The organism is Streptomyces sp. CNT360 (assembly GCF_000424785.1).
Window position 1 is genome coordinate 1 of the sequence record NZ_AUKO01000012.1, and the last position, 359955, is coordinate 359955.

The 359955-nt window shown below is 72.5% G+C and carries 281 protein-coding genes, 1 tRNA gene and 11 pseudogenes; 164 read left to right on the forward strand and 129 right to left on the reverse strand.

The features are described 5' to 3' along the window. Together H297_RS36100 and H297_RS36105 are read left to right on the forward strand one after the other, a co-directional pair. Nucleotides 1-1182 (forward strand): transketolase C-terminal domain-containing protein (locus H297_RS36100; RefSeq protein ID WP_037794025.1); only part of this gene is annotated, 1182 nt, incomplete at its 5' end. Between the two features lie 143 nt (nucleotides 1183-1325). Continuing rightward, entirely contained in the window at nucleotides 1326-2933 is a 1608-nt protein-coding gene (locus H297_RS36105) for a glycosyltransferase family 39 protein (protein ID WP_051351798.1), read from the forward strand. Nucleotides 2934-3011: 78 nt separating this feature from the next. On the opposite strand, the gene H297_RS0113045 is transcribed toward H297_RS36105, so the two are convergent. The 5 genes from H297_RS0113045 to H297_RS0113065 all read right to left on the reverse strand — a co-directional run bounded on the left by H297_RS0113045 (nucleotide 3012) and on the right by H297_RS0113065 (nucleotide 9676). Beyond that, a complete protein-coding gene (locus tag H297_RS0113045) occupies nucleotides 3012-5135 on the reverse strand; it encodes a 3-hydroxyacyl-CoA dehydrogenase NAD-binding domain-containing protein (RefSeq protein ID WP_027737415.1) in 2124 nt (707 codons plus the stop codon). Further along, nucleotides 5132-6349, reverse strand: coding sequence for an acetyl-CoA C-acyltransferase (locus H297_RS0113050; protein ID WP_027737416.1), 1218 nt, complete (start codon nucleotides 6347-6349; stop codon nucleotides 5132-5134). Before H297_RS0113050 ends, H297_RS0113045 begins: the two co-directional genes overlap by 4 nt. A 229-nt stretch (nucleotides 6350-6578) precedes the next feature. Further along, a complete protein-coding gene (locus H297_RS0113055; RefSeq protein WP_027737417.1) occupies nucleotides 6579-7844 on the reverse strand; it encodes a ribonuclease D in 1266 nt (421 codons plus the stop codon). A gap of 104 nt (nucleotides 7845-7948) precedes the next feature. Next, nucleotides 7949-8629 carry a response regulator transcription factor gene (locus H297_RS0113060; RefSeq protein ID WP_027737418.1) on the reverse strand — a complete coding sequence of 227 codons (681 nt, stop codon included), beginning with the start codon at nucleotides 8627-8629 and terminating at the stop codon, nucleotides 7949-7951. A 375-nt stretch (nucleotides 8630-9004) separates the two neighbouring features. Next, nucleotides 9005-9676 (reverse strand): DUF3000 domain-containing protein, encoded by a 672-nt coding sequence (locus H297_RS0113065; protein ID WP_037794027.1) that lies wholly within the window; start codon nucleotides 9674-9676, stop codon nucleotides 9005-9007. A 75-nt stretch (nucleotides 9677-9751) separates the two neighbouring features. Between H297_RS0113065 and hemE the strand changes: the two genes are divergently transcribed. Then, entirely contained in the window at nucleotides 9752-10855 is a 1104-nt protein-coding gene (gene hemE, locus H297_RS0113070) for a uroporphyrinogen decarboxylase (RefSeq protein WP_027737420.1), read from the forward strand. A gap of 154 nt (nucleotides 10856-11009) precedes the next feature. On the opposite strand, the gene H297_RS0113075 is transcribed toward hemE, so the two are convergent. Then, nucleotides 11010-12407, reverse strand: coding sequence for an FAD-dependent oxidoreductase (locus tag H297_RS0113075; RefSeq protein WP_027737421.1), 1398 nt, complete (start codon nucleotides 12405-12407; stop codon nucleotides 11010-11012). A gap of 229 nt (nucleotides 12408-12636) precedes the next feature. Between H297_RS0113075 and hemG the strand changes: the two genes are divergently transcribed. Then, the gene (gene hemG, locus H297_RS0113080; RefSeq protein WP_051351800.1) at nucleotides 12637-14067 is read left to right on the forward strand and encodes a protoporphyrinogen oxidase; all 1431 of its coding nucleotides are present in this window, start codon (nucleotides 12637-12639) and stop codon (nucleotides 14065-14067) included. Nucleotides 14068-14078: 11 nt separating this feature from the next. Continuing rightward, a complete protein-coding gene (hemQ, locus tag H297_RS0113085; protein ID WP_027737423.1) occupies nucleotides 14079-14798 on the forward strand; it encodes a hydrogen peroxide-dependent heme synthase in 720 nt (239 codons plus the stop codon). A 32-nt stretch (nucleotides 14799-14830) separates the two neighbouring features. Here the strand turns inward: hemQ and H297_RS0113090 are convergent, their stop codons facing one another. From H297_RS0113090 to H297_RS42690, 4 genes and pseudogenes are all read right to left on the reverse strand, one after another. Continuing rightward, nucleotides 14831-16444 carry an alpha/beta hydrolase gene (locus tag H297_RS0113090; protein ID WP_027737424.1) on the reverse strand — a complete coding sequence of 538 codons (1614 nt, stop codon included), beginning with the start codon at nucleotides 16442-16444 and terminating at the stop codon, nucleotides 14831-14833. Between the two features lie 174 nt (nucleotides 16445-16618). Then, nucleotides 16619-17807 (reverse strand): annotated as a pseudogene (locus H297_RS36110) (multinuclear nonheme iron-dependent oxidase). Between the two features lie 162 nt (nucleotides 17808-17969). Continuing rightward, on the reverse strand, nucleotides 17970-18176 hold the full coding sequence (locus H297_RS0113100) for a hypothetical protein (protein WP_158693670.1): 207 nt from the start codon (nucleotides 18174-18176) through the stop codon (nucleotides 17970-17972). A gap of 157 nt (nucleotides 18177-18333) precedes the next feature. Then, nucleotides 18334-19119 carry a peptidyl-tRNA hydrolase gene (locus tag H297_RS42690; protein WP_027737426.1) on the reverse strand — a complete coding sequence of 262 codons (786 nt, stop codon included), beginning with the start codon at nucleotides 19117-19119 and terminating at the stop codon, nucleotides 18334-18336. 33 nt (nucleotides 19120-19152) lie between these two features. On the opposite strand from H297_RS42690, the pseudogene H297_RS41540 reads away from it, so the two are divergent. After that, nucleotides 19153-20022: pseudogene (locus tag H297_RS41540) on the forward strand (ATP-binding cassette domain-containing protein); the annotation flags it as partial. Nucleotides 20023-20164: 142 nt separating this feature from the next. Next, entirely contained in the window at nucleotides 20165-20839 is a 675-nt protein-coding gene (locus tag H297_RS0113110; protein ID WP_106959616.1) for an ABC transporter, read from the forward strand. A 92-nt stretch (nucleotides 20840-20931) separates the two neighbouring features. On the opposite strand, the gene H297_RS0113115 is transcribed toward H297_RS0113110, so the two are convergent. Beyond that, nucleotides 20932-22395 (reverse strand): alkaline phosphatase PhoX, encoded by a 1464-nt coding sequence (locus H297_RS0113115; protein WP_027737428.1) that lies wholly within the window; start codon nucleotides 22393-22395, stop codon nucleotides 20932-20934. Nucleotides 22396-22479: 84 nt separating this feature from the next. Beyond that, nucleotides 22480-23649, reverse strand: a complete 1170-nt coding sequence (gene zapE, locus H297_RS0113120) for a cell division protein ZapE (RefSeq protein WP_027737429.1) — start codon at nucleotides 23647-23649, stop codon at nucleotides 22480-22482. Between the two features lie 64 nt (nucleotides 23650-23713). Between zapE and H297_RS0113125 the strand changes: the two genes are divergently transcribed. The 5 genes from H297_RS0113125 to H297_RS36115 all read left to right on the forward strand — a co-directional run bounded on the left by H297_RS0113125 (nucleotide 23714) and on the right by H297_RS36115 (nucleotide 28864). Beyond that, a complete protein-coding gene (locus tag H297_RS0113125; RefSeq protein WP_027737430.1) occupies nucleotides 23714-24505 on the forward strand; it encodes a pyrimidine reductase family protein in 792 nt (263 codons plus the stop codon). Between the two features lie 78 nt (nucleotides 24506-24583). Further along, entirely contained in the window at nucleotides 24584-25054 is a 471-nt protein-coding gene (locus H297_RS0113130; protein ID WP_027737431.1) for a hypothetical protein, read from the forward strand. A gap of 164 nt (nucleotides 25055-25218) precedes the next feature. Next, nucleotides 25219-26631, forward strand: a complete 1413-nt coding sequence (gene murC, locus H297_RS0113135; RefSeq protein WP_027737432.1) for a UDP-N-acetylmuramate--L-alanine ligase — start codon at nucleotides 25219-25221, stop codon at nucleotides 26629-26631. Between the two features lie 44 nt (nucleotides 26632-26675). Further along, nucleotides 26676-27080: a peptide-methionine (R)-S-oxide reductase MsrB gene (gene msrB, locus H297_RS0113140; protein ID WP_027737433.1), complete on the forward strand. Its 405-nt coding sequence runs from the start codon at nucleotides 26676-26678 to the stop codon at nucleotides 27078-27080. 242 nt (nucleotides 27081-27322) lie between these two features. Continuing rightward, nucleotides 27323-28864, forward strand: coding sequence for an MFS transporter (locus H297_RS36115; protein ID WP_486589515.1), 1542 nt, complete (start codon nucleotides 27323-27325; stop codon nucleotides 28862-28864). Between the two features lie 31 nt (nucleotides 28865-28895). Here the strand turns inward: H297_RS36115 and treZ are convergent, their stop codons facing one another. After that, on the reverse strand, nucleotides 28896-30680 hold the full coding sequence (gene treZ / locus H297_RS0113150; protein ID WP_027737434.1) for a malto-oligosyltrehalose trehalohydrolase: 1785 nt from the start codon (nucleotides 30678-30680) through the stop codon (nucleotides 28896-28898). Nucleotides 30681-30718: 38 nt separating this feature from the next. Then, nucleotides 30719-32149: a dihydrolipoyl dehydrogenase gene (gene lpdA / locus H297_RS0113155; RefSeq protein ID WP_027737435.1), complete on the reverse strand. Its 1431-nt coding sequence runs from the start codon at nucleotides 32147-32149 to the stop codon at nucleotides 30719-30721. Nucleotides 32150-32255: 106 nt separating this feature from the next. Between lpdA and H297_RS0113160 the strand changes: the two genes are divergently transcribed. Beyond that, nucleotides 32256-33155 (forward strand): LysR family transcriptional regulator, encoded by a 900-nt coding sequence (locus H297_RS0113160; RefSeq protein WP_027737436.1) that lies wholly within the window; start codon nucleotides 32256-32258, stop codon nucleotides 33153-33155. Here H297_RS0113160 and treY read toward each other — a convergent pair. Both treY and glgX read right to left on the reverse strand, forming a co-directional pair. After that, the gene (gene treY / locus H297_RS36120; RefSeq protein WP_078514001.1) at nucleotides 33115-35772 is read right to left on the reverse strand and encodes a malto-oligosyltrehalose synthase; all 2658 of its coding nucleotides are present in this window, start codon (nucleotides 35770-35772) and stop codon (nucleotides 33115-33117) included. The two genes, H297_RS0113160 and treY, sit on opposite strands and share 41 nt — an antisense overlap. Before the next feature lie 346 nt (nucleotides 35773-36118). Continuing rightward, complete coding sequence (glgX, locus tag H297_RS0113170) at nucleotides 36119-38290, reverse strand: glycogen debranching protein GlgX (protein ID WP_027737437.1); 2172 nt, start codon at nucleotides 38288-38290, stop codon at nucleotides 36119-36121. Nucleotides 38291-38603: 313 nt separating this feature from the next. Between glgX and H297_RS0113175 the strand changes: the two genes are divergently transcribed. The 9 genes and pseudogenes from H297_RS0113175 (at nucleotide 38604) to H297_RS0113210 (ending at nucleotide 47201) form a co-directional block, all read left to right on the forward strand. Further along, complete coding sequence (locus H297_RS0113175; protein WP_078514003.1) at nucleotides 38604-39812, forward strand: SAV2148 family HEPN domain-containing protein; 1209 nt, start codon at nucleotides 38604-38606, stop codon at nucleotides 39810-39812. A gap of 31 nt (nucleotides 39813-39843) precedes the next feature. Next, the gene (locus H297_RS0113180; protein WP_078514005.1) at nucleotides 39844-40371 is read left to right on the forward strand and encodes a DUF1697 domain-containing protein; all 528 of its coding nucleotides are present in this window, start codon (nucleotides 39844-39846) and stop codon (nucleotides 40369-40371) included. A 191-nt stretch (nucleotides 40372-40562) separates the two neighbouring features. After that, on the forward strand, nucleotides 40563-41801 hold the full coding sequence (locus tag H297_RS0113185) for a S8 family serine peptidase (RefSeq protein ID WP_027737440.1): 1239 nt from the start codon (nucleotides 40563-40565) through the stop codon (nucleotides 41799-41801). Between the two features lie 195 nt (nucleotides 41802-41996). Next, nucleotides 41997-43241, forward strand: a complete 1245-nt coding sequence (locus H297_RS0113190) for a S8 family serine peptidase (protein ID WP_027737441.1) — start codon at nucleotides 41997-41999, stop codon at nucleotides 43239-43241. A 209-nt stretch (nucleotides 43242-43450) separates the two neighbouring features. Then, nucleotides 43451-43537 (forward strand): putative leader peptide, encoded by an 87-nt coding sequence (locus H297_RS44220; RefSeq protein ID WP_486589516.1) that lies wholly within the window; start codon nucleotides 43451-43453, stop codon nucleotides 43535-43537. Between the two features lie 587 nt (nucleotides 43538-44124). Next, nucleotides 44125-45021: a TauD/TfdA dioxygenase family protein gene (locus H297_RS0113195; protein ID WP_027737442.1), complete on the forward strand. Its 897-nt coding sequence runs from the start codon at nucleotides 44125-44127 to the stop codon at nucleotides 45019-45021. Between the two features lie 62 nt (nucleotides 45022-45083). Further along, nucleotides 45084-45368 (forward strand): annotated as a pseudogene (locus H297_RS36125) (winged helix-turn-helix domain-containing protein); the annotation flags it as partial. A 32-nt stretch (nucleotides 45369-45400) separates the two neighbouring features. Beyond that, complete coding sequence (ssuE, locus tag H297_RS0113205) at nucleotides 45401-45997, forward strand: NADPH-dependent FMN reductase (RefSeq protein ID WP_027737443.1); 597 nt, start codon at nucleotides 45401-45403, stop codon at nucleotides 45995-45997. 37 nt (nucleotides 45998-46034) lie between these two features. After that, a complete protein-coding gene (locus H297_RS0113210) occupies nucleotides 46035-47201 on the forward strand; it encodes an LLM class flavin-dependent oxidoreductase (protein WP_027737444.1) in 1167 nt (388 codons plus the stop codon). Nucleotides 47202-47254: 53 nt separating this feature from the next. Here H297_RS0113210 and H297_RS0113215 read toward each other — a convergent pair whose 3' ends face one another. The 11 genes and pseudogenes from H297_RS0113215 to H297_RS0113260 all read right to left on the reverse strand — a co-directional run bounded on the left by H297_RS0113215 (nucleotide 47255) and on the right by H297_RS0113260 (nucleotide 57399). Next, nucleotides 47255-48034 carry a sirohydrochlorin chelatase gene (locus tag H297_RS0113215; protein WP_027737445.1) on the reverse strand — a complete coding sequence of 260 codons (780 nt, stop codon included), beginning with the start codon at nucleotides 48032-48034 and terminating at the stop codon, nucleotides 47255-47257. Further along, nucleotides 48034-48444: pseudogene (locus H297_RS36130) on the reverse strand (ABC transporter permease); the annotation flags it as partial. The pseudogene H297_RS36130 and the gene H297_RS0113215, both read right to left, overlap by 1 nt. Before the next feature lie 470 nt (nucleotides 48445-48914). Then, nucleotides 48915-50261 (reverse strand): GTP-binding protein, encoded by a 1347-nt coding sequence (locus H297_RS0113225; protein WP_027737446.1) that lies wholly within the window; start codon nucleotides 50259-50261, stop codon nucleotides 48915-48917. A gap of 4 nt (nucleotides 50262-50265) precedes the next feature. Further along, nucleotides 50266-51201, reverse strand: coding sequence for a sulfate adenylyltransferase subunit CysD (gene cysD, locus H297_RS0113230; protein ID WP_027737447.1), 936 nt, complete (start codon nucleotides 51199-51201; stop codon nucleotides 50266-50268). Continuing rightward, a complete protein-coding gene (cysC, locus tag H297_RS0113235) occupies nucleotides 51198-51779 on the reverse strand; it encodes an adenylyl-sulfate kinase (RefSeq protein WP_106959618.1) in 582 nt (193 codons plus the stop codon). The genes cysD and cysC overlap by 4 nt, the downstream gene beginning before the upstream one ends. Nucleotides 51780-51813: 34 nt before the next feature. Then, a complete protein-coding gene (locus tag H297_RS0113240; protein WP_027737449.1) occupies nucleotides 51814-52530 on the reverse strand; it encodes a phosphoadenylyl-sulfate reductase in 717 nt (238 codons plus the stop codon). Further along, the gene (locus H297_RS0113245; protein WP_027737450.1) at nucleotides 52527-52715 is read right to left on the reverse strand and encodes a hypothetical protein; all 189 of its coding nucleotides are present in this window, start codon (nucleotides 52713-52715) and stop codon (nucleotides 52527-52529) included. The genes H297_RS0113240 and H297_RS0113245 overlap by 4 nt, the downstream gene beginning before the upstream one ends. Before the next feature lie 22 nt (nucleotides 52716-52737). After that, a complete protein-coding gene (locus H297_RS0113250) occupies nucleotides 52738-54462 on the reverse strand; it encodes a nitrite/sulfite reductase (protein WP_027737451.1) in 1725 nt (574 codons plus the stop codon). A 233-nt stretch (nucleotides 54463-54695) separates the two neighbouring features. Further along, the gene (locus H297_RS44225) at nucleotides 54696-54779 is read right to left on the reverse strand and encodes a putative leader peptide (protein WP_312000843.1); all 84 of its coding nucleotides are present in this window, start codon (nucleotides 54777-54779) and stop codon (nucleotides 54696-54698) included. 134 nt (nucleotides 54780-54913) lie between these two features. Beyond that, nucleotides 54914-55495, reverse strand: a complete 582-nt coding sequence (locus tag H297_RS0113255; RefSeq protein ID WP_027737452.1) for a GNAT family N-acetyltransferase — start codon at nucleotides 55493-55495, stop codon at nucleotides 54914-54916. Nucleotides 55496-55518: 23 nt separating this feature from the next. Next, complete coding sequence (locus H297_RS0113260; protein WP_027737453.1) at nucleotides 55519-57399, reverse strand: ABC-ATPase domain-containing protein; 1881 nt, start codon at nucleotides 57397-57399, stop codon at nucleotides 55519-55521. Nucleotides 57400-57730: 331 nt separating this feature from the next. Here H297_RS0113260 and H297_RS36135 point away from each other — a divergent pair, with 331 nt between their 5' ends. Then, the gene (locus H297_RS36135; protein WP_078514013.1) at nucleotides 57731-59014 is read left to right on the forward strand and encodes an MFS transporter; all 1284 of its coding nucleotides are present in this window, start codon (nucleotides 57731-57733) and stop codon (nucleotides 59012-59014) included. Here H297_RS36135 and H297_RS0113270 read toward each other — a convergent pair. Further along, nucleotides 58954-59484: an SRPBCC family protein gene (locus tag H297_RS0113270; RefSeq protein WP_027737454.1), complete on the reverse strand. Its 531-nt coding sequence runs from the start codon at nucleotides 59482-59484 to the stop codon at nucleotides 58954-58956. The genes H297_RS36135 and H297_RS0113270 overlap by 61 nt on opposite strands. Nucleotides 59485-59727: 243 nt before the next feature. Between H297_RS0113270 and H297_RS36140 the strand changes: the two genes are divergently transcribed. After that, nucleotides 59728-60198 (forward strand): phosphatase domain-containing protein, encoded by a 471-nt coding sequence (locus tag H297_RS36140; protein ID WP_051351802.1) that lies wholly within the window; start codon nucleotides 59728-59730, stop codon nucleotides 60196-60198. On the opposite strand, the gene H297_RS36145 is transcribed toward H297_RS36140, so the two are convergent. From H297_RS36145 to H297_RS0113310, 7 genes are all read right to left on the reverse strand, one after another. Then, nucleotides 60177-60605 (reverse strand): hypothetical protein, encoded by a 429-nt coding sequence (locus H297_RS36145; protein ID WP_051351803.1) that lies wholly within the window; start codon nucleotides 60603-60605, stop codon nucleotides 60177-60179. The genes H297_RS36140 and H297_RS36145 overlap by 22 nt on opposite strands. 45 nt (nucleotides 60606-60650) lie before the next feature. Further along, nucleotides 60651-61457: a Mut7-C RNAse domain-containing protein gene (locus H297_RS36150; RefSeq protein ID WP_078514015.1), complete on the reverse strand. Its 807-nt coding sequence runs from the start codon at nucleotides 61455-61457 to the stop codon at nucleotides 60651-60653. Between the two features lies 1 nt (nucleotide 61458). Continuing rightward, a complete protein-coding gene (locus H297_RS0113290; protein WP_037794037.1) occupies nucleotides 61459-61764 on the reverse strand; it encodes an acylphosphatase in 306 nt (101 codons plus the stop codon). Between the two features lie 99 nt (nucleotides 61765-61863). Beyond that, the gene (locus H297_RS36155; protein ID WP_064744818.1) at nucleotides 61864-62655 is read right to left on the reverse strand and encodes a maleylpyruvate isomerase family mycothiol-dependent enzyme; all 792 of its coding nucleotides are present in this window, start codon (nucleotides 62653-62655) and stop codon (nucleotides 61864-61866) included. Nucleotides 62656-62702: 47 nt separating this feature from the next. Continuing rightward, on the reverse strand, nucleotides 62703-62921 hold the full coding sequence (locus H297_RS0113300) for a DUF397 domain-containing protein (RefSeq protein ID WP_027737456.1): 219 nt from the start codon (nucleotides 62919-62921) through the stop codon (nucleotides 62703-62705). Then, entirely contained in the window at nucleotides 62881-63525 is a 645-nt protein-coding gene (locus tag H297_RS36160; protein WP_486589517.1) for a DUF5753 domain-containing protein, read from the reverse strand. Before H297_RS36160 ends, H297_RS0113300 begins: the two co-directional genes overlap by 41 nt. Before the next feature lie 557 nt (nucleotides 63526-64082). Continuing rightward, on the reverse strand, nucleotides 64083-64463 hold the full coding sequence (locus tag H297_RS0113310) for a MerR family transcriptional regulator (protein WP_486589501.1): 381 nt from the start codon (nucleotides 64461-64463) through the stop codon (nucleotides 64083-64085). A gap of 54 nt (nucleotides 64464-64517) precedes the next feature. Between H297_RS0113310 and H297_RS0113315 the strand changes: the two genes are divergently transcribed. From H297_RS0113315 to H297_RS36170, 3 genes are all read left to right on the forward strand, one after another. Beyond that, a complete protein-coding gene (locus H297_RS0113315; protein WP_037794040.1) occupies nucleotides 64518-65366 on the forward strand; it encodes an alpha/beta fold hydrolase in 849 nt (282 codons plus the stop codon). 245 nt (nucleotides 65367-65611) lie between these two features. Further along, entirely contained in the window at nucleotides 65612-65761 is a 150-nt protein-coding gene (locus tag H297_RS36165; protein ID WP_199787192.1) for a hypothetical protein, read from the forward strand. A gap of 476 nt (nucleotides 65762-66237) precedes the next feature. Beyond that, nucleotides 66238-66558, forward strand: a complete 321-nt coding sequence (locus tag H297_RS36170; RefSeq protein ID WP_106959619.1) for a hypothetical protein — start codon at nucleotides 66238-66240, stop codon at nucleotides 66556-66558. Nucleotides 66559-66820: 262 nt separating this feature from the next. Here H297_RS36170 and H297_RS0113330 read toward each other — a convergent pair whose 3' ends face one another. Next, the gene (locus H297_RS0113330; RefSeq protein WP_027737459.1) at nucleotides 66821-67768 is read right to left on the reverse strand and encodes an erythromycin esterase family protein; all 948 of its coding nucleotides are present in this window, start codon (nucleotides 67766-67768) and stop codon (nucleotides 66821-66823) included. Nucleotides 67769-68355: 587 nt separating this feature from the next. Between H297_RS0113330 and H297_RS0113335 the strand changes: the two genes are divergently transcribed. Further along, on the forward strand, nucleotides 68356-69336 hold the full coding sequence (locus tag H297_RS0113335; protein WP_027737460.1) for a carbohydrate kinase family protein: 981 nt from the start codon (nucleotides 68356-68358) through the stop codon (nucleotides 69334-69336). Nucleotides 69337-69522: 186 nt separating this feature from the next. Here the strand turns inward: H297_RS0113335 and tsaD are convergent, their stop codons facing one another. Both tsaD and H297_RS0113345 read right to left on the reverse strand, forming a co-directional pair. Continuing rightward, on the reverse strand, nucleotides 69523-70578 hold the full coding sequence (tsaD, locus tag H297_RS0113340; RefSeq protein WP_027737461.1) for a tRNA (adenosine(37)-N6)-threonylcarbamoyltransferase complex transferase subunit TsaD: 1056 nt from the start codon (nucleotides 70576-70578) through the stop codon (nucleotides 69523-69525). 101 nt (nucleotides 70579-70679) lie between these two features. Continuing rightward, a complete protein-coding gene (locus tag H297_RS0113345; RefSeq protein WP_027737462.1) occupies nucleotides 70680-71639 on the reverse strand; it encodes a beta-ketoacyl-ACP synthase III in 960 nt (319 codons plus the stop codon). Between the two features lie 136 nt (nucleotides 71640-71775). Between H297_RS0113345 and H297_RS0113350 the strand changes: the two genes are divergently transcribed. Beyond that, nucleotides 71776-72396 (forward strand): TetR family transcriptional regulator C-terminal domain-containing protein, encoded by a 621-nt coding sequence (locus tag H297_RS0113350; RefSeq protein WP_027737463.1) that lies wholly within the window; start codon nucleotides 71776-71778, stop codon nucleotides 72394-72396. A gap of 112 nt (nucleotides 72397-72508) precedes the next feature. On the opposite strand, the gene H297_RS0113355 is transcribed toward H297_RS0113350, so the two are convergent. After that, on the reverse strand, nucleotides 72509-74167 hold the full coding sequence (locus H297_RS0113355) for an acyl-CoA dehydrogenase family protein (protein WP_027737464.1): 1659 nt from the start codon (nucleotides 74165-74167) through the stop codon (nucleotides 72509-72511). Nucleotides 74168-74185: 18 nt separating this feature from the next. Between H297_RS0113355 and H297_RS36175 the strand changes: the two genes are divergently transcribed. From H297_RS36175 to H297_RS0113380, 5 genes are all read left to right on the forward strand, one after another. Continuing rightward, entirely contained in the window at nucleotides 74186-75391 is a 1206-nt protein-coding gene (locus H297_RS36175) for a YihY/virulence factor BrkB family protein (protein WP_486589502.1), read from the forward strand. A gap of 435 nt (nucleotides 75392-75826) precedes the next feature. Beyond that, nucleotides 75827-76957, forward strand: coding sequence for a ribosome small subunit-dependent GTPase A (gene rsgA / locus H297_RS0113365; protein ID WP_027737465.1), 1131 nt, complete (start codon nucleotides 75827-75829; stop codon nucleotides 76955-76957). 62 nt (nucleotides 76958-77019) lie between these two features. Then, nucleotides 77020-77634, forward strand: coding sequence for a hypothetical protein (locus tag H297_RS36180; protein WP_037794043.1), 615 nt, complete (start codon nucleotides 77020-77022; stop codon nucleotides 77632-77634). Nucleotides 77635-77707: 73 nt separating this feature from the next. Beyond that, the gene (locus H297_RS36185) at nucleotides 77708-79237 is read left to right on the forward strand and encodes an AlkA N-terminal domain-containing protein (protein WP_037794045.1); all 1530 of its coding nucleotides are present in this window, start codon (nucleotides 77708-77710) and stop codon (nucleotides 79235-79237) included. 186 nt (nucleotides 79238-79423) lie between these two features. Then, a complete protein-coding gene (locus tag H297_RS0113380; protein ID WP_027737466.1) occupies nucleotides 79424-80563 on the forward strand; it encodes a protein phosphatase 2C domain-containing protein in 1140 nt (379 codons plus the stop codon). Between the two features lie 303 nt (nucleotides 80564-80866). On the opposite strand, the gene H297_RS0113385 is transcribed toward H297_RS0113380, so the two are convergent. Next, nucleotides 80867-82060 carry a DUF2637 domain-containing protein gene (locus H297_RS0113385; protein ID WP_027737467.1) on the reverse strand — a complete coding sequence of 398 codons (1194 nt, stop codon included), beginning with the start codon at nucleotides 82058-82060 and terminating at the stop codon, nucleotides 80867-80869. A 220-nt stretch (nucleotides 82061-82280) separates the two neighbouring features. After that, nucleotides 82281-83132, reverse strand: a complete 852-nt coding sequence (locus H297_RS0113390; protein WP_027737468.1) for a (2Fe-2S)-binding protein — start codon at nucleotides 83130-83132, stop codon at nucleotides 82281-82283. Between the two features lie 129 nt (nucleotides 83133-83261). Here H297_RS0113390 and H297_RS0113395 point away from each other — a divergent pair, with 129 nt between their 5' ends. Beyond that, nucleotides 83262-84014: a GntR family transcriptional regulator gene (locus H297_RS0113395; RefSeq protein ID WP_027737469.1), complete on the forward strand. Its 753-nt coding sequence runs from the start codon at nucleotides 83262-83264 to the stop codon at nucleotides 84012-84014. 19 nt (nucleotides 84015-84033) lie between these two features. Here the strand turns inward: H297_RS0113395 and H297_RS36190 are convergent, their stop codons facing one another. Then, entirely contained in the window at nucleotides 84034-84951 is a 918-nt protein-coding gene (locus tag H297_RS36190; RefSeq protein WP_486589503.1) for a hypothetical protein, read from the reverse strand. A gap of 694 nt (nucleotides 84952-85645) precedes the next feature. Then, nucleotides 85646-87367 (reverse strand): PucR family transcriptional regulator, encoded by a 1722-nt coding sequence (locus H297_RS0113405; RefSeq protein WP_027737470.1) that lies wholly within the window; start codon nucleotides 87365-87367, stop codon nucleotides 85646-85648. Between the two features lie 263 nt (nucleotides 87368-87630). Between H297_RS0113405 and H297_RS0113410 the strand changes: the two genes are divergently transcribed. The 3 genes from H297_RS0113410 to H297_RS0113420 all read left to right on the forward strand — a co-directional run bounded on the left by H297_RS0113410 (nucleotide 87631) and on the right by H297_RS0113420 (nucleotide 90870). After that, nucleotides 87631-87906 (forward strand): hypothetical protein, encoded by a 276-nt coding sequence (locus H297_RS0113410; protein WP_027737471.1) that lies wholly within the window; start codon nucleotides 87631-87633, stop codon nucleotides 87904-87906. 217 nt (nucleotides 87907-88123) lie between these two features. Then, entirely contained in the window at nucleotides 88124-89605 is a 1482-nt protein-coding gene (locus tag H297_RS0113415) for an NCS2 family permease (RefSeq protein ID WP_027737472.1), read from the forward strand. 107 nt (nucleotides 89606-89712) lie between these two features. Beyond that, nucleotides 89713-90870 (forward strand): XdhC/CoxI family protein, encoded by a 1158-nt coding sequence (locus tag H297_RS0113420; RefSeq protein WP_027737473.1) that lies wholly within the window; start codon nucleotides 89713-89715, stop codon nucleotides 90868-90870. A 23-nt stretch (nucleotides 90871-90893) separates the two neighbouring features. Here H297_RS0113420 and H297_RS0113425 read toward each other — a convergent pair whose 3' ends face one another. Next, on the reverse strand, nucleotides 90894-91916 hold the full coding sequence (locus tag H297_RS0113425; RefSeq protein WP_027737474.1) for an endonuclease/exonuclease/phosphatase family protein: 1023 nt from the start codon (nucleotides 91914-91916) through the stop codon (nucleotides 90894-90896). A gap of 125 nt (nucleotides 91917-92041) precedes the next feature. Between H297_RS0113425 and H297_RS0113430 the strand changes: the two genes are divergently transcribed. Then, entirely contained in the window at nucleotides 92042-93727 is a 1686-nt protein-coding gene (locus H297_RS0113430) for an AMP-binding protein (RefSeq protein ID WP_027737475.1), read from the forward strand. Between the two features lie 34 nt (nucleotides 93728-93761). On the opposite strand, the gene H297_RS0113435 is transcribed toward H297_RS0113430, so the two are convergent. Then, entirely contained in the window at nucleotides 93762-94472 is a 711-nt protein-coding gene (locus H297_RS0113435; RefSeq protein ID WP_027737476.1) for a hypothetical protein, read from the reverse strand. Between the two features lie 288 nt (nucleotides 94473-94760). Beyond that, nucleotides 94761-96233, reverse strand: a complete 1473-nt coding sequence (locus H297_RS0113440; RefSeq protein ID WP_027737477.1) for a catalase — start codon at nucleotides 96231-96233, stop codon at nucleotides 94761-94763. 238 nt (nucleotides 96234-96471) lie between these two features. On the opposite strand from H297_RS0113440, the gene H297_RS43215 reads away from it, so the two are divergent. Then, nucleotides 96472-96834: a hypothetical protein gene (locus tag H297_RS43215; protein ID WP_158693672.1), complete on the forward strand. Its 363-nt coding sequence runs from the start codon at nucleotides 96472-96474 to the stop codon at nucleotides 96832-96834. Between the two features lie 37 nt (nucleotides 96835-96871). Here H297_RS43215 and gcl read toward each other — a convergent pair whose 3' ends face one another. From gcl to H297_RS0113460, 3 genes are all read right to left on the reverse strand, one after another. Next, complete coding sequence (gene gcl / locus H297_RS0113450) at nucleotides 96872-98650, reverse strand: glyoxylate carboligase (RefSeq protein ID WP_199787193.1); 1779 nt, start codon at nucleotides 98648-98650, stop codon at nucleotides 96872-96874. A gap of 151 nt (nucleotides 98651-98801) precedes the next feature. Next, nucleotides 98802-99734 carry a 2-hydroxy-3-oxopropionate reductase gene (locus tag H297_RS0113455; protein ID WP_486589518.1) on the reverse strand — a complete coding sequence of 311 codons (933 nt, stop codon included), beginning with the start codon at nucleotides 99732-99734 and terminating at the stop codon, nucleotides 98802-98804. Between the two features lie 59 nt (nucleotides 99735-99793). Further along, nucleotides 99794-100612, reverse strand: coding sequence for a TIM barrel protein (locus tag H297_RS0113460; protein ID WP_027737481.1), 819 nt, complete (start codon nucleotides 100610-100612; stop codon nucleotides 99794-99796). Between the two features lie 475 nt (nucleotides 100613-101087). On the opposite strand from H297_RS0113460, the gene H297_RS0113465 reads away from it, so the two are divergent. The 7 genes from H297_RS0113465 (at nucleotide 101088) to H297_RS36205 (ending at nucleotide 108239) form a co-directional block, all read left to right on the forward strand. Next, nucleotides 101088-101993, forward strand: coding sequence for a Scr1 family TA system antitoxin-like transcriptional regulator (locus H297_RS0113465; protein WP_027737482.1), 906 nt, complete (start codon nucleotides 101088-101090; stop codon nucleotides 101991-101993). Between the two features lie 39 nt (nucleotides 101994-102032). Next, the gene (locus H297_RS0113470; RefSeq protein WP_078514017.1) at nucleotides 102033-102287 is read left to right on the forward strand and encodes a hypothetical protein; all 255 of its coding nucleotides are present in this window, start codon (nucleotides 102033-102035) and stop codon (nucleotides 102285-102287) included. After that, nucleotides 102287-102670, forward strand: coding sequence for a helix-turn-helix domain-containing protein (locus tag H297_RS0113475; RefSeq protein ID WP_027737484.1), 384 nt, complete (start codon nucleotides 102287-102289; stop codon nucleotides 102668-102670). The genes H297_RS0113470 and H297_RS0113475 overlap by 1 nt, the downstream gene beginning before the upstream one ends. A 185-nt stretch (nucleotides 102671-102855) precedes the next feature. After that, on the forward strand, nucleotides 102856-103854 hold the full coding sequence (uraD, locus tag H297_RS41550; RefSeq protein WP_078514019.1) for a 2-oxo-4-hydroxy-4-carboxy-5-ureidoimidazoline decarboxylase: 999 nt from the start codon (nucleotides 102856-102858) through the stop codon (nucleotides 103852-103854). A gap of 5 nt (nucleotides 103855-103859) precedes the next feature. Continuing rightward, nucleotides 103860-104795, forward strand: coding sequence for a factor-independent urate hydroxylase (gene pucL, locus H297_RS0113490; RefSeq protein WP_027737485.1), 936 nt, complete (start codon nucleotides 103860-103862; stop codon nucleotides 104793-104795). Nucleotides 104796-105015: 220 nt separating this feature from the next. After that, nucleotides 105016-106413: an 8-oxoguanine deaminase gene (locus H297_RS0113495; RefSeq protein ID WP_027737486.1), complete on the forward strand. Its 1398-nt coding sequence runs from the start codon at nucleotides 105016-105018 to the stop codon at nucleotides 106411-106413. Nucleotides 106414-106724: 311 nt separating this feature from the next. Next, the gene (locus H297_RS36205) at nucleotides 106725-108239 is read left to right on the forward strand and encodes a nucleobase:cation symporter-2 family protein (protein WP_051351806.1); all 1515 of its coding nucleotides are present in this window, start codon (nucleotides 106725-106727) and stop codon (nucleotides 108237-108239) included. Nucleotides 108240-108327: 88 nt separating this feature from the next. Here the strand turns inward: H297_RS36205 and H297_RS0113505 are convergent, their stop codons facing one another. Continuing rightward, entirely contained in the window at nucleotides 108328-109023 is a 696-nt protein-coding gene (locus tag H297_RS0113505) for a helix-turn-helix domain-containing protein (RefSeq protein ID WP_027737487.1), read from the reverse strand. A gap of 89 nt (nucleotides 109024-109112) precedes the next feature. Next, nucleotides 109113-109523: a winged helix-turn-helix transcriptional regulator gene (locus H297_RS0113510; protein ID WP_051351807.1), complete on the reverse strand. Its 411-nt coding sequence runs from the start codon at nucleotides 109521-109523 to the stop codon at nucleotides 109113-109115. Nucleotides 109524-109620: 97 nt separating this feature from the next. Here H297_RS0113510 and H297_RS0113515 point away from each other — a divergent pair, with 97 nt between their 5' ends. Continuing rightward, nucleotides 109621-110271 (forward strand): NAD(P)-binding domain-containing protein, encoded by a 651-nt coding sequence (locus tag H297_RS0113515; protein WP_027737489.1) that lies wholly within the window; start codon nucleotides 109621-109623, stop codon nucleotides 110269-110271. A gap of 211 nt (nucleotides 110272-110482) precedes the next feature. Here the strand turns inward: H297_RS0113515 and pepE are convergent, their stop codons facing one another. Further along, nucleotides 110483-111217, reverse strand: a complete 735-nt coding sequence (gene pepE, locus H297_RS0113520; protein WP_027737490.1) for a dipeptidase PepE — start codon at nucleotides 111215-111217, stop codon at nucleotides 110483-110485. Nucleotides 111218-111258: 41 nt separating this feature from the next. After that, complete coding sequence (locus H297_RS0113525; RefSeq protein ID WP_051351808.1) at nucleotides 111259-112104, reverse strand: IclR family transcriptional regulator; 846 nt, start codon at nucleotides 112102-112104, stop codon at nucleotides 111259-111261. Between the two features lie 330 nt (nucleotides 112105-112434). On the opposite strand from H297_RS0113525, the gene H297_RS0113530 reads away from it, so the two are divergent. The 4 genes and pseudogenes from H297_RS0113530 to H297_RS41555 all read left to right on the forward strand — a co-directional run bounded on the left by H297_RS0113530 (nucleotide 112435) and on the right by H297_RS41555 (nucleotide 116517). Further along, the gene (locus tag H297_RS0113530) at nucleotides 112435-113427 is read left to right on the forward strand and encodes a DUF1177 domain-containing protein (RefSeq protein WP_027737492.1); all 993 of its coding nucleotides are present in this window, start codon (nucleotides 112435-112437) and stop codon (nucleotides 113425-113427) included. An 82-nt stretch (nucleotides 113428-113509) separates the two neighbouring features. Continuing rightward, nucleotides 113510-115222 carry an OPT/YSL family transporter gene (locus tag H297_RS0113535; RefSeq protein ID WP_027737493.1) on the forward strand — a complete coding sequence of 571 codons (1713 nt, stop codon included), beginning with the start codon at nucleotides 113510-113512 and terminating at the stop codon, nucleotides 115220-115222. A 2-nt stretch (nucleotides 115223-115224) separates the two neighbouring features. Then, nucleotides 115225-115971, forward strand: coding sequence for an AroM family protein (locus H297_RS0113540; protein WP_037794050.1), 747 nt, complete (start codon nucleotides 115225-115227; stop codon nucleotides 115969-115971). Between the two features lie 74 nt (nucleotides 115972-116045). Then, nucleotides 116046-116517: pseudogene (locus H297_RS41555) on the forward strand (GNAT family N-acetyltransferase). On the opposite strand, the gene H297_RS36210 reads toward H297_RS41555, so the two are convergent. Further along, the gene (locus H297_RS36210) at nucleotides 116498-116806 is read right to left on the reverse strand and encodes a hypothetical protein (RefSeq protein ID WP_051351809.1); all 309 of its coding nucleotides are present in this window, start codon (nucleotides 116804-116806) and stop codon (nucleotides 116498-116500) included. The pseudogene H297_RS41555 and the gene H297_RS36210 overlap by 20 nt on opposite strands. A gap of 352 nt (nucleotides 116807-117158) precedes the next feature. Here H297_RS36210 and H297_RS36215 point away from each other — a divergent pair, with 352 nt between their 5' ends. From H297_RS36215 to H297_RS0113565, 3 genes are all read left to right on the forward strand, one after another. Continuing rightward, nucleotides 117159-118529 carry a M20/M25/M40 family metallo-hydrolase gene (locus tag H297_RS36215; RefSeq protein WP_051351830.1) on the forward strand — a complete coding sequence of 457 codons (1371 nt, stop codon included), beginning with the start codon at nucleotides 117159-117161 and terminating at the stop codon, nucleotides 118527-118529. Beyond that, nucleotides 118526-120061 (forward strand): YfcC family protein, encoded by a 1536-nt coding sequence (locus H297_RS0113560; protein WP_027737495.1) that lies wholly within the window; start codon nucleotides 118526-118528, stop codon nucleotides 120059-120061. The genes H297_RS36215 and H297_RS0113560 overlap by 4 nt, the downstream gene beginning before the upstream one ends. 69 nt (nucleotides 120062-120130) lie before the next feature. Then, on the forward strand, nucleotides 120131-120805 hold the full coding sequence (locus H297_RS0113565; RefSeq protein ID WP_027737496.1) for a GOLPH3/VPS74 family protein: 675 nt from the start codon (nucleotides 120131-120133) through the stop codon (nucleotides 120803-120805). 355 nt (nucleotides 120806-121160) lie between these two features. Here the strand turns inward: H297_RS0113565 and H297_RS0113570 are convergent, their stop codons facing one another. From H297_RS0113570 to H297_RS0113580, 3 genes are all read right to left on the reverse strand, one after another. Further along, nucleotides 121161-122114: a hypothetical protein gene (locus H297_RS0113570; protein ID WP_027737497.1), complete on the reverse strand. Its 954-nt coding sequence runs from the start codon at nucleotides 122112-122114 to the stop codon at nucleotides 121161-121163. Nucleotides 122115-122391: 277 nt separating this feature from the next. Further along, nucleotides 122392-124023 (reverse strand): malate synthase A, encoded by a 1632-nt coding sequence (gene aceB, locus H297_RS0113575; protein ID WP_027737498.1) that lies wholly within the window; start codon nucleotides 124021-124023, stop codon nucleotides 122392-122394. 277 nt (nucleotides 124024-124300) lie between these two features. Then, the gene (locus H297_RS0113580) at nucleotides 124301-124951 is read right to left on the reverse strand and encodes a nucleotidyltransferase family protein (protein WP_078514021.1); all 651 of its coding nucleotides are present in this window, start codon (nucleotides 124949-124951) and stop codon (nucleotides 124301-124303) included. 222 nt (nucleotides 124952-125173) lie between these two features. On the opposite strand from H297_RS0113580, the gene H297_RS0113585 reads away from it, so the two are divergent. Both H297_RS0113585 and H297_RS0113590 read left to right on the forward strand, forming a co-directional pair. Further along, nucleotides 125174-125509 carry a DUF5955 family protein gene (locus H297_RS0113585; RefSeq protein WP_486589504.1) on the forward strand — a complete coding sequence of 112 codons (336 nt, stop codon included), beginning with the start codon at nucleotides 125174-125176 and terminating at the stop codon, nucleotides 125507-125509. A gap of 62 nt (nucleotides 125510-125571) precedes the next feature. After that, entirely contained in the window at nucleotides 125572-127287 is a 1716-nt protein-coding gene (locus H297_RS0113590) for a serine/threonine-protein kinase (protein WP_027737501.1), read from the forward strand. Between the two features lie 12 nt (nucleotides 127288-127299). Here the strand turns inward: H297_RS0113590 and H297_RS0113595 are convergent, their stop codons facing one another. Next, a complete protein-coding gene (locus H297_RS0113595) occupies nucleotides 127300-128124 on the reverse strand; it encodes an IclR family transcriptional regulator (protein WP_027737502.1) in 825 nt (274 codons plus the stop codon). Nucleotides 128125-128393: 269 nt separating this feature from the next. On the opposite strand from H297_RS0113595, the gene allB reads away from it, so the two are divergent. The 13 genes from allB (at nucleotide 128394) to H297_RS0113660 (ending at nucleotide 141666) form a co-directional block, all read left to right on the forward strand. Next, nucleotides 128394-129737, forward strand: coding sequence for an allantoinase AllB (gene allB, locus H297_RS0113600; protein ID WP_027737503.1), 1344 nt, complete (start codon nucleotides 128394-128396; stop codon nucleotides 129735-129737). Beyond that, on the forward strand, nucleotides 129734-130876 hold the full coding sequence (alc, locus tag H297_RS0113605; RefSeq protein WP_027737504.1) for an allantoicase: 1143 nt from the start codon (nucleotides 129734-129736) through the stop codon (nucleotides 130874-130876). The genes allB and alc overlap by 4 nt, the downstream gene beginning before the upstream one ends. A 162-nt stretch (nucleotides 130877-131038) precedes the next feature. After that, nucleotides 131039-131467: a ribonuclease domain-containing protein gene (locus H297_RS0113610; RefSeq protein ID WP_027737505.1), complete on the forward strand. Its 429-nt coding sequence runs from the start codon at nucleotides 131039-131041 to the stop codon at nucleotides 131465-131467. A gap of 205 nt (nucleotides 131468-131672) precedes the next feature. Then, a complete protein-coding gene (locus H297_RS0113615; protein WP_027737506.1) occupies nucleotides 131673-132641 on the forward strand; it encodes a sugar kinase in 969 nt (322 codons plus the stop codon). Nucleotides 132642-132862: 221 nt separating this feature from the next. Then, entirely contained in the window at nucleotides 132863-133516 is a 654-nt protein-coding gene (locus H297_RS0113620; protein ID WP_027737507.1) for a bifunctional 4-hydroxy-2-oxoglutarate aldolase/2-dehydro-3-deoxy-phosphogluconate aldolase, read from the forward strand. A gap of 220 nt (nucleotides 133517-133736) precedes the next feature. Then, nucleotides 133737-134969 (forward strand): cytochrome P450, encoded by a 1233-nt coding sequence (locus H297_RS0113625; protein WP_051351810.1) that lies wholly within the window; start codon nucleotides 133737-133739, stop codon nucleotides 134967-134969. A gap of 134 nt (nucleotides 134970-135103) precedes the next feature. After that, on the forward strand, nucleotides 135104-135598 hold the full coding sequence (locus tag H297_RS0113630; RefSeq protein WP_027737509.1) for a GNAT family N-acetyltransferase: 495 nt from the start codon (nucleotides 135104-135106) through the stop codon (nucleotides 135596-135598). Nucleotides 135599-135728: 130 nt separating this feature from the next. Further along, nucleotides 135729-136466 (forward strand): GntR family transcriptional regulator, encoded by a 738-nt coding sequence (locus H297_RS0113635; protein WP_027737510.1) that lies wholly within the window; start codon nucleotides 135729-135731, stop codon nucleotides 136464-136466. Between the two features lie 354 nt (nucleotides 136467-136820). Next, nucleotides 136821-137786 (forward strand): sugar ABC transporter substrate-binding protein, encoded by a 966-nt coding sequence (locus tag H297_RS0113640; protein WP_051351831.1) that lies wholly within the window; start codon nucleotides 136821-136823, stop codon nucleotides 137784-137786. Between the two features lie 140 nt (nucleotides 137787-137926). After that, nucleotides 137927-138904 carry an ABC transporter permease gene (locus H297_RS36220; protein WP_486589519.1) on the forward strand — a complete coding sequence of 326 codons (978 nt, stop codon included), beginning with the start codon at nucleotides 137927-137929 and terminating at the stop codon, nucleotides 138902-138904. Then, on the forward strand, nucleotides 138901-139701 hold the full coding sequence (locus H297_RS0113650; RefSeq protein WP_027737512.1) for an ATP-binding cassette domain-containing protein: 801 nt from the start codon (nucleotides 138901-138903) through the stop codon (nucleotides 139699-139701). The genes H297_RS36220 and H297_RS0113650 overlap by 4 nt, the downstream gene beginning before the upstream one ends. Before the next feature lie 214 nt (nucleotides 139702-139915). After that, nucleotides 139916-141007 carry an ROK family glucokinase gene (locus H297_RS0113655; protein WP_051351832.1) on the forward strand — a complete coding sequence of 364 codons (1092 nt, stop codon included), beginning with the start codon at nucleotides 139916-139918 and terminating at the stop codon, nucleotides 141005-141007. After that, on the forward strand, nucleotides 141004-141666 hold the full coding sequence (locus H297_RS0113660) for a hypothetical protein (protein WP_486589505.1): 663 nt from the start codon (nucleotides 141004-141006) through the stop codon (nucleotides 141664-141666). The genes H297_RS0113655 and H297_RS0113660 overlap by 4 nt, the downstream gene beginning before the upstream one ends. 272 nt (nucleotides 141667-141938) lie before the next feature. Here the strand turns inward: H297_RS0113660 and H297_RS41560 are convergent, their stop codons facing one another. The 3 genes from H297_RS41560 to H297_RS0113675 are packed head-to-tail and all read right to left on the reverse strand — an operon-like array spanning nucleotide 141939 to nucleotide 143985. Further along, entirely contained in the window at nucleotides 141939-142163 is a 225-nt protein-coding gene (locus H297_RS41560) for a LuxR C-terminal-related transcriptional regulator (RefSeq protein ID WP_027737515.1), read from the reverse strand. Nucleotides 142164-142189: 26 nt separating this feature from the next. Continuing rightward, nucleotides 142190-142708, reverse strand: a complete 519-nt coding sequence (locus tag H297_RS0113670) for a histidine kinase (RefSeq protein WP_027737516.1) — start codon at nucleotides 142706-142708, stop codon at nucleotides 142190-142192. A 59-nt stretch (nucleotides 142709-142767) separates the two neighbouring features. Further along, entirely contained in the window at nucleotides 142768-143985 is a 1218-nt protein-coding gene (locus H297_RS0113675; RefSeq protein WP_027737517.1) for an ROK family transcriptional regulator, read from the reverse strand. 241 nt (nucleotides 143986-144226) lie between these two features. On the opposite strand from H297_RS0113675, the gene H297_RS0113680 reads away from it, so the two are divergent. The 7 genes from H297_RS0113680 to H297_RS0113710 all read left to right on the forward strand — a co-directional run bounded on the left by H297_RS0113680 (nucleotide 144227) and on the right by H297_RS0113710 (nucleotide 155428). After that, on the forward strand, nucleotides 144227-145573 hold the full coding sequence (locus tag H297_RS0113680) for an ABC transporter substrate-binding protein (protein WP_486589506.1): 1347 nt from the start codon (nucleotides 144227-144229) through the stop codon (nucleotides 145571-145573). Next, nucleotides 145570-146481, forward strand: a complete 912-nt coding sequence (locus H297_RS0113685; RefSeq protein WP_027737519.1) for a carbohydrate ABC transporter permease — start codon at nucleotides 145570-145572, stop codon at nucleotides 146479-146481. Before H297_RS0113680 ends, H297_RS0113685 begins: the two co-directional genes overlap by 4 nt. Next, nucleotides 146481-147365: a carbohydrate ABC transporter permease gene (locus tag H297_RS0113690; protein WP_027737520.1), complete on the forward strand. Its 885-nt coding sequence runs from the start codon at nucleotides 146481-146483 to the stop codon at nucleotides 147363-147365. The genes H297_RS0113685 and H297_RS0113690 overlap by 1 nt, the downstream gene beginning before the upstream one ends. Nucleotides 147366-147537: 172 nt before the next feature. Next, nucleotides 147538-150552 (forward strand): alpha-mannosidase, encoded by a 3015-nt coding sequence (locus tag H297_RS0113695; protein WP_037794131.1) that lies wholly within the window; start codon nucleotides 147538-147540, stop codon nucleotides 150550-150552. 23 nt (nucleotides 150553-150575) lie between these two features. Continuing rightward, nucleotides 150576-152480, forward strand: coding sequence for a sugar-binding domain-containing protein (locus tag H297_RS36225; RefSeq protein ID WP_051351811.1), 1905 nt, complete (start codon nucleotides 150576-150578; stop codon nucleotides 152478-152480). Further along, nucleotides 152477-154300 (forward strand): sulfatase, encoded by a 1824-nt coding sequence (locus tag H297_RS0113705; protein WP_027737522.1) that lies wholly within the window; start codon nucleotides 152477-152479, stop codon nucleotides 154298-154300. The genes H297_RS36225 and H297_RS0113705 overlap by 4 nt, the downstream gene beginning before the upstream one ends. 573 nt (nucleotides 154301-154873) lie before the next feature. Continuing rightward, entirely contained in the window at nucleotides 154874-155428 is a 555-nt protein-coding gene (locus H297_RS0113710) for a DUF4291 domain-containing protein (protein WP_027737523.1), read from the forward strand. 91 nt (nucleotides 155429-155519) lie between these two features. Here H297_RS0113710 and H297_RS44230 read toward each other — a convergent pair whose 3' ends face one another. Next, nucleotides 155520-155837, reverse strand: a complete 318-nt coding sequence (locus H297_RS44230) for a hypothetical protein (protein WP_486589507.1) — start codon at nucleotides 155835-155837, stop codon at nucleotides 155520-155522. Between the two features lie 831 nt (nucleotides 155838-156668). On the opposite strand from H297_RS44230, the gene H297_RS36230 reads away from it, so the two are divergent. Then, complete coding sequence (locus tag H297_RS36230) at nucleotides 156669-157442, forward strand: LuxR C-terminal-related transcriptional regulator (protein ID WP_051351812.1); 774 nt, start codon at nucleotides 156669-156671, stop codon at nucleotides 157440-157442. 236 nt (nucleotides 157443-157678) lie between these two features. Here H297_RS36230 and H297_RS0113730 read toward each other — a convergent pair whose 3' ends face one another. Beyond that, nucleotides 157679-158356 carry a hypothetical protein gene (locus H297_RS0113730; RefSeq protein WP_158693673.1) on the reverse strand — a complete coding sequence of 226 codons (678 nt, stop codon included), beginning with the start codon at nucleotides 158354-158356 and terminating at the stop codon, nucleotides 157679-157681. Nucleotides 158357-158374: 18 nt separating this feature from the next. Next, nucleotides 158375-158767, reverse strand: a complete 393-nt coding sequence (locus tag H297_RS36235; protein WP_158693674.1) for a hypothetical protein — start codon at nucleotides 158765-158767, stop codon at nucleotides 158375-158377. 752 nt (nucleotides 158768-159519) lie between these two features. On the opposite strand from H297_RS36235, the gene H297_RS0113740 reads away from it, so the two are divergent. Next, complete coding sequence (locus H297_RS0113740) at nucleotides 159520-160023, forward strand: RICIN domain-containing protein (protein ID WP_027737526.1); 504 nt, start codon at nucleotides 159520-159522, stop codon at nucleotides 160021-160023. 121 nt (nucleotides 160024-160144) lie between these two features. On the opposite strand, the gene H297_RS0113745 is transcribed toward H297_RS0113740, so the two are convergent. Then, the gene (locus H297_RS0113745) at nucleotides 160145-160438 is read right to left on the reverse strand and encodes a hypothetical protein (protein WP_027737527.1); all 294 of its coding nucleotides are present in this window, start codon (nucleotides 160436-160438) and stop codon (nucleotides 160145-160147) included. Nucleotides 160439-161031: 593 nt separating this feature from the next. Here H297_RS0113745 and pcaDC point away from each other — a divergent pair. From pcaDC to H297_RS0113760, 3 genes are read left to right on the forward strand one after another with little or no spacing between them, the layout of a single operon-like run. Next, entirely contained in the window at nucleotides 161032-162345 is a 1314-nt protein-coding gene (gene pcaDC / locus H297_RS0113750) for a bifunctional 3-oxoadipate enol-lactonase/4-carboxymuconolactone decarboxylase PcaDC (protein WP_027737528.1), read from the forward strand. After that, complete coding sequence (locus H297_RS0113755) at nucleotides 162335-163012, forward strand: MBL fold metallo-hydrolase (protein WP_027737529.1); 678 nt, start codon at nucleotides 162335-162337, stop codon at nucleotides 163010-163012. Before pcaDC ends, H297_RS0113755 begins: the two co-directional genes overlap by 11 nt. A 47-nt stretch (nucleotides 163013-163059) precedes the next feature. Then, a complete protein-coding gene (locus H297_RS0113760) occupies nucleotides 163060-163839 on the forward strand; it encodes an exodeoxyribonuclease III (RefSeq protein ID WP_027737530.1) in 780 nt (259 codons plus the stop codon). 124 nt (nucleotides 163840-163963) lie between these two features. Here H297_RS0113760 and H297_RS0113765 read toward each other — a convergent pair whose 3' ends face one another. Next, nucleotides 163964-165808: an SGNH/GDSL hydrolase family protein gene (locus H297_RS0113765; RefSeq protein ID WP_027737531.1), complete on the reverse strand. Its 1845-nt coding sequence runs from the start codon at nucleotides 165806-165808 to the stop codon at nucleotides 163964-163966. A gap of 176 nt (nucleotides 165809-165984) precedes the next feature. Between H297_RS0113765 and H297_RS0113770 the strand changes: the two genes are divergently transcribed. The 5 genes from H297_RS0113770 to H297_RS0113790 all read left to right on the forward strand — a co-directional run bounded on the left by H297_RS0113770 (nucleotide 165985) and on the right by H297_RS0113790 (nucleotide 169966). After that, the gene (locus H297_RS0113770; protein WP_027737532.1) at nucleotides 165985-166425 is read left to right on the forward strand and encodes a DUF6278 family protein; all 441 of its coding nucleotides are present in this window, start codon (nucleotides 165985-165987) and stop codon (nucleotides 166423-166425) included. Nucleotides 166426-166563: 138 nt separating this feature from the next. Further along, entirely contained in the window at nucleotides 166564-167316 is a 753-nt protein-coding gene (locus H297_RS0113775) for an amino acid ABC transporter ATP-binding protein (protein WP_037794059.1), read from the forward strand. Between the two features lie 81 nt (nucleotides 167317-167397). Further along, entirely contained in the window at nucleotides 167398-168294 is an 897-nt protein-coding gene (locus H297_RS0113780) for a glutamate ABC transporter substrate-binding protein (protein WP_027737534.1), read from the forward strand. A gap of 74 nt (nucleotides 168295-168368) precedes the next feature. After that, nucleotides 168369-169013 carry an amino acid ABC transporter permease gene (locus H297_RS0113785; RefSeq protein ID WP_027737535.1) on the forward strand — a complete coding sequence of 215 codons (645 nt, stop codon included), beginning with the start codon at nucleotides 168369-168371 and terminating at the stop codon, nucleotides 169011-169013. After that, a complete protein-coding gene (locus tag H297_RS0113790) occupies nucleotides 169010-169966 on the forward strand; it encodes an amino acid ABC transporter permease (RefSeq protein ID WP_078514030.1) in 957 nt (318 codons plus the stop codon). Before H297_RS0113785 ends, H297_RS0113790 begins: the two co-directional genes overlap by 4 nt. A 36-nt stretch (nucleotides 169967-170002) precedes the next feature. On the opposite strand, the gene H297_RS0113795 is transcribed toward H297_RS0113790, so the two are convergent. After that, nucleotides 170003-170764 carry a hypothetical protein gene (locus H297_RS0113795; protein ID WP_027737537.1) on the reverse strand — a complete coding sequence of 254 codons (762 nt, stop codon included), beginning with the start codon at nucleotides 170762-170764 and terminating at the stop codon, nucleotides 170003-170005. A gap of 333 nt (nucleotides 170765-171097) precedes the next feature. On the opposite strand from H297_RS0113795, the gene ggt reads away from it, so the two are divergent. Next, nucleotides 171098-172846: a gamma-glutamyltransferase gene (gene ggt / locus H297_RS0113800; RefSeq protein ID WP_106959626.1), complete on the forward strand. Its 1749-nt coding sequence runs from the start codon at nucleotides 171098-171100 to the stop codon at nucleotides 172844-172846. A 3-nt stretch (nucleotides 172847-172849) separates the two neighbouring features. Here the strand turns inward: ggt and H297_RS0113805 are convergent, their stop codons facing one another. The 5 genes from H297_RS0113805 to H297_RS0113825 form a co-directional block, all read right to left on the reverse strand. After that, nucleotides 172850-173347 (reverse strand): cupin domain-containing protein, encoded by a 498-nt coding sequence (locus H297_RS0113805; RefSeq protein ID WP_027737539.1) that lies wholly within the window; start codon nucleotides 173345-173347, stop codon nucleotides 172850-172852. A 116-nt stretch (nucleotides 173348-173463) separates the two neighbouring features. Then, nucleotides 173464-174024 (reverse strand): isochorismatase family protein, encoded by a 561-nt coding sequence (locus H297_RS0113810; RefSeq protein WP_027737540.1) that lies wholly within the window; start codon nucleotides 174022-174024, stop codon nucleotides 173464-173466. 58 nt (nucleotides 174025-174082) lie between these two features. Then, nucleotides 174083-175504: an MFS transporter gene (locus tag H297_RS0113815; protein WP_027737541.1), complete on the reverse strand. Its 1422-nt coding sequence runs from the start codon at nucleotides 175502-175504 to the stop codon at nucleotides 174083-174085. Between the two features lie 130 nt (nucleotides 175505-175634). Continuing rightward, a complete protein-coding gene (locus H297_RS36240) occupies nucleotides 175635-176222 on the reverse strand; it encodes a MarR family transcriptional regulator (RefSeq protein ID WP_078514032.1) in 588 nt (195 codons plus the stop codon). A 935-nt stretch (nucleotides 176223-177157) separates the two neighbouring features. Continuing rightward, on the reverse strand, nucleotides 177158-177550 hold the full coding sequence (locus H297_RS0113825; RefSeq protein WP_037794143.1) for an SgcJ/EcaC family oxidoreductase: 393 nt from the start codon (nucleotides 177548-177550) through the stop codon (nucleotides 177158-177160). A gap of 466 nt (nucleotides 177551-178016) precedes the next feature. On the opposite strand from H297_RS0113825, the gene H297_RS0113830 reads away from it, so the two are divergent. Next, a complete protein-coding gene (locus H297_RS0113830; protein WP_199787194.1) occupies nucleotides 178017-178778 on the forward strand; it encodes an ABC transporter ATP-binding protein in 762 nt (253 codons plus the stop codon). Nucleotides 178779-178788: 10 nt separating this feature from the next. Further along, complete coding sequence (locus H297_RS0113835; protein WP_027737544.1) at nucleotides 178789-181353, forward strand: FtsX-like permease family protein; 2565 nt, start codon at nucleotides 178789-178791, stop codon at nucleotides 181351-181353. A gap of 56 nt (nucleotides 181354-181409) precedes the next feature. Here H297_RS0113835 and H297_RS0113840 read toward each other — a convergent pair whose 3' ends face one another. After that, nucleotides 181410-183017: an alpha/beta fold hydrolase gene (locus H297_RS0113840; RefSeq protein WP_027737545.1), complete on the reverse strand. Its 1608-nt coding sequence runs from the start codon at nucleotides 183015-183017 to the stop codon at nucleotides 181410-181412. 226 nt (nucleotides 183018-183243) lie between these two features. Here H297_RS0113840 and H297_RS0113845 point away from each other — a divergent pair, with 226 nt between their 5' ends. The 4 genes from H297_RS0113845 to H297_RS0113860 all read left to right on the forward strand — a co-directional run bounded on the left by H297_RS0113845 (nucleotide 183244) and on the right by H297_RS0113860 (nucleotide 187914). Continuing rightward, the gene (locus H297_RS0113845; protein ID WP_027737546.1) at nucleotides 183244-184086 is read left to right on the forward strand and encodes a nitrilase-related carbon-nitrogen hydrolase; all 843 of its coding nucleotides are present in this window, start codon (nucleotides 183244-183246) and stop codon (nucleotides 184084-184086) included. Between the two features lie 107 nt (nucleotides 184087-184193). After that, complete coding sequence (locus H297_RS36245; RefSeq protein WP_051351834.1) at nucleotides 184194-185480, forward strand: class-III pyridoxal-phosphate-dependent aminotransferase; 1287 nt, start codon at nucleotides 184194-184196, stop codon at nucleotides 185478-185480. Then, nucleotides 185477-186877 carry a dihydropyrimidinase gene (hydA, locus tag H297_RS0113855; RefSeq protein ID WP_027737547.1) on the forward strand — a complete coding sequence of 467 codons (1401 nt, stop codon included), beginning with the start codon at nucleotides 185477-185479 and terminating at the stop codon, nucleotides 186875-186877. The genes H297_RS36245 and hydA overlap by 4 nt, the downstream gene beginning before the upstream one ends. 14 nt (nucleotides 186878-186891) lie before the next feature. Beyond that, nucleotides 186892-187914, forward strand: a complete 1023-nt coding sequence (locus H297_RS0113860; protein WP_027737548.1) for a TIGR03842 family LLM class F420-dependent oxidoreductase — start codon at nucleotides 186892-186894, stop codon at nucleotides 187912-187914. Nucleotides 187915-188136: 222 nt separating this feature from the next. On the opposite strand, the gene H297_RS0113865 is transcribed toward H297_RS0113860, so the two are convergent. The 6 genes from H297_RS0113865 to H297_RS0113890 form a co-directional block, all read right to left on the reverse strand. Then, the gene (locus tag H297_RS0113865) at nucleotides 188137-188442 is read right to left on the reverse strand and encodes a GNAT family N-acetyltransferase (RefSeq protein WP_027737549.1); all 306 of its coding nucleotides are present in this window, start codon (nucleotides 188440-188442) and stop codon (nucleotides 188137-188139) included. Next, nucleotides 188439-189050 carry a thioredoxin domain-containing protein gene (locus tag H297_RS0113870; protein ID WP_027737550.1) on the reverse strand — a complete coding sequence of 204 codons (612 nt, stop codon included), beginning with the start codon at nucleotides 189048-189050 and terminating at the stop codon, nucleotides 188439-188441. Before H297_RS0113870 ends, H297_RS0113865 begins: the two co-directional genes overlap by 4 nt. Nucleotides 189051-189211: 161 nt before the next feature. Continuing rightward, nucleotides 189212-190033, reverse strand: a complete 822-nt coding sequence (gene nshR, locus H297_RS0113875) for an NshR/TsnR family 23S rRNA methyltransferase (protein ID WP_027737551.1) — start codon at nucleotides 190031-190033, stop codon at nucleotides 189212-189214. 97 nt (nucleotides 190034-190130) lie between these two features. After that, nucleotides 190131-191186, reverse strand: coding sequence for a lipoate-protein ligase LplAB (gene lplAB, locus H297_RS0113880; protein ID WP_027737552.1), 1056 nt, complete (start codon nucleotides 191184-191186; stop codon nucleotides 190131-190133). Nucleotides 191187-191195: 9 nt separating this feature from the next. Next, a complete protein-coding gene (locus H297_RS0113885; RefSeq protein ID WP_027737553.1) occupies nucleotides 191196-191693 on the reverse strand; it encodes a hypothetical protein in 498 nt (165 codons plus the stop codon). 190 nt (nucleotides 191694-191883) lie between these two features. Then, nucleotides 191884-192642: a 3-oxoacyl-ACP reductase family protein gene (locus H297_RS0113890; protein WP_027737554.1), complete on the reverse strand. Its 759-nt coding sequence runs from the start codon at nucleotides 192640-192642 to the stop codon at nucleotides 191884-191886. Between the two features lie 194 nt (nucleotides 192643-192836). On the opposite strand from H297_RS0113890, the gene H297_RS0113895 reads away from it, so the two are divergent. The 3 genes from H297_RS0113895 (at nucleotide 192837) to H297_RS0113905 (ending at nucleotide 196503) form a co-directional block, all read left to right on the forward strand. Further along, on the forward strand, nucleotides 192837-193535 hold the full coding sequence (locus H297_RS0113895; protein ID WP_027737555.1) for a phenylalanine--tRNA ligase beta subunit-related protein: 699 nt from the start codon (nucleotides 192837-192839) through the stop codon (nucleotides 193533-193535). A 234-nt stretch (nucleotides 193536-193769) separates the two neighbouring features. After that, entirely contained in the window at nucleotides 193770-195200 is a 1431-nt protein-coding gene (locus H297_RS0113900) for a phytoene desaturase family protein (RefSeq protein ID WP_027737556.1), read from the forward strand. A 202-nt stretch (nucleotides 195201-195402) separates the two neighbouring features. Further along, nucleotides 195403-196503, forward strand: a complete 1101-nt coding sequence (locus H297_RS0113905; RefSeq protein ID WP_027737557.1) for a glycerate kinase family protein — start codon at nucleotides 195403-195405, stop codon at nucleotides 196501-196503. A gap of 170 nt (nucleotides 196504-196673) precedes the next feature. On the opposite strand, the gene H297_RS0113910 is transcribed toward H297_RS0113905, so the two are convergent. From H297_RS0113910 to H297_RS36255, 10 genes and pseudogenes are all read right to left on the reverse strand, one after another. Next, entirely contained in the window at nucleotides 196674-197582 is a 909-nt protein-coding gene (locus H297_RS0113910) for a CDP-alcohol phosphatidyltransferase family protein (protein ID WP_027737558.1), read from the reverse strand. Beyond that, entirely contained in the window at nucleotides 197569-198258 is a 690-nt protein-coding gene (locus tag H297_RS0113915; RefSeq protein WP_027737559.1) for a phosphatidylserine decarboxylase, read from the reverse strand. Before H297_RS0113915 ends, H297_RS0113910 begins: the two co-directional genes overlap by 14 nt. A gap of 169 nt (nucleotides 198259-198427) precedes the next feature. Further along, nucleotides 198428-199642, reverse strand: coding sequence for an acyl-CoA dehydrogenase family protein (locus H297_RS0113920; RefSeq protein WP_027737560.1), 1215 nt, complete (start codon nucleotides 199640-199642; stop codon nucleotides 198428-198430). Nucleotide 199643: 1 nt separating this feature from the next. Further along, nucleotides 199644-200168: a MaoC family dehydratase gene (locus tag H297_RS0113925; protein WP_027737561.1), complete on the reverse strand. Its 525-nt coding sequence runs from the start codon at nucleotides 200166-200168 to the stop codon at nucleotides 199644-199646. A 1-nt stretch (nucleotide 200169) separates the two neighbouring features. Then, nucleotides 200170-201141: an HpcH/HpaI aldolase/citrate lyase family protein gene (locus tag H297_RS0113930; protein WP_027737562.1), complete on the reverse strand. Its 972-nt coding sequence runs from the start codon at nucleotides 201139-201141 to the stop codon at nucleotides 200170-200172. Next, a complete protein-coding gene (locus tag H297_RS36250) occupies nucleotides 201142-203262 on the reverse strand; it encodes a protein meaA (protein ID WP_037794063.1) in 2121 nt (706 codons plus the stop codon). 8 nt (nucleotides 203263-203270) lie between these two features. After that, the gene (gene ccrA / locus H297_RS0113940) at nucleotides 203271-204608 is read right to left on the reverse strand and encodes a crotonyl-CoA carboxylase/reductase (protein ID WP_027737563.1); all 1338 of its coding nucleotides are present in this window, start codon (nucleotides 204606-204608) and stop codon (nucleotides 203271-203273) included. Between the two features lie 314 nt (nucleotides 204609-204922). Continuing rightward, complete coding sequence (locus tag H297_RS0113945) at nucleotides 204923-206476, reverse strand: amino acid permease (protein WP_078514034.1); 1554 nt, start codon at nucleotides 206474-206476, stop codon at nucleotides 204923-204925. Nucleotides 206477-206568: 92 nt separating this feature from the next. Beyond that, on the reverse strand, nucleotides 206569-207360 hold the full coding sequence (locus H297_RS0113950) for a TetR family transcriptional regulator (protein WP_027737565.1): 792 nt from the start codon (nucleotides 207358-207360) through the stop codon (nucleotides 206569-206571). An 89-nt stretch (nucleotides 207361-207449) separates the two neighbouring features. Then, nucleotides 207450-209215, reverse strand: a pseudogene (locus tag H297_RS36255) (3-hydroxyacyl-CoA dehydrogenase family protein). A gap of 384 nt (nucleotides 209216-209599) precedes the next feature. Here H297_RS36255 and H297_RS0113960 point away from each other — a divergent pair. Both H297_RS0113960 and H297_RS0113965 read left to right on the forward strand, forming a co-directional pair. Further along, nucleotides 209600-210184, forward strand: a complete 585-nt coding sequence (locus H297_RS0113960) for a PBS lyase (RefSeq protein ID WP_027737566.1) — start codon at nucleotides 209600-209602, stop codon at nucleotides 210182-210184. Between the two features lie 69 nt (nucleotides 210185-210253). Beyond that, complete coding sequence (locus tag H297_RS0113965) at nucleotides 210254-210817, forward strand: pyridoxamine 5'-phosphate oxidase family protein (protein ID WP_027737567.1); 564 nt, start codon at nucleotides 210254-210256, stop codon at nucleotides 210815-210817. 140 nt (nucleotides 210818-210957) lie between these two features. On the opposite strand, the gene H297_RS0113970 is transcribed toward H297_RS0113965, so the two are convergent. After that, entirely contained in the window at nucleotides 210958-211386 is a 429-nt protein-coding gene (locus tag H297_RS0113970) for a RidA family protein (protein WP_027737568.1), read from the reverse strand. A gap of 12 nt (nucleotides 211387-211398) precedes the next feature. Next, entirely contained in the window at nucleotides 211399-212478 is a 1080-nt protein-coding gene (locus H297_RS0113975) for an Rv2578c family radical SAM protein (RefSeq protein ID WP_027737569.1), read from the reverse strand. Between the two features lie 189 nt (nucleotides 212479-212667). Between H297_RS0113975 and H297_RS0113980 the strand changes: the two genes are divergently transcribed. From H297_RS0113980 to H297_RS0114005, 6 genes are all read left to right on the forward strand, one after another. Then, nucleotides 212668-213111, forward strand: coding sequence for an SRPBCC family protein (locus H297_RS0113980; RefSeq protein WP_027737570.1), 444 nt, complete (start codon nucleotides 212668-212670; stop codon nucleotides 213109-213111). Between the two features lie 205 nt (nucleotides 213112-213316). Continuing rightward, nucleotides 213317-216373, forward strand: a complete 3057-nt coding sequence (locus H297_RS0113985) for an MFS transporter (protein ID WP_486589508.1) — start codon at nucleotides 213317-213319, stop codon at nucleotides 216371-216373. A gap of 263 nt (nucleotides 216374-216636) precedes the next feature. Beyond that, the gene (locus tag H297_RS0113990; RefSeq protein WP_027737572.1) at nucleotides 216637-217470 is read left to right on the forward strand and encodes a M55 family metallopeptidase; all 834 of its coding nucleotides are present in this window, start codon (nucleotides 216637-216639) and stop codon (nucleotides 217468-217470) included. After that, complete coding sequence (locus H297_RS0113995) at nucleotides 217463-218923, forward strand: M20/M25/M40 family metallo-hydrolase (protein WP_027737573.1); 1461 nt, start codon at nucleotides 217463-217465, stop codon at nucleotides 218921-218923. The genes H297_RS0113990 and H297_RS0113995 overlap by 8 nt, the downstream gene beginning before the upstream one ends. A 14-nt stretch (nucleotides 218924-218937) precedes the next feature. Beyond that, entirely contained in the window at nucleotides 218938-220980 is a 2043-nt protein-coding gene (locus H297_RS0114000; RefSeq protein ID WP_027737574.1) for a prolyl oligopeptidase family serine peptidase, read from the forward strand. Further along, on the forward strand, nucleotides 220977-221510 hold the full coding sequence (locus H297_RS0114005) for a DinB family protein (protein WP_027737575.1): 534 nt from the start codon (nucleotides 220977-220979) through the stop codon (nucleotides 221508-221510). Before H297_RS0114000 ends, H297_RS0114005 begins: the two co-directional genes overlap by 4 nt. A gap of 33 nt (nucleotides 221511-221543) precedes the next feature. Here H297_RS0114005 and H297_RS0114010 read toward each other — a convergent pair whose 3' ends face one another. Together H297_RS0114010 and H297_RS43220 are read right to left on the reverse strand one after the other, a co-directional pair. Then, a complete protein-coding gene (locus tag H297_RS0114010; RefSeq protein WP_051351813.1) occupies nucleotides 221544-222539 on the reverse strand; it encodes an aminoglycoside phosphotransferase family protein in 996 nt (331 codons plus the stop codon). Nucleotides 222540-222591: 52 nt separating this feature from the next. Further along, the gene (locus tag H297_RS43220) at nucleotides 222592-222732 is read right to left on the reverse strand and encodes a hypothetical protein (protein ID WP_158693675.1); all 141 of its coding nucleotides are present in this window, start codon (nucleotides 222730-222732) and stop codon (nucleotides 222592-222594) included. Between the two features lie 228 nt (nucleotides 222733-222960). Between H297_RS43220 and H297_RS0114020 the strand changes: the two genes are divergently transcribed. Both H297_RS0114020 and H297_RS0114025 read left to right on the forward strand, forming a co-directional pair. Then, nucleotides 222961-223641: a 4'-phosphopantetheinyl transferase superfamily protein gene (locus H297_RS0114020; protein ID WP_027737577.1), complete on the forward strand. Its 681-nt coding sequence runs from the start codon at nucleotides 222961-222963 to the stop codon at nucleotides 223639-223641. Between the two features lie 168 nt (nucleotides 223642-223809). Continuing rightward, nucleotides 223810-225804: a DUF5107 domain-containing protein gene (locus tag H297_RS0114025; protein WP_027737578.1), complete on the forward strand. Its 1995-nt coding sequence runs from the start codon at nucleotides 223810-223812 to the stop codon at nucleotides 225802-225804. 66 nt (nucleotides 225805-225870) lie between these two features. Here H297_RS0114025 and H297_RS0114030 read toward each other — a convergent pair whose 3' ends face one another. Both H297_RS0114030 and H297_RS0114035 read right to left on the reverse strand, forming a co-directional pair. Then, the gene (locus H297_RS0114030) at nucleotides 225871-226224 is read right to left on the reverse strand and encodes a glyoxalase/bleomycin resistance/dioxygenase family protein (protein WP_027737579.1); all 354 of its coding nucleotides are present in this window, start codon (nucleotides 226222-226224) and stop codon (nucleotides 225871-225873) included. Between the two features lie 88 nt (nucleotides 226225-226312). Beyond that, nucleotides 226313-227122: a methyltransferase domain-containing protein gene (locus H297_RS0114035; RefSeq protein WP_027737580.1), complete on the reverse strand. Its 810-nt coding sequence runs from the start codon at nucleotides 227120-227122 to the stop codon at nucleotides 226313-226315. 315 nt (nucleotides 227123-227437) lie between these two features. On the opposite strand from H297_RS0114035, the pseudogene H297_RS36260 reads away from it, so the two are divergent. From H297_RS36260 to H297_RS0114050, 3 genes and pseudogenes are all read left to right on the forward strand, one after another. Beyond that, nucleotides 227438-228223 (forward strand): annotated as a pseudogene (locus H297_RS36260) (SigB/SigF/SigG family RNA polymerase sigma factor); the annotation flags it as partial. Nucleotides 228224-228620: 397 nt separating this feature from the next. Continuing rightward, on the forward strand, nucleotides 228621-229805 hold the full coding sequence (locus H297_RS0114045; protein ID WP_027737581.1) for an aminotransferase class I/II-fold pyridoxal phosphate-dependent enzyme: 1185 nt from the start codon (nucleotides 228621-228623) through the stop codon (nucleotides 229803-229805). Then, the gene (locus tag H297_RS0114050) at nucleotides 229806-231158 is read left to right on the forward strand and encodes an MBL fold metallo-hydrolase (protein WP_027737582.1); all 1353 of its coding nucleotides are present in this window, start codon (nucleotides 229806-229808) and stop codon (nucleotides 231156-231158) included. 36 nt (nucleotides 231159-231194) lie between these two features. Here H297_RS0114050 and H297_RS0114055 read toward each other — a convergent pair whose 3' ends face one another. Next, entirely contained in the window at nucleotides 231195-231845 is a 651-nt protein-coding gene (locus H297_RS0114055) for a VTT domain-containing protein (protein ID WP_037794154.1), read from the reverse strand. A 53-nt stretch (nucleotides 231846-231898) separates the two neighbouring features. Beyond that, nucleotides 231899-232675 (reverse strand): MBL fold metallo-hydrolase, encoded by a 777-nt coding sequence (locus H297_RS0114060; RefSeq protein WP_027737584.1) that lies wholly within the window; start codon nucleotides 232673-232675, stop codon nucleotides 231899-231901. 372 nt (nucleotides 232676-233047) lie between these two features. Between H297_RS0114060 and H297_RS36265 the strand changes: the two genes are divergently transcribed. Further along, the gene (locus tag H297_RS36265) at nucleotides 233048-235228 is read left to right on the forward strand and encodes a phage holin family protein (protein WP_078514066.1); all 2181 of its coding nucleotides are present in this window, start codon (nucleotides 233048-233050) and stop codon (nucleotides 235226-235228) included. Nucleotides 235229-235266: 38 nt separating this feature from the next. Here the strand turns inward: H297_RS36265 and H297_RS0114070 are convergent, their stop codons facing one another. From H297_RS0114070 to H297_RS36270, 3 genes are all read right to left on the reverse strand, one after another. Then, nucleotides 235267-236322 (reverse strand): acyl-CoA desaturase, encoded by a 1056-nt coding sequence (locus H297_RS0114070; protein WP_027737585.1) that lies wholly within the window; start codon nucleotides 236320-236322, stop codon nucleotides 235267-235269. A gap of 153 nt (nucleotides 236323-236475) precedes the next feature. Then, nucleotides 236476-236817: a YrhK family protein gene (locus H297_RS0114075; RefSeq protein WP_078514039.1), complete on the reverse strand. Its 342-nt coding sequence runs from the start codon at nucleotides 236815-236817 to the stop codon at nucleotides 236476-236478. A 27-nt stretch (nucleotides 236818-236844) separates the two neighbouring features. Beyond that, complete coding sequence (locus H297_RS36270; protein WP_078514041.1) at nucleotides 236845-237813, reverse strand: helix-turn-helix transcriptional regulator; 969 nt, start codon at nucleotides 237811-237813, stop codon at nucleotides 236845-236847. Between the two features lie 75 nt (nucleotides 237814-237888). Between H297_RS36270 and H297_RS0114085 the strand changes: the two genes are divergently transcribed. After that, nucleotides 237889-238194: a 4a-hydroxytetrahydrobiopterin dehydratase gene (locus H297_RS0114085; RefSeq protein WP_027737587.1), complete on the forward strand. Its 306-nt coding sequence runs from the start codon at nucleotides 237889-237891 to the stop codon at nucleotides 238192-238194. A gap of 92 nt (nucleotides 238195-238286) precedes the next feature. Here the strand turns inward: H297_RS0114085 and H297_RS0114090 are convergent, their stop codons facing one another. Together H297_RS0114090 and H297_RS0114095 are read right to left on the reverse strand one after the other, a co-directional pair. Continuing rightward, nucleotides 238287-239123, reverse strand: a complete 837-nt coding sequence (locus H297_RS0114090) for an aldo/keto reductase (protein ID WP_027737588.1) — start codon at nucleotides 239121-239123, stop codon at nucleotides 238287-238289. A 146-nt stretch (nucleotides 239124-239269) separates the two neighbouring features. Further along, nucleotides 239270-241096, reverse strand: a complete 1827-nt coding sequence (locus H297_RS0114095; protein WP_027737589.1) for a long-chain fatty acid--CoA ligase — start codon at nucleotides 241094-241096, stop codon at nucleotides 239270-239272. A gap of 535 nt (nucleotides 241097-241631) precedes the next feature. Here H297_RS0114095 and H297_RS0114100 point away from each other — a divergent pair. Together H297_RS0114100 and H297_RS36275 are read left to right on the forward strand one after the other, a co-directional pair. Further along, a pseudogene (locus H297_RS0114100) lies at nucleotides 241632-241811 on the forward strand (helix-turn-helix domain-containing protein); the annotation flags it as partial. A 121-nt stretch (nucleotides 241812-241932) separates the two neighbouring features. Next, a complete protein-coding gene (locus H297_RS36275; protein ID WP_078514068.1) occupies nucleotides 241933-243045 on the forward strand; it encodes a bile acid:sodium symporter family protein in 1113 nt (370 codons plus the stop codon). A 166-nt stretch (nucleotides 243046-243211) separates the two neighbouring features. On the opposite strand, the gene fdhD is transcribed toward H297_RS36275, so the two are convergent. Next, nucleotides 243212-244054 (reverse strand): formate dehydrogenase accessory sulfurtransferase FdhD, encoded by an 843-nt coding sequence (gene fdhD, locus H297_RS0114110; RefSeq protein WP_027737591.1) that lies wholly within the window; start codon nucleotides 244052-244054, stop codon nucleotides 243212-243214. 212 nt (nucleotides 244055-244266) lie between these two features. On the opposite strand from fdhD, the gene H297_RS0114115 reads away from it, so the two are divergent. From H297_RS0114115 to H297_RS0114195, 17 genes are all read left to right on the forward strand, one after another. Further along, the gene (locus tag H297_RS0114115; RefSeq protein WP_027737592.1) at nucleotides 244267-245448 is read left to right on the forward strand and encodes an ROK family transcriptional regulator; all 1182 of its coding nucleotides are present in this window, start codon (nucleotides 244267-244269) and stop codon (nucleotides 245446-245448) included. Between the two features lie 295 nt (nucleotides 245449-245743). After that, on the forward strand, nucleotides 245744-247264 hold the full coding sequence (locus H297_RS0114120; RefSeq protein ID WP_037794068.1) for a sugar ABC transporter ATP-binding protein: 1521 nt from the start codon (nucleotides 245744-245746) through the stop codon (nucleotides 247262-247264). Between the two features lie 88 nt (nucleotides 247265-247352). Continuing rightward, nucleotides 247353-248369 carry an ABC transporter permease subunit gene (locus H297_RS0114125; RefSeq protein WP_027737594.1) on the forward strand — a complete coding sequence of 339 codons (1017 nt, stop codon included), beginning with the start codon at nucleotides 247353-247355 and terminating at the stop codon, nucleotides 248367-248369. Next, nucleotides 248366-249430, forward strand: coding sequence for a substrate-binding domain-containing protein (locus H297_RS0114130; protein ID WP_027737595.1), 1065 nt, complete (start codon nucleotides 248366-248368; stop codon nucleotides 249428-249430). The genes H297_RS0114125 and H297_RS0114130 overlap by 4 nt, the downstream gene beginning before the upstream one ends. Before the next feature lie 166 nt (nucleotides 249431-249596). Further along, the gene (locus H297_RS0114135; RefSeq protein ID WP_027737596.1) at nucleotides 249597-250793 is read left to right on the forward strand and encodes a Gfo/Idh/MocA family protein; all 1197 of its coding nucleotides are present in this window, start codon (nucleotides 249597-249599) and stop codon (nucleotides 250791-250793) included. An 8-nt stretch (nucleotides 250794-250801) separates the two neighbouring features. Then, nucleotides 250802-251800 carry a sugar phosphate isomerase/epimerase family protein gene (locus tag H297_RS0114140; RefSeq protein WP_027737597.1) on the forward strand — a complete coding sequence of 333 codons (999 nt, stop codon included), beginning with the start codon at nucleotides 250802-250804 and terminating at the stop codon, nucleotides 251798-251800. A 308-nt stretch (nucleotides 251801-252108) separates the two neighbouring features. Further along, nucleotides 252109-254571 carry a PQQ-dependent sugar dehydrogenase gene (locus tag H297_RS0114145; RefSeq protein WP_027737598.1) on the forward strand — a complete coding sequence of 821 codons (2463 nt, stop codon included), beginning with the start codon at nucleotides 252109-252111 and terminating at the stop codon, nucleotides 254569-254571. Between the two features lie 14 nt (nucleotides 254572-254585). Then, nucleotides 254586-255932, forward strand: coding sequence for a ThuA domain-containing protein (locus H297_RS0114150; RefSeq protein ID WP_051351814.1), 1347 nt, complete (start codon nucleotides 254586-254588; stop codon nucleotides 255930-255932). 124 nt (nucleotides 255933-256056) lie between these two features. Beyond that, complete coding sequence (locus H297_RS0114155; RefSeq protein WP_027737600.1) at nucleotides 256057-257178, forward strand: inositol-3-phosphate synthase; 1122 nt, start codon at nucleotides 256057-256059, stop codon at nucleotides 257176-257178. Further along, a complete protein-coding gene (locus H297_RS0114160) occupies nucleotides 257175-258263 on the forward strand; it encodes a UbiA family prenyltransferase (protein ID WP_027737601.1) in 1089 nt (362 codons plus the stop codon). Before H297_RS0114155 ends, H297_RS0114160 begins: the two co-directional genes overlap by 4 nt. After that, a complete protein-coding gene (locus tag H297_RS36280; RefSeq protein WP_037794070.1) occupies nucleotides 258260-259174 on the forward strand; it encodes a sugar phosphate isomerase/epimerase family protein in 915 nt (304 codons plus the stop codon). Before H297_RS0114160 ends, H297_RS36280 begins: the two co-directional genes overlap by 4 nt. After that, nucleotides 259168-259857, forward strand: a complete 690-nt coding sequence (locus H297_RS36285) for an EboA domain-containing protein (protein WP_051351815.1) — start codon at nucleotides 259168-259170, stop codon at nucleotides 259855-259857. The genes H297_RS36280 and H297_RS36285 overlap by 7 nt, the downstream gene beginning before the upstream one ends. Nucleotides 259858-259893: 36 nt before the next feature. Then, entirely contained in the window at nucleotides 259894-260772 is an 879-nt protein-coding gene (locus tag H297_RS0114175) for a TatD family hydrolase (RefSeq protein ID WP_027737602.1), read from the forward strand. A 13-nt stretch (nucleotides 260773-260785) separates the two neighbouring features. Continuing rightward, on the forward strand, nucleotides 260786-261967 hold the full coding sequence (gene eboE, locus H297_RS0114180) for a metabolite traffic protein EboE (protein WP_027737603.1): 1182 nt from the start codon (nucleotides 260786-260788) through the stop codon (nucleotides 261965-261967). Then, a complete protein-coding gene (locus H297_RS0114185; RefSeq protein ID WP_027737604.1) occupies nucleotides 261964-263358 on the forward strand; it encodes an alkaline phosphatase family protein in 1395 nt (464 codons plus the stop codon). Before eboE ends, H297_RS0114185 begins: the two co-directional genes overlap by 4 nt. Then, a complete protein-coding gene (locus tag H297_RS0114190) occupies nucleotides 263355-264422 on the forward strand; it encodes a sugar phosphate isomerase/epimerase family protein (RefSeq protein WP_027737605.1) in 1068 nt (355 codons plus the stop codon). The genes H297_RS0114185 and H297_RS0114190 overlap by 4 nt, the downstream gene beginning before the upstream one ends. A gap of 133 nt (nucleotides 264423-264555) precedes the next feature. Then, a tRNA-Leu gene (locus tag H297_RS0114195) sits at nucleotides 264556-264643 on the forward strand. Nucleotides 264644-265253: 610 nt separating this feature from the next. Here the strand turns inward: H297_RS0114195 and H297_RS41565 are convergent. Further along, nucleotides 265254-265652 (reverse strand): RHS repeat-associated core domain-containing protein, encoded by a 399-nt coding sequence (locus tag H297_RS41565; protein WP_078514045.1) that lies wholly within the window; start codon nucleotides 265650-265652, stop codon nucleotides 265254-265256. Nucleotides 265653-265684: 32 nt separating this feature from the next. Here H297_RS41565 and H297_RS43225 point away from each other — a divergent pair, with 32 nt between their 5' ends. Then, the gene (locus H297_RS43225) at nucleotides 265685-266134 is read left to right on the forward strand and encodes a hypothetical protein (RefSeq protein ID WP_158693676.1); all 450 of its coding nucleotides are present in this window, start codon (nucleotides 265685-265687) and stop codon (nucleotides 266132-266134) included. A 297-nt stretch (nucleotides 266135-266431) separates the two neighbouring features. Here the strand turns inward: H297_RS43225 and H297_RS0114200 are convergent, their stop codons facing one another. Beyond that, complete coding sequence (locus H297_RS0114200; protein ID WP_078514047.1) at nucleotides 266432-269644, reverse strand: RHS repeat-associated core domain-containing protein; 3213 nt, start codon at nucleotides 269642-269644, stop codon at nucleotides 266432-266434. A 498-nt stretch (nucleotides 269645-270142) separates the two neighbouring features. On the opposite strand from H297_RS0114200, the gene H297_RS36290 reads away from it, so the two are divergent. Further along, nucleotides 270143-270448, forward strand: coding sequence for a hypothetical protein (locus H297_RS36290; RefSeq protein WP_051351816.1), 306 nt, complete (start codon nucleotides 270143-270145; stop codon nucleotides 270446-270448). Between the two features lie 312 nt (nucleotides 270449-270760). Then, the gene (locus H297_RS0114210) at nucleotides 270761-271465 is read left to right on the forward strand and encodes a DUF2470 domain-containing protein (RefSeq protein ID WP_027737607.1); all 705 of its coding nucleotides are present in this window, start codon (nucleotides 270761-270763) and stop codon (nucleotides 271463-271465) included. 100 nt (nucleotides 271466-271565) lie between these two features. Here the strand turns inward: H297_RS0114210 and H297_RS0114215 are convergent, their stop codons facing one another. Continuing rightward, the gene (locus tag H297_RS0114215) at nucleotides 271566-272837 is read right to left on the reverse strand and encodes an alpha/beta hydrolase-fold protein (RefSeq protein ID WP_027737608.1); all 1272 of its coding nucleotides are present in this window, start codon (nucleotides 272835-272837) and stop codon (nucleotides 271566-271568) included. Between the two features lie 77 nt (nucleotides 272838-272914). On the opposite strand from H297_RS0114215, the gene H297_RS36295 reads away from it, so the two are divergent. Beyond that, nucleotides 272915-274063, forward strand: coding sequence for a glycosyltransferase (locus tag H297_RS36295; protein ID WP_051351817.1), 1149 nt, complete (start codon nucleotides 272915-272917; stop codon nucleotides 274061-274063). A gap of 7 nt (nucleotides 274064-274070) precedes the next feature. Then, nucleotides 274071-277862 (forward strand): ABC transporter ATP-binding protein, encoded by a 3792-nt coding sequence (locus tag H297_RS36300; RefSeq protein ID WP_064744819.1) that lies wholly within the window; start codon nucleotides 274071-274073, stop codon nucleotides 277860-277862. Between the two features lie 80 nt (nucleotides 277863-277942). On the opposite strand, the gene H297_RS0114230 is transcribed toward H297_RS36300, so the two are convergent. Both H297_RS0114230 and H297_RS0114235 read right to left on the reverse strand, forming a co-directional pair. Beyond that, the gene (locus H297_RS0114230; RefSeq protein WP_078514049.1) at nucleotides 277943-279034 is read right to left on the reverse strand and encodes an iron chelate uptake ABC transporter family permease subunit; all 1092 of its coding nucleotides are present in this window, start codon (nucleotides 279032-279034) and stop codon (nucleotides 277943-277945) included. Beyond that, nucleotides 279031-280080, reverse strand: coding sequence for an iron chelate uptake ABC transporter family permease subunit (locus H297_RS0114235; RefSeq protein ID WP_051351818.1), 1050 nt, complete (start codon nucleotides 280078-280080; stop codon nucleotides 279031-279033). Before H297_RS0114235 ends, H297_RS0114230 begins: the two co-directional genes overlap by 4 nt. Nucleotides 280081-280214: 134 nt before the next feature. Here H297_RS0114235 and H297_RS0114240 point away from each other — a divergent pair, with 134 nt between their 5' ends. From H297_RS0114240 to H297_RS43235, 3 genes are all read left to right on the forward strand, one after another. Then, on the forward strand, nucleotides 280215-281201 hold the full coding sequence (locus H297_RS0114240) for an ABC transporter substrate-binding protein (RefSeq protein ID WP_027737611.1): 987 nt from the start codon (nucleotides 280215-280217) through the stop codon (nucleotides 281199-281201). A 296-nt stretch (nucleotides 281202-281497) separates the two neighbouring features. Continuing rightward, nucleotides 281498-281662, forward strand: coding sequence for a hypothetical protein (locus H297_RS43230; RefSeq protein WP_158693677.1), 165 nt, complete (start codon nucleotides 281498-281500; stop codon nucleotides 281660-281662). Then, nucleotides 281659-281796 carry a hypothetical protein gene (locus H297_RS43235; protein ID WP_158693678.1) on the forward strand — a complete coding sequence of 46 codons (138 nt, stop codon included), beginning with the start codon at nucleotides 281659-281661 and terminating at the stop codon, nucleotides 281794-281796. Before H297_RS43230 ends, H297_RS43235 begins: the two co-directional genes overlap by 4 nt. 174 nt (nucleotides 281797-281970) lie before the next feature. On the opposite strand, the gene H297_RS0114255 is transcribed toward H297_RS43235, so the two are convergent. Then, nucleotides 281971-282402 (reverse strand): MarR family transcriptional regulator, encoded by a 432-nt coding sequence (locus H297_RS0114255; protein ID WP_027737612.1) that lies wholly within the window; start codon nucleotides 282400-282402, stop codon nucleotides 281971-281973. Nucleotides 282403-282621: 219 nt separating this feature from the next. On the opposite strand from H297_RS0114255, the gene H297_RS0114265 reads away from it, so the two are divergent. Continuing rightward, nucleotides 282622-284076, forward strand: coding sequence for an MFS transporter (locus H297_RS0114265; RefSeq protein WP_027737613.1), 1455 nt, complete (start codon nucleotides 282622-282624; stop codon nucleotides 284074-284076). A 105-nt stretch (nucleotides 284077-284181) separates the two neighbouring features. Here the strand turns inward: H297_RS0114265 and H297_RS0114270 are convergent, their stop codons facing one another. After that, on the reverse strand, nucleotides 284182-286281 hold the full coding sequence (locus H297_RS0114270; protein ID WP_158693679.1) for an ATP-binding protein: 2100 nt from the start codon (nucleotides 286279-286281) through the stop codon (nucleotides 284182-284184). A gap of 646 nt (nucleotides 286282-286927) precedes the next feature. Here H297_RS0114270 and H297_RS0114275 point away from each other — a divergent pair. Then, complete coding sequence (locus H297_RS0114275; protein ID WP_027737615.1) at nucleotides 286928-287335, forward strand: PGPGW domain-containing protein; 408 nt, start codon at nucleotides 286928-286930, stop codon at nucleotides 287333-287335. Nucleotides 287336-287563: 228 nt separating this feature from the next. Further along, nucleotides 287564-289624: a phosphocholine-specific phospholipase C gene (locus H297_RS0114280; RefSeq protein ID WP_027737616.1), complete on the forward strand. Its 2061-nt coding sequence runs from the start codon at nucleotides 287564-287566 to the stop codon at nucleotides 289622-289624. Here H297_RS0114280 and H297_RS0114285 read toward each other — a convergent pair. The 8 genes from H297_RS0114285 to H297_RS36310 all read right to left on the reverse strand — a co-directional run bounded on the left by H297_RS0114285 (nucleotide 289596) and on the right by H297_RS36310 (nucleotide 300331). Further along, entirely contained in the window at nucleotides 289596-291296 is a 1701-nt protein-coding gene (locus H297_RS0114285) for a class I adenylate-forming enzyme family protein (RefSeq protein ID WP_486589509.1), read from the reverse strand. The two genes, H297_RS0114280 and H297_RS0114285, sit on opposite strands and share 29 nt — an antisense overlap. A gap of 32 nt (nucleotides 291297-291328) precedes the next feature. Then, complete coding sequence (locus H297_RS0114290) at nucleotides 291329-293110, reverse strand: CoA transferase (RefSeq protein ID WP_027737618.1); 1782 nt, start codon at nucleotides 293108-293110, stop codon at nucleotides 291329-291331. After that, nucleotides 293107-293919, reverse strand: a complete 813-nt coding sequence (locus tag H297_RS0114295) for a methyltransferase (protein WP_027737619.1) — start codon at nucleotides 293917-293919, stop codon at nucleotides 293107-293109. The genes H297_RS0114290 and H297_RS0114295 overlap by 4 nt, the downstream gene beginning before the upstream one ends. Nucleotides 293920-293993: 74 nt before the next feature. Continuing rightward, the gene (locus H297_RS0114300) at nucleotides 293994-295574 is read right to left on the reverse strand and encodes an AMP-binding protein (RefSeq protein WP_027737620.1); all 1581 of its coding nucleotides are present in this window, start codon (nucleotides 295572-295574) and stop codon (nucleotides 293994-293996) included. Next, nucleotides 295571-297025 carry an FAD-dependent oxidoreductase gene (locus H297_RS36305; protein ID WP_051351820.1) on the reverse strand — a complete coding sequence of 485 codons (1455 nt, stop codon included), beginning with the start codon at nucleotides 297023-297025 and terminating at the stop codon, nucleotides 295571-295573. Before H297_RS36305 ends, H297_RS0114300 begins: the two co-directional genes overlap by 4 nt. Then, complete coding sequence (locus H297_RS0114310; protein WP_027737621.1) at nucleotides 297022-298002, reverse strand: UbiA family prenyltransferase; 981 nt, start codon at nucleotides 298000-298002, stop codon at nucleotides 297022-297024. The genes H297_RS36305 and H297_RS0114310 overlap by 4 nt, the downstream gene beginning before the upstream one ends. A 95-nt stretch (nucleotides 298003-298097) precedes the next feature. Then, the gene (locus H297_RS0114315; RefSeq protein WP_051351838.1) at nucleotides 298098-299192 is read right to left on the reverse strand and encodes a DegT/DnrJ/EryC1/StrS aminotransferase family protein; all 1095 of its coding nucleotides are present in this window, start codon (nucleotides 299190-299192) and stop codon (nucleotides 298098-298100) included. Between the two features lie 86 nt (nucleotides 299193-299278). Then, on the reverse strand, nucleotides 299279-300331 hold the full coding sequence (locus tag H297_RS36310) for a DegT/DnrJ/EryC1/StrS family aminotransferase (protein WP_486589510.1): 1053 nt from the start codon (nucleotides 300329-300331) through the stop codon (nucleotides 299279-299281). 367 nt (nucleotides 300332-300698) lie between these two features. Between H297_RS36310 and H297_RS36315 the strand changes: the two genes are divergently transcribed. The 6 genes from H297_RS36315 (at nucleotide 300699) to H297_RS0114350 (ending at nucleotide 307179) form a co-directional block, all read left to right on the forward strand. Then, entirely contained in the window at nucleotides 300699-301823 is a 1125-nt protein-coding gene (locus tag H297_RS36315; RefSeq protein WP_051351821.1) for a hypothetical protein, read from the forward strand. Continuing rightward, a complete protein-coding gene (locus tag H297_RS36320) occupies nucleotides 301813-302739 on the forward strand; it encodes a sugar phosphate isomerase/epimerase family protein (protein ID WP_078514051.1) in 927 nt (308 codons plus the stop codon). The genes H297_RS36315 and H297_RS36320 overlap by 11 nt, the downstream gene beginning before the upstream one ends. Beyond that, nucleotides 302736-304085: a M20/M25/M40 family metallo-hydrolase gene (locus H297_RS0114335; RefSeq protein WP_486589511.1), complete on the forward strand. Its 1350-nt coding sequence runs from the start codon at nucleotides 302736-302738 to the stop codon at nucleotides 304083-304085. The genes H297_RS36320 and H297_RS0114335 overlap by 4 nt, the downstream gene beginning before the upstream one ends. 111 nt (nucleotides 304086-304196) lie before the next feature. After that, nucleotides 304197-305774, forward strand: coding sequence for an Ldh family oxidoreductase (locus H297_RS42705; protein ID WP_078514053.1), 1578 nt, complete (start codon nucleotides 304197-304199; stop codon nucleotides 305772-305774). Then, nucleotides 305771-306709, forward strand: coding sequence for a Gfo/Idh/MocA family protein (locus H297_RS36330; protein ID WP_037794076.1), 939 nt, complete (start codon nucleotides 305771-305773; stop codon nucleotides 306707-306709). The genes H297_RS42705 and H297_RS36330 overlap by 4 nt, the downstream gene beginning before the upstream one ends. Further along, nucleotides 306706-307179: a DUF6917 domain-containing protein gene (locus H297_RS0114350; RefSeq protein ID WP_486589512.1), complete on the forward strand. Its 474-nt coding sequence runs from the start codon at nucleotides 306706-306708 to the stop codon at nucleotides 307177-307179. Before H297_RS36330 ends, H297_RS0114350 begins: the two co-directional genes overlap by 4 nt. A gap of 105 nt (nucleotides 307180-307284) precedes the next feature. Here the strand turns inward: H297_RS0114350 and H297_RS0114355 are convergent, their stop codons facing one another. From H297_RS0114355 to H297_RS0114365, 3 genes are all read right to left on the reverse strand, one after another. Continuing rightward, nucleotides 307285-307818: an EF-hand domain-containing protein gene (locus H297_RS0114355; protein ID WP_027737625.1), complete on the reverse strand. Its 534-nt coding sequence runs from the start codon at nucleotides 307816-307818 to the stop codon at nucleotides 307285-307287. Between the two features lie 148 nt (nucleotides 307819-307966). Next, on the reverse strand, nucleotides 307967-309226 hold the full coding sequence (locus H297_RS0114360) for a nucleotide sugar dehydrogenase (RefSeq protein WP_027737626.1): 1260 nt from the start codon (nucleotides 309224-309226) through the stop codon (nucleotides 307967-307969). 63 nt (nucleotides 309227-309289) lie between these two features. After that, complete coding sequence (locus H297_RS0114365; RefSeq protein WP_027737627.1) at nucleotides 309290-309595, reverse strand: hypothetical protein; 306 nt, start codon at nucleotides 309593-309595, stop codon at nucleotides 309290-309292. Between the two features lie 218 nt (nucleotides 309596-309813). Between H297_RS0114365 and H297_RS36335 the strand changes: the two genes are divergently transcribed. After that, the gene (locus H297_RS36335) at nucleotides 309814-310770 is read left to right on the forward strand and encodes a hypothetical protein (RefSeq protein ID WP_051351822.1); all 957 of its coding nucleotides are present in this window, start codon (nucleotides 309814-309816) and stop codon (nucleotides 310768-310770) included. 81 nt (nucleotides 310771-310851) lie between these two features. On the opposite strand, the gene H297_RS41575 is transcribed toward H297_RS36335, so the two are convergent. The 3 genes from H297_RS41575 to H297_RS0114385 form a co-directional block, all read right to left on the reverse strand. Then, entirely contained in the window at nucleotides 310852-311022 is a 171-nt protein-coding gene (locus tag H297_RS41575; protein ID WP_106959623.1) for a hypothetical protein, read from the reverse strand. Between the two features lie 159 nt (nucleotides 311023-311181). Further along, nucleotides 311182-313893 (reverse strand): alanine--tRNA ligase, encoded by a 2712-nt coding sequence (gene alaS, locus H297_RS0114380; RefSeq protein WP_027737628.1) that lies wholly within the window; start codon nucleotides 313891-313893, stop codon nucleotides 311182-311184. A gap of 177 nt (nucleotides 313894-314070) precedes the next feature. Further along, nucleotides 314071-316653, reverse strand: coding sequence for a polysaccharide lyase family 8 super-sandwich domain-containing protein (locus H297_RS0114385; protein ID WP_027737629.1), 2583 nt, complete (start codon nucleotides 316651-316653; stop codon nucleotides 314071-314073). A gap of 544 nt (nucleotides 316654-317197) precedes the next feature. Here H297_RS0114385 and H297_RS36340 point away from each other — a divergent pair. Together H297_RS36340 and H297_RS0114395 are read left to right on the forward strand one after the other, a co-directional pair. Continuing rightward, entirely contained in the window at nucleotides 317198-318451 is a 1254-nt protein-coding gene (locus tag H297_RS36340; protein ID WP_486589513.1) for a cytochrome P450, read from the forward strand. Nucleotides 318452-318541: 90 nt separating this feature from the next. Next, a complete protein-coding gene (locus tag H297_RS0114395) occupies nucleotides 318542-319156 on the forward strand; it encodes a DUF1266 domain-containing protein (RefSeq protein ID WP_486589514.1) in 615 nt (204 codons plus the stop codon). A 74-nt stretch (nucleotides 319157-319230) separates the two neighbouring features. On the opposite strand, the gene H297_RS0114400 is transcribed toward H297_RS0114395, so the two are convergent. Further along, on the reverse strand, nucleotides 319231-321036 hold the full coding sequence (locus H297_RS0114400; RefSeq protein WP_027737631.1) for a thiamine pyrophosphate-requiring protein: 1806 nt from the start codon (nucleotides 321034-321036) through the stop codon (nucleotides 319231-319233). Between the two features lie 671 nt (nucleotides 321037-321707). Between H297_RS0114400 and ctaD the strand changes: the two genes are divergently transcribed. After that, nucleotides 321708-323426, forward strand: a complete 1719-nt coding sequence (gene ctaD / locus H297_RS36345) for an aa3-type cytochrome oxidase subunit I (protein ID WP_037794079.1) — start codon at nucleotides 321708-321710, stop codon at nucleotides 323424-323426. After that, nucleotides 323423-323812, forward strand: a complete 390-nt coding sequence (ctaF, locus tag H297_RS0114415; protein ID WP_027737633.1) for an aa3-type cytochrome oxidase subunit IV — start codon at nucleotides 323423-323425, stop codon at nucleotides 323810-323812. Before ctaD ends, ctaF begins: the two co-directional genes overlap by 4 nt. Here ctaF and qcrB read toward each other — a convergent pair. Both qcrB and H297_RS41580 read right to left on the reverse strand, forming a co-directional pair. Next, a complete protein-coding gene (gene qcrB / locus H297_RS0114420) occupies nucleotides 323757-325541 on the reverse strand; it encodes a cytochrome bc1 complex cytochrome b subunit (RefSeq protein ID WP_027737634.1) in 1785 nt (594 codons plus the stop codon). The genes ctaF and qcrB overlap by 56 nt on opposite strands. A 161-nt stretch (nucleotides 325542-325702) precedes the next feature. After that, nucleotides 325703-325804: pseudogene (locus tag H297_RS41580) on the reverse strand (CBS domain-containing protein); the annotation flags it as partial. A gap of 112 nt (nucleotides 325805-325916) precedes the next feature. On the opposite strand from H297_RS41580, the gene H297_RS0114430 reads away from it, so the two are divergent. The 3 genes from H297_RS0114430 (at nucleotide 325917) to H297_RS0114440 (ending at nucleotide 330346) form a co-directional block, all read left to right on the forward strand. Further along, the gene (locus H297_RS0114430) at nucleotides 325917-326861 is read left to right on the forward strand and encodes a Rieske (2Fe-2S) protein (protein WP_027737635.1); all 945 of its coding nucleotides are present in this window, start codon (nucleotides 325917-325919) and stop codon (nucleotides 326859-326861) included. 187 nt (nucleotides 326862-327048) lie between these two features. Next, entirely contained in the window at nucleotides 327049-329301 is a 2253-nt protein-coding gene (locus H297_RS0114435; RefSeq protein WP_027737636.1) for a catalase, read from the forward strand. A gap of 142 nt (nucleotides 329302-329443) precedes the next feature. Then, nucleotides 329444-330346, forward strand: a complete 903-nt coding sequence (locus tag H297_RS0114440) for an SDR family oxidoreductase (protein ID WP_027737637.1) — start codon at nucleotides 329444-329446, stop codon at nucleotides 330344-330346. A gap of 36 nt (nucleotides 330347-330382) precedes the next feature. Here H297_RS0114440 and H297_RS0114445 read toward each other — a convergent pair whose 3' ends face one another. Next, a complete protein-coding gene (locus H297_RS0114445) occupies nucleotides 330383-330592 on the reverse strand; it encodes an MbtH family protein (protein ID WP_027737638.1) in 210 nt (69 codons plus the stop codon). 346 nt (nucleotides 330593-330938) lie between these two features. Beyond that, nucleotides 330939-331703 carry an alpha/beta fold hydrolase gene (locus H297_RS0114450; protein ID WP_027737639.1) on the reverse strand — a complete coding sequence of 255 codons (765 nt, stop codon included), beginning with the start codon at nucleotides 331701-331703 and terminating at the stop codon, nucleotides 330939-330941. 343 nt (nucleotides 331704-332046) lie between these two features. Between H297_RS0114450 and H297_RS0114455 the strand changes: the two genes are divergently transcribed. The 8 genes and pseudogenes from H297_RS0114455 to H297_RS36365 all read left to right on the forward strand — a co-directional run. Beyond that, nucleotides 332047-333354 (forward strand): cytochrome P450, encoded by a 1308-nt coding sequence (locus tag H297_RS0114455; RefSeq protein ID WP_027737640.1) that lies wholly within the window; start codon nucleotides 332047-332049, stop codon nucleotides 333352-333354. Nucleotides 333355-333423: 69 nt separating this feature from the next. Continuing rightward, nucleotides 333424-334083, forward strand: coding sequence for a thiaminase II/PqqC family protein (locus H297_RS0114460; protein WP_027737641.1), 660 nt, complete (start codon nucleotides 333424-333426; stop codon nucleotides 334081-334083). A gap of 131 nt (nucleotides 334084-334214) precedes the next feature. Beyond that, nucleotides 334215-334898, forward strand: a complete 684-nt coding sequence (locus H297_RS40235; protein WP_064744820.1) for an FMN-binding negative transcriptional regulator — start codon at nucleotides 334215-334217, stop codon at nucleotides 334896-334898. 40 nt (nucleotides 334899-334938) lie between these two features. Then, nucleotides 334939-335241: pseudogene (locus H297_RS44235) on the forward strand (condensation domain-containing protein); the annotation flags it as partial. 29 nt (nucleotides 335242-335270) lie between these two features. Then, nucleotides 335271-340787 (forward strand): annotated as a pseudogene (locus H297_RS36355) (amino acid adenylation domain-containing protein); the annotation flags it as partial. 261 nt (nucleotides 340788-341048) lie between these two features. Next, a complete protein-coding gene (locus tag H297_RS36360; RefSeq protein WP_158693681.1) occupies nucleotides 341049-344696 on the forward strand; it encodes a non-ribosomal peptide synthetase in 3648 nt (1215 codons plus the stop codon). 11 nt (nucleotides 344697-344707) lie between these two features. Beyond that, nucleotides 344708-357988 carry a type I polyketide synthase gene (locus H297_RS43735; protein WP_027737644.1) on the forward strand — a complete coding sequence of 4427 codons (13281 nt, stop codon included), beginning with the start codon at nucleotides 344708-344710 and terminating at the stop codon, nucleotides 357986-357988. A 1-nt stretch (nucleotide 357989) separates the two neighbouring features. Further along, nucleotides 357990-359955: type I polyketide synthase (locus tag H297_RS36365; RefSeq protein WP_037794082.1), on the forward strand; the 1966-nt coding region annotated here is incomplete at its 3' end.

Consider the following 359955-nt stretch of genomic DNA (forward strand, 5'->3'; position numbering starts at 1 on the left):
GGGCACGACATCGCCGCCGTCGAGTCCGCCCTGCAGCGGGCCAAGCGGTTCGGCGGCCCGGTGCTGGTGCACTGCCTCACCGAGAAGGGCCGCGGCTATCAGCCGGCCCGCCAGGACGAGGCGGACCAGTTCCACGCGGTCGGCGTCATCCACCCCGACACCGGACTGCCGGTCAAGTCCTCCGGCGCCGACTGGACCTCCGTGTTCAGCGACGAGATGGTCCGGCTCGGCCGCGAGCGCGAGGACATCGTCGCCATCACCGCAGCGATGATGCGGCCCGTCGGGCTCCACGCCTTCGCCCAGGAGTTCCCCCAGCGGGTCTACGACGTGGGCATCGCCGAACAGCACGGCGCGGTCTCCGCCGCCGGGCTCGCCACCGGCGGCCTCCACCCCGTCTTCGCGGTCTACGCCACCTTCCTCAACCGCGCCTTCGACCAGTTGCTGATGGACGTGGCCCTGCACCGGTGCGGCGTCACCTTCGTCCTGGACCGCGCCGGGATCACCGGCTCCGACGGCGCCTCCCACAACGGCATGTGGGACATGTCCGTCCTCCAGTGCGTGCCCGGACTGCGGCTTGCCGCGCCGCGCGACGCCGAGCAGGTGCGCGCCCAGTTGCGGGAGGCCGTCGAGGTCGACGACGCGCCCACCGTGGTGCGCTACTCCAAGGGCGCCGTCGGCCCCGCGGTCCCGGCCGTGCGCCGGGTCGGTGGCATGGACGTGCTCCGCGAGCCCGCGGTCGCCGGCACCGCCGACGTCCTGCTGGTCTCGGTGGGTGCCCTCGCCCCCATGTGCCTGGAGATCGCCGACCTGCTCGACAAGCAGGGCATCACCACGACCGTGGTCGACCCCCGTTGGGTCAAGCCGGTCGACGCGGCCCTGCCGCCGCTGGCCGAGCAGCACCGCGTGGTCGTCACCGTCGAGGACAACAGCCGGGCGGGCGGCGTCGGCTCCGCCGTCGCGCAGGCGCTGCGGGACGCGGGCGTCGACGTGCCGCTGCGCGACTTCGGCATCCCGGAGCAGTTCCTGGACCACGGCACCCGCAAGGAGATCATGGCGGAGATCGGGCTCACCGCGCCCGCCATCGCCCGTCAGGTCACCGGTCTCGTCGCCAAGCTGGACGGCCGCGGCGCCGACCCGAGCGGCCCGCAGGTCGGTGCCTGGGAAGGCGCCACCCCCTCGTAACGGCCGCGCGGCGGACCCCTGCGGGCCGCCACTCCCGGCACACCGTGCCCCTCCGCCCCTTCCGGAAACGGAGGGCACGGCCGTGTGCCGGGGTGTGCCGGGGCAGGGGTACCGGCCGGGGCGTCTCTCGCTACATTGGGCGCATGCCGCTGTCCCGCACCGTCCGCGCCCCGCGACGACGCTCCGAGACGCAGCCCCCCACGGCGTACCGGACGCGGCTGCTCGTCACCCTGGCGGTGCTCACGGTCCTCACCCGGCTGCCCTCCTTCGCCCGCACCCCGTGGAACCCCGACGAGGGCTTCCTGGCGACGCAGGCGCGCCAACTGGCCCACGGCGGCGTCCTCTACGACACGGTGGTCGATCGCAAGCCCCCGCTGGTGCCCTGGCTCTACCGTGCCGCGTTCGCCCTGTTCGGGGACGACTCGCTGTGGCCGCTGCGGCTCGCGGCGATCGCCGCGGTGCTGGTGGGTGCCGCTCTGACCGCGTCCATCGCGGCGCGCCGCTGGGGCGAGCGGGCGGCCGGGGTGGCGGGCGTCTGCTACGTCTTGCTGTCCGTCGGCCTGAACCCGGAGGACACCCAGGCGGCGACCTTCGAGGTCTTCATGCTGCCCTGGACGGTGGCGGCCGTGTGGTGCGCGCAGCGGTCACGCTGGCTGGGGGCGGGGCTCGCCACCGCCGGCGCGGTGCTCTCGAAACAGACCGGCGGCGCCGTGCTGCTGCCGGTGCTCGCCGTGCTGTGGCAGCACCGTGCGGGGTGGACGGCGCTGGTGCGGCTCGGAGTGGGGGCGGCGCTGCCGATCGCGGGCATCGCCTGCGCCTTCGGTCCCGCCCGGTTCCTGTACTGGATCGCCACCGGTTCCGGCGCCTACCTCTCCGCCGACGGCGCGGGCCTCAAGCCCCTGCTGCGCGCCCTCGGCTTCCTCGGCCTGCTGCTCCTGGCGGCCCTTCCGCTCGTGGTGGCCCTCGTCCACGTCGTACGGCAGCGCACCGTCATCCCGGGCTCCGCCGCTGCCGGTCCCGGCGACGGCGCCGGTCCGGGTGGCGGTGACCGGCCGCGCGCCGGGCCGGACGACGCGGCCGGCTTCCGAACGCCGCTGGCCGGCACCTTCGACATGTGGGTCTGGCTCGCTGCCTCGTTCGCCGCCACCACCGTCGGCCTGCAGTTCTTCGGCCACTACTTCCTCCAGCTCGTCCCGCCCCTCGCCCTGCTGGGCGCCGCCGCGCTGCACGAGCTGTCGGCGCGGGCGGCGACGGCGGCGCTGACCGCCACGGCGGTCCTGGCGTGCGGGTACGTCGGCTGGGGCTTCACGGCGAGCCGCACCGAGCTGGACCACGCCCGCCGGGTGGCCGACACGGTGCGCGCCTACACCCAGCGCGGGGACCGGGTGCTGCTGTGGGGCATGCACCCCGAGGGCTACTGGCTCTCCCGGCGCCTGCCCGCCTCCCGCTACCTGACCGCCGGGTTCCTCACCAACTTCAGCGGTGGCCGCGGCGAGACACGGGTGGGGGAGCGGTACGCGATGGACGGCGCCTGGTCGCACTTCGAGCGGGATCTGCGACGGCGCAAGCCGGAACTGGTCGTCGACGACTCGCGGGGCAAGAAGTACGGCGTACAGCGCATCCCCACGCTCCGCCGCCACCTGGGCCGCCACTACGAGAAGGTCGCGACCATCGACGGCTCCGAGTTCTACCTGCGGACCGACCCGGACCCCCGTGACGCGGCCGCCGGGCGGGCCCCTGCCACCCGGTGAGAACGCCGCGAGCGCCGGGCGGGCCACCGCAACAGCGGCCCGCCCGGCGCTCGCCGGGACCGTTCCCAAAGCCGCCTGTCAGGCCGGGACGCTCGCGACCCCCGCCTCCAGGAAGCGGCGGCCCGCGACGCGTTCGCTGACGCCCTCGCGGTCGAGGTAGGGCGTGATTCCGCCGAGGTGGAACGGCCATCCGGCGCCGGTGATCAGGCACAGGTCGACGTCCTGCGCCTCGGCCACCACGTCGTCGTCCAGCATCAGCCGGATCTCCTCCGCGACGGCGGCCAGCGCCCGCTCCCGCACCTGCTCCTCGGTCAGTGCGCTCTGCCCGACCTGGAAGAGCTCGGCGACCTCCGGGTCCAGCTCCGTCGTGCCCGGCACGTACAGGTTCCGCTTGCCGGCCTCGACGACGCGGCCCAGGTTCTCCGAGACGCCGAACCGCTCAGGGAAGGCCGCGTGCAGGGTGCCTGCCACATGGTGGGCGACGGCCGGGCCGACCAGCTCCAACAGCTGGATCGGCGACATCGGCAGCCCGAGCGGTGCCAGGGCGCGGTCGGCGACCTCCACCGGGGTGCCCTCGTCGATGGAGCGCAGCACCTCGCCCAGGAACCGGGTCAGCACCCGGTTGACGACGAAGGCCGGCGCGTCCTTGACCAGTACCGCGCTCTTCTTCAGCTTCTTCGCCACGCCGAACGCCGTGGCCAGCGCCGCGTCGTCGGTCTCCGCACCGCGCACGATCTCCAGCAGCGGCAGGATCGCGACGGGGTTGAAGAAGTGGAAGCCCACGACGCGCTCGGGGTGCTTCAGCTGCGAGGCCATCTCGCTGACCGACAGCGAGGAGGTGTTGGTGGCGAGGATGGCGTGCTCGGGCACGGCCGCCTCGACCTCGGCGAACACCTGCTGCTTGACGCCCATCTCCTCGAAGACGGCCTCGATGACGAAGTCGGCGTCGGCGAAGGCGGTCGCCTTGTCCAGCGCACCGGTCACCAGGGCCTTGAGGCGGTTGGCCTTGTCCTGGTTGACGCGGCCCTTGAGCAGCAGCTTGTCGATCTCCTCGTGGCAGTAGGCCACTCCCTTGTCGACCCGCTCCTGGTCGATGTCGGTCAGCACGACCGGCACTTCGAGACGCCGGGCGAACAGCAGACCCAGCTGCGAGGCCATCAGGCCCGCACCGACGACACCGACCTTGGTGACCGGCCGCGCCAGGTCCTTGGACGGTGCGCCCGCCGGACGCTTGGCGCGCCGCTGCACCAGGTTGAAGGCGTAGATGCCGCTGCGCAGTTCGCCGCTCATGATCAGGTCGGCCAGCGCCTGCGTCTCGGCCTCGAAACCCTGCCGCAGATCGCCGCTCTTCGCGGCGGCGATGATGTCCAGCGCCCGGTAGGCGGCCGGTGCCGCACCGTGGACCTTGCTGTCGGCGACCGCCCGGCCGCGCTCGACGGCGGCGTCCCACGCCTCGCCGCGGTCGACCTCGGGCCGTACGACCTCGATCTCGCCCTTGAGGACGGCCGCGGTCCAGCGCAGCGACTCCTCCAGGAAGTCGGCGCCCTCGAACAGCGCGTCGGCGATGCCGAGTTCGTAGACCTGCGCACCCTTGAGCTGGCGGTTCTGGTTGAGCGAGTTCTCGATGATGACGCTGACGGCCCGCTCGGCGCCGATCAGGTTCGGCAGCAGTGCACAGCCGCCCCAGCCCGGTACCAGCCCGAGGAAGACCTCCGGCAGCGAGAAGGCAGGCAGCGCGGCGGAGACGGTGCGGTAGGTGCAGTGCAGCCCGATCTCCACGCCGCCGCCCATGGAGGCGCCGTTGTAGTACGCGAACGTGGGTACGGCCAGGTTCGCCAGCCGTACGAAGACGTCGTGGCCGCCCTTGCCGATGGCGGCCGCGTCCTCGTGCCGCTTCAGCAGCTCCACGCCCTTGAGGTCCGCGCCGACGGCGAAGATGAACGGCTTGCCGGTGACGCCGACGCCCTTGATCTCACCGTCCGCCGCTTCCTTCTCGACCTGGTCGAGCGCGGCGTCGAGGTTGGCCAGCGACTGCGGGCCGATGGTGGTCGGCTTGGTGTGGTCCAGGCCGTTGTCCAGCGTGATGAGGGCGAACCGGCCCGCCCCGCCGGGCAGGTCGAGGTGGCGCACGTGCGCCTGGGTGACGACCTCGTCAGGGAACAGCTCGGCCGCACCCTTGAGGAGTTCTGCTGTGCTGCTCACTTGTTGCCCTCCCAGTGGGGGTTCTCCCAGATGACGGTCCCGCCCATGCCGAAGCCGACACACATGGTGGTCAGGCCGTAGCGGACGTGCGGCTGCTCCTCGAACTGGCGGGCGAGCTGGTTCATCAGCCGGACACCGGAGGAGGCCAGCGGGTGGCCGAAGGCGATGGCGCCGCCGTACTGGTTGACGCGCGGGTCGTCGTCGGCGATGCCGTAGTGGTCCAGCAGGGCGAGCACCTGGACGGCGAAGGCCTCGTTGATCTCGAACAGGCCGATCTCGTCGATGGACAGCCCGGCCTTCGCCAGTGCCTTCTCGGTGGCCGGCACCGGGCCGACGCCCATGACCTCCGGCTCGACCCCGGCGAACGCGTAGGAGACCAGCCGCATCTTGACCGGCAGCCCCAGTTCGCGGGCCACGTCCTCGGCCGCCAGCAGCGAGGCGGTCGCACCGTCGTTGAGGCCGGCGGAGTTGCCGGGAGTGACCCGGCCGTGCGCGCGGAACGGCGTCTTGAGGCCGGCCAGCCCCTCCAGCGTGGTGCCCGGGCGCATCGGCTCGTCGGCGGTGGCCAGGCCCCAGCCAGTCTCCCCGCCCTCGGGCGAGGTGCGGCGGATGGAGACCGGCACCAGGTCGGGCTGGATCCTGTCGTTGGCGTACGCCTTGGCAGCCTTGTCCTGGCTGGCCACGGCGAACCTGTCCGCGCGCTCCTTGGTCAGGTGCGGGAAGCGGTCGTGCAGGTTCTCGGCGGTCATGCCCATGAACATGGCCGACTCGTCGACCAGCTTCTCCGAGACGAAGCGCGGGTTGGGGTCCACACCCTCGCCCATCGGGTGCCGCCCCATGTGCTCGACGCCGCCGGCCACGACCAGGTCGTAGGCGCCGAAGGCGATCGAGCCGGAGGTCGTCGTCACCGCCGTCATGGCGCCCGCGCACATCCGGTCGATGGAGAAGCCAGGGACGGTCTTGGGCAGCCCTGCGAGGATGCCGGCGGTGCGGCCCAGGGTGAGCCCCTGGTCGCCGATCTGGGTGGTCGCCGCGACGGCGACCTCGTCGATGCGCTCCGGAGGCAGGTCGGGGTTGCGGCGCAGCAGCTCACGGATGCACTTGACGACCAGGTCGTCGGCGCGGGTCTCGTGATAGATGCCCTTGGGGCCCGCCTTGCCGAACGGGGTGCGTACGCCGTCGACGAAGACGACGTCCCTTGCGGTACGAGGCACGTTGGCTCTCCTCCAGGTGCGGCCAGGGGTCGGTCGACCCCCATGCTACTTGTCGGTAACCGACTGGCAAGGGGCGCCCGGTGGGAGGGGCACACGTCACATCGGGCGGTACGCGGACCCCGCGCGCACCGGACCCCGCACGCGGCGCCGACAGGGCCGCTCCGACTGCCGGCTCACCCGGCACGGGCGGACTTCCGATGACAAGCCGGCTCCGAAGAGAGGTGCGTCCTCACTCCTGCGGGGCACTCAGCGCGGCACACAGCAGCTCCACCGTCTCGGCGATCTGCCACTCGCGGGCCCCCAGCTCGCGCAGCGCACCCGCCACCGAGTCGGCACAGATCACCGCCGGGGGCTCCCAGCACAGGCGGCGCACCGTGTCGGGGGTCAGCAGGTTCTCCTGCGGCAGGTTCAGCTCCTCCGCGTGCTGGGTGACCGCGGCACGGGCTGCCGACAGCCGGGCCGCGGCCGCCGGGTCCTTGTCGGCCCAGGAGCGGGGTGGCGGCGGACCGTTGGTGGCCTGGCTCTGCTGCGGCAGCTCCGCCTCGGGCAGCCCGCGGGCCCGCTCGACAGCGGCCTGCCACTGGTCGAGCTGCTTGCGTCCCATCCGCTGGCCGTACCCGGGCAGCGCCGACAGCGCCCGCGCGCTGGTCGGCATCGCCAGTGCGGCCTCCACGATCGCCGCGTCGGTCAGCACCTTGCCCGGCGAGACGTCCCGCTTGCGGGCCACCGCGTCCCGCTTGAGCCACAGCTCCCGTACGGCCGCCATCTGCCGGCGCCGCCGCACCTTGTGCATGCCCGACGTCCGACGCCACGGATCCTTGCGGGGCGGCGGGGCGGGGGCGGCGGCGATGGCCGCGAACTCCTCCTGCGCCCACTCCAGCTTGCCCTGCCGGGACAGCTCGTCCTCCAGGGCGTCCCGCAGGTCCACCAGCAGCTCCACGTCCAGCGCCGCGTACCGCAGCCACGGATCGGGCAGCGGGCGGGTGGACCAGTCCACGGCGGAGTGCCCCTTCTCCAGGGCGTAACCGAGCACGTTCTCCACCATCGCGCCCAGCCCCACCCGGGCGAAACCGGCGAGCCGCCCCGCCAGCTCGGTGTCGAAGAGCCTCGTCGGCCGCATGCCTATTTCCCGCAGACACGGCAGGTCCTGCGTGGCGGCGTGCAGCACCCACTCGCTGCCCGCCAGTGCCGCGTCCAGGCCCGACAGGTCGGGGCAGGCCACGGGGTCGATCAAAGCGGTGCCGGCGCCCGCGCGGCGCAACTGCACCAGGTAGGCCCGCTGCCCGTACCGGTAGCCGGACGCCCGTTCCGCATCGACGGCCACCGGTCCGGTGCCGCCCGCGAAGGCCTCCGTCACCCGGGCCAGCTCCTCGGCCGAGGCGGTCACGGGCGGGATGCCCTCGCGGGGTTCCAGGAGCGGGACCGGCGCCGGGGCGGAGTCCTGGACGGGGGCCTGAGCTGCGGGGGCTGCTGCGGTCTCTTGGGCGTCGGTCACCAGTCAAGGGTAGCCGCGTGCACACGCGGCCGGGCGCCCGCCGACGGAACGTTACGTCGAGGGCGCCCGGAAAGCCGAACGGTGGGGGAGACAGGGGAGAGGGGTCAGTGGATGATGCCGGTCCGCAGTGCGACGGCGACCATGCCCGCGCGGTCGCCGGTGCCCAGCTTGCGTGCGATGCGGGCGAGGTGGCTCTTGACGGTGAGTGCCGAGAGGCCCATCGAGACGCCGATGGCCTTGTTCGACTGCCCCTCGGCGACCAGGCGCAGCACCTCGACCTCGCGGCCGGACAGTTCCCGGTAGCCGCCGGGGTGTCCGGGACCGCCGGGTCCGCCGCCGGGCCTGCGGTGCATCCGTGCGGCAGCCGCCGCACCGATGGGGGCCGCGCCGTGCCGGGTCGGCATGGCACCGCCAAGGTTGGTACGGGTACCGGTGACGACATAGCCCTTGACGCCGCCGGCCAGCGCGTTGCGTACGGCGCCGATGTCGTCGGCCGCGGACAACGCCAGCCCGTTGGGCCAGCCTGCGGCTCTGGTTTCCGACAGCAGGCTCAGGCCGGAGCCGTCGGGCAGGTGCACGTCGGCCACGCAGATGTCGCGTGGATTTCCGACACGGGGACGGGCCTCCGCGATGGACGACGCCTCGATCACGTCCCGCACCCCGAGAGCCCACAGATGGCGGGTCACGGTGGAGCGGACACGGGGGTCGGCCACGACGACCATGGCCGTCGGCTTGTTCGGGCGGTAGGCGACCAGGCTTGTGGGGTGCTCAAGAAGAACAGACACCGGGCCTCCTGGAGGAGTGGCTGTGGGGGACGGAACCGACGAGTCGGATATTCCGTGTGAAGGGTCACAGACTCCTTCGGCACCTTCTCCTCACCTCTTTAGAGAAAGATCACGAATTAGTGACCTGAATTTCTCCCTCCTCTTTCCGGCTTCATTTCTCCCGGCGAAAACATTCCTTTGTCTACACAGAGACCGCAGAGAGTGCCGTGGCAATTCACGAAGGTTCTTTGTAGACAAAACGCCGTACTGTCCTCACCCCGCGGAGCCGTAGGGGCTCCGGGGGCCGTGGGGCTGCGGGGGAGCGGACACACAAAGCGCCGCGCCGACGAGAGGGCTCTCGTCGGCGCGGCGCCGGGAAACGATGGGGGCCGTGTGTCAGTGCGGTCCTCTGCGCTGCGGGAGCTGCACCACGGAAGTGTTCTCGCCGGTCTCGGGCGGCAACCCGGCGCATTGGCAGAGCAGTTCGCACCAGGCCGTCAGATGCGCTGAGGTGTCCGGGGTGGTGCCCTCGGGTGTCCAGCTCGCGCGGATCTCCAGCACCTCCTCGGCGGGGCGGTCCGCGAGCCCGCCGAAGAACGCCGAGCTGGAGCGCGTCACCGTCCCGCTCGGTTCCGTGTACCCGGCACCCCGCGCCTCCAGGGCCCCGCTCAGCCACGACCAGGTCACCTCCGGAAGCAGCGGGTCGCCGGCGATCTCCGGCTCCAGCTCGGCCCGGCCCAGGGTGACCACCCGGAAGGTGCCCCGCCAGCCCTCCTGCCCTTGCGGGTCATGCAGCAGCACGAACCGCCCGTCCGCCAGCTCGACGCCCGCGTCCTCCGGTGCGGTCACCGCCGCCTCCAGCGCGAACGCGTACGGTGCCAGCCGCTTGGGCGGCGGCAACGGGGAGATCCGTACCTCGGGGCGCGGTCGCGTCTCGCTCAGCGCGGTGACGGCCGCCCGGAAGGGTGACGGGAAGGACTCCCCGCCGCCACCGTCCACGCCGCCCGTCCCGCCGGTGTCTTCCACTCCGCCGAAGCCTCCCGTCCTCGCTGCCCGACCCGACGTCATGGGTCCGAAGAGTAGGCCGCGGCCACGCCTCATGCCGGTAGGGACACCCCGTTCGGCCGTGGGAGACTTCCTGACGTGAGTGGAGACGACCGCCCTGTGGGCCAACCGACGCAGACACCGAACGCCCCGGCCGCTCCCGGCCGGGGAGCCGCGCGGGACTCGGCGTTCCTGCGCGCGTGCCGCCGGGAGCCGGTGTCGCACACGCCGGTGTGGTTCATGCGGCAGGCGGGCCGTTCCCTGCCCGAGTACCGCAAGGTGCGCGAGGGCATCGCCATGCTGGACTCGTGCACGCGGCCCGAACTCGTCGCCGAGATCACCCTCCAGCCCGTACGGCGGCACAAGGTGGACGCGGCGATCTACTACAGCGACATCGTCGTCCCCCTCAAGGCCATCGGCGTCGACCTCGACATCAAACCCGGCGTCGGCCCGGTGGTGGAGAAGCCGATCCGCAGCCGCGCCGACCTCGAACGGCTCCGGACGCTGGAGCCCGAGGACGTCGGCTACGTGACCGAGGCCATCGGCATCCTCACCCGCGAACTGGGCAGCACCCCGCTGATCGGCTTCGCCGGTGCGCCCTTCACCCTGGCCAGCTACCTGGTCGAGGGCGGACCCTCCAAGAACCACGAGCGGACCAAGGCCCTCATGTACGGGGACCCCGAGCTCTGGGCCGACCTGGTGGACCGGCTCGCCGACATCACCGCCGCCTTTCTCAAGGTCCAGATCGAGGCCGGGGCCGGCGCGGTACAGCTCTTCGACTCGTGGGTCGGCGCGCTGGCCCCCGAGGACTACCGGCGCAGCGTCCTGCCCGCCTCGGCGAAGGTGTTCGAGGCCGTCGCCCCCTACGGAGTGCCCCGCATCCACTTCGGCGTCGGCACCGGCGAGCTCCTGCGCCTGATGGGCGAGGCGGGCGCCGACGTCGTGGGCGCCGATTGGCGGGTGCCGGTGGACGAGGCGGCCCGCCGGGTCGGCCCCGGCAAGGCGATCCAGGGCAACCTCGACCCGGCGGTGCTGTTCGGTCCCCGGGAGGCCGTGCACAGCCAGGCGGCGCACATCCTTGAGGCCGCGCGCGGGCTGGACGGGCACATTTTCAACCTGGGCCACGGAGTGCTGCCCGACACCGACCCCGCGGCCCTGACGGACCTGGTGGCCTACGTGCACGAGCGGAGCGCTCGCCGCTGAGCGCCTGCCTGTCCGCTCGACCGATGGGCTCGACGGTCTCGTCCGACCGCGGGGCAGGCCGGCTCGGTCAGGTGGGGCCGGGGGGAACCGGCGTGCCGGGCAAGCCAGTTGGTCCGTGCCGGCGCGTGCCCACCGGGGCCCGCGCCCACCGGGATCACCGGACGGCTGCGGTCGCCTTTCGGGCGGCGACCAGGACCGGGTCCCACACCGGGCTGAACGGCGGGGCGTAGCCCAGGTCGAGGGAGGTCATCTGCTCCACCGTCATGCCCGCGTGGAGCGCGACCGCCGCGATGTCCACCCGCTTGCCCGCGTTCTCGCGGCCGACGATCTGGACGCCGAGCAGCCGTCCCGAGCGGCGCTCGGCGATCATCTTGACGTGCATGGGGCGGGTTCCCGGGTAGTAGCCCGCCCTGGTCGTGGACTCGATCAGCACGCTCTCGAAGCGCAGCCCGACCGCCGTCGCCTGCGCCTCCAGCAGGCCCGTCCTGGCGATCTCCAGGTCGCACACCTTGCTGACGGCCGTGCCCACCACGCCGGGGAAGGTGGCGTAGTCGCCGCCGATGTTCCGGCCGATGACCTGGCCGTGCTTGTTGGCGTGCGTGCCCAGCGGCACGTGCTGGGCACGGCCGGAGACCAGGTTGAGGACCTCCACGCAGTCGCCGCCCGACCAGATGTTCTGGTGGCCCCGCACCCGCATCGCCAGGTCGGTCAGCAGCCCGCCCGACTCACCCAGCGGCAGCCCCGCCTCCCGGGCCAGCTCCGTGGCGGGGCGCACTCCCAGGCCGAGCACGACCACGTCCGCCGGGTACTCGGCGTCCTCGGTGGCCACACCGCGGGCCCGCCCGCTCTCGTCCGTCAGCACCTCGGTGACGCCGGCGCGCAGCACCGTCTCGATGCCCAGGGAACACATCGCCTCGTGCACGAGCTCGCCCATGTCGGGGTCGAGAGTGGACATCGGCTGCTCGGCCTTCTCCAGTACGGTCACCCCGTAGCCGCGTTTGACGAAGGCCTCCGCCATCTCCACACCGATGTAGCCCGCGCCCACGACCACGGCTCGGCGTGCCCCGTCACCTCCTCGCCCGCCGCCCCGCTCGATCCGCTGCTCCAGCGCGTCGAGCAGCCGTTGGCCGTCCTCCAGCGTCTGCACCCCGTGCACCCCCTCGGCGTCGATGCCGGGCAGCGGAGGGCGTGTCGGGACGGCGCCGGTGGCCAGCACCAGGTGGTCGTAGCCCTCCCAGCGTTCGGTGCCCGACTCGTCCCGCACCCGCACCCGCGCGCCGTCGACGTCCAGCTCGACCGCCTCGGTGCGCATCCGCAGGTCGAGGCCGCGTGAGCGGTGCTCCTGGGGGGAGCGGGCGACCAGATCGTCCCGCTCGTGGACGTCGCCGCCCACCCAGTAGGGGATGCCGCAGGCCGAGTAGGAGGAGAAGCGGCCCCGCTCGAAGGCGACGATCTCCAGCTGTTCCGGTGTCCTGAGTCGGCGTGCCTGTGAGGCGGCGGACATGCCCGTCGCATCGCCGCCGATGACCACCATCCGTTCCGCCGCCGCCATGGCCGCGCTCCCTTCGCCGTTCCGCTTCCGCATCCGTACCCGCGTTCGCTGCCCTCGGTACGCCGCGGCTCTGTCACTGCCTGCGCCGCTGTTCCGTGTCGCTGTCGTGTGCCGCTGCCCGTGTCGGTTACCACCGGGGCCGTCGCCGACTCCTGTCTCCTTTCTCTCCTTCCGACCCGCCACCAGGCCCGACGTCATGCACCTCCAACGGCTCTGCGAGACTGGCGATATGCACGTACTTGTCATCGGAGGCGGCATCTCCGGGCTGGCTGCCGCGCACCACCTGCTGGAGGGCGGCGCGCGGGTCACCGTGCTGGAGGCCTCGGACCGGCTCGGCGGCAAGCTGCGTGTGGGCAGTATCGCGGGTGCGGTCCAGGTGGATCTGGGTGCCGAGTCGATGCTGGCGCGCCGCCCCGAGGCGGTGGAGCTGGCGCGTGCCGTGGGGCTCGGCGAACAGCTCGGGCCGCCGTCCGTGGCAGGCGGTGCGCTGTGGACCCGTGGTGCCGTGCGCCCCATGCCCAAGGGCCACATGATGGGCGTGCCCGGCGATCCCGCAGCTCTGGCGGGGGTGCTCTCCGACGAGGGGCTGGCGAGGATCGCGCAGGACGAGACGCTGCCCCGTACCGAGATCGGTGCAGACGTGGCCGTGGGCGAGTACGTCGCCCGGCGGCTCGGCCGCGAGGTCGTCGACCGGCTCGTGGAGCCGCTGCTGGGCGGGGTGTACGCCGGTGACGCGTACCGCATCTCGATGCGCGCAGCGGTGCCGCAGCTCTACGAGGCGGCACGCGGCGAGCGCTCGCTGCTGGCCGGGGTGCGCGCCGCGCAGGAGCGGGCCGCTGCCGCGCCGCAACGCGACGGGCCGGTCTTCCTGGGCATCGAAGGCGGTATCGGCCGGCTGCCCGGTGCCGTGGCCGACGCGTGCACGGCCAAGGGCGCCGCCATCCGGCTGAACACCCCCGTGCGCGAGCTGCGCCGTACCGCGGACGAGGACGGCTGCCGGTCCTGGACGGCCGTCACCGACCAGGAGGCCGTGCACGCCGAGGCGGTGGTGGTGGCCGTACCCGCGCCGGCCGCCGCGCCCCTGCTCGCCCCGCACGCGCCGGCCGCCGCCGGTCGGCTGGATCGGGTGGACCACGCGTCGATGGCGCTGGTCACGCTCGCCTTCCGCAGCGCGGACGCGAGCGGGCTGCCGGACGGCAGCGGCTTCCTGGTGCCCCCGGTGGACGGGCGCGCCATCAAGGCCGCCACCTTCTCCTCCCGCAAATGGGGCTGGGTCGCTGGGCAGGACCCGTCCCTGTGCGTCCTGCGCACCTCGCTCGGCCGCTTCGGTGAGGAGCAGGTGCTGGAGCGGGACGACGCCGCACTGGTCGAGCTGTCGCTGCGCGACCTGCGCGCCGCCACCGGAGTGGACGCGCGTCCCGTCGACACTCTCGTCACCCGCTGGTACTCCGGGCTGCCGCAGTACCCGGTCGGTCACCTCGAACGGGTCGCCGCCACCCGGGAGGCCGTCGCAGCGGTGCCCGGCCTGGCCGTGGCCGGGGCCGTGTACGAGGGCGTGGGCATCCCCGCCTGTGTCGCGAGTGGACGGCGGGCCGCCCGAAGCCTCCTGGAGCAGACCCTCTTCCCCGGGCCGGGGGAGAACAGCGAACGAGAACGGTGAGAAGAGAAGCCATGACCGACGACGCACCGCACAAGGCCCCCAACGCGGGCAAGAAGGCGAAGGATCTCAACGAGGTCATCCGCTACACCCTCTGGTCCGTCTTCAAGCTGCGCGACGTGCTGCCCGAGGACCGCGCCGGGTACGCGGACGAGGTGGCGGAGCTGTTCGACCAGCTCGCCGCCAAGGACGTCGTGGTCCGCGGCACCTACGACGTCTCGGGGCTGCGCGCCGACGCGGACGTCATGATCTGGTGGCACGCGGAGGAGTCCGACGCCCTCCAGGACGCCTACAACCGCTTCCGCCGCACCAAGCTGGGCCGTGCGCTGGAGCCGGTCTGGTCGAACATGGCGCTGCACCGTCCCGCCGAGTTCAACAAGTCCCACATCCCGGCCTTCCTCGCCGACGAGGAGCCGCGCGCCTACGTGAGCGTCTACCCCTTCGTCCGCTCCTACGAGTGGTACCTGCTGCCCGACGAGGACCGCCGCCGGATGCTCGCCGACCACGGCAAGATGGCCCGCGGCTTCCCCGACGTGCGGGCCAACACCGTGCCCGCGTTCTCACTGGGCGACTACGAGTGGATCCTCGCCTTCGAGGCGGACGAGCTGTACCGCATCGTCGACCTGATGCGGCACCTGCGGGGCTCCGAGGCGCGGCGTCACGTGCGGGAGGAGATCCCCTTCTTCACCGGCCGCCGCAAGCCGCTCTTTGAACTGGTGGCCGGGCTGGCGTAGCCCTCGGCCCCGCACAGCAACTCCGATCCCGCTCAGCGGGCGGCCCGCGTGTTGGAGACCGGCCTGGTTCCCGCCCGGTGCCGCCCGTCCGGGTCCGGCTCCGGGCGGGCGGCGCACTCGGCGTGGGAGCCGGGCGTCCTGCCCTGGAGCAGGTACCGCTCCAGGTGCGCGTCCACGCAGGGGTTGCCGCCGCTCACCCCGTGGTTGCCCGCGCCGCGCTCGGTCACCAGCGACGACCCGGCCAGCCTGCGCCGGGTCTCCACCGCTCCCTGGTACGGGGTGGCCGCGTCGCGGGTGGCGGCCACCAGCAGCGTCGGGGGCAGCTCCCCCGGCCGGGTGCCGACCTCCAGCGGCCGGGAGGGTGCGCTCTTCCAGTAGGCGCACGGCAGGTTCATCCACGCGTTGTCCCAGGTGTTGAAGGGGGCGACGGCGGCGGAGGCGGTGTTGTCCACGTCCCAGCGGCCCCAGTCGCGCGGCCACGGCGCGTCCTGGCACTCGACCGCGTTGTAGACGGCGTTCCCGTTCTCCTCGCTCTTGGCCGCCGCCTTGTCCGGCGCGGCCACCTTCACCAGCAGCTCCGGGTCGCCCGCCAGGTACGCGGAGAGCACCTGCGCGTACGGTGCCCAGAGCGCGTCCGCGTACCCGGTGTCCAGGAAAGCGGCGCCCAACTCCTTGGGGCCGACCGTGCCGCCCGCCGGGCGTTGGCGTACCGCCGCCCGTGCCCGGTCGAAGGAGTCCTGCACCTGCCTGGCGTCGCGCCCCAGGTGGTAGGTGTCGTCGTGGGCGGCCACCCACCGCTTCCAGTCGCCCCAACGCTGCTCGAAGCTCCGGTTCTGGTCGAGGTTGGCCTGGTACCACACGCTGCCGGGCGAGGGGTCGACCACGCTGTCCAGCACCAGCCTGCCGACGTGGCCGGGGAAGAGCGTCGCATAGACCGAACCGATGTACGTCCCGTACGAGACACCCAGGTAGTTCACCTTGCGCTGCCCCAGCGCGGCCCGCAGCACGTCGAGGTCCCGGGCGTTGTTCGGCGTCGTGTAGTGCTCCAGCTTCTCCGGCTGCGCCCGGGCACAGCCCTGCGCGTAGGCCGCGGCCCGCTGCCTCATCGTCTGCTTGAACGCGGGGGAGGGGTGCCGGGGCGAGGGGTTGGGCCCCTTGCCGAACTCCTTCGGGTCCTGGCACGAGAGCGGGTCGGAGCGGCCGACGCCGCGCGGTGCGTAGCCGACGAAGTCGAAGTGGCCGGCCAGGCGCTTCCACACCCCGCCCAGCTTCGGGTAGCGGGGGAAGCTCATCCCGCTGCCGCCGGGACCGCCGGGGTTGTAGAGCAGCGGGCCCCGCCTCTCGCCGGGCTCGCCGGTGGCGCGGGCCCTGCTGACGGTGAGGGAGATGCGCTCGCCCTCCGGCTCCGCGTAGTCGACGGGTACCCGTACCGTGCCGCACTCGATCGGGTCGGGCAGCTGCTCCTCGGCGGGGCACTTGTGCCACCGGATGCCCGCCGCCCGGGCCTGCGCCGCCGCCCTGGCCACCCCGGCCGCCTGCGGCGTCCCGCCGGGCGGCTGCGGGGCGGAGGACGCCGCCACCGGGGCCGCCACCGCCGCCGTGAGAGCCAGAGCCCCGACCGTCGCCGTCATCACCGCTGCACGCACTGTGGGCTCCCTGGCACTCGTCGCTGTCACCCCGTCAGCCGTGCCGCTGCGCACCGCTGTTCATATCGGATGCTCAACCGCTCATACGTCGATGTAAAGCAGCACCCCGGGGTGTCGCGCAGCGCCCCTCGTACGGCCTCAGCGCGTCACTCGGCGGCGGGCAGGGGCCCGGACTCAGCGCGGTGCGGGCCCCGTCCGGTGGCGGTGCCAGCGCTTGAGGCTCCGGCGGCGAGACCGTCCCAGGCCGCCCTGCTCCAGGGCGAACGCGGCGAAGTGGAGGGCGTCCCACCGGTGGTTGCCGTCCTGCGGGCGGCCTGCCGCGTACGCCGCGAACAGGCGGTGGTACGCCTCCTCGCCGAGGATCTCCACGAGCTCCGGCGCCACCTTCGCCACGACTCCGGCCCGCTTGGCCCGCAGCGCCCTGGCCTGGATCGCGATGCGCTCGGTGTCGAAGCCGGGCGGCACCGGAGCCCCGGCCACCAGGGACGCGAGCAGCTCGGCCTGGGCCAGCCCCACACGCTCCCGCGCCGCCTCAGACACGCGCCCCCTCCCGTACGCTGCGCACGGCTGCCAGCTCGGCCGCCAGCTCCGCGACGGGTGGGAAGTTCTCGTCCCGCTCCAGCAGGACGCCCGGCGGAACGGTCCTGGCGCAGAGCTGTGCCAGCACCTCCAGCACCGGGCGGGTCACCGGATGTCCGTGGCTGTCGTGCCAGACCCCGTCCCGCTCGACGCCGCCCGCCACGTGCACGTACGCGAGGGCCTCCAGCGGCAGCCGGTCCAGCGCGGCGGCGGGGTCCTCGCCGCGGTTGACGTGGTTGGTGTGCAGGTTGGCGACGTCGATCAGCAGCCGTACGCCGGTGCGCTCGACCAGCTCGGCCAGGAACTCGCCCTCGCTCATCTCCTCGCCGGGCCAGCTCAGCAGCGCCGCGATGTTCTCCACGGCCAGCGGTACCGGCAGGCTCTCCTGCGCGATGCGGACGTTCTCGCACAGCACGTCCAGGGCGTCCCGCGTCCGGGGCACCGGCAGCAGGTGCCCGGCCTCCATCGGCGGATATCCCGTGCCGGCGCCGCCCGCGCGGACGAACGCGATGTGCTCGGTCACCAGCGGTGACCCCAGCGCCTCGGCGCGCGCGGCGAGGGCGGCGAGCCGCTCGGGGTCGGGACGCCCGGCACCCCCGAGGCCGAGCGCCACCCCGTGCGGCACCACCACGGTGCCGCGCGCCCGCAGCCGCTCCAGGGAGTCGGGGAGGTGGTCAGGACAGAGGTTCTCGGCCACGACCTCGACCCAGTCGATGCCCGGCAGCTCCTCGATGCCGTCGGCGATCTCGGGTCGCCAGCCGATGCCGGTGCCCAGCCAGTCCATCTTCCGCCTTCCGCCCCTTCGGTGACCCCCTGCGGCCCCCGTGCGGCCGCAAGCAACTCCTGCTCCGCACCACGGGCTGCCATGCGTCCGGTCCGCTCGTTCAGAGCGAAACTTGAGGTTCCCGCCGACTGCGCGCTCCGCACTCCCCGCCGGGCGCGCGGCTCAGTCGTTCTTCCTGCCCGCCCCGGCGTCACCCGGCGGGGAGCCGCTGGGGGCGGAGACCTCCACGAACTCGGCGCGTTTCTTCTCGGTGAGCCTGAGGATCGGCACCGCCTTGTTGCGCGGGTCCCCGCTGTTGCGGAACGAGAGGAAGCCGCTCCCGCCGGGCACCCGCCCCTCCAGGTTCATCGTGCGGAACGTCCGGCTCACGGACTCGCCGGTCACCTCGCCGCCCCACTGCGCGGCCATTCCCCCGGCGGGCCGCCGTCAGCACCGCGTCGTGGACCATGACGGCCTGCCCGTCGTCCCGGGTGTCACGCGGGGACCGCACCACCGCGGGGCGCCCGCCGCACCCCGTCCGCGGCGGTCAGCGCGCCTCGCCGGGAGCTCGGCCCGCGGGCGGTCGCCACTCCACGGCGACGGTCGCACCGGGGGCGATCTCCGTGTAGCCCGCGTCGTGGACGACGGGCAGCCCGCCGCCGGTCAGCTCCGCCCAGTGCGCGGCGTCCCGTGCCGGACGGACCGCGAGCGGGAAGCCCGCGTCGCGCCATGCGGTGCGGGCGGCATCGTCCAGCTCCCACCAGGCGAGCTGCGCCCCGTGTCCGGCCTGCGCCATCGCCTTGCCCGCCGACATCCCCAACCCGGGGTTCAGCCACAGCACAGGCGTCCCCGGGGCCGGCGCGGCCACGGGCGCGGTCTCGGCCAGATCGGTGCCCGAGACCTGGAGCCGCGCCAGCTCCTTGGGCCAACTGTCCAGCGGGACGGGCGGGAAGACGCGCACCTCGGCGCCGTCCCCCGTCACCGTGAGACCCTCCAGCGGCTGGGTGCGCCGCCATTCGGCGCCGCGCGCCCGCCGTACCACCTTGCGGATCTGCGAGTCCTCCCACAGCCGCACCCGCCTGTGCCACGCGCCGCCCTCGTCCACCGTGCGCGGGTCGGACAGCATCAGCAGCACGGCACGGGCGGCCGTTTCCAGCGCGTCGGTGCGGGAGGGCGGGTCGGCCCGCTCGATACGGACGACGAGCGGCAGCACATGGCGTGCGGGCCCGGACTCGCCCCGCTCGGCCTGCGGCCCGGTCGCCGGGTCGGGCTGCGAGGCGGCGGCGGAGACCGCGGAGGGGGAGGTGGCGGGGTCGGCGGCGGGAACAGTCACCCGTTCAGTCTGCCAGCGGCTACCGTCACCCCCATGAGCTGGGCTGTGGAGCTGGAGGGCGTGGGGTGCCGCTACCGCGCGGGCGGCCCCTGGGTGCTGCGCGACGTCGACCTGGAGGTACGGGCGGGCACTCTGCTGCGGGTGGAGGGCGGCAACGGCAGCGGAAAGTCCACCCTGCTGCGGCTGCTCGCCGGGGTCGACACCCCGGCCGCCGGCCGGGTGCGCGGCCTCCCCCCGACGCGCGGATACGTTCCCGAACGCTTCCCCGCCGCCCTGCCGCTGACCGCCCTCGCCTACCTGACCCATCTCGGGCGCGTACGCGGCCTGCGGCGGCGGGCGGCCGCGGGCGAGGGAGCGCACTGGCTGGAGCGTCTCGGCGCGGGACCGTACGCCCGTACGCGGATGCGGGAACTGTCCAAGGGCAGCAGCCAGAAGGTGGCCGTCGCCCAGGCCCTCGTCGGACACCCCGCTCTGCTGGTGCTCGACGAGGCGTGGACCGGACTCGACCGGGCCGCGCGTGCGGTCCTCGACGACGTCGTACGGCAGCGGGTCGCCACCGGCGGCTCCGTCGTCTTCGTCGACCACGATCCGGCACGGCTGGCGGGGGAACCCGACGCGGCCGTACACGTCGCGGCGGACGGCACCGTGACGCCTGCCCCGGTGGCGTCGTCCCCCGCCCGCGCGGCCCCGCGTCCCCCGACGGCCCGTATCGAGGCGCGGGGCACGCCGGGCGCCGGCCCACCCGCCGGGCTGCCCGGGGAGGCCCACTGCCGGGTGACTGCGGACGGGACCCTCACGATGACCGTTCCCGCCGCCGCCTCGGACGCCGCCCTGCGCGTGCTGCTGGCGGCCCGCCCCGGCTGGCACGTGCGCTCGCTGCGGGAGGACCGTGAAACGGCTCCCGCCCGGGAGGACGTCTGCACGCCGGCCCTCCCCGAGGACGGCGGTGCGCCGCCCCTGCGGGAGAACCTGCGGGAGAACCTGCGGGAGAACCTGCGGGAGAAGAGGCATCCGCGTTCCGTGTCCCGGGGGGGGAGAGGGCCCCATGAGAGCGATGCTCGCGCTGACGCGCTATCAGCTCGCCGTCCTGGCACGGTCCCAGCGCTGGTCGGCGCCGCTGCTGCTGTACGCGGGGCTGCTGGCGGTCGGCGTCGACGCGGGGCAGCCGGTGCTCGACTCCCTGGGCCTGGCAGCCGCCGTGCTGCTGCCGACCGCCGCCTGGCTGGTACGGATCGGGGTGACCGGCGAGCCCGAGGCGGCCCGGCACTGCGCGGTGGCCGCCGTGGGCGCCGCCCGCGTCCACCTCGCGCAGGTCGCCGCCGGGGCGGCGACCGCGCTGGTGTTCGGCTGCGCCGCCGTGGCCGTGGTGACGTGGGCGAGCGCGCCGCGGACCGGCAGCGGCACAGCCGTGCCGACCGGCCCCGCCCTCGCAGCAGGACTCTGCTCGGTGCTGACGTGCACCCTGGTCGGTGCTGCGGTCGGCGCCCTGTGCAACCGCCCGCTGATCCGGGCGCGCGGCTACACCGTGGTGGCGACCGTGCTGGGAGCCGTAGCGGCCCTCGTGGTGGGGGTCTCACCGGCCAACGCGGCCGTCACCGACCTGGTGCACGCCTCCGCCCACGGTGCCCCGCACGTCCCCTGGACGCCCCTGCTGGGTGCCGTCCTAATCGCGGGGCTCGCCGCCTGCGCGGCCTGCACCGTGGCGGCCCGCCGCCCGTGAGGGGGCCCGCCCGTCCGGCGGACCGGGGGCTCAACCGGGGGCGGAAGGGGCCGGAAGGGCCGGAGCGGGGAGTCGCCCGCCCCGGCCGGGTGTCAGTGCCGCCAGGGTCCCGTCACGGCGAACGTGGTGCCCGGGGTGTAGCAGTTGACGAACATGGTGCGGCCGTCCGGGGTGAAGGTGACGCCCGCGAACTCCCCCCACTCCGGCTCCTCGGGGGTGCCGATGTTCTGGGCGCCCCGCGCCACGGGGTAGACGGTGCCGCCCCGGGTGAGACCGAAGACATGCTGGGCGCCCGCGCCGTCCTCGCAGACCATCAGCCCGCCGCTGGGGGCGAGGCAGATGTTGTCGGGCTCCTCGCCGGGAAGCTGCACATCGGTGTCCGGGCCGAAGAGGATGACGAGGGTCAGGCGGCGCCGCTTGGGGTCGTACCGCCAGATCTGCCCGAAGTGGTCGCGCTGCGACCCCTCGGCGCTGCGCGCGTAGCTGGAGACGAAGTACACGCAGGAGCCGCCCCAGTAGCAGCCCTCCAGCTTCTGCGCGTGGGTGATGCCGCCCTTGCCGAAGTCCTGGAACCGGACGGGGGTCTGCGCGGCCAGCGGGTCGGGTACGTCGACCCACTCGATGCCCTCGAACGTGGTGCCGGTCTCGGTGACGGACGAGAGGTCGGCCACGCCCGGCACCCGCATGGCCTGCAGCGTGCCGCCCGCGTGCAGGGAGCCGTACCCGCCCAGGGGCTTGCGGGGCAGGAAGCGGTAGAAGAGGCCGAACGGCTTCTCGAAGGCGTCCTCGGTCTCGTAGACGACGCCGGTGTGCGGGTCGAAGGCGACAGCCTCGTGCTGGAAGCGGCCCATGTCCGTCAGCGGCTCCACCGAGGTGGGGCGGCGGGGGTCGAAGCCGACCTCGAAGATGAAGCCGTGGTCCTTGGTGTAGCCCTCCTCGCCCGCCCTGAACTCGGTCTCCTCGCAGGTCAGCCAGGTGTTCCAGAGGCTGGGCCCGCCCGCGCAGTTGGTGGAGGTCCCCGCGATGCCGACCCGTTCGCTGCGGACGGCGTTGTTGGCGTTGTTGGCGTTGTCGGCGTTGTAGCCGTTGTCGCCGTCCAGCTCCAGGACGGTGCAGCCGCCCTCGCCCTCGGGGTCGTAGGTCAGCCCCTCGACGGTGGGGACGGGCACCCGGGAGTCCTTGCGGTTCTCGTGGTTGCGGATCAGCCAGATGCGGTCCTTCCTGTGGCCGCCGTGGCTGTTCCCGCTGCCGCCGCCGTGGGCGCGTCCGCCCTTCGGCGAGTAGGGGAAGGCGGACATGCCGTCGCAGTTGCTGGGCACCTTGCCCTCGCCGGAGCGGAGCTGGTCGCCCTCGCGGGAGAGGACCTTGTAGCGGAAGCCCTTGGGCAGGTCGAGCAGTCCGTCGGGATCGGGGACGAGCGGGCCGTAGCCCGCGCTGCCGCCGGTGGCCTGGGCCGCGGCGGTCCCTGTGAACAATTCCGAGAGCGCGCCGCTGAAGGCGACTGCCGCCCCAACGGCTCCGGTTCTTGCCAGCGCTTGACGTCGTGTCGTGGGCATCGGGCACTCTCCCCTGTTGGCGGACAGGTGACCCGAGCGTGTGTACCACGCGCACCCGCGCCCGCACACCGTCCGTGACGCAACTCAGGCCCGGGGAAGCTCCTCGCCGTCCCGGGCGAGCGCGGTCAGCCGGGAGATGGCCCGGAAGTACTTCTTGCGGTACCCGCCCTCCAGCATGTCCTTGCTGAACAACGCGTCGAAGGGCACCCCCGAGGCGACGAGGGGTATTTCACGGTCGTAGAGCCGGTCGGCGAGCACCACCAGGCGCAGCGCCGTCGACTGGTCCGGCACGGGCGTCACGCTGGTGAGGCAGACCGCACCGACCCCCTCGACCAGCGCCCCGTACCGGCTCGGGTGGACGCGGGAGAGGTGGTCCAGCAGCGCGGGGAACGCGTCCAGGGAGGCACCGGGTGTGCGGTGCGCGGCGGCGGTCACCTCCTCGTCGGCGGCGGGGCGCGGGGCCTCGGGCAGCCCCCGGTGGCGGTAGTCCTCGCCGTCGATGCGCAGCGTGCGGAAACGGGCGGACAGGCCCTGGATCTCGCGCAGGAAGTCGGCGGCGGCGAACCGCCCCTCGCCCAGCTTGCCCGGCAGCGTGTTCGACGTCGCCGCGAGGGCCACGCCGTGCTCCACGAGCCTCGCCAGCAGGCTGGAGACCAGCACGGTGTCGCCGGGATCGTCCAGCTCGAACTCGTCGATGCACAGCAGCTGGTGGCCGGACAGTGTGCGGACCGTCTGCTGGAATCCGAGCGCTCCCACCAGGTTGGTCAGCTCGACGAAGGTGCCGAAGGCCTTCCGCTCGGGCGCGGCCGGAGCGGCGTGCCACAGGGACGCGAGCAGGTGCGTCTTGCCGACGCCGTACCCGCCGTCCAGATAGACCCCGCGCGGGCCGCCGCCGGACGCCGGCTTCGCCCCGCGCCGGAACCAGCGCTTCAGGCCGCCGCCCTCCCCGGTGCCGGAGCGGTCCGCGGCGCCGAGGCGCTCGGCGAAGGAGCCGAGCACCGCGACGGCCTCGGTCTGGCTCGGCTGCGCCGGGTCCGGGATGTACGTGGCGAAGCGCACCGAGTCGAACCGCGGAGGCGGCACCATCTCGGCGACGAGCTGCTCGGCGGGGACGTGCGGCGCGCGTGCGGTGAGCGCGAGCGGGGCCGCGTCCGCGGACCCGGCGGCTGCCCGGTCGTCGGCGGTGCTGGGCGATCCGGTGGAGCCGGCGGAGGCTCCGGATATGTGCGCTTCGGTCGTTGACACGATTGTCATGCTAGTCGGCCCGCCCCAGGCGGTGCGCCGCTCGCCGGGAGTGCGCCGTGCCACACTGCGCCCTATGCGACGCCTGTTCCCTTCGAGCTCAGCACCTGCCCCCGCTCCCGAATGGAGCCTGGAGGAGATCGCCGAGGAGTACGCCTACCCGCCGTTGGGCGAGGGCTCCGACGACGCCCGCTGCTGGCTGCGCGGCAACATGGTCGCTTCGCTTGACGGCGCCGTCCACCACGGCGGCCGCTCCCAGCCGCTCTCCTCCAAGGCCGACATGTGGATCTTCGGGGTGCTGCGGGCGCTGGCCGACGTGGTGGTCGTCGGCGCGCAGACCGTACGGCAGGAGGGCTATCGCCCCGCCAAGCGCCGGTCCGGCTTCGCCGACCGGCGCGCCGCCCAGGGACAGGCGCCGGTGCCGGCGATCGCGGTGCTCAGCGCCGGACTGGAGCTGGACTTCTCGGCGCCCCTGTTCACCGAGCCCGTCGTGCCGACGCTGCTGGTGACCGGCCAGGGCGCCCCCGAGGACCGGGTGGCGCGGGCCCGGGAGGCCGGTGCGGAGGTCGTCTTCGCCGGCGAGGGACACGCCGCGGACCCGGCGCGGGTGCCCGGCCTGCTGGCCCGGCGGGGGCTGCGGCGCCAGCTGACGGAGGGCGGTCCGACGCTGCTCGGGGAGTTCGCCGCAGCCGGGGTACTCGACGAGGTGTGTCTGTCGATCGCTCCGCGCGTGGTCGCGGGGTCGGCCCCGCGGATCATGAACGGTCCCGTGCTGCCGGACCCCGACGCGTTCTCGCTCGAAGGAGTGCTGGAGGAGGGCGGGTTCCTCTTCACGCGCTACCACCGGGTGCGGACCGGGGCGGAATGAGATGTTCCGCTTTTCGGTTGCTGGGCAGACTGACAAGCGCAGGATGGTTTCTTTCCGACCGGAGAAGGGGCGCCCGTCGTGATCACGACAGTTCTGATGATCGAGAAGCCGCTGGTGTCCACCGACGTGGAGATGGTGACGACACTGCACGGTGAGGAGCCGGTCTCCTTCGTCGTCCTGCTGCAACCGCGCGGCGACCAGGACCGGCTGCTGCGCGCGCTGGACGACGTGGCCCTCGGCGAGCTCGACCAGGTCGTGCACGAGGGAGAGGAACCCGAGGGCGGCGAGGCCGTCGGGCCGGCCGAGCAGGCGCTGGAGCTCTCGCTCAAACGGCTCAGAGACGCCGGCAGCGAGGCGGTCGGCCAGATCATCGACGACCACCCGCTGGACGTCCTCCGCTCCGTCGCCGACCAGACCCGGGCCGACGAGGTCATCGTGCTGACCGCCCCCCACCTGGTGGAGGAGTTCTTCCACCGGGACTGGGCCTCGCGGGCGCGGCACAAAGTGGGAGTGCCGGTGTTGAAGTTGTTCGCGCACAACGAGGAGTGAGGGGTGTGTGGCGGGGGGTGTCGGCCGGGGGAGGCGGTCGTGACGGGGCTGTCGGGCGGGAGAGGGCTGCAAGCCGGGAGAGGGCTGCAAGGGGGCGCGGGGCACACCGCATAGGCTTGGCGCCGTCCCTCAGCCCGTTGCCGAGTCAGCCTGGAGACGCACGTATGACCGCTGCTGCCACCCCCTCCCTCCCCTCCGCCCTGGAGCGGCCGCACTTCATCGGGATCGGCGGCGCGGGCATGTCCGGGATCGCGAAGATCCTCGCGGTGCGTGGCGCCCGGGTCGCGGGCAGCGACGCCCGGGAGTCCGCCACCGCGGACGCCCTGCGTGGTTTCGGCGTGACCGTGCACATCGGGCACGCCACCGGCCACCTGGCGCCCGACGCCACGGCCGTCGTCGTCTCCAGCGCCATCCGCGAGGACAACCCGGAGATGGCCGAGGCCAGGCGCCGGGACCTGCCGGTGCTGCACCGGGCCGACGCGCTGGCCGCGCTGATGGCCGGGCTGCGCCCGCTGGCCGTGGCCGGCACGCACGGCAAGACGACGACGACCTCGATGCTCGCCGTCAGCCTGGCCGACCTGGGCCTGGACCCGTCGTACGCGATCGGCGGCGACCTGGAGGGGCCCGGCTCCAACGCCCACCAGGGCACCGGCGAGATCTTCGTGGCCGAGGCGGACGAGAGCGACCGCAGCTTCCACAAGTACGCGCCCGAGGTGGCCATCGTCCTCAACGTCGAACTGGACCACCACGCGAACTACGCGTCCATGGCCGAGATCTACGAGTCGTTCGAGATCTTCGCCGGGCGGATCGCGGACGGCGGCACACTGGTGATCTCCGCCGACCACGAGGGCGCGCGGGAGCTGACCCGGCGGCTGCGGTCGCGGGACGACCGGGCGCTGACCATCCGTACCTACGGTGCGGCCGAGGACGCCGACGTGCGGGTCACCGGCATCGTGCCCCGCGGGCTCACCAGCAAGGTGACCGTCGTCATGGACGGCGAGGAGCTGACGTTCGACGTCTCGGTACCCGGCCGGCACTACGCCCTGAACGCGGTCGCCGCCCTCACGGCCGGTGCGGCTCTCGCGGTGCCCGCCGCCGAGCTGGCACGCGCCCTCGCCTCGTACACGGGCGTCAAGCGCCGCCTCCAGCTCAAGGGGCTCACGGGCGGTGTGCAGGTCATCGACTCCTACGCGCACCACCCCACCGAGATGACCGCCGACCTGGAGGCCATCCGCGGCGGGGCCGGGGAGGGGCGGGTGCTGGTCGTCTTCCAGCCGCACCTCTTCAGCCGCACCCAGGAGCTGGGCAAGGAGATGGGCGAGGCGCTGGCGCTGGCCGACGGCTCGGTCGTGCTGCCGGTCTACCCGGCCCGTGAGGACCCGATCCCCGGCGTGACCAGCGCACTGGTCACCGACGCCGCGCAGGCCGCCGGTGCCGCCGTGCGGGCCGTGGAGGCCGCCCGGGACGCGGTCGCCGCCGTCGTGGGAATGGCCGAGCCCGGTGATCTCGTTCTCACCATGGGAGCCGGGGACGTCACCGAGCTGGGCCCGCGGATCCTCGCCGAGCTGGCGGAGTGAACGTCGCCGGCGGACCGGCACACGACGCTGAGGAGCGAGCCGAGATGGCATACGAGATCGACAAGACCGAGGAGCAGTGGCGGGCGGAGCTCAGCCCCGAGGAGTACCACGTGCTGCGGGAGTCCGGCACGGAGCGCCCCTTCACCGGCGAGTACACCGACACCGAGACGACCGGCGTGTACGAGTGCCGGGCCTGCGGGGCCGAGCTGTTCCGCTCGGACACCAAGTTCGCCTCCCACTGCGGCTGGCCCAGCTTCTACGACCCGGCCCGCTCCGAGGCCGTGGAGCTGCTGACCGACAGCTCCATGGGCATGGTCCGCACGGAGGTCCGCTGCGCCCGCTGCGGCTCCCACCTGGGCCACGTCTTCGAGGGCGAGGGCTACCCGACACCCACGGACCAGCGCTACTGCATCAATTCGGTATCGATGAAGCTCGTCCCGCGTGGCTGAAGCCCGAAGCCTGCCCCGCGCGTCCGCGCCAGCAGGGAGGCCCGGTGCGCGGGGGCACACAGTGCGCGGGGGCGCACTGTGTGCCTCGTCTCTTGAGGGGGAATACGGGACGGCGCCCGGCAGTTCGTTTGTACGCTGCACGTGAGTGATGCACAGCGGTACGTACACAGCAGAACAGCGAAAGGGCGGAGTGACGCGTGGGGGAGAGCGTGCGAACGAGTGCCGAGAGCGCGGAGGTTCACATAGCCACGGGGCCGGTGGGGGGCAGCGGCGGCGGGCGGTGGCTGGTGCCGGTGCTCGCGTTCGGCGGGATCTCCGTCGCCGTCATGCAGACCCTCATCGTCCCGGTCGTCGCCCGACTTCCCGCACTGCTGGACACCTCGACGTCCAACGCCTCCTGGGTGATCACCTCCACCCTGCTGGCCGGTGCCGTCGCCACGCCGATCATGGGGCGGCTCGGTGACCTGTACGGCAAGCGGCGGATCGTGCTGCTCAGCCTCGGCATGATGGTCCTCGGCTCGCTGATCTGCGGCTTCACCTCCGCGCTGGTGCCGATGGTGGCCGGACGTGCCGTGCAGGGGTTCGCGATGGGCGCCATCCCGCTGGGCATCAGCATCATGCGGGACGAGTTGCCGCCCGAGCGGCTGGGATCCGCCATGGCGTTCATGAGCTCCTCGCTCGGCGTGGGTGGTGCGCTCGGGATGCCGCTGGCCGCCTGGATCGCCCAGTACACCGACTGGCATGTGCTGTTCTTCGGCGCGGCCGGCATCGGGGTGGCCGCCATGGCGCTGGTCGCCCTGCTGGTGCCGGAGTCTCCGCTGCGCACGCCGGGCCGCTTCGACGTGCTGGGGACCCTCGGTCTGACGGCCGGGCTCGTGACACTGCTGCTGCCCATCTCCAAGGGCGGCGACTGGGGTTGGGACAGCACGCGGGTGTGGGGGCTGCTCGGCACCTCCGTGCTGATCTTCCTGGCGTGGGGCCTGCTGGAGCTGCGTATCGCGGATCCGCTGGTGGACCTGCGTACCACGGCGCGCCGCCAGGTGCTGCTGACCAACCTCGCCTCGATCATGGTCGGTCTCGCGTTCTACGCGCTCACGCTGGTGCTGCCGCAGGTGCTCCAGCTCCCCGCGGTCACCGGCTACGGGCTGGGGCAGTCGATGCTCGTCTCCGGGCTGTGCGTGGCGCCGATGGGCGTCGCGATGATGCTCGTCTCGTCGCTGTCGGCGAAGCTCTCCCAGGCCCGCGGGCCGAAGGTGTCGCTGATGACCGGGCTGGTGATCCTGGCCGGCTCCTACCTGCTGGGCACCATGCTGCTGGGAGCGGTCTGGCAGACGGTGCTGCTGGCGGTGCTGATCGGCGTCGGCATCGGGATCGCCTACTCCGCGATGCCCGCGCTCATCCTCGGCGCCGTGGACCCCTCGGAGTCCGGCGCGGCCAACGGGCTGAACACGCTGATGCGGTCGATCGGTACGTCGACGTCGAGCGCGGTCGTGGGCGTCGTACTCGCGAAGATGAGCAGCCCGCTGGGCGCCGGGCGGGTGCCCGAACTGGGCGGCTTCCGCACGGCGTTCCTCATCGCGGCGGGTGCGGCCTTGCTGGGTCTGCTGATCGCGGCCTTCCTGCCGTCGTCCGCGACCAGGCCCTCGGCCCCGGCGGCCGGCGTGGACCTCGGGCGGGCCGATCCGTACGCCGACCCGCACCTGGTGCAGCGTGGCGGTCCCGGCAGCGGTTCTGTCGGCGACCCCGGCGTGGGCGCCGATCCGCGCCCCGAGCCCGTCCCGTAGGCCCCGAGCCCGTTGCGCAGGCCACGGGCGGTCACGGCCGGCCCACCACCGCCGCCGACTCCGGCGGCAACCGCAGCGTCCCCTCCGTCAGCCGTGTCGCCGGGTCCCAGGCGGCCAGCTGCACGGTGTGGGCGGACGGGAGCGGGATGTCTGCCGCGCGGTCGGGGGAGAGATTCACCGCGATGTGCAGCGGGCCGTTGTGCAGCAGCAGCCACCCCGGCTCCGCCGCCCCCATCCGGTGCGCGCCGGCCGCCTCCCGGCGCACCGTCGCCTCGCCCAGGGGGACGTGGGCCAGCACCGGGTGGGCGCGGCGCAGGGCGATCAGGGTGCGGTACCAGTCCAGCAGCCGTGCGTGGCCGGGCTGTCCGGGCTCGCTCCAGTCGAGGCAGGAGCGCTCGCGGGTGGCCGGGTCCTGCGGGTCGGGGATCTCCTGCGCGTCCCAGCCGTGTGCGGCGAACTCCCGTCTGCGGCCCTGGCGTACGGCCTCGGCCAGCTCGGGGTCCGGATGGTCGGTGAAGTACTGCCAGGGCGTGCGGGCGCCCCACTCCTCACCCATGAACAGCATCGGAGTGCCCGGTGCGAGCACCACGAGCGCGGCGGCGCAGGCGAGCAGCCCGGGGGAGATCAGCGAGGCGAGACGGTCCCCGCGGGCGCGGTTGCCGATCTGGTCGTGGGTCTGCGCGTACGCCAGGAAACGGTGCGCGGGGGTCTCGGCGGCGCCGGGGCCGTGGACGGGGCGGCCGTGCCGCCGGCCGCGGAAGCTGGAATAGGTGCCGTCGTGGAAGAAGGCCCCGGTCAGCGTCTTGGCCAGGGCCGCGAGCGGGTCGCGGGCGAAGTCGGCGTAGTAGCCGTGCGCCTCGCCGGTGCAAGCGGCGTGCAGGGCGTGGTGGAAGTCGTCGTTCCACTGGGCGTGCAGCCCGAACCCGCCCGCGCTGCGCGGCGCGGTGGTGCGCGGGTCGTTCCGGTCGGACTCCGCGATCAGGAACAGCGGTCGCCCGGTGTGCGCGGCAAGGGTGTCGACGGCTTCGGAGAGCTGGGCGAGGAAGTGCTCGGCGCGGGTGTCGGCCAGCGCGTGCACGGCGTCCAGCCGTAGCCCGTCGAGCCGGTAGTCGCGCAGGAAGGCCAGGGCGCTGCCGATCAGATGGGCGCGTACCTCGTCGGAGCCGGGTGCGTCCAGGTTGATCGCCGCACCCCAGGGGGTCTGGTGCCGCTCGGTGAAGTACGGGCCGAAGGCGGGCAGATGGTTGCCGGACGGGCCCAGGTGGTTGTGGACCACGTCGAGGACGACACCCAGGCCGTGCCCGTGGGCGGCGTCCACGAACCGCTTCAGCCCCTCGGGCCCGCCGTAGGGCTCGTGCACCGCCCACAGCGCGACACCGTCGTACCCCCAGCCGTGGCTGCCGGGGAACGGGCAGACGGGCATCAGCTCGATGTGGCTGATACCCGACCCCGCCAGGTGGGGCAGGTGTCGGGCCGCCGCGTCGAACGTGCCCTCCCGGGTGAAGGTGCCCACGTGCAGCTCGTACAGCACCGCTCCCGGCAGCGGCAGGCCCCGCCACGGGTGCCGCCAGGCGTACGCGCCGTGGTCCACGACGGCGCTGAGGCCCTCGGGCCCGTCGGGCTGGCGGCGGGAACGCGGGTCGGGCAGCACCGGCCCGTCGTCCAGGGCGAAGCCGTAGCGGGTGCCTGCCTGTGCGGGTGCCTCGGTCCGCCACCAGCCCTCATGAGTGGGCGAGGGCGCCATCGGCAGGTGCGTGGCGGGGGCGAGGTGCAGGGTGACGGTTCGCGCGGCCGGGGCCCATACGTCGAACAGCATGGGCCCATTGTCGCCGCCGTGGCCCCCTCCCGGTGAGGTCACGCGTGCTGGTGCAGTCCCCTTCCGGCCAGGGTGAGGAAGGCTTCGCCGACCGCCTCGCTCAGCGTGGGGTGCGGGTGGATGTGCTGGGCGATGTCCGCGGGGGAGGCGTCCCAGGCGACCGCAAGCTGCGACTCGGCGATCATCTCGGAGACGTGCGGGCCCACCAGGTGGACGCCCAGCACCCGTCCCTCGGCGTCCTGTTCGGCGACCACCTTCACCATGCCGCCCTGGCCGTGCACCATGCCCTTGGCGGTGGCCGTCAGCGGCATCACGTTGGCGCGCACGTCGTGTCCTGCGGCTCGCGCCTCGGCCTCGCTCAGGCCGACGGAGGCGGTCTGCGGGGAGGAGTACGTCACGCGGGGTACGGCCGCGTAGTCCACCGGGCGCGTGGCGCGCCCTGCCAGGGCCTCGGCGACCACCAGCCCCTCCGCGAACGAGGCGTGCGCCAGCCCGAGGGACGGCGGCGGCAGCAGGTCGCCCACGACGTGGATCCCGGCGGTGGCCGTCTCCAGCGTCGCCCACCGTGCGGGCGGCAGGTGTCCGCGCTCGTCGGTGGCCAGCCCGGCGGCCGCCAGGCCCAGTCCGTCGGTGACCGGCGCCCTCCCCACGGCGACCAGCAACCGCTCCGTGGTGAGCACCGTCTCGTCGCCCCGGGCGGGCTGGACGCGGGCCTCGATGCCGGGCCCCGCCCTGTGCGCCTCCCGCAGCCGGGCGCCGGTCAGCACGGTGATGCCGCGCTTCTTCAGGGCGCGGGTCAGCTGGCGGCTGGTGTCCTCGTCCTCCAGCGGCAGCAACCGCTGCGCCGCCTCCACCAGCGTGACGTCGGCGCCCATGGAGCGGTGCAGGGAGGCGTACTCGACGCCGATCGCCCCGCCGCCCAACACCAGGACGCTGCGCGGCAGTCCGGGGGCGAACAGGGCGTCGTCGCTGGTGACGACGGTGCGGCCGTCCGGCTCCAGGCCCGGCAGGGTCCGCGGCCTGGAGCCGGTCGCCAGGACGACGCCCCGCCGCGCCGTCCACCGCTGCGGGCCTGCCCCGGCCGCGCGTGCGACGTCGACGCGGCGGGGCCCCGCCAGGGTGGCGGTCCCCCGTACCACCGCCACCCCGGCCCCGGAGAGCTGACCTTCCACGCCCCGGTGGTTGCGCGCGACGATGTCGTCGCGGGTGGCGGCCAGCGCCTCCCAGTCGACGCTGTCCACCGTCGCCTTGACGCCCCACCTCTCGCGTGCCTCGCTCACCCCGTCGAGAAGTTCCGCGGCGTGCAGCATCGCCTTGCTGGGCACGCAGCCCCGGTGCAGACAGGTCCCGCCGACCAGGTCGCGCTCGATCAGGGTGACGTCCAGGCCGAGGTGTGCGGCGCGCAGGGCCGTGCTGTAGCCGCCCGTTCCGCCGCCGACGACGATCACATCCGTGCTGTTCCCGCTCATGCGCCCAGCCTCCGCCCCGGCAGTCCGGCGCGTCCAACGCAATGCTTCCATGGTCGCCATGAACAGCGCTCATGGCGGCGTTGTCACAGGGGCGGGAGGCGGCAGGTTGAGTCTGCGGCAGATGGAGTACCTGGTCACCGTCGTCGAGGAGACGTCCTTCACCCGGGCCGCCGAGGCGCTGCACGTGACGCAGTCGGCGCTCTCCCACCAGATCAAGGCCCTGGAGCGGGAGGTGGGCGGCCCGCTGCTGGAGCGGCTGCCGCGCGGGGTACGGCTCACGCCGATGGGGCGCGCCTTCCTGCCCGACGCCGAACTCGCCGTCCGCAGCGCCCGCCAGGCCCGCCGCCGGGCGCGTGCCGCCGCCGGGTCCACGGGTGGCGAGCTGGAGATCGCGACGGTGCACGGGCTGGCCCTGGGCGTCCTGACCGAGGCCGTCAGCCGTATGCGGCGCCGGCACCCGCAGGTCGCGCTGCGGGTGCGCGAGTACGTCACCGAGGACGAGCTGCGCGAGCAGATGGCCCGCGGCATCGCCGACCTGGCCGTCGGCTTCCAGCTCCCCGACTGGGCCGGCCCGTCCTGGGAGATCGGTGAGGAGCGCATCAAGCTGGCCGTTCCGCCCGACGACCCGCTGTGCGCGCGGGCCGGGGGCATCGGCCCGCCGGTGGAGGTGGAGGAGCTGGCCGACCGCGGCTGGGTGCGGTGCGGGATGGAACCGTGGGTCGAGGGCCGCCGGTTCATCGACCACGTGTGCGGGCTGGCCGGTTTCGTACCACGCACCGCCGTCCGGGTGGAACACCCCACCACGGCGGCCCGGATGGCGGCCGCCGGCGCCGGGATCTGTCTGATCGCCACCAGCGTCGGCCCCTCCCTCGTGCCCACCGCTCAGTTGGTCGACGTCGGTCCGCCCTGGCGGCGCCCCCTCACCGCGTTCTGCCGTTCCGAACCCACCGGAGCGGCCGAGGCCTTCATCCGCCTGCTGCGGGAGTCCGGGCACCAGGCGAGCTGAGGTCCCGCCCGGGCAGCCGCGTCAGCAGCACCGCCGGTGACCGGGCGAAGAGCCGGGCCAGCGCAACGGTGCCCGACAGTGCGCCGCCGGAGCATCCCCAGGCGGGGGACCAGCCGCCCGCGGGGAGCGTCAGGGCGGTGGTGCCCCAGCCGCCCCGCCGCTGCAGCCCGTAGGACAGCCGGGTGACCGCCACCAGCACCGCGTCCGTGCGCACGTAGGCCACGCAGTGCTCCGCCGCCTCGCCGCGCGCGGCGAGCGGACGGTAGGTGGCGCCGCGCAGGAAGAGCGCCGGGTGGCGTGCGCGCAGCCGCAGCACGGTGGAGGTGAGCTGCGCCTTCTCGCGGGCCAGGCCGCTGTCGTCCGGACCATCGCTGTCCGGACCGCTGCTGTACGGCTCGTCACCGTCCCGGCCGCCGCCCTGCGGGCCCCAGTCGTCCGGACCGGTGCGCTCCCGGCGGATCTCCTCCCCGTCCTGGCGGTGGCCGTCCTGTTCCTCGAATTCCTCGAACCGCACCGGGGCACGGTTGTCGGGGTCCACCAGTGCCCGGTAGGTGCGTTCGGTTCCCTGGTAGAGGTCGGGCACGCCGGGCATCGTCAGATGCAGCAGCGCGGCACCGAGCACGTTGGCGCGTACGTGCGGGGCGAGCCGCGCCGCGAAGGCGGCCAGGGCGCGGGCGCCCTCGTCCTCCCGCCGGGCCGCCACGTACGCCTCCGTGGCGGCCTCGTACGCCGGGTCGCTCTCCGTCCAGGTGGTGCGCAGCCCCGCCTCGCGTACGGCCTTCAGCAGCGCGGGTGCCAGCCGTGGGGTGGGCGAGGGGAAGACACCGAGAGCGAGCGCGTTCTGGGCGTGCACCCATGCGGTGTGGCGGTCGGGGGCGGCGGAGGTGTCGGCGCCGGCCATCAGCTCCGCCCACTGCCCGGGGCACTCGCTGAGCACGGACAGCGCGGCCCGCGCGTCACCGCTGCGCTTGGTGTCGTGCGTGGAGTGCACGGTGCCGGCCACGGGCCACTCGCGCTGCACGCGGGCGCAGTACGCGTGGAAGGCCTGCGGGGCGACCGCCGGGCGGCCCGGGTCCCCGCCGACCTCGCAGGCCGACAGCAGCGGCACGTAACGGTAGAACGCCGCGTCCTCCACCGACTTGGCCCGCAGAGCCGAGGAGAGCTGCGCGAAACGCGCGGGGAACTCCTGGACGGCGGTGGCCGAGGCGGGGGCGGCCGTGTCCGGGGGGCTCGGGACGGCGCCCAGCGCGAGCCGGAGGACGGCGTCCACCGCCGTCGCCTCCTCGGGCAGCGCGAACGTCGTACGGGCGCCCTCGGCGGCGCGCGTCAGCAGTGCGGCGTCCCGCGACGAGGGCGGTGTCCCGTGCGCCGTGTAGGGGCGGTAGACCGGCAGCCGCACCAGCATCTCTTGCAGGGCCTGGCGCAGCGCCCAGGGCGCGTGGTCGCGCAGTGACGGATCGGGGCAGGCGGCAGTGGCCCGCACGGCGGCGCGGGTCAGCCGCTCGGTCTCCGCCGCCAGTTCGTGCGTGACGACGTACCGGGCGGCGCGGTGGCGGGTCGGCTCCCACGCCCCGCCCTCGTCCGCCGCCACCCCGGTGAACGACCGGTAGGCGTCGGCAAGCCGGGCGTGCCCGGCCGGATCGACGAACAGGCCGTCCACGTGGCGGAGCGCGTCGTAACCGGTGGTGCCGGCGACCGGCCAGGAGCGGGGCAGCGGTTCGCCGTCCGCGAGGATCTTCTCCACGACCGTCCAGCGGCCCGCGCAGGCCTCGTGCAGCCGCCGCAGGTACCCGCCTGGGTCGCTCAGCCCGTCGGGGTGGTCGACGCGCAGTCCGTCGGCGACGCCCTCGTGCAGCAGGCGGAGCACGGTGCGGTGGGTCGCCTCGAAGACCTCCGGGTCCTCCACCCGCACCCCGATCAGCCCTGAAATGGTGAAGAAGCGACGGTAGTTGAGCTGGGTCCTGGCCAGTCGCCACCAGGCCGGACGGTAGTGCTGGGCCGCGATCAGCTCGGGCAGAGGCAGGCCCTCGGTGCCGGGGCGCAGGGGCAGCACGTGGCCGTGGTAGCGCAGGGTGCCGTCCTCCACGCGCATCCGCCGCAGCGCCGCGGGGAGCCGTTCGCCGAGCACCGGCAGCAGGACCTGCCCGCCGCCCGCTTCCCAGTCGACGTCGAACCAGCGTGCCCACGCGGAGCCGGGCCCCTGGCGCAGCATCTCCCACAGCGGACGGTTGAGCCGCAGGTCGTCGGGGACGGCCATGTGGTTCGGTACGACGTCCAGGATCAGCCCCAGCCCGTGGGCGCGGGCGCTCGCCGCGAGCGCGCGCAGCCCGTCCTCGCCGCCGAGCTCCGCGCGCACGGTGCGGTGGTCGGTCACGTCGTAGCCGTGTGTGGAGCCGGGTACGGCGGTCAGCACGGGGGACAGGTGCAGGTGGGAGACGCCGAGCGAGGCCACGTGGGGCACGGCGCGCGCTGCGGCGGCGAAGGGGAAGTCCGGCTGGAGCTGCAGCCGGTAGGTGGCGGTGGGGGCGGCCGGAGCCGTGGCGTGGGCACCGGCGGCGGAGACGGCCGGGGCGGTCGGATCGGACGGATCGGGCGGGAGAACCCCCTGACGTGTCATGCGAACGTACGTACCCGGTGGGGCCCATTTCGTGCGTCCTGTCCGTGCCGGGGCGTGATCCCTGCGGGTTAGCGTCGGCCGAGGGCCGGCGCACAGGGGGCGGGGAACCGCACGGTGCGCGGCCTGGGAGGGGGACCACTCCTGCCCGCCGTCCCGTCCCCGGGACGGCTGCCGACGCAAGGGGCCGGCCCGGCCGGCTGCCGCTGGTCGCTCTCAGCGGTGGCAGCCCTGCCGCCGCCGGCCCGGTTGGGGGGCGCTCGGCGGCTGGACGGACGGCGGGCGGGGTCCGTGGTGGGGTGGCCGGCGCGACCGGGTTCGGACAGCGTCCGGTTGTGCCGGCCACCCTCTACACGGGCCGTTGCAGTACCGCCATGCTGCGGTCGGTCATCCGCAGGCTCGCTCCCTCCGCGACCTTGGGGCCGCCGTCCCGCGCGGAGACCTCCTCCTGGGCGGTGTCCACGATCACCTCCCACTCCCTGCCGTGACCCAGCGGCGGGATCACGAAGTCGAGCGGCTCGTGGTGGGCGTTGAACAGCAGCAGGAACGAGTCGTCCGTGATCCGCTCGCCGCGTTCGCCCGGCTCGGAGATGGCACCGCCGTTCAGGAAGACCGTCAGGGAGCGGGTGTGCGCCGCCTGCCAGTCGTCCTCGGTCATCTGCGTACCGTCGGGGGTGAACCAGGCGATGTCGGACAGGTCGTCGCGGGTGCCCTCCACGGGGCGGCCGTGGAAGAAGCGGCGCCGCCGGAAGACCGGATGGTCGCGGCGCAGCCACACCATGGCCCGGACGAAGTCGCACAGCGCCCGGTCGGGGGCGCCGGTCTCCCGCGACCGCGCGACGGGGCCGTCGTCCTGGCCGTCGGCCGGTTCCTCGCCCGGCCACCGTACCCAGGTGAGCGGGGAGTCCTGGCAGTAGGCGTTGTTGTTGCCCTGCTGGGTGCGGCCGAACTCGTCGCCGTGGCTGAGCATCGGCACGCCTTGCGAGAGCAGCAGCGTGGCGACGAGGTTGCGCTGCTGGCGCCGCCGCACAGAGCGCACCGCGGGGTCGTCGCTGGGCCCCTCGGCCCCGCAGTTGAAGGACCGGTTGTGACTCTCCCCGTCCCGGTTGTCCTCGCCGTTGGCCTCGTTGTGCTTGTCGTTGTAGGAGACCAGGTCGTGCAGGGTGAAGCCGTCGTGGCAGGTGACGAAGTTGATGGAGGCCAGCGGGCGGCGCCCGTCGTCCTGGTAGAGGTCGGAGGAGCCGGTCAGCCGGGAGCCGAACTCGGCCATCGCGCGCGGCTCGCCCCGCCACAGGTCGCGCACCGTGTCCCGGTAGCGCCCGTTCCACTCCGTCCACAGCGGCGGGAAGTTGCCCACCTGGTAGCCGCCCTCGCCCACGTCCCACGGCTCGGCGATCAGTTTGACCTGGCTGACGACCGGGTCCTGCTGCACCAGGTCGAAGAACGAGGAGAGCCGGTCCACCTCGTGGAACTGCCGGGCCAGGGTGGCGGCCAGGTCGAAGCGGAAGCCGTCCACGTGCATCTCGGTGATCCAGTAGCGCAGCGAGTCCATGATGAGCTGGAGCACGTGGGGGCTGCGCATCAGCAGTGAATTCCCGGTGCCGGTCGTGTCCGTGTAGTAGCGCGGATCCTCGGCGAGGCGGTAGTACGAGGCATTGTCCAGTCCCCGGAAGGAGAGCGTGGGGCCGAGGTGGTTGCCTTCCGCCGTGTGGTTGTAGACGACGTCGAGGATGACCTCGATGCCGGCCTCGTGCAGGGCGCGCACGGCGTGCTTGAACTCCTGCACCTGCTCGCCGCGCTCCCCCCAGGAGGCGTAGGCATTGTGCGGGGCGAAGAACCCGATCGTGTTGTATCCCCAGTAGTTGGCAAGCCCCGCCTCGGCCAGCCGGTGGTCGGTGACGAACTGGTGCACCGGCATCAGCTCCAGTGCCGTGACGCCCAGCCCGGTCAGATGCTCGATCACCGCCGGGTGCGCCAGCGCCGCGTAGCTGCCCCGCAGCTCGTCCGGCAGCGCGGGATGGCGCATGGTGAGGCCCTTCACGTGCGCCTCGTACAGCACCGTGCGGTGGTAGTCGGTGCGCGGCGGACGATCGTCGCCCCAGTCGAAGTAGGGGTTGATCACCACGGAGCTCATGGTGTGCGGCGCCGAGTCCAGGTCGTTGCGCCGCCCGGGGTCGTCGAAGTGGTAGCCGAAGACGGCCTCGTCCCAGTCGACGGAGCCGCTGACGGCCTTCGCGTACGGGTCCAGCAGCAGCTTGGCGCTGTTGCAGCGCAGCCCCCGTTCGGGCGCGTACGGGCCGTGGGCGCGGAAACCGTACCGCTGCCCCGGCAGGACCCCCGGCAGGTAGGCGTGGCGCACGAATCCGTCCGACTCGCGCAGCTCCACGGCCGTCTCCGAACCGTCCTCGTGCAGCAGGCACACCTCCACGCGCTCCGCCGCCTCGGAGAACACCGCGAAGTTCGTGCCCGCCCCGTCGTAGTTGGCACCCAGCGGATACGCGTGCCCCGGCCAGACCTGCATAGGAGTGTCTCTTCTCCCTCGTCGCTTCGGTACGGCAGCGCTCGGTGCGCGGAGTGCCCCCAGGGCATCTTTCCCCGTCCGGCCGCGCGGGCACCGGAAGTCCGCCGGGGTTGTGGGTGCGGCCTCGCGGCGGCCGCAGTAGTCTTCCTTGATCGAACAGCGGGGGTCGGACCGGGGTGCGGAAGGCGGTGCGCAGTTGGGCGCGGGAGGGTTTGAACTCCCCCCAGGTGACGGCGGCGAGGGGCCGGACGGCGGCGGGGCCGCCGCCCGGGACGGGACGGCCGACGGCCCGGCGGGCGGGCCGGCCCCGGGGGTGCCTCCCAGGCGGGGGTGGGGCGAGGCCGGGCTCGGGCTCCAGCCGGGGGCGGTACCGCTGGCCCGCCCCATGGAGATCGGCGCGGACGTGGGCTGGGACGAGGACGACTGGGCCGAGGTACGCACCAGGGCGCAGCGGGCCGGCCGCGCCTACGTCTGGCTGAACCTGGTCGAGCAGCGCACGCGCGCGGTCGTCTCCGCCGTGCTGCGGCCGATCTACGAACCCGTGCACGGCGAGGAGTGGGTCATCGCCGCAGCCGGCCCCGCGGGCCAGGAGTGGGTGCAGCGGGCCGTCGCCGTACGGGAGGTCAGCCGCCGCAAGGGCTACCTGCTCGACCCCGCCGACGACACGCTCGTCTCGTTCCTGACCCTTCCGCAGCTCCGCGAGCTGATGGTGCAGCACTGGCCCTGCTTCGAGCCGTACTTCGCCGACCGCCGCGAGGTCGAGCTGGCGCTGGACGAGCTGGAGGTGGCCCGCAGCGCGGTGGCCCGCAACCGCGCCCTGTCGGAGACGGTGCTGGCGCAGGCCGAACGGATGTGCCGCAGGCTGCTGGAGCTGCTGGGGGCCGCCTCCGAGGGCGCCGCCTCCGCCGACCGGCTGCCCGTGGACGCCGTGGAGCACCTGGTGGGGGACCGGTTCGCCGACGTGGCCGGGGTGCACGCCGACCGGGTACGGCTGCAACGGCACCTGCCCGCCGAGGACCTGTTCGGCGGGGCGCGGCGCCTGGACGCCATCGGCATCGGCCTCAACCTGCTGGTGCAGAACTACAGCGGGCGCCGGCTGGTGCGGCTCGCCGAGGCGGGCTGCCGGGTGCGACTGCTGTTCATGAACCCGGCCAGCAGCGCGCTGCGCCGCCGGGAGCGTGAACTCGGGTTGAAGAAGGGGGAGCTGGCCCGCTCGGTGGAGACCAACATCCTGCACATGCGCCGGGTGCGGTCCCGGCTGCGGGACGCGGACGCCTTCGAGATCCACGTCTTCGACGAGACCCCCCGGTTCACGGCCTACATGGTCGACGGCGACGGCTCCGACGGCCTGGCCGTCGTCCAGTCCTACCTGCGGCACTCCCGCGGCATGGAGACCCCCGTCCTCGTGCTGCGCGGCGCCGGCCGCCATGTGTGCGCCGGGCGGGACGGGGAGGGTGCGCTCTTCCCGCTCTACCGGGAGGAGTTCGAACACTTCTGGACGGACTCCCGGCCGGTGTCGTAGCGCAGTCGCCTCGGCACATACGGTGTACGCCATGACGAGGTATGCCGGGCTCTTGCGAGGGGTCAACGTCGGGGGGCACCACACGGTGCCCATGGCCGAGCTGCGGTCGGCCATGACCGGACTGGGGTGGACGGACGTCCGCACGTATCTGCAGAGCGGCAACGCGGTCTTCACCACCGAGGAGCCGCACCCGGGCCAGGCCCTGGAGCGGCTCCTGGCCGACCGGTTCGGTGTCGAGACGCGCTGCCTCGTGCGTACCCACGCCGAGCTGCGTGCCGTCGCCGCCGCCTGCCCCTTCCCCGTCGCCGAGCTGGACGCGGCGAAACTGCTGGTGCTCTTCCTGGAGGAGGAGCCGGCCCCCGACCACTTCGCGGGCCTGGATACGGGGGCCTACGCGCCGGACGAGTTCCGCCACATCGGCCGCGCCGTCTACTGCCACTTCCCCAACGGCATGGGCCGCAGCAAACTCGGCCCGGCGCTGGAGGGGGTCCGGCCCCGGCTCACCATGACGGGCCGGAACTGGCGCACGGTGCAGCGCCTCACAGAGCTGACGAGCTGACGAGCTGAGAGCCGGGGGAGCCGCCTGGCCGCGTTCACCCGCGGGCCGGGAGAGGGGTGGGGCGCGCGTCACCCCGTGATGTTGCGTGCGTCACAGAATGCCACGGCGCTTGAGCCGTACACGGCAATCGGACAAGGATGCGAGCGACCCGACACGGGATCGCTCACACCCCTGCGAAAGGCTCCCTCGGCATGGCAACACACGTGGCCCGCAACAGAAAACGCCGGATATCCCTCGCGCTCGGCGCCGCCGTCGCGGTCGCGGGCGGCGCGACGCTGCTCACCCTGCCCGCGGGAGCGGGTGCCCCCGACGAGGGCACCGTCGTCGGCGCCGACGCCCAGGGTGCCGTCAAGGGCAGCTACATCGTGCTGCTCAAGGGCGGGACTGGCGCCACCCGTGCCCAGGCCACCACCGAGGCGAAGTCCCTCAGCAAGGAGTACGGCGGCTCGGTGGACCACACCTACCACGCCGCCCTCAAGGGCTACTCCGCGCAAGGCCTCAGCGCCCAGGACGCCCGGCGGCTGGCCGCGGACGACAAGGTCGCCGAGGTGGTGCAGGTCCACCGGATCCAGGCGCAGGCCACCCAGGCGAACCCGCCCTCCTGGGGCCAGGACCGTGTCGACCAGGCGGCGACGAAGCTCGACAAGAAGTACACCTACCCCGCCGGGGCGGGCGCCGGCGTCACGGCGTACGTGATCGACAGCGGTATCCGCGTCAGCCACGAGGACTTCGCCGGCCGCGCCGTGAACGGCTACGACGTGGTGGACGACGACAAGACCGCGCAGGACGGCGCCAACCACGGCACCCACGTGGCGGGCACCGTCGCCGGCACGAAGTACGGCATCGCCAAGAAGGCGAAGCCGGTGGCCGTCCGCATCCTCGGCGACGACAACAAGGGCACCACCGCGGACGCCGTCGCGGGCATCGACTGGGTGATCAAGGACCACGCGGCGAAGGGCGGCCCGGCGGTCGCCAACATGAGCATCGGCGGCTTCAAGGACGTCGCGCTGGACGAGGCCGTCGAGCGCGCCGTCGACGCGGGCATCACCTGCGTGGTGGCGGCGGGCAACTACAGCAACGACGCGTCCTCGGCCTCCCCGGCCCGCGTTCCCGAGGCGATCACGGTGGCCGCCAGCGACCAGAAGGACAAGCAGACGGACTTCTCCAGCTACGGCAAGAGCGTCGACCTCTACGCCCCGGGCATCGACGTCGTCTCCGCCAGCAACAAGAGCGACACCGCCTCCATGGCCGGATACGGCACCTCCATGGCCACCCCGCACGTCACCGGTGCCGCCGCGCTCTACCTGGGTGCGCACAAGACGGCCACTCCGGCGCAGGTCGCCAAGGCGCTGACCGACACGGCGACGAAGGACGCCATCGGCAACCCCGGTGCCGGCACCCCGAATCGGCTGCTGCGCGTCCCCGAGTAGCCGGGCGGACGGGACAGCCGGACAGCACTGCAGTACCCCGTGTCTCTCGGTGTTGCGTGCACCACACCGACCTGGAGAACTTGAGGTGTGTTCGCCGCTCCGACAGGGTTTCGAACCAGTCGGCGACGGCCCGCCCTCCCCGCTGGAGGGCGGGCCGTCATCCCCCACACCGCACCAGGAGAGGCACGCTCGCCCATGGCAACTCACGTGGCCCGCAACAGAAAACGCCGGATATCCCTCGCGATCGGCGCGGCCGTCGCCGTCGCGGGCGGCGCCACCCTCCTCACCCTCCCCGCGGGTGCGGCACCGGCCGAGAGCACCGTCGTCGGCGCCGGCTCCCAGGACGCAGTCAAGGGCAGCTACATCGTGCTCCTCAAGCACGGCGGCTCCGCGAGCGGTACGAGCGCCGCCGGCCGGGCCGCGAGCGCCGGCAAGCACCTCGCCGAGGAGTACGGCGGCAAGCTCGGCCGCACCTACGACTCCGCCGTCAACGGCTTCAACGCCACCGGCATGAGCGGCGAGGAGGCCCGCAGGCTCGCCGCGGACGACCAGGTCGCGCAGGTCTTCCAGAACCAGCGCATCCACACCACGGGCAGCACCACACAGCGCAGCCCGCGCTCCTGGGGCCTGGACCGCATCGACCAGAAGCCGAACGCCCCGGACAAGAAGTACACCTACCCGCAGACGGCGGGTGCGGGCGTGACTGCTTACGTCATCGACACCGGCGTGCGCATCGGCCACAAGGACTTCGGCTCCCGCGCCTCCTACGGCTACGACGCCGTGGACGAGGACAACACCGCCCAGGACGGCAACGGCCACGGCACCCACGTCGCGGGCACCGTCGCAGGCACGCAGTACGGCGTCGCGAAGAAGGCCAAGATCGTGGCCGTGAGGGTGCTGGACGACGAGGGCTCGGGCACCACCGCGCTGGCCGTTGCCGGCGTCGACTGGGTCACCAAGCACCACAAGGGCCCCTCCGTCGCCAACATGAGCCTGGGCGGCAACAAGGACGAGGCCCTCGACGCCGCCGTCGAGCGCTCCATCACCTCCGGAGTCACCTACGCGGTCTCGGCCGGCAACGAGAGCGCGGACGCCTCCGGCGCCTCGCCCGCCCGGGTGCCCGAGGCGCTGACCGTGGCCGCCGCCGACAAGAAGGACAAGCAGGCCGAGTTCTCCAACTACGGCAAGCGCGTCGACCTCTTCGCCCCCGGCGTCGACATCGTCTCCGCGAGCAACAAGAGCGACACCGGCACCGCCACCATGTCCGGCACCTCCATGGCCTCCCCGCACGTCACCGGGGCCGCCGCCGTCTACCTGAGCGGCCACAGGACGGCCACGCCCGCCCAGGTGACCACCGCGCTGACCAAGGGGGCCACCGCCGGTGCCGTCTCCGACGCGGCCGAGGGAACGACCGACAAACTGCTCCGTGTGGTCAAGTGAGGCTCTTTCGCGGTCGATTGTGAGCCACCATTGTGCGTAACCCGCATTTTCCGGGTAAGCGCAACACCAGGCCTGCCGTGCCCTCCCCCCACGGGGCACGGCGGGCCTGCGCCGTACCGGGCGGCCACCGCCTGCGGCGCCGCCGTTCACGCGGACTTAACATTCCGCCCGTTGACGGCCCCGCCGCCGGGCTGGCAGGCTCACATACCGTGAGCCAGTACAGGAATCTCGTAGCGCGCCTGCACGTCGATCTGCGACGTCACGCCAGCGCTCTCTGTGCCCCCGTCAGCGCCTGACGCGCACCTCAGCTCACCCCTGCCCGCCCACCGCAGCGCCACGGCCCGCCCGCGTCCCCGTACGCGGGACCGCGAAGCCGGCGCCGTGCGGTGGCCGGACCCCACCCGGACGCGTTCACGACGCGTACGCCCGGCCGTGCCCGCCCCGCGCTGATCGCCCGCCGATCCTTCGCTGATCCGCTGCCGATCCGTGCGCCCGCGCGTCGGCCAGGGCCGCCCACGGCCCGCGTCCGGCCACGCAACGGAAGGCACCCGTGCACCCTCGCCACGTCCGCAGACGGGAATGCGCCGCTTCCGCGGTCCGGAACGGCCGCACCGTCAGTTCGGCCGGTACCACCAGCAGCGGACCGCAGGACATCCGGGCCGCCGCCGCGGGGCGATGTCGACCGCGGCGGAGTCCTCGGCGGCGCCGTCGTCCCGAGGGCCGCAGCCCGGCCCCGGGCGGCGGCCGCCGGTCCGCCGACGCGCTCCGCACCCCTCGCCGTCTCCGCCCGCGGCGTGGCCTGCGGCCGGCTCCTCCTCGTCTCGGAGCGCCGCTTCACCCCGTGGTGCGTCACCGCCTGACCTTCCCGGAAGGAAACACCCCCATGACCAGCTTCGACATCCGTCGCGTCGGTGGCCGCATCGGCGCGGAGATCCTCGGCGTCGACCTGTCCGAACAGCTCGACAGGCGGCTCGTGCAGGAGATCGACGAGGCGCTGCTGACCCACAAGGCGCTCTTCTTCCGCAACCAGAGCCTCGACGACGCCGACCAGCTCCGCTTCGCCTCCCTCTTCGGCCCGCTGACCACCGCCCACCCCACCGTGCCCTCCGTCGCGGGACGGCCGCACATCCTGCCCGTGAACGGGGAGGAAGGCGTGCGCGCCAACCGCTGGCACACCGACGTCACCTTCGTACGGACCCCGCCCAAGGCGAGCACGCTGCGCGCCCTCGTCGTCCCGCCCTACGGCGGCAACACCCTGATAGCCAACACGGCAGCCGCCTACGCCGACCTGCCGGAGGTGCTGCGCGAGTTCGCCGACCGGCTGTGGGCCGTGCACACCAACGATCACGACTACGCTCAGCCGAGGAACCAGGCCGCCGCCGAACGCCGCAAGGTCTTCACCGCCCGCCGCTGGCAGACCGCCCACCCGGTGGTCCGGGTGCACCCCGACAGCGGCGAACGCGGCCTGTTCATCGGCGGGTTCGCGCAGCGCCTCGTCGGCCTCGGCACCGAGGAGTCCCGCGACCTGCTGCGCATCCTGCAGGCCTACGTCACCCGCCCCGAGAACACGGTGCGCTGGGCGTGGGCGCCGGGCGACCTGGTGCTGTTCGACAACCGGATCACCCAGCACTACGCCCCGGACGACTACGGCGACCTGCCCCGCACACTGCACCGGGTGACCGTCGCCGGTGACGTACCGGTCGGTGTCGACGGCACCTCCAGCCGCGTCGTCGAGGGCGACGAGGCCGGCCACTACACCCCCGCGGAGGCCGCCCGATGAGCGCCCGGACCGCCACCGTACCGCTGCTGCACGAGCTGCCCGGCGTGGCACGGCTGCCCGGCGTGGAGGGCGTCCGCGTCGACCGGGAGCGGCGCACCGTCCACGTGGACGGTGCGGAGATCGACCTCACCTACCTGGAGTTCGAACTCCTCGCCCACTTCGTCGAGCACCCGCACCGGGTCCACACCCGCGAACAGCTCGTCGCCGGTGTGTGGGGCTACGGGGAGCACGTCGGGGACGGGCGCACCGTCGACGTCCACGTGGCCCGCCTGCGGCGCAAGCTCGGGCAGCCGCACCGCGCCCGCATCGTGACGGTACGCCGCGTCGGCTACAAGTACACGCCCTGACCGCGCCCTCCACCCCAAGGAGCCACAGCCCCATGGCACACATCCTCGCCCTCACGGGCAGCCCCTCCCCGACCAGCCGCACCGAGCGGTTGCTCGCCCAGGTGGGGACCCGGCTGCGCGCCGCGGAGGGCCACGAGGTGCGGCACCTGGCCGTACGCGACCTCCCGCCGGAGCCGCTGCTGGCCGGTGACCCCACCCATCCCGCGATCCGCGAAGCGGTCGGGGCCGTCGCCGCCGCGGACGCCGTCGTCGTCGGCACGCCCGTCTACAAGGCGGCCTACAGCGGCCTGCTGAAGGTCTTCCTCGACCTCCTCCCGCAGACCGCCCTGCGGGACAAACAGGTGCTGCCCCTGGTGACCGGCGGCAGCGTCGCACACGTGCTGGCGCTGGACTACGCGCTGCGTCCGGTGCTGAACGCGCTGGGCGCCCGCCACGTGCTGCGCGGCCGGTTCGTGCTGGACGCGCACATCGCCCGGGACGTCCCGGACCGGCGACTCCCGGGCGACGGCGGCGTGCAGTTGACCGCCGAGGCTCAGGTGGGGGTCGCCGAAGCGGTCGCCGAACTCGTCGAAGCGCTCGCCGCGGTGCGGCGCCCACGCGAGAGCACGGCCGCCGCCGTCGCCGTCTGAGAGCACCGTCACCGTCCGAGAAGGAGACGCCCCACCGATGACGCCACCGGCCTCGACCCCACCGACCTTCCACTGGTTCCTGCCCACCAGCGGGGACAGCCGCCACGTGGTCGGCGGCGGCCACGGCAGCCCGCTGAGCGGCGTGAGCGCGGACCGGCCGCCCACGCTCGGCTACCTCGGCCAGATCGCGCGGGCCGCCGAACAACTCGGCTTCACCGGCGCCCTGACCCCCACCGGCTCCCAGTGCGAGGACGCCTGGCTGACGACGGCGATGCTCAGCCAGCGCACCGAGCACCTGAAGTTCCTGGTCGCCTTCCGGCCGGGTTTCCTCTCGCCCACCCTGGGCGCCCAGATGGCCGCCACCTACCAGCGGCACACCGGGGGCCGGCTCCTGCTCAACGTCGTCACCGGCGGCGAGAGCCAGGAGCAGCGCGCCTACGGGGACTTCCTCGACAAGGACGCCCGGTACGCGCGCACCGGCGAGTTCCTGCACATCGTGCGGGAGCTGTGGAACGGCGGGACGGTCACGCACGAGGGCGCACACCTCCAGGTGGCGCAGGCCGGGCTGGCGGGCCCGCCCGAGCCGGTGCCCGACGTGTACTTCGGCGGCAGCTCGCCCGCGGCGCTGCGCATCGCGGCCCGCCACGCCGACACCTACCTGACCTGGGGCGAGCCGCCCGCGCAGGTCGCGGAGAAGATCGAGCGGGTCCGCACGCTGGCCGCAGCCGAGGGGCGCACCCTCCGGTTCGGCGTCCGCCTGCACACCATCTCCCGCGACACCTCCGCCGCCGCCTGGGCCGAGGCCCGCCGCCTGCTCGACGGTTTCACCCCCGAGGCCGTCGCGCAGGCCCAACAGGCGCTGCGGCACAGCGAGTCGGAGGGGCAGCACCGGATGCTCGCATTGCACCGGGGCAGCCGCGACGCCCTGGAGATCCATCCCGGCCTGTGGGCGGGCGTCGGACTGGTCCGCGGCGGCGCCGGCACCGCGCTGGTCGGCAGCCACGAGGAGGTGGCCGACCTGATCGAGCAGTACCGCCTCGTCGGCGTCGAGGAGTTCGTCCTCTCCGGCTACCCGCACCTGGAGGAGGCCTACTGGTTCGGTGAGAACGTCCTCCCGCTGGTCCGCCGCCGAACGGCATCGCGGACTCCGGCCGGCGCCGGGCCCGTGCCCGTGGAGCACGCCGGGGCGGCCCCGGCCCGGTAGGAGGGGCGGGCGGCAGGCCACCGCGAGGTCTCCGGGGCGCCGGCCCGGCCGGATCAGGCGGCCGGCGCCGCGCGCCGGGAGGCCGTCAGGGCGTCGCCGTACCGCTCGACGACCACCCGGGCCACCTGCGGCGAGGGTCCCAGCACGGAGGCGAGGTGGTCGGCGCCGCCCTCCCGGGCCCCGGCGGCGATGCGGTCGGGAAGCCGTCCTGGCGCCAGCACGTAGGGGGCGACGGCCACCCGGCGGGCCCCGGCCGCGCGCAGCTCCCGCACGGCGTCGGCCGTGCGCGGCGGGGTGGCGGAGGCGAACGCAGGCCGCACGGCGCACCAACCGGTGGTACGCCGCCACTCCCGCGCGATATCAGCGATCACTGCGTTCGCCTCCGGGTCGGAGGAACCGGCGGACGCCAGGACGACGCCGGTGTCCGGTGCGTCGCCGGGGCCCACCCCGGCGACGCGCAACTGCCGCTCCAGCGCGGCGGTCAACAGGTGGTGCGGGCCCAGGACATTCGCCTGATGGACGGTGAGCCCGGGCAGCGTGGCGGTCTCCTCGGCCAGCACCGCGGGGATGTCCGTCTTCGCATGGAAGGCACGGGTCAGCAGCAGCGGTACGGCGACGACCCGGCGCACCCCCGCGGCGTGCAGCGCGCTCAGCGCACGCCCGACCGACGGCGCGGTGAAGTCCAGGTAGCCGACCGCCACCCGCACCCCGGGCAGCAGCCGACGCACCCGCGCGGCCAGCGCGGTCATGGTGGCCCCGTGCCGGGGGTCGCGGCTGCCGTGCGCCACCAGCAGCAGCGCGGGGTCGCAGGACGGGTACGGTGTGCGTCGCATCAGCGCAGCAGCCCCCGGTGGCGCAGGACGCGCCGCTCGGCAGGCGCGCAGACGAGCAGTTCGATGCCGACGCCCACCGCCAGGATGAGCAGGATCGCGCCGAGCACCAGCGGCATGTCCTGGTAGGAGCGGCCGGTGTCCAGCAGCCGGCCCAGGCCCACGCCCAGCTCCGGGGAGGTGGAGATCAGTTCGGCCGCCATCAGGGACCGCCAGGAGAAGGCCCAGCCCTGCTTGAGGCCGGCGATGTAGCCGGGGAGCGCGGCGGGCAGCAGCACATGGCGGATGCCGCGCAGCCCGGTGGCGCCCAGAACGGTGCCGGCGCGCAGGTGCAGGGGGCCGATCCGGTCGACGCCGGCCACCAGGCCGTTGGCGATGGAGGGGACGGCGCCCAGCAGCACGACGGCGTAGATGGGGCCCGCGTCGAAGACCTGGGTGTGCACCTTCGTGCCGCCCAGCTGTGCGGGGATCTCGCCGCCCGAACGCAGACCCACCAGGGGAGTGGCGTGGGTGACGTTGGGGAAGCAGCCGAGCTTCACCTGGTCCAGCCCGTCGACCTTCTTGCCGCCCACCGGCTTGGGATCGCCGCTCCCGACGGCCTTGGAGCCGTAGCCGCAGCCCGCCGCCAGCAGCAGCGCGGGCACGGTCACCACAGCCGGCAGGCGGCGGGACGGTCGTCGCCGGAAGAAGGGTCGGATGCGGGGCACGAAGGGGTCCTCAAGGCAGGGCTGTGGGGGCGGCGGACGGCGAGCGTGCGTACGGGCGCGCACGTCACCGCCCACAGCGCTCCACTCCGCCCTGCCCGCTGCCGCGTGCGCCGCTGCCGATGCGGCCACCGGTCCGGTCGAAGGTCGAGAAGACCTCTTGGGGGATGCTCATGGCCTCAGAAGTCCCAGCCGGCTTGGTCGGGCACCTCGGTCACCGGCACGTCCGCGTCGGCGAACGCGTCGCCTGCCATGCCGGCGGTCAGCGTGGTGCCGTCGGCGGGGTCGACGAGGAGGAAGGAGCCGGTGCGGCGGGAGCGGGCGTAGGGGTCGACGGGCAGCGGCTCGGCCGTGCGCAGGACGACGCGGCCGATGTCGTTGGCCACCAACTGCCCGGGCGCGGGGTGCTGGGAGAGGTCGGCCAGGGTCAGGCGGGAGGGGATGTCCTTGACGATGGCCTTGACGGTGCGGGTGGTGTGCTTGAGCAGTACCCGGTCGCCGGGCTTCAGGGGCCTCTCGTGCAGATGGCAGACCGTGGCGGCGACATCCTGGCTGGAGGTCAGGTCCGCGTCGGCCGGGGCGATGACGTCGCCGCGGGAGACGTCGAGGTCGTCGGCCAGCCGCACGGTCACCGACTGGGGTGCCCAGGCCACGTCCACGGCCTGGCCGAGTGCGTCGATCGCCTCGATGGTGGACGACTGGCCGGAGGGGTGGACGGTGACGCGGTCGCCCACCCGCAGCACACCGGAGGCCAACTGGCCCGCGTAGCCGCGGTAGTCGGGGAGTTCCCGGGTCTGCGGACGGATGACGTACTGGACGGGGAAGCGGGCCGCGTCGTCGGTCGGGTCGTGGCTGACCTCCACCGTCTCCAAATGTTCGAGCACCGTCGGGCCGCTGTACCAGTCCATGCGCGGCGAGGGGGTGACCACGTTGTCGCCCTCCAGAGCGGAGATGGGGATCGCCGTGACCTCCGGCACGCCCAGCGAGGTGGCGTAGCCGGTGAACTCGTCCGCGATCGCGGCGAAGACGTCCTCCCGGTAGTCGGTCAGGTCCATCTTGTTGACGGCCAGCACCACGTGCGGGACGCGGAGGAGAGCGGCGACGGCGGCGTGCCGGCGGGTCTGTTCGACCACGCCGTTGCGGGCGTCCACCAGGACGACGGCCAGTTCGGCGGTGGAGGCGCCGGTGACCATGTTGCGGGTGTACTGCACGTGCCCGGGGGTGTCGGCCAGGACGAACCGCCGCCGGGGGGTGGCGAAGTAGCGGTAGGCCACATCGATGGTGATGCCCTGCTCCCGCTCGGCGCGCAGCCCGTCGGTCAGCAGCGCCAGGTCGGGGGCCTGCTGGCCGCGCTCGATGGAGGCGCGCGAGACGGCCTCCAACTGGTCGGAGAAGACGGACTTGGAGTCGTGCAGCAGGCGGCCCACCAGGGTCGACTTGCCGTCGTCGACGCTGCCGGCGGTCGCGAAGCGCAGCAGGGAGGTCGCCGCGGTGGCCAGCGCCTGTGCGCTGAGGGTCTCGGACATGCTTTTAGAAGTAGCCTTCCCGCTTGCGGTCTTCCATGGCGGCCTCGGAGAGCTTGTCGTCGGCCCGGGTGGCCCCGCGCTCGGTCAGCCGCGAGACGGCGATCTCCGCGATCACCTTCTCCACCGTGTCCGCCTCCGAGTCGACCGCTCCGGTGCACGACATGTCGCCCACGGTGCGGTAGCGCACCAGCCGCCGCTCGCTCGTCTCCCCGTCCCGGGGGCCGCCCCACTCGCCCGGGGCCAGCCACATCCCCGAGCGGGAGAAGACCTCACGCTCGTGCGCGTAGTAGATCGCCGGGAGTTCGATCTGCTCGGCGGCGATGTACTGCCACACGTCCAGCTCGGTCCAGTTCGACAGCGGGAAGACCCGCACGTGCTCGCCCGGTGCGTGCCGCCCGTTGTAGAGCTGCCACAGCTCCGGGCGCTGGCGGCGCGGGTCCCAGCCGCCGAACTCGTCCCGCAGCGAGAAGATCCGCTCCTTGGCCCGCGCCTTCTCCTCGTCGCGGCGCCCGCCCCCGAAGACGGCGTCGAAGCGGTGCTGGTTGATGGCCTCCAGCAGCGGCACCGTCTGCAGCGGGTTGCGGGTCCCGTCGGGGCGCTCGCGCAGCCTGCCGTCGTCGATGTAGTCCTGCACCGAGGCCACGTGCAGCTGGAGCCCGTGCTGCTCCACCGTCCGGTCGCGGAACCGGAGCACTTCGGGGAAGTTGTGGCCGGTGTCGACATGCAGCAGTCCGAAGGGCACCGGTGCCGGCGCGAACGCCTTGAGCGCCAGGTGCAGCATCACGATCGAGTCCTTGCCCCCGGAGAAGAGGATCACCGGACGCTCGAACTCTCCGGCCACCTCCCGGAAGATGTGCACCGCCTCCGACTCCAGCACCTGGAGGTGCGTCAGCGCGAACGGGCTGTCGGTCTCCTGTGGTGCGGTCACCGCCGTGGTCATAGCAGTCCCCTCTCGCTCAGCAAGGTGTGCAGCGCCGTGGCCGACTCCGCCACGCTCCGGCCGTCGGTCTCCAGGCGCAGGTCCGGGTCCGCGGGCTCCTCGTAGGGGTCGTCGACGCCGGTCAGCCCGGTCAGTTCGCCCGCCGCCTGCTTGGCGTACAGGCCCTTGACGTCCCGCTGTGCGCACACCTGCACCGGCGTCGCCACGTGCACCTCCAGGTACGGCGTGCCCGCGGCGCCGTGGCGTTTGCGGACGGCCTCGCGGCTGTCGGCATAGGGGGCGATGACGGGCACCAGCACGGTCACGCCGTGCGAGGCGAGGAGTTCGGCGACGAAGCCGATGCGCTGGACGTTGGTGTCGCGGTCGGCGCGGGAGAAGCCCAGCCCCGCGGTGAGGAAGGTGCGGATCTCGTCGCCGTCCAGCACCTCGGCCCGGTGCCCCTCGCCGCGCAGCCGCTCGGCCAGCGCGGCGGCGAGGGTGGTCTTGCCGGCGCTGGGCAGGCCGGTCAGCCACACGGTGGCGCCACTCATGTGTCTCCTTCGCGAGGTCCGCGGGTGCGTCGGTCGTACGGGGTGCATCCGGTGCGTCGGCCCGGTCGGTTCCCTCGGCCCGTCATCCGTGCAGGCCGCATTCGGTCTTGCCGCGCCCGGCCCACCGCCCGGCGCGCGCGTCCTCGCCCTCCAGAACGCGGCGGGTGCAGGGGGCACAGCCGATGGAGGGGTAGCCGTCGTCCAGCAGCGGGTTGGTCAGCACCCCGTGCTCGGCGATGTAGGTGTCCACGTCCTGCCGGCTCCAGCGGGCGATGGGGGAGACCTTCACCTTCCGGCGCCTCTCGTCCCAGCCGACGACCGGCGTGTGCGCGCGGGTCGGCGACTCGTCGCGGCGCAGCCCGGTCGCCCAGGCGTCGTACGCGCGCAGTCCCTCCTCCAGCGGCTGCACCTTGCGCAGCGCGCAGCACAGATCGGGGTCGCGGTCGTGCAGCCGGGGCCCGTGCTCGGCGTCCTGTTCGGGCACCGTCTGCCGGGGCGTGAGGGTGACGACCTCCACGTCCATGACGGCCTCGACGGCGTCGCGGGTGCCGAGGGTCTCGGGGAAGTGGTAGCCGGTATCGAGGAAGACGACGCGGACGCCGGGGAAGACCCGCGAGGCGAGGTGCGCGACGACGGCGTCCTCCATGGAGGAGGTGACGCAGAACCGGTGCCCGAAGGTGTCGGCGGCCCAGCGCAGCACGTCGAGCGCGTCGGCGTCCTCCAGGTCGCGGCCCGCCTGTTCGGCCAGCGGCCTGAGCTCTTCGGCGGTGCGCTGCTCCCGTAGGTGCGCGGTGCTCATGGGGTGGGGTCCTCTCGGTCCGGTCCGGGTGCCGGCCGCAGCCCCGAGGCGAGCAGCCCGAGGAACGCCAGCCGGAAGGCGCGGTTGCAGGCGGCGCACTCCCAGGTGCCGGGGCCCTCCTCGCTGGGGCGCAGGTCCTCGTCGCCGCAGTAGGGGCAGTAGAACGGGGCGGCGCGCTCGCTCATCGGCTCTCTCCGTCCGCTCCGCTCACTTCAGGTCACCCTCGGCCGCCCGCGCCGCCCACTGGGCGAAGCGCTCGCCGTCCGTGCGCTGGTCCTGGAAGGCGCGCAGCACCCGCTCGATGTAGTCGGGAAGCTCGTCGGCGGTCACCTTCAGGCCGCGCACCTTGCGGCCGAAGCCGGGCTCCATGCCCAGCGAGCCGCCCAGGTGCACCTGGTACCCCTCCACCTGGTTGCCGTCGGCGTCGGTGACCAACTGCCCTTTCAGGCCGATGTCCGCGACCTGGATGCGGGCGCAGGAGTTGGGGCAGCCGTTGAGGTTGATGGTGACGGGCTGGTCGAAGCCGGGCAGCCGGCGCTCCAACTCGTCGATGAGCCAGGAGCCGCGCCCCTTGGTCTCCACGATCGCGAGCTTGCAGAACTCGATGCCGGTGCAGGCCATCGTCCCGCGCCGGAAGACGGACGGGCGGGTCGTCAGGTCGAGCGCCTCCAGGCCCTCGGCCAGCGACTCCACCTGGTCGCCCTCGACGTCGAGCACGATCATCTTCTGCTCGACGGTGGTGCGCACCCGGCCGGAGCCGTGCGCCTCCGCCAGGTCGGCGACCTTGCTGAGGGTGGCTCCGTCGACGCGGCCCACACGCGGGGCGAAGCCCACGTAGTAGCGGCCGTCCCGCTGCCGGTGGACGCCGATGTGGTCGCGCCACTGCTGCGGCGGCTGCTGCGGCGCCGGGCCGTCGAGCAGCTTGCGGCCCAGGTACTCCTCCTCCAGCACCTGCCGGAACTTCTCCGCACCCCAGTCGGCGACCAGGAACTTCAGCCGGGCGCGGTTGCGCAGCCGCCGGTAGCCGTGGTCGCGGAAGATGCCGGTGACGCCCTCGTGGACGTCGGCCACCTCCTCCAGCGGCACCCACGCGCCCAGCCGCACGCCCAGCTTGGGGTTGGTGGACAGCGCGCCGCCCACCCACACGTCGAACCCGGGCCCGTGCTCGGGGTGTTCCACGCCGACGAACGCCACGTCGTTGATCTCGTGCGCCACATCCAGCAGCGGCGAGCCCGAGACGGCCGTCTTGAACTTGCGGGGCAGGTTGGAGTAGGCGGGGTTGCCGATGACCCGGCGGTGGATGTCCTCGATGGCCGGGGTGCCGTTGATGATCTCGTCCTCGGCGATCCCGGCGACGGGCGAGCCGAGGATGACGCGCGGGGTGTCGCCGCAGGCCTCCGTGGTGGACAGGCCCACGCCCTCCAGACGGCGCCAGATCTCCGGCATGTCCTCGATGCGGATCCAGTGGAACTGCACGTTCTGGCGGTCGGTGATGTCGGCGGTGCCGCGGGCGAACTCCTGGGAGATGTCGCCGATGACGCGCAACTGCTCGGTGGTCAGCCGGCCGCCGTCGATGCGGACGCGCAGCATGAAGTACTCGTCGTCCAGCTCCTCCGGCTCCAGCACGGCCGTCTTGCCGCCGCTGATCCCGGGCTTGCGCTGGGTGTAGAGGCCCCACCAGCGCATCCGGCCGCGCAGGTCGGCCCCGTCGATGGAGGCGAAACCACGGTGGGCGTAGATCGTCTCAATGCGTGTCCGCACATTGAGACCGTCGTCGTCCTTCTTGGTCTGCTCGTTGCCGTTGAGCGGCGTGAAGTGGCCGGCGGCCCACTGCCCTTCGCCGCGGTGGCGTCCCGCCTTGCGGCGGGCGGGGGCTGGGGGCACCGCCTGCTCGGGGAGCTTGGGGGAGGGGCGCTCGGAGGTGTCGGCCATGGCGGAGATCCTTCGGGCAGGGGGCGCGGGCACACGCGGGGCGGGTGCGGTCGGGTACGCGGACGCCGGGCTCGGCCTGCCGGTGGCGGGCCACCGGGCCGGGAGCGCCGGTACGCAGGGGTTTCGACGCCGACCTGCGCGGCGCGCCCGCTACGGTGAGGGCGGCGGCTCGGGATCGGCGGACGCCGGGAGGCGGCGTGCGGAGAAGTGTCAGAACGGCGGTGCTGTGACTGTCAGCCCGCCGGACAGATGGCGCTGGACACGCGAACGAGGTCGACGTGACGTCGACTCACCAAGGCGATTCCGGCGCGAGACATGACGGAAGCGTCGCACGCCCGTCTGACGCCAGTCCACTGCCGTCCGTATGATGAACAAATCCATACCGGATGGTGAGATGCATGGTTGCGCGAGGTCCGGGTCCGGCCCCGCGCCAGCTCGTACTCGCCGGGGTTCAGGCTCCCGGCCAGGGGCCCGGCTGGGGCACGTCCGGCTCGTCCTTCGTCTCGGTGCGGTACACCCGCAGCCCGCGCCGCTCGTAGTTGGCGCGGGCGTGCACGCCGTCCCGGGAGCAGGTGTGCAGCCACACGCGGGTGGTGGACGGCTGCCCCTGCCACCGCTCGGCCAGGTCCCAGGCGCGGGCCAGGCCCACCGAGAGCAGGTGGCCGCCGATGCCGCGGCCGCGGAAGGCGGGCAGCAACCCGAAGTAGCTGACCTCCACGACACCCTCGGCTCCGCCGGTGGCGCCGTCCAGCTCGATGAAGCCCGCGGGGGTGCCCCGCTGGTAGGCCACCCACGTCTCGACCCCGGGACGGGTCAGGAAGTGCTCCCACTGCGCGTACGTCCACGGCAGCCGGTCCACCCACGTGGTGTCCGCCCCCACCGAGGCGTACAGGAACCGGCTGAACTGCGGGCTCGGTATCCCGGCGCGGGCCACCGTCACCCCGGTGGCCGCCTCCGGCACCCGCGCGGGTGCCAGGTCGGCGGGGGAGGTCTGCTCCAGGTACCAGGTGGTGACGGTCACGGTCGCACTCATGGGGCACATCCCACCACGGCGGCTCAGCGCAGCATCCGCAGCCCCCGCACCCGGTTGAGGGCGGCGGCCGTCTCGAAGCGGCGCGGGACGGCGAAGTCCTCGTCCCGGACGGTCAGCAGGGGTCCGGTCGGCCCGTCGGCCAGCACCTCCGCCAGCAGGTCGAGCGCTTCGGCCAGAGTGCGGCGCCCGTCCAGCATGCCGCGCCGCACCATCAGTTCGAGAGCCAGCCCGATGCCGGTCACCTGGCGCGGGTCGGCGATCTGCTCGACGGCGCGCAGGTCCACCTCGTGGTCGCCGAAGGAGAGCACGTCCTCCCCGCGGGCGCGGATACGGGAGCGCCCGCGCACCTCGGCGTCCAGGGATGCGGGGTCGGGCACCCGGGCGACGACGCCGGGGAAGGACTCGGCCTCGGCGTGCCGGCCCGTGGGCACTGCGGCGATCTCGTGGGCCCGCGCGGTGACGTCCCAGGGGCGGTAGGCGTCCATCATCACGACCCGGTCGGCGACCTCCAGATAGTCGCCGGAGCCTCCCATCACCAGCACCGTGGAGACCCCGTGGTCGCGGTGGAGCGAGCGGATGGTGTCCACCAGAGGGGTCAGCGGCTCCCGGTCCTTGGCGACCAGCGTCTGCATCCGGGCGTCACGGATCATGAGATTGGTGGCGGCGGTGTCCTCGTCGATCAGCAGCACCCGGGCGCCCACCTCCACGGCCTCGCACAGCGACGCGGCCTGCGAGGTGGAGCCGGAGGCGTTCCCGGTGGAGAAGTCCGCGGTGTCCGAACCGTCCGGAAGGTGGTCCACGAACGCGTGCACGTCCACCCGTTCCACCCGGCGGCCGTCCTCGGCCCGCAGCTTCACCGTCTCGCTCCGCGAGACGACCAGCTCGCGTCCGTCGCCCGGTACGTGGTCCCAGATGCCCGTCTCCAGCGCCCGCAGCAGCGTCGACTTCCCGTGGAAGCCGCCGCCGACCACCAGGTTCACCCCCTCCGGGATGCCCATGCCGGTGACCGGTCCCGCGTGCGGCAGCTCCACCGTCACCCGCAGCTCCTCGGGTGAGGCGAACGGCACCACGCCGCCGCCCGCAGCCGGGCGGTCGTCCACTCCGCTGCGGCGCGGCAGCACGGAGCCGTCGGCGACGAAACCGACCAGGCCGCGCCCCGCCAGCGCCTCGCGCAGCGCCACCGAGTCCTCGACGGTCTCCACGAAGCGGCGCACCGCCTCCGCGTCCAACGCCTCGTAGCGCAGGGCCCGTTCGACGGCGCGGGGCAGCACCCCGCACAGCAGCCGCTCCGCCTCGCGCCCGTCGATGCGCCGACCGTGCCCCGGCAGCGCCGCGCCCAGCCGCAGCGTGACCGCACCGTCGTCTCCGCCGACCGTGCACGAGCTGCGCTCCAGCACCTCCTGGCCGCCCGCGTCCACCCGCAGCGCCTTCTCGCCGCGCACCGCCCACGCCGCCGCGCGCACCAGGTACGAGGCGAGCGCGCGGCGCCGGGTCGCCGTCCGCCACAGTTCCTCGGGCAGCCCCGCGAGCCGGCCCGGCACGTGCACGGCGACCCGGGCCGGCGGCGCGTACGGGTCGGACTGCGCGCGCACCAGCTCCAGCAGCTCACCGCCGGGCATCTCCCACCGCCCGACCAGGCTCTTGTACCGCCCGTACTGCGCACCCTCCACAGCGCGCAGCTCGGCTGCCAGTCCGGTACGCGGGCCGCGTTCACGCGCCGCCTCGTACGCCCCCTCACGGCCCTCGCGCCCGGGGCGTCCGCCGTGGTCCCGCGGCGGCCCGCCGCGCCCGCGCGGACGGCCCCCGCGCGAACCGCCCGGCCCGCCTCCGTACCCGCTGCCGCGCCCGTACGGCCGTCCGCCGCCGCGCCGTCGGCCGTCAGCGCCACCGAACTCCTCGCTCACGCCGCTCGCCGCCTTTCCGTCTTCCGGTGGCCCCTCGCGGCCACCGGTGACCTGCTGCTCGTCGTCCTGCTCGTCGTCTCGTGCCCGGTCTCCTTGAGGGCCTGCGCCGGCCCGCTGCCCGGCTCCGCCCTGGCGCAGTGCGGACCGGCCGCCGGGAGGCGACGCGGACGACGATACGGGCCCGGGCCGCCCCTCCCGAAACGCCACCCGGCGACGTCACCGCCTCCCCCTGTGTCCCGCTCCGTACCCAGAAGGGGTCACATTCCCGAACTCACCCGCTTCGTTGGGAAAGGCGCAATATTCTCAGTCGCAACCGGGAGAAGGGGGCACCATGTCCGCGCTCCGCTGGGCCGCCGCCCTCGGCAATGCCGACTGGCACCTGTGCGCGCCGTTGCTCGTCGCCCTCGCGGCCGCCTGGCACACGGACATCGCCACCGTCACCACCGGGGTCGCCGCCTACTCGCTGGGCCAGGGCCTCGCCCTCCCGGCGTGGGGCTGGCTGGCCGACCGGTACGGGCCGGGAGCCAGTCTGCGCACCGGACTGCTGGTCGCCGCGGCCGCCTCCGCGGGCTCCGCCCTGTGTCCCGGACCCACCTGGTGGGTGGTCCTGCGCACCGCTGCCGGAGCGGGATTCGCGACCGTCACCCCGTCCGTCTCCCTCTACTACGAGTCGCTGCGCCCCGCCCCCGTCCGGCAGCGGGCGTTCGCGACGCTCACCACGGTCACCGCGGCCAGTGCCATCGCCTCGCCCGTCCTGGCCGACACCGTGCTCGGCATCGGCTCCTGGCGCCCCGCGTTCGCCGTCATCGCCCTGCTGACCGTGGTGACGGTGTGGCGGCTCAGCAGCCTGCGCCCGGCGGCACGGTCCGAGGCCGCGTTCCGGACCGTGCCGGCGCAGCGCGACCCCGTCGGCGGGAAGCGGGCGGCGCGGCGGGCCCGTACCGCCTACGGGACCGTCCTCGGGCTCGGCGCCGCCGAGGGCACGGTCATGCTCGGCCTGCCCGCCCTCCTCGCACCTGCCCTCGCCACCAGGGGCGAGGCCGCCTCCACCACGGCCGTGCTGGTCGTCTACGCCGTCGGCGTGCTGGCCAGCACGCTCGTCCTGCGCCGGCACGCGCGGCTGTGGGGCCCCAGGAGGCTGCTGGCCACCGGCGGTTCGCTCGGAGCGACCGGGGCCTTCCTGCTCGCCGTGCTGCCCGGGGCCGCCGTGCTGATGCTGTGCGCCGCGCTGCTGGGCACCGCCTGGGGCTACCTGCACACCACGCTGCAGACCTGGGTGCCCCGCCTGTTGCCGCCCCCGGCCCGCGCCCGCGCCGCTTCCCTGTTCTCGGCCGCGGCGATACTGGCGAGCTCCGCGACGGTCGCCGCCACCACCTCACTCCTTCAGGAGGGCCGGCACACCGTGGTGTTCGCGACGGGCGCCGTGCTGTGTGCCGCGCTCACCTGCTGGACGCTGCTGGTCGCCCGCCGCTGGTCCGAGCCCCGCCCGCACCGGGGCGCCGGGACCGGCACCGGCGCCCGGTCCGGCTCCCCGGCCGACCCCCGCACCGGCTCTCAGCCCGGGTCCCCGCCCTCGGGGAGGGGCGCCCCGGACGGCATGCCGGAGGCCACATAGGCGTCGTAGCGGGCCCGCCAGTCGCTGGTGGGGCCGCTGTGCGGGCCGGCGGGGGAGTCGCCGGCGAGCAGCGTGGCCAACTGCTCCAGGCAGATGTCCCAGCCCGCCGCGTTGCGGGCGGCGGCGCCCCGCTCCTCCAGCACGTCCGTGAGGGCGAGCAGACAGCCCTCGCCGCGCGGCCCCAGCTCGAAGAGGAGCTCGTCGTCGCCCCAGGTGTAGCCCAGGCGGCGCGGCGGGTCGAACTCCAGCACCGTGCCGGAGGTGTCGCCCGCGTACGGGTCACCCGCGAATTCGACCCGGCCGCCCACGCTCCGCTCCAGGTTCACCGTCGGCGAGGGGAACCACGACGCCAGCTCCTCCGGCTCCGTCAGCGCCCGCCACACCCGCTCGGCGGTCACCCCGAACGGGCGCTCCAGCCGTACGGCGGGCAGCCCGTCCCGCTCCACGAAGATGCCCAGCTCCACGCTCATGCCTCGTCCACCTCGGTCGCCCTTCGCCGGGAGGCCCGCCCTGCTCCGCCGACGGCCCGCCGTCCTCCACCGGATCGTGACGCCGCCCGCCGCCTCCCGCCACCCGGGAAGGCCCACCGGGAGGAGCCCTGCCGGGGCCCGGCGGAAGAGGTCCGCCGGGAGGGAACCCGCCGAGAGGTGCTGCTCCGGGCGAGATCCGTGGAAGCGGGCGCGTGCGGACGGGCCACTGGTTAGGCTCACCGGGTGAGCGCCACATGGGATCTTGAAGCTCCGGGAGTGCTGCGGCTGCCGTCGGGGCGGCTCGTCCGCGGGAGGGGGCTGCGCCGCCCGCTGCCGCCCGGACCTGAACCGGAGTTCGGGCTGTATCTGCTGGGCCGCGAGCCCGAACCCGTCGCCTGGGAGTCCCGCTGGCTGCGGTGGCCGGACTTCCGCCTGCCCGCCGACCGCGCCGCCGCCCGCGAAGCCCTGCACCACGTGTGGGAGCGTGCCGCGCGGCAGCGCGTCGAGGTGGCCTGCGGCGGCGGCCAGGGCCGTACGGGGACGGCGCTGGCGTGCCTGGCGGTGCTGGACGGGGTACCGCCCGAGGAAGCCGTCTCCTACGTGCGCGCGCACTACGCGCCCCGCGCGGTGGAGACCCCCTGGCAGAAGCGGTACGTGCGCCGCTTCGACGCGCCGCGGGCCACGCTTTTGGATCACGGTACGGACAGCGTGTAGGAGCCGCCCGAGAACAGTACGGGGCACGGGAGCGCATCCGGCTGCGAGGCGGCGGCCGTCGTGGCCCGTAGGTGGCCGCCGTAGCCCGGTTCGGCCACGTACGGCGCCAGCAGCCGCAGCACGGTCTCCAGGTGACCCAGGTCGTCCTCGTGCCAGTGGGTGCGGCTGAAGAGGCCCCAGGCGTGGTGGTCCTCCGCGCGGAGCACCCCCGCGTCGCCGCCGGGCAGCGGGCTGTCCGGGTCCGGTTCCAGCAGCGGGAAGGCGAACGGATCCGGCTCCTGGTCCGCCCCTGCGACGGCGGGCTGTGCGCCGGCCGTGCCCAGGTGCCACCGCAGGGCCTCCAGCACGTCGGCGGGTGTCTCCGCCCGCAGAAAGCAGCTGACGACGACCTCGTAGTGCTCGCTCATGCGGCGCATTTTCCCCGGCGCAACGGCGGGCACGGGCGCCGCGGTTCAGGGGCCCGGCCGGTGCCGCCGGTCCTCCACGGTCCGACGGGCGGCGGCCACGCGCTCCGCCAGCCGGCCGTGGTGGGCGCCGGGCCAGTAGAGGCGGTCGCAGGACGTGCAGCGGGTGAACGTGTCGTAGGTACGGCGGGTCCCAGGAGGCAGCCGATGGGCGATCTCCTCCTTGGCGACGGGCTCCAGCCGGCCGTTGCAGGCGGGACAGCGCGTCCAGGGCGCCAGCGGTGGCGCGAAGCGGGACAGCACGTCGGTGAGCTGATCGTCCGGCCTGCTGCCCCGCACGTACGCGCCCAGCCACAGAGCCCGCCTGCGCAGCAGACCGCGGTCCTGCGTCAGCAGGATGCGCTGCTCGGCGTCGGCCTGCTCCACCAGTTCCGGATCGTGCGCGTCGTTGCGGTACGCCACATCGACCCCCAGCAACCGCAACCGCCGTGCCAGGGCGCCCAGGTGGACGTCCAGCACGAACCGCGGCGGTGACGGTGCCCGGGGCGGTACGGGTTGCGGGCGCTCCACGGGTGCGAGCCGGACACGGGCGCCCGCCTCCGGCCGGTGCGCCGCGGGAACGGCCACCCCGTCCGCGTACAGCCGCGCCACCTCCGTCAGCGGGACACCCAGCGACTGCACGAGGTGACCGAGCGAGGACGTCCCGTCGTACCGGCACGGCACGCTGTCCGGACCGGCGGCCCGCCCACGGAGCCGCGCGGGCAGGAAGAGACGCAGCTCCTCGGGCACGTGGACGTGGACCTGCGGCTCTTCCGCCGGGTGACCGTCCGCCGGGCGATGCTGCGGGCCCCTCACCTCACCGTCCTTCGTCCGGCACGGCGGTGGTCCGGACCTGGAACGCGGAGTGTCCCTGCGGCTCCTCCTCCGTCACCCGTACGTCCTCGACGTGCGCCGCCGCGGGGCCCTCGCGGGCCCACTCCACGAGGGCGTCGACGGACTCCGGCGGGCCCTCCAGGACCGCCTCGACGCGGCCGTCGGGCAGGTTGCGTACCCAGCCGGTGACGCCGTGCTCCTCGGCCCGCTGCCGACAGGTGTCCCGGAAGAAGACCCCCTGCACCCGCCCGCTGACCTGCACCCGCTTGGATGTCACAGTCCCAGTCATCAGCTCACCTCACCCCTCCCATTGTCACGCCCCGCCGCCGCGCCGCCCGTACCGGCAGGCATCCGGGTGCCCGACCGGGCCCCTCCGTCCGGCCGTGGGTCACCAGTGGGGTGGTCGACCGCGGAAGGTCCGGCCGGTTGCTCCCGGTGTCTCCGCCCACTCGGGCCGCCCCCTCGACTTGAGTGCAGACGGGCGCGCAGGACGGCCGCACCGCCCCCCCTCAAGGTCCTCGCACGCCGTTGCGCGGCCCCCCATCCCCATCACCAGCGAGAGCGTCGGCCCCCGCAGGAGATCCCCCGAGCCGGTGCTGAACGGTCCGTCGGTGGCCTCGACCCGCAAGCCCGCGATCGCACTCCGGCTCGCGACGGTGAAGTCGCGGTCGGCGAAGGAGCGGGCCACGGCGGTCGTCGTGGCCACCGGTGGTGTCCGCACCAGGCCCGACGGCCGACCGATGTCCTCGCTGTGGACGACGACTTCGCCCAGCCAGGCCGCCGTGTGTCCGGTGGGCCAGGCGCGCCCGTCGACAACCTGGCGAAAGCGGTGCAAGGTCTCTTCCAGTGCAGCACCCCGGTGCTTGGCGAGTCGTCGGTCGTTGTGCACATCCGGGTCGAACCGGGCGGCCAGCATGCTCTGTGACCAGCCCCGCATCCGCAGGCCGGCACCCGCGGTCAGATGGGCGACGACCTCCTCCACGCTCCAGCGCCCACACAGCGATGCTGCCGCCCACTGAGCCTCGCTGAGCTGGGCCAAGTCCTCGGCGAGCGCCGCGCGCTCGACGCGGATCGCCCTCTTCAGGTCTCGCCGGGTTCCGAGCAGGCGCGGTTCCGTCCTCGTGGCAGTCTCCAGGGATCGGGTGTCGCCTGTCGGACTTCCACCGGCACCCGAACTCATCGACGGCAACCACCTGGAGAGGGAGAGCCAAGTTGCCAGCGGCCGCCTCAGCTGTCCAACTGGCCGTTGCGGACGGTTCCGAGGAAGTGGTTCCACTGGTGGTCGGGGAAGGTGAGGACGGGGCCGGTTGGGGCCGTCTTGCTGTCGCGGACAGGGACGATGCCCGCTGACGCGCCCGTGCCGACCTCCACGCAATTGCCGCCGCTGCCGTTGCTGTAGCTGCTCTTACGCCGCGTGGTGCTGGGGCCAGCGGGGCTGACTGCCATGCCGGTGCTCCTCCGCTACTTCACGAACCATGGCCAAAGACGCCTCGGGCGGCGAGGCCGCAGCTCTGAGGAGGTCGTACGACGCGCGATATTGCTGGACGAGGGCTGGATCGTCGATCGTCTCGCCGCTGTGCAGCGACTCCGTGGAGACCAAGAGAGGTGCGTCCGGGAGGATCGTGATCATGGCGGTGCCGAACATGAAGGGGTGGGCCCCGACGTTCCACGGAAGCACTTGCAGAATGACGCGTCGGCGCCACACGAGGTCCGTCGGATGATCGAGCTGTTGTGCCATCTCCTCCCCAGGCACGATCTTCTGACGCGCTACGAACTCGTGCAGGATCGCCCAGTAGCCAGGTTTCCCGTGCCCCGCGTCCAGGAGTTGTGCGCGCTCAGCGCGTCCCTCCGCTTCGGCGTCCACTTGGTCGTTGGCTTCCGGGGGGTGTGTCGTCTCCACGACTGCACGGGCGTAGGCCCTCGTTTGAAGCAAGCCAGGAAAGACTGTGGGTGCCCACTCCTCGATGGTCGACGCCTGCTTCCCGGCTTCGAGGACCTTCTCGAAACAAGGCGCAGGCCCTTTCGCCGTGCGCGCCGCACATCCTCGCAGCGGCGGCTGAAGAAGCCGTCCGTCCCCAGCACGCCGTCCACGTGCTCCGCGAGATCCGGGGCAGGCTCCGCTCCTGGCGTTCGATCTCGCTGAGGTGGCTGCAGCCGTAGAAGCTGCCCTCCACCAACTGCTGGAGCGTCAGCCCCGCTGCTTCGCGCTTCCAGCGCAGCTCCTGCCGTAGAAGGCGGGCACGCCCGCTGATCCGTCGATGTCCTCGGGACCTGGCACGGTTCACCGCCGAGAGGGGTGGCTGTTTTCGTTCGGGCGGGAGCCGTTCCCGGGGGGTCCGCAATTGATCGTAGCTGCGGGGCAGTTCGCTTGCGGGAGCCCGATGAGCTGCCACATTGCCTGGGGCGGGGGCGTTGTGTGAGGCGTTCGTCACTCCGTGCTCAGGAAAGGGGCCGCCACATGAACGCGTGCTATCCGTACGGGCGATCGAAATGCGTTGAGGAAAGCATTGCCGAACTCAGTACGGCGCTGCGCGCGGACGGGCTCACAGTGAGCTCTTTCCAACCTCCCGTCAGGCTGGAAAGAGCTCACTGCACACGAATCACGACTCAGGACACGCGATCCCGCGCTTCCGCCTCCGCGATAAAGCTATCCAGCCGCGACCTTGCTCCGACCAGCTTATGAATGCAGCTGTCCACGGTGTCGCGCTGCTTGCGGAGCATTGCTGTTGCCTGGGATTCTTTTTGATGAGGCATTTTCTTGCAATGCTGCTTGATCTCGCCGATTTCCCGAGTCGAAAGACCCACAGACAAGAGCGCTTGAATCAAGTGCACTTGAGCGACATCCGCCGAATCGTAAAGGCGATGCCCGCCAGGACCTCGGCGCACCTCAAGCAGCCCTGTCTCGCCGTAGTAGCGCAAGGAGCGCACGCTGGCGCCCGTGAGCTCCGAGAGCCTTCCGATACGCATCCCGACCTCCGTGTGGCTCACATCACATATTTCACGCTTGAATCTCACATCATGTGAGATTCTAGGCTATTTTACATGACTGCTAAAAAGCTGGACGGCGCCGAACTCCACTCCAGAATCGTCGCGACACGCCACGGGCGGGTAGCGCTCTTCGACACCGATCCGAACGGTCGAGCCTCAGCAGTTCCGCTCTTGTTCGTCCACGGAAACTCCATCTCGCGGAAGATGTTTCGAGCGCAGCTCACGGACGACGCCATGCAGCGACGTATGCTGGCGGCGGACCTGCTTGGCCATGGCGACTCAGACAACGCGTCCGAACCCTCCATCGCCTATACCCATCAGGGATATGCGGACACCCTCATCGAGGTGCTGAATTCTCTAGGTATCGAACGCGTCGTTGTCGTTGGCTGGTCCCTCGGCGGATACGTTGGATATGAACTTGTGCACAAGTTTCCGGGGGCGGTGGCGCTCGTCACGACGGGAACGCCTCCGGTGAACGCTCAGACCCTCTTCCAGGGATTCCTCGATAACCCCACGTTCGCATATATCGGCCAGGAGGTGTTGAGCCCCGAACAGGCAACGGAAATGGCCGAACAGTCTACAGTCGTCCCTGCGTCAGCCACAGTTCGTGCAGACGTCAGCAGGGCGGACGGGCGTGCACGCAAGCGAATGTTCGAATCCGTATTGGCTGGCGATGGCGTAGACAAGAGGCAACTTGCGCTTACCCCTCCAGTTCCGCTTGCGATGATTGACGGCGCCGACGATCCGTTCGTCAACCAGCAGTACGTGGATTCTTTGCCGTTCACCTCACTCTGGCGCTCGGCCGTGGTCCGTATTTCCGGTGCCCAGCACGCCGCCTTTGCCGAGGAGCCCGCTCGCTTCAACGAGCTGGTGCGTGCGTTCTTGTCCGATCACGACCTCTGAGTAGCGATTTCAGATCCAGAGGTGCGGTCCTAACCTCCCTCCGGCCATGTCAGGGACGTAGGGCCGTGATCTGCCCCACCGAAGGTCGGTACTTGATCCCCGGAATCAAGTCGGACGGGTAGAAAGACACGCGAAAGCTCCTGGCAGACTGGTGATCTTGGTCGTGAACCCGTCTACCAGGGGCTTTCTTCATGTCCACTGCTGGGGTCGCCTGTCCAACCTTCCGTCAGGTTGGAAAGAGCTCATTGCCCTCGCTCGGCGTCGGTCCGGTGACCTGCGCCGGGTACCAGCCGACCCCACTGGTCCCGCTCGGGAACTGCAACGTCGAGACGGTGCGGGCCCTGGCGGCCGTACTGCGCGCCGCCGCGGCGGAGGAGAAGCGGGGCGAGGGGTGAGGACGGCGACGCGACCGCCCGCGCTCCCTTGCGACGTTGGCGCAGGCCGCCCGCATCGGTGCGGTACGCCGCGCGGTGGGGGCACTGCGCCCGACGGGGCGCCCCGCAGGTGGCCGTTACCGCGGCGCTGTGTGTCAGTGCACTGCTCACCAATGTCGCCGTGCACGTGGGGGAGGGCGTTCCCGCGACCGTACGGGTCGCCTGGGTGCGGCAGCGACAGCGCCAGTGGTGGCGGGCGGTTGCGGCTCACCGTGACCGATCCGGACCCGCGCCCGCTCCCGGTCCTGCTGGCGGCCGTGCCGGACGCCGAGTCGGGCCGGGGATCGCCCTTGTCGACGCGCTCGCCCTGCGGTGGGGCGTGGAGCAGGGGGTCTCCCACAAGGCGGTGCGGTGCGAGCTGTCCACGGCCACGCGCTCGACCTGACCGCCTCCGTAACCTGGTGGCCCGCCCGTGCGTCGGTGGGTACCGTGCCCGCATGTGTTTCTGGGGCTTCCACGACTACAAGTTGCACTACGCCTGCGTGGGCTGCCGGTTGAGCTTCAAGCAGGTCCGGGCGTCGGAGCATGTGTGCCCGCGGTGCGGCGAGCCGCTCCAGTGCGCGGGGCACGATTTCGCGCCGCCGCCCAGGCGGGACGCCGGTGCCTGGTCGGCGGTGGCGGCGGTGCTCGCGGAGGGGCTTCGGTACGAGGGCCGGGAGGCGTGCGGCTGCGGCAAGGAGCCCAAGTACCGGCCCGGGACCCGTGCGGAGCTGCGGACCTGGCGCGCGGAGCGGGCAGCAGAGGCAGCCGAAGGGTAGCCCGGGGGCGGGCGGCTCCCGCCGAGCGGCACCGGCCGGTCGGAGAGCCCGCGCAGGGCTGCTCGGGGAACGCGGCCGTCGGAAGACACGAGTTGCTCGGGGAAGACGCGTACGCCCAACAGCGCGTGCGCACCGAACGGTGGCCCACCGCCCGTCCGGTCTCCTCGGTCACCGGAACCCGGCGTTCACCGGCACCCGTCGGCGGCAGCGCCCGGCCCGCCGCCACGGCACCGGGCCGTGAGGGGCGCCGTCACGGTGCCGGTCACAGTGCATGGACCGGGGTCACCTCGCGGACGTGGACGAGTACGTCGAACCAGTCACCCAGCGCGTTGCCGGACAGGTGGTGCGCGGCGTCGTCGGACGGGTCGTAGGCGGGGCCCACGAGGCGGGTCCTGGTGGGTCCGGCCAGCCACTCCCGCACCGGTTCCGGGGCGTCGTCCGCCCGCAGGTCCCACAGGTAGGCCGCAGCGCTTGCGCTGCCCAGCACCGACTCCGCGAACTGAGGCGGCGGCTCCGGCGCACGGGCCGGGAGCGTGCCGTGGTGGAAGGTGAGCCCGACGGAGACGTACCCGTCGCCGAAGCGCTGCCGCAGGTAGCTGCCCGCGCTGCGGTGCGTGAGGCCGGAGGAGGGCGGCGTCACGGTACGGGAGCGGCCCACAGCGGTATGGGCGATGCCGCCCCAGTGGACGATGCGGTCACCGCTCTCCGCCTCCCAGCGGATGGTGTTCTCGGCCAGCCCGCGCTCGATCCCCGCGAGCCCTTCCAGCGGAGGCGAGGCGGGAGTGGCCGAGCCGGGGGCGAACCGTACGGGGGTGTGCGGGTGGCGCAGGTTGTGTGCGCGCATCCACTCCACCAGGGCGAGGATCTCCCGCGTGCGCCAGAACGGCCGCGCGCCCGCCAGCATCGCGGCCGGGTCGCCCTCGCCGGTCCGTACGAACGCGTCGAGCCCCACGGACACCGGGTCGTCGCCCTCCAGCGCCACCGAGGTGAAGCCGTGTTCCTCCACCAGCAGCCGCACCAGGCGGTGCTGGAGGGTGGAGAGTTCGTGTGCCGCACGGGTCGAGGCGCCGAGTGCGACGACGCGCACCGTGTCGCCGATCCGTGCGGCCAGCGGGCGCAGGTCGTCGAGTGGCGCGGCCGGGTCGTAGGTGTCCAGGCGGTGTGCCCGCTGGTCGATCCAGTGCGTCACCTGCTCATGCTGTGTCGTCATGGCGGCAGTCTGGTAGCTGAAGGGGACTTCAGGTCAACGGTTTTCGAACCGTCGTGCACCGACTCCCGAACCGCCCGGCTACGCCCTCGCCTGCGCGGGGGAACTCGCCCCGGTGGCACGGCGAGGCTACGCGCACGGTGTACGCCTCTACCTGCGCTGCGGGGCTCGCACCGGCTGCCCGGCTACGCCCTCGCGCCTGCGCCGCGGGACTCGCCCCGGTGGCACGGCGAGGCTAGGCGCACGGTGTACGCCTCTACCTGCGCTGCGAAGCTCGCACCGGCTGCCCGGCTACGCCCTCGCGCCTGCGCCGCGGGGCTCGCACCGACCGCCCGGCTGCTGCGGCGCCGCCTGGCCGCGCCCCTCGGCTCCGCCGGGCGCCCGGTGCGGGACCACGGCCGCCTCGTGCCGGCCGCCGCCCTCGCCGCGGGGCTCGCCTGGTCGGTCGCCCACGCCGTCCGGCGCGGGCGCGGCTGTCGCCGGCCGAACAGAGGTCCGTAAGGTAGCCGCGGCAGGTCAGGAGCGCCGCGCTCCGGCACCGCGGACCGTACCGCCGGGGGCCGGGATGAAGCCGACACGAAAGGGTCGTAATGACCGCTGAACACCCCGTCGCCGTCCTGGGCGAGTGCGTCGCCGACGCGTTCGTGGCACCGCGCGGAGCCCGGGCCCCCCGGCCCGACGCCGAGGCCGCGGCACCACTCACGCTCGACGTCCACCCCGGTGGCGGCCCCGCCAACACCGCCGTGGCGCTGGCGAGGCTGGGCACGCCGACCCGGTTCCTGGGGCGGCTGTCGCACGACGTGTTCGGGCAGTTGTTCACCGACCACCTCACAGGCTCCGGCGTGGACCTGGACCGTGCCGTGCGCGCGGCCGAACCCAGCACGCTGGCCGTGGCCGACCTGGCCGAGGACGGCAGCGCCGACTACTCCTTCCACGCGAGCCGGACCGCCGACTGGCAGTGGAGCGACGAGGAGTTGGCCGCCGCCTCGGACGGCCCGGTGGCCTGCCTGCACACCGGCTCCCTCGCCCTCGTCCAGCAGCCGGGCGCCGCGGCCCTCGAACGGCTGCTGGCCCGGGTGCGGCACCGCACCACCGTCTCCGTCGACCCCAACGTGCGGCCGCTGCTGGTCGAACCCGCCGTCTACCGCGAGGCGCTGCCCCGCTGGTGCGCCCTCGCCGACATTTTGCGCCTGTCCGACGACGACCTCGCCCAGCTGCGTCCCGGCGCCACCCCCACGGACGCCGCCGACGCCTTCCACGCCGAGGGCACCCCGCTGGTCGTCGTCACCCTGGGCAAGGACGGGGTCCTGGCCTCCCTGAACGGCACCCGCGTGAGCGTCACCGCCCCCGCCGCCCGCGTCGTGGACACCGTCGGTGCCGGCGACTCCTTCATGGCGGGCTTCCTGCACTCTCTCCACACCGCCGGCGCGCTGGGCGGACGCCTGGACCGCCTCACTCGTGAACAGGTCGCCGAAGCCCTGACGTTCGGCACCCGCGTCGCCGCCGCCGTCGTCGCCGTCCGCGGCGCCAACCCGCCCTGGGCGGCGGACTTGGCAGCAACCGAGATGTGAGACCGCCTTCGGGCGGCTGAGCTGGGGCCGTCTCCGGCGGCTGAGTTCGAGACCCGCCCCGGCGGCCGAGCCCCGGGCCCCGGGCGGCTGAGGAATGCCGACCCCGTCAGCGGCCTCGTTGCGGAAGTCGGCGTCGCGGTGGCGCCGTTCCCGGTGATGCGCCACGGGGGCGCAGCGCGACCCCGGTCATGCGGCCCTCGCGGGCGAAGCGGCCGGGTGCAGGGCGGAGTACACCAGCGGGGCGGACGGGTCGATCGACATGTCCAGCCGCGCGGGGTCGGCACCCGCCCGCATGAGGAGGTCACCGACGGCAGCGATCATCGCCCCGTTGTCGGTGCACAGCGTCAGCGGGGGTACCCGCAGTTCGACGCCGGCAGCCACGCACCGCTCCTCCGCCAGGGCCCTCACCCGGGAGTTCGCCGCGACACCGCCCACCACGACGAGGGTTCCCACCTCGTACCGGCCGCATGCTGCCAGTGCCTTGCTCGTCAGGACATCGGCGACGGCCTCCTGGAGCGAGGCGGCGCCGTCGGCCAGCGGAGGTTCCTCACCGCGCTGGTGATGCTGCTCGGCCCAGCGGGCGGCGGCCGTCTTCAGCCCGGAGAAGGAGAACGAGAACGGGTCCTTTTTCGAGCCCAGCAGCGGGCGGGGGAAGGCCACGGCGCAGGGGTCGCCCTCCCGGGCGGCGCGGTCGATGGCCGGTCCCCCCGGATACGACAGCCCGAAGACGCGGGCGACCTTGTCGAAGCACTCGCCCGCGGCATCGTCGAGGGTGTCGCCCAGGTGCACGATCGGATCACGCACCAGGTCCCGTACGAGCAGCAGCGAGGTGTGGCCGCCGGAGACGATCAACACGATGCACGGGTTCGGCAGCGGCCCGTGCTCCAGTGTGTCGGCCGCGACGTGCCCTGCCAGATGGTGCACCCCGTACAGAGGTACGTCTGTGGCGAAGGCCAGCGCCTTCGCCCCGGACAGGCCGACCTGGAGGGCGCCGGAGAGACCGGGCCCGGTGGTCACCGCGACGGCGTCGATGTCCCGCAAGCCGATTCCCGCCTGCGTCAGCGCCTCCCTGAGCACGGGGTTGAAGGCCTGGAGATGGGCGCGGGAGGCGATCTCGGGTACCACTCCGCCGAAGCGGGCGTGCTCGTCCATGCTCGACGCCACGACGTGCGCGAGCAGCCGCCCGCCGGAGACGATCCCGGCTCCCGTCTCGTCGCACGACGATTCGATGCCCAGCACCACCGGAGCACCCACAGCCGTCCCCTCTCGCACATACCACCTTGTTGCACATTGTGTGCAACAAGGTACCGCGCGACCGCAGCCGCGCGGTACGCCGAGTGCGCTCAGGGGCAGCGCACCACCTGGCCCGCCCACGACATGCCGCCCCCGAAGGCGAGCAGCAGCACGGGCGCGCCCGGTTCCAGTTCGCGGCGCTCGACCAGTTTGGAGAGGGCCAGCGGGACGGAGGCGGCCGAGGTGTTGCCGGAGTCGATCACGTCGCGGGCGAGCACCACGTCCTCGGCGAGGTCGAGTTGGCGCAGCACGGACTCGATCAGCCGCAGATTGGCCTGGTGGGTGACCACGCCCGCCAGATCGCTCGGCGCCAGCCCGGCACGCTCGCAGGCGTTGCGGGCCAGCGTGGGCAGCTCGGCGCTGGCCCAGCGGAAGACGGCGGGGCCCTCCTGGGTGAAGCGCGGCTGCCAGGCGTCCAGGAGCTGCACCATGTCGCCCCGGGAGGGGTCCGAACCCCATTCGACGGGCCCGATGCCGTCCGTCTGCCCCTCGTCCTGCGGGAGGGCGCTGACGACGGCCGCGCCGGCGCCGTCGGCCAGCAGGATGCAGGTGCTGCGGTCGCTCCAGTCGGTGACGTCCGACATCTTCTCCGCGCCGATGACCAGGGCGTGCCGGGCGGCCCCCGCGGCCACCGAGTGGCTCGCCGAGGCGAGGGCCGTACAGAAGCCGGCGCAGCCGTTGTTGAGGTCGTAGGCGACGGGGGAGGGGATCTCCAGGCGGCGCGCCACCTGGGCCGCCGTGCTGGGGCAGCGGTCCCGCGCCGAGCAGGTCGCGACGACGACCATGCCGATGTCGGCGGGGTCCAGCCCGGCAGCGGCCAGCGCCTTGCCGGCCGCGGCGGTCGCCATGTCGGCGACGGTCTCGTCCTCCGCGGCGATGCGCCGGGTGGCGATACCGGTGCGCTGCCTCACCCACGCGTCGTTCGTCTCGACCATGGTCGCCAGGTCGTCGTTGGTGAGGACGCGTTCGGGCTGGTAGTGGCCCAGTGCTGCGATGCGGGTACCCGGCACGGTGCTCTTCTCCTCCACGAGGGGACGGTGGCCGGGCAGCCGTTCCCGTACGGGGTGCGGGTCGGCCGACCGGTGGCCGGAATATAGCAACCGATCGGTCGGAAGTTAAACGGGGGCGGGTGGCTACGATGGGTGCATGAGCCCACGCAAGTCCGCCGCCGAGGCCCGCAGAACGCGGGAGCGGATCATCGAGCGCAGCGTCGCCATCGGCTCCGTCGAGGGCCTGGAGGGGCTGACCATCGGACGGCTGGCCACCGACCTGGGCATGAGCAAGGCGGGCGTGCTCGGCCACTTCGGCTCCAAGCAGGCACTGCAACTCGCCGCCCTGCACGGCGCCTCGGGGCTCTTCACGCGGCTGGTGTGGGAACCGGTCGCCGGACTGCGCCCCGGCCTGGTGCGGCTGCGGGCCTTCTGCGAGGCCTGGATACGCTACCTGGAGCGGGAGCGCACCGCCTTCCCCGGCGGCTGCCTGTTCACCGCCGCCTCCGTCGAGTTCGACACCCGCGGCGGCCCCGTCCACGACACGGTCGCCCGCTTCATGCTGCGCGGCAGACGACTGCTGCTCAACGACCTGCGCGTCGCGGTGGACGTGGCGGAGCTGCCCGGCGACGTCGAGCCCGAACAGCTCGCCTTCGAGCTCCACGGCCTCTACATGGCGCTCAACCAGGAACTCCAGCTCTTCGCCGACGCCACGGCACCCGCCAGGACCCGCCACGCCCTCGACCGCATGCTGGGCCCGGCCCCGCCGCCGGGCTGAGCCACCGCCCCTTCCGACGCGCGCGGTTCCGGTGCCGGGCCGCAGCCCTCGGGCCCGCGTGGACGGTGGTGCCGGTCCGGCGGGCCCGCACCCGCTCCCGGGTGCCCCGACGTCAGGCCACCGGCCGCGCCCGCTCCACGATCGCCGCCAGATCCACCCCCGAGGGCAACGTCCCGAAAGCGGCGCCCCAGTCGCCGCCCAGCCGGGAGGCGCAGAACGCGTCGGCGACCTGGGGCGGTGCCCAGCGCACCAGCAGCGAACCCTGGAGGACCACCGCCATCCGCTCCACCAGCCGCCGCGCCCTGGCCTCGATGCCGTCCAGGTCGGCGAGTTGGGTGAGCACGTCCTTGACGGCGGCGTCCAGCCGGTGGTCGGCGCCGTGTGCCTGCCCGATCTCGCCGAGGAAGGCGTCCAGGGACTGCGGCGAGCGTTGCAGGGCGCGCAGCACGTCCAGCGCCTGCACGTTGCCCGAGCCCTCCCACAGGGAGTTGAGCGGCGACTCGCGCAGCAGGGACGGCATCGGCGACTCCTCCACGTAGCCGTTGCCGCCCAGGCACTCCAGCGCCTCGCCGGCCAGCGGCACGCACCGCTTGGTCACCCAGTACTTCGCCGTCGGCAGCGCCAGCCGCAACAGGGCGCGGTCCGCCTCCGCGCGCTCGCCGCCGCCCGCCGCGCTGTCGTGCGCCGCCGCCAGCCGCAGCGCCAGCGCGGTGGCCGCCTCCGACTCCAGCGCCAGGTCCGCCAGCACGTTCTGCATCAGCGGCTGCTCGCTCAGCAGCGCGCCGAACACCGAGCGGTGCCCCGCGTGGTGCACGGCCTGCGCCACGGCCTGCCGCATCAGCGCGGCGGAGCCCGTCACGCAGTCCAGCCGGGTGGCGGCCACCATCTCGATGATCGTCGCCACGCCGCGCCCCTCCTCGCCCACGCGGCGGGCCCAGGTCGTGCCGTCGAACTCGATCTCACCGGACGCGTTGGAGCGGTTGCCCAGCTTGTCCTTGAGCCGCTGGATCGGGAAGCTGTTGCGGGTGCCGTCCGGCAGCACACGGGGCACCAGGAAGCAGGTGAGCCCCCCGGGGGCCTGGGCCAGCACCAGGAAGACGTCCGACATCGGGGCCGAGCAGAACCACTTGTGCCCCAGCAGGGTGTACTCGCCCTCGCCGGCCAGCGGGGTGGCCTCGGTGGTGTTGGCCCGTACGTCGCTGCCGCCCTGCTTCTCCGTCATGCCCATCCCGGCGACGGCACCCAGCTTGGCGCTCGCGGGACGGTCCAGGCCGAAGTCGTAGCGGTGCGAGGTCAGCAGCGGCTCCCACTCGGCGGCGAGCGCGGGCTCCCGGCGCAGCGCGGGCACCGCCGCGTGCGTCATCGACACCGGGCAGCTGTGGCCCGCCTCCACCTGCGACCACACGTGGAAGGCCGCGCTGCGCCGCACCTGCCCGTCGGGACGCGACCACGGGTCCGTCAGCCCCGCGCCCACCGCGCGCTCCATCAGCGCGTGCCAGGCCGGGTGGAAGTCGACTTCGTCGATCCGGTGTCCGAACCGGTCGTGGGTGCGCAGCACAGGCGGGTTCGCGTTGGCCTGCCTGCCCCACTCCTGCGCCTGCGCGGAGCCCGCGGCCCGGCCCAGCCGGGCCAGCTCGTCGTGCACCTCCTCGGCACGCTCAACAGCCACGTGGCGGGCGACGCCTTCGGCGAGCGCGGAGTCGGCGCAGAAGACGTCGTAGTCGACCAGCGGCGGGGGCTGATTGGTCACGGTGTGAGTCGAGGACGGCATGGCAGATACGTTAAAGACGTGCGTGCAGTCGAGGAAACCCCTGAGCAGACCGCCGAAGGGGGCCCCAAGTGGGCCCCGCGGCGCTTCCGCGGCCAGTTCCGGCGGGCCCGGGTGAAGTACCGCGACGTCCCCAAACGGAGGATGGCGTGGCTGTTGCTCAAGGACACCGTGAACTCCTGCATGGAATACCGGGTCCTCGGACTGGCCGCCGAGGCGGCGTTCTTCACCCTGATCTCGATCCCGCCGCTGCTGCTCGGCCTGATCGGTTCGCTCGGCTACCTCGACTGGATCGGCGCCGACACCATCGAGACCCTGCGCCAGAACGTCCTCGACGCCTCCGCCACCGTGCTGTCCGACAAGGGCGTCGACCAACTCGCCCGCCCGCTGATCGACGACGTGATCCGGGGCGGCGGCCCCGACGTGATCTCCCTCGGCTTCGCCCTCGCCCTGTGGTCCGGCTCCCGCGCGGTCAACGTCTTCATCGACACCATCACCGTCATGTACGGGCTCGACGGGCGGCGCGGCATCGTCAAGACCCGCCTGCTCTCCTTCTTCCTGTACCTGGTCGCGCTGGTGATCGGGGCGGTCGCCCTGCCGCTGATGGTGGCGGGCCCCGACGCGGTGCTGCGGCTCACCCCGCAGGCCGAGGGGGTCATCAGCGCCTGCTACTGGCCGGTGGTGCTGCTGCTGTCCATCGTCTTCCTGACGACGCTCTACCACGTGTCCGTGCCGGTGCGGTCCCCCTGGCGGGAGGACATCCCCGGCGCCCTGGTGGCGCTCGTGATGTGGGTGCTGGGCAGCTTCCTGCTCCGGCTCTACCTGACCAGCACCGTCGAGGGCCCCACCATCTACGGGTCGTTGGCCGCGCCCGTCGCCGTGCTGCTGTGGATCGGGGTGTCGGCGTTCGCCGTGCTGGTGGGCGCCGCCGTCAACGCGGCCATCGACCACGTGTGGCCGTCGGTCGCCACGGCCGCCGCCCGGCGCGCCAACGAGCGGCGCCGTGAGGAGGCCGCCGCCGAGGTCGTCGCCGCCGTCGCTGCCCGTCGGCGCCGCGCGCACGAGGAGCACGAGGAGGCCGAGGGCCAGGACGCCCCCGCCGAGTTCCCCGAGCGCTGGACCAAGTTCCTGCCACCCTCCGACGTACGGGGCCGACTGCTGCGCCCGCGAGGCCGCGACCACGACGACGACCGGGGCCCCACCGACGGCGGCACCGGCCCGCGCTGAACGGTCCCCCGCGTACCGGGACCGCCCTGACGACGGCACCCTGCGACGAACCGGGCCGCCACGGCGAGGGCGTCGGCCCTGTGGACGGCGCCGCCGGTAGCGGACCGACACTTCCGGGTGAGCGGAGGAGCGCAACGTGACGGCCCTTCCAGCACCCGCCTTTCACCCCCCCCTTCCGCGGGGCCCGCTGGCGCGCGCCGAAAAGCAGTGGCGTCGGGGTGCGTGCGACTTTATGGTGGCGACCGGTTCGCGCAGCGGCGGTACGTGTCCGCTGCCGGTCGAGGAAGAGGAGGTGTGACTCATGGCTGTCTTCGTGATGGGCGCTGCCCGCGCCCCGATGAGCTTCCACTCCACCTCCGCGGCCTCCGGCTGACCCGCCTTTCTCCATCGCGCAGCAACCCCTGCGCCCGGGGCCGCCCTTGTGAAGGGTTTCCCTTGAACCTCTCTCCTTCGTCTCCCGCGCACGCCCTGGCCGCCTACGGCTGGGACTCCGGCTGGGCAGCCGCGTACGCCGACGCCACGGCGCACGCCGCCACCGCGGGCCCCGATCCGCTGCCCGGACGGGTCGTGCGCGTCGACCGGGGCCAGTGCGACCTGGTCACCCCGGTGGGCACGCTCCGCGCCGACACCGAGTTCGTCGTCCCCCGCGACCCCCTGAAGGTCGTGTGCACCGGCGACTGGGCCGTCGTCGACGCGGACGGGGCACCGCCCTACGTCCGTACGCTGCTGCCGCGCCGTACCGCCTTCGTCCGCTCCACCTCCTCCAAGCGGTCCGAGGGGCAGATCCTGGCCGCCAACGTCGACCACGCCCTGATCGCCGTTCCCCTCGCCGCCGGCCTGGACCTCGGCCGCATCGAACGGTTCGTCTCCCTGGCGTGGAGCAGCGGCGCGCAGCCGCTGCTCGTCCTCACCAAGGCGGACCTGGTGGCGGACGGGGCGGCCCTGGCCCAGTTGACCGCCGACGCGGAGACCTCCGCGCCCGGCGTCCAGGTGCTGCCGGTCAGCGCGGAGACCGGCGCGGGCATCGATCTCCTCGCCGCCGTCCTCGCGGGCGGCACCACCGCGCTGCTCGGCCAGTCGGGAGCGGGCAAGTCCACGCTGGCCAACGCCCTGCTGGGCCGCGCGGAGCAGACCGTGCGGACCGTCCGCGACCGGGACGGCAAGGGCCGGCACACCACGACCACCCGCAACCTGCTGCCGCTGCCCGCGGACCTGGGCGGCGGCGTCCTCATCGACACCCCCGGGCTGCGCGGCGTCGGCCTGTGGGACGCCGAGGAGGGACTCGGGCAGGCGTTCGCCGAGATCGAGGAACTGGCCGACGGGTGCCGCTTCCACGACTGCGCCCACCGCTGCGAACCCGGCTGCGCCGTCCTCGCCGCCGTCGCCGACGGGACCCTGCCCGAGCGACGGCTGGACAGCTACCGCAAGCTGCTGCGGGAGAACGCCCGCCTCGCGGCCCGTACGGACTCCCGACTGCGCGCCGAGCAGCGGCAGTTGATCAAACAGCGGCAGACGCTGGGCCGGCACATGATGGAGCGCAAGCGCGGCCCGCGCCGCAAGCCGTAGCGCCGGGATACGCCGAGCACGGGTTCGGGACCGTGGTGGGGGCGGTTGCTACCGTCCCCACCATGAGCGCTCCGTCCGTACCGCCCCACGGCCCTGCGGCCTTCGGCAAGCTGGAGTTCCAGCTCGCCCTGCTCCGCCGCATGAGCGACTTCCAGCCCGCCCGCGTGGAGGCGGCGCTGCGGCAGCTCGGCGTCGGCCGGGCCGACCTGCGGGAGGCCCACAGGCGGTGGCAGGTGCAGCTGCGCTCGCCCCACGCCCCGGGCGCCACGGTCGGCCGCTACCGCTCGGCACTGGGGCCGCCCGAGGCCACCGAGCAGCGCCGCATCGGGGACGTCACCTGCGAGGCGTACTCCTGGACGCTGCCGCTCTGGCCCGACCTGCGCTTCGAGGTGCTCGGCGCGCCCCGAGGCGGCGCCGCGTGGCACGCCTGGCTCGTGCGGGCCCCTGGCGCTCCCGGCCCTGCCCTGCGGACGGTGGCGGACCTGACGCCCTGGTCCTGCACCGTCGACGAGGCCGCCCGCGCCTTCGCACCCGCCAGGCCGCGGGAGGGCTCCGCCCCCACGCGGTGGCAGCTCGCCTTCACCGCGCCGGACACCGCCGGGCGGCGCCACCAGGTGGTGGCCGAGTTCACCTGGGGGCTGCTCCAGCGGCTCGTGGAGGGCCCGGAGGCGCCCTGAGCCCCTCGTCCCCTCGACCGCCGTGTCGCATTTCCGCTGGCTTCTGCTCCGAGCCGCTCCGCACACTGGGGGTGTGACCACAGACGACAGCAGGTACGAGGCCGTACGCAGCCGGGACGCGCGGTTCGACGGCGTGTTCTTCCTGGGCGTACGCACCACCGGCATCTACTGCCGCCCGAGCTGCCCTGCGGTGACACCCAAGCGGGAGAACGTGCGGTTCTACCCGACGGCCGCCGCGGCCCAGGGCGCGGGGTTCCGGGCCTGCCGCAGGTGCCGTCCGGATGCGGTACCGGGCTCGGCCGAGTGGAACGTGCGGGCCGACCTGGTGGGGCGCGCGATGCGGATGATCTCCGACGGTGTCGTGGACCGGGAGGGCGTCGCGGGCCTGGCAGCACGGTTGGGCTACAGCGCCCGCCAGGTGCAGCGGCAGCTCACCGCCGAGCTCGGCGCCGGCCCGGTGGCCCTCGCGCGGGCGCAGCGCGCGCACACCGCGCGGGTCCTCCTCCAGACGACGCCGCTGCCGGTGACCGAGATCGCCTTCGCCGCGGGCTTCGCGAGCGTGCGGCAGTTCAACGACACGGTGCGGGAGATCTACGCCCGCACCCCCAGCGAGCTGCGCGCCGCGTCGGGGCGGGGCGGTCACGGACCCGCGGGCCGCCCCATCGCGCGGACGGCCACCGGGTGGGCCGGCGGCCCGGTCAGCGGGGTGCCGCTGCGGCTGGCGTACCGGGGCGCGTACGCCACCGGCCAGGTGTTCGGCTTCCTGGAGCGCCGCGCCGTCCCCGGCGTGGAGGAGGTGCTCGGGCAGCCCGGCAGCCGCACCTACCGGCGCACCCTCGACCTGCCCTACGGCACCGGCGTCGCGGAGGTCGACGAGTGCCCGGCACGCAGCGGGCAGGGCTGGCTGGCCTGCCGGCTGCACCTGGGCGACCTGCGGGACCTGACGACGGCCGTGCAGCGGATCCGGCGGCTGTTCGACCTGGACGCGGACCCGTTCGCGGTGGCCGAACACCTCGGCCGCCACGACGCGCTGGCCCCGCTGCTGGCGCGCACGCCCGGACTGCGGTCGCCCGGCGCCGCCGACGCGCACGAGCTCGCGGTCCGCGCGGTACTGGGCCAGCAGATCACGGTCGGCGCGGCCCGCACGCTGGCGGGCCGGCTCGTGGCGGCGTACGGCAAACCGCTGGCGGCGCCCACCGGGGGTCTCACCCATGTCTTCCCCGAGGCGGCGGTGCTCGCCGACGCGCCGCTGAGTGAGCTGGGCATGCCCGAGGCCCGCCGCCGCGCCGTGCGTACCGTCGCCGCCGCGCTCGCCGACGGGGCCGTCGTGCTCGACCCGGGAGCCGACCGGCAGGAGACCGAGCGCGCCCTGCTCGCCCTGCCCGGCATCGGCCCCTGGACGGCCGGCTACATGCGGATGCGCGCGCTGGGCGACCCGGACGTCTTCCTGACGGGGGACGTAGGGGTCCGGCACGGCCTCGCACTGACCGGCGCACCGGCCACGGAGGCCGGGACCTGGCGGCCGTGGCGCTCCTACGCCCTGCACCACCTGTGGCACGCCACCGCACAGGCCGAGCCACCGAAGGACGGACAGCGGCGCTGAGGGCCGGGCGCTGCCGCGGAAGCGGTCGGCGGCACCGAGGCGGACCTCCCGCACGGGTTCGCCGCCCGTCTCCGCCGCCCGCCCCGGCCGGCCGGCCTCCGTCCCGGGCGGGCTCATCGTCCCGCCCCGGCAGGCGAGTTCGCTTCGCGGGCTTCCCTCCTGGTTCGTGCGGGCAACAATGAGCCCATGAGTGGGCAGGGGGCACAGGACGGCGAGCCCCGGGGCCACGACTGGTGGGCCCGGTTGTACGACCCGCAGGCACCCGACACAGGGCGCGCCCGCGGCCCCGGCGTCGGCCGCACCCGCGACACCGTCGACGACCGCTACGCCTCGGTGGCCCGCACCCTGGGCGCCGCCGAGGGGAGCGCACCCGCGCAGGCGCCTCCCGTCGGCCCGGCGCCTCCCCTCGCTCCCGCGCCAGGGATGCTGCCCCTCGCCGAACCGGCCTCGCTGGCCGAACTCGTGCCCGACACGGTGCTGGAGGAGACGCGGTACGGGGCGGTGGCCCTGCGCGCCGCCGCACTGCGGGGCGCGGCAGCGCGCGAGGCGGGTCGTGTGCGCGGGGACGCCCTGCTGGTGGCACGGTTCGGCACCGGGCGGGCCGGACTGGTGCTCGTGGCTGTGGCGACGGGCGCCCCCGCGGACGGCGGCGCGGCCCACCGGTCGGCGCGCGAGGCCTGTCACACGATCGGTGACGCGGTCGGCCGCGACTGCGCACGCATCGCGGAGGACCTGCGCGCGGACCGGCGTGGCGCCCTCCAACCGGGGCTGCACCGACTGACCGCCCGCGCCCTGGGCAGGCTACGGGCGCAGGCCGCCGCGTGGGGCCTGGCGCCCGGACGGCACACGGCACACCTGCGCTGCCTGCTGCTGCCGGCCGATCCGCACTGCCGCACCCGCGTGTGTTTCGGGGCGGGAGCCGGCGGACTGCTCCGGCTGCGGGGCGGAACCTGGCAGGACGTCGAGCCGCCCGCCGTGCCGACACCGCCGCCCGCCGTGGAGCCCCTTGCCGGACGTGACCCGGCGGCGGGCGCCGCGGCGGCCCGGGACGGCTTCACCGCGGCGCAGCCCGCCGCTCCGGGACCGGCGGAGGCGTTCCGCTTCCGCGTGTGCGCCGCCGAACCCGGCGACGTACTGCTGCTGTGCAGCACCGGGCTGGCGGAACCGCTGCGCGCCGACCCGGCGTTCGCACAGCAGCTCGCTGCCCGCTGGGACCCGGGCTCCCCGGGTGCGTCGGCCGGTCTCGCGGAATTCCTCACCGACCTGCGGCAGCCGGTCGACGGTCACGAGGCCGACCGCACGGCCGTCGCCCTTCAGGAGCGCTGACGCCCCGGCGCCCGTGGCGGCCGCCGCGCTCCGGTCTCGGAGCCGCGCTGCGGCCCGTGCCCCGGTGCGGACCCGGCGCCGGTGCCCGCTCCCGGCCCGCGCCGCCTTCGCCACCCGGGCCGCCTGTGCTGCTTCTGCCGCCTGTGCTGCTTCCTGTACTGCTTCTGCCGCCGAACGGTGCCGGTGGCGCGGGACGACGACGCCGGTGCGGAAACGGAAGTGCCTGCGGGGCGCTCCGTACCGCACCGGCGTGAGCCCGGTGGCTGGAGGGGAGGGGATGTCGCCGCCGGTGCGGCGGGCCCGTCAGCCGAATTGCCGCTCGATCTCGGCCAGTTTCTCCTCCAGGGTGTCCAGCCGAGGGCCGGCGCCACTGCCACCGCCACCTGCTCCGGCCCCCGCATCGTCGCCGTTCTTCTCGTCCCTGCCGACGTCACCCGGCAGGCGGGAGTCCTCGGTGTACTCCGTGTGCCGTCGGCCGGTGCCGGGCTCGTCCGCCACGGCCTGGAGGGCGGGCCGGACGCGTGACGGTGCGGTGGTGCCCGGCGTCGTGTCGGCGGCCGGGAGCCCGGCCGCCGCCGACCGCTCGGAGGACGCCTCTCCCGTCGCAGCCGTCGGTACGGGGGTCCCGATCTCGACGTCCACATGGTGCGCGGCGCCCGTACGGCCCCGGCTCCACAGCCGATGCTGCCGGTTGATGGCCTTGACCCGTGCCCGGTCGAGGCGTTCCTGCTCCTTGCGGCGCAGCTTCTCCTGTCCCTGCCGGCGGCGGTCGTCGCGGACCTCGTCGACGGCCTCGTCGAGCGTCCGTACCCCCTCCAGCAGCATCAGCGACCAGGCGCCGAACGTCTCCCGCGGCGCCCGCAGCCAGCGGACGATGCGGATCTGCGGCAGCGGGCGCGGTACCAGCCCCTGGTCCCGCAGTGCCGCGCGCCGCGTCTGCTTGAGCGCCCGGTCGAACAGGATCGCCGCGGAGAGCGACATCCCGGCGAAGAACTGGGGCGCACCGTCGTGCCCCAGGCCGCGCGGGGCGTGCACCCAGTTGAACCACGCCGCGGCTCCCGCGAAGATCCACACCAGCAGCCGGGAGCCCAGCGAGGCGTCCCCGTGGCTGGCCTCGCGTACGGCGATGACGGCGGAGAACATCGCCGCGCCGTCCAGCCCGAACGGCACCAGGTACTCCCAGCCGCCCCCCAGCCCCAGGTTCTGCCGGCCGAAGCCGACCAGCCCGTGGAAGGAGAGCGCGGCGGCGACGGCGGCGCAGCAGAACAGCAGCAGATAGGCCGCGGTGGCGTAGAGCGTCTCCTTCCGGCGCCGCCGCTCCTCCGCCCGCTCCCAGGAGTCGGGTGCCGGAGGCTGCCCGGACGCGGTGGCCGTGGCGTCGCCCTCGGCGGCTCGATGGCGGCGAGACCGCGCCATCACGAGCACAGCGGTCAGCGTGCCGACGAGCAGCACGGCGCTCGGCAGCACCCAGTTCAGCGGTATGTCGGTCAGTCTCATCGGGTGTGCCCCTTGCCGCGCGGTGCCGGGGGCGCGCACGGCGCGTCTGCCGTCTGGGGGCATCGTCCGTACGCGGGGGCGGCGCCGCGCTCGCGCTCTGGCTTCCTTCGTGTCGCCGAGCATCCTTACGGCAGTGCCCCGCCCGTCCGGGGGGTTTCGGGCAAGAGAACGCGAAAAGGGGGACGTGCCGGTCCGGCCGGGGCGCCCGGACTCGAACGCCCTACGAGGTGACGGTCATCCGTTCGATGCGTTCCGCGTCGCAGGTGCGCGGGCACGTGACGCAGGTGTCCTGCGGGCGCAGGGTGTAGAAGAGGCAGCAGCTGGCCCGGTTCCGGGTGGTCAGCGCCTCGCCTCCGGGGCCCGTCAGCGTACGGAAACCCGCCGCCTGGGAGAACGGCTGCAGTGCGCCGGGCAGCAACCGCTCGGCCTCCGCCATGGCGCGCGGCTCCTCGCCCAGCAGGTGGCCCAGGTACCACAGTCCCTCGGTGACCTCGTCCGTCGCCATCCCCCACAGGGCCCGGGACCCCCGCCGCATCCGCGGCCTGAACCCCTCCAGCACGGGCGCGAGGTGCTCGGCGACGGCGTCGCGCACGGCGGCCCGCAGGGCTTCCTCGTCCGGCACCACCCGGGCGCCCGGTGCGGCCGCCGCCGGGTCGTCCGGCAGACAGGCGAACTCTTCGAGGTGGACCGCCAGGCGACCCAGCGACCGCTGGAAGGACACCGCCCCGACCGGGATCCGCGGCACGCGCCGCTGGAGGAACCAGGGGATGGTGATCAGCAGGCACACCGGCCAGGCGTAGCGGTGCAGCCCGAAACTGGCGATGACGTCCGGGCGGCCCCGCTGCCCGTAGTCCCGCAGAATCTGCTCCTCGTCCCAGGCCAGGAAGGACTCCAGCGCGGCGCCGCCGGCCGCCAGGTCGCTCGCCCGCACCCAGCCGTCGCCCTCGGGAAGAGATTCACGAGCGGTGGTCTCGGTCACACCCAGCGACGGGAACACCTCGGTGAGCCGGGCGTACGCCGTGCGGAAGGGCGAGACGTCAGGGGCTACGCGGGCGAGGGTGGGCACGGCCATGGGGACCACCGATTCGACGATCGTGAGCAGGTAAGGCTTACCTTAACTGATGATCCCCGAGGTGTGATCTCGCCTCGCGTCGGCCTAGGGTGCTCCGCAGTGTCCGTGGGATCGGCCCGGAGGGGACGGATGGAGCAACGCCGCACCGCGTCACGCAGCGTGTCGACCGCTGCCCGGCTGCGTCCTGCCCGGGACGCCGCCCGCGGGCAGCCCGTAGTGCCGGCCGCCAGGGGTGAGCACACCTACGGCGCGCCGCCCGCCCCGAGGGTGGTCCCGCAGCGCCACTCCGTGCGCGACCAGATACTCGAAGCGCTCCGCACCGCGCTGTTCTCCGGGGAACTGGCCCCCGGCGAGGTCTACTCCGCGCCCGCCCTGGCCGAACGCCACGGCGTCTCCCCGACCCCCGTGCGGGAGGCCATGCAGGTGCTGGTCAGCGAGGGCGCCGTCGAGACGGTGCCCAACCGGGGCTTCCGCGTCGCCCCGCACAGCCCGCGCGACCTCGCCGAACTCGCGGAAGTACGGGCCCTGTTGGAGGTGCCCGCCGTGCTGGCGCTGGCCCGGACCGTGCCGGCGGAGCGCTGGGACGAGCTGCGCCCCCTCGCCGAGGACACCCTCCAGGCGGCCGCGCGCGGTGACCGCGGCACCTACGGCGAGGCCGACCGCGCCTTCCACCGCGCCCTGCTGGAGCTCACCGGCAACCGGCAACTCGTCGCCGTGGCCGAGGACGTCCAGCGGCGTGCGCATCTGTCGGCCCTGCGGGCGGTGCCGGCGCCACGCACCACCGACCTGCTCGCCGAGGCCTCCGACCACCTTGCGCTGCTGGACGCCCTGGCCGGGCAGGACCTGCCCACCGTGGAACGCCTGGTACGCGAGCACTTGTGACGGACACGTCCACGGGGGCTCAGTCGCTGCCGGAGCGGGCGGGAGCCTCGCCGTCGGTACGGGCGGAGGCCGCAAGGGTCCGGGCGTCGGCCGGGTCGGGCGTTCCGGTGTCGGGCGCTTCCGGGGGCGGGCCCCACTCGGGCAGGCGCCCCGCGAGCCAGACGGGTACGCCGCCCAGCAGCCGGAACAGCCGGCCCGCCTCCTCCCGCAACCGGGTCGCCTCCGGCTCGGGCCGCACGTCGGCGAGCGACGCCAGGGCGGGCGCCGTGCCGACCAGGAAGCCCAGTTCCTCGCGCAGCCGCAGCGACTCGGCGAACCCGTGCCGGGCCTCGGCCAGTTCACCCTCGCGCGCGGCGATCCCGGCCAGGTGCCGGAAGGTGGACGAGCACAGCAGCAGGTCGCCGCGGGCCGTCGCACCCGCGTGCGCCCTGCGGTAGGCGGCGCGTGCCGCCTGGGGCGTCTCGCTCAGGTTCTCGGCCAGCAGCCCGCGCCGGTAGTCGAGCAGCGCCCGGCCCGGCGCGTTGGGCTCCAGCAGCGCGGCGGCCCGGCCGAGCGCGGCCCGCGCCTCGTCCGTACGGTCGCGCACGCCCAGCACGGTTGCCGCGTAGGCGAGTTGGCCACGTTCGCAGGCGGCGGCTCCGCGGTCGTCGTCCACCTGGGCGACCGCCTCGGCGATCCGCAGCGCGTCCTCGGCCGCCGCCCAGCCCTCACCTGCGTACATGCACCCTTCCACGAGCAGCGCCGCCCGCCCCACCGCCGCCTTCGGCTGCCCGTGGGCGTACGGCTCCAGCAGCGCCGCCGCGTCCTCCCAGCAACCGCGCGAGCGCAGTCGCCACACCGCCCGGCCCAACGGGCTGTCGGGTCCCGTCGCCACCGGCCCGGGGGACTCCTCCAGGCCCGAGGTGCAGGCGGGATCCAGCCGTTCCGAACGTGACATGGCGGTGTCCGCCACAGTGCCCTCCCCAAGCGCGCCGTCGAGCCGGATGTGACCGCATCTCAGCACGCCGCGCCCCACCCGGCCAAGAGGCTGGTGTGAATCAGTTCACAAAGTTTTACCGGGGGCCGTTTTCTGCCAACCATCCCCGCAGGCGCGGAAGAAACGGTGGGGCGGGGCACCTGGCCGGGTGGAGCAGGCCATGCCCCAGGTCGGCACCTGGCCGCAGCGAAAGGGCAGCCGCCGCACGGTTCGCGTGCATGCATGCCCCTCTCCACGCGCCTCGCACGGCGTACCGTCCTTGCCGCGTCCGGCGTGTGCGCCGCCTCGGCCGCCTCGGCCGCCTGCGCGGCGTTCACGGCGGCGGTCACCTCACTGGCACCGCACCGCACCGGACCCGGCGCTCCCGGCGGCTTCTGCGGGCCCGGCGGCACCGGCCCTCCGGGTGGCCCCGAAGGGCCCGGCGGTCCCGGTGACGTCGGCAACCTCGGCGGCGCCAGGCGCACTGCCGGATCCGGCGCTCCGGGCGGTCCCTGCGGTCCAGCCGCTCCCGGCAGTACCGGAGGGCCTGGCAGCACCGGCGGTCCGTGCGGCCCCCGGGGGTCCGGCGGCACGGGGGCGTTGGTGACCCGGCGGCACCAGTGGCACCGACGGGCCCGGCGACCCCGCGGCGACCGGGTGGGCTGAGTGCCGGGCCTCAGCTCATCCGCAGGGCCAGGAAGAAGTCCAGCTTGTCCTCCAGCCGGGACAGGTCCCGGCCGGTGAGCTGTTCGATACGGCTGACCCGGTAGCGCAGCGTGTTGACGTGCAGGTGGAGGCGGGAGGCGCAGCGGGTCCAGGAGCCGTCGGAGGAGAGGAAGGCCTCCAGGGTGGGTACCAGCTCGGCGCGGTGCTTGCGGTCGTACTCGCGCAGCGGGTCCAGCAGGCGGGCGGTGAAGGCGCGCCGCACGTCGTCGGGGACGAACGGGAGCAGCAGCACGTGCGAGGCCAGCTCCTGGTGCCCGGCGGCGCGGACGGCGCCGGGGCGGGCCGCGGCGACCCGGCGGGCGTGCCGGGCCTCCTCCAGCGCGCCGCGCAGCCCCTCGGCGGAGTGCACGGCGGCGCTCACCCCGATGGTGAGCCGCCCGTCGTCTGCCAGGGCGCGGCTGAGCGGTTCGTCGACGGTGGACAGCAGGGTTTCTGCGTGCAGGCCCTCGCCGCCGCGGGCGGCGGCCGGGCCGGACCGCTCGCCGTCCGCCGCCGTCGCGGCCGGCTCGGTGCCACCGTCCTCCGCAGGTCCGCCGGCCAGCGGGACCAGCGCCACCGCTTCTCCGTCGACGTGGGCGACGGCGACGCGGTCGGAGCCGTCCGGGCCGACCGCCCGCGGGTCGATCAGCAGCTCCTCCAGCAGGGACTGGGCGATGGCGCCGCCGTCCAGGGCGCGGGCGGGGTCGGGTTCCTCCCAGTCGACGCGGGCCACGATCACCTGCCAGTGGGGGGCGGTGTCCTGGCCGGGCAGCAGCACGGGGGCGGCGACGCGCAGCCGGGCGGCGATCTCCGAGGGCGGCGAACCGGTCTGCACCAGCTCCAGCACCTCCTGCGCCAGCCGGCGCCGCACGGTGCGGGAGGCGTCGCGGCGGTCCCGTTCGACGGCGATGAGCTGGGTGACTCCGTGCAGCAGGTCCAGGCGTTCGGCCGGCCAGTCGCCGGTGTCGGCGGCGACGGCCAGCAGCCAGTCGGACAGCACGGTGCGGCGCGGGTCGCCGGTGCCGCGGTGCACGGAGAAGAGGGAGTAGGCCGCCCCCTCGTCGGTCGTGCGGTGCGGGCTGCGCCGCCCGGCGCGTACGGCGGCCATGTGGGCACCCGCCAGCCGGGCGGCCGTTTCGCCGGGCAGCCCGGGGCCCTCGGTGGGGCGGGCGATCTGGCGGCCGGTGGGGGAGAGCACCCAGGCGGCCAGGTCGAGGTCGGAGCCGAGCAGGTCGAGCACCACGTCGGGGCCGCCGCCGGCCGGGCCGGAGGACATCAGCCGCCGGTGCCGGTCCACGACGGCGGCCAGATCGCCGGCGCGTTCGGTGGAGACCTGGCGCACCACGTGTTCGGTGATGGTGGCGAAGGCGACGGATTCGGTGACGGCGAACAGCGGCAGCCGGTGCCGTTCGCAGGCGGTGACCAGGTCCTCGGGGACGGTGCCGAGCTCGGCCTCGCCCGCGGCCAGCCCCGCGACCCCGGCCGAGGCCAGGATCTGCACGAACGGTTCCGAGTCCGCGGAGGTGTGCCGCCAGGCCAGTCCGGTGAGCACCAGTTCGCCGCCGGACAGGTAGCGGCTGGGGTCGCGCAGGTCGGTGGTCATGACGCCGCGCACCGTGCGGTCGAGTTCGTCCTCGCCGCCCAGGAGCCGTAGCCCCAGCGCATGGTTCTCCAGGAGGGCGCGCAGCCGCATCGTCTCGTCGCCTGCCGTTCGTGTGTCGGTGGTGTCCGTGCCGTGCGAGGCGGCCGGAAGGGGGGCCGTGAGGTTACCGGTGCCCGGCTTTCGTCTGAATCTACAAGACCGGATGGTCGACCAGCCAAACGCTTCATGTGTTCGGTTACTGCACAGGGACGGCCACGGGTCGGTGTACTGACCGCACATCTTCTCCGGGGCCCCCTGATCCATCCCCACGTCCTGGAGACCGCATCCCCTACCGAGCACCGAGAAGAGACACCATGGAGCTTCTGCGCCCCGGCCCGCTCGGGACCCCTGGCCGGGCCCGTGAGCTGCGCGAGCGGGAGGACGGCGACCTGACCGTCCGGCTCGGCGGATCCGTGCCCCGCTCGACGGCGGACCGGCCCCTCACCCCACCGCCGGGCCCCGCGCCGGCTCCGCACCCCGTCGGCCTGTTCCGCCCCCACGGCCGGGGCCGCACGGAAGCGCTCCGGGCGGCGGCCCGTATGGCGCTGCCGCGGGTGCCGAGGCGACCGGAGCGTACCGAAAGGGTGTGACCCCCTCCCGGCACCGTCCCTTCCCCGAGTCGGGGCGCACGCCCCCTCACCTCCGCTTCCCGGCTCCGCAGCGGCTCCCGCAGTCCGTTCCGGTGCCGTGACCAGGAAGGGCGGGACCGGATACGAAAGTGGCAGGACGCGGGCCGTCCCCCGGGTCGTGCTTCCCAAATCCTCGGTGATCGCCGGGGTGTCCCTATGAACCTTGGGAGTCAGCACAATGACCCAGTCCACAGTAGGGCCGACGACGTCACCGGAGGATGCGGGTCCCGGGTCCCGGATCCCCGCGGGGCGCTCGTGGCTCGACAGGTACTTCCACATCTCCGAACGCGGGTCGTCCTACGGCCAGGAGATACGTGGCGGTGTCACGACCTTCATGGCGATGGCGTACATCGTCCTGCTCAACCCCGTCATCCTCTCCGTCCCCGACGCGACGGGGCACAAGCTGGACGGCGGAGCGGTCACCACGGCGACGGCGCTCGCGGCCGCGGTGACCACCCTTGTGATGGGCTTCATCGGTAACGTGCCGCTGGCGATGGCGGCAGGTCTGAGCGTCTCGGCTGTCATGTCCACACAGGTGGCGCCCGAGATGACCTGGGGCAACGCCTGGGCCATGTGCATCATCTACGGCGCCGTGATCATCCTGCTGGTGGTCACCGGGCTCCGTGAGCTCATCATGAACGCGATACCCATGGCGCTGAAGCACGCCATCACGATGGGCATCGGTCTGTTCGTGTGCCTGCTCGGACTGGTGCAGGCGGGCTTCGTCACCTCCACCGGCGGCCCCGGCGGGCTGCCCGGCGTGAAGCCCATCCAGCTCGGCACCTCCGACGTGCTCACCGGCTGGCCGGTGCTGTGCTTCTCCGTCACCGTGCTGCTGATCTTCGCCCTCCAGGTGCGCAAGGTCCCGGGCGCCATCCTGATCGGCATCGTCGGCGGCACCGTCGTCGCCGGGCTCATCCACCAGTTCGCCGGGCTCACCAAGAAGGACTGGGGCGGCCACAACGCCCCCGAGCTGCCCGGCTCGGTGGTCAGCTCGCCGGACTTCGGCCTGTTCGGCTCCGTCTCGTTCGACGGCCTCGGGGACGTCGGCGCCATTTCCGTGGGCGTCATCGTCTTCACCCTGGTGCTGGCCGGATTCTTCGACGCGATCGGCACCATCATCGGCATCGGCCAGCAGGCCGGCCTCGCGGACAAGGACGGCAGGATGCCCGGCCTGGCCAAGGCCCTGACCATCGACGGTGCCGGCGGCGTCATGGGCGGTCTGGCCGGCGCCTCGGGGCAGACCGTGTTCGTGGAGTCCACGGCCGGCGTCGGTGACGGCGCCCGCACCGGGTTCGCCAGCGTGATCTCCGGCCTCGGCTTCGCGCTCTGTCTGTTCTTCACGCCCCTCGCGCAGATGATCCCTCCGCAGGTGGCGGCGGCCGCGCTGGTCGTCATCGGATCGATGATGATCACCAACGCCATGCACATCGACTGGTCCGATCCGGCCACCTCGATCCCCGTCTTCCTGACCACGGTTCTGATGCCGTTCGCCTACTCCATCACCACCGGCATCGGCGCGGGCGTGATCTCCTATGTCCTGATCAAGGCGGTGCAGGGAAAGTTCCGGGAACCTGGATGGTTGATGTGGGTGCTGGGATTCGTCTTCCTGGCCTACTTCGCGCTCAGCCCGATCGAGCAGTGGCTGGGGGCGGAATAGCCGCCTGGCCGCCGGTCTGACGCCTGGCGGGAGCGGGTGCGGTCTCTTCGGCCGTGCCCGCTCCCGCCAGGCGTGCGAGGCCCGCACGACCGCCGAGGAGAACGCGCATGTTGGACATCGCCGCACAGCTGCACCGCTGGTGCGAGGAGGGCCGTGACTTCGCCGTCGCCACCGTCGTCGGCGTCAGCAACAGCGCCCCGCGGCCACTGGGCGCGGCGCTCGCCGTGGACGCGGACGGCGAGGCCCTCGGCAGCGTGAGCGGCGGCTGCGTCGAGGGCGCTGTCTACGAGCTGTGCCAGGAGGCGCTGGAGACGGGCGCCGGTGCCCGCCAGACCTTCGGCTACAGCGACGAGGACGCCTTCGCCGTCGGCCTCACCTGCGGCGGCATCATCGACATCCTGGTCACCCCGGCCCGCGTCGCCACCCCCGCGCGCGAGGCCTTCGCCGCGGCCGCTGCCGAGGCCGCGGCAGGCCGCACCGCGGCGCTCGTGACCCTCGTGGACGGACCCGAGGAGCTGCTGGGCGGCGCCCTGTGGCTGGACGCCGGCGGGCGTCCGCACGGGACGCTGGGAGGGGCCGATGCCCTGGACGCCACCGCGGCCGCCGAGGCCCGCGCCCTGCTGGAGGCCGGCCGCACGGCGACCGTGACCGTCGGTGCCGACGGCAGCATGTGCGGGCAGCCGGTGACCGTACTGGTCGAGTCGAGCGTGCCGCCGCCGCGGATGCTGGTCTTCGGCGCCATCGACTTCGCGGGGGCGCTGGTGCGGATCGGCAAGTTCCTCGGCTACCACGTGACCGTGTGCGACGCGCGCCCCGTCTTCGCCACCGCGGGCCGCTTCCCCGACGCCGACGAGGTCGTCGTCGACTGGCCGCACCGTCACCTCGCCACGCAGGAACTGGACGCCCGTACCGTCATCTGCGTCCTCACCCACGACGCCAAGTTCGACGTACCGCTGCTGGAACGCGCCCTGCGGCTGCCGGTCGCCTACGTGGGAGCCATGGGCTCCCGGCGCACCCACCTCGACCGGCTGGAGCGGCTGCGCGGGATCGGGCTGACCGAGCGCGAACTCGCCCGGCTGCGCTCACCCATCGGCCTCGACCTGGGGGCCCGCACCCCCGAGGAGACGGCGCTGTCCATGGCCGCGGAGATCGTCGCGGTACGCCAGGGCGGCACCGGCGTACCCCTCAACGGTGCCCACACCCCCATCCACCACGAGGTGGACCCCGCCTCGCTCACGGGCGGAAGCGGCCGGGCGGCGGGCTGAGGTGCCCGCACGGGGCGCAGGTCTCACAGCAGCTTCACGTTCATCAGCAGCGCACGGTGGTCGGTGCCCTTCAGGTCGAGGAACTCGCCGCTCACCGGGACCATCTCCTCGCTCAGCAGCACATGGTCGATCTGCGCCCCCAGCACCGGGGTGGTGCGGGTGGGCCACGTCGGTGTGCGGGAGTTGCCCAGCAGCCGGGAGGCGTCGTGCATCCCGGTGTCCAGCACGGCACGGAAAGCGGCGTGGTCCTGCGAGGAGTTGAAGTCGCCTGCGACGACCGTCGGCAGTCTGCGGGCCGCCGCGTACGCGCGCAGTCGGTCCAGCTCCCTGCGCCAGGCGGCCGTGCGGCCCGCCTCGGGCGGCATCGGGTGCGCCACCTGGAGGGCGACCTCCGCGCCGTGCACGTCGGCGACGGCGCCCGGCATCGACAGCCGCCCGCGCACCTGTGAGCGGTCGTGCAGCGGGTAGACGCTCAGCAGTGCCGAACCCCGGGCGCTGCCGTCCACACCCGTCACGCGCCGGTGCGGGTACGCCTTGCGCAGTGCGGGGCTCTCCAGCGCCCGTGCGCACCGCGTGCTGCACTCCTGGACGGCGACGAGCTGCGGGCGCTCCCGCTGCACCGTCCGCACCAGGTCCGCGGTGGCCCCGCCGTACTGGAGATTCGCCGTCAGGATCCGGAACTGGGCCTTCCCGGCCAGGCCCGCCGCACCGTCGGGGGCCGGTGGGCCGTACGGGCGCAGGAACCAGCCTGTGCCCGCCAGCACCACCAGCGCCCACACCAGCAGCAGCCAGCGCCGCGCCAGCGCCGCCCCCAGCAACGCCAGCCAGGCGGGCACCAGGAACCACGGCAGGAACGCCAGCAACTGCGGCACCGGCGTCGGCCCGTCCTCGTCGGCCGCGCGGAACCCCAGCGGCACCGAGAGGCCGAGCAGGATCAGCACGCACAGCGCCGCCAGAAAGGGATACCGCGGACCTCGACGCCTGCCGTCCGGAGCGTCGTCCGCCGCCGCTGCCCGCTGTCTGTCCGTGCTCGCCCCCGTGTACACGTCTCCGATGATGCCGCACCTCCTGTCACGTTCCGGGTGAGCCCCCGCCCGGGGGTGGTGCGCGCGCGGCCGGACGTACACGATGGGCTCCCAGCACCCCGGCCCCCCGCCGACCAGGAGGGAACATGATCCCGCCCACGCCCACCGAGGCCTTCCGCACCGCCCGCGACACGCTGCTGGCGCACCGGACGGACTACGAGGCCGCCCGCGCCGCCTTCGCCTGGCCCCGGCCCGAGTACTTCAACTGGGCGCTGGACTGGTTCGACCACATCGCCGAGGGCAACGACCGTCCGGCCCTGCACATCGTCGAGGAGGACGGCACCGAACGCCGCGTCACCTTCGCGCAGATGCGCGCCCGCTCCGACCAGGTCGCGAACTGGCTGCGCGGGCGCGGGGTGGTACCCGGCGACCGCGTCGTCGTGATGCTCGGCAACCAGGTCGAGCTGTGGGAGACCCTGCTCGCCCTGATGAAGCTGCGTGCCGTCGTCATCCCCGCCACCCCGCAGCTCGGCCCGCGCGACCTGGTCGACCGCATCACCCGCGGCGAGGCCCGCCACGTGGTGGTCCGCGCCGCCGACACCGGCAAGTTCGACGAGGTACCCGGCACCTACACGCGGATCGCCGTCGGCAGCGGGGGGACGCCCGCCGCGGGCTGGCTCGCCTACGAGGACGCGAACACCGCAGGGCGCAGCTTCGATCCGCAGGGCGTCACCCGCGCCGACGACACGCTGCTGCTGTACTTCACCTCCGGCACCACGGCGCTGCCCAAACTCGTCGAGCACACCCACGTGTCCTACCCCGTGGGCCACCTGGCGACCATGTACTGGATCGGCCTGCGCCCCGGCGACGTGCACCTCAACATCTCCTCGCCCGGCTGGGCCAAGCACGCCTGGTCCAACTTCTTCGCGCCCTGGAACGCCGAGGCGACCATCTTCATCCACAACTACACCCGGTTCGACGCGGGCCGCCTCCTGGCCGAGATGGAGGGCGCCGGCGTCACCAGCTTCTGCGCCCCGCCCACCGTGTGGCGGATGCTCATCCAGGCGGACCTGGGGACGCTGAAAGCCGTCCCTCGCGAGGTCGTCGCGGCGGGAGAGCCCCTCAACCCCGAGGTCATCGAGCACGTGCGCCGCGTGTGGGGGCTGACCATCCGCGACGGCTTCGGGCAGACCGAGACCGCCGTGCAGGTCGCCAACACCCCGGGGCAGCCCCTCAAGCCCGGCTCGATGGGCCGTCCCACGCCCGGCTTCGACGTCACGCTCGTCGATCCCGTCACCGGCGAGGCGGGCGTCGAGGAGGGCGAGATCTGCCTCGACCTCGCCGGGGACCCGGTGGGTCTGATGCGGGGGTACCGGGGTGACCCCGAGCGCACCGCGGAGGCGATGGCCGGCGGCTACTACCGCACCGGCGACATCGGCGCCCGCGACGCGGACGGTCATCTCACGTACGTGGGGCGCTCCGACGACGTCTTCAAGGCCAGCGACTACAAGATCTCCCCCTTCGAGGTGGAGAGCGTCCTGCTGGAGCACGAGGCCGTCGCCGAGGCGGCCGTCGTGCCCTCACCGGACCCCGTGCGGCTGGCGGTGCCGAAGGCGTACGTGGTGCTCGCGCAGGGCCACGCGGCCGACGAGGAGACCGCGCAGACGCTGTTCGCCCACTGCCGGGAGCGACTGGCCCCCTACAAGCGGGTGCGGGTCGTGGAGTTCGCCGAGCTGCCCAAGACCATCTCGGGGAAGATCCGCCGCGTCGAGCTGCGCGCCCACGCGGCAGGCGAGGGCGGAAGTCCGGGGACCGAGTACCGCGAACGCTGAGGGCGCCTGCCTGCTGCCTGCCCCTGCTGGCCCCTTAGCGGGGAGTGCGCAGCAGGTGGCCGGCGGCGTCGTTGACGGGGCTGGGGGTACCGGTCAGGTCGAGCACGAACAGGGGGAGGGACAGCTCGTCGGCGCGGGTCCTGGCCTCGGGGACGTACCCGGCGAGGGCGAAGCAGACGGCCTCGGCCGCGTCGTTGAGGCCGGTCAGCCACAGGGTCTCCACCTCGCGCACCCCGGCCGGCGTGGTGGAGGGGTCGACGTGGGCGACGACCCCGGTGCCGCGCACGTCCACGCCGGAGGCGGGCGTCCGCTCGGCCATGCGTACCTGCCCGAAGCCCAGCCAGCGCAGGTACTGCGCGGCGGCGTTCCTCGCGTCGTACGCCGTGCGGATGGTGACGGGGCGGAACGGCGGCCGTGGCACGGGCGGTGCTGTGGCCTGCCGCGCCGCGGGGGGTCGCACCGGGGCCGGGCGAGGGGAGGCGGGCGCCGGGGCCACGGGCACCCGCAGGGTGGCGCCGCAGCCGCAGCCGAACTCCGGCTGCGGCCACTGGTCCACGCGCCCGCATGCCGCACAGCGCAGGGAGACCCAGGAGCCCGCCCAGGTGCGGTGCCGCACCTGGGTGGCCGCGGTGGCCCGCGGCAGCGGCAGCTCCACCGGCGAGCCGCAGCCACAGGGGTAGACCGGCGCGTTGTAGCGGTGCTCGCGACGGCACACCGGGCAGCGCACCAGCACGTGTTCAGCCATCGTTCGGGCTCCAGCACAGGTCGTGAGGCGGTCCTGGTGCGGCGGGCACGGTCGTACGCCGTGACCCGCGCGCACCCCAATCGTCTCCGATGGGGCGGGTTTTCCGAAGGGGCGGATGCCGGGGAGGGGCCGGTGTGCGAAAGGATGGCCGGAAATGGCAAGAAGATGCCCCCGCGCGGGACGGCCACCCCTCATCAACCGGACCGTCCCGCACGGGGGCGCGCACGGGCCGACCTCCCAATCAGCCCGGTACGCCGCTCATGGTGCGGCTCGCGCGGAGCGCGTCAGTCAGCTCTCCCGCAGCTCGCGGACCGCCTCCTCCACGCGCTTGCCGTACTCGGGGTCGGCGGCGGCGAAGTGGGCGATGTTCTTCTCCACGACGTCCTCACGGGAGACCTGCGAGAGGCCGCCCGCGATGTTGGCGATCAGCCGGCCCTTCTCCTCCTCGGACATCAGCCGGTAGAGCTCGCCGGCCTGGAAGAAGTCGTCGTCCTTGGCGTGCTGGGGTGCCTCGTGGGTGCCCCAGTGGCCGGTCACCGCCAGCGGCGCGGACAGCGGGGCGCCGGTCTCGACGGGGCCGCCGTAGGAGTTGGGCTCGTAGTTCTTGGCGTGGCGGTCGTAGGCGTTGGTGGCCATCAGACCGTCCCGGCCGTAGTTGGCGGCGCCCGTCGGCACGCCCTTGGGCGCGTTGACCGCGAGCTGGGTGTGGTTGACGCCCAGCCGGTAGCGGTGCGCGTCCGCGTAGGAGAACAGCCGGCCCTGCAGCATCTTGTCCGGCGAGGGGCCGATGCCGGGCACGAAGTTGTTGGGTGAGAACGCCGACTGCTCGACCTCGGCGAAGACGTTGTCCGGGTTGCGGTCCAGCACCAGGCGGCCCACCCGCTGCAGCGGGTAGTCCTTGTGCGGCCACACCTTCGTCAGGTCGAACGGGTTGAAGCGGTAGTCGGCCGCCTCCGCGGCGGGCATGACCTGGACGTACAGCGTCCAGGACGGGCAGACGCCGCGCTCGATCGACTGGAGCAGGTCGGTCTGGTGGCTGTTGGGGTCGGTGCCCGACACCTCGGCGCCCTGATCGGAGGACAGGCAGCGGATGCCCTGGTTCGTCTTGAAGTGGTACTTGACGAAGAAGACCTCGCCCTCCGCGTTCGTCCACTGGTAGGTGTGCGAGCCGTAACCGTTCATGTGGCGGTAGGACGCGGGGATGCCGCGGTCGCCCATCAGCCAGGTGACCTGGTGGGTGGCCTCGGGGGAGTGGGCCCAGAAGTCCCAGACGTTGTCCGGCTCCTGCTTGCCGGTGAAGGGGTCGCGCTTCTGGGAGTGGATGAAGTCGGGGAACTTCAGCGGGTCCTTGATGAAGAAGACCGGGGTGTTGTTGCCGACGAGGTCGTAGTTGCCCTCCTCGGTGTAGAACTTGAGGGCGAAGCCGCGCGGGTCGCGGGCCGCGTCGGGGCCGCCGAGGTTGTCGGCGACGGTGGAGAAGCGGGCGAACGCCTCGGTGCGGCGGCCGACCTCACCGAGGAAGTGGGCGCGGGTGTAGGCCGTGACGTCGTCCGTCACCTCGAAGTAGCCGTAGGCGCCGGAGCCGCGGGCGTGCACCACGCGCTCCGGGATGCGCTCGCGGTTGAACCGGGCGAGCTTCTCCAGCAGGTGCTGGTCCTGGAGCAGGAGCGGGCCACCGATGCCGGCGGAGGTGGAGTTCTGGTTGTCGGCGACGGGCGCACCCGCCTCGGTGGTCAGCGTGGGCTTCGACGACTTCGACATGGACGACCTTCCTGGGGCACGTGATTTGCGGAAAACAGTTTCCGCATCATGGAGCGTAGGGAGGGTGCAGGGGTGAGTCAACAGTTTGTTGAAAGTTCGGCACGAGGGGAACCCCCGGCACGCCGTTCCGGTGCGGCGGGAATCAGCCGCACCCCGGGTCCTGTCCGGCCCCACCGGCCACCCACGTCTGCCCCGGGGTGCGACGTACGCACGTCCTGACCGCGCGTGTTCAGGGAACATGACGCATGCACGGGAGGAACCATGGAACTGCTGTCACCAGTTCACGCCGCGCGAGGCCGCATCCCTCCCGGCCGCACCCGGGACCTCCCTGTCCGACTGCTGGTGGCCGCCCGCGCTCCCGACGCCCCCGCACTGCTGCACCGCCCACGTGGGGCCGATGCTGCGGCGCAGCAAGGAGCGGGCCATCTCGTGGACGCCCTCGTCGTACTGGTCGTCCGACGAGGCGCCCGCCCTGTTCGACACCGAGCACCAGGAGAACCCGTGCTCCCGGGCCCAGGGCTGTGCGGGTCTGCTCACCTTCCTGCGCCGCCCGGAGCGGCCGGAGAGGCCGGACGCGTTCGGCCCCGCCCCCTCGCGGTGAGGGAGCGGGACCGCCAGCGGGTACGGCGGGCAGGGGCTCAGCCCAGCGGCACGGTGGCCGTGGGGGCGTGTGCCGCCTCGACGGCCAGCTCCTCGAACTCGTTGACCGAGGCGATGTCGCTGCCGCTCATCGAGATGTTGGTGATCCGCTCCAGGATCGCCTCCACCACCACGGGCACCCGGTGCTCGGCCGCGATCTTCTTGGCCTCCTCGAAGGCGGACAGCAGCTTGTCCGGCTCGGTGACGCGGAGCGCCTTGCAGCCCAGGCCCTCGGCGACCTTGACGTGGTCGACGCCGTAGCCGCCCAGCTCCGGGGCGTTGATGTTGTCGAACTCCAGGTTCACCTGGAAGTCCATGTCGAAGCCGCGCTGCGCCTGGCGGATCAGGCCCAGGTAGGAGTTGTTGACCAGCACGTGCACGTACGGGATGTGATGCTGCGCGCCGACCGCCAGTTCCTCGATCATGAACTGGAAGTCGTAGTCGCCCGACAGCGCCACGACGCTCGCCTCCGGGTCCGCCTTGGCGACACCGAGCGCGGCCGGCACCGTCCAGCCCAGCGGGCCCGCCTGGCCGCAGTTGATCCAGTGCCGCGGCCGGTAGACGTGCAGGAACTGCGCGCCCGCGATCTGCGAGAGGCCGATGGTGGACACGTAACGCGTCTCGGGGCCGAAGGCCCGGTTCATCTCCTCGTAGACGCGCTGCGGCTTGAGCGGAACGTCGTCGAAGTGGGTACGGCGCTGCAGCTCACCCTTGCGCTGCCGGGTGGTGTCCGCCCACTTGGCCAGATCCTTGAGCTGCCCGGCGGCCTTGCGCTCCTTGGCGACCTCGACGAAGAGGGCCAGCGCGGCGTGCGCGTCGGAGACGATGCCGTAGTCCGGCGCGAAGATCTTGCCGATCTGGGTCGGCTCGATGTCCACGTGGACGAACGTGCGGCCCTCGGTGTAGGTGGCCAGCGCACCGGTGTGGCGGTTGGCCCAGCGGTTGCCGATGCCCAGGACGAAGTCGGACTCCAGGAAGGTGGAGTTGCCGTACCGGTGCGAGGTCTGCAGGCCGACCATGCCGGCGTGCAGCGCGTGGTCGTCACCGATCGCGCCCCAGCCCATCAGGGTCGGCACGACGGGGATGCCGGTCAGTTCGGCGAACTCGACCAGCAGGTCGGACGCGTCGGCGTTGATGATGCCGCCGCCCGCCACGATCAGCGGCCGCTCGGCCTCGGCCAGCATGTCCATGGCCTTCTCGACCTGCCTGCGGCTCGCGGCCGGCTTGTGCGGGACCAGCGGCTCGTAGGTGTCCGGGTCGAACTCGATCTCGGTCTGCTGGACGTCGATCGGCAGGTCGATCAGGACCGGGCCCGGGCGGCCCGAGCGCATCAGGTGGAACGCCTCCTGGAAGACACCCGGAACCTGCGCGGCCTCCTTGACGGTGGTCGCCTTCTTGGTGACGGGGGCCGCGATGGAGGCGATGTCGACGGCCTGGAAGTCCTCCTTCTCGATCACCGCGACCGGCGCCTGTCCGGTGATGCACAGGATCGGGACGGAGTCACCGATGGCCGAGTAGAGGCCGGTGATCATGTCGGTGCCGGCCGGCCCCGAGGTGCCGATGCACACCCCGATGTTGCCGGGCGCGGTACGGGTGTAGCCCTCGGCCATGTGCGAGGCGCCCTCGACGTGGCGGGCGAGCGTGTGCTCGATGCCGCCGGCGGCACGCAGGGCGGCGTAGAACGGGTTGATCGCCGCACCCGGTACGCCGAACGCGACATCCACACCCTCACGCTTGAGGATCTCAACTGCCGCACGGGCAGCGGTCATACGAGCCATCGAACTCTCCTGGTTCGGTGCAGGTGGTACCCGGGCGGCGGCGCCTGGGCGCGACAGGACAGTGTCGACGCCGCCGCCCGGAGTCGGTGGGTGAAGGCCCGCAGGTCAGGAACCGGGAGGGGTGTCCGGGGTGACCCGGCTGGGGCGTTCCTCAGTTGGCGCCGTCGGGGTTCTCCCCCGACAGCCGCTTGACGCTGCGCACCAGCGCCGAGTGGTCGAGCCCGCCGTCGCCCTGCGCACGCAGCGCGGCGACCAGCTGGGCGACCAGCGCGCCGGCGGGCACGGCGGCGCCGACGGCGCGGGCCGCGTCGGTGACGATGCCCATGTCCTTGTGGTGCAGGTCGATCTTGAAGCCGGGCCGGTAGTCGCCGGCCAGGATGCTGTCCTTCTTGCGGGTCAGCACGGTGGAGCCGGCCAGCCCGCCGTTGAGCACGTCGAGGGCGGCCTTCAGGTCCACGCCGGACTTCTTGAGGAAGACCACGGCCTCGGCGACGGCCTCGATGTTGACGGCGACGATGAGCTGGTTGGCGGCCTTCACGGTCTGGCCCGAGCCGGCCGGGCCGCACAGCACGATCGTCTTGCCGAGCACGTCCAGGATCGGCTTCGCCGCCTCGAAGTCCTCCTGCTCACCACCGACCATGATGGAGAGCACGGCCTCGATCGCGCCGGCCTCGCCGCCGGAGACCGGGGCGTCGAGGGCGCGCACCCCCTTGGCCTTGGCAGCCGCGGCGACCTCGATGGAGGTCTGCGGGGTGATCGAGGACATGTCGATGATCAGGCCGCCCTCGCGGATGTTCTCCAGGACGCCGCCCTCGTGCAGGACGACGGCCTCGACCTGCGGGGAGGCCGGAACCATCGTGATCACGACGTCGGCGTCCCCGACGGCCTCCGCGATGGAGGACGCGCCCTTGCCGCCGTCCTTGGCGAACTGCTCGACCTTCTCGGCCTCCAGCGTGTACGCCGTGACGTCGTAACCCGCCTTGAGCAGGTTGCGCGCCATGGGGGCGCCCATGATGCCCAGACCGATGAAGCCGATCCTGGTGTTGCCGGCCGTGTGAGCCATGACTGCTTGCCTTTCGCAGATCCTGTCGTTGCCCGCCCCGCGCCGGGGGCACTGTCCCGGACCGTGTCCGGGGAGGGCGATTACTTGCCCAGCCACCCGAAGGAGGCCGCGCTGCCGTTGTCGCCGGGCTTGTACTCCAGCCCGATCAGGCCGTCGTAACCGGCCTTGTCGAGCCGGCCGAAGAGCTCGTCGAAGTCGAGGGAGCCGGTGCCCGGCGCGCCGCGGCCCGGGTTGTCGGCGATCTGCACGTGCCCGGTCCTGGCGGTGCAGCTGTCGATGACGCTCGCCAGGTCCTCCCCGTTCATGGACAGGTGGTAGAGGTCCATCAGGAACTGTGCGTTGCCCAGCCCGCTCGCCTCGTTCACCTTGTCGACGGTCTCGATCGCCCTCGGCGCGCTCACCAGCGGGCACTTGGGCGACTCGGGCGCGTTGAGCGCCTCGATCAGCAGCACGGCGCCGACCCGGTCCGCCTCCCGCGCCGCCAGCACGAGGTTCTCCAGCGCGAGTTCGTCCTGCTGCTGGGCGGTGGCCCCCTCGACGCGGTTGCCGTAGAGGGCGTTGAAGGCCTTGCAGCCCAGCGACCGGGCGAAGTCGGCGGCCACCGGGAGGTTGGCGCGGAACTTCGCCGACTCCTCGCCGGGGATGGACAGGGCGCCCCGGTCGGGGCCGGGGAGCTGCCCCGCGTAGAAGTTCAGCCCGGTGAGCTGGACGCCTGCGTCCTCGATGGCGCTGCGCAGCGCGTCGAGCTCCGCGGGGTCGGGCACGGGGGCGTCGACCCAGGGCCACCACAGCTCGATCTTGTCGAAGCCCGCGGCAGCGGCGGCCGCCGGGCGCTCCAGCAAGGGGAGCTCGGTGAAGAGGATCGAGGCGTTGACGGTGAACCGGTCCGAGGAGACCACTGCGACCGCCCTCCCTTCCTTGGGGTGTCGTCCGGTGAGCCGGTCATAGAATTTCGTATCGTGAAACTCGTATTCTGCTCACTGGAAGATTGCTCTCCGACGGACAGTCCTGTCAAGAGTCGCCGTCGACGAAGGGGCCGGGCTCTCCCGTCGTCCGACGGGGCCCGGGGCCGCTACGCGCCGAGGAGCGCGGCGGAACGTCACGGGCTCCGCAGGTCTCGCGGGTGCCGGTGCGCCGCGGTGAGGCGGTTTCCGGCCCGGGGTGAGCTCCCCGTGCCGGATGAGCGGGGCGTCGGCGATCCGCCGGGGCAACTACCGTGTCCGGGAGGGTGGTTGCGGGGTTCGTCGTGAGGGAGTATGGGAGGCGTCGCGGCGGACGCCGAGCCGGTGCGGCACGTATTCTCCCGGTGCCTGTACCGGACCGGTGCGCAGGTGCCACACTGTTGTGACCGCCCAGTCACCCTTGGGAGTCGGAATGTCCGCCATGATCCAGCCGTCCGGTGAGCCGTCGCGTCGAGTGGTCCAGGACCAGCCCAACGGTCCGACCGCGCTGCGGATCATCCTGGGCGTCAAGCTGCGCAGGCTGCGCCAGTCGCTGGACATCTCCCGGGAGGAGGCAGGGCGTGCCATCCGCGGCTCCCACGCCAAGATCATCCGGCTGGAACGCGGTCAGGTCGGCGCCAAGGAGCGCGATCTGCGGGATCTTCTGACGCTCTACGGTGTCCACGACGTCGAACAGCGCGAGGAGTTCTTCGACTTCGCCCGGCAGGCCAACTCTCCCGGCTGGTGGCACCAGTACTCCGACGTGCTGGAGGACTGGTTCGAGCTGCACCTCGGCCTGGAGGACGCGGCCTCCATGATCCGCACGTACGAGGTCCAGTTCCTGCCCGGCCTGCTGCAGACCGAGGAGTACGCGCACGCGGTCAGCCTCCTCGGCTATCCCACGGCCGAGCCCCGCAAGGTGGCGCGGATCGTCGCCCTGAGGATGGCGCGCCAGAAGCTGCTGGAGCGTGCGGACTCGCCGCACCTGTGGGCCGTGGTCGACGAGGCGGTGGTGCGCCGCCCGTTCGGCGGTCCCGAGGTGATGCGCGAGCAGCTCGAACACCTGCTGGCGATGGTGCGGTTGCCGCACATCACGCTCCAGGTGGCGCCCTTCGCGGTCACGGCGGCGGCCGCCGGTACGCCCGTGACGCTGCTGCGGTTCGCCGACCCCGACCTGCCGGACAAGGTGTACCTGGAGCACCTGACCAACGCGGTCTACCTCGACAAGCCCGCCGAGATCGACCAGTACACGCTGATCATGGACCGGCTGTGTGCGGAGGCCTACTCACCGGGCGAGACGGTCTCCTTCATCGAGGGACTCCTCCAAGAGCTGCGCTGACCCGCGGGGGGCCGCCCCGGCGTCGGTAGTGTGTGGTCCATGAAACGCTTGCGTGTGGAGTTCACGACCGAGCCCTTCGACCTCGACGAGGCGCCGGAGCACGCTGTCGTGGCCCGGGAGGTCGTCCAGGGTGCGGCACTCGATGCCGTGGACGTCGGCCCCTTCGGGAACACCGCGGAGGGCTCCGCCGAGCAGGTGCTGGACGCCGTGACCGAGCTGCTGCGCCGCTCGCTGGGGGCGGGAGCGACCCGGGTCTCCCTGCAGGTCAACGTGGTGGGGGAGGACGAGGGCTGATGGGGGAGGAGCCGCACGCCGCGGGGCATCCGTTCGTCGTGGCGGTCAAGCCGCTGGTGGACGCCATGGGCGGGTCGATGGTGGCGCCGCACCAGGCGCAGGGGGACGACGTGGTCCTCTCCTGGGAGGGGGAGGACGTGGTGGCCGTGCGGCTGCCGCATCTCTCGGACTCCCTCGATCACATCCTGACCGAGCTGGAGCGGCGGCACGGGGTGCCGCTCGCCCAGCTGGACCGCAGGACCAAGCAGTCGGTGGTCCGCATCCTGGAGACCCGGGGCGCCTTCTCGGTCCGGCACGGGGTGGAGACGGTGGCCGGCGCTCTGGGCGTCTCACGCTTCACCGTGTACAACTACCTCAACAGGGACAACGGCCGCTCGGACTGACGGCCGCCGGCTGCGGGGGCGTCGAGCTCCCGGACGCGGCCGGCGTGGACCGGCCCGCCATGCACTTCCGCATGGCGGGTTTTTGTTTTCGGGATGATGAAAAGACTTCAACAAACTGTTGACGTCGTGTTGCCGGAGGACTTAGCTGTTCCCAGCCCGAACAGCACCACGGCCACGGAGGTCCCGTGACTTCGCGTTCGACGCCAGGTCTCACCTGGCTCAACTCCGCCAAGGACACCGAGGCGCGCGCCGCACTCCACGACGTGTGCGCCGCCGGAAGCTGGGCGAGCGCGCTGCTCGCCCGGCGCCCGTACGACAGCGCCGAGGCCCTCTTCGCGGCGAGTGACGAGGCCACCGAAGCCCTCACCGACGCAGGGCTCGACGAGGCCATGTCCGGGCACCCGCCCATCGGCCGGCCCAGGCCCGGAGACCCGACCTCGGCGCGCGAGCAGCGCGGCATGGCCGGCGCCTCCGAGGATCTCAAGGCCGAGATGCTCGAACTCAACCTGGCCTACCAGGAGAAGTTCGGGCACGTGTTCCTCATCTGCGCCACGGGCAGAAGTGCCCAGGAGATGCGGGACGCCGTTCGTCATCGGATCGAGAACACCCCGCAACAGGAGCGGGAGACCGTGCGGCAGGAGCTGGCGAAGATCAACCGACTGCGCCTGACCCGCCTCACGGAGGATGGGGGCACCCCCGGCCGGAGGCTGGGGGAGAGTCCCCACGGCATGAGCGACGCGACGAGCACTTCGGTGTCCACGCACATCCTGGACACCAGCCGCGGCCGCCCGGCCGCCGGGGTGGGCGTGCGGCTCTTCGTGCGCCAGGGTGACGGACAGGCCGCATGGGCCGCGCACGGGGCGTCGCAGACCGACGCCGACGGGCGCTGCAAGGACTTTCCGGCGCTGCCGGAAGGCACCACGCACGTGCGGCTCGTCTTCGAGACGGAGCCGTACTTCGTGGCACAGCACAGTGCGGACCACCACAGCGTGGCGCAGCACAGTTCGAATCCGCGCAGCCAGCGCGAAGCCGCGGAACAGCAGGACGCCCCCCGCGTAAGGGACAGCGCACCAGGCAGCTTCTTTCCCGAGGTGACCATCGTGTTCGCGGTCGACCCGGGCGAGCACTACCACGTGCCGCTGCTGCTCAACCCGTTCGGCTACTCCGTGTACCGAGGGAGCTGACACCTATGCCCACGATTCTCGGCCAGAACCAGTACGGCAAGGCGGAGAACCGCGTCGTCAAGATCACGCGGGACGGCGACACACACCACATCAAGGACCTCAACGTCTCGGTCGCCCTCAGCGGCGACCTGGACGACGTCCACTACTCCGGCTCGAACGCCCACGTCCTGCCGACCGACACCACCAAGAACACGTGCTTCGCCTTCGCCAAGGAGTACGGCATCGAGTCGGCCGAGGCGTACGGTCTGCTGCTGGCCCGGCACTTCGTCGACAACACGGAGCCGATCCACCGGGCCCGCATCCGGATCGAGGAGTACGAGTGGGAGCGCATCCCGACCTCCGACGCCAACTCGAAGTTCATCGGCGCCGACGAGGTCAAGCACTCCTTCGTACGCAAGGGCCAGGAGACCCGCACCGCGCAGATCACCTACGACGGTGAGAGCGTCGAGGTGCTCTCCGGCCTCAAGGATCTGACGGTCCTCAACTCCACCGCCTCGGAGTTCTGGGGCTACATCAAGGACCGTTACACCTCGCTCAAGGAGGACTACGACCGCATCCTGGCCACCTCGGTCAGCGCCGTGTGGCGCCACAACTACACCGGTGCCGAGGAGGAGCGGACGCCCAACTGGGACAAGTCCTACGCCCAGGCGAAGAAGCACATGCTGCACGCCTTCGCCGAGACCTACTCCCTCTCGTTGCAGCAGACCCTCTACCAGATGGGTTCGCGCGTCATCAACTCCCGGCCCGAGATCGACGAGATCCGTTTCTCGATGCCGAACAAGCACCACTTCAAGGTCGACCTGTCCCCGTTCGACATCAAGAACGAGGCGGCGGACGGGGCGGTCTACTACGCCGCGGACCGGCCGTACGGCCTGATCGAGGCGACCGTTCTGCGTGACGGGGCCACCCCCCGCATACCCGTGGACATGACCAACCTCTGACACCACCCCTGCCTGATCCCTTCCCCCTCCCGGGGAACCGTTTCCGGCCCCGCGCACTCCCCGCACGGGCCCGCGCCTTCGAGCGGGGCCCGTGCGGGAAGGCGGTCCGTTCCCTGCGGGCCACGCGAGCCCGGGACGCCTCCTGGGGGACCCGGGCGGAGCCCCGGGAGGCGACGGGAAGAGCCCTGGCGGGGGCGGCCGACCCCCCGAACGAGGACCCATGGCGGACCAACAGGACGCGGCCGGCGGCCGCATCGTCATCGAGAAGTGTGCCGTCGCGACGGTCGACGCGCAGGACACCGAGTACGCGACCGGCCATCTCGTGGTCAACGGCAACCGGATCGAGTCCGTCGGCCCGGGTGACGCCCCCGAGAACCTCCCCGGAGTCACGCGCCGCATCGACGGTACGGGGCACCTGCTCACCCCGGGCCTGGTCAACACCCACCACCACTTCTACCAGTGGCTCACCCGCGGCCTGGCCACGGACTCCCACCTCTTCGACTGGCTCGTCGCCCTCTACCCCACCTGGGCGCGGATCGACGAGGAGATGGTCCACCAGGCGGCACGCGGCTCCCTGGGCATGATGGCCCGCGGCGGCGTGACCACCGCGATGGACCACCACTACGTCTTCCCGCGCGGTGCGGGCGACCTGCTGGGCGCCGAGATCCGGGCCGCCGGCGAACTCGGTGTCCGCTTCACGGCGGCACGCGGCTCCATGGACCGCGGCGCGTCGGACGGCGGGCTGCCGCCCGACTTCGCCGTCGAGACCCTGGAGGGCGCGCTGGCCGAGACCGAGAAGGCCATCGACGCGTACCACGACGCCTCGTTCGGCTCGATGCTGCACATCGCGGTCGCGCCCTGCTCGCCCTTCTCCGTCTCGACGGAGCTGATGCGCCAGGCCGCCGAACTGGCGCGCCGCAAGGGCGTACGGCTGCACACCCACGGCTCGGAGACGGCGGAGGAGGAAGCCTTCTGCCACGAGCTGTTCGGCATGGGCCCGACCGACTACTTCGAGTCGGTCGGCTGGCTGGGTGAGGACGTGTGGATGGCGCACTGCGTGCACATGACCGACGCGGACATCGAGGCGTTCGGCCGCACCAGGACCGGTGCGGCGCACTGCCCCTCGTCCAACGCGCGGCTGGCCGCCGGCATCGCGCGGGTCCCCGACATGCTGGCGGCGGGCGTACCGGTCGGCCTCGGCGTGGACGGCACGGCCTCCAACGAATCGGGCGAGTTGCACACCGAACTGCGCAACGCGCTGCTGATCAACCGGCTCGGCCCGCACCGGGAGAAGGCGCTCACCACGCGTGCGGCCCTGCGGCTGGGCACCTACGGTGGCGCCCAGGTGCTGGGCCGCGCACAGGAGACGGGATCGCTGGAGGCGGGCAAGCTCGCCGACGTCGTGCTGTGGAAGCTCGACGGGCTCGGTCACTCCACCCTTGCCGACCCGGTCGCCGCGCTCGTCCTGGGAGCCGCGGCTCCGGTCACGCTCTCCCTCGTGGGCGGCCTGCGGGTCGTCGAGGACGGTCATCTGGTCCGCGCCGACGAGGACGAGATCGCGCGTGGTGCACGGGTCGAGGCCCGGCGCCTCGCCACGATCGCCGCGGGCGCCGGCTGACCCGGCGGGCACGCACGGCGGGCTGTTCCCTTGCCCGCAGGCCGAGCAGAGCGCCCCGGCGCTTCGGCCGATCCCACAGCCACCGGCCGGGAGGGACGGCTCCCGGCCGGTTCGGTCACACCCTGGCTCCGGAAACCTGGCCCCTGTCATGCTCCGGACACCTCACACGGGCGCACCGCAACACCCCGCGGGCCGCCGCACCCCCCGGCGGCACCCCGCACCCCAGCAGCACCCCCAAGCACCACCTTGCACATCGCAACACCTCCGGAAACACGGGCGCCGCGCGGCGCCGTAACCGACAGGAGGACCCCGTGGCCAAGACGCCCAGGTTCACCACGCAAGGAAAGACGGCGGACGGCAGTGGGGACGTACCGGGCCAGGGCTCACCGGGCCCTGCCGAGGGCAAGCACCCGGTCGACCAAGGCATGCCGCCGCTGAAGCTGTTCACCACCGGCCTCCAGCACGTCGCCGCGATGTACGCGGGGGTCGTCGCACCCCCGCTCGTCGTCGGCGCCGCGGTAGGCCTCTCTCCGACCGAGCTGGCGTTCCTGACGGGGGCCAGTCTCTTCCTCGCCGGGGTCGTCACGCTGTTGCAGACCCTCGGCTTCTGGCGGATCGGCTCCCGGCTGCCCTTCGTCAACGGTGCCACCTTCGCGGCGGTCGCGCCGATGCTGGCGATCAACAAGTCCGCCGGGCCCGACGACACGCTTCCCGTCATCTTCGGCGCCACCATGGTCGCCGCCGCGCTCGGCTTCGTCATCGCGCCGTTCTTCAGCAAGCTCATCCGGTTCTTCCCCCCCGTCGTCACCGGCAGTGTCATCACCCTCATCGGCGTCTCGCTGATGCCCGTCTCGTTCAACTGGGCGCAGGGCGGCGACGCGAAGGACCCGCACTACGGTGACTTCGCCAACATCGGCATGGCGGGCCTCACCCTGGTCATCGTGCTGGTGCTGCGCCGGTTCACCACCGGATTCCTGAAGCAGATCGCGGTGCTGATCGGTCTCGTGATCGGCACGCTGATCGCGATACCCGTCGGCATCACGGACTTCACCGCGGTGACCGACTCCGACCCCGTCGGCTTCCCCACGCCCTTCCACTTCGGCGGCCCGCAGTTCGCGATCCCGGCGATCGTGTCCATGTGCGTGGTCATGCTCGTGACGATGACCGAGTCGACGGCGGACATGCTGGCGCTCGGTGAGGTCGTCGACCGGCCCGCGGGTCAGAAGACCATCGCGGGCGGTCTGCGCGCCGACATGCTCGGCTCCGTCATCAGCCCCTTCTTCAACGGCTTCATGTGCAGCGCCTTCGCGCAGAACATCGGCCTGGTGGCGATGACCCGGATCCGCAGCCGGTACGTGGTCGCCACCGCCGGCGGCATCCTCATCCTGCTGGGCCTCTCCCCGATGGCCGCCGGCCTGATCGCCTCCGTACCGCAGCCGGTCCTCGGCGGCGCGGGCGTCGTCCTGTTCGGCTCCGTGGCGGCCAGCGGTATCCAGACGCTGATGAAGGCCGATCTGAGCAAGGACAACAACGTCCTGATCGTCGGTACCGCGCTGGCCGTCGGCATCGTGCCGATCGCGGCGCCCGACTTCTACCACGCGTTCCCGGACAGCGCGAAGATCATCCTGGACTCCGGCATCTCGACGGGCTGCGTCACCGCCATCGTCCTCAACCTGATCTTCAACCACCTCGGCCGGTCCCGGCGCGACGAGGAAGTGGTGGCCCACCCCATGGAACCGGGCGAGGGCATCTCCTACGAGCGGGAGGGCCGTGAGGGCGCAGCCGGGCACGGCACCCCCGCCGACGCCGACCGGGCCCCGGCCTGAAGCGTTCCGGACACCGCGAGGGCGCCCCGCCCGAACCTCGGACGGGGCGCCCTCGCGCGCACCCGACGCCCGCGGGAGCGCGGCCCTTTCAGCTCTCGATCGCCCGCCAGAAGTGGGCGAGGACCTGCGCCAGGTACTCCCGCCCCGCCTCGCGCGAGCCGGCGGAGGCGGGCTGGCCCCAGCCCAGCGAGGCGGCGGTGGTGGACTGGTACTCGGCGTGCAGGGTGCGCAGCCCCTCCGCCACGTACTGGCGCGGCAGCGGCACCAGCGCGCAGACGGGGTTCACGTACGCCTGCCAGCGGGTGGTGGCGGCCTTCCGCAGCGTGGCCGCCAACTCCGCGTCCTGCCCGGTGAATTCGATCAGCGCCGGGACCGGCAGCCCCAGTACCCGGGCGAGCGCGTCGGCCTGCCGCGCGTCGCCCGTCCAGGTGCCGGTGTCCTCGATCCGGGCGTAGCCGTCCGGGTCCATCCCGAGCTCCAGCGCCACGTCGGCCCGGGAGACACCGCGGGCCATGCGGTACTCGCGCAGCGTCCCGGGGCTGCCCATCAGGTCGGCGGCCGAGCACCACAGGGCGCCCGCGAGCGCGGCGAGTTGCCGCTCGTCGGGGGCGGCGACCCCGGCCTCCCAGGCCGCGACGGTGCGCCCGTCGACGGTCATCCCGTACGCGGCGCGCATCCCGTACGCGACATCGTCCGGCGTCAGGCGCAGACCGTCGCGCAGCCGCCGGGCGGCCGCGCCGTCGAACGAACTCCCCGCCTGCCCCCGTGACGTGCCGTAGCGCATCGGCACAACGTACGGAGGTCCCTCTCCGGCTGCCTACCGTGTGTTCGCCCCAACCGTGGGATTGGAGAAACCTCCATCGAAACAGGCACCTAACGGCCAACTCGCGCGAACCGCTCCTGCGCGCCCAGGACCACGTGCGCGTAGCGCGCCGCCCAGGCCCCCATCGCCCGCATCGCAGGCAGCAGGGCCGCGCCCGCCTCCGTGAGCGCGTAGTCGACACGGGGCGGAGCCTCGGCGTAAGAGTGCCGCTCCACCAGTCCGTTGCGCTCCAGCCGGCGCAGCGCGTCGTTGAGGACCTTCGCCCTGATCCCGCCGATCCTCTCCAGGAGCGCACGCGGGCGCAGCGGGCCGGCTTCCGCGAGGGTGTAGACGACGACGCTGTCCCACCGGTTGGCCAGGATCTCGAAGGCGACGCGTGCCTGACAGTCGGCCGTGTAGGGCGGGTCCGGGTCCAGCGTGGCGGTCGGGTCGAAGGCGGGTGAGCTCTCGCGTTCTTCCATGCCGCCATCGTGCCTCCCCGAGGGACACCGAACGGTGTCCATCGGCCTGCCTACCGTGGCGCTTCACCAACCGGCGACTTCACGGGAAGAGTGACGCATGCGTATCGGAATCATGGGAACAGGCGGGATGGCCGCGGCGCTCGGCGGTGCGTGGGTGCGGGCCGGGCACGAGGTACTCGTCGGCGGCCGGAGGGAGCCGGCGGCCGCCGCGACCGCCGCGGACATCGGTGCCGCCGCGCACGGCACGCTCGACGAGGCGGCCACGTACGGGGACGCGGTACTGGCGGCGCTCCCGCCGGAGGCGGCCGTCGAGACAGCGCGCGGCCTCGCCGCACAGCTGGCAGGCCGCGTCCTGATCGACTGCACCAACGACCTGGTGCCCGGCGAGGGCGGCCCGGTCTTCGCACCGGCCACCGACCGTGAACCGGTGGCCCGGCGCCTCGCCCGAGCCGCCCCCGCGGCGCACGTGGTCAAGGCCTTCAACGTGTGTCACGTCAGCATCTGGACGATGCCGCGCCCCACGTTCGAGGGCGCCGCCCTGGCCGTACCGCTGTGCGGGGACGACCCGGCGGCCCTGGCACAGGTGAGCGGCCTCGTCGACTCCATGGGGTGCACGCCGCTGCCGTGCGGGGGGCTCCATCGCGCCGGATACCTGGAGGGTGCGGCCGTCTTCGCCATCGGCGCGTGGTGGTCCGGTGCCCAGCCCCGCTTCGCCTTCCCCGAACCGGCCCAGGCGCCCGCGGCGTAGAGGTTCGCCGGGGAACCGGGGAACACGCAACCGGCCCGGGGCGGCCGGGCCCACGCCCGGACACCCGGGCAGGCCGCCGTCCGACCGCCCCGACGAGTGTGCGCCGTCGGCGGGACGGGGCTGTCGGACGCGCCGGACGGCGGCCGACTGCCTCGAACGCCCCCACGCCGGTCCGGCCCGGCGCCTGACGCCTCCGTGCCGGGCGCGGGCGTCAGGCGGGACGGACGTCGAACCGGGCCGGCCTGGTCAGCAGGGCGCTCAGGTCCGTACCGGGGGCGTACTCCACGGGCTCCGCACCGGCGGTGAAGAGCCGGGCACCCGCTGGAACGCCGCCCAGCTCCAGGCTCGGTCCCGAGCGGCGCAGCCACGTGCCCTCCCGCAGGCCGAGGACGGGCACGTCGTTCTCCTCCAGGAACTGGGACAGCCGCTCCTCGCGGGTCTCGCCCATGTGGGCGCTGTCCGGCTGCGGGTCCAGATAGTGCGGGTTGATCTGGAAGGGCACCAGGCCCAGCGTCTCGAAGGAGGCGGGCTGCACGATCGGCATGTCGTTGGTGGTGCGCAGCGTCGGGCAGGCCATGTTGGTGCCGGCGCTCGACCCCATGTACGGCACGCCGTCCTCCCGCACCCGCCGGGCCACCGCCTCGACGAGGCCGCGCTGCTGGAGCGCGGCGAGCAGCCGGAAGCTGTTGCCCCCGCCGACGAAGACGGCCCGCGCACCCGCCACCGCCGCGCGCGGATCGGCGGCGGTGTCCACCCCGAGGACCCGGATGCCGAGCCGCTCCATGAAGGCGGCGACCTTGGCGGTGTAGCCGTCGTGGTCGGCCAGTGCGTACGGGACGAACAGCAGCTCCTCGACCCCGTCGAGGTGCTCGGCGATCACCTCCTCGGCGTGGTCGAGGTAACCCCGGCCGGGCGCGGAGGAGTTGGACAGCAGCAACAGCTTCATGGGGTCCATGGGGATCCAGCCTTTCCAGGTGTGTCGTCAGGTCAGCTTCGGGGGCTGCGCGGGCGCGGAGCGCCCCGCCCCCGGCGCGGGGTCAGCAGCTCGCCCAGGTCCTCCGCGGCGGAGCGCATCGGCACCAGCAGCTCCTGCTGCCGGTCGGCGAGGTGGTCGTGCGGCCCGACGAGGGTGAGCGAGCCGACCGGCTGCGCCCGTACCAGCACGGGGACGGCCAGCCCGGCGGTGGCCGGGTCGTACTCGCCCTCGGAGTAGGCGAAGCCCTCCGCCGGCACCCGGGTCATCAGCTCCTCCAGCCGCACCGGGTCGGTGACGGTCAGTTCGCTGAAGCGGGCCATGGGGCGCCCGTACAGGAGCGCGGCACGGGCCCCGGGTGTGAGCATGCCGAAGTAGGCGCGGGAGGTCGCGCCCGCGTGCCCCGGATACAGCTCGTCCGCCAGCCGGTAGGCCCGCAGCGGGCCGTGGGTGCCGTCGGCCGAGTCGACGCAGCGCAGGTGGGCGCCGTCGGGCACGGCGAACAGGGCGGTCACTCCGCTGACGGCGGCCAGCTCGCGCAGTGCCGGACGGACGAGCGCGGCCATCCCGCCGTGCCGCTCCCAGGCGGTCGCCATGTGCCAGACGGCCGGACCCAGCCGGTAGCGCCGGGTGACGGCGTCGGACACCAGGAAGCCCCGGTGCGCGAGCGAGGCCAGCAGGCGCTGGGTGACGGACTTGTCCCAGCCGCACTCGGCGGCCAGGTCGGTCACGCCCCACTCCTCGCGGTCGTGGGTGAAGGCGAGCAGGACCGTGAGAACGCGGTCCGCGGTCTGGAGCGGTGCTCCTCGATCGGTGGTCACACGAGGCACCCTACCGTTACCCGATTCACTGTCCCGCATATAGGGAAAAGGTTGCTCTGACGGAATCGGGGGAGCAACCTGGCGGAAACGGCCAACAGCCACCCGCAGCCCCACCCGGCCACCCCGCCCCACCCCTTGGCGAGGCCGACCGGACCGCCGCCGGATCACCACTGGACCACTGGGCCACTGGGCCGCCACCGGGCCCCGGCGCCCCTGGCGGCCCGACTCCGGGAAGCCGCCTCCCTCCCGGGGCTGCGGCACCGGGACGGCCTCCCGTGCAAGCCTGCGGCGGCCCCCCTCGCCAGCGGCCCCCGCCGCATGCCGCGCCTCACTCCGTACCACCGCACCACCCGTATCAAGGAGCTCACGGTGCTCAAGCACGTACTCGACGTCATCGACCTTCTGGACCGGCCGCAGGCCGACGGGCAGTCGCTCGCCGCCCACCTGCGCGCGGTGCTCGACCGGGCCGTCACCGAGGCGGGGCACACCGACCCCGCCGCCGTGACCGAGCAGGTCGACATCCGCGTCACCCGCGTCGAGGGCGCCAAGGGCGGCACCGACTTCGTGAAGGTCGTCGTGCCCGGCAGCGCCGGTGCCCGCACGGGCGGCGGCGCCCCCACCCTGGGCGTTCTCGGCCGGCTCGGCGGCGTGGGGGCCCGGCCCGAGCGCACCGGCATCGTCTCGGACGCGGACGGTGCCGTGGCGGCCCTCGCCGCGGCGGCGAAGCTGCTGGACATGTACGGGCGCGGCGACGTGCTCGAAGGCGACGTGATCGTCTCCACCCACGTGTGCCCCGACGCACCCACCCGGCCGCACGACCCGGTGCCGTTCATGGACTCGCCGGTCTCGATCCTGGACTGCAACCGTGAGGAGATCGACGCCGCCATGGACGCCGTCGTCTCCATCGACACCACCAAGGGCAACCGGCTGCTCAACCACCGGGGCGTCGCCCTCTCGCCGACGGTCAAGGAGGGCTGGATCCTGCGGGTCAGCGACGACCTGCTGGGCCTGCTGGAGACCGTCACCGGCCAGGATGCCCGGGTCCTGCCGATCACCACGCAGGACATCACGCCCTACGGCAACGGCGTCCACCACATCAACTCGATCATGCAGCCGTGCGTGGCGACCTCCGCGCCGGTCGTCGGCCTCGCGCTGACGACCGGACCGGCCGTCGCCGGCTGCGCGACCGGCGCCAGCCACGAGACCGACATCGCCGCGGCGAGCCGGTTCGCCGTCGAGGCCGCGAAGGAGTACGGCCGGGGCGCCGCCCGCTTCCACGACCAGGACGAGTTCGCCCGTCTGGTCGACCTCTACGGTCCGATGACCCGTCTGCAGTCGACGGACGGGGCAGTGGAGGACTGACCGCCCCCGCCCGGTGCGGGCCGCCCGCCGTCGGGCGCCCGCACCGCCCGCATCGCATGCGCACCCGGAAAGACAGATCCGTATGAGCACCTCCCCACCGGCCGCCCCGGCCCCCGAAGCCGCGCGGACCCATCCCAGAGCGCTGGAGCCCGTCACCCTGGTGGTGACGGTCGTCCTGTCCGTTCTCGGCGCCGTGATCGGCCTCGTCCTGATCACCACCCTGGGTATCGCGCCGAACACCTCCGTCATCGGCGCGCTCATCGCCATGCTCATCGGCCGCGTCTCCTTCGCGGCACTGTCGCGGATGCGGGACCCCCACCGGCAGAACCTGGTCCAGTCCGCGATCTCCGGCTCGACCTTCGCCGCCGCGAACTCGCTGGTCACCCCGATCGCCGTGCCGTTCCTGCTGGGCAAGCCGCACCTGGTGTGGCCCATGCTGGGCGGCGCCGTCATCGGTCTGGCCGTGGACAGCTGGGTGCTCTACCGGGTCTTCGACTCCAGGCTGCTCCCGGCGTCCGCGGCGTGGCCCGCGGGCATCGCCGCGGCCGAGACGATCAAGGCGGGGGACGAGGGCGGCCGCAAGGCCGGGCTGCTGGGGGTGAGTGCGGTCGTCGGCTTCGTCGGCTCCCTGTTCAAGCTGCCGATGAGCGCGGCCGGTGTGGCCTTCCTGGGCAACATCTGGGCGCTGCTGATGTTCGGGGTGGGCCTGCTGGTCGCGCAGTACGCGCCGACGCTGCTGCACGTCGACCTGGCGGCCGACTACGTGCCGCACGGCGTCATGATCGGCGCCGGGCTCGTCGCCCTGGTGCAGGCGGTGCTGCTGATGCGGGACCGCAAGGGCCGCGGCAGCGCGCGGGGGACGGGCGAACCGGCCGAGCAGCCGGCCCGGGACCGGGAGGGCGCCTTCGACCCCGAGGCCCGCACGGTCGACGCCCGGCGGCTGCGCCGCGGACTGCTCGAAGGCCTCGCGCTCTTCCTCGTCGGCGCCCTGTTCATCGCCTTCACCGGCGGCGTACTCAGCGGCATGGGAGGGGCCGGGCTGGTCGGCTGGGTGCTGCTGGCCGGGGTGGCCGCGCTGGTGCACCAGCTCATCGTGGGACTGGCGGCCATGCACTCGGGCTGGTTCCCCGCCTTCGCCGTCACGCTCATCTTCCTGATCCTCGGCCTGGTGCTGGGCATCCCCACGGTGCCGCTGGCCCTGCTGGTCGGCTACGCCGCCTCGACCGGGCCCGCGTTCGCCGACGTCGGCTTCGACTTCAAGGCCGGCTGGCTGCTGCGCAAGGGCGCGGTGCCCTGGCACCCGTACGAGATGGCCGGGCGCCGTCAGCAGTACATCGCCCAGCTCGTGGGCTTCGCCGTGGCCATCCTGGTCGTGGTCGTCACCTGGAAACCGTTCTTCGAGGACGGCCGGGTGCCGCCGGTCGCGCAGGTGTACGTCGACACCATCAAGGCGGGGCTCACCGACACGCATGCCCTGACGATGATGGCGCTGTGGGCGATCCCCGGGGCGCTGATCCAGTTGCTGGGCGGCTCCTCCCGCCAGATGGGCGTCCTGCTGGCGACCGGTCTGCTGGTGGCCACCCCGCAGGCCGGCTGGCTGGTGCTGGCGGCGCTGGCGGTCCGCATCGGCTGGTCGCGCCGGAAGGTGCGGCGCCACCGGCAGGCCGGCGCCGATGCCGCCGATGCCGCGTCGGATCCGCGCATCGATGCCGACAACGACCTGGCGCTGGTGGGCGCCGGTCTGGTGGCCGGCAGCTCGCTCAACGACGTCAGCCAGATCTACAAGGCGGTGTGACCATGAACGCAGCAGACAGCGGACCGGTCCTGGGGCTGGTCACCATCGGCCAGGCGCCCCGTACCGACCTCGCCGGGGACCTCGCGCCGTTCCTCGGCGGAGTGCGCCCCTGCGAGCACGGCGCCCTGGACGAGGACGTCTTCGACGGTCCCGAGGGCGAGCGCACCCGCGCCGCGCTGGCCCCGGCACCGGGGGAGGCGCCGCTGATCTCGCGGCTGCGCGACGGCGGCTCCGTCGTCCTGGGGCACGACGCGCTCGCGCCCCGGCTGCGGGACGCCGTGGCACGCTGCGCGGCCGACGGCGCCGCCGCCACGCTGCTGTTGTGCACCGGGAACTTCCCGCCGGTACCCGACGGCGCAGGACCCTCGGCCGCGGGGCGCCCCCACCCCGTCCTGTACGCCGAGCCGCTGGTGCAGCACGGAGTGCGGGCGCTGGTGGGCGACGCCCCGGTGGGCATCGTCTGCCCGCTCCCCGAGCAGGCCGCCGACGTGGCACGCCGCTGGTCGCTGCTGCTGCCGGGCAAGCTGCACGTGGAGCCCGCCAACCCGTACGCCGCCGACGCCCATGAGCAGACGGCCGCGGCGGCGCGCAAGCTCGTCGAGGCGGGCAGCCGTCGGCTCGTTCTGGACTGCATCGGCTACACCGAGTCGATGCGCCGTGCGGCCGCCCGGGCTGCGGACCACCCCGTCCTGCTGGCCCGCGCCCTGGCCGTCCGCCTGGCGGCGGAGGTGGCGACGGCGGCCGGGTAGCCCTTCCCACCTGCCGCACGTCCCGGCCGGCGGACCGGCAGGGGCGGCAGGAGGCGCCCGGCTGGCCTGCGGTCATGATCCGCGCCGCTGTCCCCGCCGACGTCCCCGTCCTCCACGCGATGATCCGTGAGCTCGCTCAGTACGAGCGGGCACTTGGAGGAGGCCCGCGCCCTTCAGGAGCAGCTCCGGGAGGCGCTGTCCGGCGAACGGCCCGCCGCGCACGTCCACTTGGCTCAGGACACGGAGGGCCGGCCGGTGGGCTTCGCCCTGTGGTTCCTCACCTTCTCCACCTGGCGCGGGGGTGCACGGCATCCATCTGGAGGGCCTGCACGTGCGGCCGGCGGCCCGCGGCGGCGGACACGGCAAGGCGCTGCTCAAGGAGCCGGCCCGGCTGTGCGTCGCGCGCGGTTACGAGCGCCTGAAGTGGTCCGTGCTGAACTGGAACGCCCCCGCGATCGCCTTTTCTACGAGTCCCTGGACGTGTGGCCGCAGGACGGGTGGACCGTCCGCCTCACCGGCGAGAGCCTCAAGTCCCTGGGTGCCTGACCCGCAGGACGGGCACGTCGCCGCCGCCGGTCCGCATCGTGACCCGGTGCGGCGCCGCTCCGTCGGTGGGTACCGTCACGGTCCGCTTCCCGCCGCCGGTCTCGTAGCGCAGCAAGCCGGGGACGGCGGCGAAGGTCCCTGTGACGCTGCCGCCGCCGGTCACGGCCGCCACCTCGCGCGCCTCCGAGGCGAGCATCCGCACGCTGCCGCCGCCGGTCTGCGCGCGCACCCGCCCGGACGTACCGCGCACCGCGATCGCCCCGCCGCGGGTGGTCAGGCGCTCGGACACCGAGGCGGGTACCGGGACCGTGTAGCGGTGTAGTCGGTTTCGCGGGTGTCGGCGCTGCCGCCGCAGTCGTCCGCGGTCAGCCGGGAAGTGCCGTTCTCGGTGGCGTGTGTGGTCCTCGGCTTCGTCCTGCCGTAGCGCACGTTCCCGGTGGCTGACCCCGACCTCGCCCCTCAGCCCGCTATGCGCCCTATGCGCGTTTTGAACCGCTATGCTGCGCTGTGCTTCACCGGGTGGGTGACCGGAAACAGAGAAAGGCGCGGGCGTGGGCGCAGTCGCGGAGCACTCGGAGCCGGACGACCCGGACCACGGGGAACCGGACGACAGAGAACTGGAAGAGCGCGTCGAGAGGCTGATGGACGGCCTCGTCGCCGATCTGAGACGGCTCGCCGCGCTCCCCTCGATCACCTTTCCGGGCTACCCGGAAGCGCCCGTGAGGGAAGCCCGCGCCCTCCTGACCGAACTGCTGCACGGCGCGGGCTTCGGAGCGAGCGGCACACAGGGCGCGGGGAAGCTGCGGGAGTTGACTCCGCCCTACACCCCGCCCGTCCTCACCGGGCACCTCCCGCCGCCCGCCCCCGACGCCCCCACCGTCCTGCTCTACGGCCACTACGACGTCCAGCCGCCCGGCGACCCGCACCTGTGGCGCACCCCGCCCTTCACCCCGACCGAGACCGAGGACGGGCTGGGCCTGCGCGCCCGCGGCGTCGCCGACTGCAAGGCCAACCTCATCGCGCACATCGGGGCGCTGCGCGTCTGGAACGGACGGCCGCCGACCGGCATCCGGATCGTCTTCGAGGGACAGGAGGAGTACGGCAGCCCCTTCGACTACTACCCGCCGACGAACCCCGGCCCCTTCCGCTGCGACGCCATGGTCGTCGCCGACACCGGCAGCCTGCGCCCGGGCACGCCCACCCTCACCACGGCCCTGCGCGGTGTCGTCGAACTCGTCGTGGAGGCCCGCACCCTCGACGACGCGCTGCACAGCGGCACCTACGGCGGGGCGGCCCCCGACGCGCTGCTCGCCCTGCTGGCCGCGCTCGCCTCCCTGCACGACGCCCGCGGCGACGTCGCCGTCCCCGGGCTGCGCCGCGAACCCTGGGAGGGGGCGACGCTCGGCGAGGAGGAGTTCCGTGCGCTCGCCGGCGTGCGCGAGGGCGTACCGCTGCTCGGTGCCGGCGGTCTCGGGGAGCGGCTGTGGAGCGGTCCCGCCCTCACCGTCGTCGGCCTCGACGCCCCCACCGTGGACGGCGGCACCTGCGCGGTCGTCCCGTACGCGCGGGCCAAACTCAACCTGCGGGTCCACCCCCGGCAGGACCCCCGGGACGGACTCGCCGCGCTGATGCGGCACCTGGAGGCCCAGCGGCCCTTCGGGGTGCCACTCACCCTCACGCCCACCCACACCGGCCCCGGGTACGAGGCGGCCACCGATGGACCCGCCTACCGCGCCGCGTACGGGGCGCTGCGCACCGCCTGGAACGACGAGCCGGTGCACGCGGCCTCGGGCGGATCGATCCCCCTGGTGTGCGGGCTGGCCCAGGCGGTGCCCGGTGCCGAGATCCTGATGTTCGGCACCGAGGACGCCAGGTCGGGCCTGCACGGACCGAACGAACGCGTCCTGTACTCCGAACTGCGCGCGACGGTGCTCGCGGAGGCGCTTTTCCTGCGCGACTACGCCCGCTCGTTCCGCGCTTCCCGCGCGTCCCGATCCGGAGACCCGGCATGAGCGACGACACCGCCGAAAGCCACTCCACGGGGCCGGACGGTGCTCCGCGCGGCTTCACCTTCCCGAGCGCGCTGACGGTGCTGGCGCTCGTCACCGTCCTGGTGTGGGTGCTCGCCTTCTTCGTGCCCTCCGGCAGCTACCGGCGCGACGCCGACGGCGCCCCCGAGCAGGGCACCTACCACCGCGAACCGTCCGGGCTCGGCTTCCTCGACCGTCTCACCGACCTGTTCCTCTCGCCGGTCAACGGCCTGTACGGGGTGCAGGACAGCAGGACCGGGCAGGTCGGCCCCGACGCCACCGGCGAACTCTACGGCGCCGCGGGCGTGTTCCTGTTCGTGCTGGCCATCGGCGCCTTCATCACCGTCGTCTTCGCGACCGGCGCCATGGACCGCGGCATCGGCCGTCTCGCCCACCGGCTGCGGGACCGCGGAGCGCTGCTGATCACCGGCGTGATGCTCATCTTCTCGCTGCTGGGCACCGTCGAGGGCTTCGCCGAGGAGACCCTGGGCTTCTACGGGCTGATCGTCCCGCTGATGCTGGCCCTGGGGTACGACCGGATGGTGGCGACCGGCACCATCATCCTCGGCGCCGGCATCGGCGTCCTGTGCTCGACGGTCAACCCGTTCGCGACCGGCGTCGCCTCCTCCGCCGCGGACATCTCCCTCGGCGACGGCATCGTTCTGCGCGCCCTGATGTGGGCGGTGCTCACGGCGGTCACCATCGGCTACGTCGTGCGGTACGCGCGCCGCGTGCGGGACCGGCCGGAACGCTCGCTGTCCGGCTACCGGCCCGGCGACCGCGACCAGGCCGCGGTGCGCTCCGACGCGGACGAGCCGCCGCCGCTCACCGGGATGCATCAACTCGTGCTGGTGACGGTGGTGCTGGTCTTCGCGTTCATGATCTTCTCGGTCATCCCGTGGGCGAGCGCGCTGACCGGAGCGGCGGACGCCGCCCCCTACGGCTGGGAACTGGGCTGGTCCTTCCCGCAGTTGGCGGCGCTGTTCCTGTGCGCGTCCGTCCTCGTGGGCGCGCTGACCCGGATGGGCGAGCAGCGTTTCACCTCGACGTTCGTGGCGGGGGTCGGCGACTTCGTCTCGCCCGCGCTGGTCATCGTCCTGGCCCGCGGCGTGACCACCATCATGAACAACGCGAAGATCACCGACACCGTGCTGCACTCCATCGAGGGCGCCGTCACCGGCGTCCCCTCGGCCCTGTTCAGCATCGCTGTCTTCGTCGTCAACCTCCCACTCGCCTTCCTGATCCCCTCCACCTCCGGCCACGCCACCCTGGCCATGCCGATCCTCGCGCCGCTCGCCGACTTCGCGCACGTCCCCCGCGCCCTGGTGGTCACCGCATGGCAGGCGGCCAGCGGCTGGATGAACCTGTGGGTGCCCACCACCGCCGTCATCATGGGCGGCATCTCCCTGGCCCGGGTCGGCTACGACCGGTACCTGCGCTTCGCGGCCCCGCTGCTGGGCATCCTCGCGCTGCTGATCGCCGGGTTCGTCGCCCTGGGGACGGTGCTGACCTAGGGTGACGTTTGGGCGGCCGCCGGGTGGGCAGCGGACCCCAGAGACACGGGGACGCACATAGGGGGAACCATGACCGTCACCCTGGGTGAGGAGATCGCACTCCTGGCGCTGGACGACGACTCCGGCGCGGCCAAGGACCGCCACGCGGCGGGCTGGGCCGTCGCCGGCGGCATCCTGCTGGAGCTGACGCTGGCGGGGCGGGTGGTCGCAGACGACGCCCGGCTCACCGTCGTCGACCCGGCGCCGACCGGCGACGCGCTGCTCGACGGCCGCCTCACCGCCCTCACCGACTGGGCGGCACAGGACAAGAAGGCCAAGGTCGGTGACTGGCTCACCAAGGACCAGGCCAAGGCCTTCGACGCCGCTGTCGAGAGCCTGTGCGCCCGCGGGGTCCTCACCGAGCGCAAGCACCGCACTCTCGGCATCTTCGTCTCCCGCCGCTACCCGGAGGCGGACGGCTCCGTGGAGCGCGAGGTCCGGCACCGGCTGGCCGACGTCGTGCTGTACGGCGCGGAACCGGACGAGCGGACCACCGGGTTGATCGCGCTGCTGCACGCCGCCGACCTGCACCGCGCGGCCTTCCCCGACGTGGCCCGCAAGCAGGTCGAGCCGCGGATGGAAGCCGTCGCGGAGGGCCAGTGGGCCGCGGAGGACCTCCGCGCGGCCGTCCAGGACATGCAGGCGGTCCTCGCGGCGGTCACGGTCGCCACCACCGTCGCCGCGACAGTCGTGACGACGAGCTGACCCGCGAGCGGGCCGCCCCACGGCGGCCCTCAGCGCGGGCCGGCTGTCCGCGCAGCCACTCCGGACGCCCCGGTGCCGGACACGAGTGCGGACGGCCGGGCCCGCGGAGCCGCCGGTAGACGGCCGCACAGCGGTCGAGCAGCATTGCCGGCCTCCCGGAGACCACCCGTGTGCCGACCCCTTCGCCGGGGCCTCCGGCGAAGGGGTCGGCTGCTGGCCAAGTCGGCCTGAGCGGCGCGGGCCCGTTCGCGGCGGTGGCGGCCCCGAACGGCTGGTCAGGGCCGGGCCCGGCCGGCAGCGCCGGGTTCCGTGCCGCCGTCCGCGTCCGGGCCGGCCGGTCCGTCCGACGGGGCGGTCACCGCTCGCAGAAGCGGGCCGTGTTCAAGGCGCCGCCCGCGTTCTCGTCGTCGGTACCGAGGACCCCTTCGCGGGAGCCGGGCAGGCAGGCGAGCGCCTCGATCTTGTGCCCCGCGAACTTGCCGAGCACCTCGGGGTCCTTGGCCACGTGCAGGGACACACCGTGGGAGCGGTCCGGCGAGACGGTGCCCGCCTCGTACACCGCCGAGTCGAACGGGCCGTCGTCGCCCGGGTCGGAGGCCGAACCGACCAGCAGCGAGCCGGAGTCGGTGATCTTGAGGTCGGAGGCGTGCCGCACGTTCTCGGTCGGATACGGGGCGCGCAGCTCCTGCTCGGTGACCGCACCGAAGTCCGCAGCCCCGTGCTCGGGGAGGGAGATCCGCGCCGCGTACAGCGTCGAGGGGCGCTCGTCCTGGCCGCGGTCGGCCCACACGGCGGCGAGCTTGCCGTGGCGGTAAGTCAGCGCGAAGTCCTCGAAGTTGTCGCCCTCGCCGATGTCCGGGAGCGTGAAGGTCTCGCGCACGTGTGCGGCGCCGTGCCCGACCTGGAAGCGGTATCCCTTGCCTTCGCTGGCGACGGCGATGTACTCGCCCTCATGGCCGGGCACCTTCTCGATGGATTCGAGGTCGACGGGTGTGCTGCTGCCCTGCCAGCCGAGGGGCCGCACGTCGGCCTGCCTGCCGGGCCGGTAGGAGACCCGGGCCAGCCGGTTCTCGCCGGCCTTCTTGTTGTCCCGCACCACGAGAGCGTCGATCTCACCGCCGTGCCGCCCGGTGACCACCATGCCGCTGACGCCGGAGGTCATACCGTCCCCGGTGGAGACCCACCCGTGGTCCCCGGTGGTCCCGGGGGCGGCAGGGGTGGCTGCCTGCGCCGGGGCGGCGACGGCCACGCCGGCGCCGAGGGCTGCGGCCCCGGCGAGACAGGCGCGTATGAGCGGCGAGCGATGCATGGAAAGTCCTCTCACTCGTGCGGGAGCGCGCGACGGTGTGCGGCTCCTGACATGACGCGCGTAGACGCGAATTGCGGGGACGCTAGCCTCCGCGGACAGTGGATGCAAACCCCATCAACATTTTGTCAACGCTGGGGAACGCCGGGTGACCGGACGGGACGCGGCACCGCTGGACCTGCCGGAGCCACGGCGCGCGACGCCCCGCGCCGCAACGAGGCGCGGCGCCCGGCACCGTCCTCCGGGCCGGGCGCCGCGATGTGCAGCCGTCGGGGGCGGTTCAGTTGCGGCGGAGGATCTCGTAGGCCGGGGTGGTCAGAAAGTCCTCGTACGTCTCGTCGAGAGCGACCCGCAGCAGCAGGTCGTGGGCCTGCTGCCAGTTGCCCGCCGCGAAGGCTTCTTCGCCGATCTCCGCGCGGATCGCGGCGAGTTCCTCCGCCGCGACCTTTCGTGCCAGCTCCGCGGTGACCTGCTGGCCGTCGTCCAGCACGACCTCCGCGTTGATCCACTGCCAGATCTGGGAGCGGGAGATCTCCGCGGTGGCCGCGTCCTCCATCAGGTTGAAGATGGCCACCGCGCCGAGCCCGCGCAGCCACGCCTCGATATAGCGCGTGCCCACCTGCACGGCGTTGCGCAGGCCTTCGAACGTCGGGCGGGCCGCCAGGGAGTCGACGGCGATGAGGTCGGCGGCCTTGACGTCGACGTCCTCGCGCAGCCGCTCCTTCTGGTGCGGGCGGTCGCCCAGCACCGCGTCGAACGAGGCCTTGGCGATCGGCACCAGGTCCGGGTGGGCCACCCAGGAGCCGTCGAAGCCGTCACCGGCCTCGCGGTCCTTGTCTGCCCGGACCTTCTCGAAGGCGACCTCGTTGACCTCCGCGTCCTTGCGGGACGGGATGAACGCGGCCATGCCGCCGATCGCGTGCGCGCCGCGCTTGTGGCAGGTGCGCACCAGCAGTTCGGTGTAGGCGCGCATGAACGGTGCCGTCATCGTCACCGCGTTGCGGTCCGGCAGTACGAAACGGGAGCCGGCGTCGCGGAAGTTCTTGACGATGGAGAACAGGTAGTCCCAGCGGCCCGCGTTCAGCCCGGAGGCGTGGTCGCGCAGCTCGTAGAGGATCTCCTCCATCTCGTAGGCCGCGGTGATGGTCTCGATCAGGACGGTGGCGCGGACGGTGCCCTGGGGGATGCCGCAGTAGTCCTGCGCGAAGACGAACACCTCGTTCCACAGCCGCGCCTCGAGGTGCGACTCGGTCTTGGGCAGGTAGAAGTAGGGGCCCTTGCCCGCGTCGATGAGCCGCTGCGCGTTGTGGAAGAAGTAGAGCCCGAAGTCGACCAGCGCGCCGGGAACCGGCTCGCCGTCGCAGACCAGGTGCGCCTCGTCCATGTGCCAGCCGCGCGGCCGCACCACCACGGTGGCCAGCTCCTCGGCCGGGCGCAGCGCGTAGCTCTTGCCGCTGCGCTCGTCGGTGAAGTCGATGCGCCGCTCGTAGGCGTCGGTCAGGTTGAGCTGACCGCCGATGACGTTCTCCCAGGTGGGAGCCGAGGCGTCCTCGAAGTCGGCGAGCCACACCTTCGCCCCGGAGTTGAGGGCGTTGATGGTCATCTTGCGGTCGGTGGGCCCGGTGATCTCCACGCGGCGGTCCAGCAGTGCGGGCGGGCAGTCGGCCACCCGCCAGTCGCCCTCGCGCACGTGCGCGGTCTCGGGCAGGAAGTCCAGCGTGGCGGTGCGGGCGATCTCGGCACGCTTCTCCGCGCGGTGCGCGAGCAGCTCGTCGCGGCGGTGCGCGAACTCACGGTGCAGCGCGGCGACGAACTCCAGCGCGGCGCCGGTGAGCACCTCGTCCTGCCTGGCGGGGCGCCGCCCGGGATCGACGCCGACGATTTCCAGCGGAGAGGGCGCTGGTGCGGACATGGTGGGTCACTCCTTCAGACAGCGTGATGTGCGGCCGCCGGGCCTCGGGCGAAGCGAGGCGGCACGGGGTGCCGCGTACCGCGCCGGGCGCGCGGAACGCGGCCATCAACACCTCCGGGACAGGAAGGTGCTTCTGATCAGTGGAGATTAGTTTCCTCATAGTGGAACTTCAAGAGTTTGTTGACGTCGAGATATCTCTCACCCTGATCCGGCCCCGGAATCCGCGGCGCCCCTGTCCCCGGGTGCCACCCCGCGACCCGCCCATGCGCCCCGCCTCTCACCGCAGGTGGTGCAGGTCCTCGGGGGTGTCGATGTCGGAGGGGTCGGCGAGGTCCGCGCACTCCACCAGCGTCAACTCCGCGAGATGCGCGCGCAGATACGCCCGCGCGCCCGCGTCCTCACGTGCGCTGCCCACGACGCCGGTCCAGTGGGCCGCTCCCAGGAGCACCGGGTGGCCCCGGCGTCCGTCGTACGCCGCCGCGGCGAGGGACTCCCGTGAGCGGTAGGCCGCGCGGACGCGGGCCACGGCCGGTGCGCCGATCCCGGGCTGGTCCACCAGTGAGACCAGCACCGCGTCGGCGTCCTCCGGTGCGACGGACGCGAGTCCCGCCCGCAGCGAACCGCCCATGCCCCGCTCCCAGTCCGGGTTGTCGACCAGTACGCACCCTGCCGTCCGTGCCGACTCCCTTACCTGTTCGCGTGCCGCTCCCACCACCACGTGCACCGGATCGCAGCCGCCCTCCCGCAGGATGTCCACGGCGTGCTCCACCAGCGGCCGTCCCCGGTAGGGCAGCAGCGCCTTGGGGCGCCCGCCCAGCCGCCGCCCGCCCCCCGCGGCGAGCAGCAGTCCGGCGATCCGCGGGGCGCCCTCGCCGGGTGCGGTGGTGGGGGAGTGCTCACGCTCGTGGGGTGTCCGTTCCCGTGTCATGGTCCATCCCTACCGTGCGCGTACGGCCTGAGAGGGAGGACGGTTCTCCTCCTTGCGGACGATCATTGCGATTCCGACCCCCGAATCTCGCGTTCCGTGTGGCGCCACACGCGGAGAGTGGCGTTTACTGTCGGAATCTCCGGCGGACACGCAACACGTGTCGGAGGAACGGCACTCCCGGGACCCGCGGAGAGCCCGGGGAGAACCAGGTGGGGGGAGCACGTGCGGAGCGAGACGATGGAACAGCGGGGCGTGGTGAGAGCCGGTCAGGACGTCGGCGCCGATCCCCGCATCGAGGCGTTGGCCGGTGCAGTGCACCGGATGCGGCGTGAACTCGATTCCTATCCCGCGCAGTTGCGGGACCGTCTGGAGGCGGAGCGGGAGCTGGAGGCGCTGGCCGCCGCAGCGGAGGCCGGGGCCCCCGCTCCGGCGGAGCTGCGGCAGTCGCTGCTGCTGCTGGCCGCCGCCGTGGGTTCCGTCAGCGCACTGGCGTCACCGCTGGCGGCCGTCCGCGGGGCCGTCGAGCTCTTCGGCACGGCCCCACGCACCACGCACTGATCTTCGCCGGGTACGGTCTGCTGGTCTTCCATCGGCCAACGACACTCCGGGGGCGCTAGCTCATGGCTGACGGCACGGCACCAGAGATCTTCGGCCCCTTGGCGGCGGACGATCCCCGGTCGATCGCCGGGTACCGGCTGGCGGCGCGGCTCGGATCCGGCGGCATGGGCAGGGTCTACCTGTCGCACACCCCGGGCGGGCGTGCCGTCGCCATCAAGGTGATCCGGCCGGAGTTCGGCGAGGACCCGGAGTTCCGGCGCCGCTTCGAGAGCGAGATCCGCCTGGCCGAACGGGTGCAGGGGCTCTACACCGCGCCGGTGATCGACAGCGACACCGAGGGGGACCGCCCCTGGTTGGCGACGGCGTACGTGGCGGGGCCCTCGCTCGCCGAGGCGGTGAGCCACCACGGCCGGCTCCCGTCCGGCACCGTGCTGCACCTCGTCGCGGGCATCGCCGAGGCCCTCCAGGTCATCCACAAGGCGGGCATCGTCCACCGGGACCTGAAGCCCTCCAACGTGCTGCTTGCCGACGACGGGCCCCGCGTCATCGACTTCGGTATCGCACGCGCCGCCGACGCCACCTCGCTGACCAGCAGCGGCGTCACCGTGGGCACGCCCTCGTTCATGGCGCCGGAGCAGGCCGAGGGCGACCCGGTCACCGAGGCCACGGACGTCTTCGCGCTGGGGCAGATCGCCGCCTACGCCGGGCTGGGCACCCCGGCGTTCGGCGAGGGCACCTCGCACGGGGTGCTCTACCGGATCGTCCACGACGAGCCCCGCCTGGAGGGGCTTCCGCAGGAGCTGCGGGAACTGGTCACCCGGTGCCTGGCCAAGCAGCCCGGTGACCGCCCGGGCACGGACGAGGTCATCCGGCTGTGCCAGGCCGCCGCAGGGGCCACGTTGATGAGACGGCCTGGCGACTGGCTGCCGGGCGCCGTGGCCGCGGACGTGACGCAGCGCGCGGCGGCCCCCGCGCCGCTGCGCGGGCCGACGCCGACCGCCCCGGTGACGGCCCACGCGGGGCCGTACGCACCCGCGGCCCACCCGCCCGCGCCGCCGCCTGGGATGGCCGCTGCGCCGACCATGGCAGCGCCGGCGGGGCCGCCGCGCCACCACGTGCCGCCGCCCCAGGGCCCGTACGCGGGAGCGGGGTTCGCTCCGCGTCCGGCCGGGCCGTACGGTCCGGGCTTCCCGCGTCCGCTGCCGCCGCGCCGCAGGTGGGACCGGGGCAAGACGATCGCGCTGGTGGTCGTCGGTGTCGTGGTGCTGTTCTGGGGCGGGATCTTCCTGATCGGAAGCAGCGTGGGGGACGGCTCAGGCGGATCCGCCGGCGGCTCGGGCGGCGGGACGAAGCCCCGCTCGCACCCCGAGCCCGCGACGTACAAGAACGTGAACCTGCCCGAGGGGTACTTCCTGGCCCTGGCCGACAAGCCACTCAAACCCAGGGACCTGGACGACGGGGGAGTGGCGTCGGAGCTGACGTACCTCGACGTGAGCACCGACGGTCCGGAACTCGGCATCGACGAGCCGAACGGCAAGCTCGCCGTCCTCGGCGCGTCGCAGAAGGGCTCGCTCAAGACCTGCCGGCAGGAGACGCGGTACACCGACAGCGTGCCACTGAGCAAGCTGTCGCCCGGCTCCCGGCTCTGCCTGCTGACCAGTACCGGGCACGTGGGCCTCGTCACCTACCGGGCACACGCCCCGCGAGGCGGCACGAGCGACTACGTCAAGCTCGACGTCACGGTCTGGCGCGACGCCGTCGAGGCGAAGGACGACTGAGCCCCGGGGGGCTCAGTGACCGCCGCCGTTGCCCGAACTGGCCAGCGCTTCCGACAGGTCGGCCGCGACCTCGTGCAGAAGGGGCACGAACTTGTCGGTGGCGGCGTCCGTGACGCGCCCCGCCGGGCCCGAGATGGAGATGGCGGCGGAGGTGGGGGAGTCGGGCACGGTGACAGCGATGCACCGCACGCCGATCTCCTGCTCGTTGTCGTCGGTGGCGTACCCGGCCTCGCGGACGTGGCCGAGGGCCTCCAGGAAGCCCTCGGGGGTGGTGATCGTCTTCTCGGTGGCCGCGGGCATGCCCGTGCGGCCGAGCAGCGCCCGCACCTGGTCCTCGGGGGTGTGGGCGAGCAGCACCTTGCCCACACCCGTGGAGTGCGGCAGGACGCGGCGGCCGACCTCGGTGAACATCCGCATCGAGTGGCGCGAGGGGACCTGGGCGACGTAGACGATCTCGTCGCCGTCGAGCATCGCCATGTTGGCGGTCTCGCCGGTCTCCTCGACCAGCCGCGCGAGGTAGGGGCGGGCCCAGGTGCCCAGCAGCCGGGCCGCGCTCTCGCCGAGGCGGATGAGGCGCGGGCCGAGGGCGTAGCGCCGGTTGGGCTGCTGGCGTACGTAGCCGCAGGAGACCAGGGTGCGCATCAGCCGGTGGATGGTGGGCAGCGGCAGCCCGCTGGCCGTGGACAGCTCGCTCAGCCCCACCTCGCCGCCGGCGTCTGCCATCCTCTCCAGCAGGTCGAAGGCCCGCTCCAGGGACTGCACTCCGCCGGATGCGGCAGGGGCCGTGGCAGCCTGGGCTGCGTCGGCGGTGGGCTTACGCTCTGCGGACGGCGGCACGTCGCGTTCCTTTCCTGGCCTGCGGTCAGGCGCATGGTATCGGGGGCGGGGACCGGCGACCCGTCTTCTTCGGGATCGCCTCCCGTGCGCGGGCTCGCCGCCCCGTACCCGCCCCGCGCAGATACCGGTCTCCTTCTGTATGGCGAAATTCTAGTTCCATTTCGTGGACTTCTCCAAGGGGTCAACCCTTGACTGGCTCTCCCCGGCGGATGAGGATTCGTTCAACAGAACGTTTCAACAGAACGTTGAAGCTGCTGAAGGAGGCCGGTTTGTCCGACGTGCGGCTCGTCCTGCGCTCACGGCGCGTGCTCACTCCGGAAGGGGAACGCCCCGCGACCGTCACGGTCGACGGCGCGGGCCGGATCGAGGAGGTTCTCGGGTACGACGCCGAGGTGCCACCGGGCGCCGCCCTGGAGGACGTCGGCGAGGACGCGCTGCTGCCCGGCCTGGTCGACACCCACGTCCACGTCAACGACCCGGGCCGCGCCGAGTGGGAGGGCTTCTGGACGGCCACCCGGGCCGCGGCGGCCGGCGGCATCACCACGCTCGTCGACATGCCGCTCAACTCCCTCCCGCCCACCACCACCGCGGACAACCTGCGGATCAAGCGCGAGGTCGCCGAGCCCAAGGCCCATGTCGACGTCGGCTTCTGGGGCGGCGCCGTCCCCGGCAACGTCGCCGAGCTGCGGCCCCTGCACGAGGCCGGGGTCTTCGGCTTCAAGTGCTTCCTCTCGCCCTCGGGCGTGGAGGAGTTCCCCGAACTGGACCGCGAGCAGCTCTCCGCCGCCATGGCCGAGATCGCCTCCTTCGACGGGCTGCTCATCGTGCACGCCGAGGACCCCGGCAGGCTGTCCGCCGCACCCCAGAAGGGCGGCCCCGCCTACCGCGACTTCCTCGCCTCCCGTCCCCGCTCCGCCGAGAACGACGCCATCGCGCTGCTCATCGAACTCGCCGAGCAGCACGGCACCCGCGTCCACGTGCTCCACCTCTCCTCCAGCGACGCCCTGCCGATGCTGGCGAAGGCCCGCGCTGCCGGTCTCCGCCTCACCGCCGAGACCTGCCCGCACTTCCTCACCCTCACCGCCGAGGAGGTCCCCGACGGCGCCACCGAGTTCAAGTGCTGCCCGCCCATCCGGGAGAAGGAGAACCAGGACGGTCTGTGGCAGGGCCTGGCCGACGGCACCCTCGACTGCGTCGTCTCCGACCACTCGCCCTGCACCACCGACCTGAAGACCCCCGACTTCGGCACCGCCTGGGGCGGCATCTCCTCCCTCCAGCTCGGCCTCCCCGCCATCTGGACCGAGGCCCGCCGCCGCGGCCTGGCCCTCACCGACGTGGCCCGCTGGATGTCCGAGGCCCCCGCCCGGCTGGCCGGGCTCGACGCGAAGGGCGCCATCGCACCGGGCCGCGACGCCGACTTCGCCGTCCTGGCGCCCGACGAGACCTTCACCGTGGATCCGGCGCATCTCCACCACCGCAACCAGGTGACCGCCTACGCGGGCAAGACGCTGTACGGCGTCGTCCGCTCCGCGTGGCTGCGCGGCGAACGCGTGGCGGACCACAGTGCCCCCACCGGGAAGACCGGCCGACTCATCGAAAGGAAGGCAGCATGACAGCGGCGCAGACCGCCGGAACACCCAGCCACACCGGATTCACGGGAGATGCCGAGCCCTACTCGGGCGGCGACACCTACGCCGACTACCGCGCACCCGAGGCCGGGTTCCCCTTCGCCCACCTCCCCGACCTGGCCGATCGGCGGCTGGGTGCCACTGTCATCGCCGCCAACGACGAGTTCTTCGCCGAGCGGGAGAACCTGCTCAACCCCGAGCGCGCCGAGTTCGACCCGCACGCCTTCCAGCACAAGGGCAAGGTCATGGACGGCTGGGAGACCCGCCGTCGCCGCGGTCCCTCCGGCGAGACCCCGCACCCCGCCGAGGGGGAGAACGACTGGGCGCTGGTCAAGCTCGGCGCCCCCGGCGTGATCCGCGGACTGGTGGTGGACACCGCGCACTTCCGCGGCAACTACCCGCCGTTCGTCTCCGTCGAGGCCGCCTGCGTGGCCGGCTCCCCCTCGCCGGAGGAGCTGCTGGCCGACGACGTGAAGTGGACCACCCTGGTGCCCCGCACCCCGGTGGGCGGGCACGCCGCGAACGGGTTCGCCGTGACCGAGGAGCGCCGCTTCACCCACCTGCGGCTGCGTCAGTACCCCGACGGCGGCATCGCGCGGCTGCGGGTGCACGGCGAGGTCGCGCCCGACCCCGAGTGGCTGGCGGCGCTGGGCACCTTCGACCTGGTCGCGCTGGAGAACGGAGGCCTGGCCCAGGACGCCTCGGACCGCTTCTTCTCGCCGCCGGTCAACACCATCCTGCCGGGCCGCTCGCAGAAGATGGACGAGGGCTGGGAGACCCGCCGCCGCCGGGACAAGGGCAACGACTGGATCAGCTACGCGCTGACCGGGCAGGGCCGTGTCCGCGCCGTCGAGATCGACACCGCCTGCTACCGGGGCAACTCGGCGGGCTGGGTCGGCCTCGTCGGCAAGGACGGCGAGAGCGGCGAGTGGACCGAACTGCTGCCGCGTACCCTCCTGCAGCCCGACACCATCCACCGGTTCCTGCTGGCCGACGCCCCGCCGGTCACCCACGTGCGGATGGACATCTTCCCGGACGGGGCCGTCGCGCGCCTCCACCTCTTCGGCTCCCTCACCGACGAGGGCGCCCGCAGGCTGGCCGCGCACCACGCCGAGCTGGGCTGACGCACCCGGTGCCGGAGGGGCGGCGGGCGCCCCTCCGGCACCTCGGCACCCGCGCGGCCCGGCGTGCGCGCCGCCCCTCGGGAGGGTGAACCTTGGTGAACCCCTCGCAAAAATCGGGCACTTGGCATTGACACGCCATCTACGCGCGTCACCATGGGTGCCATGAGATTCCCCCCACGCCTCACCCGCATCGGCGCCGTCGGCGCCCTCGCCGCCGCCCTGTTCGCGGGCGGCCCCGTCCTCGCCACCGCGAGCGCCGCACCGGCGCATCCCGTGGCGGCGGCCGCCACGGCGCACCTCGCCGCCGTCGGCGACATCTGCGAGTCCAAGCTCCCGGCCGAGGCCCACGACACCCTCGATCTGATCGACAAGGGCGGCCCCTACCCCTACCCGCAGGACGGCACCGTCTTCGACAACCGGGAAGGCATCCTGCCGGACCAGTCCCAGGGCTACTACCACGAGTACACCGTCGAGACCCCGGGTTCCGACGACCGCGGCGCCCGTCGCATCGTGACCGGGGAGGAGGACCAGGAGGACTACTACACCGCCGACCACTACGAGTCCTTCGACCTGGTCGACTACACCTGCTGAGGCCGCACAGACCACGACCCCCGAGCGCAGGGCCCCCACGCCCCGCTCCCGCGGCGGCCGTTGTCCCGTATTGGGACGGCGGCCGCCGCTTTGCGTGTAACGTTCGGCTCTCATCACCGCACCCCGGGGGTGGCCAAGGCGCCAGAAGCGGGTAACGTTTCTCCACAGAGAGTGATGCATCGGCGGTAGATATGGGGAGTTACCGGTGAGAAGCGGCCCGGAAGTGGTTACGTGCGGTGAGGCCATGTTGCTGATGCTCGCCGAACCCGGCCTCCCGCTGGAACGTGCGGCGCACTTCCGGCGTTCCGTCGCGGGCGCCGAGTCGAACGTCGCGGCAGGTCTGGCCCGGCTGGGCCACTGGGCCCGGTGGATCGGCCGGGTCGGGGACGACCCCGCGGGGGAGGCGGTGCTGCGCGAGCTGCGCGCGGACGGAGTGGACGTCTCCTGCGCGGAGATGGACCCCGAGTCGCCGACCGGCCTGCTGCTGCGTGACAGCCACCCCCAGCGCGCCATCGACGTCCAGTACTACCGCACCGGCTCCGCCGCCTCCCTCCTCAGCCCGGCCCAGATCACCCCCGAGGCCCTGGCGGGGGTGCGGCTGGTGCACGTCACCGGAATCACCCCGATGCTCTCCGAGGAGGCCGAAGCGGCCACCCACGCCCTGATCGAGGGAGCCCGGCAGGCGGGCGCCGCCGTCTCCTTCGACCCGAACGTCCGCCGCAAGCTGGGCACCCAGCACGAGTGGATACGGCGCGTCGGTCCGCTGCTGCGCGAGGCCGACCTCGTCCTCGCGGGGGAGGACGAGCTGGAACTGCTGCTGGGGGCAGGACCCGAGGAGGGGGCGAAGGCGCTGCTGACGCTGGGCCGTGCCGGCACCGTCGTGGTCAAGAACCGCGACCACAGCGCCGTCGCGCACACCGCCGAGGGCCGGTGGCGACAGGAGCCGTTCGACGTTCCGGTGGCCGACCCGGTGGGTGCGGGGGACGCCTTCGCCGCGGGCTGGCTCTCGGCCCGGCTGCGCGGGCTCGACCACCCGCGCGCGCTGGCCGAGGCGGCCTGCGTGGCCGCGCTGGTCGTCCAGGCGCCCGGCGACACCGACGGGCTGCCCACGGCCGCGGCCCGCGACCGGGCGCTGGAGACGTACACCCGCGGTGGCGACCCGGTCGACCGCTGAGCCACCGCCCTTTCCGGCGCTCGCCGCAGGCGGCCCCGTCCGGCCGGGCACCACTTCGTCGGTCCGCGCGTTACCCGAGAACCCCCGCCTTCTGTCTCTCCCCCCACGCACCCGCACCATCCCGTATCCGCACCATCCGCCAGGCCTCCGGGCCTCGCCGACCCCGCCGGCGCCCCGCCCCGGCACCCGGACGAACGAACCAAGGAAGGCGGCGAACTGCCGTGTACCGCTGGGAGATCACCAGAGCAGCGCTGGAACAGCGCGTCTTCGCCATTGTGCGCGCGGACAGCTACGAGAAGGCCACCGCGACGGCCGACATCCTGCTCGGCGCGGGCCTGTCCAGCATGGAGATCTCGCTGACCACGCCGTACGCGTTCGACGCGATCAGCACGCTGCGCCGGGAGACCGGTGCGGAGACCGTCATCGGGGCGGGCACCGTCCTGGACGGGGCCTCTGCGCGGCTCGCCGTCGACGCGGGCGCGCACTTCCTCGTCTCCCCGAGCCTCGACGAGGAGGTCATACGCACCGGCCACCGCTACGGCGTGCCCGTTTTCCCGGGCGTCGCCACCCCCACCGAGATGGTCCGCGCACTGGAACTGGGCGCCGACGGACTCAAACTGTTCCCCGCCTCGGCCTACGGCCCCCGCTGGCTGCGGGACGTACGAGCGGCGCTGCCGCAGGCCCCCCTGCTGCCGACCGGCGGCGTCACCGTCGAGACGGCCCCGGAGTGGATCGCCGCGGGAGCCGTCGCCTGCGGCATGGGCTCCGCCCTGACCGACGGCGACCGGGACACGGTGGCCAAACGCGTCGCCGACCTCCTCCAGCGCCTCACGGCCGCGGTCCCCGCCCACCAGCGCGCCGGCTTCCGCCGCTGACCCTCCGGCGACCGCAGGCCGTCGGTCCCGCGGAAGCTTTCGGCCCCGGCGGGCCGGCGAACCCCGAAGCAAGCTGTCCGGGCCCCGGCGGCCGACCGGTGGTGGCCGAGGGCGAGCCGGGCCGGCCGCCCCCGGCCGCAAGCCTTCCGGAGTCCGCCTGCTCTGGCTGGATACCGACGTCGCACGGTCCGTTTCCGCTCTGTGCTCGTACGATCACCGCATGGCTGACCTGAGCGTGGTGGACCTGAGCCCGGACGCGGACGGCATCATCGATCTGGGGGCGCTGGGGCACGGCTTCGTGCGCGACCCCTACCCCGTCTACGCGGCGCTGCGCGAGCGCGGCGCGGTGCACCGGATCCGGATGCCCGAGGGCGCCGTGGCCTGGCTGGTGGTCGGCCACGAGGCGGTGCGCGCCGCGCTCGTCGACGACCGGCTCTCCAAGAAGTGGGAGCACGCCTCTCCGGAGGCCGGCACCAACTCCGTCTCCACCGGCCGGCACATGTTGATCACGGACCCGCCCGACCACACGCGGCTGCGCAAGCTGGTGGCCAGGGAGTTCACCCCGCGCCGGATCGCAGCGATGGAGCCCCGTATCCGCGAGCTGACCGCGGGGCTGCTGGACTCGATGCTCGCCGCCCCCGACAACCGGGCCAACCTCGTGGAGTCGCTGGCCTTCCCGCTGCCGATCTCCGTGATCTGCGAACTCCTCGGCGTCCCCTTCCTGGACCGCGCCCGCTTCCGCGCCTGGTCCGACGCCGTGCTGGGCATCGCGCCCGACGCGGAGAAGATGGCGCACGTCCGGGCCGTGACCGACTACCTCACCGAGCTGCTGGAGCGCCTGCGCCAGGAGCCGGGCGAGGACCTGCTCAGCGCCCTGATCCGCACCAGTGACGAGGACGGCGACCGGCTCTCCCCCGAGGAACTGCTGGGCATGGCCTGGCTGCTGCTGATCGCCGGGTACGAGACGACCGTCGGCCTGATCTCCGGCGGCGTTCTGGCCCTGCTGCGCCACCCCGACCAGCTCGCCGCGCTGCGCGCCGACCCGAGCCTGCTGGACGGCGCGGTCGAGGAGATGCTCCGCTGGGACGGTCCGGTGGAGACCCCGACCTACCGCTTCACCACCGCGCCCGTCGAGATCGACGGCACGTCGATCCCGGGCGACGGCCAACTCGTGCTGCCCGTGCTCGCGGACGCGGACCGCGACCCGGCGCGCTTCCCCGACGGCGACACCTTCGACATCCGCCGCGCGCCGCGCGGCCACGTCGCCTTCGGGCACGGCATCCACTTCTGCCTGGGCGCCCCGCTCGCCCGGCTGGAGGCGCGGATCGCGGTGGGCATGCTGCTGGAGCGGACCTGCGCACTGGAGCTGGACACCGACCCGGACACGCTGCGCTGGCGGGAGGGGCTGCTGATGCGCGGCCCCACGACCCTCCCGGTGCGCTGGCGGCTCTGACACCGGGCCGGATGAACCGGACTTCGCCGCTCCGCTGATGTTCTTCCCGTGGTGCCCGTCCCGGCTTCGGAAGAATCCGGGGAGGTCGGTGACGAACCCCCCAGTGGTCTGGACCGGCTGCGTAGGCTACGCGCATGCGGATCAGCCAATGCCGTGAGGAAGACGTCGAGATGCTCGACCGGCACATGCCGTCCCCGGGTGCGTCCTCGCACCACCGGGTGCGGTTCGCGCGGCAGCGCGAGGGCCGCGGCACCTTTCTCGTCGCCTGGCGCGCGGAGCGGCCGGTGGGCAGCTGCGAAGTGCGCTGGGAGGGGTGTCAGGCGCCGGAGGTGCGAGCCGTCCACCCCGAGTGCCCCGAGGTGAGCGGGCTCGGGGTATGGCCTGAGACGCTGCGCTCGCAGGGGGTGGGCGCGGCCCTCATCCGGGAGGCCGAGCAGTTGGCCGGGGCGCGGGGCTGCGGGGCCATCGGGCTGGGCGTGGAGAAGAACAACCCGAGGGCCAGCGGGCTCTACCGGCGGCTGGGCTACCAGCCGTCCACGCCCTACCTGGACTGCTGGAGCTACGACGACGGGGCCGGCGTGACCCACCGGGTGGCCGACGCCTGCGTCTTCATGATCAAGTCTCTCTGAGGCGCCGACGCGCCGGCTCCGCTCCGTCCACTGCTGTCCCCTAGATTGTCAGGACGACCGGACAATCGAATGTGCGGTTTCCGGCCCGCCGGAAGACCACTACGCTCCCACCGTGCCCAAGAACGATCCGGTGGACCTGCAACTCGGTGTGGACCGCGCGAGCCCCGTCCCGCTCTACTTCCAGCTCGCCCAGCAGCTGGAGAGCGCCATCGAGCGCGGCAAGCTGGCGCCCGGAAGCCTGCTGGGCAACGAGATCGAGCTGGCCCAGCGCCTCGGCCTCTCCCGGCCCACCGTGCGCCAGGCCATCCAGTCGCTGGTGGACAAGGGGCTGCTGGTGCGGCGCCGGGGCATCGGCACCCAGGTGGTCCACAGCCAGGTCAAGCGGCCCATGGAGCTGAGCAGTCTCTACGACGACCTGGAGGCGGCCGGGCAGCGGCCTGCCACGCGGGTGCTGCGGGAGAGCGTGGCGGAGGCGACGGCCGAGGTCGCCGCCGCGCTGGCCGTATCCGAGGGCACCGAGGTGCGGGTGGTGGAGCGGCTGCGGCTCACCCACGGGGAGCCGATGGCCTACATGTGCAACCACCTGCCGGCCGATCTGCTGTCCCCGGACCGGGAAGCGCTGGAGAGCACGGGGCTGTACCGCCTGATGCGGGCGGCCGGGGTGACGCTGCACTCCGCGCGGCAGGCCGTCGGGGCCCGGGCCGCCGACGCGGCGGAGGCGGAGCTGCTGGCCGAGGCCGAGGGCGCGCCGCTGCTGACGATGCGGCGTACGGCCTACGACGACACCGGGCGCCCCGTCGAGTACGGCTCCCACCTCTACCGCGCCTCCCGGTACGCCTTCGAGTTCCAGCTCCTGGTACGCCCCTGACCCGGTCCCGCCGAAGGGGTGCTGCCCCGGCGCCGGAGGCGGGCCGGCGGGCTGCTGCGGGGGTGCCGGGTCGCGGAGCCCGGCCATTGACGGGCACGGCGCACACCGCTACAACACGGCCATGGCGAACAGGCATCCGGCCCGTCCGTCACGCACCGGTCGTGGTGACGGATACTTGTGCGAAAATCCGGGACGTTTCCCGGCAGCGTCCGCACTCCAACCGATCCGCAAGTCAGAGAGCAGAACAGGGTGGCCAGCGTGCTCAGGTCCCGGCTCAGGTCCCGTACGCCCCGCGCGGGCAGGTCCCGCAGAGGGCGCCCGTCCGTGCGGGCGGCCGCCGCCACGGCGGCGGCGATGATCGTCGCGACGGCGTCGCTCGCCGGGTGCAGCAGCACCGGCGGCAAGCGGGCCGAGGAGGCACGCGAGAACGCGGCCTCCGGGAAGGCGAACGTCACCACGCCCCGCTGGAAGTTCGCGATGGTCACGCACTCCGGCGACGGCGACACCTACTGGGACATCGTGCAGAGCGGCGCCAAGCAGGCCGCCGCCAAGGACAACATCGAGTTCCTCTACTCGCACGACAAGGAAGCGGGCCGGCAGGCCCAGCTCGTCCAGACGGCGATCGACAAGAAGGTCGACGGGCTGATCGTCACCCTCGCCAAGCCGGACGCCATGAAGAGTGTGGTCAACAAGGCCGTCAAGGCGGGCATACCCGTGATCACGGTCAACTCGGGCCAGGAGGTCTCGGAGAAGTTCGGAGCGCTCACCCACATCGGCCAGGACGAGACCCTGGCCGGTGAGAGCGTCGGCCGCGAGCTCACCGAGCGCGGCCGGAAGAAGGCACTCTGCGTCCTGCACGAGCAGGGCAACGTCGGACACGAGCAGCGCTGCGACGGGATCCGCAAGACCTTCGACGGCAAGGTGGAGAACCTGTACGTGGACGGCACCAACATGCCCGGTGTCCAGTCCTCCGTGGAAGCCAAGCTGCAGTCCGACAAGAAGGTCGACTCCGTCGTCACGCTGGGGGCGCCGTTCGCCCCCACGGCCGCCGAGGCCAAGAAGGACGCCGGCAGCGACGCCGAGATCGACACCTTCGACCTCAACGACAAGGTGGCTGCCGGACTCAAGGACGGCAGCGTCGGCTTCGCCGTCGACCAGCAGCCCTACATGCAGGGCTACGAGGCCGTCGACCTGCTGTGGCTGTACCGCCACAACGCCGACATGCTCGGGGGCGGCAAGCCGGTGCTCACCGGGCCGCAGATCCTCACCAAGAAGGACGCGGGCAAGCTGGAGGAGCTGACGAAGCGGGGGACCCGATGACGGTCACCACCGACTCCGGCAAGCCCGACCCGCAGGGGCCGAAGCGCCCCTCGTCCGACGGGACCGGCCGGGCACAGGAATCCCCGGCCGAGGCCGCCGGGGCCGACGAGCGGCTGGTGCACCGCCCGCTGCCGGTGCGGATGCTGCGCCGCCCCGAGCTGGGCGCCGTGGTGGGCGCGATCGCGCTGTTCGTCTTCTTCGCCTTCGTCGCGGACAGCTTCCTGCGGGCCTCCAGCCTCTCGACGGTGCTCTACTTCTCGTCGACGATCGGGATCATGGCGGTGCCGGTGGCCCTGCTGATGATCGGCGGCGAGTTCGACCTGTCGACCGGGGTGATGGTGACCTCCTCGGCGCTGGTCTCCTCGATGTTCAGTTACCAGATGACGGCCAACACCTGGGTCGGGGTCGGCGTCTCGCTGCTGGTCACGCTGGGCATCGGGTTCTTCAACGGCTTCATGCTCACCCGTACGAAACTGCCCAGCTTCATCATCACGCTGGCCACGTTCCTGATGCTGACGGGCCTCAACCTGGGCCTGACCAAGCTGATCAGCGGCACGGTCACCACCAAGAGCATCAGCGACATGGAGGGCTTCGACTCGGCACGGGCCGTCTTCGCCTCCACGCTGACGCTCGGCAGCGTCCACATCCAGATCACCGTGCTGTGGTGGCTGCTGCTGGTGGCCGCCGCCACCTGGATCCTGCTGCGCACCAGCGCGGGCAACTGGATCTTCGCCGTCGGCGGCGGGGTGGACGCGGCCCGCGCGGTCGGCGTCCCGGTGGCCCGTACCAAGATCGGCCTGTATCTCGGGGTGGCCTTCGCGGCCTGGATCTCCGGGCAGCACCTGCTGTTCAACTACGACACCGTCCAGTCCGGCGAGGGCGTCGGCAACGAGCTGATCTACATTGCCGCGGCCGTCATCGGTGGCTGCCTGCTGACCGGTGGTTACGGATCGGCCATCGGCGCCGCCGTGGGTGCCTTCATCTTCGGCATGGCCAACAAGGGCATCATCTACGCGCAGTGGAACCCCGACTGGTTCAAGTTCTTCCTCGGCGCGATGTTGCTGCTCGCGACCCTGCTGAACGCGTGGATCCGGAAGCGGGCGGAGGTGACCCGATGAGCGGGACGAAGGAAGAAGCGGTGGCCGGCGGCCCCCTCGTCGAGCTGGCCGGCGTGGCCAAGTTCTACGGCAACATCCGGGCACTGGAGGACATCTCCCTCCGAGTGCACCCCGGCGAGATCACCTGCGTCCTCGGCGACAACGGCGCGGGCAAGTCCACCCTCATCAAGATCATCTCCGGACTGCACCAGCACGACGGCGGCACCTTCCGCATCCAGGGCGAGGAGACCCGCCTCGGCTCCCCGCGCGAGGCGCTGGACCGCGGTATCGCCACGGTCTACCAGGACCTGGCCGTCGTCCCCCTGATGCCCGTGTGGCGGAACTTCTTCCTCGGCTCGGAGCCGAGTGTCGGCTGGGGCCCGCTCCGCCGCATGGACGTGGCCCGGATGCGCCGCACCACGCACGGCGCACTGCTGCGCATGGGCATCGACCTGCGCGACGTCGACCAGCCGATCGGGACGCTGTCCGGCGGGGAACGGCAGTCCGTCGCCATCGCCCGCGCCGTCCACTTCGGCGCGAAGGTGCTGGTGCTGGACGAGCCGACGGCGGCGCTCGGCGTCAAGCAGAGCGGCGTCGTCCTCAAGTACGTGGCCGCCGCGCGGGACGCCGGGCTGGGGGTCGTCCTCATCACCCACAACCCGCACCACGCGTACCTGGTCGGTGACCGCTTCGTGCTGCTCAAGCGCGGCGCCATGGCCGGCGCCTACGAGAGGGACGAGCTGGAGCTGGAGGAACTGGTGCGCCAGATGGCGGGCGGCTCGGAGCTGGAGGAGCTCAGCCACGAGCTGGAGCGCTGAGCGGGGCGGGATCCGTGCCGGCGGACCCGGGCGTACCCGGCAGCGGGCATCGTACGGTGGGTGCCTGGCAGAATCGGGCCCGCCCGTAAGACCCCTCCCAGAGAGACGACCACTCTTGAACGCGGACAGCTTCCAGCGAGCAGACAGGGCAGACAGGGCAGCGGACAGAGCGGACAGGGTCTACCGGCGGAGAAACGCGCCCAGTGCCAGCGTCCTGCGGACTGTCAGCACGCGCGAGCGCCGTTCGCACCTGTCGGCCCCGCGCGTCCCGACCGTCGGCATCGACATCGGCGGCACCAAGGTCATGGCGGGCGTCGTGGACGCGGACGGGACGATCCTGGAGAAGGTACGGGCCGAGACCCCGGAGAAGTCCAAGAGCCCCAAGGTCGTCGAGGACACCATCGCCGAGCTGGTGCTGGACCTCTCCGACCGGCACGACGTGCACGCCGTCGGCATCGGCGCGGCGGGCTGGATCGACGCGGACCGCTCCCGGGTGCTGTTCGCGCCCCACCTCGCCTGGCGCGACGAGCCCCTCAAGGACGCCCTCACCGCCCGTCTCGCCGTCCCGGTGATGGTCGACAACGACGCGAACACCGCGGCCTGGGGGGAGTGGCGCTTCGGCGCAGGGCGGGGCGAGGACCACCTCGTCATGATCACGCTCGGTACCGGGATCGGCGGGGCGATCCTGGAGGACGGCCGGGTCAAGCGCGGCAAGTACGGGGTGGCCGGCGAGTTCGGCCACATGCAGGTGGTGCCCGGCGGCCACCGCTGTCCGTGCGGCAACAGAGGGTGCTGGGAGCAGTACAGCTCGGGCAACGCGCTGGTGCGGGAGGCCCGCGAGCTGGCGGCGGCCGAGTCACCCGTGGCGTACGGCATCATCGACAGGGTCGGCGGCCAGGTCGGCGACATCACGGGGCCGCTCATCACGGAGCTGGCACGCTCCGGTGACGCCATGTGTACGGAGCTGTTCCACGAGGTCGGCTCCTGGCTGGGGGTCGGTCTCGCCAACCTCGCCGCAGCCCTGGATCCGTCCTGCTTCGTCGTCGGCGGGGGCGTCAGCGCCGCGGACGAACTGCTGACCGACCCGGCGCGGGAGGCCTTCCGCCGCCAGTTGACCGGCCGCGGCTACCGGCCGGAGGCCCGTATCGTGAAGGCGCAGCTGGGGCCCGAGGCCGGTATGGTCGGAGCAGCGGACCTCGCCCGGCTGGTGGCCCGCCGCTTCCGCCGGGCCAACCGCCGCCGCCTGGAGCGCTACGAGCGCTACGAACGGGCGGCCGACAACCTGCGCCGTGCGGTGGGCCAGTGACCGCCACGGCCCGGCGCGACGAGACCGCCACCGCACCCGTCCCGACGCCTGAGACGCCGAGCGCCATGCCTCATCCGCACGAGAGCCCCCGCCCCTCCGAGTCCCGGCCCCGCCAGCGCCCCCCGCACCTCCCGCGGCACCGTCTCTTCGTGCTGCTGATCGTCGTGCTGCTGATCGCGCTGCCGGCCGGGTACCTGGTGCAGTCGGCGTTCCAGAGCCGGGCCAGCGGCAAGGACAAGGAGCGCGCGGCCTCCGCCGCCGGACTCGTCTACAACCGGCCCCCCAAGGTCAGTCAGCGGGTCTACGACGTGCCCGTACCGCTGTCCGCGACCCGGGTGGCCTTCTACGAGGCGAACGCCTGGGAGAAGAACACCCTGTGGGTGCAGTTCCGCACCAACCCCAAGCGCCTCAAGGAGTTCCTGTCGGACATCGGAGGCAAGGGGGCGCAGTCCCCGGGCGCGCTCGCCCTGCACAAGGGCCGCGTGACCGTGCCCGACAAGATGGCCACCACGGTCGGCTGGCGCTTCGACGAGCCGAAGAGCCACTACGCCGGCACCACCCTGAAGCAGCGCGGGAGCAAGCCGGACCTGACGATCACCGTGGACCGGACCTACCCGTCCCGGCCCCGCGTCTACGTCGTCTCCACCACCGAGTTCTGACCCCGCGACCGCCCGAACCACCTCGCGGTCGAGCAACGCCGGAAGCCTCGGGCGGTGTGATCACGGCCGTCCCGGGGCGGGAGGCGGTCGCCACCAGGCCGTGAGCCCGGCCCGGCGCGCCTCTTCTTGAGCACGGACAGGTTGACGACGAGGCGACGTACCAATCGGGAACGGAGAGTCGCCGCGACACCGTGGCGGTGAAGGGCCGTGCGCGCGTGAGCCGTGTGGCACCAGGGACGGCGTACTGGGCAGCTGCGGCGGCAGGCCGGGTGTCAGTCGAGGAGCCCGGCTTCCTGGGCCGGCACCGCGGCCTGGACCCGGTTGGCGCAGTCGGTGCGGGTGAGGATGCTGCTGATGTGCGCCTCGACCGTGCCGGAGCTCAGGTGGAGTTGTGCGGCGATGTCGGCCTTGGAGAGGCCGGTGACCAGCAGCCGCAGGAGGTCCCGTTCGGCCGGTGTCAGGTCGGCGATGCGGTGTCCGGCGGTGTGGCACGTCACCCGGACTGGCGTGCCGGATGCGTGCTTCATCGCGTTGGTGGGTCTTCGCGTGTGACGTGGTGGACGGCCTGCCGGGTACGGGCGTCCGCGTCCGTCAACAGCGCGCAGTCACAGTGCAGTTCGGCGTCGGCGCCCGCGTCCCGGGAGTCCGCGACCAGGGCGGAGACAGCCTCGCGGGCCCCGCGCTCACCGGTGTCCTCGGCGGTCCGGTGACGCAGGACGCCGAGGATGCCGCGCAGTTCGTCCATGGCCGTTCCGGCCGTGGTGTGGAGCAGCTCGGCCTGCGGGGCCAGCGGTGGCGCCTGTCGTTCGGCGGCGAGCTGGAGGGCTCCGGAAGGCACGGAGATGAGACCGATGCGGTGGCCGAGCAGGTCGTGCGTCTCGGCGGCGATCCGCGCCCGTTTCTCCATGCGGACCGCCTCGTCGGTGAGGAAGCGGGTTTGTTCGAGGCAGGCGTTGCGTTCGCGCAGCAGCCCCGTCAGCCGACGGCGACGGCCCAGCAGCATGCCGCACAGCGCGGGCAGCAGGACGCACAGCGCGGCCACACCGGCGCCGACGGCCAGGTTCCGCCGCCCGCCCTGCCGAGCCGCCCTCCCGAGGGGTGTCAGCCCACCATCAGCGCGGACGCGCGGGGTGCCAGGAAGTGGTCCAGCACCAGTTCGGCAGCGCCCTGGGCGGCCACCTGGTCACCCACGGCGGATCCCCGTACCTCGACCTTCTCCCGGGCCACCACGAGTTCGCGCTCGACAAGGCCGGGGACGACGGGGAGGAAGGCCGGACTGAGCCGGTCCCACAGCGGGCCGCCCATCACCACCTGCGGCACGTCCAGCAGGTTGACCAGCACGCCGAGGCCGACGGCCACACGGCGTGCCGCCTGGTCGAGGATGCGGGAGGCGCCGCCGTCTCCCGCGGAGGCGAGGGCGCACAGCGAGGAGCAGGCGTCGTCGATGGCGACGTAGTCGCTGAGGTTGGGGAGTGGCAGCAGGCCCACGCGGGCGGCCTGCAGAACGAGCGCCTCGGGTACGCAGGCGGCGGCCAGACCTCCGCGCCGGCCGTTCCACTCCAGCCGTTCGGCGTCGGGGTCGACGACCAGGTCACCGATCTCGCCGATGTTGTTCGTCGTGCCACGGACGACCTGGTTGTCCAGCACGACCGAGGCGCCGACACCGGAGCCCAGGTAGAGAAAGACGAAGGTGTTCGACGCCTTCGGTGAAGAGCGGAGTTCCGCCGTGGCGGCGGCCGTGACGTCCTTGTCGAGGAGGACGGGCAGTCCGGTGGCTTCGTGGAGGTCGGCACGCAGTCGCACGTTGCGCCAGTTGGGCAGCTGGGGCGGATCGAGCAGCAGTCCGGCCTCGACGTCGAGCGGCCCCGGAGCGGCGATGCCCAGGCCGAGCACCCGGGTGCGGTCGAGGCCGGCCTCGGTGATCAGGCCGTCGACGGTGTCGGCGATGAGGGCGGTCACCTCGGACGGGTTCGTGGCCTGCGGCGTACGTTCCTGGCGTGCCAGCCGGACCTCGCCGTCCAGATCGAGGAGGACGGCGGTCAGCCGCGCGGGGTCGATGTGCACGCCGACGGAGTAGGCCCCGTCCGGTTCGATGACCAGCGGTATGCTCGGCCGGCCGCGCGTACTGCCGCCCGGCGCGCTTTCGCGGACCAGATGGTCGTCGATCAGCCGACGCGTGATGTTGGTGATGGTCTGGCTGCTCAGACCGGTCTCGCGTTGCAGGTCGGCTCGGCTCACTCCGCGCGACCTGCGGACCACCTCCAGCACCACCGCCTGGTTGTAGTCCGCCAGCCGGAGCTGGTTGCTGCCTCGCCGCATGCGCATCTCCCTGCTCGCCTCGGAGTCCCTCGGCCCTGTGGTCTCCGCGGCCTCCCGCGGCAATTCTCCAAGCGGATCGGCGATCCGCGCCTCACCGCTTCGTCCCGGCCAGGTGCTGCACACGCTACTGGACTTGCCGTCATCTCTTGACGGCGCACGAGTTCGGTCCATAGCATCACCGAACTTTATCCAATCCGTTTGATAAAAGCATGGACCGGAACCACGGCCAGGAGAGGTGACCATGCTGACCATGCGGCGCAACCGTGTCCCAGCCGCTGTCGCGGCCGGAATGCTGCTGGCAGGGGCACTCACGGCCTGTTCGGCTTCCGGCGAGGACGGCCCTGTAACCGTCAAGCTGCTGCAGTACCAGGAGGCCCGCGCCGATGTCGTCAAGGACCTCGTACCGGAGTTCGAGAGGGCAATGGCCAAAAAAGGGCGAGACGTCAAGGTGGAGGTCGTCACGGACATCCTGACCGACGACCAGTTCAAGACCAAGATCACGCAGCAGTTCTACTCCGGCACGGCACCGGACGTGGTGGACATGGGCGGCAGCAACGTGACCGGCATGGCCGGCGCCGGCTATCTGCTGAAGCTCGACAAGTACCTGCACGCGTGGGACGGCTGGGGCGAGTACTACCCGTCGGTGAAGGACGGCGCACGGCAGCGGGACGGCAGTTACTACTCCGTCCCGCACGAAGCGAGTGTGCAGAGCCTCTTCTACCGCAAGGACGTACTGAAGAGGCTGGGCATCGACACCTCGCAGCCGCGCACCTGGCACGAGCTGGTCGCCAGGCTGAAGCAGGTCCGTGCCAAGACCGGCGAGGCCCCGATCGTGCTTCCCGCCGGAACCGCCTGGGGCGACGGATCGTGGTCCGAAGGTCTGCTTCCCGTCGTGGCCGGTACCGGCAGCACCCTGTACGACGAGAAGTCGGGGAAGTGGAAGCTGCGGAGCAAGGGCCTGTCGGCCACCTTCGACCTGTACGCGGACCTCGTCAAGGCGAAGCTGCTCCCGGTGCGCGACCTGCAGAACCCGAACCCGTGGGAGCCGACGAAGTACCAGAAGTTCCCCGAAGGCACACTCCCGGTGGCGGCCCAGGGCAGTTGGGGATGGAAGTACGACTGGGGCCCCGAGGGGGCTGCGCCCGTCAAGAACTCCCGCAAGCGGATCGGCACGTGGGACTATCCGGCTCTGGTGCCGGGAACCGAGCCCGCCCCGATCAGCGGCGGTGGCTTCGGCTACAGCGTCAACGCCGACGCCGCGCACCCCGACGCCGCTGTCGAGCTCGCAAAGTGGCTGAGTTCCGGCAAGGCACTGGCCAAGCAGCTGGCAGCGGTGGGCGCCGTCTCCCCGCGCAAGGGGCTCTCCCACACCGCCCCTTACCGGAACGAGCCGTCGTTGCTCCGGACGGAGGAGAAGCTGAAGTCCAGCATCCAGCCACCACTGGGTGACGGAGAGGACCGGGTCTCCCAGGCGGTCCAGGGCGCGACGGCGAAGATCGTGTCCGGCGAGGCCGACGGCAGCCAGGCTGCCGACGCCTTCGCCGAGGAGGCCGAGGAGCTGCTCGGCAGCACCCGGGTGGCGAAATGAGCACGTCCAAGGCCCTGGCCGCCCGTACGGCTCGCCGCCGGCGGGACCGTGCCGCGCTGCCCCTGCTGCTGGGCCCCTCCGTCCTGCTGATCGCGCTCTTCGTGGTCGCCCCGGCCGCCTACGGCGTCTATCTGGGTCTCACCGACACACAGCTGACCGGATTCGCCGCGCGTGACCCGCAGTTCGTCGGGCTGGAGAACTTCCGGAACCTGCTCGGCTCCAAGGACTTCCTCGGATCGCTCGGCCGTACGGCGGAGTTCGTGTTCTGGTCGGCGATCATCGGGCAGACGGTGCTCGGCATGCTCGCCGCACTGCTGCTGCGCCAGAAGTGGCTGCGCGGCAAGGGCCTGTTCGGTGCGCTGATGCTCCTGCCGATGGTGGTGCCCGAGGTGGTCGCCTCGTTGACCTGGGCGAGCGTGCTCTCCTCCGAGAGCGACAGCACGTTCAACCGGCTGCTGGGGGTGTTCGGATCGGGCGCCGCGGCACCGTTGCAGGAGTACCCGATGGCATCGGTGATCCTCATCAACGTCTGGCGCGGTATCGCGTTCGCCATGATCATGTTCCAGGCGGCGCTGGAGGATGTGCCCGACGAGCTGATCGAGGCCTCGCGGATGGACGGTGCGAGCGCCCTCCAGATCTTCCGGCACATCACCCTGCCCCTCATCCGCGGTCCGGTCTTCCTCTACCTGCTGCTCACCACCATCACCACCGTGGGCGTCTTCGGCCTGGTCTACTTCCTGACCCAGGGCGGCCCGGGCCAGGACACGGAGATCGCCTCCATCCAGATCTTCCAGAGCGCCTTCAAGTACTCCCAGATCGGCCTGGGCAGTGCCGCCTCCGTGATCCTGCTCATCCTGCTGACGATCCTGGGCATGACCTACGCCCGGCTGGCCAAGGTGGAGGTCTGATGGCGGCCACGACAACCGTCGAGCCCGGAGGGGCCGCCGCACCTGCCGGTCCGCGCCGTCGCACGCCGCTGTGGGCGGTGGTGCAGCGCGCGCTGCAGTACGTACTGATGGTGCTGCTGGCACTGTTCTGCGTCGTACCGTTCGCCTGGGTCGTGCTCACGGCCGTCGACGCCGACGGGGGGCCCACGGTCGGCCTTCCGGCGTTCACGCTGGACAACTTCGCCCGGTTCTTCACCGACGGCGCCACCCCGCGGCTGTTCCTGAACAGCGTCATCGTCTCGTTCGCCGCGACCGCGCTCGATCTGGCCTGCGGAGTTCTCGGGGCCTACGCGCTGTCCCGCTACCGGTTCCGCGGACGCAGGACCTTCATGTTCGCGATCCTGCTGATCCGGGTGATCCCGCCGCCCGCCACCATCGTCGCCCTGTACCTGCTGATGGTGAAGATCGAGCTGGACGACAGCTATCTCGGACTGATCCTGGTCGAGGCCTCGGCGGCGCTGCCGATCACGCTGTGGCTGCTGAAGGGGACCATCGACGCCATCCCGTTCGAGCTGGAGGAGGCGGCGTGGCTCGACGGCAGCAGCCGCTTCGGCGCGATCCGCCGGGTCATCCTGCCGCTGGTCGGCCCGGGGCTCGGCGCCGCCGCGATGCTGACGTTCATGGCCGTGTGGGGTGACTTCCTCACCCCGCTCGTGCTGTTGCAGTCGCCCGACCTCTACCCGCTCTCGATCGGACTGTTCCGCTCGTTCACCGCCTTCAACCAGGTCGACTGGGGCGTACTCGCCGCCAGCGCCGTCGTCTACATGGCGCCGCCCGCCGTGCTGTACCTCTTCCTGCGGCGGCACCTGATGCGGTCGAGCCTCGGCGGTGCCGTCAAGGCCTGACACCCCCGCGCCCCCTCGGTCCCCCATGGCGAGGGGCCGCCGCACCCTGCCCCTGCCCGAAGCGACCGACGCACACAAGCCCCAGCACGACCAGCAGTACGTAAGAGGAGACGCTCTCTTGGCTGACGACAATCCGCATGGCCGGGTGCAACTCGACGCCACCGCACTGGCGATGCAGCGGGTCCGACGGTTCACCACGTTCCGGATCCGGCCTGCCCTTTACCGTGCCACCCGCCCCGTCCGGATCGCCGCGTGGACGGTCGGGGGCGAGCCTGTGCCGTTCGCCGAGGCGGTGAACAAGCCGTTCGAGCCCTTCGCACTCGGCCGTCTGTGGGGCAGGCCCTGGGACACGACCTGGTTCGAGGTCTGCGGCGAGGTACCGGCGGAGTGGGCCGGTGGGCAGGCCGAACTCGTCGTCGACCTGGGCTTCACAGGGGACCAGCCGGGCTTCCAGGCCGAGGCGATGGTGTACCGCCCGGACGGAGAGATCGTCAAAGCGATCGAGCCCTACAACTCCTGGGTGCCCCTCCCGGAGCCCGGCCCCTTCCGGCTGCTGATCGAGGCGGCTGCGAACCCGATCGTCCAGGTGCCCTACGAGTACGAGCCCACGGCGCTGGGTGACAAGGCGACCGCGGGTGACGAGCCGCTCTACCGCCTCACCGAGCTGTCGGTCGCCTCGCGCGACCGGCAGGTGTGGGACCTCCTTCAGGACGTCGTCACTCTCGACGGGCTGGTCGACGTCCTTCCCCAGCAGGGCTCGCGGCGCGCCGAGATCGTGTACGCGCTGGAGCGCATGGTCGACGTCATGGACCCCGAGGACGTGGCGGGCACGGCGGCGCGCGGCCGGGAGGTCCTCGCCCCCGTCCTGGCGGGCCGCGCGGCCGACAGCTCGCTGATCGTCTCCGCTGTCGGGCACGCCCACATCGACTGCGCCTGGCTGTGGCCGGTACGGGAAACCGTGCGGAAGGTGGCGCGGACGTTCGCCAACGTGCTGGAACTCAGCGACAGCCACCCCGAGTTCGTGTTCGCCGCCTCGTCGGCGCAGCAGTACGCCTGGCTCAAGGAACACCAGCCGCGCCTGTTCGAACGGGTCAGAGCGGCGGTGGCCGCGGGCGTCATCCGTCCCGTCGGCGGCATGTGGGTCGAGTCCGACACCAACATGCCCTCGGGTGAGGCCCTGGCCCGTCAGTTCGTGCTCGGCAAACGCTTCTTCGCCGAGGAGTTCGGGGTGGACAGCGAGGAGGTGTGGCTGCCCGACTCCTTCGGGTACACGGCCGCGCTGCCGCAGATCGCCAGGGCGGCGGGCGCCCGCTACTTCCTCACCCAGAAACCGTCCTGGAACGAGACCAACGCGATGCCCCACTCCAGCTTCCAGTGGGAAGGCATCGACGGCTCCCGGCTGTTCACCCACTTCCCGCCCGCCGAGACCTACAACTCCGACCTGGGCGCCGCCGACCTCGCGCGCACCGAGCGGACGTTCCGGCAGAAGGGCGCGGCACGCCACGTACTGGGACTGTACGGATGGGGCGACGGCGGTGGCGGTCCCACCAGGGAGATGCTGGCAGCGGCCGCACGCAAGCACGATCTGGACGGATCGCCGCGGGTGCGGATGGACGATCCGGACAGCTTCTTCCGCGCCGCCGAGGCCGAACTGCCCACGCCGCCCGTGTGGGTCGGCGAGATGTACCTCGAACTGCACCGCGGCACGCTGATCTCGCAGGCGCGCAGCAAGCGGGGCAACCGGCACAGCGAGGCCCTGCTCCGGGAGGCCGAGCTGTGGGCGGCGACCGCCGCCCTGCGCAGCGGAGCCCCCTATCCGTACGACGCGTTGCGGCGGATCTGGGAGACGGTGCTGCTGCTCCAGTTCCACGACATCCTGCCGGGCACCTCGATCGCCTGGGTGCACCAGGACGCCGAGCGGGACTACGACCGTGTGACCGCCGAACTGCGCTCCCTCGTGACGGCCGCACTCGACGCGCTCGGCGGCGACACCGGTCGCACCGGCGCCGGCGCCGACGGCCGGGGCAGCGGCGACGACGGCGCGGGCCTCGTCGCGGCCAACGCGGGACCGTACCCGCTGCACGGCGTTCCGGCCGGGGGCGTCGGACCCGCCTCGATACCCCCGGCAGCCGTCCCGGTCCAGGTGGACGACCGGTTCGTGCTCGACGACGGGCGGCTGCACGTCGAGATCGACGGGCGCGGCACGCTCGTCTCGGTCCTCGACCCGGTCGCCGAGCGGGAGCTGCTGCCGCCGGGCGTCGCCGGAGGCGTCCTCCAGCTCTTCCGCGACACACCGCGGGAGTGGGACGCGTGGGACATCAACGACGAGGACAAGCGCAGCGGGTGTGACCTCGTCGAACCGGTGTCGGTCGGCATCGCCGACGATGCGGTGGTGGTGCGGCACCAGCGCGGCGAGACCGTGATCACCATGTCCGTCCGGCTGTCCGAAGGCAAGCTCACCTACTCCTTCGACATCGACTGGCACGAGTCGCAGAAACTGCTCAAGCTCGCCTTTCCGCTGGACATCAGGACGGACCGCTCCACCTCCGAGATCCAGTTCGGTCACCTGCACCGGCCGATCCACCAGAACACCTCCTGGGACGCCGCCCGGTTCGAGACCGTCGCGCACCGGTGGGTGCATGTCGGCGAACCCGGCTACGGCGTCGCCCTCGCCAACGACGTGGTCTACGGACACGACATCCGCAACGCGCAGGGGCCGGGCGGCCGCCCGATGACGACGGTGCGGCTGTCGCTGCTGCGCGCGCCGCGCTATCCGGACCCGTCGGCGGACCAGGGGCGGCACGCCTTCTCCGTCAGCCTCCGTCCCGGAGGGATCCCCGACGCCGTCGCGGACGGGTACGCGCTGCAGCTTCCCCTGCGCACGGCGCCCGGTGCCACGGCGGAGCCGCTGCTGGAGGTCTCCGATCGGGCCGTCGTGGTGGAGAGCGTCAAGCTCGCAGAGGACCGCTCGGGGGATCTGGTCGTGCGCCTGTACGAGGCACACGGGAACCGCTCCCGCGCGACCGTGCGCACCCGGTTCTCCTGGAGCGAGGCCCTCGCCACCGATCTGCTGGAGCGTCCCGTGGACGGCGGGGCCGTCCGGGGGACGACGCCGGGGAGCGAGGTCGCCCTGGAACTGCGCCCGTTCGAACTGCTCACACTTCGCTTCCGCGACCCGGTCGCCTGAGAGCCCGACGAAAGGTGGTCCCGATGTCGGCCGAACCCGGCGTTGACCTGTCCGATCCGCCCCGGCCGGAGTATCCGCGGCCGCAGTTCCGGCGTGACCGTTGGCTGAACCTCAACGGAAGGTGGGGCTTCGAGACCGACCGGTCCGACACCGGCCGGGAGCGCGGACTGGCCGAGCGGGAGCTGTCCGGTGCGATCACTGTGCCGTTCGCACCGGAGTCCGACCTGTCGGGCATCGGGGAGCAGGACTTCATGCGGGCGGTGTGGTACCGCCGTACGGTCACCGTCCCGCAGCAGTGGGCGGGGGACCGTGTGCTGCTGCACTTCGGCGCGGTCGATCACGACGCGACGGTGTGGGTGAACGGAACCGAGGTCGGCCGGCACCGGGGCGGTTTCTCCGGCTTCAGCCTCGACATCACCGACGCCGCCCCCGCAGGGGTGCCGGTGCCGCTCGTCGTCCGGGCCCGCGACGACCCCGAGGCGCCGCAGGCCCGGGGGAAGCAGTCGGTGCCCTACACCCCGCGTGCGGCCAAGTACTGGCGTACCACCGGGATCTGGCAGACCGTCTGGATGGAACCGGTCCCGCAGACCGCCGTCCGCCGCCCCCGCATCACACCGAACGTCGCGGCAGGAGCGCTGGACGTCGAGGTGCCGCTCTCGGCGAACCTGCCCGGTGGCGCGGTGCACATCCGCGTCAGCGACGACGCAGGCGACGTGGTCAGCGGCACCGTACGCGCCGACCTCGACCTCACCCCCCGGCTGAGCCTGGTACTGCCACCCGAGCGGATCCGGCTGTGGTCACCGTCCGACCCGCATCTCTACGGCCTCGTCGTCGAGTTGCGGGACCCGGACGGGCGGGTCGTCGACACGGTCGAGTCGTACGCCGGGCTGCGCAGCGTCGCCCTCACCGGCAAGCAGATCCGGATCAACGGCGACGTCGTCTTCCAGCGACTGGTGCTGGACCAGGGCTACTACCCCGACGGGCTGATGACCGCGCCCAGCGACGCCGCCCTGGTGCGGGACATCGAGCTCAGCCAGGCGGCCGGTTTCAACGGTGCGCGGCTGCACCAGAAGGTCTTCGAGGAGCGCTACCTCTACCACGCCGACCGGTTGGGCTACCTGGTGTGGGGCGAGTTCGGCGACTGGGGCTGCAACACCGGCGAGGGCCAGACCACCAATCAGCGGCCGGACGCGTCGTACGTCCAGGAATGGCTGGAGGTGCTCGAACGGGACCACTCCCATCCGGCGATCATCGGCTGGTGCCCGATGAACGAGACCTGGCAGGACTACGGCGACCGGATCACCGCGCTCGACGACGTGATGCGCGCCATGTTCCTGGCCACCAAGGCCCACGACACCTCCCGGCCCGTCCTCGACACCTCCGGTTACGCACACCGGGTCGCCGAGTCCGACGTGTTCGACAGCCACGACTACGAACAGGATCCGGACGCCTTCGCCGCCGCCCACCGGGCCCTCTCCGACGGCGAGCCCTACGTGAACCGGTCGGACACCACGGGCGAGTCCTGGTCCATCGGCTACCGCGGACAGCCCTTCTTCGTCAGCGAGTTCGGCGGCATCTGGTGGAATCCTGCCGAGGCCGGGCGACCGCAGACGGCCACCGGATCGTGGGGGTACGGCGACCGCGTACGCAGCGTCGAGGAGTTCCACACCCGGTTCGCGGGACTTGTCGGTGTGCTGCTCGACCACCCGGACATGTTCGGTTACTGCTACACACAGTTGACCGACGTCTTCCAGGAACAGAACGGCATCTTCGGATTCGACCGATCGGCGAAATTCGATGTCGAGCGCATCCGTGCGGCTCAACTCCGCCCTGCGGCCATCGAGGCCGACGCAGGGCCGCGGCGGGTGCGCAGCGACGCCGCGGACGGCGGGGGAGGGTCACGCTCGACGGAAGGAGGCCGCGCATGAAGGCCATCATGGTCATGTTCGACAGCCTGAACCGGCACATGCTGCCTCCTTACGGCGCGGACTGGGTGCACGCCCCCAACTTCGCGCGGCTGGCTGCCGTCTCCACCACCTACGACAAATGCTACGTAGGGTCGATGCCCTGCATGCCGGCGCGTCGCGAACTGCACACGGGCAGGCACAACTTCCTGCACCGGAGTTGGGGCCCGCTGGAGCCGTTCGACGACTCCATGCCGGAACTCCTCAAGCAGCACGGTGTGTACACCCACCTGGTCAGTGACCACCAGCACTACTGGGAGGACGGCGGCGCCACCTACCACGGGCGCTACAACACGTGGGAATTCTTCCGGGGCCAGGAGGGCGACGCCTGGAAAGGACAGGTGGCCGACCCGCTCCCGCCCGAGGACCTGCACAGCAACCGGAACGACCTGTGGCGCCAGGACTGGGTGAACCGTGCGCACATGGACACCGAGGAGAAGCACCCGCAGACGCTCACGTTCGATGCGGGCCTGGAGTTCCTGCGCGTCAACCGTGACCAGGACGCATGGTTCGTGCAGATCGAGACCTTCGACCCGCACGAGCCCTTCTTCTCGCACAAGAACTACAAAGACCTCTATCCGCACGACTACGAAGGGCCGCACTTCGACTGGCCCGACTACACCAAGGTCACCGAGACCGATGAGCAGGCCACCCACGCACGCTTCGAGTACGCGGCGCTGCTGTCCATGTGCGACCACTCGCTGGGGCGGGTGCTGGACGCCATGGACGAGTACGGCCTGTGGGACGACACCCTGCTGATCGTCTGCACCGACCACGGCCTGCTGCTGGGGGAGAAGGGCTGGTGGGGCAAGCTCGTCCAGCCCTGGTACAACGAGCTGGCGCACATCCCCCTGTTCGTGTGGGACCCGCGGCGGCCCACGCACGCCGGCAGCCGCCATGCCGGCCTCGTCCAGACCATCGACATCGCCCCGACGCTGCTGGAATTCTTCGGCGTCGACCGTACCCCCGACATGCAGGGCCGCCCCCTGGGCGAAGCCACCGACAGCTCCCCGGGCGACGCACCGCTGCGAGAATCCGCGGTCTTCGGCATGTTCGGCGGCCATGTCAACATCACCGACGGCCGCTGGGTCTACATGCGCTCCTGCCACGACGCGACGAACCAGCCCCTCCACGAGCACACGCTGATGCCCACACACGGACGGGGCCGCTTCACCCCCGCCGAGCTGGCCGACGCCGAACTGGCGGAACCCTTCGACTTCACCAAGGGCGTCCGCACGCTGCGGGTCCCTGCCAGGACAGCACCCGGCTTCGACCCGTCACGGTTCGGTGCGCTGCTGTACGACCTGGCCGACGACCCCGGGCAGGAGCGGCCTGTCGTGGACGACGAGGTGGAGCTGCGCATGATCCGGTTGCTGGTGGAGCAGCTCCGGGACGGCGACGCTCCACCGGACCAGTACGAACGCCTCGGCCTGCCCCGGGAGCCGGAGCAGGTGACCACGGCACACCTTCAGGTCGCCGCGCACCGGGCACAGCCGCGGCAGGCGGCGGCGTTGGGCCCTGCGCCGCGGGCCGACGAGTTCCCCGAGGGCAGGCTGGGACTGCGTACGCCGCTGGCCGTGCTGCTGTCCGATCCGGTGGCCGTGGAGGCGGTGCGCCGTTTCGTGCCCGGCATCACCGACTCCGAGTTGCTGACGGTGCGGGGCTCGGTGTCGCTGCTGCAACTGGCCGCCGCCACCGGTCGACCCGACCGCGACCAGCTGACCGGTCTCGCGCACGAACTGGCGCGCCTCTTTCCCACCGGAGCCGACCGGCAGGAGGACTGACGTCGGCTTCCCCGGAAGAGCGCCGAGAACGGCAGGGGACCGGCCTGCGCCGCGTACGCCTGCCCGACGTCCGATGCCCGAGCCGCGTGCCCGGCCTGCCTGGAAGGGAGTGCCGACCGGGCAGCAAGGTCGCCGTCGCGGGTCCGGCACCAGCCGTACGGTGCACGTAGGCGCTGTGCTGACCGCGGTGGTGCCGATGTCCCTCCCCGGTCAAGGCCTACTTCCGCGCCGCGCGTGCCTCCCGGGCCGAGGCCGTTCCCCGAGGCGGAGCACGTTCCCCGAGGCAGAGCATCTCTCCGGGGCGGAGCACGTTCCCCGGGCGGGGTTGTGCCTCACGGTGAGCATGTGCCGCCCGCTCGTGTACGCCCACGTCTTCACATGTCAGCGGACGCATGACTGCCGAGATTGCGGCGACTCCTGTCGCGGGTCGGCACGAGCGTTCGGGAGAGGGGCGGTGCCTGTCGCGCGGAGAAGACCCGTGGGCGACACCGAGCACCACATGCGCACCGACTCCGGGGCGGTGAGGCAGAATCGGCTGGCCACGCCGACGGGCCGAATGACACAGTGCGACGTATGACGCCTCCGTACCAGATCCGTGCCGACTACGACGCTCGCACGATCGTGGTCTATCAGGCGTACTCCTCCGCCATCGCTGACGCGGCGCTGCGGGCGGGCCGCTTCGTCGCACCGTTCTCGTTCCACCGCATGACGTGGATCAAGCCGTCGTTCATGTGGCTGATGCACCGCAGCAACTGGGCCCGCAAGCCCGGCCAGGAACGTGTGCTCGCGGTACGGATCACCAGGGAGGGCTGGGAGGAGGCCCTGTCCCAGGCCGTGCTGACAACCGCCGACCCGGCGGCGGCCCAGGCGGCTGTACATGTGCAGTGGGACCCGGAGCGCTCGCCGCGTGGAGCGGCCCTGAATCACTACAGCATCCAGGTCGGCATCGGTCGTCACCTGATCCGCACGTTCACCGACGACTGGATCGTCAGCCTCACCGATCTCACCCCCCAGGTCCGTAAAGCCTCCAGACTGATACAGACCGGGCAGGCCGCCAAGGCTCGTCGGCTGTTTCCTGCGGAGCGCCCTTACCCCACGCCGCCGCACCTGGAAGACGCCGGACCATGAACGACGATCCGGGGTGTGTGCGGGAAGTGCGCGCTTTGCCGGGGCTGTGGGCAGCCCCGGCAACGCCCCGTCGACGACGTGGGGGACGAGGTCAGGTGCGCAGCAGTGACGCGTGGATGCGGGCGATGGCCCGCAGCACCTCGTCACGGTTCCTGGCCTGCTGCATCCATGCGGGCAGACGCGCCACCACGGTCATCCTCCGGCTCTGCTCGTGCCAGGGAATCCCTTCACGCAGCGGTGCCTGTACGAATCGTCTGATCAGGTCCAGGTGTTCCAGGTCGTAGGCCCACACCCACCCGTGCCGGGTCTCGGCCTGGAGCCGAAGACGCACGCCGAAGTACGGGTCCGTCGCCGGCGCATGCCGGTCCCGGTGCAAGGCCGCACCGCTGCGGCTCCGCTCCTTCGCCATCCCGCAGCTCCGACACACCAGGCGCCTCCGTGCGAAGAGGTCCTGGTCGTGCACCCCGGACGGGTCCGGTGCCGGTACAACGTGCGCGACCTTCCCGCAGCCGGGGCAGCACACGAGAATCGACGTGAGGAAGTCGTACTTCGTGCTCCGGGGGTCCCGGAACCGGTGGTGCGCGGAAACCGAACTCATGGCACCAGTATGCGAGCCACGCACCCAGGCCGCCCACGGGTTGAAACGCAGCCCTGGGAAGCGGTCCCGTCACTTTCGGTGACCGTGTACCGGCACACCGACCTCACCCTGCGACCGACTCGCCCCGCTGTTCGGCGTCACCAGGTCGGCGGGCCACCGGATCGTCGACCACCTCGGGTCGCCGCTCCCCCTTCAGGCCCCGGCGACCGCCTCGTGGCACCGGCGACCACGGCACTGATCCGACGACCGGCCACGCCCACCACGTCCGCGAGTACGTCTCCCCGCTCGTCCACTGTGCCCGAGGCCACCGGCCCTGCACTCCTCCGGACGAGGCCCGGCGCGGCCGACATGGGCGCGACGGCCGCCGCCTTCCTCAGCCCGGCCTCCGCCGCTCTCGCCGTCGGTGTCCGGTTGCGGCACGCCCAGCCGGATGCGACCTGAGCCACAGGCCGGGCACGGCCCCCGCACGGTGTCTTATGCTGGCCCGACGACGGCACGCCGGCCCAGGCCGTCGCCGCCGGAGAACGTGAGCACGTGCGGGAACCGGCCGTCGGCGCACCGAGCCTCCCACACGTCCCGGGCCGGGCCCCGAGTCCAGGGCCGACGTGCGCAGCGTTCCCGCTGGAAGGACAGTAAGGCACCGTGGCACTGAGGAACGCGGGTGACGCCCACCTGCTGGAGCTCGCGATACAGGTGCTGGAAGAGAGCGCCGACGCCTCCCCGTGGGCAACGATCGCCGAAACACTGGCCGAGGCACTCGACGCAGCCGCGCTCACGGTCACCGACATCCGGCAGGGCGGGGCAACACCGGTCGCCTGGGCACCGTCCCGCATGCCGGGAAAGCTGGTGCACGACCTGTCGAAGGAATCGGTGCGGGCCAAGAACCCCCTCATCGCCCACTACAGCGGCTGTTCCGACAGCACGCCGCGCACCGCCGACGAGGTGACCGGCCGGGTCCGCTGGCGGGACAGCGCGGCCCGCTCCGTCGCCCGGCACTACTTCGACGCGGACAACGTCCTGGCCGTTCCGTGGGCGCGCAGCGACGGCGTGCTGCGGAGCCTGGTCGTCTACCGGCCGGTCCCCTTCCGCGCCGGGCACCGGGAGTTCGCGAGGCGCGCCCAGCCCCTGCTGTCAGCCGTCGACGCGCACGACCGGGTGATGTCCCGGATCCGCAGTCGGCACGGCCAAGCCGTCGTGCACCGCTCACGCGAGGTGAACCTCACGGCGCGTGAGCTCACCGTGCTCGCACTGCTGGCCGAGGCGCTGCCGGCGAAGGCCATCGCCAGGCGCCTGGGGGTGTCGCCACGCACCGTGCACAAACACACGCAGAACCTCTACAAGAAGCTCGGCACGCGGGACCGGGTCGAAGCGATCCTCCAGGCACAGGCCATGGGCCTGCTGGGCGAGCCCGCCTAGAGCCTGCCCGACGGACCATGCGACCGCCTCGGGACGCACCAGGCCATTCCGTTCGGATCAGCCCGTTTTTGGTCCAGGTGTGCGGTTGACACGTGCGCAGTGGGGCGGATCGAGCCTGGTAGCTGACGACTGCCCGACTGCCCGCTCAAACGTCCTGTTCGAGCGGGCGGACGCAGTGCCGTGCGCCGACGGTCTGATCCGGACGAAAAGGCTCTGGAGGGCGCCCGGCCGGGTGCTCAGTACGGGCGGGGGGCGGGAGCCGTCCGCCAGTCCACGGCTGAGCCGATGTCCACGAGAAGGTCGAGCATGGCCTGCAGCTTCTCGGGAGTGAGCTGCCCGTGCCGCAGCGCGACGAGGTTGTGCTGTTCGAAAGCCAGCACGCTGTCCAGGGCCCGGGGGTCTCCGCACAGCGACCCGGCCAGCCCGGGGTGCAGTACGGCACGTGCGAACATCTCGTCCTCGGCGGAGACATGGAACGTCGCGTCGAACGGACCGTTGTCGATCACGGCCCTCCCGCTCAGGAAGTTCGCCGTCGACAGACCGCGCTTGGCCAACTGGACCCGCGGCCCGGGGACGGGGCGGGGCAGCAGGACGACGGAGACCCACTGCGCTGTCACCCGCCCCGGCCTGGGAGGACGGGCGACCTGTGCGGCCTGGAAGGACACCCCCCGGTGCTGACCGGCGTACTGCGCCTGGATCCGCAGTCGAGTGGTGCCCGTGGCCTGGTAGAGCAACAGGGTGCGGGCATTGATGTCCCGGTCGGGCCGCACCTGCTGCCACCCGTGCTGACGGCAGTAGGCGGACACCAGCGCGAGGTTGCGCACCACCTTTCGCCGCCCCGCCACCGCTACGACGATTGCCGCCACGAATATGAGCAGGATGAGCAGGAATGCCAGGGGAACTATGGAGGACATTATTCTCCCGGTGATGCGTTAGCTGGTGAAGAGGCAGACGATGAACAGCAGCAGGAACAGGAATCCCAGAATGAGCGCGAGCGTGCAGAGCAGCCCCCGTCGCCAATTCGCGACGGAGTCGAATTGTACGAACAGGCCCGCTACAGCCAGCAGGCCCACCAACGAGCCGAGCCAGAAGGGCGTCCCTTCATGCCAGCGGGAAAGGGTCGCGAATGCTGCGAGGAAAAAGATGACGACGAGCCACTGCCCTGTCAGTGTGGTCGTGAAAATCCCCCGCGACGACCGGCCTTGGTGCCGCTCCTGTTGACTTCTCCTGCCATTCATGAAGGCGAAGCTAAACGAACGGTTGACCGGCGTCAATTCGACGAAAGACGCAAGCTCGTCACATGTGAAGAGAGCCTGAGCTGCCACGGAACACAAAACCTTGAAAGCGGTGACCATTTTAGGGCAGAGGCGCCCCTCCGCGCAGCGGGACAGTCCGCCAGTACGTACAAGTGCGTATGCATGCCCTGGTCGCAGCCGTCGACGGGTGCCCGGCTCACTCCACTCCGACCGGCGGCGGGGCAGCCGGTCGGTCGCGCCGACGGGCCGGATGGCGCCGACGTGCCGGATGGGAGAGCGCGGTGCTCGACAGGTTCTTCGGGACGACTGGGGGTGAGCCGTCGTTCAGGCGTCGAGCGAGACGAGCGGGACCGGCCCGTACGGCGGCGGGTTACGCGGGCAAGTCGGAATGCTCAACCCACGCGGCTTTCACGGGTGTTCGGGCCGTGCAGGCAGACGGTCCAGCGGCGTGCCGCGCACTGAAATGACAGCTCATATGTCTTATATCCCTCGTTCGGGCGAGCGCGAGTGTCCATGACAGCCGCAAGGGCATGCACTTCTGTGTGCGCAAGGTGAAGACCGTTCCCGGTCCGCTCACTCAACTCTCTTCTTTCTCCACATCGGGCACGCTCGACGCGGCCTGATCCGGCGTGCCCGCGGACAGGGGCGGCTTTCCGTCCGGTCTGTCGACCGCCGCTGGGAGGGGTGGAGCCTCCGCCGCCCCCAGCCGTCGCGAGCCCCGGTGGCCGGCGGAAGCGAGTGGACAGCACAGAGGAGCGCCACGAGGTCGTCACCGCACCAATCGCACGCATCGAAAACCTGACGACACAAGGAGATCTGCCATGACCGAGGTTCGTGCGTCCGAGGCCCCGCAAGCGACCGCTCAGGAGGCCCCCGCCCTCAACATCCCCCTGGAACGGAACGTGTGGATCGACCACCTGGCCAGTTCGCTGCATCTCAACAGCGAGGGCTTCGCCGGTGGGGAGAACGGTCACACTCATCTCTTCCACGACCGGGACAACGCCAACACCCTCGGCGAACAGTGGCGGTTCCGGGCCCACTGGGACGGCACCTACACCATCACCAACGCCGACTCCGGCCGCGAACTGACCCTCGGTGCCTCCGGCCTGAACTACAAGAAGGTCGTCCTCTCCGGATCCCTCTACCCCACCGGCCAGAAATGGCGCGTCCAGCCGTCCGGGCTGTACGGCAGCTTCAGCCTGCACCCGGCCGAGGACCTCTCCGTGGCCGTCTCACCGCTCAACAACGTCGACCTGCACCTGTACCTGCTGCCCTTCCAGCCGTACCTGACGCAGTTCTTCAAGGTGGTGGAGCGCAACACTTGACCTGACCGCGCACGACCGGCCACACCGGACCTGCGCCGGTGTGGCCGGTCACCTCGATCAGGCCGGTCATGCGCGGATCAACGCACGGTCCTGCCGAGGGGAGACGACGTTCCTTCTTCTGTCAGCCCCAGCCGCAGTTCACGTCTTCCTTCGCCATGTAGCCGAGGTGGTTGCCGTTGTCCGCATGCGATACCCGCCACATGCCCGCATTGGCCTCGGTTGCTGCGACCTGGGTTCCTGAGTGCAGCACGCCGACGGTCGCGCCGGTCAGCTTCGGTTCCGCGTACAGCGGTGCGGTCGGGGTGGTGACCGTGCACACGGCTCCCGCGTGAGCCGTTCCGGTCAGCAGCGGAGTGGTGGCGAGGGCGGCGGCGACGGCTACGGGCGCCGCGATGCGAACTGCGAACTTACGCATGCTGAAGCTCCTTACCTGTGGCGCATGGTCGAGGAAAGGCGCCGCTCACGAGGCGGGTCGGCCGGTCTGCCTGCGCGAGGGTGGCCCGGTCAGGCGGACAGTGCGCGGTCCCGGCAACAGGCACGTGATGTCGCTTTCTCCTCTTTCCGGCTGCCATCCTGCCGATCAGTCAACCCATGTGCCATGCGTAGTTGTACGTAGGGGCGTGACGGTCGCCCACGCGCCCGAGACGAATGCGCCGCACCCGTGTGCGCCGCACCCGTGCGGGACGGTGCCCGGCAGGATGGCCCTGTCCTCCGGCCCCGCACGGCGCGTTCTCCAGCGCCCGTCGCCGTGCGGCCGCCCCTGACGAGATCGCCCGGGCCGCCGCCCGGATCGCGAGCGACCCCGAGGACCGAGCGTGCGTCCTCAGCGGTCTGCCGGGCAGATGGCGAACAGGAGGCGGACTCGTGGAGCCCTTGCGGAGACGGTCACGCGTCTCCGGCCGGCGGCCTATACACTCATCGGCCGGTCCGGGAGCGCCGGAGCGGGGTGGGGCTCATCACGCCACCCCGGCGATGTGACATCTCGTGACAGATGAGAGGGTCAGGCGGGTGAGTGAGACACCACGGAACACCCTGCAATACCGCTCTGACGGGTCAGGAGACGCTCCTGTCCTGGTCTTGGGTCCCTCACTGGGTACCACATGGCACATGTGGGACCGGCAGATCCCGGAACTCACCCGGCACTGGCGGGTGCTCCGCTTCGACCTGCCCGGGCACGGCGGTTCACCGGCCTACTCGGCCGACTCGGCCGACGCTTTCGCCGAGCGGCTCCTGGCCACCCTCGACACGCTGGGTATCGAACGCTTCGGCTACGCGGGCTGCGCCCTCGGCGGCGCCATCGGGATCCAGCTCGCCCTGCGCGCCCCCCAGCGGGTCACCTCGCTGGCACTGATCTCCTCCTCCCCGCGGTTCGGCACCCCCGACAGCTGGCGGCAGCGCGGCGTGGTCATCCGCACCAACGGGCTCGACCCGATCGCCCGCACCACCCCCGACCACTGGTTCACCCCCGCCTTCGCCACCGCACAGCCCGCCATCGTCGAGTGGGCCGTCCAGATGGTCCGCACCACCGACCCCGGCTGCTACATCGCCGCCTGCGAGGCGCTGGCCTCCTTCGACGTGAAGGCCTCCCTCGACCGGATAGGGGTGGGCACCCTCGTGGTGGCCGGCGCGGAGGACCAGGTCACCCCGCCCGCCGAGGCCCGCGCCCTGGTCGCCGGGATCCCCGACGCCCGGCTGGCCATCGTGCCCGGCGCCTCCCACCTGACGCCCGTCGAGCAGCCGGGCGCCGTCACCGACCTGCTCATCCGGCACTTCACCACCACCTGGCAGGAGTCCGCTGCCGGGCCGCCCGCCCCCGCGCCCGTCATCGCCCCTGTCCCGCCGCAGGCCTCGGCCGTCGCCGAGCTGGAGTCCGGCCAGGCTGCCGCCCTGCGCACCGACGCCTACGACGCGGGCATGAAGGTGCGCCGTGAGGTGCTGGGCGACGCCCACGTCGACCGGGCCACCGAGAACTCCGACGCCTTCACCGACGACTTCCAGCACTTCGTCACCCGCTACACCTGGGGCGAGGTGTGGACCCGTAACGGCATCGACCGCCGCACCCGCTCGGTGATCACCCTGACCGCGCTGGTGGCCCGCGGCCACTACGACGAGCTCGCCTTCCACACCCGCGCGGCGCTGCGCAACGGGCTGACGCCGCACGAGATCAAGGAGGTGCTGCTCCAGACCGCCGTCTACTGCGGTGTGCCCGCCGCCAACTCGGCCTTCGCCGTCGCCCAGCGCGTCATCCGCGAGGAGACCACGCCGGAGGACCGCAGGGCCGCGGCCGCCGCTGCGGAGGAGAATGGGCCCCATGGGAACTGACGGACACGACACCCCGCTCAAGCTCACCAAGCACGGCCACTCCTGCGTCCGCCTGCACAAGGAGGGCCGCACCCTGGTCATCGACCCGGGCGGTTTCAGCGAGCAGGAGGCCGCGCTGGGCGCCGACGCGCTGCTGGTCACCCACGAGCACCCCGACCACTTCGACGAGCTGCGGCTGCGTGCCGCGATGGAGGCCAACCCGGAGGCGGAGATCTGGACGCTGCGCAGCGTCGCCGACCAGCTCACCGGCGCCTTCCCGGGGCGCGTCCACACGGTCGGCCACGGTGACACGTTCGAGGCCGCCGGATTCCGGATCGAGGTGCACGGCGAGCTGCACGCCGTCATCCACCCCGACATCCCGCGGATCACCAACATCGGCTTCGTCGTCGACGGCCTGGTCTTCCACCCCGGCGACGCCCTCACGGTGCCCGAGCGGCCCGTACGCACCCTGCTGCTGCCGCTGCACGCGCCCTGGAACAAGTTCTCCGAGATCCTCGACTACGTCCGGGCCGTCAGCCCCGCCCAGGTGTACGACATCCACGACGGGCTCCTGAACGGCAACGGGCTCGGCGTCCTCGGCCGGATGCTGGGTGCGGCCGGCCCCGGAACGGGTGGCGCGGCGCACGAGCACCTCGCACCCGGGGACCGTGTCTCACTGACGCGGTAGCCTGCATGCTCCGGGGGGACGCCCCCGAAGGTCCCGACGGAGTCTGCATGCGTATCGCCACCTGGAACGTCAACTCGATAACAGCACGCCTGCCCCGCCTCACGCAGTGGCTGGAGACGGCGCAGCCCGACGTGCTGTGCCTGCAGGAGCTGAAGGTCTCCGACGACGCCTATCCGCAGCAGGAGCTGCGGGCCCTGGGCTACGAGTCGGTCGTCAGCGCGCAGGGCCGCTGGAACGGCGTCGCCGTCCTCTCCCGCGTCGGCATCGAGGATCCGGCCCTCAGCCTGCCCGGCGCGCCCGAGTGGGAGGGCACCGTCGAGGCCCGCGCGGCGGCCGCCACCTGCGGCGGGGTGCGGGTGTGGTCCCTGTATGTGCCCAACGGGCGTGAGATCGGCCACCCCCACTACGAGTACAAGCTCCAGTGGCTGGCGGCGCTGCGGGATGCCGCGGAGAAGTTCGCCTCCGCCTCGACGCCCTTCGCGGCGCTCGGCGACTTCAACATCGCGCCGACGGACGAGGACGTGCACGACATCACCCAGTTCGAGGCGTCCACGCATGTGACCGCCCGGGAGCGCGAGGCCCTCGCCGCACTGGAGGCCGCGGGCGTCTCGGACGTGTACCCGCGCCCGCTCAAGTACGACGTGCCCTTCACCTACTGGGACTACCGCCAGCTCTGCTTCCCCAAGAACCGGGGCATGCGGATCGACCTCGTCTACGGCAACGAGGCATTCACCGGCGCGGTCGCGGACGCCTATGTGGACCGCGAGGCGCGCAAGGGCAAGGGCGCCTCCGACCACGCGCCGGTCGTCGTCGACCTGGAGCTGTGAGCGGGCGTCCCGGCGCGCCTCCGGGCGGGTGCCGGGACGCCCCGGGGGGCGCACGGTAGCGCGGTGGGCCGTGCGCACGGCCCGGCGCGGGCCCCGCCCGGGGGGGCGGGGCCCGCGGCCTGCCTCAGCCGGCCAGGGCCCGCAGATCGACCGAGTCGCCGAGGGCCCGCAGCCCCGTGTCACCGGGGTGCAGATGGTCGCCGGAGTCGTACTTGGGCAGCATTCGTGCGGGGCGTGCCGGGTCCCGTACGACCTTGTCGAAGTCCAGGACGGCGTCGAAGGAGCCGCCGCTCCGCCGTACGAATGCGTTCACCTTCTCCCGCCGCGCGTCCACGTCGGCCGTGCAGTCCTTGTAGCCCTCGCAGGGGGTGACGGTGGCACCGACGACGCGCAGCCCCCGGGCGCGGGCCTGTGCGGCGACGGCCTTCATCCCCGCGACGACCTCCTCGGCGGTGGCGCCCCAGCGCACGTCGTTGATGCCTTCGAAGAGCACCACGGTGCGGGCGTTCGTCTGTGCGAGGACGTCCCGCTCCAGCCGGTGCTGGGCGCTCACCCCGGCCGTGTCGGTGCTGATGCCGTCGCCCGGGTAGCGGTCGCTGACGACGCGGTTGGCGGAGATGCCGTGGTTGAGGACGCCGAAGCGCGGCACGTCCTGCTGCTGGAGCAGCCTGCTCGCCAGCACGTTCGGCCAGCGCCGGTTGGCGCTTTCGGTGGAGTGGACACCGTCCGTGATGGAGTCGCCGAGGGCGACGACGGAACCGGGCCCGCCCTTGACGTCGACGCCCGTCAGGAACGGCCACATCGACAGTGAACGGGTGAAGGCCCCGGCGGCCGCGTCCCCGGTACGGTCGCCGCTGCCGGCCTCGCTCAGGTAGGAGCGCTGGACGGCCTCGCTGTGCACCGGCGCGGCACTGACCGGGTCCGGCAGATGGATGCTGACCAGCAGGTCGGTGTCCGCGGGAACGTCGAAGCCGACCGGGTCGCTGACCGCCCTGGCGCCTGCCGGGATACGGGTCGCGGCCTGTCCGCCGTCGAAGGTGAGCGGCACCGGGCGGCCCTGCGCGGTGGCGCCGTCCTTCCGGATAGCGAGGGAGGCGTGCCCGATGCGCACGGGGCGGGCGGCGAAGGTGTTCTCCAGGCGGATACGGGCCTGCGGTCCACCGGCCGAGGTGTGCACGACCAGCCGCAGCGTCTGGTCCCGCCACATGCCGACACCGGTGTAGCCGCCGGTGCTCGCGGCCCAGCTCCCCGTCCAGCCGGTGGTCTCGGGGCGGACGGCGAGGTCGAAGACGTGCAGGTCCGCGTCGGCACCCGGGTCCTTCGGCAACGTGACGGAGGCGACCTGACGGCCGCGCTGCAGCGGGACGGTGACCGCGTACAGGCGCGCCTTCTCCGCCACCTGGTCGCCCTGCCGGGTGTTGAGGTGGGGGAGGGCGACGGCCTTGGTGGCGAGCGGCCCGCCGCGCCAGTCGCCGGCGGTGAGGGTGTAGGTGCTGCGGGAGCCGTCCCGGTAGTGGACGGTGCCCTGGCCGCTGACGGTGCCGGCGGGGCCGTGCGGTGAGGTGGCGGCCACCAGGAAGGACAGGGCGTTGCCGCGGCCACCGGCCTGCACCTGCTGGCCGTCGGCGCGCACGTTGTCGGGGCGTCCGGGGGCGCGGTCGGGCCGGCGCAGCGGGGCGGCGTCCAGGTCGAGCCGGGCACCGGGAGACCACCCGGCGGCCGTCAGGTCCTGTGCCGACAGGGAGCGGCCCGCGCCGTCGAAGTCGGCCGCGTCCGGCTTCGCGTCGTCGCTGACGGCGCGGTTGTCGTAGAGCTGCTCCAGGGGGAGCGGCCCCCGGTCGGGCGCGGCGGCCCGGTGCGCGGCGGTGGCCTGCGCGGTGGCGGTGGCGGTGGCGGTCAGGGTCGGGACGGTGGCGGTCGCGGCGGTCAGCAGGACGGTGAGGGATCTGATCCAGGTACGTCTGCGCACGTTTGCCCTCTCGTGAAACTCCGTCAGCGGTGTGGGCACCTTCGGATTCGACCGAGGCGGGGTGAAGTCAGGGAGGCCCTGACACGTCGTCAAGGTGTCGGAAGGCCCAACCGGGTGGGCCGGTGGCACCGCGCGCCTATGGTGCCCGGGGCGGCGAGAATGCCACGCTGATGGGCATGCACTTCCCCTTTCTGGACAACTGGCGCAAGCCCCACCCGGATGCCGAAGGGGCGGCGGTGACCGGCGAGCTGCCGGGCGATCAGTCCGGCGCGGCGGAACTTCTCGCCGAATGCGAACTGCTGCGCGAGCAGGCCCGGGCCGCCGGGATCGAACTCGACGACAGCGTCGAGTCGTTGACCGCGCTCGACCAGTTGTTGCCGCACTGGCGCGAGGACCCGGATGTCGCGCCGTGGCTGGGGACGGACGCCGGGCTCTACCTGGGCACCGTGCTGGTGCGGGCGGTGCCGGGGGCCACGTGGGTGCGCTGGTCCGACGGGCGGCTGATGGTGCGGCTGCCGTCCGGGCGGGAGGTCGACGTACTGGCCGAGGGCACCACCTGGGCCGAGACCGGCTCGCCGGAGCTCTCGCAGGCGTACGCGGAGGCCAGCGAGAGCTGACGGCCCACCGCGCGGTGCGGCCGACGGCGTGACCGGCGCGGTGGCTGACGGGGCGTGAGGTACCACCCTCCCTGTTGTAACCCCTTGCTGCGTGTCATCCCGGTAGTGACCCATTCGGCCCGATAGTTTCCATGCCCTATGGAACCGTCGCCCCTGGAACCGCTGATCGAGATGCGCGGAGTCAACAAGCACTACGGCGCGCTCCACGTGCTCAAGGACGTCGACCTCACCGTGGGACGCGGTGAGGTCGTGGTCGTGATCGGCCCCTCCGGCTCCGGCAAGTCCACCCTGTGCCGCACCATCAACCGGCTGGAGACCGTCGGCTCCGGCAGCATCTCCCTTGCCGGCCGTCCGCTCCCCGCGGAGGGCAGGGAACTGGCCCGGCTGCGGACGGAGGTCGGCATGGTCTTCCAGTCCTTCAACCTCTTCGCCCACAAGACCGCCCTGGCCAACGTGGCCCTCGCCCCCGTCAAGGCGCGCGGCAGGAAGAAGGACGAGGCCGAGCGGCGGGCCCGCGAGCTCCTGCACCGCGTCGGCCTGCTCGAACACGCGCACAAGTACCCGGCGCAGCTCTCCGGCGGCCAGCAGCAGCGGGTGGCCATCGCCCGCGCCCTGGCCATGGACCCGCAGGCGCTGCTGTTCGACGAGCCGACCTCGGCCCTGGACCCGGAGATGATCAGCGAGGTGCTGGAGGTCATGCAGCAACTCGCCCGCGACGGCATGACGATGGTCGTGGTCACCCACGAGATGGGCTTCGCCCGATCGGCGGCCAACCGCGTGGTGTTCATGGCCGACGGCCAGATCGTCGAGGACCGGGCCCCGGAGGAGTTCTTCACCGAGCCCCGCAGCGAGCGCGCCAAGGACTTCCTCTCCAAGATCCTCAAGCACTGAGAGGCGGTCACCGTGCGTACGTCCACCCTCTCGTGCCTTTCCGCCCGCCGACGCCGCGGGCCGCTCCCGCCACCGCGGAGCATCCTGACTGCCGTCCTCCTCGCCGCCGCCTGCGCCGTGACGGCCTGCGGGGTGCCCGGCAGCCCGCCCGCACGGGGACCGCAACCCGGTGCGCTGCCGCACTACGCGGTGGACGAGGACTTCTCCCTCCCCGGCTCGCCCACCTGGAAGAGCGCGAAGCAGCGCGGCAAGCTGACCGTCGGCGTCAAGGAGGACCAGCCCGGCATGGGGGAGAAGAACCCCGCCACCGGCGTCTACACCGGGTTCGACATCGAGATCGCCGAGATGCTGGCCGCCTCGCTCGGCTTCGACCCCGACCGGCAGATCGAGTACAAGGCCATCGCCTCCGCAAACCGCGAGACGGCCCTGCAGAACGGTCAGATCGACTACTACGTCGGCACCTACACCATCAACCCGGGCCGTCGGAAGCTCGTCGGATTCGCCGGGCCCTATTACGTCGCCGGGCAGCGGCTGCTGGTCCGCAAGGACGAGCGGCGCATCAAGGGCCCGCAGGACATGGCGGGGCAGAAGATCTGCTCCGCCGTCGGCTCCACCCCGCTCCAGCGCATCCAGACCGACTACCCGCGCGCCGTGGCCGTCGCCTACGACAGCTACGCCATCTGCGTCGACAACCTCCTCAACGACCAGGTCGCCGCCGTCACCACCGACGACACCATCCTGCTGGGCTACGCCGCCAAGGACCCCGGCCACCTCAAGGTCGTCGGCAAGGCCTTCTCGACGGAGCCCTACGGCATCGGCGTCCCCCGCTCGGACCACGCGCTCGCCCGCGCCCTCGACGACGCCCTCGCGGCCCGGGAGAGGAACGGCGACTGGAAACGGGCCTACGACGTCACGCTCGGCCTCTCCGGCGCCCCCGCCCCAGAGCCGCCCCGTATCGACCGCTCCCTTGCGGGCTGAGACGACGGACGGCGGCCGAGACGACCGCTTTCGACGCGGACCCCCGACGAGCTGAGAGGAACCCAGCGGCTGCCATGGACGTACTGACGCAGAACTTCGCCCTCTACGGGGAGGGCTTCTGGGGGACCGTACGGCTGACGATCTACGCCTCGCTGCTGGCGCTCGTCGTCGGCGTGCTGATGGCGGGCTTCCGGGTGGCGCCCGTCGCGGCCCTGCGCGGGGTGGGCACCGCCTGGGTGACGGTGCTGCGCAACACGCCCCTCACCCTGCTGTTCTTCGCCATGCTGCTGGGTCTGCCGCGCTTCGGAGTGGCGCTGCCGTTCGAGCTGTTCGCGGTGCTCGCGCTGGGCTGCTACACCTCCGCCTTCATCTGCGAGGCCGTGCGCTCCGGCATCAACACCGTGCCGCTCGGCCAGGGCGAGGCGGCCCGCAGCCTGGGCATGACCTTCGGCCAGACGCTGGGCAGCATCGTGCTGCCGCAGGCCTTCCGCTCCGTCATCGCCCCCATCGGCTCCACCCTCATCGCGCTGGCGAAGAACTCCGCGATCGCCGGCTCCTTCAGCGTCGTCGAACTGCTGAGCACCTACAAGACGCTCAGCGAGAACGGCTACAGCGTCGTGTGGAGCTTCCTGTGGATCGCGCTCGGCTATCTGATTTTGACCCTCGCGATCAGCGGACTGTTCCACGTGCTGGAGCGCCGCTGGGGGGTGACCCGATGACCACGCCGCCGCCCCCCTCCCAGGACCCGACCGGCTCTCCGGGCCCGTCCGGACTGGCCACCCTGCTGCGGGGGCGCGGTGGCCGGACCGGACCGGCGTCCTCCTCCGCGCTCTACGACATCCCCGGGCCCAGGGCCCGGGCCCGGCACTCGCTGTACGGAGTCCTCACCGCCGCCGCCCTCGCCGCGCTGCTGGCCTGGGTCGTCCTGCTCCTGCTCGACACCGGGCAGTTCGCGCACGTCAAATGGCGTCCCTTCGCCTACGAAGGGGTGCAGGAACTGCTGCTGAGCGGGCTCGGCAACACGCTGAAGGCGTTCGCCATGGCAGCGGTGCTCGCGCTGGCGCTCGGGGCCCTCCTGGCGGCGGGGCGGCTCTCGGAGCACCGGCCGGTGCGGTGGGTGAGCACCGTGCTGGTGGAGTTCTTCCGGGCCATGCCCGTACTGGTGATGATCTTCTTCGTGTTCGTCGCTCTCCAGGTCCAGGCCCTGCCGGCGCTGGTGGCCGGGCTGACCCTCTACAACGGCTCCGTGCTCGCGGAGGTCTTCCGCTCCGGGGTGCGCTCCGTGGACCGGGGCCAGCGTGAGGCGGCGTGCGCGCTGGGGCTGCGCAAGACGCAGGTCATGGTGTACGTCCTGGTGCCGCAGGCGGTGCGGGCCATGCTGCCGACGATCATCAGCCAGCTCGTGGTCGCGTTGAAGGACACCTCGCTGGGGTTCCTCATCACCTACGAGGAGTTCCTGCACGCGGGACGGCTGATCGCCATCAACATGGACTACACGATGCCCTTCATCCCGGTGGTCATCGTCGTCTCCGCCCTCTACATCGGGCTGTGCATGCTGCTGTCCGCCTTCGCCAACTGGGTGGCCCGCCGGGAGCGCCGCAACCCCAAGAACGAGGCCGTGGCCGTCGCCCCTGCCGAAGCCGCGTCCACCATGCCGGGCGCCCGGCCCTGAGCCACCCACCGGCCCTCGGCCCTGCGGGGTGGCGGCTCAGCCCGGCCTGGTGACCGCCTCCCGTGTCACGTCGGCCACCAGCTCCACCACGTCGGGGCCGTACGCCTGCGAGTTGAGCACTCTCAGCAGCAGGCAGAAGTCGCCGCCCCGTCGGTGCCGGCGGGCCAGCCGCACATGGTGCCGCGCCAGGTAGCGGGCGGCAGCCTGGTTGGTGAGGGAGCGCTGACCGCAGATCAGAAAGACGGGCCGCACCTCCTCGCGCGCGCCGCGCCCGCCGTCCGGTTCCCCGCCCACGGAGGCGCTGCCGGTGAGCCGGGCCAGCAGCACATGCTCGACCTCGCCCTTGCGCATCCGGTAGTGCTCACCTGCCACGGTGAACGCAGCCCGGTCCGGGCCCGGTTCGGCTTCCGTGTTGACCGTCACCCCCGGCAGCAGCATCCTCATGTGAGCCGCCGTACGCCGGTTGGAGCCCGGTCCGCCCAGACAGAACTCGGTGTGCTCGCCGAACCCCTGACGGGTGGCGTCGTGCGCCACCACGTCCGCCCTGGCGCCGCAGTCCTTGACGAGGGCGGAGAGCTCCAGCAGCGCGAACACGTCGTCGCGGGCGACCGCGCCGCTGTCGGCCGCCGGGTCGTGGTTGACCACCAGCAGGCACGAGGAGTTCCTCGGCATTCCGAAGAACCGCTGTCGACGGTGGAGTTTCCGCCGCCAGACCGTGGTGCGGGCGAACCAGCCCACCCCGGCCGTGATCGCCGCCGCGACCAGTCCCAGCACGATCTCCCGCACGTTGTCGTCCATGACGCCCTCCCTGACGCGGCAGCGTAAGCCCTGTCCTGGGCGGCCGGGCGTCGGGGAGCGTACGACCTCGCCCTCACGGCGCCGAGGGACCTCGGGGTTCGGGCGGGCGGCCGACCGGGTGGCGGAAGCGGTCTCTCCGCATGGCCACAGGGTGCTGACGCATTCGCGTCAAGAGCATTAGGCTGCGCGGACCGCGCTCCGGCGCCCCGCCACCGACGTTCCAAGGAGGCTCCTGCTGTGACGACCTCTTCCGGCCCTCGTTCCCGGCGCCGTGCCGCGGTGGTGAGAGGCACCGTCGCCCTGCTCGGCACCGGCGCCGTGGTCGCCGGCCTGATGGGTGCGGCCCCGCACGCGGCGGACGGGCGGGACGGCCCGCCCGCCAAGACCCCCGTCGCCACGGGCTACGGAGGCGCCGTCTCCAGCGTCGACGCCGACGCCTCCGCCGCCGGCCTCGACGTGCTCAAGCACGGCGGTACGGCGGCGGACGCGGCGGTGGCGACCGCCGCCGCGCTCGGCGTGACGGAGCCGTACTCGGCGGGTGTGGGCGGCGGCGGGTACTTCGTGTACTACGACGCGGCCTCCCGCAAGGTGCACACCATCGACGGCCGCGAGAAGGCGCCGCTGTCCGCGGACAAACGGCTGCTCACCGAGGACGGCAAGGCCATTCCGTTCGACGAGGCCGTCACCAGCGGACTGAGCGTCGGCACGCCGGGCACCGCGGCGACGTGGCAGAAGGCCCTGCGCGCCTACGGCACCAAGTCGCTGGCCAAGGTGCTGCGTCCGGCGACGAAGCTGGCCCGGGACGGGTTCACCGTCGACGACACGTTCCGCGAGCAGACCGCCGACAACGAGGACCGCTTCCGGGACTTCCCCGCGACGGCGGACCTCTTCCTGCCGGGCGGCAAGCTGCCCAGGACCGGCTCCACCCTGAAGAACCCCGACCTGGCCCGCACCTACGACCTGCTCTCCCGCAAGGGCGCCGGAGCGCTCTACCACGGCAAGCTGGCCCGCGACATCGTGCGCACGGTGCGCGAACCCGCCGTGGCCGACGGCGCGGACCGCCAGGTGCGGCCCGGCGATCTGACGGCCGAGGACCTCGCGTCGTACACGACGCGGTCGCAGCAGCCGACCCGCACCGCCTACCGCGGGCTCGACGTGTACGGCATGGCGCCCTCCTCCTCCGGCGGCACCAGCGTTGCCGAGGCGCTCAACATGCTGGAGCGCAGCGACCTGGGCGCGCTGAGCAAGAAGGAGTATCTGCACCGCTACCTGGAGGCGAGCCGTATCGCGTTCGCCGACCGGGGCCGCTGGGTGGGTGACCCGACACAGGAGGACGTACCCACCAAGGAGTTGACCTCGCAGAGGTTCGCCGACTCCCGCGCGTGCCTCATCGACGACGACAAGGCCCTGCACAGCCCGGTGGCGCCCGGCGATCCCCGCGACCCGCAGGGCTGCGACCGGGGGGACGCGGACCAGACGGCGCCCACCACGTACGAGGGGGAGAACACCACTCACCTGACGGTCTCCGACAAGTGGGGCAACGTCGCCGCCTACACGCTGACCATCGAGCAGACCGGCGGCAGCGGCATGGCCGTACCCGGTCGCGGCTTCCTGCTCAACAACGAGCTGACGGACTTCTCCTTCACCCCCGCCACACCCGGCGTGTACGACCCGAACCTGCCGGGCCCGGGCAAGCGGCCCCGCTCCTCGATGTCGCCGACCGTCGTGCTGAAGCACGGCAAGCCGGTGCTGGCGCTCGGCTCGCCCGGCGGCGCCACCATCATCACCACCGTGCTGCAGACCCTCACCAACCATCTCGACCGGGGCATGCCGCTGGTCGACGCCATCGCCGCGCCCCGTGCCAGCCAGCGCAACGCCGCGGAGACGGAGGCCGAACCGGCCTTCCTGGACGGTCCGGAGCGCAAGCAGTTGGAGAAGCTGGGGCACACCTTCAGCAAGAGCGCCGAGATCGGTGCGGCCACCGGCGTGCAGCGGTTGCCGGACGGCAGGTGGCGGGCGGCGGCCGAGACGGAGCGCAGGGGCGGCGGCTCCGCCATGGTGGTCCGCCCGTCCCACGGGTGACGCTCAGTTGCGGGCACGCTCCCAGACCTCGCTGCGCAGGAAATGGTTGTCGTACTGTTCCTGGACCTCCAGCAGGCTCTCCGGGGGGAGTTCGCCGTCGGCGACACGGCGGAGGTGGCGGAAGTAGTCGAAGCGGGCCACCCCGGGGGCGAGGACGATGAGCAGGTCCGCGTCCCGGCCCGGGGCGGCCGCGAAGGCGTGCGCCTGGTGCGGTGGGACGACGACCAGGTCCCCCCGCTGCACGGTGCGGACCTGGTCGCCGCTGAGCAGTTCGGCGGTGCCGTCCAGCATGTAGAACATCTCCGCCGACTTGGTGTGCCGGTGCGGGGTGGCACCGTTCGCGCCGTCGCGGAGGGTGACGCGCTGGGTGGAGAGCGCGCCCCCGGTCCGGTCGGCGTCGGCCAGCAGCGTCAAGGTCGACGGAGCCTGGCGTCCCAGCACCTCGGCCTCGGCGGCACGGACGACGACCGCGTCGTCGAACTCGGGCACGAACAGCGACATACGGGCCTCCCGGCGGATCGGCGGCGGCGCGTTGCACTCCCGCCCCTCGCCCCGCATTCTGCCTCCGGCAGACCCCGGCAGGCGTCCACCCGGCCCCGGCCCGGCGGTGCCCCGGGTCAGGCGCCGGCCAGTACGGCCAGCACCTCCTGGGCCGAGCCCGTCTCGCCCAGCCTCGGGAAGACACCGGTGACGGAGGCCCGGTGCCCGTCGGCGTCCATGTCGGTGCAGGCGTCCTCGACGACGGTCACGTTGTAGCCGTGCTCGTGCGCGGCGCGTGCCGTGGACTCGACACCGAAGCGGGTGGCGATGCCGCCCAGCACGATCTGGGTGACCCCGCGCCGTCGCAGCTCCAGGTCGAGGGAGGTGCCGTAGAAGGCGCCCCAGCTCTGCTTGGTGACCTGGATGTCGGTGGGCTGCGGGTCCAGCTCGGGCCGCAGGTCGGCGAAGTCCGCCGGGCGTTCGCCGCCCCCGCCCATGGTGGCGGCGGTACGGCCCGGCGCGCCGCCCTTCACGTTGACGAGGACGACCGGCAGCCCGCGCTCGCGGAACGCCGCCGCCAGACGAGCGCCGCGCTCGACGACGTCGTCCGCGGCATACGGCACGGTCGGCATCCCGGCGATGCCCTTCTGCAGGTCGATGAGGACCAGTGCTGTGCGGGCGTCCAGGGTGAGGGACATGGGGTGCTCCTTGAACGGATTCGGCGGCCGGTCGGGCCGCAGGGCGATACGGGGGGTGTTACGAACGGCCGCGCAGCGCACGGTCGGTGACGGTCAGCACGATCAGCACGGCGCTGAGCACGGCCGCCGTCACGGCTATCAGGTGCAGGCCCGCGTCGTCGGCCTGCCGCCCGTAGAAGAGGGCGAGGAGGCTGGACGCGGTGATGGCACCCATGTACTGGGAGGTGCGCTGGAGTCCGGCGGCCGCGCCCACCCCGCCGGTGGGCGCCTGCCGGCTCACGGCGGCCTGGTTGCTGGTGCCGGCCAGCCCCTGCGGCAGCCCGAACAGCACGGAGGCCAGCAGCAGCGCGGGCAGCGGTGTGCTGCCGTGTGCCAGGGCGAGTGTCCCCGCACCGGCAAGCAGCAGGACAGCCGCAAGGGTGAGGGGGCCGCGGATGCCCCTCGTACGGGCGCCGAGGAGTGAACAGACGGCGGCGGCGAGCGACATCGGCAGCATGACGAGCCCGGAGCGGAAGGAGGAGAAGCCGTGCGACTCCTCCAGCCACTGCGCGAAGCCGTACATCACGCAGTAGATGACCAGGTACGTCAGCCCGTGCCGGAGGTAGGTGAGCACCAGCGGCCTGTGCCGCGCCAGCACCCGCAGGTCCAGGAACGGCTCCGGCCTGCGCAGCTGCCACCACACGAAGGCGGCCGTCAGCAGCGCGCACGGCGCCAGCAGCGGCCAGCGCGGGTGCGCGAGCTCCATCAGGAAGAGCATCGCCGTGGTCAGGGAGCCGCCGAACAGGAGGATGCCCAGCGTGTCCACGGAGCTGCCCGGCCGCCTCGTCCTGCGGGCGTCCCGCGGCGCGTCCGCGGGCAGCCACAGCAGGGCCAGTCCCAGCCCGGCGAGAGACACCGGAACGTTGACCGCGAAGATCGCCCGCCAGCCCGCGGTGGCGGCCAGCAGTCCGCCGAGGACGGGACCGACCGCCGCGCTGCCGAGCGCCGCCAGCGAGAGGCGGGCCAGAACGGTGCGGGGCACCTGGGTGTCCAGCCGTTCCCCCTCGGCGCGCAGCAGCGCCATGGCGCACGGGTAGGCGGCCGAGGTGCCGACGCCGAGCAGCGCCCGGGAGACGACCAGCCAGCCGAAGGCGGGCGCGACCGTGCCCACCACCCCGGCCACGGCGACGAGCACCAGGCCGGAGAGGAAGACGCGGCGTGGTCCGAGCAGATCGGCCAGCCTGCCCATGGTCGGCTGGGCGACGGCGCTGGCGAGATAGAGGGAGGCGACCAGCCAGGCGGTGTCGGCCGCACCGACGCCGAAACCGCGGCCGATGACCACCAGGGCGGTGGCGATCATCGTGGAGTTGACCGGGTTGAGCAGGGAGCCCAGCAGCAGCGGCGTCATCAGCCGGGCGCCGAAGCCGCGCGCGGGGCCGCCGGGTTCTGCGGCGCGGGCGGTGCCGGGCGCCGCCGTGTCCGGTTCGGGTATCGCGCTCATTCCGCTTCCGCCCCTCCCCGTGGCGGTGTGCGCCGCGGGCCCGCCGCGCTCCTGGCCGTCCGGCCGTTGCCGCCCGACCGGTCCGCTGTGCGGCGCACTCCGCCCGCGCGGCCCTCCCCGCCTGTACTGCTCACTGTGCGTCGTCCCGGTCGGCGGTCCCGTCCTCGGCGATCAGCCGCCGCAGCAGGGCGGTGGCCTCCAGGAGGGTGCGCCGTTCCGCGCCGTCCAGGCGGGTGGCGAGGGCGTCGGTGAGCCAGTCGTGCTTGGCACGGCGTACGGCCTCCAGCGTCCGTTCGCCCTCCGCGGTGAGGGCGAAGACCACCTGGCGCCCGTCGGTCGGGTGCGGGCTGCGCGCGAGGATGCCGCGCTCCTCCAGGGCGCCCACGGTGATCCGCATGGACTGCGGGCGGACCAGCTCCGCGCGGGCGAGCGCGGCGATGGTGGTCGGCCCTGTCCGTGCGAGCCGGCCCAGTACGGAGCGCTGGGTGGGGGTGAGGGCACCCGCGGGTGAGGCGGCCCGCAGGTGTCTGCCGAGCGCGCCGACGGCGGCGGCGAGTTCGGCGGCGAGCTCGGTGCCGCTCGTGCTGCCGGAGGGGTCGCCGGATGATCCGCCGGCCGAGCTGTCGCCCGCCTCGGCACCTCTCCGGCCTCCGGCAGCGCCGTCGGCGGCTGCCGCCTCGCTGTCGGTCCGCGTGTGTTCCTCGTCCTCCCGGGCCATACGTCGAGCGTACGATTTCGACAGGAAAACTTGCAAGTTTTCCTGTCGAGTGAGGAGAGGGCGGTGAAACGGCGGCCGATCGCGACGGGACCGCGCGTGGTTCCCGCCTGATCACAGGCCGTACCGTCGCGTGCCATCGGACGTGTGACGGCTGCCACGGCGGCCGGTGGCCTCGGGGGAGAGGGCATGGGGCCACCACCGGGACCGAAGAGGGCGCCACCGGAACCTCCGCCGGGACGGGGCAGGGCTCCACCGGGGCGGTGCAGAGGTCCGACGGGGCCGGGTCGCGGACCCTACGGGGAGGGAACAGAGCTCCAGCGGGACGGAAAGGGACTCCCTCGGGGCGGAACGGGGCTCCGCCGAGCCGACGCCCGAGCAACCCGGGGCCGCGCCGGAGCACCCCGAAGGCGCCCCGGCTGCCGGGAGCGAGCGGCGGGGGGACCCTCGCTGTGGGCTGCGGCCGGGCGGGCACGGCCACTCTGCGCCTCACCGACGAGGCGGACGGGACGTGCGAGAGCGCGCCCAACTGGGCGGAGCCGACGGGAACACGCTGACGTACGGTCCCGACGAGGCCGTCCGCGACGACATGGGCGGCTGCACCGGCTCCGCTACCGCGTGGGCGGTGACCGCCGTGGGCCACGACACGCTGCGGCTCTCGGCGGTACGGGATCCCGCAGCCACGCCACGCGTCTACCACCGGCCCGCCGACGGACAGGAGTTGCCCGCCCGAAAGGAGGGTTTCGCGGCGGACGGCCACCGGGCTCGGACGAGCCCCCGTACCGGAAGCGCACCGCCACGGAGCGCTCGGTCAACCGGGTCGAGTGCAGCCGTGCGGTCGCCAACCGTGACGACGGACGCGGCTGCGTCCTCGCCCGGGGGCCCACGGCAGCAGCGTCGGTCGTCCGGCTCCGTACGCGATGCGCTGGGACGGGTCCTCAGTCGACCCGCACTTCGGTGTTCTGGCAGGCGTGCAGCAGCCAGGTCCCGTCTTCCTGCTTGGTCATGACGTAGAGCGGGGCGCCCTCCGTGTCGCCCTCTGCCGAGTGACAGACCTGCCGCACCTTGACGGCCGCCACGTCGGGCCGCAGGAACTGCGTGTGCACCGCCTCGTAGGTGACCTCGCCGTCCCACTTCGCGTCGGGCAGGACGGCGCGGGTGAACGCGGCGATCGCGTCGAAGCCGATGAGGACCTTGCCGTGGGCCGTCGTCCAGAGGGCGTCGGGGTGGAAGAGCGCAAGGAACTGCTCGGCGTCCTTGGTGCGCTGAGCACGTTCGACGGCGGCCACGACCTGCTCGATGGCCTTGATGTCTGCGGTTTCTGCGGTCATGACGGTCACTCTGAAACTTCAACTGGCCTTGAAGTCAAGGCCCGCAGCCGTCGGCGTCGCCCAGGAAGAAACTCCGGGACCTCCCGTTCAGGCACTGCGGGCCTCGCAGGTCCCGGCGCGCTCCCCGTGGCGTCGCCGACGTTCGCCGAGCCGTTCATGACCCGTGACTCCTGTTGGCGGTCCCGCGGTGCGTGACATTGCCACAGTAGCCGGTGCGCATGGCGCGCGGGGCGGTACGGGCTATGCGACCTGACGGCCCGTCAGTCCGGTACCGCAAGTACGCCTCCGGCCGGTCGCGTTGGCGAACCGCGTCTTCGCGTACCGCGCGGGCGGGGCCGGCTCGGGAGGGCCCGGCCCCCTGTCGAGGGTGTAGCTGGCTCCACCCTCGATACGGGGTTCCGGAGGCGCGAAGTCCCCTTGGCTCTCGCATACGGTCAAGCCGTCAACAACCGGAAAGGCAAGAAACATGACATCGGTATGGGGAGGGTCCGCGGGCACGCGGACAGCGGCCATGAGGCTGGACTCCGTTACGAAAACATACGGCAAAGGGGACAGTGCCGTCACTGCGCTACGGGGAATCTCCCTGGATGTCCCGCGCGGCACCTTCACCGCTGTCATGGGCCCCTCGGGTTCCGGTAAAAGCACCTTCCTGCACTGCGTCGCCGGGCTCGACCAGCCGACCACCGGCCACGTCTTCCTCGGTGACACGGAGCTGTCCGGTCTGAAGGAGGCGGAGCTCACGGCCATCCGCCGGGAGCGGATCGGCTACGTCTTCCAGGCCTACAACCTGATGTCCGCGCTCACGGTCGGACAGAACGTCACCCTGGTCGCGCGGTTGGCGGACCGGGCCGTGGACGAGGCGTGGCTGCGCGAGGTGCTGACCCGGGTGGGGATGAACGGGTACGTCGACCGCCGGCCCAACCAGCTCTCCGGCGGCCAGCAGCAGCGCGTCGCGATCGCCCGCGCACTGGTGACCCGGCCGGACGCACTGCTGGCCGACGAGCCGACGGGCGCACTGGACACCCGCACCAGCCAGGAGGTCCTCAAGCTGTTCCGGCAGATCGTGGACGAGATAGGTCAGACGGTGCTCATGGTCACCCATGACCCGGTCGCCGCCTCCTACGCGGACACGGTGCTCTTCCTCGCCGACGGCCGGCTGGCGGGTCACTTGAACCAGCCCTCGCCGACCCAGGTCGCGGAGCACATGACGCACCTCGGCGACTGGTGAGGCGGCGCTCGTGTTCGACATCGCATGGAGCACCATCAAGAACCGCAAGGGCGGGTTCATCGCGGCGTTCATCGCCGTGATCTGTGGTTCGGCCGTCATCACCGCCTGCGGCGTCCTGTTCATGTCCGGGGTGCTCTCGGGCGTCGCCCCCGAGCGGTACGCCGGTGCGACCGTGATGGTCGGCGGCCAACAGACCAAGGACGTCAAGGAGAACTTCGATCCGCACTACGCCGAGCGCGTCACCGTGCCGGCGTCGGCGGCCGAGCAGGTCTCCCGCGTCGACGGTGTCGAGAAGGTCGTGCGCGACCGCACCGTCGAGATGAACCTGCACAAGGACGACGGGAGTGCACGGGGCAGGACCGTGCGGCTGGACCACCCGCTCTACGGCCACGGCTGGTCCTCCGCGGCGCTGGGCCCCTTCGAGCTGGCCGAGGGCAGCAGGCCGGGCAGCGCCGGGGAGACGGTGCTGGACACCGGGCTCGCCCACCGTGCCGGACTTGAGGTCGGGGACACCGCGCGGCTCTCGGTCGGTACGACTGCGCACGTCTACAAGGTCGTCGGGCTGGTCGACGCGCCCGCGAACGGCCTGGACCGGCAGTCGGCCGCGTTCTTCACCGACGCACAGGCCGCCGACCTCTCCCAGCGTCCCGACCGGCTGACGGCGATCGGCGTCCTGGGTGCGGACGGGGTCGACGCGGGCGACCTGGCCGGGAAGATCGAGGACGCCGTCACGGGGGCCGACATCGTCACCTACACCGGTGACGAGAGGGGCGACGTGGAGCTCCTGGATGTCGGTGAGTCCCGCAGCTTCCTCGTTCCGCTGTCCGCCTCGTTCGGCGGCACGGCACTCGGCGTCGTCATCTTCGTCGTCTCCTCCACCCTCGGCCTGGTCATCCACCAGCGCCGCCGGGAACTGGCGATGCTGCGTGCCATCGCGGCGACACCGCGTCAGGTGCACAAGCTGATCGGCAGCGAGGTGCTGCTGGTGGCGGTCGCCGGGGCGGTGCTGGGCGCGGTGCCCGGCTTCCTGGTCTCCGGGTTGCTGCGGGACGCCTTCGCGCATGTCGGTGTGCTGCCGCAGGACTTCGAACTGTCCCTCAACCCGTTGCCCGCCGTCGCTGCCGTGCTGCTGTCCGTGCTGGGCGCGCGGGTGGCCGGGTTCATCGCCGCGTTCCGGATCGCCCGGATCCAGCCGGTGGAGGCACTGAGCGAGTCCGAGGCGGAGTCGGAGGAGCTGGGCAGCACCCGCAAGACCGTCGGCGTGGGCCTGATCCTGCTGGGACTGGTGGCGTCGATCGTGATGCCGCTGCTGATACCGGGGCAGGCGGCGATTGCCGGGGCCGGGGGCTCGCTGGTGGTGCTCATGGTGGGCAGCGCGCTGATCTGCCCCGTCCTGGTGCAGTCGGCGACCCGGCTGTTGGCGCCGCTTCTCAAGCGGTCCCGGGTGAGCGGCTTTTTGGCCATGGCCAACAGCAACGCCAACGCCCGCCGGCTCAGCAGCGCGGTCGTGCCCCTGGCGCTGGGCACCTCGATGGCGCTGATGCAGCTGTCGATGCTGAGCACTGTCGAGACGACGGCGAAGGACCAGGCGGCGACCGGTGTCGTCTCCGACTACGTGGTCACCAGCGACACCACGGGCCTGTCCACCGGCCTGACGCGGCAGGTCCGCGCCCTCGACGGTGTCGGGACCGCCACGCCGGTGGCCCGCTCGCAGGTGCTGCTCAACTACATCGAGATCGACAAGCCGGCCTCCAACCCCTTGAGTGCCCAGGGACTGGACCCGCGCGACCTGGACCGCACGCTCGACCTGGACGTGCGCGAGGGCAGCATGGACAAGCTGCGGGGCGACACGGTGGCGCTCAGCTGGAGTGCCGCCGACACCGGGCGGCTGGACCTCGGTGACACCGCCGACATCAACCTCGGTGACGGGGTGCACAAGAAGCTGAAGGTCGTCGCCGTCTACGGCAACGGACTCGGCTTCGGCGACGTCACCCTCCCGCACCGGATGCTGACCGAGCACACCGCCGACCAGCAGGACGCAGCACTGCTGGTCAGCGCCGGCAGCGGCGACGCGGCCGGGCAGGTGAAGGCCGGGCTGGACAAGCTGGCCGAGCACACGCCCGGACTCGCGGTGCACAGCCCGCAGGAGTTCGGCGCCGTCCAGCAGGGCCAGTTCGCCCAGCAGTCGTGGACGAACCTCATCGCCAACGCGCTGCTGATGCTCTACGTCCTCATCGCCGTGGTGAACACCCTGGTCATGGCGACAACGGGCCGCAGCAGGGAGTTCGCCATGCTGCGGCTGATCGGCACCAGCGAGCGGCAGACACGGCGCATGATGTTCCAGGAGTCCTGGGTCGTGATCCTGACCGCGATCGCCGTCGGCGTGGCCCTCGCCGTCCCGCCGTCCGTGGGCATCGCCCTGGCCTTGACGGGCCAGCCGATCCCGTACGTGCAACCGCTGGCCCTGGGCGGCATCGTGGCCTTCGTGGCCCTCCTGGGCTGGCTGTCGATCAGCCTGCCGACCCGCTCGGCGCTGCGGGGCCGCCCCATCGACGCGGTGAACGCGCGTGAGTGACCGGCGTGGCCGGTGGCCGCACCGGCCACGCCGCAGATGATCCGCCGCGGGCGCGCCTAGCTGCCCTTGCCGGTCGGCACCGTCATCCGTGACGGATCGCCGGCCGGCGAGGAGAAGGCCAGCCGCGCCCCGTCCGGGTTGTACTCGGCGTAGAGGGGGTCGACGGTGTCGACGACGACGGCGAGCTTGTGGCCCTTGGGCACGTCGTACGCGGTGGAGAAGAGGTCGAGGTCCACGGCGAACGGCGTGCCGGGGGTGCGGTCGTGGAAGGTGTAGGGGGCGTGGGTGACCAGCTTGCCGGTGCCGAGCGGGCCGACGTCGTAGAGGTAGGCGTAGAAGCTGCCTTCCTTCGCGGTGCTGGTGACGGTGGTGTGCAGCTTCGCCGTTCCGCGCACATGGGTGTCCTCGCCGTACCGTTCCGACTCCCACACGGCGGCGCGGGAGCGCGGCAGCAGCGGCACGGAGACGGTGGGCGGCAGCTTGAGGAACTGGTCCAGCAGCCCCGTCAGGAACATGGTGCCGCCGTCGGCACCGGAGTTCTTGCCGGTGGCCGGCTCCTGCTTCTCGCCGAGTGCGACGGTCCGCTGTCCGGAGGAGACGTCCTTCCAGCTCCTGTAGCCCTCGTAGGCGCCTGTCGACCGGGACTTGAGCTGGACGGGGGGCTCGGTGTCGATGCCGTTGTGCTCGCCCTTGAGGTAGCGGTCGAACCAGTCGTGGGCGTGCGACCAGGTGTCGTTGGGGAGCCCGAGCAGCCCCGTGGCCTCGGCAGTGGCGTGGTCGCCGGGGCGGAACTCCAGCCGCTTGGGGCCGCGCAGCTTCTCGTAGAAGTCGGCGTACTGGTTGGGCGGAAAGATCGAGTCGCTCCAGGCGTTGCCGAGCATGATGGCGGCGCCGTTGTCGTTGATCTTGTCGAGGTAGGTCGCGGGGGAGCGCTTCTTGCCCCACGCGATCATCTCGTCCTCCTTGTCGAGGCGGGAGGCGAGGAAGTCCTGGAGAACCTGACGCAGTTCGGGGCTGGGCCGCCCGGTGAGTGCGCCCGAGCCGCCGAGCAGCCCGGCGGCCTGGACGTGCTGGGTGCGGCCGCTGTAGATCGAGTCGATGAGGTCCGCCCAGCCGCTGAGCGCGGTAACGGCCTTGATCCGTGGGTCGTGACCGGCTGCCAGCAGGCTGATGCCGGCGCCGTAGGAGACGCCGGCCATGCCGACGTGGTTCTTGTCGGCTGGGGTGTGGGCGAGCGCCCAGTCGATGACGCGGGAGGCGTCGGCGACGTCCTCGGGGCCGCCGACCTCGATCTCGCCGCCGGACTGCCAGAAACCGCGCGAGTTGTAGCTGACGACGACGTAGCCGGCGTCGGCGAGTTTCTTGGCCTGGGCGAGATATTCGACCTGCGGCACGCCCCAGCTCGTGGGCAGCACGATCAGGGGGTAGCTGTGCGCGGAGTCGGCGGTGGCGCCCTGGGGGAGGGCGACGTTGGCCTTGAGGGTGATGCCGCCGTCGCCCTCGATGTCGACGAACCGGATGCCGGTGACGCCGGACGCGGTGGCGCCACCGGCGGGCGCGCTGGGCTGGACGGCCGTTGCGGGGGTGAGGGTGAGGCCGGTGGTGGCGAGCGTTCCGGCGAGGAGGACCGAGGCGTAACGCACTGCGGTGGGGGTGGGGCGCATGCACGGCTCCAGACGTCGTCGGGTGGTCCGGGCAGGAAAGTGACTGGAGAGTAAGGCCGGCGGGCTACCGCAAGTAACCCGCCGGTAGGTTACGGACCGGTAAAGGGTGGTCGCCCATGCCGCTCCGTCGGGGTTCTTGTCAGGCGCCCGGGCGGGACTTACGGTCTCAACCTCACGCATATCTACGCGTGTCGAACATGCTGCAGCGCTCACGAAGGAGCTGTTCATGCCCGACGTTGTACGTGCCGCACTGGTGCAGGCGACCTGGACGGGCGACACCGAGTCGATGATCGCCAAACACGAGGAGCACGCCCGCGAGGCCGCCCGCCAGGGCGCGCGGATCATCGGGTTCCAGGAGGTCTTCAACGCCCCGTACTTCTGCCAGGTGCAGGAGGCGGAGCACTACCGGTGGGCGGAGCCGGTGCCGGACGGGCCCACCACCCGCCGGATGTCCGAACTGGCCCGCGAGACGGGCATGGTGGTCGTCTCCCCGGTCTTCGAGGTGGACGGATCCGGCTTCTACTACAACACCGCCGCCGTCATCGACGCCGACGGCACCGTCCTGGGCACCTACCGCAAGCACCACATCCCGCAGCTCCCGGGCTTCTGGGAGAAGTACTACTTCCGCCCCGGCAACCTCGGCTGGCCGGTCTTCGACACCGCCGTCGGCAAGGTCGGCGTCTACATCTGCTACGACCGGCACTTCCCCGAGGGCTGGCGTGCCCTGGGACTGGCCGGGGCCCAGCTCGTCTACAACCCCTCGGCGACCTCGCGTGGCCTCTCCTCGCACCTGTGGCAGCTCGAACAGCCCGCGGCCGCCGTCGCCAACGAGTACTACGTGGCCGCCATCAACCGGGTCGGCACCGAGGAGTACGGGGACAACGACTTCTACGGCACCAGTTACTTCGTCGATCCGCGGGGCCGGTTCGTCGGTGACGTCGCCTCGGACAAGGAGGAGGAGCTGCTGGTCCGCGACCTCGACAAGGGGGCGATCGACGAGGTGCGGCAGCAGTGGGCCTTCTACCGGGACCGACGGCCGGACGCCTACGACGGGCTGGTGCGGCCGTGACCGCGCGGCCCGCCCCCGTGACGGGCTCCGGCCCTGTGCCGGACTCCGTGGCCACCGGTCCTGCCGCCACGGTCCACCGCGACCTGCACGCCCGTCACCAGGCGGTCATGCCGGACTGGATGGCGCTGTACTACGACCATCCGTTGGAGATCACCCATGGCGAGGGCCGCCACGTATGGGACGCCGAGGGGCGCCGCTACCTCGACTTCTTCGGCGGCATCCTGACCACCATGACCGCCCACGCCCTGCCCGAAGTCACCAAGGCGGTCGGCGAGCAGGCGGGGCGGATCCTGCACAGCTCCACCCTCTACCTCAACCGTCCCATGGTGGAGCTCGCCGAGCGGATCGCGGCGCTGTCGGGCATCCCGGACGCGCGGGTCTTCTTCACCACGTCGGGCACCGAGGCCAACGACGCCGCGCTGCTGCTGGCCACGAGCTACCGCCGCGCCAACCAGATCCTGGCGATGCGCAACAGCTACCACGGCCGCTCCTTCACCACCGTCGGCATCACGGGCAACCGCTCCTGGTCGCCCACCTCCCTCTCCCCGCTCCAGACGCTGTACGTGCACGGGGGCGTCCGCACCCGCGGGCCCTTCGCGCACCTGGACGACGCCGCGTTCATCGAGGCCTGCGTCGCCGACCTGCGGGACATGCTCGGGCAGGCCGGTACCTCCGTGGCTGCGCTGATCGCCGAACCCGTCCAGGGGGTGGGAGGCTTCACCTCACCACCCGACGGGCTCTACGCCGCCTTCCGCGAGGAGCTGAAGCAGCACGGCATCCTGTGGATCAGCGACGAGGTGCAGACCGGCTGGGGCCGCACCGGCGACCACTTCTGGGGCTGGCAGGCGCACGACGCCGCGGGCCCACCCGACATGCTCACCTTCGCCAAGGGCATCGGCAACGGCATGTCCGTCGGCGGCGTCGTCGCCCGCGCCGAGATCATGAACTGTCTGGACGCCAACTCCATCTCCACCTTCGGTGGCAGCCCGGTCACCATGGCCGCCGCCCGCGCCAACCTCGGCTACCTGCTGGAGCACGACCTCCAGTCCAACGCCCGCCGCGTGGGCGGACTGCTGCTGGAGCGGCTGCGCTCGGCGGCCTCGGGGCTCGGCGTCGTCCGCGAGGTGCGCGGCCGCGGGCTGATGGCGGGGATCGAGCTCGTGGACCCCGGCACCGGTGAGCCGTCACCGCGGGCCGCCACCCTGGTGCTGGAGGCCGCACGGGAGGGCGGCGTCCTCATCGGCAAGGGAGGCGGCCACTCCACGGCGAGCGTGCTCCGTATCGCACCGCCGCTCACGCTGACCGTCGCCGAGGCCGAGGCGGGCGCCGCCGTGCTGGAGACCGCGCTGCGCACCGCCGAGGCCGAACTCGCCCGAGGAGGAACCGCGGTATGAGCACCACCTTGATCACGGGCGGCCTGGTCGTCACGGCCGCCGAGGAGATGCCGGCCGACGTGCTGATCGAGGGCGGCCGCATCGTCGCCGTCGTCGACCGGCACTCCGCCGTCGCCGAGAGCCTGACCGCCGACCGCGTCCTGGACGCGAGCGGCCTGTACGTCATCCCGGGCGGCGTGGACGCCCACACGCACATGGACTTCCCCTTCGGCGGCACCTTCTCCAGCGACGACTTCGCCACCGGAACCCGCGCCGCCGCCTGGGGCGGCACCACGACCATCGTCGACTTCGCCGTCCAGACCAAGGGCCACGCGCTGCGCGAGGGGCTGGACACCTGGCACGCCAAGGCCGACGGACAGGCCGGCATCGACTACGCCTTCCACATGATCCTCTCCGACGTGAACGACGGCACGCTGCGGGAGATGGACGCCCTGGTGGAGGAGGGTGTGACCTCGTTCAAGATGTTCATGGCCTACCCGGGCGTCTTCTACAGCGACGACGGCCAGATCCTCCGCGCCATGCAGCGCACCGCCGCCAACGGCGGGCTGGCGATGATGCACGCCGAGAACGGCATCGCCATCGACGTCCTGGTCGAACAGGCGCTGGCCGCGGGGCGCACCGACCCGCGCCACCACGGCGAGGTACGCAAGGTGCTGCTGGAGGCGGAGGCCACCCACCGGGCGATCCAGTTGGCCCGGGTGGCCGGCTCGCCGCTCTACGTCGTGCACGTCTCAGCGCAGGAGGCCGTCGAGGAGCTGGCGGTGGCCCGCGGGAGGGACCTGCCGGTGTTCGGCGAGACCTGCCCGCAGTACCTGTACCTGAGCACCGACGAACTCGCCGAGCCGGACTTCGGCGGCGCCAAGTACGTGTGCAGCACGCCGCTGCGCCCGGCCGAGCACCAGGCGGCGCTGTGGCGGGCGCTGCGCACCGACGACCTCCAGGTGGTCTCCACCGACCACTGCCCCTTCTGCTTCACCGGCCAGAAGGACCTGGGCAAGGGCGACTTCTCCAAGATCCCCAACGGAATGCCCGGCGTCGAGCACCGCATGGACCTGCTCCACCAGGCGGTCGTCGACGGGCACATCACCAAGCGGCGCTGGATCGACATCGCCTGTGCCACCCCCGCCCGGATGTTCGGCCTCTATCCGAAGAAGGGCACCCTCGCACCGGGTGCCGACGCCGACGTCGTCCTCTACGACCCGCATGCCCAGCAGACTCTTTCGGCGGAAACCCACCACATGAACGTCGACTACTCCGCCTACGAGGGCAGAACCCTCACGGGCCAGGTGGTCACGGTGCTCTCCCGGGGCGAGACGGTGATCGACCGCCGTACCTGGACGGGCCGCGCCGGACGGGGTCAGTACGTACCGCGAGGGATCTGCCAGTTCCTGAACTGAGGGGTTGTGTGCCCATGGACTTCGGACTCGTCCTCCAGACCGATCCCCCCGGCTCCGCGACCGTCTCGCTGATGCGCCGCGCCGAGCGCAACGGGTTCACCTACGGCTGGACGTTCGACTCACCGGTGCTGTGGCAGGAGCCGTACGTCATCCACAGCCGCATCCTCGCCCACACCACGCAGCTCACCGTCGGGCCGATGGTCACCAATCCGCAGACCCGTTCCTGGGAGGTCACCGCCTCCACGTTCGCCACCCTCAACGAGATGTACGGCAACCGCACCGTCTGCGGAATCGGACGCGGCGACTCGGCGATGCGGGTCGCGGGCCGCGCGCCGGGCACCCTGGCCCGGCTCGGGGAGGCCATGACGGCCATCCGGGACCTGGCCGAGGGGCGCGAGGCCGAGGTGGACGGCGCACGGGTGCGGCTGCCGTGGGTGCGTGCGGGGCGGCTACCGGTGTGGATGGCCGCCTACGGCCCCAGAGCGCTGGCCCTGGCCGGTCGCGAGGCGGACGGCTTCATCCTCCAGCTGGCCGACCCGGTGCTGACCGCCTGGATGGTGGGCGCCGTGCGGGAGGCGGCGGCCCAGGCCGGGCGGGACCCCTCCGCGGTCACCGTCTGCGTGGCCGCGCCCGCCTACGTGTGCGAGGACACCCCCGCGGCGCTCGCCCACGCCCGCGAGCAGTGCCGCTGGTTCGGCGGCATGGTCGGCAACCACGTCGCGGACCTGGTGGCACGGTACGGCGAACACTCCGACGCGGTGCCCGCCGCCCTCACCGCCTACATCAAGGAGCGTGAGGGCTACGACTACGCACACCACGGGCGGGCCGGCAACCCGGACACGGCCTTCGTGCCCGACGACATCGTGGACCGCTTCTGCCTGCTGGGCCCCGAACAGGCGCACCTGGCCCGTCTGCGGGAGCTGGCAGAGCTGGGCGTGGACCAGTTCGCGCTCTACGCCATGCACGACGCGAAGGAGCAGACCGTCGACGCCTACGGCGCGGCGGTGATCCCCGCACTGGCCGCGGCTGCGGAATAGCAGGTACCGAGGCGAGGGGCAGGTGACCGGTCGGGGCGCCTGCCCCTCCGCCGTCTTCCGAGAACGTCACCGTAAGGAGAAGAAGCGAGGTCCGCTCCCGGATCGGAGGTGACGCAGCATGCCCGCGCACCCCCAACCGTCCGACCACCGCCGCTGGTCACAGAGCCGTCAAGCCGCAGTCGGGGAGCCCGGCCCGGCGGGCCGGGCCGGGCCGGAGGGACTTCAGTCCTTCCGGTAGACGAGCGGCTGGTACTCGGGGTGCTTGCGGAGGTAACCGGCGAAGTACGGGCAGACGGGGGCGACCTTTTCGCCAGCCTCCTGGGCCGCTTGAAGGATGCGCTGCGAGAGTGCGCTGCCCACCCCCTGGCCCTCGAACTCGGGAGCGACCTCGGTGTGCGTCACCGCGATCACCCCCGGCGCCCGCAGGTAATGGGTCACGCCCGCCACGGCGCCGTCGTCGGTCCTGGCCTCGTAACGGCTCTCCGCGGGGTTGTCGACGACGGGGATCCCCCGGCGCTCCTCGCTCACCGTTGCGTACCCGCCGCGTCGTCGAGCTGCGCGGTGAACTGAGCGGGCGGCACCGATGCGCCGTTGGCGTCGAGCACGCCCACCTGGCGCCCTTGGAAGAGCACCGTGGGGGTCCCCGCGACACCGCTGTCGTCGAAGGCGCGGCTGACCCGGCGCACCCACGGGTCGTACGCCTGGTCGAGGACCGCGTCGTCGAACGTGGGCCTGCGCAGCCCCGGCACGTCGTTGGCCAGGCCCAGCAGCATGCGGTCGGCGGCGAACCCGTCGTGCTCCTCGTGCGGCTGGTTGCGGTAGAGCGTGTGCAGGTACGTCGCGAACTGCTGCTGCCCCACGTCCGCGGCGGCACCCAGCGCGGCCACCGCCCGGTGCGAGCCGTGCCCGCCGAGCTGGTCGTCGAGGAAGGTGCCGAAATGGTGGTGCAGGACGCAGTCGCCCGAGTCCGCGAGCTGACGCATCGTCTCGCCCAGTGCCAACTCCACGGCCCGGCAGTAGGGGCAGCGCAGATCGAGATAGAGGTCCAGCACAGGTGGCCCCGGCTCCGGCACCTCCGGGCCGGCACCGTAGACCACCGTCGTACCGCCCTCACCAGTCGTGTTCGCCGGGATCATGTTCCCAGCGTCGCCCGCGGCCGGGCGGCGGGCAACGGGGGAGGGCCATCGGGGTGCCCCCCCGGGGGGCCGGTGGGATGCCCGATCCGCGGGGCCGGAACACCTCCTGCGTGCCCGCCCCGCAGGGGGCCGGTGCGCACGGCGCCAGGCGCCGCTCGGGTTCACCGCGTGGTGCGGTCCGCGCCCGGCAGGTTCCGGTGGGCGCGCTCGTGCAGGGCGATCCCGGCCGAGACGGAGACGTTGAGCGACTCGGCCGCCGGGTTGATGGCGATCGACGCCGAGTCGGCCGTCACGCCCTCGAACTCGCGCGACATGCCGGTCTTCTCGCTGCCGAACAGCAGCGCCAACCGCTCGTCGACCTCGCCGAGGTCGCTGACGGACAGGGCCCCGTCCGCCTCGAAGGCCACCAGCCGGGTACCGCTGTCGCGCAGATGGCCGACCGCCTCCGCCCGGGAGGCCAGCACGATCGGCAGGGAGAAGACATACCCGCGGCTCGCCCTGACCAGTCGGCGGTCCGCGATGCTGACCAGATCGCTGTCGACCAGCACGATGCCCCCGGCGCCGAGCGCGAAGGAGGTGCGCACGATCGCGCCGATGTTGCCGACGATCTTCACCCCGTCGAGGACGATGAGGTCGCCGGTCCGGTCGGCCAGATCAGCGAAACGGCACGGCTTCGGCACCCGGGCGATGCCGAACGCCTTGGGCTTCTTGTCGGTCTTGAACACCTGGTTGACCACCGAGGAGCCGATCAGCCGGACCGGCACCCCCCGCTCCCGGCACGCGTCCAGCAGCTCCTTAGGCAGCGGCGCGGTCTCCAACCCGTAGACCTCGATGAAGTCCAGCCCGGCCCGGAGGCATTCCGACAGCGGCTCCGGATCCTCGATCAGCGCCGTCTTGACCACGGATCTCGAATGCTTCGTGACGTCGATGATCCGCTGCACGGCGGGGTCGGATCTGTCGGTGATGACGTCAAGGCTGGTCATGGCCGCACTGTACCGTGAGCGCGGGCGGCCGCCGACGGCCGGCCGTACCCGGGAAACCGCCCAGCGGGCCGCTGTCCTCGCGCCCCGCCCTCGCCGGTCACGGCACCCGTGCGGTCCACTCCTCGCTGGAGTACCGGGTGAGTGCGAGGTCCTCGGCGCGGGCGAGTTCCTCGGGGGTGACGTGGCCCTCGGTGAGGCCGTAGCGGGAGCGGAAGGAGGAGATCATGCGGTCGATGACCTCGCCGCGGGGGAGGCCCGTCTGGCGGCGCAGCGGGTCGACGCGTTTGGCCGCGCTGGCGGTGCCCTTGTCGGACATCTTCTCCTTGCCGACGCGCAGCACGTCCAGCATCTTGGCAGCGTCGATGTCGTAGGACATCGTCACGTGGTGCAGCACGGCTCCCTCGCCGCCGGCGATGCGCTTCTGCGCGGCACCAGCGATCTTGCCCTCCTTCGAGGCGATGTCGTTCAGGGGCAGATACCAGGCCTTGACGCCCATGTCGCCCAGGGCGCCGAGCACCCAGTCGTCGAGGTACGCGTAGGAGTCGGCGAAGGAGAGCCCGGATACCAGGGAGGCGGGCACGGACAGGGAGTAGGTGATGGTGTTGGCGGCCTCCACGAACATGGCGCCGCCACCGGAGATCCGCCGCACGACGGTCACCCCGTGGCGGGCCGCGCCCTGCGGATCCACCTCGTTGCTCAGGGACTGGAAGCTGCCGATGATCACGGCGGGCGCGTCCCACTCCCACACCCGCAGCGTCGGCGAACGGCGGCCGGCGGCGACCTCCTCGGTGAGCACCTGGTCGAGTGCCATGTGCAGGGCGGGGGACTGCGGCGCTTCGTGGACGAGCTGCCAGTCGTGGTCCGTCCAGTCGGTCGCACGGGCGAGGGCGCGGCGCACGGCGACGGCCACGCCCTCGGCCGTGATGCCGTACATCGCGGTCCCCGCGGGCAGTGCCGCCTCGATCCGCGCGGTGAGTCCGGCCGTGTCGGTGTCCGAGGGGGCGCCCTCCAGTGCCTGGTCGATGGCGGCGAGCGCCTCGTCGGGTTCGAGGAAGAAGTCACCGGAGACGCGGACGTCGTGCAGTGCGCCGTCGCGGTCGTCCAGATCGACCACGACGAGCTTGCCGCCCGGAATCTTGTACTCACCGTGCACCCCGGTCGCCTACCTTCCGTAGCGGGTCAGGCCGGGCTCCAACCATACGTCGGAGGTACGGCGGCGGGACCGGCGCGTGTGGCTGACCAGGAGAAAGGTCGACATCAGCACGGTGACCGCCTGGGCGATGAGAGCGAGCCGTCTGTCGTCGGACCAGTGCGGCTCGTACATGTCGGGAAAGGGCCCCAGCTCGCCGACGTCCACGAAGGCGTAGATCAGCAGCAGGGCCAGGCCGCCGGCCGAGACCAGCCAGGCGTAGAGGTCCGGCACGGCGCTCCACCACACCAGCACCAGCAGCGCCCCGAGTGCGGCCAGTCCCGCCTCGATGCGGAACAGGTCGCCCTGGCTGATGCCGCCGCTCACCCGGTCGTAGTCGCCGGCCAGGGCGGCGTGCACGTAGGCGGTCACGCCGAGGCCGCCGGCGGACAGCGCGCGGGCGCCGAACTGCACGGCGCGGTACGCCGGTGCGTGGGGCGCGGGTGGACGGTTGGAGCTGGTCGCGGTCATGGCCTGCGCCTGCCTCTCCCTCTCCCCGGTCGGTGTCCGACGGCGGTGGCCCCCCGGCTCCCACGGGTCGGGCGGCCCGCAGGGAGCCGCCCGACCAGAGCATCACGGGCGTGCCCGGCCGGCCACTCGGCGAGGCCGTACCGCGTACCCCCGCGCGGGCCACGCGGTACGGCCTGGCCGCACGGCCGTGTCAGGCCGCGAAGCCGCCGTCGACCGCGAGGGAGGCGCCCGTGACATACCGGCTCTCGTCCTGTACCAGGTGGGCGACGGAGGCGGCGACCTCCGCGGGCTTCCCGTACCGCCCCAGCATGGTGAGGGCCGCCTGTGCCGGGCCTCCCTCGTCGTCGGCCGGGTTCATGTCGGTGTCGACGGGGCCCGGCGCGACCTGGTTGACGGTGATACCGCGGGCCGCAAGCTCGCGGGCCAGGCCCTTGGTGAGGCCGGAGACCGCCGCCTTGCTCATCGCGTACAGGACCATGCCGGGGAAGGGCACGTGGTCGGAGATGCAACTGCCGAGGTTGACGATCCGGCCGCCGTCGGCCATCCGGGACGCCGCCGCCTGCGCCACCAGGTAGGCGCCGCGGACGTTGGCGGTCAGCACCCGGTCGAGCTCGGCCACGTCCACGGTCCCGAGCGCTCCCATGGCACTGGTGCCCGCGTTGTTGACCAGGATGTCGAGCCGCCCGAACGCGGCGACCGTCCCGTCCACGGCCGCCCGCACCGTCGCGGCGTCCGCGAGATCGACCTGCCCGGTCCATGCCCTGCTGCCGGCCTGCTTGATCTGTTCGGCCACCTCGTGGGCGCCCTCGGCGTGCGACTGGTACGTGAGCGCCACGTCCGCGCCGTCCGCCGCCAGCCGCAGGGCGACCGCCGCCCCGATGCCCCGGCTGCCGCCGGTGACCAGGGCCGCCTTACCGGCCAGCGGCTTGCGGGTGGTGTCGGTGTGCATCGTCGTCTCCTGAGTCTTTCTCGTCGTCGGACTTGCCATGGCTCGATCCTGGGGTCGCGAAGAGGCGGAATCCGGCGCTATTCGGACGGCGCTCTCCGACCGGCACGGCGGTCGCACCTGTTGCACCTGCTGGTACGGTGCAATGAACCGAGCGGCCTTCGTGCCGCACGTACGACGAGGAGCGGGACGCCCACATGAGCACGACCGAAGAGTGGCTGCAGGCCGCTTCCATCGACCCGTCCGTCGGAGAGCTGCGCCCGGACTACCGCGCGCTGCTGGTCGCCGCCGAGGGGCTGCGTCCGGGGCCGAGCGACGCGTTCAGCGAGGAGCTGCTCGCCGAGGCCGAGGCGAAGGCCTCCGATCCCGAGCAGCATCCGCACGTCGCCGCCTGGCGGGAGGCGTTCCGCTCCTTCGGGGCGAAGCCCAAGCGCACCCGCCCCAGCGTCGACGCCCTGCTGCGGCGCGCCCCGGAGGGGCTGCCCCGCATCGACCGGCTGACCGACCTCTACAACGCGGTCTCCGTCGCCCACGTCGTCCCGCTCGGCGGCGAGGACCTCGACCACTACGCGGGCCCGCTCCGGCTGACCCGCGCCGAGGGCACCGAGCCGTTCGAACTGATGTCGGGCGGCGAGTCGGTGACGGAGCATCCCCGACCCGGCGAGGTCGTCTGGCGCGACGACCAGGGCGTCACCTGCCGCCGCTGGAACTGGCGTCAGTGCGTGCGCACCCGGCTGACGACGGACACCACGCGCGCGGTCTTCCTCCTCGACGCCCTCGACGCCATGGACGACCCCGCCCTGGAAGCCGCCGGCCGGGCCCTGGCAAACGCCCTCCTGGCGAGCAGTCCCGGCGCCCGGACGGCCACCCGCCTGCTGCGCGCCCCCACTTCCTGACAGGCCCGCCCGCCGGGCCGGCGGCAGTCCGGAGGTGCCCCTCCCGCCCCACGCGGGGTGGCCACGCTCGCCGCACGGGAGCACGGTTCGCGCTCTCGCGCGGCGGCAACGCGCTCCCCGGCGGCAGCGCGTGACGCGGACACGACGCGGCGTATGGTGGGCCTCCTGCGCGGCCGGACCGCCCAGCGGAACGGACCGGTGAGCAGCGACCGCCGACGGCGAGAGGAGCCACACGTGCCAGCGATCCGGGACGCGGTCGTCGTCGGAGCGGGGCCCAACGGGCTGACCGCGGCAGTGGAGTTGGCCCGCCGCGGCTTCGATGTCGAACTGTTCGAGGCAAAGGACGCCGTGGGCGGCGGGGCCCGCACCGAGGAGCTCACGCTGCCGGGCTTCCGCCACGACACCTGCTCGGCCGTCCACCCCACCGGCGCCGGATCGCCCGCCTTCCGTGCCATGCCCCTGGAGCGGTACGGGCTGCGATGGCTGCACCCCGAACTGCCGCTGGCCCACCCGTTCCCCGACGGCAGCGCCGCCGTACTGTCGCGCTCGGTGGGGGAGACGGCGGCCTCGCTCGGCCCGCGCGACGCCGGCGCCTACCGCCGCCTGGTGGCCCCCTACCTCGGCCGCTGGGAGTCGCTCGCCGACGACTTCTTCGGCTACGGCTCCGTGCTCAACGGCCGCCTGCCCGCCGCCCCCGTCCAGCTCGCCCGCTTCGGCCTCACCGGGCTGCAGCCGGTCACCTGGTCCCGGCTGCGGTTCCGGGACGCCAAGGGCCCTGCGCTGCTCGCCGGGATGGCCGGGCACGTCATCGCGCCCATGAACAACCCGTTCATGACGGCGCCCGCCCTGGTCTTCGCCCTCGCCGCCCACGCGGTCGGCTGGCCCTTTCCGCGCGGGGGCTCCCAGGCGATCTCCGACGCGCTCGCCGGCTACCTGCGCGCCCTCGGCGGCACGATCCACACCGGTGTCGAGGTGAGACGCCTCGACGAGCTGCCGCCCGCCCGCGCCTACGTCTTCGACACCTCGCCGACCGCGCTCGCCCGGATCGCCGGTCTGGGCGGTGCGTACGACGGCGTCCGCTACGGCGCCAGCGTCTTCAAGATCGACTACGCGCTGGACGGTCCCGTCCCGTGGACCTCACCGGAGGCCGGCCGGGCCGGGACGGTGCACGTCGGGCCCACCCTCGGCGACATCGACACCGCGATGAAGGACGCCGTCGTGCGCGGCCGCGCCCCGCAGCGGCCGCTGTTGATCACCGCGCAGCCCAGCCTGGTCGACCCGACCCGCGCCCCCGAGGGCAAGCACGTCTTCTGGGCGTACGGCCATCTGCCCAACGGCTGGGAGGGGGACGCCACCGATGCCGTCGAGCGCCAGATCGAGCGCTTCGCGCCGGGCTTCCGCGACCGGGTCCTCGCCCGCGCCACCGCAGGGCCGCCCGCGCTCGCCCTCCGCAACGCCAACTACGTCGGCGGCGACATCTCCTGCGGCTCCGCGGCGGGACTCCGCCTGCTGATCCGGCCCAAGCTCACGCGGGTCCCGTACGAGACCGCACACCCCTCCGTCTACCTGTGCTCCTCCGCGACCCCGCCCGGACCCGGCGTGCACGGCATGGCGGGGCACCACGCGGCGCGTGCGGTCTGGCGCCGGCTGCGCCGCCGCAGCTAGCCGGTCCCGCGGTGGCCGCCCTCTCCGTGCGGGCCGGCGAAGGAGCGGCTCCCCGGCGTCGCGGGCGGGCTCCCGGCGGCGGCCCCATGGTCCGAGGAGCCCCTCGGCAGATAGGGTCACGAGGGCGCGACTGCCTGTTCGAACAACAGAGAGACCCAGGGGCAGAACCATGACTACGACGGCGCGGACCACACCGGCGCGCGTGCTGATCGCCGCGGACAAGTTCAAGGGATCGCTGACGGCCGTCGAGGTCGCCGACCGCGTGACGGCCGGAATCCGGAAGGCGCACCCCGAGGCGGAGGTCGAAGCCGTCCCGGTGGCCGACGGCGGCGACGGCACCGTCGCGGCCGCCGTCGCGGGCGGTTTCACCCGCCACGAGGTCGAGGTCACCGGGCCGACCGGCGCGCCCGTCACCGCAGCCTTCGCCTTCCGCGAGGGCACGGCTGTCGTGGAGATGGCCGAAGCCTCCGGTCTCCAGCACCTGCCGCCCGGCGTCTTCGTCCCGCTCACCGCCACCACCTACGGCGTCGGCGAGCTGCTGCTGGCCGCCCTGGATGCGGGCGCCACCACGATCATCCTCGGCGTCGGCGGCTCCGCCACCACCGACGGCGGCGCCGGCATGCTCGACGCCCTCGGCGCCCGGCTGCTCGACCGCGACGGGGACTCCGTGCCGTGGGGCGGCGGCGGGCTGCGCGAGCTCGTCAGCGCGGACCTGTCCGGCATCGACGCGCGGCTGAAGGGTGTCGAGGTCGTCCTCGCCAGCGACGTCGACAACCCGCTGACCGGCCCCAAGGGCGCGGCCGCGGTGTACGGCCCGCAGAAGGGGGCGAGCGACGAGGACGTGAAGCTGCTCGACGGCGCGCTCGCCCACCTGGCCGAGGTCCTGGGGGAGCAGGAGGCCGCCGCGTCGCCCGGCGCGGGTGCCGCGGGCGGTATCGGCTTCGGCGCCCTGATCGGGCTCCGCGCGCGGTTCCGGCCCGGCATCGACATCCTCATGGAGGAGCTGGGTGTGGAGGCCGCCATCGGGCGGGCATCCCTCGTGATCACCGGGGAGGGCTCGCTGGACGAGCAGACCCTGCACGGCAAGGCGCCCGCCGGTGTGGCGGCTGCCGCCCGCAAGGCGGGGAAGCCCGTGGTCGCCGTGTGCGGGCGGCTCGCCATCGACGCCAAGCAGCTGAAGGCCGCCGGTATCGAGCGGGCCTACGCCCTCACGGACATCGAGTCGGACGTCCAGCGGTGCATCGCCGAGGCGGGCCCGTTGCTGGAGCAGCTCGCCGAGCGCCTGGCCACCGACCGGCTCTGAAGCTTCCTGCCCTTCCGGGGCCCCGCGCCCCAGCGAGGCGCGCGGGGACGGGAAGAAGCCCGCACGAGCTGGTGAGGGGGCGGAACGGAGCCGTCCACACATGCGAGAGGGGCCCGCCACCGTGGCGGGCCCCTCTCGCATATGTGTCTGGACGCAGCGGCGACTGTCGGCTAGCCCTGGGCGGCGGCCCGGGCCTCGCGGCGGTTGTCGCGGAAGGTGTTCACGCGGCGGGCCGTCGCGAACAGCGGGATCACGGCGCCGAGGACCACCTGGAGGGCGCAGCCCGTCTGCAGCAGCAGCTCACCGCCGGGGGCGTCGAACGCCCAGGAGGCCAGCAGCCCCATGCTGAGCACGATCCAGCAGAGCATCGCCACCGCGAGCCGCCCCCGCGGCTTGGGGTACTCGACGCGGCTGACCATCAGCCAGGCCACGCCCAGGATGCCCAGCGCGGTGGGCACGAACGGCAGCTCCAGCAGCACGACCGAGATGACCGTCAATGCCCCGAAGGGCCCTGGCATCCCCTGGAACATCCCGTTCCGCATGGGTACGCAGGAGAACCGCGCAAGCCGCAGCACCACCGCCAGCAGCACCACGATCGCGGCGACCACAGAGACGCGCTGGTTGGCGTCGTTGGCGACCATGCCCCAGACGGCCACGAAGTAGGCCGGAGCCAGCCCGAAGCTGATCAGGTCGGAGAGGTTGTCCAGCTCGGCGCCCATGGCCGAGCTGCGCAGCTTGCGGGCGACCAGCCCGTCGAAGAGGTCGAAGACGGCCGCCATCAGCATCAGCACCACGGCGGTGGCGGCGCTGTGCCGGGCCATCCCGCCGTCCTCGCTGCCCGTCAGGTGCGGGATGAGGACGCCCGTGGTGGTGAAGTACACCGCCATGAAGCCGCAGGTGGCGTTGCCCAGCGTAAGGGTGTCCGCGATGGACAGCCGGGTCGACAGCGGCATCTCGTCGTCGGCGTCGTCCTCGAAGCCGTCCGCGGTGAACTCGTCCACGAAGTCGGCGTTCCGCTCGGTGGTGCGGTCGACGCCGGGAGCCCAGGTGGGCTGTGCGTCAGGATCAATCACGGTCAAGGCGAGTCACCCCCGCTGTCGTGGTCTGGCCGACCTCCACGGCAGCCTCGATCCCCTTGGGGAGGTAGACATCGACGCGGGAGCCGAACCTGATCAGCCCGAGGCGCTCACCCTGCTCGACCTTGGCACCACTGGGCAGGTACGGAACGATCCGCCGGGCCACGGCGCCGGCGATCTGGACCATCTCGACGTCACCCAGCTCCGTGTCGAAGTGCCAGACGACGCGCTCGTTGTTCTCGCTCTCCTTGTTGAACGCGGGAACGTAACCGCCGGGGATGTGCTCGACGGACGTCACGGTGCCGGCCAGCGGCGCCCGGTTGACGTGGACGTTCAGCGGGCTCATGAAGATGGCGACACGGGTCCGGCCGTCCTCCCACGGCATGATGCTCTGCACCACGCCGTCTGCCGGGGAGATCACCCGGCCCTGGCCGATTTCCCGCTCCGGGTCCCGGAAGAACCACAGCATCCCGGCCGCGAGCGCCGTCGCCGGCGCGGCGACCAGCGCGGCGCGCGGCGACTTCCGTACGCGCGCCAGGCCGAGGGCCGCCGTCGCGACGGTCGGCACGAGCCAGGGCGACGCGCCGCGCGCGAGGCGCACGCGGGGCTTGCCGGACGTACCGGAGGCCGGGCCGGACGAGGAGGAGCCGCTGGGAGCAGTGGTAGGGCTGTGGGGCATGAATGACCTTCGTAGCGGAGGGAGCCGCGTAGGTGACAGGGGACGGCGGCTTTCCCGGGATGCTATCGGTTTCTGATGGCAACTGGGCAAGCCAGCGGGCCAGTCAGTGGCCGAAGTCCTGATGCGGGGTGTGATCTTGATCCCCAAGAAAACACCCTGAAAAGGACATTCAGCCCTGGAATCGGTACTCCTCCAGCAACCGACGGCCCACGATCATTTTCTGGATCTCTGCGGTTCCTTCGCCGATCAGCAGCATCGGCGCTTCCCGGTAGAGCCGCTCGATCTCGTATTCCTTGCTGAAACCGTACCCGCCGTGGATCCGGAAGGAGTCCTCGACGACCTCCTTGCAGTACTCGGATGCGAGATATTTGGCCATCCCGGCCTCCAGGTCGTTGCGTTGACCTGAGTCCTTCTTGCGGGCGGCGCCGACCATCAGGGCGTGTGCCGCCTCGACCTTGGTGGCCATCTCGGCCAGTTTGAACTGAATGGCCTGATGCCCGGCGATGGGCTTGCCAAACGTGTGCCGCTGCTGTGCGTAGTCGATACCCAACTCGAATGCACGCTGAGCGACGCCGCAGCCACGGGCGGCGACATTCACCCGGCCGACTTCCACTCCGTCCATCATCTGGTAAAAACCCCGCCCGGTCCGCCCGCCGAGCACGCGATCGGCGGGAATCCGGAGTTCGTCCATGATGAGCTCGGTCGTGTCGACGCCCTTGTAGCCCATCTTCTCGATCTTTCCCGGAATGGTGAGGCCCGGCCTGACCTGGCCGAAACCGGGCTCCTTCGACACCAGGAACGTCGTCATCGACCTGTGCGGGGCCGTGCCCTCCGGGTGCCCCTCGTCCGTGCGGCACAACACGGCCACCAGCGTGGAGGAGCCGCCGTTGGTCAGCCACATCTTCTGCCCCGACAGCAGGAAGTCGCCGGAACCGTCGGCCGCGGGCACGCCCTTGGAGGCGATGGCCGAGACGTCCGAGCCCAGGCCGGGTTCCGACATGGAGAAGGCGCCCCGCACCTCGCCGGTGGCCATCTTCGGCAGGAAGTGGTCCTTCTGTTCGCGGGTGCCGTGCTGCTTGAGCATGTAGGCCACGATGAAGTGCGTATTGATGATGCCCGACACGCTCATCCAGCCCCGGGCGATCTCCTCCACGCACAGCGCATAGGTGAGCAGGGACTCACCGAGTCCGCCGTACTCCTCCGGGATCATCAGACCGAAGATCCCCAGCTCTTTCAGACCCTCCACGATCTCGGCCGGATACGCGTCCTTGTGCTCGAGTTCCGTGGCCACTGGGAGGATCTCTTTGTCGACGAAGTTCCGTACCGTCGAGACGATTTCCCGCTGTATCTCCGTAAGGCCCTCGGTCTGCGCCAGCCTTCCCACCTCACTCACCGCCCTTCGGCGCGGGCTCCCGCAACTCGGGACGGCCCGGCTGCTCCCCGCCGCGTTCTGCAACGTACGTTTGAGTGGGCACCAGCACCTTGCGCCGGAAGACGCACACCAGCGTGCCGTCCTGCTTGTAGCCCTTGGTCTCGACGTGCACGACGCCGCGGTCGCTCCTGGACCTGGACGGTGTCTTGTCCAGGACCGTGGTCTGGCCGTAGACCGTGTCGCCGTGGAAGGTCGGCGCGACGTGCTTGAGCGACTCGATCTCCAGGTTGGCGATGGCCTTGCCCGACACGTCCGGCACCGACATCCCCAGCAGCAGCGAGTAGACGTAGTTGCCCACCACCACGTTCCGGCCGAAGTCCGTCGTCGACCCGGCGTAGTTGCTGTCCAGGTGGAGCGGGTGGTGGTTCATCGTCAGCAGGCAGAACAGGTGGTCGTCGTACTCGGTGACCGTCTTGCCCGGCCAGTGCTTGTACGTGTCGCCGACCGTGAACTCCTCGAAGGTGCGGCCGAACTGCATCTCAGGCCTCCGGAGGGGTGAAGGAGGTGGTGCGCTGCATACCGGCGGCGCGGCCCTTGCCGGAGACGACCAGGGCCATCTTGCGGCTGGCCTCGTCGATCATCTCGTCGCCGAGCATCGCCGAGCCCTTCTTGCCGCCGGCCTCCGAGGTGTAGTAGGCGTACGCGTCCAGGATCAGCTCGGCGTGGTCGTAGTCCTCCTGGGAGGGCGCGAAGACCTCGTTGGAGGCCTCGACCTGGCCCGGGTGGAGCACCCACTTGCCGTCGAAGCCGAGTGCTGCCGCGCGCCGGGCCACCTCGCGGTAGCCCTCGACGTCCCGGATCTGCAGGTAGGGGCCGTCGATGGCCTGGAGGTCGTGGGTACGGGCGGCCATCAGGATCCGCATCAGGATGTAGTGGTAGGCGTCGGCCGGGTAGCCGGGCGGCTGCTGGCCCACCACCAGCGACTTCATGTTGATGGACGCCATGAAGTCCGCGGGCCCGAAGACGATGGTCTCCATCCGGGGCGAGGCGGCGGCGATCTCGTCGACGTTCACCAGGCCCTTGGCGTTCTCGATCTGCGCCTCGATGCCGATGCGGCCGACCTCGTGGCCCATCGTCTTCTCGATCTGGGTCAGCAGCATGTCCAGCGCCTGGATCTGCGCCGCGTCCTGCACCTTGGGCAGCATCACGCAGTCGAGCTCGGCGCCCGCCCCCTCCACGACGGTGACCACGTCGCGGTAGGTCCACTCGGTCGTCCAGTCGTTGACGCGGACCACCCGGGTCTTGCCGCTCCAGTCGCCCTCGTTGAGGAACTTCACGACGGTGTGCCGCGCCTCGGGCTTGGCCAGCGGGGCGCAGGCGTCCTCCAGGTCGAGGAAGACCTGGTCGGCGGGGAGGCCCTGCGCCTTCTCCAGGAACCGCGGGTTGCTGCCGGGTACCGCCAGGCAGGAGCGGCGCGGACGGAGCGCACGCTGCTGGTTCTCGCTGCTCACTTAGCTGACCTCCACTGTTTCTCGCCGGTCGAGCGCGTCGACCCGCTCGCCCGTGCCGTCGCTCGCACTCTCGTTGCGATCGAGCTCGTTCCGTGTCCGGATCTGGTCGACGATACGGCCGATGATCTCGGTGATCCCGAAGTCCTTCGGGGTGAAGACGGCGGCGACGCCTGCCTCGCGCAGCGCCCGCGCGTCCGCCGACGGGATGATCCCGCCCACGACGACGGGCACGTCACCGGCGCCCGCCGTCCGCATCCGCTCCAGCACGTCGGGCACCAGTTCGGCGTGCGAGCCGGAGAGGATGGACAGGCCCACGCAGTGCACGTCCTCGGCGAGAGCCGCCGCGACGATCTCCTTCGGCGTGAGCCTGATGCCCTGGTAGACCACCTCGAAGCCCGCGTCCCTGGCCCGCACGGCGATCTGTTCGGCGCCGTTGCTGTGGCCGTCCAGGCCCGGCTTGCCCACCAGCAGCCGCAGCTTGCCGACGCCCAGCTCCGCGGCGGTACGCTCCGCCTTCGCGCGGACCGCCGCCAGCTCGGACCCCTCCTCGGCGCTGACCGCCACCGGCGCGGAGGAGACCCCCGTGGGGGCGCGGAACTCTCCGAAGACCTCGCGCAGCGCCTCCGACCACTCTCCGGTGGTCACCCCGGCGCGGGCGCACTCCAGCGTGGCCTCCATCAGGTTGCTGCCGTCGGCGGCCGCCTCGCGGAGCGTGCCCAGGGCCTGCTGGACGCTCGGATACAGACCGGGGTCGCGGTTGCCCTCGCGCCAGAACGGCTCGTCCCTGCTCTCCCGCCAGCGCTGGACGGCCGCCACGGTCGCCGCCTCACCGGCGGGGTCGACGGTCAGGATCGCGGTGTCCAGATCGGCGGTCAGCGGGCTGGGCTCGGTCCCCTCGTAGCAGTTGACGCCGACGATCTTCTCCTCGCCCGACTCGATCCGCGCCCGGCGCTCGGCGTGCGAGGCCACGAGCTGGGACTTGAGGTAGCCGGACTCGACGGCTGCCAGTACCCCGCCCATCTCCTCGATCCGCTCCAGCTCGGCCAGCGACTCCTCCACCAGCGCGTCCACCTTCGCCTCGACCACGTGCGAGCCGGCGAAGAGGTCCTCGTACTCCAGCAGGTCGCTCTCGTGCGCCAGCACCTGCTGGATGCGCAGGGACCACTGCTGGTCCCAGGGGCGGGGCAGGCCCAGCGCCTCGTTCCAGGCGGGGAGCTGCACGGCACGGGCGCGGGCGTCCTTGGAGAGGGTGACGGCCAGCATCTCCAGCACGATGCGCTGCACGTTGTTCTCCGGCTGCGCCTCGGTCAGGCCGAGCGAGTTGACCTGCACGCCGTAGCGGAAGCGGCGCAGCTTGGGATCGGTGATGCCGTACCGCTCGCGGGTGATCCGGTCCCAGATGCGGGTGAAGGCCCGCATCTTGCACATCTCCTCGACGAAGCGCACACCCGCGTTCACGAAGAACGAGATCCGTGCGACCACCCGCCCGAACTCCTCGGCCGGCACCTGCCCGCTGTCCCGTACGGCGTCCAGCACCGCGACGGCCGTCGCCATCGCGTAACTGATCTCCTGGACGGGGGTGGCCCCCGCCTCCTGGAGGTGGTAGCTGCAGATGTTGACCGGGTTCCACCTGGGCAGGTGCGTGACCGTGTAGGCGATCATGTCGGTCGTCAGCCGCAGGGAGGGGCCCGGCGGGAAGACGTGCGTCCCGCGCGAGAGGTACTCCTTGACGATGTCGTTCTGCGTCGTCCCCTGCAGCTCCGCCACGCCTTCCTTTCCGAGACCTTGCTCCTCCGCGACCACCTGGTAGAGCGCCAGCAGCCACATGGCGGTGGCGTTGATGGTCATGGAGGTGTTCATCTTCTCCAGCGGGATGCCCTCGAAGAGCCGGCGCATGTCGCCCAGGTGGCTGACTGGCACCCCGACCCGCCCCACCTCGCCGCGCGCGAGCACGTGGTCGGGGTCGTAGCCGGTCTGGGTGGGCAGGTCGAAGGCGACGGACAGCCCGGTCTGGCCCTTGGCGAGGTTGCGCCGGTACAGCTCGTTGGACGCCTCCGCGGTGGAGTGCCCGGCGTACGTGCGCATCAGCCAGGGCCGGTCCTTCTTCTGCGGTTCGCTCATGAGGGCCCTCACACGTTCCGGAACCTGTTGATGGCGTCGAGGTGCCGGGCCCGCTTCTCCGTGTCGCGCACGCCCATCCCCTCCTGCGGGGCCAGGCACAGCACTCCGACCTTGCCCTGGTGCAGGTTGCGGTGCACGTCGTGGGCGGCCTGGCCGGTCTCGTGCAGGGGGTATGTCCTGGAGAGCGTCGGGTGGATCCTTCCCTTGGCTATCAGCCGGTTGGCCTCCCACGCCTCGCGGTAGTTGGCGAAGTGGGACCCGACGATCTGCTTGAGCTGCATCCACAGATAGCGGTTGTCGTAGGTGTGCTCGTAGCCCGAGGTGGAGGCGCAGGTGACGATGGTGCCGCCCTTGCGGGTGACGTAGACGCTCGCGCCGAAGGTCTCGCGCCCCGGGTGCTCGAAGACGATGTCCACGTCCTCGCCGCCGGTCAGCTCGCGGATCCGCTTGCCGAAGCGCTTCCACTCCTTGGGGTCCTGCTGATGCTCGTCCTTCCAGAAGCGGTAGCCCTCGGCCTTGCGGTCGATGATCGCCTCGGCCCCCATGGAGCGGCAGATCTCGGCCTTGTCCCCGCTGGAGACGACGCAGACCGGGTTGGCGCCGCCGGCCAGCGCGAACTGGGTGGCGTAGGAGCCCAGTCCGCCGCTGGCGCCCCAGATGAGCACGTTGTCGCCCTGCTTCATGCCGGCGCCGTTGCGGGAGACGAGCTGACGGTAGGCGGTGGAGTTGACCAGGCCGGGGGCCGCCGCCTCCTCCCAGCTCAGATGGCTGGGCTTGGGCATGAGCTGGTTGGACTTGACCAGCGCGATCTCCGCGAGCCCGCCGAAGTTGGTCTCGAAGCCCCAGATGCGCTGCTCGGGGTCGAGCATCGTGTCGTTGTGGCCGTCGGCGGACTCCAGTTCGACCGACAGGCAGTGCGCCACCACCTCGTCACCGGGCTGCCAGGAGTTGACGCCAGCGCCGGTGCGCAGCACGACACCGGCGAGGTCGGAGCCGATGACGTGGTACGGCAGGTCGTGCCGCTTGGCCAGCGGCGAGAGACGGCCGTAGCGCTCCAGGAAGCCGAAGGTCGACATCGGCTCGAAGACCGAGGTCCACACGGAGTTGTAGTTGACCGAGGAGGCCATCACGGCCACCAGGGCCTCGCCCGGCCCGAGTTCGGGCACGGGCACCTCGTCCAGGTGCAGCGACTTGCGCGGGTCCTTGTCCCGGGTCGCGAGGCCCTCGAACATCCCGGCGTCGTCCTTGTGGACGGTCACGGCGCGGTAGGAGTCGGGCAGCGGCAGGGCGGCGAAGTCCTGCGGCGCGGTGTCGGACGCGAGGATCGCGTCGAGGATCTGGTTCACGGTATGCCTCCGGCGAAGCGCGAAGTCGAAAGAACGCCTGTTGGGGGACGTCGGTGTGAGGCAGCGCCGTCGGTTCGGCTCGTACGGGTGCGCGGGTGTGCGCGGCTCGCTCGTGACGCCAAGCAGCCCGGGGCGGACGCGGATTGTGCCGCGGGGACAGCGACCGGACAGATGCCAAGGTATGACACTCAGTGCCAGCACACAAGACACCCAGTGCCGCAAATTCTCACATGGAGCGAAGAGGTCTCATCTGAGCGATGATTGATCAACGGGGGCAGGCGGTCGCCGTGCGCACGCTTCCCGGTCGCTCCTCGTCAGGGGACGTGGTGCTCCGGCGGTTCCTCGCCGCTGCGCACCCGGCTGCGCCGGCGCCCGTAGGCGGCGTAGACCGCCCCGCCGATCGCCATCCAGGCGGCGAACCGCGCCCACGTCTCGGCGGGCAGGTTGAGCATCAGCCACAGCGAGGCCAGCACCGAGGCGACGGGCAGCGCGGGCACCAGCGGGGTACGGAAGGCGCGCGGCAGGTCCGGCCGGGTGCGCCGCAGGATGACGACACCCAGGGCCACCACGACGAACGCGAACAGCGTGCCGATGTTCACCAGTTCGGCCAGCTCGGCGATGCTGGTGAACCCCGCGATGACCGCCACCACCACCCCCAGCAGCACTGTCGAGCGGTACGGCGTGCCGAAGCGCGGGTGGACCCGCGAGAAGAACTGCGGCAGCAGCCCGTCCCGGCTCATCGCGAAGAACACCCGCGACTGTCCCAGCAGCAGGATCATGCAGACCGTCGTCAGCCCGATCGCCGCGCCGAAGCTGATCAGCCCGGCCCAGAACGGCTGGTCGACCGCCTTGAACGCGTCCGCCAGCGGAGCGTCCACGGACAGTTCGGTGTACTTGCGCATGCCGGTGACCACGATGGAGACGGCGACGTAGAGCACCGTGCAGATGACCAGCGAGCCCAGGATGCCGCGCGGCATGTCGCGCTGCGGGTCGCGGGTCTCCTCGGCGGCGGTGGCCACCACGTCGAAGCCGATGAAGGCGAAGAAGACGACCGCCGCCGCGGTGAAGACGCCCATGACGCCGAACGTGGTCGGCTGGTACCCGGAGAAGAGCTGGACCAGCGGCGCGGCCCAGCCGGCGCCCGAGTCCGCGGTGCCCTGCGCCGGTGGGACGAAGGGGTCGTAGTTCTCGGACGTCACGAAGAAGGCCCCGGCCACGATGACCAGCAGGACGACACCGACCTTGATCGCCACCACGGTCGAGGTGACGCGGGCCGACAGCTTCATGCCCGCCACCAGGATGGCCGTCAGGGCCAGCACCAGCAGACAGGCCAGCAGGTCGAAGCCGAACCCGGTCTCCTCGCTGGTGCCCGAGAGCCACTGCGGCAGGCTCCAGCCCGCGCTGTCCAGCAGGGAGCGCACGTAGCCCGACCAGCCGACCGCCACCACCGCGCAGCCCAGTGCCAGCTCCAGCACGAGATCCCAGCCGATGATCCAGGCGGGCAGCTCACCCAGCGAGGCGTAGGCGAAGGTGTAGGCGGACCCGGCCACCGGGACGGTGGAGGCGAACTCGGCGTAGCACAGGGCGGCCAGCGTGCACACCCCGCCGGCGATGGCGAACGAGACGGCGACCGAAGGGCCCGCAGTCGTCTTGGCGACCTGCCCGGTCAGGACGAAGATGCCGGTGCCGATGACGACGCCGACCCCGAAGACGGTCAGGTCCAGGGCGCTCAGCGACCGCTTGAGACCCCGCTCCGGATCGTCGGTGTCGCGGATCGACTCCTCGACGGACTTGGTACGCAACCACTGTCTGGTCCTCTTGGACCCGTCCGGCGCCACCGACACTGCCGCACCTCCACGTCGCCTCATGCGCCATGGTTCCCGGTCCCCGGGTACGTGGCGGGCGGCGCGGCGCCGGACGCGGTCGCAATTCACCCGACTCCCTCGTCCGCGCGGTGAGGTCAGGTGGTGCCGAGCGCCCGTTCGATGGTGGACATGATCTCGACCAGCGGGGCGTCGGTGCGGGCGACGGTCACCAGCACCTCGTCCCTGCGCTCCACCGCCGCAGCGGGCCGCTCGGTGCCCGGACGGTGCCCGCCGAAGCCGGTACCGAACGTGCGCCGCACGATGGCGAAGGCGTGGTCGAGCTGCGACATCACATCGCCCGTGCCGCCCGAGCGCAGCCACCGCCGCAGCACGTGGTTGTGCGCGGTCACCACGGCCGAGGCGGCGACCTCGGCCAGCAGCGGCTCGTCGTAGCCGCTCACCCCGTCACGGTGCGCGTCCTCGTCGAAGTGGCCCAGCAGATAGCGAGTGAACAGACGTTCGTACCGGGCGACCGAGGCGATCTCCCGTTCCCGCAGTGCGGGCACCTCGCGGGTGAGCTTGTACCGCTCCACGCTGCCCTTGGGAGAGGCGGCGTACATCTTCATGACTTCCTTGATGCCCCGGCACACCGTGTCCAGCGGGTGCTCGTGTGCCGGTGCCGCCTCCAGCACCGCCTGGGCGCGCACCAGGGTGTCGTCGTGGTCGGGGAAGATCGCCTCTTCCTTGGAGCGGAAGTGCCGGAAGAAGGTACGCCGGGCGACACCTGCCGTGGCGGCGATCTCATCCACGGTCGTCGCCTCGTAACCCTTCGTGGCGAAGAGCTCCATGGCCGCCGCGGCCAACTCCCGGCGCACTTTGAGGCGCTGGGATGCGGCGCCGTTCGCACGGGTGCTGGTCGGACGGGAGTTCTTCTCGGGCTCTGGCATGTGGTGAACGTTACATGCCGTGACAGGGGCGGGGGACGGGCCACCGGCTGCCGGCTCCAGCAGCCCGCCCCACCCGGTTCTGCGGCCGGTCACCGGCGTGCGTGCTCGCGGAAACCGCGCCCCGTCCTGCGGCCCAGGCACCCCGCGGAGACCAGGTGCACCAGCAGCGGTGCCGGAGCCGGCCCCGGGTCGCGGAACTCCTCGTGCAGCACCCGTTCGATGGCCAGTGAGACATCGAGCCCGACCACGTCCAGCAGCTCGAAGGGGCCCATCGGGTAGCCGCCGCCCAGCCGCATCGCCGTGTCGATGTCGTCCAGCGAGGCGCAGTGCTCCTCCACCATCTTCACCGCGCTGTTCAGGTACGGGAACAGCAGTGCGTTGACGAGGAAACCCGCCCGGTCAACGCAGTCCACGGGGTGCTTGCGGACCGCGGCGCAGACCTCACGGACGGTGGCGTGCACCTGCTCGTCCGTCAGCACCGTCGTGGCGACCTCGACCAGCTTCATGGCCGGTGCCGGGTTGAAGGAGTGCATCCCGACGATGTCGGCCGGCCGCGAGGTCGCCCGCGCCAAGGCCACCACCGGCAGCGAGGACGTGGTGGTCGCCAGGACGGCGCCCGGCCTGCACACCGCGTCGAGCCGGGCGAACAGCCCCTGTTTGACGGCGAGGTTTTCCGCCACCGCCTCGACCACCAGGTCGGCCCCGGCCAGCGCGCCCAGGGAGCCGGCCGGCGTCCCGCTCGGCCGTCGTCAGCCGCCCCTTGGTGACCGAGCGGTCCAAGGAGGAGCCGACCCGCTCCGCGGCCGCCTTCGCCTTCTGCTCGCTGCGGGCCGCCAGCACGACCGGGAACCCCGCCTTGGCGAACACCTCGGCGATACCGCCCGCCATCGTTCCCGACCCCACGACGCCGACCGAGGCGACGGGGCGGCCCGCGGTGCGCGGCGCCGCAGGGTCCGGGGTGAGGCCGTCGGTAACGGTCTCGGCGCTGCCGGGCGCCGCGTAGGTGTAGAAGCCACGGCCCGCCTTGCGGCCGGTCAGCCCGGCGTCGGCCAACTGGCGCAGGACGGGTGCGGGCGCGTGCAGCCGGTTGTTCGACTGCGCGTACAGCGCCTCCAGCACCGTGCGCGCCGTGTCGGGACCGATCAGATCGAGGAGCGCCAGCGGGCCCATCGGCAGACCGCACCCCAGCTTCATGGCGGAGTCGATGCCCTCGCGGGTGGCGTAGCGCGACTCGTACATCGCCGCTGCGCGGTTCAGGTAGCCGAACAGCAGGCCGTCCGCGACGAACCCGGGTCGGTCACCTACCGTGCTGGGGTCTTTGCCCAACTCCTCGGCGAGCGCGGTGACGGCGGCCACGGCCCGGGGCGAGGTCAGCACGGAGGAGACGATCTCCACGAGCTTCATGGCAGGCGCCGGGTTGCCGAAGTGCAGCCCCAGGACCCGTTCGGGGCGGTCGGAGTCGGCTGCCGGCCGCGTGACGGACAGCGCGTCGGTGCCGGTGGCCGGGATGGGTCCCGGGCCGCACGAGCGTGTCCGGCGCGGCGAACACCTGGCACTTGGTGTCGTAGTCCTCGGGCACCACCTCGATGACCAGGTCGGCTCCGGCCGCCGCCTCGATGCCGGTGAAGGTACGCAACCGCGCGCACCTTTCCCGGCGTTCGTCGTCGGTCATCCTGCCGCGCTCGACCGAGTGCGCCGTGGAGGACTCCAGTGCGGAAACGGCCTGCCGCGCGGCTGCTTCGTTCGTGTCGATGCCGATGACCTCCCGCCCGGACCGGGTGAGAATGTCGGCGATGCCGGTACCCGTCGTGCCGAGGCCGACCACGGCGATCGTGCGCAGGGGAGGACGGTCCATCAGGGGACTCCAGAGGGTGTGACACAGGCCCCCGAGGGGGCACGGCTGATGAGGGTGAGGGTTTCGTGCACTACCGGGCGCGCGGGCGTACACACGCGAGGGGCAGGGGAGTTACCGGTCACGCCCCGTTGCGCGGCCCTGTCCCGGGGCCGGGGCGCGAGGCTTCCGTGCGGGCCGTACGCGTGCGGGAGACGTGCAGGGTCCGCTGTCGAACCGACGTCACTCTCGGCGGTTGCGTCACCAGACCGCCTGAGCGGGGGTACCGCTCTGATGAGCACCGTAACTCGTGGGTAATCAGAAAACCAGGGGTAGAAGCACTTCCACGCTGTGGAACTCGGCAAGGGGAACTCAGCATGGGGGAACTCAGCACGTGAGGGGGACGAAGTGGGTGACGCGTTCCGAGCGCTGATCGACCGTGTGCGGCCCGAGGCCGAGCCCGTCGAGTACGCACGCCTGGTCACACTCGCCAGGCAGCGCGGCACGGAGGCGCGCGACCAGCTCGCCGCCGTGCTGGTGGAGACCGAACGGCCGCTGTGGGCCCGCGAGCTCGCCGCCTTCGCGCTGGGCAACGCCGGGGACAAACGGGCCTTCGAGACCCTGGTCTTCATGCTCAACTACCGCGACCCGGTCCGCTGCGCCAGTGCCGCGCAGGCCCTGGAGCGGTTACGCGACCCCCGCACCGCCAAGGCCGCCGCGGCCCTCGCCACCAACGAGCTGCGCACCGCCTACGCGCTCTACCCGGTACGCCTGCTGACCGCGCTGCGGGCACCCGAGTCGGTCCCCACCCTCATCAACGTCCTCCAGCGGCTGCTCATCGGGCCCTTGCACTACTGGCCGATCGCGGAGGCCTGCGTGGTCGGACTGGGCGCGCTCGGCGACAAACGCGCCGTTCCCGTGCTGGACGCTGCCGCCGAGCACCACCGGCTGTCCCCCTCCGCCAAGGCCGCGCTCGCCCGTATCCCGAGCTGACCCGGTGGCGGTGGCGACATCCCGCCATACCCGACAGAGGATGTCGGGTTACCGCGGCAGGCTGGCCGCATGACGACACACGCACACGCCACCGGGCGCCCGGCGAACTGGGCCGCGTTCCACCGGGCTCAGCCGCAGTTCGCCGCGACCGTCGAGGAGAGGTTCCGCGCCTACACCCACCATGTCCTGGCCACCCTGCGCCAGGACGGCTCACCTCGGCTGACGGGGCTGGAGGTCGACTTCCGGGAGGGGGAGATGTGGCTGGGGATGATGCCGAACTCCCGCAAGGCCCTGGATCTGCGGCGCGACAACCGGTTCGCGATGCACGCCAACCCGGGCACGGGATCCGAGATGGACGGGGGAGACGCACGGGTCTCCGGGCGGGCCGTGGAGGTGACGGATCCGGCCGAGGTCGCACGCTGGGCCGCGGGCGCCCCCGAAGGCACGGTGCCCGAGGTCTTCCACCTCTTCCGCGTCGAGGTGGAGGAGGTGGTGCGGGTCACGATCGAGATGCCCGACATCGTCTTCCGTACCTGGCGCCCGGGGCGGCCGGTGCGCACCATCAGGCGGGGCAACGACGACGCCCCGCCCCGCGAGGACGTGGTCCCGCCTCGCGGGGACGGGGCGAGCTGACTGCCGGTGTGCCGCGCCACCGGTGACGGGACCGGCGGGGGCGACGGCTCCGGTCACTGCGCCGGAGCCGGCCCCGCCCGGGGCCGCGGCCCGGCCCGCCCGCTCGTGTGCCGGACGGGGACGGTGGGGCGGGCGGTGCCCTACGACGGGCGGAGCGAGGGCGCCTGCGCGGTGCGGGGCAGCACGGCGAGCGCCTCGACCTCGATCAGCAGTTCGGGCCGGATCAGCCCGGCGACCTGGACGGCGCTGCACGCGGGAAGGCGCTGCGGCGCCAGATACCGGTCACGTGCGGCCCGCAGGGCGGGCATCACCGCCAGGTCCGTCACGAAGAAGGTGAACTTCGCGACGTCCGCGAACGTGGCGCCGGCCTCGTCCAGGCAGCGCGCCATGTTGGCGAACACCTGCTCGGCCTGCGCCGCCGGGTCCCCCTCGCCGACGACCTTCCCGTCCGCGTCGAGCGCCACCTGGCCGGAGACCGCGACGATTCGGCCCTCTCCGTGGACGACGTGGCTGTAGCCGTTGCCGGGGGCGAGGCCCTCCGGGGTGACGATCTGTTCGAGTGCTGACATGGACGCATGCTCTCAGAGCAACGTGAGCTGCGTGCAGCGCGCGTCCTCGTGCGCGCTGCCGTGTGCGCCAGGGTGTTCGTCCTGGTCCGGCCCGCCCGCCGGCGCCGCCGGCTCGATCCGCCGCGCCGCCCCGGAGGTCGAGGGCCCCACTCCGTACTCGGCGGCCAGCTCGTGGACCTGCCGGGTGATGCGCCGCTGGTACCACTTGGGGGCGTAGGCGCCGTTCGCGTACAGCGCCTCGTAGTGCCGCACCAGGTGCGGGTGGTGCTGGTGCAGCCAGCGGAAGTACCACTCGCGGGCGCCGGGGCGCAGATGCAGGGCGAGCGGTGTGACGGAGGTGGCGCCGGCCGCCGCGAGGGCCCGTACGGTCGTGCGCAACTGGGCGGGCGTGTCCCCCAGGAACGGGAGCACCGGAGCCATCAGCACCCCGCACGGGATGCCGTGCTCGGTCAGCCGCCGTATGACGTCCAGCCGTCGCTGCGGGGCGGGAGTGCCCGGCTCGACGGAACGCCACAGGTCCTCGTCCGTGAAGCCGACGGACACCGAGATGCCGACATCCGTGACGGCTGCGGCGGAGCGCAGCAGATCCAGGTCGCGCAGGATGAGCGTGCCCTTGGTGAGGATGGAGAAGGGGTTGGCGTGGTCACGCAGGGCCGTGAGGATGCCGGGCATCAGCCGGTACCGCCCTTCAGCTCTTTGGTAGCAGTCCACGTTCGTGCCCATCGCGATGTGCTGGCCGCGCCAGCGGGGGCTGCTCAGCTCCTTGCGCAGGAGCTCGGGAGCGTTGACCTTGACGACGATCTGGGTGTCGAACCCGGTGCCGGTGTCCAGGTCGAGATAGCTGTGGGTCTTGCGGGCGAAGCAGTAGACGCAGGCGTGCGAGCAGCCGCGGTAGGGGTTCACCGTCCATTCGAACGGCATCCGTGAGGCGCCGGGCACCTTGTTCACCAGGGAGCGGGCTCGCACCTCGTGGAACGTGATGCCCCGGAACTCCGGAGTATCGAACGTCCGGGTGACGGCGGAGGTGCCGAAGAGGGCAGGCGCGGCGGTCCGGCCGTGTTCGTCGGTGTCCCTCAGTTCGTCCCAGCGCATGTGCGGCCTCCTTGGTGTGGTGTCGCGTCCCTCTGGCGGCACTGTCGCTCTCTCGGTCTCCAACAATAGAACAACTGTTCCCATGGATCGTGTCAAGCTGGATTTGGGCGCCCGGGGCCGGGGTGATTGGCTGGCCCCGACGTCCGTAAAGCCCCGCTCGCAGGCGGGGTGACCAGCACAGGAGGAGCCATGGCGCAGGTCGAAGCGGCCACGCAGCGCGAGATCGCGGCCGAGCCCGAGAAGGTGTTCGATGCGCTCGCCGACTACAACGGGACCCGGCCCGAGGTGCTGCCCGAGCAGTACAGCGAGTACGAGGTACGCGAGGGCGGCGACGGCGAGGGCACGGTCGTGCACTGGAAGCTCCAGGCCACGTCCAAGCGCGTCCGTGACTGCCTGCTGGAGGTCAGCGAGCCGGCGGACGGCGAGCTGGTCGAGAAGGACCGCAACTCCTCCATGGTCACCACCTGGCGGGTGACCCCGGGCCGGCAGGAGCAGACCGCCCGCGTGACGGTCACCACGGTCTGGAACGGTGTCGGCGGTATCGGCGGCTTCTTCGAGAAGACGTTCGCCCCCAAGGGGCTGGCGCGGATCCACGACGACCTGCTGGCGCGTCTCGCCGCCAAGCTGGAGTGACCGCCGCCGCCCCGGTGCCGCCCGGGGAACCCGTGTGGGTGGCTCACCGGATCGGGTGGTTCCCGCGCGGGTGACTCGACTCGCGGGCGGTGCCGGGCCGTCGGACAAAACCCCTGTTCGGCGGCTCGAAAGGCGCCTGGGGCAACCGACTTGAGTCCCAACTGTCACACGCCGCGCACCCGAAGCGTGGTTGAACGCTCTTGTCGTGCAATGCGAGAAATACTCCCCCGAAAGCAGCGGCAAGGGGAGTGTGATGGGCGGGACCGGCGGGACCATCCTGCAGGGCAGGGACGACGGACGATCCGCGCCGGGAGGGGGCACGCGGGCGCCGGTGCACGCCCATCTCGGCCCGGCCGCAGTCGAGTTCACCGTAGAGGTGCCCGGCCACCGCGAGGTGCCCGTGGCCGCCGTGCCCGTACGGGCACCTGAGCTGAAGCCGCAGGGGAGCGGGCCCGCCGTCGCGGGCCATCCCGACGCGCAGGTCGCGCAGGCGGCACAAGCCGCGCGGGCAGCACAGGAAGCACGTGCAGGGCAGGCGGCACACCCGGCACCAGACGCTCAGGCCGCCAGGTCCGCCGCGGCGGCGGTGCCCGGCGATGCGACCGCGGGCGGCGCCGCCGCTGTCGCCTACCACGAGGCCGGGGCTCACCCCGCGTCCGCCGACCGCCGCACAGCCGTGGACGTTCACACAACCGCCGTCCTGTCCACGCCGGTCGGTCACGCAACCGCCGCCCGGTCCACTTCCGCGGGCCACCACGACGAGGCCGCGCACGGCGCCCTCTTCGACGACCTGCCGGGCGTCGAACCCCCGGCAACCGTCGGCGGCGGTGCGGCCGCCTACCAGGAAGCGCCGCCTGCGCCGGCTGCGGACGAGGGCGCGGGGCCGGGGGCCTCCCTCAGCCCGAGCCGCCTCAGGCTGGTGTTCGGCGCGCTGATGCTCTCGCTCCTGCTGGCTGCGCTCGAACAGACCATCGTCGCCACGGCGCTCCCCAAGATCGTCGGCGAACTCGACGGCCTGCGCCAGATGTCCTGGGCGGTCACCGCCTACCTTCTGGCAGCCACCATCGGGCTGCCCATCTACGGCAAGCTCGGCGACCTCTTCGGCCGCAAGGGCGTCTTCCTCTTCGCCATCGGTGTCTTCACGGTCGGCTCCGCCCTCGCCGGATGGGCCGGGTCGATGGAGGAGCTGATCGTCTACCGCGCCGTCCAGGGCACCGGCGCCGGCGGCCTCATGATCGGCGTGCAGGCGATCATCGCGGACGTCGTACCGCCCCGCGAACGCGGCCGCTACATGGGAGTGATCGGCGCCGCGTTCGGTCTCGCCTCGGTCGCGGGACCGCTGCTGGGCGGCTGGTTCACCGACGACCTCTCCTGGCGCTGGTGCTTCTGGTTCAACGTCCCGGTGGGCCTGCTGACCCTCGCGGTGACCGCCTTCGCGCTCAAACTGCCGCGGCCCCGTGTCCGGCCCCGACTCGACGTGCTGGGCGCCGTGCTGATGGCGGCCTTCTCCACCTGCCTGGTGCTGCTGACCAGTTGGGGCGGTACGACCTACGAGTGGGGCGACCAGGTCATCCTCGGCCTGGCCGCCGGATCGGTGGTCACCGGCGTCCTCTTCCTCGTCGTCGAACACTACGCACCCGAACCGGTGCTGCCGCTGCGGCTGTTCAAGGACTCCGTCTTCAACGTCACCGGGCTCGTCGGCGCCGCCATCGGCATCGCGCTCTTCGGCGCCGCCAGCTACCTGCCGAGCTTCCTGCAGATGGTCGAGGGCGCCAGCGCCACCTCGTCCGGCCTGCTGATGCTGCCACTGATGTGCGGTGTCGTCGTCTCCTCCACCCTCTCGGGCCAGCTCATCACCCGCACCGGGCACTACAAGATCTTCCCCGTCATCGGCTGCGCCCTCTCCGCCGAGGGCATGTGGCTGCTCTCCAAGCTGGACGAGGACACCTCGCGGGAGGTGTTCGGCATCTGGTCGGCCATCCTGGGGCTCGGCATCGGCTTCGTCCTGCCCGTACTGGTGCTCGCCGTGCAGAACTCCGTGCCGCCGTCCGACATCGGGGTGGCCACCAGCGCCAACAACTACTTCCGGCAGATCGGTGGCAGCGTCGGTGCCGCCCTCTTCGGCACCCTGCTGGCCCACCGCCTCGCGGACGCCCTCGCCCGCGAGCTGCCCGGCGGTGGGGGCGAGCTGCCCGAACCCGACTCCATCACCCCGCAGATCGTCCGCGCCCTGCCGCCGTCCCTGCGAGACGGCTACATCCAGGCGTACGCGGACGCCATGCCGCGGATCTTCCTCTACCTCGTCCCGGTGCTCGTCCTCGGGCTGGCACTGTCCCTCTTCCTCAAGGAGAAACCACTGGTGTCCCAGCACACGTCCGTGCCGCAGGCCCGCCCAGGCGAGACCGGCACAGCCACGGCGGCCGAGGCCGACGGCGCGGCTCCGTACGCCGCCGCGCAGCCCTCCCAGCACACGCACACCCAAGCGTCCCCCGCCCCGTACGCGGCCGGTGTCCCCGTCTGCGGCACGGTGCGGCACCACGACGGGAGCGCCGTGCCACGGGCCGCCCTCACCCTCGTCGACACCGGAGGCCGCCAGATCGGCCGCGGCGCCACGGGCGACGACGGGCGGTACGCCCTGAGCACCCCGGGGGAGGGCTCCTACGTACTGATCGCCGCCGCGGGCGGGCACCAGCCGCGGGCCGTCAGCGTCACCGTCGGCGAACGCCCCGTGGATCTGGACGTGGTGCTCGGCGGCGCGGGTCGGCTGGCGGGCAGCGTGCTGACGGCCGACGGCAACCCCGTCAAGGACGCCACGGTGACGCTGACGAACGTGCGCGGCGAAGTCGTCGCCACCACCCGCAGCGGACGTGAGGGCAGCTACGTCATCACCGAACTCGTGGCGGGCGAGTACACGCTGGCCGCCAGCGCACCCGTCTACCGTCCCGCGGCGCTGCCCGTCTCCGTGCAGGCCTCCCGCGAGACGCGGCAGGACATCGAACTGGCGGGCGGCGCGGTGCTGCGCGGCACCGTACGTGCCAGCGGCGGCCGGCCGGTCGAGGACGCCCGGGTCACCCTGCTGGACGCCGCAGGCAACGTCGTCGACACCGCCACGACCGGGGCCGACGGCATCTTCCGCTTCGTCGACCTGGCCTCGGGCGAGTACACGGTGGTCGCCGCCGGCTATCCGCCGGTCGCCACCGTCCTGCAGATCGCGGCCGGAGGCCGTACGGAGCGGGACGTCCAACTGGGTCACGAGGACTGACCGCTTCGGGGCCGTGCGTGCGGGGCCGGTGCGCGATGTCCGCGCCCCGGCGGCCGATCCTCTCGCGGAGCGGGAACCCGCTCGGGGGCCGGGCAGGGACGTTGTTCCTGCCCGGCTCCTGCGCTGTCGGCACCGTGGAAGCCGCAGGTCAGCCGCGTGCAGCGGCAGGCTCCTCGCCCGGCCGGGTGGAATCGGGTGGACTGGACCAGTGGAGTTATCCACAGGGGTGTCCCGGCCGGGAGCGACCGCGTAACGTTCCGGACATGAAGATCCTCATCAGCGCCGACATGGAGGGCGCCACGGGAGTCACCTGGCCTGCGGACGTACTGCCGGGCACCCCGCAGTGGGAGCGCTGCCGGGCGATGTTCACCTCCGACGTGGACGCGGCCGTCCGTGGCTTCTACGAGGCGGGCGCTGACGAGGTGCTCGTCAACGAGGCGCACTGGACGATGCGCAACCTCCTGCTGGAACAGCTCGACGAGCGCGCCGAGATGCTCACCGGCAGGCACAAGTCCCTCTCCATGGTCGAGGGCGTCCAGCACGGCGACGTCGACGGCGTCGCCTTCATCGGCTACCACACCGGGGCCGGCACCGAGGGCGTGCTCGCCCACACCTTCCTGGCCAACTCCCTCACCGGCGTATGGGCCGACGGCGTCAGGGCGAGCGAGGGGTACCTCAACGCGCTGGTGACGGCCGAGTACGGAGTGCCCGTCGTGCTGGTGACCGGCGACGACCGCACCGTCGAGGACGCGAAGGGCTACGCGCCGGACGCCCACAGCGTCGCCGTCAAGGACTACGTCTCGCGGTACGCCGCCGTGTGCCGGCCGCCCGCCCGCACGGCTGCCGAGATCCGGGAGGCGGCCCGGCGTGCCGCCCCGCTGGCTGTCCGGAGCACCCCGCCCGAGCCGGAACCGCACACGATCGAGATCGAGTTCGACGCGGAGCACCTCGTGGGCGCCGCCACCGTCGTGCCCGGCGTGGCCCCCTCGGGCGAGCGCCGCATCTCCTACACCTCGCCCAGCGCCTACGAAGCGATCAGGTGCTTCAAGGCCGTCACGACCGTCGTCTCCTCGGCAGTGGAGGAACAGTATGGCTGAGCAGGCACGCCCCGAGGCGGACGGCACCGCCGGGCGCCGCCCCGAAAGCGGCGGTCATCTGGACGCGCGGGTCTTCGAGGAAGTGGTGACGGCCACCTCCGAGCTGATCCGGATCGACACCACCAACCGCGGCGGCGGCGAAGGCACCGAACGCCAGGCTGCCGAGTACGTCGCCGCCGGCCTGGCCGACGTAGGGATCGAACCGCGGATCCTGGAGAAGAAGGCCGGACGCACCAACGTCGTCGCACGCATCGAGGGCACCGACCCCTCGGCGGGCGCGCTGCTGCTCCACGGTCACCTCGACGTCGTCCCGGCCGAGCCGGCCGACTGGACGGTCCATCCCTTCTCCGGCGAGGTGAAGGACGGGGTGGTGTGGGGCCGCGGCGCCATCGACATGAAGAACGCCGACGCGATGGCCCTCTCACTGGCCCGGGGCTGGGCCAGGGCGGGCGTGCGGCCCACCCGGGACATCGTGCTGGCCTTCACCGCCGACGAGGAGGACAGCGCGGAGTTCGGCTCCGACTTCCTTGTCGCACAGCATCCGGAGCTGTTCGAGGGCTGCACCGAAGGCATCAGCGAGTCCGGCGCCTTCACCTTCCACGCGGGAAACGGCCTGCGGCTGTACCCGGTGGCGGCGGGGGAGCGGGGGACGGCGTGGCTCAAGCTGACCGCGCACGGCAAGGCCGGGCACGGTTCCAAGGTCAACCGCTCCAACGCCGTCAGCAAGCTGGCCACCGCGATCCACCGCATCGGTGAGCACGAGTGGCCCGTCCGCCTCACGCCCACCGTCCGGGCGGCGCTCGCCCGCCTCGCGGAGCTCCACGGGCTGCGCCCGCCGGGCCCCGACGCGACGGACGACGAGGTGGACGCGCTGCTCGACCGGCTGGGCCCGGCCGCCGCGCTCATCGAACCCACGGTGCGCAACAGCGCCAACCCCACCGTGCTGGAGGCCGGTTACAAGGTCAACGTGATCCCGGGGACGGCCACCGCACGCGTGGACGGGCGCATGCTGCCCGGCGCCGAGGAAGAGTTCCGCAGCACGCTCGACGAGCTCACCGGGCCCGACGTGCGCTGGGAGTTCCAGCACCGGGAGGTCCCGCTGCAGGCGCCGGTGCACTCTTCCCTGTTCGCGGCCATGGGCGAGGCGCTGGAGCACTTCGACCCGGGTGCGCATGCGGTCCCCTTCTGCATGTCGGGTGGTACGGACGCCAAACAGTTCTCCCGGCTCGGCATCGTCGGCTACGGCTTCACCCCGCTCAAGCTGCCCGAGGGCTTCGACTACCAGGCGCTCTTCCACGGGGTGGACGAGCGGGTTCCGGTCGAGGCACTGCACTTCGGCGTCCGGGTCCTCGACCGCGTCCTGCTCGCCGGTACCGCCCCCGGCACTGCTCCCGGGGTCGCACCGTCCCTCTCGAACGCCTCAGCCACCCCGGCCACGACGGACGCCCGGTAAGGAGGCCGACCACCATGACCGTCCAAACGCCCTACGGCAGTTGGCCTTCACCCCTCGATGCGCGGACCGTCGCCGCGCACGACGGGCGCCCGGAGTTCCTCGGCTCCGTCGGCGAGGAGCTGTGGTGGACCGAGCCGCGTCCCGAGGAGGGCGGCCGCCGCGCCCTGATGCGCTGCGCGGCCGACGGACAGCCCCCGGCCGGTGTGCTGCCCGCCCCCTGGAACGTGCGCAACCGCGTCATCGAATACGGCGGACTGCCCTGGGCCGGTGCGCCGCGCCCCGAAGGCGGGCCCTTGATCGTCTTCACCCACTTCGCCGACCAGCGGCTCTACCTCCTGGAACCCGACTCCCCGGAGGCGGAGCCACGCCCGCTGACCCCGCTGTCGGAGGTCACCGAGGCCGGGCTGCGGTGGTGCGACCCCGTCGTCCTGCCGGAGCGGGGCGAAGCATGGTGTGTGCTGGAGGAGTTCACCGGGGAGGGGCCCACCGAGGTGCGGCGGCTGCTTGCTGCGGTACCGCTGGACGGGTCGGCCGCCCGGGACCGCGGCCGGGTGCGCGAACTCACCGGCGACGGCGACCGCTTCGTCACCGGGCCGCGCATGGCTCCTGACGGCCGCCGCGTGGTCTGGCTCGCCTGGGACCACCCGGCCATGCCGTGGGACGGCACCCGAGTGATGACCGCACCCGTCGCGGAGGACGGCACCCTGGGCGCCCCGCGCGTGGTCGCGGGCGGCCCCGAGGAAGCAGTGGCCCAGGCGGAGTTCGCCCCGGACGGCGCACTGCTCATCGCCACCGACGCGAGCGGCTGGTGGAACCTGCAACGGGTCGACGTCGAGGCCGCCGAGGCCGCCGACGCCGCGGAACCGGGCAGGGGGCCGACGGTGCCACGGGTGCCGCTCTGCCCCCGCGAGGAGGAGTTCGCGGGGGCCGCCTGGAAGATCGGCCAGCGCTGGTTCGTCCCGTTGCCGGGCGAGCTGGTCGCCGCGCTGCACGGGCAGGGGTCACAACGGCTCGGCGTGCTCGACCCGGAGACGGGCGCGCTGGTGGACGCGGCCGGACCCTGGACCGAATGGGCGGCCTCCCTCACCGCTGTCGACTCCCGCGTCGTCGGCATCGCCGCCGGCCCGCGCACCTCCTACGAGATCGTGGAGCTGGACACCCGCACCGGGCACACCGTCGTGCTGGCCGCCCGGCACGAGGACCACGTCGACCCCGCCTACTACCCCGAGCCGCAGATCCGCACCTTCCACGGCCCCGGTGGCCGGGACATCCACGCCCACCTCTACCCACCGCACCATCCGGACCGCACCGCGCCCCCCGGGGAGCTGCCGCCCTACGTGATCTGGGTGCACGGCGGCCCCACCAGCCGCTCGCCCCTGGTCCTGGATCTGGAGATCGCCTACTTCACCTCCCGGGGCATCGGCGTCGCCGAGGTCGACTACGGCGGCTCCACCGGGTACGGACGCGAGTACCGCAACCGGCTGCGGCAGCAGTGGGGCGTCGTCGACGTCGAGGACTGCGCCGCCGTCGCCCGCACACTGGCGAGCGAGGGCATCGCCGACCCGGCGCGGCTCGCCATCCGCGGCGGCAGCGCCGGCGGCTGGACCAGCGCCGCCTCCCTCACCTCGCCGCTCGCGGAGGGCGTGTACGCCTGCGGCACCATCTCCTACCCCATCCTCGACCTGACCGGTTGGGCCACGGGCGAGACCCACGACTTCGAGTCCCAGTACCTTCAGTCCCTGGTCGGCCCCCTCGCGGAGGTACCCGGCAGATACCGCGAACGGTCCCCCCTCCACCGCGCCCAGCGGATCACGGCCCCCTTCCTGCTGCTCCAGGGCCTGGACGACGTCATCTGCCCACCCGTCCAGTGCGACCGCTTCCTGCAGCAGGTCAAGGACCAGGGCGTCCCGCACGCCTACCTCTCCTTCGAAGGGGAGGGACACGGCTTCCGCAGAGCCGACACCATCATCCGTGCGGTGGAGGCCGAACTGGCGCTGTACGTCCACGCCTTCGGCCTCGACCGTTCGGACGTGCCGCGCCTGGAGCTGCGCCCGTGAGCGTGCCCCCGCTGCCCGAGGGCGAACCTGCCCCGGAACTGACCGACCCGCACACCCTGCTGGAGGGCTACCTCGACCACTACCGCCGCACGCTGCTCCGCAAGATCGCCCAGCTCTCCGAGGAGGAGCTGCGCGTCAGCCGGCTCCCTTCCGGATGGACACCGCTGGAGCTGGTACGCCACCTCCAGCATGTCGAACAGCGCTGGCTCGTCTGGGGTTTCATGGCCGAGCAGGTGGCCGAGCCCTGGGGCGACCAGGACCCGTCGTCCGGTGCGGACCGGTGGTGTGTGCCGGAGGGGACGGGCACGCGGGAGGTGATCGAGGCGTTCGAGCGGCAGTGTGAGCGTTCCCGCAGGGTGACGGCCGGTGCCGAGCTGGGGCGGCGGGCCGCGGTCGGCGGCAGGTTCGCCACCTTCGAACAGGCGCCCAGCCTCGCCTGGATCCTCTTCCACCTGCTCCAGGAGTACGCGCGCCACGTGGGCCAGCTCGATGTGGTCGTCGAGTTGGCGGGCGGCGGCACGGGGGAGTGACAGCGGCTGCCCCGACGTGACCGCCTTCCGCGCTCACGCAACCCCTGCCACCTGGGCGAGGACGGCGGCCTGGCGCAGGAGCGTGACGCTGTGGGAGAGGTCATCGTCCTCGTCCACCGACCACAGCGCGTACTCGACGTGCCGCGCCACCGACCAGGCGCGGATCCGGTCGACGTCCTCGCCCAGGGCGTCGGCGAGCAGGGCCGTGCGGTGGCGGAGCACGCGGTGCGGAGCGGGGTGGGCGAACGGGTCGTCGATCTGCTCCAGTACAGGCCACGGGTCGAAGGCGGGGTCGCCGGTCATCGGCTTGGCGTCGATGGCGAGCCACGGGTCGCGCCGGGCCGACAGCAGGTTGCCGGGGTTGGCGTCGCCGTGCAGCAGTACCGTGCGGCGGGCGGTGCGGGGGAGGTCGCGGAAGAGGCGGGCGGCGAGGCGGTACAGGCCGGGATCGAGTGCGGCGGGCCACTCCCGGGCGGCCTGACGGTCGGCCAGGTCGGCCCACTCGGCGGTGATGCGGGTCAGCGGTTCGACGCCGGCCCGTGCCGCTTCGGCCGCGTCGGCCGACCAGAGCCTGCGCAGCACGTCGGCGGCGGCGACCAGCCGTTCGTCCGCCGTGAGGTGGTCGGCGCTGCCGAGTTCGGCGCCCGGTTCCACCCGTTCCAGCAGGAGGGCGTAGCGGTCGGCGTCCTGTTCGAGTACGCGGGCGGCGCCGTTGCCGTTCCACAGGGCGAGGGCGGTGCCCTCGGTGCGGGCTTCCGGATGCGGCCAGGTCAGCTTCAGCACGGCAGGACTGCCGTCGGCCCGTTCGGCGGGCGCCACCCAGGAGCAGCTTCCGCCGTGGTAAGGCGCACCCAGGCGCAGTTGCCAGCGACGGCGCATCCGCTCCACCAGGTCGGGCAGCGTGGCCAGCCATGCTTTTCCGCTGTCCGTCGCACCGATGTGGGTGAACAGCGGAAGCGTCGGCGGAAGGAGCGAGGACGCCGCGGTCTCGTCGCGGACCTCGGTGTCGGTGGGTCGGTCGTCGGTCACGGAAGGGCGTCCCGTTCACGTGGTGGCCAGGTGGGGCCCTACCGTACGGTGGTCAGCCGCGCTTGTCCGCGCGGTCTCGGCGCGGCTCGCCCTGGTGGGCGCCGACGGCCGGCGGGCCGGGCACCGGGTTGCCGAAGTAGTCGCGGCCTCCGCCGTCGGGGAGCGGTACGCCCGGGCCGCTGCCGCTCGCCATGGGTGTCCCGGGAGGCGGCGGACGCCAGGAGAGTCAGGGCGGTCCGCGTGCTTGTCGTCGTGCGTGCTCCTCACCGTGGACCGTCTTGGGCAGGCGGGGCCGCCGTCGGGGACCGGGTGCCGACGAGGCCCCGGCCTGGGGGCCGGGCGCGTGCGGGGGTAGGGACTTTCGTGTGTGGGAACGTGGACTCGGCGACCGCGCGTTCACCCCTTCGGGTACGGTCGCGGCATGACGAGTGCCGCAGCCGGTACCAGCGACCCCGCCCGCTTCCCCGTCGTGCGCCTCCTCCGCGTCTCCGAGCGCGCGGCCGAGGCGAGGGCACCCGCGGCCCAGGCCTCGCTCTCGGCGGAGGAGCACGAGCGGGCCGGGAAGTTCGTGCGGCCCGCCGACCGGGACCGTTACCTGGTCGCCCATGTCGGACTGCGCCGGGAACTGGCCGACCTGCTGGACCTCGAACCGGCGGCCGTACGGCTCACCCGTGCCGACTGCCCGGTGTGCGGCGGCCCCCACGGCCGGCCCGCGGTCCCCGGCGACCCGGTGCACTTCTCGCTCTCGCACGCCGGTGACGTGGTCCTGCTGGCGTTCGCCGCTGTGCCCATCGGTGTGGACGTGGAACAGCACCCCTCGGTGAGGTCGGCCACCCAGACGATGGCCGCACTCCACCCCCGCGAATGCGCCGAACTGTCCGAGGTGCCGCCCGCCGCGCTGCCCGCCGCGTTCGCCCGCTGCTGGACGCGGAAGGAGGCCTACCTGAAGGGCACCGGCGCCGGTCTCGGCGAGGACCCGGCCATCACCTACGTCAGCTCCCTGGAGCAGCCCGCCCAGGTGCCCGGATGGCATCTGAGCGACCTGTCCGCACCGGACGGGTACGCCGCCGCGAGCGCGCTGCGGCAGGACGGCACCCCGTAAGGCGCCGGTGCGGGCCTCCCGGGCCCGGCGGCACCGGGCGGTCCGCACCGGCCCGTGCGAGGCGTGCAGAGGATCTGGCGCGTGGCCTGCGGAGCGTGTTCCATGGTCATCGGGGGTCCCGGTCAGGCGGCGGCACCCGTGGACGACGTGTGAAGAAGCGAGGTTGCCGTGGCCACGACCGTACGACGCAGTACCCGCACCCTGCCCGTCGCGCCGCTCGGCCCGGAGAATCCGCTGCCGGCGCTGCTGCCGTTGGACGAGGCGCACACCCTGGAGGAGTCCGAACGCGCGGCTCTGCCCGCGCAGATGGCCCGTCAGGTGGGGTACGCGCCGCTGCGTTCCGTCCTGCCGACGCGGGTGCTCGACGGCTACGGACGGCAGCGCACAAAGGCACCGCTGGCCGCCCTGGTGCTGGAGAACGACCGGCTGCGCGTCACCGTCCTGCCCGGACTCGGCGGGCGCGTGGCCTCGCTCTTCCACAAACCGACCGGGCGCGAACTCCTGTACGCCAACCCCGTCTTCCAGCCCGCCGACTTCGCCCTCAACGGCGCCTGGTTCTCCGGCGGCATCGAGTGGAACATCGGTGCGACCGGGCACACGACGCTCTCCTGCGCGCCGCTGCACGCGGCGCGCGTGCCTGCCCCCGGCGGTGACGGCGCGATGGTGCGGCTGTGGGAGTGGGAGCGGCTGCGGGACACCCCCTTCCAGGTGGACCTGTGGCTGCCCGACGAGTCCGACTTCCTGTATGTCGGTGCCCGCATCCGCAATCCGCACGACCGCACCGTGCCGGTCTACTGGTGGTCGAACATCGCCGTGCCCGAGGACGAGCGGACCCGCGTCCTCGCCCCCGCGGAGGAGACCTGGTACTTCGCCTACGAGCGGCGGCTGCGCCGCATCCCCGTCCCCGAGTGGCAGGGCGCCGACCTGAGCTACCCGCTCAACAGCCGGTTCCCCGCCGACTACTTCCACGAGGTGCCCGACGGCGCCCGCAAATGGATCGCCTCGCTCGACGAGAAGGGGCAGGGCCTCGTCCAGACCTCGACGGATCTGCTGCGCGGCCGCAAGCTGTTCGTATGGGGCTCCGGCACGGGCGGCAGGCGCTGGCAGCAGTGGCTGACCGAGCCGGGCACACCCGGGTACGCCGAGATCCAGGCGGGTCTCGCCCGCACCCAGCTCGAACACGTCCCGCTGGAGGCGGGTGGGGAGTTCGCCTGGCTGGAGGCGTACGGCCCCCTGGCGGCGGACCCCGCGGCGGTGCACGGCGCCGACTGGGCGACAGCCTGTGCCCACACGGAGCAACGGCTTCAGGCCGCGCTGCCCCGCGTCACGGTGGAGGCGGCCTACGACGCCTGGCGACCGTACGCCGATGCCGAGCCGGAGGGGGAGCCGCTGGCGGCGGGTTCCGGCTGGGGCGCGCTGGAGGTGGAGCGCGGAGCATTCACCCTGCCGGGTACGCCGTTCCCGGCCTCGACGCTCGGTGCCGACCAGCAGCCCTGGGTCGAGCTGTTGCGTACGGGGTCGCTGGTGTGCGGCCCGGCGGACGCGCCTCCGGGGCCCACGCTGGTCGCGGCGGGGTGGCGGGAGATGCTGGAGGCCGCGCACGCCGACGACCCGGCAACCCGGCAGGAGCTGGACTACCACCTGGGTGTCGCCCAGTGGCACGCCGGGGACCGCTCGCAGGCGGTACGCAGTTGGGAGCGGTCCCTGGGGCGGTCCGAGCGGCCGGGGGCGCGCTGGCCCGCGCTGCGCTGCCTGGCCGTCGCCGACCAGCAGGACGGCCACCCCGCCCGCGCCGCCGAACGCTACCTCGACGCGGTCTCGGACGCCCGCGCCCGGCTCGACGGCGGGCAGGAGGCCGCCGCCGCGGCGCTGGGGGCGCTGGCCCGGGAAGCGGTCGAGGCACTGCTGGCCGCCGGCCGCCCGGACGACGCCGCGGCCGTGCTGGAGGGGCTTACGGCTTGGGCGCGGCAGCGGGGCCGGTTCCGGCTGCTGGCCGCCCGCGTGCTGCTGGCCCAGGGCGACACGGCCGGGGCCCGCGCCGTGTTCGACGGCGGCTTCGAGGTCGAGGACCTGCGGGAGGGCGAGGAGGTACTGAGCGAGACGTGGGCGGCGTTGACGGACGAACCGCTGCCGGACCGCTACGACTTCCGCATGCGCCCGTAGGACGCCCGCGGGCCGACGGCCCTGGGGGCGCAGGCGCCCGCAGAGAGTGCACGCCTTTGGTGCCCGCTACCCCTCGGTCTTCCTGTCGACGTACTCGAAGACACTGCCGTCGGGGTGACGGGCCACCAGACTGCGGCCGATCTGAGTGGATTTCGGCCCGGTGATGATCTGCGCGCCCACGGTGTGCAGGTCGGCGAGCGCTTCGTCGACGTCCGTCACCGCGAGGGTGGCGCTGATCTTGGCGAGCACCTCCAGGTGTTCCTGGTCCCCGCTCATCAGGAAGAACGGTCCGACGGCCGCGACCTCCACCGGGCCGTTGCTGAAGCGCATCGCCTCCGCGCTCGCCAGCCGTTCGTACACCGGTACGGCGGCATCCAGATCGTCGACGCAGATACGCAGCGAGGCCCCGAGAATATCCATGGCCCCACCCTAGGCGGCCACCGCGTCGAACCGCATGGCCGGGGACGGGAGTTGCCGCGGCCCCAGCGTCCTGGCCCGGGGTGGGGTCTCAGGGACGGCAGAGGATCTCACCGTGCAGGACGGCGAACCAGCCGTCCTCCTGCGCACCCCACTCCCGCCACGCCTCGGCGATCCGCTGCAACTCCTCGTGGGTGGCCAGCCCGCCCTCGACCGCGATGCGGGCGTAGCTGGAATCCACCGTGCGGTCCGCCCACAGGCCGCTCCACCAGGCGCGCTCCTCGGGCGAGTGGAAGCACCACGTGCTGGTGGTGACCGTGACGTCGGTGAAGCCCGCCTGCCGTGCCCATGCGTGCATGCGGCGCCCCGCGTCCGGTTCGCCGCCGTTGGTGCGGGCCACACGGCGGTAGAGATCCAGCCACTCGTCCATACTGGCCACTTCGGGGTACCAGAACATGCCGCCGTAGTCCGCGTCCCTGGCGGCCACCATTCCGCCGGGTGCGCACACCCGGCGCATCTCCCGCAGGGCACCGACGGGGTCGCCCACGTGCTGGAGGGTCTGGTGGGCGTGGACGACGTCGAAGGAGCCCTCCGGGAACCGGAGCGCGTGCACGTCGCCGGTGGTGAACTCGGCGTTGTGCAGGCCGCGTTCCGCCGCCGTCTCGCGCGCCTGGGCCAGCACGCCCTCGGCGGCGTCCAGTCCGGTGACCGACCCCTGCGGCACCAGCGCCGCGAGGTCGGCCGTGATCGTGCCGGGGCCGCAGCCGATGTCCAGGACGCGGTGGTCGGGGCGCAGCTCGCCGAGCAGGTAGGCGGCCGAGTTGTCGGCGGTGCGCCAGCGGTGCGAGCGCAGAACGGACTCGTGGTGGCCGTGGGTGTACACGGCGGTCTCGTGTGCCATGCACGCAGCCAATCAGTCGTCTTGCGATACGAACAATATAGTTTCGAAATGTGGACAGTTCACCGATGGCCCCTACGGTCGCCCCCGATGTCCTCCTTCCCGTATCACCATCACCGACAGCGGAGTTGGGCGGTTCGGGCGCCCACCGGAGGGCGGTGTTTGGCTCCGAAGGTGCCGGGCACCCGGGAGTCCGTGCTTCGGAAAGAAGGCACTTCCGCGGGATCGACGCGCGCACCACGTCCGCTCCGTCGCCCCGTCGGTGCCTTCGCTCCCGCGGTGTCCGTTCGCCGACATGACCGCTACGGGAGCACAGCGATGACCGTCCGCACGAAACGCGCGAAGCGCCCGCACCACGACGCCCCCGACACCGCCGCCGACTTCCGGCGCATCGCTGAGCTGCCCGACGGCCCCGAGAAGGACGCGGTACGCCAACGGGTGGTGCAGGCCTGGATGCCGATGGCCGAACGGCTGGCCCGGCACTTCCGCAACCGGGGCGAGGCGCTGGAGGACCTCGAACAGGTCGCGGCACTGGGTTTGGTCAAAGCTGTCGCGCGCTACGACGTCTCGCGGGGCTGCGCCTTCGAGAGTTTCGCCGTGCCGACCATCGTCGGCGAGGTCAAGCGGCACTTCCGCGACCACATGTGGGGGCTGCACGTGCCCCGGCGGATCCAGGAGCTGCGCAACCGGGTGCGCGTCGGCCGCCGCGAACTCAGCCACCACCTCGACGACCGCAGCCCCTCCGTGCGCCGTATCGCCGAACACACCGGGCTCAGCGAGGAGGACGTGCTGCTGGGCATGGAGGCGCTGGACAGCTACAGCACCCTGTCCCTGGACGCACAACTGCCCGGCGCGGACGACGGGTACGCGCTCGTCGACACGCTCGGCGACTCCGAGCCGGGCTTCGACCAGGTGGTCTACCGCGAGGCGGTCAAGCCGCGGCTGCGGCGGCTGCCCGAGCGCGAGCGGCGCATCCTGTACCTGCGCTTCTTCTGCGACATGACCCAGAGCCGGATCGCCGAGCAGCTCGGCATCTCGCAGATGCACGTCTCGCGGCTCATCAGCCGGACCTGTGCCCGCATCCACCACGAGGTCGAGGCCGACCGGCGCCGCGAGCGCGAGGTCTCCGGCACACAGGTCTCGGGCACACAGTTCTCGGGCACACAGTTCTCGGGCACATGGGCCTCCGCCGGTGAGGCCCGACGCCGAACCGCTGCGGGTCATGCCGCTCGGCGTACGGCGGCGCGTCAGGACGAGGGGCGGCGCCGCACCCGCCGTCGGCAGGCGGCGAGGACGGGCGGCCGTGCCCGGCGCCGTAGTGCGATGTCCGCCGACCGCGGCGCCTGAGCAACCGCGCCCCCCTGACGCCTGCTCGGGCGAGGACAGCTCACCTCGACGCCGCGCGGGCGTCCGCGCGCAGCCGTGTCGCCGATGCCGGTGTCACAGCCGTCTGCGAAGGTGTACACAAGACGGTTGTCTGATCTACAGGTAGGCGGGACATATGCGGCGCGCGGACCGGGGGACCCAGGAGAGTTCGCCCCCGCACGCCGCTGCTGACGTTCTGACCGCGCTGCGGGACGCCGCGTGCGGGTACTGGCGGCGGCGGGGGCTGCCCACGGAACCCGCCCAGACGGCCGTCGCGCCCGGCGCCGAGGTGCTGCTGCTCGCCGTGCTGGCGGGGCTGGACGAGGAGCGGCAGCAGTCCGGCGGCGTCGGCAGCGTGCTGCTCCCGCACCCGTGTGCGTCCTGGTACGCGCCCCAGGCGCACCTGCTGGGGCGGACGGTGCACACGGTGCCGGTGCCCGCCGAGTGCGGGGGTATGCCCGACCCCTTCGCGCTGCTGGAGACGGTCCGCAGAGCACGGGCGGCGGGGGAGGAGCCGCGAGCGCTGGTGCTCTCCGTCGCCGACGACGTCACGGGGACGGCCGCGCCGCCCGAACTGCTGCACGAGGTGTGCGAGGCGGCCGTCGCCGAAGGCCTGCTCCTCGTCAGCGACGAGACGTGGCGGGACACCTCGCACGAGCCGCACGAGACCGTGCTGGTTAGCCCGGCCGAGATGCTCGCCGAGGCGGGGCGTCCCGAACACGCGGTGGTCCTCGCCGGGCTCGGGCCCACGATGCTGCCGCCGGGGGCGCAGGCAGGGGTCGCGCGGTTCGCCGGGACAAAGCAGGGGCGGTTGCTGCGCGCCCGTGCGTCCGAGAGGCTGACGGCGCTCGGCTGCGGCGGGCCCTCGGAGCCCGTGGCCAGGGTGGCCGCCGAGGCGCTGGCCGAACCCGGGGACCTGCGGGCCCGGCGCACCGCCGAGTCCCGGCTGCACGGCAGGCTGGCCCGCCTGCTGCACGCGGCGGTCTCCGACGCCGGAGCCGTGTGCCGCCCGCCACGCCTCGGGCGGCACCTCTACGCGGACCTGGACCGCTTCAGGCCCCTGCTCGCCGCCCGAGGCATCACGGACGCACCCCGGCTGGAGGCCGAACTGGTGCGCCGCCTCGGCCCCTACGCGGTGGGCGGGCACCGCTTCGGCGACGACCCACGGGAGTTGCGGGTGCAACTGTCGACGGAGGTGCTCACCGGCGGACGGCCGCGGGACCCCGCTGAGCCGGTGCGCGGGGAATCGCCGGACGTGGCCGAGGCGTTGGCACAGGTGCAGTCGGTGCTGGCCGACCTCACGGATGGGAGCTCTCACTAGATGACCGATCGGACCGGGCAGAGATCCGAGCCCTCCTCCACCGCTTCGTCCCCGCCGGAGGGGGGCTCCGCGCAGGAGAGGCCCACCCCCGCGGACGGCACCCCGCCGCCCGACGGCCCTGCCTCTTCCGGCGTCACCCCCACCTCCTCCGGCGAAGGCCGACCCGCCGAGGGCGCGTCCCCCGAGGACATGCCTCCCGAGGGCGCCGCCGACGGCACCCCGCTCGGCGGCGGCCCCGCACCGGATGCGGCTCCGCACGCGCACGGGGCACAGCCGGGGAGGCCGGTGCCCGCCTGCGGTGCCGGCCACGGCGGTGCGTCCGGGCCGACCGACGTGCTGCTCCAGCCCCCGCCACCCGCGCTGTCCCCGCCCCGCCCCGTGGGAGCGCGCCGCATGTGGCCGCGCTCCTTCGTCGACCGGCTCACCTCACCCCTGCCGGGGGTCCGGGCACTGGCGCGGATGGCCCGCGAGGGCGCGATGCGGCCGGTCTCCGCCGCGCTGGCCGAGGAGATCCCCAGGCTGCCGTTCGCACCGGGCCCGATGCCCGATCCGGGTCCGGACACCGTCGCCGTCACCTGGGCCGGGCACGCGAGCTGGGTGGTGCGGATCGGCGGTTTGACGGTATTGACCGACCCCGTCTGGTCCCGCAAGATCCTCGGCACCCCCGCCCGCGTCACGCCGGTCGGCGTCGCCTGGCGGAACCTGCCGGCGGTGGACGCGGTCGTGATCTCGCACAACCACTACGACCACCTCGACGCGCCCACCCTGCGCAGGCTGCCGCGTGACACCCCGCTCTTCGTACCCGCCGGGCTGGGCGGCTGGTGCCGCAAGCGCGGCTTCACCACGGTCACGGAGCTGGACTGGTGGGAGGGCGCCGAACTGCCCACCCCGGACGGTGCGCGGGTACGGTTCGACTTCGTACCGGCGCACCACTGGTCGAAGCGGTCCCTCACCGACACCTGCCGGTCCCTGTGGGGCGGCTGGGTGCTGACGGACCGGCACAAGCAGCGGGTGTACTTCGCGGGAGACACGGGGTACGGGCACTGGTTCGGCGAGATCGGCCGCCGCTACCCGGGCATCGACCTGGCGATCCTGCCCATCGGGGCCTACGACCCGCGCTGGATGCTGCGTCCCGTCCACACGGACCCGGAGGAAGCGGTGCTCGCCTGCCAGGACGTGGGGGCGCCCCGCATGGCGCCGATGCACTGGTCCACGTTCCTGCTCTCGGGCGAGCCGCCCTTGGAGCCGTTGATCCGGGTGCGGGCCGCCTGGCACAAGGCGGGGCTGCCTCGGGAGGACCTGTGGGACCTTCCGGTGGGCGCGTCCCGCCTCCTGGAGCCGGCGCACCCCTGACACGGGCCCGGCCGGGCAGGCCGTGCGCGGCGGATGTCACTCCGAGGTGCGGGGCCGCCGCGGTCGCCGCACCCGGCGCCACAGGGAGGGCGCGGCGCTGATCACCACCGTCAGCGCCACGGCCGCCAGCACGCCCTCCCAGGGGCGGGGGAAGAGCGAGCCGCCCACCACGCCGATGACCTGGTAGGCGGCCGACCAGGCCAGGCACGCCAACACGTCGCCGCGGGCGAACTCCCGTATCCGCATCCGTGCCAGCAGGCAGGCCAGCATCACCGGGATGCGGCCCGCGGGCACCAGCCGGGAGACGACCAGTACCGCGATCTCGTGCTCGCGGAGTTTCTCGTCGGCCTGCGCCAGCCGCTCGGGCGCCGCCCGCTCGCGCAGCGCGGACAGCCATTTGGAGCCGTTCTTGGAGCCGACACCGCGTCTGCCCAGCCAGTAGAGGGCCATGTCGCCCAGGAACGCGGCGAGGGAGGCGATGCCGAAGACGGCCAGCAGGGCGAGCGCGGGCAGGCTCTGGTGGAGGGCCACCACCGCCGCCCCGCTGACCAGGGCCCCGGTCGGTACCACGGGCACCAGGGAGCCCAGCACGATCAGCAGGAACAGGGAGGGGTAGCCCAGCGCCTGCTGGGTGGCTTCCGGGGGCCGTGCGACCGTGTCGGAGAGGGTCTCGACGACCGTGGACAGACCGCTCACCCCGGCGGCCAGCCCGGTGACCGGCCCGTCCAGGAGGGCCCCGTTCACCGGTCCGCCTCCAGCCGTACGCTCTCGCCGTGCTCCAACAGGTGCACCGTGACCTCGGGTGCGGGACCGGCCGCCAGCCGCTGGAACTCGTAGCCCGGGGAGTGGAACTCGTGCGGCCGGACCGCGTCCATGCCGACCGGCCAGTAGGTGCCGAAGTGCACCGGCACCGCGCTGCGCGGCTGGAGCGCGGCCAGCGCCTCGGCCGCCCGCCCCGCGTCGAGGTGGTCCTTGCCCAGGAACGGGCCCCAGCCGCCCACCGGCAGCAGCGCCGTGTCCACCGCGCCGACGGCCTCGGCCATGCCGTCGAACAGCCCGGTGTCCCCGGCGAAGTAGGTGCGCTCCTCGCCCTCGATCACGTACCCCAGCGCGGGGGAGGCGTGCCGTCCCATCGGCAGCCGCCGTCCGTCGTGGGCGGCGGGCACGGCACGTACGGTCACCTCGCCGGCGCGCACGGTCTCGCCCGGCGTCACCTCGGCCAGCTCCAGCAGCCGTCCGAGCCGGCGCAGCCCGGGCACGGCCCGCGAGGCGCCCCGCGGCAGCACGACACGCGTCCCCGGCTCCAGCCTGGCGAGGGAGCCCAGGTTCAGGTGGTCGGCGTGCAGATGGGAGATCAGCACCAGGTCGGCGCGGGCGGCCTCGGGCGGCGGCAACGCGCCGCGCCTGCGGCGCAGGTGGGCGAGGCGGCGCACCAGCAGCGGGTCCGTCAGCACCGTGACGCCCGAGTCCCGGACGGTGGCCGTGGCGTGCCCCCACCAGGTGACCTCGACCGGCACGTGCGTTCCTCCTTCGGACTGGCTGGCCCGCCGGCGCTTGTCCGCCGGCTGTGCGGGCACTCTCGCGGTGTCGGCGCGCGGGTGTCCGGTATCCCCGAGCCTAAGCGTGCGGGGCCACGCGCCGACGGCGGCCTCCGCCGTGCAGCGCCGTCCGGCCGCCCGGAGGGACTGTGCAAAAGTGGAGGATGCTCTCACAGGGGAGGCAGCAGAAGTTCCCGCCACAGGGACGGAAGCGCTGCCCGGCAGGAGCACAGGGGAGACAGGGGCGAAGGCCCCTGCGGACGAGCGGAAGGTGACCTGGAGGACGTGCGCGCGTTCCGGATTCCGTGGCGCAGGCTGGGCGCGGCCGCGCTGCGCGTCGGTGCTGTCTGGATGGTCAGCACCCTCACGATGCTCGTCCTGGCCGGTGTGCTGCCCGACTTCCGGCTCCAGTCGGCCAGCGGCGACAGCGCCACCGTGATCGGTATCACGGCCGCCGCGGGTGCCGGCGCCTTCGGTCTGCTCAGCGCCCTGGTGTGGCCGCTGCTGGTCCGTGCCTTCCTGCTGGTGCCTGCGCTGGTCCTCGGGCTGCTCGTCTTCTTCCTGAACGGTTCGCTGCTGTGGCTGGCGCTCTCCCTCGTCCCGTACGGCAGCGGCAGCACGGACCCCTCGATGGCGGTGGTCGTCGCGGCGGTCATGTCGGCGGCGTCCTCCGCGACCAACGCATTGCTCGCCGTACGGGACGACCGCGCCTACCGTCGCAGGCTGGCCCGGATAGCCGTGCGCAGGCGCCGCAGGGAGGGCCGCAGCGAGCTGCCCGCCACCCCCGGCACGGTCTTCCTCCAGCTCGACGGTCTCGGGTACCAGGTCCTCAAGGAGGCCGTGAGCGCTCCGGACGGCGGCGAGCCGCTCATGCCCTCCGTCGCCGCCATGTCCGCGCACTCCCACCGGCTCACCCGCTGGCGCACCGACTGGTCCAGCCAGACCGGCGCCAGCCAGCTCGGCATCCTGCACGGCAGCAACGAGGACGTGCCCGCCTTCCGCTGGTACGAGAAGGAGACCGGCGAGGTCGTCGTCAGCAACCGCCCCACCAGCGCCGCCGCTCTCCAGCGCCGCGCGGTGGAACGTACCGGCGACAAGGGGCTGCTCGCCCAGGACGGTGCCAGCCGGGGCAACCTGTTCACCGGCGGGGCCCGGCAGGTGGCGCTGGTGCTCTCGGTCGCCGCCCGCCGGGGCCGGGACACCCGGTCACGCGCCGGGTACTTCGCCTACTTCTCCGACCCGGCCAACGCCACCCGCACCGCGGTCTCGTTCGTCGCGGAGGTGGTGCGTGAGGCGGTCCAGTCGACGCGCGCGCTGCTGCGCCGCGAGCGGCCCCGGGTGGGGCGTGGCGGTCTGTACCCGTTCGTCCGCGCGTTCGCCACCGTCGTCGAGCGCGACGTGGTGGTGGCCGCCGTGCTCGGCGACATGCTCAGCGGCCGCACCGCCGTCTACGCCGACCTGGTCGGCTACGACGAGGTGGCGCACCACTCCGGGCCCCGGGGCCGGGACACCCGCCAGGTGCTGCGCCGCCTCGACCGCTCCGTGCAGTTGATCGCCAAGGTCGCCGCGCGGTCCCCGCGCCCCTACCGTCTGGTGCTGCTCTCGGACCACGGCCAGAGCGCGGGCGAGACGTTCGAGGAGGCCTACGGGCTGACCCTGGAGGACCTCGTGCGGGCGGGCAGCGGGCTGCGGGTGCCGCGCCGCGCCGGCCGGACGGCCAGCGGTTCGGAGGCCCGTGCGGCGGCCCGCGCCGCGCTGCGGCGGCCGGAGGAGTGCGGCCAGGAGGTGCCGCGCACTCCCGACCGGGAGCGCGGCCCGGTGGTCCTCGCCTCCGGGAACCTCGGCCTGATCTCCTTCCCCGAGATCCCCGGGCGCGTCACGCGCGAGCGGATCGAGGAGCTGCGGCCCGCGCTGCTGCCGACGCTGACCGAGCACCAGGGGATCGGGTTCGTGCTCGTGGAGAGCGAGGAGCACGGCCCGGTGGTGCTGGGGGCCGGCGGCTGCGAGCACCGGCTGGCGACCGGCGAGATCGTCGGTCCGCACGATCCGCTGGCCCCGTTCGGCCCGGGCGCGGCCGAGGCGGTGCGGCGGACGGCGGGTTTCGCGCACGTGCCCGACATCGTGGTCAACTCCGCGTTCGACCCCGCCACGGGGACCGTGCACGCCTTCGAGGAGCAGGTCGGCTCCCACGGGGGGCTGGGCGGCGAGCAGAGTCACGCCTTCCTGCTCTCCCCTCTGGAGCTGTCCGAGCCGGTGGCGCCCGGGGAGGAACTGGTCGGCGCCGAGGCGGTGCACCGGGTGCTGCGGCGCTGGCTGGCCGAGTCCGCCGACCCCGGTCTGTTTCCGGGCGCCGGGCGGCTGCCCGCCCCGGCAGCCCCCGCCCCCGTCCCGGCGTCCCTGTCCTCGGCGTCCCCGGCGTCCCCGGCGTCCCCGGCGTCCCCGGCGTCCCCGGCCTCGGCCTCGCCCACGTCCGCCCCTGAGTCGGCCTCCGCTTCCGACGGTCCGGAGCCGCTCCCGGTCCCGGGCGGCTGAGGCTCGGCTCCGGGTCGCGGCTCCACCGCCGGGCCGCCTCAGCGCCGGGCGCGGATCGGGGCGCCCACGTCACGGAGGTGACCGAGGGCTTCGCCCCAGGAGGCGAGCAGCCCCGTCTCGTGGTACGGGATGCCCAACTCGGCGCAGTAGGCGCGCACCAGGGGCCGTGCCTTGCGCAGGTGCGGGGTCGGCATGCTGGGGAAGAGGTGGTGCTCGATCTGGTAGTTGAGCCCGCCCAGCGCGATGTCGGTCAGCAGCCCGCCCCGCACGTTGCGGGAGGTCAGCACCTGGCGGCGCAGGAAGTCGGGGCGCTCGTCCCCCTTGAGGGTCGGCATACCCTTGTGGTTGGGGGCGAAGATGCTGCCGAGGTAGACGCCGAAGACCGCGTGGTGCACGAAGAGCACCGTGAGGGCCCACCCGACAGGCAGCGCCCAGAAGAGTGCGCCGAGGTAGCCGGCGAGGTGGACCAGGAGCAGCCCGCCCTCCAGCCACCGGCGCTTCATGTGCGGCTGGCGCAGCGCCCGGACGCTGGAGACGTGCAGGTTGAAGCCTTCGAGGGTGAGCAGCGGGAAGAACAGTGCCGCCTGGTGCCGGCCGATGAACCGGGGCAGCCCGCGCGCTTCGGCGGCCTGCTCCTGTGACCACACGAGGATGTCGGGCGCCACGTCCGGGTCGAGGTCCTCGTGGTTGGGGTTGGCGTGGTGGCGGGTGTGCTTGTTCATCCACCAGCCGTACGACATGCCGATGCACAGGTTGCCCACGGCGCGGCCGAAGGCCTCGCTGGCGCGGCGGCCGCGGAAGACCTGGCGGTGTGCCAGGTCGTGGGCGACGAGCGCCAGCTGTCCGTAGACCACGCCCAGGTAGGCGGCCACCGCGAGCTGCCACCACGAGGCCCCCACCGTGAAGAGGGCCACCCAGCCCGCGGCGAAAGCCAGGGCGACGAGGGTGAGGCGTACGGCGTAGTAGCGCGGCCTGCGGGCCATCAGTCCCGCCGCCGAGATCCGGTCGGCGAGCCGGGAGAAGTCGCTGCCCGCCCGTTCGCCTCGGCCGTTCCGTCCGGTGCGGGGCGAGGGCACGTCGATCGCTGTCGTCATGCCTACGAGCCTTCCGGCCGCCGCCGGGCGCGGACAGCCGCGCAGCACGCCTGTGGGGGCGGGGGTCTGGCCTCCCCGGTGGGTGTAGCCAGCTACACCCGCTCTCCGGGACATCCCCCAGGCGGCAACTCCGGGGGTTCCCGTAGGGGAGGGTCAGTAGTCCTGGTCGGAGTCGGTCAGGCCGCCGGTGTCGCTGTGCATGCGCTGGAGGTGGAGCTGTCGGGCGAGCCGGATCGCGGGCCGGATCATCAGCTCCACGCTGCCGAGGACGAAGCACCAGGTGCCGGTCCGGGTCCACGCGGGAGAGAAGAACATGATGCTGCCGATCAGGAACCAGAGGGCGATCAGCGCGTCGTTGACGATTCCGGCCGCCTCGTAGCGCTGTCGGACGACGAGTTCCTCGCGTCCGACGTGCAGGGTGAGGCTGCCGGGGTGGCGGTGGGGCGCACTCTCCTGCGGGGACTCGTGCGGGTTCTCGTCCGGATTCTCGGGCACGGCACCGACGCTAGTGGAGCTGTGCGGTCACGGCGCGGTACGACGGGCCGGGGCGGCGCGGCCCGAGGGACTGCGGCGGTCCGGAGCCGTGTGGCGCGTCGGGTGGCCCGTCTCTTTGCCGGGCCGGTGCCCGAGCGCCTGCTGCTCGGAGAGCGCCTTGGCGGTGGCCGGGTCGGCAGGCAGGAACGTCTCCACGGCCAGCTCGGAGACGGTGACGTCCAACGGGGTGTTGAACGTGGCGACGGTGGAGAGGAACGCGAGGGTACGGCCCCCGCGGTCGATGACCAGGGGCAGCGCGAAGCGGGGTGCGGCCCCCTGGTCCTGCGGTGCTTCCCCCTCGCTGCCGGACGCGGATCGGCTTCCGGAACCGGCGCCGCGGTCGGCTGCGGCAGCCGTGCCGTCGCCGGCGAGCGGATAGGCCGCCACCTCGTCGTGCAGCGCGCGCAGTGCGGGTGAACGGTGCAGTGCCAGCTGCCGGCCCATCTGGTGCAGCAGATGGCCGCGCCACTCGGGAAGGTTGCGGATGCGCGGCGCCAGGCCCTGCGGGTGCAGGGTGATCCGCATGGCGTTCAGCGGGGCCTCCAGCAGGTGTGCGGCGACGCCGTCCAGGAGCGCGGTGATGCCCCGGTTGGCGGCCACCACCGTGTAGAGGCCGTCCATCACCAGCGCCGGGTAGGGCTCGTAGGCGGCGACCATCTGCTCCAGGGCGGCCCGCACCTGGCCGAGCGACGGGTCGTCCAGCGGCGTCGCGGGAAACGCGGGCGCGAAGCCCGCGGAGAGCAACAGGGTGTTGCGTTCGCGTACGGGCACGTCCAAGGTGGCCGCCAGTTTCAGCACCATCTCCCGGCTGGGGGCGGTGCGGCCGGTCTCGATGAAGCTGATGTGGCGGGCCGAGGAGTCGGCACGCAGCGCCAGTTCGAGCTGGCTGAGGCCGGCGCGCTCGCGCCAGTCCCGCAGCAGCACGCCGATCGCGGGCGCTTCCGTCGGAGCGGTCATGGGACCAGACGGTAACCGATGGCGCGTGGCAGGCTGGGCGCGAGAACCCTCGTCGTCGAACGGAAGGAAGGCCCCATGGCGCCGCAGCCGCTGACTCCCGAGGAGACCGAGCAGGCACTGGCCGGTCTTCCGCACTGGACGACCGACGGCGACAGCCTCTCCCGTTCCTACTCGCTGTCCGGGCACCTCCCGGCCGCGGCCATGGCCGTGCACGTCGCTGCGATCCAGGAGGAACTCGACCACCACTCCGAGCTGACGCTCGGCTACAACTCGCTGTCCGTCACGGTCAGCACCCACAGCGTCGGCGGCAGGATCACCGAGCTCGACGTGGCGCTCGCCCGGCGCATCGAACAGATCGCACCGGGCCACGGCGCGAGCTGACGCCCGGTCCGCCACGGTACGAGCTGCCCACGCGTGGCCCGGCGCCCGAGGAGGGACCGGGCCACGCGTAGCGGCGGGGACTGCGGCCGGGGTCAGCCCTGCCAGTTCATGGTGTCCGGGTCGGGGCCGATCCGGGTGTCGGTGTTCAAGGCGGCGACCTGGGCCATGTCCTCGCCGGTCAGCTCGAAGTCGAACAGGTCGATGTTCTCCCGTACGCGGGAGGGGGTGACCGACTTCGGGATCACCACGTTGCCGAGCTGGAGGTGCCAGCGCAGCACCACCTGGGCGACCGTCTTGCCGTGCTTGCTCGCGATGCCGGCCAGCGTCGGGTCGTCGAGCAGGTCACCGCCCTGGCCGAGCGGGGACCAGGCCTCGGTGGCGATGCCGTGGTCGGCGTGGTAGGCGCGGGGCACCGACTGCTGGAGCCGGGGGTGCAGCTCGATCTGGTTGACGGCCGGAACCGTGCCGCCCAGCTCGATCAGCTTGTTCAGGTGCGCGGGCTGGAAGTTCGAGACGCCGACGGCGCGGGCGCGGCCGTCCGCGTAGATCTTCTCGAAGGCGCGCCAGGTGTCCTCGTACTTGTCGACGTCCGGCATCGGCCAGTGGATCAGGTAGAGGTCCACGAAGTCGAGGCCGAGCTTGGCCAGTGAGGCGTCGAAGGCGCGCAGGGTGGTGTCGTACCCCTGATCGGCGTTCCACAGCTTGGTGGTGACGAACAGCTCGTCGCGGGCCAGGCCCGACGCGGCGAGGGCGCGCCCTACGCCTTCCTCGTTCTCGTACGCCGCGGCCGTGTCGATGCTGCGGTAGCCGGACTCCAGCGCCGTGGTCACCGCCGTGGCCGCCTCGTCGGCGGGCACCTGCCAGACGCCGAAGCCGAGCTGCGGCATCTCGACGCCGTTGTTGAGCGTGGTGGTGGGAACGTTGCTCACGGAGGGGTCCTTACCTTGTCGCGGGTTCATGTTCTTACGCCCCTGGGCCAACGATCAGCACCGGCGATCTGTTCCACGACCGCTCGCGCCGCCCGCTCGCCCCGTCACGGGGTACCCCTCGTCGGCGTGCTCTATCCCCGCGCAGGTCAGCCCCGGTACAGCGCCTCTATCTCGGTGGCGTACGCCGCCTCGATCGCCGCCCGCTTCAGCTTCAGCGACGGCGTCAGCAGCCCGTCCTCCTCCGTGAAGGGGCGGGCCAGGATGCGGAAGGTGCGGATGGACTCGGCCTGCGAGACCTGGGTGTTCGCCGCGACGACCGCCCGGCGCATCTCCCGCTCCAGATCGTCGTCCTGCAGCAGCTCGGCGGGGCCCAGCTCCGGCTTCTCGCGCATCGCCAGCCAGTGCTGCACCGCCTCCTCGTCCAGGGTGAGCAGCGCCGACACGTACGGCCTGTCGTTGCCCAGCACGATGCACTGGCCGATCAGGGGGTGCTCGCGTACCCGGTCCTCCAGCGGGCCGGGGGAGACGCTCTTGCCGCCGGAGGTCACCAGGATCTCCTTCTTGCGGCCGGTGATCGTCAGATAGCCGTCCCCATCCAGCGTCCCCAGGTCGCCGGTGGCCAGCCAGCCGTTGCGCAGGGTGCCCTGGCTGGCGTGCGCGTTGTTCAGGTAGCCGCCGAAGATCTGCCCGCCGTGCAGCAGGACCTCACCGTCCTCGGCGATCCGCACGGTGGTGCCCGGTACCGGCTGTCCGACCGTGCCGAAGCGAGGGCGTTCGGGCGGGTTGGCGACGGCGGCGGCGGTCGTCTCCGTCAGCCCGTACCCCTCGAAGATCCGCATGCCCGCACCGTCGTAGAAGAGCCCCAGCCGCCGCTCCATGGCCGAACCGCCCGACATCGCGTACCGGCAGCGGCCGCCCATCGCGTCGCGCAGCTTGGCGTAGACGAGCTTGTCGTAGACCTGGTGCTGCATCCGCAGTGAGGTGCCCGGGCCCGAGCCGGTGCCGAAGGCCTTGTGCTCGACGGCCTCCGCGTAACGGACGGCCACCTCCACGGCCTTCTCGAACGGCCCGAGCTTGCCCTCGGCCTCGGCCTTGCGGCGGACGCTCTGGAAGATCTTCTCGAACAGGTGGGGTACCGCCTGGATGAAGGTGGGGCGGAACGTGCGCAGGTCGGGCAGCAGCGCCTTGGCCGTCATCTCCGGCTGGTGCCCCAGCTTGATCCCGCCGCGCACCGCCGCCACCTCCACCATGCGGCCGAAGACGTGGGTGAGCGGCAGGAACAGCAGCAGCGAGCCCTGCTGGCCGTGCTTGGCGTTGAAGACCCGGTCGTAGCGGGCCACGATGTTGTCGGTCTCGGCCATGAAGTTGGCGTGGGTGAGCACGCAGCCCTTGGGGCGGCCGGTGGTGCCGGAGGTGTAGATGACGGTGGCGGCGGTCTCCGGGGTCAGCGCCCGCCGGTGCCGGTGCACGATCTCGTCGTCCAGGTGGGCGCCCGCGGCGAGGATCTCCGTCATGGCGCCGGCGTCCAGCTGCCACAGCTTCTTCAGCCGCGGCAGCCCGTCGACGACCGAGCCGACGGTCATCGCGTGGTCCTCGTGCTCGACCACCGCCGCCGTCACCTCGGCGTCGTGCAGCATCCAGGCGACCTGTTCGGCCGAGGACGTCGGGTAGACGGGGACGGGCTGCGCACCGATCGACCACAGCGCGAAGTCCAGCAGCGTCCACTCGTAACGCGTACGGGACATCAGCGCCACGCGGTCCCCGAAGCGGACACCCTGGGCCAGCAGACCCTTCGCGACCGCGACGATCTCGTCGCGGAACCGGGCCGCGGACACCTCCTGCCACTGGCCGTGCGCGTCCTTGCGCGCCAGCAGCGGCAGCTCGGGGCGCTCCTCCGCGTGCGCGAAGACGGCGTCGGCCAGCCCGCCCACCTGGGGCTCCGTCACAAGGGCTGGAACGGTGAACTCGCGCAAAGACTCTGCTCCTCGACTGCACAGCGCCGCTTGGGGCGGCGCGAGTGACCGTATCCGATGGGTGAGCATGATCGGCAGGGAGTCCGCGCAGGTCAGTCGGTCAATTGAGGACAGTTCGGCGGTGTGCGGGCGGATCGCCGCCAAGTCGTCGCCCGACCCACCGGATTTCTGCACCGAACCTTCGCGAGGCCGCAACGTGGCCCACCGGTCCTTCGCGAAAGCAGGCGACGGACGGGGGCGTCGGGGACCGGTTTCGGCCACGGCGAGAGCCGTCCCGGCCGCGACGCCGGTCGGCTCCCTGCCGCGCTTCCCGTCTCCACCTGGCCAGGGCACATAAGTACAAGACGGGCGGACGGCAGCACCGGCACCCTCGCCGCATGAGTGAACCATGAGTGAACACAGCGCCGAGATCGCGCACGGTGTGCGCGTGGTCCGCGACGGCCCCCGGCAGGCACCGCCACTGCTGCTCGTCCACGGCTCGGGAGGCTCGGGAGGCTCGGGCGGTCCGTGGGGCCCGGTGGTCCCGGCGCTCGACCGTGTCCAGCTCGGCATCACACCGAAGCGCGCGGCCCGGCTGGTGCGGTTCGACCACGCCGCCCACCTGCTGGCCGCAGGGCACGCCGCCGGTGCCGCGACCGGGAGCGGCTACGCCGACCAGTCCCACCTCCACCGCGAGGTCAAGGCGTTCACCGGGCTGACGCCCACCGGCCTCGCCACCGGCCAGGTGGTCCGGCCCTGCGGGAGCGGGGCCGGAAACCTCCCCTGACGCAGCACGGGCAGGGGGCCGGCAGGAAGCGTACGGAAACGCTCTTCCGTCCAGCGGTATGTTGGTGCACATGCGCCGCCTCGCCCGACTTCTGGACCCCTACATCCTGCTGCTGGTGGCCACGGTGCTGGTCGCCGTGCTGCTCCCCGCCTCCGGGGCCGCCGCCCAGGGCTTCGGCTGGGCCACCAAGATCGCGGTAGGGCTCATCTTCTTCCTGTACGGCGCCCGGCTGTCCACCCGCGAGGCTCTGGACGGGCTCAGCCACTGGCGGCTGCACCTGGCCGTGCTGCTGTCCACCTTCGTGCTCTTCCCGCTGTTCGGACTGGCCTCCTACGCCCTCGTCCCGCACGTGCTCACCCCGCAGTTGCAGAACGGGCTGCTCTTCCTCTGCCTCGTCCCCTCCACCATCCAGTCCTCGATCGCCTTCACCGCCATCGCCCGGGGCAACGTTCCGGCCGCCATCTGCGCCGGCACCTACTCCAGCCTCGTCGGTGTCCTCGCCACCCCGCTGCTGGCCGCGTGGTTCATCGGCGGGCAGGCGGCGCTGTCGGCCTCCGGTCTGGTGGAGATCGGCTGCCAGTTGCTCGCGCCGTTCCTCGCGGGCCAGTTCCTGCGCCGCTGGCTCGCGGGCTTCCTGACGCGGCACAAGCAGGTGCTCGGGTACGTCGACCGCTCCTCGGTCCTCCTTGTCGTCTACACCGCTTTCAGCCAAGGCATGACGGAGGGCATCTGGGGGCGGGTCACCCCGGTGCGGCTGCTGTCGTTGCTGGGCGTCGAGGCCGTCCTGCTGGCCCTGATGCTGGCCGTCACCTGGTTCGGCTCCCGCCGGCTCGGCTTCGACCGCCCCGACCGGCTCGCCATCTGCTTCGCCGGCTCCAAGAAGTCCCTGGCCGCCGGGCTGCCCATGGCCAGCGTCCTGTTCGGCGCCGAGGCCGCCGTCGCGGTGCTGCCGCTGATGCTCTTCCACCAGATGCAGTTGATGGTCTGTGCCTACCTTGCCCGTCGCTGGGCGCCGTCCGAGGAAGTCGGGGAAGCCGAGGAAGCCGGGGCAACCGGGACGGAGGACGGCCCCGCGGGTGCCGCGCCGCATGCGGCGGCGGAACCGGGGAGCAAGGCGGCCCCGGGACGGGCCGGCTCCGCGCCGCCGCAGGGTGACCCGCGGGCGGCCACCCTGCGCGGATGACGGCCACCGGAGACTCCGGCGCCGAGGCCGACCGCGCTCTCCGCCCGCCCTGGCGGACCTGCCCCGCACCGCCTTCCGGCGCCTCGGCAGAACCGGCGGAACCGGCGAGGGGGTCATCGGCCGCGCGCCGTACGCCGCCTTCGATCCGGCCGGACCGTACGGGAACTCAGCCGGCGCCCACCGGCAGGGCGAGCCGGTGGGCGCCCGCGTAGACGTTCATCGAGGAACCGCGCAGGAAGCCGATCAGCGTCAGCCCCGCCTCCTCGGCCAGCTCCACCGCCAGCGACGAGGGCGCGGAGACGGCGGCAAGCACCGGTACGCCCGCCATCACCGCCTTCTGCGCCAGTTCGAACGAGGCCCGGCCCGAGACCATCAGCAGCGCCTCCCGCAGGGGCAGCGCTCCACTCCGCAGGGCGTTTCCCACCAGCTTGTCCACGGCGTTGTGGCGGCCCACGTCCTCCCGTACGTCGAGCAGTTCGCCCTCCGGCGAGAAGAGCGCGGCGGCATGCAGCCCTCCGGTGCGCTCGAAGACCCGCTGCGCCGCACGGAGCCGGTCCGGCAGCGCCGCGAGCAGCTCCGTTCCCAGCCCGGTGGGGCGGCCGGTGTCCACCTGCCAGCGCGCGGTCGTGCGCACGGCGTCCAGGCTGGCCTTGCCGCACAGTCCGCACGAGGACGTGGTGTAGACGTTGCGTTCCAGCGCGATGTCCGGGACGGGGACGCCCGCGGCGAGCCGCACGTCCACCACGTTGTAGGTGTTGCCGCCCTCGTCGCGGGCGCCGCCGCAGTAGGCGATGGTGGCCACCTCGTCCGCCGCGCCGACGACGCCCTCGCTGACGAGGAAGCCGGCCGCCAGCGCGAAGTCGTCACCGGGGGTGCGCATGGTGACGGCCAGGGGTTTCCCGTTCAGCCGGATCTCCAGCGGTTCCTCCGCCACCAGGGTGTCGGGCCGCGTGCTGACGGCTCCGTCCCGTACCCGGATGACGGGCCGTCGCTCGGTCACCCTGCCCATGTCAACTCACCTCCGTGGTGCCGACCCTACGTGAGGGGTGCCCCGGCGTCGGCGGGGCATCCGGGTCGGCGCTTTGTCCATTCACGGGAAAAAGTCGAACTGGTTCATGCATAACTTCTTTCCAACCCGGGCGAGCGCTGCTACGTTCCCCGTACATTCCCGGATGTGACCCGATGCCGGAACAGGCGGCTGGAGGGGGAGCGGTGAGGCGCATGACAGCACGGCCCGCGAACGCGCACCAGGCGCGGCTGCTCCGCCTGCTGCGCGACGGCGGTCCGAGGTCGCGCGCCGAACTCGGCGACCGCGTGGACCTGTCCCGCTCCAAGCTGGCCGTCGAGGTCGACCGGCTGCTGGAGACGGGGCTCGTCGTCGCCGACGGCCTGGCCGCCTCACGGGGCGGCAGGCGCTCGCACAACATCCGGCTCGCTCCGCAACTGCGCTTCCTCGGCGTCGACATCGGGGCGACCTCCATCGACGTCGCCGTCACCAACGCCGAGCTGGAGATCCTGGGCCACCTCAACCAGCCCATGGACGTGCGGGAGGGACCGGTCGCCGTCTTCGACCAGGTGCTCGCGATGGTCGCCAAGCTGCGGGACACCGGCGTGGCCGAGGGCTTCGACGGGGCGGGCATCGGGGTGCCGGGGCCCGTCCGCTTCCCGGAGGGCGTGCCGGTCGCACCGCCGATCATGCCGGGCTGGGACGGCTTCCCCGTGCGGGAGGCGCTCAGCCAGGAACTGGGTTGCCCGGTGATGGTCGACAACGACGTGAACCTGATGGCCATGGGGGAGATGCAGGCCGGAGTGGCCCGCTCCGTGCGGGACTTCTTCTGCGTCAAGATCGGCACCGGTATCGGCTGCGGCCTCGTCGTCGGCGGCGAGGTCCACCACGGCACCACCGGCAGCGCCGGCGACGTCGGGCACATCCAGGTGGAGCCCGAGGGGCGCCAGTGCGCCTGCGGCAACCGCGGCTGCCTGGAGGCCTACTTCGGCGGCGCCGCCCTGGCCCGCGACGCGGAGGAGGCGGCCCGGCAGGGGGAGTCCTCGGAACTGGCCCGGCTGCTGGAGCAGCACGGCCGCCTCACTGCCGCGGACATCGCCGCTGCGGCCTCCGCAGGGGATGCCACCTCGCTCAACCTCATCCGCGAGGGCGGGGCCCGGGTGGGCCAGGTCATCGCGGGCCTCGTCAGCTTCTTCAACCCGAGTCTCGTCGTCATCGCGGGCGGCGTCACCGGGCTCGGCCACACCCTGCTGGCCAGTATCCGTACCCAGGTCTACCGCCAGTCGCTGCCCCTGGCGACCGGCAACCTGCCCATCGTCCTGGGCGAGTTGGGGCAGGTCGCGGGGGTGACGGGCGCGGCCCGGCTCACCAGCGACCACCTCTTCTCGCCCGTGTAGGGCGCCCGGCGGCCCCGGCACCACCGCCGGCGGAACAGGCGCCACCAGCACCACCGCGCATCGCACGCACGCATCCGCACCGGAGCACCAGGCGCCACCGCACCAGCACCGCTCTGCACCAGCACCGCAGCAACGCCACTGCACCGTACCGACGTCGCTGCTCCGCTCGGCGCGACCGCACCGCACCGGTACCACCGCCCCACCCCGTACGTACGACCGCACAGCGCAGCGCACCGCTTCCCCGCACCGCCCGCACAGCGAACTCCCCGTACGCCCCCTGGGACGGAGGTCCTGCATGCCCTTGCTGACGATGTCCGGCATCACCAAGAGCTTTCCCGGAGTCCGGGCGCTCGACGGTGTGGACCTCGACGTGGCGGAGGGAGAGGTCCACTGCCTGCTCGGCCAGAACGGCGCCGGCAAGTCCACGCTGATCAAGGTCCTGTCCGGCGCGCACCAGCCCGACGAGGGGCGGATCACCTGGCGCGGCGAGCCGGTGCGGCTGCCCACCCCGGTCTCCGCCATGCGGCTGGGCATCGCCACCATCTACCAGGAGCTCGACCTGGTCGAGCATGTCTCGGTGGCCGAGAACGTCTTCCTCGGTCACGAGGTCGCCACCCGCGGCCTGGTGCGGTCCCGCGAGGCACGCGACCGGACCGCCGAGCTGCTGGCCCGGCTCGGGCACCCGGAGATCGACCCGGGCACCCTCGTCGGGTCCCTGTCCGCAGCCGGGGCACAGATCGTCTCCATGGCCCGCGCCCTCTCGCACGACGTACAGCTGATCATCATGGACGAGCCGTCCGCCGCGCTCGACCCCGACGAGGTCGACAACCTCTTCCGCATCGTCGAGAGCCTGACCGCGGCGGGGGTGGCTGTCGTCTACATCTCGCACCGGCTGGAGGAGATCCGCCGCATCGGCGACCGGGTCTCCGTCCTCAAGGACGGCCGCGTCGTCGCCCGCGACCTGCCCGCCCGCACCACCCCCACCGACGCCCTCGTCGCCCGGATGACCGGCCGGGACGTGCAGTACGCCTTCCCGGACAGGCCCGGCGACCGACCCGGCACCGCGCCGGGCGGCCCGCGCGCCGAGCCGGTGCTGCGGGCCGAAGGACTGGCCCGCAGCGGCGAGTTCGCCCCGCTCGACCTGGAGCTGCGGCCCGGCGAGATCGTCGGCCTCGCCGGACTGGTCGGCTCGGGACGCTCGGAGATCCTGGAGACGCTCTACGGGGCGCGCAGGCCCACCGCGGGCCGGGTGCTGGTGGACGGCAGACCGCTGCGGCCCGGCAGCGTCCCGGCCGCGGTGCGCGCCGGCATCGGGCTGGCGCCCGAGGAGCGCAAGTCGCAGGCGCTGCTGATGCTGGAGTCGGTCACCCGCAACGTCTCCGTCTCCTCCCTGCCCCGGTTCGCCCGCGGCGGCTGGCTCGACCGGGCCCGTGAGCGGACCGCCGCCCACCGGCACACCCGCGATCTGGCGCTCCACCCCGACGATCCGGAGCGGGCGGTGCGCACCTTCTCCGGCGGCAACCAGCAGAAGGCCGTGCTCGCCCGCTGGCTGCTGCACGGCTGCCGGGTGCTGCTGCTGGACGAGCCCACCCGCGGCGTGGACGTCGGGGCCCGCGCCGAGCTGTACGCCGTCATCCGGCGGCTCGCCGACGAGGGGGTGTGCGTCCTGCTCGTCTCCAGCGAACTGCCCGAGGTCCTCGGCCTCGCCGACCGGGTGCTGGTCCTGCGGGAGGGCCGCGTCGTGCACGAGGCCCCGGCCCGCGAACTGGACGAGCACCGGGTGCTCGACCTCGTCATGGAAGGCGCCCCGGCGTGAGGCAGCACCGCCCTCAAGGCGGGCCCGCACCCGGCGCCGCCGACGCGCAGCACCCACCGGCCCACTCCGCCCCCAGAGGTGACCGCAGATGAACGCAGAAGCCCCTGCCAGCGTGGCCGGCAGGCCCACACCGCCGCAGGTGAAGAAGAAGGAACCCCCGGCCCCGCGCCGGGCGCGGTTCGACGTACGGCAGCTCTCGCTGGTCGGCGTGCTGATCGCCCTCGCGGTCGTCGGCGCGCTCACCAAGCCCGACGAGTTCCTCGCGGCGGAGAACCTCCGCCTGATCCTGACCCAGGCCTCCGTCATCGGCGTCGTCACCGTCGGCGTCACGTTCGTGATCATCGGGGGTGGCATCGACCTGTCCGTCGGTGCCATCGTCGCGCTCGCCTCCGTGTGGGCGACGACCGTGGCCACACAGGACTTCGGCCTCGGCGGCATGCTGGCGTGCAGCCTGCTGGTGGGCGTCGGCTGCGGCCTGGTCAACGGGCTGCTGATCGCCTACGGGCCGATGGTGCCGTTCATCGCGACGCTGGCCATGCTGGCCTCGGCACGCGGGCTGGCGCTGCAGATCAGCGACGGCAACACCCAGGTCGTCAAGGTCGACTCCGTCCTCGACCTCGGCGTCAAGGACTCCTACGTGCTGGGCGTCCCGCCGATCGTGCTCGTCTTCGCCGCGGTGTGCGTCCTCGGCTGGCTGGTGCTCAACCGCACCACGTTCGGCCGCCGCACGGTGGCTGTCGGCGGCAACGCGGAGGCCTCCCGGCTGGCGGGGATCGCCGTCAAACGGCAGCGGCTGCTGCTTTACCTGCTGTCCGGGCTGTGCTGCGGCATCGCCGCGTTCCTGCTGATCATCCTGACCGGATCCGGCCAGAACACCAACGGCAACCTCTACGAGCTCGACGCCATCGCCGCGGCCATCATCGGCGGCACGCTGCTCAGCGGCGGCCGGGGCACCATCCTCGGCTCGGTCCTCGGTGTCCTGGTCTTCACGACCATCACCAACCTGTTCGCCCTCAACAACCTCCAGACGGACATCCAGCAGATCGCCAAGGGCGCGATCATCGTCGCGGCCGTCCTGGTCCAGAAGGGTCGTTCCACCACATGAGAGACAACGCCGAGAACCCACGCGTCCCATGGGCGGCCACCAGCCGCAGAAGCATGCTCTTCGGTACGGCGGCGGGGGCGGCCCTGCTGGCCACCGGCTGCACCAGCAACGAGAACGACGGCGAGCCGGAGTCGGCCGGTGCCGACGTCGCCGACTCCAAGCCCGGCAAGAAGGTCACCGTCGGCTTCGCGGGCCCGCAGGCCGACCACGGGTGGCTGAACGCCATCACCACCCAGGCCAAGAACCGCGCCAAGAAGTACCAGGACGTCCGCCTGGTGGCCACCGAGGGCTCCAACGACAACGCCACCCAGGTCGGCCAGGTCGAGACGCTGATCAACAAGAAGGTCGACGTGCTCGTCGTGCTGCCCGCCGACGGCAAGGCCCTCACCCAGGCGGGGCTCAAGGCGATGCGTGCCGGGATCCCGGTGGTCAACCTCGACCGGATCTTCTCCACCCAGCAGGCCTACCGCTGCTGGATCGGCGGCGACAACTACGGCATGGGCCTCAACGCCGGTCGCTACATCGGTGAACAGCTCAAGGACAAGAAGAACGCCAAGGTCGTCGAGCTGGCCGGCATCGACAACCTGGAGCTGACCCGGCAGCGCACCAAGGGGTTCGACGACGCGCTCAAGAACTACCCCAACATCAAGAAGGTGGCCCGGCAGGCGGCGGAGTTCACCGTCGAGTCGGGGCAGCAGAAGATGTCCGCGCTGCTACAGGCGCAGAAGAGCTTCGACGCCCTGTGGAACCACGACGACGACCAGGGCGTCGGTGCCGAGCGCGCCATCAAGCAGGCCGGCCGCGACGAGTTCATCATGGTCGGCGGCGCCGGCTCCAAGCGCGTGATGGAGGCCATCAAGAAGGACGACAGCGTCGTGAAGGCGACCGTCCTCTATCCGCCCACCATGGCCGCCTCCGCCATCGACCTGGCCCGCGCGCTGGGCCAGGGCAAGGGCATCGCCGGCATGGCCGAGTACGAGATCCCGGCGCAGGTCACCCTCTACTCGGCCGTGGTGACGAAGAAGAACGTCGACGAGTACCTCCCGATCGGCTTCACCTGACGGGCCGGCCCGGCCGGCCGCACCCGGCTGCCGGGCCCCCGGACCGTTGACGCAGATGGGAACCCCCGGACGCCGTCCCGCCGCCCGACCGCGGCGGGGCACCGTCCCGCTGCCGCACCGCGGCAGCCGGCGTCCGGGGCCGCGACCCCGTAAAGGGAGGACCTTCATGCCGTACGACAGCACCGCGCCCGCCACCGCACCGCCCCTGGGCGTGGGCATGGTCGGCTACGCCTTCATGGGCCAGGCCCACTCGCAGGGCTGGCGCACCGTGGGCCGGGTCTTCGACCTGCCGCTGACCCCCGCCCTGGCGGCCGTGTGCGGGCGCGACCCGGCCGCCGTACGCACGGCTGCCGGACGCCTGGGCTGGGCAGCGGCCGAGACCGACTGGCGCGCCCTGATCACCCGCGACGACGTCCAGTTGGTGGACGTGTGCACCCCGGGCGACAGCCACGCCACCATCGCCATCGCCGCCCTGGAGGCGGGCAAGCACGTGCTGTGCGAGAAGCCGCTCGCCAACACCGTCGCCGAGGCCGAGGCCATGGTTGCCGCCGCCCGGGACGCACGTGAACGCGGCCAGATCGCCATGGTCGGCTTCAACTACCGCCGCACCCCGGCGCTCGCGCTCGCCCGCCGCATGGTGGCGGGCGGCCGCCTGGGCGAGCTGCGGCACGTACGGGTCAGCTACCTCCAGGACTGGCTGGTCGATCCCGCCTTCCCGCTCGCCTGGCGGCTCCGCAAGGAGAACGCCGGCTCCGGCGCCCTCGGCGACCTGGGGGCGCACGCCATCGACATCGCCCAGCACCTGGCCGGCTCCCTGCTGGCAGGCGTCTCCGCGCAGACGGAGACGTTCGTGCGGGAGCGCCCGTTGCGTGAGGGCGCCCCCGACGGAGAGCGGGGGCAGGTCACCGTGGACGACGCGGCGCTGTTCACCGGCAAGCTGGCCGGTGGGGCGCTGGCCTCCTTCGAGGTCACCCGCGTCGCCGCGGGCCGCAAGAACGCGCTCCGCGTCGAGCTGAACGGCACCCTGGGCTCGCTCGCCTTCGACCTGGAACGCCTCAACGAGCTGGAGTTCCACGACCACACGGAGGCGGCCGGTGAGGCCGGGTTCCGCCGCATCCTGGTCACCGAGCCCGACCACCCGTACATGGAGGCCTGGTGGCCGCCCGGGCACGGACTCGGCTACGAGCACACCTTCGCCCACCAGGCCCGCGACCTGGTGCACGCCATCGCGACGGGCGCCCAGCCGGCCCCCTCGTTCGAGGACGGGCTCCAGGTGCAGCGGGTGCTGGCCGCCGTGGAGGACAGCGCCCGCAAGAACAGCGTCTACACGCCCGTCGAGGACCCGACCCCGCCCGCCGCCTAGGAGGCACCGTGGCACGCAAGTTCACCCTCTTCACCGGCCAGTGGGCGGACCTCCCGCTGGAGGAGGTCTGCCGGCTGGCCCGCGACTTCGGTTACGACGGCCTCGAACTCGCCTGCTGGGGCGATCACTTCGAGGTGGACAAGGCGCTGGCCGATCCCGGGTACGTGGACGGGAGGCGCGCCCTGCTGGAGAAGTACGGCCTGGAGTGCTGGGCCGTCTCCAACCACCTCACCGGTCAGGCCGTCTGCGACAACCCCATCGACGAGCGGCACCAGGCCATTGTCGCGCCCCGCATCTGGGGCGACGGCGATCCGGAGGGCGTGCGGCAGCGGGCGGCCGAGGAGATGAAGGACACCGCGCGGGCTGCCGCCGCGCTCGGTGTGCACACCGTCATCGGCTTCACCGGCTCCTCGATCTGGCACCTGGTGGCCATGTTCCCGCCCACCCCGCCGCAGATGGTCGAGCGCGGATACGAGGACTTCGCCGAGCGCTGGAACCCGATCCTGGACGTCTTCGACGCCGAGGGGGTGCGCTTCGCCCACGAGGTGCACCCCAGCGAGATCGCCTACGACTACTGGACCACGCACCGGGCCCTGGAAGCGGTCGGCCACCGGCCCGCCTTCGGGCTCAACTTCGACCCGTCCCACTTCGTGTGGCAGGACCTGGACCCGGCCGGCTTCCTCTACGACTACCGGGACCGGATCTACCACGTGGACTGCAAGGAGGCCCGCCGCCGGCTGGACGGACGCAACGGCCGGCTCGGCTCCCACCTGCCCTGGGGCGACCCGCGGCGCGGCTGGGACTTCGTCTCCGCGGGGCACGGCGACGTCGCCTGGGAGGACGTCTTCCGGATGCTGCGGGCCATCGGGTACGAGGGTCCGGTGTCCGTCGAGTGGGAGGACGCCGGCATGGACCGGCTGGCCGGCGCCCCGGAGGCGCTGGCGCGTCTGCGGGCGTACGACTACGAGCCGCCGAGCGCGTCGTTCGACTCCGCCTTCGGCAACTGACCCTTCCGGCCTGCTCCGGCCTGCCTCCCCGGGGCAGGGCGGAGCGGGGAGAGCCTGCGGATCCGAGCTTTGTCCACCCACTGGACATTCCAACACCGGTACGCGTCAAAGGGGTTCCCGCCCCCGACAAACGCCGCTACGGTCCAGAAGACGTCCCGGACATCACCGCACAACGCAACACGGCACAGCGCAACACAGCACAACACAGCGCAACACAGCGCACGCAGTACGGCACGGCACGGCACAGAGCGACGGCACCCCACCACCCGCACCCGTCACATCCCCGGACCTCCCAGGAGGGATCCGCTGTGCACACCCGACACCACAGACTCCGCCAGGGACTGGCGTCCCTCGCGAGCGCACTCCTCATCGCCGGCGCCGCGACAGCAGGCGCACAGGCCGCATCCGCCCCCGCCACGCCTCCCGCGAAGAGCGCGAACGGCGCGCAGAGCGCTGCCGCAAGCGAGTTCCAGCAGGTCACGCTCGCCAAAGGCGTGGAGGAGATGGGCGAGCCGATGACGATGGCGGTGCTCCCGGACCGCTCCGTCCTGCACACGGCCCGCGAAGGCACCCTGCGGCTGACCGACGAGAAGGGCGACACCAAGGTCGCCGGCACCCTGGATGTCTACAACCACGACGAGGAGGGGCTCCAAGGCGTCGGCGTCGACCCCGGGTTCGAGCAGAACCGGTTCGTCTACCTCTACTACGCACCCCCGCTGGAGACCCCCCAGGGCGACGCCCCGGACACCGGCACGGCCGAGGACTTCAAGAAGTTCGAGGGCGTCAACCGGCTCGCCCGGTTCGTGCTGACGGAGGACGGCACCCTCGACAAGGCGAGCGAGAAGAAGATCCTGGACGTCCCCGCCGACCGCGGCACCTGCTGCCACGTCGGCGGCGACATCGCGTTCGACTCCAAGGGCAACCTGCTGCTGTCCACAGGGGACGACTCCAACCCGTTCCAGTCGGACGGCTACACCCCGATCGACGACCGCGCCGACCGCAACCCTGCCTTCGACTCCCGGCGTGGGGCGGGCAACAGCAACGACCTGCGCGGCAAGATCCTGCGCATCAAGGTCGCGGACGACGGCTCCTACACCGTCCCCGACGGCAACCTCTTCCCCGAGGGCACGGACAAGACGCGGCCCGAGATCTACGCCATGGGCTTCCGCAACCCCTTCCGGATGACCGTCGACAAGAAGACCGACACGGTCTACGTCGGTGACTACGGACCGGACGCGGGCACCGCCGACCCGGACCGCGGCCCCGCGGGCCAGGTCGAGTTCGACCGCGTCACCGAGGCCGGCAACTTCGGCTGGCCCTACTGCACCGGTGACAACGACGCCTACACCGACTACGACTTCGCCACCGGCACCTCCGGCGAGAAGTTCGACTGCGCCGCCCCCAAGAACACCTCGGCCCGCAACACCGGGCTCACCGACCTGCCCCCGGCGCACGCCGCGTGGATCGCCTACGACGGCCCGTCGGTGCCCGAGTTCGGTGACGGCTCCGAGTCGCCGATGGGCGGCCCCGTCTACCGCTACGACGAGAACAACGACAGCCCGGCGAAGTTCCCGAAGGAGTTCGACGGCGACTTCTTCGCCGGCGAGTTCGGCCGCCAGTGGATCAAGCGGATCGAGCAGGGCGAGGACGGCGAGGTCACCAAGATCAACGACTTCCCGTGGTCCGGCACCCAGGTCATGGACATGGACTTCGGCCCCGACGGCGCCCTCTACGTCCTCGACTACGGCACCGGCTACTTCAACGGCGACGAGAACTCCGCGCTCTACCGGATCGAGAACGCCACCGAGGGCCACAGCCCCGTCGTCGAGGCCGGCAGCGACGTCAGCGACGGACAGGCACCGCTCAAGGTCGCCTTCACCTCGAAGGTGAGCGACGAGGACGGCGACGACACCAAGCTGAACTGGGACTTCGGCGACGGCGCCACCTCCACCGAGGCCGACCCCAGCCATACGTACGAGGCCGACGGCACCTACACCGCGACCGTGACCGCCGAGGACCCCACAGGCCGCACCGGTTCGGCCAGCGTGCACGTCACCGTCGGCAACACGGCACCCAAGGTGGAACTCGAAATCCCCGCCGACGGGCAGCCGTTCACCTTCGGCGACGAGGTGCCCTTCGAGGTGCAGGTCACCGACCCCGAGGAGTCCGAGATCGACTGCTCCAAGGTCGAGGTCAACTACATCCTCGGACACGACAGCCACGGCCACCCGATGACCTCCGCGAAGGGCTGCAAGGGCACCCTCAAGACCCAGGCCGACGGTGACCACGACCCGAACGCCAACATCTTCGGCGTCATCGACGCGTCGTACACCGACAACGGCGCGAACGGCCAGCCCCCGCTGACCAGCCACGGCCAGAGCATCCTGCAGCCCAAGCACCGTCAGGCCGAGCACTTCACCACCTCCGCCGACGGCGTCACCGTCGGCAGCCCGGAGGGCGCCGAGGGCGGCAAGGCCGTCACCGGCGCGCACAACGGCCAGTGGATCGCCTACGACCCGTACGCCCCCACCGGCGTCACCGAGCTCACGGCCCGCGTGGCCGGCAAGGCCGACGGTGCCGTGGAGGTCCACGCCGACGCGCCCGACGGCCCGCTGCTGGGCACCGCGAAGGTCTCCGCGAGCGACGGCTGGAGTGAGGTGAGCACCGACGTCACCGGCGTACCCGAGGACGCGGGCAAGCTCTACCTCGTCTTCACCGGCGGTGAGGGAGACCTCTTCGACCTGGACAGCTTCACCGTCACCACCGGATGAGAGGAGGCAGGCCCATGACCGGACACGGCAGACACCGCGCCCGCCTCACCCTGGCGGCCGCCGCGCTCCTCACCGGAGCGTTCGCGGTCCCCGGTCAGGCGGCACAGCAGCCCGACCGCGCGGCAGACGGCGAGCGGGTGCTCGTCTTCTCCAAGACGGCCGGCTTCCGCCACGACTCCATCCCCGACGGCATCGCCGCGATCCGACAGCTCGGCACCGAGCACGGCTTCACCGTCGACGCGACCGAGGACGCCGCCACCTTCACCCCCGAAGAACTCGCCGGATACGACGCCGTCGTCTTCCTCTCCACCACCGGCGACGTGCTCGACCAGCCGCAACAGGAGGCGTTCGAGCACTACATCGGCGACGGCGGCGGCTACGTCGGGGTGCACGCCGCCGCCGACACCGAGTACGACTGGGACTGGTACGGGGGCCTGGCCGGCGCCTGGTTCTCCTCCCACCCGGCGGTCCAGCCCGCCACCATGGAGATTGAGGACCGCGGCCACCCGGCCACCGCCCACCTGGACGAGAGCTGGGAGCGCACCGACGAGTGGTACGACTACCGCTCCAACCCGCGCGAGCACGCCCACGTCCTGGCCACCCTCGACGAGGGCTCCTACACCGGCGGCACCATGGGTGAGGACCACCCCTTCGCCTGGTGCCAGGAGTACTCCGGCGGCCGGGCCTTCTACACCGGCGCGGGACACACCAAGGAGTCCTACACCGACCCGGCCTTCCGGCAGCACCTGCTGGGCGGCATCCAGTACGCCACCGGAGCCGTACAGGCCGACTGCCGTCCGGAGAGCGGCTACACACCGCTGTACGACGGCCACGGGCTGGACGGATGGAAGCAGGCGGGGCCCGGCTCGTTCGAGGAGAGCGAGGACGGGACGCTCACCAGCAGCGGCGGCATGGGCCTGCTCTGGTACGGCGAGCGGGAGTTCTCCTCGTACTCGCTCAAGCTGGACTGGAGGACGGCGAGCGCCGACGGCGACGACAACTCCGGTGTCTTCGTCGGCTTCCCCGCCTCCGACGACCCCTGGTCGGCCGTCGACAACGGCTACGAGATACAGATCGACGCCACCGACGTCGACGAGAGGACCACCGGCTCCGTGTACGGCTTCCAGTCGGCGGACCTCGCCGCCCGGGACGCCGCGCTCAACCCGCCGGGGGAGTGGAACACCTACGAGATCCGCGTCGAGGGCGAACGCCTGCGGATCCACCTCAACGGTGTGCTCGTCAACGACTACACCAACACCGATCCCGCACGCAGCCTCACCGACGGCCACGTAGGGCTGCAGAACCACGGGGACGGCGACGAGGTGGCGTTCCGCAACGTCCGCGTCCGCGAACTGGGCTGAGGCCCGCGCGCCCTCCCGGAGCCCCGTCCTGCGGGGCCCCGGGACCGTACCCAGCCGGCTCCGGCCCACCACAGCACCGCAAAGCACCCGGCACGCACAGCGGCCCGGCACCAGGGAGGACACCGTGAGCACACCACCCCGTACGGGCATCTGGCTCATAGGGGCCAGGGGCTCCGTCGCCACCACCACCGTCACCGGCGCCGCGGCACTCGCCGCGAAGCTCCACCCGCCCACCGGCCTGGTCACGGAAACCCCCGCCTTCGCCGACGCCGCCCTCCCGCCCCTGGACTCCCTCGTCTTCGGCGGCCACGACACGACCAGTTGCCCCCTCCCCAAGCGGGCGGAGGCCCTCGCCGAAGCCGGAGTCGTGCCGCACGGCCTCCCCTCGGCGCTCGGCGCCGAACTGGCGGCGGCGGACTCCGCCGTCCGTCCCGGCACCTCGGCGGCCGACCGGAGCACCGAGGACGCCGTCGTCGCGGCCTGCGCGCGCGACATCACCGACTTCACCCGAGCCCACGGCCTGGCCCGCACCGTCGTCGTCAACGTGGCCAGCACCGAACCCCACCCCCCGGACCCAGAGGACCCGCTCCCGGCCAGCTCCCTGTATGCGGCGGCTGCGCTGCGCGCGGGCTGCCCGTACGTCAACTTCACCCCGTCCACCGGGCTGCACCACCCCCGCCTGGCCCAAGTCGCCCGCACCGCCGAGGTGCCCTACGCGGGTCGCGACGGCAAGACGGGCCAGACCCTGCTGCGCTCGGTCCTCGCGCCGATGTTCGCCCAGCGGGCCCTGACCGTGCGGGGCTGGTCCGGCACCAACCTCCTCGGCGGCGGTGACGGCGCCGCCCTCGCCGACCCGGCCGCGGCGGCGGCCAAGAACGCGGGCAAGGCCCGCGTGCTGAGCGACACCCTCGGCACCCTCCCCGAGGGGGAGGTGCACATCGACGACGTCCCGGCCATGGGCGACTGGAAGACCGCCTGGGACCACATCGCCTTCGACGGTTTCCTCGGCTCCCGCATGATCCTCCAGACCATCTGGCAGGGCTGCGACTCCGCCCTCGCCGCGCCCCTCGTGCTGGACCTCGCCCGGCTGCTGGCACGCGCCGACGAGACCGGGCTGACCGGCCCCGTGCGGGGGCTGGGCTTCTACTTCAAGGACCCGGACAACGGCCCGGCCGATCTGCCGGGACAGTGGCAGGCACTGCGCGCCCTGGCCGCCCGGCTGGCCACGACGCGAGGCACCGCATGACGGGGCGGGCCGCCGCCTGGGCGCAACTCCTGCGCGTCTCCGCCCTGTTCACCGTCCCCGGCGACGCCCTTGCCGGAGCCCTCGCGGCCGGCCGCGCACCCGGCCGGGGCACGGCACTGGCCGCCGGGTGCTCGCTGTGCCTGTACGAGGCGGGCATGGCCCTCAACGACTGGGCCGACCGGGAGGAGGACGCCCGCGAACGCCCCGAACGCCCCCTGCCCGCCGGCCGCATCCGCCCCGCGGCGGCCCTCGCGGCCGCAGGAGCCCTGACCGCGGCCGGGCTCACCTTCGCCGCCCGCGCCGGCCGCCTCCCCCTGACGACGGCCACCGCACTGGCCGCCACCGTCTGGGCCTACGACCTGCGCCTGGCCCGCACCCCGGCAGGCCCCGCCACGATGGCGACGGCCCGTTTCCTCGACGTCCTGCTGGGAGCGGTGTGCGCCACCGCTCCGGCTGCGGCCTCCCCGACCGTCTCCACCACGTCACCGGTGGCCGCATCTGTCCGAGCGCTCGTCGCGGCGTGCGGTACGGCTTCCGCCCGGCCGCCCGAGGCGGCAACCGGTGCGGCTTCGGCGGGGGCGCTCGCGGCGGTGTCCGGTGAGGGGCCTGCGGTGTCGAGGGGGGCGTTCGTGGGTGACGGAGGCAGGGACCGGCGGCGGGACGGCGCCCCGTCCGCGCTCGGCGCGGCAGCGTTGATGGCCGGGCACACCCTGGCCGTGACCGCCGTCTCGCGCCGGGAGGCGGAGGGCGGAGCGCCCGGGGTGCCGCTCGCGGCCCTCGGGGCGGTGGGGGCCGTCGCAGCGTGGACCGCGCGGCACCGCACCCCCGCGGCGGTGACCGCGAGCGCCGTGTACGCCGCAACCGCCGCCCGGCCCCTCCTGCACGCAGCCCTCAACCCCTCGCCGCCGCTGCTGCAACGGGCAGTGGGTGGCGGAATCCGGGCCATGATCCCGCTCCAGGCCGCACTGGCCGCCCGCGCGGCAGGCGACGGGCGCGGCGGCGCGGGGCCAGTGGTGCCGGTCGCCGCCCTGTTGGGCCTGCTGCCCCTCGCCCGTCGCCTGTCCCGAAAGGTCAGCCCCACATGACACCGGCACACCCGCCGCAGGCCCGGCCCGCCCCGGCGCTGCGGTACGCGTACGGCACCAACGGCCTGGCCGACCTGCGGCTCGACGACGCGCTGGGCCTCCTCGCCGACCTCGGCTACAGCGGCGTCGGACTGACGCTCGACCACATGCACCTGGACCCCACGGCCCCCGGCCTGGCGGCCCGCACCGCACGGGTGGGCCGCGCCCTGCGGCGGCACGGGCTGACGGTCACCGTCGAGACGGGGGCGCGGTACGTGCTCGACCCGCGCCGCAAGCACCACCCCACGCTGCTCGACCCGGACGCCGAGGCCCGCGCGGCCCGCACCGAACTGCTGCTCAAAGCGGTGCGGGTCGCCGCCGACCTGGGAGCGCACGCCGTGCACTGCTTCAGCGGAACCCTCCCGGAGAGCGCCGCGCCCCAGGAGGGCTGGGCACGGCTCGCGGACGGTATCGGCTCGGTGCTCGACGCGGCACAGGCGGCGGGGGTGCCGGTGGCTGTGGAGCCGGAACCCGGTCACCTGCTGGCCGATCTGGCGGGCTTCCACCGGTTGCGCTCGGCGCTCGGCAGCCCCGCACTGCTCGGCCTCACCCTCGATGTCGGACACTGCCAGTGCCTGGAGCCGGAGGAACCGGCCGCCTGCGTCCGGGCGGCGGCACCCTGGCTGCGGCACGTACAGATCGAGGACATGCGGCGCGGCGTGCACGAACACCTGCCGTTCGGCGCCGGGGAGATCGACTTCCCGCCCGTGCTGGCGGCGCTGCGCGAAGCCGGCTACGACGGGCTGGTCACCGTCGAGCTGCCCCGCGACTCGCACGCGGGACCCGAACGGGCCGCCGACTCGCTGGCGTTCCTGACCGCCGCCGAGGCCCGGGCGGCCACGGCCGCACCCCGGGAGGGAGCCTCGTGCTGACCCCGCTCGCCTCGCTCCGTACCGGCCTGGAGCTGCGCCTGACGGCCGACTCCCGCGCCTGGCTGCGGCAGGCGCTCTCCGAGGCCGCCGACGGAACCCGGCCGGAGGCGGAGCGCCGACTGCCGCCGTGGGAGCGCCACTTCGCCACCGCTGGCCGCAGGTGCCATGCGGCGGGGGAGCAGCCCCGCACACCGGACGACCTCGTCGACACCGCCCGGATCCTCGTCCTGCACGCGGCCGCCCCCGGAGCCGACGCCCTGGCCCGCGTGTACGACCACGGGTCGGCCGACGAACGGCGGGCGCTGCTGCTGGCGCTGCCGCACCTCGACCCGGCGCCGGACCCCGCCCGGGCCCTCGCCCTGGTCGAGGACGCGCTGCGCACCAACGACACCCGGCTGATCGCCGCCGCGCTCGGCCCGTACGCCGCCGCCCACCTGGAGGCACACCAGTGGCGACAGGCGATCCTCAAGTGCCTGTTCACCGGGGTGCCGCTGGCCGTCGTCGCCGGGCTCGGCCACCGTGCGGCCGGCGACGGTGAACTCGCCCGGATGCTGGAGGACTACGCGCGCGAGCGCACCGCCGCGGGCCGCACCGTTCCCGACGACCTCGGGCACGTGCTGCGCCTCGCCCGGTTCGAGAGCACCCCACCGCCGCCAGCTCCCCCTCCCGCCCCCGAGCCGTAGCCGGTACCGGCCCCCAGCACGAGGAGCGTGACACCCATGCCGTCCCCGTCCCCTTCCCCGGCCCGCCGCATCTTCGACCCGCACATCCACATGACCTCCCGCACCACCGACGACTACGCAGCGATGTACGCGGCGGGGGTCCGCGCCCTGGTCGAGCCCGCCTTCTGGCTCGGCCAGCCCCGCACCTCCCCGGCCACGTTCTACGACTACTTCGACGGCCTGCTGGGCTGGGAGCCGTTCCGCGCCGCCCAGTACGGCATCGCGCACCACTGCACACTCGCCCTCAACCCGAAGGAGGCCAACGACCCGCGCTGCCTCCCGGTGCTGGAGGAGCTGCCCCGCTACCTCCTCAAGGACAAGGTGGTGGCCGTCGGCGAGATCGGCTACGACGCGATGACACCGGCCGAGGACACCGCGCTCGCCGCCCAGCTCGACCTGGCCCGCACCCACGAACTGCCCGCACTGGTCCACACCCCGCACCGGGACAAGGCCGCCGGGCTGGCCCGCACCCTGGACGTGCTGCGCGAGTCCGGGCTGCCGCCCGAGCGCGTCGTCCTGGACCACCTCAACGAGACGACGGTCGGCCCGGCCGCCGACAGCGGCTGCTGGCTCGGCTTCTCCATCTACCCCGACACCAAGATGGACCCCGATCGGATGGTGCGCATCCTGCGGGTGCACGGCACCGAACGGGTACTGGTCAACTCCGCGGCCGACTGGGGCAGAAGCGACCCGCTCAAGACCGCGCACGTCGCCGAGGCCATGCGCGCCGCCGGGTTCGACGAGGACGACGTCGACCAGGTGCTGTGGCGCAACCCGGTGGCCTTCTACGGCCTAAGCGGGCGCCTGAGCCTCGACGTCGTACCCCCCGACGCGCAGGTCTTCGAGGGCAACTCCATCCTGCGCGGCGGAGAGTGAGGAGAGCGCGGCCATGCGATTCCGGCACCCCGACGGCTCCACCGTCCACCTCGCCTACTGCACCAACGTGCACGCGGCCGAGCAGCTCGACGGCGTACTGGCCCAGCTGACCGAGTACGCCGAACCGGTACGGCGCCGGCTGCACCGCGACCGGCTCGGCATCGGCCTGTGGCTGGCCCGCGACGCCGCCCGCACCCTCACCGACGACCCGGCCGCCGTGCGGCGGCTGCGCTCCGGCCTGGAGCACGCCGGCCTGGAGGTCGTCACCCTCAACGGGTTCCCCTACCAGGGCTTCGGCGACGAACGCGTCAAGTACCGCGTCTACCGCCCCGACTGGACCGAGGACGCCCGCCTGGACCACACCACCGACCTCGCCCGCCTGCTGGCCGCCCTCCTCCCCGGCGACGTGCACGAGGGCAGCATCTCCACCCTGCCGCTCGCCTGGCGCACCGGCTTCGACGCCGAGGCCCGGCGCCGGGCACTCACCCGGCTGCACACCCTCGCCGCACGGCTGGACGCACTGGAGGAGCTGACCGGCCGCTCCGTCCGCGTCGGACTGGAACCAGAACCCGGCTGCACCGTGGAGACCAGCGCCGACGCCGTCGCCGCGCTGACCGGTCAGGACGGCCCGCCCGCCGACCGGATCGGGGTCTGCGTGGACACCTGCCACCTGGCGACCGCCTTCGAGGACCCGGCCAAGGCGCTGGCGGCGCTGCAGGAGGCGGGGCTGCCCGTCGTCAAGGCCCAGCTCTCCGCCGCCCTGCACGCCGAACACCCCGAGCGGCCCGAGGTCCGCGCGGCCCTCGCCGAGTTCGCCGAGCCCCGGTTCCTGCACCAGACGCGGGCGCTGACCCCCGCGGGCGCGCTGCGCGCCACCGACGACCTCGACCGCGCCCTGGCCCCCGGTGCCCTGCCCGCCCACGGCCCCTGGCGCTCCCACTTCCACGTGCCGCTGCACGCCCCGCTCGCCGAGCCGCTGCGGGCCACCACCGACGTACTCCGCGAATCGCTCGCCCACCTCGTCGGCGGCCCCACCCCGCTGACCCGGCACCTGGAGGTGGAGACCTACACCTGGCAGGCCCTCCCGCCGGGGCTGCGGCCCACCACCCGGGGCCGGCTCGCGGACGGGCTGGCCGCCGAACTGGCCACGGCCCGCGACCTCCTCCTCGACCTCGGTCTCACGGAGCTGCCATGAGCACCCCGCTTCTCGTCCTCGATGTGGTCGGCCTCACCCCCGCGCTGCTGGCCCACATGCCCCACCTGCGCTCGCTGGCCCAGGAGGGCTCCTGCCGACCGCTGCGCACCGTGCTGCCCGCGGTCACCTGCGCCGCCCAGTCCACGTTCCTGACCGGCGAACTCCCCGCCGGGCACGGCATCGTCGGCAACGGCTGGTACTTCCGGGAACTCGGCGACGTGCTGCTGTGGCGGCAGCACAACGCCCTGGTCGGCGGGGAGAAGCTGTGGCACGCGGCACGCGCCCGGCGACCCGGGTACACGGTGGCCAACATCTGCTGGTGGTACGCGATGGGAGCCGACGTCGACTGGACCGTCACCCCGCGGCCCGTCTACTACGCCGACGGCCGCAAGGAGCCCGACTGCTACACCCGCCCCGTGGACCTGCACGACGAACTGGTGGCGGAACTGGGCGACTTCCCGCTGTTCACCTTCTGGGGCCCCGGCGCCGACCTCACCTCCTCGGAGTGGATCATCGGTGCCACCCGGCACCTCCTGCGCACCCGACACCCCGATCTGGCCCTGGCCTACATCCCCCACCTCGACTACGACCTGCAGCGCCACGGCCCCGACGACCCCCGCTCCCACCGCGCCGCCGCCGACGTGGACGCCGCCCTCGCCCCGCTGCTGGCCGACGCCCGTGCCGAGGGCCGCACCGTCGTCGCCCTCTCCGAGTACGGCATCACCCGGGTACGCCGGCACGTGGACATCAACCGCGTACTGCGGCGGGCCGGGCTGCTGGAGGTCCACACCCAGGACGGCATGGAGTACCTCGACCCGTGGACGTCCCGCGCGTTCGCCGTCGCCGACCACCAGCTCGCCCACGTCTACGTCCGCGACCCCGCCGACCTGCCCGCCACTCGCGAGGCGCTGACCGGGGTACCGGGCCTGGACGTCCTGCTTGATGAGACGGGCAAGAAGGAGGCCGGGCTCGACCACCCGCGCTCCGGCGAACTGGTCGCCGTCGCGGAGCCCGACGCCTGGTTCACCTACTACTACTGGCTCGACGACCGCCGGGCGCCCGACTTCGCCCGACTCGTGGAGATCCACCGCAAGCCCGGCTACGACCCCGTCGAGCTGTTCATGGACCCGCACGACCCGTACGTCAAGCTGCGCGCCGCCGCCGCGCTGGCCCGCAAGAAGGCCGGCATGCGGTACCGCATGGCCGTCGTGCCCCTCGACCCGTCCCCGATCCGCGGCAGCCACGGCCGGCTGCCGGACCGCACCGAGGACGGCCCCCTCCTCCTCTGCTCCCGCCCCGGCGCGCTCGGAGCGGAGGCGCAGGACGACCCCTTCCCCGCCACCGACGTCAAACGCCTGCTGCTCGACCTCGCATTGGGAGATGCCTCATGACGCACAGATCCGCCCACCTCTCCGGCCCCGGCCACCCCGAACTGGACCGCACGCTGCGCCGCCGCGGCTTCCTCGGCGTCGCCGCGGGCGCCACGGCCGCCGCGCTGCTCACCACCCCGCAAGCTGCGGCCGCCGAGTCCGCCCCCGCCACGGCCACCCGGCACGGACACCACCCGATCGTCCCGCGCGGCAAGCTCGGCATCCAGCTCTACACCGTCCGCGACCAGATCGAGAAGCTCGGCTTCGCCACGGTCTTCCGCGAACTGGAGCGCTACGGCTACGACTCCGTCGAATTCGCCGGCTACACGCAGGGCACCGGCGACCTCACACTGCGGCAGCTGCGGCGCCTGATGCGGGAGCACGGGCTGCGCGGCATCGGCAGCCACGTCGGCTACTACTCGGACAACCCCGACGACTACACCTTCGCCACCCAACTGGAGAAGGTCGTCGACGACGCCGCCGCGCTGGGCCTCCCGCACGTCGGGACGGCCGCCAGCCCCGACCGCTACGGCCGCACCGTGGACGGCTGGAAGCGGGCCGCCGAGGACTTCAACACCTACGGGGCGGCGGCCCGCGAACGCGGCCTGAAGTTCTACCAGCACAACCACCAGACGGAGTTCGGCTTCGCCGAGGACCGGCCGGACGTGCGGCTCTACGACGTCCTCCTCGCCGAGACCGACCCCGAGCTGGTCTTCCTGGAGATGGACATCTACTGGGCCTACGCCGGCCAGTACCGCTTCAGCACCCGCCCCGACGGCACCCCGGCCCCCTTCGAGCCGATCGACTACGTGCTCGCCGCCCCGCACCGCTACCCGCTCTTCCACGTCAAGGACGGCGAACACGACGAGGCGAACGAGGACGGCTACCGCATGGTCGATGTCGGCGACGGCGACCTCGACTACGAGCGCTTCGTCGCCACCGTGCTGCGCCGGCACCACGGCCACGGACGCGCCGACCACCACTGGCTGATGGAACGCGACGACGCCGTCGACCCGGCCGCCAACCCCGCCGGCTCCCTCACCTCGGCCCGCCGCTCCGCCGCGTACCTGCGCGGCAGGCGGTAACTCCGCGGCACCGGATCCTGGCGAATGGTGCATACCGGCACTATTCGCCAGGAAACCCTGGTGAGAAGCACCCTCAACCCTTGGTATCGTTACGGGCGTCGCCACGACAGCCGAGCTGACGTGGCACGACCCGGTCCGGGTGGCGGAATGGTAGACGCGCTAGCTTGAGGTGCTAGTGCCCTTTATCGGGCGTGGGGGTTCGAGTCCCCCCTCGGACACCACCTTTCTCCTCCGATCTGCGATCTCGCGGTCTGGAGCCCCTGCTCCTGCCCGACTGCGCGGCCAACGCGCCAACGATCTTGCTTCAAGCTCTTGCAACGGCCGGCGAGAAGGGCCTCGTGCCCAGCGGGCGGAGTGGCCCCAGTGGTCTGCGCGCTGGCAGAAGGCACAGGGTGGCCGAGCTCGTATCGTGCGAAGGCCAAGCGGGTGTCGGCAAGGGGCGCGGTGGCAGTGGCCCGTGATGCGCAGTGATCGCTTCGCGGGTCGCTGTGATGTCTCGTGGCTAGCGCTCGTGATGCGCCAACCTCACTCTGTGGATCGTCACGCCGGCCAGCCCGATGCTTCCGTTGATTTTTCTCGGCAAGTTGATTCCCTCCCCACGGGCGTCGGAAGCAATCGCAAATGGTGCTGTAGTTACGAGGAGAGCTGCCACTTCGTCTTCATTTTCAAGTATGTCTCTCGATTCTTGATCGGATCCAATACGGCGGAACATGGCGCGGTTGCGGCGTCGGAGTGAATACCGGCGCCGCAGCACGGTTTTGCAATTCACTGATGAATCTGCTGGATTGGTTAGCCTGTCACAAATCCGGGTTGTCTCGCGTCAGTTGGCTATTACCTCACCACCGCTGTATCCGATGGTTCCCCTCCCACCGCGCAACTTACTCCGACCGCCGCGGCACTCCCTGTCTGACCATCAAGAGTTGTGACTGCGGTGGTAATTACATTGTGGGTTACCGCGGTGACTCCGCTTTCGCGCCCGCTGGCAACCGCAAAGATCTTAATGCCTTCACTCAGCACATCCGAGATGACATCGGGCCCGAACAGCCCGGTGGCGGCGATGTGGTTGATGGGGTCTCCTTCGGCATGGGGGTAGGGGTTCTTTTCCTGGCCGCTGGGACCGAGTTGGGTGAAGCGGCTGATGCATGGGTCGTAGTAGCGGGCGCGCATGTGGTAGATAGCTGTGGGCTCCTGGTAGGAAACGAGCAGGTAACCCGGGATGACAGGGATCATGCACAGGAAATCCCTTGGGTATCACCTCAGAGGTGACTTCTGAAATCACGCTTAACGTATTTATACACCATGTAGCCCGAGAGGCCCAAGATAACGACACCCAGGCCAATATAGAGAACTTTTTGGGTTCCGCCCTCCAGGGCACCCTCGAAGATTGCAGCGAAACCAATAACCAGGAGAACGATATTGAATATGATGAAAGCGCGCTCACGATGGTTAATCTGGATTTTCCTTTCTTTCCTCATGCATCTGTCGCACTGACTGCTGTCGGCGCCGCACTTCGGAACCGACAGCAGTCAGTGATCTCAAAGATGCCGGAATGGCTTTCGCGGCTACCCGACGGGGGCTTCGTCGCAGTTCTCTGCAACAAAGATGCCCGCGGTGCACGAAGCACCTCCCGCCGATGCGCGGGTCGTAGTAGCGCTGGGACCGAGTTGGGTGAAGCGGCTGATGCGGGATCCGTAGGAGCGCACTCTCGCTGACGCATAGCTGATCCGGCCCCGCATATGTGCCCGTCATGCATGTGCTCTCGGGGCCCAGAGTAACTCGAATCTGGACCCCGAAAGTCGGACTGTTACTTTCTGCGTCGATTCCTGGCGTACAGCGAAAGCTGCATGACAAATACTAGGGTGCTAATCGAGCCAAGCGTCAGGGGGACGAGAACACGCGAGGTTCCGAACTCGCCGCTACCGGAAACTCCAGGGATGGCCCAGCTAAGCATTCCGACAGCAGTAAGAAGGGACCCCAACATTGCCCAGGCCAAACCCTTTTGCTCTTCTCTAGAAGCACTCATTCACGATTCCTCCAGCACTGTATACCAGAGATGGAATTGAGGTCTCAAACCCCACCACAGCAGCCCATGTGGAAGCCCCTCCGGTGAGAGGAGTTGTGAAAAGGCCGATCGTGGAAGCCGCTGCGCCACCTGCCGAAAAGATGCCCATCACCACGTTCTCACTGCACGAGGCAAGGCCTGTCGGGTCGATCCGGTTGACGGGGTCGCCTTCGGCGTAGAGGTAGGGGTTCTTTTCCTGGCCGCTGGGGTCGGGTTGGGTGAAGCGGCCGATGCGTGGGTCGTAGTAGCGGGCGCCCATGTGGAACATGGCCGTGGGGTCCTGGTAGGTGCCGGCGAAGCGGTAGGGCTGGCCTTTGCCGTTGTCCTCGGTGGCTTCGGTGACGCCGCGGGGGCTGTAGTAGTACGAGGCGGTCTTCTTGCCCGACTCGTCGACCATGGCCACGGTGGAGCCGAGTGCGTCGGTGAGGTAGTAGTAGCTCTTTCCGTCCCTGGTCACGGAGTTGAGTGTGCCCTCGGCTTCGCGGACGAAGCCTGTGTCCTGTCCGCTGGTGCTGGTGGCGGAGAGGCCGAGTGGACCGTGGTGGAAGTAGGTGTCGCCGACCTTGACGCGTTCACTGTTGTCGGTGGAGGCGTACTGGCCGTCGTAGGTCTTGCCGTTCACTGTGGTTGAGGTGAGCTGGGAGAACTCCGACCAGGTGCTCTTGGTGCGGGCGGTCTCCAGTGTGGGTGCGCCGGCGGTTTCGTTGCCGGCCTTGTCGTAGGACCAGCCCGTGGTGTCGTCGTTCTTCTGGATCAGTTCGGAGGCGTCGTTGTACTTGTAGGTGGTGCCGCGGGGGCAGCCTTCGGTGATGCCTTGGGAGGTGAGGTTGCCGGCGCCGTCGTAGCAGTACTGCCAGGAGTTGTTGGTGGTCGTGCCCTTGGTTTCCTTCGCGTAGGAGAAGCGTCCGGCGCTGTCGTAGGTGTGGCTGCGCTTCAGATCTTTGACCGCGTCGGTGACGGTGCGGAACTTCGTGCCGTCGACGGTTTTACCGCCCGAGGTGTAGCTGTAGGTGTAGGCCAGATCGACCAGGGTCGTGTCGCCGTTGGTGGCTTTGATCTTCGTCGGGCGGCTGGACTCGTCCAGCGTGACAGTCTGCTGGGTGCCGCCGGGGTAGGTGGTGGAGGTGCGCTTGTCGTTGTTGTCGTACCCGAACGTGGTCTTCTTCCCGCCGGGGGCCGTCAAGGCGGTGAGGCGGTTGGCTTCGTCGTAGCGGTACTGGGTTGTGCCGCCGGGATCTTCGTAGGTGTCGACGTTGCCGTCGGCGGTATAGGTCAGCACCGTCTGGGAGCCGTCCTGGAGAGTGCGGACGGTCTCGCGGGAGAGGGGGTCGAAGGCGTACTTGACCACACCGGTGCTGTCGTCGCGCTGGCGCAGGTTGCCGTCGCCGTCGTAGTGGTAGGCCACCGACTTCGAGGGGCCCGTGACCTTGGTGATGCGGTCACGTTCGTCATAGGCGTAGGTGAGCTTGGTGCCGCGGCCGTCGGTAACGGTGGCGGGGCGGCCCTTCTCGTCATAGGTGTAGCTGGTCTGCCCCAGGGGGGAGGGCGGGGTGGCCTTGGTCAGGTTGCCGTGGCCGTCGTAGGAGAACGTCGTCTCCTTGCCCCGCTCGTCCTTGACCGAGCACACCTGGCCCTCGAAGCCCCCGCAGGCCGGGTCGGCCTCGTTGTAGTCGGTGGTGCGTTTGCCGCCTCCGTCGCCGGAGACGGCGACGGAGGCGGTGTTGCCCTTGGTGTCGTAGGAGAACTTCGTCTCCTCCCCGTCGGGCCTCTTCAGCGTGCCGGGCAGATCCGCGCCCGCGATGGTCTGGTAGCCGGTCAGGGAGCTGGTGGCGCCGGTGGGCAGCTTGGCCGAGGTCGGGTTGTTGCGCCCGTCCCACCCGTAGGCGGTCACGTTGCCGGGGTCGCCGCCGGTGCCCATGGCGTCGGTGGCGGTGGCCAGATTGCGGTTGGCGTCATAGGTACGCGAACGGCTGTGGCCGAGCGGGTCGGTGACCTTGGCGACCTCACCGTCCGCATCGTGCTCGTACTTCGTCTCGTTCCCGAGCGGATCACGCACGGTGGTGGTGCCGGCTTTGTCCGGGGCGTCGGCGCTGTAGCGGTAGCGGTAGGTCGGACCCGTGTGGCCGTCGCCGTTGAAGCCGGTGGCGCGCAGCATGGAGGTGAGGCGGTTGTGGTCGTCGTAGGTGAAGACCGTCACCCGCCCCTCGGAAGTGGTGATCTTCGTCAGACGGCGGGAGGAGTCGTAGCCGAAGACGGTGGCCTTGCCCTCGGTATCCGTCGTCTTGGCCAGATCCCCGGCCGAGTTGAGGTCGAAGACGGCGGTACGGCCGGTGTGGTCCCTGGCCTGCCACTGCGACGCATCGGTCCTGACCAGGTCGACCCAGCGCCCCGAGCGCTTGTCGGTGAGCTTGAAGCCCTTGTTCTCACCGCCCTCGTCGTGCTGGGCCACGGTGATCTCCCCGTGGTTCTTGTCGGTGACCTTCGTCAGGCTGCCGTGCTCGTTGTAGGTGTCCTTCACCCCCGACGTGCGGTCGGTGAGCGTGTAGGTCCCGTCCGCGTTCTTCTTCAGGTCCTTGGAGTAGCCCTTGGGCGTGGTGTAGGAGTCGCCGTCCTTGGCGAAACGGAGGCTCTCCCCGGTCTTGTCGTAGAGGACGACCTCATCACCGGCCAGGTGCAGGTAGCGCTCATACCCCTGCCACCAGCGCTGGGAGACCCTCCCCCACGGGGCATCCAGCGAGTTGTAGGTACGAGAGAGCTGCAACCGCTGCCCCACACCGGCGATGTCGAAGTCGGTGGCAGCCAGCATCAGGTTGCCGGTCGAGTAGTTGACCCGCGCCACCAGCGCATCCGTGACCCGGAAATCGGATATCTCATGCCAGGGCACCTCACCCTGCCCCTCCGGCACCACCTCCGATGCGGCAGCCCCGGTCTTTCCTGCCTTCGTGCCCGCGGTGGCCTCCGACGGCCTACCGGCGCGTTCCTTCTGCGCCTGGCGCCAGGCCGCCACCTCCGCAGACGGCTCGGCCTCCTTCTTGTTGGCGGCCGGTTTGGTCTCCCCCACCTTCACCGGCGGAACCTCGGCATCCGGGCTGCCCTGGCCCCACGCCGAAGTCGGCGCCTCCTTCGCCGGGGCTGCGGCGTGCGCGGCGGCCGGAAGCATGGCCGCACCGGTAGCCGTGACCGCCAGCACGGCCAGCGCGGCAGTGACGGTGCGTCTGGAATGTGAGCGGGCACGCCAAGTGGACGTGCCAGAAGCACGGTTGCGCATCTTCCCCCCTCGGAAGAACCCGCCGGTCACCCTGACCGGCAGCGGCTGCACGCTTTCACATCGTCACCGCACAAACCCATAGGGTGCACACTCCCCATCCGGAAATTCTTGCTCACCGGCAAGAAAACAAGTGAGACCGATACCAATACGCCAACATCTCGCCCTACCGGCACACCCCTGACGCCAGGACAAGAGTCCATGTACGAATGCCCGCGAGGAGCCCTGTCCCGGACCGTGTCCACCCAACCGGAGACCGCTGACAAAAGTTGTCATGCGGCAAGCACAACCTTCCGCAGTCGGACGTAGTCGGAAAGTCGAGTTCACCGCCGTTCGGTGCCGCCACAGCAGACCGGCGGTCACGGACTCAGCCAGAGGCCGAGGGAGACACCGTTGCCGCCACCTCGCACCAACCACCTGACCCCCGTCACCAACACCACAGGCCGCCTGCTGTGCTGGAGCCTGGGCGGCGCCATGCTCGTCAACACAGCTCAGGCCGTTGCCCATCCGGACCTGCTCTGGTGGCGCGCCCTGTGGATCGGCCTGTGGGCGCTCACCGCCCTCCTCCTTCTCGTCTGGGCGGCCCTGCGCACCTTGGAGAAGGATCGTTTTCGGCAGGAGACCGCAGCAGGTGGTCACGGAATGCCGACCGACACCGTGTGGCCGGATGACGGAGGTGGCTACGACCAGGCCGCGTGATGTGCGGACTCCGCCGTACTGCGCGTGCTGGGGCGGCGCGTGACACCTGTACCGCAACCTGGCAACTTCGTCGCCGTCAGTAGCGGAGTCGGCGTTCGCCGTCCTCACCGAATACGTCAACCGCACGACCCCGAAGCGGCAAGAGAAGCGTTGGCACTCCCGAGCCGTGGACGGGAAGACCTGCGACGGCGCTTGCGTGTCCGGGGGTGATCCACCGGCTCCCGCTGCCCCCGACGGTGCCCGCCACTGCCCGCTCGGCTGGCTTAGGTTAGGCTTACCTAAGTAGTTGCCCTCGGGTTCAGGAGTGTCCGCATGCGTCTTCGTCATGCCCGTGCCACCGCACCGACAGCCGCGGAGCGGGTGCGTTCCGTCCTGGCCACCGCCCATTCGCTGACGGCGGTGAGCGACGGTACCCGCGCCGAAGTACGACGTCTCGACGGTGAGAAGGTGCTCGGCCACTTCCACCTGCACGCACCGGGGGAGGGTGTGGAACCGCCGGGTGGCCGACGGGTGCCGGTGCGGCTGGAACTCACGGATGTTGCCCCCACGCCCGTCCGTGACCGGGTGCGTGCCCGGGTGACCCTGACGGGACTGCTGGCCGCCCCGTACGACCCCAGGTCCCAGGAGAGCGTCTGCATGGAGTTCGGGCAGGCCGTGCTGGAGGACGGCAGCGGGCGCAGGTATGTGACGCTGCGGGAGCTGGAGGTGGCCGAGCCCGATCCCGTCGCGCCGGGTGAGGCGAGCATGCTCACCCATCTCCTCGACGACCACCCCGAGTTCGTCTCGCTCTTCCTGCGTCTCGTGCGGCCTCGTCCGGACACCGGGGTCGTGCGGGCGCTCCCGGTCGGGATCGACCGCTACGGCATCGTTCTCCGTCTGGAGTACGCGCACTCCCACCGGGACGCCCGGGTGCCCTTCCGGACGCCGGTGAGCCATATCGACCGCCTGGGCCCCCAGATCCACTCGCTGCTCGCCGTCGCACGCCGTGCGGCCCACCCGGGCCGGCTGCTGACCTGAACCGGTGCACGGGCGCCCGGGATGCCACCGCGCACAGGAACGCGCGGTGGCATCCGGGCAGTGTGCGGAGGCTCCCCGGGAGGGGAGGCCCCCGGGTCGGTCAGTGTGGGGAGGTCGCGGCGTGTGGCGCTGCGGCGGTGGCGGTGAGGCCGCTCATGAGGGCGGAGGCCCAGCAGGAGTGGTCGTGGCCTCCCGTGTAGACGTGCAGTGCGGCGTCGAACCCGCGGGCCGTCAGGAGGCCGTGCAGCTTGCGCAGGTCGTCGACCATGCTTCCCTCGTTGCTGCCGACGTCCATGCGGATGGTGGTGTCGCTCGGCGGGGCCGCGGCTGCCTGCTCGTGCAGCCAGGTGTCACTGGCGGCCCCGGTGGTCTCGGGGCGCGCGGTCATGCCGGGCCGGAACCACGTGGAGGCCGAGTGGGCGAGCACCGTACCGAAGGTACCCGGTCGGCGCAGCGCCGTCGCCAGCGCGGTGAGGCCGCCCAGGCTCTGTCCGCACAGGATGGTGCGGCCGGGACCGGCCCAGCGGGGGAGCTGCGCGGTCATCGCGGGCACCAGTTCGTCGACGAGTGTGTCGATGAACCGTGTGTTGGCGCCGAGTTGCTGCATCCGCTGCGCGGGGTCGGAGCCCGCCTCGATGCCGACGACCGCCAGGGGCGGGACGGTGCCCTCGGCGAGGGCCGTGGTCACGGCGCGGGTGATGCCGTATCTGTCGAACCACTGCTCGCCGTCGAAGACGACGAGCAGGCCCAACTCCGTCGCCGGATCGGCGAGGTCCGGGACGAAGCGCCGTACGCGGTGGACGGTGCCGTCGCCGGCGGTGAAGTCGAACGCGTCGGTGCGGCCGCCCGGGGTGGTGTGCGGCGGTGCGAGCCATTCGCGGAGTCCGGGTGCGCCGTCCAGTTCGATCATCGACCCGAAGGGGCCGGTGGCGTGCCGGTTGAAGGGGTCCATCCGGTCGTCGGGCAGCGAGCGGGAGGAGCCGCTGCGGGGGCCGTCCGCGGTCAGATGGGGGTCGTCCGGGCCGAACGGATGGACGCGGTAGGTGCACCGCAGCCCCAAGGGGAGCCGCAGGCTGACGTACCAGAGGTCGGTGCCCTCCAGGCGGCGCATCATTCCCTGGCGCGCACGGTGCTTGTCGGTGACGCGATTGGCCAGTACGTAGACGCCGGAGACCGGCCTGTCCTCCCGCCACACCACCGTCACCAGTCGTTCCCCGGGGGCGCCGGGGACCGGTTCGACCAGCGGGGCGCCCCTGGTCGGCAGCGCCCGCCAGAAGTCCTCCACCGCCTCCTGGCCCCGGGCCCCGCGTTCCTCCAGGAGCCGCGCCAGCAGCGGGCTTTCGATCTGTGCGGACGTTGTCGCGTTGCTCAAGACGGCCTCGCCCTCTCCGAACGACTTGTGATAGCTACGTAGGTAAGCCTAACCTAAGTAACCAGCAGGGAGACGTCATGCGTGTGCTCTTCGTCGGGCCGCCGCTGTATGGATTGCTCTATCCCGTCCTGTCGTTGGCGCAGGCCTTCCGGACCGAGGGGCACGAGGTCGTGGTGGCCAGCGCCGGGGACTTCACCCGGCGCGTCGCCGAGGCCGGACTCGTCGGGTTCGACGCCGCGCCGGAGTTGGACTCCGAAGCCGAGTACCGCCAGGGGGAGAGCCGGCGCAAGCGGCTCAACCTCGGCACCAAGATGGGCAGGTTCTCCTTCTTCGGGGACGAGATGGCCGACGCCCTCGTCGATTTCGCCGGGCAGTGGCGCCCCGACCTGATCGTCTACCCGCCGCTGGGTGTCGCGGGCCCGTTGGTCGCGGCCAAGTACGACGTGCCCGTCGTCATGCAGACCGTCGGCTTCGGGCACCAGCGCTGGCACATCGAGGGCGTCACCCGGTCGATGGAGGACGCCTACGCCCGGCACGGGGTCGCCGGGCCCCCGGCCGACCTGCGGTGGGTGGACGTCGCCCCGCCGAGCATGCGCGTGCTCGACGAGCCCGACCTGTGGTCCATGCGGTACGTGCCCTTCAACGGGGGCACCGTGCTGGAGGACTGGTGGAGCCGGGACACCGGGCGCCCACGCATCGTCGTCAGCCTGGGCACGCTCAAGCCGATGGTGGACGGCATCGACCTGATCAAGTGGGTGGTCGAGTCCGCGCACGAGTCGGACGCCGAGTTCGTGCTGTCCCTGGGGGAGCACGGGCAGCGTGAGATCGACTCCCTGCCCGAGAACGTGCGGCTGGTCTCCTGGATCCCGATGGGGCCGCTGCTGGGCCGCGCCTCCGGGTTCATCCACCACGGCGGCGCCGGCAACACGCTGACCGCGCTGTCGGCCGGTGTTCCGCAGATCGTCTTCGGGCAGGGCGCGGACCGGCCGGTCAATGCCAAGACCGTCCAGGACCGGGGTTGCGGGTTCGTCCCCGGCGAGCAGGGGCTCGTCAGGGCGGACATCGACCGGCTGCTGACCGACACCTCCCTGCGGGTCGCCGCCACTCAGGTGCGTGCCGAGATGTGCGCCCAGGACCCGCCCACCGTCATCGCCCGCCGTCTGGCCCGGCTCGTCGCGTCCCCCGCGCACTCCGACCAGGCAGCCCCCGCACTCACCGAGGGCTGAGGAGAACATGCCGACTTCACCACTCCCCGCGACCGGCGGTGCCGGCTGGCTGCGCCGGCTGATGGGCCTGTGCCTGCGCCGTCGGCGGCTCATGACCGCGATCGTCCTCTCCTCCATCCTGAGCATCGTGTTGACGACGCTGGGCCCGTTGCTGACCAAGGACGGCATCAACCACGCGGTGGCCGGGAACAGCGACGGAATCGGCTGGGTGGCCGGCGGGCTCGTCCTGATCGCCGCCGTCGACTTCGTGGGCAACTACGTACGCCGCTTCACCGGCGGCAAACTCGCCCTCGACGTCCAGCACGGACTCCGCGAGGAGGTGTTCGCCAGCATTCAGCGGCTGGACGGCCCCGGTCAGGACAGGCTGCGCACCGGCCAGGTCATCTCCCGCACCAACAGCGACCTCCAGCAGCTCCAGCAGATGCTCACCATGCTGCCGGTGCCGCTGACGGTGGTGACCTACTACCTCTTCGGCGTCGTCGCGATGCTCTGGCTCTCGCCACGGCTGACCGCTGTGACCGTGGGCACGGTCATCGCCCTGGGCGCCGTCGCCCTGTGGACCAGACGCCGCGTCTTCGAGACCTCCGCCAAGGCGGCGAACGACGCGGCCGAGGTGACCGAGCATCTGAAGGAGACCATCGACGGCGTCCGCGTCGTCAAGGGCTTCGGCCAGGAGGAGCGCGAGATCCGCCGGCTCGACCGGGCCACCCGTGGCCTGTTCGGCCAGCGGATGCGGATGATGCGGGTGCATGCGGCGCCGGGGGCGACGATGCTCGCCCTCCCGGTCCTGGGGCAGATCGGGGTGCTGGTCTACGGCGGCAGCCTGGTCATGGACGGCTCGATCGACATCGGAACCTTCATCGCCTTCGCGGCGTACCTGACCATGCTGACCGGGCCGACCCGGGTGTTCGCCACCTACCTGGTGATCGCCCAGCGCACCCGGGCCTCGGCCGAGCGGATCTTCGAGCTGATCGACTCGCGCCCGGAGATCCGCGACGGTACGCAGGAGCTGCCCGACGGGCCCGCCGAACTCGCCTTCGAGAACGTCGGATTCGGTTACACGCACGACGAACCGGTCCTGCGGGACGTCTCCTTCCGCGTCGCCGCGGGGGAGACCGTGGCCGTCGTCGGACCGTCGGGATCGGGCAAGTCCACGCTGTCGCTGCTCATCCCGCGGTTCTACGACGCCACGTCCGGCGCCGTCACCCTCGGCACCGGCCAGGACCGCACCGACATCCGGAACCTGCGGCTGGAGTCCCTGCGCTCCCACGTCGGCGTCGTCTTCGAGGAGCCCTTCCTGTTCGCCCGCAGCGTGCGGGAGAACATCGCGTACGGGCACGAGGACGCCGACGACGAGGAGATCGTCGCCGCCGCCGAGGCGGCCGGCGCGCACGCCTTCATCAGCGCGCTGCCCGCCGGCTACGACACCGAGCTGACCGAGCGCGGACAGAACCTGTCCGGAGGCCAGCGGCAGCGACTCGCGCTCGCCCGCGCGCTGCTCAACCGACCGCCTGTGCTGATCGTCGACGATGCGACCTCCGCCGTGGACGCCACGACGGAGGCCGCCATCCACCGTGCGCTCGCGAGCTACATCGGCGGTGACCACGTCACCGTGCTCATCGCGCGCCGGCGCTCGACCCTGGAGCTGGCCGACCGCATCGTGGTGCTCGACGGCGGCCGTGTCGCCGACACCGGCACCTACTCCGAACTGGCCGAGCGCAGCGTGGTCTTCCAGGAACTGCTCGCGGGCGACACGGAGGACATCGACGCCCGTACCCCCCGCACCCCGGCCGAGCTGTGGACCGCACCTGCTGGTGGGGACACGGAGCGGCAGCAGGACGGCCCGCCGTCCCGGAGGGACCGGTTCGCCGAGATCCCGCCCAAGGCCGTCGCGGCAGGCGGCGGGGACTTCCCGCCCACCGTCCGGGCCATGTTGAGGCCGGTGCGCGGTCTGCTCGGCGTCGCCCTCGCCCTGATCGCCTTCGACGCGCTGGCACGGGTGCTCGTCCCGATCCTGCTGCAACGCGGCATCGACGACGGCATCACGCTCGGCTCGATGAGCACCGTGTGGGCCGTCGCCGGAATCTGTCTGCTGCTGTGCGCGGCCAACTGGTTCGGTTACACCTACCAGACGCTCACCAGTGCCCGCGCCTCGGAGTCGGTCCAGTGGTCGCTGCGGCTGCGCAGCTACCGGCACCTCCAGCGGCTCGGCCTGGACCACTACGAGAAGGAGAGCGCCGGCAGCCTGCTGACCAGGCTGACCGTCGACATCGACGCGCTGTCGAAGTTCCTCCAGCAGGGCATGGTGCAGGGGCTGGTCAGCGTGCTGACGATGGGCGGCATCGCGGTCGCGATGGTGGTCCTGGACTGGCGGCTGGCCCTGGCCGCGCTGGCGCCCTTCCCGGTGATCGCCCTGGTGACCCCGGTGTTCCGGCGGCTCAGCTCCGGCGCCTACAAGGAGGCGCGCGACCACCTGGGCAAGGTGAACAGCTCGTTGCGGGAGAACGTCGCCGGGTTGCGCATCGCGCAGTCCCACGGCAAGCAGCGCAGCACCGCCAAGCACTTCAGCGCCCTGTCCAACCTCAACCGGCTGATCCAGGTGAAGGGACAGCGCTACATCTCGCTGTACTTCCCGTTCCTGGCCTTCTGCTCGGAGCTGTCCATGGCACTGGTCGTGCTGGCCGGCGGATACCTGGTGGCCGGCGGCTCGGTGTCCGCCGGTGTGCTCGCGGCGTTCCTGCTGCTGCTCGGCCAGTTCTACGGGCCCATCCAGCAGCTGTCGACCATCTACGACTCCTACCTCCAGACCCGCACCAGCGTCCGGCAGGTCACCGAACTGCTGGCCACCGAACCGACCCAGCGCCCTGCCACCGACCCGGTGCCGGTTCCGGAGCGCTTCCGCGGTCACCTCGAACTGCGGGAGGCGACCTTCCGCTACGAGGGAGCGGCCGAGACCACCCTCGCCGTCCCGGACCTGACGCTGGAGGCGGGGCGCAGCGTCGCCGTCGTCGGCGCCACCGGGGCGGGCAAGTCGACCCTGGTGAAACTCCTCGCCCGCTTCTACGACCCGGCCTCGGGAACGGTACGGCTGGACGGTGTCGACATCCGCCGCTACGACCTTGCCGGGTACCGCAGGCGGATCGGTATCGTCCCGCAGGAGGCCCACCTGTTCGAGGGCGACATCGCGGAGAACATCCGCTACGGCCGCCCCGACGCGAGCGACGAAGAGGTCAGCGCGGCGGCGGACGCGGTGGGTGCGACGGCGAGCATCGCCCGGCTGCCGGGCGGGTTCCGGCACGCCGTACGCCAGGCCGGCGGCAACCTGTCGGCCAGCGAACGGCAGTTGATCGCGCTGGCCAGGGTCGCACTCGTCGACCCCGATGTGCTGCTGCTCGACGAGGCCACCGCGATGCTCGACTCGGGCACCGAGAGCGCCGTCCTCGACGGCATGTTCCAGGCCGCCAGGAACAAGACCGCCCTGCTGGTGGCCCACCGGCTGACCACGGCCGCCCGCTGCGACCGGGTCCTGGTCCTGGACGCCGGACGCCCGGTCGAGTACGGCACCCACGACGAACTCCTCGCCCAGGAGGGTGCCTACGCCCGGCTGTGGAACAGCGCGCAGAACGCGGCTCTGTCTTCGGCGTCTTCGGCGTCTTCGGCGTCTTCGGCGTCGTCCCCGGAAACCCCGGAGCACCCCGGGGACGACGCGGCGGCCGAGAGCGGCGGGGCCGGGTCCGAGGCCGGGGGCGCGTCGCGGGCCAGGTCCGGGAAGGGGGCGGAGGTCGGGTCGGTGACCTGATGCTGCCCCGCGCCCGGGCGGGCGGCACCGGGCCCCCGCGGTGAGGACACCGCGGGGGCCCGGTCGTCACGCGAGGCGGGTCACAGACGGTGGGCCCGGCGCTCCTGCAACAGAAGCCACGCCAGGTACAGGCCGCCGCCCACTCCCATCACCACGCCGACCGGCATCAGCGCCGAACCGGTCACCCGCTGGGTCACCAGGTCGGCGGTGGCGACCAGGACGGCCCCCATCCAGGCCGCGGGCAGCACATTCGGGCCCGGGGCCCGGGTGATACGGCGCGCCAACTGGGGCGCGGCCATGGCCAGAAACGGGATCGGGCCCGCCGCCGCCACGGCCATCGCCGTCAGCCCGGTGCCGGCGCCCAGCAGCACCAGGCGGCTGCGCTCCGCCGGCACGCCGAGCGCACCGGCCGTGTCGTCCCCCATCTCCAGCATGGACAGGCGGCGCGCGTGCGCCAGGACGACCGGGCCACAGAGGACGAGGCCCAGCGCGGCGATGCAGACCTCGCTCCAGCCGCGGTCGTTGAGGGACCCGATCATCCAGGTGGCGGCCTCCGCGGCCTTCCCGAGCTCCGCGCGGATGAACAGGAAACTGGTTGCCGCGCCGAGCACCGCCGACAGACCGATGCCGACGAGCACCAGCCGGTAACCGTGCACCCCGCGGCGCCACGCCAGCACGTACACCGCGATGGCTGTCGCGAAACCGCCCACCATGGCGCCGAGCGCCGTCTGCGGCGCCCCGGCGTTCAGGAAGATGATGGCCACCAGCGCGCCCGCCGAGGCACCGTTGCCGAACCCGATGATGTCCGGGCTGCCCAGCGGATTGCGGGTCAGCGACTGGAAGACGGCACCGGCCATCCCCGAGCCGAAGCCGACCAGCAGGGCCACCACGGCGCGTGGCAGCCGCAGGTCCAGCACGATGAAGTCGGCGCCGGGCGGGCCGTTCCCGGTGAACGTCTCCAGCACCTCCAGGGGGGACAGCTCGAAGGTGCCCGTGCCGACGGAGAAGACCACCACCACCGCGCCGATCAGGATCAACCCGAGGCACGTCAGAACGGCGCGCGGGTCGAAGCGGAGGGAGAAGCGGCCCGCACGTATCCGGCCGCCGCGCGGTTCGCAGCGCACCGGCGCCTTCGAGGGGCCCTGACCGGGCCTGTCCTTGAGCAGGCTCACAGCTGGGCCACCTTCCGCCGGCGTACGAGATGGACGAAGAGCAGTCCGCCCAGGAACGAGGTCACGATGTCGACCTCGATCTCGGACGGCGCCACCACGATGCGGCCGATCACATCGGACACGAGCATCAGCGTGGGGGCGAACAGGGCGCAGTAGGGCAGCATCCACCGGGGGTCGGGGCCGGTGAACGCGCGGACCGCGTGCGGGATCATGAGGCCGACGAAGCTGATCGGACCGCACACGGCGGTCGCGCTGCCGCACAGCAGCGTGATGGCCACGATGGACAGGACGCGCGTGCGGGTCACCGCGGAGCCGAGGGCGCGGGCGTGGTCCTCACCCAGGGACAGCGCGCCGAGCGGCCGGGCGAGCCCGAACGCCAGCAGTGTGCCCGCGATCAGCAACGGCAGGGTGAACAGCAGCAGGTCCGGGTCGCGTTTGTCGAGTGTCCCGACGGACCAGTGGCGCATCGCGTCCAGAGCGCTCAGGTCCCACAGTTGCAGCCCGTTCACATAGCCGAAGAGGGCCGCGTTGAGGGCGGTTCCGGCCAGTGCGAGCCGGACCGGGGTGGCTGAGCGGGTGCCGCCCAGCGCGTGCACGGCGACGGCGGCCACCGCCGCGCCCAGCAGCGCGAACCACAGGTATCCGGTGACCGAGGTGATGCCGAACACGCCGATGGCGGTGATCACGGCGGCGGAGGCGCCTGCGTTCACCCCGAGCAGTCCGGGGTCGGCGAGCGGATTGCGGGTGAGGACCTGCATCACGCCGCCGGCGAGACCGAGCGCCGTGCCCACGGCGATCCCGATGAGGGTGCGCGGCAACCGCAGTTCCCGCACGATGTTGTCGAACCGTGACCCGTCAGGGGCGAACAGGCCCGACCACACGTGGGGGAGCGGTACGTGTTCGGTGCCCACGGCGAGCGACAACAGGGCCGACGCGATCAGCAGCACCACTCCCAGCAGCAGGCCGGTGGAGCGCGGTGGCCGACGGCGCCTGGGGGGCGGGAGGTGCTGCGTTCCCCCGGGATGAAGCTGCACATCAGTGGACATGCGGTTAGCTTAGGCTAACCTAAATGAAGCACGCCCGGTGCTGGTCCTGCCGGACGTCGAGGCCGTCGGGGCGCAGTCGGCATGCGCCCCCGGCCTCGCCCTTTCACCGCCCAGAACCAAGGAGCCCTCTTCCCATGTCCTCCATCAGATCCTCTCGCCGCGCCGCCCTGCTCTCCTGCACCGCCGCGGTCACCGGAGCCCTGCTCCTGAGCGCCTGCGGCAGCGACAGTGGCGAGGGGAAAGACGGTGCGGGAAAGGGCGATTCCGGCGGTACCCGGCGGATAACCGACGCCAAGGGCCGGAGCGTCAAGGTGCCCGACGCGCCCAAGAAGGTCGTGACGCTCAGCGAGCCCACGCTCGACGCCTCGCTGGCGCTCGGGGTCGAGCCGGTCGGCGCCACCGCGGGCCGCGGCCAGAAGGGTGTGTCCAGCTACCTCGCCGACAAGGCGGGTTCCTGCAAGGTCGTCGCGACCGTCGCCGAGGCCGACATGGAGAAGCTCGCGGCGCTCCAGCCCGACCTGATCCTGCTCGACGAGACCACCGGTGCGAAGAAGACCGTCGACAAGCTCCAGGAGATCGCGCCGACCGTCGTCACCGCGAAGCTCAACGAGGACTGGAAGAAGTCGTTCACCGACACCGCCGACGCCCTCAACAAGAAGCCGGACGCCGACAAGTGGCTCAAGGACTTCGATGCGCAGGTCGCCGGCGCCAGGAAGAAGCTCGGCGACAACGCCGGGAAGTCGGTCTCGGTGATCCGCTGGCAGGACGGGGCGCCCTCCGTCGTCGGCAAGGGCGACGGTGTGGTCGCCTCCACCCTCGAAGCGCTCGGGATGAGCCGGCCCGCGGACCAGCGGGGCGCGAGCACCGGACACAGCGAGCCGGTCTCCCTGGAGAAGCTCGACACCATCGACGGCGACTGGCTGGTGTTCGGGACGCTCGGTGACAAGGCCGACGGCGAGAAGGCGTACGGCGAGGCGAAGAAGGCCACGAACTTCAACAAGCTGAAGGCGGAGAAGAGCAAGCACGTGGTGGTCGTCGAGGGCTCCGCGTGGAACAGCGCCGGAGGCCCGCTCTCCGCCCAGGTCGTCCTGGACGACCTGGAGAAGGCCCTGACCGAGTAACGCCGCCGGGGCCCGCTCATGTCGAGCTCCTGCCCCACTGTCACGATCCGGCCGGCGGTCTCCGGGCCCGGTGGGACGACGGCGGGACGGACGGTCGCCGCAACGTCTCGGCGGTCCCGGCTCCCGGGACCGCCGCGATGGCCCCGGCGTGGCCATCGCGGTCGCCCGTACGCCCACGACCTCGCCGCCGGTACCTACGGGTGCGGTACGGGTGACGGCGCGCTCCGCCACCCGTACAGCACCTTTTCGCCCGCCACTCGACAGCTTGCCCCCGGGTGCTGGAGGCCCACTGCGGAGTGCCACTGGACGGCGCGGTCCTCGTCGCCCTCGACACCCGGCCGATCGCCGCGGATTTCGCCTGCATCCTCGACCGCTCCGAGGCCGTGGTGGTGATCGTGGACGCCACGTGCCGCGCCGCACTGACCGAGGCACTGCGGCGCACCGACGCCCGCCGCGCGTGACCCAGCCGCAGCACGACGCCTACGAGCCCCTGCTGGCCGACGCCGCTCCGCACACGGTGGAGGTCACCGACGAGCGGTCCCTGCTGTCGATTCCCACGGGTTCGCCGGCCCGCTTCTTACGGACGATATGGTGAAGTGTGCTGCGGGCCGGTTCCACGTCCCGGGTGGAGGGCTGCCGGCACGCACAGACGGCGTCGCCGCGGGTGCCCCGGACAATGCTTTGTACGTCAGGGGACGGGGTGCCGTCCAACGTCCCCTGGCCTCGCTGCCGGGGAACGGTCCACACCTCCCCGCATCGTGCCCCGCTCCTAGGAGATGAGCAGGCGGATTCCGTCGACGAGTGCCTGTGCCTGCCCATCGGGCCAGTCCGCGATCCGGCCCGCAAGGTGCCGGGTCAGCGCGTCGCGGAGTGCGGTGACCGCGGCGCGGCCCTTGGGCGTCAAGGTGAGCAGGGTGGCTCGGCCGTCGCAGGGGTCGGGGCTGCGCTCCAGCAGACCCGCGCTTTCGAGCCGGTCGGCATAGCGGCTCGCGCCGGACCGGTCGATACCGACCTCGTCGGCAAGCCGCGCCGCTGACTGCGGTCCGAGCCGGGCCAGCCCGCTGAGCACCGGGTAGGTCTGTCGGTCGACACCGGGTGGTGCCGAGTCGAGGACCGCGTCGTACAGCGCGCTCCGGTTGCGCCGTAGCAACAACTGTCCCAGCGCCTGCTCCAGGTCCCGTGCCAAAGCCGCGTTCGCCATCACCCGATGATACGTGCGAAACGCACGGAGGAGTCGTAGGGTGTTGCGTGCGAGTCGCACGCATTTACCGGGAGGTCTCATGGTCATCGTTCACGCCCTGCCCCGGCGGGCCATCGGCCGGACGGACGACGCTGTGGCCGCCGCCGCACCCGCAACACCGCTCTATGCCACCGCAGTTGAGGAGCGTGGCATCGGCACGCGGCGGACCGACGGTGCACGGTGACGGCCAGGAGGCGCAACAGCGCACTGATCGGACCGGTACTGGTGCTGGCCACGCTGGTCTCCAGCGTCATCAGCTCTTTCGGTGCTCCCCTCGTCCCCACTGTCGCCCGCGACTTCCACGAGCCGCTGAGCACGGCGCAGTGGTCGCTGACGGTGGCGCTGCTCGTCGGCGCGGTGAGTTCGCCGGTCCTGGGCCGGCTCGGCGACGGCACGCGACGGCGAGGGACGATGCTCGTCGGCCTGGCCGTGGTCACGGCGGGCGGTGTCGTGGCGGCGCTCGCGAACAGCTTGGAGATGCTGGTCGTCGGCCGTGGACTGCAAGGCACCGGGCTCGGGCTGGCGCCGTTGGCGATGGCCACCGCCCGGGACCACCTGTCTGACGCCGAGGTCGCGCCGATGATCGCGCTGTTGTCGGTCTCGGCGGGGGCGGGCCTCGGTGCCGGCTACCCGATCAGCGGGTTGATCGCCGAGGCGTGGGGATTGGCGGGTGCGTACTGGTTCGGCGCGCTCGTGTCCGGCCTCGCGCTGGTCTGTGTCGCCGCGGTCGTACCGTCGAGCGCGGGGCGGGGCACCCCTGCCCGGCTCGACCGGGTCGGTGCCGTACTGCTCGGACTCGCGCTGGTCACCGCGCTGGTGGCGGTGGCAGAGGGGACACAGTGGGGTTGGGGTTCGCCGGCGATCATCGGCCTGTCGGCCGCCGGTGCAGTGCTCTTCGCGGTGTGGGCCGTGCAGCAACTGCGTGCCGAGCACCCGCTGGTCGAGTTGCGTCTGCTGCGCCATCCTGCCGTGCTTTCGGCCGACGCCTGCGCCATGGTGCTCGGTGCCGCGATGTACATGGTCCTCTCGGGGGTGACGGAGTTCGTACAGTCCCCGCGCTCGGGCGGATTCGGCTTCTCCGCATCGGCCGTCGTGGCCGGGCTTGTCCTCGTCCCCCTGTCCTTGTTCATGCTGAGCAGCTCCCGCACCCTGCCCACCTTGGTGACACGCGTAGGGAGCCGTGCGGTGCTGACGCTGGGGTGCCTCGTGGCTGCGCTGGGATGCGCATTCTTCGCCGTCTTCCATGGCGCCCTGTGGCAGGCCTTCTGCATGACGGGTGTTCTAGGGGTGGGACTGGGCACCACCTTCGCGGCGATTCCCGGTGTGATCGTGCAGGCGGTCCCCGCCCAGGAGACGGGCAGCGCCATGGGCTTCTACCAGGTGGTCCGCTTCACGGGCTTCTCGCTGGGCAGCGCGCTCACCGCCACCCTCCTGGCCGCTCACGCCGGCGGCGACGGCCGGCCGACCGAGGGGGGCTACATCATGGTGCTGTGGATCTCCGCCGGCATCTGTGTCGTCGCCGCTGCCCTCGCCTGGTTCCTGCCCGCCCGATCCACCCGGCTCCGTCCTGCTGATCGCGCGGGGCGGTCGCACGTCGCGGAACCGCGTCGGCCGTCCTCGCGCAGGCGGAGCTGACGGCGGCAACTGGCCCGCGAGGCTTGTGTCCGGCAGGCGGCGCGGGCCTGCGACGGCGAGATCGTCGTCGCAGACGACCACCTCGTCCCGGTACGGGCCGCCGGGTCAGTCCGGAGCGCCGTACGTGGCGCGCTCGCGCAGCAGTTCGGCGGCCTGGTTGAGGGCGGTGGACAGGCGTCGCCGGTAGGTGCTGAAGGACAGGGCAGCCCGGTTCGCCGCGGCCTGCTGGCTGCGCGGCCCGGACACGTAGGTCAGCTCCAGGACGTCGCCGAGCTCCTGCCTGCCGGGGCTCGACCGCAGTTGGGCCACCGTGTCGGTGAGCACCTCGCGCAGTGCCGAGGCGTCCGACCCTGCCGGTACCAGGCGGGTGCTCAGCAGGGCGTTCTCCGCGAGCAGTCCGGGCTCCAACAGGTTGCGGTACCCCTGTTTGACGGCCTCGCTGAACTCCGGCCACGGCATCGGTGGCTCGGCCAGCACCTCCGGGGTGAGGCCGCCCGCGCTGTCGTCCGCCAGCAGTCGGGCCCGCAGTTCGGTGCTCCAGCGCGGGAAGGGGAGCGGCCGCCAGTCGTGCACCCGCGGCACCACACGTTGCCCGTCGACGTCGGTCACCGGCGCGGCCTGGCGCTGCCCGTGCAGGGCCAGGGCGGCCGAGAGCGCGGGCCTGCGTTCGGGTACGCACGTCAGGCTTACCGACAGGCCGGGGGTCTTGGCCCACAGCGTCAGGAGCGCGAACACGCACCCGACGTCGCTCTCGTGGTCGTGCGTCATCCACCGGGCGACCAGCAGCCGCTCCGAGCGGCGCAGCGGTGCGCGCAGGGCGAGCTGTTCGCGTGCGGCCGTGACGACCGGGTCGTCCGGCAGATCCGTGGCGTCCGGTTCCACGCACGGTGCGACCAGTGTGCCCACCACGCCCCGCACCGGGTCCTCGACGACGGTGAAGGAGGCGGGCCGCCGACGCCACCACTGCGCGGCCAGCCGCTCGGCCTCCGTACCGAAGTCATGGGCGACGGCACCCAGGACGGTGTCGCGTTCCTCCGGGTGGGCGGGGCGTACCCGGACGGTGTCGGCGTGGCGCCAGTCGAAGGCGGCCCGGAACGCCGGGTGCTGCCGGCCCAGGTAGGCCAGGCCCGCCCCGAAGGACCAGCGGTCTCCGGTGTGCTGCAGGAGCTTGCTGGTCAGATGGTCGTGAACCCGGGTGAACAGCCGCTCGTACTTGTCGGTGCCCCGCCAGCGCAGGTCGGCGACGAGCGCGTCCCGTACCAGCGGGTGCGGTACCAGCCCCTCACCCGTACTGTCCACCCACGACTGGCGGCGGAGCCAGGCGCACAGTTGCCGCGCTTCCTGACGCGGCAGGTCCAGTGTGTGCTGCACCAGTTCCTCGGTGGTGGTCCGGGCGAGCGCCAGTACGTAGAGCGCGTCGGACTGGGCCAGAGTGGGCGTCTCGCGCAGCAGCAGACGCAGCATCTCGCCCACCACGTCGGGGGCGTCGCCCAGCTCCCAGGGGCGGCCCTGGCCGGGGGGCGGCGGGGTGCGTGCCAAGGCGTCGGCGAACAGGGCGAGGGCGAGCGGAAGGCCGTGCGCGGCACGGACGACGGCGGGGATGTCGGCCGACGGGACCTGCCTGTTGCGCAGCAGGAGGGCGGCTTCGGCGTCGTCCATGCCGCAGAGCCGCACGCTGCGCAGCGCGTGCCACCACTGCGGGTCCGTCCGCCACTCTGCGGCCGGCGGCCGGCGGCTGGCGACCACCAGCAGGGCGTCGGCCGGCAGGCCGGGCAGGAACTCGTGGCGCAGCCAGTGCTCCAGCGGCCCCAGCAGCTCGCCCGAGTCCACCAGCAGCACATCCGGGCCCCGAAGGTCCCCCTGGTCCTGGCCCGCCTCTCGCTTCTCGTCCCGACCCGGACCCCGTCCCTGGCCTTGTCGCCTCAGCGATGCGAGGAAGGCCTCGGGGGTGGGCTCGACAGTGCGCATGTCGACGGTGCGGCAGATGCGGCCGTCGTCCTCCGCCTCGTCCCCGAAGCGCTGCAGCAGCGTGCTCTTACCGACTCCGCCCATGCCGTGCAGCCATACGACGAAGCAGCCGCGCTGCTCGTCGAGCATCAGTTCCCGCAGCAGCCGCAGTTCGGCCGCGCGCCCGGTGAACACCTTGCGCCGCAGGGACGCGAGCTGTTTCCGCCGGGAGCCGGCCCGCGCCGGCCTGGAAGACATCTGCATTGCCGAACCCGCAGCCCCTCCCGTGGACTTGACTGCCCTACTCACCCTGCGTCAAGAAAAAGAGCACTGTACGTACGGACGACGATGGTACGAAACGTCTTCGGATGCGCGGTACCCGTTCGGTCACCACCCGGGCGGCTGATCCCGTAAACGGGCACGGTGCGGCGCCGCCGGCCTGTGCGCATGCACCGTTCGGTGATGTGGGCGGCGGCGTACGGCCTCGACATTACGAGCCCGTGCCCCGCCCCCGTCGTGCGTCGGGAGCTTCGCACCCGGAAATCACCTCGCCCGATTCCGGGCGTGCATCGGGCTGCCAACGCTCCGATGCGGAACCGGTGTGCCCCTCCCCGGTGCTGTTCGGTCATACCGCCCCGTCCCCCTGTCGCACGAGCTTGATCATTTTCCACGAGGGTGTGATGCCCCTTCGGCCGGAAAAGTTCACGCCCGGGGGGTAGACGGGCGGCTACCGCCGTGTGGTCGGCGCGCTCATCGGGGTACCGGGACCGTCGCGGTGAATGTCCGCACAGGCGGGGTCCCGGTGCCGCAACACGTCGCCGGGTGCCGGGCTGACACCCAGTCACGCCGTTAGGCTCCTCACGCTGCCGAGGACGGACGGCGTGCGCAGGCGGAAGGGAGCGGTATGGCGACCGGAAGGCACGTGCGGCGCGTCGGCGTCCTGGTGGCCGGAGGGCTGCTGCTGCTCGTCGGGGTGGCGCTGCTCGTGCTCCCCGGGCCGGGGCTGCTGCTCGTCTTCGCCGGGCTGGTCGTGCTCTCCCGCGAGTTCCCGGGCCTGAACCGGTACGTCGAGCCGGTGCGGGAACGTGCTCTGCAGGCCGCCGAGGAGAGCGTCTCCTCCCCGCTGCGCATGGCCGGTTCCGTGCTCGCCGTCCTCGCCCTGCTCGCAGCCGGGGTGGCCTGGGGTCTGGTCCCGGAACTCCCTTTCAGCGGCTGGAGCGCCGGCTCGGGCCTGATCCTCGCCGCGTTCATCCTGGCGGGCCTGCTGGTCTGGAGCCGCCGACGCGTGGCGGGCCGGAGGGCGGCGGACTGAGGCGGCGCCTCCCGTGGTAGGTGCCGCCATGTCGGCGCCGCGCACCACCGTGCAGCGGTCGCCCATCGGTAATACCTCATCTACGCAGGTAGGAACGGTACGAGGACAGCGCCTCGCCCCCAGGTGTTGCCAACTTGTTCATACAGGTGACTTTCCTACCGGCGGATGTTCTTGAAAGACTCTGGTGACCCGGACCGTTCCGCACACCCTTGTGAGGTCAGCAGAGAGATGCCAGAACTCAACCGCCGCAGGTTCCTCCAGATCGCCGGCGCCACCGCGGGCTTCAGCGCCCTGTCCGGCAGCATCCAGCGAGCCGCGGCCATCCCCGCGGCCCGCCGAACGGGCAGCATCGAGGACGTCGAACACATCGTCGTGCTGATGCAGGAGAACCGGTCCTTCGACCACTACTTCGGCTCGCTGCGGGGTGTCCGCGGCTTCGGGGACCCGCGCCCCATGGCGCCGACCGGCCAGAAAACGGTCTGGCAGCAGTCGGGCGGCGGCAAGGACGTGCTGCCCTACCACCCGGACGCCGACAACCTGGGCATGCAGTTCATCGCGGGCCTCAACCACGACTGGGCGGGCGGCCACCAGGCGTGGCACGACGGAAAGTACGACCAGTGGATCCCGGCCAAGGGCACCGGCACCATGGCCTACCTGACCCGCGAGGACATCCCCTTCCACTACGCCCTCGCCGACGCCTTCACCATCTGTGACGCCTATCACTGCTCGATGATCGGCGCCACCGATCCCAACCGCTACTACATGTGGTCCGGCCACGTGGGCAACGACGGCAAGGGCGGCGGGCCCGTCCTGGGCAACGAGGAGGCCGGGTACGGCTGGACCACGTACCCCGAGCGGCTGGAGCAGGCGGGCATCTCCTGGAAGATCTACCAGGACATCGGCGACGGTCTGGACGAGGACGGCGGCTGGGGCTGGATCGACGACGCCTACCGCGGCAACTACGGCGACAACTCGCTGCTGTGGTTCACCAAGTACCAGAACGCCAAGCCCGGCGACCCCCTCTACGACAAGGCACGCACCGGCACGAACGCCAAGAAGGGCGACGGCTTCTTCGACGTCCTCAAGGCCGACGTGAAGGCCGGCAAGCTGCCGCAGATCTCCTGGATCGCCGCCCCCGAGGCGTTCTCCGAGCACCCGAACTTCCCCGCCAACTACGGCGCCTGGTACGTCTCCCAGGTCCTCGACGCCCTCACCTCCGACCCGGACGTATGGGCCAAGACGGCGCTGTTCATCACCTACGACGAGAACGACGGCTACTTCGACCACGTCGTCCCGCCCTACCCGCCGGCCTCCGCCGACCAGGGCCGCTCCACCGCCGCCACCGAGCTCGACTACTACAGCGGCGGCATCACCGGCTACGAGCCCGGCCCCTACGGGCTGGGCCAGCGGGTTCCCATGCTCGTCGTCTCTCCGTGGAGCACCGGCGGCTACGCCTGCTCGGAGCTGTTCGACCACACCTCCATCATCCGTTTCATGGAGCGCCGCTTCGGCGTGCACGAGCCGCACATCTCCCCGTGGCGGCGCGCCCTGTGCGGCGACCTGACCTCGGCGTTCGACTTCGGCCTCAAGGACACGGACCCGGCCGACCTGCCGGGCACCGACGCCTTCGAGCCGCCGGACAACGAGCGGCACGACTCGTACGTGCCCAAGCCGCCGGCCACGCCGGTGCTGCCGAAGCAGGAGGCGGGCTCCCGGCCGACGCGGCCCCTGCGGTACGCGCCGCTGGTGGACGGCTCCGCCGAGGTCGCCGACGGGAAGTTCTCCCTCACCCTCGGCGGCGGCAAGGAGGCGGGCGCCTTCTTCCTCGTCACCTCCGCCAACCGTACCGACGGCCCCTGGACCTACTCCACCGGCGCCGGTGAGGAGCTGACCGACACCTGGAACACCGCCTACTCCGACGGCTCCTACGATCTGACCGCCCACGGCCCCAACGGCTTCCTGCGCACCTTCAAGGGCCCCGGCAAGAAGGCGGGCCCCGAGGTCACCGCCCGCCACCTGCGGGACAGCGGTGACATCGAGCTCACCCTGACCAACGCGGGCGACACCGACTGCAACCTGACGGTGGCCAACGCCTACGGCGGTGCCGAGGAGACCCACAAGGTCCGGGCGGGGGCCCGGGTCGTGCGGCGGGTGGGCCTGCGGGAGAGCAAGCGCTGGTACGACCTGTCCGTCACCACCGACAGCGACGAGAAGTGGCTGCGCCGGCTGGCCGGGCACGTCGAGACGGGTGCCCCCGGCGTCAGCGACCCGGCGACACGTACCGACTGACCCGCGCACCCACCGGGGCCGCACCCCCGACGGCGAGGGGTGCGGCCATTCCGGTGAGAGTGGCCCGGCAGACCTTCCCGGTCGGCCCGAGCGGCATGCTTGCGACGTGGAGCAGTAGTTCGGGATGCTTGCGCCGGTCCAGGCCGCGCTCGCGCTCCAGGTAGCCGGTCAGCTCCTCCAGGGTCAGCGGCCGAGCGTCCTCGGCGGCCTTTCCGGGGGAGGAGGTCCGCCGGGCAGCGGGGGCCTGACGGACGCAGGCGCACAGCCTCTCGCCGAGGTCCGGATCGGGCACCCCGACACAGGCCACCTCCGCCACCGCCGGGTGGGCGCCGAGCGCGCGTTCCACCTCGGCGGGGCTGATGTTGTACCCGCCGCGCACCACGATCTGCTTGAGGCGGCCGAGTACGTGCAGCCGGCCGTCCGTGTCCAACCGGCCCAGGTCGCCGGTGCGTACCCAGCCGCCGGCCGTGCGGTAGCGGGCATCCAGCTCCGGAGCGGCCACGTATCCCAGCGGGGTCATCGGGCCCCGGGCCAGGATCTCGCCGCTGCGCCCGGCCGGCAGCGGCTGTTCGCCGCCGGCCGGGTCCGCGATGCGGATGTCGGTCACCGCCGGGTCGGGCAGCCCGGCACAGGTGGGCCCGCCGGCCGCCGCGGCCGTATGGCAGTTCACGCCGTCCGACGAGCCGTAGACCGTCAGGACGCGGCGGCCGAAGCGGGCCCGGCACGTCTCGGCCGTCGTCGTCTCCAGTGCCGCCCCGCTGGAGACCAGCGCCCGCAGCCCGGTGGTGTCCTCTCCCGGCAGCGGCGGCTGCTCGGCCAGGCGGCGCAGCATCGTGGGCACCCCGAAGACGTGGGTGGGCCGGTGCGTGACGAGGGTGCACAGGGCGTCCGCCGCATCGAACCGCTCCTGGAGCAGCAGGGTGCCGCCCAGTGCCGCGAGCGTCACGAAGCTGCCGAGCGAGCCGAAGGAGGAGGCCAGTGGGACCAGGACCAGGTTCCGCATCGGCTCCCCGCCCTCGTGCAGCGCCCGCACGTAGGAGGCGCGGCCGCCCGCCATCGCGTTGTGCGAGTACGCCACCATCTTCGGCTCCGCCTCCGAACCGGAGGAGACCAGGATGCGGACGGGCGCCTCCGGATCGCGGCGGCGCGGCACGAAGGCGCGGGCGGCCGGCGCGGACAGGGGCACCGCATGGCGCGGGCCGCCCCCGCACCGGAAGACCGTCTCCAGGTGGGGGAGCGCGGCGTGCCCCGCCGCGTCCCGCTCGCGGGCCACCACCAGGGCGCGGGCGCGCGCACGGGCCGGCAGCCCGGCCGGTCCGCAGCCGCCGTGCCCCGGCGGGCAGGGCAGTGCCACCGCGCCGACGGCGGCCACGGCCAGCTCCGCCGCCACCGCCGCCCCTCCGTTGGGCAGGCTCAGTGCGACGATGTCGCCCTCGCCCAGACCGCGTTCGGCCAGCCGGGCCGCGAAGCGGCGGACGGTGGCGTCGAGCGTCGCGTAGGTGCAGGTGCCCGTCTCGTCGACGACCGCGGCGCGGTGCGGGTGGGCGCGGGCCCGGGCGGCGAAGAGGGCGTACACGTCGCGGTCGGGGCAGTGGCCCTGCCGCACCCATGCGCGGCGCAGCGACGCCGGTACGAGGTCCGGGACGCGCACCCCCGCGTTCGAGGTCCACACAGCGTCCGCTCTCTCCACAGGTCGCGTGCCGGTCACAGGAACTCCCACGGGGCTACGGGGCGGGCGTACTCCCCACCGGTCACCGTGGCCGCGAAGCGCGGATCGGCGGCGAGGTGGGCGAGGTCGGTGCAGACGGCGAGCGCGGTCAGCCCGGCCTCCGCGAACCGCGCCGACCAGTCGGCGCTCGTCCTGGACCGCAGCCGGGCCGCGACGGTGCCGGGACACCCCGCCGCGTCCGCTCCCAGCACCGCACCGGCCCGCCCCGCGGCGAGGGGCGCGTCGTCCAGCGCGTCGTCCAGCCACAGGTAGCCGTCCGCCGTGGCCACCGGCTGCTCCCAGAGGCCCCAGCGGACACGGCGCCGGGGCCGGGGCACGAGCGACGCGGCGGACAGCAGGGAGGAGACGGCACGCTGGGCGCGTCCGGTACGGCGGCGGGCGAGCAGCGCCGCCAGTACGGTCTGCGCCGACAGCAGACCGCCCAGCACATCGGTGAGCGTCATCAGGGAGGGCGCAGGGGGCAGCGGGGCGGGGCACAGGGCGGCGGCCAGCCCGCTGTGCGCCTGCACGAGGAAGTCGGTACCCACCGGCGGGGTCGGGCCCGGCATATCGCCCCAGCCGGAGGCCCAGGCGTGGACCAGACCGGGCCGTACGGCGGTCAGCTCCTCGGCGTCCAGGCCGAGCCGTGCCGCCTTTCCGGGCGCCCAGTTGTGCAGGAACACCTCCGCGTCCGCGACGAGTTCGCGGACGGTGTGCCGCCCCGACGGCGTCGTGATGTCCGCCTCGACGACCGTCTTGCCGTCGTTGAGCGTGCGGAAGCGTGCCGAGCAGCCGCCCGCCGTCGGCGGCATCCCCCGCATCGGGTCGCCGCCCGGCGGTTCGATCCGCACCACCTCGGCGCCCAGCAGCCGCAGGACGTGACCGGCCAGCGGCCCCTGCACCCGGCGGGTGGACTCCACGACCCGCACCCCGGCGAGGGGGAGCGGTCCGGGCACGGCCCGCGCCGGTGCGTCCCCGCACGCGTACCCGCCCAGCGGGCTCAGCCTCCACGGCGTGGGGCAACACGACGGCGGGCCGCCGTCTCCCGGTGACGTGCCGGGGGCCGGGTCGGCGCGGACGGGCAGCACGTCGGCACCCGCCTGCCCGGCCGCCGCGCGGATCGCCGCGTACGGCGAGGTCTCGACCGTCCGGTGCAGTGCCTGCGGCAGCAGGCACGTGGCCGTCGCGAAGCGCTGCTGGAAGGGCCGCCAGCCGGCGCGGTAAGCGGCGTGCGGGGCGCCGAGTCGCTGCCAGAAACCCCGCCACCGTTCGGCGTCGAGCGCTTCGAGTTCGAAGGGCACGCCGTCGGCGGAGACGAACGGCCGGTGGCCCGCGCTCTCCGCGAGGTCACGCGCCGCCGGGAGGACGGGTGCGGCCGTGTCGTCGTCCCCGGCGGTTGCCGCCGCCAGGTACTGGCCGACGCCGAACAGCGCGGCCTCGCTCACCGACGTCCGCACCTGGGCCGGCCCCGCCCCGGTGGTGCGGGCACCGAGCAGGGCGGCGCTCACCCCCTGCGCCGCCAGCACACCGGCCACCGTGCCCGCGTAGTCGACGGCCAGCGGCGTGGGCCGCCCGGCGGCGCGGCCGTGCACCTCCATGACCCCGCACGCCGCCTGCACGGCACGCTCGCTGTGCAGCGGCAGATCGACCGGCCCCGCCCAGTCGAGTCGGAGCGGCACCGAGGCCGCCCCGGGATCGTCGAGGAGGGACAGCAGCCGGGCCGCCACGCGGTGCGCGACCGCGGGCGTGGCCCGGGAGGCAGGCGGGCTCGTCGTCACGCGGCTCCCTCCCCGGGCCCTGGACGGCGGCCCTGGACGGCGTACAGGACGCTGGAGGCGGCGCGGAACGAGGGGTCCCGCATCAGGTCCCGTACCCGCTCCAGACCCTCGCGGGTCATCCCGGCGGCCAGCAGCCCCTCTTGAAGGTGGTAGGTGTGGTGGAGCTGCAACCGCAGACCCGGCGTCCGCGCGCTGCGCAGCTCGATCCGGGGCCGCACCTCGATGCCGACGAGGCCCGCGTCCCGCATCGCCGAGGGCACCTGGCGCCCCCAGTGGGGATCGCCGCCGGCCGCGCGGAAGACGGCACACTTGGCGTCCAGGAACGCGCGGTAGAGCCTCGCCGACTCCTCGTCCGGCGTCAGCAGCGGCGGCTCGTAGGAGGTGTCGAACTCCTCGATGTGCAGCACCCCGCCGACGGCCAGCGACCGCACCAGCTTGTCGAGCACCGCCCGCCGCTCCCGCAGATGCTGGAGCACCAGGCGCGCCACGATCAGGTCGTAGGAGCCCTCCGGCAGCGGGTCGCGGACCACGTCGTGGGCGAGCGCCGTCAGCCCGGGGCGGGCGGCGATATGGCGGGGTTTGACGTCGGTGGCCGTGACGTGGCCGCCCGGGGCGACCCGGTCGGCCAGCCAGTGCGCCACGGTGCCGCCGCCCGCCCCGATCTCCAGGCACCGCAGGCCCGGGCCCACTCCCGTGCCGTCCAACATCTCGAACGTCGCGGCATCGTAGGCGGCGGCCAGGCAGCGGTGCTGCTCGCGGCTGTGCTCGGTGTCGTTGTCGAACGCGTAACGCCCCGTGCCGGTCGCCACGTTGCCCGTGCTCCTCCCGTCACCCATGGACGCGCCCTCCGCTCCCGGTGCCACCGGAGCGTGCCCCCGGCCGCTCATGTCCACCGCCCGGAGCCCACCGTCTCGCCGCTGCCGGTCAACTGCCGCAGCAGCGCGGTGCGGCGCACCTTGCCGGTGCCGGTACGGGGCACCTGGTCCCAGGTGAGCGCCACCGGCTCGCCCAGCGGCGGCAGCCCCCGCACCGCCCGGTCCCAGGCGTCGCGGTCCAGCGTTCCGTCGTCGGTGACGACCACCGGCAGCGGTGTGCGTCCCGAGGGGCTGAGCAGTACGCACTCGGCGGCCTGGGGCAACCGGTCCTCCAGCAGGTCCTCGGTGCGCAGACAGCTCAGCCGCTCGCTGCGGTCCACCTCCCGGTCCAGCAGCTCCACGCTGCCGTCCCCGCGGATCCGCCCGAGGTCGCCGGTGTTGAACCAGCCGCCGTGCCGCTTGGCCGCCCAGCGCTCGCCCTCCTCGACGTACCCGGCGGCGCAGGCAGCCGTCCGGGCCAGGACGAGCCCGGTGTGGCCGCGGCCCAGCGGGCGGAACGAGTCGGGGTCGACGACGCGCAGCCGGGTCTTGCCGGGTACCGGCCGTCCCACGCCCCGCGAGGTGTCCCGGTCGTGGGCGGCGGAGCGGCGGGTGTGGAAGCGGAACGTCAGCGGGCCCGTCTCGGTCTGCCCCCAGCCCTGCATCCACAGCGGGGCACGGTGCGCACTGGCCCGCAGGTAGGAGCGGATGGTGGGCGGGTGCATCGCGTCGTAGGTGCTGATGAACAGCCGCACCCTGCGGAAGGGGTTGTCCAGTCGGGCGGTCAGCGGACGGAAGCGGACGTAGACGGCGGGGAGCGCCTCGACCATCGTCGGCGGGTGGGCGCGCAGTACCGGGTCGGCCAGGTCGGGGTCCTGGGTGGTGAGGATCGCGATCTCGGCCGGGTCCAGGCACAGCGCGCTCGCCGTCCAGCAGAATGTCCGGCCGTGGGCGAAGGAGTTGGCGTTGAGAAGGGTGTCGTCGCGGCGTACGCCGATCTTCGGATAGCGCACGGTCTCGAACCTGGCCAGCTTCCCGATGATGGTGCGGGTCGAGTGCACCACCAGCTTCGGCACCCCGGTGGTGCCGGAGGTGTGGTTGACGACCAGCGGCTCGTCGTCGTGCCGCCGGTACGGGGACGGCGCCGGGATGCCGGCCACGTCCTCGACGCTCAGGGCGCCGGGGGCGGAGCCGTCCAACAGCAGGACGGCCGGCGCCAGGTCCGGCGGCTGCCCCTCCCGTAGCTCCTGCCACAGACCGGCGGTGGTTACCAGCAGCTTCGGCTGCAACCGCCGGAGCAGGGCGAGCAGGGACTGCCGGGGCAGTTCGGCGGACAACTGGGCCGGTACGGCGCCGATGCGCACGGCCGCGCAGGCCAGCACGTCGTAGTCCCAGTGGTTCGGCTTGACGATCGCGACCCGGTCAGAGGGTTCCGCGCCTGCCGCGGCGAACCATCCCGCGGCTCGCCGCACCAGCGCGGCCAGCTCGGGAACGCTGTAGTCCGTCGCGTCATAGCCGGCCAGGTCGAAGGGCCGGTCCAGGTGGAAGCGGGTGCGGACCCCGCGTTCGGCGCACTCGTCGAACAGCACGCCCATGTCGTGCGGTTTCACTCGGTCTCCTTCCCGCCGCCCACCAGGGCGCCGGTCGTGGAACGGCGGGGCAGCGGGAGGGACCGCTGCCCGGCGGGCCGGGGCCGCAGCCGGGCCAGGACACGGGAGGCCGCGAGTGCCCCGGCGCGCACCGCGCCCTCACTGGCGGGGCGCAGGCTGATCCAGTCCCCGGCGTACTCCACCGGGCGTACCGGTCGGGCCGCGAAGGCCCGGCGGTGGTGCAGCGCCCGCGGAGTGGCCTCCGGCAGGCCGTGGGTGAAGCCGTGCACGAAGGTGTCGGTGCAGGCGGCGCGGAGCCCCGGTACGTACCGTTCGGCCGCGGAGACCAGCCGGTCGGCGACCTCGCCGCGGGGCGCGTGCAGCAGCTCGGGCAGCTGTCCGGGAGCGGCCATCAACGTCAGCAGCCCCCTGCCCGCCGGCGCCCGCGACGGGTGCTTGGCGTGGTCGACGATGATGCCCGACAGCACGCTCTCCTCGGCGGCCGGCGTCAGCAGGACGTACAGCGGCCTCGGTGACGGCGGTGCCAGCGGCCTGGTGAGCAGGCAACTCACCTTCAGTACGGGCGTAAAGGTGGACGCCGTCAGGAACGGCGACTCGTCGGCGGGCAGACCGGCGTGCAGCCGGGCCGCCACCGGGGCCGGCACCGCCAGCACCACGGCCCGCGCCGCCACCTCGCCCACCGACGACCGCACCCGGGCACCGCCGGGCGCGCCGACGACCTCGTGCACCGCGACGCCGGTGGCCACGTCGAGGTCCTTCGCCAGCCGCCGCGCCAACAGGTCCATGCCGCCCCGGTACGTGCGCCAGCACTCGGTGGTCCCGACCGAACCGAGCAGGCTGAGCAGGGGTCCTGCGGCGGACCGTGCCGTGTTCCAGCCGAAGAAGTTCCCGGCGACCGGCTGGAGCAGGTAGTCGTGCAGGTCCCGGTGGTAGCGGTGGGCGAGCTCCGCCACCGTCGCCGCGCCCACCGGGGTCCGCTCGGGGCGGTCGCCGTCGTAGGCGGCACGGTCCCGAGCGGTCGCCGCGGTGAACCGCAGCAGATCGAGACGGGCGCGGGGCGAGAGCCCGGCGCCGGTGAGCGCCGCGGTCCGGGAGGCCACACCGGGGTGCGCCCGGCCCGCCCGCCACACGCCGATCTCCCTGCCGATCAACGGCACGTCCGCTTCCGGTACGCCGAGCCGCCGCAGCAGGTCCCAGGTGGCCCGGTAGCCGTGCTCGGAGATCTGCTCGGCACCCTCGTCGACCGTCCAGCCGGCGTGCCGGAAGCTGTGCATCCGGCCGCCGACGTCGGCGCGTTGCTCCAGCACCCGTACCTGGAGCCCGGCGCGCCGCAGCTCGTGCGCGGCCGTCAGCCCCGCGATGCCCGCACCGACCACGACGACGTCCACCTCGGGACGCGGACCGCTCCCGGTCCCGCCGTTCCCGGCCGTACCGCTCCGGCTCCCGCTCACGCCGCGCCCTCCGCGCCGTGCAGCAGCGCCGCACCGATCAGCAGCACCGTGCTGACCCGGTGCACCACGAACCCCTGCCGCCGGGCCCGCATGATGTCACCGCCGCCGGTGAAGCCGGTGCGGTACTGGCGGGCCCGCAACACCGTGACCGGCAGCATCACCAGCACGAACCACCGGGGTGCGGCGCCCGTCGCACTGGCGAGGGCGCCCAGCAGGAACTCGGCGGCGGACAGCGCCCCGATGAAGACGGCGTTGCCCCGCGGCGTCGCCAGGCAGGCCACGGTGGGCCGGCCCACCGCACGGTCCCCCGGGATGTCGTTGGTGTTGGAGTAGACACCGAACATCAGCGGGCCGAAGCCGAACAGCACCCCGAGGACGAGTACGAACCAGGAGAAGCGTCCCGCCGCCAGCCCGTAGGGCGCCAGTACCAGGGCGGCGCCGAGTCCCACCAGGAAAAGCTCCTGGAAGCCGCGGTAACTGATCTTGAGTCCGTAGGAGTACTGGAGCGCCACCACGAACAGCACCAGCACCAGCACCAGCGTCCACACCGGACGGTGCGGTGCCGCGGTGACGGCGGCGGCCCACAGCGCGGCGCCGGTCGCCGCGGTGCCCCACGCGAAGCCCAGCGCCTCCCGCTCGGTCAGCGTCCCGGCGATCAGCGGTTTGCGCAGCTTCCTGCGCAGGGGGTCGTTCGGCCCGTAGTTGGCCGCATCGCTGCCGTCCCGGTAGCCGGTCACGTCGTCCAGCGCGACCATCGACATGACGACGAAGACCTCGCCGAGCAGGAACAGCGCCATCGACCAGCCCGCCGCCGGGGCGAACCGCGACAGGGGCAGCAGCACCGCGGCCAGCGCGACGACGATGCTGGGGTAGTAGTCGTAGACGTCGAGTTTGCCGAGCCGGACGTAGCTGCGTGCCTTGCTCTCCGGGCGCAGCCCGGCGACGGTGAGCGGACCGGGCTGGGCGTGACTGGTCATGTGCGTACGTCTCTCCTCGATCTGTGGACGGGCCGGTTTCGGTTTCGGGGGTGCCGGGCGGTCAGCCGTGCCGGGCGGTGAGCGGTGCCGGACGGTCAGCCGTGCCGGGCGCGGTCGGGAGCGCCGCGCCGCGCGAAGTCGCACACCGCGTCGGCGATGTACTCGACCTGCCCGTCCGTCAGGTGGGGATGGACCGGCAGCGACAGGATCCGCTTGCTGGCCTGCTCCGCATGCGGCCAGCGCTCGCCGGGCTCGGTGTAGGGGGCGAACGCCGACTGCCTCGGCAGCGGCAGCGGGTAGTACACATGGCTGCCCACGCCGCGCTCGGTCAGGTGCGCCCGCAGTGCGTCGCGCTCGTCGGCCAGCAGCGAGTAGACGTAGTAGCACCGGCCCTCCCGCCCCCGCGGAGGCGGCACGAGGCCCCGCTCGGCGAGCGGGGCGAACCGCTCCGTGTAGTAGTCGGCGATGGCGGCGCGCCGCGCCAGCCGCTCCGGCAGCCCGGCCAGCCGCCGCAGTTGGAACGCGGCCTGGATCTCGTCGAACCGGCTGTTGGTCCCCACCACGTGGTGCAGGAACCGGCGTCGCCCGTCCTGCCCGTGGTTGCGCAGCATCCGCACCCGCTGCCCGAGTGCCGCGTCCCGGGTCACCACCACGCCACCCTCGCCGGGCATTCCGAACGACTTGACCTGGACGAACGAGAAGACGCCCGCCTCCCCCCACAGCCCCGCGGGAACGCCCCGCAGCGTCGCACCCTGCGCGACGGCGGAGTCCTCCATCAGCCGCAGCCCGTGCTGTTCGGCCAGTGCCGCGAAGGCCGGCATGTCGGCCATCACGGAGAACATGTGGGCGGGCATCAACGCCGTGGTGCGTGCCGTGATGCGGCGCTCCGCGTCGGCCGGGTCGGCGACCATCGTCCACGGATCGATGTCGGCGAACACCGGCTCGGCGCCCACCTGCACCACACCGGCGGCCAGCGGCGCGCAGCCGAACGCGGGCACCACCACCTCGTCGCCCTCTCCTACGCCCATGGCTGCCAGCGCCAGCCCCAGCGCTGCCGTGCCGCTGCCGCAGGCCACGACGTCCGCGGCGCCCAGCGAGGCGGCCAGCGCCTGTTCGAGGGCGTGGGTGTGCTCGCCGAGGATGAAGCGCTGTTCGGGGGCTGTGCCGATCTGGCGGACGATGTCGAGCATGGCTGTGCGCTCGCCCTCGAAGACGTCCGGCTGGAAGAAGGAGATGGCGTTGGTGTGCTGGGCGGTCACGTCGGTCTTCCCGTCGCTCACGTGGGCTTTCCCGTGTAGAACTCGCGGATGGCCTCGCTGACCCGCTCCAGCTGCTCCCTGTCCAGGTCCGGATACAGAGGCAGCGCGAGTGCGCGGGCGCTGGCCGCCTCGGCGTGCGGGAAGTCGCCCCGCGAGTGGCCGAGGTGGGCGAAGCACGGCTGGAGGTGCAGCGGAGTCGGGTAGTACACCTCGGTGCCGACACCCCGGCGGGCCAGGTGCTCCGCCAGGCGGTCGCGGTCGTCCGCCTCGATCAGGTAGACGTAGAAGACGGCGCCTGCGCTTCCGGGTTCGCCGGGACGTTCGACGACCTGGGGGAGCCGGGTGATGCCGGGGACGTCCCGCAGCCGCTCGTGGTAGGCGGCCGCCAGTTCGGCGCGGCGGGCGATGTCGTTGTCCAGGCAGGTGAGTTTCACCGAGAGGACGGCCGCCTGGATGTCGTCCATCTTGCTGTTGAAGCCGGGCACGTCGGTCTCGGTGGAGATCGTGGAGAAGTCCCCCAGGGTCCGCCCCATCCGGCCGTGGTGCCGCAGCGCGCAGACCATCTCCGCGATCTCCGGGTCGTCGGTCAGCACCGCCCCCGCGTCGCCGAGCGCCCCCAGGGTCTTGCTCGGGAAGAAGGAGAGGACACCGCCCTTGCCGTGCAGACCGGCGTGGCGCCCCTCCTGCCGCATCCCGATCCCCTCGGCGCTGTCCTCCAGCACGGTCAGCCCGCACCGGGAGGCGACCTGACCGAGAGCCGCCATGTCGGCCATCTGGTGGAACAGGTGCGCCGGCATCACGAAGCGGCTCGCGTGGGTGACGGCGGACTCCAGACCGGCCGGGTCCATCGCGTAACTGACCGGATCGATGTCGACGAACTCCGGCCGCCCGCCCGCCAGTACGACCGAGGAGGCGGTCGCGACGAACGAGTAGGCCGGGACCAGCACCCCCTCGCCGCGGCGCAGGCCGCAGGCCCGTAACAGCAGGACGAGCGCGTCCGTGCCGCTGTTCACCCCGATGGCGAACCCGGCACCGGTGTAGGCGGCCAGTTCCCGCTCCCACTCGGCCACATGGCGACCGTGTGAAAACTTCCCTTCCGCGAACACTTCATTGATCCGCTCCTCCACGAGTGGCCACAGCGCCTCGAAGCTCGCAGCCTGGGAGAAGAACGGGACCCCTGCTGGGTCGGCCCGCGGACCGGGATGGCGCCGCACCCCTCCCGCGTTCCCTCCGAAAGACACTGACACCCCAATTGCTCGTCACGAACGGCGGTTTCCGGCGACCCGAGGCATACCCCCGGCGTCCGGCAGCAACCGCGCGCCGCACCAGGTTCACCCGTGCCGGTACGACTTGGGCTGTGCGTCTTGACCTCTCTTCATACCGGGCGTCACAGTCGGTCGCTGACCCTGAGAAAGTCGTCACACTTGCAAGGAAGACATGCTGCGACCGCTCATTGTCGGGTTAGGCCGCTCCGGAGCCGGCCTGCACCTCAACGCACTCAAGACCCTCGCCCACCCGGAACCCGACCCCGGCCCTGGCCCGGACGCGGATGCCGACGTGGGCCGGGGCCGGAGCCGGGATCCGGTCTCGGTTCCCGAGGCCACCGAGACCACCGAGGCCGAAGTGCCGCTCGCCTGGCCGCCGTTGGCCTGGGACGCCCGGCCGGGAGCCGGGGCGGGCCTCGACGGCGTCACCGTCCTGCCCTCCCTCGCGGCGGCCGCACAGCACACGGATCCCGCACGGACCGTCGTCCACCTGTGCACGCCGCCCGAAGCCCGCGCCGGTGTGCTCGGACGCCTCGCCGGACTCGGTTACACGCGGGTCCTGGTCGAGAAACCGCTGGCCGGCGACCCCGGTCAGCTCCAGAGCGTCACCCGGCTCCGCGCGGAGTACGGGCTCGACCTGACCGTCGTCGCCCACTGGCTGGCCGCCGGCCTCACCCAGGAAGTGCGGCGCCTGGTGACCGACCGGCCGCTCGGCCGCCTGCTCAGCATCGACGTGGCCCAGCACAAGCCCCGCTTCGACCGCACCCTGGCGACCCGCGGCCATCCGACCGCCTTCGACGTGGAACCACCGCACTCGCTCGGGGTGGTGCTCGATCTCGCCGGGGAGGCCGAGCTGGTCTCGGCACGCTGCACCGACCTGGTCTGCGACACCGCCGTCGTCCCGCACATGGGCAGTGCGGCGCTCACCCTCCGCCACGCCTCGGGCGTCTGCACCGACATCGCCTCCGACCTGGCCTCACCGGTGCAGCAGCGCAGCTTCACGCTCCGCTTCACCGACGGCACCGCGACCGCGCACTATCCGATCAGCGAGCGCGACGACCACGCCCAACTCCTCCTCACCGGTGCGGTACGCGCCCACCGCACCTTCCGCGACGAGGCGCTCAGCGCGTTCCTGCGCCGCACCTACCAGCGGTTCGCCCGCGGTCGCACCGACGACTTCGCGCTGCACCACGCCGTCGCGCGGCTGCTGTGCGAGGCGAAGGCGTACTGCCACGCCGACGGACCTCCCGCCGGCGGCCCCCCGCTCCCCGTACGGAAGGACGCCCGTGCCGTCTGAAGACAGTGCTCCGGCCGCCTCGCACGAGCAGCGCCGCCCGCCCGGCCCGCTCGCCGGACGGTGCGCGGGCATCGGTGACGAGGCGGCCCCCGGCCTGCGCGGGCAGATCGACGCGGTACGTGCCCTGGGATGGCACCGCATCGAGCTGCGCACGATCGACGGGAGAGCGCTGGCCGACCTGAACCGGCCGCAGGTGCGTCAGGTGGCCGACCGGTTACGGGCCGCGGGCCTGGGCGTGGTGTGCCTGGCCTCCCGGATCGGGAACTGGGCGCGGCCCGTCAGCACACCCTTCGAGGCCGACCTGGTGGAGCTGGAGACGCTGCTGGAGCAGTGCGCCGTCCTCGACTGCCGGCTGATCCGCGTCATGTCCTACCCCAACGACGGGCTGGGCGAGCGGGAATGGGCGGCCACCGTCGTCGACCGCCTCTCCCGGCTCGCCCGCCGCGCCGAGGCGGCAGGTGTCACCCTGGTGCACGAGAACTGCGCCGGCTGGGCGGGGGAGAGCGCCACCCGCATGCTGCGGCTCCTGGACGAGGTCGACAGCCCGGCGCTGCGGCTGCTGTTCGACACCGGCAACGGCGTGCCCTACGGCTACGACGCCGCCGCCCTGCTGCGACAGATCGTGCCCCACGTCTCCCACGTCCACATCAAGGACGCCCGCAGAGATGCGCCGGGCACCACGACCTACGTGCTGCCCGGCGACGGCGAGGCGGCCGTGGCCGACTGCCTGCGGACCCTGCTGGAGGCCGGCTACCGAGGCGCCTTCTGCCTCGAACCCCACCTGTCCGCGCGACCGCACGACGGCCTCGCCGCCGACGCGTACGCTGCCCCGCCCTTCGTGTCCGCGGGCCGACGACTCGGCCGGCTCCTCACCGAGTTGGAGGCCACCGCCCCCTCCGCCGGGGAGGCGCCGTGAGAGCCGGAGGCGCCGCGGACGGCGGGCGTCCCGCGCCGGACGGTACCGCCGCGTTGCTGAACGAGGCCGATCACGCGCTGCTCCTGGACCTGATGCGCACCCCCACGGTCGGTCCCCTGGAGGCCGGACAGGCCGACGCGCCGCCGCAACTGTGGCAGGCACAGCGCCTGTACGCGGAGGCCGCACGTGCGGCGGGCCTGCGCGTGGTGCGGCACGCCGCACCCGACTCCGCGGTCCTGCGCCGGGACGACGTGCCCGCCGTGGTGCGAAGAGCGGGCCGGGATCCCGCCTTCCTCGCGGCCCAGCCGAGCCTGGTGCTGCGCCTCGGTCCGAAGCGGCCACGGCGGGACACCGTCATGTTCAACGTCCACCTCGACACCGTCGCCGGGGTCCAGGAGGCCGGCTTCGACGGCGCGTGCTTCACCGGGCGCGGCGCCGTCGACGCCAAGGGCCCGGCGGTGGCGTTGCTGGCCGGGGTGCGGGCCGCGGCCGCCGCGGAGGAAGCCGTCGGGCGGGAGGTGTCCGTGCTGGTGCAGGCGGTCTCGGGCGAGGAGGGCGGCGCCATGGGCACGTTCGGCACCCGCCCGCTGGTGGAGGCCGGGTACGTCGGCCGCGTCAACGTCTTCTGCGAGCCGACCGGGCTGCGGCACCTGCCGCGGGCGACGGCCTCCATGACGGCCCGGCTGACCGTGGCCGGGGAGGACGCCGTCGACGACCGCCCGGGCGCGGGCCACAACGCGACCGTGCTGCTGGGTTTCCTCGCCCACCACCTGGCCGCCCGCTTCGAGTCCCACCCGGCACGGGCCGGGGCCGTCGGAGCCGCATGCGTGGCGGGACTGCACACCGGGCACGCCCACAACCGCGTCTACGGGACAGGCACCCTGCTGGTCAACATCGCCTACGCCACCACGGCCGAGGGCGCCGCCGCCGAACGGGCGTTGGCCGACACCGTCGCCGACGGCCTGCGCGCGTTCACCACCCGCTTCGCCGGCACCCGCGAGTACGCGCGAACCGCCGCCGACGCGGCCACCCGCACCCGCCTCAGCTGGGACAAACGGGGCCTGCCCTGCTTGAGCGGGCACGGACACAGCGACCCCTGGGCGGAGGACCTGTTGACCGCCGCGGGTGTGCCCCGGCATGCGGAGACCGAACCCGCCTTCACCTGTGACGCCCTGTGGCTGCACGGCGTACCCGGCACGTACACCACCGTGCTGGGGCCCGGGCGGCTGGACGCCAACAACGCGCACGCGGCGGGCGAGTTCGTCTCCCTCGCCGACCTGGAGGCGTTCGCCGCGCGGATCCGCGCACTCGTGCTCGCCTTCGCGGAGCGGCGCAGGCCCCGCTGACCCTGTGCGCGGGTGGCGTACCTCCGTCCTCCCGTGCCCGACCACGCCCCCGGCAACCGGGGGAGCCGCCCCACCAGTTACGTCACCTGCTCCGTCCAGAAAGGGAACCGCATGACAGTGCAGGACCAGGACGCCTCGGACCGCTCCGACAACGCATCCCCTGCGACCGGCGACGCGGGCCCGGGCCCTGGAAGCCGTCACGGAACCGGAGCCGCGACGGGGACCGGAACCGGCGCCGACAGCGCTTCCGGCTCCGACTCCAATGACGACACCGTCGTCGTCGGCCACGCCGAGCTGCTGGCGGCCGCCCGGGAAGCGTTCGCCGCGCGGGGCGTGCCTCCCGCGCGGGCCCGCCTCGCGGCGGACGCCCTGTGCTACGGCGACCTGGCCGGGCTCGGCTCGCACGGACTGTTCAACCTCGCCCGGCTCTACCTGCCGCTGCTGGAGTCCGGGCGGGCCGACCCGGGCGCCGAACCGTGCACAGTGACGGACCTGGGGGCCTGCGTGCTGCTGGACTCGGGCCGGGCGCTGGGGCTGTGGGCGGCTGCCGAGGCGATGGATCTGGCCGCGGAGCGCGCCCGGCGGCACGGCGTCGGCCTGGTGTCCGTACGGAACGCCACGCACTTCGGCTGCGCCGGCTACCACGCGGCGCGCGCGGCCCGGCAGGGCATGATCGGGATCCTGGCCGGCAACTGCGGCGGCCAGCGCATCGCCCGGCCCCCGCACGGGCTGCTCGCGATGCTGGGTACCAACCCGCTCAGTGTGGCGGCCCCGGCACTGGAGGGACACCCGTTCGTCCTCGACATGAGCTCCACCGTCGTCCCCACCGGGCGGGTGCGGACCGCGGCCCGCCGGGGTGAGCCCGTACCGGAGGGCTGGCTGGAGGACGGCGACGGCACCCCCGTGACCGATCCGGCCGCCTTCGACCGCGGTGAGGCCTACCTGCGGTGGCTGGGCGGCGACCCGGAGACGGGGGCCTTCAAGGGGTACGGGCTGGGCCTCGCCGTCGAGGTGCTGGCCGCGCTGCTGCCCGGCGCGCAGGTGGGTCCGGCCCCCGGCGCGCTGAACGGCGACGGGCGCCCGCACGGCCGGGACGACGACATCGGCTTCCTCGCCCTGGCCGTCTCCCCGGACGCCCTCCGCACCGGGACGCAGCCCCGCGGCCGCACGGAGCCCCACGCCGGTGCGGAGCCCGTCACCGACGCGGAGCCCGGTATCGGGGCGGAGCCCCGTCTTGATGTGGAGTCCGTCACCGACGCGGAGCCCGGTATCGACGCGGAGCCCCGTCATGATGCGCACCCGTCGGATGACGCGGAGCCCGGCACCGACGCGAAGTCCCGGACTGCTGCGGGGCCTTGCCCGCATGTGGGGCTTCCGGCCGAGGCGGATCCCGGCGCTGAGACGGAGGCCCGCGGAGTGGCGGGCCCGCGCGCCGGGGAGGGCTCGCGCGTCGGGGCAGACTTCCGCGCCGAGGCGGCGTCCCTCTTCGGCACGCTGACCCGGTGTCCGGCCGTGCCCGGACGCCCTCCCGTGCGCTATCCGGGGTGGTGGGAGGCCGAACGCGCCCGCGACCGCTTGCGGGACGGCATCCCGCTCCCCGCCCACCTGTACGCGGAACTCGTGGAGCTCGGCCTGCTGCCGCCCCGCCACCGGGGCGTACACGGCGGCGCGGGAAGGAGCGCACGATGACCCGCCGCCGCATCGGCCTGGCCGGCCTCGGCTCCATCTCGCGGTACTACCTCGCCGCAGTCGAGGCCGCGCCCGACTGGGAACTGGCCGCCCTGTGCGACGTGCACGCCCCGGCCCTGCAGCCGTACCACGGCCGGGTGCCCTGCTTCTCCGACCACCGCAGCATGCTGGCGGAAGCACGTCTGGACGCCGTGGTCGTCGCCGTCCCCAACCACGTGCACGCCTCCGTGTGCGCGGACGCCCTGCATGCCGGAGTTGCCGTCTGCGTGGAGAAGCCCCTGGCTCTCACCGTCGGGGAAGGGCGCGAACTGGCCGCCCTGGCACGGGAGGCGGACACCCCGCTGTTCACCGCCTTCCACCGGCGCTACAACGACGCCGTGGCCGGGCTGCGCCGCGAACTGCCCGCCGCCGGGCGGATCGCCTCCGTACGCGTCCGCTACCTGGAGCGCATCGAGGAACACATCGGCGGCGACACCTGGTACCTGGACCCGGAGTGCTGCGGCGGCGGCTGCGTCGCCGACAACGGGCCGAACGCCTTCGACCTGGTGCGGCTCCTGATCGGCGAGGTCACCGTCCGCCGGGCCACCGTCGTCCGGGACCGGCACGGCACCGACCGGCAGGCCGTCGTCGATCTGCGGAGCGAGCAGGGCACGGCGGCCCGCGTCGAGCTGGACTGGAGCCGGCCGGGGGAGACCAAGGACATCGAGGTCCGGCTGACGGACGGCACCGCCCTGTACGCCGACATGCTCGCCCTGCACCCCGGGTTCAAGGCGTCGCTGTGGCACGAGTACGTCGGCATCCTCGCCGACTTCGCCGCCGCGATCGACACGCGGACGCGCCCCGACGGCGGGCTCGCCGCGCTGGAACTGGTGGCGGACAGCTACCGGTACGCACAGCCGCCGGCGCGGGCGGCGGAGGGAGAGGTGGCCCTGTGACACCACGGACGGCCCGGCAGAAGCGGCTGCCCCGACCGGCCGACGCCCTGCGGGGAGGCCCGGACGCCCTGCGGGAGAACGGAGCGAAGCGGCCGGTGCACGGCTCCCTCGTCAAGGTGCTGCTGCACGCACGGACCGAACGCGGCATGGCGCTGGAGCCGTACGCCAGTCGCTGCGTGCGCCGCGGCGAGGTGCACGAGCTGGTCACCACCGACCACCGCGAGACCGCGCCCGGCTCCCGCATCGACCGGGTCGGCTTCCTCGGCTTCGTCGAGCTGTCGTGCGGTGGTGTGCTCGACCGCGGCGACGACCTGTGGCTCGACGGTGCCCACATCGGCACCGTGCTCGGCTTCGACGCCTGCCACTTCCCCAACCACTACAACATCCTCGTCCACGCCGGCCGGCTCCTCACCGGCGAGGACCTGGGTCTGTGCCCCGAGATGCCGGTCTCCTTCACCCCGGCGGAGTGAGCCCTTCGATGTCCGGTGTCCGGCACCCGGGCACCCACCGCACGCAAAGGCCGGTGGCCCCGCTCGGCGGGGCCACCGGCGCTCACATCGGGCCCGTGACCGGGCTCAGCCCAGCAGCTCGACGTCGAGCCGGCCGAAGTGGTACTCGCGGACCGCCGCCAGCAGCTCCTCCAGCGACAGCTCCCCGTCGCTGTTGGAGTCCACCTGCTGGAAGGCCTCCTTCGCCTCCGTGCGGTTGACGCCGATGCCTGCCAGCCAGGCCTCGAACTCCTCGGCGTTGATCTGGCCGTCGCCGTTCTTGTCGCAGATGCCGATGATGGCCTTGACCACGGGGCCCAGCACCCGGTTGAAGTTGGCCTCGCCGCCCTGGAAGATCAGGTTGCCGGTGACCTGGAGGAACTGCTCCTTGGTGAGGGTGCCGGACGGTCCGGCACCCGCCTCACGGGCGAGGTAGTCGAACAGCCCCTCGAAGGCGTCCCGGAGCGCCTGCACCTCCCGGGAGTCCACCGGCTTGCCGAACGCGTGCGCGATCTTGGCGGCCTCCTCCTTGAAGTCCCCCCTCTCCAGGACGCCGTTGGCGTCCGCGTCCCACTTGTCGAAGCGCTTGAGCAGACGGTCGTTGGCGATGGCAGTGGTCATGCCGTTCCTTTCCGGTGGTGCGGTGACAGACGGCGCCGGTCTTCCGGTGTCCGGTGCCGCCCTCGCGTGCGTCTCCCCGTGAGGCACGCAAGTCTGTGAGCGGCCGGGCCGCGAGAGGCCCCGGCCGAGTGCGCGGAGGACAGGGGGCTCACAGGCGGGTGACGTGGGCCCCCGCGGTTCTGCCCCGCGTATCCAGCACGGGGCAGCGCGCCCGTGCCAGGACCGTCGGGTCGTAACAGGAGTGGTCCTGCAGCAGCAGCGCGACATCGCTCTCGGCGAGCCCCGCGGCCACGTCCGTGTGGCGTCTGAGCGGTTGCCCCTCGCAGTGGAAGGCGGGTACGTACGGGTCGTGGTAGGCCACGGAGGCACCGCCCGAGCGCAGGTGCGCCGCGACCTGGAAAGCGGGGGACTCGCGCGTGTCGGCGATGTCCGGCTTGTAGGTGACTCCCAGCAGCAGTACCCGTGCACCGTGCAGCGGTGTGCCCCGCGCAGCCAGCAGCGCGGCGGCGCGCTGCACGACGTGCCGGGGCATCATGCCGAGCACGTCCTTGGCGGCCGACAGCATGCGGAAGGAGAAACCCTCGGACTCGGCCTTGACCGCGAGATAGCGCGGATCGACCGGAATGCAGTGGCCGCCGATTCCCGCGCCCGGAGTGAACGCGGTGAAACCGAAGGGTTTCGTGGCGGCGCAGTGGAGCACGTCCCAGATGTCGATGCCCATCTTGTCGCAGAACAGGGCGACTTCGTCGACCAGGGCGATGTTGACGTACCGGTAGGTGTTCTCCAGCAGCTTCGCCATCTCGGCTTCTCTTGTGCCGCGGGCCACCACCACGGTGTCCACCAGCCGGCTGTAGAAGGCGACCGCGTGCTTCGCGCACAGCGGTGTGCAACCACTGACCACGCGCGGGGTGTTGCTCATGGTGAAGGACGGATTGCCTGGGTCGATGCGCTCCGGTGAGTAGGCGAGGTGGAAGTCCTCACCCACTCTCAGGCCGCTGCCCCGCTCCAGCAGGGGCCGTACGACTTCCTCGGTGGTGCCCGGGTGGCTGGTGGACTCGACGACCACCAGCGTGCCCGGCCGCAGGTGGGCTGCCACCTGCTCGACAGCCGTCCGCAGGGGGCCCAGATCCGGTGCGCCCGTCGGGCCGAGACCCGTGGGTACGCAGACGACGACGGTGCCGGCAGTTGCCAGGACGGACGGGTCCGTGGTGGCGCGGAAACCGGCCGCGCGCATCGCGGCGACCTCTGCGTCGCTCACGTCGTCGACGTGGGAGTGCCCTGCGTGCAGGGCGTCGACCACCTGCCGGGACACGTCGTACCCGACCGTCGACAGGCCCGTCGCGCACGCGCGTTGTGTCAGCGGTAATCCGATGTAGCCCAGGCCCACGACGGCCAGGTCACATGTCATGCGGACCTCTCTGCCCGTATGCCGTTCGAGGTGCGAAGTCCCCGTGCCGGGGCGGGAAAGGCGTCAGACGGAGAAACTGCCGCTGCCGGGGGCGACATGGGAGCCGTGTCCGGGCTGCACCGTCAGAGCGGGGGTCAGGCAGAAGGGGTCGCCGTACACCTTCACCGGCTTGTCCGTCCTGTTGGTCAGCACATGCGCGAACGCGGGCAGTTTGTGGCAGCCTTCGGGGTTCTCGTACGTCGTGAGCGGCTGGAGCTCGGTCTCGAAGACGGTGATGTCACCGGTCGCCGCGCTGGCGGTGCCCCCACCCAGGACGAGCGTCGTGAGAGCGGCTGCGGCGGCGACGAACACGGGACGGAGCTTGCGCATCTGGGCTGCCTTTCCTCTTGCCGGTAGGACACTGGGAGCATGTCCCGGCTTGGGCCGTTTGAATGACGTGACAGCTGCTTTCCGCCGAAAGGGTGATGACTGCCGGAAAGGGTGGCGTATGGCGCCGACGAGTGCTTTTTCCTCCCAGCACGAAGCGGGGCGCCGCGGGCGGGTACCGCTGGTGCGCACGTACTGGCCTTCGCACCGCGGGAGGACGGGTGGACCTGGAGACGGTCGCCGACGAGCTGTACGGACTGCCGCCCGCCGACTTCACCGGCACCCGTGACGAGCGGGCGCGGCAGGCGCGGAAGGCCGGCCACGCGGAGCTGGCCCGCAGCATCCACCGCCTCCGTCGGCCGACCCTGGCGGCCTGGGCGAGCAACCTCCTGGTCCGTGAACAGCCCGAACAGGTACGCCTGCTGCGGGAGCTGGGCGAGGCGCTGCGGCAGGCGCAGCGGGACCTGGACGGTGCGCAACTGCGCGCGCTCTCCACCCGTCAGCACCAGGTGACCAGCCGGCTCGCACGGGAGGCGGCGGACCTGGCCGCCGCCTCCGGTCACCGCATCAGCGACGACGCCCTGCGTGCGGTGGCCGAGACGCTGCACGCCGCCCTGGCCGACGCGCAGGCCGGTCAGGAGTGGGCGGCGGGCCGCCTCGACCGCCCGCTGGCCGCCCCGGTCGGGTTCACCGGCGACACGGGCGCGCCCGCGGCCCCCGCAGCGCCGTCCCGCAGGCGGGGGAGCGGCAAGAAGAGCGGCGCCGTACGGGGCTCCGAGCAGCAGTCCGCCGGATCATCCTCCGGCTCCCGCCGTGGCCGGCACCGGAGCGAGCAGCACAGACAGGAGCTCGCCCGGGCACGCGAGCAGGCCCGCGAGGCCGAGCGTGAACTGGGCGCGCGGGAGAAGGAGGAGCGTTCGGCGCAGCAGGAGGCCGACCGTGCCACGCAGCGGCAGGAGCGTGCGGAGCGGCGCGTGAACGAGCTGGACGACAAGCTGCGCGACGCGGAGCAGGAGCAGCACGGCCGGAAGGCGGCCGCCCGCGACGCCCACAACGCGGTGCGCCGGGCCGAGCGCGCCGTGCAGCGGGCCCGGCACCGGTCGCAGGAGACCGCCGCCCGCGTCGACCGACTCGCCGCCCAGGCTCCCGAGGCAGATACGGGCCCCGAGGCCGGCTGAGCGCGGTGCCGCGCATCGCGGGCCGCGCCCACGCGGGCCCCGGGCGCGCGGGGGCCGCGCCTGGCGTGCTCCGTGGAGGGCTCAGCTCCTGCCCGGTTCCTCGTCGCGCTCCCCTTCGGCCTGGGAGGGGGTGGTGCGGGGGCAGTCCGGGTGTTGCTCGGGCTTGCGGCGCCCGGTGGACGGACCGGAGCGGACTTCCTGGACGTCGTCGTCGCGCTCGCCCTCGGCCTGCGAAGGAGTCTGCTCACTCATGACGATCCCCTCTGAAAGGCTGCCTTCCTCCGACCCGGGTACCCCGCCTCGGAGCCCGCGTCCCGTCCGCCCCACGGGTTTCCCGTGACCGGAGGGGCGACTCCCGGTGCGAGAGGCACTCCACAGGGTGCGGGGGCGGTGACGCACGGGCGCCGACCGTCAGTCTCCGGCGACCAGGCCGGGCACCGACGCCAGCAGGGCCGGGAGCTCGGTGGCGGGGAGGCCGCCGCCCTGGGCGATCCGGTCCGAGCCGCCGCCCCGACCGCGCAGCAGCCGTTCGACCAGCGCGGACGCCGAGTACCCCGCGGCCTGCGCGGCCTCGTTGACGGCCGTCACCACCGTGGCGGTGGCGTCGGCGGTGTCGGCAGTGTCGGCGGTGTCGGCTGCCTTTCCGACGGCGACGACACCGGGCTGCCTGGCGGGCAGCCTGTCCCGTACGGCGGTGGCGAGGGCGCGTGCGTCGTCGGTGTGCTCGGCGGTCGCCACGGCCACCAGGACGCCCCCCGCGTCCACCGCCGCGTCCGCCCACTCCGCCGCCCGAGCCGTGGCGGCCTCCTGCCGCAGGCGCCGGTTCTCCCGCTCGGTCGCCTTGAGCCGTTCCAGCAGGGTGCCGATCCGGTCCGGGAGCTCGGCGCGGGGTGCCTGGAGCTGCTCGGCGATGCGGGAGACCAGATCGCGTTCGCGGGCGAGGTAGGCGAATCCCTCCAGCCCGACAGCCGCCTCCAGCCGACGCAGTCCCGCACCGATCGAGGACTCGGCGGTGAGCGCGAGCGTGCCGATCTGCGCGGCGTGCGCGACGTGCGTACCGCCGCACAGCTCGCGGGACCAGGCGCCGCCGATCTCGACGACGCGGACCCGCTCCCCGTACGCCGCATCGAACAGGGCGAGGGCGCCGATCTCCCGGGCCTCGGCGAGCGTCATCCAGCGGACGTCCACGGGCAGGTCCCGGCGCAGCGCCCGGTTGGCGCTCTCCTCGATCTCGCTGCGCGCCGACGCGGACAGGCCACCGCGCCAGGGGAAGTCCAGACGCAGGTAGCCGGGGCGGTTGTAGGAGCCGGACTGGAGGGCTGTGGGGCCCAGGATCTCGCGGAGCGCCGCGTGCAGGACGTGGGTGCCGGAGTGGGCCTGGCGGGCACCCAGCCGCCACTCGGCATCTACGGCTGCCCGCACGCTGTCACCGACAGCCAGCTCTCCCGCACTCACGCGGACCTGGTGGGTGATCAGCCCGGGGAGCGGCCGCTGAACGTCGAGGACCTCGGCTGCCGCGGAAGGGCCGACGATGCGGCCGGCGTCGCTCTCCTGCCCGCCGGACTCCGCATAGAAGGGCGTCCGGTCCAGCAGCAGGGTGACGATCTCGCCTTCCCGGGCCGCGGGGACGGGCCCGTCGACGGCCAGCAGCGCCAGCACGCGGGAGTCGGTCTCCAGCGTCTCCCAGGCCAGCCAGTCGGTCTCCCCGTGGGCCGTCAGCACCGACCGCAGCGCGGCTGTGCTCGCCGGGTCCGCCGGGCTTCCCGCTGCCGTGCCGACCCCTGCCTTGCGGGCCCGGGCGTCCTGGCGGGCGCGCTCCCGCTGGTTGCGCATGAGGGCGGCGAAACCCTCCCGGTCGACGTCGACGCCCTTCTCCGCGGCCATCTCCAGGGTCAGCTCGACGGGGAACCCGTAGGTGTCGTGCAGCCGGAACGCCTCGTCGCCGGACAGGGTGCTGCCGCCCCGGGCCCTGACCCGGTCCACGGCGGTGTCGAGGACGGTGGTGCCCTGCCGCAGGGTGGCCCGGAAGGCGTCCTCCTCCGCGCACGCCCGGTCGGCGATCCGCTCGTAGACCTCGGCCTCGGCGAGTTCCGGGTAGCCGGGTGCCATGCAGTCCCGGGCGACCGGGAGGAGCTCGCCCAGCGCCGGGTTCTCGTGGCCGAGCTGCCGCATGGAGCGGACGGCGCGGCGCAGAATGCGGCGGAGCACGTAGCCGCGGCCCTCGTTGCCGGGAGTGGTGCCGTCGGCCAGCAGCATCAGGGCGGTCCGCACGTGGTCGGCGACGACGCGCAGCCGGATGTCGGACTCCGTACCGGCGCCGTAGCGGACCCCGGCCAGGGTGGCGGCGCGCTCCAGGACGGGCCGGATCTCGTCGGTCTCGTAGACGTTGTCGACCCCCTGGAGGAGGGTCGCCATGCGCTCCAGGCCCATGCCGGTGTCGATGTTGGGCCGGGGCAGCTCGCCCAGGACCGGGTACCCGGTCCTGCCCTGCCCCTCGCCGCGCTCGTACTGCATGAAGACCAGGTTCCAGAACTCCATGTACCGGTCCTCGTCGACCGCCGGTCCGCCCGCCGGGCCCAGCTCCGGGCCCCGGTCGTAGTACAGCTCCGAGCAGGGGCCGCACGGGCCGGGCACGCCCATCGACCAGAAGTTGTCCTCGTCGCCCCGCGCCACGATGCGCTCGTCGGGCAGTCCGGCGATCCGCTGCCACAGTCCACGCGCTGCGGAGTCGGAGTGGTGGACGGTCACCCAGATCCGGTCGGGATCCAGGCCGAAGCCGCCCTCCGCGACGGGGGCGGTGGACAGCTCCCAGGCGAGGGCGATCGCCTGTTCCTTGAAGTAGTCGCCGAAGGAGAAGTTGCCCATCATCTGGAAGAAGGAGCCGTGCCGGGTGGTGCGGCCCACCTCCTCGATGTCGAGGGTGCGCACACACTTCTGCGCGCTCGCCGCACGTGGCCACGGCGGTGCGCTCTCACCGGTCAGGTAGGGCTTGAACGGCACCATGCCCGCGTTGACGAACAGCAGTGTCGGGTCGGGCGTCGGCAGGGGGGCGCTGGGGACGAGGGTGTGACCGCGCTCGGCGAAGAAGTCGAGGAAGCGGCTGCGGATCTCGGCGGTGCGCAAGGCGGACTCCGGTGCGGTGGTGCGGTGCGGTCGGTGGGTCGGGGCGGCGGCCCCGGCTTGCTGCATTACCCACGCTGTTGCAAGTCATATGCAACAAGGGTACGCCGCGACCGCCGGAGGCACCCGCAGCCCGGACCGCTCCCCGGACCGGGGCCGCGAACGGGATCGGGACCGCATTCAGCGGAGGGTGACGGAGAAGCTGCGCCCGTAGGCGTGGCGGGTACGGAAGCTGAGCAGGGTGCCGCCCCGTGCGGCGCGGATCCGGACGCCTTCCGCCTCCTCCACCGGCCGCAGCCGCCGACCGCGCAGCAGCAGCGTGACGGTGTCGCGCCGCATGGTCGGGTCGGAGACGGCGACGGTCACCGCCCGCCCCGCGCGTCGCACCAGCACCGAAGCGGGGCCGTCGAGCCGCAGGCCCGCGACGGTCCGGGGGCCGCGGGCGAAAAAGTTCGCCGCCAGCAAGCCGAGCCCGGCGTGGTGCACCGCCTGTACCCCAGTGGTGTTGGCGAGGACGGCAAGGCGCCGGTCGGGTGCTCCGTGCGCCCGCCGGCCGCCGGGCAACTGCTGCGCCCCGTACGCCCGTAGCCCCCGCTCCGTCGCGTGCGGGACGAGGGCGTAGGCGTAGGAGCGGGGCCCGGCGTGTGCCTCCTGGCGGAACGCGGCGCGGAAGACCTGCCGGGTGACGGTCTCGTCGGGGTTGCCCGTCCGTACGGCCCGGCGATTGCGGGTGACGGTCTCCAGCCCGACGGTCACCGGGTGCGGCCGCGGGTCGAGGAAGACGTAGCCCACCGAGACGCCGCGGGTGTCGTCGGCGTACCGCAGCCAGCGCAGCGGTGCCGTACCGGCGGCGGAGAAGGCGCCGCCTCCGTACCGTTCCCCGGCGATACCGATGTCGGCGCCGGGGTCGGCGATGCGGGCGTCCACCGTGGTCGTCACCGCACGTCCGCCCCGGTCGCCGACACCGGCCGCCAGTATCACGATCTCCTCGTCCAGCAGGAACCACGACTTGGTCGCGGTGGCGTTGCGGTAGACGGTGAAGTCGTCGGGCAGGCGGTCGCGTTCGGCGTACGCCACGTCGTCGGACTGCACCATGCCGGCCGCGCCGTAGGTGCCGAGCACCGCGCCTCCCGAGTGCCGGTTGGTGCCGCGCGGAAAGTACACGTACGTGTTCTGCGACTCGGAGGAGGCGGTGAAGTGCAGCGGATGGCCGGGGTTGTCGTAGTAGGGCTTCCCGTACAGCTCCGGGACGGTGCGGCGCCGCTCCTCGGGCGCCGTCACCCCGGCGAGCCCGTACGGCGGGACGGTCGTGAAGTAGTCGGCGCCGAACGCCTGCGCCTGGTCCTGCCCGGACAGGTAGAGGTAGTGGGCCCCGTCGCCCTGGAACCAGGGCAGCAGGTTCTCGCCGCTCATGTACTCGTACTTGCTGACCCGCTCCGAACTGCGTGCGAGCGCGAACGCGAAGCCGGGGCGGCGGTGCACGGTCCTGTCCATGGCGTTGAACGCGGTGCTGCGCGCCGCCGGGTTGAGGTCCCTGGCCGGCAAGGACGCGTCGCCCACGATCTCCGCGTACCGCACCACCGTCAGCGGCGAGGCGAACCGGGCGGTCTCGGGTGCGGTGGCCGAGGACTCGTGCAGGTGCTTGACGTAGCTCCTGAGCGCCGCGGCCCGCTCGTCGCCCGCGTACACCGACAGGTCCGTGACGGCCTCCGCGACCGCGGCCGAGTCCGCGTACCCGCTGTCCTTCCGGGAGACGGCCCGGCCCTTGACGATCTCCATCATCCAGCCCTCGAAGACGACCGGTGCGAAGCCGTCGGTCACCCACCGGTCGATGACGGGCACCAGGGCCCCGGTGTCCGCGTAACCGGTTCCGTCGAGCACCTTCAGCGTCTGCACGGCCCGCGCCAGCAGTCCCTTCCCGTACGAGCCGGTGTAGGCCACGGATCCGTGCTGGACGAACGATCCGTCGGCGTAGTGCCCGTCGGTGACGCCGTGCCGCAGGTGGTACGGGTCGACCGTGGCGTACACCGTGAGCTGGTCCTCCAGCGCCTTGCGGATGCGTCCCTCGTCGCCGAGGAGGGCACCTTGCAGCAGGCGGTTGGTGGTGATGTCGGCGAGATTGGCGCCGGTGTGGAAGCGGGAGTCGAGGTCGACGTCGCCATTCTTGCCGTTGCGCAGGTACGCGTCCATGGAGGCGATGCAGGTGCGGGTCAGTTCGGGACGCTGCTCGGCAAGGTCGTCCGCGAGCAGCACGCATGTCGCCGTGACACTGGTGGAGATGCCGATCTCCCAGGTGAACCAGTTGCCGTAGTAGCCCTTCGACTGGTCGCCGTAGAACTCCTCGTGCAGCCTGGCCAGCCCGTCGACGACCTTGCGGCGCGCCGCGGCGCCGCCGGTACCGAGCCCGGGCGCCCGCGCTGCCACGGCGATCTGGGACAGCATCCGGAACGAGGTGTCGAGGTTCGTGTCGCTGCTGCCCAACGGCAGTCCCGCGAACAGCTCGCCCCTGCCGGCCGCCGCCATGCGGTCGAGGCTCTCGGTGGCGGTCCGGGCGACGTCTGCGAGCTTCGCTGCCGTCTCCGGGCGCGCGTTCGACGCCGGTGTCCCGGCGAGCGAGGCGGTCGCGTTGCCCAGCAACCGTTCGGTCCCGGTGCCGCTCGTGGGACCGCCCGCGGCCGCTGCCGCGGCCTGGCCCGGCGGGATCACCGCGGCCAGCCCGGCGGCGGACAGCAGGGACAGGACATGTCTGCGCGCGATCTCCATGGGTCTCCCCCCGGGAGCCAGCCTGACGTGGCGCAGTCAAGCAGCGGCGGGGCCGCCCGACAAGCGGACGCGCGCGCCGAACACCGACGGGCGCGCGCATGCCGCCAGACCGGCGCGCACACGCCGACATGGGAAAGTCCTTGGCCGGACGCCGGACTGCACGTGGCGTCTTACCGGGTCGCCCCGCAGCGTCCCGGGGCACGGGGCACCTGCTGTCGCAACAGCGCCGTGCGCAGCCGGCGGGGCGTGGCCGAAGAACAGCAACTCCGCGTGCGGACCCGGCACATGGGCACGATAGTCTGCGCGCTCACGTACCGAGGCGAGCGCGTGTGCGAATCCGTGGCATGTGCGGGCGGGTACGGGCGCGGCACAGGCTGCTGCGGACGCACCCGGACACGGACACCGCCACGGGCGCGAGGCACATCGCGTGCCCCGCACGGCGTGTCCCGCAGCGCGTACGGCCGTGTGTCCGCACCGCGGGCGGAGCACATCCGGTACCGCCGCCCGCTCGTCGGGAGCCGCACGTCGGAAGAAGGGGACGCAGGTGAGTGGCGGGAAGACCCAGGGCACGCACGACGCGCACAGCAGACGGGGGCCGGGTGCGGGGCGCAAGACGGCACCGGTGACGCCGGAGGCCGACCGGTGCCCGGTACGGCACGAGACCGACGGAGTGTGGCGGGTGGGCGGCCACGACGCGGCCCGCGCTGCACTGCGCGGCGGCGGCACCCTGCAGGCGGGCCTCGGCGTCGAGACCGTCGAGAAGCTGCCCTCTTCGGTGCGGCGCCCCGTGCTCTACCGTGACGGTCCCGAGCACCGCGAGCACCGCCGCCAGACCGCCCGGTACTTCACCCCGCGCCGCGTCTCGGAGCACTACCGCGACCTGATGATCCGCGTGGCGGACGGACAGCTCGCCCACCTGCGCCGGGCGGGCAGCGCTCAGCTCTCCGACCTCAGCTTCGAGTTGGCGGTCCAGGTGACCGCGGCCGTCATCGGCATGACGGAGAGCAGACCGGGGCTGCTGAAGAGACTGGAGCGCTTCTTCCCGGACACCTTCGAGGAGCCCGGTTTCACCAGCCTGCGCGGGCTGCGTTTCATGATGCGGCGCAACGTCGCCTGGCTGGCCCTGTACTTCTGCGACGTCCGACCCGCCGTACGGGCCCGCCGCCGGCGCCGCCGCGACGACCTCCTCTCCCATCTGCTGGACGAAGGCTGCACGGCCGGGGAGATCCTGGGCGAGTGCGTCACCTTCGCGGCCGCGGGCATGATCACCACCCGCGAGTTCGTCAACGTCGCCGCCTGGCACCTCTTCTGCGACGACACGCTCCGCGCCGCATACCTGGCCGCGGACGAGGCCGACCGGTTCGCCGTCCTGCACGAGATCCTCCGCGTGGAACCCATCGTCTCCGCCCTGCGCCGCCGGACGACCGCCCCGCTGGAGCTGCCCGGAGAGGGCGGTGCGGCGGTGACCGTCCCGGCCGGTGACGTGGTCGAGATACGCATCGACGACGCCAACCTCGACGCCGAGGTGTTCGGCCCCGCCCCGGAGCAGGTGTGCCCCGCGCGTGGCGCCGACGGCCACCTCGACGGCCCCGGCCTCTCCTTCGGCGACGGCCCCCACAAGTGCCCCGGCGCCGCCGTCGCCATCCAGGAGACCGACATCTTCCTCACCCGCCTGTTCGCCCTGCCCGGCCTGCGGATGAGCAGTGAGCCCATCGTGCGCATCAAGGACAGCCTGGGCAGCTACGAGCTGCGCGGCCTGGTCGTCACCGTGGACGGAGTCCCGCCCGGCGACCGGTGAGGCGTGGGGGTGCGGCGTGTGCGCGGGGAACCGGCCATGGCCCCCGAGCGGGCCGGGGGACGCGCAGTAGGCTGCGGCACCATGCTCGACATGTTCGACAGACTCCGCCGGCGTCGCAAAGGCGCGGCTCCCCAGGCGCCGCCGCTGACCGCTCACCAGCTCTGGATGGTGTCCCTGTGTGCCCCCGTCAACCGGGGCTCCGAGGCCGCGAGCGGCACGCTGTACCCGTTCCGGTACTCCGACGACTCCCGGGCCGAGCGGTGGCTGCGGGAGCAGTGGGAGATAGCCGACAGGCCGGAACTGCTGAGCCGCCTGGAGGGGCTGCTGGCCGAGGGCTTCCGCCGCTCCCTCCCGGGCCGCCTGCGGCATCAGGCTCTCGCCTGGGACCTGGCTCTCTACGCCGACGTCGTCCGCAAGGGCTACGCCGCGGGGCACCTGGACGAAGTGACGGCCTGGCACCTGTTGCGGGGCACCATCGCGCCGGCGACGGCCAGATACACCTCCTGGACGGAGTTCGCGGACGACTACCTGCTGGTCCGCATGGTCTGGCGGGAGAACCTCCAGGGCACTCCGGACGAGGACTTCCCCGCGCCGCAGGCCGTCTCGGACGCCCATCTGCGCACCCTGCTGGACCCGGCCAACCGCGCCAGCCCGTGGAACCACGCGCCCTGGCACGTCATCTCCGGCCCCGACCACGCCTACTGAGGCCCGGTCAGGGAGCGGTCACCGGAAGTCGGCCACGCCGGGTCCAGCGAAGGGAGGGCGGGTGTGGCCGGTGGTCAGTCGTGCTTGCGGCCGGGCAGGTTCTCGTACATCTCCGTCAGCTTCTGGCGGAAGCCGCGAGCGGCGATCCCGGTACGTTCCGGGTCCCGGATGCCGGCCTTCACGGCCTTCTTGGCCTGCTCCTTCATGATGTGCGGCGGGATCGGGGCGATCTCGTTGTCGACGACGAACTCCAGGACGACCGGGCGGTCGCTGGCGAGGGCCTCCTCCCAGGCGGAGGTGACCTGCTCGGGATCGTCGCAGCGGATGCCCTTCAACCCCGTGAGCTCCGCGTACTCGGCGTAGGGGAAGTCCGGCAGGAACTGCGAGCCGGGGTACTTGGGATCGCCGCCCATGGCGCGCTGTTCCCAGGTGACCTGGTTGAGGTCCTGGTTGTTGAGAACGCAGAAGACCAGCGGGGGTGAACCGGCCATGCGGTCGGCGTACCGCTTGACAGTGATCATCTCGTTCATCCCGTTCATCTGGAACGCGCCGTCACCGACGAAGGCGATCACGGGGCGGTCCGGGTAGGCGAAGCGCGCGGCGATCGCGTACGGCACGCCGGGGCCCATGGTGGCCAGGGTGCCGGACAGGCTCGCCTGCATCCCCTTGCGAAGCTTGATGTGGCGGGCCCACCAGTTGGTGGCCGATCCGGAGTCCGCGGTCAGCAGGGCGTTGTCCGGCAGCAGCGGGGAGACCTCGTGCGCGACCGCCTGCGGGTTGATCTTGCCCTCGAAGGTCTGTCCGGCCCGCTTCGCCAGCACCTCGTTCCAGGTCCTGATGTTCGACTCGATCTCCTCGCGCCAGGAGCGGTCCTCCTTGTGGTGAAGAAGGGGGATGAGCTCCTTGAGTGTCTCCTTGGAGTCGCCGACCAGATGCGCGTCCATCGGGTAGCGGATGCCGATCATCCGCCCGTCGATGTCGATCTCGACGCCCTTGCAGCTGCCCTCGTCGGGCAGCCACTCCGCGTACGGGAAACTGCTGCCGATCATGAACAGGGTGTCGCAGTTCATGATCATCTCGTCGCTGGCCTTGGAACCGAGCAGCCCGATGGGCCCGGTGACGAACGGCAGGTCGTCAGGGACGACTTCGCGGCCCAGCAGCGCCTTCGCCACACCGGCGCCCAGCAGCTCGGCGGTCTCGATGACCTCCGACTCGGCGTTCGCGGCGCCCTGCCCGATGAGCATGGCGACCTTCTTGCCCTCGTTGAGGATGTCGGCGGCCCTGCGCAGCTCCTCCTTGTCGGGGAGGACGCGCGGCCGGCTCCAGCCCACGCTGGAGAAGACCGCGCCGTGCGACTTGGGCGGCGAGGGCACCGCGTCGGCCTCCTGGACGTCCTCGGGAACGATGACGGTGGCGACGCCGCGCATCGTCAGCGCGGTCTTGAACGCCCGGTCGATCACGTGGCGCATCTGCCCCGGGTCCATGACGATCTGGCAGAACTCCGAGACGTCGGCGAAGAGGTGTTCGAGGGCGACTTCCTGCTGGTAGTGGGTGCCCTGGGCCAGCCGCTTCTGCTGCCCGACGACGGCCACCACCGGCTGGTGGTCCAGCTTCGCGTCGTAGAGGCCGTTGAGCAGGTGGATGGCGCCGGGGCCGGACGTGGCGGCGCAGACACCGACCTCACCGGTGAACTTGGCGTGTCCGCACGCCATGAACGCCGCCATCTCCTCGTGCCGCGTCTGAATGAACTCGGGATCACCCTTTGCGCGGTCGAAGGCGCCCAGCATGCCGTTGATGCCGTCGCCGGGGTATCCGTAGACGCGGTGCACGCCCCACTCGCGGAGACGTCCCAGAACGTAGTCGGCCACTTGCTGCGCCATCGGTGCACCCCTTCACGTGTCGACGCGACGGTCCGGGTCCGGGTCCCACGCCACGAGGGGCGGCAAACCGCCGGTCACCGCAGAGAGCGCCCCCGAGAGGGGGACGCATGCGCCCGCCCGTGCCCCGACCGTTTCGCCGGGTCCTGGCGAGGTACCCATCAGCGGTCGGACGGCGGCCGGTGGACGGGAGAGGAGAGGGCGGACGGTGAGCACGACGAACCCCGCGGGCGGCCGCACCGGAGTGGGATACCCGTACGGTGACGAAGCCACCGCCGCGTCCGTCGTCTCGCAGCTCGCTCCCCGAACGGTGCCGTGCAGCGGCTGCGCCATCCGGAGCACCCCCGCGACCACGTGCGGGTCGGGCACCTTCTGTGTGACGGAGTGCTGCGCCCGGTCGACGGAGCGCTGCCGTCCGCCCATTACCGCCACGGACCGGGCCCGAAGGTGCGCTGGGCGCACGCCGGGCCGTACCGGGTGCACTGCCGCCGGACCGGCCGACCGGGACACCCACCAGGCCCACGGACCCCGCGACCGCGGACCGCACGCCGCTCCGCAGGCGCCGCCCGGCGTCCTGGACGTCTCGGCCGCCACCGGGGTCGCCACCGTGTTCCGCGCGGGGCGGCTGCACCGCGCGTCCCGCATCCGGATCACACGTTGAAGGGGCAAGCAGCATGGTGCTGCGCTGGCTGACGACGACCGACCACAAGGTGATCGGGAACCTCTATCTGGTCACCGCGTTCTGCTTCTTCCTCGGTGCCGGAGCGATGGCGCTGGTGATGCGGGCCGAACTGGCGCACCCGGGGATGCAACTGGTCTCGCAGGAGCAGTACAACCAGGCGTTCACGGTGCACGGCACCATCATGATGCTGCTGTTCGCCACCCCGCTGTTCGCCGGGTTCGCCAACGCCGTCATGCCGCTCCAGATCGGGGCACCCGACGTGGCCTTCCCCCGGTTGAACGCCTTCACCTACTGGGTGTACCTGTTCGGCGGGCTGATGGTCGTCAGCGGGTTCCTCACCCCCAGCGGCGCGGCCGACTTCGGCTGGTTCGCCTACGCGCCGCTCAACGGCCCCACCTACAGCCCCGGGATCGGCGGCGACCTGTGGACGATGGGGCTGAGCGTCGCCGGCCTGAGCACCATCCTGGGCGCCGTCAACTTCATCACCACCATCATCTGCCTGCGCGCCCCCGGCATGACGATGTTCCGGATGCCGCTGTTCACCTGGAACGTGCTGTTCACCTCGATCCTCGCGCTGTTCGCCTTCCCGGTGCTCTCCGCGGCGCTGCTGGCCCTGGAGGCGGACCGCAAGTTCGGTGCGCACATCTTCGACGCGGCCAACGGCGGCGCCGTCCTGTGGCAGCACCTGTTCTGGTTCTTCGGCCATCCGGAGGTCTACATCGTCGCGCTGCCGTTCTTCGGGATCGTCAGCGAGATCTTCCCGGTCTTCAGCCGCAAGCCCCTGTTCGGCTACATCGGGCTGGTCGGCGCGACGGCCGCCATCACGATGCTCTCCGCCGTGGTCTGGGCCCACCACATGTTCGCCACCGGCGCGGTACTGCTGCCGTTCTTCTCCCTGATGTCGTTCCTGATCGCCGTGCCGACCGGGGTGAAGTTCTTCAACTGGATCGGCACCCTGTGGCGCGGCTCGCTCAGCTTCGAGACCCCGATGCTGTGGTCGATCGGCTTCCTGGTCACCTTCCTCCTCGGCGGGCTCAGCGGCGTACTGATCGCCTCGCCCCCGCTCGACTTCCACGTGACGGACAGCTACTTCATCGTCGCCCACCTGCACTACGTGCTCTTCGGCACCGTCGTCTTCGCCATGTTCGGCGGCTTCTACTTCTGGTGGCCGAAACTGACCGGGCGGATGCTCGACGAACGCCTCGGCAGATGGCACTTCTGGACGACGCTCGTCGGCTTCCAGACCACCTTCCTGGTGCAGCACTGGCTCGGCGCCGAGGGCATGCCCCGCCGGTACGCCGACTACCTGCCCGCCGACGGCTTCACGGTGCTCAACAGCATCTCCTCGCTGGGCGCGTTCCTCCTCGGCGTCTCCACCCTCGTCTTCGTCTACAACGTGTGGTGGACCACGACACATGCGCAGAAGGTCACCGAGGAGGACCCCTGGGGCTTCGGACGCTCCCTGGAGTGGGCCACCTCCTGCCCGCCGCCGCGCCACAACTTCGTCGCCCTGCCGACCATCCGCTCCGACTCGCCGGCCTTCTGGGTCCACCACCCCGAGGCCGAGGAGGGCGCGGCCATCGTGGAGCCCGGCGCACCCGACAGCCCCGGGGTACGGCCCGCGGAACCGGACGAGCCGCCCGGCCCTGAGATGCCCGGTATGCAGGATCCGGCCTCCAAGCGGACACCGACGAAGGGGCTGCCCTCATGAAGCTCGAAGCCGTTCTCTTCGCGGGCGTCGCCGTCTTCTTCGCCTGCGTCACCGTGCCGTATGCCCGCTACGCGGAGGACCCGGCCGGTACCGCGGCCGTCCTCATCGCCTGCCTGATGGCGTCGTTGGTGTCCTTCTTCCTGGCGGTGCAGTACAAGCGCCGGGGAGCGCGGCCCGAGGACCGCAGGGACGGGCAGATCCACGAGCGCGGCGGACCGCTGGACTTCTTCCCGGCCCGCAGCCCCTGGCCCCCGATGACCGCGGTCGGCGTCGCCCTGCTGGCCGCCGGCGCGGTCTTCGGACTGTGGCTCGCCCTGATCGGAGCGGGTATCACCGGCGCCGCGGTGTGCGGATTCGTCTTCCAGTACGCCCGGACCGACCACTGAGCGCCCGCCGCGCCGCCCCCTCCTGCCGTGCGGTTCCGTCCTGCTGTGCGCCGCGCCGGGCCTGACCTCCCGGCCCGCGCCGCGCCGGACGCTGTGGCCCGGCGCCGCCCGCGGGGCCACCGGTGACGGCGGCCTCGGCACGTTCCCGCTGCCGTCCGATGGCCCGCCACCCGGGGGAGACGGCGCCCTGGTAGTACCAGCGGCTGAGCGCGGCACGCAGCCGTTGCGGGCGGCCCGCGTCCTGTGGCGCCACGAGTGGGCGGGGGAAGCGCTGCGCCACCAGCCGGAAGGTCTCGCTCCGGGGCAGCGGCTCGTGGTCGGCGCCGAAGGTGCCCTCGACCGACTGGTGGACCCGGCTGGTCTCCTCGCCGTGCTCGACCCGCTCGGCGTCCCGCTTCTGAAGGGCCAGGCACAGCCGCTTGGTCACCAGGAAGGCCGCCGGGGGAGCCAGCACCAGAGCGATCCGGAAGACCCAGGTCAGCGCGTTGAGGGAGAGCGTGAAGGTGTCTGCGAGGACATCGTTGCCGCCGGCCATCAGCAGCACCCCGTAGAAGGTGATCCCGGCGACTCCCAGACCGGTGCGTACGGGCCGGTTGCGCGGCCGGTCGCAGACGTGGGGCGACGTGTCCTCACCGGTGATCCACCGCTCGAAGAACGGATACGCGTACAGCAGCGTGAACAGCAGCCCCGGCAGGACGACGGCGGGTACCAGTACGTTCCACATCAGGGTGTGCCCGAACAGGTTCGTCTCGAACGGCGGCATGATCCGCAGCGAGCCCTCCAGGAACCCGACGTACCAGTCGGGTTGGGCTGCCGTGGAGACCTGTGCGGTGTTGTAGGGGCCGTAGTTCCACACCGGGTTGATCTGCGCCACCGCCGCCAGCACCCCGATGAGGCCGGCCACCATGAAGAACAGCCCCGTCGATCTGGCAGCGAACTGCGGCACCATCGCGTGGCCGACCACGTTCTTGTTCGTCCGCCCCGGCCCGCTCCAGTGGGTGTGCTGGAGGTAGACCACCAGGATCAGGTGGACGACCACCAGGGCCAGCAGCAGCCCCGGCAGCAGCAGGATGTGCAAGGGATACAGTCGTTCGACGATCTCGTGGCCGGGAAACTCGCCCCCGAAGACGAACAGCGCGAGGTAGGTTCCCACCACAGGGACGGACAGTATGACGCCCTCCGCGATGCGCAGGCCCGTCCCCGACAGCAGGTCGTCCGGGAGCGAGTACCCGGAGAACCCCTCCGCCAGCGCCACCACGAACAGCGTCATCCCGACCAGCCAGTTCGCGTCCCGGGGCTTGCGGAAGGCGCCGGTGAAGAAGATCCGCAGCATGTGCACGCCGATGGCGCCCAGGAAGATCAGCGCCGACCAGTGGTGGATCTGACGCACCAACAGCCCGCCGCGCACCTCGAAGCTGATCCGCAACGTCGAGGCGTACGCGTTCGACATCAGCTCGCCCCGCAGCGGCACGTAGGCCCCGTGGTAGCGGATCTCCGTCATGTCGGCGTCGAAGAAAAGAGTGAGGTAGACGCCCGTCAGCAGCAGCACGAGGAAGCTGTAGAGCGCCAGCTCGCCCAGCAGGAACGACCAGTGCTCGGGAAACGCCTTGCGCAGCAGGGCCCTTCCCCCCGCCGCGACGGGCAGCCGTTCGTCCGCGCCGTGGAAACCGCGCTCGGCCGCCTTGCGCAACGTGGCCCGCCGGGCAGCCCGGGCCCGGGAGTGTTTCATGCGGACGCCCTCCCTCGGGAAAGACCGCATCCTCAGTGCCCCGGCGCACCGGGCCCAAACGCCGCCGGTCCGAGATTGCCTCGGACACCGGGGCGCGGCACACCAACAGCGGGTGCCGCGCCCCGCTCCGTCCTTAAGGCGGATCAGTCCGCGGAGAGCACCTACACCAGCCGGCCCACCTGCGGCTCGGGCAGCGAGCGGGCCACATCGGCCACCGCCACCATGCCGACGAGCTGCTCCTCGTCGATCACCGGGAGCCGCCTCGAAACGACGCATCCGGGGCAGCCGTCGGCGCCCCGTGACGGGAGGAGAGCTGACGGAGTGGTGCGCGGCCCGGACCGTTTGTGTACGAGCGCACGTGGCAACCGGAGCGTTATGTCGTCTGACACGAAAAGCTACGAGAGCCTCGAACGCCCCCAGGCCGTCCGGGCCGTCGAGAGCGGCCTGGAGCGGTTGCCGCTCGCCGGGCCGCTCGACGCGCTCGGCGGCATGCGGGCCCTCGACACGGCGGTCAGCCCGCTGCAGAACGCCGTGCGCAAGCTCCCCCTCGGGGGTCTGCGGGGCGTCCTGCACGGCCGCTGGCTCGGCCACCCGCTGCACCCGGCACTGGTGCAGCTGCCCCTCGGTGCCTGGATGTCGGCCGGGGTGCTGGACATGCTGCCGCGCACCCGCTGGGCCAGCCGCGTGCTGATCGGTACGGGCGTCCTGGCCGCGGTCCCCGCCGCCGCCAGCGGCGCGGTGGACTGGGCGGAACTGCACAAACCCCAGCTCCGCACCGGCCTCGTGCACGGCCTGGCCAACACCGTCGCACTGGGGCTGTACACGGCCTCCCTGGGCGCCCGGGTCCGCGGCCGCGAGCTGCGCGGACGCGTGCTCGGGTACGCCGGACTGACCGCCGCGGGGCTCGGCGGGCTGATCGGCGGTCACCTGGCCTACCGTCAGGCCGTGGGCCCCGCCAAGACGGAGCCCGTTCAGCACCTGGTGAGCAAGGGCTGGCACCCGGTGGGCAAGGTCGACAGCTACCCCGTGGGACAGGCGGCGAGCACCATGCTCGGCGAGCTGCGGTTGCTGGTCTACCGCGAGCCGTCCGGTCCCACGCGGGTCCTGGCGGACCGGTGCAGCCACCAGTCGGGGCCGCTGTCCCAAGGCACGGTCTCCGAGGGCTGCGTGACGTGCCCGTGGCACGGCAGCACCTTCCGCCTCGCGGACGGCGCGAACGTCGGCGGCCCCGCCACCGTGCCGCAGCCGGGTTTCGAGACGCGGGAGCGGGACGGCGTGCTGGAGGTGCGGCTGCCGGACGCGTCCCCTGACGAGGACTGACGCGCGCACCTGGCGGGCAGCACCGGTGCCGGCCAGGTGAACCCGGCAGCGCGCCCCTTCCCGCGGTGTGCGGGACTCATGTACCGGTTCCTATAGCATCGGCGGTTACTTCCTCCACTGCCTGTTTCGGCGCGGAGTGGGCCGGTTACCCCTGCGGTGGTCCGCCCCACTCGCTCTTGGAGGTTCCATGGCCGGCCCGAAGCACGAGAAGAAGTCCGGGGGCGAGCCGCCCATCCCCGGCCGCCCCGGCCCCGAGGCGCCCCCGCTGGAGGAACCCACCGAGCCGCGTGAGCCGTTGCCGCCCAAGCCGGACCAGTCGGGCCCCGAGGTGTACACGGCGACCGGGACCCACCTGGACGCCGACCCGACGGTGCGGGCCCAGACCGGCAGCCGGCTGACCAACGCGCAGGGTACCCGGCTGTACGACACCGACCACTCCCTCAAGGCCGGCGAGCGCGGCCCCGTCCTGCTCCAGGACCACCACCTGCGGGAGAAGGTCACCCACTTCGACCACGAGCGCATCCCGGAACGAGTGGTGCACGCGCGGGGTGCCGCCGCCCACGGTGTCTTCCGCGGCTACGGCACCGCCTCCCAGGTCTGCAAGGCGGCCTTCCTCGGCAAGGACGTCGAGACCCCCGTCTTCGTGCGTTTCTCCACGGTGCTGGGCAGCCGGGGATCGGCCGACACGGTGCGGGACACCCGCGGGTTCGCGACGAAGTTCTACACCACCGAGGGCGTCTTCGACCTGGTGGGCAACAACATCCCGGTCTTCTTCATCCAGGACGCCATCAAGTTCCCCGACGTCATCCACGCGGGCAAGCCGCACCCCGACCGGGAGATCCCGCAGGCGCAGAGCGCTCACGACACCTTCTGGGACTTCGTCTCCCTGCACACGGAAGCGACCCACCACACCCTCTGGAACATGTCCGACCGGGGCATTCCGCGCTCCTACCGGACGATGGAGGGCTTCGGCGTCCACACCTTCCGGCTGGTCGACGCCGAGGGCGGCACCACGCTGGTGAAGTTCCACTGGAAGCCCAAGCTGGGCGTGCACTCCCTCACCTGGGAGGAGGCCCAGATCACCAACGGGGTGGACCCGGACTTCCACCGCCGGGACCTGGCCGACGCCATCGAGGCGGGTGCCTTTCCCGAGTGGGAGTTGGGCATCCAGACCTTCCCCGACAACCCCGAGCAGACCTTCGAGGGCATCGACCTGCTCGACCCGACCAAGATCGTGCCGGAGGAGTGGGCGCCCGTCCAGCCGATCGGGCTGCTGGCGCTGACCGCCAACCCGTCCAACTACTTCGCGGAGACCGAGCAGGTCGCCTTCCACGTGGGCCACCTCGTACCGGGGATCGACATCACCGACGACCCCCTGCTGGCCGGGCGGCTCTTCTCCTACATCGACACCCAGATCACCCGGCTGGGCGGGCCGAACTTCGCGCAGGTCCCGATCAACCGGACCCACGCGCCGGTCAACGACATGCTGCGCGACGGCATGCACCAGACCGGTGTGCACAGCGGAGTGGCCCCCTACCAGCCCAACTCCCTCGACGGCGGCTGCCCCTTCTTCGCCGGCGCCGACCAGGGCGGGTACGTGGAGACCCCGGTCACCGTCCCGCAGTCCACGAAGGTGCGGGCCGCACCCGCCTCCTTCTCCGACCACACCAGCCACCCGCGCCGCTTCTACCTCAGCCTCACCCCCGTCGAGCGCGAGCACGTGATCGCCGCGTACACGTTCGAGCTGAGCAAGTGCTACGAGCAGGCCGTCAAGGAGCGCCAGTTGCGCGTACTGGCCGACATCGACCCGGAGCTGTGCGCCGGAGTCGCGGCCGGGCTCGGCCTGCCCGCACCGCAGCCCTCGGGTCCGCTCGCCGACGTCGAGCCCAGCCCGGCCCTCTCCCAGGTCGGCAAGGTCTGGCCGACCGACGGGCGGGTCATCGGCATCGTCGCCGACGAGACCAGCGACCTGGCGGCGCTGAGCACCCTGCGCACCACGGTTCTGGACGGCGGCATGGTCCCACTGGTCATCGCTCCGCACGGTGGTGAACTGGCAGGCAGCGGCGGCCCGGTCGTCGTCCAGCGGACCTTCGCCAACGCCCGCTCCGTCGAGTTCGACGCGGTGCTGGTCGCCGGGGCTCCCGCGGCGGGCGACGACGCCTACGGGGCGCGCGACGCGAAGGCGGGCCGGGGTCCGGGTGCGGGCGGCGTCGACCCGCGGGTGCTGCTGCTGGTCTCCGAGGCGTACCGGCACGCCAAGGCCGTCGGCGCCTGGGGAGGCGGCGCGGACGTGCTGGCCGCCGCCAACTGCCCCCAGGACGCGGCAGGTGTGGTGGTGGCCGACGACCCGCAAGCCGTCTTCGGCCAGGTCACCCAACTGCTGGGCAGGCACCGGGCCTGGGACCGCTTCCCGCCCGCCGCCGGTACCGCGAACGCCTGACCCGCCCACGGCACGGCGCCGGGCACCGCGTGTCCGTGAGCGCCCGGCGCGCCCCTCGGCGCCCTTCGCGCCCTGTCGGCTCGCCCGGCGCCGTGCCCGCCATCCACCAGCACCCGTCCGCCCGTATGGGGGAGGAGCACGCGTGAGCGCAGAGACCACCGGCAACGAGCCGACCGGCGGGCACCCCGCCGACAAGCACCCCAAGCCGGAGTACCCGCAGCAGGAGCAGTCCCATCCCGGGGACACGGAGGAGATGGAACCCCGCCCGGACCACGGGGAACGCAGCTACCACGGCAGCGGGCGGCTGGCCGGGCGGCGCACCCTGATCACCGGCGGGGACTCGGGGATCGGGCGTGCGGTCGCGCTGGCCTTCGCCCGTGAGGGCGCCGACGTGGCGTTCAGCCACCTGCCCGAGGAGGAGGGCGAGGCGCAGGAGACCGTACGGCTGGTCGAGGACGCGGGACGCCGCTCCGTCGCCGTGGCCTGCGACATCCGCGAGGAGGCCGAGTGCCGCCGCCTGGTGGAGCGGGCGGCGGGCGAGCTCGGCGGGATCGACGTCCTGGTCAACAACGCCGCGTTCCAGATGGCGCAGTCCGACGGCATCGACGGCATCAGCGTCGAGCAGTTCGACCGCGTGGTCCGGACGAACCTCTACGGCATGTTCCACGTCACCAAGCTGGCCCTCGCCCACATTCCCGAGGGCGGCTGCATCATCAACACCACGTCCGTCCAGGCATACCAGCCCAAGCCGCACCTGCTCGACTACGCCATGACCAAGGGCGCCATCGTCACCTTCACCCAGGGGCTGGCCCAGAATCTGGCCGAGCGCGGCATCCGCGTGAACGCTGTCGCCCCCGGGCCTGTCTGGACGCCGCTGATCCCCTCCACCCTGCCCGACACCAGCCAGTTCGGCGCCAAGAGCCTGCTCCAACGGCCCGCTCAGCCAGCCGAGATGGCACCGGGGTACGTCTTCCTCGCCTCCGAGGAAGCCAACTACGTGACCGCCGAGATCCTCAACGCCACCGGCGGCACCCCGCTGCCCTGAGCGTCCGGAGGACGATGACTTCTCGCCGTCGGACCGTCAGCCGGCGGTGGCCTCGATGAGGCTCTGCGGTCGCATGTCGGTCCAGTGCTCGTCCACGTAGGCGAGGCACTCGCTCCGGCTCGCCTCCGGGTGCGCGACTTCCCACCCTTCGGGAACGTCGATCGTGACAGGCCAAAGGGAGTGCTGGCCCTCGGCGTTCACCAGCACCACGTACGTGGCCTCGGCATCCTCGAACGGGTTGGACATGGTGGTCCCTCGTCGATCCCTTTTGTGGCGGGTCGCTTACGCGCGTCGGTCGTGGCGGGAAAGAGCCTAATCCGCCGATCAGTACGGTGCAATGGTGCTTGGATCATGAAAAGGTCGCCGTGGTAACGCAGTTGACCCCGCACCAGGTCGTCTGCCGGGGCCCGGCGTGTGGGAATCCGCCGATTGCCTGGCTCGGAGGCGGCGAGCAAAGCAATTCCCGCGAATCGTCGACAGCGCCGGGAACGGCTCTGTAGCGTCGGTACCGGAACGGGGGCGACGGGGTGGGCATCGATCCGGGCGGCACCGCTGCGCATGCAACGTCACTTCTGCGAATACATCTCTGCGCTCACCGCTGCTGCGGGGCGCGGGTCAGAGACGTCGAAATGGATTCGAGAAGCTGGGGGGCGTGGTCGTTGAGGTAGAAATGGCCGCCTGTGTAGGTGGTCAGGGTGAAAGGCCCGGTCGTGTGATCCTGCCAGGCCTGTGCGCCCTCGCTGCTCACCTTGGAGTCGGCATCGCCGATATGCGCGTGAAGGGGGATGTGCAAAGGTTCCCTGGGCTCCCAGCGATAGGCCGCGAGAGCCCGGTAATCACCACGGATGGGGCCGAGGGACATGCGCATGATCTCCTCGTCGGCCAGAATCGAGGGATCGGTCCCGTCGATTTTCGCGAGTTCCTTGACGAGCTGATCGTCGTCGAGCAGGTGAAGGTTTTCCTGGCGAGTCCTGTCGGGTGCGTTCCGACCGCTCACGAACAGCGCCGCGGGGACGGTTTGCCGGTCCTCCAGCCGGTGCGCGATTTCGTAGGCAAGAGTGGCACCCATGCTGTGCCCGAAGAGGGCCAGCGGCCGGTCGGCCCAGGGAAGGATTTCCTCGGTGATCAGGTCGGCCAGCTTCGGGAGGGACTCCAGGCACGGCTCGTCCCGGCGGTCCTGCCGGCCCGGGTACTGGACGGCCAGCACGTCGACGGCCGGGGCGAGCGCGCGGGCCGTGGAGAAGAAGAAGCTCGCGGACCCGCCCGCGTGGGGGAGACAGACCAGCCTGACCGCCGCGTCGGGCGACGGCTGGAACCTGCGGATCCACTTCTCGTTGCGGCTCGGGGGCTGCGCCATGGGGCTGTCCTCGCCTCTCGCTGCGCCGGATTCGCATTCGGGGAATGCGTCGCAGGTACGCGCCCGCGGTGCGCGGGTGGCGGCTGCGGTAATCCGGCGGATGGTATAGGGGAAACTCGTGGGCGATCGTGGGAAATTGTGGGAAGTCGTGGGAAGCTGTGGTGAGTGGTGAGAATGGACGGGGCGGTTATTCGGTCACGCCGGACGCTCTGGTGAAGTATTGCGCACAGGTCCGCCGATCCTCCCCCTCTCAGGACTGATGACGCTAGGGGGAAAATAATCGCAATGCAACTGTGACTCAAGTCACTTGACTGCCGTTGACGGCTGCTGTGATCATCTCCGCATGGCGAGGAAGGTTATGGCGACGTCGGCCTCCAAGATGCTGATGTCACGTGCCATGCTGCGGCTTCTTATGATGTCCGGTGACCCCGTTGCCCAGCTCATCGCGAGGCGACCCGACGGGGACCCGTACGGGGTTTACGAAAGCATCAGGGAAAAGGGCGAACTGGTGCGCGGTAATATCGGCGCCTTCGCGACCTGTGACCACGAGTTGGCCTCGGCGATCCTGAAGGACAGTGGCCGCTTCGGCTCGTTCGCTGCCGCGAAGGCGAAGCCGATCGACACCACGGTGTACGACGACCGCGGCGAGCAGCTCATCGTCCCGATGGACGACTCCTTCCTCTCCATGGACCCGCCCGACCACACGCGGCTGCGGCGCATGGTGGCCCCCTGGTTCTCGCCGCGCGCGATCCGGGAGCGGACCGCGACCATCGAGACGATGATCGAGGAACTGCTCGACGACCTGGCGGAGCGCGACCAGTGGGACGCCGTCAACGACTTGGCCGTGCGCGTGCCGATCCGCGTCATATCGGCCTTCTTCGGCATCGGCGAGGAGGACTTCGAACGGTTCCGCCGCTGGGGCGGCATCATCGGCACCTCCGTCGACGGCATCCGCACCATGGCGGACCTCAAGACGTTCCGGCAGATGCTCATCGAGATGCAGGACTTCTTCGGGGACCTCATCGAGAAGCGGCGACAGGAACCGGGCAACGACCTGGTCAGCTTCATGGTCCAGGCGGAACCGGCGGGCGAGCCGCTGACCTGGCACGACATGATCGCCACGTGCGGCGTCCTGCTCGGTGCCGGCTTCGAGACCACGGTGAACCTGATCGGCAACTGCGTTCTCACCGTGCTGGGCAAGCCGGAGGTGCGTCGGCGGCTCGTCGACGAACCCGACCTGGTGCCCAACGCGGTGGAAGAGGTGCTGCGGTGGGACGCGCCGGTGCAGTATCTGCTCCGCGTCACCACCGAGAAGGTGACGCTCGCCGGTGTCGAGATCCCCGAGGACTCCCCGGTGTTCGTGGTCGTCGGAGGTGCCAACCGTGATCCCAAGATCTTCGGGGACGACGCCGCCGAGTTCGACATCACGCGGAAGAACAGCCGCGAGCATCTGACGTTCGGAGAGGGCATCCACCTGTGCGTCGGGGCAGGCCTGGCGCGCATCGAGGCAGCGGCCACCCTGCGCGTACTGCTGCGCAAATGCCCGGACCTGGGCCTCGCCGAGGGGGCGGAGCGCCGCCGGACGCGAGTCGTGCGGGGTATGAGCTCGCTGCCCGTACGGGAGGTCGCCGCGCCGGCCGTGAGCACCTGATTTCCGGGTGCCCTCCCGGCTCGGGCAGGGGCATACTCACTGCAACACCACTACGGGGGAACACTGAACATGGCTGACTCCGCCGCGCACGTACTCGACGCCATACGTGCCGAACTGTCGGGTGCGCAGGGCGAGAACGCCCTGGTGGAGCTCGTCTCCACTGGTCGTGCCACGCACGGGACGCTGCGCCGGTTCGTCAACGAAGAGCACGCGATCTTCACCAGCGACTGGGGCAGCTACCTGTCCCTCGCCGGCCGGTCCGCCGCGCCCGATACGCGGCAGTTCTTCATGGGCCTGGCGATCGGCGAAACCATGGGTCTGGCCGGGCTGGACGCCCTCTCGGCCGCCTTCGGCGTGGGCGAGGAACAGCGCCGCGCGTACCGTCCGCAGCCCATGTGCCAGGTGTACCCCTCCTACGTCGCCTGGCTGGCCCTGAACGCGGACCCCGCTGACGTCGTGGCCGCGCTGCTGGCCAACTTCCCCGACTGGACCGGGTTCTTCGCCAGGATGAGCGAGGCACTGCGGAAGCACTACGGTCTCGACGACGCGGCGTGCGCGTTCCTCGACGCGCTCAGCGCCCCCAACGAGCAGCTTGAGGAGCAGGGGCTGCGGATCCTCGACCAACGCCTGTCCTCGGGCTGGGCGCCGGACACCGCACACCGGTACGCCCACTTCCTGCGCACCTACGATCTGCTGTTCTGGAACTCGCTCGCCGAGACGAACGAGTGACGCGCGAGTGACCGGCTCCGCCGCCTCCACCCTGCTCCCGAACCCCACCCGCCGGATGTCCGGGGCGCGTGCCCCGAGAACGCTCCCAACGGTGCGCTGCCCGCGAGCGGCCGCCTGAACGAGGATGCTCCATGTACGTACCTCAGCACTTCGCGGTCGACGAGACCGAACCGGTCGTCGAGCTGATCCGGGCGAACCCGCTGGCCGTCTTCGTGACCACGCAGGGTGGCGTGCCGGTGGCGTCCCACATCCCGGTGGTGTTCGCGTCGGAGGACGAGGCCGAGCAGGCGGACGACCTCGTGGGCGTGACCCTCTTCGGCCACCTGAACGTGCAGAACCCCCAGTACGGCGTCCTCGCGGACGGTGACCGGGTTCTCGTCGTCTTCCAGGGCTCGCACGGCTACATCTCGCCGACCGTGTACGACACCGTTCCGGCAGCACCGACCTGGAACTTCTCCGCGGTGCACGTGACCGGCACCGTCCGGCTCCTCGGCCCCGGAGAGCCCGCCCTGAAAGTGGTGCGCCGCACAGTAACCGCTCTTGAGCGCCGGTTCGGCGCCGGCTGGGACATGACGGAATCGCTTCCCTACTTCGAGCGGATCGTCCCCGGGGTGGGGGCTTTCGAGATCGCGGTGGAAGCAGTGGACAGCATCTTCAAGCTGTCCCAGGACCAACCCGCGGAGCTGCGCGACAAGGCTGAGTGCGCGTTCCGCAACAGTGACGCAGGCGTGCACCGAGAACTCGCCGCCCAGATGCGCCGGCACAACGGCGCGGCATGCTCGCACCAGGAGAGGACGGCCCGCGATGGGGACTGAACCGGGCTCGGGCGGACTCCAGTCCGCACTGCGGCAACTGATGAAGCACACCCGTCCCGAGCCGGACGTCATTCCGCGTGTGGACCGGAGCGGGCCGTTGCCGCTGTCCTTCGCGCAACAGCGGCTGTGGCTGGTGGACCAGCTGAGCGACGGGGGCGCTGCGTACAACGTGTCGTTCGCGGTGCGGGTGCGGGGTGGGTTGGATGTGGGGTTGTTGGGTGAGGCGTGGTCGGTGGTGGTGGGGCGGCATGAGGTGTTGCGGACGGTGTTCCGGGTGGTGGGTGGTGAGCCGGTGCAGGTGGTGTTGCCGTTGTCGGAGGTGGAGGTCGGGGTGCGGGTGGTTGATGTAGAGGATGAGGTTGAGGGTGTGGGGTGTCGGGGGATCCGTCGTTTCGTGAGGTGGTGGGGCGGGTGCGGGAGACGGCGTTGGGTGCGTATGCGCATCAGGACCTGCCGTTCGAGTACTTGGTCGAGCGCCTGCAACCCGAACGCGACCTCTCCCGCCACCCACTGGTCCAGGTGATGTTCCAGCTCGTCAACACGCCTTTCGAGCGGGTGCCCTGGCCGGACGCCGAGGCCGAGTTGTTCGAGGTGAACGACGTCACCACACGTGTCGACATCGAGGCCCACCTCGTCGAGCAGGACGACGGCAGCGTCGCCGGGCCCGTGGTCTACAGCCGCGCCCTCTTCGACGCGTCCACCATCGAGCGGCTCATCCGCCATCTGAACACCGCACTGGAACAGCTGCTCGCCGACCCCGACCGGCCGATATCCGCACTCTCCCTCCTCGACGACGAGGAGCACGCCCGTGTGCTGACCGCGGGGAACGACACGGACACTCCGCTCCCGGAGGCGTCGCTGCCCGCGCTGTTCACCCACCAGGCGGAGCAGACCCCTGACGCGGTCGCCGTCGAACTGCCGGACGGCTCGACCCTCAGCTATGCCGAAGTGGCCCAGCGGGCGCACCGGCTCGCCCACCGCCTCCTGCGGTCGGGGGTCACCCCCGAGCAGCCCGTCGGCCTCCACCTGGACCGTGGCGCCGACCTGATCGTCTCCCTCCTCGCGGTGCTGCACGCGGGCGGTGCCTACGTGCCGCTGGCGACGGGCGATCCGGCGGCGCGCACCCGCACCATCGTCCGCGAGGCGGGCGTGCGCCTCGTCCTCAGCGACCGGACGGACGCCACGGAGACCGTGCTCAAGGGCACCGGTGCCACCACCCTCGACGCAGCCGCGGACGACCAGGCGCCGGACACGAGGCCCGAGACCGTCCTCCACCCGGACATGCTGGCGTACGTGATGTACACGTCCGGGTCGACCGGCACGCCCAAGGGTGTCGCCGTCACCCACCGGAATGTCGTCGGCCTGGCACTCGACTCCCGCTGGCGCAACGGCAACCACGAACGCGTCCTGCTGCACTCCCCGCACGTCTTCGACGCGTCCACGTACGAGCTGTGGGTGCCGCTGCTGTCGGGCGGGCGCGTGGTGTGCGCCCCGCCAGGTGAACTCAGCGCCCTCGACCTGAGCAGGGCCCTCACACGTGGCCGCGTGACCGGCCTGTGGCTGACCGCCGGGCTCTTCAGCCTGCTGGTGGAGGTGAGCCCGGAGAGTCTGGCGACGGTACGGGAGGTGTGGGCCGGCGGCGAGGCAGTATCACCGGAGGCGGTGGCCGCACTGCTGTCCGCACACCCCGGCATCAGGATGGTGGACGGCTACGGGCCCACCGAGTTCACCACGTTCGCGTGCAGCTTCCCGGTGACCGCCGCAGACCTGCCGGTCCGCACGGTGCCGATCGGCCGCCCTTTGGACAACACCCGTGCCTACGCGCTCGACCAGCGCATGCGGCCCGTACCCGAAGGCGTCGTGGGAGAGCTCTACCTGGGCGGCACCGGCCTGGCCCGCGGATATCTCGGCCGGGCCGCGCTCACCGCCGAGCGGTTCGTCGCCGACCCCTTCGGCAGGCCGGGCGGACGCCTCTACCGCACCGGAGACCTGGTGCGCCGCCGTGCGGACGGTGTGTTCGAGTACGTGGGACGTGCCGACGAGCAGGTGAAGATTCGCGGCTTCCGCATCGAGCCGGCGGAGGTCACTGCGGCGCTGGAGCGCCAGGAGTCGGTCGCCGCCGCGGTGGCGGTCGTCCGCGAGGCGCAGCCCGGCGAACGGCAGCTCGTCGGCTACGTCGTCCCTGCGGCGGGCGCCGGGGGTGACGACTACGTGCCGGCCCTGCGGTCCTCCCTGGCAGCGGAGGTGCCGCGCCAGATGATCCCGTCGTCCTTCGTCGTGGTGGACACGATCCCGCTCACCGCAGCGGGCAAGGTGGACCGCCGTGCCCTGCCCGTCCCGGAGGGGCGGGAGGCGGCCGAGCAGACCGGGCCGCGCTCGCCGGAGGAGCGGTCGCTGTGCGCGATGTTCGCCGACGTGCTCGGAGTCCCGTCGGTCGGTATCGACGACAACTTGTTCGCGCTGGGCGGGCACTCGTTGATGGCCGCTCGTATCGTCGCCCGGATCCGTTCGGATCTCGGCGTGGAACTTCCCCTGCGGATGCTCTTCCAGCACGGCACGGTGCGCGAGCTGGCCCCGTTCGTGACGGACGAGGCACACCGGGCGGACGGACCCGCCCTGGTCCCCGTCGACCGGAGCGGTCCGCTGCCGCTCTCCCACGGGCAGCGGGGGCTGTGGCTGGCCGACCAGCTCTCTCCCGGCACCGCTGCGTACAACGTGTCGTTCGCGGTGCGGGTGCGGGGTGGGTTGGATGTGGGGTTGTTGGGTGAGGCGTGGTCGGTGGTGGTGGGGCGGCATGAGGTGTTGCGGACGGTGTTTCGGGTGGTGGGTGGTGAGCCGGTGCAGGTGGTGTTGCCGTTGTCGGAGGTGGAGGTCGGGGTGCGGGTGGTTGATGTGGTGGGTGAGGGTGGGAGTGAGGGGGAGCGGTTGGGGTTGGTGCGGGGTGTGGTGGAGGGTGAGGTGGGGTGTGGGTTTGATTTGGGTGTGGGGCCGTTGGTGAGGTTGGTGGTGGTGCGGTTGGGTGTGGGTGATGATGTGGTGGTGTTGTCGATGCATCATGTGGTGACGGATGCGTGGTCGCAGGGTGTGGTGTGGGGTGAGTTGGTGTCGGTGTATGGGGGGTTGGTGTCGGGGGGTGGTGTGCCGGAGTTGGGGGTGTTGCCGGTGCAGTACGGGGATTTTGCGGTGTGGCAGCGTGGGTGGCTTTCGGGTGGGGTGTTGGAGGGGTTGTGGGCGTGGTGGGAGGGGCGGTTGGCGGGTGTGTCGGGGGTGTTGGAGGTGCCGGGTGATCGGGTGCGTCCGGTGGTGGCGTCGTTTGAGGGTGGGTCGTGTGAGTGGCGGGTGGGGTCGGGTGTGGTGTCGGCTGCGCGGGTGTTGGGGGAGGGGGAGGGTGCGACGTTGTTCATGGTGTTGTTGGGGGTGTTCAAGGTGGTGTTGGGGCGGTGGTGTGGGGTGGAGGATGTGGTGGTGGGGTCTCCTGTGGCGAACAGGTCGCGGCGGGAGTTGGAGGGGTTGGTGGGGTTTTTTGTGAATACGTTGGTGTTGCGGACGGATGTGTCGGGGGATCCGTCGTTTCGTGAGGTGGTGGGGCGGGTGCGGGAGACGGCGTTGGGTGCGTATGCGCATCAGGACCTGCCGTTCGAGTACTTGGTCGAGCGCCTGCAACCCGAACGCGACCTCTCCCGCCACCCACTGGTCCAGGTCATCTTCCAACTCGTCAACGCACCCTCCTTCGGGCGTCTCGACGCCACAGGCGAAGAGGTCGAACTCTTCCCGACCGACACGGTCTCCACCCGGGTCGACCTCGAATTCCACGTCGTCGAGAACGCCGACGGCGGCCTGACGGGACAGGCGCTCTACAGCCGTGCCCTCTTCGACCACTCCACGGTGCAGCGTCTCCTCGACCACTTCGAGAACGTGCTGCGGGAAGTCACGGCCCACCCCGACCGCCCGCTGTCCCAGTTGTCGATGCTGGGCACCCAGGAGCGCGAGCGCGTGCTCACCACGTGGCAGGGACGCCGGTACCCCGTACCAGCGCGCACCCTCCCGGAGCTGTTCACCGAGCAGGCCGCACGCACACCGGACGCAACAGCGCTCCGGCAGGGGGACCGCAGCCTCACCTATGCCGAACTCGACCGGCGCACCGATCGGATGGCCCGCCACCTGATCCGACTCGGCGTGCGCCACGAGGACGTCGTCGGCCTCGACATCACGCGCTCGCCCGAAACGGTCGAGGCCACCCTTGCCGTCCTCAAGGCCGGGGCCGCATACCTGCCGCTGGACGCCCGCAACCCCGGCGCCCGCAGGCGGTGGATGCTGGAGCAGTCCGGTGCCCGCTTCCTCCTCACCGATCGCCCCGCCGAGCCGGCGGACCTGCCGCACGGCCGAGAGGTCACAGTGATCGACGTGGCCACCACCCAGGACGACCTGCCGGAAGACCTGGTGACCGAGCGCGTCCCGCACCCGGACTCGACGGCGTACGTCATCTACACCTCCGGGTCGACCGGCATCCCCAAGGGCGTCGCCGTCACCCACCGCAACGTTGTCGCCTTCGCTCACGACCCTCTCTTCGGCAGCGGCGCCTACGAGCGGGTGCTGGTGCACTCCTCGTACGCGTTCGACGTGTCCACCGCGGAACTGTGGCCCGCCCTGCTGCACGGTGGCACGCTCGTCCTCGCACCGAAGGGCGAGCTCGACGCCGCCGCGTTCCACAAGGCCATCACCGAGCACGACGTCACCGCGCTGTTCCTCACCCCGGGGCTGTTGGAACTCCTCGCCGACGAGTGCCCCGACGCCTTCGCCGGCATCCGTGAGGTGCAGGTCGGTGGGGACACCGCCCCGACGGCGACCGTTGCGGGGCTCCTCGCGGCGCATCCGCAGGTGGAGATCGTCAACGTCTACGGTCCGACCGAGGCGACCGTGATCGTCACCGGTTTCCGGATGACAGCCGCGCAGCCCCCGGGGGAGAGCGGCGTGCCGTTGGGCGGACCACTGCCCAACCACCGGGTGCTGGTGCTCGACGACTGGCTGCGGCCCGTACCTGTGGGAGTGCCCGGCGAGCTGTTCGTGACCGGTGCCGGGCTGGCGCGGGGCTATGTGGGGCGGCCGGGGCTGACCGCCGAGCGGTTCGTGGCCGACCCGTTCGGCGAGCCCGGTTCCCGCATGTACCGCACGGGCGATGTCGGCCGGTGGCTGCCGGACGGCAACCTGGAGTACCTCGGCCGCGCGGACGACCAGGTCAAGATCCGCGGCTTCCGCGTCGAGCCCGGCGAGGTCGAGACCGTCCTGCGCCGGCACCCCTCGATCGGCCAGGCTCTCGTCGTCGTCAGGGACGACGGCCCCGGCGGCAAGCGGCTGGTGGCCTACGTGGTGCCGGCGGATCCGGCCGCGGACCTCGACGAACTGCTGTCAGCCCTGCGTGCGCACACCCTCGCCGCCCTACCGGAGTACCTGGTGCCCGCCGCCTTCATGGTCCTCGACGCGTTGCCGCTGACCGGCACGGGGAAGATCGACCGGAACGCGCTGCCCGTACCCGACCGGCGCGCCGAGGCAGCGGCGTACGTCGCCCCCCGCACCCCGGACGAGGAACTGGTCTGCGAGGTGTTCTCCGAGGTCCTCGATGTCACGGACGTCGGTATCGACGACACCTTCTTCGCACTGGGCGGGCAGTCGCTGCTCGCCACCCGGGCGATCTCCCGGCTGCGGGCCGCGACCGGGACGCAGGTGTCCTTGGAGACGCTCTTCCGCCACCCCACCGCCCGTGCCCTGGGGGCCCGGCTGGCAGCCCAGCGGCAGGAGGCCGAGGACGAGATGGACGACGTGCTGAGCGCCGTGGAAGGCATGACGGACGAGCAGGTCGAAGAGGCGCTGCGGCGGCTGGAACACGAGTGATCCATTGCCTACCGCACGATTCCAGATTGGCTGAGCATCCATGACCCACGACTCCGACGAGCGCATCGCCCACCTCTCCGGCAAGAAGCGGGAACTGCTGCAGAAGATGCTGCGTCGGCGCGGAGCCGATGGCCCCATTCCGCGTGTGGACCGGAGCGGGCCGTTGCCGCTGTCCTTCGCGCAGCGGCGGCTGTGGTTCCTCGAACAGCTCTCTCCCGGCAACACCTCGTGGAACGCCTGCGCTAAAAATAACATGAGGTGGTGGGGCGGGTGCGGGAGACGGCGTTGGGTGCGTATGCGCATCAGGACCTGCCGTTCGAGTACCTGGTCGAGCGCCTGCAACCCGAACGCGACCTCTCCCGCCACCCACTGGTCCAGGTGATGTTCCAGCTCGTCAACACGCCTTTCGAGCGGGTGCCCTGGCCGGACGCCGAGGCCGAGTTGTTCGAGGTGAACGACGTCACCACACGTGTCGACATCGAGGCCCACCTCGTCGAGCAGGACGACGGCAGCGTCGCCGGGCCCGTGGTCTACAGCCGCGCCCTCTTCGACGCGTCCACCATCGAGCGGCTCATCCGCCATCTGAACACCGCACTGGAACAGCTGCTCGCCGACCCCGACCGGCCGATATCCGCACTCTCCCTCCTCGACGACGAGGAGGACGCACGTCAGCGTGCCGCCCACACCGCCGCCGAGGTCGCCGTCGACATCCGGCCGCTGCCCCAGCTCCTGGCCGAACAGGCGGCCCGCACCCCCGACCTCGTCGCCGTCGAACACGAGGACCGGACCCTCACCTACGCCGGACTGCTGCGAAGCGCCAACCAGTTGGCGCACCACCTGCGCGCCTCGGGCGTCGGCCCGGACAGCATGGTCGGCCTGTGCCTGCCCCGCGGCATCGACATGTTCGTCGGACTCGTGGGCATCCTCCAGGCCGGTGCGGCCTACCTGCCGGTGAACCCGGAGCATCCGGCTGAACGGATCCGCCACATCGTCGACAACTCGCGCATGACCACGGCCGTCACACAGCGTTCCCTCCGTGAGGTGTTCCCGGAGACGGTGCACACGGTGCTCCTTCCCGACCTCGCGGCCGACGAGCTGAGCACCCTGCCCGCCACCGTGCCCGACAGCGGTGTCACCCCCGACCACCTCGCCTACGTCGTCTACACCTCCGGCTCGACCGGCGAACCCAAGGGCATCGCCATGTCGGGACGCTGCGTCGTCAACATGCTCGCCTGGCAGAAGACGGCGGTGCCCGGCGGCCCCGGGACCCGCACGGCACAGTTCACCGAGCTCACCTTCGACGTGTCGGTGCAGGAAGTGCTCTCCGCCTTCCTCTACGGGGAAACCCTCGTCGTACCGAGCGCGGAGACCCGGCGTGATCCGGCCGAGTTCGTGCGCTGGCTGGAGCACAAGGCGATCAACCAGGTGTTCGTGCCCAACGTGATGGTGCGCGCCATCTGTTCGGCTTCCGGGCGGCAGAACGCGGACCTCGGCGCGCTGCGCCACATCAGCCAGGCCGGGGAGCCGCTGGCCCTCGACGCCGACCTGCGCACCCTGTTCGAGCGCTGCCCCGACCTGCGGATGCACAACCACTACGGGTCCACCGAGATCCAGGTCGTCACCTCCTACACGCTGCCCCGGGACGTGACGGTCTGGCCCCGGAAGGCGCCCGTCGGCACGGCCACCTGGAACCACCGCATCTACGTGGTGGACGAGCGGTGCCGCCGGGTCCCGGTGGGGGTGGCGGGTGAGATCTGTGTCGCAGGACCAGGGCTGGCGCGGGGCTATGTGGGGCGGCCGGGGCTGACCGCCGAGCGGTTCGTGGCGGACCCGTTCGGCGAGCCGGGCACCCGCATGTACCGCACGGGTGACCTGGGCCGGTGGCTGCCGGACGGCAACCTGGAGTACCTCGGCCGCGCGGACGACCAGGTCAAGATCCGCGGCTTCCGCGTCGAGCCCGGCGAGGTCGAGACCGTGCTGCGCCGGCACCCGTCGGTCGGCCAGGCAGCCGTCGTCGCCCGGGAGACCGGCTCAGGACACCGGCAGCTGGTCGCCTACGTCGTCCCGCACGCCGGTACCGCGTGTTCCGCCGCGGCCCTGCGCGCCCACATGTCCGAGGCGGTGCCCGACTACATGGTGCCGTCCGCGTTCGTCACGCTCGCCGACTTCCCCCTCACCTCCACCGGCAAGATCGACCGCCGCGCGCTGCCTGCCCCGGAGGCCCGGGACCCGGCCGGAACGGACGCGGACGAGACCTACGCCGCACCGCGGACACCGGAGGAGAAGGTGGTGTGCGCCGCCTTCGCCGAGGTGTTCGAGGCGGAGCAGGTCGGGGTCGACGACGACTTCTTCGCACTCGGCGGCCACTCCCTCCTCGCCACCCAGGTCGTCTCCCGCATCGAGACCGCGACCGGTGTCACCGTGCCGGTGGCGGAGCTGTTCCGCCTGCGTACCGCCCGCGGGCTCGCCACCCTGCTCGCCGCCCCGGACTCCGCCTTGGCGCAGGCCACTTCGCCGGGCGCCGCCGCCTCACCTGCGACCGCCCCGGCCCCTGCCCGGCCCGCCCTGGCACCCGTCGACAGGAGCGCGGACCTTCCGCTGTCGTTCGCCCAGGAGGGCTACTGGGCGGTCGAACGGGCCCGCCCGGGCACCCACCTGTGGAACGTGCCGTTCGTCATGCGGGCCCGCGGTCCCCTCGACCTGAACGCGCTCGGCGCGGCCGTCTCCGCGCTCCTGGAGCGGCACGAGGCGCTCCGTACCACCGTCCGCCCGACGGGCGACGCCCCTCTCCAGCACATCCATCCGGCACCGCCCGTACTGCTGGAAGCCGAACCGGTGCCGGGTGCGGCACCGGCCGAACGCGAGTCGGCGGCGCGCGACCTGATCGCCGACGAGGCGGCCCGCCCCTTCGACCTGGTGCGCGGCCCGATCCTGCGCACCCGCGTGCTGCGCCTCGGCGAACAGGACCATGTGATCGCTCTGACGACCCACCACATGGCCACCGACGCCTGGTCGCAGGACGTACTGTGGAGCGAGCTGTCGGCCGGCTACGCCGCACACCTGGCCGGGGACGCACCGCACCTGCCACGGCTTCCCGTGCAGTACGCCGACTTCGCGGTGTGGCAGCGCCGGTGGCTGTCCGGAGACGCCCTGCGCGAGCAGTGGGACTACTGGTCCCGGAAGTTGGAGGGCTGCCCGGCCCCGGCGGCCCTGCCGACCGACCGGCCCCGCACCGACGAGGCACCCTCCGAGGGCGGCACCGTGAGCGTCACGCTCGGCACGGACCTCGTGCGTGCGGTACGGGAGCTCGGCGCGGCGGAGGACGCCACCTTGTTCATCGTCCTCCTCGCGGCCTTCCAGACCGTCCTGGCCGACGAGACGGGGGATGGCGACGTCGTCCTCGGTTCCCCGGTCGCCGGGCGGTCCCGCCCCGAGCTGGAGCACCTGATCGGCGGCTTCGCGAACATGCTCGTGCTGCGCACCGACGTGTCCGGAGACCCCACCTTCCGCGAGGTGCTGGCGCGTACCCATGAGACCGCGACCGGGGCCTACGCACGTGCGGACATGCCCTTCCATCTCCTCGCCGAACGCTTCGGGCACGACCGGCACGGCCTGGTACAGGCCATGTTCCAACTGGTCAACACACCACGGGACGAGCCGTCACTGGCCGGGACCCGGCTGGAGACCTTCGACCACGGGAGGGTGGCAGTGCGGATGGATCTGGAGGTGACGCTCATGGAGGAGGGGAACGAGGTGACAGCCCACGCGCTGTACCGCCGGTCGCTGTTCGACCCCGCCACGGTCGAGCGGCTGCTGCGGAGGCTCACCGCCACCCTGGCGGAGCTGGTCGCCCACCCGGACCGCCCCGTCTCCCGTTCCCTGCGCACCACCGGCGGCGACACCCGATGAGGACGGCGACCATGCACGGCCCCACCCCTGCCGCTGCCACCCCCGATGCCGTGGCCGTGGTCGGCATCTCCTGCAGGCTGCCGCAGGCCCGGGACCGCGACGCCTTCTGGTCGCTGCTGCGCGAGGGCCGCAGCGGCCTGAGCCGGACCGACCGCTTCGGTGCGCCGCAGCGCGGCGGCTTCCTGGAGCGCGTCGACGAGTTCGACGCCGCCTACTTCGGCATCAGCTCGACCGAGGCGGCGGCGATGGACCCGCGGCAACGGCTCGCGCTGGAACTGTGCGTCGAGGCGGTGGAGGACGCGGGCCTCCTGCCCGCGCGGCTGCGCGACACCCGCACCGGCGTCTTCGCGGGCGCCATCTGGGACGACTACGCCACCCTCACCTACCGCGCGGGTGAGGAGGCGATCGGTGCCCACACCATGACCGGGCTGCACCGTGGGATCATCGCCAACCGCGTCTCGTACACCTTCGGGCTGCGCGGGCCCAGCCTCACCGTCGACACCGGCCAGTCCTCCTCCCTGGTGGCGGTGCACCTGGCCTGCGAGAGCCTGCGCACCGGCGAGTCCACCCTGGCGCTGGCGACCGGCGTCAACCTGATGCTCGTGCCGGACAGCACCAGGACGGCGGCCGCCTTCGGTGGCCTGTCACCGGACGGCGAGGCGTACGTCTTCGACGCGCGCGCCAACGGCTTCGTACGGGGCGAGGGCGGCTGCGCCGTGCTGCTCAAACCGCTGGCCGCGGCGCTGGCGGACGGTGACCCGGTCTACTGCGTGATCCGCGGCAGCGCCGTCAACAACGACGGAGCCACCGACGGCCTCACCGTGCCGAGCGCCCCCGTCCAGGCCGATGTCGTACGCGCCGCCCACCAGCAGGCCGGGGTCACCGCGGCGGACATCCAGTACGTCGAACTCCACGGCACCGGCACCGCGGTCGGCGACCCCGTCGAGGCGGCCGGACTGGGCATGTGGCTCGGCTCCGACCGGGACCGTGCGCTGCCGCTCGCCGTCGGCTCGGTGAAGACCAACATCGGCCACCTGGAGGGCGCCGCGGGCATCGCCGGGCTGGTGAAGACCGCGCTGGCCGTCCGCCACCGGCAGCTTCCGGCGAGCCTGAACTTCCGCACCCCCCACCCCGCGATCCCGCTGGACGCGCTCGGCCTGGAGGTGTGCCGCGAGCTGGGCCCCTGGCCCGACGCGTCCCGCCCCCTGCTGGCCGGAGTGAGCGCCTTCGGCATGGGCGGCACCAACTGCCACGTCGTGGTCGCGGAGCCCCCCACTCCGCCGCCGGCCCCGCCACACGAGACCGCGGGGCACGCCCTCCCCGTCCTGCTGTCCGGGCGGACCGCCGAGGCCCGCCGGGCCCAGGCCGCACGGCTCGCGGCGTACCTGACGGACGGGCGGGCCGGCCTCCGGCCGCTGGATGTCGCCTTCTCCCTCGCGACCACCCGCACCGCCCATGAGCACCGCTGCTTCTTCCTCGCCGAGGACCGCGCCGAACTCCTCGACCGTCTCCATGCCCTCGCGGCGGACCACGTCGACCCGGCGGTCACCTCGGGCACCGTGACACAACGCCCCCACCTCGCCTACCTGTTCGCCGGTCAGGGCGCGCAGTGGCTGGGCATGGGGCACGAGTTGTACGCGCACTTCCCGGTGTTCGCCTCCGTCCTGGACGAGGCGCTGGGACGCCTCGGCGTGCGGGAGGAGTTCTTCGGGCAGGGTGACGTGGACGAGGCCGCGTTGGAGGGTACGGGTGTGGCGCAGCCGGTGTTGTTCGCGTTCGAGGTGGCGCTGTTCCGGTTGTTGGAGTCGTGGGGTGTGGTGCCGGATGTGGTGGCGGGTCATTCGGTGGGGGAGATTGCGGCTGCGCATGTGGCGGGGGTTTTGTCGCTTGAGGACGCGTGTGTGTTGGTGGAGGCGCGTGGCCGTTTGATGCAGGAGTTGCCCGCCGGTGGGGCGATGGTGGCGCTGGAAGCCTCGGAGGAAGAGGTCGCGCCGCTGGTGGCGGGTAGCGGTGAGGTGGCGTTGGCTGCAGTGAACGGGCCGGACGCTGTGGTGGTGTCGGGGGTCGAGGCGGCTGTGGAGCGGGTGGTGTCGTCGTTCGGGGGGCGGCGGTCGCGGCGGTTGCGGGTGAGTCATGCGTTCCATTCGCCGTTGATGGAGCCGATGGTCGGCCGGTTCCGTGAGGTGGTGGAGGAGCTCTCCTTCCACCCGCCACGGGTTCCGTTCGTCTCGACGGTGACGGGTGAGCGGGTGGTGGAGGAGATCGCGTCGCCGGGCTACTGGGTGGAGCATGTGCGGGCGACGGTGCGGTTCGCCGACGCGGTGCAGCGCCTGCATGCCGACGGGGTGGACACGTTCGTCGAGATCGGTCCGGACGGGACCCTCACCGGAATGCGGCGTGCGGAACAGCCCTCGCAGGCATTCCCCGCGCTGCGCCCGGGGTGGGGCGAGGTGCGGTCCGTCCTCGGCACACTCGGTCACCTGCACGTGTGCGGCGTCCCGGTCGACTGGGCCGCGCTGTACGAGCCGTGGAAGCCCGTGCGGGTCCAGCTGCCGACGTACGCCTTCCAGCGCGACCGCCACTGGGTGGGCGAGCGGGCACGAGCCGAGGCGTCGGCGGGGAGGGACGAACCCGCGCTGCGCCGGGAACTCGCCGGGGTGGCGGGTCCGGAGCGGATGCGTCAGGTCCTCGACCTCGTACGGGCCCAGACCGCCCACGTGGCGGGCTCGGCGGGGGCGGCGGGTGTGGATCCGGGGCGTACCTTCCACGACCTCGGTCTCAACTCCGTTGCGGGTGTCGAACTTCTCGAACGGCTCAACGCGCTCGCCGGTCTCAGGCTGTCGCCGAGTGTCCTGTTCGAGCACCCGACGCCGACACGCCTGGCCGCCCACGTCCTCCGGGCGCTGGACGCGGAGGCCCGGCCGGAGGACGGCACCCGGGGCCAGGGCACCCCGGGGGGCGGGGCGGAGCCGGGCGCCGACACGGCGCCCGCCGGGCCCGACGCCGACGACCCGATCGCCGTCGTGGCGATGAGCTGCCGGCTCCCCGGCGGGGTGACGAGCCCCGAGGAGCTGTGGGGACTGGTCACCGCCGGCACGGACGCGATCGGACCGTTCCCCGACGACCGCGGCTGGGACCTCGACGGGCTGTACGACCCGGACCCCGACCGTCAGGGCACCAGCTATGTGCGGGCGGGCGGATTCCTCTACGACGCGGGCGAGTTCGACCCCGCGGTATTCGGCGTGACCCCGCGCGAGGCGCTGGCCATGGACCCGCAGCAGCGGCTGCTGCTGGAGACCTCCTGGGAGGTGTTCGAGCGGGCAGGGATCGACGCGGCGGCACTCCGCGGCAGGCCGGTCGGTGTCTTCGTCGGCGCCACACCCCAGGACTACGGCCCCCGCATGCACCAGGCGTCGGGCGGCCTCGGCGGGTACGTCCTGACCGGCACCACCGGAAGCGTCGCCTCCGGGCGCATCGCCTACACCTTCGGATTCGAGGGCCCAGCGGTCACCGTCGACACCGCGTGCTCGTCGTCGCTGGTCGCCCTGCACATGGCGTGCCAGGCGCTGCGCCAGGGCGAGTGCACGGCCGCGCTGGCAGGCGGCGTCAGCGTCATGGCCGAGCCGGGCATGTTCATCGAGTTCAGCCGCCAGCGCGGGCTGGCGGCCGACGGCCGCTGCAAGCCGTTCGCCGCGGCGGCGGACGGCACGGCCTGGGCCGAGGGCGTGGGCGTCCTGCTCCTGGAGCGGCTCTCCGAGGCCCGGGCGCACGGACACCCGGTGCTGGCGGTGGTGCGCGGCTCCGGCGTCAACTCCGACGGCACCTCCAACGGCCTCACGGCGCCCAACGGGGGCTCACAGCGCAGGGTGATCGCCCAGGCGCTGGCACAGGCTCGGCTCGCACCCCGGGACGTGGACGCCGTCGAGGCCCACGGGACCGGCACCGAACTCGGCGACCCGATCGAGGCCGAGGCGCTCATCGCCACCTACGGGCGGGACCGGCACGCCGAACGGCCGCTGCTGCTGGGCTCGTTGAAGTCCAACATCGGGCACGCACAGGCCGCTGCCGGAGTCGCCGGCGTCATCAAGACGGTCATGGCGATGCGGCACGGCACGCTGCCCCGCACCCTGCACGTGGACGAGCCGACCCCGCACGTGGACTGGTCTGCGGGTGCGGTGCGGCTGCTCACCGAACAGGTCGCCTGGCCGGAACACGAGGGACCCCGCCGGGCCGCGGTGTCGTCGTTCGGCATCAGCGGCACCAACGCCCACGTGATCCTGGAACACGCCGCGGAGCAGGCTGACCCGTACGCCCCGGAGAACCCCGCCGACACCGGTACGGGGATCGCTGAGGTGGCCCGCCTAGCCGCCGGGCCCACGGCTGTACCCGCGGTGCCGTGGGTGCTGTCCGCCAAGACCGCTCCGGCCTTGCGCGCCCGGGCCGGGCAGTTGCGCGCCGCCTTGAACACCACCCCGCTCCACCCGGTGGATGTCGGCTACTCGCTGGCCACGGGCCGGAGCGCGCTGGAACACCGCGCCGTGGTGATCGGCGCGGACACCGAGGAGTTGCTGGCGCGGCTCACCGACGAGGCGGTGGAGGGCCGCGCGGTGAGCGATGCGACTGTCGCGTTCGTCTTCCCCGGCCAGGGCGCCCAATGGGTGGGCATGGCGGCCGACCTCGTCGCGGCGTCTCCGGTGTTCGCGGCCCGCATGGCCGCATGCGCCGAGGCACTGCGGCCCTTCGTCGACTGGTCGCTGTTCGACGCGCTGACCGACGCCGAACTGCTGGAGCGGGTCGATGTCGTGCAACCGGCGCTGTGGGCGGTCATGGTGTCGCTGGCGGAGGTGTGGCGGGCCCACGGCGTGGAGCCCGCCGCCGTCGCGGGACACAGCCAGGGTGAGATCGCCGCCGCCTGCGCCGCGGACGCCCTGTCGCTGGAGGACGGCGCCCGGGTGGTCGCCCTGCGCAGCAAGGCCCTCCTGGCCCTCTCCGGGCTCGGCGGCATGGTGTCGGTGTCCAGGCCCGTGACCGACATCGACCTGGACGGGCTGTCCGTGGCAGCGCTCAACGGGCCACGCTCGACGGTGGTCTCCGGCTCCACCGAAGCTCTGGAGGCGCTGCTGGCCCGCGACGGACACGCCCGCCGGGTACCGGTGGACTACGCCTCGCACTCGCCGCAGGTCGAAGCCGTCCGGGACCGTCTGCTGGCCGACCTCGCCCCCGTCACGCCACGGGCCTCCCGGGTGCCGTTCCACTCCACCGTCACCGGCGGGCCCCTGGACACGACGGCACTCGACGCCGACTACTGGTACCGCAACCTGCGGGAACAGGTACGGTTCGCCCCGGTGGTACGGGGCCTGCTCGACGCGGGGACGACCTGCTTCGTCGAGGTCGGCCCGCACCCGGTGGTCTCGCTCGGCATCCAGGAGACCCTCGACGAGGCCACCACCGGCACCGACGGGCCCCGAACCGAGCAGACCCACCCCGGCACCGACCGACCCGACGCCGACCGTTCCGGCAGCGGTCCGTTGAACGTCGGCCGTCCCGGGACCGACCGGCAGCAGTCCGGTCGAACCGGGACCGACCGGCGCGGCGCCGTCGTGGTCGGAACGCTGCGGCGGCACGCCGAGGGGCCTCGTCACCTGCTGACCTCGCTGGCCGAGGCGTTCGTGCACGGCGTCCCCGTACGCTGGGACACCGTTTTCACCGGCTCCGGCGCGCGGCGCGTCGAACTGCCCACCTACCCCTTCCAGCGTGAGCGCTACTGGGTCCCCGGCACCGGGCAGCCCGCCGACGCCCGACGGTTCGGCCTGGAGGACGCCGGGCATCCGCTCCTGCACGCCACCGTCGACCTCGCCGACGACGCCGGTGCGGTCTTCACCGGGCAGCTTTCCCTGCGGTCGCAGCCCTGGCTGGCCGACCACGAGGTCTCCGGCGCGCCGCTGCTCGCGGGCACCGCCTTCCTCGGGCTGGCTTTGTGGGCCGGCGCCGCCACCGGTCACGGCCGGATCGCCGACCTCACGATCGAGACGCCGCTGCCGGTGCCCGCCGACAGGGCGGTCACCGTACAGATCGTCGTACGCGCGCCCGAGGGCGCCGACGGGCGTGCCCTTTCCCTGTTCGCCCGCCCCGAAGGGGAAGAGCACTGGACCCGGCACGCCACCGCCACCCTGACGGACCCCGCCCGCACCGAGGCAGGAACCCCCGCGACCGGCACCGCGCCTTCCTGGCCCGAGGACCATGGAGCGGACCTGGAAGAGGTCGATCTGGCCGGGGCGTACGACCGCCTGGCCGACGGCGGGTTCGCCTACGGGCCCGCCTTCCAGGGGCTGCGGCGGCTGCGTCGGCGGGGCGAGGAGCTGTTCGCCGAGGTGAGCGTGGCCGACGCGGCCGGGTTCGACCTGCACCCGGCCCTGCTGGACGCGGCATTGCACGCTCTCGAACTGCGGGCCCTGAGCGACGGCGGAGCCGGCCTGCTGCCGTTCTCGTGGAGTGGCGTGCAACTGCACCGCACCGGTGCCACCTCGCTGCGCGTCCGTCTTTCCCCGGCCGGGCCCCACACCACGACGCTGACCGCGTACGACGAGACCGGTGCGCCCGTGCTGACCGTCGACTCGCTGGTGATGCGGCCCGCCACCGCGACGCACGGTGACACCCTCTTCCGGGTGGACTGGACCGCACCGGAGCGGTCAGCCGTCCGCCGAAGCCGCAGTCAGGACCAGGTTCCGGTCCCCGACCGGGAGCGGGGCGGCCGGGCCGTGCTCGGCACCCACGTCGCGGGCCTGACGACCTACCACGACCTGGACGCCCTGACCGCCGCCCCGGTGCTGCCCGACGTGGTCTTCCTGCCGTGTCCGCCCACCGCCACAGCCGACGGCACGGCTCCCGCCACCGCCGGCGCCGGCAGCGGAACGGCCGGCCTCGCAGCGGCCGCCCACGCCGTGACCGGGCGCACGCACCGGCTGCTGCGTGACTGGCTGGCCGACGACCGGCTCGACGAGGTGCGGCTCGTCGTGGTCACCCAGGGAGCCGTGGCCACCGGGCGGGACGACGCGGTCACCGACCTCGCATCAGCCCCCCTGTGGGGACTTCTGCGGTCGGCACAGTCGGAGAACCCCGGCAGGTTCGTCCTGCTCGACACCGACACGCCCCCGGCCACCGCGCTGAACACCTCGACCGCCGAGGCCGCGGTCGCCTCCGGGGAGCCCCAACTCGCCATCCGCGCAGACAGCTTGCTCGTACCCCGTCTCGCCCGCGCCCGCATTGCGCAGCCGGCCGCCCCGGGCGCGGGACGGCATGAGGAACCCGGCCGACGGCGGGAAGGCGAGCAGGAGCAGGCGCGCGGCCAAGGGTTCGGGGCCGACGGCACGGTCCTGATCACCGGTGCCCCGGGAGCGCTCGGCAGCACGCTCGCTCGGCATCTCGTGACCCGGCACGGCGTGCGGCACCTGCTGCTGGTGAGCCGGAGCGGTGAGCGCGCCCGGACGGCGCCCGCGCTCGTCGCCGAACTGACCGAGCTCGGTGCCGAGGTGACGCTCGCCGCCTGCGATGTCGCCGACCGCGACGCCCTGGCCGCCCTGCTGGCCACCGTCCCGGACAGCCACCCGCTGACCGGCGTGGTGCACGCGGCCGGGGTGCTCGACGACGCGACCGTCCCCACGCTGACCACGGAACGCCTCGACGCCGTACTCCGGCCGAAGGTCGACGCCGCCTGGCACCTGCACGAACTCACCGGCGACCTCGACGCGTTCGTGCTGTTCTCCTCCGCGATGGGCCTGCTCGGCAACGCGGGCCAGGGCAATTACGCGGCGGCGAACACCTTCCTCGACGCGCTCGCGGCACACCGTCGCCACCGCGGACTGCCCGCCGCCTCCCTCGCCTGGGGCCTGTGGGACGCCGCCGGAGGACTGACCCGGCACCTGGACGACCCGGAACCGACCACGACAGGCGTGGCCGCGCTCGGCACCGACGAGGCACTGGCCCTGTTCGACGCCGCCTGGCGGTCCGACGAGGCCCTCCTGGTGCCCGCCCGGCTCGACCTCTCCACCTGGCGGACGCCCGGGGCGCCGGAACCCGTACCCGCGCTGCTGCGAGGGCTGGTGCGCCCGCCACGCCGACGCGACCCCGCCGCGGGCGGCACACCGCCCGGCGACGCTTCCGGCCGCCTCGCCGGCCTCCCGCCGGCCGAACGGACCGACGCGCTGACCGCACTCGTGAGGCGCCACGCCGCCGCGGTGGTCGGCCACGACTCGCCCGACGCGATCGACCTCGACCGCACCTTCGGCGACATCGGCTTCGACTCGCTCACCTCGCTGGGCCTGCGCAACCGGCTCGCCACCGCGACCGGCCTGCGGCTGCCCGCCGCGCTGCTCTTCGACCACCCCACCCCGGCAGCCCTCGTCGCGCACCTGGACAGCCTCCTGCACGGCACCGCGCAGCCCGCCGCCACCCCGTCCGCCGACAGCGCCGCGGCCGGTGAACCGATCGCCGTCGTCGGAATGGCCTGCCGCTTCCCGGGCGGGGTCCGCACCCCCGAAGAGCTGTGGGACCTGCTGCTGCGCGGCGGCGACGCGATCTCCGAACTGCCCACCGACCGCGGCTGGGACCTCGACGCGCTCTACGACCCGGACCCCGACCGCGCGGGCCACAGCTACACCCGCTCGGGCGGCTTCCTCTACGACGCCGCCGACTTCGACCCCGAGTTCTTCGGCATCAGCCCCCGGGAAGCCCTCTCCATCGACCCCCAGCAGCGGCTGCTGCTGGAGACCTCGTGGGAGGCCGTCGAACGCGCCGGCCTCGACCCGCAGTCGCTGCGGCACAGCCGTACCGGCGTCTTCACCGGCCTGATGTACAACGACTACGCGACCCGCTTCCCGCGGCTGCCCGAGGAGTTCGAAGCCCACCTGGGCAACGGCAGCGCGGCGAGTGTCGCCTCCGGCCGCATCGCCTACACCCTCGGCCTGGAGGGCCCCGCGGTCAGCATCGACACCGCCTGCTCCTCCTCCCTGGTGGCGCTGCACCTGGCCTGCCAGGCGCTGCGTCAGGGCGAATGCTCGCTCGCGCTCACCGGAGGCGTGACCGTCATGTCGACCCCGAAGCTCCTCGTCGAGTTCAGCCGCCAGCGCGGCCTCGCCCCCGACGGCCGCTCCAAGGCGTTCGCCGCCACGGCCGACGGGATGGGCCCGGCCGAGGGCGTCGGCATGCTGGTGGTCGAGCGGCTGTCCGACGCGCGGCGCAACAACCACCCGGTGCTCGCCGTCGTACGCGGGTCCGCGACCAACCAGGACGGCGCGTCCAACGGCCTCACCGCACCCAACGGCCCCGCCCAGCAGCGTGTCATCCGCGCCGCACTGGACGCGGCGGGGCTGAGCCCCCACGACGTGGACGCGGTCGAGGCGCACGGCACCGGCACGGCCCTCGGAGACCCGATCGAGGCGGAAGCCCTGCTCGCCACCTACGGGCAGGATCGCGACCGGCCGCTGTGGCTGGGCTCCGTGAAGTCCAACATCGGGCACACGCAGGCGGCGGCGGGCGTCGCGGGGCTCATCAAGATGGTGCTCGCCATGCGCGCCGGGACGCTGCCCAGGACGCTGCACGCCGACGAGCCGACCCCGCACGTGGACTGGGCCGCAGGACCGGTACAGCTGCTGAACGCCACCACACCGTGGCGCACGGACGGCGGGCCCCGGCGCGCCGGCGTCTCCTCGTTCGGCATCAGCGGTTCGAACGCCCACATCGTGCTCGAACAAGCCCCGGCGGAACCCGACACCACGCTTGCGGACCCGCCTGCCCCCGACGGCCCCCTGCCCTGGATCCTGTCGGCCCGCACCGACCGCGCACTGGGCCGGCAGGCGGCCGCACTGCGCGCGTTCAGCAGCCCGCCGGACCGGCCGGGCGAGGCAACGGCCACCGGAGGCGGTGCCGCAGACACCGGCGGCATCGCACACGCGCTCGCCACCACCCGGTCGCTGTTCGCGCACCGGGCCGTCGTGGTGGCCGACACCGCGGAAGGACGTGACCGCGCACTGGCCGCGCTCGCCGACGGCGGGGCCGCGCCCGGACTCGTCCAGGGTGTCGCAGGCAGCGCCGCGGCGCCCGTGTTCGTCTTCCCCGGCCAGGGCACCCAGTGGGCCGGCATGGGCGCGGAACTCCTCGCCACCTCCGCGGCGTTCCGCACGGAGATCGAGGCGTGCGCCGACGCCTTGGCACCGCACGTCGACTGGTCGCTGACCGACGTCCTGTGCGCCGACCCCGAGGCCCCCTCCCTCGACCGCGTCGACGTCGTCCAGCCCGCGCTCTTCGCCATGATGGCCGGACTGGTGCGGCTCTGGCAGGCGCACGGCGTGCGCCCCTCCGCGGTGATCGGACACTCCCAGGGCGAGATCGCCGCCGCCTACGTCGCCGGGGCGCTCTCCCTCGCGGACGCCGCCCGCGTGGTCGCGCTGCGCAGCAAGGCACTGGCCGCACTGTCCGGCTCCGGCGGCATGGCATCCGTACCGCTCCCGGTGGACGAGGTACGCGCCCGAACCGCCGCAAAAGGCGACCGGATCAGCATCGCGGCCGTCAACGGACCGGCCTCCGTGGTGATCTCCGGCAGCCCCGCGGCGCTCGACGCGCTCGTCGCCGACTGCGTCGAGGACGGCATACGGGCCCGCCGCATTGCCGTCGACTACGCGTCCCACTCACCCCAGGTCGACGCCCTCCAGGAGGAACTCCTGGCCGCGTTGGCACCGATCGCCCCCAAGTCCGTCGACCTGCCGTTCCACTCCACCCTCGAGGGCCGCCCCGTGGACACCGCCACGCTGGACGCCGACTACTGGGTCCGCAACCTGCGCCACACGGTCCGGTTCGCCGACACCGCCGCCGGGCTGGCCGCTGCCGCGCCCGCCACCACCTTCGTCGAGGTGAGCCCGCACCCGGTGCTCACCTCCCCCCTCCAGGACATCCTGGACGACAGCGACGCGGCGATCGGCACACTGCGCCGCGACGACGGCGGCCCCGCACGGTTCCTGACCTCCCTCTCCCAGGCGCACGTACGAGGCGTCCCCGTGGACTGGAGCGCCGCCCTCGGCGGGCCGCGCCGCCGCACCGTCCCCCTGCCGACCTACCCGTTCCAGCGGCAGCGCTACTGGCTCGAAGCCCCCGCCGCACCCGCGCCCACCGGGGCATCCGTCGAGGCGGCCGACGACGACGCGGCGCTCTGGGCCGCCGTCGACCACAACGACCCGAAGGCGCTCGCCGACCTGCTGGCAGGCGCCCCCGACCACGACCCGGCCGCGGTCGACGCGGCCATGTCGCTGCTCACGGCGTGGCGCGACACCCGCAGGGCCCGGGCCGAGACGGACACCTGGCGGTACCGGATCGCCTGGCGCCTCGCCGCCGACCCCGAGGCCGTACTGTCCGGCGACTGGCTCGTCGTCGTCCCCGACAGACTGTCCGACGACCCCTGGGCCAGCGGCGCCACCGACGCCCTGACCCGCGCGGGAGCCCGCGCCCACGCCGTGACCGTACCGGCCGGCGCCCTCGACCGGCCTGCCCTGGCCGCCAGGGCACAGCACGCGACCGGTGTCCTGTGCCTGCTCGCCCTGGACGAGCAGCCCCGCGACGGCTTCCCGTCCGTACCCGACGGGTACGCCCGCACCATCGAGCTCCTCCAGGCCCTCGGCACCCTCGAAGACGCACCGCCCCTGTGGTGCCTCACCCGCGGAGCCGTCTCCACCAGCGCCTCCGACCCCGTCACCAGCGCCTCGCAGGCCCTCGTGTGGGGCATGGGCCGAGTCGCCGCACTGGAACACCCGGAACAGTGGGGCGGCCTCATCGACCTGCCCGCCATCGCCGACGACCGGGCGAAGGACCGGCTCGCCGCCTGCCTGGCCCCGGCAGCCGGTGAGGACCAAGTGGCCCTCCGCAGCTCGGGCCGGTACGTCCGGCGCCTGCTCCGGGCACCCGAACCGGCCGCGGCCCGCCCCACCTGGCGGGGCCGCGGCACGGTCCTGGTCACCGGCGGCACCGGCGCCCTCGGCTCCCAGCTGGCGCCCTGGCTGGCCGAGCAGGGAGCCGAACACCTCCTGCTCGTCAGCCGCAGCGGCCCGGCCGCCCCGCACGCGGCGGAAGTCGCCGCCCGGGTCCGCGCGCACGGCGCCGACGTCACCCTCGCCGCATGCGACATCGCAGACCGCACAGCCGTGGCGGAACTGCTCGCCACCGTTCCCGCAGACCGTCCGCTGCGCGCCGTCTTCCACGCCGCCGCACTCCTCGACGACGCCTCCCTCGACACCCTCACCCCCGCACAGATGGACCGGGCACTGCGCGCCAAGGCCGACGGCGCCCGCCACCTCCACGACCTCACCGGCGACCTGGACGCGTTCGTCCTCTTCTCCTCACTCGGCGGCACCCTCGGCCTGCCGGGCCAGAGCAACTACGCGCCGGCCAACGCCTTCCTGGACGCCCTTGCCCACGAACGCCACGCCGCGGGCCTCCCCGCGACCTCCGTCGCCTGGGGCGCCTGGGCGGGCGGCGGCATGGCACAGGGCACCGTCTCCAGCGTGCTGCGACGCCACGGGCTCCCCGAGATGGCGCCCGACCGTGCGCTGGACGCACTGCACCGGGCGCTGTCCGGCGACGAGCCGGCACCGGTGCTCGCCGACGTCGACTGGGACCGCTTCCACACGGCGTTCACCGCGCTGCGGCCCAGCCCGCTGCTCGCGGAGATCCCCGACGTCGCACGGTTTCTGGAACCCGCCGACAGCGGCCCGGAGACGGCCGAGGAACCGCTGCGTGCGCAGCTCGTCAAGGCAAGCGGGAGTCGGCGCACCCACCTCCTGCTCGACCTCGTCCGCACCCACGTGGCAGCCGTCCTCGGCTACGACGACACGGCCTCCGTCGCACCCGACCGCGCGTTCCAACAGGCCGGGTTCGACTCGGTACTCGGAGTCGAACTGCGCAACCGGCTGGCGACGGCCACCGGACTGAGACTCCCCGCGACCGCCGTCTTCGACCACCCGACCCCCGCGGCACTCGCCGGCTACCTGGACGAGCGGCTGCCCGGCGCGGAAACAATCTCCTCAGCGGATGCGGAACCCGCGGCGGCCGCCGACGCGTCCATGATCATGGAGCTCGACCGACTGACCGGGCTGCCGGTCGACGAGAACGACCGGGAAGGCGTACGCAAGCGGCTCCGCTCGCTGCTGGAGAAGTGGGCCGACCCCGGACGAACCACCCGCGACGGTCTCGACGAGACCAGCGACGACGAGCTGTTCGACTTGATCGACAAGGACTTGGGGGTGTCCTGACATGGCGACAGAGGAAAAGCTCCGCGACTACCTACGCCGCGTCACCCACGAACTCCAGGAGACCCGCCACCGCGTCGCCGAGCTGGAGAACCCCACCGCCGAGCCCGTGGCCGTCGTCGGCATGAGCTGCCGTTATCCCGGTGGCGTCCGCTCTCCCGAGGACCTGTGGCACCTGGTCTCCGAGGGCCGGGACGCGATCTCGGAGTTCCCCACCGACCGCGGCTGGGACCTGGGCGGCCGGCACGCCACGGACCCCTCCGTGCCGGGCACCTTCTACCCGAGCGGCGGCGGATTCCTGTACGACGCCGCCGACTTCGACCCCGCGGTGTTCGACATCTCCCCGCGTGAGGCACTGGCGATGGACCCCCAGCAGCGCCTGTTGCTGGAGACCACCTGGGAGGTGTTCGAACGCGCCGGCATCCCGGTGACCTCGCTGCGCGGCTCCGACACCGGCGTCTTCGTCGGCTCGACCTACCAGGACTACGCCTCCCGCCTGGAGCGGACCCCCGCCGACGTCGAGGGCTACGTCGTCACCGGCAACACCGCAAGCGTCGCCTCGGGCCGTGTGGCCTACACATACGGCTTCGAAGGCCCCGCGCTCACCCTGGACACCGCCTGCTCGTCCTCCTTGGTCGCCCTGCACCTGGCCGCTCAGTCCCTGCGCCACGGCGAATGCTCGCTCGCCCTCGCGGGCGGCGTCGTGGTGATGTCCTCCCTGGACATGTTCGTGGAGTTCAGCCGCCAGCGCGCCCTCGCACCGGACGGCCGCTGCAAGGCCTACTCCGCCGCCGCGGACGGCTTCGGCTCCTCCGAGGGCGTCGGCGTGCTGCTGCTGGAGCGCCTGTCGGACGCGCGGCGCAACGGACACCGGGTACTTGCCGTCGTCCGGGGCTCCGCGGTGAACCAGGACGGCGCGTCCAATGGTCTGACCGCACCCAACGGTCCGTCGCAGCAGCGCGTGATCCGCCGGGCCCTGGCGAACGCCGGCCTGTCGGCGTCCGAGGTGGACGCCGTCGAGGGCCACGGCACCGGAACGCCACTGGGCGACCCGATCGAGGCCCAGGCACTGTCGGCGACGTACGGTGCGGAGCGTGCGGCCGAGCGTCCGTTGCTGCTGGGTTCGGTGAAGTCGAACCTGGGGCATACGCAGGCGGCTGCGGGTGTGGCGGGTGTCATCAAGATGGTGATGGCGATGCGGCACGGGGTGCTTCCGGCGACGCTGCACGTGGACGAGCCCTCGCCGCACGTGGAGTGGGACGAGGGCGGAGTCCGTCTGCTGACCAAGACGACGGACTGGCCGCAGACTCAGCGCCCGCGGCGGGCGGGCATCTCCTCGTTCGGCATCAGCGGAACGAACGCCCACGTCATCGTGGAGCAGGCCCCCGAGGCCGAGACCGGGTCCCCGCCGGACGCGTCCGCTGAGGCCACGTCTTCGCACCGGCCGGCACCACTGATGCCCGTACCGGTGCCGGTGCCGGTCTCAGCGAGGACCGCCGACGCACTGCGTGCGCAGGCGAAGCGACTGCTGGACCACCTGGACGCACATCCCGGCACGGAAGTGTCCACCCTCGGCGCCGCTTTGACGACCTCGCGGTCGATGCTGGAGCAGCGCGCGGTGGTACTGGCGGCCGACGCAGACGAGGCACGCGAGGGGCTACAGGCGCTCGCACAAGGCCGGGCGGCGGACACACGTGTCGTCACCGGGACGGCACGAGCAGGCAAGAAGGGCTTCCTGTTCACGGGTCAGGGTGCGCAGTGGGCCGGTATGGGGCGGGAGTTGTATGTCTCGTTCCCGGTGTTTGCGGCGGCGTTGGATGAGGTGTTGGAGCATCTGGGTGTGCGGGATGTGTTGTTCGGGGGTGAGGGGGCTGTGTTGGAGGGTACGGGTGTGGCGCAGCCGGTGTTGTTTGCGTTCGAGGTGGCGTTGTTCCGGTTGTTGGAGTCGTGGGGTGTGGTGCCGGATGTGG

What these genes read in the sequence shown, in the direction of transcription:
- H297_RS36105 (WP_051351798.1), top strand. Translation starts at nt 1,326, where the DNA reads ATGCCGCTGTCCCGCACCGTCCGCGCCCCGCGACGACGCTCCGAGACG.
- H297_RS0113065 (WP_037794027.1), bottom strand. Translation starts at nt 9,676, where the DNA reads ATGACGTCGGGTCGGGCAGCGAGGACGGGAGGCTTCGGCGGAGTGGAA.
- H297_RS0113075 (WP_027737421.1), bottom strand. Translation starts at nt 12,407, where the DNA reads ATGGCGGCGGCGGAACGGATGGTGGTCATCGGCGGCGATGCGACGGGC.
- hemG (WP_051351800.1), top strand. Translation starts at nt 12,637, where the DNA reads ATGCACGTACTTGTCATCGGAGGCGGCATCTCCGGGCTGGCTGCCGCG.
- hemQ (WP_027737423.1), top strand. Translation starts at nt 14,079, where the DNA reads ATGACCGACGACGCACCGCACAAGGCCCCCAACGCGGGCAAGAAGGCG.
- H297_RS0113110 (WP_106959616.1), top strand. Translation starts at nt 20,165, where the DNA reads ATGAGAGCGATGCTCGCGCTGACGCGCTATCAGCTCGCCGTCCTGGCA.
- H297_RS0113115 (WP_027737428.1), bottom strand. Translation starts at nt 22,395, where the DNA reads ATGCCCACGACACGACGTCAAGCGCTGGCAAGAACCGGAGCCGTTGGG.
- zapE (WP_027737429.1), bottom strand. Translation starts at nt 23,649, where the DNA reads ATGACAATCGTGTCAACGACCGAAGCGCACATATCCGGAGCCTCCGCC.
- H297_RS0113125 (WP_027737430.1), top strand. Translation starts at nt 23,714, where the DNA reads ATGCGACGCCTGTTCCCTTCGAGCTCAGCACCTGCCCCCGCTCCCGAA.
- murC (WP_027737432.1), top strand. Translation starts at nt 25,219, where the DNA reads ATGACCGCTGCTGCCACCCCCTCCCTCCCCTCCGCCCTGGAGCGGCCG.
- msrB (WP_027737433.1), top strand. Translation starts at nt 26,676, where the DNA reads ATGGCATACGAGATCGACAAGACCGAGGAGCAGTGGCGGGCGGAGCTC.
- treZ (WP_027737434.1), bottom strand. Translation starts at nt 30,680, where the DNA reads ATGCTGTTCGACGTATGGGCCCCGGCCGCGCGAACCGTCACCCTGCAC.
- lpdA (WP_027737435.1), bottom strand. Translation starts at nt 32,149, where the DNA reads ATGAGCGGGAACAGCACGGATGTGATCGTCGTCGGCGGCGGAACGGGC.
- treY (WP_078514001.1), bottom strand. Translation starts at nt 35,772, where the DNA reads ATGACACGTCAGGGGGTTCTCCCGCCCGATCCGTCCGATCCGACCGCC.
- glgX (WP_027737437.1), bottom strand. Translation starts at nt 38,290, where the DNA reads ATGCAGGTCTGGCCGGGGCACGCGTATCCGCTGGGTGCCAACTACGAC.
- H297_RS0113180 (WP_078514005.1), top strand. Translation starts at nt 39,844, where the DNA reads ATGACGAGGTATGCCGGGCTCTTGCGAGGGGTCAACGTCGGGGGGCAC.
- H297_RS0113185 (WP_027737440.1), top strand. Translation starts at nt 40,563, where the DNA reads ATGGCAACACACGTGGCCCGCAACAGAAAACGCCGGATATCCCTCGCG.
- H297_RS0113190 (WP_027737441.1), top strand. Translation starts at nt 41,997, where the DNA reads ATGGCAACTCACGTGGCCCGCAACAGAAAACGCCGGATATCCCTCGCG.
- H297_RS0113195 (WP_027737442.1), top strand. Translation starts at nt 44,125, where the DNA reads ATGACCAGCTTCGACATCCGTCGCGTCGGTGGCCGCATCGGCGCGGAG.
- ssuE (WP_027737443.1), top strand. Translation starts at nt 45,401, where the DNA reads ATGGCACACATCCTCGCCCTCACGGGCAGCCCCTCCCCGACCAGCCGC.
- H297_RS0113210 (WP_027737444.1), top strand. Translation starts at nt 46,035, where the DNA reads ATGACGCCACCGGCCTCGACCCCACCGACCTTCCACTGGTTCCTGCCC.
- H297_RS0113215 (WP_027737445.1), bottom strand. Translation starts at nt 48,034, where the DNA reads ATGCGACGCACACCGTACCCGTCCTGCGACCCCGCGCTGCTGCTGGTG.
- H297_RS0113225 (WP_027737446.1), bottom strand. Translation starts at nt 50,261, where the DNA reads ATGTCCGAGACCCTCAGCGCACAGGCGCTGGCCACCGCGGCGACCTCC.
- cysD (WP_027737447.1), bottom strand. Translation starts at nt 51,201, where the DNA reads ATGACCACGGCGGTGACCGCACCACAGGAGACCGACAGCCCGTTCGCG.
- cysC (WP_106959618.1), bottom strand. Translation starts at nt 51,779, where the DNA reads ATGCACCCCGTACGACCGACGCACCCGCGGACCTCGCGAAGGAGACAC.
- H297_RS0113240 (WP_027737449.1), bottom strand. Translation starts at nt 52,530, where the DNA reads ATGAGCACCGCGCACCTACGGGAGCAGCGCACCGCCGAAGAGCTCAGG.
- H297_RS0113245 (WP_027737450.1), bottom strand. Translation starts at nt 52,715, where the DNA reads ATGAGCGAGCGCGCCGCCCCGTTCTACTGCCCCTACTGCGGCGACGAG.
- H297_RS0113250 (WP_027737451.1), bottom strand. Translation starts at nt 54,462, where the DNA reads ATGGCCGACACCTCCGAGCGCCCCTCCCCCAAGCTCCCCGAGCAGGCG.
- H297_RS44225 (WP_312000843.1), bottom strand. Translation starts at nt 54,779, where the DNA reads ATGTCTCGCGCCGGAATCGCCTTGGTGAGTCGACGTCACGTCGACCTC.
- H297_RS0113255 (WP_027737452.1), bottom strand. Translation starts at nt 55,495, where the DNA reads ATGAGTGCGACCGTGACCGTCACCACCTGGTACCTGGAGCAGACCTCC.
- H297_RS36135 (WP_078514013.1), top strand. Translation starts at nt 57,731, where the DNA reads ATGTCCGCGCTCCGCTGGGCCGCCGCCCTCGGCAATGCCGACTGGCAC.
- H297_RS0113270 (WP_027737454.1), bottom strand. Translation starts at nt 59,484, where the DNA reads ATGAGCGTGGAGCTGGGCATCTTCGTGGAGCGGGACGGGCTGCCCGCC.
- H297_RS36145 (WP_051351803.1), bottom strand. Translation starts at nt 60,605, where the DNA reads ATGAGCGAGCACTACGAGGTCGTCGTCAGCTGCTTTCTGCGGGCGGAG.
- H297_RS0113290 (WP_037794037.1), bottom strand. Translation starts at nt 61,764, where the DNA reads ATGACTGGGACTGTGACATCCAAGCGGGTGCAGGTCAGCGGGCGGGTG.
- H297_RS36155 (WP_064744818.1), bottom strand. Translation starts at nt 62,655, where the DNA reads ATGAGTTCGGGTGCCGGTGGAAGTCCGACAGGCGACACCCGATCCCTG.
- H297_RS0113300 (WP_027737456.1), bottom strand. Translation starts at nt 62,921, where the DNA reads ATGGCAGTCAGCCCCGCTGGCCCCAGCACCACGCGGCGTAAGAGCAGC.
- H297_RS0113315 (WP_037794040.1), top strand. Translation starts at nt 64,518, where the DNA reads ATGACTGCTAAAAAGCTGGACGGCGCCGAACTCCACTCCAGAATCGTC.
- H297_RS36170 (WP_106959619.1), top strand. Translation starts at nt 66,238, where the DNA reads ATGTGTTTCTGGGGCTTCCACGACTACAAGTTGCACTACGCCTGCGTG.
- H297_RS0113330 (WP_027737459.1), bottom strand. Translation starts at nt 67,768, where the DNA reads ATGACGACACAGCATGAGCAGGTGACGCACTGGATCGACCAGCGGGCA.
- H297_RS0113335 (WP_027737460.1), top strand. Translation starts at nt 68,356, where the DNA reads ATGACCGCTGAACACCCCGTCGCCGTCCTGGGCGAGTGCGTCGCCGAC.
- H297_RS0113350 (WP_027737463.1), top strand. Translation starts at nt 71,776, where the DNA reads ATGAGCCCACGCAAGTCCGCCGCCGAGGCCCGCAGAACGCGGGAGCGG.
- H297_RS0113355 (WP_027737464.1), bottom strand. Translation starts at nt 74,167, where the DNA reads ATGCCGTCCTCGACTCACACCGTGACCAATCAGCCCCCGCCGCTGGTC.
- H297_RS36180 (WP_037794043.1), top strand. Translation starts at nt 77,020, where the DNA reads ATGAGCGCTCCGTCCGTACCGCCCCACGGCCCTGCGGCCTTCGGCAAG.
- H297_RS0113380 (WP_027737466.1), top strand. Translation starts at nt 79,424, where the DNA reads ATGAGTGGGCAGGGGGCACAGGACGGCGAGCCCCGGGGCCACGACTGG.
- H297_RS0113385 (WP_027737467.1), bottom strand. Translation starts at nt 82,060, where the DNA reads ATGAGACTGACCGACATACCGCTGAACTGGGTGCTGCCGAGCGCCGTG.
- H297_RS0113390 (WP_027737468.1), bottom strand. Translation starts at nt 83,132, where the DNA reads ATGGCCGTGCCCACCCTCGCCCGCGTAGCCCCTGACGTCTCGCCCTTC.
- H297_RS0113395 (WP_027737469.1), top strand. Translation starts at nt 83,262, where the DNA reads ATGGAGCAACGCCGCACCGCGTCACGCAGCGTGTCGACCGCTGCCCGG.
- H297_RS36190 (WP_486589503.1), bottom strand. Translation starts at nt 84,951, where the DNA reads ATGTCACGTTCGGAACGGCTGGATCCCGCCTGCACCTCGGGCCTGGAG.
- H297_RS0113405 (WP_027737470.1), bottom strand. Translation starts at nt 87,367, where the DNA reads ATGCGGCTGCGCGCCCTCCTGGAGAACCATGCGCTGGGGCTACGGCTC.
- H297_RS0113410 (WP_027737471.1), top strand. Translation starts at nt 87,631, where the DNA reads ATGGAGCTTCTGCGCCCCGGCCCGCTCGGGACCCCTGGCCGGGCCCGT.
- H297_RS0113415 (WP_027737472.1), top strand. Translation starts at nt 88,124, where the DNA reads ATGACCCAGTCCACAGTAGGGCCGACGACGTCACCGGAGGATGCGGGT.
- H297_RS0113420 (WP_027737473.1), top strand. Translation starts at nt 89,713, where the DNA reads ATGTTGGACATCGCCGCACAGCTGCACCGCTGGTGCGAGGAGGGCCGT.
- H297_RS0113430 (WP_027737475.1), top strand. Translation starts at nt 92,042, where the DNA reads ATGATCCCGCCCACGCCCACCGAGGCCTTCCGCACCGCCCGCGACACG.
- H297_RS0113435 (WP_027737476.1), bottom strand. Translation starts at nt 94,472, where the DNA reads ATGGCTGAACACGTGCTGGTGCGCTGCCCGGTGTGCCGTCGCGAGCAC.
- H297_RS0113440 (WP_027737477.1), bottom strand. Translation starts at nt 96,233, where the DNA reads ATGTCGAAGTCGTCGAAGCCCACGCTGACCACCGAGGCGGGTGCGCCC.
- H297_RS43215 (WP_158693672.1), top strand. Translation starts at nt 96,472, where the DNA reads ATGACGCATGCACGGGAGGAACCATGGAACTGCTGTCACCAGTTCACG.
- gcl (WP_199787193.1), bottom strand. Translation starts at nt 98,650, where the DNA reads ATGGCTCGTATGACCGCTGCCCGTGCGGCAGTTGAGATCCTCAAGCGT.
- H297_RS0113465 (WP_027737482.1), top strand. Translation starts at nt 101,088, where the DNA reads ATGTCCGCCATGATCCAGCCGTCCGGTGAGCCGTCGCGTCGAGTGGTC.
- H297_RS0113470 (WP_078514017.1), top strand. Translation starts at nt 102,033, where the DNA reads ATGAAACGCTTGCGTGTGGAGTTCACGACCGAGCCCTTCGACCTCGAC.
- H297_RS0113475 (WP_027737484.1), top strand. Translation starts at nt 102,287, where the DNA reads ATGGGGGAGGAGCCGCACGCCGCGGGGCATCCGTTCGTCGTGGCGGTC.
- pucL (WP_027737485.1), top strand. Translation starts at nt 103,860, where the DNA reads ATGCCCACGATTCTCGGCCAGAACCAGTACGGCAAGGCGGAGAACCGC.
- H297_RS0113495 (WP_027737486.1), top strand. Translation starts at nt 105,016, where the DNA reads ATGGCGGACCAACAGGACGCGGCCGGCGGCCGCATCGTCATCGAGAAG.
- H297_RS0113505 (WP_027737487.1), bottom strand. Translation starts at nt 109,023, where the DNA reads ATGCGCTACGGCACGTCACGGGGGCAGGCGGGGAGTTCGTTCGACGGC.
- H297_RS0113510 (WP_051351807.1), bottom strand. Translation starts at nt 109,523, where the DNA reads ATGGAAGAACGCGAGAGCTCACCCGCCTTCGACCCGACCGCCACGCTG.
- H297_RS0113515 (WP_027737489.1), top strand. Translation starts at nt 109,621, where the DNA reads ATGCGTATCGGAATCATGGGAACAGGCGGGATGGCCGCGGCGCTCGGC.
- pepE (WP_027737490.1), bottom strand. Translation starts at nt 111,217, where the DNA reads ATGAAGCTGTTGCTGCTGTCCAACTCCTCCGCGCCCGGCCGGGGTTAC.
- H297_RS0113525 (WP_051351808.1), bottom strand. Translation starts at nt 112,104, where the DNA reads ATGCGGGACAGTGAATCGGGTAACGGTAGGGTGCCTCGTGTGACCACC.
- H297_RS0113535 (WP_027737493.1), top strand. Translation starts at nt 113,510, where the DNA reads ATGAGCACCTCCCCACCGGCCGCCCCGGCCCCCGAAGCCGCGCGGACC.
- H297_RS0113540 (WP_037794050.1), top strand. Translation starts at nt 115,225, where the DNA reads ATGAACGCAGCAGACAGCGGACCGGTCCTGGGGCTGGTCACCATCGGC.
- H297_RS36215 (WP_051351830.1), top strand. Translation starts at nt 117,159, where the DNA reads ATGGACGGCCTCGTCGCCGATCTGAGACGGCTCGCCGCGCTCCCCTCG.
- H297_RS0113560 (WP_027737495.1), top strand. Translation starts at nt 118,526, where the DNA reads ATGAGCGACGACACCGCCGAAAGCCACTCCACGGGGCCGGACGGTGCT.
- H297_RS0113565 (WP_027737496.1), top strand. Translation starts at nt 120,131, where the DNA reads ATGACCGTCACCCTGGGTGAGGAGATCGCACTCCTGGCGCTGGACGAC.
- H297_RS0113570 (WP_027737497.1), bottom strand. Translation starts at nt 122,114, where the DNA reads ATGCATCGCTCGCCGCTCATACGCGCCTGTCTCGCCGGGGCCGCAGCC.
- aceB (WP_027737498.1), bottom strand. Translation starts at nt 124,023, where the DNA reads ATGTCCGCACCAGCGCCCTCTCCGCTGGAAATCGTCGGCGTCGATCCC.
- H297_RS0113580 (WP_078514021.1), bottom strand. Translation starts at nt 124,951, where the DNA reads ATGACACGGGAACGGACACCCCACGAGCGTGAGCACTCCCCCACCACC.
- H297_RS0113590 (WP_027737501.1), top strand. Translation starts at nt 125,572, where the DNA reads ATGGCTGACGGCACGGCACCAGAGATCTTCGGCCCCTTGGCGGCGGAC.
- alc (WP_027737504.1), top strand. Translation starts at nt 129,734, where the DNA reads ATGACAGCGGCGCAGACCGCCGGAACACCCAGCCACACCGGATTCACG.
- H297_RS0113610 (WP_027737505.1), top strand. Translation starts at nt 131,039, where the DNA reads ATGAGATTCCCCCCACGCCTCACCCGCATCGGCGCCGTCGGCGCCCTC.
- H297_RS0113625 (WP_051351810.1), top strand. Translation starts at nt 133,737, where the DNA reads ATGGCTGACCTGAGCGTGGTGGACCTGAGCCCGGACGCGGACGGCATC.
- H297_RS0113630 (WP_027737509.1), top strand. Translation starts at nt 135,104, where the DNA reads ATGCGGATCAGCCAATGCCGTGAGGAAGACGTCGAGATGCTCGACCGG.
- H297_RS0113640 (WP_051351831.1), top strand. Translation starts at nt 136,821, where the DNA reads ATGATCGTCGCGACGGCGTCGCTCGCCGGGTGCAGCAGCACCGGCGGC.
- H297_RS36220 (WP_486589519.1), top strand. Translation starts at nt 137,927, where the DNA reads ATGCTGCGCCGCCCCGAGCTGGGCGCCGTGGTGGGCGCGATCGCGCTG.
- H297_RS0113650 (WP_027737512.1), top strand. Translation starts at nt 138,901, where the DNA reads ATGAGCGGGACGAAGGAAGAAGCGGTGGCCGGCGGCCCCCTCGTCGAG.
- H297_RS0113675 (WP_027737517.1), bottom strand. Translation starts at nt 143,985, where the DNA reads ATGCGGCGAGGCAGCAACCAGCTCCGGCTGGCGGACTACAACCAGGCG.
- H297_RS0113680 (WP_486589506.1), top strand. Translation starts at nt 144,227, where the DNA reads ATGCTGACCATGCGGCGCAACCGTGTCCCAGCCGCTGTCGCGGCCGGA.
- H297_RS0113685 (WP_027737519.1), top strand. Translation starts at nt 145,570, where the DNA reads ATGAGCACGTCCAAGGCCCTGGCCGCCCGTACGGCTCGCCGCCGGCGG.
- H297_RS0113690 (WP_027737520.1), top strand. Translation starts at nt 146,481, where the DNA reads ATGGCGGCCACGACAACCGTCGAGCCCGGAGGGGCCGCCGCACCTGCC.
- H297_RS0113695 (WP_037794131.1), top strand. Translation starts at nt 147,538, where the DNA reads ATGCAGCGGGTCCGACGGTTCACCACGTTCCGGATCCGGCCTGCCCTT.
- H297_RS36225 (WP_051351811.1), top strand. Translation starts at nt 150,576, where the DNA reads ATGTCGGCCGAACCCGGCGTTGACCTGTCCGATCCGCCCCGGCCGGAG.
- H297_RS0113705 (WP_027737522.1), top strand. Translation starts at nt 152,477, where the DNA reads ATGAAGGCCATCATGGTCATGTTCGACAGCCTGAACCGGCACATGCTG.
- H297_RS0113710 (WP_027737523.1), top strand. Translation starts at nt 154,874, where the DNA reads ATGACGCCTCCGTACCAGATCCGTGCCGACTACGACGCTCGCACGATC.
- H297_RS44230 (WP_486589507.1), bottom strand. Translation starts at nt 155,837, where the DNA reads ATGGCGAAGGAGCGGAGCCGCAGCGGTGCGGCCTTGCACCGGGACCGG.
- H297_RS0113730 (WP_158693673.1), bottom strand. Translation starts at nt 158,356, where the DNA reads ATGTCCTCCATAGTTCCCCTGGCATTCCTGCTCATCCTGCTCATATTC.
- H297_RS0113740 (WP_027737526.1), top strand. Translation starts at nt 159,520, where the DNA reads ATGACCGAGGTTCGTGCGTCCGAGGCCCCGCAAGCGACCGCTCAGGAG.
- H297_RS0113745 (WP_027737527.1), bottom strand. Translation starts at nt 160,438, where the DNA reads ATGCGTAAGTTCGCAGTTCGCATCGCGGCGCCCGTAGCCGTCGCCGCC.
- H297_RS0113755 (WP_027737529.1), top strand. Translation starts at nt 162,335, where the DNA reads ATGGGAACTGACGGACACGACACCCCGCTCAAGCTCACCAAGCACGGC.
- H297_RS0113760 (WP_027737530.1), top strand. Translation starts at nt 163,060, where the DNA reads ATGCGTATCGCCACCTGGAACGTCAACTCGATAACAGCACGCCTGCCC.
- H297_RS0113770 (WP_027737532.1), top strand. Translation starts at nt 165,985, where the DNA reads ATGCACTTCCCCTTTCTGGACAACTGGCGCAAGCCCCACCCGGATGCC.
- H297_RS0113775 (WP_037794059.1), top strand. Translation starts at nt 166,564, where the DNA reads ATGGAACCGTCGCCCCTGGAACCGCTGATCGAGATGCGCGGAGTCAAC.
- H297_RS0113785 (WP_027737535.1), top strand. Translation starts at nt 168,369, where the DNA reads ATGGACGTACTGACGCAGAACTTCGCCCTCTACGGGGAGGGCTTCTGG.
- H297_RS0113790 (WP_078514030.1), top strand. Translation starts at nt 169,010, where the DNA reads ATGACCACGCCGCCGCCCCCCTCCCAGGACCCGACCGGCTCTCCGGGC.
- H297_RS0113795 (WP_027737537.1), bottom strand. Translation starts at nt 170,764, where the DNA reads ATGGACGACAACGTGCGGGAGATCGTGCTGGGACTGGTCGCGGCGGCG.
- ggt (WP_106959626.1), top strand. Translation starts at nt 171,098, where the DNA reads ATGGGTGCGGCCCCGCACGCGGCGGACGGGCGGGACGGCCCGCCCGCC.
- H297_RS0113805 (WP_027737539.1), bottom strand. Translation starts at nt 173,347, where the DNA reads ATGTCGCTGTTCGTGCCCGAGTTCGACGACGCGGTCGTCGTCCGTGCC.
- H297_RS0113810 (WP_027737540.1), bottom strand. Translation starts at nt 174,024, where the DNA reads ATGTCCCTCACCCTGGACGCCCGCACAGCACTGGTCCTCATCGACCTG.
- H297_RS0113815 (WP_027737541.1), bottom strand. Translation starts at nt 175,504, where the DNA reads ATGAGCGCGATACCCGAACCGGACACGGCGGCGCCCGGCACCGCCCGC.
- H297_RS36240 (WP_078514032.1), bottom strand. Translation starts at nt 176,222, where the DNA reads ATGGCCCGGGAGGACGAGGAACACACGCGGACCGACAGCGAGGCGGCA.
- H297_RS0113825 (WP_037794143.1), bottom strand. Translation starts at nt 177,550, where the DNA reads ATGACCGCAGAAACCGCAGACATCAAGGCCATCGAGCAGGTCGTGGCC.
- H297_RS0113830 (WP_199787194.1), top strand. Translation starts at nt 178,017, where the DNA reads ATGACATCGGTATGGGGAGGGTCCGCGGGCACGCGGACAGCGGCCATG.
- H297_RS0113840 (WP_027737545.1), bottom strand. Translation starts at nt 183,017, where the DNA reads ATGCGCCCCACCCCCACCGCAGTGCGTTACGCCTCGGTCCTCCTCGCC.
- H297_RS0113845 (WP_027737546.1), top strand. Translation starts at nt 183,244, where the DNA reads ATGCCCGACGTTGTACGTGCCGCACTGGTGCAGGCGACCTGGACGGGC.
- H297_RS36245 (WP_051351834.1), top strand. Translation starts at nt 184,194, where the DNA reads ATGCCGGACTGGATGGCGCTGTACTACGACCATCCGTTGGAGATCACC.
- hydA (WP_027737547.1), top strand. Translation starts at nt 185,477, where the DNA reads ATGAGCACCACCTTGATCACGGGCGGCCTGGTCGTCACGGCCGCCGAG.
- H297_RS0113860 (WP_027737548.1), top strand. Translation starts at nt 186,892, where the DNA reads ATGGACTTCGGACTCGTCCTCCAGACCGATCCCCCCGGCTCCGCGACC.
- H297_RS0113870 (WP_027737550.1), bottom strand. Translation starts at nt 189,050, where the DNA reads ATGATCCCGGCGAACACGACTGGTGAGGGCGGTACGACGGTGGTCTAC.
- nshR (WP_027737551.1), bottom strand. Translation starts at nt 190,033, where the DNA reads ATGACCAGCCTTGACGTCATCACCGACAGATCCGACCCCGCCGTGCAG.
- H297_RS0113885 (WP_027737553.1), bottom strand. Translation starts at nt 191,693, where the DNA reads ATGACCGCGACCAGCTCCAACCGTCCACCCGCGCCCCACGCACCGGCG.
- H297_RS0113890 (WP_027737554.1), bottom strand. Translation starts at nt 192,642, where the DNA reads ATGCACACCGACACCACCCGCAAGCCGCTGGCCGGTAAGGCGGCCCTG.
- H297_RS0113895 (WP_027737555.1), top strand. Translation starts at nt 192,837, where the DNA reads ATGAGCACGACCGAAGAGTGGCTGCAGGCCGCTTCCATCGACCCGTCC.
- H297_RS0113915 (WP_027737559.1), bottom strand. Translation starts at nt 198,258, where the DNA reads ATGCCCCACAGCCCTACCACTGCTCCCAGCGGCTCCTCCTCGTCCGGC.
- H297_RS0113925 (WP_027737561.1), bottom strand. Translation starts at nt 200,168, where the DNA reads ATGCAGTTCGGCCGCACCTTCGAGGAGTTCACGGTCGGCGACACGTAC.
- H297_RS36250 (WP_037794063.1), bottom strand. Translation starts at nt 203,262, where the DNA reads ATGAGCGAACCGCAGAAGAAGGACCGGCCCTGGCTGATGCGCACGTAC.
- H297_RS0113945 (WP_078514034.1), bottom strand. Translation starts at nt 206,476, where the DNA reads ATGAGGCGACGTGGAGGTGCGGCAGTGTCGGTGGCGCCGGACGGGTCC.
- H297_RS0113950 (WP_027737565.1), bottom strand. Translation starts at nt 207,360, where the DNA reads ATGCCAGAGCCCGAGAAGAACTCCCGTCCGACCAGCACCCGTGCGAAC.
- H297_RS0113965 (WP_027737567.1), top strand. Translation starts at nt 210,254, where the DNA reads ATGACGACACACGCACACGCCACCGGGCGCCCGGCGAACTGGGCCGCG.
- H297_RS0113970 (WP_027737568.1), bottom strand. Translation starts at nt 211,386, where the DNA reads ATGTCAGCACTCGAACAGATCGTCACCCCGGAGGGCCTCGCCCCCGGC.
- H297_RS0113975 (WP_027737569.1), bottom strand. Translation starts at nt 212,478, where the DNA reads ATGCGCTGGGACGAACTGAGGGACACCGACGAACACGGCCGGACCGCC.
- H297_RS0113980 (WP_027737570.1), top strand. Translation starts at nt 212,668, where the DNA reads ATGGCGCAGGTCGAAGCGGCCACGCAGCGCGAGATCGCGGCCGAGCCC.
- H297_RS0113990 (WP_027737572.1), top strand. Translation starts at nt 216,637, where the DNA reads ATGAAGATCCTCATCAGCGCCGACATGGAGGGCGCCACGGGAGTCACC.
- H297_RS0113995 (WP_027737573.1), top strand. Translation starts at nt 217,463, where the DNA reads ATGGCTGAGCAGGCACGCCCCGAGGCGGACGGCACCGCCGGGCGCCGC.
- H297_RS0114000 (WP_027737574.1), top strand. Translation starts at nt 218,938, where the DNA reads ATGACCGTCCAAACGCCCTACGGCAGTTGGCCTTCACCCCTCGATGCG.
- H297_RS43220 (WP_158693675.1), bottom strand. Translation starts at nt 222,732, where the DNA reads ATGGCGAGCGGCAGCGGCCCGGGCGTACCGCTCCCCGACGGCGGAGGC.
- H297_RS0114020 (WP_027737577.1), top strand. Translation starts at nt 222,961, where the DNA reads ATGACGAGTGCCGCAGCCGGTACCAGCGACCCCGCCCGCTTCCCCGTC.
- H297_RS0114030 (WP_027737579.1), bottom strand. Translation starts at nt 226,224, where the DNA reads ATGGATATTCTCGGGGCCTCGCTGCGTATCTGCGTCGACGATCTGGAT.
- H297_RS0114035 (WP_027737580.1), bottom strand. Translation starts at nt 227,122, where the DNA reads ATGGCACACGAGACCGCCGTGTACACCCACGGCCACCACGAGTCCGTT.
- H297_RS0114045 (WP_027737581.1), top strand. Translation starts at nt 228,621, where the DNA reads ATGCGGCGCGCGGACCGGGGGACCCAGGAGAGTTCGCCCCCGCACGCC.
- H297_RS0114050 (WP_027737582.1), top strand. Translation starts at nt 229,806, where the DNA reads ATGACCGATCGGACCGGGCAGAGATCCGAGCCCTCCTCCACCGCTTCG.
- H297_RS36265 (WP_078514066.1), top strand. Translation starts at nt 233,048, where the DNA reads ATGGTCAGCACCCTCACGATGCTCGTCCTGGCCGGTGTGCTGCCCGAC.
- H297_RS0114070 (WP_027737585.1), bottom strand. Translation starts at nt 236,322, where the DNA reads ATGACGACAGCGATCGACGTGCCCTCGCCCCGCACCGGACGGAACGGC.
- H297_RS36270 (WP_078514041.1), bottom strand. Translation starts at nt 237,813, where the DNA reads ATGACCGCTCCGACGGAAGCGCCCGCGATCGGCGTGCTGCTGCGGGAC.
- H297_RS0114085 (WP_027737587.1), top strand. Translation starts at nt 237,889, where the DNA reads ATGGCGCCGCAGCCGCTGACTCCCGAGGAGACCGAGCAGGCACTGGCC.
- H297_RS36275 (WP_078514068.1), top strand. Translation starts at nt 241,933, where the DNA reads ATGCGCCGCCTCGCCCGACTTCTGGACCCCTACATCCTGCTGCTGGTG.
- fdhD (WP_027737591.1), bottom strand. Translation starts at nt 244,054, where the DNA reads ATGGGCAGGGTGACCGAGCGACGGCCCGTCATCCGGGTACGGGACGGA.
- H297_RS0114115 (WP_027737592.1), top strand. Translation starts at nt 244,267, where the DNA reads ATGACAGCACGGCCCGCGAACGCGCACCAGGCGCGGCTGCTCCGCCTG.
- H297_RS0114120 (WP_037794068.1), top strand. Translation starts at nt 245,744, where the DNA reads ATGCCCTTGCTGACGATGTCCGGCATCACCAAGAGCTTTCCCGGAGTC.
- H297_RS0114125 (WP_027737594.1), top strand. Translation starts at nt 247,353, where the DNA reads ATGAACGCAGAAGCCCCTGCCAGCGTGGCCGGCAGGCCCACACCGCCG.
- H297_RS0114130 (WP_027737595.1), top strand. Translation starts at nt 248,366, where the DNA reads ATGAGAGACAACGCCGAGAACCCACGCGTCCCATGGGCGGCCACCAGC.
- H297_RS0114135 (WP_027737596.1), top strand. Translation starts at nt 249,597, where the DNA reads ATGCCGTACGACAGCACCGCGCCCGCCACCGCACCGCCCCTGGGCGTG.
- H297_RS0114150 (WP_051351814.1), top strand. Translation starts at nt 254,586, where the DNA reads ATGACCGGACACGGCAGACACCGCGCCCGCCTCACCCTGGCGGCCGCC.
- H297_RS0114160 (WP_027737601.1), top strand. Translation starts at nt 257,175, where the DNA reads ATGACGGGGCGGGCCGCCGCCTGGGCGCAACTCCTGCGCGTCTCCGCC.
- H297_RS36280 (WP_037794070.1), top strand. Translation starts at nt 258,260, where the DNA reads ATGACACCGGCACACCCGCCGCAGGCCCGGCCCGCCCCGGCGCTGCGG.
- H297_RS0114175 (WP_027737602.1), top strand. Translation starts at nt 259,894, where the DNA reads ATGCCGTCCCCGTCCCCTTCCCCGGCCCGCCGCATCTTCGACCCGCAC.
- eboE (WP_027737603.1), top strand. Translation starts at nt 260,786, where the DNA reads ATGCGATTCCGGCACCCCGACGGCTCCACCGTCCACCTCGCCTACTGC.
- H297_RS0114185 (WP_027737604.1), top strand. Translation starts at nt 261,964, where the DNA reads ATGAGCACCCCGCTTCTCGTCCTCGATGTGGTCGGCCTCACCCCCGCG.
- H297_RS0114190 (WP_027737605.1), top strand. Translation starts at nt 263,355, where the DNA reads ATGACGCACAGATCCGCCCACCTCTCCGGCCCCGGCCACCCCGAACTG.
- H297_RS41565 (WP_078514045.1), bottom strand. Translation starts at nt 265,652, where the DNA reads ATGATCCCTGTCATCCCGGGTTACCTGCTCGTTTCCTACCAGGAGCCC.
- H297_RS0114200 (WP_078514047.1), bottom strand. Translation starts at nt 269,644, where the DNA reads ATGCTTCCGGCCGCCGCGCACGCCGCAGCCCCGGCGAAGGAGGCGCCG.
- H297_RS0114210 (WP_027737607.1), top strand. Translation starts at nt 270,761, where the DNA reads ATGCGTCTTCGTCATGCCCGTGCCACCGCACCGACAGCCGCGGAGCGG.
- H297_RS36295 (WP_051351817.1), top strand. Translation starts at nt 272,915, where the DNA reads ATGCGTGTGCTCTTCGTCGGGCCGCCGCTGTATGGATTGCTCTATCCC.
- H297_RS36300 (WP_064744819.1), top strand. Translation starts at nt 274,071, where the DNA reads ATGCCGACTTCACCACTCCCCGCGACCGGCGGTGCCGGCTGGCTGCGC.
- H297_RS0114235 (WP_051351818.1), bottom strand. Translation starts at nt 280,080, where the DNA reads ATGTCCACTGATGTGCAGCTTCATCCCGGGGGAACGCAGCACCTCCCG.
- H297_RS0114240 (WP_027737611.1), top strand. Translation starts at nt 280,215, where the DNA reads ATGTCCTCCATCAGATCCTCTCGCCGCGCCGCCCTGCTCTCCTGCACC.
- H297_RS0114255 (WP_027737612.1), bottom strand. Translation starts at nt 282,402, where the DNA reads ATGGCGAACGCGGCTTTGGCACGGGACCTGGAGCAGGCGCTGGGACAG.
- H297_RS0114270 (WP_158693679.1), bottom strand. Translation starts at nt 286,281, where the DNA reads ATGTCTTCCAGGCCGGCGCGGGCCGGCTCCCGGCGGAAACAGCTCGCG.
- H297_RS0114275 (WP_027737615.1), top strand. Translation starts at nt 286,928, where the DNA reads ATGGCGACCGGAAGGCACGTGCGGCGCGTCGGCGTCCTGGTGGCCGGA.
- H297_RS0114280 (WP_027737616.1), top strand. Translation starts at nt 287,564, where the DNA reads ATGCCAGAACTCAACCGCCGCAGGTTCCTCCAGATCGCCGGCGCCACC.
- H297_RS0114310 (WP_027737621.1), bottom strand. Translation starts at nt 298,002, where the DNA reads ATGACCAGTCACGCCCAGCCCGGTCCGCTCACCGTCGCCGGGCTGCGC.
- H297_RS0114315 (WP_051351838.1), bottom strand. Translation starts at nt 299,192, where the DNA reads ATGCTCGACATCGTCCGCCAGATCGGCACAGCCCCCGAACAGCGCTTC.
- H297_RS36315 (WP_051351821.1), top strand. Translation starts at nt 300,699, where the DNA reads ATGCTGCGACCGCTCATTGTCGGGTTAGGCCGCTCCGGAGCCGGCCTG.
- H297_RS42705 (WP_078514053.1), top strand. Translation starts at nt 304,197, where the DNA reads ATGACAGTGCAGGACCAGGACGCCTCGGACCGCTCCGACAACGCATCC.
- H297_RS36330 (WP_037794076.1), top strand. Translation starts at nt 305,771, where the DNA reads ATGACCCGCCGCCGCATCGGCCTGGCCGGCCTCGGCTCCATCTCGCGG.
- H297_RS0114355 (WP_027737625.1), bottom strand. Translation starts at nt 307,818, where the DNA reads ATGACCACTGCCATCGCCAACGACCGTCTGCTCAAGCGCTTCGACAAG.
- H297_RS0114360 (WP_027737626.1), bottom strand. Translation starts at nt 309,226, where the DNA reads ATGACATGTGACCTGGCCGTCGTGGGCCTGGGCTACATCGGATTACCG.
- H297_RS0114365 (WP_027737627.1), bottom strand. Translation starts at nt 309,595, where the DNA reads ATGCGCAAGCTCCGTCCCGTGTTCGTCGCCGCCGCAGCCGCTCTCACG.
- H297_RS41575 (WP_106959623.1), bottom strand. Translation starts at nt 311,022, where the DNA reads ATGAGTGAGCAGACTCCTTCGCAGGCCGAGGGCGAGCGCGACGACGAC.
- H297_RS0114385 (WP_027737629.1), bottom strand. Translation starts at nt 316,653, where the DNA reads ATGGAGATCGCGCGCAGACATGTCCTGTCCCTGCTGTCCGCCGCCGGG.
- H297_RS0114395 (WP_486589514.1), top strand. Translation starts at nt 318,542, where the DNA reads ATGTTCGACAGACTCCGCCGGCGTCGCAAAGGCGCGGCTCCCCAGGCG.
- H297_RS0114400 (WP_027737631.1), bottom strand. Translation starts at nt 321,036, where the DNA reads ATGGCGCAGCAAGTGGCCGACTACGTTCTGGGACGTCTCCGCGAGTGG.
- ctaD (WP_037794079.1), top strand. Translation starts at nt 321,708, where the DNA reads ATGGTGCTGCGCTGGCTGACGACGACCGACCACAAGGTGATCGGGAAC.
- ctaF (WP_027737633.1), top strand. Translation starts at nt 323,423, where the DNA reads ATGAAGCTCGAAGCCGTTCTCTTCGCGGGCGTCGCCGTCTTCTTCGCC.
- qcrB (WP_027737634.1), bottom strand. Translation starts at nt 325,541, where the DNA reads ATGAAACACTCCCGGGCCCGGGCTGCCCGGCGGGCCACGTTGCGCAAG.
- H297_RS0114430 (WP_027737635.1), top strand. Translation starts at nt 325,917, where the DNA reads ATGTCGTCTGACACGAAAAGCTACGAGAGCCTCGAACGCCCCCAGGCC.
- H297_RS0114435 (WP_027737636.1), top strand. Translation starts at nt 327,049, where the DNA reads ATGGCCGGCCCGAAGCACGAGAAGAAGTCCGGGGGCGAGCCGCCCATC.
- H297_RS0114445 (WP_027737638.1), bottom strand. Translation starts at nt 330,592, where the DNA reads ATGTCCAACCCGTTCGAGGATGCCGAGGCCACGTACGTGGTGCTGGTG.
- H297_RS0114450 (WP_027737639.1), bottom strand. Translation starts at nt 331,703, where the DNA reads ATGGCGCAGCCCCCGAGCCGCAACGAGAAGTGGATCCGCAGGTTCCAG.
- H297_RS0114455 (WP_027737640.1), top strand. Translation starts at nt 332,047, where the DNA reads ATGGCGAGGAAGGTTATGGCGACGTCGGCCTCCAAGATGCTGATGTCA.
- H297_RS0114460 (WP_027737641.1), top strand. Translation starts at nt 333,424, where the DNA reads ATGGCTGACTCCGCCGCGCACGTACTCGACGCCATACGTGCCGAACTG.
- H297_RS40235 (WP_064744820.1), top strand. Translation starts at nt 334,215, where the DNA reads ATGTACGTACCTCAGCACTTCGCGGTCGACGAGACCGAACCGGTCGTC.
- H297_RS43735 (WP_027737644.1), top strand. Translation starts at nt 344,708, where the DNA reads ATGCACGGCCCCACCCCTGCCGCTGCCACCCCCGATGCCGTGGCCGTG.